Here is a 453,742-nt window from a genome sequence, read left to right as displayed (position 1 = left end):
TGACGGCCGACCAGAAGATCTGCGAGGACGTCCATCACGTGTTCCAGCAACTGACCGGCATCGGCGGCGAACTCACGCTGCACGAGCTGTGGCAATCGCCGTTCACGCTGCATCCGCGCATCGTCGACGCGATCCGCGCGGAGATCGACAATGCGCGCGCCGGCAAGCGTGCACGCGTCGTCGCGAAGATGAATGCGTTGCTGGAGCCGACGGTGATCGCCGCGCTGTACGAAGCGTCGCAGGCCGGCGTCAAGGTCGACCTGATCGTGCGCGGTGTCTGCGCGCTGAAACCCGGCGTGCCGGGGTTGTCGGAAAACATCACCGTGCGCTCGATCGTCGGCCGCTTCCTCGAGCATCACCGGATCTACTATTTCCACGCGAACGGTGCCGAAGACGTCTATCTGTCGAGCGCCGACTGGATGGACCGCAACCTGTTCCGCCGCGTCGAAGTCGCGTTCCCGATCCGCGATCGCAAGCTCAAGCGGCGCGTGATCGCCGAAGGCCTGTCGGTATGCCTCGGCGACAACCAGTCGGCGTGGCAGATGCACAGCGACGGCCACTACCGTCGCCGTCGCGCCGGCAAGACGATCCGCAACGCGCAACTCGGGCTGCTCGCGAAGTTCTGTTCTTGAACCGGCGGCGCGGCGCGAATCGCGCTCCGCGCTACCCATAAAAAGCGCAGCCCGCGGGCTGCGCTTTTTTGTTGCGGATCCGGCATGCCGCCGCTCGCCGAACGAGCGACGGATGCGGTGACGCGATCATGCCTCGTATGCAGCCGGCCGGATCGCGATGATGCGCGAGCCCGGGAACCGCGCGGTGAACGTGCTGCCACGCCCTTCCTCGCTTTGCACATACAGGTGCGCGTCGTGCCGCTGCAGCACGTGCTTGACGATCGCAAGGCCGAGCCCCGTGCCGCCCGTGTCGCGCGAACGGCTGCGATCGACGCGATAGAAGCGTTCGGTGAGCCGCGGCAGGTCGGCGGCCGGGATGCCGAAGCCGCTGTCCGTGACCGAAAACACGCCCTGCGCGCCTTCGCGCCGCCACGTCACGACGATCTTGCCGCCTTCCGGCGTATAGCGGATCGCGTTGGTGACGAGATTCGCAAACGCGCTGAACAGCTCCGTTTGCGCGCCGGTGACACCGAGCGTCTCGTCGATCAAGAACGTGATGTCGTGATGCCCGTTCGACAGCGTCTGCGCGTCCTCCTTCAGATGGTCGAACACGGCACGCATGTCGATCGCACGATCGACCGGCGGCTTGCTCTCGCCTTCCAGCTTCGCGAGCACCAGCAGGTCGGTCACGATGTGGCGCATCCGCGAGGCCTGCTGCTCCATCATGTCGAGATAGCGCGCGCGGTCTTCCTCGTTCAGCGGCAGCTCGCGCATCGTCTCGAGGAAACCCGACAGCACGGTGAGCGGCGTCTTCAGTTCGTGCGACACGTTCGCGACGAAGTCGCGCCGCATCGCGTCGGTCCGCTCGAGCTCGGTGATGTCCTGCGTGAGCAGCAGCTTGCGGTTCTCGCCGTACGGAAACACCTGCACTTCCAGCACGTTCTGCCGCGACTCGCCCATGCCGCGCATCACAAGTGTTTCGTCGTAATGCTGCGCGTTCAGATAGCGTACGAACTCGGGATGGCGAACCAGATTGGTGATGTGCTGGCGCAGATCGCGCTTCGCGTCGAGGCCGAAGTGGACCTCGGCAATCGCATTGCACCACTCGATCTGGTCGTGGTCGTCGAGCATCGCGACGCCGTTCGGCGACGCCTGGATCGCCTGGATGAAGCGCGAGTGCTGCTGCTCGACCTGACGCACCTGTGCATGCCACTGCTTCGCGAGCTTGTGCAGACGATAGTAGATTTCACCCCAGATGCCCGGCGCGCTCGGCACTTCGCCGTAGACCGGTGCATCGAGCAGCCGCCACAGACGCTGCGTATGAAAGGTACTGAAAAAGCCCTGCGCGACCAGCATCACGACCACGAACACGAGGCCCGCGGTCGGGCCCGTGAAGACGCCGACCAATACGCCGATCAGCACGAGCAGCACGAGCGACACCAGAAAGCGCGCCCAGATGATGTTCATGATTCAGCGCCCGAAAGAATGAACGGCATGCCGCGGCACACGGCATGCGTGAATACGTTACGCGTGCTTGGCGAGCCGGTAGCCGCTGCCGCGCACGGTCTCGATCATCGCATCGCAGCCGGCCGGTTTCAAGGCCGCGCGCAATCGTTTGATGTGGACGTCGACGGTGCGCTCCTCGACGAATACATGGTCGCCCCACACCTGGTCGAGCAGTTGCGTGCGGCTATGCACGCGCTCCGGATGCGTCATGAAGAAATGCAGCAGGCGGAACTCGGTCGGGCCGAGATCGAGCTTGATCTCGCTGCCTTCCGCATGCGCGGCGACCCGATGCGTGGCCGGATCGAGGCGCAGCCCGTTGATCGACACGACGTCCTCGGTCAGCTGCGGCGCGCGGCGGCGCAGCACGGCCTTGATCCGCGCCATCAGCTCCTTCGGCGAGAACGGCTTCGTCACGTAGTCGTCCGCGCCGATTTCGAGGCCGAGCACCTTGTCCTGCTCGTCACCGCGCGCAGTCAGCATGATGATCGGGATGTGCTTGGTCCGTTCGTTGTTGCGCAGGTCGCGCGCGAACGCGATACCGGACTTGCCCGGCAGCATCCAGTCGAGCAGCACGAGATCGGGCAGCACGTCGCTGATCAGGTTCTGCGCCTGTTCGGCGTTGTACGCACGAATCGGGCAATGACCGGCGTGCTGGAGATTCACCGAGATCAGTTCGGAAATCGCGGGCTCATCTTCAACGACGAGAATGTTGCTGGGCATCGGCACCTCTTTTCTTCCTGTACGGAGTCGATTAACTGTTGGCTTCGCGATCGAGCGTGTCGCGCGGCTGGTGCCGCACGTCCGTGCCCTTCACGATATAGATGATGAATTCGGCGATGTTCTTCGCATGATCGCCGATCCGTTCGATCGCCTTCGCGATGAACAGGTACTCGAGGCCGACCGAGATCGTGCGCGGATCTTCCTGCATGTACGACACGAGCTTGCGCACGAACGCACGGAATTCCTGGTCGATCTCCTTGTCGTCCTTGACGATCTGCGCGGCGGCCACCGTATCGAGACGCGCAAACGCGTCGAGCGCGCGGCGCAGGATCGTCACGGCCATCTCGCCCGACACCTTGATCTCGGCGATGTTGACCGCGCGCGCGGCCGGCTCGTCGACCAGGCGGCGCACGCGCTTCGCGATCTTCTCGGCCTCGTCGCCAGCGCGCTCGAGGTTCGTAATCGTTTTCGAAATCGACATCAAAAGGCGCAGGTCACGCGCGGCAGGCTGCCTCCGCGCGATGATGTTGCCGCACTCCTGGTCGATGTCGACTTCCATCGCGTTCAGCGTTTCCTCGGCGGTGATGACCTTCTCGGCCGCATCGCGATCGAATTCGTTCAGCGCGTGCATCGCGCCGACGATCTGCGACTCGACGAGCCCGCCCATTTCCAGCACTTTCGACGACACGGCATTCAGGTCCGCGTCGAACTGGCTCGACAGATGTTTATCCGACATGGCTGTTGTTCTCCGTCATCAGCCGAAGCGGCCGGTGATGTAGTCTTCCGTTTCCTTGCGCACCGGCTTGATGAAGATCTTTTCGGTCTCACCGAATTCGATCAGCTCGCCCAGGTACATGTAGGCCGTGAAATCCGAGCAGCGTGCGGCCTGCTGCATGTTGTGCGTGACGATCACGACCGTGTAGTCGCTCTTCAGCTCCGCGATCAGCTCTTCGATGCGGCCCGTCGAGATCGGGTCGAGCGCCGAGCACGGTTCGTCGAGCAGCAGCACTTCCGGACGGATCGCGATGCCGCGCGCGATGCACAGACGCTGCTGCTGGCCGCCCGAGAGGCCGTAGCCGCTCTGGTTCAGCTTGTCCTTCACTTCGTTCCACAGCGCGGCCTTCGTGAGCGCCCACTCGACGCGGTCGTCCATTTCCGAGCGCGTGAGCTTTTCGAACATCTTCACGCCGAACGCGATGTTGTCGTAGATCGACATCGGGAACGGGGTCGGCTTCTGGAACACCATGCCGATACGCGCGCGCAGCAGCGAGATGTCGCGCTTCGTCGTCAGCAGGTTCTCGCCGTCCATCAGGATTTCGCCTTCGGCACGCTGCTCCGGATAAAGCGCGAACATCTTGTTGAACGTGCGCAGCAGCGTCGACTTGCCGCAGCCCGACGGGCCGATGAACGCCGTCACCTTCCCTTCGGGAATGCTCAGGTTGATGTTCTTCAGCGCATGGAACTTGTTGTAGAAGAAGTTGAGGTTGTTGACCTCGATCTTCGCGTTCAGCGGCTCGAGCGGACGGCCGTGCGCCGCTTCTTGCGTGCCGGCCGGCGCTGCAGTGCGCTCGACAGGATTCAGGTGGCTTTCTGCCATATTCATCGGATTGCTCCGCCGTTACTTTTTCGAGAAGATCGAGCGCGCCAGGATGTTGAGTCCGAGCACCCCGAGCGTAATCAGGAACACGCCCGCCCATGCGAGCGACTGCCATTCCGCGAACGGGCTCATCGCGAACTTGTAGATCGTGACGGGCAGGTTCGCCATCGGCTGGCTCATGTCCCACGAGAAGAACTGGTTCGACAACGCGGTGAACAGCAGCGGCGCCGTTTCGCCGGCGATCCGCGCGACGGCGAGCAGCACGCCCGTCACGATCCCGCCGACCGATGCGCGCAGCGTGATCTTCATCACCATGCGCCACTTCGGCGTGCCGAGCGCGAAAGCCGCTTCGCGCAGCGCGTTCGGCACGAGCTTCAGCATGTTCTCGGTTGTGCGGATCACGATCGGAATCTGCAGCAGGGCAAGCGCGATCACGCCGGCCCAGCCCGAGAAGCGCCCCGACTTCGCGACGACGATCGCGTACACGAACAGGCCGATGACGATCGACGGCGCGGACAGCAGGATGTCGTTGATGAAGCGGATCGTGCCCGCCAGCAGGTTCTTCTGGCCGTATTCGGCAAGATAAACGCCCGCGAGAATGCCGATCGGCGTGCCGACCAGCGTGCCGAAACCGCACAGCAGCAAGCTACCGACGATCGCGTTCGCGAGACCGCCGCCTTCCGTGTTCGGTGCCGGCGTCGATTCGGTGAACAGTTGCAGCGACAGGCCGCTGATGCCGAGATGCACCGTCGTGTAGAGAATCCACACGAGCCACAGCAGGCCGAAGGCCATCGCACCGAGCGATGCGGCCAGCGCGATCGCGTTGATGGCCTTGCGCTTGCGCTGCAGGCGATTGCGCATCGCGTCGAGCACGGCGCCGTCCGGCCCCGGGAAATTCATGATGGGCTCGCTCATTTCTTGCCCTCTCCCTTCTCGAGACGAAGCAGCAGCAGTTTGGAGATGGACAGCACGATGAACGTGATCACGAACAGGATCAGGCCCAGTTCCATCAGCGCGGACGTATGCAGGCCCGGTTGCGCTTCCGCGAATTCGTTTGCCAGCGCCGACGTGATGCTGTTGCCCGGTGCGAACAGCGACACGCTGTCGAGCAGGTTCGTGTTGCCGATCACGAAGGTCACGGCCATCGTCTCGCCGAGCGCGCGGCCGAGGCCGAGCATCACGCCGCCGATCACGCCGGTCTTCGTATAGGGCAGCACGACCTTCCACATCACTTCCCAGGTCGTGCAGCCGATCCCGTACGCCGATTCCTTTAGCAGCACGGGCGTGACCTCGAACACGTCACGCATCACCGATGCGATGTACGGGATGATCATGATCGCGAGGATCACGCCGGCTGCCAGGATGCCGATGCCGATCGGCGGGCCGGACGTCAGCGGCCCGAGCACCCACACGTCCTTGAACAGGCGGCCGAGCGGCTTCTGGAAATATTCCGCGAAGATCGGCGCGAACACGAGCAGCCCCCACATGCCGTACACGATCGACGGAATCGCGGCGAGCAGCTCGATCGCGATACCGAGCGGGCGGCGCAGCCACACGGGCGACAGCTCGGTGAGGAACAGCGCGATGCCGAAGCTGACCGGCACGGCGATGACGAGCGCGATGATCGATGTCACGATCGTGCCGTAGATCGGCACGAGCGCGCCGTAGATGTCCGAGTTGGGATCCCACTCGGATTGCCACAGGAAGCCGAGGCCGAACTTCTGGATGGTCGGCAGCGACGCAATGATCAGGGAAACGATGATCCCGCCGAGCAGCAGCAGGGTCACGATGGCAGCAAGCCGTGCAAGGCCGCCGAATACGACATCCCCGAGGCGGCTCGGCGCGCGTTGCTGCGCAACGTCGGCGGACCGTGAGGACGTATAGGAAATATCAGACATGGGTGCCTGCTTTTGATTGCCGGACGCCGTAACGCCCGGCTTTACCGCACACACTGCCCGGCCGGCACGGCCGGGCAGCGAACCGCTGCAATGCTTACTCGGCGGCGACCGACTTGCCCGAGGCGTCCGTCACCTTCACCTTCCACTGCTTGCGGATTTCCGCTTCGACTGCCGGCGGCAGCGAGATGTAGTCGAGGCTGTCGGCAGCCTTCTCGCCGTTCTTGAACGCCCAGCTGAAGAACTTCAGCGTTTCCGCGCCCTGCTCCGGCTTGTCCTGCTTCGCGTGCAGCAGCACGAACGTCGCGCCGACGACCGGCCATGCTTCCTTGCCCGGCTGGTTCGTCAGGATCTGGTAGAACGACTTCGACCAGTTCGCGCCGGCAGCAGCGGCCTTGAACGTTTCCGTCTTCGGCTCGACCACGGTGCCCGTCGAGTTCTTCAGGGCCGTGTAGACCATATTGTTCTTCTTCGCGTACGCCCATTCGACGTAGCCGACTGCGCCCGGCAGGCGCTGCACGAAGGCTGCGACGCCGTCGTTGCCCTTGCCGCCCGTGCCCGTCGGCCAGTTGACCGTCGTGCCTTCGCCGACCTTCGACTTCCACTCGTCGTTGACCTTCGACAGGTAGTTCGTCCAGATGAAGCTCGTGCCCGAGCCGTCAGCACGGCGAACCACGGCGATGTCCGTGTCCGGCAGCTTGACCTTCGGGTTCAGCGCGGCGATTGCCGGGTCGTTCCACTTCTTGATCTTGCCGAGGTAGATGTCGCCGAGCACCGGGCCCGACAGCGTCAGTTCACCGGCCTTCACGCCCGGCACGTTGACGACCGGCACCACGCCGCCGACCACCGTCGGGAACTGGAACAGGCCTTCCTTCGCGAGCTCGTCATCCTTCAGCGGAGCGTCCGAACCGGCAAAATCGACCGTCTTCGCGACGATCTGCTTCAGGCCGCCCGACGAACCGATACCTTGGTAGTTGACCTTCGCGCCGCCGGTCTGCTGGTAGTCAGCAGCCCATTTCGTATAGATCGGCATCGCGAACGTGCTGCCTGCGCCCGTGATGTCGGCAGCGTGAGCGGCGACGGCGAAAAGCGCGCCAGCCAGGCCGGCAATCGCGGTTTGCATCAATTTCATGAGACCTCCAGTGTGTGAGCGGATGACTACGGCACCGCGAAGGTTAGGGGCTCCTCATGACGGTAATGTGACAATCGATGAAACTGGCGTGACAGTAACATGACTGGTTGAAAGGGAGTATCGGGGGCGGTGCGCGCGGCGCCCGGGCTGTGCCGGAACGGCGGTGGCGGCAAGAATTGCCTGCCTGGAGGGGACGGGAGACTACCCGTTTCACCTGAGTGCGAGCGGATCGTAGCGCAGTGCCAGCGTCACGGAAAGCCCCCGCTCGGGGCGGGTCCACCATCAGGGGGCAGACGATTTTTCAACTGTGGAATACGGTGGATGACGCGCCCTTCTCATCGGTATCGCAAACCTTTGCGTCTGATGAAATCGCGGCGCCCCGAAGGCGCCGCATGCGGGTTCACGGCGCGCCGACGCGCAGGCGTTTGACCGCCCCCGCGCCGGGCCCGCGCATCAGGTCGTCGCTGCGCGCACTGCGTCGGCGATCGTCTCCGCGTGGCGGACCGCGTCGGCCGCCTGCTGTGCCTCGACCATCACGCGCAGCACGGGCTCCGTGCCCGATGCCCGGATCAGCACGCGGCCGCTGCCGGCGAGCGCGGCCTCGGCTGCGACGATCGCGGCGCGGATCGACGTGCTGCCCTTCCAGTCGGCGCCCGGCTTCATCCTCACGTTGATCAGCTTCTGCGGGAACAGCGTGACGCCGTCGAGCATCTGCGCAAGGGTCCGGCCGCTGCGCTTCAGCGCGGCGAGCACGAGCAGAGCCGACACGATGCCGTCGCCGGTCGAATGGCGATCGAGCGACAGGATGTGGCCCGAGCCTTCCGCGCCGAGCTGCCAGCCGTGCTCGCGCAACTGTTCGAGCACGTAGCGATCGCCGACCGCCGCCCGGACGAATTTCACACCCTCGCGCTGCAGCGCGACTTCGACCGCGAGGTTCGTCATCAGCGTGCCGACCGCGCCTTCGACCTTGCCGTCGGTCGCGATCCGGTCCTTCACGAGCACGTAGAGCAACTCGTCGCCGTTGTAAAGGCGACCGGTCGCGTCGACGACCTGCAGCCGGTCCGCATCGCCGTCGAGCGCGATGCCGAGATCGGCGTGGTTCGCACGCACCGCGCGCACCAGCGCGTCGGGCGCGGTCGCACCGACACCGTCGTTGATGTTGAAGCCGTTCGGCGCGACGCCGATCGGGATCACGTCCGCGCCGAGTTCGTGGAACACGTGCGGCGCGATCTGGTACGCCGCACCGTGCGCACAGTCGATCACGAGCTTCAGCCCGCGGAGGTTGAACGCGGCCGGGAACGTGCTCTTGCAGAACTCGATGTAGCGGCCGGCCGCATCGTCGAGGCGGCGCGCCTTGCCGAGACCGTCGGACGATGCGCATTCGAGCGGCTTGTCGAGCCACGCTTCGATCGCGGCTTCGGTGTCGTCCGGCAGCTTGTTGCCGTCGGCCGAGAAAAACTTGATCCCGTTGTCGTGATACGGGTTGTGCGATGCGCTGATCACGACGCCCGCCGACAGGCGCAGCGCGCGCGTCAGGTAAGCGACGCCCGGCGTCGGCATCGGGCCGGCCAGCATCACGTCGACGCCCGCCGCCGAGAATCCGGCCTCGAGCGCGGCCTCGAGCATGTAGCCCGACACGCGCGTGTCCTTGCCGATCAGCACGGTCGGACGCGAGCCCGCCGCGACGTCGGCCGAACTGGCCAGTACCTTGCCGGCCGCGTAGCCGAGACGCAACACGAAATCCGGCGTGATGGGCGCGTCGCCCACCGTGCCGCGAATGCCGTCCGTGCCGAAATATCGACGTCCCATAGCGAATCTTCCTCCTTCGTCTTCTGACTTATCGTTGCCGCGCGGCTTCGCGCACGGCATTCCAGATTTTCAGCGCATCGACCGTCGCCGCAACGTCGTGCACGCGCACGATCGCCGCCCCGCGCTCGACCGCGCACAATGCAGCCGCAACGCTCGCCGCGACGCGCTCCATCGGCGGCTTGCCGCCGATCACCGCGCCGAGCATCGACTTGCGCGACATGCCCGCGAGTATCGGATACGCGCGCCCATCGGGCCGTGCGGGCGCCGTGTCCGGCAACGCGGCCAAGAGCGCATAGTTGTCGTCGACAACCGCCTTGCCGAATCCGAAGCCGGGATCCACGCAGATCCGCTCCGGCGCAACGCCCGCATCGCGCAACACCTGCGCGCGCGTGGCGAGAAACTCGCGCACGTCGGTCACGACGTCGCCGTAGTCGGGCTCGCCGACCTGCATCGTCTGCGGCTCGCCGAGCATGTGCATCGCACACAGCCCGCAGTTGCCGTCTCGCACCGCGTCGATCGCGCCCGGCTGGCGGAACCCCCAGATGTCGTTGATCAGGTCGGCGCCTGCGGCCAGCGCCGCACGCATCACGGCCGGCTTGTAGGTATCGATCGACAGCGGCACGTTCAGCGGCCGCAGCGCTTCGACGAGCGGGATCACGCGCGCGAGTTCCTCGTCGAGTGGCACGGGCGGCGCGCCGGGGCGCGTCGATTCGCCACCGATATCGAGGAGGTCCACGCCTTCGGCAATCATCCGCTCCGCCTGGCGCAGCGCATCATCGCGCGCGAGGAAGCGGCCGCCGTCGGAGAACGAATCTGGCGTGGCGTTGAGGATGCCCATCACGAGCGGGCGTTCGAACGTCAGTTCGAAGCGGCCGCATTGGAGTGGCGCGGGAATGAATGGAAAAACAGCGGAGTCGGACACAAGCAACTGGCGTGAATGAATGCAAAACGGGCCGGTGTGAAGCCACACCAGCCCGTGAAAGGCACTAAAGCGGAGACTATGCCGCCGGCGTAGCAGGCGCCGGCGCAGTGCCGGGCTTCACCTCGGCGCTGCTGCCACCACCCGACGAATCGCCGCCGACAGCCGGCGAGCTCTTCGGGGAGCGCGGCGGACGGCCATCCATGATGTCGTTGATCTGATCGGCGTCGATCGTCTCCCACTCCATCAGCGCGGCAGTCATCGCTTCGACCTTGTCGCGGTTCTCTTCGAGCAGGCGCCGCGCGAGGTTGTACTGATCGTCCAGCACGCGGCGGATTTCCGCGTCGACCTTCTGCTGCGTCGCTTCCGAGATCGTGCGCGTGAAGCCACGGCCGAACGGCGATGCATCGTTCTCGTCGTCGACGTAGACCATCGGTCCGAGCGCATCGGTCATGCCGAAGCGGGCGACCATCGCGCGCGCCGTCTGCGTTGCCTTGTTGAAGTCGTCCGATGCGCCGGTGCTGACGAGATTCATGAACAGCTCTTCCGCCACCCGGCCACCGAACAGGATCGCGAGGCGATCCAGCAGGTAGTCCTTCGAGTACGTTTCGTTGTCATGCTCCGGCAACTGCCACGTGACACCCAGCGCACGGCCGCGCGGGATGATCGTGACCTTGTGCACGGGATCGGCCTTCGGCAGCAGCTTCGCGACCACCGCGTGGCCCGACTCGTGGTAAGCGGTTGCGCGCTTCGCTTCCTCGCGGATCACGGCCGACTTGCGCTCCGGACCCATGAAGATCTTGTCCTTCGCGTCCTCGAAGTCCTGCATCTCGACGATGCGCTTGCCGCGGCGTGCCGCGAACAGTGCGGCCTCGTTCACGAGGTTCGCGAGATCGGCGCCCGAGAAGCCCGGCGTGCCGCGTGCAATGACTGCCGCATCGACGTCGTTCGCGATCGGTACCTTGCGCAGGTGCACACGCATGATCTGCTCGCGGCCGCGGATATCCGGCAGACCGACGTAGACCTGGCGGTCGAAACGGCCCGGACGCAGCAGCGCCTTGTCGAGCACGTCGGAACGGTTGGTCGCAGCGATCACGATCACACCCGAGTTCGCCTCGAAGCCGTCCATCTCGACCAGCATCTGGTTCAGCGTCTGTTCGCGTTCGTCGTTGCCGCCGCCCATGCCGGCGCCGCGATGACGACCCACCGCGTCGATTTCGTCGATGAACACGATGCACGGCGCATGCTTCTTCGCCTGCTCGAACATGTCGCGCACACGGGCCGCGCCGACGCCGACGAACATTTCGACGAAGTCCGAGCCCGAGATGCTGAAGAACGGCACCTTCGCTTCACCCGCGATCGCGCGAGCGAGCAGCGTCTTACCGGTACCCGGCGGCCCGACGAGGAGCACGCCGCGCGGAATGCGACCGCCCAGCTTCTGGAATTTCTGCGGATCGCGCAGGAAGTCGACGAGCTCGGACACTTCTTCCTTCGCTTCGTCACAGCCCGCGACATCGGAGAAGTTCACTGCGTTGTTGTTCTCGTCGATCAGCCGCGCTCGCGACTTGCCGAACGAAAAGGCACCGCCTTTGCCGCCCCCCTGCATCTGCCTCATCATGTAGAACCAGAACACGATGATCAGGATCGTCGGCCCGAGGTAGTACAGCGCGGACATCAGCGCGTTCGGCTCGTCATCGGCCTTGCCGCTGACCTGCACGCCGTACTTCATCAGATCGCCAACCATCCAGATGTCGCCGGGCGACACGATCTGGTATTTCTGGCCATCAGCCGGAGTGACGGTGAGGTTGCGCCCCTGAACGATGACGTTCTTGACCTTGCCGTTCTTGGCGTCGTCCATGAACTGCGAATAGGACACGCCTTCCTGGACGCGGGGCTTGTCGAACTGCTTGAACACCGTAAACAGCACCAGTGCGATCACTAGCCACACCGCTGCCTTCGAAAACATATTGTTGTTCAAAGCACCACTCCTTCACTCGTAGACGAGCGCCTACATTTTCCTTGCGGCGCCCCTCGGTCATTCTAATCCAGTCCGACCACCCTCGCCATAAGCATTGACAACCGCCGCGATAGCGCTTCGCTTGTCTGGCAAGGGCCGGAGCCCGTTTGCGGCACCCCGTCGCGCATCAGCGCGGACGTTTCAGATGCCGACCCAAAATGAACGTTTCGGACGATTTGTCGCGGGACGCCTTCGGCTTGCGCGGCGCGACGGTCTTAAACTGCTGTTTGAACTTCTCGACGATCTGGCTGTAGCCGCTGCCGTGAAAGCATTTCACGAGCAGCGCACCGTCCGGCTTCAGATGATTCTGCGCGAATTCGAGCGCCAGATCGCAGAGATGCTCGATGCGCGCCGCGTCCGCCGAGGCCACGCCGGAGAGGTTGGGGGCCATGTCGGAAATAACAAGGTCCACCGCGCGCCCTTCGAGCACTTCCTCGAGCTGGTGGAGCACCTCATCCTCGCGGAAGTCACCCTGGAGGAAGTGGACGTCGGCGATCGGCTCCATCGGCAGGATGTCGAGCGCAACGATCGTGCCGTCGATGCCGCCTTCGCGCTCCGCGTCACGCTTCTTGCCCTGCGCGAGCTTGTTGCGGGCATACTGGCTCCAGCTGCCCGGCGTCGCGCCGAGGTCGACGATCACCTGACCCGGACGGATCAGCTTGTCCTGCTCGTCGATTTCCTTCAGCTTGTACGCGGCGCGCGCGCGATAGCCCTCCCGCTGCGCCATTTTGACGTAGGGGTCGTTGATGTGGTCGTGCAGCCAGTGCTGGTTGAAGCGGTTTTTTGCCATTCGAGAGAGAGATTGCTGCCAATTGCTTCGTGAAGCCGCGCTTTTAGCGGATAATACGCGTCTTCTTCGCGCGGCTGCGGCCCCTTTTCAGGCCCAAGCCGCGATTTTACGTGGTTTCGGCGCACGGCTGACGCGGTAACTTCCCGCGAGTGCTTTCCAGTCAGCGCGCCCTTATTTAGATTTCGACATTTCCATGCCCGCCCTTTCGCTTTCTCCCGCCGAGCGCTCCGCGCTGCGCTCCCAGGCCCATGCGCTCAAGCCCGTCGTGCTGATCGGCGCCGAAGGGCTGACCGACGCCGTGCTGAAGGAAATCAAGGTGCACCTCGACGCGCACCAACTGATCAAGATCCGCGTGTTCGGCGACGAGCGCGACGAGCGCATCGCGATCTACGACGAGATCTGCGATCGCCTGAGCGCGGCGCCGATCCAGCACATCGGCAAGCTGCTGGTGATCTGGAAGCCCGAAGCCGCCGCAGCGGCCCCGGCCCGCGGCCGTCGTGCCGGCACCGTTCCGAGCGCGGCTGAAGCCGTCGACGACAAGAAAGGCCGTGCACCGCGCACCGTCAAGGTCGTCAAGGTGTCGCCGAACGCGAGCCCGGTGCGTCGTCCGAAGCCGACGAAGGTCGTCGTGCGCGGCAACGAGCGCGTGACGGCAGGCGGCAACGTGAAGCGCGCCAAGAAGCGCCAGGCCAGCACCAAGCGTCCGTTCCAGGACAAGTGAGCACCGGGGCGGCACGGCTGCGCCGTACCGCTCTACCCTGCCCGCCGGCCCGGCATCGACCGGGCCGGCGCGGCACACGCCTCAGGCGTCGCGCGCCGGCAAACGCCAGATCAGCATCAGCCCCAGCACGCTCTCGACGAGATAGAACACGCTCGAGACACCGTGCAGCATCCCGAAACGGCTCGCATACGGCGAGTTCGCGATATCGGTGCCCGCGTCCATCGCAGCCACCCGCAGCGCGTTCATGAACGGTTGCAGCGCGAAATACCCGACCAGCACGCACACGACCATCGCGGCGACGATCCAGCGCACGCGACGATAGTCGCTGCTGCCGCGACGCACCTGCTGGTTCGACAACGCGAGCAACAGCACGCCGCACACGACACCGAGGATCGCCTCGATACGGAACAGCTGGGCGGCGACCGAACCGGCCGTCATCCGCTCCAGCGTCTTGAACAGCACGGGCGCGACCGCATACCCGATCGTCAGCAGGCTGCCGACCCACACGGCCGACAGCAGACGGAACACGCGATGCGGCATCACGTCGCCCCGCTTCAGATGTAGCTGACCGAGATGATTTCGTACTCGCGCACGCCGCTCGGCGCCTGCACGGCAGCGACGTCGCCTTCGGACTTGCCGATCAGCGCGCGCGCGATCGGCGAGCTGACCGAGATCAGGCCGTGATCGATATCGGCTTCGTCGTCGCCGACGATCTGGTACTTGACGGTGTCGCCCGACTCGAGATCCTCGAGTTCGACGGTCGATGCGAAAACCACACGGCCTTCGGCATCGAGCACGGTGGGATCGATGACCTGCGCGGCCGACAGCTTCGATTCGAGTTCCGCGATACGACCCTCGATGAAGCCCTGCTTTTCCTTCGCGGCATCGTATTCGGCGTTTTCGGACAGGTCGCCCTGTGCGCGGGCCTCCGCGATCGCGTTGATCACGGCCGGCCGCTCGACGGACTTGAGGCGCTGCAATTCATCGCGCAGGAGTTCTGCGCCACGCTTTGTCAACGGAATGGTGCTCATAAACGGCTCAATCGCTAAAAACGGCTTTAAAAAAAATCACCGCGATTAAGCGCGTTTCCGATGAACCGGAAACACCGCTTAACCGCGGCACGTATTGCTTCGACAGGAAACTGACCGCTTAGTTTAGGCGAGCGTGAAGACCTTGTAAATCATAGACTTCCAGATCCTTCAGGTAGCGCAAGCCTTCAACCGCCGCGCGCGCGCCCGACATCGTCGTGTAGTACGTGACCTTGTGCGCCTGCGCGCTCATGCGGATCGAACGCGAATCGGCGATCGCCTGGCGCGTTTCATCGACCGTCGTAAACACGAGTGCGATCTCGCCGTTCTTGATCATGTCGACGATGTGCGGACGGCCGTCCTTCACCTTGTTGACGACCTTCACCGGCACGCCGGCCGCTTCGATCGCGGCAGCCGTGCCCTTGGTCGCGACGATCGGGTAGCCGAGGTCGTGCAGCATGCGCGCGACTTCGACGGCCTTCGGCTTGTCGGCGTCCATCACGGTCAGCAGCACCGTGCCCGACTCCGGCAGGCGCGAGCCGGCCGCGAGCTGCGACTTGAACAGCGCTTCGCCGAACGTCTGGCCGACGCCCATCACTTCGCCGGTCGAACGCATTTCAGGCCCGAGGACCGGATCGACGGTCGGGAACTTGACGAACGGGAACACCGCTTCCTTCACGCTGAAGTACGGCGGCTCGACTTCCTTCGTCACGCCCTGCTGCGCGAGCTTCTGGCCGACCATCGCGCGCGCCGCGATCTTCGCGAGCGGCAGGCTGGTCGCCTTCGACACGTACGGCACCGTGCGCGATGCGCGCGGGTTCACTTCCAGCACGTAGATGATGTCCTGCTTCGAACCGTCCGCCTGCGGCACCTGCTGGATCGCGAACTGCACGTTCATCAGGCCGACCACGTTCAGCGCCTTCGCCATCGCGCCCGTCTGGCGCTTCAGCTCGGCGACGGTTTCCTTCGACAGCGAGTACGGCGGCAGCGAGCATGCCGAGTCGCCCGAGTGGACGCCCGCCTGCTCGATGTGCTCCATCACGCCGCCGATGAACACGGCTTCGCCGTCGCAGATGCAGTCGACGTCGCACTCGATCGCGTCGTTCAGGAAGCGGTCGAGCAGCACCGGCGAATCGTTCGACACCTTCACGGCCTCGCGCATGTAGCGCTCGAGGTCGCGCGGCTCGTGGACGATTTCCATCGCGCGGCCGCCCAGCACGTACGACGGGCGCACGACCAGCGGGTAGCCGATTTCCTCGGCGAGCTTGAGTGCTTCGTCTTCCGCGCGCGCGGTGCGGTTCGGCGGCTGGCGCAGGCCGAGGTCCTGCAGCAGCTTCTGGAAGCGTTCGCGGTCTTCGGCCGCGTCGATCATGTCCGGCGACGTGCCGACGATCGGCACACCGTGCGCCTCGAGGTCGAGCGCAAGCTTCAGCGGCGTCTGGCCGCCGTACTGGACGATCACGCCGACCGGCTTTTCCTTGTCGACGATCTCGAGGACGTCCTCGAGCGTCAGCGGCTCGAAGTACAGGCGGTCGGACGTGTCATAGTCGGTCGACACCGTTTCCGGGTTGCAGTTGACCATGATCGTTTCGTAGCCGTCCTCGCGCATCGCGAGCGCCGCATGCACGCAGCAGTAGTCGAACTCGATGCCCTGGCCGATCCGGTTCGGGCCGCCGCCCAGCACCATGATCTTCTTGTTGGTGGTCGGCTGCGCCTCGCACTCTTCCTCATAGGTCGAGTACATGTACGCGGTTTTCGTCGCGAATTCGGCCGCGCAAGTGTCGACGCGCTTGTAGACCGGGCGCACGTTGAGTTCGACGCGGCGCTTGCGGACATCTTCCGGCGTCGCGCCGAGCAGCTTCGCGAGGCGGCGGTCGGAGAAGCCGCTCTGCTTCAGGTAGCGCAGTTCGTCGAACGACAGCGACGCGAGCGTGCGGCCGCCGAGCGCCTTTTCCTTCAGGATGATCTGCTCGATCTGCTCGAGGAACCACGGGTCGATCGCGGTTTCCGCGAAGATTTCCTGGGCCGTCATGCCGATGCGGAATGCATCGCCGACGTACCAGATGCGGTCCGGGCCCGGCTCGTGGATCTCGATCGCGATCTCGTCGCGGTTGGTCGACTTCTCGTCGAGACCGTCGACACCGACTTCGAGGCCGCGCAGCGCCTTCTGGAACGACTCCTGGAACGTGCGGCCGATCGCCATCACTTCGCCGACCGACTTCATCTGCGTCGTCAGGCGCGAATCGGCTTCACGGAATTTCTCGAACGCGAAGCGCGGGATCTTCGTGACGACGTAGTCGATCGTCGGCTCGAACGACGCCGGGGTCTGGCCGCCGGTGATTTCGTTCTTCAGCTCGTCGAGCGTGTAGCCGACCGCCAGCTTCGCCGCGACCTTCGCGATCGGGAAGCCCGTTGCCTTCGATGCGAGCGCCGACGAACGCGACACGCGCGGGTTCATCTCGATGACGACCATGCGGCCGTCCTTCGGGTTGATCGAGAACTGCACGTTCGAGCCGCCCGTGTCGACGCCGATCTCGCGCAGCACCGCGAGCGACGCGTTACGCAGGATCTGGTATTCCTTGTCGGTGAGCGTCTGCGCCGGCGCGACCGTGATCGAGTCGCCGGTGTGCACGCCCATCGGGTCGAGGTTTTCGATCGAGCAGACGATGATGCAGTTGTCGGCGCGGTCGCGCACGACTTCCATCTCGTATTCCTTCCAGCCGAGCAGCGACTCTTCGATCAGCAGCTCGCGCGTGGGCGAAAGATCCAGGCCGCGCTTGCAGATTTCCTCGAACTCTTCGCGGTTGTAGGCGATACCGCCGCCCGAGCCGCCGAGTGTGAACGACGGACGGATCACGACCGGGTAGCCGCTGCCGCCCGTCTCCGCCATGATCTCGGCGTGCACCTTGGTCGCCTCTTCCATCGAGTGCGCGATGCCCGACTTCGCGGAACCGAGACCGATCTTGGTCATCGCTTCCTTGAACTTCTGGCGGTCTTCCGCCTTGTCGATCGCTTCCGGCGACGCGCCGATCAGCTCGACGCCGAACTTCTCGAGCACGCCGTGGTGGTGCAGGTCGAGCGCGCAGTTCAGCGCGGTCTGGCCGCCCATCGTCGGCAGGATCGCGTCCGGGCGCTCCTTCTCGATGATGCGCGCGACAACTTCCCACGTGATCGGCTCGATGTAGGTCACGTCGGCCGTGTTCGGGTCGGTCATGATCGTCGCCGGGTTGCTGTTGACGAGAATGACCTTGTAGCCCTCCTCACGCAACGCCTTGCAAGCCTGCGCGCCCGAATAGTCGAACTCGCACGCCTGGCCGATGATGATCGGGCCGGCGCCGATGATGAGGATGCTCTTGATGTCTGTGCGTTTTGGCATGGCTTGTGAATTCAATAAGTAATCGTTGTCGTGGGTCGGCCGGCTGCGCTCAGCTCATCGTGGCGAGCGCGAGCTTCACCGAGAATCCGATGAACAGGCCGCCCACGCTGCTCGCCGCGCCTGCTGCAAGCTTGCGGCGGCGGCGGAAGTGCTCGGCGAGCCGCGCACCCGCGAAGATCAGCGTGCTCAGGTACAGGAAGCTCGCGCATTGCGCGATCGCCCCGAGCACGACGAACGACAGCGCGGGATGCGGGAAAGCCGGGTCGACGAACTGGATGAAGAACGAGATGAAGAACAGGATCGCCTTCGGATTCAGCAGGCTCACGATCAGCGCTTTCCGGAACGGCCGCTCGCCGTCGACGGCCGGCGGTGCATCGACCGGCGCATCGCCACGCGCGCGCAGCTTGCTCCACGCGCTGCGCAGCATCCCGGTGCCGATGTACAGCAGATACGCGGCGCCGCCGTACTTGACGACGGAGAACAGCAGCGGATTCGCCTTCAGCAGCGACGCGACGCCGGCGGCGGACAGCACCATCAGCACCGTGTCGCCGACGAACACGCCGCACGCCGCCCGATAGCCGGCCTTCACGCCGCGCTGCGCCGCGAGCGACAGCACGTACATCGAGTTCGGCCCCGGCAGCAGGATGATGAAGATCACGCCGAACACGTAGGTCCAGATATCCGTGATACCGAGTGCGTGGCCGAACATGATGCGAATCTCCCGAGCTTCAGTTGCGTCGTTGACGTTAGGCGTTGCGCTGCTTCGCCGCGTCCATCAGCGCGGTGAAACGGTCGAACAGATAGCCGATATCGTGCGGGCCGGGCGACGCTTCCGGGTGGCCCTGGAAGCAGAATGCCGGCTTGTCGGTCAGCTCGAAACCCTGCAGCGTGCCGTCGAACAGCGACACGTGCGTCACACGCGCATTGGCCGGCAGCGAATCCGCATCGACCGCGAAGCCGTGGTTCTGCGACGTGATCACGACACGACCGTCGCCGAGATCCTTCACCGGGTGGTTCGCGCCGTGGTGGCCCGTCTTCATCTTCAGCGTCTTTGCACCGACCGCGAGGCCCATGATCTGGTGACCCAGGCAGATGCCGAAGGTCGGCACGCCGCGCTCGATGAATTGCTTCGTGGCCGCGATCGCGTAGTCGCACGGTTCCGGATCGCCGGGGCCGTTCGACAGGAAGACGCCATCCGGATTCAGCGCGAGCGCATCTTCCGCGCTCGCCTGTGCCGGCAGCACCGTCACGTGGCAGCCGCGCTCCGCGAGCATGCGCAGGATGTTGTACTTGACGCCGAAATCGTAGGCGACGACGCGGTACTTCGGCGCTTCCTGCATGCCGTAGCCGCCTTCGAGGCGCCATTCGGTCTGCTTCCACTCAAACGGCTTCGTGGTCGACACGACCTTCGCGAGATCCATGCCCGCGAGACCCGGGAACGAACGCGCGAGCTCGATTGCCTTCGCTTCGTCGTCCGAGCCCGTCAGGATGCAGCCGTTCTGCGCGCCCTTGTCGCGCAGGATGCGGGTCAGCTTGCGGGTGTCGATACCGGCGATCGCGACGACGCCCTCTTCGCGCAGGTAATCGCCGAGCGTGCGGTCCATGCGGAAGTTCGATGCGAGCGAGGGCAGATCACGAATGATCAGGCCGGCGGCATGGACTTTCGTGGCTTCGACGTCTTCGGCGTTGACGCCGACGTTGCCGATATGCGGATAGGTGAGCGTGACGATCTGGCGCGAGTAGCTCGGATCAGTCAGGATTTCCTGATAGCCGGTGATCGCGGTATTGAACACGACTTCGCCGATCGTGTGGCCTTCGGCCCCGATCGAATAACCACGAAAGACCGTGCCGTCGGCGAGTGCAAGCAAGGCGGGAGTAAAAGACGGCAACACGGGAGGCTCCTTGGGGAACACCCTGCTGCCGACCTGTTTACCCTGCCGCGCGAGCGCCGCGCTGCGTGAGCGCGCGTGGTCGCTTGCTGGACGCGGCCTGCGCTGTCGAGACGCGAACCCGGCGCGTGGCGCACGAGGCTTCGCGGCATCGCCCGGCAGGCGGCGTGCGGCGGATGAACGGGATGAATGAGGTAGGCGCTAGGGTGCGAGGTTGATCAGCACAAACTTTCAAATTATAGCCTGAAAATGGCCCTATCTTCAATTGATATGGCCGTCCGATCGTGCGCAGGCCGCCCCCCTACGACGCGACGCAATGCGCTGCGGCCCCGTTTACGCGGCCGCCCAACCCCCAGCGTACCGCCGGATCAGTGCGCTTGACCAGCGCCGCGCGCGGGCCAGACGTACCAGAGCGCACTCGCGAGCTGCAGCGCGAGCAGCACACCCCATGCGGTGACGTGTGCGGCGGCCGGATAGTGGCCGTCGACCGCGGGCCAGTGCGACAGCACCGCGCCGACACCGATCTGGAACGCAAAGATCAGCAGGAAGATCACGAGCGTGAGCGTCGTGTTAGCGCGACCGATCAGGTGAGCGGGAAAATGCCCGGCCATCACAGCGTAGGTCAGGATGCCGACGCCGCCGAACATCCCGTATGCGGCCCACAGCACGGCGGGCGGCAACGGCACGCGCGCGACGATCGCGGCCTGCGTCGCGACGAACAGCGCCATGCCGACGCCGCAGAACGCATACACGGACACGCCGCGCCGCTCGAGCACGCGCGCGGCGGCGCCGAAGCCGACGCAGCCGGCCATCATCGCGAAGCCGAGTACCGACACGAGGCGCGCGGCATGCGGTGCATCGAACCCCGCGACGTCGCGCAGGTACGGCCCGACCCATAGCGACTGCATCGCGTAGAACACGCCCTGCGTGACGACGGAGAACGACGAGATCTTCCAGAACGCACGGCTGCTCAGGATATGCCACGTGCCCTTGAACTGGCTGACGATCCCGCCCTGGTGGCGCACCTGCTTCGCTTCCGGCGCGCCCAGCCCGATCGACGCCGCGACACTCACCGTCAGCACCGCGAGGCCGAAACAGATCGCGCGCCAGCTCGTCCAGCCGAGCAGCCAGGTCAGCGGCGAGCCGACCATCACGCCGCCGAGGCCGCCCACGGCCATCACGAGGCCGTTGACGAGCGGCAGCCGGCCGACCGGACAATGCTGCGCGAGCGCCTTGAACGCCGCGCCGAGACACACCGATACGCCGACACCGATCAGCAGCCTGCCGACCATCATCGTGCCGAGGCTGTGCGCGGCGCCGAACACGGCCGCACCGGCGGCCGCGAACAGCAGCATGCCGGCCGTCACGCGCCGCGGGCCGAAGTGGTCGAGCATCACGCCGGCCGGGATCTGCGCGCCGGCGAAGCCGAGGAAATAAAGACTGGTGAGCAGACCGAGATCGGCGGCCGACAACCCGAGCTCGTGCGTGACGAACGGCGCGAAACCCAGATTGACGCCGCGGAACACATACGACACGAAATACCCGACCGAAAACAGCGCGAGCACCCTCACCTGCACCGACGACATCACTTCCCCTTGTAATATGGACAGATTCACGGCGGCGCTCCCGCGCCGCGCACAAACAAAAACGCCGTCACCTCGGTGACGGCGTTTCGTCGCATTTCGTCGGATGATAGCGCAATCGCGCGAACCGGGCCGGCCGCACGATGCGCTCGCGAGTGCGTTACTTCTTCTTGCCCTTGTGCGCTGCAGCCTTGGAAGGCGCCGCTTTCGCAGGAGCCGCCTTCTCCGACCTGGCTGCCGGCTTTGCCGCGCCGCGCTTCGCGCCGTGCGACTTGCCGCCCACCGCCAGGCTCGCGCGCTCGATGTGCGCACCGCCGGCCGACGTCGCGATCCGCTCCGGACCGGGTTCCGCCGGCACCGAACGGCCGACCGGCACGTGCAGCACGAGCGCCTGGCCCGGCATCACGAGATCGCGGTGCGTGCGGTTCCACGCCTTGAGCTGGCCGACCGACACGCCGTAGCGGCCGGCGATCGCCGCCATCGACTGCTTGCGGCGCACGCGGATCAGCATCTTGCGCGTGTCGGGGACATCGGGTTCCATCGCGAGCACGCCATTTTCGGCGACGTCGGCGCTGATGTCCTCGTCGTCGTCATTGCCGCGCGGCACGACGATCGTCGAGCCGGGCTTCAGGCGCATGCCGGCCGGAATCTTGTTGATCGACATCAGCGTATCGGCGTCCACGCCGATCTTCTCCGCGATCGCGGCCGGCCGCGCACGTTCGCTGACCGTATAGGTGGTCCACGACGAGAGCTGGCCGTTGTACGTCTTCAGGTTCTTCTCGAACGCCGACGCGTTGTCGAACGGCAGCAGGATCTGCGGCTCGGTCGCGCCGAGGATCACCGGCTTCGAGAACGACGGGTTCAGCGAACGGAATTCGTCGAGCGACAGGTTCGCGAGCTTCGCCGCCACCGCCACGTCGATGTCGCGCGACGTCGTGACCGTCACGAAATACGGGTGGTTGGGGATGTCCGGCAGGGCCAGGCCATACTGCTGCGGATTCGCGATGATGTTCTTCACCGCCTGCAGCTTCGGCACGTAGTTGCGCGTCTCGTTCGGCATGCGCAGGCTCAGGTAGTCGGTCGGCAGGCCGGCCGCCTGGTTGCGCGCGATCGCACGCTGCACGTTGCCCTCGCCCCAGTTGTATGCGGCCAGCGCGAGATACCAGTCGCCGAACATGTCATGCAGGCGCGACAGGTAGTCGAGCGCGGCGCTCGTCGACGCGAGCACGTCACGGCGCTCGTCCTGCCACATGTTGCGCTTCAGGTTGTACGTCCGGCCCGTGCCGGGCATGAACTGCCACATGCCGGCCGCCTTCGCGACCGACAGCGCCTGCGGGTTGTACGCGGACTCGATGAACGGCAACAGCGCGAGCTCGGTCGGCATGTGACGCGCCTCGAGTTCCTCGACGATGTGGTACAGGTACTTCTGCGAGCGCTCGGTCATGCGCTGCACGTAATCCGGGCGCTGCGTATACCACGTGGTCTGCATGTCGACGAGGTCGGTCTGCAGGTCGGGCATCTGGAAGCCGCGGCGGATGCGACCCCAGAGATCGGAATCCGCACTGGTCAGATCGCCGACGGATTGCTTGTCGACGTCGACAGTTTCTTTGGCGGTGGCTGATTTACGGAGGTAGGCGGACGTCGCCTGCGAATCGGCGGCGTTGTTGGCGACAGGGGCCTGGCTCGCACAAGCGGCGAGCAACAGAACCACCATCGCACTCAATATAAGTCGCATGAAATTCTCTGCTTCCGACGGCTGGAAATTGCAGGCGATACTACGGAAGTGCGTGCTTCACGTCAATAAAAACACCGAAAACTCAGCGAAATCCTACATTTGGAGCAATTTTTACAGGCACCGCATGAGCTTTGGAGTCCTCCGGAAATCATCATCGGAACCGGTTTTTCCACTCGCGCATCAGCGTGAACGCCGTCAGACGATCCGGCACTGTTTCGTGCAACTCGGCCTCGAGCGTCGCGCGGATCGCATCGCTGTCCGCACGCATGAACGGGTTAACGGCACGCTCGTGCGCGATCGTAGTGGGGAGTGTCGGCACGCCGCGCGCGCGCAGCGCCTGCGCGTCGTCGCGCCACGCGGCGAGCGCCGCATTGCCGGGTTCGCACGCGAGCGCGAAGCGGATGTTGGACAGCGTGTATTCGTGTGCGCAATGCACGTGCGTGTCGCCCGGCAGTGCCGCGAGCGCGTCGAGCGATGCGAGCATCTGCGCGGGCGTGCCTTCGAACAGGCGCCCGCAACCGCACGAGAACAGCGTGTCGCCGCAGAACACGTGCGGCGCCGCGTTGCCCTGCCCGGCCGCCTGGAAATAGGCGATGTGGCCGCGCGTATGGCCCGGCACGTCGAGCACGTCGAACGCGACGGCCGGCGCGTCGAGCGTCACGCGCGCACCGCCCGAAAGCGGCCGCGTGACCACGCCGATCGCTTCGGCAGCGGGGCCGTAAACGGCGAGCGGAACATCGTCCGGTTGGCCATCGCGCAGTGCCGCGACACCGCCGACGTGGTCGGCGTGATGGTGCGTGAGTAAAATAGCGGTCAACCGCCAGCCTCGTTCGGCTAGAACCCGGCGCACCGGCGCGGCTTCACCCGGATCGACGGCGATCGCATCGCGGCCGTCCGAGACGAGCCAGATATAGTTGTCATCGAATGCCGGAACCGGCACGTATTCCAGCTCGTTCATGGGCGCGCAATCATCGTTATGTCTGACCGTCAAATTATAGACTGGCCCGCCTGGACCGACTCACCGCCCGGCCGCTACGTGCTGGGCTGGGAGCAGGCGCAGCTCGACCGGATCGTGTCCGACGTCTTCGGGTTCCACGCACTGCAGCTTGGCCTGCCGCAGCTCGACGCGCTGCGCGAGAACCGCATGCCGTATCGCGGCCTCGTGCTCGATCCGGCGAGCGGCGCGAGCGCGCCCTACCAGTACCCATGGGCACGCGAAGCGCGTGCGCCCGAGCACGCGCCCGACGGCCGCAGCACGACCTGGTGCGACCTGCTCGACCTGCCGTTCGAGTCGCAGAGCGTCGACCTGATCGTGATGCCGCACACGCTCGAATTCACGTCCGATCCGCACCGGCTGCTGCGCGAGGCCGAGCGCGTGCTGATGCCGGAAGGCCAGCTCGTGATTACCGGCTTCAATTCGCTCAGCCTGTGGGGCATGCGGCAATCGTTCGGGCGCATGGCAAACCGTCCGTTCGTGCCGGCCACGCGCGACCAGATCGCATTCATCCGGCTCAAGGACTGGATCAAGCTGCTCGGCTTCGACCTCGAACGCGGCCGCTTCGGCTGCTACCGGCCGCCGCTCGCCACCGACCAGTGGCTGGCCCGCTACGGCTTCATGGAGGCCGCCGGCGACCGCTGGTGGCCGATCTTCGGCGCCGTCTACATGGTGACGGCCGTCAAGCGCGTGCGCGGCATGCGCCTCGTCGGCCAGATCAGGATGAAGAAGCCCGTGCTCGCACCTGGCCTGACGCCGGCGGCCTCCCCGACTACCCACCCAGAACATTCATGACAACCGATACGATCGACATCTATACCGACGGCGCCTGCAAGGGCAACCCCGGCCCCGGCGGCTGGGGCGCACTGATGCGCTACGGCGACAAGGAGAAGGAGCTGTTCGGCGGCGAGCCCAACACGACCAACAACCGCATGGAGCTGATGGGCGTGATCGCCGCACTCGAGGCGCTGAAGCGGCCTTGCCAGGTGATCGTGCATACCGACTCGCAATACGTGCAGAAAGGCATCAGCGAGTGGATCCACGGCTGGAAGAAGAAAGGCTGGGTCACCGCGGCCAAGACGCCCGTGAAGAACGCCGACCTGTGGAAGCGGCTCGACGCGCTCGTCGCGCAGCACGAGGTCGAGTGGCGCTGGGTCAAGGGCCACGCGGGCCATCCCGAAAACGAGCGCGCGGACGCACTCGCGAATCGCGGCGTCGAATCGCTCACGGCCTGAACGCCGGCCACTCCCCTGTTTCCTTTGCTTTCCCCGACATGCGCCAGATCATCCTCGATACCGAAACCACCGGCCTGAACGCCCGCACGGGCGACCGCCTCATCGAAATCGGCTGCGTCGAGCTGCTGAACCGGCGGCTCACCGGCAACAACCTGCACTTCTACGTGAACCCCGAGCGCGACAGCGATCCGGGCGCACTGGCGGTGCACGGGCTCACGACCGAATTCCTGAGCGACAAGCCGAAATTCGCGGAAGTCGCCAGCCAGATCCTCGACTTCGTGAAGGACGCCGAGCTGATCATCCACAACGCGCCATTCGACCTCGGCTTCCTCGACGCCGAATTCGCGCGGCTCGGCCTGCCGCCGTTCACTGAACATTGCGGCGGCGTGATCGACACGCTGGTGCAGGCCAAGCAGATGTTCCCCGGCAAGCGCAATTCGCTCGACGCGCTGTGCGACCGCTTCGGCATCAGCAACGCGCACCGCACGCTGCACGGCGCCCTGCTCGACTCGGAGCTGCTCGCCGAGGTGTATCTCGCGATGACGCGCGGCCAGGACAGCCTCGTGATCGACATGCTCGACGACGCAGGCGCCGACGGCGGCGCGGCGAACGGCCAGCGCGTGTCGCTCGCCGCGCTCGACCTGGCCGTGGTGGCCGCGAGCGACGACGAACTGGCCGCGCACCTCGCGCAACTCGACGAGCTCGACAAGTCGGTCAAGGGCACCTGCGTGTGGCGCCGGTCCGCCGACGCGGACGCTGCCGAAACGGCTTGAAGCAGACGGCACGGACGGCACGCGCCGCGGCCGCGCTCACGCGCGCGGCTGCAGCGCGATGACCGCCATCCCGCCGAGCGCGAGCGCCGCGCCGGCCACGTCCCAGCGGGTCAGCGCGACGCCGTCGACCACCCGCAGCCACACCAGCGCCACCGCGATATACACGCCGCCGTACGCGGCATAAGTGCGCCCCGCCGCGCTCGGATGCAGCGTCAGCAGCCACGCGAACAGCGCGAGCGACAGCGCGGCCGGCACCAGCAACCCCATCGGCCGGCCCTCCTTCAGCACGAGCCACGGCAGGTAACAGCCGACGATTTCGGCCAGCGCGGTGGCGGCAAACAGGGCCGCGATCCTCATCAGTTCGGTCATCCGGTTCCTCGTGAATTCGGCCTCCGTCACCAGAGGCGGCACGGCCCCGCCGCGCGCCGCCGATCATACCCGAGCCGCCCTCGCCGAACGCCCCGCCAAACGGGCGTCTCCCGGCAATTTGCACGATCATCCGTCATCGTGCTATCATGTCGCCTGTTTCAACATTCAATCTCTGTCTATTCGATTTCGAGAGAAGTCCGTCCACGCGTGGTGGATCGGCCCTTCGACCGAAATTGCACCCACAGGAAAGCCCGCCCGACAGGCCCGCTTTTCTCGTTTCGTTGCCCCTCCGGGGCGCTTGCCGGAACGCCGGACATCGTCCGCACCGGCATCTGCCGCCTGCATCACGCGGCCCATTCTTCATGAGCGCACTGTCGCGACGGCCCATCAGGCCCGCGTCGAAGCAGCCCCTTACGGCCCTTTACCGCCTTTTGTGCTGTAAGTGCTTAATGGCCTGCCCCGACGCGCCGCACGCGACACCGCGCTCGCCGGCAAACCGTGTCGGACGGCCCGTCCGTTCGGCGCAGTCAAAGGAGTGCATGACCTTGACCGCAACACACGTCAGCCCGACCGCTGCTTCTTCCTCCGCTTCGTCGTCCGGCGAAGCCCCGCTCGTCGCGGACGACATCACCGTCGTCGACCAGAGCCTCCTCAAGCGCGCCGTCAGCGCAATGGCCATCGGCAATGCGATGGAATGGTTCGACTTCGGCGTCTACAGCTACATCGCCGTCACACTCGGCAAGGTGTTCTTCCCGTCCAGCAGCCCGTCCGCGCAGCTGCTCGCAACCTTCGGCACGTTCGCGGCCGCGTTCCTCGTGCGCCCGCTCGGCGGCATGGTGTTCGGCCCGCTCGGCGACCGCATCGGCCGCCAGCGCGTGCTCGCCGCCACGATGATCATGATGGCCGTCGGCACGTTCGCGATCGGCCTGATCCCCAGCTACGCATCGATCGGCATCATGGCGCCCGTGCTGCTGCTCGTCGCCCGCCTCGTCCAGGGCTTCTCGACCGGCGGCGAGTACGGCGGCGCGGCCACCTTCATCGCCGAATTCTCGACCGACAAGCGCCGCGGCTTCATGGGCAGCTTCCTCGAGTTCGGCACGCTGATCGGTTACGTGATGGGTGCGGGCGTCGTCGCGCTGCTCACCGCGTCGCTGTCGCAGGAAGCGCTGCTGTCGTGGGGCTGGCGCGTGCCGTTCCTGATCGCCGGCCCGCTTGGCCTGATCGGTCTCTACATCCGGATGAGGCTCGAGGAAACGCCCGCGTTCAAGCGCCAGGCCGAACAGCGCGAAGCGCAGGACAAGGCCGTGCCGAAGGCGCGCTTCCGCGAAACGCTGATGCGCAACTGGCGTGCACTGCTGCTGTGCGTCGGCCTCGTGCTGATCTTCAACGTGACCGACTACATGGTGCTGTCGTACCTGCCGAGCTTCATGTCGTCGACGCTGCACTTCGACGAATCGCACAGCCTCGTGCTCGTGCTGATCGTGATGGTGCTGATGATGCCGCTGACGCTCGCCGCCGGCCGCCTGTCCGACCGGATCGGCCGCAAGCCCGTGATGCTCGCCGGCTGCGTCGGCCTGCTCGCGCTGTCGATTCCGTCGATGATGCTGATCCATGCGGGCACCACGGTGTCGGTGTTCGGCGGCCTGCTGATCCTCGGCGTGCTGCTGTCGTGCTTCACCGGCGTGATGCCGTCGGCGCTGCCGGCGCTGTTCCCGACCGAGATCCGCTACGGTGCGCTCGCGATCGGCTTCAACGTGTCGGTGTCGCTGTTCGGCGGCACGACCCCGCTCGTGACCGCGTGGCTGGTCGATGTCACGCACAACCTGATGATGCCCGCGTATTACATGATGGGCGCCGCCGTGATCGGCATCGTGTCGGTGGTCGCGCTCGCCGAAACCGCGCGCCAGCCGCTCAAGGGCTCGCCGCCGGCCGTCGCGTCGCGCCGCGAAGCCCAACAGCTCGTGCGCCAGATGCGCGAGGACGAGGAATCGGAGATTTACAGCGTCGTGTCGCCCGCACGCGCCTGAGCGTCGCCCATGAAAAAGCCCCGGCCGAAGCCGGGGCCCGATCGAATCCGATCCGCCCGACCGGCTTGCGCCGGCCGGGCTTTTTTTCATCCTTCAGCCGCGAGCACCCTCACGCTTGGGCTTCGCAGTGACGGCAGAACAACAGCGCACGCGAGCGCGACACCGCCGCCTGCGCACCGCGTGCCGCGACGATCAGCCCGATCTGGCCGAGATTGAAATCGCGCTCGACCATCAACTGCGTCAGCGCGGCAAGCGGCAACACGACGGACGGGTGGTACAGGCTCGATTCGATCAGGGCTTTCATCATCGGCTCCATCTGGCAATGCGTGATTCGATGGAGTGGATTCTAGGGATCGGCCGCTTCCGGATAAACGGCGCGAATGCGAAGTCACTTGTCAGCCGCCGAGAACAATCGGCAAAGGCTGGCTGGGCGGGCGGGCGGCAGGCAACGGCGCGGGGCGGCCTCGCGCCGCCACCGGCCGCCGGGCTTAGACGAGCGGCGATTCGGCGAATGCCGGCAGCGCTTCCGCCCGCGCCGAATGCGCGGCCAGTGCCGGATAACGGGCCGGATCGATCCGCGTGAGCGCCGGGTAGTCGGCCGCCATGAACTGCGTGAAGCGCCACGCGACCGCGACCGTCACGTCGGACTGCAGCAGGCGCGCGCCGCCGAACCAGCCGTTCGCGGCGGCGACGAGCGGCTCCAGCTCACCGTACGCACCCTCGATCTGGCTCAGCACGCGCTCGAGCCACGGCGCATGCTGCTTGTCAGCCGGACGCAGCGCCTGCTCGTAGATGACCTGCACGGTCTTCTCGGCGGCCGCCAGCGCGAAACCGACCGGCACGAGTGCGCGCAGCCGCGCATCGGCGGTATCGGGCAGCAAGCGCCGCTCGGGCGCGACCAGGTGATCGAGATAGTCGACGATCAGCGACGAATCGAGCAGCCTCGCGCCGTCGCCGGTCACGAGCGTCGGCGCCTTGACGACCGGGTTGATCACCCTGAACTGCTCGAAATGACGGAACACCGAGAGCGACTCGTGTTCGAACGGGAGGTCGAGCAGCTTCGCCGAAATGGCGACACGGCGTACGAACGGGGAATCCAGCATGCCGATCAGCTTCATCGCGAACGCTCCGCTTAAGGGGAATGGGATCGACGACTGTAGCAGCGTCGCGCGGCATCGCCTAGCCCGTTCCCGGCGGCAATGGGCGGGTGCGGGCGCCACGAGCGAGTTTGCCGAAACGACTGAACGAGCGCGACCGGCCCTTGCGCCGCTGCGCTTGATGCGCTTGATGCGCATCAGCCGGACACGCGCGGGACTCACGTTGTCCGGCCACAGTGACCATAATGCAAGTTCACGCCCCTTCCGCCCCAAGGTTCGCCATGTGGTATGCCCTCGTCGAGCAGCAGCGGGAATGGATGCGCGCCTGGCGCACGGCGACGCGGCATGCGTTCGACGCGTGGCCCGCGGCCACGCTGCCGCACGCCGCGTCGTCGTGCTACGACGACCTGTTCGAGCCGCTGCTCGGGCCGCCGGACGGGCCCCCGCACTTCGACATCGGATGGCCGGCCGTCGGCGAGCGCGTCGTCGCGCGCACGCCGTTTTGTGACCTGCGGCGCTTCACGCGCGCCGATGCCCGGCGCACGGTGCTGCTGTGCGCGCCGCTCGCCGGGCATGCGGCCGTGATGATGCGGGAAACCGTCGAGACGCTGCTCGCGGACGGCGACGTCTGCGTGACGGACTGGCGCAATGCGCGCGACGTGCCGCTCGCGTCGGGCCGCTTCGGGCTCGACGAGTATGTCGCGACGCTCGACGGCTTCGTCGACGGGCTCGCGCACGACGACCGGCCACTGCATGTCGTCGCCGTGTGCCAGGCGACCGTGCCGGTGCTCGGCGCGCTCGCGCTGCGCGCGGCGCGCGGCCTCCCGCCACCCGCGAGCGTCACGTTGATCGGCGGCCCGCTCGACGCACGCCGGAATCCTAGCGCGCTCGGCACCGCCGCTGCCGCTCATTCGCTCGACTGGTGCCGCCGTCACCTGATCGACATCGTGCCACCCGGTTTCGCGGGGCATGGCCGCCACGTATTTCCGACCTATCTGCAACAGGGCGAGATCGCGCTCGTGTACCCGCAACACTTCCTGTCGCTGATCGAAGCGTACGCGCTGGCCGCGTCGCGCTTCGACATGACCGGACTCGCCGGCGCGCGGCGTGCGCTGCTCGAATACACGGCGCTGCTCGACATGCCGGCCGAGTATTTCCTCGATATGGTCGACATCGTGTTCCAGCGCATGAGCCTCGCGCTCGGCACCTGGGACGTGGGCGGCCGGCGCGTCGAGCCGGCGGCGTTGCGCGGCGTCGTGCTGCTGACGGTCGAAGGCGCATGCGACAAGGTCACGGGCGCCGGCCAGACCCACGCGGCGCTCGACCTGTGCAGCGGCCTCGCCGACGACGAACGCTACCGCATCGACATCGACGACTGCGATCACTACGGGCTGTTTACGGGCTCGCGCTGGCACGGCGATGTGCATCCGATGCTGCAGCGCGTGTTCGTGTGGGCCGAAACCCGCCGCCCTCGCCCGCGCCGCATCAGGCGGACGTGATGCGGCGTCAGGGCCGCGCCGCGTCGAGCAAAGCCCGTACCTCGTCGTCGCTCGTCTGCTCGAAGCGCGCGTAGAACTGGCTGATGCCGAAGAACGGCTGCGGCAGCGACACCGTGACGAACGCATCGGCCAGATCGTCGAACACATGGCGCGCGCCCGCCGGCGCGACCGGGACAGCCGCGACGATCCGCGCCGGGTGACGCTCGCGCAACGCCTGCAGCGCGACGCGCATCGACGCGCCGGTCGCGACGCCGTCGTCGACGACGATCGCGACACGCCCTTCGACCGGCAGGGGCGGCGCGGCACCGCGATACAGCGCTTCGCGCCGATGCAGTTCGACTGTCTCGCGCGCGATCACGTCGGCGAGCTGTTCGTCGGACACGTGCATCGAGCGGAGCACCGAACGCTGCAGATGAATCGCACCGCCCGTCGCGATCGCGCCCATCGCGAGCTCGGGATCGTACGGCACGCCGAGCTTGCGCACGACCAGCACGTCGAGCGGCGCGCGCAGCGCACACGCGACCGGATAGGCGACGGGCACGCCGCCGCGCGGCAACGCCAGCACGACGACATCGCCACGCCCCGCGTAATCGCGCAATGCGCCGGCCAGCTGGCAGCCGGCATCGGCGCGATCGGCAAAACACTCGAACACGATCGGCTCCCTGCCGTTGCGCCGGATGCGCGAAACCCGCGCGGGCGCCTGTCAGCGAGCATGATTCATCGGCCGCGCCGATGCAAGCAGGGTCATACCGGCGCGCGCGGCGCCGAGGGAAAGGGTCAGAGGCCGCCGGCCTGCCGGTACAGCCGCCAGAACGACTGCGTATAGGATTGCGCGAGCTCGGGGGCACGCTGGAACACGTTCACCGTTTCCGCATGCGCGGCCGCGCCTTCGGACAGCGTCGTCAGCGCGACGCTGTCGTCGACGATCACGAAGCGCGGCGCAGGATCGCCCTGCCGCGAATCGATCGCCACGTCGATACCCGACGATTTCAGATAGCCCGCACCGCTGTACCGGCCCGCGCGCGGCGAACGCACGAGCACGACACGCACCTCGACCCCGCGCGCGCGGGCCGCGCGCAGCGCGCTCGCAACCGCCGGCGGCACGTGCGCATAGCCGGCCAGCAACACACGGCGATGTGCCTGCCCGATCAGGTCGACGGTCGCGTCGGCCGCTGCATTGTCATACGAAAAGTATGTGCCGACCGATGCGGCATCGGACGGAATCTGGCTGGCGTGGACGCTCGCCGCGCAGCAAAGCGCGGCGAGAAGGAAGGCGACTGGTCTCATGGCGGGCGCCATTGTAGCGACGCCATTTCGCGTGGCAAGCACCGGCTGCGAGGCTGCTGCGCCGGCGCAACACACAGCGCAAAACCCGCCCCCGGCGAACGGGTTACAGGCTTGTTTTCACGCCGTCGGTCAGCCCGCCGCGACACGTGCGAGCCAGCTCGCCACGCCGTCGACAGAGCGGAAATCCGCGAGGCTGCGCGCCGGCAGCGCCGGATAGGCGCCGCCGGCCATCTCGGCCAGCGCGCGGCCGGGCCCCAGCTCGAGGAACGCGGTCGCCCCGGCCTCCACGCAGGCGGCAAGACAGGCCGCCCACTCAACCGGCTCCGCGATCTGCCGCGCAAGCTTGTCGAGGCCCGCGTCGACGTCGAGCACCGATGCGCCGTCGATCCCCGAAACCAGCCGCGTGCCGGGCAGCGGCCGCCGCACGTGCGTCGCGGCGAGCGACGCGCGAAACACCGGCACGGCCGCGGCGAGCCGGCGCGTGTGCGACGCGATCCGCACGCAGACCGACGCGACACGCAGTGCGCCGACGCGCGACGCCTCGTCGGCCACGGCATCGACATCGGCCCGCCGCCCCGCGACCACGAATGCGTCGCCGGGGTTCGCAATCGCGATCGCTGCATCGCGGCCGTCGCACAACCTCGCGAGTTGCGCGCGCGTCAGGCCGCGTACGAACACCATCCGCTCGTCGCCGCCGCTCGCGGCGTCCATCGCGCGCGCACGCGCATCGGCCAGGTCGAGCGCGGCGTCCGGCTCGATCATCCCCGCGACGCTCCACGCCGCGACTTCGCCGACGCTGTAGCCGGCGACGCAGCGTCGGCGCGGCCACAGAGCGTCGAGCAGCGCGGCAGCCGCGAGCGCCTGGACCGTGCAGAGAATCTGCGCGGCACGGTTCTCGCGCAGCGCATCCGGCCCGGCCTGCCGGACCCAGGCGCGCGGATCGTCGCCGAGGAGCCGGCCGGCGTGCGCGAACCACGCGTCGGCCTGCGGCGCGGTGCCGGTCAGCTCGAACATATCGGCGCGCTGCGCGCCCTGTCCCGAACAGAGGATGGCCAGCGTCATCGCGCGCCCTCGTCGACTTCGAGCGCATCGACGAAGACGCTCATCGCGAGCAGGTCGGCCGCGCCGCCCGGGCTCAGCCGCCGTGCAACGAACGCACGATGCGCGGCGGCCGCGCGCAACCGCCAATCGCGCGCGCGCACGCCGCCGCGCGCCACGAACGCGCGTGCGGTCGCCCGCGCGAAGTCGAGACCGGCCGGCCCGCCCCGGTGCAGCAGGTTCGTATCGTCGAGCGCGGCGATCAGCGCGAAGCACGCATCGACGCGCGCAGCTTCCGGATCGCCAGGCAGGTCACGCTGCGCGCGGCGCAGCGCGGGCAGCCCGACCGCGTAGACGGTCGTGAAACCGTCGGCCGCCTCGCGGCGCGCGCCACCGACGCCGTAGCGACGGCTCGCGCGTTCGCCGTGGCTGTCCGGCAAGCGCGGGCCGCCGAGGATATCGGCGCCCCAGCGGCGGGAAACGAACGCGCCGAGCGTCATCCCGGCCGGCATGGTTCCCGGCACCGCGCGCCGGCCCGCCGCCGCACACAGCAGCCCGAGCCCGAAGATCGCGCCGCGATGCGTATTGACGCCGTCGGTCGCGGCAAGCATCGCGTGCTCGGCCCGCAGTCCGATCTTGCGCAGCACGGCCATGTCCGCATCGCGTGCGCCCGCGTCGGCCAACTCGGCGAAGTACGGCCGCAACACGGCGGCGCTGCGCGCGAACGTCGCGGCATCCATGTCGGTGTGACTGCCGGTGTCGACGTGACTGACGAGCCCCGGCTTCGGATAGGTCTCGATTTCGAACACGAGGCTGCGCTCGGCCAGTTCGGCGATGCGCTCGGCTTCGGACGGCGCCGGTACGCGGCAGGCAGCCCATGCGCTCATCGCGCCCCTCCGGTGAATGCGTCGGCCGGCATCAGCTCGACGGCGATCGCGGTCTTGACCGCGACTTCAGGCTGCCGCGCCCGCAGTTCGCGCCAGTTGACGCCCGCGCCGTCGTCGCGCAGCAGTTCGCCGTCGATGCGCATCGGCGCGCGCGCGTCGATCGCCGCGAGGCCGTCGAGCAGCGACGCGAGCGATACGGGATCCGGCAGCGGGAACACGATGTCGAGATCGGACGACGCCACCAGATAGGGCTCGCCCGTCAGCGCCTGCCATGCAAGGCTGCCGAACACGCGGCCCTGCACGCCACAACGCGCGCCCAGCGTATCGAGTTCGCGCAACGCCGTGCGCCATGCGTCGGGCGCGGCGGCGAGCACGTCGGACAACGCGGGAAGCGGCCCGACCGTCGCAAGCGCGTCGGCCGCCGCGTTCAGCGCGATGCGCCGCTTGCCCGTGGAAGGCGGCAGCGGCAGGCCGAGCGGCACGCAGCCGACCTCGGCCTCGTCGGGCGACGCGCGGCGCACGATCAGCGGCCAGCCGCGTTCGGCCCACGCACGCACGAGCGGATCGGCCGCGAGCGCGGGATCACGCGCGAATGCCGCGCCCCACCCCGCCGCCGTCAGCGTGACGAGCGTGTGGCGGCGCAGCGGCAGCTCAGCGTGCGGCACGCGCGAGTGCCTCGACGCGCCGGGCCACATCGGCGGCAACCGGACGGCCACGCGCGGCGCGCCGGTCGACGCGGTCGGCCGGCTTGCCGAGCCATTCGCCGACCTGTGCGTCGAGCGCGCGGGCCGGATCGAGCACGGCGTCGACGGCGCCCATCTTCACGAGATTGTCGAGCCCCGGCGCGAACACCGGCGTCGAGCGCGACATCTCCTTCAGCACGTCGATCGGCAGCTTGGTCACGCGCGACATCGACGGCAGGTCCATCACCTCCGGCTCGGCGCCCGGCACCGCCAGCAAAGTGCGCGTCGCGAGCGCGGTCGCGATGAACGCACCCGCGGCCGTGTGGCCGTACAGCACGCCGATCGTCCGGTGCCCGGCGAGATCCGCGTGCATCAGGCACTTCGCGAGATGCGACAGCCCTTCGTTCAGGCCCAGCAGTTCGTCGCGTTTGCTCATCCGCTGGCTGTCGCTGTCGACGAGCACGAGGATCGGCGTGTCGCCGCCGCGCGCGATCGTGTCGAGCACGCGCGCCGCGAGCGTCAGTGCCTCGTCGATGCCGAACGGCAAACGCTCGGCGACGCCGATCACGTCGACGCGCGTGCCGGCCAGTTCCGCGTGGCCGGTCAGCAGCCCGCCGTTACGGGCGATCGAATGGCCTTTCGGAAACAGCGAGTTCAGGACTTCATCGAGCGTCATGCTGCGGCTCCTGCAGTTGGTCGGCGAGTTTCGCGAACGCATCGTCGGGCATCCCGGGAATCGCTTCCGGCGCGTCCGCACCGAGCGCGCGCCACACGTCGAGCGCATCCTTGCATGCGCCGAACCGTTCGACACGTGCTTCGAGGCGCGCCTGTTCCGCGCGCAGCATCGCCGCATCGAACTTCGGCGCTCGGCCGATCAGCTCGAGCGCCGCCGCACGGAACGCATCGGGCGTGTCGGCCACGTAGCGGTCGGCGCCGCCGATCAGCCGCCGGTGCTTGCCGCCCATCGTGCGCCAGATCAGCGCGCGGTCCTTCGCGTCGAATTCGTCGACGCCGCGATTGGTCTCGATCACTTCAGGGCCGGACACGCTGATGCGGCCCTGCTCCGATACCGCAAGCGCCGAGCAGCACGCGGCGAGTAACCCGCCGCCGCCATAGCAGCCGGCGCGCCCCCCGATCAGCCCGATCACCGGCACGCCGGCCGCGCGCGCTTCGACGAGCGCACGCATGATCTCGGCGATCGCGAGTTCGCCCGCGTTCGCCTCCTGCAGCCGCACGCCACCCGTATCGAACAGGATCAACACCGGCTTGCCGGTTTCGCGCGCGGCGCGCAACAGCCCGGTGAGCTTCGCGCCGTGCACCTCGCCGAACGCGCCGCCCATGAAGCGGCCTTCCTGCGCGGCGACGAACACCGGCTGGCCGTCGAGCCGGCCGTGGCCGACCACCATCCCGTCGTCGAACTGCTGCGGCAGGTCGAACAGCGGCAGGTGCGGGCTCGTCACGCGCTCGGCCGGGCCGAGGAATTCGCTGAAGCTGCCCGCGTCAAGCAGGCCGTCGATGCGCTGCCGCGCCGATGCTTCGTACCAGCTCGCGCCATTCGCGACGAACGCGGGCGCGTCGTGGATCGCGTCGTTCATCATGCATCCCCCTCGATCGCACGCACGGCCTGCGCGAGCCGCAGCGACACCATGTCGGGCCGCGCGCCGCCGTCGTTGATCGACAGCTTCAGGCCGCCCGGCGTGCGCCGCTCGACGAAATCGGATACGACCGCCTGCCATACCGCGCCGAAGCCGACCGCCGCCGTGCGGATGTCGATCTCGCATTCGTTGCCCGGCAACACGCGCTCGACGAGCACTTCGAGATTGCCCGATGCGACCACGCCGACGAGCGCCGCGGCCTGCTCGCCCTTCGCGCGCGCGCGCGCGGTGAAGCGATAGTTCAACTGTTCCATGCCCTCTTCCTCACCAGTTGCGGAACCGGGCCGGCGGCGCATAGAGCCCGCCCGACCAGTGCACGAGATCCTTGATCGAACGCGCGGCGAGCCAGCGGCGATCGGCGTCGAGCGGATCGATGCCGAGATCCTCCGGGCGACGGATCACCCCGCGCTCGCGCAGCCGCTCGACCATCTTGCGGTCGCGGCCGCGGCCGATCTCCGTATAGCCGGCGACGCCGCGGATCGCGTGTTCGCGTTCGTCCTTGTCGCGGCACATCAGCAGGTTCGCGATCCCCTCCTCGGTGACGATGTGCGTGACGTCGTCGCCGTAGACCATGATCGGCGCGAGGTCGAGCTGCAGCTTGTCGGCGAGCTTCAGCGCGTCGAGCTTCTCGACGAACATCGGCACGTTCTTGTCGCCGAACGTCTCGCCGATCTGCACGACGAGCTTGCGGCCGCGCCTGAGCGCCGCCGGCGTGTCGGGGTCGGCTTGCGCGCCGGCCTTCAGCCACGGCTCGCTCGGATGGCGCCGGCCGCGCGCGTCGCTGCCCATGTTCGGCGCGCCGCCGAAACCGGCAATGCGTTCGGCCGTGACCGTCGACGAATGGCCGGACAGGTCGATCTGCAGCGTCGAGCCGATGAACATGTCGCACGCATAGAGGCCGGCAGTCTGGCAGAACGCACGGTTCGAGCGCAGCGACCCGTCGGGGCCCGTGAACCAGACGTCGGAGCGCGCGCGGATGTAGTCGTCCATCCCGACTTCCGAGCCGAAGCAGTGGATCTGCTCGACCCAGCCCGACTCGATCGCGGGAATCAGTGTCGGGTGCGGATTGAGCGCCCAGTGCGAACAGATCTTGCCCTTCAGCCCGAGCTTCTCGCCGTAGGTCGGCAGCAGCAGCTCGATCGCGGCCGTGTTGAAGCCGATCCCGTGGTTCAGGCGCTTGATGCCGTACGGCTCGTAGATGCCCTTGATCGCGAGCATCGCGGTGAGGATCTGCGTTTCGGTGATCGCGGCCGGATCGCGCGTGAACAGCGGCTCGACGTAGAACGGCCGGCCGGCCTCGACGACGAAATGCACGCGGTCGCCCGGGATGTCGACGCGCGGCACCTTGTCGACGATGCGGTCGACCTGCGCGATCACGATGCCGTCCTTGAACGCGGTGGCCTCGACGACGGTCGGCGTGTCCTCGGTGTTCGGGCCCGTGTACAGGTTGCCGTCGCGATCGGCGCTGACCGCGGCGATCAGCGCGACCTGCGGCGTGAGGTCGATGAAGTAGCGTGCGAACAGTTCGAGATAGGTGTGCACCGCGCCGAGCGCGATCTTGCCGCCGAACAGCAGCTTCGCGATCCGCTGCGACTGCGGGCCCGAGTAGGCGAAGTCGAGACGCTTCGCGATGCCGCGCTCGAACACGTCGAGATGCTCGGGCAGCACGACGCCCGACTGCACCATGTGCAGGTCGTGGATCTTCGCGCTGTCGACGTCGGCGAGCGCCGTCGCGAGCAGGTCGGCCTGCTTCTGGTTGTCGCCTTCGAGGCAGACGCGGTCGCCCGGCCGCAGCACCGCTTCGAGCAACGCCACGGTGTCGCGCGCGTCGACCCGCTTGCCCTGCGCGTAAGCCGCGCCGGCCGCGAGTCGTGCATCGCGCGCCTGCCGCGCGTGATTCCATCCCGTCATGAACTGTTCTCCCGCTTCGATGGTTCAGCGGCATTCTAAGCCTGGCGCCGCCGCCGATTGATGATGTTGACGAATGCGACTCAGAGGACGCCGCGATGGATGCGGCCCGCACGCGGGCCGCGTCGCGCGGACCTATGCACCGACCAGCGCGCGCGTCGTGAAGAACAGCACCGACGGGCCGAGCAGGCAGCCGACGCCCGTATGGAACGTCGCGACCAGCGCGCCGTACGGAACGAGCCGGCGATCGGTCGCGGCAAGCCCCGCGCTCACGCCGCTGACGGTGCCGGCGAGACCACCGAAGATCATCGCGGAACGCGGCGTCTTCAGGCCCATGAAGTTCGCCGCGACCGGCGTGCCGACCATCACGATGATCGCCTTCACGAGCCCCGTCGCGATGCTGAGCGCGATCACGTCGGAGCTTGCGCCGATCGCCGCGCCCGTGACGGGGCCGACGATGTAGGTGACGGCGCCCGCGCCGATGGTCGTCATGCTGACCGCGTCGGTGTAGCCGAATGCGCGCGCGATGCACGCGCCGACGATGAACGGCAGCACGGTGCCGAGCAGCAGCGACACGACGCCGACGAGGCCGGCCTTGCGCGCCTCGGCGGGCTGCACTTCGAACGCGGTCGCGACGATCGCGAAATCGCGCAGCATCGCGCCGCCCATCAGGCCGACGCCCGCGAACAGCGGCACGTCGGCGATCCCTTTCTCGCCGCCGGTGAACGCGCCGCCGACGTAAGCCAGCGCGAGGCCGATCACGATCGCGATCGCGGAGCCGTGCACGCGGCCGAACGTGAGCTTGCGCGACGCGATCGACGACAGCCACATGATCAGGCCGACCAGCGCGAACGACGCGACGAGCCCGTTGTGGGCGACGGTTTTTTCGAGCATCTGCAGCATGGCGGCCTCCGTCACTGTTCTTCGAATTGCGGCACGCCCGCGAAGGCCGTGTCGTCGCGCCCGGTGCGCACGAGTACCGCGATGCAGCACGCGCAGATCGCGACCGCGCCGACGGCGGCGAGCAGCGCGACCGGGCCGCCCTTCAGCGCGGCGACGACGTTCTGGTTCGCGGCCATCGCGACGACGACCGGGATGTACATCGCGCCCCAGAAGCCGACGCCGGCCTCGGTCTCCTTCGGCAGCCAGCCGCGCCGGTGCAGCCAGAGGCGCAGGCAGATCAGCAGCAGCATCGCGATGCCGACCCCGCCGACGTTGGTCTTCACGCCGATCGCGCTGCCCAGCAGGTCGCCGAGGAACAGTCCGGCCAGGTGGCAAAACGCCAGCAGCGCGGTTCCGTAGATGATCATGAGTCGTCTCCAGTCTCTTCGTGACGGGCGCCTGACGCGTGCAGAAAGCGGGCCCGCACGTCGATCCCGTGCGCGGACTGTCTCCTGCGGCGGTGCGCCGCGGCCCGGCGGCCCGTCGTGCGGGCGCGTTCTCGGGCGGTCGATGGGATGATGCGGTTTCGGGCCGGACACCGGATGCCGTAGACTGACTGACGCAGCCGCCGGCCCGACACGGGCTACGCGTCCGGTTCGCCCCGTTTGCGCGGGCCGCACCGGGGCGTGATCCGATACTAGCGCCGCACAACCCGGCCATTTATGAAGTTGTCGAAACCGATTCAGTGGATTTAGCAATGCGTCCGTTACCGCCCGAGCTGCTGCGCAGCTTCGTCGCCGTCGCCCAGTCCGGCAGCTTCACCGCCGCGTCCGAGCGCGTGAACCTGTCGCAGTCGACCGTCAGCCAGCACATCCGCCGCCTCGAGGAACTGCTCGACCGGCCGCTGTTCGAGCGCGACACACGCAACGTGCACCTGTCGCAGCACGGCGACGCGCTGTTCCGCTACGCGGTGCGCATCCTCGAGCTGATGGACGAAGCCGTCACGTCGGTATGCGGGCCGCCGCTGTCGGGCAAGGTGCGGCTCGCGATGTCGGAGGATTTCGCGTCGGCGCACCTGACCGCCGCGCTCGCGAGCTTCGTGCAGCGCAATCCGGAAGTCGAGCTTGCGATCTCGACCGGGCTGTCGGGCGACCTGTTCGACGCGCTGGACGAAGGACGGCACGATCTCGTGTTCGCGAAGCGCATCGCCGGCAGCCGGCGCGGCCGCGTGATCCGCAGCGAGCCGCTGTACTGGTGCACGGGCCCCGATTCGCGGATCACCGGCCACGAGGCCGTGCTGCCGCTCGCGATGCATCCGGAGCCGAGCGTGTCGCGCCGCCGCGTGCTCGAATCGCTCGAAGCCGTCGGGCGGCCGTACCGGATCGCGGTCGTGAGCAGCAGCGTCGCGGTGTTGCGCGCCGCTGCGAGCGCGGGACTCGGCGTCAGCGCGTTCGCCGGCTACGTGATCCCGGCCGGGCTTGCGCGGCTCGACGCGGGGCTGCCCGAACTCGGCGAACTCGAATACGTGATCGACCGGCCGGCGGCCGCGTCGCGTTCGACGCTCGCGCTCGAAGCGACGCTGATTGCCGCCGCGTCGGGGTTGTAACCGCGCCGGGCGCGACACGCACAAGGGGGGCCGCGCCCGCAACTGACAGCTTTGCCCGGAACGCGTCATCGTCCGCGCAGCACCCGCTCGCGACAATGGGACCCATCGGAACGCACGGCCACCCGCCGCGCGCATCCGGTGTCCCATCCCCTTGATCGGAGCACGCCATGAATGTCTTGCGATTCGCCGTCGCGACCGCCGCCGCCGCCCTGCTGTCCCCCGCCTTTGCCCAGACGTCCGACGCCGCGGCGCCCGCGCAGGGGCTGACTCGCGCGGAAGTCATCGCGCAACTCAAGCAGGCCTATCTCGACGGTCAACTGCCGACGAACGACAGCAACTACCCGCCGGACGCCGCGACACGCGCGCGCAACCGCGAACTCGTGCAGGCCACGAGCCCGGCATGGCTCGCGCAGACGCCGCCGTCCTCACAAACCGCCGCGCAGCAGTAGCGGACTGCGGCGCGCGCGATCACGGCAGGAAGCTGCGGCGCCGCGCGTCGATCAGCTCGACGAGCAGGCGGTCACGTTCGGCCGCCAGTTCCTGCATCGAGCGCTCGCCCTGGATCGCGCGCAATTCGTCGTTCAGCCGGCGATCGACGTCCGGATCGAACGAAGGCGTGCCCAGGTCATCCCACCAGCTCGTGATCGGCCCCGACAGGTGTTCGAGAAAGTGCGCGATCCCGCCCGCGCCGCCGCCGAGATGATAGGTCAGGCACTGTCCCATCAGCCCCCAGCGCAGGCCGGGCCCCCATGCGACGGCCTTGTCCGCGTCGGCAACGCTCACGACGCCTTCGCCGACGAGGTGATACACCTCGCGGAACAGCGCGGCCGCGAGCCGGTTCGCGACGTGGCCGGTCATCTCCTTGTTGAGGACGATCGTCTGCTTGCCGAGCGCATCGTAGAACGCCTTCACGCGCGCGATCACGTCCTGGCGGGTGGCAGCGCCGCCGACCAGCTCGACGAGCGGAATCAGGTGCGGCGGATTGAACGGATGCGCGATCAGGCAACGTTCCGGATGCTTCTCGCATGCGGTCTGGATGTCCGACATCTTCAGGCCCGACGAACTCGACGCGATCGGCACGTGCGCGGGCAGCACGTCGTCCATCTGGCGGTACAGCGCACGCTTCAGGTCGAGCCGTTCCGGGCCGTTCTCCTGCACGAAATCGACGCCGTCGAGCGCGCGCACGAGATCGGCGTCGAACGACAGCCGCGCGGAAAGTTCGGCGGCCCGGTCGCCGAGAAACGCGGCCAGCGCGTCGCGCAGCCGCGCGTCGGCTTGCGGCGCCGGATCGGTCGCGACGACGTCGAAGCCCTTCGTCAGATAGAAAGCGGTCCAGCTCGCGCCGATCACGCCGGCGCCGACGATCGCGATGCGTCGAATGTCCATGATTGTCCCGTGTCGTTGGCCTGCCAATAGATCGCGGCGATTGTCGCATCGAATCGCGCGGGCCTGCGTTGACGCAGATTGCAGATTCCCTCTTGAAATGCGCTTCGGCTGCCACTAATTACGCGTCGTCGGGCAGTGCACCCTCCCACGCACCGCCCCCGTTTCGATCCAGTGGAGTTCCCGCGTCGCGCCCGCCGCAGGCGTCGCGCCGTCACGTCTCCCGTGTTCCCTGTTCAGGAGGACCAACATGAGCGGTATTCATTTCGGCAGCGACCTGTTCGACGAATTTGCCCGCGTGCAACGGCAAGTAGCGAATCTGCTGGGCGAACGTCCAGCCGGCATTCGCGCAGTGCGGCCCGGTGCCTTTCCCGCGCTCAACGTGGGCGCCACCGACGGCGCCATCGAGATCGTCGCGTTCGCGCCCGGCATGGCCGCGGCCGACTTCGACGTGTCGATCGACAAGGACCTGCTGACGATCAGCGGCGAGCGCAAGCCTGCGTCGCGCGGCGAAGGCGACGATCTGCGCACCTATGCGCAAGAACGCTTTCACGGCACATTCCGCCGCGTCGTCGAGCTGCCGCGGGACGCGGATCCCGAGCAGGTCAGCGCCCGCTACGAAAACGGCTGCCTGCTGATTCGCGTCGGCCGGCGCGAGGCAGCGAAGCCGCGTTCGATCACCGTTCAATAATAGTCAGGATACCGACATGAATGCGAACCCGACCCTGGCCGAGCGCCAGACGAACACCGTTCACCCCGCTGCCGCTGCCGCCGACGCAGCCCGCCGGCCCGCGATCACGCCGGCCGTCGACGTCGTCGAGAATCATCTCGGCGTCACGCTGCGGGCCGATCTGCCCGGCGTGCCGCGCGAAAACCTCGACGTGAAGGTGCACGACAACACGCTGACGATCGAAGCCGACACGCACCTCGACACGCCGGCCGACCTGCGCGTGCGGCACGCCGAAATCCGCGCGACGCGCTATGCGCGCAGCTTCGTGCTGAGCCCGGATCTCGACACGTCGAGGATCGACGCGAACCTGCGCGACGGCGTGCTGACGCTGACGATCCCGCGACGCGAGGAAACCCGTCCGCGCCGCATCGACGTGACGACCGGTCACGCATAAGCACCAACGCGGGCGATCGTCCCGCACGCATGAAAAAGCCCCGCCGGGTACGCTCCCGGCGGGGCTTTTTACGACATGCGGTGCAATCAGTCGAAGTCGAACAGGTCGAACACCGATTTCCGGCGACGCTGGCCGTCGTGCTTGTAGCGCTCGTCGTGCGAGCGGCCATCGTGTCTGCCGCGGCTGTCATGCGAGCGACCGTCGCGCCCCCAACCGCCGTCGTGGCTGCGCGGCGCCTGCGCATCGTGCCGCACGGGTGTCTCGTCGCGACGCAGCGGCGCGTCGCCGGTCTCGCGTGCGATCAGCTTGTCGAGTTCGCCGCGATCGAGCCACACGCCGCGGCAGGTCGGACAATAGTCGATCTCGATCGACTGGCGCTCGGCCATCAACAGATCGGGCGTCTTGCAGACTGGGCATTTCATCGCGTCTCTCCTTTCCGTGCGAATCTCGTCTGGATTCCCTATGAAGCGCGTGAAGCCGGCCGCCGCAGCGGCCGGCGCCACACGCGATGGCTCAGCGGCCTTCCGTCGGTGCCGAGCGCTTCGCCTTCGCGCGCCGCGCCAGCATGTTCATGCCTTCGACGAAAGCCGAGAACGCCATGGCCGCGTAGATATAGCCCTTCGGCACATGCGAACCGAACCCTTCGGCGATCAGCGTCATGCCGATCACGACCAGGAACGACAGCGCGAGCATCACGATGGTCGGGTTGCGGTCGATGAAGCGTGCGAGCGGCTGTGCAGCGAACAGCATCACGGCGACGGCGACGATCACCGCGACGAACATGATCGGCACGTGCTCGGTCATGCCGATCGCGGTCACGATGCTGTCGATCGAAAACACGATGTCGAGCATCACGATCTGGCCGATCGCGGCCCACATCGTCAGGCCGGCCGCGCCGCCGGCGCCGCCCTCGCCTTCACCGTCGTGCGACACGTGGTGATGGATCTCGGTGGTCGCCTTCCACACGAGGAACAGGCCGCCCGACAGCAGGATCATGTCGCGCCACGAGAACGCATGGGCGAACAGCGTGAACACGGGTTCGGTGAGGCTCGCGATCCACGCGACGCTGCCGAGCAGCGCGAGGCGCATCACCAGCGCGAGCGCGATGCCGAGGCGCTGCGTGCGGGCGCGCTGCGCTTCGGGCAGCTTGTTGCTGAGGATCGAGATGAAGATCAGGTTGTCGATGCCGAGCACGACTTCCATCACGACGAGCGTCAGAAGCGCAGCCCAGACGGCGGGGTCGACGGCAAGCGTCAGCAGGTAGTCCATGAAATGGGCCGATACGAAAGTGGAAAGCCAGATGATATGCCGCCCCGAACTTCGGAAAAATCAGAGAGAATCTGACTTTAGGTTCGGTTTTTACGAAATTACGGTCCGATGCTCAATTTCCGACATCTGTACTATTTCTGGGTCGTCGTGAAGGAAGGCGGCTTTGCGCGCGCGGCCGCGCGGCTCGACATGGCCGTGCAGACCATCAGTGCGCAGGTGCGCGAGCTCGAGAAAGCGCTCGGACACCAGTTGCTGCGCCCGGTCGGGCGCGGCGTCACGATGACCGACGCCGGCCAGGCCGCGTTTGCGCGCGCGGAGGTGATCTTCGAGATGGGGCGGCTGATTCCCGACGAAGTGCGCGCGGCGGCCAGCCAGCCGACCGTACGGCTCGCGGTCGGCCTCGCGGACGGCATCTCCAAGCTCGCCGCACACGCGACCCTCGCGCCCGTGCTGGATACGCCCACGCTGCGGCTGCTGTGCCACGAGGGCGAGCACGATGCGCTGCTTGCGGACCTGGCGCTGCATCATCTCGATCTGGTGCTGGCCGGCCAGGGCGCGCCGTCCGGCTCGAACCTGCGCGTGACGAGCGAGCGGCTCGTCGCGTCGCCGGTCGACTGGTACGGCCCCGCCGCGCTCGTCACGCCGGCCGCGCGGCAGCACTTTCCGCAGTGCCTTGCCGACCTGCCGGTGCTGCTGCCGACCGCGCATTCGGCGCTGCGCGCGCGCCTCGACGCGTGGCTGGAAGGCGAGCGGATCGTGCCGCGCGTGGCCGGGGAATTCGAGGACAGCGCGCTGATGGCCGTGTTCGCGGCGCGCGGCCTCGGCGTGTTTCCGCTGAGCGAACTCGGCGCGAACGACGCGTCGCTGCTGCGCGGATTGCGGCGGCTCGGGCGCGCGGGCGACGTGACCGAGGAGATCCACGCAATCCGCTCGCGGCGCGGCGAACACCATCCGCTGACGTCGCGATTGCTGGCCGCCGCACGCGGCACCCCGGCCGGCTGAAGCGAGCGCGACATCAAACGAAACTATAATGGCGCCCCGGCCTTACGAGATTGCCGCGCGCTTCTTCCAGGCACCGCCGTTGCGCGACCTCTCGCCGAGCCTTCTGAAAGACGCCATGCACAACCGATTTCGCCTGTTTTCCGTTTCGTGCGCGCTCGCGGCCGCGGCCGTGCTGGCGGCGTGCTCGTCGCCGCCCAAGCCGATCTACCAGCAGGAACAGTTCGACGCGACCAGCAGCCCGTACGCGCATACGTTCCACTCGAAATCCGACGCGGCCTGCGAGGCCGCGCGGCGCGCGCTGCTGAGCCAGGGCTATGTGGTGTCGTCGTCTCGCAGCGATGCGGTCGACGGCAGCAAGAATTTCCAGCCGAACAACGACATGCACGTCGTGATCGAGTTTCACGTCGTGTGTGCGGACGCGAACGCGGACGGCTCGTCGAGCATCGCGTACGTGAACGCGGTGCAGGATCGCTACACGCTGAAGAAGTCGAACACGTCGGCCAGCGTCGGCCTCAGCGTGTTCGGCTCGCTGTCGCTGCCGATCGGGTCGAGCGACGACGCGCTCGTCAAGACCGCCAGCGAAACGATTCCCGCCGGCGTGTTCTATGAGCGCTTCTTCAATCTCGTCGAGCATTTCCTGAAGATCGACCCGGCCCGCCGTGACCGCGCGACCGTCAAGGCCGCCGAGAAGGAGCCCGTCACGCCGCTGCCCGAACCCGCGCCGACGCCGCAGGGCGAGCCGATGAAGATGACGACCCCGGTCGTGCCGACGCCGCCCGCGGCGCCAGTGCCGCTTTCGTTGCCGGTCGTGGCGCCCCAGTCCGGCGCGAACGCCGTGCCGGCCGCGGCTTCGGCCGTGGTCGCGCCGGCGGCGATGCGTGCCGCCGCGCCGCTAGCGGCGTCTGGTTCGGGGGCGGTACCGGCTTCGGATGTGGCGCCTGCACCGGCCGCCTCGTCGACGCCTGCGCCGGCGTCCGGATCGGCATCCACGCCGGCTTCGGCTCCCGTGCCGGCTTCCGCGCCTGCGTCCGCTTCCGGCCCGGCGTCGCACCCGGCCGCAGCGGCGTCGGCGCCCGCCGCTGCAATAGCGGCACCGGTCGCGCCTGCGCCCGCGTCCACTGCTTCGGCCCCCGTATCGGCATCGGCACCGTCGAGCACGTCGCCCGCGCCTGCCGCCGCCAACCCCGTCGCATCGTCCGCCCCGTCCGGCGCGAGCGCACCGGCCGCAAACTGATCGACCGCCCGTATCGTCGCTCCTGGCCGCAACCGGCGCAGCGCGACGATACGCCCCCTTGCCCGTCGTGCCGATGCCTTGCGTCGGACACGCTCGGCCGATTCCGTCATTCACGGAGATCGACGGCCGTCCGGCCATCGGCCGGCTTGCGCCTCCACCCTGCATGCCGCAACGGCGCGCACAGCGTCTGCCGTTGCTCGGCGATCGCCATCACGCCACCGCAGACGATCCCGGCGATACCCATCGTCGATCGCCGTCCAGCCGCCCCTTAACCAGCCCGCTTGCGCCGACCGCCCCGCCTACCGCAACGTGGCGCGCAGCGTCTGCAGCTGCTCGACGGTCGCCGTCACGCCGCCGCAGACGATCACGGCGAGATCCTTCGCCGACGCGAGCACGGGCACCGGTCGCTCGAGCGCGGCCAGCGCGGCACCGCATGCGGGTTCGACGACGATCCGGTGCTCGTCGAGAAATCGCAGTGACGCGGCCACCGCATCGGCATCCGACACGACGACCGGGTGAATCTCGTGTCGCGCTGCCCATTCGACCGCCGCATCGCACGGACGCTTCGCGCCGAGCGACGTCGCGATGCTCGTGATCGCCGGCAACTCGACCCCATGCCCCTGCGCCAGCGAGCGCGCATAGCAGTCGGCGCCTTGCGTTTCGGCTGCGACCACCGGCACGTCGTGCCAGCCGTTGCGCGCGAGCCCTTCGAGCACGCCGCACAGCAGCCCGCCGCCGCCGACCGCGAGCACGATCGCGTCAGGCTTGGGGCCGGCCGCCGCCATCTCGTCGATCATCGTCGCGTGGCCCTGCCACAGCACGGGATCGTCGAACGGATGCACGAACGCATCGTGCTCGCCGAGCGCCGACTGCGCAAACGCGTTCGCCTCGGCCCAGCTCGCGCCGTGCACGACGAGCTCCGCACCCTCGACGCGGATCAGCTCGCGCGCACGGGCCGACGCGTTTTCCGGTACGACGACGAGCACCGGCACGCCGAGTTCGCGGCCGCAATACGCGACCGCGATGCCCGCGTTGCCGCCCGACGACGACACGAAGCGCCGCGCGCCGGCCGCATGCCGTGCTTCGCAGACGGCGCCGACGCCGCGCAGCTTGAACGAGCCCGACGGCTGCAGCGCATCGAGCTTCAGCCAGACGGCCTTGCCGAGCCGGCGGGACGCGATTTGCGAGCGGAGATAAGGGGTCGGGATATGAAGCGGCATGGGACGGGACCAATGGGAGCGGTGGGAACGGAGGGCACGCACGCGACGCGCAACTGCATGCGGCAACGATGGCCATCGTACGGCACGCCTCCCATGCTTTCCAATACCATCGGATGGCCTTTGTTATGCTCCACAGGTATATTGACGAACCGGAACGGAAACCGCATGCGCCAGATCGAACTGCGTCACCTGCGCTACTTCGTGGCCGTCGCACAAGCCGGCAGCGTGATGGCCGGCGCCCGCGCGGCCGGCATTGTCCAGCCCGCGCTGTCGCGACAGATCCGCGAACTCGAGGACGCGATCGGTACGCCGCTGCTGGTGCGCCGCGCAACGGGCGTCACGCTCACGGCGGCCGGCGCCAGCTTCCTGCAGGATGCGACCGGCCTGCTCGCGACACTGCAGGACAGCCGTGAGCGCGCACTGCGCAGCGCGGCCGGCCAACTGGGCGAGTTGCGGCTCGGTGCGTTGTCGAACTGCCTGCCGTTGCCCGTCGTCGCGAACGTCCTCAAGGCGTTTCGCGACGCGTGCCCGGACGTGAAGCTGTCGATCGCGCCGATGCTGTCGGCCGAACAGGCGAACGCGCTGATGCGCGGCCAGCTCGACGGCGGGATCATGGCGTGGCGTCGGGACGAGGCGCCGCACCTGTCGGGCGTACGGCTGCTGAGCGACCGCTTCGTGCTCGCGATGCCCGCGCCGCCGGGCGGACGCTTCACCGCGCCGCGCACGCTGGCCGACGTCGCGAACGAGCCGTTCGTCTGGTTCGACGCGCAGCGCTCCGCTGCGCACCACCGGTTCCTGATGGCGCAGTGCCGGCAGGCCGGCTTCACGCCACGCATCGCGCAGGTCGGCAGCGACATTCCGACGTTGATCGGCCTCGTCGCAGCCGGGATGGGCTGTGCCTTCGTGCCGGAAAGCGCGTCGCCGACCTGCCCGCGCACGGTCCGGCTCGTCGCGCTCGACGAGCTTGCCAGCCGCTTCGACATCGAGTTCGTGTTCGACGGCGCGGCAACGCCGCCATCGCCCGTCGTCGCGCGATTTCTCGAGGCCGTGCGCGATGCCGCCGGCGAAGCACGCCAACCGGGCTGAATGGGCAGCCGATGCGGCGACCTCGCCCGGCACTTGAACGGCACGATCCGCGGCGCCGAACGACGGGCGCCCCCTTCCGTCAAACCGTCGCCTTGGCTGCTGAAACACGCTAAACAGCCGCATCTCTTCAGCGAAAATTCTTTCAAAACGATGACGCCGGACGTCGCAGCGCCGGTGTTTTTAAATTGACACCAAAAACAGCCGTTTAACGCCGGTTCGAATTGTCATGGTTCGAAATATACTTCGCGCGCATCCAACCCTCGTGCCAAAGAGAGGATGCGTTTCCGCCCCGGTCACGGTCCCCCTGTGATCGGGGCTTTTTTTGCCGTGTGCCTTGTCTGAAAAGGGTTTTCGGCGACGGTGCGACGTTCGTTCGGGAGGATGCCCGCCACCTGACCGGTTCGCCCGATCCGCGCGGCGGCACGTCGACGAACGATCTGCGGACGGCCTCCGGATCATCGGGAGGAGCGGCCGTCGGCCCACCTCGCGGCGCCGATGGATCGCGATCTCCCGGCCGAAAGCCGCACGCGATTCATTACATGATGCTTTCGAAAAGCCCCTCCTTCGCGCGGCTCGCCAGCGGCCTTCGCACGCCCGCTGCATTGTTGACATGAAATCAAGATAATTTCGTCCGTATACGGCTTTTTCCGCAAAAGTCATGCAGGCACACTTCACCCTGTTCTCAACGGCCCGTGCCGTTGTCCCTCGACTACAGGAGCTCATCGCGTGAACCCCACGACTTCCTCTCCTTCCCGCCCGGGCGGCAGCGCAGCGCTGCCGCTGCTGGCACTCGCCGCCGGCGCGTTCGGCATCGGCACGACCGAGTTCTCGCCGATGGGCCTGCTGCCCGTGATCGCCGACGGCGTGCACGTCTCGATTCCGCAGGCCGGCATGCTGATCAGCGCCTATGCGATCGGCGTGATGGTCGGCGCGCCGCTGATGACGCTGCTGCTCGCGCGCTGGTCGCGCCGCTCGGCGCTGATCGCGCTGATGTCGATCTTCACGATCGGCAACCTGCTGTCGGCGCTCGCGCCGGGCTACACGACGCTGCTGCTCGCCCGCCTCGTGACGAGCCTCAACCACGGCGCCTTCTTCGGACTCGGCTCGGTGGTCGCGGCCAGTCTCGTGCCGCGTGAAAAGCAGGCCAGCGCGGTCGCGACGATGTTCATGGGCCTGACGATCGCGAACGTCGGCGGTGTGCCGGCCGCGACCTGGCTCGGCCAGATCATCGGCTGGCGCATGTCGTTCGCGGCGACCGCGGGCCTCGGCCTGGTGGCGATCGCCGGGCTGTTCGCGGCACTGCCGAAGGGCGAAGCCGGCAAGATGCCCGACCTGCGCGCGGAACTCTCGGTGCTGACGCGCCCTGTCGTGCTCGGCGCGCTCGGGACGACCGTGCTGGGCGCCGGTGCGATGTTCACGCTCTACACGTACGTCGCGCCGACGCTCGAACACGTGACCGGCGCGACGCCCGGCTTCGTGACCGCGATGCTGGTGCTGATCGGTGTCGGCTTCTCGATCGGCAACATCGCGGGCGGGCGCCTCGCCGACCGCTCGCTCGACGGCACGCTGATCGGTTTCCTGCTGCTGCTGATCGCCACGATGGCCGCGTTCCCGGTGCTCGCCGGCACGCACGCCGGCGCGGCCGGCACGCTGCTCGTGTGGGGTGTCGCGACGTTCGCGGTCGTGCCGCCGCTGCAAATGCGCGTGATGCGGGCGGCCCACGAAGCGCCGGGCCTCGCGTCCGCCGTCAACATCGGCGCGTTCAACCTCGGCAACGCACTCGGCGCGGCCGCCGGCGGTGCCGCGATCTCGGCCGGGTTCGGATACGCGGCCGTGCCGCTCGTCGGCGGGCTGATCGCCGCGGCCGGACTCGCGCTCGTCTTCCTGCAGATCGCGCAGCAGCGCCGCGCGCCGGCCGCCGCGAATTCGTAATCGCCGCACGTCGTGCGCCGGCGATGCATGCCGGACCGCCGATCCGTACCGACACACGCTCACGGCCGCGCAACGCGGCCGCATTCGTTTTCGACGATCCATTCTGATTCAGCAATCCGTCAATCGAAAAATCCTGAATATCCGTCGATTTCACATCGACGCAGATTCAACTCATTTACGGAATGTCGAAATCGATTCGATCCACTCGAATAACCGCTTCCCTTCCATTTCATTCAGCGCATGAATTACCCGTTTCCCACGAGCCGATTCAGCTCGACAGGCCTGTCTAAAATCGCATCGAACCCCGCACGAATTACTCAATATTGCTGCACCGCAGAATAATATTTCATTCAAATCGCTCACGGAAAATCAGAAAGTGAAATGCTCCGCGGCTTTATTCAATCAATACCCGCACCAGATGTAACAAAATGAAACAGCGCGAATTTAAAGATTGAAAGACTTGCCGATTCGTATCAGCATCTGCGATACCGTGGCATGAGAGGCGCGGCATAACTCCAATGAAAAACGATCGATGAGGGAACAGTGTGAAAGTCGCCATCGCTTCCACGACGTTGTCGCTCGCGCTGTCAATCGGCCTTTCGATTCCCGCCGCCGACGCTGCCACCTATTCGAACGGCACAGCGACCGCCACCTTCAACGTTACGCTGACGCTGCAGCCGAACTGCACGATCGCCGCGAACCCGCTCGCCTTCGGCACCAGCGGGGTGCTGGCCACCGCGATCAACCAGCAGACGACCGTGAGCGTCACCTGCACCAACACGACGCCCTACAACGTCGGTCTCGACGCAGGCACGGTCACGGGATCGAGCGTCGCGAGCCGGCTGATGGCCGGCACGGCGACCGGCAACACGACGACGACCGTCGGCTTCCAGCTCTACCAGGATGCCGGGCGCACGACGATCTGGGGCAACACGCAAGGCACGGACACCGTGGCCGGCACCGGCACGGGCGCGGCGCAGTCCCTGACCGTCTACGGCCAGGTGCCCGCGCAGGCGACGCCGAAGCCGGACACCTATCAGACGACCGTCACCGCAACCGTCTACTTCTGACCGGTGCGGCTCGCCATGTCCGCATTACGTCGAACGCTCGCCGCGCTGCTATGTGCGGCCGGCGCCGCGCACGCCGCGTCGCTGCAGATTTCCCCGGTCACGATCGAATTCGGCACCGACGACACGGCCACCGGCATCACGCTGCGCAATCCGGGCGAGCGCCCCGTGTACGGACAGGTGCGCGTGTTCCGCTGGGACCAGGCCGACGGCCAGGACACGCTGACGCCCACCCAGGATCTGATGGCCAGCCCGCCGATCATCGAAGTCGGTACGCAGTCCGAACAGCTGATCCGCGTCGTGCGCGCGTCACGCACGCCTGCAGGCGCCGAGCAGACCTACCGGCTGCTGATCGACGAGCTGCCGCAGCCCGGCGAAGCGCCGGCCAACGGCGTGTCGATCCGGCTGCGCTATTCGATTCCGGTGTTCGTCGAGCCGGCAACCGACGGCGCGCCCCGGCTCGACTGGGCGCTGCTGCGCGACAACGGCGGCTGGGTACTGCGGGTGCACAACGGCGGCACGCGGCGCGCGCAACTGGCATCGGTCGAACTCGTGACCGGCGACGGCCGCACGTATCCGCTCACGCGCGGCCTGCTCGGCTATGCGCTCGCGGGGCGTACAGGCCAGTGGAGCGTGCCGCTGCCGGCCGGCGTCGCGCTCGGCGGCAAGGTCACGGTGCGGGCGGCCGTCAATTCGCAGCCGGCCAGTGCGATCGTCACGGTGGAGCCGCCGGGCTAGACCGCCGGTGCGCCGCCCGGCCCCTCCCCCTTCGCCACGCGCCCGCACGCGTCCGGCCAACGGAGGCAGGACACCGCTTCGTTCGCCGCGCGCCGCACTCGCGGCCGTCGTGGCCGGCGGCCTGCTTGCGCTCGGCTGCGCACGCGCGGATGAACCCGCCGCACTGGTGATGACCGACAGCATGCACGACGTGATCCTCGAAGTCAGCGTCAACGGCGAAAACACGACGCTGCTCGCGCACTTCCGCGAACGCGACGGCCACCTGTCGGCGAGCGGCGCCGACCTGCACACGATCGGCCTCGCGACCGACAGGCTCGGCATCGCCGACGCGACGACGGTCGACCTCGACACGATTGCCGGCCTGCGCTACCACTACGACGCGGCGCACCAGAGCGTCGACCTGCAGATGCCCGACACGCTGCGCCGGCCGTACGCGGTCGACAGCCGAGCGTTGCCGCCCACGCAGGCGGCCAGCGCGTCGCGCGGCGTCGCGATCAACTACGAGGCGTACGCGCAGACGCTCGGCGACCGGCAGGTTTCGCTCTACACCGACGTGCGCTACTTCGATCCGGGCGGCGTATTCGACACCAGCGGCGTCGCGACCTTCCATGACGGCCGCCGGCACTACACGCGCTTCGATACGTCATGGAGCCGCTCGGATCCGGCACGGCCGAGCACGACACAGATCGGCGACACGATCTCGGGATCGCTCGCATGGACGCGCTCGGTGCGCCTCGGCGGCTTCCAGTGGCGCAGCAACTTCGCGCTGCGGCCCGATCTCGTGACGTTCCCGATCCCGTCGCTCACGGGCTCCGCCGCCGTACCGTCGGCGGTCGACCTCTACATCAACAACGTGCGCCAGTACTCCGGCAACGTGCCGAGCGGCCCTTTCATCATCCACGACGTGCCGGGCATCACGGGCGCCGGCCAGGCGACCGTCATCACGCGTGACGCGCTCGGGCGCACCGTCGCGACGTCCGTGCCGCTCTACGTCGATACGCGCATGCTGTCCGCCGGGCTGTCGAGCTATTCGTTCGAAGCCGGCTTCCTGCGCCGCAACTACGGGCTGCAGTCGTTCGACTACGACGCGCGGCCGGCCGTCAGCGGCTCGATGCGGCGCGGCGTCATCGATACGCTGACCGTCGAGGGGCACGCGGAAGCGACCGGCGGCGTGCTCAACACCGGCGTCGGCGCGCTGCTACGGCTCGGCAATGCAGGCGTCGTGAGCGGCGCGGTCGCGGGCAGCGCCGGCCGCTTTCCCGGTACGCAGGTGAGCATCGGCTACCAGCTGATCGAACCGCGCTTCTCGATCAACGCGCAGACGATCCGCGCGTTCGGCCGCTACGGCGATCTCGCCTCGCGCGACGGCGCGACGGCACCCGCGGCGACCGACCAGGCGACGCTCGCGCTGCCGTTCATGCACCGCCAGACGCTCTCGCTCAGTTATATCGGCTTCCGGCTGCCGCAAGGCCCGAGCACGCGGATCGGCACGGTGTCGTACACGCTGAGCTTCGGCGATCTCGCATCGATGAGCGTCAGTGCGTACCGCGACTTCGCGCAGCAGCGCGCGAACGGCGCGTTCGTATCGCTGAACATCGGCCTCGGGCGCAACACATCGATCAATGCGACCGTCGGGCGCCAGCGCGGCCAGTCGAATTACAGCGTCGACGCGAGCCGCCCGCCCGACTACGACGGCGGCTGGGGCTGGGGCGTGCAGACCGGCGGCACGGGCGCGGTGCCCTACCGGCAGGCACAAGTACGCTATCTCGGTCATGCGGGCGAAGTCATCGCGGCCGCACAGAACATCGACCGCCAGACCGGCGCATCGCTCGATGTCAGCGGCGCGCTGGTATTCATGGACAGCAGCGTGCAGTTGTCGCGCCGCATCAACGATGGCTTCGCGCTGGTATCGACCGACGGCGTCGCAGGCATTCCGGTGCTGCACGAAAACCGCGTGATCGGCGCGACCGACCGCGCGGGGCACCTGCTCGTACCCGACCTGAACGCGTACCAGAACAACCGGATCGCGATCGACTCGATGAAGCTGCCCGCCGACGCGCGGATCGCACGCACGTCGATGACGGTCGTGCCGCAGGCGCAATCGGGCGTCGTCGCGCATTTCGGCGTGTCGCGCTATCGCGCGGCGTCGGTGATCCTGCGCGATACCGACGGCCGCCCGCTGCCGGTCGGCGCGCGCGTGCATCACGCCGAAAGCGGCACGGATACGATCGTCGGCTACGACGGGCTCACGTTCATCGACGGACTGAAGGAGGACAACCACCTCGTGATCGACTACGGCACGCAACGCTGCGCCGCGGACTTCCCGTTCAACGCGCCCGGCAGCGGCACGCTGCCGACCATCGGACCGCTCACGTGCCGGGCGACGCAATGAGGATCGCGCTGCTGGTCCTCGCTGCCTTCGTCGCGTGGTGCGGCTCGCCCCGTCACGCACTGGCCGAAAGCTGCACGGCCACCGCGTCGAACGTGAGTTTCGGCTCGGTCAGCCCGATCTCGAACGCGCCGGTCGCCGTGACCGGCACGGTCAGCATCACCTGCACGTGGTCGACCGTCTCGCTGACGCCGAACGTGGTCGTATGCCTGAATCTCGGCGGCACGAGCCCGCGCAGCCTCGTCAACGGCGGCAACGCGATGCAGTACGACCTCTATCTCGACGGCGGGCATACCGTCGCGTGGGGCTCCGTGTATTCCGGTACGACACCGGCGTCCGTCACGCTCGTCAAACCCGCGCTCGGCACGAGCGCGTCCGCGACGGTCACCATATACGGACAGATCACCGGGAACCAGCCGACCGTGCCGACGACCGGCAACAGCACCACGACCTACTCGCAGACATTCGGCGGCGCCACGACGTCGCTCAACACCGGGTTCTACCTGCTCGGCGCGCCGACCTGCGCGTCGCTGACGACGTCGAGCGGCACCTTCCCGTTCAGTGCGACGGCGAACGTCGTCAACAACTGCAACATCAACGCGACCAACGTGAGCTTCGGTACCGCCAGCCTGTTGTCGGGCACGCTCGCGGCAACGGGTACGATCACCGCGCAGTGCACGAACGGCGACGCGTGGAAGATCGCGCTGAACGGCGGCAACAGCGGCAACGTGACGGCGCGCCAGATGCAGCGCAGCGGTGGCGGCGGTGCGATCGGCTACGGGCTTTACACGGACGCCGCGCACTCGATCGGCTGGGGTGACGGCACGGGCGGCAGCACGACGGTCACGGGCGTCGGCACCGGCACGTCGCAGGTCGTGACCGTGTACGGCGCGGTGCCGACGCAGACCACACCCGCGCCCGGCAGCTACAGCGACACGATCACCGCGACGATCAGTTTCTGACCGGCGAAGCAGCGGATACGCGGCTCAGAACGTGACGGTCCATGCCGCGGCCGCACCGACTCCCAGGCTGCGTGGCGGCAGGGTCGCGCCGGGTCCGGGTGCGTGACTGAGCAGGAACGGGGTGCCGTGGATGCAACTGACACTCGGCGCGTCAAACTCGACGCGGGCGCCCGGGCCCGAACCAGCGGCCGCGCCAATCGTGCAGATTTCCGGAATCGTGAGACTGACCCTGAGCGGGATCGACGGCACGGCCGCGCAGGCAAGCGGGCCGGTGCTCAGCATCGCTAGCGCGAACGCGCCCTTTCCGGTCCGTCCGGTTAGCTTCATCGCTCACCCCTCTGCTTCATCGATCCGCCAAGCGTACGCTCGAATCGGCGGAGCGCAAGTGAAAAACCCGAACGCGCTGGCGCGCAATCGGGTCCCGACCTGCGCCGCGCCTATGCCGCGCGGCGAACGCCGCACACCAGCCGTCCGGAAGCGTCAGCGCGCGGCGGCGAATCCACCGAAAAATGCACGCGCGTTCGCGTCGAGGCTGTCGAGGTGATAGCCGCCCTCCTGCACGATCACCGTCGGCAACCCGAGTGCGCCAATCGCGCCGCCGAGCCGCCCGAAGCCGTCGGTCGTGACGGCCACCTGCGATTGCGGATCGTCCTTGTAGATATCGAAGCCGAGTGCGAGCACGAGTGCATCGGGCTGGAACCGGGCGAGCGCGCGCAGCGCGTCGTCGAGCCGCTCGAAGAACGCCGACTCCGGCGCACCGTGCGGCATCGGCAGGTTGAGGTTGAATCCGTCGCCGGCCCCCGTGCCCGTCTCCTCCTCATAGCCCGCGACAACCGGGTAGAAGTTGGTCGGGTCACCGTGGATCGACACGTACAGCACATCGTCGCGGCCGTAGAAGATCTCCTGCACACCCTGCCCGTGATGCATGTCGGTGTCGAGGATCGCGACCCGGCGGTGGCGGCCGAGCAGCGACTGCGCGGCGATCGCCGCATTGTTCAGGTAGCAGAAGCCGCCGGCCGCGTCGCGACGTGCGTGATGGCCGGGCGGCCGGCACAGCGCGTATGCCTCGCGTGCGCCGTCGTTGACGTCCGCCGCGGCCGCAAGCGCGCCCTGCGCGGACCAGTACGCGGCGCGCCACGTGTTCGCACCGACCGGGCAGCTGCCGTCGGCGAGGTAGCGCGCGGCTTTCGCGAGCACGCCGCGCAGCGGATTCGGGTCGCGCACGAACACGTTCGACATCACTTCGTCGCCCCAGTCGTCGGGCATCTTCTTCCAGTCGCGGTGCGCTTCTTCCAGAAAGCGCAGGTAGTTCATGTCGTGCACGGCCGCGATCGGTGCGGTGCCGCGGTCCGCCGGCTCGCACACGTCGAAGTCGAGTGACCGGACAGCCGCGACGAGTCGCGCCGCGCGCTCGGGCACTTCCTGCGGTTCACGCATCCGGCCGCGCGACAGGTAGCTGCGCGGATGGTGCAGCAACTGCTCGGGATGGAAATAGGTTTTCATCGTTCGCCCTCGTCGGTTTATCGATTCGCCGCGTCACGCATCCTGCGTGGCGGCGGCCGCGGCAACGCCCGCCGCGACGCCGGCGCGCGCGAGCACAGCATGAAGCAGCACGTTCGTGCCGCGCGTCACGTCGACAGGCAGCGCATCCTCGGCTTCGTTGTGCGACAGGCCGTCGACGCACGGAATGAACACCATCGCGGTCGGGACCTGGCGCGCGAGCAGGATCGCGTCGTGCCCGGCACCGCTGACGATCCGCTCGTGCGTATAGCCGAACGCGGCGGCCGCCTGCGCGACCTGCTCGACGCAGTCGCGATCGAACGGCGTCGCCGGGCTGCGCCAGCAGGTGTCGATTGCGACCTGCACGCCACGCGCGGCGGCGACACGCGTGCATGCATCGCGTAATTCGCGCTCCATTGCATCGACTTGCGCATCGTCGTGATGGCGGAGGTCGACCGTGAACGTCAGCTCGCCGGCAATGGTGTTGCGCGACGCATTGCGGATGGCGACCTGCCCGATCGTCGCGAGCCCGCGCGGCGCATAGCCGGTGACGATCCGTTCGAGTTCGAGCGCCATCTGCGTACTCGCGAAACAGGCATCCTTGCGATACGGCATCGGCGTCGTGCCCGCATGCGCGGCCACGCCCATCACCGTCACGTCGAGCCAGCGGATCGCCTGCCCGCCCGTGACGATGCCGATCGTCGTGCCGTTCGCCTCGAGCACGGGGCCTTGTTCGATATGTGCTTCGAAGTACGCATCGACAGGGCCGCCGGTCGCACGCGTGCCGCGATAGCCGCATGCGTCCAGTGCCGCGCCGAGCGTGACGCCGTCGGCGTCCTGCTTCGCGAGCGCATCGCCGAGTGCCAACGCGCCGGTGAACACGGCCGAGCCGAGCATCGCCGGCGCGAATCGCGCGCCCTCCTCGTTGGTCCAGGACACGATCTCCAGCGGCTTGTCGGTCGCGATGCCTGCGTCGTTCAGCGTGCGCACGAGTTCGAGCGCGGCGAGCACGCCATAGACGCCATCGAAGCGGCCGCCTTCGGGTTGCGTGTCCAGATGGCTGCCGATCAGCACCGGAGCGGCCTGCGCATCGGCGCCGTCGCGCCGCGCAAACAGGTTGCCGACCGCGTCGACGCTCACCGTCATCCCGGCGTCGCGGCACCACTGCGCGAACAGGTCGCGCCCGCGACGGTCGTCTTCGGTAAGCGCCAGGCGCCGCACGCCGCCGCGCGGCGTCGCGCCGACGCGCGCCATATCCGCCAGGCTCTGCCACAAACGGGCGCCGTCGATTTCCAGCAGGTCTTTCATGTGCACTCCGGATGAATTCGTTCGTCGAGGTTCACTGCGAGCCAAGCGCTTCGGCGGCGGCGGGCCTTGCCGCGCGGCGTGCGTCGAGCGCGACGATGCAGAGCAGCGAGATGCCGGCGAGACACGTGTAGAAGACCGCGAGCGGCCACCACTGGCCCGCGAAGCGATGCGCGAGCCACGTGCCGACGAGCGGCGTCAGTCCGCCCGCGATCGCACCGCAGATCTGGTAAGCGAGCGAGATCGCCGAATAGCGCACGTGCGCGGGGAACACGTCGCTCACGAAACCCGCGATCACCGAATAGAAGCCGGCCATGCAGACCACCGCGAGCGCGATGCCTGCGATCAGCGAGGCGGACGTGCCGCCCTGCACGAGCATGAACATCGGATAGGGCGACAGCATCGCGAGCAGCGCCGCGAGCTTCAGGAAGCGTGCGCCGCCGATGCGCTCGGCGATCCATGCGGCGATCGGCTGCGCGACGAACTGGATGATCGCGACCGCGAACAGGCTGTCGAGGATCAGCGATCGCGAGACGCCGACGTACTGCGTCGTATACGCGATCATGAAGGTGTTCGTGAAATAGACGCCCGCGATGCCGATCGTGTTTGCACCGATGCAGAGCGCCACGAGCCCCGACGCGGAGCGGAACACTTCCGCGACCGGCAGCTTCACCGTACGGTTGGTTTCCTTCACGCGCGCGAATTCCGGCGACTCGTTCACGCCGAGCCGGATCAGGATGCCGACCACGAGCAGCACCGAACTCGCGAGAAACGGCAGGCGCCAGCCCCACGCGAGGAAGTCGGCCTTGTCCATCGACGTGACCGCGCGAAACGCGATCAGCGACAGGATCAGCCCGGCCGGGCTGCCGAGCTGCGCGAACGACGCGAAGAACGTGCGTCGCCCCTGCGGCGCATGCTCGCCCGCCATCAGCACCGCGCCGCCCCATTCGCCGCCCACCGCGATCCCCTGCACCACGCGCAGTGCGACGAGCAGCACCGGCGCGAGCATGCCGACCTTCGAATAATCAGGCAGCAGCCCGACGCAGACGGTCGCGACGCCCATCATCATCAGCGTCGTCATCAGCGCCTTCTTGCGGCCGATGCGATCGCCGAGATGGCCGAAGATCACGCCGCCGAGCGGCCGCGCGAAGAAGCCGACCGCAAACGTCGCGAACGACGCCATCGTGCTGACGAAGCGGTCATGTGACGGGAAATAGAGTTCGCCGAACACGAGCGCCGCGGCGGTTGCGTAGATGTAGAAGTCGTACCACTCGATCATCGTGCCGATGAACGCGGCCGTCGCGGCACGCCCCGGCTGGCGGGCGGAAGGAAGGGACTGGGTCATGCGGGCTCCTGACGCGTGCCGCTGCGGGGCGGCGCGCAATATCGTGTGACGGCCGTCTGTCGCGGCCTTGCGCAGCACGCTGCGGCGCCCCTCCTTTATCAGCGACCGCAAATCATTAGTCAAATTTCAAGTTATTATTCGCCGTATAAATTCAACTAATGTCCATCCGGACGCCTCGACCGGAGACCCGATGCGCCCCGACCTTGCCCCGTTCCTGAACGACCGCCTCGACTGGAACCTGTTGCGCACGTATCTGGTGATCATCCAGGAGCGCAGCGTGAGCCGCGCGGCCGCGCGCCTGCACGTGACGCAGCCGGCCGTGAGTCAGGCATTGCGGCGGCTCGAGGACACCCTCGAACGCAAGCTGATCGAGCGGCGCGGCACGCACTTCGCACCGACACCCGCCGGCGAAGCCGTCTACCGGATCGCGAGCGACATCTACGGCGGTATCTCGCGTCTCGAAACCGAAATCGACGACAGCACGGCCGACCTGACCGGTTCGATCCGGCTGCTGACGGTGAGCCGCATCGAGTCGCCCGTCTACGACGAATTCCTCGCGGAATTCCATCGCGCGTATCCGCGCATCGACCTGCAGATCGAGGTGATGCGCTCGTCGGACATTCTGTCCTCGCTGCTGCAGAAGACGGCCACGGCCGGGCTCGGCCTGTGCCGCACGCCGCACGACAAGCTGGAGATGCGCTGCTTCCTGCGCCAGCGCTACGCGATCTACTGCGGCCGCCATCACCGGCTGTTCGGGCAGACGCAACTGCGGATGGACGATCTGCTCGCCGAGAATTTCGTGTCGTTCACGAGCGACCAGATCGGCGACAGCCTGTCGCCGCTCACCGTGTTTCGCGACCAGAAAGGCTTCACGGGGCGCATCGTCGCGTCGTCGCCGAGCCTCGAGGAAGTGCGGCGGCTGATCTTCGCCGGCTACGGGATCGGCTGCCTGCCCGAGCACATCGTGCGCGACGACATCGCGCAGCAGCGGCTGTGGCGGCTGCCGCCCGACGACGGGCTCGTCGATGTCGACGTGTTCCTGCTGTGGCATCGCGACCGCAAGATGAACGCGGCCGAGCAGGCGTTTCTCGACGCGATGGAGCGTTGCATGCAGCGCTATTCGCTCGCGGAGCGACTGGGGAAATGACTGCGCGAACGCGCCGGGGGAAAGCGCCGGGCGCACACGGCCCGGCGCGTCGACGACGTCAGAAGCGATGCACGATGCCGAGCTGCACGCCACGCGCATTCGCACCCGGGTACGCGAGCGGCAGGCCGGGGTTCGCCGCGCCGGCGAGCGTATAGCCGGCCTGGTTGCGGTTGCGCAGGTACGACAGTGCGCCGTAGAAGCTCGTGCGCTTCGACAGGTCGTATTCGTACATCAGCCCGAGCTGGTCCGCATTGTTGCCCTGCGACGACTGGTCGTGCAGATATGCGTAGCCGAGCGCCACGTAGTTGGCCGGATTGAACTGGTATTTGACCGACAGCCCGTACACGCGCGAATCGATGCCGAGATCGGCCCACTTCACCGCGGAGAAGCCGCCGTACACGGTTGCCTTGCCGATCTCGTACGACGCGCCGGCCATGATCGTGCGATCGGTGGTGCTCGCCGTCGCGTTCTTCAGCCACTGGCCCGCGACGAACGCGCCGAACGGCCCGTGTTCGTAGGTCAGGTCGAACTGCTGGCTGGCGCCTGCCGAGCGCACGCCGCCCGCATCGCCGAACCCGAAGTACAGCCCGCCCTGGAAGCCCGCGATCTCCGGGCTCTGATACGACAGCGTGTTGCTGGTGCGGAACGCGAACACGGTCAGGTTGTCCATGCCGGACGCCTGCGTGACGCCGCCGAACGCGTCCTGGCCGCCCTGGTCGTTGAACAGCGGCGAATTCTGGCGGCCCGCGCGCACCTTGCCCCACTGCCCCGCGATGCCAACCCACGCCTGCCGGTTAAACAGGCTGCCCGAACTCGCCAGCGAACCGTCGTTCGGGTTGAAGCCGTTCTCCAGCGCGAACTCGATCTTCTGCCCACCGCCGATATCCTCGCCGCCCTTCAGCCCGAACCGGCTGCCCCACTGGCCGCCCGAATTGATCGCCGCCGTATAGCCGTTGCCCGTATTCACGTACTGCGCGAACTCGTCGATCACGCCGTACAGCGTGACGCCGTCCTGCGCGAACGCGGCGCCCGGCCCGGCGACGCACGCCACCGCGACCGTCATGCGAAGACCGGCGTACACCATCCGCGCCCGGGGATCGCTCCCGCTGGCTTTTATTTGTTTAGTCATACTATTCAATGGTCAGAGAATGAAACGACACCGTGCGCGGCAGTTGCGCCGCACCGGCATCGCGGGAAAGGAAACCTGGGGAGGCGCCCGGCGCAGGCAGCGCCCGGCTCACGCGGCATTCAGGCCGGCAGCCGGCCGGCCCGATGCGGGCGACGTGTCGTCAGTGGTGAACTTCGCCGCGTTCGAGCGGCAGGATCAGGCGTTCGGGAATGCTGCGACGCGACGCGCGCGCGCCGATGTAATACAGCACGGCCGGCACGACCAGGCCAAGGATCCACGAAATGTCGGTGCCGCCGAGTGCGTCGACGAGCGGCCCCGTGTAGAGGTGCGTCGACATGAACGGCAGCTGCACGAGGATGCCGATCACGTAGATCGTGATCGCCATCACGTTCCAGCGGCCGTAGCGGCCGTCCGGATCGGACAGCGCCGGCACGTCGTAGCGCGAGCGCGTGAAGCAGTAGTAGTCGACCAGGTTGATCGCGCTCCACGGCGTGAAGAACGCGAGCAGGAACAGGATGAATGCGGTGAACTCCTTCAGGAACGAATGTCGGCCCGCGAGCGCGATGAGCGTCGATACGCAGATCATCCCGAAGATATAGACAAGGCGGCTGCGCGACGACACGGCCCCCTTGCCGCGGAAGCCGCTGACGATCGTCGCCATCGACATGAAGCTGCCGTATGCGTTGAGCGCCGTAACCGTCACCTTGCCGAACGCGATGCTGAAGTACAGCAGCGCGGCCACGGCGCCGGTCGAACCGAGGCCGACGATATACGACACCTCATGGTGCGCGAACTGGCTGCCGGCAAGGGCTGCCGCAAACACGCCGAACACCATCGCCGCCTGCGCGCCGATCACCGAGCCCAGGCCGACCGCAAAGAACGTCGCGGCCGACGACGTCGAGCGCGGCAGGTAGCGCGAATAGTCGGCGACGTACGGGCCGAACGCGATCTGCCACGACGCCGACAGCGACATCGACAGCAGGAAGCTTGCGAGCGTGAAATGCTTGTTCGCCAGCAGCGCGCCGATATCGTGGTTCGCGAACAGCTGCGTGAACATGTAGACGAACGCGACGATGCCGACCACGCTTGCGATCCGGCCGACGGCATGGATCGCGCGATAGCCGAACACGGTCAGCACGACGATCACGGCCGCGAACAGCAGGATGCCGGCCGCGTCGTCGACGTGCAGCAACTGCGCGACGGCCTGCCCGGCCAGCACCGAGCCGCTCGCGGAAAAGCCGATGTACATCAGGCACACGAGCACGATCGGGATCATCGCGCCATAGACGCCGAACTGCACGCGGCTCGAGATCATCTGCGGCAGCCCGAGTTGCGGCCCCTGCGCGCCATGCAGCGCCATCACCGCGCCGCCGACGAGCTGGCCGAGCAGCAGCGCGACCAGCGACCAGAACACGTCACCGCCGAGCACCACGGCGAGTGCGCCCGTGACGATGGCCGTGATCTGCATGTTGGCCGACAGCCACAGCGTGAACTGGCTCAGCAAGCCGCCGTGGCGCTCGGCGTCGGGAATGAAGTCGATCGAACGGACTTCGATCAGGCCGCCGGCTTTTCCACTGGGATTCGTTGACACGGGGAAATCTCCAAAATACTCAGGATCACAAATGGTTTGAACGAGACGGGAATCTGCGAGCCGCCCTTTCGGCTCTGCGGGTGCGGGGCGCCGTGGATCGCCGGCATGCGCCACGCACGCACGGTCTGCGCACGGGCACGCAAGCGGCACGACGTGTGCCGACATAGCCAGCGGATGATCTTGTATATACAACTTGCGAGGTATCGGTGATTACCCGAAATCGGCCGATTTTCGAAATTGTTCGAACCATCGGGATACGTTCGACCGGTTTGATCGAAAGCGGAATGTCGGATGAATGAAAGCTCAGCTGCGTGCGGGCGATGCCTGATCGGGCTCGGCCGTCATGTCGGCCGCGGGAAGCAGGTTCAGCATGCGTCGGGCGGCCTCGATGTCACGCACATGCAGCCATTCGTCGTAGTCGTCGCGACGCAGCATCACGACGCCCCGCTTCTCTTCGCCTGGGCGATGCATCCGCGCGAACAGCGGGTGCGAGTCGGCGTTGACCGTGAGCATCGCCATGCCCACGCGTTCACGGCCGTCGTCGCCTTCGTAGCGCCGCCAGATGCCGGCAACACAGCATGGTTGCCAGCCGTCGACGCCGATCCGCTGCCACACGTTGCGACCGGTTTCGTAGCACGGTTCGACGATCCAGCGCACCGGAATCAGGCAGCGCTGCCCGTTGCGCCACGCTTGGCCGTAGAGCCGCGACGAGCCGACCGTTTCCGCGCGCGCGTTCACCGTGTCGAGTTTCTTCCTTCGACGGCCGTTCTCGTCGACTCGCTCCGGCTGCATGAATTTCGGCCAGAAGCCGAACACGGCCGCGACGACTTCGAGGCCGTCGCCATTGGCGCGCGCGACCGGCGCCGCGTAGTCGGGATACACGTCGGGCGCCCACGGGTCGCGGCGATACAGATCGCCGATACCGATCTTCAGTTCGCTGATGCCCGGGTCTTCGTCAGGGGCGCGGTAGTGAGTGCACACGGCTCGGCGGACGATGGGAAGCCATGTTTCCATCGTAGGTCAGCGTGGGTGCCATGCTCGCGCTATTGCTTGGTATGACGAAACAGTTTTACGAAGCGATGATGCGCCGCGCGTTGCCCGACGCGTGCCGTCACACGAGCTGGTCCGACGCGATGACCTGCACGCCCGGCCGCGCGTCGATTGCCGCATCGAGCATCGCGCGGGCGATCCGCGACGCGGGATTCACGCGCCACTTCGCCGGCAACACGGGGCGGGCCAGGTTCAACGCGGACACCAGCACCCGCTCGCCGAACCTGAATTCGTCGCGGCTGCCGCCGATCAGGCCGGGCCGCACATAAGTGAGCGACGCGAACCCGACGCCGGCGAGCGCCTGCTCGACCTCGCCCTTCACGCGGTTGTAGAAGATGCGCGACGCCGCATTTGCGCCGAGTGCGGAATTCAGCACGTAGGCCGGTGTGCCGTAGCGGTGTGCGAGCCGCGCGACCGCGATCGGATAGTCGTGGTCGACGCGCCGGAATGCCGCCTGGGAGCCGACGGCCCGCATCGTGGTGCCGAGCGTGCAGATCACGGCATCGGCATGCCACCAGTCGGCCGTGTCGGGCAGATGGTCGAAATCGACCTCAAACGCGCGCATCTTCGGATGCGGCGACAACGGGCGGCGCGCGAGGACGATCACCTGATCGACCCGCGCATCGGCGAGCGCGACTTCGAGGACGTGACGCCCGACGAGTCCGGTCGCGCCGACGAGCAGCAGTTTCATGTCCGGTTCTTCCGTGTGGAGCCGGCGTTGGCGGGCCGGGGACGGCCCGGTTTCCGGCTTCCCACATGATCGTCGGCCGACTCGGCGCCGACAACCTTCCAACATCTCGAAAAATTACAGACCGCGCTCAATCCATATCGCTAAATTGATGCGGTACGCCATCGGCCGCAGTTCATCCACGCCTCGATTCGTCGCATTTTCACAATTGATTGAGCAAGCTTTATCGCATCCAATCTCTAAAAACAAAAGTTTCCTGGATATTTGTACGATATCTCAATATCACCCAACGAAAGAAAGCGCGTTCGCTTTTCGCTGCTTGGCATTACGCCTATATTTCACTCCGTAAGATTCATCCGATTCGTCTGATGGCCGACGGTGGTATCGGGCATTCGTGGTGATGCGATGCGGGCCGGCGCATGACGTGGCGCAGGCCCGCCCCGCCACAGCAACGAAAAAGCCCGTGAGCATCCGGTTGCTCACGGGCTTTGTTACGTCTGCGATGCCGTGCGTGGGACGCGTCAGACGTGCAACGCATGCCCGAGCGCACGCAGCGCGGCTTCCTGCAGCGCTTCGCCGAGCGTCGGGTGCGCATGGATCGTGCCGCCGATGTCCTCCAGCCGCGCGCCCATCTCCAGCGACTGCGAGAACGCCGCGGCCAGTTCCGACACGCCGCGCCCGACCGCCTGCCAGCCGACGATCAGGTGGTTGTCGCGCCGTGCGACGACGCGCACGAAGCCGTCGGTCGCCTGCAGCGTCATCGCCCGCCCGTTTGCCGCGAACGGGAACGACGCGCTCACGCAATCGACATCGGCCGCACGCGCGTCGTCCGGCGACCAGCCCGCCGTGACGATCTCCGGATCGGTGAAGCACACGGCCGGGATCGACGCCGGCATGAACTTGCGGCGCTTGCCTGCGATCAGCTCGGCCACCATCTCGCCCTGCGCCATCGCGCGGTGCGCGAGCATCGGTTCGCCGGCCACGTCGCCGATCGCCCAGACGTTGCGCATCGAGGTTCGGCATTCGTCGTCGATCCACAACGCGCGGCCGTTGCGATCGAGCGGCAGCGACTCGAGCCCGAAGCCGTCGACCCGCGGCCGGCGGCCGACCGCGACCAGCACGCGATCGGCCTGCAGCGTCTGCTCCGCGCCATCGGCCGCCTGCACGCGCACCGCGCCGTGTTCCGCGAGCCCGAGCACCGTGTGGCCGAGCAACAGCCGCACGCCCAGCCGCGCGAGCGAATCGGCGACCGGCCGCACGAGTTCGGCATCGTATGCCGGCAACACGCGCTCCGCCGCTTCGACGACGCTGACGTCGACGCCGAGCTTGCGATAGACGATCCCGAGTTCGAGCCCGATGTAACCGGCCCCGACGACGACCAGCCGCTTCGGCAACGTCTCGAGCGACAGCGCCTCGGTGGACGACACGACATGGCCGCCGAACGGCATCGACGGCAGCGCGACCGGTTCGGAGCCGGTCGCAAGCAACAAGTGCTCGCAGCTGATTCGCGTCGTGTGGCCACCGGCGACGACGTCGACGGTCTTGCCGTCGACCACGTGCGCATCGCCGCGCAGCACGCGCACGCCGTTCTTCTTGAGCAGCGCGCCGACGCCGCGCGTCAGCCGGTCGACGATACCGTCCTTCCACGCGACGCTTTTCGCGATGTCGATCTCGGGCGTGCGCACGCGAATCCCGAGCGCGCCCTCGCCCGCGTGGCCGCGGGCCTGTTCGAATGCGTCGGCCACGTGGATCAGCGCCTTCGAGGGAATGCAGCCGATGTTCAGGCACGTGCCGCCGAGCCGGTCGCGCTCGACGAGCACGGTCGGAATGCCGAGCTGGCCGGCGCGAATCGCGGCGACGTAGCCGCCCGGTCCACCGCCGATCACGAGCAGCGTGGTGTGTTCATTCTTCATCGCGCTCACTCCACGAACAGCAGTGCCGGGCGCTCGAGCACCGCGCGCACGGCCTGGATGAATTCGGCCGCGTCCGCGCCGTCGACGACACGATGGTCGAACGACGACGACAGGTTCATCATCTTGCGTGCGACGACCGCGCCGTCGCGGATCATCGGCCGCTCGACAATGCGGTTCACGCCGACGATGCCGACTTCAGGATGATTGATGACCGGCGTCGACACGATGCCGCCGAGCGCGCCGAGGCTCGAGATCGTGATCGTCGAGCCGCTCAGCTCGTCGCGCTGCGCGCGGTTCGCACGCACTGCTTCGGCGAGCCGCGCGATTTCGGCGGAAATCGACCACACGTCGCGCGCTTCGGCATGACGCAGCACGGGCACCGTGAGGCCACCGTCCGTCTGCGTCGCGACGCCCATGTGCACCGCGCCGTAGCGCGTGACGATCCCCGCTTCGTCGTCGAAACGCGCGTTGATCTGCGGGAAGTCGCGCAACGCGATCACCATCGCGCGGATCAGCAGCGGCAGCGGCGTGAGCTTGCCGCGCGTGTCGCCGTAGCGGCGGTTCAGATCCGTACGCAGCGATTCGAGCTCGGTGACGTCGATCTCCTCGACGTAGCTGAAGTGCGGAATGCGGCGTTTCGCTTCCTGCATCTTGCGCGCGATCGCACGCCGCAAGCCGATCACCGGCACTTCGGTTTCATCGTTGCGTTCGTCGTAGCCATGCGCCTGCGCTGCGCGTGACCCGCGCGCCGCACCGCTGCCGGTGCGCGCATACGCATCGAGATCCGCATGCAGGATCCGCCCTGCCTCACCGGTGCCGCGCACATAGCGCAGCTCGATGCCCATGTCCCATGCGCGCTGGCGCACGGCCGGCGACGCGAGCGGCCGTTCCCCCGGCGCGAGCGCCGCGCGCGGCGGTTCCACGTGCGCCGCGTGCTCGGCAGGCTTCGCACGACGCGGCTCCGCCGGTGCGTGCTTCGCAGCCGGCTTTGCGGACGATTCCGCCGGCGCCTCGGCCACGGCCTTCGACGGCGCCGCCGCGACCGGTGAGGTTTCTACCTTTGATTCTCGCACCGGTGCGCCGGCCTTCAGGTTGCCGTCACCTTCGACCTCGAGGCGGATCAGCTCGCTGCCGACCGCCATCATCTCGCCGATCCGGCCGCCGAGCTCGATCACCTTGCCCGTCACGGGCGACGGAATCTCCACCGCCGCCTTGTCGGTCATCACATCGGCGAGCGGCTGGTCTTCCTTGATCGTCTGCCCGACTTCCACGTGCCAGGCCACCAGCTCGACCTCGGCAATCCCTTCGCCGATATCCGGCATCTTGATGACATGAATCCCCATCTCACGCCTCCATCACGCGTCGCAACGCTTCACCGACCCGGGCCGGGCCCGGAAAGTACGCCCACTCCTGCGCATGCGGATACGGCGTATCCCAGCCCGTCGTGCGCTCGACCGGCGCCTCGAGGTGGTAGAAGCAATGTTCCTGGACCAGCGACACCAGTTCCGCACCGAAACCGCAGGTGCGCGTCGCCTCGTGCACCACGACGCAGCGCCCGGTCTTGCGCACCGACGCGACGATCGTGTCGAGGTCGAGCGGCCACAGCGTGCGCAGGTCGATCACCTCCGCATCGATGCCCGTCTCCTCGGCCGCGGCGAGCGACACGTGCACCGTCGTGCCGTAGGTCAGCACCGTCACGTCGTTGCCGGGCCGCACCACGGCGGCCGTATCGAGCGGCACCGTGTAGTAGCCCTCGGGCACCGCGCTTGCCGGATGCTTGAGCCACGACGTCACCGGCCGATCGTGATGGCCGTCGAACGGCCCGTTGTACAGCCGTTTCGGCTCGAGGAAGATCACCGGATCGTCGTTCTCGATCGATGCGATCAGGAGCCCCTTCGCGTCGTACGGATTCGACGGCATCACCGTGCGCAGCCCGCACACCTGCGTGAACATCGCCTCCGGGCTCTGGCTGTGCGTCTGGCCGCCGTAGATGCCGCCGCCGCAGGGCATGCGGATCGTCATCGGCGCGATGAACTGGCCGGCCGAGCGATAGCGCAGCCGCGCGCCTTCCGACACGATCTGGTCGGACGCCGGGTAGAAATAATCGGCGAACTGGATCTCGCACACCGGGCGCAGCCCGTAGGCGCCCATCCCCACCGCCGCGCCGACGATCCCGCTTTCGGAAATCGGCGCATCGAACACGCGCGACTTGCCGTATTTGTTCTGCAATCCTTCGGTACAGCGGAACACGCCGCCGAAATAGCCCACGTCCTGCCCGAACACGACCACGTCGCTGTCGCGACCGAGCATCACGTCCATCGCGGAGCGCAGCGCCTGGATCATCGTCATCGGCTGTGTTGCCGTGCCTGTCTCTTGTTGCGCCATGATCACGCTCCCAGTTCCTGGCGCTGACGGCGCAGGTGCGCGGGCAGCTCCTTGTACACGTCGTCGAACATCGAAGCCGGCGACGCAATCCTGTCGTCGGCCAGCGTGCCGTATTTCTCCGCTTCCTTTTGCGCGGCGATCACCTCGGCCTCGAGCTCGGCCGTCAACGCTTCGTGCGCGCTGTCGGACCAGATGCCCTTGACGATCAGGTGGCGCTTGAAGCGCTCGATCGGATCGCCGAGCGGGAAATGGGACCAGTCGTCGCTCGGCCGGTACTTGGTCGGATCGTCCGACGTCGAATGCGCACCCGCCCGGTAGGTCACCCACTCGATCAGCGTCGGGCCGAGATTGCGGCGCGCGCGTTCGGCCGCCCAGCTCGACGCCGCGTAGATCGCGAGGAAGTCGTTGCCGTCGACGCGCAGCGACGCGATCCCGCAGCCGACGCCGCGCCCCGCGAACGTCGTGCCTTCGCCGCCCGCGATCGCCTGGAACGTCGAGATCGCCCACTGGTTGTTGACGACATTCAGCACGACCGGCGCGCGGTACACGTGCGCGAACGTGAGCGCGGTGTGGAAGTCGGATTCGGCTGTCGCGCCGTCGCCGATCCACGCGGACGCGATCTTCGTATCGCCCTTGATCGCCGACGCCATCGCCCAGCCGACCGCCTGGATGAACTGCGTCGCGAGGTTGCCGGAAATGGAGAAGAAGCCCGCGTCGCGATCCGAGTACATCACCGGGAGCTGGCGGCCTTTCAACGGGTCGCCTTCGTTCGACATCAGCTGGCAGATCATCCGTTCGAGCGGTACGTCGCGCGCGATCAGGATGCTCTGCTGGCGGTAGGTCGGGAAGCACATGTCGCCGTCGCGCAGCGCCATCGTGTGCGCGGTGCCGATCGCTTCTTCGCCGAGGCTCAACATGTAGAAGGAGATTTTCTTCTGACGCTGCGCGATCATCATGCGCGCGTCGAAAATGCGGGTCTTGAGCATCGCGCGCAGGCCGGCGATCAGCCGCGCATCGTCGAGATCCGGCGCCCACGGGCCAACGGCCTTGCCGCTGTCGTCGAGCACGCGCACGAGGCTGCGAGCGAGATCGGCGGTGTCCGCCGCGGCAACGTCGATCGGCGGGCGGCGAACCGCGCCGGCCGGCGATAGATGCAGATAGGAAAAGTCCGTCTTGCAGCCCGGGCGCCCGGTGGGCTCCGGCACATGCAGACGCAATGGCTCTGACAGGCTCATCGTGTCGTCTCCACGCTCGATTGTGTCTCACGCTGATTGGGAACGCGCGGCCGGTTGCCGGCCTGCGCGCGAGCTGGCGTGCGGATAGGCACGTCAACCTTGGAAATTTAGGCGTTGCGGCGGCGGACGTCGATGACCAACCCGCTCGACCGCGATGAGCAGATTTGCCATGTTGCGGCGCGGTCGGCCCATGGTTCCAGCTTGCGGGGATCGGGGTCGAACGACGAATGGAGGGGGCGGGCCCGCCGGATCGAGTTCCGACGATACAACGCAAAAGACCCCGCGAAATTCCGGATTTCTGCGGGGCCTTCGTGGATGCGAGCGAGGCGGACGATCGCGCGGGTCGCGCGCGATTCGGGATGCGATTCGGGATGCGTTACGGCACGCGCTGCATCACGCGCCGGGGCGGGCGATGTCGAACCGGCTGTCGGGCCGGACATGAGCATAGGCGGACGGGCCGCCCGCACGAAGAATGATGCCCGCGCCAAAGGTGTCGAAGATCCCGTCCTTCAGCAAATCGTTCCGGATGTGAACCGCGACGACCTCGCCCAATACCAGCGAAGCCGCCGTCTCGACGCCCCGGTGGTCACGCAGCCGAATGACATCGGTCACCTTGCATTCGAAGTTCACGCCGCTTTCGGCAACGCGTGGCACGTCGACCAGGCGCGACGGGATCGCGGTCAGGCCGCCGAGTTCGAACTCGTCGACACCGTACGGTACCGCGGCACAAGTCTGGTTCATCCGGTGGGCAAGATCGCGAGTCGCGAGGTTCCAGACGAACTCCCCCGTCTCCTGTGCGTTGCGCAGGCTGTCCTTCGCGGAGACACTCGAAAAGCCGATGATCGGCGGATGGTAGTTGAATGCGTTGAAGAAACTGTACGGTGCGAGGTTGACCGTACCGTCGTTGCCGCGGGATGAAATCCAGCCGATCGGGCGTGGACCCACGATCGCGTTCAGAGGATCATGCGGAAGGCCGTGGCCTTGCGACGGTTCGTAAAAGTGATAGCTCGAGTCGGTCATGGCGGGTGGTCGCGCGCAAGACAACGCGCGCTGAAGTCAATGGGCGGGACGTGCGTGCCGAGTATTGCATGGCGTTGCTTTCGTCGCAGCGACGCGGCAAGCGAACGCGCATGAATCGCCTGGATGACACCCGCATCGGGCAATACCCTGGTGCAATAAAAAACCCGCGAACGCATGGCTTCTCGCGGGCTTTCGTGCCGTCATCGAATCGCGCTGGACGCGATCGTGGTGCCGGGGACCGGACTCGAACCGGCAAGCCAGTTAAGGCGGCGGATTTTCGTCACACTGCTTCTTTCAAAGCCGGCGTCGCGTGCGCGTTGCCGTTCGTGCGCTGGACTATGCCTTCACCGTCGCGCGCGGGCGTGCCTGCTGCCCGTGCGCCTTAGGCGCCCCCCGTCTAGTCTCTACACCTTCCTCGCGGATGCCGCGAGGCTTGGCTCGGCGTTGCCTCGATGCGCGCATCAGGGGTTTCGCCGAATTTGAAGGGTTCTGCACCGACCGTTTCCGACCGGGCACTCAATCGTTTAAGTCCGCTATGTTTACCAATTTCATCACCCCGGCAAGAGGGCGGACGGGATTCTACCATTGCTTGCGCATGCGTTCCCTTATTCTGCGGCGCCACCTCACGACGCGCCCCGCCGCCGCACGGATTCATCCTTTGTAATCGACGCCGCCCCGCCGCCGCCGGCGATTTCCGCCCGCGCCGCACCATCCCCGATACAATCGAGACCGCGTCGTCCGACGGCCCTATCCGTCAGACGTTTGTATCTTGCTTTTTGCGAAACAAGCGTCGCCTGCGTCATCGCGGAGTCACAAACGTTTTCGATAATTTTCCGGCCGAAAACGTTTACATCGCGCTATTTAATGACCTCGACCATCAAGGACGTCGCTGCCCTCGCGGGCTTCTCGATCGCTACCGTCTCGCGCGCGATCAACGCACCGCATACCGTCAGCCCCGCCACACTGCAAACGATCCGCACCGCGATCGACACGCTGCAGTTCCGCCCGAGCCCGCTCGGCCGGCAACTGCGCGGCGAGCGCACGCGGCTCGTCGGTGTCGTCGTGCCGACGTTGTCGAACCCCGTGTTCGCCGACTGCCTGCAAGGCATCGACGAGCGCGCGACCGCAGCCGGCTTCAAGCTGATCCTGATGACGACCGAATACGACGCGGCGCGCGAGCGTCACGCGATCGAGACGCTGCGCGAGCAGCGCGTCGAAGGGCTGATCCTCACCGTCGCGGACGCAGACACGCACCCGCTGCTCGACATGCTCGATCGCGACGGCCCGCACTACGTGCTGATGCACAACGACACGCAGCGCCGCCCGTCGGTATCGGTCGACAACCGCCGTGCCGCGTATGACGGCGTGCGGATGCTGACCGCGCGCGGCCACCGCCGCGTGCTGATGCTGGCCGGCTCGCTCGCCGCGTCGGATCGTGCACGCCAGCGCCATCTCGGCTATGCGCAGGCACTCGAGGAAAGCGGCGTCGCCACGCTGCCGCCGGTCGAAGTCGACTTCACCGCGCCCGAGCTGCCCGACGCGGTGCTCGCACACCTCACCGCGCAAGCGACGCGCCCGACCGCCCTCTTCTGCAGCAACGACCTGCTCGCGATGGTCGTGATGCGCGGCCTGCGCCGCGCGGGCTTCTCGATTCCGGACGACCTGTCGGTGCTCGGCTTCGACGGGATCGCGATCGGCGAACTGCTCGCGCCGCCGCTCGCGAGCGTCGCGACGCCGAACCGCGACATCGGCCGCCACGCATGGCAGCGTCTCGTCGAATGCATCGGCGGCGCAGCGATCGAACGCACGTCGCTGATCCTGCCGCACGTGGTGCGCGACGGCGCGACGGTCGCCCCGCCGGCCACCGACCTGCAATTGCGCAAGGCCTGAACGCGCGCACCGCACCACGCCATACGCACACCACCACGCCACCCCAGCGCCCCACCCTCGCCCGGAGACCTACCGTGTCCTTTCGCCTGACCTCGCTGCTGCGCGCGCTTGCCGCGCCGCTCGCCTGCGCCGCGCTCGTCGCCGGCGCACCCGCCGCCCACGCCGACGAAACGGCGATCTGCTACAACTGCCCGCCCGAATGGGCCGACTGGGCCGCGCAGATCGCGGCGATCAAGCAGAAGACCGGCATCCGCGTGCCGTTCGACAACAAAAACTCGGGCCAGGCGATCGCGCAGCTGATCGCCGAGCAGAAGAGCCCGGTCGCCGACGTCGTCTACCTCGGCGTGTCGTCGGCATTCCAGGCGAAGGACAAGGGCGTGATCGCGCCGTACAAGCCCGCGCACTGGAACGATATCCCCGCGAACCTGAAGGATCCGCAAGGCTACTGGTTCGCGATCCACTCGGGCACGCTCGGCTTCTTCGTGAACAAGGACGCGCTCGACGGCAAGCCGGTGCCGCGCTCGTGGGCCGATCTGCTGAAGCCCGAATACAAGGGCATGGTCGGCTATCTCGATCCGTCCAGCGCATTCGTCGGCTACGCGGGCGCGGTGGCCGTCAACCAGGCGCTCGGCGGCAGCCTCGACAATTTCAAGCCGGCGCTCGACTGGTTCCGCAAGCTGAAGGCGAACGCGCCGATCGTGCCGAAGCAGACCGCCTATGCGCGTGTGCTGTCGGGCGAGATTCCGATCCTGCTCGACTATGACTTCGACGCGTATCGCGCGAAGTACAAGGACAACGCGAACGTCGAGTTCGTGATTCCGAAGGAGGGCACGATCGCGGTGCCGTACGTAATGAGTCTCGTGAAGGGCGCACCGCACGACGCGAACGGCAAGAAGGTGCTCGACTTCGTGCTGTCGGACGAAGGCCAGAAGCTGTGGGCCAATGCGTACCTGCGTCCGGTGCGCGCCCAAGCGCTCAGCGCCGACATCGCATCGAAATTCCTGCCGGCAAGCGAGTACGCACGGGCCAAATCGGTCGACTTCGGCAAGATGGCGGCCGGTCAGCAGGCGTTCGGCCAGCAATACCTGCAGGTGATGCAGTAAATGCTCGACCTGACTTTCCCGCTGCGCTGGCGCATCGCGCTCGTCGCGCCGGCACTCGCGGTGTTCGCTGCGTTCTGGCTATTGCCGATGGCGGCGCTCGTGCAGGTGTCCGCCGACGGCGCGTTCTTCTCGCACTACGCGGCGCTGCTCGGCAATGCGCGCTACATGAAGAGCCTCGGCGGGACCGTCGCGCTGTCCGCGGGCGTCACGCTCGCGACGCTCGCGCTGTCGACGATCTCGGGCCTCCTGCTCGCGCGCCGCGAATTCGCGGGCAAGCGCGTGCTGCTCGCGCTGCTCACGTTCCCGCTCGCGTTCCCGGGCGTCGTCGTCGGCTTCATGGTGATCATGCTGGCCGGTCGGCAGGGGCTGATCGGCATGCTGTCCGCGAAGCTCACCGGCGACAAGTGGGTATTCGCGTACTCGGTCGCGGGGCTGTTCATCGGCTACCTGTACTTCTCGATTCCGCGCGTGATCGTCACCGTGATCGCGGCGGCGTCCAAGCTCGACGCGTCGCTCGAGGAAGCCGCACGTTCGCTCGGCGCATCGCCGTGGCGCATCTTCGTCGACATCGTGCTGCCCGCGCTCGCGCCGGGCCTGGTCGCGGCCGGCGCGATCTGCTTCGCGACCGCGATGGGCGCCTTCGGCACCGCGTTCACGCTCGCCACCGACCTGAACGTGCTGCCGATGACGATCTATACCGAGTTCACGCTGAACGCGAACATCGCGACGGCGGCCGGCCTGTCGATCGTGCTCGGCATCGTCACCTGGGCCGTGCTTGCGCTCGCGCGCCGCTTCACCGGCCACACCGCCGCCGCCGCGGCCTGAGGATTCCTGCATGCCATCGCTTTCCGGCTCTTCCACGCCGTCGCCGGCCCCCGCTCCCGCGCGGGCGAACGGCGTCGTCCGCCGCGCGCCGCGCGTCACCGGCGCGCGCACGATCGCCGCGCTGCAATGGGGCGTCACGCTGCTGCTGTGTGCCTTCCTGATCGTGCCCGTCGTGATGTCGGTGCTCGCGGGTCTCACCGTCAACTATTTCCGCGGCCTGTCGAGCGGCCTCACGCTGCGCTGGCTCGAACAGGTGTGGCAGCAGTATCACGGCTCGATCGCGCTGTCGCTTTACGTCGCGTTCGCCACGCTCGCGATCGTGCTCGTCGTCGGCGTGCCGGCCGGCTATGCGCTCGCGCGCAGCAAGAGCCGCGTCGCGCGCGCGATCGAAGAGGCGCTCGTGCTGCCGGTCGCACTCCCTGGCCTCGCGTCGGCGCTCGCGTTGCTGGTCGTCTACGGCGGCTTCACCGCGTTCCGGATGAGCCCGTGGTTCATCGTGGTCGGCCACGTCGTGTTCACGCTGCCGTTCATGGTGCGCGCGGTCGCCGCCGTCGCGGCCGGCGCCGACCTGCGCACGCTCGAGGAAGGCGCGGCCAGCCTCGGTGCGTCGTTCGTCACGCGCTTCGTCACGATCGTGCTGCCGAACCTGCGCCCCGGCATCGTCGCGGGTGCGCTCGCGGTGCTCACGCTGTCGATCGGCGAATTCAACCTCACGTGGATGCTGCATACGCCCGACACCAAGACGCTGCCCGTCGGGCTCGCCGATACCTACGCGTCGCTGCGCCTCGAGGTCGGCAGCGCGTACACGATCCTGTTCCTGCTGATGACACTGCCGCTGCTCGTCGCGATGCAGTGGCTCGGCGTCGATCCGTCCGGCACGCGCGCGCTCAAGAAGCGCCCGCGCTGAATTTCTCGCAGACATGAAACTCGATTCCACCCCCATCACCCTGACCCGCTGCGCGAAGACGTTCCGCGGCACGCGCGTGCTCGAACCGCTCGACCTGTCGATCGGCGCGGGCGAGACGCTCGTGCTGCTCGGACCGTCCGGCTGCGGCAAGACCACGACGCTGCGCCTGATCGCGGGCCTCGACACGCCGGATGCCGGCGGCACGATCGCGTTCGGCAATGACGACGTGACCGCGCTGCCGATCGAGCGCCGCCAGGTCGGCATGGTGTTCCAGAACTACGCGCTGTTTCCGAACCTGACGGTGCGCGGCAACGTCGGCTACGGGCTGAAGATCCGCAAGACCGAGCCGCGCGCGCTGCGCGAGCGCGTCGACGAACTGCTCGCGATGATGCGGCTCGACGCGCATGCGGACAAGCCGATCGACCAGCTGTCGGGCGGCCAGCGCCAGCGCGTCGCGCTGGCCCGCGCGCTGGCGGTGCGGCCGCGCGTGCTGCTGCTCGACGAGCCGTTGACCGCGCTCGACGCGAAGCTGCGCGATACGCTGCGTCGCGAGATGAATACGCTGCTGCGCGAACTCGGCGTGACGACCGTCTACGTGACGCACGACCAGGCCGAGGCGATGGAGCTCGGCGACCGGATCGTCGTGATGGGCGCGGGCCGCATCGAGCAGATCGGCACGCCGCGCGACATCTACTACCACCCGGCAAACCGCACGGTCGCGCAATTCATCGGCACGCTGAACCGGCTCGCCGGGCAATGGCGTGACGGCGCGCTGGTGACCACGGGCGGGGCGATCGCGACGCCGCACGCCGCCGACGAGTGGTTCTTCCGCCCCGAGGATGCGCAACTCGCCGATCCCGCGCATGCGCCGCTGCGCGGCGCGGTCAGTGCGTGCGCGTTCCTCGGCGAGCGCACGCGGCTCACGATCGAGCATGCGGCCCCCGACGCGCTCGTGATCGACGTGCCGGGCCGCATCGCGCTCGCACGCGGTACGGCGGTCGGCCTCGCGATCGCACCGGAAGGCCTGATCGCGCTCGGCGCGTAATCCGTCCTTCCGGCATCATTCATGCAACTCCCCACCGCGGCGCACGACGCCGCGACAACAATCAGACGATTCCGAGGAACGACGATGCTGCTTGCCCAAATCAGCGATCTCCACATCAAGCGTCCGGGCCAGCTCGCGTACCGGCGCGTCGACACCGCGGCCGCGCTCGCGCGCTGCATCGCAAGACTGAACGCGCTCGAGCCGCGCCCCGACGCCGTGCTCGTCACGGGCGACCTGACCGACTTCGGCCACGATGAAGAGTACGGCCACCTGCGCGGGCTGCTGGCGACGCTCGAGATTCCGTACTACCTGATGATCGGCAATCACGACGACCGCGCCGGGCTGCGCCGCGCGTTCGCCGATCGCGCCGAGCTGCAGGAGGGCGAATTCGTGCAGTACGCGCTCGACGTCGGCGCGGTGCGCGTGCTGGCGCTCGATTCACAGGTTCCCGGCGCCAGCCACGGCGACCTGTGCGACGCACGGCTCGCGTGGCTCGCCGCGCAGCTCGACGCCGCGCGCGACCGGCCCGTGATCGTCGCGCTGCATCACCCGCCGTTCGTGGCGGGAATCGGTCACATGGACAAGCTGCGCCTCGCGCCCGCCGCTTCCGCCAAACTCGATGCGCTGCTGCGCGGCCATCCGAACGTCGAGCGCGTGCTGTGCGGCCACGTGCACCGCACGATGTTCACGCGCTTCGGCGGCACGATCGCAGCCGCGGTGCCGTCGCCCGCGCATCAGGTCGCATTCGACCTGCGGACCGATGCGCCGTCCGCCTTCCGGCTCGAACCGCCGGCGTTCGCGGTTCATCGCTATGCGCCCGAGACGGGGATGACGTCGCATCACGTGTATGTCGATGAAGGGGCCGGACCTTATCCGTTTTATGAACCGACGGGCGAACTGGTCGACTGACGGGTTAAAGCACGCACGGTGACGGGCGGCGGCCGGCCGGTTACGCTGGTTACGCTGGTTACGCTGGTTACGCCGGTTACGCCGATTTGGCCGGGTTGGCCGGGTTGGCCGGGTTGGCCGGGTTGGCCGATTGGCCCCCGTCCGGCAGGATTCACGTCGCTCCGGTATGATCGGCAGCCTTGAGCCGCGCCCTGCCCGCCTGCGCACCCGACGCGTGCGCCGCGCGCCGCGCCGCCCCACTTCCGTCCGCGCTGCCATGTCCACCGCCTCCACCGACCGTCCGACCGACGCCGCCTCGCCCCACTATTCGCGCAGCCTGCTGTTGCTGCTCGCGACGATCGCGGGCGTGTCCGTCGCGAACATCTACTACAACCAGCCGCTGCTCGACAGCTTCCGCGCGGCGTTTCCCGACGGCGCTTCGTGGATCGGCGCCGTGCCGACCGCGACGCAGCTCGGCTATGCGGCCGGCATGTTCCTGCTCGCGCCGCTCGGCGACCGCTTCGACCGCCGCGGGCTGATCCTGATGCAGATCGCCGGCCTGTCGGTCGCGCTGATCGTCGCCGCCACCGCGCCGTCGCTGGCCGTGCTCGCCGTCGCGAGTCTCGCGATCGGGGTACTCGCGACCATCGCGCAACAGGCCGTGCCGTTCGCCGCCGAGATCGCACCGCCGGCCGAACGCGGGCATGCGGTCGGCACCGTGATGAGCGGCCTGCTGCTCGGCATCCTGCTCGCGCGGACGGCCGCCGGCTTCGTCGCCGAGTATTTCGGCTGGCGCGCGGTGTTCGCCGCGTCGGTCGCGGCGCTCGTCGCGCTGGCCGCCGTGATCGTGCTGCGACTGCCGCGCAGCACGCCGACGTCGACGCTGTCGTACGGCAAGCTGCTCGGCTCGATGTGGCATCTGGCGGTCGAGTTGCGCGGGCTGCGCGAGGCGTCGCTGACGGGCGCCGCGCTGTTCGCGGCATTCAGCGCGTTCTGGCCCGTGCTCACGCTGCTGCTCGCCGGCGCGCCGTTCCATCTCGGCCCGCAGGCAGCCGGCCTGTTCGGGATCGTCGGTGCGGCAGGCGCGCTCGCGGCACCGTACGCGGGCCGCTTCGCGGACACGCGCGGCCCGCGCGCGATCATCTCGCTCACGATCGCGCTGCTCGCGCTGTCGTTCGTGATCTTCGCGCTGTCGGGCACGAGCCTCGTCGGGCTCGTGATCGGCGTCGTCGTGCTGGACGTCGGCGTGCAGGCCGCGCAGATCTCGAACCAGTCGCGCATCTATGCGCTGAAGCCCGAGGCGCGCAGCCGCGTCAACACTGTGTACATGGTGTGCTATTTCATCGGCGGCGCACTCGGCTCGTCGGCCGGCGTCGCCGCATGGCACGCGTTCGGCTGGATCGGCATGTGCGCAACCGGGCTGGTGTTCACCGCGCTCGGGGGCTGGTTCCACCATCGCGGCGGCCGGCGCGGCTGAGCGCGACCGGCCACGGCGGCGTCACGCGTCGGCGCGGGGCGCTGCCGGTTCGGCGGCCGGTGGCGTGACGAACGCCGGTGCCGGGTCGACGACCGCGGCAGGATCCATCACGGCAGCCGGAGCCGGCACGGCCATCGGAACGGCGGAAGGCGCCAGGATCGGCGCGGCATCCGGCATCTCGATCTGCTCGGGCGCCGATGCAGCCTCCGCCGTCGACGCGGCTGCCGCGGCCGCCGAGCTGGCGGCTGCCGCGCGTGCCGCGGGCCGGCGCGCCGGATCGAACACGAACGACAGCCCGACGCTACCTAGGATCGCGACGGTCGCGACCACGGTCGCCATCGTCACCGGCTCGCCAAGCAGCAGCGCACCGAGCGCAACCGCGACGATCGGGTTCACGTACATGCAGCTGCTCGCGATGATCGGGCTCGTGTGGCGGATCAGGTAGCCGTACGCGACGTACGCGGCCATCGTGCAGAACACCATCAGGTACAGGAACGCGAACACCGGCCCCACCATCACGTGCTCGATGCGTTCGCCGATCAGCCAGGCAACGAGCGTCGAGATCATGCCGCCGAGGCCGATCTGCAGCGACGTGGACAGAAACAGGTCGGACGGCAGCTTGAGCCGCGTCGCGAGATGCGCGCCGCCGGCCCAGAACAATGCGCCGGCCAGCACGCAGATCGTGCCGAGCGCCGAATTCTGCGCGGCCGCGCCGCCCGAGTTCAGCACGACGATGCCGACCATCCCGAGCGCGACGGCGCCCCACTCGCCTTTCGTGACCGGCCGCCCGGCGACCGCCGCGATCACGGTCGCGAACAGCGGCACCGTGGCCACCATCACCGCGGCCGAGCCGCTGCTGACCGAGCTGATCCCGAGCGCGATCGTGCCGGATGACAGCGCGACGAGCATCGTGCCGACGATCCCGGCATTGCGGATTTCGAGCAGCGTCGGCCATTCGGGCTTGCGCCGCAGCGCGAAGATGAACAGGCCAACCCCGCCGAGCAGGTTGCGCAGCCCCGACAGCAGCAGCGGCGGGAACGACTGCAGCGCGAAATGCAGGCCGCTGTAGGTCGAACCCCAGACGAAATAGATGAAGACGAGCGCCAGTGCCACGCGGCCGCCGCGGCTTTGCGGCAGGCGGATCCGGAACGAGAAGCGGGCGAGGAAGTCGAGAAGGCGGTCGAGCGGCGTCATTGCGCAGCCTGCCCGCACGTCACGCCGCGTGCTCCGCTGAAAGACGCCGGCGATGCCGGCAAACGGCCCTGGCGGGGCCGGAAAGGCGGAGCGAACGTGCGGAACGACATGGCAGTGCGAACGGCGGCGAAAGAGAACCGGCAAGCGGCGGCAGAGGGACAAAAAAACGCGCGCAACCGTTTCGGCTGCGCACGCTCGGCATTATGGCATCACGGATTCGAAAGCAACGTCAGACCTGTCTGAAAGCATCGGGAATGACGCATCCGCACGACAGTGCCTCCCGCGGCGATGCACGCCGCGCCCGCCGCACGCCGGACGCACCGCCTCGTTCGTGCGCCGGATTCGACGCACGCCGTCAGGCGTGCGCGAACGGTTCGTTGCGATTCAAGTTAACAATCGACGTTGTCGTTTACCTTTTTATAACCCTGATCGCAGCATGGATTTGTCAGACATATCGGTTCGCGGCTGGCGCTCGGGGATGGCGGGTTTCTCGTTTCGACATGGGTGGCGGTGGATGAGCAAGTTGACAGGCACAATCAAATTCAAGATCGCGCTCGCATTCGGCGCGTGCTTTCTCTTGATGGTCGCGATCGGTCTGACAGGGGTCCGCGGACTCGCGAAGCTGAGCACGGACATGGACGGGATGTACGCGCTCGGCACCATTCCGGTCGAGGACCTGGCGACGACGCACAGCGCGTCGCTGCAGATGCGCGTGACGCTCGACAGGCTTGCCGGGCAAACGAACCCGAGCGACGCGAAGCGCGCCGTCGAGCGCGTGCGCGAATCCGACAAGAAGCTGACCGCCGCTTGGAACGACTACTACCCGGCCAAGGTGACCGCGGACAACGAGCGCAAGGTCGCCGACCAGATCGCGAGCCAGCTCGCCGCGTTCCGTTCGCTCGCCGACGCGGCGCTCGCCGCGGCCGAGGCCGGCAACGCCGAGGCCGTCGCTGCGACGCTCGACAAGCTGCGCCCGGTCGGCAACGCACTGAGCGACAGCGTCGACTCGGACATCGCGATCAACGTGGCGCAGGTGAAGGACGCCGCCGCGCAAGGCAGCGATACGTTCCACCTGCTGCAGTGGGTGTCGTTCGGCGTGCTTGCCATCGGCGTGGCAGTGGCGTTCGGCGCGTGGTTCTATTTGCAGCGCGCGATCACGCAGCCGCTCGAAATCGCGATGACCGCTGCCCGGCGCATCGCGGACGGACGGCTCGAAAACCGGCTCGAGACCCGCTCGACGGACGAATTCGGCCGCCTGCTGAGCGCGCTGCGCCAGATGGACACGCAGCTCGCCGGCATCGTGCGCGGCATCAAGACGTCGAGCGAGTCGATCCTGGTCGCGTCGAAACAGATCGCGGCGGGCAACATGGATTTGTCGTCGCGCACCGAGGAGCAGGCCGCGTCGCTCGAGCAGACCGCGGCGAGCATGGACGAACTGACCGCGACGGTCAAACAGAACGCGGAGAACGCGATCCAGGCGACGACGCTCGCGACGAACGCATCGCAGATCGCGGACAGAGGCGGCGAAGCGGTCGGGCAGATGCTCGCGACGATGACGGAGATCAGCACGAGCTCGACGAAGATCGCCGACATCACCGGCCTGATCGAGAGCATCGCGTTCCAGACGAACATCCTCGCGCTGAACGCGGCCGTCGAGGCGGCCCGCGCCGGCGAACAGGGACGCGGCTTCGCCGTCGTCGCCGGCGAGGTGCGCAGCCTCGCACAGCGCGCGTCGAGCGCCGCGAAGGAGATCAAGGATCTGATCCAGCGCTCGGCGACGACCGTCCGGGAAGGTTCGACGCAGGCGGAGGCAGTCGGCCGCACGATGAGCGAGATACAGCAGGCGATCCGCCGCGTCTCGGACATCAACGCGGAGATTGCCGCCGCATCCGACGAGCAGAGCCGCGGCATCGAACAGGTCAACGTGGCCGTGGGCCAGATGGACGAAGTCACGCAGCAGAACGCGGCGCTCGTCGAAGAAGCGTCCGCGGCGGCGCAGTCGCTCGAGCAGCAGGCCGCGGAGCAGAAGCGCGCGATCTCCGTGTTCAGGCTGTCCGGTGAAACGGGTGAAGCCGGCGATGCCGGCACGATCCCGGCGGCGGCCTCCGCCGCCGCGCACAGGACGCCGCGCCCCGCCCCGCGCCGCGCGGCGGCCCGGCCGGCGCTGGCGGCGGCAGGCGCGTCCGGGCCGGCCGACTGGGAGACGTTCTAACGCGCGGCGCAGCGCCGCCTACGACCCGCCGAACCAGTTGTACCCCTGGTCGACCCAGTAGCCGCCCGGAAACGTATCGGTCACGAAGATCTCCATGATGTGCTTCGGGTTCTTGTAACCGAGCTTGGTCGGCATCCTGAGCTTCATCGGGAAGCCGAATTCCGGCGGCAACCGCTGGCCGTCGTAGTCGAACGCGAGCAGCGTCTGCGGATGCAGCGCGGTCGGCATGTCGATGCTCTCGTAGTAATCGTCCGCGCACTTGAAGCCGACGTACTTCGCGTGCGTATCGGCGCCGGCGCGTGCGAGAAACGCGCCGAACGGCGTGCCGCCCCAGCGGCCGATCGCGCTCCACCCTTCCACGCAGATGTGCCGCGTGATCTGTTCCGCGTGCGGCAGCGCATACAGTTCGTCGAGCGTCCACACGCGCTTGCCCGTCACGCGGCCGGACAGCACGAGTCGATACGTCGACGCATCGACGTGCGGCACGTCGTCGATCCCGTAGTACGCGTTGAACGGGAACGGTCGCGTGATGTCGGCTTCGGTGTAGGTCGGCGCGAGCCGCTCGCCATTGAACAGCCACGCCTGCACGCGGTCGTTCATGCGCGACACCTTCTCGAGGAACGTGTTGACCGACGCATCGTCCTGCAGCGTGCAGCCGGTCAGCATCGTCAGGCCGCCGAGCGTCAGCACGCGCCGGTTGAACAGCCGCCGCGACGGCATCTCGAGCTCGCGGCGCACGTCGAGTTCGAGCGACTTCCGGTCGAGCGTCCAGCGCGAATCGTCGCGCGTGTATTCGGATTCCGACATGATGATTTCCTTCACCCGTAGTTGACGGGTCAGCGCCCACGCAGCATCGCGAGCAGCGAGCGCGGCACCAGCAGCGCCATCGCGACGTGAACGACAATGAATGCGACAAGCAGCGACATCGCCCAGAAGTGCACGACACGCGCGTTGTCATAGCCGCCGAACAATTCGCGCAGCAGCGGAAATTGCACGGATTTCCAGATCGTGAGCCCCGACAGCACCAGCACGACGAGATCGACGATCGCGGTCAGGTAGGCGGCACGCTGCACCGCGTTGTAGACGCTCAGGTCGGCGTGCGACAGCCGCCCGCCCAGCGCGGCACGGATGTCGCGCCAGATCGACGCCGGCGTGACGGGCAGCATCTTGCGCGCGAGGCGCCCCGTCGCGATCGACATCGCGAGGTAGAACAGCCCGTTGCCGACCAGCAGCCACATCGCCGCGAAATGCCATTGCAGCGCGCCGCCGAGCCAGCCGCCCAGCGTGATGCCATGCGGAAACACGAACGGCGGATAGATCGGCGACGCGTCGTAGATGCGCCAGCCGGACAGCACCATCAGGATCGCCGCGAGCGCGTTGAGCCAGTGGCTCGCGCGCACCCACAGCGGATGGATCGGGCGCGCGGGCGGCGTGGCGGCCGCGCGCCCGGTGGCAGGAACGGTTTGCATGATGAAGTCTCCCGGAATGGGTCGACGAAGCGCAATGCGGGCGGCCGCCGTGCGACGCACGCGCCGGCCGCGCCGCGCCTGCCTCCGTCAGTTCGACGGCGCCATCTTGTCGCCCGACGACTTGCCCATCTCGTCGTGCGACATCGCGTCCTTCTTCATCGCGTCTTTCTTCATCGCATGCTTCTTCATGCCGTCCTTCTTCATCGCATCATGGCCCATTGCATCCTTGGCCATCGCGTCGTGGCCCATCGCGTCCTTCGACATCGACGAGCCGGGCTGCGACATCGCGTCGTTCTGGGCATACGCGCCCGTGGCGATCGTGGCGAAAGCGGCGACGCAAGCGGCAATCAGTACTTTTTTCATGACATCTCTCCACAACATGGGTTTAAGGAGCCGAATAGACGGACGACGTCGCGGGAAATGACAGCCGCTGCGAAAATTTTTTTTAAGTTGCGCGAAAGCGCGTCATGTTGCACCGCTTCACCACTGCCGGCCGAGCCGCAGGGCCATGCGGCGGCGACGCGCGCTGTCATTTCGACGGGCCATCGCAACGCCCGCCATGCTGCGGCCGCGCCGGGCTAGCCGATCCTCTCCCGGTTGAAACCGCCGCCAAGCCAGTGTATCTTGTGCGCTGCTAACGCGGGGGTCCTGCAATGCGCCCGGTCAAACAACCGGCATTGCGGGTGAGAAATACCCTTTGAACCTGATCTGGATAATGCCAGCGCAGGGAAGCGTACGGATTTCAGCGCCATCCTTCTGACGAAATCCGCCGCCTCACCAAGCCTCGTCTCCTGCTTAGCTCGAGCCCCACATACTTCAAGGGCTCCGGGCAAGCGCCGAAGCGCCTGTCCGGCGCTCGCACAGGAGATTGCATGAACGCCAATCCGAAGTTTCTGTCCGCCGACGCTCACGTCGATGCCGCGGCCGTCGCCCCGCTGCCGAATTCCCGCAAGGTTTATGTAACCGGCTCGCAGCCCGACATCCGCGTGCCGATGCGTGAAATCACGCAGGCCGACACGCCGACCGGCTTCGGCGGCGAAAAGAATCCGCCGATCTACGTGTACGACACGTCGGGCCCCTACACCGATCCGGACGCGAAGATCGACATCCGCGCGGGCCTCGCCGCGCTGCGCCAGGGCTGGATCGAGGCACGCGGCGACACCGAAGTGCTCGGCGGCCTGTCGAGCCAGTACGGCCTCGAGCGCGCGGCCGACCCGGCCACCGCCGACCTGCGGTTCCCGGGCCTGCACCGCAACCCGCGCCGCGCACGGGCCGGCAAGAACGTCACGCAGATGCACTATGCGCGCCAGGGCATCATCACGCCGGAAATGGAATTCATCGCGATCCGCGAGAACCAGCGCCGCGCCGAGTACCTCGAGAGCCTGAAGGCAAGCGGCCCGAACGGCGCGAAGCTCGCCGCGATGATGGGCCGCCAGCACCCGGGCCAGGCGTTCGGCGCGGCGGCCTTCGGCGCGAACGCGCCCGCCGAGATCACGCCGGAATTCGTGCGCTCGGAAGTGGCGTGCGGCCGCGCGATCATCCCCGCGAACATCAACCACCCGGAATCCGAGCCGATGATCATCGGCCGCAACTTCCTCGTGAAGATCAACGCGAACATCGGCAACTCGGCCGTCACGTCGTCGATCGGCGAGGAAGTCGACAAGATGACGTGGGCGATCCGCTGGGGCGGCGACACGGTGATGGACCTGTCGACCGGCAAGCACATCCACGAAACGCGCGAGTGGATCATCCGCAACAGCCCGGTGCCGATCGGCACGGTGCCGATCTACCAGGCACTGGAAAAGGTCAACGGCAAGGCCGAGGACCTCACCTGGGAAATCTTCCGCGACACGCTGATCGAACAGGCCGAGCAAGGCGTCGACTATTTCACGATCCACGCGGGCGTGCGCCTGCAGTACGTGCCGCTCACCGCGAACCGGATGACCGGCATCGTGTCGCGCGGCGGCTCGATCATGGCGAAGTGGTGCCTCGCGCATCACAAGGAAAGTTTCCTGTACGAACACTTCGAAGAGATCTGCGAGATCATGAAGGCGTACGACGTGAGCTTCTCGCTCGGTGACGGCCTGCGCCCCGGCTCGATCTACGACGCGAACGACGAAGCGCAGCTCGGCGAACTGAAGACGCTCGGCGAACTCACGCAGATCGCGTGGAAGCACGACGTGCAGGTGATGATCGAAGGCCCCGGCCACGTGCCGATGCAGTTGATCAAGGAGAACATGGATCTCCAGCTCGACTGGTGCAAGGAGGCGCCGTTCTACACGCTCGGGCCGCTGACCACCGACATCGCACCGGGCTACGACCACATCACGTCCGGCATCGGCGCCGCGATGATCGGCTGGTTCGGCACCGCGATGCTGTGTTACGTGACGCCGAAGGAGCACCTCGGCCTGCCGAACAAGGACGACGTGAAGGAAGGCATCATCACGTACAAGCTCGCCGCGCACGCGGCCGACCTGGCCAAGGGCCACCCGGGCGCGCAGGTGCGCGACAACGCGCTGTCGAAGGCGCGCTTCGAGTTCCGCTGGGAAGACCAGTTCAACATCGGTCTCGATCCGGACAAGGCGCGCGAATTCCACGACGAAACGCTGCCGAAGGATTCCGCGAAGGTCGCGCACTTCTGCTCGATGTGCGGCCCGCACTTCTGCTCGATGAAGATTACGCAGGACGTGCGCGAATTCGCGGCGCAGCAGGGCGTGTCGGAAACCGAAGCGCTGAAGAAGGGGATGGAAGTGAAGGCGGTCGAGTTCGTCAAGACCGGCGCCGAAATCTATCACCGCCAGTAACCGCCAGTACGCGCATGCGCGGTCCGGCGCTCCCCCGCCGGATCACCTCGCCATGCACGAAGCCCGCTTTCGAGCGGGCTTTTTTGCGCATGTCGCGTGCCTGCCGGCGCACGGCAAACCACAGGAAACAATTCATTACGAAACCGCGCGAGCCTTAACAAGTCCTTACAGCAGCGGCGGGGGACGGCGCGTAGATTGGGTTCATGCGCGGCCGCCGGTCGGTCGCGTGTCCTCCGTTCACAACCGCAAGGACAACGATCATGAATTCGATACGGCGTATTGGGGTATGCGCGCTGCTCGTCGCGACCGTGGCCAGCCTGTCGGCCTGTGACTCGATGACGAGACGCCAGCGCGACACGGCAATCGGTGCGGGTGTCGGCGGCGTCGCCGGCGCGGCGATCGGCGGCAGCGCGCTGTCGACGCTGGGCGGCGCAGCGGCCGGCGGCATCATCGGTAACCAGGTCGGCAAGTAAGCGGCGCAGCGCGCCGTAACAGTCAGCCAGACGGCGTTTTCGCGGTGCGGAAGCGCCGTTTTCGCATGCGGCGCCGCAACGTAGCGGGCCGCCTGCGCGGAAATGATCCGTTACCGTTTTGCACACCGTGTCATCGGCGCGCGGCCTAAGCTTAAGCATCTGCCGATTGCCGGCTCCGCCGGAGAGACATCATGAACAGGACCCTCGTCGCCACGGCGCTCGCCTGCGCGACGCTCGCCGGCTGCTACTACCCGTACGGCTATTATCCTGGCGGCTACTACACGGCTGCGCCGGTGCAGCCGGCCCCCGTCTATGTCGATCCGGGCCCCGCCTATTACTATCCGGCGCCTGCCTATGCACCCGCATGGGGCGGCTATTGGGGACCGGCGCTCTCGCTCAATTTCGGCTTCGGCGGACGCGGCGGCTGGCGCCATCACTGATCGGGCACGACCGCCGGCAGGCGGCCGCCCCGCGCCGGCCAACGGCGATACTCCCGTTTTTTTACCGTTTCTTGCCGTTTCATCGAAACGTGAAACGACGGCGTGGTAACGGGGTGTAAGATTCTCCGCATCCCATCCCTGCCCTTCACGATCGATGTCCCCCAAGAACGCCCTTCTGCTGACCGTGCTCGCTGCCCTGTGGGGTGCGTCGTTCCTGTTTATCCGGATCGGCGTCGTCGATCTCGGCGTCGCGCCGCTGATGGCGTTGCGGGTGGGCATCGGCGCGCTGTTTCTCGCGGGCTTCGCGCTCACGCGCTTCAAACCTGCCGATCTCGGCGCCCGGCTGCGCCGTCATGCGTGGCCGTTGTTCGTCGTCGGCGCGCTGAACTCGGGCATTCCGTTCTGCCTGTTCGCATTCGCCGAACTGACGCTGTCGGCTGGCGTGACATCGGTGATCAACGCGACGACGCCGCTCTGGGGCGCGCTCGTGGCCTACCTGTGGCTGAAGGACAAGCTGTCGCGGCCGCGCGCGCTCGGCCTCGTCATCGGTTTCGCCGGCGTGCTCACGCTCGTGTGGAACCAGATCGCGAATGCGCACGGCGAAACGGGCGCCGCGGCGACCGCGCTCGCCGCCGCAGCCGCCCTCGGCGCGACACTGCTGTACGGCATCGCGGCCAATTACACGAAGCGCAAGTTGACCGGCGTCGATCCGCTCGTCAACGCGACCGGCAGCATGATCGGCTCGACCCTCCTGCTGCTGCCGTTCGCGATCGCCACCTGGCCGGCCGCGCCGGTCGGCGCGCACGCATGGGGCTCGGTGCTCGCCCTCGGTGTCGCCTGCACCGGCATCGCGTATTTCATCTATTTCTACCTGATCGCGCACATCGGCCCGGCCCGCGCGATCACCGTGACGTTCGTGATCCCCGTGTTCGGCCTGCTGTGGGGCGCGCTGTTCCTCGGCGAACACGTGACGGTCGTGATGATCGAAGGCTGCGCGATCGTGCTCGTCGGCACCGCGCTCGCGACCGGCGTGATCAAGCGGATTCCCGGGATCCGGCCGCGCAGCGGCGAAGCGACCTGACGCTTCATTCGGGCGCACGCGCCGCCCCGCCATCGGCCGGGCCGTGATGCCTGACGGCCGGGCGGGCGCCAACTGTCCGCCGCGGCGCCGCGGATGGCGCTGCCGCGCGGCCGGCATTCCTCTGACGGCGACATTCACCCGCCACCGTGCCGGCCGCCGGGATTTCCCGCTTCGCCGCGCACGCCATGGCATGCCGCCGGATTGTCATGTGCGGCGGCGGCCCCCTCCGCCTCGCGGCGCGCCGGCGCGCGGCACGGGCCGCAGCTGCATTCCCGCGTGCGTGTGGAGTTTCCCTGATACGCGAGCGGCCCCGTTCCCGTTACACTTCGAACACTTACCCGCAGAAGGCGGTCTCGATGACCCACGTCCTTTCGCGTCCGCCGGCGCATGCGACTGCTTCAGCGTGGCGACGCGCTGCCGCTCCGCCACTCGACCCCGGGCACCGTTGACATGAAGCCCGCCCGCGACCTCTCGCTCGACTCCCTGCTCGAACGGCTCACGCCGACGCCCGGCGGCTGGATCGCCACCTATCGCACCACGACATTGCGCAGCGTGTTCCAGCCCGTGCTGTCGATCACGCACAAGCGGGTCGTCGGTTACGAGGCGCTGCTGCGCGTCGTCGATTCGAACGGCGCGCTGATCTCCCCCGCTGCACTGTTCGACAAGACGCGCGCCGACGCCGATGCGCTGCTGCTCGACCGGCTCGCGCGCTGCCTGCACACGGCCAACTTCGTCGCGCAGGGCATCGGCGACGGCTGGCTGTTCCTGAACGTCACGCCGCGCGTGCTCGACTCGGGCCTCGTGCAGCGCGAATTCGTCGAGGCGCTGTGCCGGCATTTCTCGCTGCCGCCGAACCGCATCGTGCTGGAAGTCGTCGAACAGCCCGCGCGCGACGAAGCCGCGCTCGCCCGCACGATCGACATGATCCAGCATCGCGACTTCCTGATCGCGATCGACGATTTCGGCACGGGATTCTCGAATTTCGACCGCGTGTGGCGCGCGCGACCCGACATCGTCAAGCTCGATCGCTCGCTCGTCGAACGTTCGACCAGTTCGGCCGAAGATCGCCGCATCATGCATCACCTCGTGTCGATGCTGCATCAGGCCGGTGCGATGGTGCTCGCCGAGGGGGTCGAGAGCGACGACTCGCTGCAGGCGCTGATGGAAGCCGATATCGATTTCGTGCAGGGTTTCCAGTTCGGCCAGCCCGATGCATCGATCGCACACGCGAGCGCAGCAGCACCCGCGATGCTCGACGCCGCGTGGCAGCGCTTCATTGCCCGCCGGCACGCACCGGTCATCGCCGAGCAGCCGGGCTTCGACGCGATCGAGCGGCTCGTGCTGACCGGCGCGGCCGCGTTTTCCGCGAGCGGCAACCTGCAGGACGCTGCGCAGCGCGTGTTCGCGGTGCCGGCCGCGCGCCGCGTGTTCGTCACCGACGAAACCGGCGAGCAGTTCCTGCCGTCGATCGGCGCGCGCGCCGACGACGGCCAGGCGGGCGTCGCCCGCCTCGCACCGCTGTTCCCGGAAACCCACAGCAACTGGTCGCGGCGCCCGTATTTCCAGCGCGCGATCGCCGCACCCGGCCGCGTCGCGCTGATGGGCCCGCACTTCTCGCTGACGGAAGGTCGCGACTGCTATACGGCCGCCGTCGCGATTCGCGCGCAGAGCCGGCTCGTCGTGTTCTGCGTCGACTTCGTGCTCGACAGCGCCGGGACCGTGATGCGCTGACCGGCGCGACGGTGGGCAAACGACTCGCGCGCCAGTGGTTCGCCCCCTTTCCTTTCGTCAGTCGATCACCTTCCCTCTCCCCGACTTCACCACGCTGCGGCGCGACTTGTGCTCGAGCCGCCGCTCCTTCGACGCGCGCGTCGGCCGTGTGGCGACCCGTGCGCGCGGCGTGAACGCGACGCCGCTGATCAACGCATCGAGTCGCGCCAGCGCGGCCTCGCGGTTCTTCTCCTGGGTGCGATATTCCTGCGACTTGATCACGACGATGCCGTCGCGCGTGATGCGCTGGTCGGACAGCGCGAGGAGCCGCTCCTTGATGGCGGTCGGCAACGACGACGCGCGGATATCGAAGCGCAGGTGGATCGCGCTCGACACCTTGTTCACGTTCTGCCCGCCCGCGCCCTGCGCGCGCACGGCCGTCCATTCGACTTCGGCTGGATCGAGCGTATAGCGGATCATCATCGCGAAGCCTCCATGCGGCGCCGCGCGAGCGCCTCGTCGACGCGCGCCGCGAGCCCCGAATCGCGCTGCGTGCGTGTTGCTACCGCCTGCGCCAGCACGCGCCGCGGCCCGATCACCTGTACACGCGTGCGGGCACGCGTGACGGCCGTATAGACGAGTTCGCGCGTGAGCACGCGGCCGAACGACGCCGGCAGCACGAGCGCGGCTTCGTCGAATTCAGAACCCTGCGATTTGTGGACCGTCAGCGCGAACGCGGTTTCGTGCGGCGGCAGCGCGGCCGGCGACACCGCGCGCGCGGTGCCGTCCGCTCGCCTGAACCAGACGCGCAGCACGCCCTGCGCGTCGGGCAGTGCAATGCCGATATCGCCGTTGAACAGCCCGAGCGCATAGTCGTTGCGCGTCACCATGATCGGCCGCCCCGTGAACCAGTGCGCGCCAACCGCGAGCGGCACGCGCGCCGCGTGGCGCACGTGCGCGGCCACGAGCGCGTTGACGTGCTCCGCGCCGCGCAAGCCGCTGCGGGTCCCGCACAGAATCCGGAACCGGTTGAGCGCGTCGAACAGCGGCAGCGGATCGGGGACGGGCGCGGCCAGCGTGTCGCGCAACGCGTCGAGATACGCACCGAAGCGCCGCGCGAGCCGCTCGACCGTCGACGACGCGAGCGACTCGCCCGCGTCGTCGTGGAACGACGCGGCGGCCGAATCGTCGGCGGGCAGCGCGTCGAGCGCGGCCTGCACGTCGCCGCTGCGGATCGCGAGCGACAGCCGCCCGATCGGCGAATCGAGACCGAAGCGGTAATTGCGTTCGAGCCAGACCACGCAGTCGGCGAGCGGTGCCGGTGCCGGTGCCGGTGCCGGTGCCCGAGCGAGCGTGGCAGACACGGCGGCCGGTTCGCCCGGCAGTATCGACGCAAGCGCCACGTCGCCCGCGTCGAACGGCGGCAGCTCGACGGCGTCGAGCCACGCGAGTTCGCCGACCTCGATCCAGGCCGGTGCGTCCCCTGCCTCGTCGCCCTCACCGGTTTCGGTCAGCATCGGGGCGGCGGCCGGCGGTTGCGCGACGGTGGTCGTCGACACTTCGTTATCCTGCGGTTCGTCGTCGAAGAGCGAAGCCTGTCGCTCATCGACTTTCCGTCGCGGTGCCGGTTTGCGCGTCGCGGCAGCAGCAGGCGCCGATGGCGGTGCCGAGGCCCGAGCTGCGGCGGAAACCGGATGCGCAGCGGGAACGGCTGCGGTCGCGACTTCGTCCGGCACCGGCAACGCCGCGACGAATGCCGCCTCGTCGATGCCGAGCGCCTGCGCGATGCGTGTGCGCGCGGCAGCGGTAAACGCCGGCCGCGCGCTCAACTCCGCGAACACGGCGCCCGCCTCGACCGCGGCCAGTTGGTCCTTGTCACCGAGCAGCACGAGCCGTGCACCCGGCGCGAGCGCATCGAGCAGATGCGCGGCAAGCGCGACGTCGATCATCGACGCCTCGTCGACCACGATCAGGTCGTATGGCAGCGGATTGTCGCGATGATGCCGGAACCCGGCCGCCCCACCGCCGCCCAGCAGCCGATGCAGCGTGTACGACGTATCCGGCAGGCGCGCCGCGAGTTCGGGCGGCAGGTCGCCGGCCCGCGCATGCAGCGCTTCCTGCATCCGCTGCGCGGCCTTGCCGGTCGGCGCGGCCAGCGCGACGCGCAGCCGCGGATGCGCGTCGAGCAGACAGGCCAGCACGCCGACGACGGTCGTCGTCTTGCCCGTGCCCGGGCCGCCGCTGACGATCGTCACGCGGCCCGTCAGCGCGACGATCGCCGCGACGCGCTGCCAGTCGACTTCGCCGGTTGCCGGCCCGAAGTAACGCGCGAGGCTGTCGCGCAACCGGTCGGGCGCGAGACCTTCGTCCGGCGCGGCCACACCGGCCTGCGCGACGAGCGCATCGGCAAGCCGCCGCTCGTAGTCGAAATAGCGCGACAGGTACATGTGGTCGTGGCGGTCGACGATCAGCGGCCGCTCGTCGCCGCGTGCGAGCGTGCCGAACGCGACCACGCCGCTCGCGGCAAGCGCCGCGCGGACTTCGTCGAGCGGTGCTTCATAGCGCTGCGCGAGCGCGCCGAGCGCAACGCACACGTGGCCGCCTGCGGTCGCACGACTCGTCGCGAACGCGGCGCGCGCCGCCCAGCGGGCGGCCGCAGCCGGCGCGCCGGCGCGGCGAGAGAGATCGCCGATACGGCGCGCGAAGCCTTCCGCGAGCGCAATGCCGAAATCGGCGGGTTCGGGCAGCCGCGCGACGAGGCCGCCGGTAAATTCGAGCGTGTCGTCCTGCGCATTCATGTTCATGCGCGGCCCCCTTCCATCATCCGGTCGAGCGCGTCGACGAGCGCGCGCTCGGGCCGCCGCGCATGCACGCCGGCCGGCTCGCCGTCGCTGCGCCAGTCGGGCCGCACACCACGCACGAACAGGTACAGGTAGCCCGCGATATGCGTGTCGTAGTCGTAGTCGGGCAGCCGCCCGCGCAGGTAGCGATGCAGTGCGACCGTGTAGAGCAGCGCCTGCAGGTGATACGCGTGATCGGCCATCGCGACGTCGAGCGCGCGCGGGCCGTAGGCGTCCGGCGTCGTGCCGAGATGGTTCGACTTCCAGTCGACGATCCAGAAGCGGCCGTCGTGTTCGACGATCATGTCGATGAAACCCTTGATGAAACCGGCGAGCGTGCCCGCCTCCAGTGCAACGTCGGGGTAGCCGTGCGCGACCAGCAGGCGGCGCAGCGCCGTCAGGTCGAGCGACGGCGCCGGGAACAGGAAACCCATTTCGTCGAGCCGCTTCGCCGGATCGAGATCGGCGAGCCGCATGCCCGGCACGAGCTCGGTGCGCACGACATCGTCGACCAGCTGCACCATCATCGCCGGCAGGCGTGTCGCGAGTTCGGGCTCGGCTTCGACCGGCCGGTCGTGCAGCGCGCCGAGCGCGGCCCTGGGCCACGACTCGGGCTCCGTGAACCGGCTGAGTTCGAACAGGCGGTGCAGGCACTCGCCGGCCGCCGCGCCGCGCGGGAACATGAGGATGTCGTCGTCCGGGGGCTCGGGTGCGACCGTGTCGACCCACGGCCACTCGCCATCCGGCACCGCCGCGGCAAGCGCATCGTGATCGGGCCGCAGTTCGTCATCAGGTACCGCCGCGACGCCCGCTTCCTCGCGCGCCATCGACGCGGTCAGCGAACTGAAGCTCGCCATCCGCCACGCATCGCGCAGCATGCGCGTCGTATGGCGCGCCGCGAGCGTCTGCGACGCGTCGTGCCCGGCCGCGAGACGCTCGGGTCGCGCCGGCGCCGGCAGCGGCGCAACGCTCACGGGGCCACCCGCGAGCGCCTGCCACGCCGTATCGAGCGCGGCTTCGTCGGGCGGCTCGTCGAGCCATGCGTCAAACGACTGGCCTGCGCCGGCAACGAGCCAGTTGAGCACGCTGCGCCGCGCTTCGCGCGTCGAGCGCGACGACAGGTACGGCCCGGCGACGACGTAGCAACGATAGACCGCCCGCGTGAGCGCCACGTAGACGAGCCGCGCGCGCTCCGCGGCCTGCTCGCGCAACGCCTGCCGCGCCGCATGTGCGGCCGCCTCATCGTCGCATCCGTAATGCAGCACCGCGTCGCCCGCGTCGTCGTGATATTCGCGCGCATCCGGCAGCGCCGACGCGGGCGGCTCGCGCAACCCGCCGTCGTTCAGGAACGGACAGAACACGATCGCGTATTCGAGGCCTTTCGACTTGTGCACGGTGACGATCTGCACGAGGTTGCGATCGGATTCGAGACGCAGCTGCGCTTCCTCGCCGCCGCCGCCGAGCCGTTGCGCGGCAAGCCAGCGCAGCGTCGGCGCGATGCCCGGTTGCGCGGATGCGCGCGCCTGCGTCAGTTCGGCCAGATGGTTGATGTCGGTCACGCGACGCTCGCCGTCCGCGCCAGCCATCAGGCGTTCGGCAACCCGCAGCTCGCGCGTGAACGTGCGCCACATCACCGCAAAGCCGCGTTCGCGCCACAACAGCCGATACCGCGAGAAGCGCTCGACCCAGCTCATCGCGTCGGCACCATCGGCCGCCGATGCTTCACGTTGCGCGTCGCCGTCGCCCTGCTCCATCCGCCACAGCGCACCGGCATCGAGGCCGAACCAGTCGGATGCGAGCGCCGCACGCAAGCGCCGCAGGTCGCCGGGGGCATCGATCGCCGCCAGCACGCGCTCGAGCTGCTCGGCGTCGCCGGTCGAGAACACCGAGGCCTGCGCCAGTTCGACGCTGCCGATGCCCCACGTGGCCAGCACGCGCTTCACGAGACTGCCTTGCCGGTGCGTCTGCACGAGCACTGCGATATCGCCAGGCGACAGCGGCGTATCGCCGAGCCGCACGCGCCCTTCGCGCGCGCCGCGCATCAGCCGCGCGATCTCGGCGGCACAGGCCTGCGCGGCCTGCGCCTGCGCCTCACGCTTGAGCAACGTGGCTTCGCCGCCCGGCAACGCCCACACCCGAAAGTCGCCGGCCGGGCCCGGATCGGTCGCGTCGACGAACGGCGCGCGCACGCGCGTGCCCGCGCGCACCGCGTAGTAATCGAGCCCGTCGAGCACGAACGCGCGCGGATTCGACATGAAGAAGCGGTTGCACGCATCGACGATCGCGGGCGTCGAACGCTGGTTGACCGCGAGTGTGTAGCACGCGCTCGCCCTGGCACGCGCGGCAAGATAGGTATGCAGATCGGCCGCGCGGAAGCTGTAGATCGCCTGCTTCGGATCGCCGACGAGAAAGAGCGGCCCGCCCGGCGCGAAGATCCGGTCGAAGATCGCGAACTGCAGCGGGTCGGTATCCTGAAACTCGTCGATCAGCGCGGCCGGATAGCGCGCGCGCAGCGTCTGCGCGAGCCACGGATGTGCATGCAGCGCGTGGTACAGGTTCGTGAGCAGATCGTCGAACGAGACGACGCGCCGCGTGCGCTTGCGCTCGGCCAGTTCGCCCGGCGCCATGTCGAGCCATTCGGCGATCAGCGCGAGCCAGCGCGCGCGCTGCGCGGCCTCGGCCGCCGCCACGGCCGCTTCGAGCGCATCGGCCACGTCGAAGAACGCGTGTTCAGGCGTCGCGCCGCCTTTTTTCGTCGCCTTCACCAATGCAGTGCGCGTGAGCTTCAGTGCGGCCTTCGGCAGCGCGGCCGTCGCGTTGCCCTGCGCGAAATGCGCGGCCCATGCGGCAAGCGCATCGGCAACCGCTTCGGGTTTGTGCGAACGCTGGTTGAGCGCGGGCTGCGCGGTGCGCAGCAACGCATCGATCGCTTCGCACTCGGCCGCCCACATCCGCTCGGCCTCGGCGAAGCATTCGGCAGCCGCCGCCTCGGCCGAGTCGTCCGGCTCGCTCACGCCGTCCCAGCGCAGCGCGGCAAGCGGCTTCTTCAGCCGGCGCGCAAGCTGGGCATCGAGCGCGGCCGGGCCCGCGCCCGATTCGACGAGCCAGGTCGCAAAGCCCGGCCAGCGCGCGGCCGCCGGTTCGACGCGCGTGCGCCAGAAATCCGCTGCGAGTTCGAAGCGCAGCGACGCGTCGTCGGCCTCCATGTCGAATGCGAACGGCATCGCCGCCGCGAATGGCGCTTCCTGCAGCGCGCGCTGGCAGAACGCGTGAATCGTATGGATCGCGGCCTGGTCGAACGCGCGCAGCGCGCGCCGGATCCGCTTCGCAGCCGTCTCGGGATCGAGCGCGCCGCTTTCGCCGAGCGTGGTTTCGAGCAGGCGCGCGATGAACGGATCGCCGCCGTCGTCACCCGTGTCGAGCGCATGCGCAAGCTGCGCGAGCCGGCCGCGAATCCGCTCGTGCAGCTCGGCAGTCGCCGCTTTCGTGAAGGTCACGACGAGGATTTCGTCCGCACCGAGATCCTTTTCCAGCAACAGGCGCACATAGAGTGCGCAGATGTTCCAGGTCTTGCCGGTGCCGGCCGATGCCTCGATCTGGTTGACGCCGTCGAGCGGGCACGCGAACACGTCGAGTTCGCTCGCCTGTTGCGGCTGCGACCCGGCACTCATGCGACCTCCTTCAGATGCTCGACGAGCGGATCGAACACGAGCCGCGCGAGCGTGCCGAACGGCTCGTCGAGCGATGCATGCGCACCGCGCCACGCGATCGCGATGGCCGGATCGTCGGCCTCGCTCACGACCCGTTCGTTGATCCAGACGCTCGCGGCCTTCGCCTCGCCGTCGGACACCCTCGCCCACGCGCTGCGCGGGAAAAACCGCAACGGCATGCGACGCCCCGCGCGAAACAGCGCGGCCAGCGGCGCGAGCCGCTCGAGCGGCGCCGCGACCGGCGTCAGCTCGAATGCACCGCCGCTACCGAACCACAGCGTGCGGCGCGGGCCACCGGGATCCACCGCGCAGTAGACGAGATGGGCGAGCCACACCGACAGGTAGTCGCGCGCACTCGGCCGCGCGTAGCGGTAGATGATCTGCCCGGCCGGCGTCAGCCGGTTCAGCGTGCCGTGCAGTTCGAGCGGCGCGCTCACCGCGTCGCCCGACAGCAGCGCGTCGTCGGCGCCGAACAGCGCCTGCTCCGTGTCGGGCCAGACGGGCATGACGGTGAGCGAGAACGGCCGCCGCTCCATCCCGTCGGCCAGCGCGCGGCGCACGTTCGACGCGAGCTGCGTCATCGAACCAAGCGCCTGATCGCGCCACACGGCGCCCGTCGCGCCGCCCGGCAGTTCGGGGCTCGCGTCCGCAATGCGCAGCGCGTGATCGTGCACGCGGCCCTCGTCCGACTCGATCAGCAGCGGCAGCACGCGCTCGGCGAGCGCATCGCTGCCGGTGAAGTCGAGCGCGAACGGCTCGGTGTCGAGCAGTTCGGCCTGTGCGTCGGCAAGCACGATGCCGAGCCGCGCGCGCAGCAGCGCACGCGCGGGATGCCGCCAGAAGCGTTCGAATTCGCTGAATGCGACCGGCTCGACCGGCTCGGCCGGCAGCGGCTGCGCGAAGAACGGCAGCTCGCGCGGGCCGTCCCCCGACGCCTCGGCGGCCAGCAGCGTCGCGAGCGCCGCACGCTCGGCATCGTAGGAAACGAGTGCGCTGCCGGGCTGGAAATACGCGGCCGCGAACGGTTGCAGCGGATGCTCGACGACGAATGCGCGCCGCGCGGCCTCGACCGCGTCCGGCGGCGCGTCGGGCCCGGCCGTGACGAGCGCGAGATGATCGAGCAGCTCGTCGACGAGTGCCGCGGGCGGCAGCGGCGCGTTGTCGCGAATGCTGCGGCCCGTGTAGGCAATCATCAACCGGTCGCGCGCCGCGAGCAGCAGGTCGAGAAACAGGTTGCGCTCGTCGTCGCGGCGCTGGCGGTCACCGAGCTTCGGCAACACGGCCATCAGGTCGAATTCGTCGGCGCGCGCAAGACTCGGCAGCACGCCATCGTCCATCCCGAGCAGGCAGACCACGCGATACGGCAGGCCGCGCAGGCTCGTCAGCGACGAGAACGTGACGCCGCCCCACGGCACGCCGCCGCGCGCCGGATCGTCGAGCGCGGCGGCCAAGCCCGCCCGGACGACGGCTGCCGGCAGCGCGACGTCGGGCGCGCCCTCCGTCATCGCGGCCAGCATCGCGTCGAGCGCGTCGCGCACGCCCGCGAGCGCATCCGCATACGCGGCGCCCGAATCGAAGAAACGCGCGAGCGTATCGGCGAACAGCTCGCTCCAGCCTTGCGGCGTATGCGATTCGGCCAGCCGCCGCGCGAAGCCGTCGAGATCGTCGGTGAAGCGCGCGAGCCGGCCGAGCAGTTCGGCCTCGCTGCCGGTGGCCGCCTCGATCGGCAGCCACGCGCCGACCGGCGCCGCGCCCTCCGGCATCGCATAACCGAGAAAGAGCCGCGCGAGCGCATCGGAGAACGTATGGCGCGGCGCGGGCACGGCCGCGTCGTCGCTCGCGCGCGGCGACAGTCCGCGCCGCGCGCCGGCGGCTGCGAGCCAGGTCTGCACCGTCTCCAGCGCCGCCGCATCGATGCCGTAGCGCGCCGCCACCGCGTCGACGCGCAGCCATTCGACCAGTTCGGGCGCACCGACCTGCCGCTCCGGCAACGCGAGCCAGTCGAGCAGCACGCGCGCGACCGGGTTCGCCTGCGACGGCGGCAGGCCGGTGATCCGGTAAGGCACACGGGCACCGCCGGTGCCAGCCGTGCCGAACACGGCGTCGATCAGCGGCCCGGCCGCCGCGAGATCGGCCACCGCGACGAGCACGTCGGACGGCTGCAGGCTCGCATCGGCGTCGAACCACGCGAGCAGCCGGTCGTGCAGCACCTCGAGCTGGCGCGCGAGGCTGTGGCACACGTGCACCTCGATCCCGCGCTCGGCCGGCGTGTCGCCGGTTTCCGCCTCCGGCCGCAATTCGAGGATCGCGTTCTGCACGCGCGCGAGCCACGTCGGCTCGGGATTCTCGACGAACCGCGCCGCGTCGCCCGACGCGGCGCTTTCAGTCAGCTCGTGCAGCATGTGCAGTTGCGCCTGGGTCTGCCTGCCCCATTCGGCAAGCAGCGGATGGCCGACTTCCTGGTAGTCGAGCCGCCCGGCCGCATCGAGCGCCTCGGCATGCGCGGCGGTCACAATGTCGAACCAGAACTCGCGACACGGGTTCAGCGCATAGACGCGCACGTCGATCCAGCGCGACAGCTCGCGCAGCAAGGCGACATGCAGCGGCGGCATCGTCGGCAGCGCGAACACGGCGACCGATTCCGGCCAGTCCGCACGCGCAATGGTTTCAGGATCGAGATGGCGCGCCTCGACGAGGAAACGGTGCGCCGGCGGCGTGCCGCTGTCGCTCAGCTCGGCCAGCAGCGCGCGCCACAGCGCGGCCTGCCAGCGCTCGTCGTCGCGCGCGGCGTCGCTGATCCCGCGCGGCGCGGCGTCGCCCGCGAGCACGGACTCGCCGGCCTGCCATGCGGCCAGCCATTCGGGGCGATAGGTCAGGTAATGATCGAGCACGGCCGCGACGCGGTGTGCAAGCTCGTAGCGCATCGCATCGTCGGACGCGGACAGATACGCGGCCAGCCGCGGCGACGCGAGCCACGGCGCCCCGTCGGACGCCTGCGCGAACAGCCGGTAGCAGCGCCACACGAGGCGGTCGGGCGCGAACGGCGAACGCTTGGGCACCTCCATCACGCGGCCGATCTGCGCCCACAGCCATTGCGCGAGATACGAGAACTCGACGTTCGCGCACACGCCGTTGCGCGCGGCGATGTCGAGCTCGAGACGGCGGCGCAGCGCCGCGCTCGGCACGATGACCTGCTGCGGCGCCCACGGGCCGTTGCGGGCCGGGAACGCGGCCAGATCCTCGAGCAGCGCGTCGGCCAGCGTTTCGTGACGATTCGAATAGAACAGATGGAGCATGAGGCGGGGCGTCGGATTCTCGCGCCGGCCGAACCGGGCGAACAGGTTCCCGAAGGATAGCAAATGGTCCGCCGCCGCGAGCATCGGCCGGACGGCCAGGTTTTGCGGACCGCGAAATACGATAGACTCGTCGCCAGTCAAGATGCCGCCCCCGGGCGTCTTCGTCTGCCATTCAGCCCATCGATGCGCTATTCGGTCGAAATCAGAAAGTTTTTTTACAGCCAGTACTTCTTCGGCGGCCTGCGGATCGCGGTCGGCGTCTCGCTGCCGGCCGTGCTGTGCCTGATCGTGTTTCACAACCGGGAGCTCGGCTTCACGATCTCGACGGGCGCGCTCGGCGCATGCGTCGTCGACATGCCGGGCCCGCTCAAGTACAAGCACAACGAAATGCTCGCTTGCAGCGTGATCGGTTTTCTGGCCGCGCTCGCAACCGGCCTCGCGACACCGAACATCTTCGTGCTGTGGCTCACCATCGTGCCGCTCACCTTCGTGCTGTCGCTGATCGTCGTCTACGGCAACCGCTGGCCGCAGATCAGCTTCGCCACGCTGTTCATGATGGTGATGACGCTCGAGGAGAAGTTCACGCCGCTGCAGGCGTTCGTCAACGCCGGCTGGATTCTCGCGGGCGGCCTCTGGTACACGTACTGGGCCACGCTCGTGTCGCAATGGCAGGCGCGCCGGATCGAGCAGCAGGCGCTCGCCGAGAGCCTGTTCGCGTGCGCCGACTACCTGCTCGCGCGCGCGCAGTTCTACGATCTCGATGCCGATCTCGACGAGTGCTACCGCAATCTCGTCGCGAAGCAGATCACCGCGGTCGAGACGCAGGAAACCGCGCGCGACATCGTGCTGCGCAACCTGCCGAAGCTGCGGCGCGGCAAACTCGACCCCGGCCGCACGACGATGTACAACCTGTTCATCAACAGCGTCGACCTGCACGAGCTGTTCGTCGGCGCGCACACCGACTACCCGCTGGTGCGCAATACGTTCGGCGGCTCCGATCTGATCATTTTCTACCGCGACCTGATCCGCAAGGCGGCCGCCGATCTCGAGGAGATCGGCCTCGCGGTGCTCGAGAACCGCGCACCGCATTCGCGGATCAGCGTGAAGGCCGAGCTGCGCGCGATCGAGTACGAGATCGAGCTGATGCGCAAGAAGAACTTCCCGGCCACCAACGCGGAAGCGTATGCGGCCGTGCTCGCCACGTTCCGGCGGATCTGGAGCGCGACGCGCCTGATCGAGCGGATGCGCCGCAACCTGTCGGGCCACGCCGATCCGCAGCAGACCGAATTGAAGATCGACAAGGCGCTCACGCGCTTCCTGCAGCGTCGCCGGATGTCGCCGCTGCTGATCTTCTCGAACCTGAACATGCGCTCGCCGAGCTTCCGCCACGCGCTGCGCGTGACGATCGCGGTGGCGGTCGGGTTCTGGCTCGGCCGGCTGCTGCCGCTCACGAATGCATACTGGATCGTGATGACGACCATCATCATCCTGAAGCCCGGCTACTCGCTCACCAAGCAGCGCAACGCGCAGCGGATCATCGGCACGCTGATCGGCTGCGCGGCGAGCATCGCGCTGATCTACACGGTGAAGGAGCCGCACCTGCTGATCGCGATCATGTTCGGGTCGATGGTGATGAGCTACAGCCTGCTGCTGTTCAACTACGCGGCGAGCGTCGTGTTCACGTCATCGTACGTGCTGCTGATGTTCCACCTGCTCGCGCCGGGCAGCATGCGGATCATCGGCGAGCGCGCGATCGACACGGTGGTCGGCTGCATGATCGCGATCGCCGCGAGCCGGCTGTTCCCGTACTGGGAATACCGGCTGATGGGCAAGCAGGTCGCCGACATGCTCACCGCCACCCGCAAGTATTTCGAGGCTGTGTGGCGCGCCGGGCGCGGCATGTCGCCGCCGCCGGTGCCGGCCGCCGACGGCGCGGCCGTCGTGCCGGTCGTCGCCGCGGCCATCGAGACACCGGCCACGACGCTCGACGACGACTACCGCTACCGCCTCGCGCGCAAGGACGTGCACATCGCGTTCGCGAATCTCGGTCAGGCGTTCCAGCGGATGATGATCGAGCCGAAGGCGCACCAGCGCTTCGTGCCCGAACTGAACGACCTGCTGGTGCAGACGCACGTGCTCGGCGCGCAGATCACGGCCGCCGCGCCGCTGATCCGCACGGCCTGCGCGGCCGACGGCAGCATCCTCCACGACGACGCGCTGCATCGCGGCCTGGCCGCGGTGCTCGAGAATCTCGAGAAGGCCGAGGCCGGCGAGCCGCCGCCCGCCGATCAGCTCGACGCGTCGAAGCAGATCACGCGCGACCTCGACGCGATGGTCGTGTCCGCGGAGAAATCCGACGCGGTGGGTGCCGAGCTCACGCACGACCTGAAGGTGCTCGCGCACCAGTGCAAGCAGATGCTCGCGTCGTCGCTGCTGATCCGCAAGGATGCGAGCGTGATCCGCCTGCCCGCCTGACCGCGGCTTTACCTCGCCGGTGGCCCGCCCGCGCACGCCGCGGATCGGCTCCCGGCGCTCCCCGATTCAGCGATCCCCGAACCATGACCCGCCCATTCCACGCGGCCTGCGCCCTCGAAGCGCGACCGCCGAGTCCCCTATTGCGTCCGCCACGCCAGTCAGGGAATACCCGATTCCGGTCACCGGGCCCGGCTTGTTATCATTCGTTCACATTTAAGTTGTATATACAACTTAAGCCAATCGGACCGGCCCCGCTCGCCCGGTCCGTCGCATAACGATATCGGAGACACGATGAAAAACTTGCAGCGCCACCTGAGCGCGCGGCACATCCGCTTTCTCGCGCTGGGTTCGGCGATCGGCACGGGCCTGTTCTACGGTTCGGCGTCCGCGATCCAGCTCGCGGGCCCGGCCGTGATCCTGGCGTACATCCTGGGCGGCGCGGCCGTCTACATGGTGATGCGTGCGCTCGGCGAGATGGCCGTGCGCGAACCCGTCGCCGGCTCCTTCGGCCACTACGCGACCGAGAACCTCGGCCCGTTCGCCGGATTCGTCACCGGCTGGACCTACACGCTCGAAATGGTGATCGTCGCGATCGCCGACATCACCGCGTTCGGCATCTACATGGGTTTCTGGTTTCCGGATGTCCCCCAATGGATCTGGGTGCTCGGCGTTGTCGCGATCATCTGCGGGCTGAACCTGTGCCACGTGAAGGTGTTCGGCGAACTCGAGTTCTGGCTGTCGATCATCAAGGTCGGCGCGATCGTCGCGATGATCGGCGGCGGCGTCGCGATCCTGCTGACCGGCATGCACTTCGGCCACTCGGCCGACGTGCCGACGTTCGCGAACCTGTGGAACCATGGCGGCTTCCTGCCGAACGGCGTCGGCGGGCTGATCGCGTCGCTGTCGGTCGTGATCTTCGCGTACGGCGGGATCGAGGTGATCGGCATGAGCGCCGGCGAGGCAAAGGATCCGGAGCGCGTGATTCCGCGCGCGATCAACGCGGTGCCGGCGCGCATCCTGCTGTTCTACGTGCTGACGATGGTCGTCCTGATGTCGATCAGCCCGTGGACGGGTGTCGGCGGCGACGGCAGCCCGTTCGTGCAGATCTTCTCGGCGCTCGGCGTGAAGTCGGCCGCGACGATCCTCAACCTGGTGGTGATCAGCGCGGCGATCTCCGCGATCAACAGCGACATCTTCGGCGCGGGCCGGATGATGTTCGGGATGGCGCGCCAGGGCCAGGCGCCGCGCGTGCTGATGACGACGTCGCGGCACGGCGTGCCGTGGGTCACGGTGCTCGTGATGGCGGTCGCGCTGCTCGTCGGCGTGCTGCTCAACTACCTGATGCCGAAGGACGTATTCCTGATGGTCGCGGCGATCGCGACGTTCGCCACCGTGTGGGTGTGGCTGATGATCCTGCTGTCGCAGGTCGCGATGCGCCGCCGGCTGTCGAGCGCCGACGTCGCGGCGCTGAAGTTCAAGGTGCCGCTGTGGCCGGTCGCACCGGCACTGACGATCGCGTTCATGGGCTTCGTGATCGTGATGCTCGGCTGGTTCGAGGACACGCGCGTCGCGCTGTATGTCGGCGCGGCCTGGCTCGCGCTGCTCGCGGTCGTGTTCTACGCACGGATCCGCCCGAAGTTCGCACCTGCGTCACGTTGACGCACGACTGACCTGCGTATGCGGCGCGCCGGTTCCGGTGCCCGCTTCTCTCCCGGCTCCGCGCGAGATCTACCGCGCCAACGGCCGGGCACTCATCCCCTTCACATGCCCCCTGCGTGCGCGGCCCGCCGGCCGCGCATCGGCACGTCAGTGCGAAGCCGCGCTCGCGGCCTCGGCCGGATGGGCCTCGTCGTACGCGTGCTTCTGCGAAATCGCGTTGTACAGGATCGTCCCGATCACGAGCAGCACGGCCACGACGATCAGGATGCTCACGTTGCGGACAGGGTTCTTCTTGCGCTGATCGTTCATGGTCGGGGCGACTCCGTCAAATTCATCGAAGCGGGCATTCTACGCGCTTGCGCCACCGCCGCGACGTCCCGTTTCCGATCCCTGCCCCGCCCTTTCCCGTCGCCCGCCGCACGCTTTCATTTGATAATCATTCCCATTTCGATCTAGAATCCGGAGTCTTTCATTTTGTAATGTTCCGGATCGCTCGGGCGGCAGGCGCGCCCCGGAACGCTCCCTTCGTCCGCCTGCCCCACCGGAGTCTTCATGTCGAACACGCGCACCCGCCTGCTGCCGCTCGCCGGCGCCCTCGCCCTTGCCGCGGCCGCATTCGCGCCGCTGGCCCATGCGGCCGAGGAAGTGAGCCTGTACACCACCCGCGAGCCGAAGCTGATCCAGCCGCTCATCGACGCCTTCACGAAACAGAGCGGCGTCAAGGTCAACACGGTGTTCGTGAAGGACGGCCTGCTCGAGCGCGTGAAGGCGGAAGGCGCGCAGTCGCCGGCCGACGTGCTGATGACGGTCGACGTCGGCAACCTGCTCGATCTCGTCGACGGCGGGCTCACGCAGCCGGTGCGCTCCAAGGCGCTCGACGACGCGATTCCCGCGAACCTGCGCGGCGCGAACGGCGACTGGTACGCGCTGTCGCTGCGCGACCGCGTGCTGTACGTCGAGAAGGACCTGAAGGTCGATGCGTTCCGCTACGAGGATCTCGCCGATCCGAAATGGAAGGGCAAGGTCTGCATCCGCTCGGGCCAGCATCCGTACAACACGGCGCTCGTCGCCGCGATGATCGCGCACGACGGCGAAGCGACGACCGAGAAGTGGCTGCGCGGCGTGAAGGCGAACCTCGCGCGCAAGGCGACGGGCGGCGACCGCGACGTCGCACGCGACATCCTCGGCGGCATCTGCGACGTCGGCCTCGCGAACGCGTACTACGTCGGTCACATGAAAAATGCCGAGCCCGGTAGCGATGCGCGGAAATGGGGCGACGCGATCAAGGTCGTGCGGCCGACGTTCGCGAACGCGAAGAGCGGCGGCACGCACGTGAACATCAGCGGCGCGACGGTCGCGAAACACGCGCCGCACAAGGCCAACGCAGTGAAGCTACTCGAATACCTCGTGTCGCCGGAAGCGCAGGCGCTGTATGCGCAGGCGAACTACGAATACCCGGTGCGCGCGAACGTGAAGCTCGACCCGGTGATCGCAAGCTTCGGCACGCTGAAGATCGATCCGTTGCCGCTGACGGACATCGCGAAGCATCGCAAGCAGGCAAGCCAGCACGTCGACAAGGTCGGCTTTGACAACTGACGCATCGTCCGCCGGCGCGCGCGGCCAGTCATGCCGGCCGCGCCCAAGGCCACGCGCGGGCAGCCTGTGGCTGATCGCGGCGCTGGCGATCGCGGCGGCGGTCGCGGCGCCGCTCGCGGTGCTCGTGGCCGCCGCGTTCGACGCCGATCTCGCGCACTGGCGGCATCTCGCCGAATTCGTGCTGCCGCAGGCGCTCGTCAATACGTTGCTGCTGCTTGCGGGCGTCGGCGCGATCGTGTCGATCGTCGGCACGGGCTGCGCGTGGCTCGTCACCGCGTACGACTTTCCCGGCCGCCGGATACTGACGTGGGCGCTGCTGCTGCCGCTCGCGGTTCCCACCTACATCGTCGCGTTCGCGTATCTCGACCTGCTGCACCCGATCGGCCCCGTGCAGGGCGCGGTCCGCTGGCTGCTCGGCTTCGACAGCCCACGCCAGTTCCGCCTGCCCGACCTGCGCTCGCTGCCGGGCGCGATCTTCGTGCTCGGCTTCGTGCTGTATCCCTATGTGTACCTGAGCACGCGCGCGATGTTCGTCACGCAGTCCGCGAGCCTGCTCGAAGCCGCGCGCACGCTCGGCGCGGGACGCATCGCCACCTTCTGGCGCGTCGTCGTGCCACTCGCGCGGCCCGCGATCGCGGTCGGCGTGAGCCTCGCGCTGCTCGAAACGCTGAACGATATCGGCGCGTCGGAGTTTCTCGGCGTTCAGACGCTGACCGTGTCCGTCTACACGACATGGATCACGCGCTCCGACCTCGCCGGCGCCGCGCAGATCGCGCTCGCGATGCTCGCGATCGTCGTCGGCATGATCGTGCTCGAACGCTACGGACGCCGTCGCCAGCGCTATGCGCATGGCCGACGCATGCGGCCGATCGCCCCGCGCCGCCTGACGGGCACGGCCGCATTCAGCGCCGCCGTGCTCGGCTGGCTGCCCGTGCTGCTCGGCTTCGGCGCGCCGGCCGCGTACCTCGTGGTCGAGACGGCCAAGCGGTTGCATCTGGTCGGCGGCGTATCCGGACAACTGATGACCGGGCTCGCGAACACGTTGACGATCGCCACCGCCGCCACCGCCGCGACGCTCGCATGCGGGCTCGTCGTCGCCTGGGCCGCGCGCGCGCAACGCGACAGCGCCCGTGCAGGGCCGGCCCGCGTGTGCGCGAGAATCGCGAGCCTCGGCTATGCGGTGCCGGGCACCGTGCTCGCGATCGGCCTGCTGATCCCGTTCGCCGCGGCCGACCGGCTGTTCGGCGCGGCACTCGGCCGCGACGGACTGCTGCTGATGGGTTCGGCGGCCGCGCTCGTGATCGCCTATACCGTGCGCTTTCTCGCGATCCCGGCCGGCAGCATCGAAGCCGGCCTCGCGCGCATCCCGCCGTCGCTCGAACACGCGGCGCGCTCGCTAGGCGAGACGGCCGGCGGCACGCTGCGCCGCGTGCACCTGCCGCTGCTGCGGCCCGCGCTCACGACGAGCGCGCTGCTGGTGTTCGTCGACGCGATGAAGGAATTGCCGGCGACGTTGCTGCTGCGCCCCCTGAACTTCGACACGCTCGCGACCTGGCTGTATGCGGAAGCCGCGCGCGGCACCTACGAGGAAGGCGCGGTCGCCGCGCTCGCGATCGTGCTGGCCGGGCTCGTGCCCGTGATCCTGCTCGCCCGCACCCGCCACAAGATCGGAGCCTGACACCGTGAACCTGCTTGAACTCGACGACCTCTGCCTCGCCTACGATACGCCGCACGGACGCCGCACCGTGGTCGACGGGCTGAGCCTCGCGCTGCCGCGCGGCGACATCGGCTGCCTGCTCGGCGCGTCGGGCTGCGGCAAGACCACCGTGCTGCGCGCGATCGCCGGCTTCGAACCGGTGCGCATGGGACGCATCGTGCTGGACGGCGCACCCGTCGCGGCGCCGTCGCTCGACGTGCCGCCCGAACGGCGCCGCATCGGCATGATGTTCCAGGATTACGCGCTGTTCCCGCACCTGAGCGCGGCAGACAACGTCGCATTCGGGTTGCGGCGGATGCCGAAGAACGAACGGCGCATGCGTGTCGCGGAGATGCTCGAACTGGTCGGCCTCGCCGATTCCGGCAACGCCTATCCGCATGAACTGTCGGGCGGCCAGCAACAGCGTGTTGCACTCGCGCGTGCGCTCGCGCCGTCGCCGGAGCTGCTGCTGCTCGACGAGCCGTTCTCGAATCTCGACGTCGATACGCGCGAGCGGCTCGCGTTCGAGCTGCGCGACATCCTGAAACGCACGGGCCACACCGCGATCCTCGTCACGCACAACCAGGCCGAAGCATTTGCCATTGCCGACCGGATCGGCGTGATGAAGGACGGCCGGCTCGCGCAATGGGATACGCCGTACGCGCTGCATCACCATCCGGCCAGCCCGTTCGTCACGGATTTCGTGCGCCGCGACGCGCTGGCCGACGAACGCGCACGCGCACTGGCGCGCGGCCGCTGAACCCGCGGGCACGATGCGCGCCCGCGTCGTTTCATTGCCGCGTTTCGTTGCCGCGTTATGCGGGCTCGGCAAGATCGCGCACGGGCAGCGCGGTCGAATACTTGATCTGCTCCATCGCGAACGACGAGCTCACGTCAAACAGCGGCACCGCGCGAATCAGCTGCTTGTAGAGGCGGTCGTAATCGTCGATGCCGGCCACCACGACGCGCAGCAGGTAATCGGTTTCGCCGCTCATCCGGTATACCTCGACCACTTCCGGCATGTCGCGCACGGCCTGCGTGAAACGCTGCGCCCATTCCTCGGTGTGCTGGTTCGTGCGGATCGCGACGAACACGGTCGTGCCGACCCCGAGCTTGCGCGGATCGCACAGTGCAACCTGCGCGCGAATCGCGCCGGTTTCCTTGAGCCGCTGCACGCGCTTCCAGCACGGCGTCTGCGACAGGTTCACGCGCTGTGCCAGTTCCGCGATCGGCAGCGTGGCATCCGACTGCAACAGCTCGAGCAGCTTGCGATCGATGGCGTCCATTTCTCCAGTCCCTCGTAGATAGAAATTTATTCTATTCATCCTGCACAACGGGGAACAATATGAAAACCACCTCACCGCGTCGACCGGTATAAATACCGATCCGGTGCGCGCGCGACGCGAGCGAATCCGCCGGCACACGGCACGCGCCAAATGAAACAGGCGATCCCGCCCGTCAAGGTGGAATCGCCTGGCGTTCCTGCGCGTCGCGGCCAGCCCGGCGCCCACGCGCCACTGGCCCGCGCACCGCTCAATACGCGACCGTCGCGATCTCGCGCACGAAGCTGTCTTGCTCGAGCGCGTCGACGAACGCGATCGCGTAGTCTTCCGCCGAGATCTTGCTGTTGCCTTGCTCGTCCGCGATCAGCTTGCCGACGCCCGTGCGGAACGTACCCGTGCGTTCACCCGGGGCGATCAGCGCGGCCGGCGCGAAGAACGTCCAGTCGAGATCGACGACCGTCTTCAGGTAATCGAGTGCGTCGCGGTGTGCGAGCGCGACCGCCTTGTACGCTTCCGGGAAACCTTCGCTGTCGACGAGCTGCTTGCCGGGTGCGACTTCGAGCGAACCGGCACCGCCCACCACGACGAGCCGCTTCAGCCCCGCCTGACGCGTACCGGCGACCAGCGCCTTCACGGCCGCGACGACCTTCGACGCCTCGTCCTGCTTCGGACCGTACGCGCTCGCGACGACGTCATGGCCCGGCAGCGCTGCCGCGATGCTGGCCGCGTCGAACAGGTCGGCCGCCTTCGCGGTGATGCCGTCGACGGCCGTGCCGGGATTGCGCGACAGCGCGGTCACGCGATGGCCCCGTCGTGCGGCTTCCGCGGCGATGCGCGAGCCAATCATGCCGGTGGCGCCGAACAGCGCGATATTCAAGGTACGTTGCGTCATATCGATTCTCCAGTAAGAAAAATATGTAATCGTCATGATTACATATAAGATCGAAAAAAATGGGGCAAATCCCCCGTTGCGCCGGTCGTCGCGCCTCTCGCGCCGCCCGGCTTCCTGCCCTGCCTGCCGCCGGTTACGCGCCGGCGCCCGCCGCATGTCACGTGCGCTGCTCCAGATCCAGCACGTCGGCCGTGACGTCCGCCAGCGTACGCGTGGCGAGCGACGCTTCCATCGCACGCTGCGCATCACCAATATAGCCGATCAGCGCGCCCTGGATATGCCGTCCGACGAGACACGCGGGGTTCGGTGCCTCGCGGTGCAGCGCGAACAGTTGCGCTTCGTCGACCGCGCGATACACGTCGAGCAGCGTGATCGCGCCGGGCTCGCGCGCCAGCAGCGCACCGCCGCCCGCGCCGAGCTGCGACGTGGTCAGCCCCGCGGCTGCCAGCATCGACAGCAACCGGCGGATCAGCGCCGGATTCGTGTTCACGCTGCCCGCGATGATATCGGACGACAGCGGCACACCTTCCTGCATCGACAGCAAAGCAAGCACGTGGACGGCAAATGCAAACCGGCTGCTGGTATTCATTCCTGACTCACCTGACGACGCCGGCCCATCCCGCGGCCGGCGACATATGTAACCACTATAATTACATTTCGCGGATCATGCAAGCCCGCGTCACTCGCCGCTCGCGGGCTTGGCGCCCGACGTATTCTGCTGGCTCCACTGCTGGAGCTTCTTGCCGGCTTCTGCGATCTTCGCGCCGGCCTCGGAAGCCGCATGCGCGACGACCGCGGACGCGGCCGCGTCGATCTGCGCCTGCGCGGCGGATGCGAGGCCGCTCGCGGACAGCGGCGGCACGGCCGACGCCGCGGACGCGATGCCGGCCTTCGCGGCGTTGATCTGCTGGTTGACGGTGCTCGCCACCTGGTCGAGCGCCTTGGCCGCGTTGTTCGCGGCATCGGCGGCCGCGCTCGCGGCCGTATCGGGTTGCGTGACCGGCGCACCGGACTTCTCGCAGCCCGCGAGCAACAGCAGCGCAACGGCAGCCACGGCCGTCAGTACGGATCCGGGCACGCGACGCGCGCGCGATGTCTTCATGTTCATCAGCAATCTCCGGCCGCGCGTCGCGCGGCCTCGTGGTTGGACCGACGTCGATGATACCGCCTGTGGAACAGGGCCAATCGCACTCCGTTATTTAAAATGGCTTTCAATTTCGGACTCGTCTGATTCAATCGCACACGCGAGGACACTAAAGTGGACACGCTTCAATCCTCTTTGGACGTGCCCCCTTTTTCTCATGGATTTCCTCGTCGACTGGTTCATCGCCCTGGCCGCCGTGCTCGCCGCCACCCTGTTCCTGTGCCTGCGCCCGCCGTCGGCGCGCCGCCTGGCCGAATGCGGGCGCCCGCGCCGCGTCGCGTCCGCGCGCCTGCTCACGCAGGCCGTGATCGGTTTCTGGACGGCCGCGCTGATCGTCGCGGAAGGCATCCTCGGCCCTACCGCCGACGGCCAGTCGCTTGCGGGCTTCGCCGCGCTCGCGTTTGCCGCGCTCGGGCTGACAACCGTCGCCGCATACTGGTTCGCATGCGCGCTGCGGCTGCGCCGGCCGCCCCTGCTGTTCCCGCGCCACTGACGCGCCGCGACGGTGCGCAGCGGCGCCCCGTCGCGCACCACGCCGCACCAATCGCCACATCGCGCGCACCAGTTCCGCACGCGCCGCACCACACGCGTGCATCCGCCGTCACGCCGGGCTCGGGCCAGTCGCGCCCCCTTCCCGTGCACGGATTCACCGGAATGCCGCACCACGCGGCGTTGCGGCACCAACTCCACGCAGCCGTTCACCAAGTTGGCTCGATACTTGCGTTCCTTGCCCGTTTTTTGCGCAAGGAAGCCACGGTATGGTTGGTCTGAAATCCGGCGTCGACACACTGTTCCTGTTGATCGGCGCCGTCATGGTGCTCGCGATGCACGCGGGTTTTGCATTTCTCGAACTCGGCACGGTCCGCAAGAAGAACCAGGTCAACGCGCTCGTGAAGATCCTGGTCGACTTCTCGGTGTCGACGCTCGCGTATTTCTTCATCGGCTACACGATCGCGTACGGCGTCGAGTTCTTCGACGACATCGGCACGCTGTCGCAGCACAGCGGCTACGCGCTCGTGCGCTTCTTCTTCCTGCTGACCTTCGCGGCGGCGATCCCCGCAATCGTGTCCGGCGGTATCGCCGAGCGTGCGAAGTTCAATCCGCAGCTCGTCGCGACGCTGATCATCGTCGGCTTCATCTATCCGTTCTTCGAAGGGATCGCATGGAACGAACGCTTCGGCGTGCAGGCCTGGCTCACGCACGCGTTCGGTGCGCCGTTCCACGATTTCGCGGGCTCGGTCGTCGTGCATGCGTTCGGCGGCTGGGTCGCGCTGCCGGCCGTGCTGCTGCTCGGCGCGCGCCACGGCCGCTATGCGAAGGACGGCCGGATCGCCGCGCACCCGCCGTCGAACATCCCGTTCCTCGCGCTCGGCGCGTGGGTGCTCGCGGTCGGCTGGTTCGGCTTCAACGTGATGAGCGCGCAGACGCTCGACAAGATCAGCGGCCTCGTCGCGGTGAACTCGCTGATGGCGATGGTCGGCGGCACGCTCGCCGCGTGGATGGCCGGCCGCAACGACCCCGGCTTCACGTACAACGGGCCGCTCGCGGGCCTCGTGGCGGTGTGCGCGGGCTCCGACGTGATGCACCCGATCGGCGCGCTCGTGACGGGCGCCGCGGCCGGCGCACTGTTCGTCGCGATGTTCACCTGCGTGCAGAACAAGTGGCGCATCGACGACGTGCTCGGCGTGTGGCCGCTGCACGGCATGTGCGGCGCGCTCGGCGGCCTCGCGGCCGGCGTGTTCGGCCTGCCCGCACTCGGCGGTCTCGGCGGCGTGGCGTTCATGTCGCAGCTCGTCGGCACGCTCGGCGGCATCGTGATCGCAACCACCGGCGGCACGCTCGTCTACGGCGCACTGAAAGCGACTGTCGGGCTGCGTCTCGACCGCGAAGCCGAATTCGACGGCGCGGACCTGTCGATCCACCGCATTTCGGCCACGCCCGAGCGCGATTGAGCGCCTGGCGCACGCCCGGCACGTCATTACGTTTTCAATTCAAAAAACTTTCATCTAGCACCCCTACACTTCCGTCCAGTTTTCAATTTGCCTTCGCGGAGCTTGTCAGTCGCCTGCTTCGCGAAGGCCATTCTTCCAACAACTGAAACTGGACTCCACATGCCCGCGTTGCCCAATGCTTCCCGTCGTCAGGCCCTGAAGATCCTCGCCGGCGCGCCGATGCTTCCCCTTTCCGGCCTCGCGCTGCCGGCCCTGCTGACGGGTTGCGGCGGCGACGATCCTGCGTCGACGCCGGCCCCGGTCGCCGCCGCGTACACGTCGGCGACGTTCTCGGCGATGGCCGCCCCCACGCTCGACAACGCGGCCGCGATGGCCACGACGACGGTCGGCTCGACGCTGTCGGTGTCGTTCTCGGACGGCTCGTCGCGCAACTTCAAGCTCGCGTACCGGCCGTTCTTCGTGACCGGCGACCTGGTGCCGGACGGCAAGGGCGGCACGACGCTCGCGGGCGGCTACTACGACATCAACAACCAGCCGATCATCGATCGCTCGGTAGCCGGCAAGGAGCGCCAGTTCTATTCCGACTGCCCGGACGGCAGTTCGCTGCTCACGCTGAAGAATGCGAACGTGCCCGGTGTGAAGGGCAACACGGTGTTCGCGGTCGTGCAGTTCGAATACACGACGCGCGACCAGGCCAGCGCATCGCAGTACGGCCAGTTGCCGTCGCCGATCGCGGTGCTCACGCTCGACCAGGATCCCGCCACCGGCGCGCTGAAGGTCGTCAAGTACCACAACGTCGACACGTCGAAGGCGCACGGCCTGTGGATCACGTGCGGCGCGAGCCTGTCGCCGTGGGGCACGCACCTGTCGAGCGAGGAGTACGAGCCGGACGCGACGAAGGCCGCGACCGACGCGCAGTTCAAGGCGTTCAGCAAGAACACGTTCGGCGACGAGACGAAGGCGAACCCCTACCACTACGGCCACCTGCCCGAGATCACCGTGAATCCGGACGGCACCGGCACCGTGAAGAAGCACTACTGCCTGGGCCGCATCTCGCACGAGCTGATCCAGGTGATGCCGGACCAGCGCACCGTGATGATGGGTGACGACGCAACCAACGGCGGCCTGTTCATGTTCGTCGCCGACAAGGCGGCCGACCTGTCGGCCGGCACGCTTTACGTCGCGAAGTGGACGCAGACGTCGTCCGCCGGCGCGGGCACCGCGACGCTGACGTGGATCCGGATCGGCCACGCGACGAGCAGCGAGATCGAAGCACTCGCGAACACGCTGAAGGCGTCGGACATCATGGACCTGACGACCACCGACCCGAACGACGCGAGCTACACGAAGATCCACTTCGGCGGCAAGTTCAACTGGATGCGCGTGAAGCCGGGGATGGAAAAGGCGGCCGCGTTCCTCGAGACGCACCGCTACGCGGCGCTGCTCGGCGGCAGCATGGCGTTCACGAAGCTCGAAGGCACGACCGTGAACGCGAAGGACAAGATCGTCTACACGGCGATGTCGCGGATCGAGACGTCGATGGTCAAGGGCAACGCGGTGTCGCGCGACGTCGCGGTCGACAAGAAGATCGCCGCGGGCGCCGTCTACGCGCTGAACCTGAAGGGCGGCCAGCGCGACACGACGGGCAGCGCGATCGACAGCGAATGGGTGCCGGTCGACATGGGCGCGCCGGCCGCGCTCGTCGGCGAGGATCTCGCCGCGGCCGACGGGCTCGGCAACCTCGCGAACCCGGACAAGATCGCGAACCCCGACAACCTGAAGTTCTCCGAAAAGCTGCGCACGCTCTTCATCGGCGAAGACTCCGGCATGCACGTGAACAACTTCCTGTGGGCCTACAACGTCGACACGAAGTCGCTGGTACGCGTGCTGTCGTGCCCGGCCGGCGCCGAATCGACGGGCCTGCACGCGGTCGACGAGATCAACGGCTGGACGTACATCATGAGCAACTTCCAGCACGCGGGCGACTGGGAATCGCCGCTGCACGACAAGGTCAAGCCGACGCTCGATCCGCTCGTGCGCGCGAACTTCAAGGACCGCTTCGGTGCCAGCGTCGGCTACCTGACGGCCGAGCAGACCGGCATCAAGCTCGCGAAGGCCTGACCGGGCCACGCGAGGAGGGCCTGCCTCCCGGCCGGGCCCGCCCTTTCTTCATCACCGTTCATTCGTCGGCGCTCCACGCCGTTTGATGCGCGATGCCCCGTGCGGGCATCGCGCTTTTTTTGTGCATGCGAATCACGCAAGGCGCGCGCGCAAACAGCCCCCGCCTGCGTTCAAACAGGGGGTTTCGACGATCGGGGGATAATACGGGCCTGACGCGTCCGGGCGGACGAGCGGAAAGACGGGCAAAAAAAAGCGCCACGGAGACCGTGGCGCTAAAAAAGTTCTAGCCATTCCGAGGGCCGTGCTAGAACCTGAGAGACTGCGCGAAACATCGTCGCCGGTTAAACTCTTGAAACGATGTTTCGAAAACGTGAGACATTCTTTCCGTTTCCGCCCGACAAGTCAAGCGGTATTTGCACCGGTTCATGCACTTTCTGGCAACACTCATTTGAGCGTTTTCCTAATAAACCAAGGGTGAACCCGTAAAATCTCATCCCATGAACGGTTCACCCTCGGAATATGCATCCTTTGACAATAGTCCTACAATACCAACAAAATTGAAATCGAGTTTCGGAATTAGAGAGAATCCCTCGTGTCGACAACTGTAACCCCTCCCGCGTCGCGGGACCGTGAATCCTCGCCCGACGAGATCACCGCCCTCGCCCGCGGCCTTGCCGTCCTGCGTCGCATCGCGGCGGCCGATGCGCCCGTCAGCAACCGCGAGCTGACCGAACTGACCGGCATCCCGAAGCCGACCGTCTCGCGCATCACCGCGACGCTCGTCAGCGCCGGCTTCCTGTTCCAGTTGCCCGACAGCGAGCGCTTCGTGCTCACTGCATCGGTCCTCGAACTGAGCCACGGCTTCCTGCGCAACTTCGACATCCGCGCGCGTTCGCGGCCGTTCATGATCGAGCCGGCCGAACGCACGTCGCTGTCCGTGCACCTCGCGGTGCGCGACCGGCTCGACATGGTCGCGATCGACGTGATCCGGCCACGCTCGGCCGTGCTCGTCACGCGCCTCGAAATCGGCTCGCGGATGGACATCGCGCGCACCGCGGTAGGCCGCGCGTATCTCGCCGCACTCGAGGACGACGAACGCCGCCTGCTGCTCGAGTCGCTGCGCACCACGGCAGGCGACGACTGGCCGCATGTGTCCGCCCGCCTGAACCCCGCACTGGACGACGCGATGCGCGACGGCCACGCGATCGCGATCGGCGAATGGCGCGAGGGCCTGAATGCCGTCGCGGCCGGTTTCGTCGGCCCGTCGGGCCAGCGCTATTCGGTGAATTGCGGTGGCGCGTCGCACCAGTGCCCGCCCGAATGGCTGCATGAACACGTGGTGCCCGCGCTGCACGAATGCATCGCGAAAATCACCCGCGAAATCGGCGGCGCGCCGGCCCGGCGCATCAGCGTGTAATCGTTTCGTCATCGTCCTGTCGCGTTCTGTAACGACCGTAACCCGATGAAAGATTGGCCACTGGACTGTAACGGGGACGGGACGTAGGATCATGCCCATCGTCGCGCCGCACTCGCGGCGCGCACCGCTCTTTTCCCGCGCAGACCGGCGGGGGCCCGGACCGAGCCGGGCGCCCCCTCCCGGCACCGCTCGCCCACGCGCAGCCCAGCAGTCCGATTTCCGGCATGCCGCGCCGTCTTCCTGACAGATCACGATGGATAACGAACAAAAACCCACGCCTCCTTCGAAAGACCCCGCGTCCCCCGCCGCGCGGCGCCCGCGCGGCACGCTGATGGCCGGGGCGCTCGCGGTCGTCGTCATCGGCGGCCTGCTCTGGTGGCATCCGTGGAACCGCACGCCGGCGGCCGGCACGGCGGCGAGCGGCGCGGGCGCAAGCGCGGCCGGTGGTGCCGGCGGCCACCGCGGCCGCGGCGGCCCCGCCGCGATGGCGAACATTGCGCAGCCCGTGCAGGTCGCGACCGTGACGCAGGGCGAAATGCCGATCGTGTTGTCCGCGCTCGGCACCGTCACGCCGCTCGCGAACGTGACGGTCAAGACGCAGTTGTCGGGCTACCTGCAGTCGGTCTCGTTCCAGGAAGGCCAGATCGTCAAGAAGGGCGACGTGCTCGCTCAGATCGACCCGCGCCCGTATCAGGTGGCGCTCGAGAACGCCGAAGGCACGCATGCGCGCGACGCGGCACTGCTCGCGACGGCCCGCCTCGACCTGAAGCGCTACCAGACGCTGCTGTCGCAGGACTCGATCGCGTCGCAGACCGTCGATACGCAGGCGTCACTCGTCAAGCAGTACGAAGGCGCGGTGAAGACCGACCAGGCCGCGATCGATTCCGCGAAGCTGAACCTCACGTATGCGCGCATCACCGCGCCGGTGTCGGGCCGCGTCGGCCTGCGCCAGGTCGACCCCGGCAACTACGTGACGCCGGGCGACAGCAACGGCATCGTCGTGATCACGCAATTGCAGCCGATGAGCGTGATCTTCACGACGTCGGAAGACAACCTGCCGCAGATCCTCAAGCAGGTGAACGCAGGCCAGAAGCTGTCGGTCACCGCGTACAACCGCAACAACACGGTGCCGCTCGAGACGGGCTCGCTCGCGACGCTCGACAACCAGATCGACACGAGCACGGGCACGGTCAAGCTGCGCGCGAACTTCGACAACAAGGAAGGCATGCTGTTTCCGAATCAGTTCGTGAACACGCGCCTGCTCGTCGACGTGCTGCGCAACGCGACGATCGTGCCGACGTCCGCGGTGCTGACCGGCTCGATCGGCCAGTTCGTCTACGTCGTGAAACCCGACAACACGGTGACGGTGCGCAAGGTCACGATCGGCCCGGTCGACGGCGAGCGCACGAGCATCGTCAGCGGCGTCTCGCTCGGCGAGCGCGTGGTGACCGACGGCTCCGACCGCCTGCGCGAGGGCGCGAAGATCTCGATCCCGGCCGACAAGCCGAAAGGCGCGTCGGGCGCGCGCGGCGCCGGCGCGGCGTCGGGCGCATCGGATGCCGGCGGCCATCGCGGCGGACACAAGCACGGCGCGTCGCAGGCAGCGGCCCCCGCGGCCCAGTAACGCTCGGGCCGCTCGATGAATCCATCCCGCATCTTCATTCTCCGGCCGGTCGGCACCGCCCTCCTGATGGCGGCGATCATGCTGGCCGGTCTTGTCGCGCTGCGCTTCCTGCCGCTCGCCGCGCTGCCGGAAGTCGACTATCCGACGATCCAGGTCCAGACCTTCTACCCGGGCGCGAGCCCGGAGGTGATGACCTCGTCGGTCACCGCCCCGCTCGAACGGCAGTTCGGCCAGATGCCGTCGCTGAACCAGATGTCGTCGCAAAGCTCGGCCGGCTCGTCCGTGATCACGCTGCAGTTCTCGCTCGACCTGCCGCTCGACATCGCCGAACAGGAAGTGCAGGCCGCGATCAACGCGGCCGGCAACCTGCTGCCGTCCGACCTCCCTGCCCCGCCGATCTACGCGAAGGTCAACCCGGCCGACGCGCCGGTGATCACGCTCGCCGTCACATCGAAGACGCTGCCGCTCACGCAGGTGCAGGATCTCGCCGACACACGCCTCGCGATGAAGATTTCGCAGATCGCGGGCGTCGGCCTCGTCAGCCTGTCGGGCGGCAACCGGCCGGCCGTGCGCATCCAGGCGAACCCGACCGCACTCGCGCAATACGGGATGAACCTCGACGACCTGCGCACGACGATCTCGAACCTGAACGTCAACACGCCGAAGGGCAACTTCGACGGTCCGACGCGTGCGTACACGATCAACGCGAACGACCAGCTCACGAGCGCCGACCAGTACAACAGCGCGGTCGTCGCGTACAAGAACGGCCGCCCGGTGATGCTCACCGACGTCGCGACGGTCGTCGCCGGTTCGGAAAACACCAAGCTCGGCGCGTGGGTGAACAAGGAGCCCGCGATCATCCTGAACGTGCAGCGCCAGCCGGGCGCGAACGTGATCCAGACGGTCGACGCGATCAAGGCGCAGCTGCCGAAGCTGCAGGAAACGCTGCCGGCCGCGCTCGACGTGCAGATCGTCACCGACCGCACGACGATGATCCGCGCCGCCGTGCGCGACGTGCAGTTCGAGCTGCTGCTCGCGGTCGCGCTGGTCGTGATCGTGATGTACCTGTTCCTCGCGAACATCTACGCGACGATCATCCCGAGCCTGTCGGTGCCGCTGTCGCTGATCGGCACGCTCGCGGTGATGTACATGGCCGGCTTCTCGCTGAACAACCTGTCGTTGATGGCGCTCACCATCGCGACCGGCTTCGTGGTCGACGATGCGATCGTGATGATCGAGAACATCGCGCGCTACGTCGAGGAAGGCGAAACAGGGCTCGAGGCCGCGCTGAAGGGCTCGAAGCAGATCGGCTTCACGATCATCTCGCTGACGGTGTCGTTGATCGCGGTGCTGATCCCGCTGCTGTTCATGGGCGACGTGGTCGGGCGCCTCTTCCACGAATTCGCGATCACGCTCGCGGTGACGATCGTGATCTCGGCGATCGTGTCGCTCACGCTCGTGCCGATGATGTGCGCGAAGCTGCTGCGCCATTCGCCGCCGCCCGAGAGCCATCGCTTCGAGGCGCGCGTGCACCGGGCGATCGACTGGGTGATCGCGCGCTACGGAGTCGCGCTCGAATGGGTGCTGAACCGCCAGGGCTCGACGCTCGTCGTCGCGGTGCTGACGCTCGTGCTGACCGGGCTGCTGTACGTCTACGTGCCGAAGGGCTTCTTCCCCGCGCAGGATACGGGCGTGATCCAGGCGATCACGCAGGCCCCGCAGTCGATCTCGTACGGCGCGATGGCCGAACGCCAGCAGGCGCTCGCGGCCGAGATCCTGAAGGATCCGAATGTCGACAGCCTGACGTCGTTCATCGGCGTCGACGGCAGCAACATCACGCTGAACAGCGGCCGGATGCTGATCAACCTGAAGGCGCGCGACGACCGCTCCGAGACGGCTGCGCAGATCATCCGCGACCTGCAGCACCGCGTCGCCAACATCACCGGCATCTCGCTGTTCATGCAGTCGGTGCAGGACCTGACGATCGACTCGACCGTCAGCCCGACGCAGTACCAGTTCATGCTGACGAGCCCGAACGCGGAAGAATTCGCGACCTGGGTGCCGAAGCTCGTCGCGCGGCTGCAGCAGGAGCCGTCGCTCGCCGACGTCGCGACCGACCTGCAGAGCAGCGGCCAGTCCGTCTACATCGAGATCGACCGCGCAAGCGCCGCGCGCTTCGGCATCACGCCGGCGACCGTCGACAACGCGCTGTACGACGCGTTCGGCCAGCGCATCGTATCGACGATCTTCACGCAGTCGAACCAGTACCGCGTGATTCTCGAGTCCGAGCCGAAGGAGCAGCACTACGCGCAATCGCTGAACGACATCTACCTGCCGTCGGCGGGCGGCGGCCAGGTGCCGCTGTCGTCGATCGCGTCGTTCCACGAGCGGCCGTCGCCGCTGCTGGTCGCGCACCTGTCGCAGTTCCCGTCGACGACGATCTCGTTCAACCTCGCGGCCGGCGCGTCGCTCGGCGAAGCCGTCAAGGCGATCGACGCGGCCGAGAAGGACATCAACCTGCCCGCGTCGTTCCAGACGCGCTTCCAGGGCGCGGCGCTCGCGTTCCAGGCATCGCTGTCGAACCAGCTGTTCCTGATTCTCGCTGCCGTCGTCACGATGTACATCGTGCTGGGCGTGCTGTACGAGAGCTACATCCACCCGATCACGATCCTGTCGACGCTGCCGTCGGCCGGTGTCGGCGCGCTGCTCGCGCTGATGATCACCGGGCACGATCTCGACATCATCGGGATCATCGGCATCGTGCTGCTGATCGGCATCGTGAAGAAGAACGCGATCATGATGATCGACTTCGCGCTCGAGGCCGAGCGCGTCGAAGGCAAGCCGCCGCGCGAGGCGATTTACCAGGCGTGCCTGCTGCGCTTCCGGCCGATCCTGATGACGACGCTCGCCGCGCTGCTCGGCGCGGTGCCGCTGATCGTCGGCTCCGGCGCGGGCTCCGAGCTGCGCCAACCGCTCGGGATCGCGATCGCCGGCGGCCTGATCGTGTCGCAGGTACTGACGCTGTTCACGACGCCCGTGATCTATCTCGGCTTCGACTCGCTCGCGCGCCGCGTGCGCGGCTGGTTCGAACGCCACGGCCCCGGTGCCGACACGCGCACGGATGCGTAAGCGATGAACCTGTCGCGTCCCTTCATCACCCGCCCTGTCGCGACGACGCTGCTCGCGATCGGCGTCGCGCTCGCGGGCCTGTTCGCGTTCATCAAGCTGCCGGTGTCGCCGCTGCCGCAGGTCGACTTCCCGACCATCTCGGTGCAGGCGTCGCTGCCGGGCGCAAGCCCCGAGACCGTCGCGACCAGCGTGACGAGCCCGCTCGAACGGCATCTCGGCTCGATCGCCGACGTGTCCGAAATGACGTCGACGAGCACGGTCGGCAATGCGCGGATCATCCTGCAGTTCGGCCTGAACCGCGACATCGACGGCGCCGCTCGCGACGTGCAGGCCGCGATCAACGCGGCGCGCGCCGACCTGCCCGCCGCGCTGAAGAGCAACCCGACCTACCGCAAGGTCAACCCGGCCGACTCGCCGATCATGATCGTGTCGCTGACGTCGGAGACCTCGTCGCCCGCGAAGCTGTACGACGCCGCGTCGACGGTGCTGCAGCAGTCGCTGTCGCAGATCGACGGGATCGGCCAGGTCTCGGTGAGCGGTTCCGCGAACCCGGCCGTGCGCGTCGAGCTCGAACCGCAGGCGCTGTTCCATTACGGGATCGGCCTCGAGGACGTGCGCGCCGCGCTCGCGTCCGCGAACGCCAACGCGCCGAAGGGCGCGATCGAATTCGGCCCGCAGCGCTACCAGCTCTATACGAACGACCAGGCCTCCAGCGCGTCGCAATACCGCGACCTCGTCGTCGCGTACCGCAACGGCGCGGCCGTGCGGCTGTCCGACCTGTCCGACGTCGTCGATTCCGTCGAGGACCTGCGCAACCTCGGGCTGTCGAACGGCAAGCGCGCGGTGCTCGTGATCCTCTACCGCTCGCCCGGCGCGAACATCATCGACACGATCGACCGCGTGCGCGCGGCGCTGCCGCAGCTCACCGCGTCGCTGCCGGCCGACATCACGGTCACGCCCGTGCTCGACCGTTCGACCACCATTCGCGCGTCGCTGAAGGACACCGAGCACACGCTGCTGATCGCGGTCAGCCTCGTCGTGATGGTCGTGTTCCTGTTCCTGCGCAACTGGCGCGCGACGCTGATCCCGAGCGTCGCGGTACCGATCTCGATCATCGGCACGTTCGGCGCGATGTACCTGCTCGGCTTCTCGATCGACAACCTGTCGCTGATGGCGCTGATCGTCGCGACCGGCTTCGTCGTCGACGATGCGATCGTCGTGCTCGAGAACATCTCGCGGCACATCGAGAACGGCAAGTCGCGCATGCAGGCCGCGTTCGACGGCGCGCGCGAGGTCGGCTTCACGGTGCTGTCGATGAGCATCTCGCTCGTCGCGGTGTTCCTCCCGATCCTGCTGATGGGCGGCATCGTCGGGCGGCTGTTCCGCGAATTCGCACTGACGCTGTCGCTCGCGATCGCCGTGTCGCTCGCGGTGTCGCTCACGGTCACGCCGATGATGTGCGCGCGTCTGCTGCCCGAGTCGCACGACCCGCAAAGCGAAGGCCGCTTCGGGCGCTTCCTGGAACGTTGTTTCAGCCGCATGCAGCGCGGCTACGAACGCTCGTTGTCGTGGGCGCTGCGCCGGCCGCTGCTGATCCTGCTGACCCTGTTCGCGACGATCGGGCTGAACGTCTACCTGTACATCGTCGTGCCGAAGGGCTTCTTCCCGCAGCAGGACACCGGGCTGATGATCGGCGGCATCCAGGCCGACCAGTCGACGTCGTTCCAGGCGATGAAGCTGAAGTTCTCCGAGATGATGCGGATCGTGCAGGCGAACCCGAACGTGAAGAGCGTCGCGGGCTTCACCGGCGGCACGCAGACCAACTCCGGCTTCATGTTCGTCACGCTGAAGGACCGCACCGAGCGCAAGCTGTCGGCCGACCAGGTGATCCAGCAGTTGCGCCCGCCGCTGGCGGACGTCGCGGGTGCGCGCACGTTCCTGCAGGCCGCGCAGGACATCCGCGTCGGCGGCCGGCAGAGCAACGCGCAGTACCAGTTCACGCTGCTCGGCGATTCGAGCGCCGACCTGTACAAGTGGGGGCCGATCCTGACCGAGGCGCTGCAGAAACGCCCCGAGCTGACCGACGTGAACTCGGACCAGCAGCAAGGCGGCCTCGAGGCGATGGTGACGATCGACCGCGCGACGGCCGCGCGGTTCGGCATCAAGCCCGCGCAGATCGACAACACGCTGTACGACGCGTTCGGCCAGCGCCAGGTCTCGACGATCTACAACCCGCTGAACCAGTACCACGTCGTGATGGAAGTCGCGCCGAAGTACTGGCAGAGCCCCGAGATGCTGAACCAGGTGTGGATCAGCACGTCGGGCGGCAGCGCGAACGGTTCGCAGACCACCAACGCGGCGGCCGGCACCTACGTCGCGACGTCCGCCGGCACGTCGAGCGCCGGCACGGGCACGCAGAGTGCCGCGGCGATCGCGTCCGATTCCGCGCGCAACCTGGCGCTCAACTCGATCGCGGCGAGCGGCAAGTCGAGCGCGTCGTCGGGTGCGTCGGTGTCGACGTCGAAGTCGACGATGATTCCGCTGTCGGCGATCGCGACGTTCGGGCCGAGCACGACGCCGCTGTCGGTCAACCACCAGGGGCTGTTCGTCGCGACGACGATCTCGTTCAACCTGCCGCCCGGCGTGTCGCTGTCGCAGGCGACCCAGGTGATCTACCAGACGATGGCGCAGGTCGGCGTCCCGCCGACCATCGTCGGCAGCTTCCAGGGCACCGCGCAGGCGTTCCAGCAGTCGACGAACGACCAGCCGATCCTGATCCTCGCCGCGCTGCTGGCCGTCTATATCGTGCTCGGGATCCTGTACGAGAGCTACATCCACCCGATCACGATCCTGTCGACGCTGCCGTCGGCCGGCGTCGGCGCACTGCTCGCGCTGCTGCTGTTCAAGACCGAGTTCAGCATCATCGCGCTGATCGGCGTGATCCTGCTGATCGGTATCGTGAAGAAGAACGCGATCATGATGGTCGACTTCGCGATCGACCAGACGCGCAACCACCGGAAGTCGTCGTTCGACGCGATCCACGAGGCGTGCCTGCTGCGCTTCCGCCCGATCATGATGACGACGATGGCCGCGCTGCTCGGTGCGCTGCCGCTCGCGTTCGGCAACGGCGACGGCGCCGAGCTGCGTGCGCCGCTCGGGATCGCGATCGCCGGCGGCCTGATCGTGTCGCAGGTGCTGACGCTCTATACGACGCCGGTCGTCTACCTGTACATGGACCGGCTGCGCGTGTGGGCCGAGAAGCGGCGCAACCGCCGCGCGAATCCGGGCGGGCCGGCGGTCGCCGGGGAGTGATGAAAGCGGCCGCCCGTTGTGCGGCCGTTTTTTCGCGCTTGAACCGCTGCGACGATCGGCTATCGTGAGTCCATGCCCACCGCGGGGCCCTGCACGGGGACACACCATGAACGTCCAGCTCAACCATACGATCGTCTGGTGCCGCGACAAACGCGCGTCGAGCCGCTTCCTCACCGAGCTTCTGGAATTGCCGCCGCCGACGCCGTTCGGCGCGATGCTGGTCGTCCCGCTCGGCAACGGCGTGTCGCTCGATTTTTATGAACGGTCGGGAGAGATCGCGTCGCAGCATTACGCGTTCCTGCTCGACGAAGCAGGCTTCGATCGCGTGCTCGCGCGGATTCGCGAGCGCGGGCTGCCGCACTGGGCCGATCCGGCGAAGCGGCAACCCGATGACATCTACCGCCACAACGGCGGCCGCGGCGTGTACTTCGACGATCCGGACGGCCACTTCCTCGAAGTGATGACGCAGCCTTATGTGCTGAACGGCTAGTGCGGCTGCGGGCCGGCATTGCGCCGGCCGCTATGGGGGGCCGGCCTTGCCCGGGCGTCGACCTGTTGCGGACGACACCCGAGGCCGGCGGCCATTACTCGACCATTACTCGGCCGCTGCCGCCGTCTTGCGCGGGCGCCGCGCGCGCGGCGCCGCCGCCTTGCGGGCGGGTTTCTTCGATTTGGCTTCGGCGGGCGCCTCGGCCGGCGCGGCAGCGACCTCGCCGCCGGGATCGCCGACCACCGGCTCGGCGTGCGTCACCGCAACGTGCCACTCGTCGCGCTGCTCCGCGTCACGATGCGTCTCGTCCGCCTGCTTGCCATGCGCGTGTTTGTCGCCTTCGTGCTTGTCGCCTTCGTGCTTCGCCGCGCCATGCCCGGCGTCGTCCGGCTTCCCGGCCGCCTGGCGGCCGGCGCGCTTCGCGGCAGCGCCCTTCTTCGCGGCGGTCTTCTTCGCCGTGCTCTTGCGTGCACGCTTGCGGCCATCCTTCGCGTCGCCGTGCACCTCGGCCACTTCCAGCGCTTCGACCGCTTCGGTCGTCGCCGCCTCTTCCGCGTCGACCTGCGCGGGTTCATGCACGACCGCCTCCGCCCGCTGCTCGCGACGCCGCGGCTCGCGCCCGGGCCGCGCCGGCTCCGCCGCGCGCGACCCGTGGTGCGTGCCTTGGTGTGCGCCATGGTTCGGGGCGCCGCCGTCACCGGCCGGCGCCGCGTGCTCCGCGGCCGCCTGCTGGCGGGCCCGCGACACGAACGCGCCCGACTTGTCGTCGCGCCCCACTTCGAGCAGGCCGCGCGCCTGCGCTTCTTCGAGCAGGTTACCGAACGCGCGGAACCCGTAGTACGACTCGTTGAAATCCGGCTTGCGGCGCTTGATCGCGCTCTTGAGCACCGACGCCCAGATCTTGCCGACGTCGTCGCGCTCCGACGCGAGCGCGTCGAACGTCTCGACCGCCAGCGCGATCGCCTGGGCCTTGCGCGCGTCCATCTCGTGCTTGCGCGACGGCTCGTCGGGCCGCTTCACGCCGCTGTTGCCCGTGCGCTGCTGTTCGCGCTTCGCGAGCGCGCGCTGCTGCTCGCGCACCAGATCGTCGTAGAAGATGAATTCGTCGCAGTTCGCGACCAGCAGGTCCGACGTCGAATTCTTCACGCCGACCCCGATCACTTTCTTCGCGTTCTCGCGCAGCTTCGACACGAGCGGCGAGAAATCCGAATCGCCGCTGATGATCACGAACGTATCGACGTGCGACTTGGTGTAGCAGAGGTCGAGCGCGTCCACGACGAGCCGGATGTCGGCCGAATTCTTGCCCGACTGGCGCACGTGCGGAATCTCGATCAGCTCGAAGCTCGCCTCGTGCATCGATGCCTTGAAGCCCTTGTAGCGATCCCAGTCGCAATAGGCCTTCTTCACGACGATGCTGCCCTTCAGCAGCAAGCGCTCCAGCACGGGCTGGATGTCGAATTTCTCGTACTTCGCGTCGCGCACGCCGAGCGCGACGTTCTCGAAGTCGCAGAACACGGCCATGCTGACGTTGTCCAGGGGTAATGCCATGTGTACTCCAACCGGTGGGCCGACGCGTTGTATGACGTATCGGCGAAAAATGCATCGCGCACATGATAGCCGGTCGGCGCGTCATTCCCGCATCGGCGTGAACGAATGGCGGCCGGAATGCCGGTGCCGGTCGCGCCGCGGCGGATCGCATGCCCGCGCCGGGCAGCCGCGGCGAGCACGCGCGGGCGGTACGCCCCTTAATACACACCCGCCGCGGCGGCGAATCGACATTACACTTGAGTTATCGGTCGTCCGTCCCTATCTGGAAGGATGACGCATCGAGCAAGGAGCGGTTTCATGACGACGAAGGTACTGCTGATTGGCGCGACCGGTAGAACGGGCCAGGCCTGCGCGGATCTGCTGCTCAAGCAGCCGGAGTTCGAGGTCACGGCGCTCGTGCGCCGGCACGGCTATGCGCTGGCGGGCGCGCGGGTAGTCGAGGCCGATCTGACGAACGATTTCTCGCACGCATTCCAGGGCATCTCGCACGTGATCTACGCGGCCGGTTCGGCCGAATCGGAAGGCGCGGCCGAAGAGGAGCAGGTCGACCGCGATGCGGTCGCCCGCGCGGCCGAATACGCGCTGGCTTACAACGCGCAGAAGCTCGTCGTGATCAGCTCGCTGTCCGCGTACCGGCCCGAACTCGGCCCGGACGCGCTGCGCCACTATTCGCAGATGAAGCGCGAAGGCGACGAGCGCGTGATCGCGTCGGGCGTCGACTACGTGATCCTGCGCCCCGGCCCGCTCGCGGACGGCCCCGGCGTCGGCAAGATCGCGCTGACCGACGCGTGGTTCGAAGGCGCCCCGCCCGTGTCGCGCCAGGATGTGGCCTGGGCCGCGATCGAGGCGATCAAGCTCGGCATCTCGCGCAAGATCGTCGGCTTCGTCGGCGGCAGCGTGCCGATCGAGCAGGCATTGCGCGCCTAGCGGTCTCGCCCGCGCCGCCGCGCGGCGGCGCGTCGATCCGTACCGGCGGCCCGCACGACGGGCCGCCGGGGCGCGCGGGGCGCCCGCTTACTGCTTCGGATGCGCGTCGGCCCACGCCTTCACGGCGGCGAGCGTGTTCTCGACGTGCTTGTCGGGCGACATGCTCGTGTATTCGTAGAGAATCTTCCCTTCCGGCGAAATCACGTAGGACACGCGATTCGCCCGGTCGATCGCCGGCAGCTTCGCGTCGTATTCCCGGATGATCTTCGCGTCCGGATCGGCCGCGACCGGGAACTTGCTCCGGCACTCGCTCACCGAGAACTTCGTCAGCGTGTCGATCTTGTCGGCCGATACGCCGATCACCGTCGCGCCGTAGGCCTTGTAGCGATCCACTGCGTCCGCGAACGCGTGCGCCTCGATCGTGCAGCCCTTCGTGAACGCGGCCGGGTAGAAATACAGGACGACCGGCCCCTGCTTCAGCGCGTCCGCGAGCGAGTACGTGTAAGTCTTGCCGCCCAGCGACGCCTGCGTCGTGAAATCGGGCGCCGCGGCACCCGGCTTCAATTCCGCCTGCGCCACCAGCGCATGGCCGGCCACCAGCGCCGCCACGGCGGCGCCCAGCAACAGTTTTCGCTTCATCTGCGTCCTCATTTCTTATAAAGTCAGCCTCAAAGTAGACCTCGCCGGCGTTCGGCTGTCGAACACCCGCGTGACCGATCCGGTCCAGCGGCCATGCCATCCGCGGCCGGTCCGTTAAAGATTCCGCACAGTCTGCCGTTATTCCTTCCGGACAACCGGTTCCAGCCCTTCACGTCAGCGAGAAACATGGAAGCCAACAGGAAACAGACGTCACGCAAGGGCTCCTGGCGCAGCGCCTTGCATACGCTGCGCCGCTTCGCCTGGTCGGGCGGCGCGCTGATGCCCGCGCGCGCCGGCACGCCGCGACGCGACGACTCCGTGCGCGACTGGCTGGAACAGACGGTCGGCACGGTGGATTTCCTCGCCCATGTCGACCGCGAACTGCGCTTTCTGTACGTATCCGACGCGAGCCTGCGCTTCATCGGCTACCACCGCGACTACCTGCACACGCTGACGCTGCGCGACCTGATCGCCGAACAGGATACCGCGGCGCTCGAAGGCCTGCTTGCGCGCGCCGCGCGTTCCGGCCAGGTCGAGAAGGCGACGATGTGCATCGTCAAGTCGCTCACCTACCCGCTGGACGTCGAGATCCGTGCGTTCAAGAGCCGCCATCACGGGGTCGACGGGTTCGCGATCGCGGCGTTCGACGTGTCGTCGTGGCGCGCGCTCGAGGCGCGCCTGACTTACGAAATGCACCACGACCCGATGACGGGGCTCGGCAACCTGTCCGCGCTCGTGCCCGCGCTGATGCGCGCGCAGCAGACCGCAGACGGGGACGGCACCTGTGCGGCGCTGCTGCTGCTCGACCTCGACGACTACCAGCGGATCAACCGTGCGCTCGGCTATGACGCGGGCGACACGCTGCTGCGCGAGACCGCGCAGCGGCTGAAGGCGCTCGTCACGCCGAACGAGCAGCTCGCGCGCGTCGCGAGCGACAAGTTCGCGGTCGTGCTCGGCGCACCGGACCGCACGCAGGCGAGCAACGCGGCGGACGCACTCGCACGCCGGCTGCAGGCCGCGGTGCGCGAGCCCTACGTGTACCAGGGGCAGACCGTGCACCTGTCCGCGAGCATCGGCATCGCGCTCTACCCTGACGAGCGCTCGGCGCCCCATCGCGCGCAGCACCACAGCCCGCTGCTGCGCCGCGCCGACCACGCGCTCGCACAGGCGAAGGCGTCGGGCGGCAACGCGCTCGCATTCCACGCGCCCGTCGACGATCCGGCCGACGCCGAACGGCTGAAGCTCGAAGCCGACCTGTACGACGGCGTGCGCAACGGCGAGTTTTCGCTCCATTTCCAGCCGATCACGCGCAGCCAGTCGGGCGCGGTGGTCGGCGTCGAGGCACTGATCCGCTGGCGCCATCCGGTGCACGGCCTCGTGCCGCCGGCGACCTTCATTCCGCTCGCCGAATCGATCGGCCTGATCAACTATCTCGGCAACTGGGTGCTCAAGGCCGCGTGCATGCAGCTCGTCGCCTGGGACCGCCAGGGGCTCGCGCTGCAGTACGTGGCGGTCAACGTGTCGCCGCAGCAGTTTCGCGACCCGCGCTTCACGCAGAGCGTGCGCGAGGCGATCGCGCTGACGGGCATCGACCCGCGCCGCATCGTGCTCGAGATCACCGAAAGCCTGCTGATGCACGATCCCGCGCAGGCAAAGGGGCTGCTCGAGGAACTGACCGATCTCGGCATCCGCTTCGCGATCGACGATTTCGGCACCGGCTATTCAAGCCTCGCGTATCTGCAGCGCTTCCCGCTCGCGAAGCTGAAGATCGACCGCAGCTTCGTCGAGAACCTGCTGACCTCGCGCAACGACCGCGCGATCGTGTCGGCGGTGGTCGGCCTCGCGCAGACGCTCGATCTCGAGCTCGTCGCGGAAGGCGTCGAGACCGAGGCGCAGCGCGAATTGCTGACGGAGATGGGCTGCAACCATATCCAGGGCTGGCTCGTCTGCCAGGCGCTGCCGTCCGAGGAGCTCGCGCGGCGCTTCGAGGCGCAGCAACTGCACCTGCACGCCGCCGCCTGACGCGCGGCGAACCGGACAGATCCGTATGTCAATCACCGAACACTTGCCCCGCACCGCATTGCTCGACAAGCTGTGGGCCCGGATGAACGAACGGGGCGATTTCCCGCTGCTGTCGGAATCGCTGCGCGCGACGATGGCCGCGATGAAGAACGACGACCTCGACTTCACCGCGCTCGTGCGCGTCGTGCTGTCGGACTTCGCGCTCACGCAGAAAGTGCTGCGGCTCGCGAACTCCGCGATGTACATGGCGTTCGGCGGCAACATCACCACCGTGACCCGCGCACTGATGGTGCTCGGCATGGACGCCGTCGGCCACCTGGTCGTCGGGCTCAAGCTCGTCGACCATTTCCACCACAGTACGCCGCGCCGCATCGACGCGAAGCTCGAACTGAACCGCGCGCTGCTGTCCGGCTGCGTCGCGCGCAAGCTCACCGAGCGCGCCGAGCTGCGCGCGGGCGAGGAAGCCGTCGTCTGTACGCTGATGCGCCAGGTCGGCAAGCTGCTCGTGGTCTGCTATCTCGACAGCGAATGGGACCGGATCCGCCGCCGCGCGGCCGAGCTGAACGGCGACGAAGCGGCCGCCTGCATCGATGTGCTCGGCGTCGGCTTCGACGAGATCGGGCTCGAGGCGGCCGCGCGCTGGCGGTTGCCCGACGTGATCCGCGCGGGGATGGCCGACCACGACCACGTGGCCCGCACCGACGCGTTCGGCAACGAAGATCACGACCACGCTACGGGCCATGCGAGCGATGACGGCCCGGCCGCCCGCGTGCGCTGGCTGCGCGCGATCAGCCGCTGCTCGACCGACGTCGCGGGCGCGCTCGTGATGCCCGCGAGCCCGCAGCGCGACGCGCGCATCGCGGCGCTCGCGCAGCACTATGGCGCGGAACTCGACATGGAAGCCGACGCGCTGGTCGAGATCGCCGAGCGGCTCGCGCGCGAGGAAGCGAGCGACACCGTGATGCGCGAGATCGTCGAGCTGCGCGCGAACGCCGATGCGATCGCGCGTGCACAGGCCGCGCCCGAGGCGTGCCTCGAAGCCGGCCTCGCGGACCTGCGTGCGCTGCCGTCCGAGCACGTGCTGACGCCGGTGCTCGCGCTCGCATCGGAAAGCCTGCTGGCCGGCCTCGCGTTCACGCGCACCGTGATGTTCGTGCGTCACGACGACGGCATGTTCGCCGCGCGCCTCGGCTTCGGCCCCGGCGTCGATACGACGCTCGACCGGCTGCGCTTCGACGAGCGCTTCGAGCCGGACGTGTTTCATCTCGCGATCTCGAACTCGGTCGGCATCTTCATCGAGCAGGCGCAGGAGCCGAAGATGCGCAAGCGCCTGCCCGCGTGGTATCTCGACGCATTCGGCGACTCGCGCGCGTTCGTGCTGCTGCCCGTGCGCGTCGGCACGACGACCGTTGCGCTGCTGTACGGCGACTGGGCCGGCGCGCAGCCTGCACGCAAGATCACGCAGCAGGAGATGAGCGTGCTCAACGAGCTCGCGCGCGAACTGGGCCGGTTCTTTCCGGCCTGACGCGGCCGCCGGCCGCTGCCGCGCCGATTCCCGCCGCTTCCCACCGTTTCTCGCCTCCCAAAGCAAACCGGCCGCATCAGCGGCCGGTTTGCTTGCATCGTGCGATCGAACGCAACGCTTACTTGAGCGTCACGGGCACGCTGAAGTACTTCTTCGCGAGGTTGTCGATCGTGCCGTCGGCCTTCAGCTCCTTCAGCGCCTGATCGAGCGCGGTCTTCAGCGCCGCGTCGTTCTTGCGCAGGCCGAAACCGACGCCCGAGCCGAGGATCTCGGCATCGCTCACGGTACCGCCCGCGAACGCGAAGCCCTGCCCTTGCGGCTTCGCCAGGAAGCCCTTCGAACCGGCTTCCGCGTCCTGGAACGTCGCGTCGAGACGGCCCGACTTCAGGTCGGCGTAGGCCAGATCCTGCGTCTGGTACGGCACGACTTCGACGCCTACCGGCGCCCACTTCTTCTTCGCGTACGCTTCCTGGATCGTGCCCTGCAGCACGCCGACGCGCTTGCCCTTCAGCGATTGCGGGGTCGGCAGCAGGCCGCTGCCCTGCTTCGCGATCAGCTGGTTCGGGATCGTGTAGATCGCATCGGTGAACGCGATCGCGTGCTTGCGCTGGTCGGTGATCGTCATGTCCGAATTGATCGCGTCGAACTTGCGCGCCTGCAGCGCCGGGATCAGACCGTCGAAGTCGTTCTCGACCCACACGCACTTCGTCTTCAGCTTCGCGCACACCGCGTTGCCGATGTCGATGTCGAAGCCGGTCAGCTTGCCGTCGGGCGTCTTGTATTCGAACGGCGCGTACGAGGCTTCGACGCCGAAACGGATCTCTTTCAGATCCGCTGCCATCGCGCTGCCTGCCGCCACGGCCGATGCCGCCACCACCGCATGCGCGGCCACTTTACGCCAATCCAACTTCATCAGGTGTTCTCCTCGATACTCGAATGTTCCGGAACTACGGGCGCATGCATCATTGCAGGGTCGGATGACCACGGCAATGCTGCCGCCGCGCCGTGATGCGGCGCAACAGCCGCAAGGCCGCGATTGTACCAATCCGCGCGGCCCGGCATGGCAAAGCAGCCACCGACACGCGATGCTGCGCTGCGGGCGCCGACGTCAGCCGGGCGGCCCGTCGAACTTGCAAGACGATGTCGCAAATACGCAAGCGCAACGCGCGGGCCGTCGGTGCGGCGTGCGGGCGTCATCTCAAAAAGGGAATGGTTGCAGGGCGATGCGCGGGCCGCGGGTCGCCGCGGCCACGCGCAATCGGTCCCCGTCAGACGAGCGCCGCGACCGTCTCGCGGGTCGTGTCGATGACGAGCAGGCCCGCGCGCAAGCCCGGCTTCACCGTCGGGTTCGGGAACACGATGCGCTCCTCGTCGTGCTTCACCGTGTAGCGGTAGTCGCCGTCCTGCGCGAGCACCGTGCCGCGAGCAAACGCGGTGAAGTTCGCGACGTCGGCCGCCACGAACAGCTCGAACGCGTCGCTCTGCTTCGTGATCTGGTCGATCACCGTGAAGACGCGCGGCAACGATGGATGGCCGCCCCGAGCGCCAACCTCGCGAGCGGCACCCGACACGAGCTGGCGTACCGCGCGGTCGGCCGGCGCGAAGCGCGTCAGGTCGTTCTGGCCGAACGGGCGCACTTTGCCGAGTTCCAGCGTGCACGCGAGCGCGCCGCAGTGCTCGGCCGTGAAATGCGAATACGTGTTGCCCTTCGCGGTATGCAGCAGCACGGCCGCGATCTGCGCGTCGCCGAGCCATTCGAACATCGTGCGCGTCGGCGGCATGCCCGTGTGCGGCAGCAGCGCGAACTGCTCGAACACCGATGCGCGAATCGCCGTGTGCATGTCGATGTGCCAGCGCGCGGCGCCGGCCAGCGCGGCCGCGAAGAACGCGGCGGCAACGGCCTCGAGCTGCATGGCACGCGGCGCTTCACGGCTGGCGGGCACCTGCGCGTGACGGCCGCTGAACAGGCGGTTCAGATCGTCGTCGAGATAGCGTTCGCCGGCGCGCATCGCCGGCACGTTGCCGAGCACGACGAGCAGCCGGCACGCGAGCGGCAGCGCCCCCGACGCGAGATCGCGCACGAGTATCGACAGCAGCTCGATCGGCGCCGTCTCGTCGCCGTGCACGCCGGCCGACACGAGCACGCTCGCGCGCGCCGTGCCGGCGGCCCCGGCCGCCACCGGTTCGAGCGCGAGCAGCCCGTCGCCGAGCCATTGCCAGCGCACGGCACCGGCTGCGCAGGTACCGTCCGTTGCGGACGGCGCGCCACCGGTCAGCGTGAACGCGAGGAAGTCGTCGAGCAGCGCGGCGGCCATACGGGCATCAGCGCTGGAAGTCATACAGCGAACCGACGCGCAGGATCTGCGTGAGCTCGTCGAGCGCCGTGCGCGACTCGTCGAGCAGCGCCGGATCGGCGAGGTCTTCCGGTGCGAGGCGATCGCGATAGTGCCGGTCGATCCAGGTGTCGAGCGACGCGAACAGCGTGTCGTTGATCCACACGTTCGACGTGACGGCCGCCCGTTCCGCTTCGTTCAGCACGACGCGCAGGCGCAGGCACGCCGGGCCGCCGCCGTTCTTCATGCTTTCGCGCAGATCGAACACGAGCACGTCGCGAATCGGGCCGTTGCCGGCCGCGAGTTCGTCGAGATAGGCCGCGACGTTCCCGTTCTCGCGGCACTCCTGCGGCACGACGAGCACCTGCGAGCCGTCCGCGCGCGACAGCAGCTGGCTGTTGAACAGATACGACGTCACCGCGTCGTTCACGCTCACGGCGGCCTCCGGCACCTCGATCACGTTCAGGCGCGCGCCGCGTGCGTCGAGCGCGGCGGTCAGCGTGTCGTAGATCGCCTGCTTGTTGACGAACGCGCGCTCGTGCGTGAACAGCGTGTCGCGGTTGCCGACCGAAATCACGTCGTTGTGGAACACGCCCGCGTCGATCACGTCCGGATCCTGCTGCGCGTAGACCGTCGCTTCTTCGGCGAGCCCGTGGCGATGCGCGACCGCGCGGCTCGCCTCGAAGGTCTGGCGTGCCGGGAAGCGCTTCGGCTCGGGGCCGCGGCGATATTCCGCGCGACCGTACACGAAGAACTCGATGCCCGGCTTGCCGTATTCGGCGCAGAAGCGCGTGTGGTTCGCCGCGCCTTCGTCGCCCAGCGCCGGCGTGCCGGTCAGCGCCTCATGCACCGCGAAGTGCGCGGGATCGGCGAACAACGTCGACAGCGTGCGGCGCGTCGCTTCGTGCTCGATCGCGCGATGCAGCTTGCTGCACAGGTTCGCCGGCGTGAAGTGCACGCGGCCATCGCTCGTATCGGCCGACGGGCTGACGGTGGCCGCGTTCGCGGTCCACATCGCCGACGCCGAGCTCGCCGCGGCGAGCAGTTCGGGCGCCTGCTTCGCGGCCTTCGCGATCACGTCCGCGTCCTTGCCCGAGAAGCCGAGCTCGCGCAAGAGGCGCAGCGACGGCCGCTCCTGCGGCGGCAGCACGCCTTGCGCGAAGCCGAGATCCGCGAGCTGCTTCATCTTGCGCAGCCCCTGCTTCGCCGCGGCCTTCGGGTTCGCGGCCGACTTTTCGTTGTTGAGCGACGCCACGTTGCCGAACGACAGCCCGGCGTAGTTGTGGGTCGGGCCGACGAGCCCGTCGAAATTGGCTTCTTGTGCGTTCATCGTCGTTCCCTCGATCAGAAATGCAGGCCCGGCGAAAGGCTCGCGGGCAAGGTCAGTTGCGTGCTTTCCACCGACGCCATCGGATACGCGCAATAGTCGGCCGCGTAGTACGCGCTCGGGCGATGGTTGCCCGAGCGGCCGGTGCCGCCGAACGGTGCGGCGGACGATGCGCCGTTGGTCGGCCGGTTCCAGTTGACGATCCCGGCGCGGATCGTGCGGCGGAAGTGTTCCCATGCCTTCGCGTCGTCGGCAAGCAGGCCGGCGGACAGGCCGAACGCCGTGTCGTTCGCGCGCGCGATCGCATCGTCGAACGTCGCGTAGCGGACGATCTGCGCGAGCGGGCCGAAGTGTTCCTCGTCCGGCAGGTTCGCGACGCCCGTCACGTCGACGATCGCCGCGTTCACGAAACCGAGGCGCGGATCGCGCTGCGTCATCGCGACGATCGGCTTCGCGCCCTGCTCGATCAGGTGCGACTGCGCGTCGACGAGCTTCGCCGCCGCACGCGCCGAGATCACCGCGCCCATGAACGGCTGCGGGTCGGCGTCGAACACGTCGGCCGAGATCTTCGACGTGACGTCGGCGAAGCGCGCGAGGAAGCGATCGCCGAACGCGCCCTGCGGCACGAAAATGCGGCGCGCGCACGTGCAGCGCTGGCCGGCCGACAGGAACGCCGACTGGATCGTGTGATGGACGGCCGCGTCGATATCTTCGACTTCGCCGATCACGAGCGGGTTGTTGCCGCCCATCTCGAGCGCGAGCACGATTTCCGGACGGCCGCCGAACTGCTTGTGCAGCAGCGTGCCGGTGTCCGAGCTGCCCGTGAAGAACAACCCGTCGATCTGCCGATGGTTCGCGAGCGCGATGCCGGTATCCTTCTCGCCCTGCACGAGGTTCAACACGCCGTCCGGCAGCCCGGCGTCCTTCCACACTTCGACCGTCGCGCGCGCGACGCCCGGTGCGAGCTCCGACGGCTTGAACACGACCGCATTGCCGGCGATCAGCGCGGGCACGATATGGCCGTTCGGCAAGTGGCCGGGGAAGTTGTACGGGCCGAACACCGCGACGACGCCGTGCGGGCGGTGACGCAGCACCGCGACGCCGTCGGCCATGTCCTGGCGCTTCTCGCCGGTGCGTTCCTGGTAGGCCTGGATCGAGATGCCGACCTTCGCGGCCATCGACGCGACTTCGGTGCGCGCTTCCCACAGCGGCTTGCCCGTCTCGCGGCCGATCGCGGTCGCGATCGCTTCCTTGCGCTCGTTGAGCAGCGCGGCGAATCGCTTGACGATCGCGCAGCGCGATTCGAAGTCGAGCGCCGACCAGCCGGCGAATGCGCGGCGCGCGCTCGCGACCGCACGGTCGACGTCGGCTGCCGACGCGCTCGCGCCCTGCCATGCGATCTCGTCGGTGCCCGGGTTGCGCGAAGCGAACACGGGGCCCGAGCCTGCGACCCAGGCGCCGTCGATGAAGAGTTCCGTCATGATTCGTTTATCCCTGTTTGACTTTGAGCGGCAGCACGCGCACCGGATCGCCGGCCTTCACGTCGAGCGCGACGGCATCGTCGGCCGACAGCACGAACGAGCCGTTCGCGACCACGCCCGGCGCGACGCCGACGCGGAAATCGGTGAGCGACGTGTTCGACACGAGCGACCGTGGTGCGTCGCCGCCTGCATCCGGCACGCCGATCGCGACCGGTACGACGACGCTCTCGCGCACCGTGCGCAGGTCGTTGACGTGGCATTCGAGCACCGGGCCCGCGTCGAAGATGTCGACGTGATTCTGGTAGCGCAGCCCTTCCGCTTCGAGCATCTTGCGGGCCGGCAGCGTGTCGCGGTGCGTGAGACCGACCGCGTCCTGCGCGTCCTGCGGCAGCAGGTCGACGTACACCGGGTAGCGCGGCATCAGTTCCGCGAGGAACGACTTGCGGCCGTGCGAACTGAGATAGTCGGCCGCGTTGAAATCGATCTGGTAGAAGTGCGAACCGACCGCGCGCCAGAACGGCGACGTGCCGTCTTCGTCGAAATGGCCGCGCAATTCCGCGCAAATGCGCTCCGGAAAGCGCTCGCGGAACTGCGCGATGAACATGAAGCGCGAGCGCGACAGCAGGCCGCCCACGCCGCCCGTGCGATAACGCGGGCTCAGGAACAGCGAGCACACTTCCGCATAGCCCGTCAGGTCGTGCGAGATGTTCAGCGCGGACATCCGCGTCCACACGCCGAGCTCCTGGCTCGCATGCACGACCGTGCTCACGCGGTAGTTGTAGAACGGCTGTTCGAGGCCGACCTGAGATTCGATCCCGCACACGCCTGCAATGTCGCCCGTCTTCGATTCTTCCATCACGAAGAAGTAGCCGGCTTCGCCGGGCGCGGCCTCGCCCGCGAGCGTGCGGCGGGTACGCTCGATGCGCGCGGCGAGCGCGTCGCGGTCGGGCTTGAACGTGGTCAGGCCCGGCCCGGTTTCCTTCGCGAGCGACACGAGCGCGTCGACGTCGCCCGTTTGTACGACCCGAACGACGATCATGCTGCGTCTCCCTTCAAATCTTCATCGTCGCGGCGATGCAGCGGCACGCAGCGCACGACATCGCCATCCTTCACATCGAGCGCCGCGCGCACGTCGCCGGCCAGCGGCGCGTCACCCGCATCGGCCGGCAGGTCGGCCAGCACGCAGCGGAACGATTCGCCGCTGCCCGTCGACACCATGTATGCGACATCGCCCTGCTGGTGAGCGGCCTCGCGCACGATGCGCTCGGCGCCGTGCTTCACGCACGCGGTGCGATCGACCTGCGCGGTCAGCACCGGGCCCGCGTCGAAGATGTCGACGAAGCGGTCGGGCTCGAAGCCTTCCTCGAGATGGATGTCGTACGCGAGCAGCGCCGATTCGTTCGGCTCGCCGAGTACGCGCTGCGCGGCTTCCGGCAGCAGCGGCACGTAGAGCGGATACGCCGGCATCACTTCCGCGATGAAGGTACGGCTGCGGCCGCCCGACGCGATGTCGACGTCGGTGAAGTTGCGGCCGAAGAACTTGCGGCCCACCGCTTCCCAGAACGGCGATGCGCCGTTGCCGTCGCTCACGCCGAGCAGCAGCGTGAACACTTCCGGCGTGAAGCGGCGGCGGTTCGCGGCGATGTACATCATCCGCGCACGCGAGATCAGGTGCGCGGCCGCGTCGCCGCGCAGCGACGGATCAACGTAGAAGCCCGCCAGCCGGCTCTTGCCGGTCAGCTCGTGCGACATCGTGAGCGCGTGGATCTTGCGGTTCACGTGCAGCTCGCGCGACGCGTGGATCAGCGCGTCGTTTCGGAATGCGTAGAACGGTTCCGAGTAGCCGGCCGCGGCCACGATGCTCGCCGTGCCGAGCAGCTTGCCGGTCGACGAATCCTCGAGCACGAAGAGGTAGAACTCCTCGCCGGCGAAGTCGACGTCCGCGCGAAACGAATCCTCGGAGAGCGCCACGCGCGCCTCGAGCGCCGCGCGGTCGTGCGGCAGCGAGTGCAGGACCGGCTGCGCGGTGCGCGCCATGTGCGCGAGCGCATCGAGATCCGTGAGTTTGCCGGGGCGAACAAATAGCATCGTCGTTCCTGTCTGCGATGGATGCGCCGATCAGCGCGCGGTGGCTTCCTGGGCGGCGAGCACTTGTTCGACTGCCTTCTCGAAGCGCTTCATGCCTTCGTCGAGCAGGTCGAACGGGATCACCAGCGACGGGACGAAGCGCAGCACGTTCGGGCCGGCGATCAGCATGATCAGGCCGTTCTCTGCTGCCGCGGTGACGAAGTCCTTCGCGCGGCCGTCGAAGGCGGCGGTGAGTTCGGCGCCGACGAGCAGGCCCTTGCCGCGCACGTCCTTGAAGATGCCGAAGCGCGCGTTGATGCGTTCGAGCGCGCCCTTCAGGCGCACGCTGCGTTCGCGCACGCCTTCGAGCAGTGCCGGGTCGCCGATCAGTTCGACGACCTTGTCGGCGATTGCCGATGCGAGCGGGTTGCCGCCGTACGTCGTGCCGTGCACGCCGACCTTGAAGTGCGCGGCCAGTTCGTTCGTCGTCAGCATCGCGCCAATCGGGAAGCCGTTGCCGAGCGCCTTCGCGGTCGTCAGGATGTCCGGCGTGACGCCGGTATCCATGTAAGCGTAGAACTGGCCCGTGCGGCCGACGCCCGTTTGCACTTCGTCGAAAATCAGCAGTGCGTCGTTGGCGTCGCAGGCTTCGCGCAGCGCCTTCAGGAAGGCCGGATCGGCCGGGATCACGCCGCCTTCGCCCTGTACGGGCTCGACGATCACCGCGCAGGTTTGCGGGCCGATCGCGGCCTTCGCGGCTTCGATGTCGTTGTACGGGAGGTGCTTGATGCCGGCCGGCACGGGGCCGAAGCCTTCCGAGTACTTCGGCTGGCCGCCGACGCTGACCGTGAAGAACGTGCGGCCGTGGAACGACTGGACGAACGAGATGATTTCGGCTTTATCGGCGCCGTGGCGATCGAATGCGACCCGGCGAGCGAGCTTCAGTGCGGCTTCGTTCGCTTCCGCGCCCGAGTTCGCGAAGAATGCGCGGTCGGCGAAGGTCAGCGATTCGAGGCGCTTTGCGAGGCGTAGCACCGGCTCGTTCGTGTAACCGTTGCCGATGTGCCAGAGCTTGCGGCCTTGTTCGTCCAGGACTTTCAGCAGTTCCGGGTGGCCGTGGCCGAGCGACGTCACGGCGATACCGCACGCGAAATCGATGTATTCGCGGCCGGCCGTGTCCCACACGCGGGAGCCCTCTGCGCGATCCGGCACGAACGGCGCGGGGGAAAATACCGGCACCATCACTTCATCGAATGTCTGGCGGGTCACGGTCGAGGTCGTCATGGTCGTTCCTTTCGGTTTCGTAAGAGGGTTCAACAGGATCAAGTTTAGGTAAGGGTGACGCAAGCGTCTTGCGGAATTGCGACGGGTTCTATCGGAAGCGGATAGGTCGCTTTATTTTGCCCTCCCGGCGGGGGGGGCGTGTTTTCGTGTCTCGTTTTTTTGGGGGGGTTTTGGGTGGTTTGCTTGCGGTTTTCGTGAAGTGCCTGTGATCGTATCGGTCTATTAGCGTCGCCCCTGCGCGGGGCGGCGGTTACTTTTCTTTGTCTTGCCAAAGAAAAGTAACCAAAAGAAAGGCGCTGTGAAAACGCATGACTTCCCGGTGCCATGGTCACCAGAGTGGCCCTCGCCTAAGTGTCCGCGCCAGTCAGGAAGCCGGAGTGGTTCGAGCAATGGTTCCGACACCACTCGCCACCCAACGGAGCGGTATACCGCCCGCAAGCTCCATCCTCGCTTCGCTCGGCTGCAAGGTGCCTCAGTCGCGTGGCTGGCACTCATGTGCTTCCGCCCGCGCAGCACGCCGGGTCCGATATTCTGACCATTCACATCACTCGTGCGACCGGGCCGGTTGCCTGTTATCGCTGCTCAACTGCGCTATGAGGGCGAGTGTTTCCGTGTTGGTGAGTACGTCCCTCTTTTTCTGCGGCGAGAGGCGAGGACCGCGCACGTATCGGGTTTGGGGTGATATTCCGATTGTGCTGCTTGAGGGGGTGTGTACCTGTCGGCCGAGCGAAGCGAGGGCGGAGCTTGCGGGCGGTATACCGCTCGGTTGGGTGGTGAGTGGTGTCGGAACCATTGCTCGAACCACTCCGGCTTCCTGACTGGCGCGGACACTTAGGCGAGGGCCACTCTGGTGACCACGGCACCGGGAAGTCATGCGTTTTCACAGCGCCTTTCTTTTGGTTACTTTTCTTTGGCAAGACAAAGAAAAGTAACCGCCGCCCCGCGCAGGGGCGACGCTAATAGACCGACACGATCACAGGCACTTCACGAAAACCGCAAGCAAACCACGAAACCACGAATCAATCCTTCCCCTCTCGCTCAACCAACGCGCCCCCGCGAGGCTCCCCCCCGGTCTGCTTTTCGAGCCACGCCCGCCGGTCCTCGCGCGGCGTCACGCCGAACCGCTCCCGATAGGCATTGGAAAAATGCGCAGCAGAGGAAAACCCACAGGCAAGACTGACCTGCACGACCGATTTGCTCGTGCGCTGCAACTGCGTCCTGGCCTTGAGCAACCGAAGATTGAGGTAATACTTCGAGGGCATCGCCCCGAGATACTGTCGAAAGAGCCTTTCGAGCTGCCGCCTCGACACGCCGACGAGTTCGGCGATCTCATCGGTAGTCAGGGGATCCTCGATATTGGCTTCCATGAGCAGCAACGCATCGTTCAACCGCGGATGCCGCTCGCCAGGCGCGGTCACGAAAGGAATCCGCTGACGTTCCTCGCCACTCCTCAACGTCCCCGCACCCAGCGCATCGGCAATCCGCTCACCGAGATCGGGCCCATGTTCCCGGCCAATCATGGCCAGCATGAAATCCACGGTAGCCTGCCCACCCGCGCACGTCGCGCGATCCCGATCGATCTCGAAGATCTGCTGCGTGACGATCGAGCGCTCGAACTGCTCGGCGAACTGCTGATACGTTTCCCAGTTCACGCTCACGCGATACCCGGAAAGCTGCCCGGCCATCGCCAGCCACCACACGCCGTGGTGAATGCCGGTCACGACCGGCGTGCGCTGCCCGACCCGCGCAAGACTCGCGAGAAACAGCCGGTAATCGGCGAACTGCTGGAACCGCTCGGACACGACGATCAGCCAGTCGCACGCGATCGCATCGTTGAACGCCGCATCGGCATGCCATTGCGCGCCGCCCGCGAGCGTCACGGGCCGCCCGTCCCACGAACACACCTGCCAGCGATACAGCAGCCGCCCGTCGATCTCGTTCGCGAGGTTCAACGCATCGACGATCGGACCCACGCCCGACATCGACACGGGCGGCAATGCAACGATCGCCACCTGCGTCGTGCGGGTGGCGCCTGCGGGACGAGACACCGGTACCACGGTTGAAACCTGCCCTGTCGCGTTACTTGAGACTGCCCGACAGGAACTGCTTGAGCCGCTCGCTCTGCGGGCGCACCAGCACTTCCTTCGGATCGCCCTCTTCCTCGGTCCGCCCCTGATGCAGGAACATCACGTGATTCGACACGTTGCGCGCGAAACCCATCTCGTGCGTGACGACGATCATCGTGCGGCCTTCCTCGGCGAGCTTCTGCATCACCTTCAGCACTTCCCCCACCAGCTCCGGGTCGAGTGCCGACGTCGGCTCGTCGAACAGCATCACGTCCGGATGCATCGCCAGCGCGCGCGCAATCGCGACGCGCTGCTGCTGGCCGCCCGACAGGTGCGACGGATACTGCTTCTCGACGCGCGGCGCGAGGCCGACTTTCTCGAGATACGCGCGTGCACGCTCCTCGGCTTCCTTCTTCGAAATGCCGAGCACGTGCACCGGCGCTTCCATCACGTTCTCGAGCACGTTCATGTGCGCCCAGAGGTTGAAGTGCTGGAACACCATCGCAAGCTTCGTGCGAATGCGCTGCAGTTGCTTGTGATCGGCAACTTCGAGCGCGCCGGCGCGGTCGGCCTTCGTGCGCACGGTCTCGCCGTCGACGACGATCTGCCCCGCATTCGGCCGTTCGAGAAAATTGATGCAGCGCAGGAACGTGCTCTTGCCCGAGCCGCTCGCGCCGATGATGCTGATGACGTCACCGGCCTTCGCGTTCAGCGATACGCCCTTGAGCACTTCGTTGTCACCGTAGCGCTTGTGAATGTCGATCGCCGCAAGCTTGACGGAAGCGGCAGCGCTCGTTTGAGTGATCTCGGCCAACTGGCTCTCCTCGAAGTGATTCAATGACGGGCGGCCGCGAGATACGCAAGCCAGTGGCGCTCCGCGCGGCGAAACGCCGCGACGAGTGCGAACGATACCGCAAGATAGATCAGCGCGGCGATTCCGAACGACTGGAACGCCATGTAGGTCGCGGAATTCGCGTCGCGCGCGACCTTCAGGATGTCGGGCACGGTCGCCGTGAACGCAACGGTCGTCGCGTGCAGCATCAGGATCACCTCGTTGCTGTACAGCGGCAGCGCGCGGCGCAGCGCCGACGGCAGGATCACACGGCGGTACATCGTGAACGGCGACATCCCGTATGCGCGCGCGGCCTCGACCTCGCCGTGCGGAATCGCGCGGATCGCCCCCGCGAAGATCTCCGTCGTGTACGCACAGGTGTTCAGCGCGAACGCGAGAATCGCGCAGTTGAAGCCGCTGCGGAAGAACGCGTCGAGCAGCGAGTGCGAACGCACGAACTCGAGGCTGTACATGCCCGTGTACAGCAGCAGCAACTGCACGTAGAGCGGCGTGCCGCGGAATACGTACGTGTAGAACCGCACCGGCGTCGACACCCATTTGTTCCTCGACACGCGCGCAACCGCGAGCGGCACCGCGCATACGAAGCCGAGCGAAATCGACGCGACGAGCAGCCACAGCGTCACCGCGAGGCCGGAGAGGCGCTGGCCGTCCCAGTAAAGGAACGCCTGGCCGAATTCCTGAAGGATCTCGATCATAGTTCTGCGTGCCGCACGCCCATGGAATATCGCTTCTCGAGCTGGATCAGCACGAGGTTGGAAACGGTCGTGATCGCGAGATAGATCAGCGCCGCGACGAGGATGAAGAAGAACATGTTGAACGTGCTCTTGCCGGCGTCCTGAGCGGCCTTCACGACGTCCGCCAGGCCGATGATCGACACCAGCGCGGTGGCCTTCACGAGCACCTGCCAGTTGTTCCCGATCCCGGGCAATGCAAAGCGCATCATCTGCGGAAACATGATCCGCGCGAACACGCGCGCGCCGCTCATCCCGTAAGCCGCACCGGCTTCGAGCTGGCCGCGCGGCACCGACAGGAACGCGCCGCGGAACGTCTCGGTGAAGTACGCACCGTAGATGAAGCCGAGCGTCAGCACGCCGGCCACGAACGGGTCGATGTCGATCTGGTCCCAGCCGACGAAGTCGGTGAACTGGTTCAGCCAGATCTGGATGCTGTAGAACAACAGCAGCATCAGGACGAGATCGGGCACCGAGCGGATCAGCGTCGTATAACCGGTCGCGATCGCTCGCAGCACCCGGTTGTGCGACAGCTTCGCCACCGCGCCGATCAGCCCCAGCGCCACCGCAGTGGCGAGCGACAGCACCGACAGCTCGATGGTCTGCACGGTGCCGGCCCAGAGGACGGGACCAAAGCCGTATAGGAACACGCGCGTCTCCAGAGTTGGAATGGATGCCGACGCGTATGCCTGTCCCGCGCCGGGCTGACGCGGATAGTCGCAAGCGAAATTGATTGTCTCAAATCACCTTGCATGCGATTGCTGCGTCGCAGCAATCCGCTCCACCATTTACAACTACGGCCTACAACCCTGTTTCAAAAGGAAAAAAGCCGCTCCCTGACAACCGGATAACGGGCAGGGAAGCGGACTTTTTGCAATTTTCCGGTCGCTTTTTCGATATAGCGCCGAAGCGGGCTGCGGCTGCAGTTACCGCCCCTTCAGGATGTCGGAGCGCGAAGTCGTATAGACAAGCCCATCCGGGCCGAAATGGACGTTGAAGAATGCGTCGGTGTTGACGCCGTCCTCGAGCCAGCGCCAGCTCCAGACCGTCTCGGGCTTGAGCGGATACTGCGCGATGTCGCCGGGCTTGCCGAGCAGGCGCCGCACTTCGTCCTCGTTCATCCCCGGGCGCACCTTCGCGAAATTCTCGGCGGTCAGCACCTGCGTCGCGCCCGTATAGCGGCCGTTCGCATCGAGATCGACGAACCATGTCTGGTTCCCCATCGGGCCGCGCGGGTATTCGAGACGCTTCGAGCCGTCGGTGAAGTCGCGCTCGGTCTCGGGCTTGCCCATCGTGCCGCGCACGTCGGCCTCGGTCGATTCGCCGACCTTCAGCCCCTTCAGCAGCAGCGGCGCGGGCTTGATCGCGTTGAAGAAGTCCCTGATACGTTGCACGTCGAGGTTGCCTTGCTTGTCGTCGCAGCCGGTCAGCGCCAGCGCGGCGGCCAGCATCGTGACGGGAAGCAGCCGGAAACGGAAATTCATCGGAAGAAATGCGCGTCGAGAAAACACGCGCCAAGGATACCCGCGCGACGCCAAAAGCGCGAGACGGGCGCGCGGCCCGTCTCGTGTTAATGCATCGTTTCGGTTTCGGTCTCGGCCACGCGGCTCGTCGCTTGCGACGCGCGCGGCACGGCCTGCGGCGCACCGATGCGACGCCGCGTGCGCACGAGTTCGGCAAGCTGCCACGAACCGAGCGCCAGGCAGCCGAACAGCACCTCGCGGCCGCGCTTGACCAGCGCGAGCGACAGCGCCGTCTCGCGGTCGACGCCGAACATCTGCGCGAGCAGCACGACGGTCGCCTCCTGCACGCCGAGGCCGCCCGGCACCATGAACGCCGCATGGCGCACGGCCTGCGTCATCGCCTCGATCGCGATCGCGCCGCCGATCGACACCGGATGGCCGAGGAGCGCGAGCGCCCAGTAGATCTCGAGCGCGCCGAGCACATAGCCGGCCAGTTGCCAGAAGAATGCGCTGAACAGCAGGCCCGTGCGCGACATCAGCCCATCGATGTCGGCATCGAGCCGCTTGCCGTCGACACCCTGCAGCAGCCGGTGCGAATCGCCGAGCAGGCGGCCCGCGAAACGCTCGATCGCATGGAAGATGCCGCCGCGACGCATCAGCACGACGCCGAGCACCGGCAGCGGCAGCGTGAGCAACAGCGCGAGGCCGATCGTGCCGCCGCCCATGTTGTCCGTCGTCGCAAGAAGCAGCACGAGGCCGAGCGCCGCGAACGCATACTGGACGACGATCGTCACGAGCACCTCGACGATCACCGATGCCGTCACACGGCTCGCGTCGGGCACCTGCCAGCGCGCAAGCCGGATGCCGACCAACTCGCCGCCGATCCCGACCACCGGCAGCAGCCGGTTCACCGCTTCGCGGACCGTGGCAATCCACCACAGGAACGGCAGCGACGAGCGCTTGTCGAGCAGCAAGTGCCACGCATACGCATCGAGCAGCAGCGGCAGCGCATGGAACGGCACGAGCCACAGCAGCGCGTAACCGGCGCGCGCGAGCATCTGCGACACGTCGCCGATACCTTCGTGCAGCCCCAGCGCGAGCAGGATGCCGATGCCGAGCGGCCAGCCGAGCCATTTGATCCACTTGGTCATGACGGCTGCGCCCCCGGTGCACGCGACGCTTGTGCGCCGCGCCGTGCCGCGGGCTGGCCGAACACGTCGGCAAAACCGCCGGTCGCGACGCCCGCGGCCTTCAGCGCGGCCGCGACGCGCGGCGACAGCAGCGCGTCGAGTTCGTCCACCGGACGGTAGCCGGCCATCGTCGGCGTGATCGGGCCGTCGCCGGCTTCGGCCGGATGGCAGTAGATCTCGCCGACACCCGGCGGCAGCTTGGCCAGCGCGTCGAGCAGCACAGCCTCGTCCATCGCGCCCGTATGTTCGATCCCGACCACGTAGTCGTTGTGCGCGAGCCCCGCGCGGTCGAGCCGCGCGCGCACGAGCGCGATCCACGGCTTGAGCAGCGCGGGCGCGCTCGTCTCGTACGGCAGCCGCACCGCGCGCAGCCCGTAGTCGCGACCGATCTCGATGATCATCGACAGCACGGTCGGATGCAGGTGGAAATGCTTGTGCGCGTTCACGTGGTCGAGCGGCAGGCCGCTCGCCGCGAACGCGTCGAACTGCGCGCGAATCTCGCGGCGCAGCTGCGCCCGCACGTGCGGCAGGAAGAAGAAGCGGCAGCCGTCCTTCGCCATCGCATCGCCGAAGCGCCCGTCGGGGCCGACGAGCGCGGAAATCTCATGCGCGGGCAGCGTGGCCGGCCCGTCCGCGAGGACGAGATGCAGGCCGACCGCGAGCGACGGCAGTCGCCGCGCACGCTCGATCGCATCGGCCGCGGCGGGCGCGCCGACCATCAGGCTGGCGGCGTTCAGCACGCCGTCGCGGTGCGCGCGCTCGACCGCCGCGTTGACGCGCGGGTGCAGCCCGAAGTCGTCCGCGGTGAAGATCAGCGCCCGCGCCGCCCGCTGCGTCGCCACGAATCAGGCCTCGTGTGCGCGCAGGAAGCGGAAGAACTCGACGCCTTCGCGCAGGCGGCGCTTCATCATGTCCCAGCTCGTCAGCATCTCGCGGACGATCTCCCAGATCTTCGACGGACGGAAGTAGAACTGGCGATAGAACTGCTCGAGATGGTGATAGATCTCGTCGCGCGACAGGTGCGCATAGCCGATCGCCGCGAGCTGCACGCCTTCCTTGCTCACCAGGTTGATGGTCTTGTTCTCTTCCATCCAGCCGTTTTCCACGGCCTGCTTGTAGAGCGTCGTGCCCGGATACGGCGCGGCGAGCGACACCTGGATCGTGTGCGGATTGATTTCCTTCGCGTACTCGATCGTCTTCTTGATGGTTTCCTGCGTCTCGCCCGGCAGGCCGAGGATGAAGGTGCCGTGGATCTTGATGCCGAGCTTCTTGCAGTCCGCGCTGAAGCGGCGCGCGAAATCGGTGCGCACGCCCTTCTTGATGTTCACGAGGATCTGGTCGTCGCCGGATTCGAAGCCGACCAGCAGCAGGCGCAGGCCGTTTTCCTTCATGACCTTGAGCGTCTTGTACGGCACGTTCGCCTTCGCGTTGCACGACCACGTCATGCCAAGCTTGCCCAGGCCGATGGCGATGGCTTCGGCGCGCGGCAGGTCGTCGGTGAAGGTGTCGTCGTCGAACATCAGTTCCTTCACTTCCGGCATGTTGTCGCGAATCCACTTCGCTTCCGCGAGCACGTTCTCGACCGAGCGCGTGCGGTAGCGATGGCCGCTGACCGTCTGCGGCCACAGGCAGAACGTGCAGCGCGACTTGCAGCCGCGGCCCGTGTAGATCGACACGTACGGATAGTTGAGGTAGCCGATGAAGTAATTGTCGATCTTCAGGTCGCGCTTGTAGACGGGCGCGACGAACGGCAGCTCGTCCATGTTCTCGAGGATCGGACGCGCTTCGTTGTGCTCGATCGAGCCGTCCTTCGCACGCCAGCTCAAGCCCTTGATATCGGGGAACGGCTTGCCTTCGGCGATTTCCTTGCAGGTGTAGTCGAATTCCTCGCGGCACACGAAGTCGATTGCCTCGCTCGCCGTGAGCGAGTTGTGCGGATCGACCATCACCTTCGCGCCCACCATGCCGACCAGCATCGACGGCTTCATCTTCTTCAGGTCCTGCGCGAACATCGCGTCGGTCGGAAACGACGGCGTGCTCGTGTGGATGATCACGAGGTCGTAGTCGTTCGCGATCTTCAACGTTTCCTCGACCGACAGGCCGTCGGCCGGTGCGTCGACGACGCGGCTGCCCGGCACGAGCGCGGCCGGCTGCGCAAGCCACGTCGGGTACCAGAAGGAACGGATTTCGCGCTTCGCCTGATAGCGCGAGCCGGCTCCGCCGTCGAAGCCGTCATACGAAGGGGCCTGCAAGAACAGCGTTTTCATGAATGCTCCGGTAGCCTGCATAGTTCGATTCGTCACAACGATTCAGTCAAAAAACCGCGGGCCGCCGTGCCGGCGCCCGCCTCTCTGTCATGTCGCGCCGCGCGGCCTCGCCGCGCAGCGCGTCTCGGCCCTCGGGCCGGGTTCGGTCGGAACGGCCCTAGCGGCCGTCCACTGCTTCCACTGCCGCCGTCGCGCGTTCGCCGCCGACGACCGTCATCCGCGCGCCGCGCCATACGACGTGCGTGCCGAACGCGGCCGCGAGCCATTCGAGCGCGAGCAGCGTGTCGCGCACCGCGACGAGCGGCAGGTCGCGCCAGAACGCGAGCCAGCCGTCCTCGCCGCGCGCGTGCAGCACGAGCCGCCCGAACGTGCCCACCACGGCCGCCCAGCCCGCCAGCGAACCGGCGAAGGTTCCGTCGAGGCGCAGCGCGAGCGCCGCGCCGATCGCGAGCCACGGCACGGTAAACGTAATGAACAGGAACGTGAAGCCGGCCGGGTTCAGCGAACGGATCGTGCGCAGCCAGCGCGTTTCGCGGTGCCACAGCGGCCCGAACGACGGTTCGATCACGTCGGTCGCAACCTCGACCTCCGACAGCACCGTGCGCCGCCCGAGGCGGCGCGGCAACTCGGCCAGCCAGAAATCGTCGGCCAGTTCGTCCTTCAGCACGGGAAAGCCGCCGATCCGGTCGAGCGTGTCGCGCGTCAGCGCGAGCGTCGCGCCGAAGCCGAAGCGGCTCGAGCGGCCAAGGTGCGTGATCCGGACCGACGGCGCGAACCAGGCGTCGACGAACTGCGCGCCGATGCGCGTCCAGAACCCGCCGACGCTGCGCGCATGATACAGGCACGTGACGACCCCCACCGACACGTCGGCGAGCGGCGCCGTCACGCGCTCCAGATAGTCGGGCCTCACCGCGATGTCGCTGTCCGCGATCACGATGCGGCCGTACTTCGCGCGCTCGGCGAGGTTGATCAGGTTGGCGACCTTCAGGTTCTTGCCGTGCACGCGCGCATCGACCACGAGCGTGATGTCGCACTCGGGATAATCGGCGCGCAGCCGTTCGACCACGGCAATGGCCGGATCGGCCGCCGACGCGACGCCGAACAGCACTTCATAACGCGGATGGCGCTGCTCGCAGAACGTCGCGAGGTTTTCGTACAGGTGCGGCTCCGCGCCGCACAGCGGCTTGAGCACGCTGACCGGCTCGAAGCCGTCGCGCATGGCCGTGCGCGGCGTACGCGGCCGCGGCGCGAACGCGGCGACGAGCGCATAGCCGGCCGCGGCCAGCGTGAAGACGATCAGGAGCCAGTCGAGCATCGTTGCGGTTGCCGTCATGCGCGACGCCTCCCGGCGACCTTAACGCCATGGAGAACGCCTGAGCATGATTGAGCGTGATTCGGTATTCCGACAACGACGAACGCGGGCACGACCCGACTCCTTGTTCCAGCAGCGTCTGTATGTGAGGGAGGCCCGACCCATCCTTCGGGTATGGCCATGCCCGGCTTCGCGTGGCGCATCTCCGCGCGACACCCGGACGGGATACGGGAAGACTCGTATGGCTACCTTCGGCACAACATGGGCAGGCGCCGGATTTTAGCAGCCCGCGGCACCCCGCGCTCGGCACTACGAGAAACGGACTGGTGCAATTCCGGCAAAGCTGCGCAGTCGGCGAACCATTTGCGCACACCCGTGTTCACGTTAACGTAAGCGGTTTGCAGGCGTATTGCAGTATTGAAAATCAAACGTTTCGTGCAAATTTGTATGTCGATGCGGATTCACATTCAATCGCCGTAAAGATTGGTGATTAATCGGCGATTAGATTGATTTTTGCAACGATCACCCAAGTCGACCCTGCATCCCTGAAAGGCGCATGGGTATCGGGCCGCTCCCAGCACATTCCGGTGCCCTTTGGCAAAATCCTCGGCATTTGTTGCGTAAGTGCATCACCCCGCTCCCCCGTTCGAAGGCCAACCGATGACTCCGTTTTCCGTACTCGACCTCGCCCCCATTCCGGCCGGCGCCGACGCCTCCCAGGCATTTCGCAACACCGTCGATCTCGCGCAGCATGCGGAACGTTGGGGTTACCAGCGCTACTGGCTCGCCGAGCATCACAACATGCCCGGCATCGCGAGCGCGGCAACGGCCGTCGTGATCGGCCACGTCGCGGGCGCCACGCAAACGATCCGGGTCGGGTCGGGTGGCATCATGCTGCCGAATCACGCACCACTCGTCATTGCCGAGCAGTTCGGCACGCTCGCGTCGCTGTATCCGGGACGCATCGATCTCGGCCTCGGCCGCGCGCCCGGCACCGACCAGACCACGTCGCGCGCGCTGCGCCGCGACCTGATCGGCAGCGCCGACTCGTTTCCGGATGATGTCGCCGAGCTGCAGCGCTACTTCGCGGAGCCCGTGCCCGGCCAGCGCGTGCGCGCAGTGCCCGGCGCAGGGCTCGACGTGCCCGTGTGGCTGCTCGGCTCGAGCCTGTTCAGCGCCCAGCTCGCCGCGATGCTCGGGCTGCCGTTCGCGTTCGCGTCGCACTTCGCGCCGGATTACCTGATGCGCGCGCTCGAGATCTATCGTGCGCAGTACCGGCCGTCGGCCGCATGGCCGAAGCCGCATGCGATGGTCGGCGTCAACGTGTTCGTCGCCGATACCGACGACGAGGCGCGGCGCCTGTTCACGTCGCTGCAGCAGCAGTTCATCAATCTGCGACGCGGCACGCCGGGCAAGCTGCCGCCGCCGGTCGACGTGCTCGAGGCCAACGAGCTGGAACTCGCGACCGTCGCGCATTCGCTGTCGTTCGCGGCGGTCGGCTCGCGCGACACGGTGCGCGACAAGCTGCGCGACCGCATCGCGCAAACGGGGGCCGACGAACTGATCGTCACCGCGCAGATCTACGATCACGCGGCACGGCTGCGCTCGTTCGAATTGACCGCGCAGATCCGCGACGAACTCGCGAGCGAAACGCGCTGACGGCGCGCGCCCGGGCCGCCCGCGGCCGGCCCCGCATCACTGCGGGTGCACGGCCTCGAGCCCGTCGAGCAGCGCCTTGTGGAACGCGTCCGGGTCCTGGATCTGCGGCGCGTGCCCGAGCGCCGGGAACTCGACGAGCTGCGCGCCGGGGATCGCGGCCTGCGTGCGCTTCGCGAGTTCCGGGTAGCGGCCGAGCTTCGCATGCACGTCAGGCGGCGAGACGTCCTTGCCAATCGCGGTCGTGTCCTTGTCGCCGATCATCAGCAGCGTCGGCACGCGGATCGCGCCGAGTTCATAGACCACCGGCTGCGTGAGGATCATGTCGTAGATCAGCGCGGAGTTCCACGCGACCGCGTCGCGCCCCGCGCCACGGTACATCCCGGCCAGCATCTGCACCCAGCGCTCGTACGACGGCGACCACTTGCCCGCGTAGTACGTGCCCTGCTCGTAGCGGCGGATGCCGTCGGCCGTGGTCTTCAGTTCGCGTGCATACCAGTAGTCGACCGGCAGCGGCGGCACGCCGAGCGCCTTCCAGTCCTCGAGGCCGATCGGGTTCACGAGCACGAGCTGGTCGGTCGCCTTCGGATACATCAGCGCGTAGCGCATCGCGAGCATCCCGCCCGTCGAGTGGCCGACGATCGTCGCCGACTTCACCCCCACCGATTCGAGCAGCGCGTGCGTGTTGCGCGCCAGTTGCTGGAAGCTGTACTGATAGCGATCGGGCTTCGACGACTTGCAGAAGCCGATCTGGTCCGGCGCGATCACGCGATAGCCGGCACGGCTCAGCACGCCGATCGTGTCCTCCCAGGTCGCCGCGCAGAAGTTCTTCCCGTGCAGCAGCACGACGGTGCGGCCGTTCGGGCGTGCCGGCTGCACGTCGAGATAGGCCATCTCGAGGGTTTCGCGCTGCGACACGAACGTGTACAGATGCACGGGTGCCGGATAGGGGAACCCTTCCAGGCGCGGGCCGTACACGGGCCCGTCGTTGCCGGCGGGCAATGCGGCGGCGGCCATGGCAGGCATGGCGCACGCGACGGCGACACCCGCGCCGAGCACGGCGGAGCGCGCGGCAAACAACATCTTGCGAATCGAAAGCATGGCGATCACGGTGATTGGAGACGCTCGCGGGCAGCCAGGCCGCCCGCGCCCCGCGATTCTACGCGGTCACGCTGACGACGGCGCGCAACACTCCGGGGCCGCGCGACTTACGCGCGCGCGACGAACTCGGGTATCGTGTGACGTGACCCTGAAACGCGTGCAGGCGCTTCCCATGAAAAACGTCCTCAGCATTCAGTCGCACGTCATCTACGGCCATGCCGGCAACAGTGCGGCCGTGTTCCCGATGCAGCGCCTCGGTGTCAACGTCTGGCCGCTCAATACCGTCCAGTTGTCGAATCACATGCAGTACGGTCACTGGGCCGGCAGTGCGATCGATGCCGCGAAGATGGAGCAGCTCGTCGACGGCATCGCCGCGATTGGCGCACTCAAGCGCTGCGACGCCGTGCTGTCCGGCTTCCTCGGCTCGCCGCCGCAGGCGCGTGCGGCCGTCGAGATCGTCCGCTCGGTGAAGGCGATGAACCCGAACGCGTGGTACTTCTGCGATCCGGCGATGGGCCAGACGGGCGGCATCCGGCCCGAGCCCGGCGTCGAGGAATTCATCGTCCAGGAGATGCCGGCGCTCGCGGACGGCATGTCGCCGAACCACACCGAACTGCAGAAGCTCGCCGGGCGGCGCATCGAAACCGTCGCCGAAGCCGTCGACGCCTGCCGCGCGCTGATCCGCCGCGGCCCGCAGATCATCCTGGTCAAGCACCTGCACGACCGCAACAGCCCGGCCGATCGTTTCAACATGCTCGCCGTCACCGAAACGGAAGCATGGATCGGCCAGCGCCCGCTGTACGCGTTTCCACGCCACCCGGTCGGCGTCGGCGACCTGACCAGCGCGATCTTCGTCGCATGCCGGCTGCGCGGCGACTCCGTGCGCGCCGCGTTCGAGCATACGCTCGCGGCCGTGCATGCGGTCGTGAAGGCCACCTACGATGCGCGCCGCTACGAGCTCGAACTGGTCGCCGCGCAGGACGAAATCGCGCGCCCGAGCGAATGGTTCGGTGCGTGGGTCACTGACGCCTGACGCACGGGCGTCGCCCTCCGCTTCATCGGCGCGCATCCCGCGCCGCTTTCCAGCCTCCCACCACCGCACCGCGACCGCCGGCGACAGGTGTCCCGACGCTGCTTCGAGATCCCTTCGATGCGGATGCAAACGTTTCCGGACTTCACATGAATGACACCGATTCCTCGCTATGCTCGCGGCGGCACGACTCGACGCAGCCGCATCCTGCGACCCAGGCGCGCCCTTCCAGCAGGTCCCGCCAATCGGCTCCCCCTTTACCGCACGATAACGACCATGACCCGATCGAACCGTCGTGACTTCCTGCGCGTCGCTGCCGGCACCGCCGGCGCCGCCGCGCTGAACCTGTTTCCGCCCGTGATTCGCGATGCGCTTGCGATTCCCGCGAACCGCCGCACCGGCACCATCCGCGATATCGAACACATCGTGATCCTGATGCAGGAGAACCGCTCGTTCGACCACTACTTCGGCACGATGCGCGGTGTCCGCGGCTTTGGTGATCCGCGCCCGCTGCGCCTCGCGAACGGCAAGTCGGTGTTCCACCAGCCGGTCGGCCCGGCCGAGCTGCTGCCATTCCATCCGGGCGCGGACAAGCTCGGCCTGCAGTTCCTGCAGGACCTGCCGCACGGCTGGCAGGACATGCACGCCGCCTGGAACAAGGGCCGCTACGACCAGTGGGTGCCGAACAAGGGCACCACGACGATGGCGTACCTGAAGCGCGACGACATCCCGTTCCACTACCAGCTCGCCGACGCGTTCACGATCTGCGACGCGTACCACTGCGCGATCCCGAGTTCGACCGATCCGAACCGCTACTACATGTGGACGGGCTACGTCGGCAACGACGGCACGGGCGGTGGCCCGGTGCTCGGCAACGAGGAAGCGGGCTACGGCTGGACGACCTATCCGGAAGTGCTGGAGAACGCCGGCGTCTCGTGGAAGATCTACCAGGACATCGGCACCGGCCTGAACGCCGCCGGGTCGTGGGGCTGGACGCAGAACCCGTACATCGGCAACTACGGCGACAACTCGCTGCTCTACTTCAACCAGTACCGCAACGCGCTGCCCGGCACGCCGCTGTACGACAAGGCGCGCACCGGCACCAACATCAGCGCGGGCGGCACGCTGTTCGACGTGCTGCAGCAGGACGTGAAGAACGGCACGCTGCCGCAGGTATCGTGGATCTGCGCGCCGGAAGCGTATTCCGAGCATCCGAACTGGCCGGCGAACTACGGCGCGTGGTACATCGAGCAGGTGCTGAAGGCGCTCGTGTCGAATCCGGAGGTATGGAGCAAGACCGCCCTTTTCATCACGTACGACGAAAACGATGGCTTCTTCGACCACGTGCAGCCGCCGTTCGCGCCGCAGTCGCGCGACAACGGACTGTCGACGGTCGCGACGACCAACGAGGTATTCCCCGGTGATGCATCGCACATGGCCGGCCCGTACGGGCTCGGTCCACGCGTGCCGATGCTCGTCGTGTCGCCATGGACGAAGGGCGGCTGGGTCTGCTCGCAGACCTTCGATCACACGTCGCTGCTGCAATTCATCGAAGCGCGCTTCGGTGCGCAGTATCCGGTCAAGGCCGGCAACATCTCGCCGTGGCGTCGCACGGTGTGCGGCGACCTGACCGCCGCGTTCGATTTCGCGACGGCCGACGCCGGCTGGCCGACACTGCCGGACACGAGCGGCTACGCGCCGCCCGACCGCCTGCGCCACCCCGACTACATCCCGGTGCCGCCGGTGCTGCAGAAGCTGCCGAAGCAGGAGGCCGGGCTGCGGCCGGCGCGCGCGCTGCCGTACGAGCTGTTCGTGCACGGCCGCGTCGAATCGGTGAACGGCCTGTTCCGGCTGACCTTCGCGAACACTGGCCGGGCGGGCGCCGCGTTCCAGGTGCAGTCGCGCAACCGTCTCGACGGCCCGTGGACGTATACGGTCGAAGCCGGCAAGCGGCTCGACGACACGTGGAGCGCCGCCGCGTCGCTCGGCCTGTACGACCTCGACGTGTACGGCCCGAACGGCTTCTACTGCCATTTCCGCGGCCCGTTCGCGACCGGTGTCGGCAGCGCGAACGTGAACCCCGAGGTGATCTACGGCTACGACGTCGCGAACGGCAACATCACGCTGCGCCTGATGAACCGCGGCCACAAGGCCGTGCGGCTCAGGGTCACGAACGCGTACGGCCATGGCCGTACGCGCACATTCGACCTCGCGCCGGGCCAGCAGATCGACGACTACTGGGATCTGCGCGGCAGCCACGGCTGGTACGACCTGACCGTCAGCGACGGCCGGCTGCTCGGCTTCCTGCGCCGCTTCGCGGGCCACGTCGAGACGGGCCGCCCGAGCACCAGCGATCCGCTGATCCGCACGCACGCCTCGCACGACGATGCCGAAGCCGCATCGGACGCACTGTCCGACTGACGGCGTCCGGTGCGCGGCGCGGCCCCGGCGGGCCGCGCCGCTTCCCTCCTCCTCGCTCCCCCTCTCCACCCGCTCCGTTCGCGACGGGAAACTCCCGATACCGGCTGCCGCCGCACGCGCGGAAGCTATGCGCAAATCCGCACCGAATGCGCGGCTAATTGCCAAGACCCGGGCATATCGGCGACCTATATATCGAGGCAGTCGGGGCGCCTCACAAAGCCTGACGGGAGAATCTTCCGAGGATCACGATGCCGACCTCCCCGCCCGATTCCGAGAAGCGGTCGAACCGCCCGCCCGTCGCACGCGTCCGGCCCGCCCGAGCGCATGCGGTATTCACTCGCAGATGTCGAACAAGAGGAACAACATGAAATTCCGTCATTCCGTGCTGTCGGTGTCGATTGCATCCGCGCTTGCCCTCCTCTCGCAACAGGCCGCCCAGGCCGCCGATATGACCGACGTGAAAGTCGGGTTCGCCGCGCCGCTCACGGGCGTGAACGCCGGTTACGGCAAGGACCTGCAAAACGGCGTGCAGCTTGCGCTCGACGATGCCGCCGCGCAGAAGGTGCAGATCGCCGGCAAGCCCGCGCACTTCAACCTAGTCGTGCAGGACGACCAGGCCGACCCGCGCATCGGCGTGCAGGCCGCGCAGGCGCTCGTCGACCAGAACGTGTCGGTCGTGGTCGGCCACTTCAACTCGGGGACGACGATTCCGGCGTCGGTCGTCTACGACAAGGCCGGCGTCCCGGTGATCGATCCGGCCGCCACCAACCCGACGCTCACCGCGCGCGGGCTCGCGAACATGTTCATGGTGATCGCAACCGACGGCCAGAACGCCGGCAACGCGGGCAAGTACGCGGTCGACGTGACGAAGGCGAAGCGCATCGCGATCATCGACGACCGTACCGCGTTCGGCCAGGGCGAGGCCGACGAGTTCGAGAAGGCCGTGAAGGCCGCCGGCGGGAACATCGTCGGCCGCGAATTCACCAGCAATCAGGCGGTCGACTTCCGCGCGCAGATCACGAGCCTGAAGGCCAAGAACCCCGACCTGATCTTCTTCGGCGGCCTCGACTCACTCGCCGCGAATTTCATCAAGCAGATGCGCCAGCTCGGGCTGAACGCGCAGTTCGTCGGCGGCGGCGGCGTGAAGGACAACGAGTTCATCAAGATCGCGGGCCCGGCCGCCGAAGGCGCGATGGCATGGGAATACGGCCGGCCCCTCGACGAGCTGCCGCAAGGGAAGGATTTCGAACAACGCTTCAAGAAGCGCTTCGGCGTCGACGTGCTGTCATACGCGCAGTTCGGCTACGACGCGGCGTGGGCAGCGATCAAGGCGATGCAGGCGGCCGGCTCGACCGACCCGAAGGTCTATCGTCCGGCGCTGAAGAAGATCGACTTCGACGGCGTCACCGGCCGCATCTCGTTCGCGAACGACGGCTCGTTGAAGAGCGGGATGTCGACGCTGTACCAGGTGAAGAGCGGCGCGTGGAAGACGATCACGACGAAGGGAGGCTGATCGGCGGTGCCGGCGGCCGGCGGCGGAAATGCCGCCCGGCCCCGGCGATCGATGAAGGGACATCGATCTCGTATGACGACTGACGTTAAGGGGATTCGAGCGGGCAAGCGGCCGCGCCGGCCGCACCGCCGGCGCGTCAGCCGGCCTGCGTGTCGCGCTCGGCCTCGGCCGCCTCGTGCGCGCGACGCAGCCGTTCGCGGCTGTTGGTGAGGTGGGTGCGCATCGCGGCGCGCGCGGCCTCCGGGTCGTGGCGCGCGATCGCCTCGTAGATATCTTCGTGCTCGTGGTTCAGCCGGCCGACGTAGCGCTCGAGATCGTCGCCGGCAAAGCGGGCCGAATTCACGCGCGTGCGCGGGATGATCGACGTGCCGAGCTGCGTCATGATGTCGACGAAATAGCGGTTGCCGGTGGACTGCGCGATCTGCAGGTGGAACTGAAAGTCGAGCTGTGCGGTGTCGCGGCCGCCGCCCGCCCCCGTTGCAATTGCGTCGAGCGCGCGCCGCAACGCGGCCAGGTCGGTATCGTTCGCGCGCTGCGCGGCAAGGCTCGCACATTCGCTCTCGAGGCTGATGCGCAGTTCCAGCACCGCGAGCACGTCGCGCAGCGTCGTGATCGTCGCCGGGTCGATGCCGAGCGTCTGGCGGCGCGACGGCTCCAGCACGAAGCTGCCGATGCCGTGGCGCGTCTCGACGAGGCCGCTCGCCTGCATCCGCGAGATCGCCTCGCGCACGACCGTCCGGCTCACGCCCTGCGCCGCCATGACTTCGGTTTCGGTCGGCAGCTTGTCGCCGGGACGCAGCGTGCCGTTTTCGATCTGCGCGGTCAGCGCGTCGACGACATCTTGTGCGAGGCTGCGTGCGCGACGGCGCGGCGCTGCGGGAAGCGTAGGCACGGACATGTGGCCGGTTCCTTTTTGAATGATCGTAATGTGAGCCGAGGGTTTACGCGGGGTTTGAGCGAAAGCCGATGATTCATTATACTTCGTCACAAGTCATCCGACGACTGATGATAGAAACACGGATCTCCTGTCGACTCAAGCGTGCATTCCAGCGCCGCCCGGTCCCATGCTTTACGATCAGCCGGCGTTCGCGTTCTGCGCTACGCTGGATCGGTTGCCGCTCCCACCCCGTTCCGGGTTGCGTCGACCTGCGGGGCTTGCGTGCCGCGCATGTCGGTTGTCGAATGATCGCACCTCCCGCCGCGCGCGGCAAAGCTTTTGCCGCACGGCATTGCCCACCCTTTCGCCATCGCCGCCCATGAACGCCGTCACTGCCTCGCCCTCCCACGACACGCCGCGCATCGTCGACCTGCAAGCGATTCCGGTCGCCGGTCACGACAGCATGCTGCTCAACCTGAGCGGCGCACACGGCCCGTTCTTCACCCGCAACCTCGTGATCCTGAAGGACAGCGCGGGCCGGACCGGCGTCGGTGAAGTACCGGGCGGCGAAAGCATCCGCCGCACGCTCGACGATGCGCGCGCGCTCGTCGTCGGCCAGCCGGTCGGCAATTACCACGCCGTGCTCAACGACGTGCGGCGCACCTTCGCCGATCGCGATGCGAGCGGCCGCGGGCTGCAGACCTTCGACCTGCGCACGACGATCCACGCGGTCACCGCGCTCGAAGCCGCGCTGCTCGACCTGCTCGGCCAGCATCTCGGCGTGCCGGTCGCCGCGCTGCTCGGCGAGGGCCAGCAACGCGAGCGTGTCGAAATGCTCGGCTACCTGTTCTATGTCGGCGACCGCACGAAGACCGCGCTCGCCTACCGCGACGGCAGCGGCGCGACCGACGACTGGACGCGCGTGCGCGACGAAGCCGCGCTGACGCCCGAGGCCGTCGTGCGGCTCGCCGAGGCCGCGCATGCGCGCTACGGCTTCAACGACTTCAAGCTGAAGGGCGGCGTATTCGAAGGCGCGAGCGAGATCGAGGCCGTGACGGCGCTCGCCGAGCGCTTCCCCGACGCACGCGTGACGCTCGACCCGAACGGCGCGTGGTCGCTCGACGAGGCCGTGCGGCTGTGTCGTGACCAACATCACGTGCTCGCCTACGCGGAAGATCCGTGCGGCGCGGAGAACGGCTACTCGGGCCGCGAGGTGATGGCCGAATTCCGCCGCGCGACGGGGCTGCCGACGGCCACCAACATGATTGCGACCGACTGGCGGCAAATGGGTCACGCGGTGCAGTTGCAGGCCGTCGACATCCCGCTCGCCGATCCGCACTTCTGGACGATGCAGGGTTCGGTGCGCGTCGCGCAGATGTGCCGCGACTGGGGCCTCACGTGGGGCTCGCATTCGAACAACCACTTCGACGTGTCGCTCGCGATGTTCACGCACGTCGCGGCCGCCGCGCCGGGTCAGGTCACCGCGATCGACACGCACTGGATCTGGCAGGACGGCGAGCGGCTGACGCGCGAACCGCTGAAGATCGAAAACGGGCTGGTCGAGGTGCCGAAGCGGCCGGGGCTCGGCATCGATATCGACATGGATGCCGTCGCGGTCGCGCACGAACTGTACAAGCAGCACGGGCTCGGTGCCCGCGACGACGCGGCGGCGATGCAGTACCTGATTCCGGGGTGGACCTTCAACAACAAGCGCCCCTGCCTCGTGCGCTGAGCACGGGACGGACCGGGCGGCAGGATCGCCCGGTCGAGCCGGAACCGAGCGAAGCGATGCGGCCCGCGGCCGGGCCGATGACGGGTATCGGGCGAAAAACGCTGCGTGGGTCGAACGGGATCGGGATGAAGGTGGTGGCAGCGATGGCCGGCCTGCCCGGCCTCGTCTAGGCCATACCTACCCCGCCGCACCTACCCGGCCAGCCCGATCCCCCGCGACATCCCCGATGCGGCGAACACGATGACGATCACCAGCACCGCCTGCCAATGGCCGATCCGCACATAGGTGCGCGCACGGCCGAGATCGGGCATCTGCTGCCGCCGCGCGGCACCGCGCCACCGGATCAGCCCGAGCATCGGCACGACCTCGAGCAGCAGGATCAGCACGAGCGCGGTCATCTTCAGGTGAAAAAACGGTTCGTGCAGGTAGTACGCGGAGCCTTTCTCGAATCCGCCGAACGCGCGCATCAGGCCCGTCACGATCAGCACGAGCGCCGACAGCCCCCACGCGGCATCGGCCTTGAATACACCGGGCAAGTCGGCCGCCTGCGCCGACGCGATGAGCCGGCGCAACGCGCGGTTACGCCCCGCGATCGCGGCAAACGCGACGCCGAACGCGCTCAGGTGAATGGCAGCCAGCAACCAGCGGACGATCATCACGCCTCCTTGTCGCCCGCATGCCGTGCGCGGGACTTGTCAGACGATCTGTTTGAGCGCGGCGTCGAGCGCGAGCACCGCGACGCGGTCGCCTTCGGTCGCGAGCGGCGCACGCATGACGATCTGCCGGTTATGGCCGACGGCCGCCGGCGAATCCCACAGCAGTTCGACCTTCGGTCGGTTGAAGAGGCTGCCGCGGCGCGGCGGCACGACTGCCGGCTGCGCGTCCGATGCGCCCTCGCCTGCCGCAGGCGCCACCTGGCCGGGCCAGCGCACCGACAGTTCGCGCGCATCGTACTGGCCGACCTTGCGGCTTTCCATCCACACGATCGCGGTGCGCGTCAGCATGTCGAGCGAAATCGCATAACGGCCGACCGCGAAGCGGCGGGCGGCCACGTTGGTCCGCCATAGCGGCCGCGGGCGACAGATCCAGACGATCGCGGCATAAAGCGCCGGTGCGGCAACGAGCCAGCCGTTGGTCGCCGTCACCGCATGCAGCGCGAGGCGCCAGCCGTCCACCCAGACGAACATGCCGATCGACCAGACCGCGAACAGGAAACCGATCAGCGCAAAGACGCGCAGCGCCTGGCGCAGCCACTGCGGCAGCGGATGAAACGGCCGTTCGGCGCGCGCGACGGCGCCCGGCAGCGCGAGCAGCAGGAAGATCAGCAGAAGGTAGACGAATGCCCAGGGCGACGACACCATCGCCGACAGCGACGAGCGATAACCCATCTGGGACATCGAGAACAGCCAGCGCGCGAGCAGCACGAGACCGATCGCACGCAACGCGAAGATCACACCGGCGCCGGGGGCCGGCGCTGCGCGCGTGGATTTCGTTCTCGCCAAGACTGCTCTCCTCTGGATATTCGTGCGGGGCCGGATTTCACGGCACGGCCATTATAGGGACATTACCGTCTGGACAGACGGCCGGATGCCATGGCGGGTCGCTTCGGGGGCCGTTCGCGGCGTCGGGCGCGGCGAGAATACAACAGATCCGCGCCGTGGATGTGACAACGCCCCGCCGGAAACCCGGGCGGGGCGTCTAGGGCAAGCCGCCGGCCGCAGCGCGGCGGCGGCCCGCAATCAGCTTGCGTTGACTTCGCGGAGCACCGTGCGACGCTTTTGGCGCAGCAGTTCCTCGTAGCCCTTCACGTAGTTCTGTGCCATCACCTTCGACGAGAAGCGGGCTTCGAACGCGGCGCGGACCTGCTCGCGCGGCAGCGCGTCGAGGCGCTTGAGCGCGGCAACAGCCGACAGTTCGTCTTCGACGACGAAGCCCGACACGCCGTTGTCGATCACTTCCGGCACCGAGCCGCGCTTGAACGCGATCACCGGCGTACCGCAAGCCATCGCCTCGATCATCACGAGGCCGAAGGGCTCCGGCCAGTCGATCGGAAACAGCAGCGCGTGCGCGTTGCCGAGGAATTCAGTCTTTTCGGACTCGCTGATTTCGCCGATGTACTCGACGTGCGGCAGCGCGAACAGCGGCTTGATCTTCTCTTCGTAGTACGCGCGGTCAGCCTTGTCGAGCTTCGCGGCGATCTTGATCGGCAGGCCGGCCTGCTCGGCGATGCGGATCGCCGTGTCGACGCGCTTCTCCGGCGAGATGCGGCCCAGGAACGCGAGGTAGCTCGGCTTCACGTTCGGGATCGGCGTCAGCAGGTTTTCCGGCAGGCCGTGGTAGACGGTCGACAGCCAGTTCGCCTGCGGCAGCGGGATGCGCTGGTTGTCGGAGATCGACACGACCGGCACGTCGCTGAATGCGTTGAAGATCGGCTGCAGTTCCGGCAGGTCGAGACGGCCGTGCATCGTCGTCAGGTGCGGGACCGGCTGGCGCGAGAACAGCGAGAACGGGTAGTAGTCGATGTGGCAGTGCAGGACATCGAACTCTTCCGCGCGGCGGCGCACCTGCTCGAGGAGCAGCATGTGCGGGGCCATCACGTCGCGGATCGTCGGGTCGAGGCGCAGCGCCTGCGGCCAGCACGCTTCGAGCTTCGCGGAGGTTTGCGAATCGCCGCTCGCGAAGAGCGTGACGTCGTGTCCCATCTCGACAAGTGCTTCGGTGAGGTAGGACACCACTCGCTCGGTACCACCGTACAGTTTCGGGGGCACCGCTTCGTGCAACGGAGCGATTTGGGCGATTCGCATGCGTAACTCCTAAAAATTCGGCTAAAAACCAGGTATGGGTCGGCAACCTGCCGGCGGTCCGGGCTGGATGCATGTCGTCCAAAGATCGGACGAATCAGCCTGCCGGGGGCGTCAAACCCGCGCTGCTCAAGGAGCGTCGGCGACGCGACAGGCATAGAACGTTTGAAACGAAGACCCGTTGACAGGGGTTCGTAAAAAACCTGGAATCGAACCCGGAGCCGATTATCTAGGGTTAATCCCGATACGGCGCACAACATTTCAAACACTTTACTTTGTTACAAAGGTGCAACACTTTGCAACCCGCGGACTTGGGTGTCCGTTCTAGAGTGGAAGGCCCTTTTGGCATTCCTTGCCCCCGTGACTGCCGGCAGCGTGATTCCGGCACATGAGGCAGGACGGGATGCCGGATTTTATCTCAAAATCGATCGCGAGCCCCCGGCCAAGGCAAGATTCGCGCAGCGCGACACGCGGCCTTGTTTACAATGCCGGATTATTCAGTCCGGGCGACCGCCGGCCTGCGATCCAGCCGCCACGCTCAATCACCGAATCACCGCACGCATATTTTGGAATCTCTCACCCCTGCCCAGCGCAACGCCCATAACGCGAAGCTGTCGAGCTACGCGCACCGGCCGATCGCGTTCCTGTTCCGCTACATTCGGCTTCATCCCGTCGCCCACCTGATCGTGCTCTGCAGCGTGCTGGCCGCCGTCGGCTGCGCGCTCGGCTCGCAATACGCGATCAAGCACCTGATCGACGTGCTGGCGACCGGGCGGCATCACCCCGGCCCGCTGTGGAGCGCATTCGCGCTGCTCGTCGGGCTGATCGCCGCCGACAACCTGCTGTGGCGCGTCGGTGGCTGGTTCGCCGCGCACACGTTCGTCGCGGTCACCGGCGACCTGCGGCGCGACCTGTTCCAGTACCTGATCGGCCATTCGCCCACCTACTACGCCGAAAAGCAGCCCGGCACGCTCGCGAGCCGCATCACGGCCACGTCGAACGCCGTCTACACGTCGGAAAACACGATGGCGTGGAACGTACTGCCTCCGTGCATCGCGGTGATGGGCGCGATCCTGATGATCATCGTCGTCAATCCGATGATGGCGGCCGGCCTGCTCGGCTGCTCCGCGGTGCTCTCCGTCGTGCTGTTCAAGCTGGCCGGTCGCGGCTCCGCGCGCCACCACGCGTTCGCGGCGAAGGCCGCGGCGGTCGACGGCGAGCTCGTCGACGTGATCGGCAACATGGGGCTCGTGCGTGCGTTCGGGATGACGCTGCGTGAACAGAAACGCTTCGGCGCGACGGTCAAGGCCGAGATGGATGCGCGCCAGCAGAGCCTGCTCTATCTCGAGAAGCTGCGCCTGCTGCACGCCGTGATCACCGCGATGCTGTCCGCCGGCCTGCTCGGCTGGGCGCTGTGGCTGTGGGACCAGGGCCGCGCGACGTCGGGCGACATCGTGCTGGTCAGCTCGCTCGGCTTCACGATCCTGCACGGCACGCGCGATCTCGCGGTCGCACTGGTTGACGTCACGCAGCACATCGCGCGCCTGTCCGAAGCGGTCAAGACGCTGCTCGAGCCGCACGGGATGCCGGACCGCTCCGACGCGCAGCCGCTGTCGGCCAAGGGCGGCCGCGTCGACTTCGAGCGCGTGACGTTCGCGTATCCGCACCGCCGCCCGATCCTCGACCACTTCGACCTCCATATCGAGCCGGGCCAGCGCGTCGGCCTGATCGGCAAGTCGGGCGCCGGCAAGTCGACCGTGCTCGCGCTGCTGCAGCGCTTCTACGACACGCAGGACGGCTCCGTGCAGGTCGACGGCCAGGACGTGAAGACGATCACGCAGGACAGCCTGCGCCACGCGATCGCGCTCGTGCCGCAGGACATCTCGCTGCTGCACCGGACGATCTACGACAACATCGCGTACGGCCGCCCCGAAGCGACCCGTGACGAAGTGCTCGCCGCCGCGCGCGATGCGCGCTGCGCGGAGTTCATCGAAGCGATGCCGGAAGGCTATGACACGATCGTCGGCGACCGCGGCGTCAAGCTGTCGGGCGGCCAGCGCCAGCGCATCGCGATCGCGCGTGCGATCCTGAAGGATGCGCCGATCCTGCTGCTCGACGAAGCGACGTCCGCGCTCGACAGCGCATCCGAGGAAGCGATCCAGAGCGCGCTCGACCGCCTGATGGTGGGCCGCACGGTGATCGCGATCGCGCACCGCCTGTCGACGCTGCGCAACTTCGACCGGATCATCGTGATGAACAACGGCAAGGTGGTCGACGACGGCGCGCCCGACGTGCTGCGCAACCGCCCGGGCCTGTACCGCGACCTGCTCGCGAAGCAGCACGGCCGTCATCACCCGGCTCCCGACGGCAGCACGCCGACCGGCGAACGCGTGGCCTGACGTCCCGGCCCGCAGCCGACAAAAAAGCCGCAGTGCGCCTCGCACTGCGGCTTTTTCATTGCTCGATGAACCGCCGGTTACGCGCGCTGCAGATCGCGCAGGAAGTTGTCGCGCCACACCGACACGTTGTTCTCGCGAAGCTGCGCGATCATGTCGGTATAACGCGCGCGCCGCTCGGCGAGCGGCATCGTCAACGCCTGCGACAACGCATCGGCCATCCCGTCGATATCGATCGGATTGACGATCAGCGCCCCCGTCAACTCGCGTGCGGCGCCCGCGAAGCGCGACAGCACGAGCACGCCCGGATCCTCCGGATTCTGCGCGGACACGTATTCCTTCGCGACGAGGTTCATCCCGTCGCGCAGCGGCGTCACATAGCCGACCCGCGCGAGCCGGTACAGCGCCGCGAGCAGCTGGCGGTCGTACTGGCGATGAATATAGAGGATCGGCGCCCAGTCGAGCTCGGCGAAGCGTCCGTTGATGCGCCCCGACTCCCCCTCAAGCTGCAGGCGGATGTCCTGGTACGCGCGCAGCTCCGCGCGGGTCGACGGCGCAATCTGCAGGAACGACACGCGATTGCGATGCGACGGCTCGTGTTCGAGCAGCTTCTCGAACGCGCGAAAGCGCTCGACGAGCCCCTTCGAGTAATCGAGCCGGTCGACGCTCATGATCAGCTTGCGACCACGCAGCGAGGTCGCGAGCGTGCGCACCGCTTTGCCGTGCTCGCCGGCCTGCGCGAGCGACGCGATCTCGTCCGGATGCACGCCGATCGGATAGGCGGCCGCGCGCAGCGTCCTGCCGAATGCGCGCACCGTCGCCAGGTGGCCATCGTGCTCGATCACGCCATCTGCTTCCGATTCAACGTAGTCGCAGAACGCACGCAGGTCGGGCTCGGTCTGGAATCCGAGCAGGTCGAATGCGCACAGCGACTCGACGAGATCGCGATGCGGCGGCACGTTGACCAGCACCTGCGCGGCCGGAAACGGGATGTGCAGGAAGAAGCCGATGCGGTTCTTCACGCCGGCCGCGCGCAGTGCGCGCGCGAACGGGATCAGGTGATAGTCGTGCACCCAGATCACATCGTCGTCCTGGAGCAGCGGTACGAGCTGCTGGGCGAGCCACACGTTCACGCGGCCATAGCCTTCGAACTCGTGACGGTCGTACTGGATCAGGTCGGCGCGGTAGTGAAACGCGGGCCACAGCGTCGCGTTCGAGAAGCCGCGGTAATACTGGTCGTAGTCGCGCCGCGACAGGCCGATGGTCGCGAACGTGACCGGACCGTGCTCCTCGACGCGGATCTGCGGCGCGCCGGACGCGACGACCTCGCCGCTCCAGCCGAACCACATGCCGCCGGTCTCCTTCAGCGCATCGTACACGCCGATCGCGAGACCGCCCGCCGCCGGTTCGCCTTCCGAAATCGGCGCAACGCGGTTTGAAACAATGATGAGGCGACTCATGCGTCCGGCTGCCCCGCACCGAGCCAGCGCGCGATCTGATCATGCAGCGCGTCGACCGAATCGAGCCGCATGCGGGCGGACGTCTCACCCGCGCCGACCTTGATCGACAGGCCGCCGCGCGCGTTGACCACCGCGAAGCCCTTCTCGTCGGTCAGGTCGTCGCCCGCGAACACCGGCACGCGGCCGGCAAACGGCGGCTCGTCGAGGAACGCGGCGAGCGCGCGCCCCTTGTCGACGCCTTTCGGCTTGATCTCGAACACCATCTTGCCGGGCTGCAGCACATACGCGTCGGCGTAGTCTGCGACGAGGCGCTCGGTGGCCGCGCGCGCAGCCGCCTCGCGCTCGGGCGCGTTGCGGTAGTGCAGCGCGACGGCCGCACCCTTGATTTCGAGCAGCATGCCCGGATGACGGTCGACGACGGCCGCCAGCTCGCGCTCGATGCGCAGCAGACGTTCGTCGTTGAAGCCGATGCGCTGCGTGTCGCCGTTCGCATCGCGGCGCTCTGCGCCGTGCAGGCCGGCGATCGGCAGGCCGGGCATCTTCAGGAACGTGTCGATGTTGTCGATACCGCGCCCGGACACGATCGCAACCGCGCCGTGCGAGCGGCGCCGCAGCTCGTCGAGCAGCGTCGGCAGCGACGGTGGAACATGAATGCTGTCGGGCGTGGGCGCCAGTTCGACGAGCGTGCCGTCGAAGTCGAAGAAGAACGCGGTATCGGTCAGGGACAGGGAAGCCGGAACGGATTGCATCGATTCGATAGTGTGAGGGTCGGCCGGCAAACGCCCCGGGCGGCCGCTGCGCGAATGGAATTGTGCGCATCTTACCGCGCCTGCGTATTGAGATGGGCGAAACCGGTGCCTCGCGGGCAGCGCGCCGCCGCCCGCGTCAACTGCGACATATTGCCCCGCTCGCCCGCCGCGTACGGGTTTCGAAAGGACGCAGGCGCGCGAATTGCGCTACAGTCGCAACCGCCTGCCCCGCGACGCATGGCGCCGCCGGCGGCCATCATTCCGTCCGATCGAGCCCCAGGATGTCGTCTGCCCGCACTGCGCCGCACCGGCGCTTCTCCCGCCTCATCCGCACGGCCGCGGCCCTCGCCGCCGCCGTGGCGCTCGCCGCGTGCACGCACGACGAGCCGCGCTGGAACCTGACCAACGTCACCGGCCACCTGCCCGACCTGTCGTTCACGCTGACGGGTGGCGACGGTCACCCCATTGACGCCGATGCATTCCACGGCCAGGTCGCGTTCGTCTACTTCGGCTACACGCACTGCCCCGATGTCTGCCCCGAAACGATGGCGCGGCTGATGGAAGTGCTGGCGAAGCTCGGCCCGCAGGCCAACAACGTGCGCATCCTGTTCGTCTCGGTCGACCCCGCGCGCGACACGCCGCAGGCCATGCAATCGTATGTCGCCGCATTCGACGCCGTGCATGCGCGCGGCTTGACCGGCACCGACCGCCAGATCGAATCGCTCGCGAAGCGCTATCGCGTCGCGTACCAGATGGAAAAGCGCGATCCGTCCGGCGGCTACGAAGTCACGCACAGCTCGGCCGTCTACATCTTCGACGCGAGCGGCCGCGCCCGCCTGCTTGCGACCGACCGCGACTCGCCCGACGCCATCGCCGCCGATGTGCGCCGGATCATCGACACCGCCTCCACGACCTGAATTCATCCCGACATGAAAACGAAAACGACCCTCAAGACGCTCGCCCTCCTCGCCGCGCTGTGCGCCGGCGCCCACGCGTATGCCGCCGGCGCGATCACCGCGCAGAACGCATGGGTGCGCTGGCTGCCGAACAAGCTGCCCGCCGGCGGCTACGTGACGCTCGTGAACACGAGCGACAAGCCGGTCGATCTCGTCGACGTCGACAGCCCCGACTACGGGATGGCGATGCTGCACCAGACCGTCTCGAACGGCTCGACGCAGAAGATGGAAATGGTCGACAAGCTGACGATCCCCGCGCGCGGCAAGGTCGACATCGCGCCGGGCGGCTACCACTTGATGCTCGAGGAGCCGAAGCACGCGATCAAGCCGGGCGACACCGTGCACCTGCGCCTGAAGTTCTCCGACGGCGAAACGGTCGATGCGCCGTTCGCCGTGAAGTCACCGGCCCAGGCGAAGTGATGCCCGCGCGATGAACCTCCTGTACTGGCTCGATCCGTGGGAACCGTCGCCCACCGTGGTGATCGCGGTGCTGATCGCCGCCGTGCTGTTCGCACGCGGCGTGAAGAAGGCGAAGGTGTCGCCGCTGCGGCAGTTTTCGTTCTGGTTCGGGCTGACGGCGCTCTACGTCGCGCTGCATACGCGGCTCGACTATTTCTTCGAGCACGAGTTCTTCCTGCATCGCGCGCAGCATCTGGTACTCCACCACCTCGGGCCGTTCTTCATTGCGCTGTCCTATCCGGGCGCGGCGATTCGAGCGGGCATCCCGTTCCGCTGGCGGCAGCGTTTCGTGCGCCCCGCGCTCGCGTGGGCGCCCGTGCGCGCGACGCTCGACGTGGTGTTCCATCCGGTCGTCGCGGTCGTGCTGTTCGTCGGGCTGATCTACTTCTGGTTGCTGTCGCCGATCCACTTCATCGCGATGCTCGACTGGCGTCTCTATCGCGTGATGAACTGGAGCATGGTGATCGACGGGCTGCTGTTCTGGTGGCTCGTCGTCGATCCGCGCCCCGCGCCGCCCGCGCGGTTGTCGCCGGGCCGCCGGATCCTGATCGTCGTCGCGGCGATCCCGCCGCAGATCGCGCTCGGCGCGCTGATCTTCTTCACGCCGCACGAGCTGTATCCGATCTATTCGATCTGCGGCCGTGCGTTCACGTGGCTGAGCCCGCTGCGCGATCAGCAGATCGGCGGCCTGCTGCTGTGGATTCCCGGCTCGATGATGAGCGTGATCGGTGCGTTGATCGCGCTGCGACACTGGCTGCGGCTGTCCGCGCGCGGCCGCCTGATCGAAGAACGGGCCGCGCAGCGCACGGACCAGCCGCCGGTGGCGCACGCCGCGCATTGACCGCCGCGCGGCGCGTCGCGCATTACGCGCGTGCGCGGCTCAATTACGCGCGTGCGCGGCTCATCCACACGTGCGGGATGCCATCCTCGTCGTGCACGTCCGAACTCGGCGCGAAGCCGAATGCCCCGTAAAAGCGCTGCAAGTGGGCCTGCGCATGCAGGCTCACCGGCGTATCCGGCCACTGCGCGCGGATATGCTCGAGCGCGCGCGACAGCAGTCCGTTGCCGAGGCCCGCGCCGCGGAACGCGGCGGTCGTCAGCACGCGGCCGATGCGGACGTCGGTATTCTGCGCATCGGGCAGCAGCACACGAAGATAGCCGGCCAGGCGACCGGCCGGATCGAAGGCGGCCAGGTGCCATGCGGCCTGGTCCGCGTCGTCGATGTCGCGATACACGCAGTTCTGCTCGACGACGAACACCGCGCTGCGTGCTTCGAGGATCGAATAGACTTCGCGCGCCGTCAGGGCGTCAAAGGATTTCCAGCGCCAGTCGAGATCGGCGGCGCTCGGGGATGCAGCGGATGCGTTCATGGTCGGTCCTGATTCGGGCGCGCCGGCCGGCGCGCGGCAATCACCGATTATGCCTCGAAGCGCACGCGCTGCGCGACCCGCTGTCCGCCCGCAAAAAAAGCCCCGCATTGCGCGGGGCCTGTCCGTCACGCCGGCATCCGGCCGAAGCGGCCGCTGTTGAAGTCCTCGATCGCGGTACGGATCTCCGCTTGCGAGTTCATCACGAACGGCCCGTAACCGACGACGGGTTCGTCGATCGGTTCGCCGCTCAGGATCAGCAGCTTCGCGTCGCCGTTCGCTTCGATCTCGACATCGCTGCCGTCGCGGCCAAGTTGCACGAACTGCGCTTCCCGGGCGACCGTCTCGCCGTTCACTTGCACGGTACCGCTCAGCACGACCACCGCGAGCGTGCGCCCTTCTGCGACCGGGAACCGCGCATGGCCGCCGGCCGCGAGCCGCACGTCCCACACGTCGATCGGCGTATGCGTGCGAGCCGGGCCGCGCCGCCCGTCGAGTTCACCCGCGATGATCCGCGCCCGCCCCGCGCCGTCCGGCAGTTCGACCACGGGGATGTCGGCGCTCAGCAGCGTCTGGTAGCCGGGCGCGCCCATCTTGTCCGCAGCGGGCAGGTTCACCCAGAGCTGCACCATCTCGAGCGGGCCGCCCCGCTGCGTGAACCCTTCCGAGTGAAATTCCTCATGCAGGATCCCGCTCGCAGCCGTCATCCATTGCACGTCGCCCGGGCCGATCACGCCGCCCGCGCCGGTCGAGTCGCGGTGCGCGACCTCGCCGTCATAGACGATCGTCACCGTTTCGAACCCGCGGTGCGGATGCTGGCCGACACCGCGCGGCGCCGAGGCCGAACCCGGCTCGAACGTGGTCGGGCCGGCGTAATCGAGCAGCAGGAACGGGCTCAGGTGCGCACCGTGAGACTGGTAGCTGAACATCGAACGCACCGGGAAACCGTCGCCGACCCAATGGCCGCGCGGCGCACTGTACACACCCTGGATCTTCTTCATTGCCTTCTCCGAATTGCGGCGAAACACATGTTTCGCATCCTGGGTAGAAATATAGTGGTGGAACGATCGATCCGGTAGACTGCCAAAATCGCACTCAGCGTTCCATTTCATGAACGATAAAGCGCGGGATCTGAACGATCTCTATTACTTCGTGCAGGTCGTCGAACACGGGGGCTTCGCACCGGCCGGGCGTGCGCTCGACATGCCGAAATCGAAGCTGAGCCGCCGCATCGCGCTGCTCGAGGCGCGGCTCGGGATGCGGCTGATCCAGCGCTCGACGCGCCGCTTCACGGTTACCGACGTCGGCCAGACCTATTACGCGCACTGCCGCGCGATGCTCGTCGAGGCCGATGCTGCCGACGAGGCGATCGCGCTGCTGCACGAGGAGCCTCGTGGCATCGTGCGCGTCAGTTGCCCGATCGTGCTGCTCGATTCGCTGGTCGGCACGATGATCGCCGCGTTCATGGTCGCGTGCCCGCGCGTCGAGATTCATCTGGAAGCGACCAACCGTCGCGTCGACGTGGTCGGCGAAGGGATCGACGTCGCGATCCGCGTGCGCCCGCCGCCGCTCGACGACAGCGATCTCGCGCTGCGCGTGCTGGCCGAGCGCGGCCAGTGCCTCGTCGCAAGCCCCGCGCTGCTGCGCGAGCATCGCGCACCAGCCGTTCCCGCCGATCTCGCGCAACTGCCCAGCCTCGATCACGGCGCCCCGCAGTCCGCGCACGTGTGGCGGCTGCGCGGGCCCGACGGCGCTCACGCGGAAATTCATCACCAGCCGCGCTTCGTCACGGGCGGCATGCTCGCGCTGCGCGCGGCGGCCGCCGCGGGCGTCGGCATCGTGCAGTTGCCGACGATGATGGTGCGCGAAGAGGTCGCGCGCGGCGAGCTGGTGACCGTGCTGCCCGACTGGGCGCCGCGCCGCGAGATCGTGCATGCCGTGTTCGCGTCGCGCCGGGGGTTGCTGCCCGCGGTGCGCGCACTGCTGGATTTTCTGGCGGAACGGTTTGCCGAACTCGAACCCGATTGAACCCGCAGCGTCACGTGCAACGTTGCGCTGCAAACCGCGCGCGCGTGCCGTAGACTGCGGTACGCGCATCGCGCATTCCACAACCCTGATCGCTTTCCCGCCATGTTCACGCTGTCCAACGCCCCCCACGCCTCCAAGGCCGATCAATACGCGACGCTCGTCGAGCAGGCACGCGCGCTCGTCGAGTCCGAACGCGACCTGACCGCGAACGCGGCCAACTTCTCCGCGCTGATCTACCACTCGCTCGACCGTCTCAACTGGGCCGGTTTCTACTTCTTCGACGGGACGGAACTCGTGGTCGGGCCGTTCCAGGGCAAGCCCGCCTGCGTGCGGATCGCGCTCGGCAAGGGTGTATGCGGCACGGCCGCTCAGACGCGCGAGACGCAGGTCGTGCGCGACGTGCATGACTTCCCCGGCCATATCGCGTGCGACGCGGCATCGGAATCGGAAATCGTCGTGCCGCTGGTGGCCGCCGACGGCACGCTCATCGGCGTGTGGGACGTCGACAGCCCGGTCGCCGCGCGCTTCGACGAAGAAGATCGCCAGGGGATGGAAGCGCTGTGCCGCGTGTTCATCGAACACGCATGGCAGAAAGCGCGCGGTTAAGCGGCGGCCAGGCCACGTTCATCCATCGGGCAACCGGCCGCCACGTTCGCATGAGAATCGCGTCTCACGACCGAGAACGAAAACGAAACGGGCCCCGCAAAGGGGCCCGTTTCACTGTGCCGCCGCTCCGCCCTTCGCGGCGCATTGCAGGTATCAGGCGGCGTGCGTGCCGGACAGCGACGGGAACGCCTGCGGCTTCGCGTCCTCGGTCAGCACCTCGAAGCCCGTTTCGGTCACCACGACCATGTGCTCCCATTGCGCCGACAGCGAATGGTCCTTCGTGACGACCGTCCAGCCGTCCGCCAGCATGCGCGTGTCGCGCTTGCCCGCGTTGAGCATCGGCTCGATCGTGAAGATCATCCCCGGCCGGAGCGGCACGCCGGTGCCCGGGCGGCCGTAGTGAAGCACCTGCGGCTCGTCGTGATAGACATCGCCGATGCCGTGCCCGCAATACTCGCGAACCACGCTGAATCCTTCGCGATGCGCGACCTGCTGGATCGCGTAGCCGACGTCGCCGAGCGTGGCGCCCGGACGCACCGCGCGAATACCCGCGTGCATCGCCTCATAGGTCGTCGCGACAAGGCGCCGTGCGAGCTCGTTCGGTTCGCCGACGAAATACATGCGGCTCGTATCGCCGAACCAGCCATCCTTGATCACCGCGATGTCGAGGTTCACGATGTCGCCGTCGCGCAGCGGCCGCGACGTCGGAATGCCGTGACACACCACGTGGTTGACCGACGTGCACAGCGTCTTCGGATAACCGTGGTAGCCGATGTTCGCGGGAATCGCGCCGAGCACGTCGATGATGTATTCGCGGCAGCGTGCATCGAGGTCGTCGGTGGAGACGCCCGGCTTCACGTGCTCGGTGATCATCGTCAGCACCTGCGAAGCGAGCTTCGCGGCTTCGCGCGACTTGGCGATTTCCGCGGCGCCGCGGATCGGGATTTCTCGCTTCGCCATTACGCCACCTGCTCGATGCCGTGCTCGACCGGTTCCGCCAGCCCCGTCTCGACGCCCCGTGCTTCGGCCTCGATCAGCATCCGGCAGATGTCCCCGTAGGACAGCGCCGGATTGAGTTCCGCCAGCATCCCGACGCGCAGCCAGTGTTCGGCCTGCGCATTGATCGAGCGGCTCAGCGCCGTGCTGGTCGAGCGCAGCCGCTCGTGCATGTGCTCGGAAATCTTGATGATGCCCATATATCCCCAATTAAACGAAACGTAGTCAGTTCGTATATTAAGCTGCGCGCGACTGCCGGGCAAGCCATTCAGATCCCGTCGAACCGCTGGCCGGCCGCCGGCAGTGTCGTTGACTTCAAATTCCAATTTACTGGAAAATGAATCCACCATGAAAGAATCAGTCACCGCCGTTACCGACGACACCGGCATCAACGAACGCATCGCGCGGCGCGTACGCGACCTGCGCACCGTGCGAGGCTACACGCTCGATGCGCTGGCCGCGCGCTCCGGCGTCAGCCGTTCGATGATCTCGCTCATCGAACGCGCATCGGCCAGCCCGACGGCTGTCGTGCTCGACAAGCTCGCGGCCGGGCTCGGCGTATCGCTGGCCGGGCTGTTCAGCGGCGACCAGCACGACACGCCCGCGCAGCCGCTGGCACGCCGCGCGCAGCAGGCCGAATGGCGAGATCCGGCGTCCGGCTATGTGCGCCGCAACCTCTCCCCGGCCGGCTGGCCGTCGCCGATCCAGCTCGTCGAAGTGGATTTCCCGCCCGGTGCACGCGTCGCCTACGACAGTGGCGGACGCGAAAGCGCGCTGCATCAGCAGGTGTGGATCATCAGCGGCCGCGTCGACGTCACGTTCGGCGACGCGCTTCACGAACTTCACGAAGGCGACTGCCTGGCCATGCGGCTCGACCAGCCGCTGATTTTCAGCAATCCGTCGCCGCATGCCGCGCGCTATATCGTCGCAATTTGCGATGCATCTGCCGCCGCCGGCGCGCGGAACCTCTGACGAGCGCGTCATCGCAGCAGCCGTGCGCGCGCCCTACTTACTGCCCACTGGAGCCCGTATGAATTCCCCGAAACAGCGCGACGACGTGCACCTGATCGATTGCAGCGAGGCCGAGCATGCGCCGGCCATCCTCGAGATCCTGAACGACGCGATCGCGACCTCGACCGCGCTGTACGACTACAAGCCGCGTCCGCCGGAAGCGATGGTCGCGTGGTTTGCGGCGAAGCGCTCGGGCGGCTTCCCGGTCATCGGCGCCGTCGACGCGTCCGGCACGCTGCTCGGCTTTGCGAGCTGGGGCACGTTCCGCGCGTTTCCCGCCTTCAAGTACACGGTCGAACACAGCGTGTACGTGCATCGCGACCAGCGCGGCCGCGGGCTTGGGGAGGTGCTGCTGCGCGAAGTGGTCCGGCGCGCGCGCGAAGCGCAGGTGCACGTGGTGGTCGGCTGCATCGATGCGGCCAATGCAGGAAGCATCGCACTGCACACGAAGCTCGGATTCGTGCACTCGGGCACGATCACGCAGGCGGGATTCAAGTTCGGCCGGTGGCTCGACGCGGCGTTCTATCAGTTGACGCTCGAAACGCCGGCGCAGCCGGTGGATGGTTGAGCGGCATCGCCGCGTTCGACCGCCGGCGCCGATAGCACGGGCAGTCGTCATTTCCATGCAACGCAGAGGAACGGGTGGGCCTGTTGACCGTGATCATCGAGGTATTCGATGAACTGGCCCGTAGCGGCCGCTGGCGGCTGCGCGTGATCGGCGACCTGACGAAACGCCCTTCGACCGTCGCGGAACGCATCGACGATGCTGTGCGAAGCACAGCGCAGGTCCCGGGGCTCGACGTCAACATCGCGGTCGCGTACAGCTACCGCCTCGATTGAGCCCGCATTTAGTGGGTTTTTTTGTTCCCTGCCAAGCAAGCTTAATGCTGCAGCGTCAAGATTTGATCAAGCAACTCGTCAGCTTGATCTCTGAGCCTCGGAAAGTTGTAGCGCTCGGCCATGCCACGAATCGATTGCAGTCTCGCGAGCCAATACGCAGGGTCACCAATGATCGTCCCACGCGGGAACTCCCCTCGCTTGCTGTCCAGTGTGGAAATCGCGCTTCGCACATGCCCCAATTCTTTTTCAATCGCACAGTAGCGGTACATGTCCACTCCCGTTTTCTTTGAAGTTTGCAAGATCACCGCTGCAACATTGTCGATATCGTTCAAGCGTTGAATCGAAACTCAGACTTCCGCGCCGCCCCTTTCAAAACGCGAGCTTTGGGGCGCCATAAGCACCGTAATTCGGCCCAGCACCGCTCACCGTCGCGGAAATTCTGTATCCGGTCACAAAATGCCCCATGATGTACTTGCCACTTCCCCCGACGGACGCATCGATTGCAAACGGGGCAAACGCGACGATCGGTACATAGGACGAACTCGAACTATTTGTGACGACAGGCATTAGCACGGTCGCACCTACCGGCACCGAGCCGTATAAAGCCGTCTTCGCGCCAGGAGCAAGGTAGACGCTATTTCCGATGCTGAGCTGGGTTGGATTACCCGTCTGCATCAGACCTGCGAGTGTTGGCACGTCGTTCGCATTGACGAGAAATGATGTCCAGGTACCAGCAGTGCAAGACGAGCCGTACACTTGCCCGTTCGTGATGATGAGTTCGTACGGAATGTTCGTCAGCGGGTAATAGAGCGGCTCATTGGTCGCCGAATTCCAGTATTGGTTAAAGATGCATTGATCCAGCGCGATCGGAAACACCCCTCCTGCACCGATCGCCCCTGGCGAAGTCACGACGGCAACCGCGGTCGCGCTCCCTGGCGTGCTCGAGATCCCCAGCAGGCCTCCCAGCAAGAGCGGAATATTGCCGCCGTTCACATTGGCCTTCCGCGATACCGTGACCTGTACAGCGGGCGCATCGTACGTGCCAGGTGTAATCGTGGTCGCCTGCATTCCATAGGGTGTTCGTGTCAAATTCCAATAGCCGGCCGTAACCGTGCCGGTCGATAGCTGAACGCCTGCTGCCGTGTTGAGCGCCACTGCCTGGTTCGCCGCCGTGGCCGCTTGCGACCAGTTCAGTGACGCCCCACCGGACGCCAAGGATCTGGCGCCCGCTAGCGCAGCCGCATCGGCCGCGTTCTGCAACTGATTGCTGACAACCGCAACCCACGCAACGTCGACGGCCAACGCACCGAACATCAGTAGCGGAATCAGGAACAGCAAGAAGAAGAGCGCAACCGATCCGCACTCTCGCTCGCTCGACACCGGGTTCTGGTTGAGGTCAAGTGTGTTGCTGGCCCCGCATGGGACACGTCGCATGAATTGCAGCTCCCATTGTTCACGATCGCGCCGGAGACAACGTATCGAGCGATTCATTCAACAATCCGGGCAACCCGATGAATAACAGAAATTAAAGACCATATACCCACGAAGCACGGTTGCGACCAATACTCATCAAATTATCGATGTATAGTCAACATCTCGGCTTTTTTCAAGAAATGCACCATTCAGCCAAGTCAAATCGAAGCAAAAAAGAAGGCCGCGCCGGCTCCACAGCACACGGCCCAAACGAGGGTTGTTTAATTTCTCAGATAGATTGCGCAATTCCTCCAAACACTCAATCCGTAGTTAAATGTTTTACAGATCCCAAGCCAGCAACCGACAAAATTCCCACGACAGCCAAAGGCGCCACCGTTGATTTATAGCCCACAAGCTCAATTGCGAGCATGAAGATATAAATCAACAAGTGGCAAAATTTCATAAACCACCAGAAAAAGCACCGAGAAAATACTCAGCGCCACCAGGCCATGAAACAGCGACACTCTCTTCCGCGCCATCTTTTTGCCAAAAGGGTCTTCGGAACCACAAATTCGACAACGAATTGAACTACCTCTCAACAGACTATTGCAATGGATACAAGATTTTGTGAGCGCATGAGGTTCAACCTGCCCGCGAGATTCAGATAGATCATTATCCACCTCACACCTCCGACAATCCCAAATAAAATAGTCACGTGGCGGACACAGGTACTAGACGCGGCTTTGTCAGGCTATAAGAAATAGTCCCGAAAATTGAACTGAGATTAGCGACGCCACCATTTGAATTAGTACAGGTATCAGAATAAAAGTAAGCCGGGCCAGTAGCGATTGATTGCATCGTTGCGCATGGCGACAAAGGATCGCTTCCGTCGCTGCAGGTAGACGATGCACTACCGCCACCGATATATGCCACGGTGTATATGAGCGTCCCCGCTCCTTTCGCGGTGGCTGCAGTGTTTATCGCCGCCTGGCACTCCGATCCATAGCTCGACTTATATGTCGTACCCAGTTGTGTTTGGCTTGACGACGCATCGCCGTCGCTCAATAAAATGATGACGTTTTGACCGGGCGGATGCTGCGTCGAGGACAGGGACTGCAACGACTGCTGTGCAGCGGCGATGGCCTGCGCATAGAAAGTCCCTAGTCCGCCAGGGGCGGCGAGGCCGCTGCATGAGCCGCCACCGAGGGCCTGGATCAGCCCCGAGCTGGTATTGGCACTGCCACTGCTACCCAGGAATCCCGTTCCCAGTTTGCTGTATTGGTAACCGGAACTTGCTGCCGCAGAATAGCTTCCCGCGATGCCGGGAGCACTACTACCACACGAGAACGAGTAGTTGGAGGACATGGGAGGAAACGCCATCAACCCCACGTTATCCCCAGCATTCGTGAGCGTCGTAAGGAGCTGCAAGGCGGCGGCTTTTGCGCATGCGAGACGTGTTTGCACCACGCCCTTCGAATTCTTGCAATTGCTGTCGTTGGTGTTCATCGACCCAGTCGTATCGAGGATGATCATCACGTTGTACTGCGCCGGTCCGCCCGCACCACCGGCGGCTGCGGTCGACGTCGCGGAGACGGTCGTCGTCTTGATACCGAACACGCGCGCAAAGAACGTTGGAACGCTCGCCTTTTGCGTCACTTGAATGCCGTTATAGCCGGATACCGCCTGTTTGTAGGGAAGCTGAATACTTGACAGAGTCAGCCCGGTTACGGACGTTGAGCTGACGGTGGCCCCACCTGGAAGTTGGTTGGCCTGGCCTGCCGAGTAGGCGACTGCGTCGCTATACGCGGTATTCCACGACTGACTCCAGAGATCGGTCGCACCGGCGAGTGCCGCCGCGTCCGTGGCCGCCTGCAAGCGCCGTTGCGCGTAGATCGAATACCCGACATCGACGCAAATTGCGGCAAAGCCCAGAATAGCGATCAAAGATGCCGCAACGACGATGACGACTGCACCGCGCTGATGACGAACTGTCCTGCCACGTGGTTTTGAAGTATTCATGCCGCTCCCCTTTTTTCCTTTTTTGGTCTATCGTCATTGCGCACGCGCGGTAACAGTTGCAGCCAGCAGTGACGGCATCATCGATTTCAAGTTGAGATAATTCCCGAGGACAACAGGATTGAAACCGGAATAATTCACGCTGACTGCGACGGGCACGTTGACTGCCGCGCTCGAGGCCGGAGCAAGATCAGCAGCACAACCCGCGTCGTCCGTACATGCAATGCCATTGACGGTTGCGGAAATCGTGATGCTGCTTTGGCTCAGGAATGAAGCAGCCGCTTTTGCTTGCGCCAATGTTGTGGTGTACGGCGTTGTCGTGCCTCTCTGCGAAGCGAACGTTCGCGCCGCGGATGAAGCAGCGTTGCCAACCGCCAGATAATTAACGAGAAGCCATCCGAACTGCGCGATACCCAATAGCACCAAAAGAATGACCGGCATCATCACCGCCATTTCGATGGCCGCAGATCCCTCTTGAGATTTCATGGTGTCAGCCCTCTCGCGAAATTACTGAATTACCTCAGTCATCGTCGATGTAATGTTTTTCGGCATGAGATTAGCCAATGAGCCCCAGGATCCGGAATACAACGGGCTGAATGCATGGGCAATTGTTACCGTCACAGTTGAGCCGGCCGCCAGCGCATTGGCCATCGTCCCTAATGCGGCTTGGCAGGTCGAATCCGACGTACAAGGCGACCCGTTCACGGAAGTCGAAATATTAATCCCGGTACGGATTGGACCTAGCGCATTTGTAATGCTGGATACCGTGTCGGAATACGGCGTCGAAAATCCGCGTTCGGAGGCAAGTTGATGCGCACCGACCGACGTCGCGTACGTTACGATAATGAAATTCGAAATCATCCACGAGAACTGTGCGATTCCAAGAAGTATCAGCAACAGAACCGGGAGCAATAGCGAAAATTCAACCGTCACAACTCCCCGCTGTTTTCTTTTTCGCATGACGGTCCCCGTTTGATGTTTGAAGGTGATGCGTGGATTCTTGGACCACATTCACGCTATCGATCTACAACTAGGCCGACCGGTTCCATGCCAGATTCGTGCCAGTGCGCGCCGCTCAAGGAAACGCAACGCCCAGGTGTCGTGCGAATCAGCCCTCAGCCTCGCCTTGTTTCAGGTCTGAAACGCGTTTTCCGGAAGCGTCGATGCGTGGGGAACGCCGACTGAAAGAGACCGCGAATCTCCACAAGCAAGCCAGTGGCTGGGCCGAGATAACGCGAAAGCTATTTGACAGGATTCGAGCATGCGGCCGGCTGACCGAACACCCTAGACGCATCGCGACGCAGCCAGGGAAAAATCTGCGTCCAGCCGGGGGCGATGTTTCAACGCCGAAACGTTAGTGGCCTTGCACGCAAACACGCTTCGATGCGGCGAACATACGAATATCGGACGATCGGAACAATCACCGTCCGACTCCTTCATCTTTAGAACAAGCCCGCGAGTTGGATCGGCGAGCGTTTCCCGGATCGTCTGCATTAGCCACTCGAACACCTGCCGGCTCGTCAACGCCCATTTGAACGGGCGCACGAACGCCTCCGGGTGGTGCTGCACGACACGATACAGATTGATCAATTCGCCACTGACATCGTTGACCACCTCGACCTTTGCTGGCGGTCGAAGGAAGTACAACCCGGCCCCGCCCGCGAATACCTCGACGTAGCGGTCATGCGCCGGGAAAAGCGGGATGACACGACGCGGATAATCGAGAATTGCATCCAGCGTCGTTGAAATCATCTCCCGCGATTCGACTACATCCGCCGGCACGATGCAGGCATCGAGCCATTGGCCAGGGCGAGCGTCATGCGCGTCGCCCTCTTCTTCGGATTGGAGCGTCAGGGAAAACGGCTTGGGAGGAGCTTCAAACGTCGGATGATGTATTCCCACGTTCCAGAGGGGCGCAATCGCTTGGTCGCCATGTACTGACGCGAACCCACCTATACGGCCAAAGAGCCGACTTCGGTGTGCTTACGCGTGTTTCTTGAGTGGTTAGAGGCGACTTCGTACCACTCCAGGCGACTTTCTGACAAGGACGAAGCGGAGCCGGAAAAAGAAAAAGCCCTGATTTCTCAGGGCTTTTTCTCTTCTTACTTGGAGGCGCGAGCCGGAGTCGAACCGGCCTAAACGGCTTTGCAGGCCGCTGCATAACCGCTTTGCTATCGCGCCAAAAGCGGACTGTCCGGATGCCGTGAGGCAAGCGACAGATTTTTTATTCGAGGACCGAAAGTCCATCAAATAAAAAGGGAAGCGTGGCTTCCCCATTACTTGGAGCGGGAGACGAGTCTCGAACTCGCGACCTCAACCTTGGCAAGGTTGCGCTCTACCAACTGAGCTACTCCCGCATTGTCCTGCATCTGCAGCGCTTTGCCGTACAACACGCTGCCAGAAAAATCTGGAGCGGGAGACGAGTCTCGAACTCGCGACCTCAACCTTGGCAAGGTTGCGCTCTACCAACTGAGCTACTCCCGCATGTGTCCTGCATCTGCAGCGCTTTGCCGTATAACACGCTGCCAGAAAAAATCTGGAGCGGGAGACGAGTCTCGAACTCGCGACCTCAACCTTGGCAAGGTTGCGCTCTACCAACTGAGCTACTCCCGCGTATCACTACGCTGCTGCTTCCCCGTCACACACTTACTTCGTCGTGCAGCGGAGAAGCGAGATTATGTCGAAGGCACATTCGTGTGTCAAGGGCTTTTCCAGCCCTTTTTACAAAAACCTGCTCGACCGGACGCATCACGCACCGCCGCGCTCCCGAATTTGCGGCCACGCGAGCTTCATGTAGTACAGCATCGACCAGATCGTCAGCACCGCGGCGAGATACATCAGCCATTCGCCCCACACACGCGTGTCGATCGTCACGACGCCGAGCGGCAGCGGCCCATAGAACAGCAGCATCGGAATCGCGACCATCTGGCATGCGGTCTTGAACTTGCCGAGCTGGTTCACCGCGACGCTCTTCGACGCGCCGATCTGTGCCATCCACTCGCGCAGCGCCGAAATCGCGATCTCGCGGCCGACGATCACGAGTGCGATCGCCGCGTCGACCCGTGAAATCTGCACGAGGATCAGCAGCGCGGCCGTCACCATCAGCTTGTCCGCCACCGGATCGAGAAATGCACCGAACGACGACGTCTGGTTCCACTTGCGGGCGAGATAGCCGTCGAACCAGTCGGTCAGTGCCGCAAGTATGAAGATCGCCGCCGCCGCGAGATTGCGGTGCGCGCCGCCCATCACCGTGTCCGGCAGATAGAACACGCCGACGACGAGCGGAATCAGCACGATCCGTACCCACGTCAGGAAAATCGGGAAATTGAACGGCATGGCATGCGGGACAGTAAAGGATTCGCAATTGTGCCGTGTCGACCGGCCTGCCACAAGAACGCTGGCAACGCAGCCGGCCGCACGGCCGCGTCAGTGAAGCTGCTTGTAGATCTGCTCGGCGAGCGCGTGCGAGATGCCCTCGACGCTCGCGAGTTCCTCGACGCTCGCGGCAACCACGCCGCGCAACCCGCCGAATCGCGCGAGCAGCCGCTGCCGGCGCTTCGCGCCGACGCCCTCGAGTTCCTCGAGCCGCGACGTCTGGCGCGCCTTCGCCCGCTTTGCACGCATGCCGGTGATCGCGAAGCGGTGCGCCTCGTCGCGGATCTGCGCGACGAGCATCAGCGCGGCGCTCTCCTTGCCGAGCTCGAGCGGCGTGCGGCCGTCCGCGAACACAAGCGTCTCGAGGCCGACCTTGCGCCCCTCGCCTTTCGCGACGCCAACCAGCATCGACATGTCGAGACCGAGCTCGGTGAATACCTGGCGCGCGATTTCGACCTGACCCTTGCCGCCGTCGATCAGCACGATGTTCGGCAGCAGGCTCGACGCCTCGGCCTGGCGCGTCGACTCGCCGTCGATGCCGGCCGCGTCGTCGGCGGCAGCCGCCTGCGCGGCCTGCTCGACCATCTTCTCGTAGCGGCGCGTGAGCACCTGCCGCATCGCCGCGTAGTCGTCGCCCGGCGTGATCCCGGTGATGTTGTAGCGGCGGTATTCGCCCGACTGCATCTTGTGATGGTGGTAGACCACGCACGACGCCTGCGTCGCCTCGCCCATCGTATGGCTGATGTCGAAGCATTCGATCCGCAGCGTCGCGAGATCGTCGCATTCGTAGCTGAGCGTTTCCGCGAGCGCACGCGTGCGCGCCTGCTGCGAGCCCTGCTCGGACAGCAACCGCATGAGCGCGATCTGCGCATTCTGTTCAGCCATCGACAGCCACGCACGCCGCTGCCCCTGCGGCTGCCGCACCAGCGACACCTTGTGGCCGGCCTGCTCGGACAGCAGCTCGAGCAGGTCGCGGCTCGCGGGCGCATGGCTCACGACCAGCACCGGCGGCACGCGATTGCCGAGATAGTGCTGCGCGATGAACGCGTCGAGCACCTCGGCCTCGACCGACGCCGCCGCATCGCTGCGCGCGCGGCCGGTTTCTTCCGCGGGCAGGTCGGGCATGGCGGAGGCGGCCGCATCGGCCGCCTCCGCCACCTCGGACTCGTCGCCGAGACCGCCCTCGGCGAGCGTCAGCGCGCTTTCGACGTGCGTCGGGAAATACGCCTTGTCGCCGAGATGCCGGCCGCCGCGCACCATCGCGAGGTTCACGCACACGCGCCCGCCCTGCGCGACGACGGCCAGGATGTCGACGTCGCTGTCGCTGCCGACCTCGATCGCCTGCTGGTGCAGCACTGTCGCGAGCGAGCTCATCTGGTTGCGCACGGCCGCCGCCTGCTCGAATTTCAGTTCGGCCGCGAACGCGTGCATCTTCTGCTCGAGCTCCTTCATCACTTCGGACTGCCGGCCGAGCAGGAAACGCGCGGCGTTCGATACGTCGATCGCGTAATCCTCGTCGGAGATCGCGCCGACGCACGGCGCCGTGCAGCGCCCGATCTGGTGCAGCAGGCACGGCCGCGTGCGGTTGTTGAAGACCGAATCCTCGCAGGTGCGCAACTGGAACACGCGCTGCAGGATCTGGATGCTCTCGCGCACGGCCCAGGCGCTCGGGAACGGCCCGAAATACTGGTTCTGCTTGTCGACCGAGCCGCGGTAGTAGGCCATCCGCGGAAAGCGGTGTGCGGTGAGCTTCAGGTACGGATACGACTTGTCGTCGCGAAACAGGATGTTGTAGCGCGGCGCGAGCGCCTTGATCAGGTTGTTCTCGAGCAGCAGCGCCTCGGCCTCCGAGCGCGTGACGGTCGTCTCGATACGCGCGATGCGCGTGACCATCATCGCGATGCGCGGCGACAGCTGCGTCTTCGTGAAATAGCTCGATACGCGCTTCTTCAGGTCGCGCGCCTTGCCGACATAGAGCACGGCACCCGCCGTGTCGTAATAGCGATAGACGCCCGGCATGTGCGGCAACTGCGCAAGGATCTTCTTCGGTTCGAACGGAGTATCGGAAGCTTCTGGGGATGTCATGCGTGATCCGGGCGCCTTGTAACGCGGAACGGGTCTATTAGAATCGCCAGTTTAGAGCATTCACCGGCCCGCTTCGATGCCCCGCACCACCGCCCCCCTGCCCGCCGCGCCGCTCGCGCCGGGCGAACCGATCGCCTGCGACCTCTTCTGTACGGTAATCGACAATTTCGGCGACATCGGCGTCTGCTGGCGCGTCGCGCGCCAGCTCGCGCACGAGCACGGCTGGCAGGTTCGCCTGTTCGTCGACGACCTGCGCACCTTCGCGCGCCTGCTGCCCGGGGTCGATCCCGACGCGGGGCGGCAGACGGTCGATGCGATCGTGATCGAGCACTGGCATGCGGAAGCCGGCGACGCGCTGGAGATCGCCGACGTCGTGATCGAAGCATTCGCGTGCGAGCTGCCCGGCGCGTATCTCGCGGCGATGGCGCGCCGGGCGCGTCGCCCCGTGTGGATCAACCTCGAATACCTGAGCGCCGAGGACTGGGTCGCCGATTTCCATCTGCGGCCATCGCCGCATCCGCGCTATCCGCTGCTGAAGACGTTTTTCTTCCCCGGCCTGTCGGCAGGCACCGGCGGCGTCCTGAAGGAGCACGACCTCGATGCGCGCCGCACGGCCTTCGAAACCGACACGGCGGCACGCGACGCCTGGTGGCAGCGCGCGACCGGCGGCGCGCCGCCGGCCGCCGGCACGACGGTCGTCAGCCTGTTCGCGTACGAGAATCCGGCCGTCGATGCGCTGCTCGCGCAGTGGCGCGACGGCCCGTCGCCGGTCGTCGCACTCGTGCCGGCCGGCCGCGTGTCGCCGGCCGTCGCCCGTTTTTTCGGGGTCGAGTCATTCGGCGCGGGCACGCATGCGCGCAGCGGTAACCTGGCGGCTCACGGGCTCGCGTTCGTCCCCCAGGCCGACTACGATCCGTTGCTGTGGGTGGCCGACATCAATTTCGTGCGCGGCGAGGATTCGTTCGTCCGCGCGCAGTGGGCACGCAAGCCGTTCGTGTGGCACATCTACCCGCAGGCCGACGACGTGCACCTGCCGAAGCTCGACGCCGCGCTCGCGCACCTGTCAGCCGGCCTCGCCGACGCGCCGCGCGCGGCGCTCGAGCGATTCTGGCACGCATGGAACGGCGTCGGCACGCCCGACTGGGCCGATTTCTGGCAGCACCGCGCCGCCCTGGACGCCAACGCGGCCCGCTGGGCCGATGCGCTCGCGGCCGTCGGCGATCTCGCCGGAAAGCTGGCGGAATACGCAAAATCTCAGTTAAAATAAGCGGTTATCCGACGGCTGACCAGGCAAGCGCTCGCTTTTGGCGTCCACCGGAAAAGTAAGCTTGGCGCCTCACCCGTTGCGCAACGCTCAGGCACCTATTTATTTGATTTGATCAGGACAGTTTTTTATGAAAACCGCACAGGAACTCCGCGTAGGCAACGTCGTGCAGATCGGCAGCGACGCATGGGTCATCGCCAAGGCCGAATACAACAAGTCGGGCCGTAACTCCGCCGTCGTCAAGATGAAGATGAAGAACCTGCTGACGAACGCAGGCCAGGAAGCGGTCTACAAGGCTGATGACAAGTTCGACGTCGTCGTGCTCGACCGCAAGGAAGTGACGTACTCGTACTTCGCCGATCCGATGTACGTGTTCATGGACGCCGACTACAACCAGTTCGAAGTCGAAGCGGAAATGATGGGCGAAGCGCTGAACTACCTCGAAGACGGCATGGCTTGCGAAGTCGTGTTCTACAACGAGAAGGCAATCTCGGTCGAACTGCCGACGGTCCTCGTTCGCGAGATCACCTACACGGAGCCGGCAGTCAAGGGCGACACGTCGTCGGGCAAGGTGCTGAAGAACGCCAAGCTCGCAACGGGCTTCGAACTGCAAGTGCCGCTGTTCTGCAACACCGGCGACAAGATCGAAATCGATACGCGTACGAACGAATACCGCAGCCGCGCGTAATCGCGAGCGATACCGCATCGAACAAAGCGCCCTTCGGGGCGCTTTTTGTTTGTCCGGCGCCAACAACCGGGCGGAAGTCAGGCTCATGTAAAGCACAAAATCCACCGGTAAAGATATTCAATTTGTATCATCGGTAACTGTTTTATAGCGCCGGAGAAATAATGCTCGTTACGCGTTCAGCGGGGCATAAAATCAGTTTTTAATCTGACATGCGGCTGCGGCCCCGTTGGCCGACAGCCCGCCTCTCTTGACTCGACTCGCGTCCACCATGCCACACGCCCTGATTGTCGAAGACGATCCCAACAGTCTGTCCGGCCTCACCGCGCTGCTCGCCGCGGACGGCTTCTCGGTCGACACGGCCACGTCGCTCGCCGAAGCGCGCACGGCGCTCGGCCGCTCGATTCCCGATGTCGTTCTCGTCGACCTGAACCTTCCGGACGGCAGCGGGTTCGACCTGCTCCAGCACCTGCCGCAGCAACAGCCGAACGGCTCGCTGCCCGTCATCGTGCTGACCGGCAACGCGACGGTCGAAAGTGCCATCGAGGGCCTGCGTCACGGTATCTGGGACTACCTGCTGAAGCCGATCAACATTCCGCGCCTGCGCAGCCTGCTCGCGCGGATTCCGCGCCCGTACGAACTGATCGACGAAGTGCAGTCGTTGCGCGCCTCGCTGCGCCATCTCGGCCGCTTCGGCGCGCTGGTCGGCCGCAGCGACGCGATGCAGCACGTGTACGACATGATCGAGCACAACGCGCGCACCGAAACGGCCGTCCTGTTCGCGGGCGAAGCCGGTACCGGCAAGAAGCTGGCCGCGCGCACGCTGCACGACCTGAGCCGGCGCCGCAAGGGGCCGTTCGTGTCGTTCGACTGCCGTACGATCGCACAGGCCGGCCGGCATGGCGCATCGCTCGACAGCGTACTGTTCGGCCATGAGCGCGGCGCGTTCGACGGTGCCGAGCGCCGTGAATCGGGCCTGTTCGAGCAGGCCGGCGGCGGCACGCTGTTCCTCGACGACATCACCTCGCTGCCGCTCGTGCTACAGGAAGCGCTGCTGCATGCGCTTGATTCGCAGAACTTCATGCGGATCGGCGGCACGAGCTCGATCACGAGCGATTTCCGGCTGATCGCGACCACGCGGCGCCCGGCGCGCGAAGCGGTCGCGAACGGCACGCTGCGCGAGGATCTCTGGTTGCGCCTCGATGCGGCGTCGATCACGATGCCGCCGCTGCGCGAGCGCGACGGCGACGCACTCGCGATCGCGGATGCGCTGATCGACGAACTGAACCGCGAAGCGCGTGCCACCGGCCGCAGCACGACCGACAAGCGCGCGGCGCCTGGCTTCGTGCGCGAGTGCCTGTCCTACGAATGGCCGGGCAACGTGCGCGAACTGCAGGAGCGCGTGCGCTTTGCGTACGACGCGTCGGGCGATTTCATCGAGACGCTGCGCGCGGGCGAACCGAGCTTCTCGGCCGGCGCCGCACTGAACGGCAGCAGCGTGCAGATCAAGGTCGGCACGCCGCTGTCCGACGTCGAGGATCTGCTGATCCGCGCGACGCTCGACGCAGTCGGCGGCACGCGCCACCGAGCGGCAACGCTGCTCGGCATCAGCCCGAAGACGCTGTACAACAAGCTGCAGCGGATGAAGGTGAACTGAGCAGGCGGCGATGCTCGAAGGCACTGGCAGGTGTCGACCGTTAGTTGCGCCTAAACTCGCTTCGTCAACCTGCTTGATTCCTGAGGCTGCTCGGTTCGTACCGGCAGCAATCCATAAAAAAGCCGCGCGATTGCGCGGCTCGTTGTTTCCGTGACCGGAACGGCGCAGACCGAACCGCCTCCTCCCCGCTCAGGCCAGTGCGCTGCTCAACAGCGCCTGCGCGTGCAGATACTCGGGCTGCGCGATCAGCTTCTCCCACTTGAGCGCCTTGCCACGCGCGCGCATCCGCTTGATGCGTCGCACCGACGCGTCCGTTGCCCGTGCTTTCAGCCCGTTCAGCACGACCTCAGCCGCATCTGGCTGGTTGCAGACGAGCACCATGTCGCAACCGGCCGCGAGCGCGGCGTCGGCCGCCTGCGTGAGCGTGCCGCCTTCGCGCGCGGCTTCCATCGACAGGTCGTCGCTGAAGATCGCACCGGTGAAGCCGAGCCGCCCGCGCAGGATGTCCTGCAGCCACACGCGCGAGAACCCGGCCGGCCGCTTGTCGACCTGCGTGTAGATCACGTGCGCGGGAATCACCGCGGACAGCGACAAGCCGAGCCAGTCGTACGGTGCGACGTCCTGCTTGAGAATCGCGTCGAGCGTACGGTCGTCGGTCGGCAACGCGACGTGCGAGTCGGCCTCCGCGAAGCCGTGCCCCGGAAAGTGCTTGCCGCAGTTCGCCATCCCGGCGAGCGACAGCCCGTGGTTCAGGCTCTTTGCGAGCAGCGTGACGACGCGCGGATCGCGATGGAACGCGCGGTCGCCGATCACTTTCGAGTGCCCGTAGTCGAGGTCGAGCACGGGCGTGAAGCTCATGTCGATTCCGCATGCACGCAGTTCGGCGGCCAGGATGTAGCCGACGGCGGTCGCGACCTTCGTCGCGAGCAGCACGTCGCGATCCCACAGCTCGCCGAGGCGGCGCATCGCGGGCAGCACCGTGAAGCCGTCGGTGCGGAACCGCTGCACGCGCCCGCCTTCGTGATCGACGGCGATCAGGATGTCTTCGCGCACCGCGCGAATCGAATCGGTCAGCGCGGTCAGTTGCGCACGGCTCTGGAAGTGCCGCGCGAACAGGATCACGCCGCCGGTATTCGGATGCGCGAGACGCCGCGCATCGTCGCGCGACAGGGCCGTGCCGACGACGTCGAGCATGACCGGGCCGGGAGTCGTTTTCATCGAATCGGGAATTCCGTCAGGAGGAGGTTCGGGAAACAGGGGCAGACACGGCGTCCGTCTCGGCGACCACGAACGACACCGCGTAGTCGCGTTCGTCGCTGACCGTCACGCGCGCCGTGATGCCACGGGCGGCAAGCCAGTCGGCCAGCTCGCCCGACGCAACCACGTACGGCTCGCCGCTCGGGTGGTTGAGGGTCTGCAGCGCACGCCACGTCATCGGCCAGTGCATGCCGAGCCCAATCGCCTTCGAGAACGCTTCCTTCGCGGAAAAGCGCGTCGCGAGGAACGCGATGCCGCGCGCCTCGGAGCGGGCTCGGCGCGCATGGAACACGCGCAGCTCGTCGGGGCCCAGCACCTTGTCGGCAAACCGGCCGCCCGTGCGTTCGAGCACGGCCGCGATGCGGCTCACCTGGGCGATATCGGTACCGATGCCGTAGATCGCCATGTCAGTACGCGCCGGTACCAACCGGCCGGGCCGGGTCAGGCATGACGCGCGAAGCGCGGCGGCACTTCATCGTCAACGCGCGCCGCCATGCAGCGCGGCAACGCGTGCGGCGACCATGATCGCCTTCATTTCGCGCACCGCGTTGTCCCAGCCCGCAAAAATCGCGTGCGCGACGATCGCGTGGCCGATGTTCAGTTCGACGATGCCGTCGATCGCGGCGATCTGCTGCACGTTCGTGTAGTGCAGCCCGTGACCGGCATTGACCTTCAGACCGAGTTGCGCGCCGGCCTGAACGCCCGCGACGATGCGCTCGTATTCGCGCTGCTGTTCGGCTTCGTCGTGCGCTTCGGCGTAACGGCCCGTATGCAGCTCGATCACCGGCGCGCCCGCTTCGTGCGCGGCACGGATCTGCGTCTCGTCCGGGTCGATGAACAGCGATACACGCACCCCCGCGTCGGCAAGCTGCTTGCATGCCGCACGTACGGCCTCGAAGTGGCCGGCGACATCGAGACCGCCTTCGGTCGTCAGTTCCTCGCGCTTCTCGGGGACGAGGCACGCGTCGTGCGGGCGCACTTCGCATGCGATATCGAGCATCTCGGCCGTCACCGCGCATTCGAGGTTCATGCGCGTCTTCAGCAGCGGGCGCAGCTTGCGCACATCCGCATCGACGATGTGGCGGCGATCCTCGCGCAGGTGCAGCGTGATCGCATCCGCACCCGCTTCCTCTGCGGCGAGCGCCGCGCGGACCGGATCGGGATAGGTCGTGCCGCGCGCATTGCGCAGCGTCGCGACGTGGTCGATGTTCACGCCGAGGTCGATGGCGGTGGGCGTTGTCAGGAAGAAGCTCATAGGTTCTGCAGGTCGATCAGGATCTGACGCGTGGCAAGCGGCGTACCGCCGAGATAGGTGTTCAGCAGGAAGCGCATCAGCGTCTTGCTTTGCGCAACCGTCTGGGCTCGATGGTAATCGTCCTGCTCCATATCGAGCAACGTCTGCCCGGAAATGACCGGCCAGTGCGATGGGACTTCATCGTCCGCATTGCGCACGCCGCGCTCGGGATCGAACACGTAACGACGGTCAGGCTCGACCGCGCGGCGCGCGACCGTGCGGTTCAGCGCCATCGCGTAGCCGGTCTCGCGCAGCAGCACGCGCTCGAACGAGCGCAGCACCTGCACCGCGGGCTCGCCGTGCGCGAGGCGCGTGAGGGTCAGCACGTAATGATTGAAAAGCGGCGGCTGAGGATCTTCGCGCGCGCAGAATTTCACGAGCAGTTCGTTCGCGTAGAAACCGCACAGCAAACCGTCGCCGCCGAGCGGCAGCATCCCGCCGACCCACTCGGCGCCCGTCAGCGTGCGCACTTCGGATTTGCCGGACCAGGACAGCAGCAGCGGCTGGAAGGTCTGCAGTACGCCGCGCAGCGCGGAGTGCGGGCGCTTCGCGCCCTTCGCGACGAGCGCGAGCCGGCCATGATCACGCGTCAGCACGTCGATGATCAGGCTCGTTTCCCGATACGGGTAACTGTGCAGCACGTACGCCGGTTGCTCGGCGACACGGAAATCGGACGTGCGAGACGTCGCGCGCCGCGCCTTGCGCGGCGGTTCAGGCGGTGCCGGCAGCGGCGCGTCGTTCGCGCCGGCCGTCACCGCGTCTTCAGTCGACGTCAGCGCGTCATTCGTACCCATAGGCGCGCAGCCCCGCCTCGTTGTCGGCCCAGCCGCTCTTCACCTTCACGAAGGTCTCGAGGTACACGGGGCCGTCGAACAGCTTCTCCATGTCCATCCGCGCCTCGGTGCTGATCTGCTTGAGCTTCTCGCCCTTCTTGCCGATCACCATCGCCTTGTGCGAATCGCGCTCGACGAGGATCGTCGCGAAGATACGCTTCAGGCGCCCTTCCTCTTCGAACTTGTCGATCAGCACGGTGCTCGTGTAAGGCAGTTCGTCACCGGTCCAGCGGAACACTTTCTCGCGCAGGATTTCGGCTGCGAGGAAACGCGAGCTGCGGTCGGTCAGTTCGTCCTCGCCGTAGATCGGCTCGCCTTCCGGCAGGTACGGCTTGATCGTGTCCAGCAGGCGCTTGATGTCTTCCGGGCGCTGTGCCGACAGCGGCACGAGCTCGGTGAATTCGCGCAGCGTGCTCATCTGCTGCATGAACGGAAACAGCGTCGCCTTGTCGGTCACGCGGTCGATCTTGTTCGCGATCAGCAGCGTCGGCATGCCGGGCGGGATCAGGTCGAGCACCTTCTGGTCGTCGGGCCCGAAGCGGCCGGCCTCGATCACGAACAGGATCACGTCGACCGACGTGAGCGTCGACGTGACCGCGCGGTTCAGCGAGCGGTTCAGCGCGGTGCTGTGACGGGTCTGGAATCCCGGCGTGTCGACGAACACGAATTGCGCGTCGTCGAACGTATTGATGCCGGTGATGCGGTGGCGGGTCGTCTGCGCCTTGCGCGACGTGATGCTGATCTTCTGGCCGACGAGTGCGTTCATCAACGTCGACTTGCCGACGTTCGGGCGGCCCACGATCGCGATCATGCCGCAACGGAAACCAGTAGGAGCGGGAGTGTTCATATCGTTTGGGAGACAGGTTCGGAAACGGCCGCGCGGCGCGCGGCGCGATCGATGGGCAATTCAGTGGTCGGCATCGGCCACGCGCGCCTGCGCGGCGGCAAGGCTCGCGCCGCCCGGCGGCGTCTCGGAATCCGGTGCCGCGGCGTCACGCGTGCGCGCGGCCGCACGCGAAGCGGGGTCGGTACCGGCGGAAGACTTGTCGGCGGACGACGCTGCCGGATCGGCTGCCTGACCAGCCGGCTTGTCGGCTGCGCGCGCAGCGGGCACGGCTTCGGCGGGCTTCTCCGCGGCCTTGTCGGCTCGCTCGGCCGGCTTGTCGACTACCTTGTCGGCCGCCGGCTTTGCCGTCCGTTCGCCCTTCTCCGCTGCCGCATCGACATGCGCCGCGCGAATCGCGGCCATCGGCGCCGCAGCCGGCTCGGTACCGGTCGCAGCGCTTGCCGCAGGCGCCGCACCGGCCGCCCTCGCCTCGCGCGCTGCTGCACGTTCCTTCCGCTCCGGCGAGCGCAGGTCGAGCGCCTCCTGCACGCCCTTCACGCCCGGCACGATTTCGGGTTCGACATGCTTCGACCCGCGCGCGTTTTTCGAGCGCTTCGGCTTCGCAGCCAACATCGGTGCGGCCGCCATCACCTCATCGAGCGCCTTCTTCGCGGCGGCCTGCTCGGCCGCACGCCGGCTCGCACCGGAGCCCGACACCTTCACGTCGAGCTTCGGCACCGTGCATTCGACTTCGAATTGCTGATTGTGCGCCGCACCATGCGTCGCGACCACCGTGTAGGTCGGCAGCGCGATCTTGTGCCCCTGCAGGTACTCCTGCAGCAGCGTCTTCGCGTCCTTGCCGAGCGTGCGCGGATCGATGTGGTCGAGAATCGGGATATAGAGGCGCTTGATGACCCCTTGGGCGGCTTCGAAGCCGCCATCGAGGAACACGGCCCCGATGATGGCTTCGAACGCGTCCGCGAGGATCGACGGGCGGCGGAACCCGCCGCTGCGCAGCTCACCCTCGCCAAGCCGCAGTCCGTCCGAAATATTCAGGGCCTGAGCAATTTCATATAGCGACTGCTGTTTGACGAGGTTGGCGCGTACGCGCGACAGATCGCCTTCGTCCAGCTTGCTGAAACGCTGGAACAAAAGGGCAGCCACCGCGCAATTCAGAACGGAATCGCCGAGAAACTCGAGCCGTTCGTTGTGCGTGGCACTGTGACTACGATGGGTCAAAGCCTGGCGCAACAATTCCGCATTGCGAAATTCGTAGCGCAGCCGGCTTTCCAACTGGGATAGGGGCATGTGCAGGAGTATAACGCGGGCGCCGGTCGGGCCGAAACGGCACGGCCGGACGCGAAAAGGCGTGACGAGGCGGTGTTACCGCCGGTTCTTAAAGTAGTTCGGCACTACGCGACGCGGCCCGTGCGTCGCGTAGTGCGAGTGATTCGAATGCGATCAGTTGAAGGAACCGATGCGCTTCAGGTCGCTGAAGTTCATCCAGATGAAGAACGCGCGACCGACGATGTTCTGGTCCGGCACGAAACCCCAGTAGCGGCTGTCCGCACTGTTGTCGCGGTTGTCGCCCATCATGAAGTAATGACCGGGCGGCACCTTGCAGATCACGCCGCGGCTGTTGTACGTGCAGTTGTCGCGAAACGGATAGTCGTATGCGCCCATCACGAACGGCGGCACGGCCGGGTTGTTGAGGATTGCGTTCTTCTTGTTGCCGATCGTTTCCTCGAACTGCTTCGCATAATTCTGGCGCTCGTCGTCGAAGAAATCGGGCAGCGGCGTTTCGGGCACCGGCTGGCCGTTGATCGTGAGCTGCTTGTCCTGGTACGCGACGGTATCGCCCGGCAGGCCGATCACGCGCTTGATGTAGTCGACCGACTCGTCCTTCGGATAGCGGAACACGACGACGTCGCCGCGCGACAGCGGGCTGCCCTGCGTGATCTTCGTGTTCGTGACCGGCAGGCGCAGCCCGTATTCGAACTTGTTGACGAGGATGAAATCGCCAACGAGCAGCGTCGGCACCATCGAGCCCGACGGAATCTTGAACGGCTCGACCACGAACGAACGCACGACGAACACCGCCAGGATCACCGGGAAGAAGCTCGCCGTGTACTCAAGCCACCACGGCTGGCGCAGCTTCTCGTCGCGCAGCTTCGAACGCGTCTGCACCGCGTTTTCGTCCGCGAAACGCTTGTCGATGCGCGACTGCTGGCGATCGAACTCCTCGATCGCCGAGTCGGCCGCCTTGCGTCGCTGCGGCAGGAACACCAGCTTGTCCAGCACCCACGCTACGCCCGTCAAGATGACGAGCACAAAAAGAATCAGCGCAAAATTCATAAAAGGATCAGTCCTGTTATTTGTCTTCGACGCGCAAGATCGCAAGGAACGCTTCCTGCGGGATCTCGACCGAACCCACCTGCTTCATTCGCTTCTTGCCTTCCTTCTGCTTCTCGAGCAGCTTCTTCTTTCGCGTGATGTCGCCGCCGTAGCACTTCGCGAGCACGTTCTTGCGCAGCGCCTTGATGTTCTCGCGCGCGACGATGTGCGCGCCGATCGCGGCCTGGATCGCCACGTCGTACATCTGGCGCGGAATGATCTCGCGCATCTTCGCGGCAACTTCGCGGCCGCGATATTGCGACTGCGAACGGTGCACGATGATCGACAGCGCATCGACCTTGTCGCCGTTGATCAGCATGTCGACCTTCACGACGTCCGACGAACGGTATTCCTTGAACTCGTAGTCCATCGACGCATAGCCGCGCGACACCGACTTCAGGCGATCGAAGAAGTCGAGCACGATCTCGGCCATCGGGATCTCGTACGTGAGCTGCACCTGGCGGCCGTGATACTGCATGTTGATCTGCGAGCCGCGCTTCTGCTCGCACAGCGTGATCACCGAGCCCACGTAATCCTGCGGCATGTACAGGTTCACGGTGACGATCGGTTCGCGGACTTCGGCGATACGGCCCGGCTCCGGCATCTTCGCCGGGTTCTCGACCATGATCGTCGATCCGTCGCTCTGCACGACCTCGTAGACAACCGTCGGTGCGGTCGTGATGAGATCCATGTCGAACTCGCGCTCGAGCCGCTCCTGCACGATTTCCATGTGCAGCAGCCCGAGGAAGCCGCAGCGGAAACCGAACCCGAGCGCCTGCGACACTTCCGGCTCGTACTGCAGCGATGCGTCGTTCAGCTTCAGCTTCTCGAGCGATTCGCGCAGCGCGTCGTACTGGTTCGCCTCGACCGGATACAGCCCTGCGAACACCTGCGGCTTCACTTCCTTGAAGCCCGGCAGCGGCTCGGTAGCGGCCTTGGTCACGTGCGTGACGGTATCGCCGACCTTCGCGGCCGTCAGTTCCTTGATGCCCGCGATGATGAAGCCCACCTGCCCCGCCGACAGCGAATCGAGATTGCGCGACTTCGGCGTGAACACGCCGACGTGCTCGACCGGATACTGCGCGCCGGTCGCCATCATCTTGATCTTGTCCTTCGGGCGAAGCGTGCCGTTGACGATACGCACCAGCATCACGACGCCGACGTAGTTGTCGAACCACGAATCGATGATGAGCGCCTGCAGCGGCGCGGCTGGGTCGCCCTTCGGCGGCGGCACCTTCGCGATCAGCGCTTCGAGCACGTCCTCGACGCCGAGGCCCGTCTTCGCGCTGCAACGGGTTGCGTCGGTTGCATCGATGCCGATCACGTCCTCGATCTCCTCGATCGCGTTCTCGGGGTTCGCGGCCGGCAGGTCGATCTTGTTCAGCACGGGAACGACCTCGACGCCGAGCTCGATCGCCGTGTAGCAGTTTGCGACCGTCTGCGCCTCGACGCCCTGGCTCGCATCGACGACCAGCAGCGCGCCTTCGCACGCGGACAGCGAGCGACTGACTTCGTACGAGAAGTCGACGTGCCCCGGCGTGTCGATCAGGTTCAGGTTGTAGACCTTGCCGTCGCGCGCGCGATAGGACAGCGCGGCTGTCTGCGCCTTGATCGTGATGCCGCGCTCGCGCTCGATATCCATCGAATCGAGCACCTGCGCTTCCATTTCACGGTCGGCGAGGCCGCCGCATACCTGGATGATGCGATCCGCGAGCGTCGACTTGCCATGGTCGATGTGCGCGATGATCGAGAAATTGCGAATATGATCCATTCAGTGCCGATCAAGCGAAAAAGGCGCGCTCGACGACTGCGGAGCACGCCTTGTGTAAGTCGGTGAAAAAACAGCTTATTTTAGCCGAAAAGGCCTTCAGCCGGGCGGTATTTCCAACGCCGGGCCGCGCGCTGTCCCGCCGTGGCACCCGCCGGGTCAAGTCCCGTACGAAGCGACGCCCGCCAGCCGCACGTCAGGCTCGGCGCCGAGCCGTCAGCACGTCGCGCACCCGGGCGTCGTCGAACCGGTGGCGGCATACCTCCGCCCCGTCCAGCAGCAGCACGGGCACGTCCTCGTCGTAGCGGGCGACGAGTGTCGCATCGGTGTCGATGTCGATGTAATCGACCTCGACACCGAATTCGGCCGCCACCGGCGCCAGTGCGTCGCGCATGTCGTCGCACAGGTGGCACCAGCCGCGACCGTAGAGCGTGAACATCGGCGCGTTACTTCTGGCGCGGCCGCACGGGCACGAACTGCGTGTTGTCACCGCGTCGAACGAGCACCGCGACCGCCTTCTGCGGATCGAGCTGCGCGGTCACGTCGGCGAACTGCTTCGCGTTCGTGATGTCGGTGTCGCCGACGCGCAGCACGATGTCACCGCGCTGCAGGCCCGCCCGGGCGGCCGGGCCGTCGACGCCGTCGACCTGCACGCCGTTCTTCAGCTTCAGCGTCTTCATCTGCTCCGCCGTCAGGTCACTGACCGTCAGACCGAGCGAATTGGCCTGGCGCGGCTTCAGCGGCGCGCTCTTGCGCTGCTCGGCCTTTGCCGTCGTCTCAGCCGGCGTCTCCGCGATCGTGATCGGCAGATCGCGTGCCTGACCCTTGCGCCATACGCTGACGGTCGCCTTCGTGCCGGGCTTCGTGTCGCCGACCATGCGCGGCAGGTCCGACGCAGTATCGACCGAACGGCCGTTGAACTTCAGGATAATGTCGCCCGGCTGGATGCCGGCCTTGTCGGCCGGGCCACCCGGCTCGACGCTGCTGACGAGCGCGCCCTCGGCCTTCGGCAACCCGATCGAGTCGGCCACGTCCTTCGTCACCTCGCCGATCGCCACCGCGATCCGGCCGCGCGTGACCTTGCCCGTCGCCTTCAGCTGGTCGGCCACGCGCATCGCCTCGTCGATCGGAATCGCGAACGAGATGCCCATGAAGCCGCCGGTACGGCTGTAGATCTGCGAGTTGATCCCGATCACCTCGCCCTGCATGTTGATCAGCGGGCCGCCCGAGTTGCCCGGGTTCACGGCGACGTCCGTCTGGATGAACGGCAGGTAGTCGCCCGTATTGCGGCTCTTCGAGCTGACGATGCCGGCGGTCACCGTGTTGTCGAGGCCGAACGGCGAACCGATCGCGACGACCCACTCGCCGACGCGCACCTTGGTCGAATCGCCGATCGCGACGACCGGCAGGTTCGACGCCTGGATCTTGACGACCGCGACGTCGGTACGATCGTCGACACCGATCAGCTTCGCCTTGAATTCGCGCTTGTCGGTCAGCGTCACGTAGATGGTGTCCGCATCGTCGACGACGTGCGCATTGGTCATCACGTAACCGTCAGCCGACACGATGAAACCCGAGCCGACACCGCGATTCTGTTCGGTATCGGGCGGATTGTCCGGCGTCGGCGCGTTCTTCGGATTGCCGCCGCCATTGCCGCTACCGTTGCCGGGCGCCTGCGGCAGCGGAATGCCGAAGAAGCGCCGGAAGAATTCCGACATGTCGCCGTTGTCGAATCCCGGCGGGAGCATCCCGCGCGGGCCGCTGCTCGTCGGCACGTTGGCGGTGGTCCGGATGTTCACGACAGCCGGCCCGACCTTTTCGACCAGATCGGCGAAGTCGGGCAGGCTGGCAGCGGGAGCCGTCACCGCGAATGCGGTATGTGGCACGAGCGGCAGGCAGGCAGACAGCGCCGCCGCCGCGAGCCATTTGCGCAGCGTGAATTTAATCATGTCGGAAGCCGTAGCGTTACTTGGAAGCCTTGTATTCTATGGCAGACGCGAACTGCTGCAACGTAGCCGGCGGCACTTCGCCGAGCACGGTGATCCAGTAGTCGCCGCGGCGCTTCACGAGAACGTTCGTTGCACCGGTGCTGCCTGCGCCTTCCTTGCGCATATTCTTTTCGGCCGGCTCGATGAAAACCGAGATCGTCGCGAGACCGTCGGTGAAGACGGCCTGATCGACCGGGATCGGCGGCTCACCCGCGTCACGCGCAGCCATCGGCCGGCGCACTTCACGAATCTTCTGGAAACCGGCCACGCTCGGTGCGAGCTGCCAGCCCTGCGCTTCCATGTCGACCGTCGCGACCGGCGGGCGTACGATCGTCCAGCCGCTCAGGTTGCGCATGCCGGCCGCGATCGCGGCCCTGTCGCCGCTGGCGCCGCCCGTCTGCAGTTGCGAGAACGCGATCTGCTCGAGCACGTGATCGTTCGCATCGAGCGTCTGCGAGCGCAGCAGCAGCCCCGTGCGCGCGTCGGCCCACAGTTTGTACGTGAAGCGGTACGCATCCTTCGGCACGAGTTCGACGACCTGCGCGTCGATCCCCGCCACGCGATCCTTGCCGAGCGACTTCGCGTCGTAGACGGACATCACGTGCTCGCCGCTCGCGCCGAGCAGCGCGGGGAACGAGTCGCGCGTCTGACGGCGCTCGACGACGCACAGCTTGCGCTCGGGCACGAACGTGTACAGCTCGTCGTTATGGCGCAGCAGCTTGCGCGGCTTGCCGTCGAGCGTCTCGATGCGCTCGAACTCGCCGTCGCGGGACGCGACATGCGCGATGCGCGACGACTGGACATACCCGCCGCGCTGGTATACGAACGTGCCTTCGTAGCTCTGCTGCTGCGCCGCTTGCTGGACGCGGTCGAGCCAGTCGGCGGCACCCTTGCGGGTTGCGACGGGATCGTCCGGTTGCTGGGCGCTGGCAGGAAGGGATTGAACGGACAACAGGGCGGCTGCGCAAAGCAGGAGGGCCGGCAGCCGCTTCCATCCGGAGATGGCGTGATTCAACTGCAATGTCCGCATCGGGTTTATTGGCCTGGCGTGGTGGTCACGGCAGCGCGGATCAGCGGCATCGAACCCGTGACGACGGGCTGCTGCGCGAATTGCTGGTGCGCTTCGAGGTATTGGTCGAGGCTGGCGTCGCGGATGATGTTCACGTCCTGCAGGCCCGGCTGGGCCGATGCCTGCGCAACCGTCACGCGCTGCAGGTTGCCGCCTTGCGGCGCACCGGCCGACGCGACCTGGACGGCGCCCGGGGCACCGGCCGTCTGCATTTGGGGGACGACGATCCACGTCAGCGTGGCCGCCGCAGCAGCGACCGCGAACGCGGGCACGACACGCCGGCGCAGCGACAGCAGCTTGCGCGCGACGGGTGCGGCCGCCGGCGCAAGCAAGTGCGGCTCGCTTTCGAGCGCAGCCGACATGCGCGCGGTGAACGCAACGCTCAGCGCAGGCGACAACGCGAGCTCGTCCGAGCGCAGCGCATCGCCGATCAGGTGGTAATGGGCCCACGCAGCGCGATCCGCGCGGTTGAGCTCAGCCAGAAACTGCCCGTTGTCCGGGCCATCGAACATTTCGCCGTCGACCAGCGCGGAAAGGCGCTCGCCGCGCGAGCACGCTTGCGACTGCGTATTGACCGACCCCATGATGCTCCCCATCTTGCACACCCCGTCGTGACTTCACGACTCTATCCGTAACTAGACCCCGACCCGCGTCGCTCCGCCTGTCGCGCTTACCAGCGCTTGCCTTCGGGCGTATCGAGCAGCGGACGCAATTTGGCAGCGATTGCCTCGCGTGCACGGAAGATCCGCGACCGGACCGTCCCGATCGGACAGCCCATCATTTCCGCGATCTCTTCGTAGCTCAGGCCCTCGATCTCGCGCAGCGTAATTGCCTGACGCAGTTCTTCGGGCAGCAGAGCCATTGCAGCGTTGACCGTCTCGGCAATCTGCTTGCTCATCAACATCGACTCAGGCGTGTTGATATCCCTTAGTTGGTCTGCGTCGGAGAAAGTTTCCGCTTCCTCCGCATCGGCCTCGGTCGAGGTCGGCGCCCGGCGGCCTTGCGTCGCAAGGTAGTTCTTCGCCGTGTTGACGGCAATTCGGTACAACCACGTATAGAACGCCGATTCGCCGCGAAATTGCGGCAGCGCACGATACGCCTTGATGAACGCGTCCTGGGCCACATCCTCGACCTCGGCGGGATCCCGCACGAGGCGCGAGATCAGCCGGATGATCTTGCGGTGGTATTTGGAGACCAGGAGTTCGAACGCTGCCTTGTCGCCCTTCTGTACGCGCTCGACCAGAGCCTGATCGATTTCTTTTTCACTCACCTGACAAATCCGTTAACTAGGGATGCAACGCGGAGCGATATTGTAGCGTTCCCGCGCCGGCCGCTGGTTACGGTCGGTAACCGCGCCGCCGTCACGCCCGCCCCGCCGCGCCCGCCGTTCTCGCCAGCACGGAAAGCGCGCTGAACGATGCGGCGTCGAGCGCATCGGCCGGAATCAGCAGCGGCCGGGCCCGCCGGGCACCCTGCCCGACCGACAGCACCAGCAACAGGCTGCTCCAGTGCGCATGACCCGTCACGCGGCCGCGGGCCAGCAGGCGCCCGGTGCGGCCAAACGCCGCGACTTCCCCGAATGCGTCGATCTGCAACTCGGCCGGCAACCGGCGGGCACAAGCCCGCGCAGCGCACACGGCCAGCAGCGCGGCCGTCACGGCCGACACGCCTGCACCGGCGGCAGCGCCCGCGCGCGGCGCCCAGAACAGGTAGGCCGACGCGGTAGCTGACGCGACAAACACGGCCAGCACGAGATACGACACGGACGAGGCCCGCAACGCAAAGCGCTGCGGACGCCCGGCCGGAACATCGAATGGACTCGTCAAGCGATTGCGGCGTCAGACGCGCTTGAACACCAGCGTACCGTTGGTACCGCCGAAGCCGAAGTTGTTCTTCACGGCGACGTCGATCTTCATGTCACGCGCGGTGTTCGCGCAGTAATCGAGATCGCACTCCGGGTCCTGGTTGAAGATGTTGATGGTCGGCGGCGACACGTTGTTGTGCAGCGCCAGCACCGTGAACACCGACTCGAGGCCGCCCGCGCCGCCCAGCAAGTGGCCCGTCATCGACTTCGTCGAGTTCACGACGATCTTGTACGCATGCTCGCCGAAGGCCGCCTTCACCGCGTCGGACTCGTTCTTGTCGCCCAGCGGCGTCGACGTGCCGTGCGCGTTCAGGTACTGGACCTCGTCCGCGTTCACGCCGGCGTCGCGCAGCGCCGCGACCATGCAGCGGCGCGGGCCGTCCATGTTCGGCGCGGTCATGTGGTACGCGTCACCCGTCATGCCGAAGCCCGAGACTTCCGCGTAGATCTTCGCACCGCGTGCCTTCGCCGCTTCGTACTCCTCGAGCACCATCACGCCGGCACCCTCGCCCAGCACGAAGCCGTCGCGGTCCTTGTCCCACGGACGGGATGCGCTGGCCGGATCGTCGTTGCGGGTCGACAGCGCACGCGCTGCCGCGAAACCGCCGATGCCGAGCGGCGACACCGTCGATTCGGCGCCACCCGCGACCATCACGTCGGCGTCGCCGGCCTGGATCAGGCGCGCTGCGAGGCCGATGCTGTGCAGGCCGGTCGTGCAGGCCGTCACGGCCGCGAGGTTCGGTCCCTTCAGGCCGAACATGATGCTCAGGTGGCCCGAGATCATGTTGATGATCGAACCCGGCACGAAGAACGGCGAAATCCGGCGCGCGCCGCGATCGACGTAGGTCTGGTGCGTATCTTCGATCATCGGCAGGCCGCCGATGCCGGAACCGACCAGCACGCCGATGCGTTCCGCGTTGGCTTCGGTCACTTCCAGCCCGCTGTCCTTGACGGCCTGGATGCCGGCGGCGATGCCGTAATGGATGAACGTATCCATGTTCCGGGCTTCCTTCGCCGGGATGTACTCCTCGGCGACGAACCCCTTCACTTCGCCAGCGAAGTGGACGGCAAGGTTCGACGGATCGAACTTCGTGACGGTGGCAATACCGGACTTGCCGGCGACGAGATTGGCCCAGCCGTCGGCAACATTATTGCCAACAGGCGAAATCAGCCCCAGGCCTGTAACAACAACACGACGGCGGCTCACGGTAACCTCTTTTCCATTATTGGATGACAAAAACAAAAGCCACAGTGGCCACAGGAACCAGCCCTGCGAGCCCTGTGGCTGTTAGTCCGTCCGGCGCGAAGCCGGCAGGATGGCGCGTCAATCGCGAAGATCGCGGCGACGTGGCGGACAAGCGCGAAAGGCGCTCGTTACGCCTTGACGTTTGCGCGAGCGTAGTCGATCGCTTGCTGAACGGTCGTGATCTTCTCTGCTTCTTCGTCCGGGATTTCCATGCCGAACTCGTCTTCCAGAGCCATCACCAGTTCGACCGTGTCGAGCGAGTCGGCACCCAGATCGTTCACGAACGAAGCTTCGTTCTTGATCTCGGCTTCCGCGACGCCCAGTTGTTCAGCGACGATCTTCTTGACACGTTGTTCGATGTTGTCCATTACCCCTCCGAGGGAAAGTTCAGATTTACAAGTGCGCGCATTTTATCAGGTTTGCTGACGCGAAAACGCGCGTTGGCTTGATGGTCGATCAAGCGCCGATCCGCTTGAAAAACGGGATACGGCGCGGATGGTAAACGAAAATCGTTACGACATGTACATGCCGCCGTTCACGTGCAGCGTCGTACCGGTGATGTAACCGGCTTGCGGCGATGCGAGGAACGCGACGGCATGGGCGATGTCTTCCGGGCTGCCGAGGCGGCCGAGCGGAATCTGGGTCTTGAGCGCGGCCTGCTGTTCTTCCGGCAGCGTCTTCGTCATGTCGGTGTCGATGAAGCCCGGCGCCACGCAGTTCACGGTGATGCCGCGGCTGCCGATTTCACGCGCGAGCGCACGCGTCATGCCCGCCACGCCGGCCTTCGCAGCCGCGTAGTTGACCTGACCCGGGTTGCCGGCCGAGCCGACCACCGACGTGATGTTGATGATGCGGCCGCCACGTGCCTTCATCATCGGGCGCAGCACCGCGCGCGACAGGCGGAACACCGACTTCAGGTTGGTGTCGATCACCGCATCCCAGTCCTCGTCCTTCATCCGCATCGCGAGCTGGTCCTGCGTGATGCCCGCGTTGTTGACGAGCACGTTCAGCGCGCCGAATTCCTTCACGGTCGCGTCGATCAGCGCCTCGGCGGCTGCCGCGTCGTTGACGTTCAGCACCGCACCGCGGCCCGTGACGCCCGCTTCCGCGAACGCGGCCGTAATCGCAGCGGCGCCCGACTCGCTCGTCGCCGTGCCGATCACCGTCGCGCCCAGGCGCGCGAGTTCGAGCGCGATCGAACGGCCGATGCCGCGCGACGCGCCGGTGACGATCGCAACCTGTTTATCGAGAGTCTTGTCCATGAATCGAATATCCGTCTCTTGAGAAATGGCGCCGCGTCAGGCGGTCACCAGCTTGAGCGCTTCGTCGAGCGAAGCCGGATCGAATACCGACGCGCCCGTCAGGTTGCCGTCGATGCGCTTCGTCAGGCCCGCGAGCACCTTGCCCGGACCGCACTCGATCACATGCGTGACGCCCGTGCCGGCGATGTGCCGCACGCACTCGACCCAGCGCACCGGGCCCGCGGCCTGGCGCACCAGCGCATCCTTGATCGCAGCCGGATCGCTGACCACGGCGACGTCGATGTTGTTGACGACCGGAATCTGCGGCGCCTTGACGTCGACGTTCGCGAGATAGTCGCGCAGCTGGTCCGACGCCGGCTTGAGCAGCGACGAATGGAACGGCGCCGACACTGGCAACGGCAGTGCGCGCTTCGCGCCCTTCGCCTTCGCGATCTCGCAGGCCTTTTCGACTGCGGCCTTGTTGCCTGCGATAACGACCTGTGCGGGTGCATTGAAGTTCACCGCTTCGACGACGCCCGCTTCCGCGGCTTCGGCGCAGACCGCGCGCACCGTGTCGTCATCGAGACCCAGAATCGCGGCCATGCCGCCCTGGCCGACCGGCACGGCCGTCTGCATCGCTTGCGCGCGGAAACGCACGAGCGGCACGGCGTCCTTGAACGCGAGCGCGCCCGCAGCGACGAGCGCCGTGTATTCACCGAGGCTGTGGCCGGCGACGATCGTCGGCGCCGGGCCGCCTGCCTGCTGCCACGCGCGATAGCACGCATAGGCCGCGGTCAGCATCACGGGCTGCGTGTTGGTGGTGAGGTTCAGTTCTTCGGCCGGGCCTTCGGCGATCAGCTTGCCGAGATCCTGATTGAGTGCATCGGACGCTTCCTGGAGTGTCTCGCGCACGACGGCCAGATCGGCGAATGCGTTGAGCATGCCGACTGCCTGCGAGCCCTGCCCCGGAAAAACGAATGCAAATTTCATATCGTCCCCAATTGAATCGATTCGGACGGCGCACACGAATGGCGCGCCGATGGGATCCGCGCGCAGCAACCGCGCGCCGCGGATCAGTAGCGGAAGACCGACGCGCCCCAGGTGAAGCCGCCGCCGACACCTTCGATCAGCACGTGCTGGCCGCGCTGGATGCGACCGTCACGCACCGCGGTGTCGAGCGCCAGCGGGATCGACGCGGCCGACGTGTTGCCGTGCTGGTCGACCGTCACGACCATGCGCTCCTGCGGCAGGCCGAGCTTGCGGCAGGTGCTGGTCATGATGCGGATGTTGGCCTGGTGCGGAATCAGCCAGTCGATCTGCTCGGGCGCGAGATTCGCCTTCGCGAGCGCCTCGATCGCGACCTTCTCGAGCACGTTGACCGCGAGCTTGAACACGGCCTGCCCGTCCATGTACAGGAACGCGCTGCCTTCGATCACGCCGCGGTTGACGTTGCCCGGCGTGCAGAGGATGTGCGAATAGCTGCCGTCCGCGTGCAGCGCGCTGCCGAGCACGCCCGGCTCTTCCGACGCGGACAGGATCACCGCGCCCGCGCCATCGCCGAACAGCACGCAGGTCGTGCGGTCCTTGAAGTCGAGAATGCGCGAGAACGTCTCCGCACCGACGACGAGCGCCGTGCGGTGCTGGCCGCTGCGGATGAAGCTGTCAGCCGTCGCCATCGCATACGCGAAACCCGAACACACGGCCTGCACGTCGAATGCCGCGCCGCCGTTCTTGATGCCGAGCTTGTTCTGCAGCAGACACGCGGTGCTCGGGAACACGAAATCGGGGGTCGAAGTCGCGACGATGATCAGGTCGATCGACTGCGGATCGATGCCGGCGGCTTCGATCGCGCGACGCGACGCCTCGAGCGCGAGGTCGCTGGTCGTGACGTCCGGTGCGGCGAAATGGCGCGCATGGATACCCGTGCGCGCAACGATCCATTCATCGCTCGTCTCGATGCCTTCCTTCGCAAGGCGATCGGCCAACTGCTGGTTCGTGACGCGGTCAGGCGGCAGGTAGCTGCCCGTGCCGAGCACGCGGGAATAGAGAGTCGATTGGGCCATTTATGCTTTAGAGGATTGCGCAGCGGAAGGTTCGGCGTGATGGCCTGCGGCGGGGCTTGCATGGCCCGCGCCGCCCGTGTCGTGTTCGCCTTCGCCGAGCGATACTGAATTATCCGCCATCGCGCGCGCGAGGCGCTCCAGCACGCCGTTTTTGACGGCATCATACCCGCGTTTGATCGCCCACTCAAACGCGTAGGCATCGGCCGAACCGTGGCTCTTGATCACGAGGCTTTTCAGCCCCAGCAGCGCCGCGCCGTTGTACTGGCGGTGGTCGACGCGCTTCTTGAAGCGCATCAGGACAGGCAGCGCGAGCAGCGCCATCAGCTTCGACATCAGCGAACGGCCGAATTCCTCGCGGATGATGTCCGACAGCATCTGCGCGAGCCCCTCGGACGTCTTCAGCGCGACGTTGCCGACGAAGCCGTCGCACACGATCACGTCGACCGTGCCCTTGTAGATGTCGTTGCCTTCGACGTTGCCGCGGAAATTGAGCGTGCTGGCGCGCAGCAGTTCTCCCGCGCGCTTGATCGTCTCGTTGCCCTTGATCACCTCTTCACCGATGTTCAGCAGGCCGATCGTCGGACGCTCCTTGCCTTCGAGCGCGGCCACGAGCGCGTGCCCCATTTCCGCGAACTGCAGCAGGTGCTGCGGTTCGCAGTCGACGTTCGCGCCGAGGTCCAGCATCATCGTGTAGCCGGTCGGGTTCGGCAGAGCGAACGCGATCGCGGGCCGCTCGATGCCGGGCAGCGTCTTGAGTACGTAACGGGAAACGGCCATCAGCGCGCCGGTATTACCGGCGGAGATGCAGGCCTGCGCGGCGCCTTCCTTGACGTGATTGAGTGCGACGCGCATCGAAGAATCCTTCTTCTTGCGCAGCGCCACTTCGACAGGATCGTCCATCGCCACGACTTCGGTGGCGGGAACGATGGTCAGCGCGGGATCGTCGAGGGCTTTCAGCTTTTTCAGCTGAGCGCGGATCGCGCTTTCGATGCCGACGAGCATCAGGTGCGCATCGGGATGCGCGCGGACGAACTTGACTGCCGCGGGAACGGTCACGGACGGGCCGTGGTCGCCTCCCATGCAATCGATTGTGAGCTTTACGGTCATGGAATGCGACGAATTTCAGGCACAAAAAAGCGGCAGTTGAATGCCGCCTTTTTGTTGAGCCAGGAAAGTGTCAAGCGAACCAGTTGTCACGCGAACGGCAAGCGTAGCGCGCAACGCGTGACTTGACGCTTAGTCGTTCTTCGTCTTGACGACTTTCTTGCCGCGGTAGTAGCCGTTCGGGCTGACGTGGTGACGCAGGTGCACTTCACCCGTGCTCGGCTCGACTGCCAGCGGCGCTGCCGTCAGGAAATCGTGCGAACGATGCATGCCGCGCTTCGACGGCGACTTCTTGTTTTGCTGGACTGCCATGACTAACTCCTAAATAATTTTCCGGATTCTAACACAGCCCGATCCGGCGCTTAACTACCCTGGCCCAAAGCCTTTACGCCTTCCCGCGCCACAACTGCTTAGTGTTTCTTGGTGCCGTCACCGTCCTTCTTCAGCGCTTCCAGCGCTGCGAACGGATTCGGCCGTTTGCCTTCGTCCCCGGTTTCGCCGGACTCTTCGTCCGCCTCTTCCACGGGACCACTCGCACCCGACACGAGGCTTTCGTGAACTGCCGGGCAAACCTCGTGCTTGGGCACGAGCGGCAACGAAAGCAGCAACTCCTCTTCGATCAAGTCGACGAGATCGAACTGGCGTGAGCCCACGATCACATCGGCTTCATCGTCGTCGAGCGGAAATTCTTCAGCCTCTTCTTCGGTCGCGACCACCCGGTACGTCATGTCGACGTCGAACGTCTGGTCGTACGGAGTCATGCAGCGCTGGCACGTGAGCCACGCATGGCCGTGCACCGCAAGGCGCAGATACGGCTGCTGCCCGTCGGCGCCGTCGTCCTGCAACTCCTTCTGGATGAACCCCTCCGCCTGCCATGTGAAGACCGTGTCGCGATCTGGCGCGTCCGCAGGCACTTCGTTTAACATGCGCGGCAGTTGCGAGAGGCGCACCGCACCGGCAGCCTGCCGCCCGCTGCGGGCGAACTCGAACAGGTCGATTGCATGCGGATCAAGCGCCGCGGCAGGTTTGCCAGAAGAAGAAGTGTTCATGTGCGCTCCTGCCTACAGGCTGACTTGCGGATCCGGCTTGGCACCGCTCGCGTACGACTCATCCGCGGATGACGTACTTTACTTCCGAAGAACCGGCAGGCGCCACCACAACGGAAGCCTGCCGACGAAAAGCGGGAAAGCATACCTGTTTTACCTTTTGCAGTCAATCACTTAAGCTTGCGTCCGCACAACGCTGCGCAACACCCGACGACTCACCGATCCAACCGACCATGCCGGATACCGTTTGCCGCCCGCCGCGGCTGATTCTTGCCTCCAGTTCACGCTACCGCCGCGCACTCCTTGAGCGCCTCGGCATCCCCTTCGACGTCGTGTCGCCCGACCTCGACGAAACCCCGCACGACGGCGAAACGCCGGCCGCGACCGCCCTGCGGCTTGCCGGGGCAAAAGCACGCGCCGTCGCCGCGACGATCGACGCGCCGGACGGCGTGCTCGTGATCGGGTCGGACCAGGTCGCGACCTTCGACGGCCTCCAGATCGGCAAGCCCGGCACCCATGAGCGCGCGCTTGCGCAACTCATGTCGATGCAGGGCCGCGAAGTCGAATTCCACAGCGCGCTTTGCCTGTACGACAGCCGGACGGGCGAGGCACAGGTCGAGGACATCGTCACGCGCGTGCGCTTTCGCTCGCTGCCCGAAGCCGAACTCGACGCGTACCTGCGCGCGGAAACGCCGTACGACGTCGCCGGCAGCGCAAAGTCCGAAGGGCTCGGCATCGCCCTGCTCGACGCGATCGACTCGAACGACCCGACCGCGCTCGTCGGCCTGCCGCTGATCGCGCTCACGCGCATGCTGCGCGCCGCCGAATATCCGTTGTTTGCAATCACCCGTGGAGACCGCGCATGACCGCCGGCACGCTTTACCTCGTCCCGAACACGCTCGGCGAGGGCGACGAATCGATGCTCGCGGCCGTCCTGCCCGCGGCCGTACAGGCGCGCGCCGGCACGCTCGGCTATTACATCGGCGAGAACGCGAAGACGACGCGCGCGTTTCTGAAGAAGATCGGCACGACGCGCCCGATCCAGGAAATCGAGATCCGCGAGTTGAACGTCAACACGCCGGCCGGCGAAATCGACCGGCTCCTCGCGCCCGTGCTCGCCGGCGCAGACGCCGGCCTCGTGTCCGAAGCCGGCTGCCCGGCGGTCGCCGACCCCGGTGCATTGTTGGTGCGCCGCGCGCACGAGCGCGGCGTGAAGGTCGTGCCGCTCGTCGGGCCGAGTTCGATCCTGCTCGCACTGATGGCATCGGGCCTGAACGGCCAGAGCTTCGCGTTCAACGGCTACCTGCCGGTCGACGCGGCCGCGCGCGCCAAACGCCTGCGCGAACTCGAGCAACTGTCACGCAAGGCGCGCCAGACGCAGATCTTCATCGAAACGCCATACCGGAATCACGCGATGCTCGACACGCTGGTCGCGACCTGCGCACCGTCGACGCAGATCTGCGTCGCGGCCGACCTGACCCTCGCGACCGAGACGATCGCGAGCCGTACCGTAGCGGACTGGAAAAAGGCGCCTGCGCCGAATCTGCACAAGCGCCCTGCGATCTTCCTGCTGTTGGCGAACTGAACGCAGCAGGCGATCCGCCGGGTGAACGGCGGGCCATCGCGGCCCGCCCGCTTCTGGTCAGCGCAAGCTGACCGATGCGCCGCCGGCCGTCAGCGCCTTCATCGCGGCGCCGCCGACAGCCGCGCCAAACTTGCGCGCGACGCGGTTCGTCAGACTTTCCTTCACCGTATAGTCGACGAGATCAGGCGCCTTCAGCACGTCGCGCGCGACCGTGTCGGTCGTGCCGTAGCCGTCTGCCAGCCCGAGTTCGACACTCTTCTCGCCGGTCCAGAACAGGCCCGAGAACATGTCGGGCGTCTCGTGCAGCCGCTTGCCGCGGCCATCCTTCACGGCCTTGATGAACTGCGCGTGCACCTGGTCGAGCAATGCCTGCGCATGCACGTCCATCTTCGGCGTTTCCGGCGAGAACGGGTCGTAGAAGCCCTTGTTTTCGCCCGACGTATGCAAACGCCGCTCGACGCCGAGCTTGCCCATCAGCCCAGTAAAGCCAAACCCGTCCATCAGCACGCCGATCGACCCGACGATGCTCGCCTTGTCGACGAAGATCTTGTCGGCCGCCGACGCGATGTAATAGCCGCCCGATGCGCACATGTCGGTCACGACGACGTACAGCGGTTTGTCCGGATACTTCGCGCGCAGCCGGCGGATCTCGTCGTAGACCATCCCGGCCTGCACCGGGCTGCCGCCCGGGCTGTTGATCCGCAGCACGACACCGGCCGTGCCGTCGTCGTCGAACGCCGCATCGAGCGCCGTGTTGATGTCTTCGGCGTTTGCGTTGACACCGGCCGCGATCTCTCCGTCGATCGTCACGAGCGCCGTATGCCGCCCGCTCGACGAGAACTTCGAATCGCTCGAGAAATCGATCAACGCGAACGCGAACAGCACGAACACGGCGAGGAACGCGAAACGGAAGAAGATCTTCCAGCGCCGCGCCGCGCGCTGCTCCTTGACGGCCGCGAGTGCGATCCGCTCGAGCGCCGCACGCTCCCAGTTCGGTTCACGGCTGTCGGGACGGGAGGAAGAATCCGGGGAATTCGGTTGGTCGGCCATGCAGTGTCGTCGTTAGTCGGTCGTGGCGGGAACGGCGGGACGCAGGTCAGCGTCGGGCACCCAGAATACCGCACGGCCGTCGGACGTGTCGCGCTCGTCGACCGCCACCGGCCGCAGGCGGCCACCACGGCACGGGCCGCCGACGCACTTGCCGGTGTTCGGCTCGTAGATCGCGCCATGCGTCGCGCACATCAGATAGAGGCCCGACGATTCGAAGAACTGCCCTTCCGCCCAGTCGAGTTCCATCGGCACATGCGCGCAGCGATTCAGGTAACCGTATGCCTGGCCCTCGTAGCGCACGAAGAACACGACAGCCTGCTCGCCGCGCAGCGTCGCGTCGACGCGCACGCCGGCGCCGCCGTCGGCCAGGGCATCCGATGCGCACACGCGCACGGCGTCCGGCGCCGCGCTCACGCGTGCTCCCGCAGCCATGCGGCCAGCGCGCCGACGTCCGGCGCGACGAAGCGCGGCGCGAGCGCAGCCAGTGCGTCGGCCGTGTGCGCGCCGTACGCGACGCCGACGCCGGCCGCCCCGGCACTCGCGGCCATCTGCAGGTCGTGCGTCGTGTCGCCGATCATCACGGTGCGCGACAGGTCCTGCCCCAATTCCCGGGACAGCTCATGCAACATCGCCGGATGGGGTTTCGAGAAGGTTTCGTCGGCGCAGCGCGTCGCATCGAACAGGCTCGTCAGCTTCGACTGGTCGAGTACGCGGTTCAGCCCGACTCGCCCCTTGCCGGTTGCAACGGCAAGCAGGTAGCCCGTGTCGCGCAGCTCGGCGAGCAGTTCCCGCACGCCGGCGAACAACTCGATGCGCTGGTCGTCGAGCAGATAGTGGTAGCGGTAGCGCTCGGCGAGCCGCGCATAGTCGGACGGATCGAGGGTCGGAGCGGTAATCTGCAGCGCATCGCGCAGGCCGAGGCCGATCACGTAGCGCGACGCCTCGTCGGACGGCGTGGGCAGGCCGAGATCGCGGCATGCCGCCTGGATGCTGTGCGCGATGTGCGCAGTCGAATCCATCAGCGTGCCGTCCCAGTCGAAGACGATCAGGTCAAATTGCTGTCGAGCCATGCGGTTCAGGCGGTATCGCGCAGTGCGCTGAGTTGATCGAGGAAGCGCCGGCATTCGTCCGGCAGCGGCGCATCGAACTGCAGTGCCTCACCGGTCAGCGGGTGGGCGAGCCGCAGCCGGTACGCATGCAGGAACATCCGTTTCAACGACGGCTGCGCATTCGCGCGCGCCAGCGCCTTGTTCAGTGCGAAATCGCCATACTTGGCGTCACCGGCGATCGGCAGGCCGAGATGCGCGAGGTGCACACGGATCTGATGGGTCCGACCCGTTTTGAGTTCCGCTTCGAGAAGGGCGTACTCGGGCCAAAGGTCGACGAGGTTGAACACCGTATGCGACGGCAGCCCGTCGTCCTGCACACGCACGCGCCGCTCCCCTTCCGGGGTCGAATACTTGAACAGCGGCGCCTTCACCGCGCGGCGACGCCCCCAGTCGGACTGCCATTCACCGTGGACGCACGCGAAGTAGCGCTTGTCCATCTTGTTCTCGCGAATCTGTTCGTGCAGGCCCACCAGCGCCGTGCGCTTTTTCGCGAGCATCAGGATCCCGGACGTCTCGCGGTCCAGCCGGTGCACGAGTTCGAGGAATTTCGCGCGCGGGCGCGCCTGGCGCATCTGCTCGATCACGCCGAACGCGACGCCGCTGCCGCCGTGAACGGCGACCCCTGCCGGCTTGTTGATGACGAGCATCGCGTCGTCCTCGAACAACACGTCGAAGTGCGCGGGCGGCACGATGGTGGCTTCGGCGCGCGCGAGATCGGCTGCGGCCACGCGTATGGGCGGCACGCGGACGATGTCGCCGAACGCGAGCCGGTACTGCGCATCGACCCGGCCCTTATTCACGCGCACTTCGCCGCTGCGCAGGATCCGGTAAATATGGCTTTTCGGCACGCCTTTACAGACGCGCAACAGGAAGTTGTCGATACGCTGACCGACCGAGCTTTCGTCGATCTCGAGCATCGATACCTGGCCGCTTGCGACCGAATTCTGGGATATTTTGCCTAACTCGTTCATACTGAATATAATTTTGCCCAGCCAGACGTTGCGGGCGGCCTCACCGGCCGGCCCGGACCAACCGGGCAAGGCGCAAGCGCAAACCGCTATTTTACTTGCGCCGGGGGTCTGCTGCTCGCCCCTAATCAAAGAGAAGCAGCAAGTTGCACGCACGGCGCCGCCCGTCGGCAAGGATCGCGCCCAGAGGCGGATTCGGTCGGCAAGGCGCCGCGGTAACGGAAAGTTGGTTGAAAAGAATTTGATTGGCAGCCCGACGGCGCGAAGTGCGTCCGGGCAGGCTGCCGGTTGCGAAAATTACGGCGTTGCGCCCGATTTGGCTCCGCGAAGCGTGCGGGGCCTGGCGACGTCAAACCAGGGAAGTACACCCCAGGCGGGAAAGTCGGGCTGGATTCGATACTCCCCGCTGCGGCCCAAGCCGCAGCATCTGCCGCCCGTTGGCACGCGCGACGCATGACGACGCGCCCCGCGGCAGTGCCCGGCCTCAGGCTTAGCGCGCTTTGACAGCGTGCGGTGTGTGGACGCCGTGCTTTGAAGCCGTGTTCGCAGGTGCCCTATGGCCGCCGGCCCCGTCTTTCGGGCCCAAGCGCCTCTTCAGGCAATTCTCCCCGCCATCGTTCCCGCTCCAGCGTGCTTGTGACAACACAACAAGGCGCGGCCTGCCGTCGTTCCCGCCCTCGCGACTGACAACCGCGAGGCGCCGCCAGTAGAGCCGCCTGGAGTCGTTCATGAAACGCATGCTGTTCAATGCGACGCAGCAAGAGGAGCTGCGCGTCGCCATCGTAGATGGGCAGAAGCTCATCGACATCGACATCGAGACAGCCGGGCGCGAACAGCGCAAAGGCAATATCTACAAAGGTGTCATCACCCGTATCGAGCCGTCGCTCGAAGCGTGCTTCGTCAACTACGGCGAAGACCGCCACGGTTTCCTGCCGTTCAAGGAAGTCGCCCGCCAGTACTTCAAGGAAGGCATCGACATGCGCTCCGCGCGCATTCAGGACGCCCTGCGCGAAGGTCAGGAACTGATCGTCCAGGTCGAGAAGGAAGAGCGCGGCAACAAGGGCGCAGCCCTCACCACGTTCATTTCGCTCGCCGGCCGCTACCTGGTGCTGATGCCGAACAACCCTCGCGGCGGCGGCGTGTCGCGCCGGATCGAAGGTGACGAGCGTCAGGAACTGCGCGAAACGATGGCGCAACTGCAGATCCCGGACGGCATGAGCATGATCGCCCGTACCGCGGGCATCGGCCGCAGCGCCGAGGAACTGCAGTGGGACCTGAACTACCTGCTGCAATTGTGGCGCGCGATCGAAGCGGCGTCGCAAAGCGGCAACGCCGGCCAGCCGATGCTGATCTACCTGGAATCGAGCCTCGTGATCCGCGCGATCCGGGACTATTTCCAGCCCGATATCGGCGAAATCCTGATCGACACGAACGAAATTCACGATCAGGCCCGCGCATTCATGGACATCGTGATGCCGGACAACGTCGCGAAGGTGAAGCGCTACCACGACGACGTGCCGCTGTTCTCCCGCTTCCAGATCGAGCACCAGATCGAGACCGCATACTCGCGCACGGTGCCGCTGCCGTCGGGCGGCGCGATCGTGATCGACCACACCGAAGCACTCGTCGCGATCGACGTGAACTCGGCACGCGCGACCAAGGGCGCGGACATCGAGGAAACGGCCACCCGCACGAACCTCGAAGCGGCCGACGAAGTCGCCCGCCAGCTCCGCCTGCGCGACCTCGGCGGCCTGATCGTGATCGATTTCATCGACATGGAATCGGCGAAGAGCCAGCGCGAAGTCGAGCAGCGCCTGAAAGACGCGCTCAAGCATGACCGCGCGCGCGTCCAGATGGGCAAGATCTCCCGTTTCGGCCTGATGGAACTGTCGCGCCAGCGCCTGCGTCCGGCCCTGTCGGAAGGCAGCCATGTGACCTGCCCGCGTTGTAACGGCACCGGCCACATCCGCGATACCGAATCGTCCGCGCTGCAGGTCCTGCGGATCATTCAGGAAGAGGCAATGAAGGAAAACACCGCGGCGATCCACTGCCAGGTGCCGGTCGAGGTGACCGCCTTCCTGCTCAACGAAAAGCGTCAGGAAATCAACAAGATCGAGTCGCGCTTCAAGGTCGGCATCGTGCTGATCCCGAACAAGCACCTCGATACGCCGCACTACAAGCTCGAGCGCCTGCGCCACGACGACGCGCGTCTCGACGACCCGCGCGCGTCCTGGAAGATGGCCGAGGAAGCAGCCCGCGAACTCGAGTCGGAAACCGGCTACAGCAAGCGCGCGGCGGAAGTTAAGCCGAAGCAGGAAGCCGCGGTCAAGGGCATCACGCCCGAGCGTCCGGCCCCGAGCCCGGCACCGCAGCGCCCGGTCGAACCCGTTGCAGCGCCCGCGCCTGTCGCGCCGGCAAGCGGCGGCTTCATCGGCTGGCTGAAAGGCCTGTTCGGCGTGTCGCCGGCGCCCGCACCCGCACCGGTTGCTCCGGCACCGGCGAAGGAGCAGGCAGCCCGTCCGGCTCGCGGCGAGCGCACCGAGAAGTCCGAGCAGCGCGGCGAACGCGGCGGCGATCGCAACCGCAATCGTCGTGGCGGCGCCCAGCAGGCGCAAGGCGGCCGCGACCAGGCCGCAGCCGGGCGTGGCCAGCCGCAACGCCAGGAACGCGAAGGCAAGGAAGCACGCGAGCCGCGTGAAGCACGTGAGCCGCGTGAAGCACGTGAGCCGCGCGAAGGCCGTGAGCCGCGTGAGGGCCGTGAGCCGCGCGAGGGTCGTGAACCGCGTGAAGGTCGCGAGGGCCGTGGCCCGCGCGAAGGCCGCGAGCCGCGCGAGCCGCGTGAGAACCGCGAACCGCGCGAACGTGTCGAGCAGCCGGAAGGCGTCGAAGCAGCCGGTCGTGGTGAGCGCCAGGAACGCGGCGAACGTCGCGAGCGCGGCGAGCGCCGCAAGCCGACCCAGCATGCAGCAACGCTGGAAACCGTCACCCGTGGCGAAACCCATCAGGAACCGGAAGCCGACAAGGCCCTCGCAGAAGCCCTGCCCGGCGCCGAGCTGGCAGCCGACGCGGAAGCCGGCGCGCGTGATGGCGAGGAACGTCGCCGTCGCCGTCGCGGCCGCCGCGGCGGTCGTCGCGAGCGCGAGGAAGACGGCGCAGTCGTCGACCACGCCGAGCAAGGCGCAGAAGGCGAAGTTTCGGTGCACGCCGTGACGCCGGAAGCACCGGCTGCTACCGAACCGGCCCACACGACCGCACCGGCAGTCGCCGTGGCAGCCGCCGCGGCAAGCGCCGTCGTCGCCGAGGCAGTGGTCGAGCACCATGCCGAACCGGCAGCACCGGCCGATGTCGAGCCGCAACCGGCACCGGTACACGTCGAAGCAGCGCCGGCCGAAGCACCGGTAGTCGCCCTGGCAGCAGAACCGGCACCGATCGCACCGGCCGTCGCTACGGAAGCGGGTCCGGCGCCGGTCGCGGTTTCGCCGACCGACGCGTTCGAAGTGCCGGCAGCGCCTGTCGCCGTCGAGGCACCGCAGCCGGCACTCGTCGAGCCAGCTGCACCGGTCGTGACGACCGAAGCCGCTCCGGCGGCTGCCGAGCCTGTCCATGTCGAAGCAGCGCCGGTCGAGGCCGTCGCAGCACCAGCACCGGCACCGGCTCCCGCCCAACCGGCAGCCGCGCCCGCTTCGGCGAGCCTGGATACCGTGCTGGAGCAGGCCGGTCTCGTCTGGGTGAACACGGACGCCGACAAGTTCGCCGCTGCGCAAGAAGCCGCGTCGCGCCTTCCGCGCCCGGCTCGCGTGCCGCGCGAACGCAAGGTGCTGCCGCCGGTCGATACGGCCCCGATGCAGCAGGTCGAAACGACGCATCACTGATCGACGCATCGTCCGACCAGGAAAAGCCCGCCTCCGGCGGGCTTTTTCACGTCCGCGCTGCGGGTTTCCGCCCACCGGACCCGGCCGCCGCTTGAGGCTAAAATAGAGGTCTGGTTCGCACTTCTTTCAACATGTCCCGACGCATCATTCCTCTCGCCGACGTCAGCGGGATGCCGGACGTCTCCGGCGTCGCGCATGTCCCGGACGGCTCGCTGGCCGACACGTTCGCCAGGCCGCTGCGCGACCTGCGCATTTCGGTGACGGATCGCTGCAACTTCCGCTGCGTGTACTGCATGCCGCGCGCCGTCTTCGACAAGGACTACCCGTTCCTGCCGCACAGCGCGCTGCTCACGCTCGAGGAAATCGAGCGCGTGGCGCGACTCTTTGTCGCACACGGCGTCGAGAAGATCCGCATCACGGGCGGCGAGCCGCTGCTGCGCAAGAATCTCGAATTCCTGATCGAGCGCCTCGCGCGCCTGACCACGCATGACGGGCGCCCGCTCGACCTGACGCTCACGACCAACGGTTCGCTGCTCGCACGCAAGGCGCGCGCGCTGAAGGACGCCGGGCTCACACGCGTGACAGTCAGCCTCGACGCGCTCGACGATACGTTGTTCAAGCGTATGAACGATGCCGAGTTCGCGAGCGCCGACGTGCTCGACGGCATCTTCGCGGCCCAGGCCGTGGGCCTCGCGCCGGTCAAGGTCAACATGGTCGTGAAGCGCGGCACCAACGACAGCGAGATTCTGCCGATGGCCGAGCGTTTCCGCGGGACCGGCGTGATCCTGCGCTTCATCGAATACATGGACGTCGGCACGTCGAACGGCTGGAACATGACCGAGGTGCTGCCATCGGCGGACGTCATCGCACGGATCGCCGAACACTTCCCGCTCGTGCCGCTCGACCCGCACACGGCGGCAGAGACCGCGCAGCGCTGGGGCTATGCGGACGGCAGCGGCGAGATCGGCGTGATTTCGAGCGTCACGCAGGCCTTCTGTGGCGACTGCACGCGCGCACGGCTGTCGACCGAAGGCAAGCTGTACCTGTGCCTGTTCGCGTCGACGGGCCACGACCTGCGCGCGCTCGTGCGCGGTGGCGCGAGCGACGCCGAGATCGCGACCGCGATCGCCCGCATCTGGCAGGCCCGCGCCGACCGTTATTCGCAACTGCGCGGCAGCGCGTCTGCCGACGCCGTGCCCGACGGCGCCGGCAAGCGGGTCGAGATGTCGTATATCGGCGGCTGATGCTCGCTGCCCTTCCCGCCCTCTAACCATGCCTGCTTCCGCGTCTCCCTCGATTGCCGGCCTGCTGCTCGCAGGCGGGCGCGCCACACGCATGGATGGCGTCGACAAGGGCCTGCAGTTGCTCGACGGCACACCGCTCGCGCTGCACGTGCTGCGCCGGCTCTCGCCGCAGGTCGGCGAGACGCTGATCAGCGCGAATCGCCACGCCGATCGCTATGCCGAACTCGGTGCGCCGTTCGGCGCGCGCATCGTCGCGGACGAAACGCCCGACTTCCCCGGCCCGCTCGCGGGCCTGCTCGCCGGCATGCGGGTGGCACGCGCGCCGCTCGTCGCGTGCTCGCCGTGCGATACACCCTATCTGCCGGCCGACCTCGTCGCACGGTTGCAGGCAGCGCTCGACGCGCAGCAGGCCGACATCGCCATGGCGGTGACCATCGACGCACGACAGGCTCGCTCGCCGCAGCCGACGTGCGCGTTGCTGCGCACGTCGCTGGCCGACGATCTCGCCGCCCGGCTCGCCGCCGGCGACCGCAAGGTGCGTGCGTGGTACGCACGCCACAAGACGGTCGAAGTCGAGTTTCACGACGAGCGTGCGTTTTACAATGCCAACTCCTGGCAGGAACTCGCCGCGCTGGCCCGCCGCTGACGGCACCCGTACGGTTCCCGCCCGGCGCCCGCCGCACGCGAAACCCGCGCCCAGGCACCCTCCTCGCGCCACCGGCCACGAACCCGATACGCCTTGCGGCGCAGTCCGACTGATGATCACGCAATCCTCGCCCGCCCCCCGAACCGCACCCGATTCCGATGCTCCGCTGTCGCTCGCCGACGCGCAGGCACTCGCGTGCCGCTTCGCGGTGCCCGTCGAAGCGTGTGACACGGTGACGCTGCGCGATGCACTCGATCGCGTGCTCGCGGCCGACGTGAACGCACCGTTCGACATTCCCGCGTACGACAACTCGGCGATGGACGGCTATGCGTTCGACGGCAGCACCGGGATGCACGCATCGCAGCAAGCGGAGCTCACGCTGACGGTCGCCGGCACCGCACTCGCCGGCCATCCGTTCGACGGCGCCATCGCGGCCGGATCATGCGTGCGCATCATGACGGGCGCGCCGATGCCGGCCGGCTGCGATACGGTGATTCCGCAGGAACGCGTGCGCGTCGCCGGCGACACGATTCACTTCGCCGCGCACGACATCGCACGCGGCGCGAACTGCCGCAAGGCCGGCGAGGATCTCGCGCACGGCGCGTGCGCGCTTGCCGCGGGCCGCATCCTGCGGCCGTCCGATCTTGGCCTGCTCGCGTCGTTCGGCATCACCGAGGTTGCGGTGCGCCGGCGCGTGCGCGTCGCCGTGTTCTCCACCGGCGACGAACTGCGCGAGCCCGGCGAGCCGCTCGGCCCCGGCGCACTGTACGACAGCAATCGCGGGATGCTGATCGCGATGCTCGAAAGGCTGCATGTCGATGCGGTCGATCTCGGGATCGTCCGCGACGACCCGGCCGCACTCGAAGCCGCGTTGCGCGGCGCGGTCGCCGCGCAGGCCGACGCGGTGATCACGTCCGGCGGCGTATCGGTCGGCGAAGCCGACTTCACGCGCGACGTCATGGCCCGGCTCGGCGACGTGACGTTCGCGAGTCTCGCGCTGCGTCCCGGGCGTCCGCTCGCGTGCGGCGCGCTCACACGCGCGGCCGATGGCGCCGGTCATACGCTGTTTTTCGGGCTGCCCGGCAACCCGGTCGCGTCCGCCGTGACGTTCTACGCGATCGTGCGCCCCGCGCTTCTGACGCTGGCCGGGGCGCAGACTCCGCCGCCGGCGATGTACACGGCGCTCAGCACGCATGCGCTGAAGACGCGCCCGGGCCGCACCGACTACCTGCGCGGCATCGCGACGCGCGCCGCCGACGGCCGCTGGCACGTCGAACCGGCCGGCTCGCAGAGTTCCGCGTCGCTGAGCGGCCTCTCGGCCGCCAACTGTTTCATCGTCCTGGGCCACGATACCGCGGCAGTCGACGCGGGCACCCCGGTCGACATCCTGCCGCTCGACGGCCTGATCTGAATTCCACTATCGGTATATCTCTACGGGGGCAATCCGCACATGAAGAAACAAATTTCGTCGATCGCCGCGGGGCAGACCGCCAAGGCGCTGATCCTCGTCTACCTGACATTCAGCGTGCCGATCGTGCTGCTCGGCATCCTCGTCGCGTACGTCCGCTACGGGATGGTCGAACTGAGCACGATCCTGAGCGCGCTGCTGCTGAACGCCATCCTCGGCTTCGTGCTGCTGTGGATCGCATGCCACGCGTACAACTGGGTCGCATCGCGCTTCGGCGGCATCGAGATCGTGCTGTCCGATCCGCCGGAGGAAGCGTGAGCGGCACACCGCTGATCCGCGCGGCGCAGGCACGCGATGTCGGCGCGATCCTCGCGCTGATGCGCGAGCTGGCGGAGTTCGAGAAGCTCACGCACCTGTTCGTTGCGACCGAAGCCGATCTCGCCGACGCGCTGTTCGGCACGCAGCCTGCCGCCGAGGCGCGAGTCGCCGAACATGACGGCGCGATCGTCGCGTATGCACTGTTCTTCCACAATTATTCGACGTTCCTCGGCCGTCGCGGCCTCTATCTCGAGGATCTGTACGTACAGCCGTCGCAGCGCGGCACAGGCCTCGGCACCGCGATGCTGCGTCACCTCGCGGCACTGGCCGTCGAGCGACATTGCGGGCGCTTCGAATGGTCGGTCCTCGACTGGAACCGACCGGCGATCGATTTCTACGAAAAGATGGGCGCAACCGTGCTGCCCGACTGGCGCATCGTTCGCGTCACGGGCGACGCACTGGACACGCTCGCCGGGCATTGACCGCGGGCCGGCCGCACCGGCAAGCGATTCAAAAGAAAACGGGCGCCGCAGCGCCCGTTTTTGCTTTCCGGCCGATGTCGGCCATGTGCGTCATGCGTCGTCCGCATCGGCGCCGTCGCTACCTTCCGCGCCGAGCAGCCCTGCCGCCGCATCACCCGGCAGCGCCTCGACCTGCTTCAGCTTGCGGCTCATCACGCGCGTACGCTGCTCGGCGGACTCGATCGAGCGCGTGACCGTTTCGAGCTGCGCCTTCGTGCGCGCGAGCACGTCGCCGAACTTGCCGAACTCCGTCTTCACCGCGCCGAGCACCTGCCACACCTCGCTCGAGCGCTGCTCGATCGCGAGCGTGCGGAATCCCATCTGCAGGCTGTTCAGCAGTGCGGTGAGCGTCGTCGGCCCCGCCACCGTCACACGATAGTCCCGCTGCAGCAGGTCGGTCAGCCCCGGGCGACGCAGGATCTCCGCATAGAGCCCTTCGGTCGGCAGGAACAGCAGCGCGAAATCGGTCGTGTGCGGCGGCGAGACGTACTTCTCGGCGATCGTGCGCGCCTCCAGCCGCACACGTGCTTCGAGCGCGCGAGCCGCTTCCTCGACCGCCACCGCATCGGCACGCTCCTGTGCGTCGATCAGCCGCTCATAGTCTTCGCGCGGGAATTTCGCGTCGATTGGCAGCCACACGGGCGGCGCGTCGCGCGTGCCGGCATCGCGCCCCGGCAGCCGGATCGCGAACTCGACGCGCTCGCTGCTCTTCGGCACGGTCGCGACGTTCTTCGCGTACTGCTCGGGCGTCAGCATCTGCTCGAGCAGCGCCTCGAGCTGCACTTCGCCCCAGGTGCCGCGCGTCTTCACGTTGGTCAACACCTTCTTCAGGTCGCCGACGCCCGCCGCGAGCGTCTGCATCTCGCCGAGCCCGCGATGCACCTGCTCGAGCCGGTCCGACACGAGCTTGAACGACTCGCCGAGCCGCTGCTCGAGCGTCGCGTGCAGCTTCTCGTCGACGGTGCGGCGCATCTCCTCGAGCTTCGCCGCGTTGTTCGTCTCGATTTCCTTCAGCCGCTGTTCGAGCGTCGCGCGCACCTCGCCGATCCGGCGATCGTTCGCCTCGGTCAGTTGCGTGAGCTGCCGGTTCAACGTGTCGCCGAACAGCCTGAGTGCGCCCGTCTGCTCCTCGCGTGCCTGCTGCGCCTGCCGCTGCACGCTCTCGCGCATCGCGTCGAACTGCTGCGCATTGCCGGCGACGAGCTTGCCGAGCTGCTGCGCAAAACCTTCGATCTGGTTGTTCTGCACGGTCGCCACGCTCGTCAGTTGCGCGGCGAGCGTCTGCTGAAGCTGTGCGAAGCTGCCGGCCAGCTCGGTGCGCGAGCCGCGCGCGTTCTCGACGATCTCGCCGCGCAATTCGCGTTCGAGCCGCTCGACCGCGCGCGCCTGCGCATGCGCGGCGTCCTCGATCTGGTCGCCCAGTACCGCCGCATCGTCGTGGCGGCCACCACCACGCACGAGCGCGACGATCGCCACCGCAAGCGCGACGGCCAGCACGACGACCGCCGCAAGCAACAACGTCATCGTCATACGCGCGGCTTCCCGATCACGTCAGGGTTGATCGGACTCGGCGGCTGCCCGGCGCGCGGCCCTTCGCCCAGCGCGGCGATCAGGTTGTCGGCGGCAAGATTCGCCATCGCGCGGCGCGTTTTTTCGGTCGCGCTCGCGATATGCGGCGTCAGCACGACGTTCGGCACTTCGAGCAGCTCCGGATGGACCGTCGGCTCGCCTTCGTACACATCGAGGCCGGCCGCGGCGATCGTCCCGACGCGCAGCGCGGCGGCCAGCGCCGCGTCGTCGACGATCCCGCCGCGCGCGATGTTGGTCAGCGTCGCGGTGGGCTTCATCTTCGCGAGTTCGGCCGCGCCGATCGTGTGATGGTTCTCCTTCGTGTACGGCAGCACGAGCACGACGTGATCGGCACGGGCGAGCAGCGCATCCTTCGACACGTATTCGGCATTCAGCTCGGCCTCGATCTCGGGCGCGACCCGCGACCGGTTGTGATAGATCACCTGCATGCCGAAGCCGCGCGCGCGGCGCGCAAGCGCCTGGCCGATGCGCCCCATCCCGATGACGCCGAGCGTCGAGCCGTAGATGTCGCTGCCGAGAAAACCGTCGTACGCCCACTTCTGCCAATGGCCGGCCCGCAGCCAGTGCTCGGATTCGGCAATCCGGCGTGCGGCGGCCATCATCAGCGCCCAACCGAAATCGGCAGTCGACTCGTTCAGCACGTCGGGGGTGTTGGTGCCGAGCACGTTCGCCGCGTTGAATGCGGCCATGTCGAAATTGTTGTAGCCGACCGCCATGTTCGCCACGACGCGCAGGCGCGGCGCCGCCGCGAGTTCCGCGGCGCCGACCGGATCGCCGGCCGTCAGCGCACCGTCCTTGTCGGCCAGACGCGCGGCGAGCGCATCGGGAGCGAGTGCGTCGCCGTTGTTCCAGTCGACGTCGAAATACTGCTTGAGGCGCTCGATCACGTCCGGAAAGATCGGACGCGCGACCAGGATCTTCTGCATCGCCATCTCCGCATGCCGCGAACGGATCGCAGCGCGCCGTGCGCCGCCGGGACCGCCCGCTCCAGGTTGAAAATCGTCAGCTTACGCCGTGAAGAAGATCCACGACGTCAGCAGGAATACCGGTATCAGCACGACCAGCGCCCAGCCGAGATACGCAAAGAAGCTCGGCATCTTCACGCCGCGCGATTCGGCGATCGCCTTCACCATGAAGTTCGGCGCGTTGCCGATATAGCTGTTCGCGCCCATGAACACCGCGCCCGCGGAAATCGCGGCGAGCGTCGACGCGCCGGTCGTCATCAGCGACTGCGCATCGCCACCCGCGAGGTTGAAGAACACGAGATAGGTCGGCGCGTTGTCGAGGAACGACGACAGGATGCCGGTCGCCCAGAAGTACATCGCGTCGATCGGCTTGCCGTCCGGCCCCGTGACGAGATGGACGATCTGCGCGAATGCGCCGTCGGCACCCGCGCGCAGGATCACGATCACCGGCGCGATCGTCACGAAGATCCCCGCGAACAGCTTCGCGACTTCCTCGATCGGCGCCCAGTTGAACGCGTTGCCCTCGCGCGCGGAGCGCGGCGTCAGCGCGAGCGACGCGAGCGTTACGACCGCGAGCGCGACGTCGCGCACGAGATTCTGCAGCGCGACGTGGGTGCCCCACACGTCGAACGTGATGCCCGGCTTCCACATGCCACTCATCAGCACCAGGCCGATCACGGCTGCGAGCAGCACGAAATTGATCTTGCCGTCGATCGACAGCCTGTCGCTGTCGGGCGTCGGATCGAGCACGGCCGGCCGCGCCTCGCCGCCCTTGCGGTAGAAGTACGTATCGAGCGCGAAGAACAACGTCAGCAGCACAACGCAGATGAACAGCATCGGCAGTGCGAGGTGCGTGGTCGTCCAGAAGAAGCTCACGCCATTCAGGAAACCGAGGAACAGCGGCGGATCGCCGAGCGGCGACAGCGAGCCGCCCGCGTTCGCGACGAGGAAGATGAAGAAGATCACGACGTGCACGATATGCTTGCGGTTGTCGTTGGCGCGCAGCAGCGGCCGGATCAGCAGCATCGCGGCGCCCGTCGTACCCATCACGCTCGCGAGCAGCGTGCCGAGCGCGAGGATCGCCGTGTTCAGCTTCGGCGTGCCGTGCAGGTTGCCGTTCACGCAGATGCCGCCCGCGACCGTATACAGCGCGGTGAGCAGCACGATGAACGGGATGTATTCCTCGAGCAGCGCGTGCACGAGCGTGCCGAACGCGGTGCCCGCGCCGAACGCGAACGCGAACGGGATCAGGAGCGCGAGCGCCCACCCGGCCGCAATCTTGCCGAAGTGGTGATGCCAGAACACGGGGGCGACGAGCGGGAACAGTGCGATGGACAGCAGGATCCCGGCGAACGGGATACCCCAGAGGGCAGACAGCGTGGCACCGTCGAGCGTTGCGGCCGATGCAAGCGCGGGAACGGCGCCAAGCGCGATCCCCGACGCCATGCCCGCCCAGGCGGCATGTCGTTTCATGCGGAACTTCCTTGTTCGAGTGGTAGTGGATGCAGCGGCGCGTCACGCGCCCCGTACAACGATCACGTGAACGCGGTACGGGCCGTGCGCGCCCAGTACGATGGTCTGCTCGATATCGCCCGTGCGCGACGGGCCCGACACGAAATTGACCGCGCGCGGCAATTCGCCACGCTCCGAGCGGATCAGCGCAAATGCGTCTTCATGACCGGCGACGATCCGCGACGCGGGAACGATTGCGATATGCGTTTCCGGCAGCAGGCCGGCCGACGCATAGGTGTCGGGGCCGGACAGCAGCACCAGCGAGCCCGTTTCGGCGGTCGCGCAAAAACAGCCGGTGAGGCCGACCAGATCGCCGTCGCGCGGCTTGCGGCATTCGACCGACAGGCCTGCGCCCGCCCAGTCGAAATCGGCCAGCGTGCGCCACGCGACGGCCTGCGTCGGCAGGCCGTGAGCGGAAAGGTAGCGAGCCGCGGCGGCCGGTACCTCGGCAAGCGTCGCGACTTCGTCGACCGTCGTCGACAGGCGTGCCGCTTCGTCGACGAATGCAGCGACGAGATCGGCCGGCGCCGGCGGGCGCGGGCCTTCCGGATGACGGGCGAGGTAGTCGGCAACGCCGTCGCGCTCGGCCGAATCGGGTTCGGCCGCACGCCCCTGTGCCGCGCGAATGCGCGCGAGGATCTGACGACGGGCAGCGGAAGTGTCCATGAACGGTCCTCGTGACGTTGGCGGGCGATACTGTCGGATTATACCGGCCGACCTCGCCGCAACGCAGTTTTGGCCGTTCGGCCGACGCTCACTTCGACGCGTCCTCCTCGACCGGCTGCGCGATGCCGAACACCTGGCGCAGGTACGCGAGATACGCCTTGTCGTCGCACATGCTCTTGCCCGGCGAATCCGACAGTTTGGCGACCGGCTGGCCGTTGCAGCGGACCATCTTGATCACGATCTGCAGCGGCACGTAGCCGAGATCGTTGGTGAGGTTCGTGCCCACGCCGAACGCGAGCTTACAGCGGCCACGGAACCGTTCGTACAGCTGCATGACCTTCGGGATGTCGAGCGCATCCGAGAACACGAGCACCTTGGTACGCGGGTCGCAACGGTTCGACTCGTAATGGCGCAGCATCCGCTCGCCCCATTCGAACGGATCGCCCGAATCGTGGCGCGCGCCGTCGAACAGCTTGCAGAAGTACATGTCGAAGTCGTTGAGGAATGCATCCATCCCGTACACGTCCGACAGTGCGATCCCGAGGTCGCCGCGGTATTCCTTCGCCCACATCTCGAAGCCGTAGATCTGCGAATCGCGCAGCCGCGGGCCGAGCGCCTGGCAGGCCTGCAGATACTCGTGCGCCATCGTGCCGAGCGGCGTGATGTCGTGCTTCATCGCATAAAGCACGTTGCTCGTGCCCGCGAACTGCGGGCCGAGGCCGTCGCGCAGCGTGAGCGCGACTTCCTCGTGCCAGACCTTCGAGAAGCGCCGGCGCGTGCCGTAGTCGGCGATCTTGCAGTCGGCGAATTCCGGCTTCGCGCCAAGCAGCTTGATTTTCTCGCGCAGCCGCTCGCGGCCTTCCCGATAGTCGGGCTCGCGTTGCGTGTTGCGGAAATACACTTCGTTGACGATCGCGAGCACCGGGATCTCGAACAGGATCGTGTGCAGCCACGGCCCCGTGATCTCGATGTCGATTTCACCGTTGCCCTTCGGCGACGGCGTGATCGAGATGTACTTCTCGTTGAGATGGAACAGCGCGAGAAAATCGACGAAATCGCTCTTGATGAAGCGCATCCGCCGCAGGTAGTCGAGTTCGACGTCGGAAAAACGCAGCGCGCACAGGCCGCGCACCTCGTCGCGGATCTCGTCGATGTACGGCACGAGATCGACGCCGGGCGTGCGGCACCGGAAACGGTATTCGACGCTTGCAGCGGGGAAGTGATGCAGGACGACCTGCATCATCGTGAACTTGTAGAGATCAGTGTCGAGCAGCGAAGTGATGATCATGATTGCGGCACCGCCAATATCGTGACAGGGCCTCGGCGCACCCCGCGCCGCCCGGTCTGTCGGCCATGTTACCCGAATGCGGGCCGGACCATCGTGAAACCGCCTGCCGCCCGGCTCCGGTCGCCCCGCCCTGCCGGCGTACGGTACAGGCGCGCCCGTTGGGTCGCTCCTTCGGCGAGCCAACGGACGTCCCCATAAACTAATCACAAAACGATATAAGCCGGATAGCCGACCACGTCATGCGGGTTTTGTGCTTCAGTTACAATGCCGGTTTTGGCGCAAACGCCACCCCATATATACCGCCAAGCAGGAGCGTTTTAATGACTCACGTTGTGACCGAAGGCTGCATCAAGTGCAAATACACGGATTGCGTGGATGTGTGCCCGGTGGATTGCTTCCGTGAAGGTCCCAACTTTCTCGCCATCGATCCGGACGAGTGCATCGACTGCGCCGTGTGCGTCGCCGAGTGCCCGACCAATGCGATCTATGCCGAAGAAGACGTTCCGGGCGACCAGCAGCAGTTCACCGCGCTGAACGCCGAGCTGGCGAAGGACTGGCCGTCGATCACGAAGACCAAGCCGGCACCGGCCGACGCAGACGAGTGGAAGGACGTGCAGGACAAGCTGCACCTGCTCGAGCGCTGATCGCGCAGCGGACGCAAAAAAATTTTGTGCGCCGCGGCTCAAAAGTATTGACGACCTGATCAACGCTCCATATAATCTCGTTTCTCTGCTGTTGTTGTTTGTTCCCCGATAGCTCAGTCGGTAGAGCGCCGGACTGTTAATCCGTAGGTCCCTGGTTCGAGCCCAGGTCGGGGAGCCAAAAACGCATCGGCCCGTTGAAAGTGAACGGGCTTTTTGCTGGTAGACAAACAAGCATGCAGATGTACCGATTTATTCCCCGATAGCTCAGTCGGTAGAGCGCCGGACTGTTAATCCGTAGGTCCCTGGTTCGAGCCCAGGTCGGGGAGCCAAATAGCGAAAGGCCCGTCAATCGACGGGCCTTTTGTTTTTCCGGCCCGCCTTTCGACTTTCGTCACCCGGTCGCGCGCATGCTAGAGTCTCTGTCCCGCATTCGCATCCGGTTCCATCGATGAAGCACCGCCTCCTCCGTTCAGCCCCCTTCGCCCTCCTGCTTTCCGCGTTCGCCGCCGCACCGCTCGCGCACGCAGAGGAGGTCGGCAGCGTCAACACCCATTTCCGCGTCACGGGCTCCGATCGCGTGGTCGTCGAGGCGTATGACGATCCGGTCGTGAACGGCGTGACCTGCTACGTGTCGCGCGCCCGCACCGGCGGGATCAAGGGCACGCTCGGCGTCGCCGAGGATCCGAGCGAAGCGTCGATCGCATGCCGCCAGGTCGGACCGATCAGCTTCAAGGAACCGCTCAAGCAGCAGACCGACGTGTTCAGCGAGCGCATGTCGTTCATCTTCAAGACCCTGCACGTCGTGCGCGTGGTCGACGCCAAGCGCAACACGATCGTCTACCTGACCTATAGCGACCGCATCGTCAGTGGCAGCCCGAAGAACGCCGTCACCGCGGTACCGATGCCGGCCGGCACGACGATTCCGGTCAAGTAAAGCCCGCGCCTGCCGGGCGCGCGAGCGATACACTGTCGATTCGACCGCTTCCGCGCCCGATCATGTCCGCCACCCGCCTTCCCGACTCCGCACGCTACTGGCGCACGCCGCTGCTGCCGGATGCGGATCTCGTCACGGCCACCTATCGCGATCACACGTTCGCCCCCCACTGGCACGACGCGTACACGATCCCCGTGATTCTCGAAGGCGCGGAACGCTTTACCTATCGCGGCAGCGGCTATGTCGCCGAAACCGGCTCCGTACCCGTGATCAATCCCGGCGAAGTGCATACGGGTTCGCGCGCGGCCGACGAGGGCTGGTGCTATCGCGTCAGCTACATGCCGGTCGAATTCATCCGCGAACTCACCAGTGCGATCGCAGGCCGCCCGCAGGACGCGCCGTGGTTCGCACCCGACGTGATTCGCGACGCCGATCTGGCGACCAGGCTCACGCTGGCGCACCGGATGATGGAGGCCGGCAGCGAGCGCACACTGCCGTCGCAGGCGCACGGGCAGCCGGCTGATGATCCGGCGAGCGGCGCGCCGCGCATCTACGATCCGCTCGCCGCCGAAACGGCGATGCTCGACGCGTTGTCGATGCTGATCGTGCGCCATGCCGACGCACTGCCGCGACCGGCGCCGCTCGCGGCGGACGAGCCGCGCGTCGGCGCGATGCGCGAGCGGCTCGCCGCCGATCTCACGTGCACGGTGACGCTCGACGAAGTCGCGCAGGCCGCCGGCCTGTCACCGTTCCACGCGGCGCGCCTGTTCACCCGCACGACCGGCATGCCGCCGCATGCCTGGCGCAACCAGTTGCGCTTGCAGCGCGCACTGGCGCCGCTGCGCGCGGGCGTGCCCGTCGCCGACGTCGCGGCGGCCAGCGGCTTCGTCGACCAAAGCCACTTCACGCGGCATTTCAAGCGCATGTTCGGCGTGCCGCCCGGGCGCTGGCAGGCGAGCTGACGTGTAGCGTCCGGCCGGCCCCGCGATACCGTCGGCGCCGGCAGGCGGGCAAGCACCGCCCCGATCCTGCGAGCGCAAGAACATACAAGCCGGCACACCCCCTGCCCGCTATCCTCCCGTTCATGGAGAAGCCCCCTTTGAACCCGACACCCGTATCGCCTGCCCGCCGCCCATTGAACGAATGGCTCGACGGCGCGCGCGACACGATCCCGATGATGATTGGCGCCGCCCCGTTCGGCGTGATTTTCGGCACGCTCGTTGGCGGCGGCCCGCTCGCCGCCTGGCATGGCGCGCTGATGTCGCTCGCCGTATTCGCGGGCTCCGCGCAGTTCATCGCGCTGGGCCTGATCGCGGGCAGCGCGAGCTTCGCCGTCGTACTCGCGACCACGCTGATCGTGAACCTGCGTCACCTGCTGTACAGCGCGACGCTCGCGCCCTATGTCGCACACCTGCCGCTGCGCTGGCGTGCGACGCTCGGCGCACTGATGACCGACGAGGTGTTCGCGGTTGCCTATGCGCACTACCGGCATTTCCCGCCGGGCGCGATCGGCCCCCACTACTTCTTCGGCTCGGGGCTTGCGATGTACCTGAACTGGCAGGTCTGGACACTCGCGGGGATCGGCTTCGGCGCGGCATTTCCAGGCCTGCAGACGCTCGGTCTCGATTTCGCGATGGCGGCGACCTTCATCGCGATCGTCGTCCCGCAACTCGGCACCCTGCGCTATTTTGCGGCAGCCGTGACGGCCGGCACGCTCGCATACTTCTGGCAGGGCTGGCCGTACAAGCTCGGGCTGCTCGGTGCGGTCGCCGCCGGCGTCGCGATCGGCGTCGCACTCACGCTGCTGCACGAACGCACGCGCGCCGGCTCGCGCACGGAGGCTGCATCGTGAGCTACGCGCTGCTGATTCTCGGGATGGCCGCCATCACCTACGCGATCCGCTCGACGCTGTTTCTGTTTGGCGAACGGCTGACCTTCCCGCCGCTCGTGCGGACCGCGCTCGGCTTCGTGCCCGTCACCGTGCTGACCGCGATCATCGTGCCGATGACCGTCTCGCCGCACGGCGGCACGGCCGAACTGACCTGGCGCAATCCACAGCTCGTCGGCGCGCTCGCTGCCGTGCTCGTATCGGCAGCCACCCGCCGCCCGCTCGTGACGATCGCGGCAGGGCTCGCGGTGTTCTTTTTCTGGCAAGGGGTCGTGCTGCCCCACTGGCTACCCGCCTGAGTACACGCTCGGTCACGCGCGCTCAAGTTTCCGTACGGCACGCCGATATAAGAAATGAAGACCCGCCACCGGCCTCGGCGCGCACCGGTCAGTCGACGCGGCGCCCGTCCCGGTGCGCCGCGCCGGCCGCCGGCTTGCGCGGGCCGCCATCGAGACGATTCATGGGCCAGATCACCCTTTCCCTCAAAGACGACACGCTCGAGTCCCTGCGCAAGGACTATGACGCGTTCGTCCGCGTGTCGCTGAAACTCGACCCGCAGTTCGCGACGCCGTCGTTCGAGGATTTCCTGCGCGCCAAACTGCTCGACAACATGGTGCCGCTGACCGAGCACGCGGTACAGCGGATGCTGCAGGGCGGTCAGTACGCATGGGCAAAACGCACGCTCGACAAGGAATTTCCGGACGTCGTCGCGATCCTGATGCGGCAGGCCGGCGAATTCGGATTCGGCTTCGCGTCACGCTCCGAATGGACCCCCGACGAACTCGCGAAGGCTTGCCGCGACTGGGCGAAGGCGATCGTCGCCGAAGCGCAGGGCGACCCGTCGCTGATCGATCCGCTCGCATCGCAGATCAAGGGGGCGGCGCAAGACATCCAGGCGCTCGAGGAACTGATGCAGACGCCTGCATGGCGACTCGCGGAATCGCTGCGACAACGGATCTACGAGGCCAAGCTCGCGTGCGAGATGAGCGTCGGCAGCACTGCGCGCGACAAGCTCGGCGAGCTGCGCGGACTGCTGCGGCTCGGGCTCGCGCACGGCTCGTTCCAGAAACAGGAGGCGCAGCAGATCATGGAATACCTGCGGCTGCTGAAGCCGGAGATCTTCGTCGAGGAACCTTACGACGTCTTCGCCCGCCTCGCCGCGTGGCTGCGCAGCGTATTCACCCCGGCCGCCGCGCGGCCGGCGCAGGGTCAGGGACAAGGGCAAAGCCAACGGCGGCCGTAACGGCGCGCCCGATCGCATCGACACATGAAAGCGGCCCGACTTGCGCAACGCGAACCGGGCCGCCGGATGACCGCCGTCGCGACACACCGTCGTGGACGAACGTCGCGCGGCGCCCGGCACTGCTTACTGCATGGCGCCCTGGGCCGACGCACCGCCCTCCGCGCCGACCGATGCGCCGCCTTCGGTCGCTTCGCCGGCCTTCGCCTTGGCCGAGCCGACATGGCTCTTGGTCGACTTCGCAGCGTGCTTCGTGTGCTTCTTGGCCGAGTGGACGGCCGACGACGCCGTATCCTTCGCGCCATCGGCTGCCGCACCGACCGCATCGGTTGCACCGCCGACCGCATTGCCCGGCGCGTTCGCGCCCGCACTACCCTGCATGCCGGCACCGGCGCCCGCAGCCGGCGTCTGCGCCTGCACGCCGGCACCGGCTGCGCCCTGCACCGCCGCGCCCGTCTGGGCAAATGCGGCCGAAGTGGCGAACGCCGTCAGTGCGGCACCGATCAGCATCGTACGAATCTTGGACATGGCAATTCTCCTCAGGAAGTCGTGAGCCCGGACCGCAGCGATGCGGCCCGTTGCGTCCCCCGCCGCAATACGCAGCAGGTACGACAAAAGACCCGCGGCCCGCGCGGCCGGTTCTCGAATCTCTCAGACTGTTACCCACCGTTTCATTTGCTGACGAATGGCTCACACTCCCTAACAACTACGTGCGGCAGCCGGCCGCGCTCGCGCACCGGCCCGCGGTGCCGTATGATGCGGGGCGACTCCTCCCGCGCATTGCGCCCCCTCTTCGTCATGCCCAACCTGGATTTCACGCTGACCGGCGAATACGTCGAGCTGCATAACCTTCTCAAGATCACCGGCCTCGCGGACAGCGGCGGCACCGCGAAGCTGATCGTCGCGTCCGGCGCGGTGAAAGTCGACGGCGCGGTCGAACTGCGCAAGACCTGCAAGATCCGCGCGGGCCAGGTCGTCCTGCTCGGCGATACGCGCATTGCCGTGCGCGAAGCCTAGGGCCGACGGTTCCCCCTGCCTGCGACATGGCCATCGGCGCGCGCGTTCGACACGGTTCGAATAAAGCCGTAAGCTAGCCCTCTCTCAAAATAAATACATATAGCGCGGGCCCGCACCCGCGCGAGCGCCCATTCCATGTCGCATTCCGGTCTTACGCGGACGGCTGCCGCGCCGCCATCCCTGTCCAGTCACGCCGCCGATACCGCGCGCCTCGCAGCGCCGCTCGCGATCGCACAGTTGTCGCAGATGGCGATGAGCGTCACCGACACCGTGCTGCTCGGCTCGCTCGGCCCCGATTCGCTCGCGGCGGGCGGACTCGGCGCGAACTTCTTCTTCGTCATCGTGACCGTGCTGCAAGGCGTGCTGTCGTCGGTCAGCGTCAGCGTCGCGCACGCGCGCGGCGCGAAGGCCGACGAGCGCGTCCCGCACATCTACTGGACCGGCTTCGCGCTGTCCGTGCTGCTCGCGATTCCGGCCATCATCGCGCTGTCGCTGTCCGAACCGATCCTGCTGATGTTCCACGAGCCGCCATTGCTCGCCCATCACGTCGGCGAATACACGGGCATCCTGCGCTTCGCCGCGCTCGGCAGCCTGATCGGCGTCGGGCTGATGCGCGCATTCCTGCCGGCGATCGGCGCAGCGCGCCGGCTGCTGTGGGTGTCGATCGGCGGCGTCGGCGTCAACGGCGTACTGAACTACGGGCTGATCCACGGCGCGTTCGGGCTGCCGCGCCTCGGCTTCCTCGGTTCGGCGGTCGCGACGACGATCACGATCTGGCTCACCGCGCTCGCACTGATCTGGCTGCTGCACGGCCGGCAACGCTTCCGTCATTTCGTCACCGCCGCGCGCCCGAAGCTGCCGATGATGGGCGAACTGATCGGCATCGGCTGGCCCGTCGCGATCACGTACGGGGTCGAGTCGACGCTGTTCCTCGCGACCGGCCTGACGATCGGCGTCCTCGGCGCGACGTCATTGGCCGCCCACCAGATCGCGCTGAACGTCGCGTCGGTGGCGTTCATGGTGCCGCTCGCGATCGGCCAGGCCGCCAACGTGCGGGTCGGTTACTGGGTCGGCGCCGGGGCACCCGTCGCCGCGCGGCATGCGGGCTTCGTCGCACTCGGCCTCGGTGTCGCGTTCATGACGCTGTCGGGCATCGTGCTGGTCGTCGCGCCGCATGCGATCGTCGGCCTGTACCTGAACCTCGACGATCCCGCCAACGCGGCCACCGTGTCGCTCGCCGCGTCGCTGCTCGGCATCGCCGCGGTGTTCCAGATCGTCGACGGCGCTCAGACTGTCGGGTCGGGTGCGCTGCGCGGCCTGAAGGACACGCGCATCCCGATGCTCGCGGCGACCCTCGGCTACTGGGGCATCGGCTTTCCGACCGGCTACTGGTTCGCTTTCCACGTGGGCCTCGGCGCCCGCGGCCTCTGGTGGGGCCTCGCGGCCGGCCTCGCAAGCGTGGCCGTGCTGATGGCATGGCGCTTCCATCTGAAGAGCGCGTCGCTCGTGACGTCATCGCGCTGAGCGCGACAAGACACGAAATCCGAGCCGGCGCTATGCTAGTCGGCTGAAGCCCCCAAGACGCCGCGCGAGCGGCGCGACCGCCTCACGATACGTCTGGTTACGTCTGATGCCGCGCGACGACGCGTGGCCTTTCCCCTTTCCTGGAGGAGTGGATCATGAACGAAGCAGTTCGGATGGAACGCGATACGTTTGGCGAGATCGCCGTGCCGGCCGACCGGCTCTGGGGCGCGCAGACCGAACGCTCGCTGCAGAATTTCCGGATCTCGACCGAGAAGCAGTCGCCCGAGCTGATCCACGCGCTCGCGATCGTCAAGCGCGCCGCAGCGGCCGTGAACCAGTCGCTCGGCGTGCTGGCCGACGACAAGGCGCGCGCGATCATCGACGCGGCCGACGAAATCATCGCCGGCAAGCATCCGCGTGAATTCCCGCTCGCCGTGTGGCAGACGGGCTCGGGCACGCAGACCAACATGAACCTCAACGAGGTGATCGCGAACCGCGCGAGCGAGCTGATGGGCGGCGAGCGCGGCGAAGCGCGCAAGGTTCATCCGAACGACGACGTGAACCGCGGCCAGTCGTCGAACGACGTGTTCCCGACCGCCATGCACGTCGCGGCCGCGTACGCGATCGTCAACCACCTGCTGCCGGCGCTGCGCACGCTGCGCACGACGCTCGACGCGAAGTCGAAGGCGTTCGCCGACATCGTGAAGATCGGCCGCACGCACCTGCAGGACGCGACGCCGCTCACGCTCGGCCAGGAGTTTTCCGGCTACGTTGCGCAGCTCGACCAGGGCATCCGTCACGTCGAATCGGCGCTGCCGCACCTGTATGAACTCGCGCTCGGCGGCACCGCGGTCGGCACGGGACTGAACGCGCATCCGGAGTTCGCCGTGCGCGTCGCCGATGAAATCGGCCGGCTCGCGAAACTGCCGTTCGTGACGGCGCCGAGCAAGTTCGAGGTGATGGCCGCCGCCGACGCGCTGGTGTTCGCGCACGGCGCGCTGAAGACGGTTGCGGCCGGCCTGATGAAGATCGCGAACGACGTGCGCTGGCTCGCGAGCGGGCCGCGCTGCGGGCTCGGCGAGCTGTCGATTCCTGAAAACGAGCCGGGCAGCTCGATCATGCCGGGCAAGGTGAACCCGACGCAGTCCGAAGCCGTGACGATGCTGTGCTGCCAGGTGTTCGGCAACGACGTCGCGGTCAACGTCGGCGGCGCGAGCGGCAATTTCGAGCTGAACGTGTTCCGGCCGATGATCGCGCACAACGTGCTGCAGTCGGTGCGGCTGCTCGCCGACGGCGCGCAGAGCTTCAACGACCACTGCGCGGTGGGCATCGAGCCGAACCGTTCGCGGATCGACCTGCTGCTGAACGAATCGCTGATGCTCGTGACGGCGCTCAATCCGCACATCGGCTACGACAAGTCGGCGCAGATCGCGAAGAAGGCGCACAAGGAAGGCACGACGCTGAAGGCGGCCGCGCTCGCGCTCGGCTACCTGACCGAGGCGGAATTCGATGCGTGGGTACGTCCCGAGCAGATGATCGGGTCGCAGTAACGGCAGGACGACGGGCGCGGCGCGATGCGCGGCGCCCGCGGCGGTCAGACCGCGCCCTTCGCGACCTCTTCCGGTTTCATCTCGACGATCTTGTCGAGCGCGGCCCGCACGTCGGCCGCATATTTCGCGAGCACCTTCTGTTCATCGGTCTCGGGCACGAACGGCGGCACCGGCACCGGGTTGCCGTTCTCGTCGACGGCGACGAACACGACGAGGCAATCGGTTGTCTGGCGCAGCATGCCGCCTTTCGGATCGCCGGCATGCACGGACACATGAATGTGCATGCTGGTGCGGCCCGTCGCAACGACGCGCGCCTTCAGCTCGACCAGATTGCCGACCATGATCGGACGCTGGAAACGGATGTTGCCGACGCTGACCGTCACGCAATAGCGGCTCGACCAGACGGCCGCGCATGCATAGGCGACCTCGTCGATCCACTTCATCAGCGCGCCGCCATGCACCTTGCCGCCGAAGTTCACCGACGACGGCTCGGCGAGGAAGCGAAATACGGTTTCGGTGCGATCGAGGGCGGCCGGTACGGGGGACGGTTGGGACATCTTGTTGGCTCCAGGCGGCAGGGGCGCTGTAATCGGGCCATTATACGTTGCACTGCGGCAACGCGCCGCGGGGCGCCCCGTATGGCGCGGCTGCCGGAGCGGTGCCCGGCGCGCGCACGGCCGGCTCCGGTCAGCGGCGCACCGTGATGCCCTGGTCGATCGTTCCGTACATCTCGATGCTGCCGCCGCGTTCGCCGGCCGCACCCGCACCGCCCTGCGCACAGGCCGCGCAAACGAGTGCGGCCGCCAGCAAACAGAAAATCGTCTTCATCGTTGCATCGTGTCACGTGCGGCCGCCCGCTGCGGCCGCTTTCGGCCATTCTACGCGCGCGCCGCAAGCGGCCGCAGCGCGGTTCCGCCGCATCGACGGGCCCGCGCCGCTGCATCCGACATTTCAGCCAAAAGCGAAACATCGAATGCGCGCGCCCACTACACTGAAGATCATCCCGCCTGACGAGACACGACGATGACCGACCAAGACGACCACCACTTTCCGGGCCTGAGCCGCATTGGCTCACTGATCGCCGACCCCGGACGCGCCGCGATGCTGTGGGTGCTGATGGACGGCAGCGCGAGACCGGCAGGCGAACTGACGATGATCGCGGGGCTGTCGCCGTCCGCTGCAAGCGCCCACCTCGCGCGCTTGACCGAAGGCGGCCTGCTCGCGCTCGACGTGCGCGGCCGGCATCGCTACTACCGGATCGCGTCGGCCGACATCGCGGCGTCGCTCGAGGCGCTCGCGAACGTCGCCCGCGCGGCTGCGCCGCATCGCCCGGTTCCGGCGCCGTCCCGCACGGTCCCGGCCGAACTGCGCTATGCGCGCACCTGCTACGACCACATGGCCGGCGAACTCGCGGTGCGCATCTTCGACGGGCTCACCGCGCGCGGCTGGCTGCTGGCCGACGGTGATGCGATCGAGACCACCGAACTCGGCACCCAGGCGCTCGCGCAATGGGGCATCGACGTCGCGCAGCAGCGCACGCGCCGGCGCCGCTTCGCGTGCGGCTGTCTCGACTGGAGCGAGCGGCGCTCGCATCTCGGCGGCGCACTCGGCGCAGCGCTGCTCGAGAGCTTCTGCGCGCACGGCTGGATCGAACGCGCGGCACGGCCTCGCGTCCTGCGCGTCACCGTGCCCGGACAGCAGGTTTTCGACGGGTGGCTTACGTCCGCTTGACGCCAGCATTGCATCTGCGCGACAACGGCGCACGATCGACAGGTTTTGTTACATCGTGTGCCATTCGCCTTACAAAACACCGAGCATTGAAACAGGCCGAGCGGATATTGTGAACTCAGCGGCACGAATCGACGCGCCGCGATAATGACGAAGACGCTCACCATGGCCACCCTGTTCACGCTCAAGCGAACCGCCCGCTGCACGCTGCTCGCGTTCATCGCGCTTGCGGCACTGCCCCCCGCATTCGCGCAATCGGCCGGCGCCCCGCCCTATGCGGCAGCAGCACGGCAACCGGGCGGCGATCCGCCCAGCCGTGTCGCGCGACTCAATTACCTGTCGGGCGCCGTGACGACCGAGCCGGCCGGCACCGATACGTGGTCGTATGCCGCCGTAAACCGGCCGCTGACGACCGGCGACCAGCTCTGGAACGATGCCGGAGCGCGTTCGGAACTGCACATCGGCTCGACCGCGGTACGGCTCGGCGAGTCGACGAGTTTGTCCGTGCTGAACCTCGACGACACGACGACCCAGCTGAAAGTGGGGCTCGGCACCGTGTCGACGCACGTGCGCGATCTGCCTGCCGGCGGATCGTACGAAATCGACACGCCCAATCTCGCGCTCGGCATCACGGGCCCCGGCGACTATCGCGTCGACGTCGCGCCGAACGGCGCGAGCACGACGGTCACGGTGCGCAGCGGCAGTGCAACCGTCTACGGCAGCAATGGCCAGTACCCGCTGTCGCCCCGGCAGCAGGTCACGTTCACGGGCACCGACCTGCAGGTCGCGCAGCAATCCGCCGCCCCGGGCCCCGATCCGCTCGACCAGTGGGCCGCCAGCCGCGACGCAGCCGAAGAGCGTTCGGTGTCGGCCCGCTATGTGTCCCGCGACATTCCCGGCTACCAGGATCTCGACGCGAACGGCACGTGGCGCGAAACCCCGAATTACGGCCAGGTATGGGTGCCGAACGACACGCCGGCAGACTGGGCGCCGTACCACGACGGCCACTGGATCTGGCAGGCGCCGTGGGGCTGGACGTGGGTCGACGACGCGCCGTGGGGTTTCGCGCCGTATCACTACGGCCGCTGGGCATACGTGGACGATCGCTGGGCGTGGGTACCGGGCCCGCTGGTCGTCAGCCAGCCGCCAGTCTATGCGCCGGCGCTCGTCGCGTTCGTGGGCGGTGGCGGCGGCCCCGACTGGAGCGTCGCGCTCACAGTGGGCGGCGTCGCCGCGGCCGGCTGCGCGTGGTTCGCGCTCGGCCCGGGCGAACCGTGGCATCCCGGCTGGGGCGGCTGGAGCCCGCACTACTACGACCGCGTGAACCGCAACATCGTGGTGAACAACGTCAACGTGAACAAGACCGTGAACGTGACGAACATCACCAACATCACCAACATCAACAAGACATACGTGAACTTCCGCGCGCCGCACGCGATCACGGCCGTACCGGCCTCCGCGTTCGTGCACGGCCAGCCGGTCGCGCACTTCTCGCAGCACGTCGATCCGCAGCAATGGCGCAACGCGCACGTCACGCCGGGGACACCGGGCATTGCGCCGGTGCGCCAGAGCTTTACTGGCGGGCTGCGCAACGCGAGCTACCGTCCGCCTGCGGCGATTGCTCAGCACCCGTACATCGCGACGCGCAATCCCGCCGTGCCGGCCGCGTATCGCGACCAGGCCGCAGCCCACCTCGCGCAGCAAGGCGGGCGCGTACCGGGCGCCGGCGCCCCCGTCGTGAAAACGAATGTGCCGGCCGACTATACGGCTCGCCCGATCCGCATTCCGGGCAAGCCGGGCGGCGGCGCATGGGCGATGCACAACGTGCAGCTCGTGAATCCGCACGGCCCCGTCGTGCAACCGGCTCGAGCGCCTCGCGATGGCCAGCCGGCCGCCGTGCAGGCCGGGCGGCCGGGAGCGCCGATACCGGGCATGCCGAATGTCGCGCGGCCGGCGAACGGCGAAAACCCCAACGCACCGCGTTTCGCCACCGGCGGCATGCCGCAGGCCCCCGGCAACCCGATGCCGCATCAGGCAGTCGGGCCCGGCAACGGCGTCCCGCATCCGCCGGTAGCGAACAACGGTCCGGCGGGCATCGGCAACGCACACGCAACCGAGGCACCGTCGCCCGCGTGGATGCAGCCGCACACGCCGATGGAACGTCAGCGCCCTGCTCCGCCGACCGCGCTCCACGCGGCGGGACAGAATGCGCTACCGCCCGTGCGCAGCGCAGCGGTGCCGCATCCGGAAGGCATGCCGACTCCGCTGGGCACGCAGCCCGGCGACCGGAACGAAGCGCCGCGCGCGCTGCCGCAACCGCGGCTGGACAACACCGCGCAGATTCCGCAGCCGCGTCCGCGCCCCGATTTCCCGACGCCGGCCCAGCATGGGCAACCGCAACCGGAACGGGCGGCACCTGCGCCGCAACCTCGCCCCGAATTCGCGCAACCGGCGCCGCATCGCGAAGTCGCGCCGCCACGTGTGAACGAGTACCGTCCGCCGGCGCTCGCCGTGCATGACATGCCGCGCATGGAGCCGCGGCCACAACCCGCGCCGCGTATGGAGCCGCGACCGCAACCGGCACCACGCATGGAACCGCGCCCGTCGACGCCCGCACCGCACGTGGAACCGCGGCCGCAACCGGCGCCGCACGTCGAGGCGCCACACCCGAGCAGCCCGCCGCAAGGCGGTCACGAAGAGCGGCATCGCCAGTAAGTGCCGCAAACGTGAAACAAAAAGGCCCGACCGGCTGATGCCGGTCGGGCCTTTTTCCGGTGGGGCGCGGATCGATGCATCCGCGCGGCCCGGGTCGCGATCAAACCGCCATCGGCGCGGTCAGCGGCTCGTGGTGGCGGTAGCCGACGAGCGAGAAATCGGACGGCTCGATCTGCTCCAGCCACTCGGGCGCGTAGACGCCCGTCTTCGCGTATTCCGGTACCCGCTCCGCAATCTCGAGCCGCGGGCTGTCATACGGCTCGCGCGTGAGCTGGCGCTGCAGCATGTCGAGCTGGTTCTCGTAGATGTGCGCGTCGCCGATGAAGTACGTGAACCAGCGCGGCGTGTAGCCCGTCAGCCGGCCGACGAGCGACAGCAGTGCGGCCCCTTCCGTCAGGTTGAACGGCGTGCCGAGGCCGACGTCGTTGCTGCGGATGTACAGGCACAGCGAGATTTCGCGCTTCGTCGCATTCGGCAGGAACTGGTACAGCAGATGGCACGCGGGCAGCGCGATCTGGTCGAGCACGGCCGGATTCCACGCGTGAAACAGGATGCGGCGGTCGGCCGGGTTCTCCATGATCGTGTCCAGGCACTGGCGCAACTGGTCGATCGCCTTGTACAGCAGCACCTTCGGTGCGCCGTCCTCGTCGAAACGCGTAACGATCCGGAAGCCGCGGCGCGTCGCATCGGCGATCTGCGCGTCGGCACCCGCGTCGAGCACCTTGTAGCCCGGCCACTGGCGCCATTGCACGCCGTACACGTCACCCAGATCGTCGACGCCCTGGCGATACGGGTTTGCGAGCCATTGCGCGTTCTCGTTCGCGTTCGCGTCCCACACCTTGCAGCCGAGCGCGCGGAAATCGGCCGCGCTGCGTGACGCGCGCAGGAAGCCGACCAGCTCGCCGATCGCGGACTTGAACGCGAGCTTCTTGGTCGTCACGGCCGGGAAGCCTTGCTGCAGGTCGAAGCGCAGCATCGCGCCCGGCATGCTGATGGTGCGGATCCCCGTGCGGTTCTCCTGCCAGGTGCCGGTATCGAGAATGGTACGAACGAGATCGAGATACTGTTTCATGCGGGTTCCTTCGGCCGCGAGGGCGGCCGTACCCGCCAATTTTAGCAAGCGTGATGCGGAAGCTCCGGCAACGGCGCCGAAAACCCTGCCAGCGTGTCGCCGCGATCGCGCATGCCGTGTGCGCACATCAGCCGGTAGAGCGTGACGCGCGACACGCCGAGTTCGCGCGCGGCATCCGCGAATCGGCCACGATGGCGCAACAGCGCCTGCTCGATCGCCTGCCGTTCGGCCGCCTCGCGCGCCTCCAGCAGCGACACGGGTGCGAGCGTCGCGAAGTCGTTCAGCTCGAGATCGGCCGCGGTGATCATCCGGCCCTCCGACATGACGATCGCGCGGCGCACGCGATTGATCAGCTCGCGCACGTTGCCCGGCCACGAATAGCCGTACAGCGACGCGACCGCATCGGGGGAAAAGCCGCGCAGGCGACGATGCGCATCGCCCTTGAAACGCTCGAGCATGTGGCGCGCGAGCACCTCGATGTCCTTGCCGCGCGCGCGCAGCGGCGGCTCCTCGATCTTCAGCACGCACAGGCGATGGAACAGGTCCTCGCGGAACCGTCCTTCGCGCAGCGCAGCTTCCATGTCCACGTGGGTCGCGCAGATCACGCGCACGTCGACCGGCACCGACACGTGGGCACCCAGCCGCTCGATCTTGCCTTCCTGCAGGAAGCGCAGCAGGCTTGCCTGGCTTTCGAGCGGCAAGTCGCCGATCTCGTCGAGAAACAGCGTGCCGCCGTTGGCGGCCTCGACGCGGCCGATCTTGCGCTGGTTCGCGCCGGTGAACGCGCCGCGCTCATAGCCGAACAGTTCGGCCTGCAGCAATGTCGACGGGATCGCGCCGCAATTGATCGCGATGAACGGCGCCTGCGCGCGCGACGAACGTTCGTGAATCGCGACCGCCGTCAGTTCCTTGCCCGTACCCGATTCGCCGGAGATGAACACCGGCGCGTCGGTCGCCGCGACGCGGCGTATCGTCCTGAACAGCCCCAGCATCGCATCGCAGGTCCCGACCATTTCGCCTTCGCTGCGTCCGGCGCCGACGGGCGGCGCAACGGGTTCGGTCAGCGCGACCATCCCGTGCGCATGACCGACGGTCTCGACGATCCGCGACGTCTCGTACGGCATCGTCACGTAATCGAAACAGTAGTCGCGAATGAGATGGCGCAGCGTGGCGTCCTGCAACTGGCCGCGGCGCGTCGCCGCGATCCAGCCGATGTGCTGAATGCTCAGACAGGATTCGAGTTCGCGCAGGTCGGAGGGCTTGAAGCCCGGCGAAAAATCGAGCAGCCCGGCCGTTGCGACGCCATGCTGCACGACACGTCGTACGTCGCGCACGGTCTCCGCGAGATCGACACGCCAACCGCATTCGTCGAAATGGCCACGCAACGCGTCGTTCGGTTCGCGCGAATAGTAGATCACGTGCCGCTGATCGGCTCCCATATGCTCACCCCGTTCATCAACCGTCTAACGATTGCCGTGCACGTCAGGTTACGTGCGAAAAGGATCGAATCGGGTCAGCCGAAGGCGGCTCGATTCGCCATGCCGATACGAGGCGATCACAACGCCTCGCATGATGGCGCTTATCTCGCGTCCAGTTATTTTGATCAAGACAGCTTAGTTATAGGCACTGAATACGACAATCCGATTTCAGCGCGGCGAGCGACGCGGCCGTATCGCTCAGGAGGTCGATGCATGTCAATCGTCTGCACATAGCACTTGCGCAGCGATACGTTCTGTCATCAACACTTGCGACGATTTTCGTCCTTGCAGCGTATCGATTGAATCCGCAGAATTCCCGAGCCCCCTCGTTTCAGGCCTGAAACATTTTCAGCCGTTTTCCAACACAATTCGCAACGCTCGAGCACGAATCGCAGTCTCGACAACGGTCCCGGCACGATGGCATGCATTTCGCTGAATAGGGAAACCGTCGGAGACAGCGACCATGCGAAAACATCTTTTACTTTCTTTCGTGCCGATGGCCATTGCGGTCGCGGCAGCCGCCCCGCCCACGCTCGTACGCGCAGACGAAAGCGCGAACCCGGATCGCGCCATGCTGCTTGCAGCAAACGCGCCGAGCATGCAGCACGGCAACGGGTTCGGTATCGTGACCGTGTCGTCACCACAACCGCTGCCGGCCGGCAGGACTTCGGTGACGCTGTGGGACGAGATTCCGCCGCCTCAATTGCCGATGCCACTTCCGGTACCGCAGCCGGGCGACGCGCAGCACGCGATGGAAGGCACCGCGCAAGGCAGTACGCATCAGTGATGTGCAAGCCGACCCATTTGTAAGGATCACATATTGATTTGAGCGGCCCGAACAGCATCGACCAGAGGCCGACATCGACGATCTCGCAACACGGAACCGTTTTGTGCTCCGTCCCCCGGCGGGCACGCTTTTTATTCATTCCGTCGCCGCGAAGCATTGCGTCGAGCGGCGCGGCGCGGCGCGCAATGCAGAAAAGTGGATGCGCGCCCCCGGAACCGGCGCGCGTCGCCGTTCCGGTAAAATCGGCGCCATTCCGGTTTTCCTTTCCCCGACCTTCATGACGACGTTGACCCTGATCGTCGCGCGTGCCCGCAATGGCATCATCGGCCGCGACAACCAGTTGCCCTGGAAACTTCCCGAGGATCTCGCCTTCTTCAAGCGCACGACGATGGGCGCACCGATCGTGATGGGCCGCAAGACCCACGAGTCGATCGGCCGGCCGCTGCCGGGCCGCCGCAATATCGTCGTCACGCGCGACGCGACGCGTCGCTTCGACGGCTGCGACACGGTCACGTCGCTCGCCGATGCGCTGGCGCTCGCCGCGCGCGACGGCGTGCCCGAGGCGTTCCTGATTGGCGGCGCGCAGCTCTACACGGAAGGTCTCGCACTCGCCGACAAGCTGGTCGTCACCGAGATCGATGCCGACTTCGACGGTGACGCCTCGTTCCCGGCGCCCGACGCCGCGCAGTGGCAGGAAGTGTCGCGCGATGCGCATCAGGCGGCCGCGCCGAATACGTTCGGCTATGCGTTCGTCGTCTACGAGCGCAAGCGCGGCTGACGCATCACGCACAATGAAAAAAGCCCGACCGGCTCATACCGGTCGGGCTTTTTCGTTTGATGGCGGCCGAAGCCGCGCGCCGCTTACTGCCCGGCGATCGTCATCTGCTCGATCAGCACCGAGCCCGTTTCCTTCGTGCCGCGCACGATCGAATCGGCGCCGATCGCGACGATATGCCGGAACATTTCCTGCAGCGTGCTCGCGACGGTGATTTCCTCGACCGGATACTGGATCACGCCATTCTCGACCCAGAAGCCCGCCGCACCGCGCGAATAGTCACCCGTCACGTAGTTCACGCCCTGCCCCATCAGCTCGGTCAGCAACAGGCCCGTGCCGAGCTTCTTCAGCATCGCGTCGAAATCGTCGCCCGCCTGCGTGTTCGAACTGCGCAGCGCGAGGTTGTGTGAGCCGCCCGCGTTGCCGGTGGTCTGCGTGCCGAGCTTGCGTGCCGAATAGGTCGACAGGAAATAGCCTTCGACCACGCCATCCTTGACGACGCTGCGCGCACGCGTGCGCACGCCTTCCTCGTCGAACGGCGCGCTACCCATCGCACGCGGCACGTGCGGATCCTCGACGACCTGGATGTGCGGTGCGAACACCGGCTTGCCGAGGCTGTCGACGAGGAACGACGTCTTGCGGTACAGTGCGCCGCCGCTTACCGCCTGCACGAATGCGCCGAGCAGGCCGGCCGCGAGCGGCGCCTCGAACAGCACGGGCACCTTGCGGGTGTCGAGGCGGCGCGCGCCCATCCGTGCAAGTGCACGCTCGGCCGCGTAACGGCCCACCGCTTCGGGCGCCGCGAGATCGATCGCGCTGCGCTTCGACGAATACCAGTCGTCGCGCTGCATGTGACGGCCGCTGCCCGCGATCGGCGCGCATGCGATGTAGTGACGCGAGTACGGGTAGCCGGACAGGAAGCCGCGCGACGTGGCCAGCACGAACTGCGAATGCTGGGCCGACACGCTCGCGCCTTCCGAATTGCGGATCTGCGGGCTGACCGCGAATGCGGCGTCTTCCGCGCGGCGGGCGAGCTCGACGGCCTCGTCGGCCGTCAGCGCCCACGGATGGTACAGATCGAGGTCACGCGGGTCGGTTTCGAGCAGTTCGGCCTCGGCCAGGCCGGCCGCCTCGTCCTCGGCCGTGAAGCGCGCGATGTTGTACGCGGCGGCGACGGTATCCTTGATCGCGCCCGGCGAGAAATCCGACGTGCTCGCGTTGCCGCGCTTCTTGCCGATGAACACGGTCACGCCGACCATCTTGTCGCGGTTGTGCTCGATCGTTTCGACTTCGCCGCGGCGCACCGACACCGACAGGCCGTCGCCCTCGGAGATTTCGGTCGCGGCGTCCGTCGCGCCGAGCGCCTTCGCATGGCGAAGGATGTCCGAGGCGATTTCTTTGAGCTGGTCCTGCGTGTGCGGGAAATAGCGCGCTTGTACGTCGAGATTGGCTGCCATCGTCTTGATATCCGGTGGCGGGCGGGCGCCCGCATGTTCAAAATATTGCGTATCCCGCGATCATAGCAAGGTCCGGGGCCGGACACCGACAAGCTTGGGGTGTCCGCGGCGCGATACAATGCCACCCATGACACGCAAAACCCGAATCCAGCCGATCGAGCATGCCGTCGAAGACGACGACAATGGCTACGATCGGCCCAGCAAATCCCAGTTGAAACGCGAGATGCACGAGTTGCAGGTGCTCGGCCAGGCGCTCGTCGATCTGCCGAAAGACGCCCTCAAGCGCATGCCGATGCCCGAAAGTCTCGCGGACGCCGTTCGCGAGGCACGCCGGATCACCGATCACGAAGGCAAGCGCCGCCAGCTCCAGTACGTCGGCCGCGTGATGCGCTCGCTGACCGACGACGAAACGGCCGCGCTGCGTACCGCACTCGACGCGCAGCGCGGCGTGAACAAGGCCGCAACTGCCCGCCTGCACTGGATCGAACGCACGCGCGAACAGTTGCTCGCCAGCGACGACGCGCTGACCGAATTCCTGCGCCAGCACCCGGAAGCCGATATCCAGGAAGGCCGCACGCTGATCCGCAACGCACGCAAGGAAGCGCAGCAAGGCAAGCCGCCGCGCTATTTCCGCGAGCTGTTCCAGTGGATCAAGACTGCTGGCGGCACGTCCAATGCGGACGACGAAGCGGCGGACGACGCCGGAGACGACCATGACGACGAAGCCTAACCATCCGGACGAACTCGTCGTCGGCCTCGTGTCGATCAGCGACCGCGCGAGCACGGGCGTCTACGAAGACAAGGGCATTCCGGCGCTGCAGGAGTGGCTCGCCGGCGTGCTGGTGTCGCCGTGGCGCGCCGAAACGCGCCTGATCCAGGACGATGCACCCACGATCTCCGCCACGCTCACCGAGCTCGTCGACGTCGCGGGGTGCGACCTCGTGCTGACGACGGGTGGAACGGGCCCCGCGCGCCGCGACGTGACGCCCGAGGCCACGCTGGCCGTGGCGACGAAGGAGATGCCGGGATTCGGCGAACAGATGCGGCAGATCAGCCTGAATTTCGTGCCGACCGCGATCCTGTCGCGGCAGGTCGCGGTGATCCGCGAGACGGCCGACCATGCGGCGCTGATCATCAACCTGCCAGGCCAGCCGAAGTCGATACGGGAAACGCTCGAAGGGCTGCGCGATGCCGACGGCAAGTCGACCGTGCCCGGCATCTTCGCCGCGGTACCCTACTGCATCGACCTGATCGGCGGCCCGTACATCGAGACCGACGCCGCGGTGGTCGCGGCGTTCCGGCCGAAAAGCGCTCAGCGCGCCCCGCGCTGAGCGTGTGCCGGCCCGCTCAGGCGGCCGGCGCAGACTCGCCTGCCGAAGCAGACGTGGCCGGAATCAGGAAATGCTCGCGGTAGTACTTCAGCTCGTCGATCGACTCGTGGATGTCCGCGAGCGCCGTATGCATCGCCCGCTTCTGGAAACCCTTGTAGATCGCGGGCTGCCAGCGTCGGCACAGCTCCTTGAGCGTGCTGACATCGAGGTTGCGGTAGTGGAAGAACCGCTCGAATTCGGGCATCCAGCGCGCCATGAAGCGGCGGTCCTGGCAGATCGAGTTGCCGCACATCGGCGACTTGCCGGGCGACACGTACTGCGCGAGGAACGCCTGCAGTTGCTCGGCGGCTTCCGCTTCGGTCACGGTCGACGCGCGCACGCGGTCGATCAGGCCCGAACGGCCGTGTGTCGACTTGTTCCAGTCGTCCATCTTTGCGAGCGTTTCGTCGCTCTGGTGGATCGCGAACACCGGGCCTTCGACGGCGATGTCGAGCGTGGAATTGGTCACGACGACCGCGATCTCGATGATGCGGTCGTTATCCGGGTCGAGGCCCGTCATCTCCATGTCGAGCCAGACGAGGTTCAACTCGTTGCGCACGAGCGCGGGCTGGCTGGTGGAAGCGGCGGTATCGGTCATGAGTCATCCTGGAAAATGGCGGACGGCGCGCGGCGCCGGCCGGGCGGCCGGCATCGCATCAGCGGGGCCGGTCCGCAAGAACATATAATTCTCGCATAGAACCCTTTGGCGCCTTCGATGTCACCCTTTTCGTTCACCCTGCTGTTCGCGCTCGCCGTGCTCGCGATGGTCGTCACCAAGCTGTGGCTCGCGTCGCGGCAGATCCGCTTCGTCGCAGCGCACCGCAACGTCGTCCCCGCGCAATTCAGCGCAACCATCCCGCTGACCGCCCACCAGCGCGCGGCCGACTATACGGTTGAGCGCACCCGGCTGACAATGCTCGAGATCGTCGTCAGCGCGGCCGTGCTGGTCGGCCTCACGCTGCTCGGCGGCGTCGGCGCGCTCGACACGCTGCTCACCGGCTGGCTCGGCCGCGGCTACGGGCAGCAGGTCGCGCTCGTCGCGGCGGTGCTCGTGATCACGAGCGTCATCGACGTCCCGTTCGAGTATTACCGCCAGTTCGGGATCGAACAGCGTTTCGGCTTCAACCGGATGACGAAGCGGCTGTTTTTCACCGACATGCTGAAAAACTCTCTGCTCGGCGCCGCGCTCGGCCTGCCGCTGCTGTTCGTCGTGCTGTGGCTGATGAACCAGGCCGGCAGCCTGTGGTGGCTGTGGACCTGGATCGTCTGGGTAGCATTCCAGTTGCTCGTTCTGCTGATCTACCCGACCTTCATCGCACCGATCTTCAACAAGTTCGAGCCGCTGAAGGACGACGCGCTGCGCGCGCGCATCGAGTCGCTGATGAAGCGCTGCGGCTTTGCGGCGAAGGGGCTGTTCGTGATGGACGGCAGCCGCCGCTCCGCGCACGGCAACGCGTACTTCACGGGCTTCGGCGCGTCGAAGCGGATCGTGTTCTTCGACACGCTGCTCGCGCGCCTGTCCGGCCAGGAAATCGAGGCCGTGCTCGCGCACGAACTCGGCCACTTCAAGCGCCGCCACGTGATGAAGCGGATGCTCGTATCGTTCGTGCTGAGCCTCGTGCTGCTCGCGCTGCTCGGCTGGCTCGCGCAACGCACGTGGTTCTACACGGGGCTCGGCGTCACGCCGTCGCTCGACACGAGCAACGCGGGTGCCGCACTCGTGCTGTTCTTCCTCGCGATTCCCGTGTTCCTGTTCTTCGCGACGCCGTTCGGCAGCCTCACGTCGCGCAAGCACGAATTCGAGGCCGACGCATTCGCGGCCAGCCAGACCGACGCGCAGGATCTCGTCAGCGCACTCGTGAAGCTCTATGAGGACAACGCGTCGACGCTGACGCCCGACCCCGTCTACACGGCCTTCTACTACTCGCATCCGCCCGCGTCGCAGCGGATCGACCGCCTGATGCAGCACGCATGAGCCGGCCGACCTCCCGCAAGCCGGCCCCGCGCGCGTCGGGCGCGCAACGTGCCGAAGGCCGCGTGATCGCGGCGCACGGGCGCCACTACATCGTCGCGCCCGACGATGGCGGCCCGATGCTGCAATGCTTCCCGCGCGGAAAGAAGAGCGATATCGCGGTCGGCGACCGTGTCGCGTACGAACTCGCGTCGGCCGACCAGGGCGTCGTCGTGGAGATCGGCGAGCGGCGCAACCTGCTGTACCGTTCCGACCAGTTCAAGTCGAAGCTGTTCGCCGCCAACCTCGACCAGTTGCTGATCGTGCTCGCGACCGAGCCCTACTTCAGCGAGGACTTGCTCGGCCGCGCGCTGATCGCCGCCGAGGCAAACGAGCTGAAGCCGCTCGTCGTGCTGAACAAGATCGACGTCGAAGCCGCGCTGCCGGTCGCGCGCGAGCGCCTCGCGCCCTACCGCGCCCTTGGCTACGACGTGCTCGAGCTGTCGGTGAAGGGCTCGCCCGACGACGCGCGCGCGCAACTGATGCCGCACCTTGCCGGGCATTCGACGATCCTGCTCGGCCAGTCCGGGATGGGCAAGTCGACGCTCGTGAACCTGCTCGTTCCCGATGCCGAAGCCGCCACGCGCGAGATTTCGGCCGCGCTCAACAGCGGGCGTCACACGACGACGTTCACGCGCCTCTATCCATTGGACGGCGGCGGCGCGCTGATCGATTCACCTGGCTTCCAGGAATTCGGCCTCTACCACCTGACGGAAGGCCGTCTCGAGCGCGCCTTCCCGGAGTTCCGGCCGCTGCTCGCCGACTGCCGTTTCTATAATTGCCATCATCTGCACGAACCCGGCTGCGCGATTCTCGAAGCTGTCGCAGACGGCCGTATCGCGACGTCGCGGCACGCGCTGTACGCGCAGCTCGTGCACGAAGCGAGCCAGATCGTCCGCTGATCGCGCGGCACGCGCGCGGCGGCCAGCCGGTGCCATGCGGGCCGGCTTTCACCGACAGGAGCCGCGATGCGTTTCAAGGCACCCGATCTCGCGACGGCGCAGCATTGGGCCAACGTGCTTCAGGTGGCCGGCATCGGTTGCGAACTGCATAACTGCTACGCGACCGGCGCGCTCGGCGGCCTGCCCGCCGACGCCTGCACGCCCGAACTGTGGCTCGATGACGAACGCGACGACGCGCTCGCGCGCCGGCTCCTCGATGCCGCGTCGCACGGGCCATCGCCCGGTGCCGCGCCGTGGCGCTGCCGGCAGTGCGGCGAGGCGCTCGAAGCGCAGTTCACTGCGTGCTGGCAATGCGGCGCCCTACGCGACCCGCTGGACGACTGACCCACAGCAAAAAGGCCGGTATCCAGCCGGCCTTTTGCCTTTCATCGGGTACCGTACTGCTCCGTCACGACACCCAGACGGCAAGCGTCAGCATCAGCAGCAGAATCATCCACAGGATCACCGCACGCCAGACGAGGCCAACCGCGGATTGCAGCGTCCGCGGCGTGCAATCGTCACCGACCGTCAGCGGGCCGCTGTCGCCGACTGCCAGCGCGTCGAGGCTCGACGGCTCCGCGAGCGGCCCTGCGAGACGTGCGCCAAGGGCCCCGCTGCCGGCTGCCAGCAGCACGCCGTCGTTCGGGTCGGGCCACTGGCGCGTGTGGTTGCGCCACGCGTAGATCGCATCCTCGAAATTGCCGACGATCGCGAAGCCGAGCGCGGTCAGTCGCGCGGGAATCCAGTCGATCACGAAGAACGCGCGTTGCGCGAACGTCGAGAAGGCGGCCGTACGGTCGTCGCCTGGCGTCGACCAGCTACGTGCGAGGTATTCGGAAATCCGGTACAGCACGGCACCGGCCGGGCCGATCGGCAGCACGTACCAGAAGAACACGCCGAACACGTGGCGATGCGATGCGACAACGGCATGAATCAGCGTATGGCGGACGATTTCGCCGACCGGCATGTCGACCGTGTCGATGCCCGTCCACTCGCGCAGGATTTCGCGCGCACGCGGCACGTCGTCGTTATTGAGCGCGAGGTGGATATCGGTGAAGTAATGGCTGAACTGACGGAAGCCGAGCGTGAAATACACGACAACGACGTTCCAGATGAATGCGAGCACGAAGCTCACCTTGTACAGCAGGAAATAGATCAGCGCGACGATCAGCACCCACGGCAGCACGACCGCGAGCCAGGCGAGGATGCCGTGCTTCTGCTTGCCAGCGTCGAGACCATGCGCGACGGTTTCCGCATGAAACTGGAACAGCGCGAACACCGGATTGTTCGGCGACAACGCGCGGACCTGTTCGATGATGAGGGCGAGGAGAACCGAAAAGAAAGTCATGCGTGGCGCCGTCTTCGGAGTTATGTCATTTTTTGCATAACGATAGCACAGCGTAAGCACCGGATGGCTGCCGGTGCGGTCGCACGGCCACCAGCCGCGAGCGCCGGCCGCCGCGTGCGCCTAGCCGGCGACCAAGAAGCGGTACAGATTGCGCAACATGCCGGCAGTTGCGCCCCAGATGAAGTAATGCCCGCCGGGTTCGCCATTTGGATAGGGCATCGCAAAAAAACGACGCTCGCCGCCCTCCCAGCGGAACACACGGACCTGATGGTTCGCGGGATTCATCAGGAACGCGAGCGGCACCTCGAAAATCTCGGCGACTTCGAACGTGTCGGCCTGCACGGTGAACGGCGGATGCACGAGGCCAACCACCGGCGTCACGCAAAAACCCGTGCCGGTCAGGTAGTCAGGCAGCGCGCCGAGGATCTCGACCCGCTCGGCTGCCAGCCCGATCTCTTCCTTCGCCTCGCGCAACGCGGTTGCGGTTGCATCGTGATCGAACGGTTCGCGACGACCGCCGGGGAAGCTGATCTGTCCGGCGTGGTCGTTCAAGTGGTCGGCGCGCTGGGTCAGCAGCATGGTGAGGCCGGACTCGCGGACGACGAGCGGCACGAGGACGGCCGCGCTACGCGGATCGACGCCCTCCTGCAGCCTCGCTTCGCCGGGCTCGACGCTCCATTCGAGCGTGCGCGCGAAACGGTCGCGCAGGCCGGACGGCGTCATCAGGCGGGAATCGATGGCCGGCAGGCCGGCGCCGGTGCCTTCGACCGGCAGGACTTCGGGATCGATGATGGGGCGGCGATTCAATGGGGCTCTCGGGTTCGTGTCGTATCGAGCATATTCTCGCGCCAGAATGAAAAAAGCACCCGGTTGGGTGCTTTTTCCTTACAGCTCTTACTCTTGGGAAGCTGCTGCGGCGCGATCCTTCGACACCAGCTTTTCCTTGATACGAGCCGACTTGCCCGAACGCTCGCGCAGGTAGTACAGCTTCGCACGACGCACATCACCGCGGCGCTTCACGACGATGCTTGCCAGCAGCGGCGAGTACGTCTGGAACGTACGCTCGACGCCTTCGCCCGACGAGATCTTGCGGACGATGAAGTTCGAGTTCAGGCCACGGTTGCGAATCGCGATCACGACGCCTTCGTAAGCCTGAACGCGCTTGCGGTTACCTTCAACCACGTTCACGTTCACGATCACCGTGTCGCCCGGGGCGAATTCGGGGATCGTCTTGCCGGCGAGCGCGCGCTCGATTTCTTCCTGCTCAAGTTTTGCGATCAGATTCATTACTGACTCCTTATGCCATCGTGTCGGCGTTGACACCCGCCTGCTTCCAGGCCTGGCCCCGATAGAGGATGGATTCACATCAGGCACCGCACACGCATGCACGGCACCGCCAATTCCCGCTCGCGCAGCCGCCTCAGGAGGCGTCCTTCGCTTCGCGTGCGAGGTTCGCAAGCCACGCCTCGTCGGCACGGCTCAGCAACTTCTCGCGGCGCGCCCGGACGATGAGGTCCGGCCGCTTCCGCAACGTATTTCTCAATGCTTCCTGGCGCCGCCACCGCTCGATCTCGGCATGATGCCCGCCGAGCAGCACGTCCGGCACGCGCATACCGTCATATTCCTCGGGGCGCGTGTAGTGCGGACAATCGAGCAGGCCGTCAGCGAAACTATCTTGCACGGCCGACAGCGAATCGTTCAGCACACCGGGCAGCAACCGCACGACGGCATCCATCATCGCCATCGCCGGCAATTCCCCGCCGGACAGGACGAAATCGCCGAGGCTGATTTCTTCGTCGACGCAACGATCGAGCAGGCGCTGGTCGATCGCTTCATAGCGGCCGCACAGCACGACGACACCGGGTTCCTGCGCCATCCGCACCGCACGCTCATGCGTGAGCGGCGCGCCCTGCGGCGACATCATCACGACTCGCGTGCTCGCGATACCCTGCTCAGCCTGCGCCGCTTTCGCGGCATCGATCGCGGCTTCGAGCGGCCTGGCCAGCATCACCATGCCCGGACCGCCGCCGTACGGACGATCGTCGACCGTGCGGTAGTTGTCCGTCGTGAAATCACGCGGGTTCCAGGTGCGCAGCCCGAAGCGCCCTTGCTTGACGGCCCGGCTGGTGATCCCCCAGTCGGTCAGTGCACGGAACATCTCGGGAAAGAGCGTGACGACGTCGAACTGCACCGCGCTCTCGGTAACCTGGTTCATTTCAGTAATCGGCTTCCCAGTCGACGACGATGCGACGCGCCGCCTGATCCACCGTTTTGACGTATACGCCGACGAACGGAATCAACCGTTCGTCGGTGGTCGGCTGACCGTCTTTGCCGGTCGCCGGATACTCGACACGCATGATCGAATGCACGCCATTGTCGATCATCCCGCTCACCTTCCCGAGTGCCACCGATTGCTCGTTGACGACGTCGAGACCGATCAGGTCGACCCAATAGAATTCGTCCGCGGCCAATGCCGGGAAATCTTCCCGGCGCACGAACACGCGAAAGCCGCGCATAGCCAGCGCGGCATCGCGGTCGCTGACGCCCGCGAGTTGCGCAACGACTGTGTCGCTGTGCGTCTTCGACTGCATGATGCGAACGGAAAGCCGCTCCGCACCACGCTCCAGCCACCAGTGGCGTGCCTTGAGCAGCGCATCGCCACCACGACCGGCGTCGGCGTGCGTCGCCACCTTGACCCAGCCCTTCAGGCCATAGGCGTCGACCACCGCCCCGACCTCGACGGCATCGTCGGGCCAGGCTTGCGCCACTTCAAGACCGCCTTGCTCGGCGGCCTGACCGGCGTTCGCGACAGCGTCGCGCTCGGCCGGCTTGCGGACGAATGCGCCAAACGACGCACGCCCGCGCCTTGCATTACCGGAATCGTGACCCGCCATTAATGCACCTCAAAGCCGGCACGACCGGCACACCGTGCCATGTTAGGCAGCCGGTTGCGCCTTTTGCGCTTCCTTCACGAGACGCTGGACGGTCGGCGACAGTTGCGCGCCAACGCCTTGCCAGTACGTCAGGCGATCCTGAGCGATACGCAGCGATTCGCCCTTCGTAGCGACCGGGTTGTAGAAGCCGACGCGCTCGATGAAGCGGCCGTCACGACGGTTGCGCGAATCGGTAGCAACGATGTTGTAGAACGGGCGCTTCTTCGAGCCGCCACGAGCCAGACGGATGATAACCATATGATGTCCTTCGGGAAAACCGGGTTCGAAACTACTGAAACACGCGATTATAGCCGGAAACCGGAGGTACAACAAACACTTACGCGCAAAAAATCCGGGGGCGGCCCGCCCGCCGGGCATACAATCGTCGTGTCCGGTACGTTTCACACCGTCATGCCGCCCCTACGCGCCGCCTCGATGCGCCGTGCGCAGCACCGTTTCGCGGCGCTGCTTGCCGGCCTTGCCTGCCTTGCGTCCGCACCGACGCTTGCCGCGCCGTTGCCGGTTGGCGAACTCGTCGTGCCGTCCGGCTTCCACGTCGAAGTGCTGACCGACGCGGCACCGACCGCCCGCGAAATGGCGTGGTCTCCGCGCGGCGTCCTGTATGTCGGCACACGGGAAGGCCGCGTGCATGCGTTCCTGTTGCACGAGGGACGGATCAGTGCGCACTACGTGATCGCGTCCGGGCTCGACATGCCCGTCGGCGTCGCCTACCGTGGCGGCGCACTCTATATATCTGCCGTATCGCGCATCCTGCGTCTCGATCATATCGACGACCGGCTCGCCACACCGCCCGCACCCGCCGTCGTCACCGACACACTGCCGACCGAACACCATCACGGCTGGAAATTCATCGCGTTCGGCCCCGACGGCAAGCTGTATGTGCCGACCGGCGCACCGTGCAACGTCTGCCTCGCCGATCGCAGCCGCTACGCGATCATCGCGCGCATGAAGGCGGACGGCAGCGGGAGCGAGGTTGTTGCCCGCGGCGTACGCAATACGGTCGGCTTCGCGTGGCACCCCGATTCGGGCGAGCTTTGGTTTACCGACAACGGGCGCGACATGATGGGTGACGACGTGCCCGACGACAAGCTGAACCGTGCGCCGCGCGCCGGCCTCGACTTCGGCTTTCCGTACTGCCATGGCGGCGATACGCCCGACCCCGAATTCGGCAGCGCCGACGTATGCCGCCGCTATGTGCCGCCCGTGTTGAAACTCGGTGCACACGTCGCAGCACTCGGCATGCGCTTTTATGCAGGGCCGATGTTTCCGGCGCCGTATCGCAATAACATCTTCATCGCCGAACACGGCTCGTGGAATCGCAGCACGAAGGTCGGGTATCGCGTGATGCGCGTCGTCGTCTCGGCGGATGGCAGCCAGGCGCGCCAGACCCCGTTCGTCACCGGCTGGCTGCGGCCCGACGGCACGGTATGGGGACGCCCGGCCGACGTGCTGCCGCTGCCGGACGGCTCGCTGCTCGTCAGCGACGACTACGCAGGCGCGATCTACCGTGTGACCTATGCGGCACCTTGACGCAGGACAGGGGTGACCGGGCCCGACCGGGCATCGTAGAATGCGAGCGGGCCGCGCGCCCGCGCCGGCCCGCCGGCCGCCCATGCCAACGCCAATACGCCGCCATCCATGTCCAGCAGCACCGCACCGTCCCGCCGCTTTCACTCCAAGACGCTCACCGCCGCCCTCGCGTTCCTGCTCGGGTCGCTCGGCGCGCACCGCTTCTATCTGTATGGCTTCCGCGACGTGTTCGGCTGGGCGCACCTGCTCGCGACGATCGTCGGCATCCCGGGCTTCCTCCTGCTCGCCGCAACCCAGCGCAGCGCCAGCCTCGGCTGGTGGCTCGCGGTACCCGGCGCAATCTCGTTGCTGGCAGCATTCCTCGCCGCGCTCGTCTACGGCCTGCGTTCCGACGAAAAATGGGACGCGCAATTCAACGCGGAGACGGGCAAGCACAGCAAGTCGGGCTGGACCGTGATCTTCGTGGTGATCTTCTCGCTGCTGATCGGTGCGTTCCTGCTGATGACCGCACTCGCACTGTCGTTCCAGACGTATTTCGAGTCGCAGGTCGAAGCGGCCAAGCAGATTTCGCAGTAAGCGTAACGGCCGCTACGCACCGGCGCCCTACGCCGGTTCAGCGCGCTGGTCAGAACAGGTTCAATTGCGTGTCGTCACGCGACTGCGTCGACCGCGTGGCGACTGAGCGAGCAGCAACGCGCGGCGCCGGCGCCGCGGCGGCCGGCGCACCGCGAAACTGCGACAGATCGAGAATGCCGTTCGTGCGCTCGTTCAGCCCGAGCCGCTTAACGGCCTGGCGGAAGCGCTGCCGCAGCAGGTCGGCCCAGATCCCCTCGCCCTTCATCCGTTTCGAGAAATCCGAATCGTAGTCTTTCCCGCCGCGCATGTCGCGCACGCGGTTCATCACGCGCTCCGCGCGATCGGGAAAATGCGCGGCCAGCCAGTTCTTGAACAGCGGCGCGACTTCCCACGGCAGCCTCAGGATGATGTAGCTCGCATGCGTCGCGCCCGCCTCCGCGCACGCCTCGAGCACACGCTCCAGATCGGGCTCGGTGACGAACGGAATCATCGGTGCAATGCTCACGCCGACCGGCACGCCCGCTTCGCTCAGGGCGCGAATCGTACGCAACCGTCGCGCCGGTGTTGCCGCCCGCGGCTCGAGCGTGCGCGCGAGATCGGCATCGAGCGTCGTGATCGTCACCGCCGCCATCACCTGCCCGCGTTCGGCCATCGGCGCGAGCAGGTCGAGATCGCGCTCGATCAGCGACGACTTCGTGATCGCGGCGAACGGCAACCCGCGATCGTGCATCACCTGGATCACGCTGCGCGTGATGCGCAGGTCACGCTCGACCGGCTGGTAGGCATCGGTGTTGACGCCGAGCGCGATCGGTTCCGGCACGTAGCGCTTGCGTGAAATCTCGCGCTCGAGCAGTTCGGCCGCATTGACCTTCGCATAGATGCGGCTTTCGAAATCGAGCCCCGGCGACAGGCCGAGATAACTGTGCGTCGGCCGCGCGAAGCAATAGATGCAACCGTGCTCGCAACCGCGATACGGATTGAGCGATACGCTGAACGGAATGTCGGGCGACTGGTTGTGCGTCAGGATGCTCTTCGCACGCTCCTCGAAGACCTGCGTACGCAAAGGCGCGGGGAAATCGGCATCGTCCGACTCGTGTGTCCAGCCGTCGTCGACCGCTTCACGCTGCGCGATTTCATATCGCCCCTGCAGGTTGTCGACCGCACCGCGCCCCTTGCGGGGCACGGGCGGCGCTACCGGAAATTCGTTGTCGGATCGATCGTCCATGTGCCCACCCATTCGCCAGCGCCTAATACTGTACATTTATACAGTATTAGGCGCAGCATGCCAAGGGCAGGATAAAGGGCCCGACGGCCTGCCGCAGGCGCATCAGTCGCCCACCGCGATCGTCAGCGTCTCCTTGATTTCTTCCATCACGACATAGCTCTTCGACTGCACGGCGCCGGGCAACTGCAGCAGGATGTCGCCGAGCAGCTTCCGGTAGTCGGCCATCTCGCCGATCCGCGCCTTGATCAGGTAGTCGAAATCACCGGACACAAGATGGCATTCGAGCACCTCGTCGATCTTCATCACTTCCCGGCGGAATTGTTCGAACATGTTGCCGCCCTTGTGGCCGAGCGTGATCTCGACGAACACCAACAGTGCGGCATCGAGCTGGTGGGGATCGACGCGCGCGTGATAGCCGGTGATCACGCCATCCCGCTCCATGCGCCGTACGCGCTCGATACACGGTGTGACGGTCAGTCCGACCTGTTCCGCGAGGTCTTTCATCGCCATCCGGCCGTCGTCCTGGAGCAGTCTCAGGATGCGCCGGTCGAGCTTGTCGAGCGAGCGTACGGGCTGACGTTGCGTTCTCATTTGTTTCTGCTGAAAACCTGAAAAATACGATAACAAAACCTACACATTCGACAATACCATAGCGCAAAAAACTAGATCAGCTAGAGGTTACACGGAGCCGCGGGTGCGCCCGGCCTCGATCTGGTCCCTTCCATCTGGAGCAGCTATGCGAGTCGTCATTCTGGGCAGCGGTGTGGTGGGCGTGGCAAGCGCGTATTACCTCGCGCGCGCCGGTCATGAAGTCACTGTGATCGACCGGGAAGCCGGCCCGGCGCTCGAGACGAGCTTCGCGAACGCGGGCCAGATTTCCCCCGGCTATGCCGCGCCGTGGGCCGCGCCCGGCGTGCCGCTGAAGGCCGTCAAGTGGATGTTCGAAAAGCATGCGCCGCTCGCAATCCGCCTCGACGGCACGCGCTTCCAGCTCCAGTGGATGTACCAGATGCTGCGCAACTGCACGGCCGAGCGCTATGCAGTCAACAAGGGCCGCATGGTCCGCCTTGCCGAATACAGCCGTGACTGCCTGCAGGCGCTGCGCGCCGATACCGGCATCCAGTACGAAGGGCGCACGGGCGGCACGCTGCAGTTGTTCCGCACGCAGCAGCAACTCGACGGCGCGGCGAAGGACATCGCCGTCCTGCAGGAAGCGAACGTGCCGTTCGAGCTGCTGTCGCCGGCCGACCTGAAGAAAGCCGAACCGGCACTCGCCGCCGTCTCGCACAAGCTGACGGGCGGCCTGCGCCTGCCGGGTGACGAAACGGGCGACTGCCAGCTGTTCACGACGCGCCTTGCCGCGCTCGCGGAATCGCTCGGCGTGAAATTCCGCTACAACACGCCAATCGATGCGCTCGCGATCGCGGGCGGCAAGATCGCCGGCGTGCAGTGCGGCAGCGAGACGGTGCGCGCGGACGCGTACGTCGTCGCGCTCGGCTCGTACTCGACCCGCTTCATCTCGAACCTGATGAAGATCCCCGTCTATCCGCTGAAGGGTTATTCGATCACCGCGCCGATCGTCAACGAAGCGGCCGCGCCCGTGTCGACCGTGCTCGACGAGACCTACAAGATCGCAATCACGCGTTTCGACCAGCGCATCCGCGTCGGCGGCATGGCGGAAATCGTCGGCTTCGACAAGAAGCTGCGCGCCGCGCGCCGCGAAACGCTCGAAATGTGCGTGAACGACCTGTTCCCGGGTGGCGGCGACACGTCGAAGGCGACGTTCTGGACGGGCCTGCGCCCGATGACGCCGGACGGCACGCCGATCGTCGGTCGCACGCCGGTGTCGAACCTGTTCCTGAACACCGGCCACGGCACGCTCGGCTGGACGATGTCGTGCGGCTCGGGCCAGCTGCTCGCGGACCTGATCTCGGGCAAGATGCCCGCGATCCAGGCCGACGACCTGTCGGTGCATCGTTACCTGAAGGACGTGGCCGGCCCGACGCGCCCGGCATACGCATAAGCCGACGACGCCCGCGGCCATACAAGCCGGCAGGCATCAAAAAGAAAGGCGCCCCGAGGGGCGCCTTTTTCATTTCATCGAATCGTCAGCCGGTCAGAACTGGTCTTCCGTCAACGCGAGCACGCCCTCGTTGCCCTTCGTGCCGACGATCGACGCTTCGAGCGCGCCGGCCTGCACCAGCACGTGCTCCGCGTAGCATTGCGCGATCGCGATCTTCGCATCGAAGAACGCCGGGTCGCTCGCGCGCCTCGCCTGCGCCGCCACCAGCGCGCGGCCCATCTGCCACCCGCACAGCACCACGCCCGCCAGCTTCAGGTACGGCACGCTGCCCGCGAACACCGCGTTCGGGTCCTGCTTCACGTTCGCCACCACGTAATCCACCACCGACGACAGCGCCTTCGCGCCCTTCTCCAACTGCGCCTTCACCGACGCGGCCGCCGCGCCGTCCAGCTTGCCCAGCGCCGCCACCGTCTCGCCGATCTCCGCGATCAGCGCCTTCGCCACCGCGCCGCCGTCGCGCATCGTCTTGCGGCCCACCAGGTCGTTCGCCTGGATCGCCGTCGTGCCTTCGTAGATCGCCAGGATACGTGCATCGCGGTAATACTGCGCCGCGCCCGTCTCCTCGATGAAACCCATCCCGCCGTGCACCTGCACGCCCAGGCTCGCGACGTCGTTCACCATCTCCGTGCTCCAGCCCTTCACCACCGGCACCAGATACTCGTAGATTGCCTGATGACGCGCACGCGTCGCCTCGTCCGAATGGCGGTGGGCAATGTCGCTGTGCGCGGCGGCCACGTAGGCCAGCGCCCGCGCGCCTTCGGTCAGCGCGCGCATCGTGCCGAGCATGCGGCGCACGTCCGGGTGATGGATGATCGTCACCGACTGCTTGGCCGAACCGTCCACCGGGCGGCTCTGCACGCGCTCCTTCGCGAATTCCGCCGCCTTCTGGTAGGCGCGGTCGGCCACGCCGATCCCCTGCATCCCGACCCCGAAGCGCGCCGCGTTCATCATGATGAACATGTATTCGAGGCCGCGGTTTTCCTCGCCGACCAGGTAGCCGATCGCGCCGCCGTGGTCGCCATATTGCAGCACCGCCGTCGGGCTCGCCTTGATCCCGAGCTTGTGCTCGATCGACACGCAGTGCACGTCGTTGCGCGCGCCCAGCGAGCCGTCGTCGTTGACCATGAACTTCGGCACGATGAACAGCGAGATGCCCTTCACGCCTTCCGGCGCGTTCGGCGTGCGCGCCAGCACCAGGTGGACGATGTTCTCCGCCATGTCGTGCTCGCCCCACGTGATGAAGATCTTCGTGCCGAACACCTTGTACGTGCCGTCGCCCTGCGGCTCCGCGCGCGAGCGCACCAGCGCCAGATCGGAGCCCGCCTGCGGCTCGGTCAGGTTCATCGTGCCGGTCCATTCGCCCGAGATCAGCTTCGGCACGTAGCGCTGCTTCTGCTCGTCGGTGCCGGCCGTCAGCAGCGCCTCGATCGCGCCGTCGGTGAGCAGCGGGCACAGCGCGAACGACAAGTTCGACGCGTTCAGCATCTCGATGCACGGCGTCGCGATCAGCTTCGGCAGCCCCTGGCCGTCGTACTCGGCCGGATGCTGCAGCCCCTGCCAGCCGCCTTCGACGAACTGGCGGAACGCTTCGCCGAAGCCCGGCGTCGCGGTCACGACGCCGTCCTTCCAGCTGCTCGGATTGCGGTCGCCTTCGACGTTCAGCGGCGCCAGCACCTCGCCGCAGAATTTCGCGGATTCGTCGAGCACGGCCTGCGCCGTGTCGTAGCCGGCATCCTCGAAGCCCGGCAACTGCGCAACGGCGTCGATGCCGGCCAGTTCCTTCAGCACGAACAGCATGTCCTTGACGGGGGCGTGATAGCTCATGATGTGTCTCCCTCCTCTCTCTTCTGTCGATGGCGAAAAAAAGGGGCGCTCGTCGCGCCCCTCTTCTCGTGTGCTTACCGCCGAAGCGTCACACTGCGTTAGCCGAGCTCGGCCACGAGCTCCGGCACGAGCGCGAACAGATCGCCGACGAGGCCGTAGTCGGCCACGCTGAAGATCGGCGCTTCGGGATCCTTGTTGATCGCGACGATCACCTTCGAATCCTTCATGCCTGCCAGGTGCTGGATCGCACCCGAGATGCCGACCGCGATGTACAGCTGCGGCGCGACGATCTTCCCGGTCTGGCCGACCTGGTAGTCGTTCGGCACGTAGCCGGCGTCGACTGCCGCGCGCGATGCGCCCAGTGCCGCGCTCAGCTTGTCCGCCAGCGGCTCCAGCACCTTCGTGTAGTTCTCGCCGCTACCGAGGCCACGGCCGCCCGACACGATGATGCTTGCGCTCGTGAGTTCCGGACGGTCCAGCTTCGTCACCTCACGGCTCACGAACTGCGACTTGCCTGCATCTGCCGCCGCTTCAATCTTCTCGACCGACGCGCTGCCGCCTTCAGCAGCAACCGGATCGAAACCCGTCGCACGCACCGTGATGACCTTGATCGGGTCGCTCGACTGCACCGTCGCGATCGCATTGCCCGCGTAGATCGGGCGCTCGAACGTGTCGGCCGAATCGACCGCCGTGATGTCCGAGATCTGCGCAACGTCCAGCTTCGCGGCGATACGCGGCGCGATATTCTTGCCGTACGCCGTCGCCGGCGCGAGGATGTGCGAGTAGTCCTTCGCGATGTTCAGCGCGGTCGCTTCGACGTTTTCCGCGAGGCCCGCTTCGAGTTGCGGCGCGTCGGCCAGGAGTACCTTCGACACGCCTGCGATCTTCGCTGCCGCGTCCGCAGCCGCCTGCGCATTGTGGCCCGCGACCAGCACGTGAATGTCGCCGCCAATCTTCGCTGCCGCCGCCACCGTGTTCAGCGTCGCGGCCTTGATCGACGCGTTGTCGTGTTCTGCAATCACCAGAATCGTCATTTCTTTCCGCTCCCTCTTACAGCACCTTGGCTTCGGTCTTCAGCTTCTCGACCAGCGTCTTCACGTCCGGCACCTTCACGCCGGCCGCGCGCTTCGGCGGCTCGACCACCTTCAGCGTCTTCAGACGCGGCGTCACATCCACGCCCAGGTCTTCCGGCTTCACGGTTTCCAGCGGCTTCTTCTTCGCCTTCATGATGTTCGGCAGCGTCACATAACGCGGCTCGTTCAGGCGCAGGTCGGTCGTGATCACCGCCGGCAGCGTCAGCGACAGCGTTTCCGCGCCGCCGTCGACTTCGCGTGCGACCGTTGCCTTGCCGTCGGCCACCGTGACCTTCGATGCGAACGTCGCTTGCGGGAGGCCTGCCAGCGCCGCCAGCATCTGGCCCGTCTGGTTCGAATCGTCGTCGATCGCTTGCTTGCCAAGGATCACCATCTGCGGCTGTTCCTTGTCGACCAGCGCCTTCAGGATCTTCGCGACGGCCAGCGGCTCGACGCTGTCGGTCGACTCGACGAGGATCGCGCGATCCGCGCCGATCGCCAGCGCCGTGCGCAGCGTTTCCTGCGCTTGCGCGACACCCACCGACACGGCGATCACTTCGGTCGCCACGCCCGCTTCCTTCAGGCGCACGGCTTCTTCAACCGCGATTTCGTCGAACGGGTTCATCGACATCTTCACGTTCGCGATGTCGACACCCGTGTTGTCCGACTTCACGCGGACCTTCACGTTGTAATCGACCACTCTTTTCACTGGCACCAGGATTTTCATGCACACGCTCCAAAGTTACGAATACGACCAGAGGCCATTCTATAGCGAGGCCTCATGACTGCGCGGCCAAGCGGACCCAACCTTCGTGGCTGTCGAGGATACCGCTTCTTGGCGACGCGCCAATGATAGCGAACGGTCGTTCTATTTTAAAAGAGAAAAAACCCGGACGCAAAGCCCGGGTTTTCGATCATCGACTCTAATCCCGCCGGGCGCCCCGTGCCTCGCCTGTTACCAGGCGGCAATAACCGCGCCGCCGAACTTGCCTTCGATGAACTGCTTCACATCGGCCGAATGATAGGCCGCGACCAGTTTCGCGACCCACGGCTTGTTCCGATCCGCCTCGCGGATCGCGAGGATGTTCGCGTACGGGCCGTTCGGACCCTCGATCGCGATCGCGTCCTGTTTCGGTTTCAACCCCGCTTCCATCGCGTAGTTGGTATTGATCGCGGCCGCGTCGACGTCACCGAGCGAGCGCGGAATCTGCGCCGCATCAAGTTCGACGATCTTCAGCTTGCGCGGATTGTCGACGATATCGAGCGGCGTCGCCTTCAGCCCCGCATCCGCGCGCAGCTTCAGCAGGCCCTGCTTTTGCAGCAACAGGAGCGCACGACCGCCGTTGGTCGGATCGTTCGGAATCGCGATGCGCGCGCCGGGCTTCAGTTCGGCCAGCGACTTCACGCGCTTCGAATAGATGCCCATCGGAAACGTGACGGTATCCGCCACCTTGATCAGCTTGTAGCCGCGATCCTTCACCTGCGCCTGCAGATACGGATCGTGCTGGTAGCTGTTCGCGTCGAGGTCGCCCGACGCAAGCGCGGCATTCGGCTGCACGTAATCGGAGAATTCGACGATGCGGATGTCGAGGCCGCTCTTCGCCGCGACCTTCTTCACCGCCTCCATGATCTGCGCGTGCGGGCCGCCCGTCACGCCCACCTTGATGGTTTCGGCCTGCGCGTGCGCGCCCGCGAACAGCGCGGCCGCGCCCAGTGCCGCCGCGAATTTCAGCATGAAGCGTCGTTGCATCGAGTGTCCCCTAGCGGATCAACCTTGTTTTACTTGTGGCTCAGCCGGCGGACGAGCCAGTCGCCGAACGACTGCACGATCTGCACGAACACGATCAGGATCGCAACCACCGTCCACATCACTTCCGGCAGATAGCGCTGGTAGCCGTAGCGAATCCCGAGATCGCCGAGGCCGCCGCCGCCGATCGCACCGGCCATTGCCGAATAGCCGACCAGCGACACGAACGTGATCGTCAGGCCCGCGACGACGCCCGGCAGCGATTCGGGCAGCAGCACCTTGAAGACGATCTGCGACGTGGTCGCGCCCATCGACTGCGCAGCCTCGATCAGCCCGCGGTCGACTTCGCGCAACGCCGTCTCGACGAGACGCGCGATGAACGGCGCGGCAGCGAGCGTCAGCGGCACGACCGCCGCGGCCGTGCCGATCGACGAACCCGTGACGAGCCGCGTAAACGGAATCACCGCGACCAGCAGGATGATGAACGGCGTCGAGCGGACGGCATTCACGATGCCGCCGAGCACGCGATTCACCGCGAGGTTCTGCAGTACGCCCTGGCGATCGGTCAGGTAAAGCAGCACGCCGAGCGGCAGGCCGACGAGCGCGCCGACCGCCCCGGAGATGCCGACCATGATCAGCGTCTCCCAGAACGACTGCACGAACATATCGAACATCTCACTCAACATACGAAAGCTCCTCTACCACCACACCTTGCTCGCGCAGGAACGCGAGCGCCTGCCCGACCTTGCCCGGCTCGCCGCCCGCGAGCACCGCGAGCGAACCGAATGCCTGCCCCTGGATCTCGTCGATCTGGCCGTGCAGGATGTTGAAATCGAGTTCGTACCGGCGGATCGTCTCAGACAGGATCGGCTGGTCGACACCCGAGCCCGTGAACGCAAGCCGCAGCAGATGCCCGCTGCCGGTCTTCAGCCGCTCGGCCACGCGCGCCTTCAGTGCGGGCGGCAATTCCTGCGCAATCACGTCGCCGATCAGCGCGCGCGTCACTTCGTGATGCGGCTGCAGGAACACGTCGATCACGCGGCCTTCCTCGACCACCCGCCCTGCATCGAGCACCGCGACGCGATCGCACACCTGCTTGATCACTTCCATCTGGTGCGTGATCAGCACGATCGTCAGGCCGAGTTCGCGGTTGATGCGCTTCAGCAGGTCGAGGATCGAACGCGTGGTCTCGGGATCGAGCGCGGACGTCGCTTCGTCCGACAGCAGCACCTTTGGCTGGCTCGCGAGCGCGCGTGCGATGCCGACGCGCTGCTTCTGCCCGCCGCTGATCTGCGACGGATAGCGATCCTTTTGCGCGGACAGCCCGACGAGGTCGAGCAGCGGCAGCACGGCGGCCTCGATCTCGGCACGGCTTGCGCCGGCCAGTTCCAGCGGCAGTGCGACGTTGTCGAACACCGTGCGCGACGACAGCAGGTTGAAGTGCTGGAAGATCATGCCGATCTCGCGGCGCGCCTCGCGCAGCGCGCCAGCGGGCAGCAGCGTGAGATCGCGCCCGCCGACGACGACATTGCCTTCGGTCGGCCGCGTGAGCAGGTTGATGGTGCGCACGAGCGTGCTCTTGCCGGCGCCGCTTCGGCCGATGATGCCGAACACCTCGCCCTGCGGGATCGTCAGGTTGACGTTGTGCAGCGCCTCGACCCAGCCGCTCGGCCCGGGGAAACGCTGCGAAAGATTGCGTATTTCGATCATGTAAACAAAACGGTGGCCGGCTGGCGAGCAGGCCCGCCAGTCGGCCACCGATGCATCTGGAATAGCCGGCGATTTTACCGCAAACCCCTCATTCCCCTTAATAATCGATTTCGATCTTTTCATAACCACACGAAATTAGAGGAGCGCCGCTGGCGCGCCGCGACGGTGCCGCGACTATGATCCCGAACACCGACCAATCGACAGGGGACACGCCAGATGACCGCCACCACTACGCCGGCTGCCGCACCCGCCACCGCCCGACCGGCACCTTCGTCGTCGCCCGCGCCGACCATGGGCCGGCTGCGTACCGCGGACGGGCTCGAACTGGCGTCGTACCGCTGGCCGGCCGGCGACGGCACCACGCCGCCACGCGCGACGATCGCGCTCGTGCACGGTCTTGCCGAACACGCGGGCCGCTATGCCGCACTCGCCGGCCGGTTGAATGCGGCCGGCATCGACGTGCTCGCGATCGACCTGCGCGGGCATGGCCAGTCACCCGGCAAGCGCGCCTGGGTCGAGCGCTTCGACGGCTACCTGAACGATGCGGACGCGCTGGTCGCCGAAGCCGCGCGCGGCAATTCGCCACTGTTCCTGATGGGGCACAGCATGGGTGGCGCGGTCGCGGCGCTTTACGCAATCGAACGTGCGCCGGCACGTGGCCACGCGCTGACGGGCCTCGTGCTGTCGAGCCCGGCGCTCGCGCCGGGGCGCGACGTGCCGCGCTGGATGCTCGCGGTGAGCCGCGTGATCAGCCGCGTATGGCCGACCTTCCCCGCAATCAGGATCGATGCAGCGCTGCTGTCGCGCGATCCGGCCATCGTCGCGGCCAATCGCGCCGATCCACTCGTGCATCACGGCGCGGTACCCGCGCGCACCGGTGCGGAGATTCTCGACGCGATGGCACGCATCGAAAGCGGCCGCGCTGGGCTCCGCGTTCCGGTGCTCGTCTATCACGGTACCGAGGACAAGCTGACCGAACCCGACGGCAGCCGGGCGTTCGGTGCGCACGTCGGCTCGCCCGATCGCACGCTGACACTGTACGAAGGCGGCTTTCACGAAACGATGAATGATCTCGAACGCGATCGCGTGATCGACGCGCTGATCGCGTGGATTCACGCACGCGTGCCGGCGCGCTGAGCGCGCCCGGCCCGGCCGGTCAATCGGTCATCAGATGCCTGCCAGCACGCGCAGGTGTGCGACCACGCTGCGCCCGAGCGCGGACAGGTTGTAGCCGCCTTCGAGGCAGCTCACGATACGGCCCTGCGCATGCCGCCGCGCCACGTCGACGATCTGCGCAGTCAGCCATTCGAAGTCGGCTTCGACGAGGCCGAGGTTGCCGATGTCGTCCTCGCGATGCGCGTCGAAACCCGCCGACACGAACAGCATCTGCGGCTTGAACGCATCGAGGCGCGGCAGCCAGAACATGTCGACGGCTTCGCGGATCGCCATCCCGTTGCTGCGCGCGGGCATCGGCAGGTTGACCATGTTCGGGGCCTGGTGATCGACGCCCGAGAACGGATACAGCGGATGCTGGAAGAAGCTGCACATCAGCACGCGCTCGTCGTTCGCGAACGCGGCTTCAGTGCCGTTGCCATGGTGCACGTCGAAGTCGATGATCGCCACACGCTCGAGACCGTGTACATCGAGCGCATGCCGCGCGGCGATCGCGACGTTGTTGAAGAAGCAGAAACCCATCGCGCGCGCGGGCTCCGCATGGTGGCCGGGGGGGCGCACGCCGCAGAACGCATTCGCATAGCGGCCTTCGATCACCGCGTCGGTCGCCGCGATCGCGGCGCCGGCCGCGCGCAGCGCCGCGCGCCACGTATCGCGGTTCATCAGCGTATCGGGATCGATCTCGACGTAGCCGTCCACCGGCGTCATGCTCCGGATGTAGTCGATGTGCGCCTGCGTATGCACCCGGCCCAGCGCCACCTCGCTCGCGAACGGTGCGGTTTCGTGCACGATCAGGTCGTCGATGCGGCTCGCGATCAATTGATCCTGGATCGCCGAGAGGCGGGCCGGGCATTCCGGATGCCATTCCCCCATCTCGTGCAGCATACAGTCGGGGTGCGTATAGAAAGCGGTTGCCATAAGCTGTCATCCACGGCGCACGGTGCGCCGCAGGTCTCCATCAATGATGTCCATCGTCTGCCGCGAATTCGCCGCTAACTTACCACAACGGGGGCCCGCCACGCCCCGGCGCGCCGGATCCGTCGGGTATACTGCGCCGAACCCAATCGCCCTGTCCGCCCGCTTCGACATGAATTCCAGCAAGCCTGCCGCCCTTCTCTCCGCGCTGTTCCGTGCTCGCGTCCCGCTCGTTGCGGTCGCTGTCGTGGCGGCCCTCGGCACCGCGCCTGCCAGCGCGCAGACGCAACCCGCGAAGTCCGCGGGCAAGCTCGTCGCACAGGCCCAGCCGCAGCAGCCGACGCCGCAAGGCCAGACCTTCGAAGAGGAAATTGTTCCGCAGCGCTACGCGAACAACGCGAAGGTCGACGCGTTCATCGACGAGATGGTGAGCCGCAACGGCTTCGACTCCGCGAGCCTGCATGCGCTGTTCTCGCGCATCAGCTATTCGGCAACGGCCGTCAAGCTCGTGAAGCCGGCCCCGTCGCCGACGGTCAAGAACTGGCGCATCTATCGCTCCCGCTTCATCGAGCCGATCCGCATCAACGCAGGCGTGAAATTCTGGAAGGCGAACCAGGCAACGCTGCAACGCGCGTCCGAGCAATTCGGCGTGCCGCCCGAGGTGATCGTCGGCATCATCGGCGTCGAGACGATCTACGGCCGCTACATGGGTAATTTCCGCGTGCTCGACGCGCTGACGACGCTGACGTTCGACTATCCGGACACGCCGAATCGCGACAGCCGCCAGGCGACGTTCCGCAAGAACCTCGAGGATTTCCTGGTCTGGACCCGCGATAACCAACTCGACCCGACCACCGTGCTCGGCTCGTATACGGGCGCGATCGGGATTCCGCAGTTCCTGCCGAGCAGTATCCGCGAATATGCGGTCGACTTCGACGGCACGGGCCATGTCGACCTGCGCAGCAGCCCTGCCGATGCGATCGGCAGCGTCGCGAACTACCTGAAGCAGCACGGCTGGGAAACCGACCGCCCGGTGGTCTGGCAGATCACGCCCGATACGGGCAGCCTGGGGATCGCCCAGGCCGCCGCCGACGGCCAGCCTGAACCGCACTGGGCGCTGTCGCAACTGCTGCGCGCGGGCATGACGCTGAACGAGCCGGCGGTCAACATCACCACCGAAGCCGGTACGCCCGTGACGGTGGTCGACCTGCCGTCACCGGGGCGCGCGACCGAGTACATGCTCGGTCTCAAGAATTTCTATGTGCTGACGCGCTACAACCGCAGCTTCTTCTACGCGCTCACCGTGTACCAGCTTGGCGAGGCCGTGAAGGCACAAATGGAAGCGAGCGGCGCACTTCAGCCGAGCGCCACCGAAACGCAATCGCAGTAAGCAGCGCCCGCCCAAAGAAAAAGCGCCGCACAAGCGGCGCTTTTTTTATCGCATGCGCTCGACGCGCGCCTGCCCACGTTCAGGCGGGAAACACGCCCGTGGACAGGTAGCGGTCGCCGCGATCGCAGACGATGAACACGATCGTCGCATTCTCGACCTGACGCGCGATGCGCATCGCGACTTCACATGCGCCGCCCGACGAAATGCCCGCGAAGATGCCTTCGACAGCCGCGAGCCGGCGCGCCATCGTTTCCGCTGCGGCCTGGCTCACGCTCTCGACGCGGTCGACGCGGCTGCGATCGAAAATGGTCGGCATGTATGCCTCCGGCCACTTGCGGATACCCGGAATGCGCGAACCGTCTTCCGGCTGCGCACCGACGATCTCGATCGCCGGATTCTGTTCCTTCAGATAGTGCGACGTGCCCATGATCGTGCCCGTCGTGCCCATGGCCGACACGAAATGCGTGATGCGGCCTTCGGTATCGCGCCAGATTTCCGGGCCCGTCGCTTCGTAGTGCGCAATCGGATTGTCGGGGTTCGCGAACTGGTCGAGGATCACGCCCTTGCCTTCGCGCTGCATCTGGTCCGCGAGATCCCGCGCCAGCTCCATCCCGCCCTTCACCGGCGTCAGGATGATTTCGGCACCGTAGGCAGCCATGCTCTGGCGGCGCTCGACCGACAGATCCTCCGGCATGATCAGCACCATCTTGTAGCCGCGGATCGCCGCTGCCATCGCGAGTGCGATACCCGTGTTGCCGCTCGTCGCTTCGATCAACGTATCGCCCGGCTTGATGCGCCCGCGCGCCTCGGCCTTGCTGATCATCGACAGTGCCGGACGATCTTTCACGGAACCGGCCGGATTGTTGCCTTCGAGCTTCGCGAGCACCACGTTGTTGCGCGCGCGAATCTCCTCGTCCGGCAAGCGGACCAGTTGGACGAGCGGCGTATTGCCGATCGTGTCTTCGATAGTTTTGTAAGCCATGGATATACCGTGAGTACGAGGCCGATCAATCGATCGATTGTAAACCAGCACCGCTGCTCGCGCCGGCAACCCCATTGCGACGATGGAATACGCGTGGCCGCCCTACGCCGCGCCCACGCAAAAAACCCGCGGCATGCCGCGGGAAGCCGTCGCAACGACGGCGGCTGAAGGAGCTCGTTGTCGATCGCGCGTAGCGCGTTACTTCTGTGCGGTGCGGGCGGGTGCAGCCGCAGGCTTGCCGGCAGCCGGCTTGCCCGCAGCCGGCTGCGCGGCACTCGTGCCGGCCGCGCCTATCGTCAGCCCTTCCTGCTGAAGCCGCTCGACGGTATGGCCACCCATGCCTTTCACGCGTGATGCGAGATCTTCGGCATTCCTGAACGGACCGCGTGCGCCGCGTTCGTCGAGAATCGCTTTCGCCCGCGCCGGGCCGATGCCCTTGATGCCGACGAGCGCATCCTCGTTCGCGGTGTTGACGTCGACGGCCGCCCAGGCCGACGCGATCGTGCCGAGCATTGCCGCTGCGGCCAACCATTTCCTGATCATGTGCTGGATCTCCGATGAATTCGGCCGGCGGCTGCCGACCGTGAGACCCAGTTTATCGATGCAACGCTTCCGCTTAAACCTGGCCGGATAGCCAACGGACGTAGCGGTCGACGCCTTCCTGCACGGTCAGGAACGGCGCGTCGTAACCGGCCGCGCGCAGCTTCGTCTGGTCGGCCTGCGTGAAGCACTGGTACTTGCCGCGCAATGCATCGGGAAACGGCACGTATTCGATCAGCCCCTGCTCGACCTGCTTGGCGAGCGTCAGCGGCGGCTGGTTGTCGAGCGCGCGCAGCGTATTCACGACCGTCGACGCGATATCGTTGAACGGTTGCGCACGGCCCGTGCCGAGGTTGAAGATACCCGACTTCTCCGGATGATCGAAGAAGAACAGGTTCACCTTCGTCACGTCCTCGACCGACACGAAGTCGCGCGTCTGCTCGCCCGGCGCATAGCCGTTGTACTCGCCGAACAGCTTCACCTTGCCTTCCGCACGGAACTGGTTGAAGTTGTGGAACGCGACCGACGCCATGCGCCCCTTGTGCGTTTCGCGCGGGCCGTACACATTGAAATAGCGGAAGCCGGCGATCTGGCTCTTCGCGGTCGGCAGCACGCGACGGATCACCTGGTCGAACAGGAACTTCGAATAGCCGTAGACATTCAGCGGCGCCTCGACGTCACGCTCCTCGACGAACCGCGTCGAGCCGCCGTAGATTGCCGCCGACGACGCGTACAGGAACTGCGTACCCTGCGCGAGGCAGGTGTCGAGCACCGCGCGGCTGTAGCGGAAGTTGTTGTCCATCATGTAGCGACCGTCGGTTTCCATCGTGTCCGAACAGGCACCTTCGTGGAACACCGCGCGTACCTTGCCGAAATCGCCGCGTGCGAAGCGATCGACGAATTCCGTTTTGTCCAGATAGTCGTCGATCTCGCAATCGACGAGATTGCGGAACTTGTCCGCGCGCGTCAGGTTGTCGACCGCGATGATGCGCGTCTCGCCGCGCTCGTTGAGCGCCTTGACGATGTTCGCGCCGATAAAACCGGCTGCGCCGGTGACGATGAGGGTCATGATCGTCCTGCCTGAAAAGTGCGAGCCATGCGTGCGGCGCGCTCGTCGCGCCACCGCATGCGCTCAGTGAAACAGTTCGTCGTAGTCCACCGTGGCCGTGCCGAGCTTGCCGACCACGATGCCTGCCGCGCGATTCGCGAGCACGACGGCATCGACGAGCGGCACACCTGCGCCGAGCATCGTCGCGACCGTCGCGATCACGGTATCGCCCGCGCCCGACACGTCGAATACCTCGCGCGCGAGCGCCGGTGCGTTCAGTTCGCCGTCGGAGGAAAAGAGCGTCATGCCCTCTTCCGAGCGCGTGAGCAGCAGCGCGTCGATATCGAGTTCCGCGCGCAGCTTCGCAACGCGCGCGCGCAGATCGTCTTCCGACTTCCACTGCCCGACCACTTCGCGCAATTCCGCGCGATTCGGCGTGATCAGCGATGCGCCGCGGTAGCGCGCCCAGTCGTCGCCCTTCGGGTCGACGAGGACGGACTTGCCGGCCGCACGCGCTTTCTCGATCATCGTCGTGACGTGCGTCAGGCCGCCTTTCGCATAATCCGACATCAGCACGACGTCGTGCTGCGGCACCAGCGCGTCGAACCGCGCGAGCCCCGCGAGCAGCACCTCGTGCGTCGGCATCGCCTCGAAGTCGACGCGCAGCAGTTGCTGCTGGCGCGCGAGCACGCGCAGCTTGATCGTGGTCGGCAACGCCGGGTCGCGCTCGAGATGCGGCGTCACGCCGCTGCTGCCGAGCAGCTCGACGATCCGCTCGCCGGGTTCGTCGCAACCGACGACGCACAGCAATCCGGCCTGGCCACCCAGCGTCACGGCATTGCGCGCGACGTTGGCCGCGCCGCCGAGCCGCTCTTCCTGGCGCTGCACGTGCACGACCGGCACCGGCGCTTCCGGCGAAATGCGATCGACGTTGCCGAACCAGTAACGGTCGAGCATCACGTCGCCGACGACCAGCACGCGCGAGCGCGCGAGCTGCTCGCGCGGCACCTGAACGACATCGCGGAGGGTAGTCATCGTGCGGTCAACCACGGGAAAACGACTGGGGATCGACATACGGCCGACCGATCGCGTAGTAGTCGATGCCTAGTTCGGCCATCGCGTCCGGCTCGTACAGGTTGCGCCCGTCGAAGATCACCGGCGCCTTCAGTTCGGCCTTCAGGCGCGTGAAATCGGGGCTCCGAAATTCCTTCCACTCGGTCACGATCACGAGCGCATCCGCCCCCGTCACCGCGACGTCCTGCGTATCGACGAGATGCAACCGCGCGAGCGCGTCCGCATCGTCACCGAAATCCAGTGCGAACACGCGCCGTGCCTCGTCGACCGCGACCGGATCGTACGCGCGCACGGTCGCACCGCGTTCGAGCAGCGCGGCGATCAGGCGGCGGCTCGGCGCCTCGCGCATGTCGTCGGTGTTCGGCTTGAACGCCAGGCCCCAGACCGCGAACTCGCGGCCGGTCAGGTCAACGCCGAAGCGCTGCTCGATCTTGCCGATCAACACATCCTTCTGCGCATGGTTGGCCGCCTCGACGGCTTCCAGGATGCGCAGCGGCTGGCCGTTTTCTCCTGCGGTGCGAATCAGCGCCTGGACGTCCTTCGGGAAGCACGAGCCGCCGTAGCCGACGCCAGCGTACAGGAAGTGATAGCCGATGCGCGGATCGGAGCCGATCCCGCGGCGCACGGCCTCGATGTCCGCGCCGACCTTGTCGGCGAGATTCGACATCTCGTTCATGAACGAGATGCGCGTTGCAAGCATCGCGTTCGCCGCATATTTCGCGAATTCGGCCGAGCGCACGTCCATGTAGATCGTGCGCTCATGGTTGCGGTTGAACGGCGCGTACAGCTTCTTCATCTTCTCGCGCGCGATCACGCCCGTCTCGTCGTCGTCGACGCCGATGATGATCCGGTCAGGGCGCATGAAATCTTCGACCGCGGCGCCCTCCTTCAGGAACTCCGGGTTCGACACGACCGAGAAGCGATGCGCGACGCTGCCTGCTAGACCGCGGGCGGCAAGCGCCTCGTCGACCACGCCGCGCACGCGCTGCGCGGTGCCGACCGGCACCGTCGACTTGTCGACGATCACCTTGAAGCCCGTCATGTGGCGGCCGATGTTGCGCGCGGCTTCGAGCACGTACTGCAGGTCGGCCGAGCCGTCCTCGTCGGGCGGCGTGCCGACGGCGATGAACTGGATCTCGCCGTGCGCGACGCTCGCCTCGATGTCGGTCGAGAAGCGCAGGCGCCCGGCCGCGCGGTTGCGCGCGATAATGTCCAGCAGCCCCGGTTCGTGAATCGGCATCCCGCCGTTGTTCAGGATGTCGATCTTGCGCGGATCGACGTCGAGGCAGAATACGTCGTGACCGATCTCCGCGAGGCAGGCGCCCGTGACGAGACCGACATAGCCGGTGCCGATGATGGTGATTTTCATAGATGTTCCGGTACTTCCCGGTAATTGACTAACTTGGCCGCCGGGACAAGCCCGGCGGCAACCGCAGCGCGTTGGCTCCGCGTGCCGGGATCAGCCCGGCATCGCAGGTTCGACGCGGCGCGGCGCATAGGTTTCCCAACCGCTGCATCCGGGGCACTGCCAATAGAAAAGCCGCGCCCGGAAACCGCAATTCTGGCACGTATACCGTGGCAGATTCTTCGTGCGCTGCTTGATCAGCGCACGCATCATTTCAAGTTCCTTACGACGCGGCTCGTCGGCCGCGGCGATTTGCGCATCGAGCAGATGCAGCATCCCCGACAGGTTCGGCGACTTCTCCATCTGCGTACGCGCGAGCGCGTGTGCCACATCCTGGCCGCGCAACCCCGCGAGGTGCTGGTACGCGATGTCGAGCAGGTCGTTCGACGGATAGCGGTCGACATACCCCATCAGCAGCTCGGCGCCTTCGGCGTTCTTGCCGAGCGCGACGTACGCCTTCATCAGCTTGTCGGCGACGAGCGGCAGATACGCCGGATTCTGCGCTTCGACGCGCTTCCAGTGCTCGATCGCGGCCGCGTGGTTGCCCTCCGCTTCCGCCGCGTCGCCGGACAGGACCGTCGCACGAACGTTCTGCGGGTTCACGGTCAGCGCCAGGCGCAGCTGTTCGGCTGCCGCTGCCGCGTTCTTGCGCTGCAGCGCGTCCTGCGCGAGCTCGCAGTGGAACTGTGCAATTTCGACGCCGAGCGGCTTCTCGCTCATCGACTCGATGCGCTTCGCCGTATCGATCGACTTGTTCCAGTCCTTCTCGATCTCGTAGATCGTCAGCAGCGCCCGCTGCGCGCCGAGCGCGTAATCACCGTCGGCGAGCTTGTGAAACGCTTCCTCGGCACGATCGAGCAGGCCGGCTTTCAGGAAATCCTGGCCGAGCTCGTACAGCGCGTGGTCGCGCTCGTTGACCGGCAGGTCCGTGCGGCTCAGCAGGTTCTGGTGCACCCGGATCGCGCGGTCGGTCTCGCCGCGGCGGCGAAACAGGTTACCGAGCGCGAAGTGCAGCTCGACCGTCTCCGGATCGAGCTTGGCGACTTCGATGAACGCGTCGATCGCCTTGTCGGGTTGTTCGTTCAACAGAAAATTCAGGCCGCGAAAATACGATCGCGGCAGGTTGGCGCTCTCCGACAGGAGATTCTTCAGGTCATAGCGTGACGCCGCCCAACCAAGCGCGAACGCCACCGGAATCGCGAGCAACCACCAGAAATCCAGATCCATGCGAAATATCGAAGCAGAGACGAAAACCGCGCGATTATCGCGCGGCGTCCGTGTTAAATGACGGGCGGCATCGGCGGCTGGTCGATGACGGCCGGCGTTTCGCGTGCCGCACGCAGATCGCGCTTCAGGCGCCCGTTCTCGAGACGCACGCGAAAGATCGAAGGCAGCGCGGACAGCAGGCCGGCCAGCAGCCCCACGGCGAAGAACGCGAGGCCGATCAGGATCAGCGGCGCTTGCCACGAATAGCCGGCAACGAAATTCAGCGTCGCGGTTTGCGTATTGGCCAGCGCAAGCACCAGCAGCAGTACGAACACCAATACCCGGATCAGCCAGACGATAAACTTCATGAAGCCCTCTCTTTGTTGAGGTTTGCCGCGGCGCGCGACTCCCCTTCGCCGCACCGAATCGACCCGTATTGTAAAGGATGCGTTTCCGCGCCTGCGCAGATCCTGCGCGCACCCGTTGCGCGGCGATCGCCGAAAATGAAAAAAGCGCCCGCAAGGGGCGCTTTTCTTTTCAGCCTTCGCCGGATGGGTTCCGGGCAAACCGGATGACGCTCAACGCTCGTCGTCCGGATCGTCAGCCTTCAGCGGTTCACCGGCGCGGCCGTCGACGCGTTCCCGCAATTCCTTGCCAGGCTTGAAGTGCGGCACGAACTTCTCGGGCACCTGCACTTTCTCCCCTGACTTCGGGTTGCGTCCGACGCGCGCCGGGCGACGGTTGAGGCCAAAGCTGCCGAAACCCCGAATTTCAATGCGATGCCCTTTCGCCAGGGCGTCGGACATCGCATCGAGCATCGTTTTCACCGCGAAATCCGCATCCTTGAGGACAAGTTGCGGAAATCGCGATGCCAGCTGCGCGACCAACTCGGATTTGGTCATACTTCAGCAGACCTCGTGAGGCTTACTGGTTCTGGCCGTCGAGCTTCGCCTTCAGCAGCGCGCCGAGGTTGGTCGTACCGGTCGCAGCAGCGCTCGAGTCCGACTGCAGGCCGCGGATCGCTTCCTGTTGTTCAGCCGAATCCTTCGCCTTGATCGACAGGTTGATGCCGCGCGACTTGCGATCGATGTTGATCACCATCGCGTTGACCTTGTCGCCTTCCTTCAGCACGTTGCGTGCGTCTTCGACGCGATCCTGCGAGATTTCCGATGCGCGCAGGTAGCCTTCGATGTCGCCCGTCAGCGTAACGACCGCACCCTTCGCATCGACCGTCTTCACGACACCGTCGACGATCGAGCCCTTGTCGTTCATTGCAACGTAGTTGCTGAACGGGTCGCCTTCGAGCTGCTTGATGCCGAGCGAAATACGTTCCTTCTCGACGTCGATACCGAGCACGATGGCTTCGACTTCGTCGCCCTTCTTGTACTTGCGAACAGCTTCTTCGCCAGCTTCGCTCCACGACAGGTCCGACAGGTGAACCAAGCCGTCGATGCCGCCAGGCAGACCGATGAACACGCCGAAGTCGGTGATCGACTTGATTGCGCCCGTGATCTTGTCGCCCTTCTTGAAGTTGCGGCTGAAGTCATCCCACGGATTCGGCTTGCACTGCTTCATGCCGAGGCTGATACGACGACGGTCTTCGTCGATCTCGAGGACCATGACTTCGACTTCGTCGCCCAGCTGGACAACCTTCGACGGAGCAACGTTCTTGTTGGTCCAGTCCATTTCCGACACGTGGACGAGGCCTTCGATGCCCGATTCCACTTCGACGAATGCGCCGTAGTCGGTGATGTTCGTGACCTTGCCGAACAGGCGCGTGCCCGACGGGTAACGGCGCGAGATGCCTTCCCACGGATCGTCGCCCAGTTGCTTGATGCCCAGCGACACGCGGTTCTTCTCTTGGTCGAACTTGAGGATCTTCGCGGTGACTTCCTGGCCAACCGACAGGACTTCGCTCGGGTGACGCACACGACGCCATGCGATGTCGGTGATGTGCAGCAGGCCGTCGATGCCGCCGAGGTCGACGAACGCGCCGTAGTCGGTGATGTTCTTGACCACGCCGTTGACGATCGCGCCTTCCTTCAGCGTCTCGAGCAGCTTCGCGCGCTCTTCGCCTTGCGTTGCTTCGATCACTGCACGACGCGACAGCACGACGTTGTTACGCTTGCGATCGAGCTTGATCACGCGGAACTCGAGCGTCTTGCCTTCGTACGGGGTCGTGTCCTTGACCGGACGCGTGTCGACCAGCGAACCCGGCAGGAACGCGCGGATGCCGTTGACCATCACGGTCATGCCGCCCTTCACCTTGCCGGTGATCGTGCCGGTGACGAGTTCGTTGTTGTCGAGAGCCTTTTCCAGCGACAGCCACGATGCAAGGCGCTTCGCCTTGTCGCGCGACAGGATCGTATCGCCGTAGCCGTTTTCGAGTGCGTCGATCGCGACGGACACGAAATCGCCCGACTGCACCTCAACCTCGCCCTGATCGTTCAGGAATTCCTCGATCGGAATGTAAGCCTCGGACTTCAGGCCTGCATTGACGACCACGAAGTTGTGGTCGACGCGCACGACTTCGGCGGAAATCACTTCGCCGGCGCGCATGTCTTGGCGGGTCAGCGACTCTTCGAACAGAGCCGCGAAAGATTCAGTATTCGGGTTGGAGGTTTGCAGGTCGGACATAAAAATCTGATTGTGCATGGCTCGCTGTGCCACGCCGGCCGGAATGGCAGGCTGAAAGGGCCAGATCGAAGACCACACGGGGTTAAGGGTTCGAAACACGCTCCGCGCTTGCGACGCGGGGCACCTACCGCTGCCCGCCTTCTCAGGCGGGCTGACCGAGCGCGCGATACCACTGCAGCACCTGATCGACTGCTTCGTCGACCGAAAGTGCCGACGTATCGAGCAGCTTGGCATCTGCCGCGGGCTTCAGCGGTGCGGCCGCGCGATTGCTGTCGCGCGCGTCACGGTCACGAAGATCCCGGAGCAAGTCATCTATATTAGCAGAAAAACCTTTTTGCATCAATTGCTTATGCCGTCTGGTCGCGCGCGCCTCGGCGCTCGCCGTCAGGAACACCTTCAGCACGGCGTCCGGGAAGATCACGGTGCCCATGTCGCGCCCGTCCGCGACGAGGCCTGGCGTCTTGCGGAACGCGCGCTGGCGCGCGACGAGCGCGGTGCGCACGGGCCCGTGCACGGCAATCGCCGATGCGCGGTTGCCGACCGCTTCAGCGCGGATGTCGTTCGACACATCGACGCCGTCGAGCTGCGCGCAGCCCTCGCGGAACGTGATGTGGAGATCGTCGATCAGTTTCACCAGCGCGTCGACGTCCTCCGCGTCAATGCCGTAGCGCACGCTCGCGAGCGCGGCCAGCCGGTACAGCGCGCCGCTGTCGAGCAAGTGGAAGCCAAGGTGCGCGGCGACGAGCGCGGCGACGGTGCCCTTGCCGGAAGCAGTCGGGCCGTCGATCGTGATGACGGGAGTCGGGTGAAAGGGTCGGGTCGATTTCATCGGAACAAATGGGTCAGGCTTTGGCGAGCGCGGCGAAGCGGTCGAAATAGTCGGGGAACGTCTTGCCGACGCACTTCGGATCGTTGATCCGCACGGGCACGCCGCCCAGGCTGACGAGCGAGAAGCACATCGCCATCCGGTGATCGTCGTACGTGTCGATCGCCGCGTTCGGCGTGAGCTTTTCCGGCGGCGTGACGACGAGGTAGTCAGGGCCTTCCTCGACGATCGCGCCGACCTTGCGCAACTCGGTCGCCATCGCGGCGATGCGGTCCGTTTCCTTCACGCGCCAGCTCGCGATGTTGCGCAGCGTGCTCGTGCCGCTCGCGAACAGCGCCGCGACCGCAATGGTCATCGCCGCATCGGGGATCAGGTTGAAGTCCATGTCGATCGGCTCGAGCTTGCCGTGGTCGTGGCCGATACCGCGCACGTCGATCCAGTCGTCGCCCATCGTCACGTTCGCGCCCATCTGCATCAGCGCATTCGCGAAACCGACGTCACCCTGGATGCTCGCCCGCCCCACGCCTTCGACGCGCAGCGGGCCGCCGCCAAGTGCGCCGGCCGCGAGGAAGTACGATGCGGACGACGCATCGCCCTCGACCATGATCCGCCCCGGCGACCGGTAGCGGACGCCGGCCGGCACGACGAAGCGCTGCCAGCCGTCGCGCTCGACGGTCACGCCGAAGCGCTCCATCAGCCGGATCGTGATGTCGATGTACGGCTTCGAGATCAGCTCGCCGTCGACCTCGACGACGATCTTGCCGTCCTTCGCCTTCACGAGCGGCAGCGTCATCAGCAGCGCCGTGAGGAACTGGCTCGACACGTCGCCGCGCACGCGGATCGGCGCGTCGACGGAAATGTTCGCGGGCTTGATCCGCAGCGGCGGGTAGCCTTTGTTCAGCTCGTAGTCGATCTGCGCGCCGATCTGCCGCAGGCCGTCGACGAGATCGCCGATCGGCCGCTCGTGCATGCGCGGCACGCCGTGCACGCGATAGTCGCCGCCGTTCACCGCGAGCGCGGCAGTCAGCGGCCGCACGGCCGTGCCCGCGTTGCCGAGGAACAGGTCGGCCGTCTTCGCGGTGAATGCGCCGCGCGTGCCCGTGACGACACAGGTGTCGCCATCGCGCGCGAGCTTCACCCCGAGCTTGCCGAGCGCGTCGAGCATTACGCGCGTGTCGTCGGAGTCGAGCAGGTTGGTGATCGTCGTTTCGCCTTCGGCAAGCGCCGCGAGCAGCAGCACGCGGTTCGAAATGCTCTTCGAGCCGGGCAGGCGCACGGTGCCCGATGCGCTGGAGTACGGGCCGAGATCGAGATAGTCCATGGGAATCGTCCTGTTATTTCTTGACCGGTTCGGCAGCGGGCGCACCACCGCGCTCCTGCCATGCCTTGCGCGCCGCGCGCGAGCGCGTGAACACCACTTCGAGGGCCGCGCCGTCGCCGACGTCGATCGCCGCGCGCAGCCGCGCGAGCACGCGCGTATAGCCATCGAGTTCGTCGAGCAGCGCCGCGCGGTTCGCGACGCACACGTCGCGCCACATCTCCGGGCTCGACGCCGCGATGCGCGTGAAATCGCGGAAGCCGCCCGCCGCGTACGAGAATTTCAGTTCCGCGTCGGCCTCGCCGAGGATCTGTTCGACGAGCGCGAACGACAACACGTGCGGCAGATGGCTGATCGACGCAAACACGCGATCGTGCTGCTCCGTGCTCATCGTACGCACGTCGGCGCCGGTTGCGCGCCACATTGCGTCGATCCGCGCGACCGATTCGGTTGCGTTCTCCGACAGCGGGCACAGCACGACGTTGCGGCCGACGTACAGATCCGGCAACGCGGCCTCGACGCCGCTCGACTCGCGACCAGCGATCGGATGCCCCGGCACGAACTGCGCGATCCGCGCACCGAGCGCTTCGCGCGCGGCCGCGACGACATCGGACTTGGTGCTGCCCGCATCGGTGACGATCGTCGCCACTTCAAGCCACGGCGCGATGCGTGCGAGCAACGGCCCCGTCTGCGCGACGGGCGCCGCCAGCAGCACGAGATCGGCGCCTGCGAGCGCGTCACGCAATTGCACGTCGTCGTCGAGCGCCGCCGCTCGGTCGATCACGCCGAGCGCAAGCGCACGCTCGACCGAAGTACGTGAACGACCCACGCCGACAACCTCGCCCGCGCCGCCTGGCGCGCGCTCGCGCAGTGCGCGGGCCAGCGATCCGCCGATCAGGCCGACGCCGAAGATGACCAGTTTGTTGAATGCAAAGCCTGACACGACAAGAGCCAAGTTACGCGCGCGGGACGACGCCCGCCACGCGGAATTCCAGATTCCGGGCAACGGGCCCGCATCCGGCACAACCTGCGCCGGATGCTGCCCGAACCCGCCTTCGGCAGCGCCGACCGGCCTGCCCTGCCCGCCTGGCCCCAACGCCTGCGCGAACAGGCGACGGGCCGCCGCGCATCAGCGTGCGCGCGGATACGAACCGAGTATCTTCAGGAACGCGGCCTTCTGGCCGAGTTCCGCGAGCGCGGCCGCGACTGCCGCATCGTCCCGATGCCCTTCGATGTCGATGTAGAAGTAGTACTCCCATGTGCCGACGCGCGCCGGGCGCGACTCGAAGCGCGTCATCGACACGCCGTGCCGTGCGAGCGGCTCGAGCAGCTTGAATACGGCGCCCGGCTCGTTCTTCACCGACACGATCAGCGACGTCTGGTCGTGACCGCTTTGCCCCGCCGGCTGCTTGCCGATGATCACGAAGCGCGTGCGGTTGTGCGGATCGTCCTGGATCAGCGAAAACGCGATCTGCAAGCCGTAGTGCGCGGCCGCGCGGTCGCCCGCGATCGCCGCGACGGTCGGATCGGCCGCCGCGAGACGCGCGGCCTCCGCGTTGCTCGCTACCGCCTGCCGCTCGAGCTGCGGTGCATTCGCTGCGAGCCACTGCTGGCATTGCGCGAGCGCCTGCGCATGCGCACAGACGCGTTTCACGCCGTCGAGCGTGCCGCTCTGCGTCAGCAGGTTGTGATGGATCGGGAGCGCGAGCTCGCCGCTGATCAGCAGTTGTGTCTGCAGCAGCAGGTCGAGCGTTCGCGACACGGCGCCTTCGGTCGAGTTCTCGACCGGCGCAATGCCGAATGCGGACGCACCGGCCTCGACCGAGCGGAACACCTCGTCGATCGACGGGCACGGCAGCCCTTCGATCGACTGGCCAAAGTACTCGAGCATCGCCTGCTCGCTGTACGTGCCGACCGGCCCGAGGAACGCGACGTGGATCGTCTGCTCGAGTGCACGGCTGGCGGCCATGATCTCGCGCCAGATGGCGCTGATGTGCTCGCTCGCGAGCGGCCCCGCGCTCATGTCCTGCAGCCGCGCGATCACCTGCAGCTCGCGCTCCGGCCGAAACACCGGCGCGTTGAAATGCTTCTTGACCTCGCCCACCTCCAGCGCCACCGCGGCGCGCTGGTTCAGGAGCGCGATCAGCTGCGCGTCGATCGCATCGATGCGATCACGCAGCGGTTTCAGGCGGGAATTCAGTTCGTCGTCCATGCGTTTTGCCGTGCTGTTTGAACAGCGCCGCCGTCAGGCGCCGCGCTGCTCGAAGTCCTTCATGTACTCGACGAGCGCTTTCACGCCCTCGAGCGGCACCGCGTTGTAGATCGACGCCCGCATGCCACCGACGGACTTGTGGCCCTTCAGCTGCAGCAGCCCGCGCGCCTTTGCGCCGGCAAGGAAGTCTTCGTTGCGCGTTTCGTCGGCCAGGAAAAACGGCACGTTCATCCGCGAACGCGCTGCCGGCTCGACCTTGTTCAGATAGAAACTGCTCGCATCGATCGTGTCGTAGAGCAGCTTCGCTTTTTCGATATTGCGGGCCTCGATCGCTTCGAGGCCACCCTGCCGCTTCAGCCACTGGAATACCAGGCCCGCGATGTAGATCGCATAGGTGGGCGGCGTGTTGTACAGCGAGTTGTTCGCGGCGATGGTCTTCCATTCGAACGCGGACGGGCAGATCGACAGCGCGCGGTCGAGCAGATCCTCGCGCACGATCACGAGCGTCACGCCGGCCATCCCGATGTTCTTCTGCGCGCCGCCGAACAGCACGCCGTACTTCGCGACGTCCATCGGACGCGACAGGATGTGCGACGAGACGTCCGCGACCAGCGGTACGTCACCGAGATCGGGAATCTCGAACGTCTCGACGCCGTCGATCGTCTCGTTGGTGCACAGATGCACGTACGCCGGATCGTCCGACAGCTGCCATTCCGCGCGCGCGGGCGCACGCGTGAAGCCGTCTTCGGTCTTGCCGGTCGCGGCGAGATGCGGCGTACCGTATTTCTTCGCTTCGCTGAACGACTTCTGCGACCACGAGCCCGTGACGACGAAGTCGGCCGTCTTGCGCGACCCGAGCAGGTTCATCGGCACGATCGCGTTTTCCGCGATACCGCCCCCCTGCAGGAACAGGATCCGGTGACTGGCCGGCACGCCGAGCAGGTCGCGCAGGTCGGTCAGCGCGGCCTCGTGGATCGACATGAATTCCTTGCCGCGATGGCTCATCTCCATCACGCTCATGCCGCTGCCGTGCCAGTCGAGCATCTCGTCGGCAGCTTGCCGCAGCACTTCCTCGGGCATCGCCGCAGGGCCGGCGGAGAAATTAAAGACGCGCATCGTGAAAACCTCGGAGGGACGCGACCGGCTCGCCGCCGGCGGAACGCGCCAGAAAAGAAATGGCCGTTTGCGCTCGCGCGCAAACGGCCATTATCGCACTGTAGCCAGGCTCCCGCCAAACCCGGCCGAACGGCCGGGGGGCGTGCCTGGACGGCTTTACTTGCCCGGCTTGACTGCTGCGACTTCCTTGTCAGCCTGCGTGCGCGTTGCCTGGATAGCTTGCGGCATGTACTTCTGCATCAGGCCGTTGACCACGTCGCGACCGACCTGATCCTGAACCTGGATGAACTTGCGGCCCGTCGGGCTCTTGTAGAACGTCGTCAGATCCTTGATCTCCGACGTGCTGTAGTACTTCGCGTATGCGTCGTACTGAGCCGACATCGCGTCGTTCTGGAACTGTTGCGTACCGAACACCTTGCCTGCGCCGTCAACCAGCTTCGGCACCGCGTTCTTCTGCAGCGTCGGAACGGCAGCCTGCTTCTGCTTGTCGTTCAGCGTCTTGTTTTCCGACAGCGCGTCCGACAGGATCGCCGGCACGAGTTGCTTGGCCTGCATTTCGGCGCTGTTGCCGATTGCCGACACGAGCTTCGGCGCGTCGATCGCGTCGAGCAGATCCTTGATCGCTGCCTTCTTGTCGGCGTCGATCGGCGCAGCTGCCGCGGCGGGTGCCGGTGCGGAATTCGACAGCGCTTGCGCCATCGCGAACGTCGGCACCAGTGCAGCCAGCAGGACCAGTTGCTTGAATTGCTTTTGCATCATCACTCCCTTTTGGAAATATGAATGGTTGCTCGCCGGCCGCGGCGCTTCACGCCCGCGGCGGCCAGAGTCTCATCCGTTCTTCAGGCTTCGCCGTCCGACGCCTCGTCGGCCTCGCCATCGCCCTCTTCGGCCTCCGCGATCTGCTGCAGGCCAGAGAGCTTGGTACCCTCATCGAGACTGATGAGTGTAACACCTTGCGTGGCACGCCCCATCTCGCGAATCTCGGAGACGCGGGTGCGAATCAACACGCCGGCCGTCGTAATCAGCATGATCTGATCCTCGGCGTCGACGAGCGTCGCGGCCACGACCTTGCCGTTGCGCTCGGACGTCTGGATCGCGATCATACCCTTCGTACCCCGGCCGTGGCGCGTGTACTCGGTGATCGGCGTGCGCTTGCCGTAGCCGTTCTCGGTCGCGGTGAGCACGGTCTGCTCCTCGCTGCCCGCGACCAGCATCGCGATGACCTTCTGCCCGTCCTCGAGCTGCATGCCGCGCACGCCGCGCGCCTCGCGCCCCATCGGACGCACGTCGTTCTCGTCGAAGCGCACGGCCTTGCCGGCGTCGGAGAACAGCATCACGTCGTGCGCGCCGTCGGTGATCGACGCACCGATCAGGAAGTCGCCGTCGTCGAGACCGACCGCGATGATGCCCTTCTTCATCGGACGGCCGAATGCTTCGAGCGGCGTCTTCTTCACGGTGCCGAGCGACGTCGCCATGAAGATGAACTTGTCGGCCGAGAACTCCTTGACCGGCAGCACGACGTTGATCTTCTCGCCATCCTGCAGCGGGAACATGTTGACGATCGGGCGGCCGCGCGAGTTGCGCGAGCCCTGCGGCACTTCATAGACCTTGACCCAGTACACGCGGCCGCGGTTCGAGAAGCACAGGATGTAGTCGTGGGTGTTCGCGATGAACAGCGTCTCGATCCAGTCGTCCTCCTTCATCTGCGTCGCCTGCTTGCCGCGACCGCCGCGCTTTTGCGCGCGGTACTCGGACAGCGGCTGCGACTTCACGTAGCCCGCATGCGACATCGTGACGACCATGTCCTGCGGCGTGATCAGATCTTCGGTGTTCAGCTCGGTCGCGTTCAGTTCGATCTTCGAGCGGCGCGCGTCGCCGAACTCGGCCTTCACCGTGGTCAGCTCCTCGCCGATCATCGTCGTGATCCGCTCGGGGCGCGCGAGGATGTCCAGGAGGTCGGCGATCTGTGCCATCACTTCGCGATACTCGCCGATGATCTTGTCCTGCTCGAGGCCGGTCAGGCGCTGCAGACGCATCTGCAGGATTTCCTGGGCCTGCGTGTCGGACAGGCGGTAGAGGCCGTCGCTCTGCATGCCGAACGCCGGGTTCAGACCCTCCGGGCGGTACGCGGAGCGGCCGCCGGCCGCCGCGTTCTCGCTCTCGGCGCGCGTGAGCATCTCGCGCACGAGCGACGAATCCCACGGCTTCGCCATCAACTCCGCCTTCGCGATCGGCGGCGTCGGCGCAGCCTTGATGATCGCGATGAAGTCGTCGATGTTCGCAAGCGCGACCGCGAGACCTTCGAGCACGTGGCCGCGTTCGCGGGCCTTGCGCAGTTCGTAGATCGTGCGGCGCGTCAGCACTTCGCGCCGATGCGACAGGAAGCACTGCAGGATTTCCTTCAGGTTCAGCAGCTTCGGCTGGCCGTCGACGAGCGCGACCATGTTCATGCCGAACGTATCCTGGAGCTGCGTCGCCTTGTACAGGTTGTTCAGCACGACTTCCGGCACTTCGCCGCGCTTGAGTTCGATCACGACGCGCATTCCGCTCTTGTCGGACTCGTCGCGGATGTCGGAGATGCCTTCGAGCTTCTTCTCGTTGACAAGCTCGGCGATCCGCTCGAGCAGCGAACGCTTGTTCACCTGGTACGGCAGCTCGTCGACGATGATCGCCATCCGCTGGCCGCGGTCGATCTCCTCGAAGTGCGTGGCCGCACGCATCACGACGCGGCCGCGCCCGGTGCGGTAGCCGTCGCGCACGCCGGCGACGCCGTAGATGATGCCGGCCGTCGGGAAATCCGGCGCCGGGATGATCTCGATCAGCTCGTCGATCGTCGCCTCCGGGTTGCCCAGCAGGTGCTGGCACGCGTCGACGACTTCGTTCAGGTTATGCGGCGGGATGTTGGTCGCCATGCCGACCGCAATACCCGACGAGCCGTTGATCAGCAGATTCGGGATGCGCGACGGCAGGACCGACGGCTGCGTTTCATTGCCGTCGTAGTTCGGCTCGAAATCGACCGTTTCCTTGTCGATGTCGGCGAGCAGCTCGTGACCGATCTTCGCCATGCGAATTTCGGTGTAACGCATCGCCGCGGCATTGTCGCCGTCGATCGAGCCGAAGTTGCCCTGCCCGTCGATCAGCATGTAGCGCAGCGAGAAGTCCTGCGCCATCCGCACGATCGTGTCGTAGACCGCGGTATCGCCGTGAGGGTGGTACTTACCGATCACGTCACCGACGATACGCGCCGACTTCTTGTACGCGCGGTTCCAGTCGTTGTTCAGTTCGTGCATCGCGAACAACACGCGCCGATGCACGGGCTTCAGGCCATCGCGGACATCCGGGAGGGCACGTCCGACGATCACGCTCATCGCGTAATCGAGATACGAACGGCGCATTTCCTCCTCTAGGGAGGTGGGCAGGGTCTCTTTGGCGAATTGATCCATGTATCCGTATCGTTTCGGAGCGAAGACGGCGAACGCCTTTCGCGTGGGCGCTGCATGCGCAACGCAACGCGAGATTCTAACATGCGCCCATCAGCCGCCAATTCGCCTCCCCCACTATATGTAAACAGCGAAAATCGCAGCCGCGGCGAACGTGCCGGAAATTACCCACCGCAATTGCACCCGACTCGGCGCCACCGGCGATCGCATCGCACTTGTTTCTCGCGCACGAGTAAACAAATACATTCATCGGCGCAATTTCGCCATCACACTCTTGACAATCTCTGAAAGTTGCGGCAGGCCGGTGTTGCGCTTGCACCACAAACGCTGAGGCGATCTTAGGGTGGGGAGGATTTTTTTTCGTAGGAAGGGAACGATATGGCAAAATGCCAACGCACTGAAAGTTAGACGCTGCTCGAAGTCTACACAGAGCGGTGCCGCGTTTTTGTGCCGCACCAATGTTATACTTCGAGCAATGTATGACTTGTCACCGTCAACAGGCTCGCAGTAAACCTGCGGTAATCTCAATTTCGAGAGGAGAAATATGAATAAACTTTCAAAGCTCGCGTTCATTGCAGCTACCGCAGTTATGGCTGCATCCGCTTCGGCACAGTCGGTGCCGGCGTCGCGTCAAGCCGTCAATGACAACTGGGTGAACGGCACGGGCGAATGGGTGTGGATGAACGGTACGAACGAGCTCTGCTGGCGCGATGCGTTCTGGACGCCGGCCACCGCCAATGCGAAGTGCGATGGCGCACTGGTCGCTACAGCACCGCAACCGCCGGTCGCTCCGGTCGCTCCGGTCATCTCGAGCCAGAAGATCACGTATCAAGCTGACGCTCTGTTCGACTTCGACAAGGCAACGCTCAAGCCGCTGGGCAAGCAAAAGCTGGACGAACTGGCTGCGAAGATCGAAGGCATGAACACGGAAGTGGTCGTCGCAACGGGCTACACGGACCGCATCGGTTCGGACAAGTACAACGACCGTCTGTCGCTGCGCCGTGCGCAAGCCGTGAAGTCGTACCTGGTCAGCAAGGGTGTGCCGGCCAACAAGATCTACACGGAAGGCAAGGGCAAGCGCAACCCGGTTACGACTGGCTGCAACCAGAAGAACCGCAAGCAACTCATCGCCTGCCTCGCACCGGATCGCCGCGTGGAAGTCGAAGTGGTTGGTACGCAAGAAGTCCAGAAGACGACCGTTCCGGCAAACTAAGCCGCGGTTTTCGACTGCTTCAAAGCCCCGCTCCGGCGGGGCTTTTTCTTTGATGCCCGTCCAGGCGCTCGCCGCTTCGCCGCTCGTCCGCTTCTTATATACTCGGGGCTGACGAACCGCAGCACCGCCCTCCTCCCGTAGCCCGTTTGCCGCCATGACCAACGCCGATCCGCACGAACTCCAGAAATTCAGCGACCTCGCCCATCGGTGGTGGGATCCGAATGCCGAATTCAAGCCGCTGCACGACCTGAACCCGGTCCGGCTCGGCTGGATCGATGCGCATGCGCACCTCGCCGGCAAGCGCGCGCTCGACGTCGGCTGTGGCGGCGGCATCCTGTCCGAATCGATGGCCGGAATCGGCGCACAGGTGAAAGGCATCGACCTGTCGACCGAAGCACTCGGCGTCGCCGACCTGCACCTCGAAAGCGGCATCTCGGTCGATTACGAGGCGATCGCCGCCGAGGCGCTCGCCGCGCGCGAACCGGGCACCTACGATGTCGTCACGTGCATGGAAATGCTCGAGCACGTGCCGTCGCCCGGCGATGTCGTCGCCGCGTGTGCGACGCTCGTGAAGCCGGGCGGCTGGGTGTTCTTCTCGACGCTGAATCGCAACCTGAAGGCTTACCTGTTCGCCGTGATCGGCGCGGAGTACATCGCGCAAATGCTGCCGAAGGGCACGCACGACTACGCGCGCTTCATCCGCCCGTCGGAACTGGCCGGCTTCGTGCGGGCAACGGATCTGCACATCGTGGAGATCAAGGGCATCACGTATCACCCGATCGGCAAGCGCTTCGCGCTGTCGAACGACACCGACATCAACTACCTCGTCGCGTGCCGTCGTGGCGCGTAACCTTCCAACCGGCATGACGACTCCCCTCTCGACCGCTCGGGCTGCAATCGACGAACCGCGCCTGCTGCACTGCGATGCCGTGCTGTTCGATCTGGACGGCACCCTCGCCGACACGGCCCCCGATCTCGCGGCTGCCGTCAACAAGATGCAACGCGTGCGCGACCTGCCCGAAACACCGCTCGAGGTGCTGCGGCCGCTGGCCTCGGCCGGTGCGCGCGGCCTGCTCGGCGGCGCGTTCGGTATCGATCCGCACACACCCGGCTATGAAGCGATGCGCGACGAGTTCCTGGCCAACTACGCGACAGATCTGTGCGTGCATACGACGCTGTTCCCCGGCATTGGCGACGTGCTCGACGAACTCGACACGCGCGGCGTGCGCTGGGGCATCGTCACGAACAAGGCCATGCGGCTCACGGCGCCGCTCGTCGATCTGCTGGGCCTCGCACCGCGCGCCGCCTGCGTCGTCGGAGGCGACACAACGCCGCATCCGAAGCCGCACCCGGCCCCGCTGCTGCATGCGGCCGACCAGTTGACACTCGCGCCTGCGCGCATCGTCTACGTCGGCGACGATCTGCGCGACATTCAAGCCGGCAGCGCCGCCGGCATGGCGACGGTCGCGGCTGCGTACGGCTATTGCGGCGACGGCGCCGCGCCGGCCGACTGGCAAGCGCAGCATCTCGTCGACACAACGCAGCAACTACGCGAACTGCTGCGCGATGTTGGGCTATAATGATCGATCTTATCCGCGGGGGCGACCTGGTTTCGACAGGGGTTGTGAAGCGGCTAGGGCATGTCGAGGACCCGTCACCTCGTTAATCAATGGGAAAATCGTAACTGCAAACGACGATACGTTCGCACTGGCAGCCTAAGGGCCGCCGTCCTCTGCCTAGTTCACTGACGGGCTAGTGTCGCAAGACCGGTAGCAATACCGCCAGAGGTCATTTACGTCAGTTAAGCCCTGTCGGCGTCGCGACGCCAGGGTCGAAAACCTAGCGAATCGCCGTAGTGCAGCGTGTTCGTCCGCGTCGCTGCGGTTAAATCAAATGACTGAACTAAACATGTAGAACTAGTCGTGGAGCGCTTCTGGACGCGGGTTCGATTCCCGCCGCCTCCACCAAATTCCGCGCTCGCCGCACGAACCCCGCATGACGCAAGTCTGCGGGGTTTTTTGTGGCCGGCGAAACGCATGCGCCCCCTCCTTCCGAAAAAGCGCCCAGCCACGGATGGGTCGGGCGGAATGCCGCCGGGCTTCCGGCGACAGGAGGTGACGGATGTCCTGCCGCGCCCGCGCAATCGTCGATCGCGCCAGGCAGCGACAAGCCCGGGCGCTGCAGTGCCGGGCGCGACGCTTCGTCGCACCCGCCATTCACGCACACCGGGCGATACGCGATTTAGCTGCCGCGATACAGCGACTTCATTTCCTCAGCGGTGGCCGGACGCACGCCGATTGCACGCGAACCCGATGCCGATACGCCCTGCGCCTGTGCACCGTACCCGCTGGCGTCGGCGCCTTGCGCTTGCGCCAGCGCGCTGCGCTGTTGCTCTGCAACACGCGCCGTTGCAGCCTGGATCGCTTCCGGATAATGCGGATCTTCACCGCGAGCGGAGTTGTAACCTGCCTGCTGCAGTTGGACCAGTTCGGCACGAACCTGCGCACGGGTGATCGTCGAGCCCGACTGAGCAAACGACACGACCGGGGCAACGAGAGCGGCAGCAACGACAACAGCTTGGACGAGCGACTTCATGATGACCTACCTCCAGATTTGTCTGTGTTCGCGGTGAACACCTTGTTCATCGCTGACAACCCGAAGTTTATGTAGGCAGATGCTTAAGAATAAGGCAGGTTTCTGGAAGACATCCTTCCTGATTTACGGGTTAACCCTAAATCACCTGTCAGGTCGGCGATGTGCGCGTGCGGGCATCGCCCGGCGTCGAATCGCATGAAGATTCGACGAAAAGCAAAAGCCCCGCGAAGCGGCAACGCTTCGCGGGGCTCGGACAGAATCGGGATCGCACGGGATTCCAGCAGTAGCCGGTGAGCCAGGCCGATGTACGGGCAAGACAGGCGCAATGCACGCCAGTCGAACTGGTGCGGCACGACTATCGTGCGGACGCGCCCGCCAGCCGCGTTACTGAGTATCCATCGGACACTTCAGGTTGCAGCCGTTCGGATCGCCCAAGTCGCCCTTGCGGCGCAAGGCCGACTTCTTGCCGCTCTGGTATTTCTGCGACGGTGTTGACGCCGCGAACGGCATCTGCGGATGCTCGTTCAGGCGAAACTGTTCGCTCAGGATACCGCCAGGCACACCGGGAGAATTCTGCGCGAGCGCAAACGGCGAAACAGCGACCAGCAGCCCCGCGGTCAACGCTGCCGCGGCGAGGGGAACGGAAAATTTCATGACGGGATGACGCTTGAACGGCGTGCTTGTTGGAACGTTGATCAAGCGGCAAGCGTAGCGCAAATCCCTCGCTACTGCATCGCGGTGCGATCGCGCCCGCGTTACCGGGAATTGCCCGCCGGCGTGCTCGCGCCGTCGCCGCCGGCCAGCCCCGTCGCAATGCTCGTCAGCGTGCCGCACGCGGCCGGATCGTAGCCGTCGAGATGCGCGACGCGCTCGACGAAGCGTGCATCACGCATCAGCGCCAGTACGCCGGCAAGCGGCCGTGCATCGAGCCGCGCGCGTTCGCATGCGAAGTAATAATCTTCGTCGACGACCGGGATGAAATCGAGCCCGAAGTGGTGAGCGGCCGGTTCGACGCCGAAGCCGAGATCGGCCATCCCGCTCGCGACGAACGCCGCGATCGCTGAATGCGTGAGCTCGGCCGACGCGTAGCCGTCGATGCGCTCGGGATCGATGCCGATCGCGCGCAGCGCAAGATCCAGCAGCATGCGCGTGCCCGACCCCGGCTGGCGGTTGACGAAGCGGATGTCACTACGCGCGAGATCCGCGAGCCCGCGCACCTGCTTCGGGTTGCCGCGCGCAACGAACAGCCCCTGCTGGCGCCGTGTCAGGTGGATCAGCACATGGCGCGTATCGTCGAGCCACGGCCGGTAGATCTGTGCGCACTGCGCGCGAAACACGCCGCGCGGCAGATGGAAGCCGGCCAGGTCGCACTCGCCGCGGGCAAGCGCCTGCACGGCCTCGACGCTCTCGCGATACTTGATGTCGACGGCCGCCTGCGCATCGACGAGCGCGGATACGAGCGTCGCGACCGCGTAGCCGTGCGACGCGTGGATGCGCACGGCGCCGTCGCGCTGCGCGAGCCGCCGGTTCAGGTCGCTCGCCACTTCGGCCGCCAGCGTGCGCAGGTTCCCGTCGAGCCGGCTGCGCGCGAGGCGCTGCGCATCGACCACCGCCTGCCCGAGCGCCGACAGCGTCGAGCCCTTGCCGCGCGCGGTTTCGATCAGTTCCCCGCCGATGCACGCTTCCAGCGCGCGCAGCATGCCCCACGCGTGCCGGTAGGACAGCCCTTTCGCTTGCGCGGCCTGCGCAATGCTGCCCGTGTCGGCCACGAGTTCGAGCAACGGCGCGACATCCGACAGGCTGGCCGCACGGCCTTCCGTGTCGCGTACGGTCAGATACGCGTCGCATTCGATTCGAATCAATTATGCACTCCGATTTCCTATTGCGACCGCCAAATCTTCCGCTTATCGTTGGTTAAAATCAATCAGAACGAAGTCGCGATGCGCACTATATGAATCTCGAGCGCATATGAGACTTTGGAGGAGCACAACTGATGTCCCCGAATTCCCAAGCGCCCGACGCGCTCGTCGAGCGCCATGCACGCGCCGGCCGGTCACTCGTGGCGATCCTGCACGCGATCCAGGACGACGCGGGTTACGTGCCGCCAGGCTGCGTCGCGCCGCTCGCCCGCGCACTCAACCTGTCGCGTGCCGAAGTGCACGGCGTCCTGACTTACTACCATCACTTCCGCACCGCGCCGCCCGCGCGGGTGACGATCCAGATGTGCCGCGCCGAAGCGTGCCGCAGCATGGGCTGCGAAGCGCTGGCCGCGCATGCGGAAGCCCGCACGGGTTGCCGGTTCGACGCAGCGCACGGCCATGCCGCCGATGCGCATGCCCCTGGCGACGTCGCGCTCGAATCGGTCTATTGCCTCGGACTGTGTGCGCAGTCGCCGTCGCTGACGGTCAACGGCGTGCTGCATGCCAAGGTCACGCCGGAGAAATTCGACGCGCTGCTTGCCGACGCGGTCGCCCACACCCCGGAGGCCGCATGACGACCCGCATCTATGTCCCGCGCGATTCGTCCGCGCTGGCACTCGGCGCCGACGCGCTCGCCGCCGCCATTGCAACGGAAGCCGAACGCCGCGGCGTCGCCGTCGAACTGGTCCGCAACGGTTCGCGCGGGCTGCTGTGGCTCGAGCCGCTCGTCGAGGTCGGCACGGCCGCCGGCCGCGTCGGCTATGCAAACCTGTCGGCCGCCGACGTGCCGGGCCTGTTCGACGCAAACTGGCTCGAAGGCGGCACGCATCCGAGCGGCGTCGGGCTCGTCGACGCACTGCCCTATCTCGCGCGCCAGCAACGCCTCACGTTCGCACGCATCGGCCTGACCGACCCGCTGTCGATCGACGACTACCTGCAATACGAAGGCCTCGCCGGCCTGAAAAACGCGCTCGCGCTCGACGGCGACGCAGCGTGCGAAACACTGATCGAATCAGGGCTGCGCGGCCGCGGTGGTGCGGCGTTCCCGGCCGGTATCAAGTGGCGCACGGTCCGGCAAGCAAGCGCCACGCAGAAATACATCGTCTGCAATGCAGACGAAGGCGATTCGGGCACCTTCTCCGACCGCCTGATCATGGAATGCGATCCGTATTGCCTGATCGAAGGAATGATCATCGCGGGTATCGCGACCGGCGCGACGGTCGGCTACATCTACGTGCGCAGCGAATATCCGCACGCGATCGCCACGCTCGAAGCCGCGATCGTCCGCGCACGCGAAGCCGGCTGGCTCGGCGAGCACGTGCTCGGCTCCGCGCATGCGTTCGAGCTGCACGTCGCGAAAGGCGCGGGCTCGTACGTATGCGGCGAGGAAACGGCGCTGCTCGAATCGCTCGAAGGCAAGCGCGGCGTCGTGCGTGCGAAACCGCCGCTGCCCGCGCTCGCCGGCCTGTACGGCCAGCCGACCGTCATCAACAACGTGATCACGCTCGCAACGGCGCCCGTGATCTTCGCGCGCGGCGCGGCGTTCTATCGGGACTACGGGATGGGCCGCTCGCGCGGCACGCTGCCGTTCCAGCTCGCAGGCAACATCCGCTACGGCGGCCTCGTCGAGCTCGCGTTCGGCGTCACGCTGCGCGAGCTGCTGTTCGACTTCGGCGGCGGCACGGCCAGCGGCCGGCCCGCACGTGCCGCGCAGGTCGGCGGCCCGCTCGGCACCTACCTGCCCGACCGCCAGTGGGACGTGCCGCTCGACTATGAAGCGTATGCGGCGATCGGCGCGGTGGTCGGCCACGGCGGCATCGTGCTCCACGACGACACATCGAACCTCGCCGAGCTGGCCGAATACGCGATGAAGTTCTGCGCGATCGAATCGTGCGGCAAGTGCACGCCGTGCCGAATCGGTTCGACGCGCGGCGTCGAGACGATCGCGCGCATCCGCCACGGCGACACGTCGGAGCGGCAGGTCACGCTGCTGCGCGACCTGTGCGACACGATGCTGGCCGGTTCGCTGTGCGCAATGGGCGGCATGACACCTTACCCGGTGCTGTCCGCGCTCGACCATTTCCCCGAAGATTTCGGGCTCGCTGCCGGCAAAAATGCCGCGCCGGGTCCGGTCAAGGCTGCGGCCTGACCCAGAAGGAGCCCTGCATGTCCCTCGACACGAACAACGTCCGCCAAGGCGGCTGCGGCTCAGGCCAATGCGCGTGCAAGAGCGCCGCACAGGCGCGCGCCCGCGACCCGTTCGACGATACCGACTACGGCACGCCCCAGCGGCATGCCGATACCGACGTCACGCTCGAAATCGACGGCCAGCCGGTCACGGTGCCGGCCGGCACGTCGGTGATGCGTGCGGCGATCGAAGCCGGCGTCAACGTCCCGAAGCTCTGCGCGACCGATTCGCTCGAACCGTTCGGCTCGTGCCGGCTGTGCCTCGTCGAGATCGAAGGCCGGCGCGGTTATCCGGCGTCGTGCACGACACCTGCCGAAGCGGGCATGAAGGTGCGCACGCAGTCGGACCGGCTCCAGTCGCTGCGTCGCAACGTGATGGAGCTGTACATCTCCGACCATCCGCTTGACTGCCTCACCTGCCCCGCCAACGGTGACTGCGAGCTACAGGACATGGCAGGTGTCGTCGGGCTGCGCGAAGTGCGTTACGGCTTCGACGGCGCGAATCACCTGCGCGACAAAAAGGACGAATCGAATCCGTACTTCACGTACGACCCGTCGAAGTGCATCGTCTGCAACCGCTGTGTACGCGCCTGCGAGGAAACGCAGGGCACGTTCGCGCTGACGATCGCCGCACGCGGCTTCGAATCGCGCGTCGCCGCGAGCGAAAGCGAATCGTTCATGGCGTCGGAATGCGTGTCGTGCGGTGCGTGCGTCGCCGCCTGCCCGACCGCCACGCTGCAGGAAAAATCCGTCGTGCAGCTCGGGCAGGCCGAACACTCGGTCGTCACGACCTGCGCATACTGCGGCGTCGGCTGCTCGTTCAAGGCCGAGATGAAGGGCACGCAGGTCGTGCGCATGACGCCACACAAGAACGGCCTCGCGAACGAGGGCCACGCGTGTGTGAAGGGACGCTTCGCGTGGGGCTATGCCACGCACAAGGACCGCATCACGAAGCCGATGATCCGCGAGAAGATCACCGACCCGTGGCGCGAAGTCAGCTGGGACGAAGCCCTCACCTACGCGGCGACGCAATTCCGCAAGCTGCAGCAGAAGTACGGCCGCGACTCGATCGGTGGCATCACGTCGTCGCGCTGCACGAACGAGGAAACCTACCTCGTGCAAAAGCTGGTGCGCGCCGCGTTCGGCAACAACAACGTCGACACCTGCGCACGCGTGTGCCATTCGCCGACGGGCTATGGCCTCAAGACGACGCTCGGGGAGTCGGCCGGCACGCAGACGTTCGCATCGGTCGGCCAGGCCGACGTGATCGTCGTGATGGGCGCGAACCCGACCGACGGCCACCCGGTGTTCGGCTCGCGGCTGAAGCGGCGCGTGCGTGAAGGCGCAAAGCTGATCGTGATCGACCCGCGCCGCATCGACGTCGTCGACGGCCCGCATGTGAAGGCCGCCTACCACCTGCAGCTGCGCCCCGGCACCAACGTCGCGATCGTCAATGCGCTCGCGCACGTGATCGTCACCGAAGGGCTCGTCGCCGACGCGTTCGTCGCCGAGCGCTGCGAGACACGCGCATTCGAGCAATGGCGCGACTTCGTCTCGCGTGCCGACAACTCGCCCGAGGCGACCGCCGACGTGACGGGCGTGCCCGCCGAGTTGGTACGCGAAGCCGCGCGCCTCTATGCGACGGGCGGTAATGCCGCGATCTACTACGGGCTGGGCGTGACCGAGCACGCACAGGGCTCGACGACGGTGATGGGCATTGCCAACCTCGCGATGGCGACCGGCAACATCGGCCGCGAAGGCGTCGGCGTCAATCCGCTGCGCGGCCAGAACAACGTGCAGGGCTCGTGCGACATGGGCTCGTTCCCGCACGAGCTGCCCGGCTACCGGCACATCGGCGACGAGGTCGTGCGCACGCAGTTCGAAGCAGCGTGGTCGGCGAAGCTGCAACCGGAACCGGGGCTGCGCATCCCGAACATGTTCGATGCGGCGCTCGACGGCAGCTTCAAGGGGCTTTACTGCCAGGGCGAGGACATCGTCCAGTCGGACCCGAATACGCAGCACGTCGCGGCCGCGCTGTCGGCAATGGAATGCATCGTCGTGCAGGACATCTTCCTGAACGAGACCGCGAAATACGCGCACGTGCTGCTGCCCGGCTCGTCGTTCCTCGAAAAGGACGGCACGTTCACGAACGCGGAGCGCCGCATCTCGCGCGTGCGCAAGGTGATGCCGCCGCTCGCGGGCTACGCGGACTGGGAAGTCACGCTGATGCTGTCGCGCGCGCTCGGCTACGAAATGGACTATGCGCATCCGTCGGAAATCATGGACGAGATCGCACGGCTCACGCCGACCTTCTCGGGTGTGTCGTATGCGAAGCTCGACACGCTCGGCAGTATTCAGTGGCCATGCAACGAGCACGCGCCGGAAGGCACGCCGACGATGCATATCGACGCATTCGTGCGCGGCAAGGGCAAGTTCGTGATCACGCAGTTCATTGCGTCGCCGGAGAAGGTCACGCAACGCTACCCGCTGATCCTGACGACGGGCCGCATTCTGTCACAGTACAACGTCGGCGCGCAGACCCGCCGCACCGAGAACGTGCAGTGGCACGAAGAGGATCGCCTCGAGATTCATCCGCACGACGCCCAGGATCGCGGCATCCGCAGCGGCGACTGGGTGGGCATCGAATCGCGGGCGGGGCAGACGGTGCTGCGCGCGCTCGTGACCGAACGCATGCAGCCGGGTGTCGTGTACACGACGTTCCACTTCCCCGAATCGGGCGCGAACGTGATCACGACGGACAGCTCGGACTGGGCGACGAACTGCCCCGAGTACAAGGTGACGGCCGTGCAGGTGCTGCCCGTCGCGCAGCCGTCCGACTGGCAGCAAGCGTATGCACGCTTCAACGCCGAGCAACTCGACCTGCTCGAACGCCGCGCAGCCGCGACCGCCAGCGTGACGGCAGGCAAGTGAGGAAGCGATGGACATCGGACACCTGATCGACATGGCCAACCAGATCGGCGCATTCTTCGAATCGATGCCCGATCGCGACGAAGCGCTGGCCGGCATCGCCGACCATATCCGGCGCTTCTGGGAGCCGCGGATGCGCCGCGCGCTTCTCGCGGCGCTCGACGATCCGTCGTGCGAAGCCGCGCAGCGCGCGGCGCCGATCGTGCGCGACGCGATCGCCGTGCACCGCGCGTCACTCGTACCCGCCGCGGCGAGCGCCTGACCGCACCGCTACGCGGACCGCGACATGCCCGCGAACCAGCTTTCGCAGTGGCGCAGCAGCGCGTTCGCATCGGTCGCCGTGCGCCCGCGCGCGGCGACGTAACCATCCGGCCGCAGCAGGTAAAACGACGGCCGCGAGCGGCCGTATTCCTGCGCAAGCCCGGCATCGCCGCCGTCGGCATCGGTGACGCGCCAGACGCGCACCGCATCCGGCATGATGCGTTCGAGCCCCTGCACGAGTGCCTGCGCATCGGCCGGCATCGGCGGCACTGCGCCGGTGTCGGCATTAACCGGCTCTTCCAGCAGCAGCAACGTGAAGCTCGCCGGATCGTGCAGGTCGTATAGCCGCGCCGTTCCGGGCGCCTGACCGAGCGGCCCGTCGAGCACCCGCACGTGCGCGTCGGGTGCCCGCTCGCCTGCACGCGGCCCGCCGTCGAGCACACGCTCGAGCGTGAGCGGACTCTTCCGGTACTGCACGCCCAGCTCGCTGACCGTGCGCCGCACCGCGTCGCGCATCGGCCCGAACGACGCCAGCAGCGGCACGACATGATCGCGCAGCAATTTCATCGCGCCGCGCTCGGCTTCGACGATCTGCGTGACGAAACCGGTCTGCCGCAGCACGTCGCGCTCGATCGGATGACGCTCTGCGTGATACGTGTCGAGCAGCCGCTCAGGCGTGCCCGCGCCGAGCACGCGCGCGAGCTTCCAGCCGAGATTGAATGCTTCCTGGATGCCGGTGTTCATGCCCTGCGCGCCCGCCGGGCTGTGGACGTGCGCGGCGTCGCCCGCAAAGAACACCCGCCCGTCACGCAGCCGATCGATCATCCGGCTGTGCAGGTGAAAATAGGACGACCACGCGAGATCGCTCGGCGAGATCGATGCACCGGCACGGGCACGCACGATCGCGTCGCATTCCGCCAGCGACGGAGTCGGCCCATCGGGTGACGCGTCGCTGCCGGGCGGCCGGTCGGCCACGAGCCGGTAACGGCCGCCTCCCATGGGAAACAGGCCGGCGATGCCTTCGGGCGTCGTGAACAGATGGATCTCTTCGTCCGGCCAGTCGGGTATCGCCGCGAAATCGGCAAGCAGGAAAGTCTGCTCGAACGCATGCCCGGTGAAGCCCAGGCCGAGCAGATGCCTGACCGTGCTGTGTGCGCCGTCGGCCGCGATCAGGTACGACGGGGCGAACGATTCGACGCGACCGTCGGCGCAGCGGATCGACACGTCGAGCGACGCGCCGACGGCTTCGCACGCGGTCAGCGTCGCGCCGCGCTCGACCGTCACGCCGAGCCGGGCCAGGTGCTCGGCGAGCAGGCGCTCGGTGACGGTCTGGTCGAGAAACAGCAGGTACGGATAGCGCGTTTGCAGCGGATCGAAATCGAGCCGCGCGATCACGCGGCCGTTGGCATGCAGCGCGGCCGCATGCGCACGATGGCCGAGCGCGAGAAACGGTTCGACCGCGCGATGCTGCTCCAGCAGTTCGAGCGTGCGCGGCTGGATGCCGATCGCACGCGAGTGCGGCGCGGGGGCGGCGAGCCGATCGATGACGCGCACCGGCACGCGGGCCCGCGCGAGGCTCATCGCCGCGGCAAGGCCGGTCGGCCCCGCGCCGACGATCAGCACGGGCGGGATATCGGGCAGTGTGTCAGCCATGAGAACCTCGATGACACGCGACCCTGCAAGTCTACGCCGCTCCGCGTGACGGGGCCATATGCCGATCGGCCGATGCGCGGCAGCGCCGCGCGGTGTGGGAAAATACGCGCTTTCCGTCAGTTATCGCGTTATGGATTCCGCATTCGACCGGGCGTATGCCGCACACCGCGCGGGCCGCCTCGCCGAGGCCGAGCACGGCTATCGCAACGCGCTCGCCTCCAACCCCGCCGACGCCGACGCGCTGCACCTGTTCGGCGTACTGCGGCACCAACAGGGCCAGCACGCCGAGGCGGCCGATCTCGTCGGCCGCGCCGTCGCGCTGCGGCCGAACGATGCCGCGCTGCAGCTCAATCTCGGCAACACGCTGAAGGCACTCGGCCGGCTCGACGAAGCGGTCGACCGCTTTCGCAATGCGCTGACGCTCGCGCCCGAATTTCCGCTCGCGCACTACAACCTCGGCAACGCGTATGCGGCGCTGCAGCGCCACGACGATGCGATCGATGCATTTGGCCGCGCGCTCCGGCTCACGCCCGACGATGCATCGATCCACAACAATCTCGGCAACGCGCTGAACGCGCTCGGCCGCCACGACGACGCGCTCGCCGCGTTCCGTCGTGCGCTCGAGTTGCGGCCCGGGCATGCGGGGGCGCACAACAACCTCGCGATGGCGCTGAACGCGATGGGCCGCGCCGACGACGCGATCGCGCACTTCCAGGCAGCGATTGCCGCGCAGCCGCGTTTCGTCGCCGCCCATTTCAATCTCGGCAACACGTTCGATGCGGTCGGCCGACATGCCGAGGCGGCGGCCGCGTTCGAAGCCGCGCTGGCGCTGCATCCACCGTTTCCGCTCGCGCTGTTCGGGCTCGCGAACGCACTGAGCGCGCAGGCACGCCACCGCGATGCGCTGCCCTACTACGAGCGCGCCGTCGGGCTCGATCCGTCATTCAGCCTGGCCTGGCTGAACCTCGGCAACGCACACCACGCGCTCGGTGCGCACGAGATGGCGCTGCGCGCATTCGACCAGGCGCTGCGCGTCGCGCCCGATCTCACGCTGGCACGGCTGCACCGCGCGGTCACGCTGCTGACGCTCGGCGACTTCACGCGTGGCCTGCCCGCTTACGAGGCGCGCCACGACACGCCGGGCGCGACGCCGCTCGGCACACTGCCGCGCTGGCAAGGCGAGCCGATTGCATCGCGCACGCTGCTGATCCGGGCAGAACAGGGCTTCGGCGACACGCTGCAGTTCGTCCGCTTCGTGCCGCTTGCCCGTGCACGCTGCGCGCGCGTCGTGCTCGAAGTCCAGCCGGAACTCGTTACGCTGCTGGCGCCGGCCGCGTCGCGCTGGCGCGTGACGCTCGTCGCTCAGGGCGCCGCGAAACCGCCTGCCGCAGATGTCGCGTGCACGCTGATGAGCCTGCCGTTCCTGCTCGGGCTTCAGACGAAGGAGGACATCGTCGCAGGCGCGCGCTACCTCGATGCGCCCGACGGCGCCGGCCGGCGCTTTCGCGGCTCGCTCGGCGGTCAGTCGAAGCGCAAGTTCGGCCTCGCGTGGTCGGGGCGCCGACAGACGCAGGAAAACCGCTCGATGCCGTTCGACGCGCTCGCACCGTTGCTCGCGCTGCCCGACATCGACTGGATCGTGCTGCAGCCCGCACTCGACGACAACGAACGCGTGCGCGTCGACGCGCATCCGCGCGTGCATCGGCTCGACGGCCGGCTGAACGACTTTGCCGACACGGCCGCGCTGATCGAGCGGCTCGATGGCGTCGTCACGATCGATACGGCGGTCGCGCACCTCGCCGGCGCGCTCGGCAAGCCGCTGTGGGTGATGCTGCCGTTCGCGCCCGACTGGCGCTGGTTCACCGGCGACGACTGCCCGTGGTATCCGCAGGCCAGACTCGCCCGCCAGCCCGCGCCGGGGCAATGGCTCGACGTGACGGCGGCCATCGCCGACATGCTGCGCGAAGCCTGAGCGCAGACGAAAAAAAGGGAGCGCGCCGCGCTCCCTTTCTCATTGCAATGCGTGCGGCCGGCGCCCCGCGCGTTAGCCCGGTGCCGGTCAGGCCGCCTTGTACTGGTTGCGCGCCTCGGACGTGCGATACAGCACGAGTGTCGCAATCAGTCCGCAAATCGCGGCAACGCTGAGCCACAGCCCCGGCGCCGCCTTGTTCCCGGTCTGATGAATCAGCAGCGTCGAGATCGCGGGCGTGAAGCCGCCGATCGTCGTCGCCAGGCTGTATGCGAGCGAGAAACCGGCCGTGCGCACGTCGGCCGGCATGACCTCGGTGAGCGCGACGACCATCGCCCCGTTATACGACGCATAAAGGAATGACAACCACAGCTCGACCGCGAGCAACCGCAGGAACGACGGATCGCCGACGAGCCACAGCACGGCCGGGTAAGCCGTCAACAGCGTCAGTACCGTGAATGCGATCAGCACCGGGCGGCGGCCGATGCGATCGGACAACGCACCGGACAGCGGCAGCCACACGAGATTGGAAATCCCGACGCAGACGGTCACGACGAGCGCGTCGAGCGACGACAGGTGCAGCACTTCCTTGCCGAACGTCGGTGTATAGGCGGTGATCATGTAGAACGACACCGTCGTCATGATCACCATTCCCATCCCCGCCACCACGACGCCCCAGTTGTCGAGCATCGAACGCATGATCTCGCCCATCGTCGGACGATGACGCTTCGCGAGGAACTCGTCGGTCTCCTTCAGCGAACGCCGGATCAGGAACAGGAACGGCACGATCAGGCAGCCGATCAGGAACGGAATGCGCCAGCCCCACGCGGTCATCTCCTCGACCGGCAGCGCGCGGTTCAGCAGCACGCCGACGAACGCGGCGAACACGACGGCCACCTGCTGGCTGCCCGACTGCCACGACGTATAGAACCCCTTGTGGCCCTTCGTCGCGATCTCGGACAGGTAGACCGACACGCCGCCGAGCTCGACGCCCGCCGAGAAGCCCTGCAGCAGCCGGCCGAGCAGCACGAGTGCCGGCGCGAGCACGCCGATCGTCGCATAGCCGGGTATCGCGGCCACCGTGAGCGTGCCGAGCGCCATCAGCCCGAGCGTGAGGATCAGCCCCTTGCGGCGGCCGTGATGGTCGATGTACGCGCCGAGCACGATCGCGCCGACCGGCCGCATCAGGAAGCCCGCGCCGAATACCGACAGCGACAGCATCAAAGACGCGAACGCGTTGCCGCTCGGAAAGTAGGTTTTCGCGATGGCCGACGCGTAATACCCGTAGACCATGAAATCGTACATTTCCAGGAAGTTGCCGCTGACGACCCGGAACACGGTGCGGAATTTCGATTCCTGCGCGGCGGCGTGTGAAGCTGTGGACATGTTTTTCTCGCTCAGCTCGGATGGCGCGAATTCGCGCCGTATGGGTCCGACGACGCTCGCGGCGCCGGGCCGGGCCGGCGCGCACGGGCATCGCTGCCCGCCGGCGACGCGCCGCGCAACGACGCGCGCACCGGCATGGTTCGCGAATGATGCCACGCGAAGCCGACATTTGCCTTGTGGCACCCCCGGCCGTCGCCATCGGCGCCTTCATCTCGTACAAGTCGTCCCAATACTGAAGCAAAAATCAGATTGGTCCGATCGACCGACTCTCGCCTGCTGACCACAATGTCACGATTCCCGACGATCTTTCCGCGCCGCAGCCAGCACGGTTGCCCGTGTCGCACGGTATACCGCCCTCATGACCCCATCACCGTTCGTCCCCGTCGAAGGCGCGCTCGCCCGCCCTCGCGTCGCCCCGCTGGATCACGTTCCGCCGTTCGGCCGCGAATGGACCTTTCGCGGCGCGCCCGGTGCGAGGCCCGGCAAGCACTGCCTGGCCACGCTGACGACGTCCTGCATCGACGTCAACCGGCCGCACCGCGCGTGCCGCTGGCAGCCACGGCCCGTCGCGGCATCGATGCCGATTTCGGCAGGCACGCCGGTCGTGCCGGCTGCCGTTGCCGGCACGCGCATCCGACGTACCGTCAGACGCTCTCGCGACCGGCGTGCGATGTACGCAGTCTGCTGGAGCATCGGCGCGTTCGGCGTCATCGGCTGGCTGATCGCCGCGCACGAACCGCCTACGGGCTTCGGGCCCGCACACACGATCCAGATCGCCGACGTTGCGCCGGACCACACCACGTTATCGACCGGCACCTTGCGGATTGCCGCGGTTCAGTCCGGTACGTCGACAAACACGTCACCGCAGCGCACGGTGGCGACACCTGTCGCGGAAACCGCAGAATCACCAGCGGCCGCGCACCCCGCCGCGCCTCGTCCAGCGTCGCCTCAACCGGGGGCGACGTTCGGCGTGCAGCGCACCGCCACGGCATCGCCGCTTCAAACAAACGGCTCGCGCACGACGGCAGCACCGCACCGGTCGCCGACCGTGCCACGGCTGGCTGCACGTCCGCCAGCCCCGAGCGATGCAGCCAACACCCACACACGCGATCGGCTCGCCCCGCCGCCGCACGCAACGGACACATACGATGCGCGCGACACGCTCGACGATCCGGTCACGCTGATCGCAATGGCAAATGCGCTGCGCGTCGCGCAACCTGCCCGTGCGACGCACGCGCCCGCCGCCGGTTTCGACTGGACATCGCAACTGTCCCATCGCCGCGTGACCGACATACCGGACGCGTTCGCGCGCTGACGGTCGCCCAATAAAAAACCCGGCGAAGATCGCTTCGCCGGGTTTCGCTCGTCTCTCTCCGTCCGTCCGACGAATCGTTACTTGTGCGAGGGCAGCCCCGTCTCGGTCTGCTTCTCGAGTTGCCGCACCTGCTCCTGCAGATCGCGCAACTGCATCTGTGCAGCCCGTTTCTCGACCTGCAGCGCCTGTGCCTGCTCCTGTGCCGACCGCTGCCGCTGCGCGACTTCAGCCTGCTGGCTGCGCGCAACGCTCAGGTCGGCCTGCAACTGCTGCGCACGATTCGCCTGCAGCGCAATCACGCGCTCGAGAAACGCCTTCTGCGCCTGCAGCTCGGTACGGCGGAGCTCGATATCCGCGAGTTGCACGGTCTGCTGAACGAAGTTCGCGTACACCATCTCCGCGCGATTCTTTTCCTGCGACCGGATCACGCGCCACAGGTGCTTGTCCTGGAACAGCGCGACGTAGTACGTCATCTCGCGCGGATCGAACATCAGGCTCGCACCGTAGCTGCCGTTGTACGTCGTGCGCATCTCGACGATCCGGCCGTCGTGCAGCATCTGCGTCAGCTCGGCGACGTTGCCTAGCGCGCTTGCGTCCGAGGCGGATGCCGCCGACGCCGCATCGCCGCTCAGGCTCGTAACCGCCGGACGCGTACCGGCGACCGGCGCGGTCGCGTCGGCGGACCAAGCCGCGCCCGCTTGCGCGCAGGCGGCCAGTGCAACGATCCACGTTGCGCATCGTGCAGGGGAAAAATTTCGGAAAGCCAACGTCAGACTCCGGCGAACGAATCGGAACTCGCGATTATCGTTCAAAACGAAACGGCCGCATCTCGAATTTATCGGGATGCGGTCGGCCCTCGTGCGATACGAAGAATGTAGCTTGCTACAGGCGGGTATCACGCGCCGCGCGCAGGAACGCATCGAGCAGCGGCGTGCAGTCGAGCAGCTCCGAGCCGCCCGCACGATGGAACTCGGGGTGCCATTGCACGCCGACGACGAATGGCGAACGCCGATGGCGGATGCCCTCGATGATCCCGTCGCCGGCCGACACGGCCTCGATGTTCAGGTCGCGGCCGAGATCGCGGATCGCCTGATGGTGAATCGAGTTCACGATCGCTTCGCTGCGCCCGGGGAACATGCTCGCGAGCGTCGACGAATCCGGGAAGCGGATTGCATGACGATGCTGGTCGTAATGCTCGCTCACGTGCGCATTCGCGGTCGGCACATCGGTGGCGATGTCCTGGTACAGCGAGCCGCCAAACGCGACGTTGATCAACTGGCAGCCACGGCACACGCCGAGGACGGGTTTGCCGGATTCGACGAACTCGTGCAGCAGCTCGAGCTCGTACATGTCGCGCACGCGATCGCCCGGCCATTCCGGGCGTGCGTCGGACGCGGCGTAGGTTTGCGGCGATACGTCGGCGCCACCCTGCAGCAACAGGCCGTCGAGATGCTTCGCGTAGTCGCGCAGGCGGATGTTGCTCGGGTGAATCATGCCCTGGTGGCCGACGGTCGGAATCATGAACACGAGCACGTCACGCGACATCACCCAGTGCGCGATCGATTCCTCGAGATACTGCAGCGTCTTGCCCCGCAGCCCCTTCGCCCCCGGCTCCGGATGGAAGATCCGCGCCGACACGCCGATGCGCAGCGTGCGCTGCGTGATGCGCTGGCCGGCACGGTCGAACAGCCGGCGGGCGCGCGCGGCCACGATCCGGCCGAACACCGACCACGGCGTGTCGCTCTGCTTCAGGTACGCAGGCGGAGCATGCTGCGCGCTCGCGGGCGGTGGGCGCGGCGTGTCGAAATCGGGCTGTGCGCCGAATCCGGGTGGCGGCGTTCCAGCCTTCGGCGGCGCGACCGCAGCAGCGCCATCGACGGCGGCGCCTGTCGCACCGGACGCAGCCGTAACCGGTGACGCGCCGTCAGCAGCGACGTTCTGCGCGGCGGCCTGGGCTGCCGGCGCATCGGGCGCTTTCGCCGAATCGGTACGGGGAGAATCGGAAGAAACGGAGGAGGTGCCGGGCAGACCGGCCGGGGAAGGCGTGTTTTCGCTCATGACGATGGTCTGGTACGTCGCTCACGCGTATGGATAAACGAGGATTCATTATGCTTCAGCGCACGATCGAGCGGCAAACCCGCAACATCCTGTCGATATTGTTGCAAGTCGGCGGCAAACTGCGGCGGACGGCGTCCCCGCGAGCGCGCCGGCAACGCGGGTGCGTCACGCGCCGGTACTGGACACCAGTGATATATCACAATAATATCCAGGCATTGTCCACGCTTCCCGATCGCCCGCGCCATGATCGTGCCCCGTCTGGCCACCGCGCCGCACCCCGCATGAATGCCCTGACCGACGTCACCCGCCAGCGCCCAGCCGCACCGTCGGGCAGCCTCGCCGACCGGGCGTACGCGCTGATCCAGCGCGACATCATCACAATGTGCCTGAAGCCCGGCGCCGCCCTCAACGAAGCCGACCTCGTCGCCCGCACCGGCATCGGCCGCACGCCGGTACATCAGGCCGTGCACCGGCTCGTGCTCGAAGGGCTGCTGTCCGTGATGCCCCGCAAGGGACTGATGGTGCAGCCGCTGTCGCTCGACGACATCGTCGCGGTGATCGACGTGAGGCGCATCAACGAAGCACACTGCGCGGAACTCGCCGTGCGCCATGCGACCCCGGACGATCTCGCGCATCTGGCCGCGCTGCTCGACGCTGGGCAGGCGTGCGTCGACACCCACGACGTCGAAGGCATGATGGAACTCGACCGCGCGTTCCACCAGGCGATCGCCACGGCCGCGCGCAATTCGGTCCTCGCCGACATCCTGCGCGCACTGCACGAGCGCTCGCTGCGCTTCTGGTTCGTCACGCTGTCCGAACCTCACCATCTCGCCGACGTCCAGCACGAACATCGCGAACTGTTCGATCGGCTATCCGCGCGTGACGCCCCCGGCGCGCGCGCGGCCGTCGAAAGCCATATCGATTCGTTCCGCTCCACGCTTCTTCAACATCTTCGCCCCTGAGCCGCCCATGACCACGTTCACGCCCTTCCCCCCGCTCGCCCAGCTCGCCGCCGACCTCGCCGCCGGCCGGACCACGAGCCGCGCGCTCGTCGATACCGCGCTCGACCGGATCACCGATCCGTCGGGCCAGGGCGCGGTCGTCTTTACCGAAGTCGATGCCGACAACGCGCGCGCGGCCGCCGACGCGCACGACCGGCTGCGCGCCGCGGGCACCGTGCTGTCGCCGCTCGCGGGCATTCCCGTGTCGGTCAAGGACCTGTTTGACGTCGCGGGCCAGGTGACGCGCGCGGGTTCGCGCGTGCTCGACGGCGCGCCGGCCGCCCGCACGGACGCAGTCGCCGTCGCGCGACTCAAGCGCGCGGGCGCGGTGCTGGTCGGCCGCACCAACATGAGCGAGTTCGCATTCTCCGGGCTCGGGCTGAATCCGCACTTCGGCCATCCGCACTCGCCGTACCACCGCGACGTGCCGGGCGACGCGCGGATTTCCGGCGGCTCGTCGTCCGGCGCGGCCGCGTCCGTCGCCGACGGGATGGCCGCCATCGCGCTCGGCACCGACACCGGCGGCTCGATTCGCATTCCGGCCGCGCTGTGCGGGCTGACGGGCTTCAAGCCGACCGCGAGCCGGATCCCGACGCAAGGCGGCGTGCCGCTGTCGACGACGCTCGACTCGTTCGGCCCGATCGGCCTGACGGTCGCCTGCTGTGCACTCGTCGACCGGATACTCGCAGGCCTCGAACCGCACGTGCCGGCCGCCCGGCCGCTCGAAGGCGTGCGGCTCGGCGTGCTGACGAACTACGTGACGGACGGCGTCGACGCCGACGTCGTGGCGGCACTCGACGCCGCGCTCAAGCATCTCGAAGCCGCCGGCGCGATCGTCACGGAAGTGCGCTTTCCCGCGCTCGACCGGCTGCCGGACATCAACCGCTTCGGCTTCTCGCCGATCGAGGCCTACGCATGGCATCGCCCGCTGCTCGCCAAGCATCGCGACCAGTACGACCCGCGCGTGCTCACCCGGATCCTGAAGGGCGAACCCGCGACCGCGGCCGACTATCTCGACCTGCTCGCCGCGCGCACGGCGATGCTCGACGAAGCCGCCCACACGGTCTGGTCGCGCTTCGATGCACTCGTCGCGCCGACGGTGCCGGTCGTGCCGCCGCGCATCGCCGATCTCGAAGCGGACGACGCCGCGTTCACGCGCACCAACGCGCTGATCCTGCGCAACCCGAGCGCGTTCAACTTCCTCGACGCGTGCGCGCTGTCGCTGCCCTGCCATCCGCGCGACGCGGCGCCGGTCGGGCTGATGCTCGCGGCCGCACCGCATCGCGACGACGCGCTGCTCTCGATCGGCCAGGCGGTCGAGGCCGTGCTGAACACGATCCGCTGACCGCGGCCAACCGACCGCCGGCGGACAGGACGCGCGGTGCGGCAGGTTGCCGCACGCGCGCTGTCAGTTTCGTGCCAGACCGTTCGCGCTAAAATCGCGCGATTGTTTTCCGGACCGACCCACGAGGAACCCCGCCGACATGAACGACTACACGCTCGCACTCCGCCGCGAACGCCGCCTGCTGATGCTGCTCGGATGGGTGTGCATCGCCCTGCTGGCCGGTGCGCTCTACCTGCAGTACGTGAAGAACGAAGATCCGTGCCCGCTGTGCATCATCCAGCGCTACTTCTTCTGCGCGATCGGGATCTTCGCGTTCCTGGCCGCCGGGATCCGCAACTGGCGCGGCGTCTGGGTGCTCGAGCTGCTGATCGCGATCGCCGCGGCCGGCGGCGTCGGCACGGCCGCTCGGCACCTGTCGATCCAGATGAACCCGGGCTTCAGCTGCGGCTTCGACACGCTGCAGCCGATCGTCGACAGCCTGCCGCCCGCGCATTGGTTCCCCGGCATGTTCAAGGTCGCCGGGCTGTGCGAGACCGTCTACCCGCCGATCCTCGGCATCCTGCTGCCCGGCTGGTCGCTGATCGGCTTCGCCGTGATCCTGATCGCGGTCGTCGCGAGCCTCTGGCGCCATCGCCGCAAGCTCGTGGGCTGACCGGCCGGTTTCGACCGGCCTGTACGCGGCCCGCTCGCCTGCTCGCCCGGGCCGCATCTGGGCCGTCAAGCGTAAACACCTACTCCGCCGCCGCCCGGATCTCCGGGCGAACGCGCATCGTGCGACTTCCGCGCCGCTCCCCGCCACGCCTGCGTTTCAGCCCGATGTGCACGCATCGGCGCCCCGATCCCGCGCGGCGGGCCTATGATCGACATGATCGCCTCCTGATAGCCCGGATCACCGCCACGCGATGTTCCCGCCGCCCTGCGGTGCTATCTTCATGACCGGATGGCGATCTACGTGCGCGAGGCCAGGCGGTCTCACTCCCCCTGCGTAACGCGCGCCCGATCCGCAATGTCGACTGGATTCATCATGACAACGCAAACCATCCGCATCCGTCACTCTCATGGCGTCCGCGCATCCGGCGGTGCCGTCCGCGAACGCCGTCCGCGCGCTGCCGCCTCACCGCATCGGCCGTGCGGCCGGCCCGCCTCGCTCCCGTCCGTCATCGTTGCCGCCACGCTCGCCAGCCCGCGCCGCGTGTCCTGCCACGTCGCCCCGAACGGAGCGTGCTGATGGAAGCCTGGCTCGGCGATCTGCAGCAACTGCTCGCGCATGGCGAAGCGGCCGTGCTCGTGACGGTCGCGCATACCGACGGCTCCGCACCGCGCGAAGCCGGCACCAAGATGCTCGTCACGCGCGACACGGCCCGCCATACGATCGGCGGCGGTCATCTGGAATGGAAGGCGATCGAGATCGCGCGGCATCTGCTGAAGGATGGCGCGCACGTGCCGCACGCGCGCCGGCTCGAGCGGCTCGCACTCGGCCCGAGCCTCGGCCAGTGCTGCGGCGGCGCGGTGGTGCTCGCCTTCGAGCGGCTCGATGTGGGCGATCTCGGCTGGATCATGTCGCTCGCGAAGCGTGTCGCGGCCGGCGCCGCGACCGTGCGTAGCGTATCATTCGGCCCCTCGCCGGGCGCGCCGCTGTTGAGCGAGCCCGAATCGGAAGCCGCACGTGCCGACTGCCTGCTGTGGGAAACCGGCGGCGTGTCGCTGATGACCGAAACGATCGCGCCGTATGCGTTCCCCGTCGTCCTGTTCGGCGCCGGGCACATCGGCACCGCGCTCGTGAAGGTACTGGCGACGCTGCCGTGCCACGTGCGCTGGATCGACGGACCGGATGCGGCGTTCCCGCCGGCGGACGCGCTCGCCGGCATCGGCAACCTCGCGATCGAAGCGGCCGCTGCCCCGGCCGACGCGGTCGACACGGCACCGCCGCAGTCCTACTTCGTCGTGATGACGCATGACCACGCACTCGATTTCGTGCTGGCCGAGCGCATCCTGCGGCGCGGTGACTATGTGTACTTCGGGATGACCGGCTCGCACGCGAAACGCGTGCAGTTCGATCATCGGCTCGCAGCCATCGGCATCGACCCGGCCCAGGTCGCACGGATGCGCTGCCCGATCGGTGTCGAAGGCATCATCGACAAGGCGCCCGAAGTGATCGCGATCTCGGTGGCGGCGCAATTGCTGCAGGCCGTCGAGGCAAACGCGAACGCGTCCGCGCAGGCTTCCCCTACCTATTGACCGACCAAGAACGACGCCATGACCCCGACATTCAAGGACAAGATTGCCCGCGCACCGAAAGCGGAGCTGCACATCCATATCGAAGGCTCGCTCGAGCCCGAACTGATTTTTGCGCTCGCGCAGCGCAACGGCGTGAAGCTCGCGTACGACTCGATCGACGCGCTGCGCGCCGCGTACGCGTTCACCGACCTGCAGTCGTTCCTCGACATCTATTACGCAGGCGCGAGCGTGCTGCTGACCGAGCAGGATTTCTACGACATGACGGCCGCGTACTGCGAACGCGCGCTCGCCGACAACGTCGTCCACACCGAACTGTTCTTCGACCCGCAGACGCACACCGAACGCGGCGTGCCGATCGAGACGGTCGTCGCGGGCATCGAGCGCGCACTCGCCGACGCCGAGCAGCGCGGACTGTCGAGCAAGCTGATTCTGTGCTTCCTGCGCCACCTGTCCGAAGAGGACGCGCTCGCGACGTTCGAATCCGCGCTGCCGCTGTTCGAGCGCTATCGCCATCGCCTGATCGGCGTGGGCCTCGATTCGTCCGAGCTCGGCCATCCGCCGACGAAGTTCGCACGCGTGTTCGAGAAAGCGCGCGCGCTCGGGCTGAAACTCGTCGCCCACGCGGGCGAGGAAGGCCCGCCCGCGTACATCTATGAAGCGCTCGACGTGCTGAAGGTCGACCGGATCGACCACGGCGTGCGCAGCATCGAGGACGCGGCACTCGTCGAGCGTCTCGCCAGGACGCGCACGGCGCTCACCGTGTGCCCGCTGTCGAACCTGAAGCTTTGCGTGTTCGACGACATGGCGAAGCACACGCTGAAGGCGCTGCTCGATCGCGGCGTCGCGGTGACGATCAACTCCGACGATCCGGCCTATTTCGGCGGCTACGTCAATGAAAACTACTTCGCGACGGTCGCGGGGCTGCAACTCACGGATGCCGAAGTCCAGGCGGTGATCCGCAACGGCTTCGAGGCGTCGTTCGTCGACCCGGCGCAGCGCGACGCGCTGATCGCGCGCCTCGACGCGTACTGGCAAGCCGCGTGACGGCCGGCATCGAGGTGCGCTAGACAGATGAAACACGGCTACGGCATCCGCTTCGCGACTCCCGGCCCGGCCTTGCGCCGGGGCGATCGCGTGCGTGCCCGAGCGGCGACGGCGCCGTTCGTCGTCGCGCGCGCGTGCCTGCCGTCGCGATTTGCCGTTGCGCTCGCCACCGCATCGGGCGCGAGCACAACGGCTGCGAGGCCCGCCGGCAACCACTCGCTGGCGGCTTCGGCCGCCACGTTCGCCCGCGCTTTCGCATCCGGTCGTGCCGCACGCAGCGTGCCGTGCCCGCTCGCCAGTCGCCGCCTTGCCCTCGTGCGACGTCGCTCGTTTTCTTCTGTTCGCCTTACCTTGATGCAGGACCATTCGTCATGACGCAAACCGCTTTTCGTTCCCAGCTGCTGACCTTCAACGGCGACCCGGCGCAATCGAGCCAGGCCGCGAACTACGAGACCGACGGCCTCCTGGTCGTCGACGACGGCAAGGTCGTCGCGGCTGGCCGGTACGCGCAGCTCGCCGCGACGCTCGCGCGCGACGCGATCGTCCATGACCTGCGCGACAAGCTGATCGTGCCCGGCTTCATCGACACGCACATCCACTATCCGCAGACCGACATGATCGCGTCGCCGGCGCCGGGCCTGCTGCCGTGGCTCGACAAGTACACGTTCCCGACCGAGCGCCAGTTCGGCGATCCCGAGCATGCGCGCGAAGTCGCCGACTTCTTCGTCGACGAACTGCTCGCCTGCGGCACCACGAGCGCGCTCGTCTACTGCACGGTGCACAAGCAGTCGGCCGATGCGCTGTTCGCGGCCAGCGACGCGCGCGACCTGCGAATGATCGCGGGCAAGGTGCTGATGGACCGCAACTGCCCCGAATTCCTGCGCGATACCGCGCAATCGGGTTATGACGACAGCGCCGAGCTGATCGGCCGCTGGCACGGCAAGGGTCGCCAGATGTACGCGCTCACGCCGCGCTTCGCGCCGACGTCGACCGAGGCGCAGCTCGAGGCGTGCAGCGAACTCGCGCGCCGCCATCCGGACGTGTTCGTGCAGAGCCATGTCGCGGAGAACGTCGACGAGGTGAAATGGGTGGCCGAGCTGTTCCCCGGCCATCGCAGCTATCTCGACATCTACGACCGCTACGGGCTGCTGCGCCCGCGCGCGGTGTACGGCCACTGCATCCACCTCGACGACGAGGACCGCCGCCGGATGGCCGAAACGCGCACCGTCGTCGCACACTGCCCGACGTCGAATTTCTTCCTCGGCAGCGGGCTGTTCGATTTCGACAAGGCCGGTGAATACGACGTGCCCGTCACGCTCGCGACCGACGTAGGCGGCGGCACGTCGTTCTCGATGCTGCAGACGATGAACGAAGCGCACAAGGTCGCGCGGCTGTCGGGCCACCACCTGACCGCGACGCGGATGTTCTGGCTCGCGACGGCCGGCGCCGCGCAGGCGCTCGACCTCACCGATACGGTAGGCACGCTCGCACCGCGCACCGAGGCCGACTTCGTCGTGCTCGATCCGCAGGCCACGCCGCTGCTCGCGCGCCGTACGAAACGCGCGGATTCGCTCGAGGAGCTGCTGTTCGCCTTTGCGCTGCTTGGCGACGACCGTGCTGTGTACCGCACCTATGCGGCCGGCAAGCTCGTCCACGAGCGCGGCGCGGCACGCCGCCCCGCCGCGTAACGACCTGCCGGGGTTCGCCCCGGCACGCGCGGGCCTCCGCCTCCGCGCCTGCCGGGCCTGCCGTACCGCTGGAGATCGCCGTACGCCGATCCTGCCCCGACCCCGGGCGCAGCGCCCGCCAACCGCTTTCCCGCGCATAACGCGCCATGCTAGAATTCGCCCCTCATTGGGGAGTAGCCGCTCCGCTCGATGTCCCGCGCCCCCGGCGCGCATCGTGACGGAGGCGTCCGTCAACAGACTTGGCCGTACGGCCATGGCGGGCGCAGCCACCTAGGCCTGGCGAGACCGATGGTTCACAGTGCGCCGCATCAGGGCCCGGCGCGCCGTGGATCGTCGCTCGCACGCACAACATCGGCCCGTGGAACCCCATACGTGTCCCAAGCCTTCCTGATCTCCACCGGCGCCGTCGCGCTCGCTGAAATCGGCGACAAGACCCAACTGCTTTCTCTCGTGCTGGCCGCGCGCTATCGCAAGCCGATCCCCATCATCCTTGGCGTGCTCGTCGCGACGCTCGTGAACCACGGTTTCGCCGGCGCGCTCGGCGAATGGCTCGGCGCGCTCGTCACCCCGTCGATCATGCGCTGGGCGCTCGCGTTCTCGTTCATCGCGATGGGGTTGTGGATCCTCGTGCCGGACAAGCTCGATGCCGACGAAGCCAATGCCAACCGTTCGCGGCTCGGCGTGTTCGGTGCGACCCTCGTCGCCTTCTTCCTCGCGGAAATGGGCGACAAGACGCAGATCGCGACCGTCGCGCTGGCCGCGCGCTTCCAGGACTACATCGGTGTCGTGGCCGGCACGACGTTCGGGATGATGCTCGCGAACGTGCCCGCGATCCTGCTGGGCGACCGCTTCGCGCACCGCCTGCCGACAAAGCTCGTCCACGGGATCGCGGCCGTGCTGTTCGTCGTGCTCGGCGCGCTGGCGCTGCTGGGCATCGGGGTCTGACGGGGCGGACGATGGCAGGCGCGGCCGGTCGGCCGCGCCGAGACTGTAGCCGCGTTACTTCGCGGCGGCTGCGCCCGAAGCAGGCGCCACCGGCACCGCGCGCTCGTTGGCGGCCGGCGCCGCCGGACCGCCGCGCTTGTCGACCGGCAGCCGGACCGAACGGACCGCGCCGTTCGACAGCGGGAAATCGGCGAGCGCGCTGCGCGCGAGGAACGGCATCGCGTACAGCAGCGTGCCGTTGTCGCCGGTCGTACGCGCGGACACGTTGTACACCTCCTTGCCCGTCGCGCGCTCGGTGATGCGGATTCCGAGCGTGTAGTCGAACACCTGGTACGTCTGCGCGACGTAGCCGGCCGGCATCGGCCCCCAGGGCCCCCACGGGCCCCACGGCCCGCGCCGCCAGTACGGCCCGGGCGCAAACCACGGATCGTAATAGACCGGCTGCGGCACCGTCACGAGATCGCTGCCGACCGCATAGGTCAGCCCGACGAGGTACCGCGCCTGCGCCTGAGGCACCTGCCGGAACGCATACGTGGACAGTTCGTTCGCGACGATCGGCTCGTAGGTCGACTGCTCGATGCTGTTCTTCTGAGCATCGGTGCGCGTGAATGCATAGGTGCGTGTCGCGTCGCTGCCGCTCCAGTCGGAGAAGGCCGTGACCTGGGTCGTCACGTAGCTGGTGCAGCCGGTCAGCAGCGCCACGCACAGCACCGCCGCCCAGCCCGCACCGCGTTGAATCCATTGGCGTTTCATGTTGATCCTCTTCGATCCGTCACCCGTTCGTCGCACCGCGCGAACCGTAACGGGATGCCGATAATACGCGGACTCCCGGAACCGGTAAAAAGTTCGCCCGGCACGCGGCCGCCAGCCTTTGTACAATGGCCCGGTTCGCCCGGCCCGTGCCACGGGCCCGTCCCCCACTCCACCGATCTCGACGACCATGTCCGACAACGCCTCTTCCACCGTGATCCGCCGCGCCGACTACACGCCGCCGGCCTTCCTCATCGATTCCGTCGCACTCGAATTCGATCTCGCGCCGGCCCGTACGATCGTCAGGAATACGATGCGCGTGCGCCGCAATCCGGACGCCGCGCCCGCGCCGCACCTCGAGCTGATGGGCGAAGCGCTTGAATTCCTCGGCGCACACGTGGACGGCGCGCCGCATGGCGCCGTGCGCGCGCACGAACACGGGCTGACCGTCGAGAACGTCCCCGAAGCTTTCGAGCTGACGCTCGAAAGCGCATGCGCACCCGACCAGAATACGACGCTATCCGGCCTCTATGTGTCGAGCGGCAACTTCTTCACGCAGTGCGAAGCCGAAGGTTTCCGCCGCATCACCTACTTCCTCGACCGCCCGGACGTGATGGCGTCGTACACGGTCACGCTGCGCACCGACAAGGCCGCGTACCCGGTGCTGCTGTCGAACGGCAACCTCGTCGATTCGGGCGACCTGCCCGACGGCCGCCACTACGCGAAGTGGGAAGACCCGTTCCGCAAGCCGAGCTACCTGTTCGCGCTAGTCGCGGGCAAGCTCGTCGCGATCGAGGAGAAAATCACGACCGGCTCGGGCAAGGAAAAGCTGCTGCAGGTGTGGGTCGAACCGGCCGACCTCGACAAGACACGTCATGCGATGGATTCGCTGATCCACTCGATCCGCTGGGACGAGAAGCGCTTCGGCCTCGAGCTCGATCTCGACCGCTTCATGATCGTCGCGGTCGGCGATTTCAACATGGGCGCGATGGAAAACAAGGGGCTCAACATCTTCAACACGAAGTACGTGCTGGCGAACCCCGAGACCGCGACCGACACCGACTTCGCGAACATCGAATCGGTGGTCGGCCACGAGTACTTCCACAACTGGACCGGCAACCGCGTGACCTGCCGCGACTGGTTCCAGCTGAGCCTGAAGGAAGGCCTGACGGTGTTCCGCGACCAGGAATTCTCGGCCGACATGGCCGCGGGCGACGACATCGAATCGGCGGCCCGCGCGGTCAAGCGCATCGAGGACGTGCGCGTGCTGCGCCAGTTGCAGTTCGCCGAGGACGCGGGCCCGATGGCCCACCCGGTGCGCCCGGAGAGCTACGTCGAGATCAACAACTTCTACACGATGACCGTCTACGAGAAAGGCTCGGAAGTCGTGCGGATGTACCAGACGCTGTTCGGCCGCGACGGCTTCCGCAAGGGGATGGACCTGTACTTCAAGCGCCACGACGGCCATGCAGTGACCTGCGACGACTTCCGTCACGCGATGGCCGACGCGAACGGGCGCGATCTCGCGCAGTTCGAGCGCTGGTACAGCCAGGCCGGCACGCCGCGCGTGTCGGTGCGCACCGCGTACGACGCGGCCGCGCGCCGCTATACGGTCACCCTCGCGCAGGGTTACGGCGACGCTTCGCCGGCCGCGCGCGAAACGCAGCAAGGGCCGCTCTTGATTCCGTTCGCGATCGGCCTGATCGGTCGCGACGGCCGCGACCTGCCGCTGCGTCTCGACGGCGAAGCCGCCGCGGCAGGCACGACGCGCGTGCTCGAGTTCACCGACACCGAGCAGACCTTCACGTTCGTCGACGTACCGGAACAACCGCTGCCGTCGCTGCTGCGCAATTTCTCGTCGCCGGTGATCGTCGAGTACGACTACAGCGACGATGACCTCGCCTTCCTGCTCGCGCACGACAGCGATCCGTTCAACCGCTGGGAAGCCGGCCAGCGCCTCGCGACGCGCGCGCTGCTGACGCTCGCCGCGCGTGCGGCCGCGAACGAGCCGCTCACGCTCGGCGAGAACTTCGTCGCCGCATTCCGCCGCGTGCTGACCGACGCGACGCTGTCGCCTGCGTTCCGTGAACTCGCGCTGACGCTGCCGTCGGAAACCTACCTCGCCGACCAGATGGCGGAAGCCGATCCGGCCGCCGTGCATCGCGCGCGCCAGTTCGTGCGCCGCCAGCTCGCCACCGCGCTGCGCGCCGACTGGCTCGGCGCAATCGAGCAGCACCAGACGCCCGGCGCCTACGAACCGACGCCGGAGGCCTCCGGCCGCCGCGCGCTGAAGAACCTCGCGCTCGCGTATCTCGCCGAGCTCGAGGATCCGGCCGATGCCGTGCGCCTCGCGACTGCGCAATACGATGCGGCGAACAACATGACCGATCGCGCGGCGGCGCTGGGCGCGCTGCTGTCCGCCGCGGCCACCGGCACGAACGAACCGGCCGAGCACGCGCTCGACGATTTCTATCGCCGCTTCGAGAAGGAAGCGCTCGTGATCGACAAGTGGTTCGCGATGCAGGCCGCGCAACGCGGTACGCCCGCGCAGCCGACGCTCGCGAAGGTCCGCAAGCTGCTCGCGCACCCCGCGTTCAACCTGAAGAATCCGAACCGCGCACGCTCGCTGATCTTCAGCTTCTGCGCGGCCAACCCCGCGCAATTCCACGCGGCGGACGGCTCGGGTTACGCGTTCTGGGCCGAACAGGTGCTCGCGCTCGACGCGATCAACCCGCAGGTCGCGGCGCGCCTCGCCCGCTCGCTCGAATTGTGGCGCCGCTTCACGCCGGCACTGCGCGACCGGATGCGCGACGCGCTCGAGCAGGTCGCCGCCGGTGCGAAATCGCGCGACGTGCGCGAAATCGTCGAGAAGGCGCTCGCGTAACGCCCTCGCCCGCATCGCGCGTGTGCGATACAGCCGGTGCCGCCCGTCGCGGCACCGGCTTTTTTATTGTGCGAGTACGGCTGGAACCGAGCGCAATCGCGGGGTCCGACCGCGCCGCCTGCCGCCGCGACAACGCGCGTCCCGCCCGTCTCCCCCTCCGGAAACCGGGCCGGCCGCCCGGCCATGTAACCGGACGAAAAAACCCGGCGGTACGAGAGGCGCGACGGGTAAAATTGCGGCCATTCAAGGATTCTTTGGCCTTCTGGAGTCTGTCATGTCCATTGCCCGCCGCACCACGCTGTCGAAGTTCCTGATCGAACAGCAACGTGAGACCAACAACCTCCCCGCCGACCTGCGCCTGCTGATCGAAGTCGTCGCACGCGCGTGCAAGGCGATCAGCTACAACGTGTCGAAGGGCGCGCTCGGCGAAGCGCTCGGCACCGCCGGCAGCGAGAACGTCCAGGGCGAAGTGCAGAAGAAGCTCGACATCCTGTCGAACGAGATCCTGCTCGACGCGAACGAATGGGGCGGCAACCTCGCCGCGATGGCATCGGAAGAAATGGAAACGTTCTTCCCGATCCCCGCGAACTACCCGCGCGGCGAATACCTGCTCGTGTTCGATCCGCTCGACGGCTCGTCGAACATCGACGTGAACGTGTCGATCGGCACGATCTTCTCGGTGCTGCGCTGCCCGGACGGCAAGCAGGCAACCGAGGAATCGTTCCTGCAGCCCGGCACCCAGCAGGTCGCGGCCGGCTACGCCGTGTACGGCCCGCAGACGGTGTTCGTGCTGACGACCGGCAACGGCGTGAACTGCTTCACGCTCGACCGCGAAGTCGGCTCGTGGGTGCTCACGCAGAGCAACATGCAGATTCCGGCCGACACGCGTGAATACGCGATCAACGCATCGAACGCGCGCCACTGGTACGACCCGGTCAAGCGCTACGTCGACGAACTGAACGCCGGCAAGGACGGCCCGCGCGGCGACAACTTCAACATGCGCTGGATCGCATCGATGGTTGCCGACGTGCACCGGATCCTGAACCGCGGCGGCATCTTCATGTACCCGGCCGACAAGCGCACGCCCGATCGTCCGGGCAAGCTGCGCCTGATGTACGAAGCGAACCCGATGTCGTTCATCGTCGAACAGGCAGGCGGTGCCGCGACGACCGGCACGCAGCGCATCATGGAAGTGCAGCCGACGGGCCTGCATCAGCGCGTCCCGGTGTTCCTCGGTTCGAAGAACGAAGTCGAGCGCGTGACCGGTTACCATCAGGAAAAGCAATAAATTTGCACTGCAGCACTAGACAGGGTCGCGCGACGTACGTAAAATCGCGCCTCTCGATGTGACCCCAACGGGTCGCGTCGCAGTGAAACGAAGCGGGAAGTTTGCCGAGTCGATGAGTTTCGCGAAACAGCAGCAGCAAGCTGAAAAAAATTCGCAAAACCTATTGCCAAGGTTTCAAATTTCACCTTATAATTTCGTTTCTCTGATGCCGGTGTAGCTCAGTTGGTAGAGCAGCGCATTCGTAATGCGAAGGTCGTAGGTTCGACTCCTATCTCCGGCACCAAGTTATAAAGGGCTGACAAGCATTGCTTGTCAGCCCTTTTCTCATTCCGGGCGCCAAATCGTGCGCCGCCCTCCTTCTGCCCGCGTCCGCTCCGCTTGCGGGCATCACCCGACTCCCGCGCTGCACCACGCCGATCACAATCGACGGACCGATCAGCCCTCTCCGAGCATCATGCGCACGTGGCCGTCTCGCGCGACCGAACTCACCGGGCAACTGGACGTATCGCGTGCGACGCGCCTCGTCGCCATGATCGGCGACAGCGAATTGAACGCATTCGCAGCCGAAGTGCTGAAGCTGTTCGACGACGCGCTGTCGGTCGTGCAATGCACGATCTTCGCGTACGAGTTCGGACGCATCAACCGCCCCTCAAGAAACCGCATGATGACGGATACCGAACGCGACACGCTCGACACCGACCCCGGCCGCACGATGACGCGGATCGGTGAAGCCGATGCGTCGCGCTTTCTCGCCCGCTTCGCCCTGCCGTCGATCGAGGCGATCGGCGATGCCACGACCGTCGCACGGCCGATCGCAGACGCAAGCGACGGATTGCCCGACGCGGGCATGCAGGCATCGACGCGCGAACGATGACGCGCATGGCCGACCGGCTTCACCGGCGCCCCGTTCTTACAGATTCATTTCGTCGCGCATTGCCCGTGCGCGAGCGTCGCCGTACGCAGACGAATTCTCTGGAAAATCCCGTTAAGGGTGCATAACATTACTTAACGATTCCGACCCGTCTATCGCGGTACATTGCGTGGGCGGCACGGCGGGTCGCGATGCCGCATTCATTCAGCTTGCGGCGACACAGCCGACGTCCGGTCATTCGATACAACTCAAGGAGAGGACAACCATGGCTCATGGCTTGATTATGTGGCTCATCATCGGCGCGATCGCCGGCTGGCTTGCCGGCTTGCTCGTCAAGGGCGGCGGCTTCGGGCTGATCGTCGACATCATCGTCGGGATCGTTGGCGCGGTGATTGGCGGCTGGCTCGCCGGGCTGCTCGGCATCAGCATCGGCAGCGGCTTCATCGGTTCGGTTATCGTCGCGGTCGTCGGCGCGGTGATCCTGCTGTTCGTGATCCGGCTATTCAAGCGAGCGGCCTGACGCTTCTCTCCACGCGCCTTCGGGCGCGTTTTCGCATCAGGCCGGCGCGCGGCCCGTTCGCCGCGCGCCGCCGGCCCGTTCAGCGCTCCGCGCACTGCAACCGGTTCTCGAGCACGTCTGCCGTCAGCAATCCGCTGCGCGCTTCGCATGCGCCATCGCGCCCAATCCACACGGTGCGTGGCATTTCCCCTCTCCATCCCGCATCGAGCGCCGCGCGCAGACGCGCGGGCATCGGCTCCGCGTTCGCGTACTGCGCAACCTGCGGCGGCAATTTCATCTGCGTGAGCGCATGCGAGATGGCCGCGCCGTTGTCGTCGTACGCGACCATCGCGAGTTGCACGTCCGGATGGCGACGCTGCCACGCAACCGGATGCGCGGCGTTCTCGCGACAGTATCCGCAATCGAGCGACCAGATCTCGACCGCCAGCGGCCGCTCGTGCGCGGCCGCATACAGGCGCGCGACGTCGGCCGCGCGCGATCTCACAGCGACCATTTCAGTTCTCCATAGAAAGTACGCCCCGGATACGGGTGGAACACGTAGTAGCGTCGATCCGTCAGGTTGTCGATGCCGAGCGACGCGGTCCAGTGACGGTCGAAACGGTAGCGCGCCTTCAGGTCGACGACCGTGAACGAACTCGTGCCGCCGTAGACGTCCGGATTCACGTCGCTGTTGTCGAGCGTGTTGAACTGGCGGCCCGAGTAGCGCACGCCGACGCTCGCAAGCCAGTGTTCGTCGAAGCGATACGACGCGAGCAGGTTCGCACGCATGCGCGGAATTCGCGGAAAGCGCGAGCCGACGTACGCGGGATTCGCGGCATCGGCAAGGATCTGCGCGTTGCTCGCCGACACGTTCGCGTCGAGATTGAGCCCGCGCAGCCCGACGTTCTCGCCGCTGAACGCGAGTTCGACGCCGCGCACACGCACACGATCGACGTTCGAGATGTTGGTCACCGTCGTCGCGCCCGAGACTGTCGTCTGGCTGTAGATCGAATCGCGCAGATCGCTCTGGAACACGCTGGCACGCACGACGCCGACACCCACGTCGCGCTCGGCCGTGAAGTCCCAGTCGATCGCCTTTTCCGGCCGCAGGTTCGGGTTGTTGTTGACGATCGCGTTGTTCGAGATCGTGCCCTGGAACAGTTCGCCGACCGTCGGGAAACGCGTGCCGGTCGCGAACGACAGCCGGAAGCGCCAGACGTCGGTCGCATCCCATTGCAGCGCGACTTTCGGCGACAGCGCGTTCGCGCTCCGGTCCGCATAGCCGAGCGTGCCCGTTGCATTGCCGAGCGCGCCCCCATACGCATCCCAGCGCTCGTAACGCAACCCCAGCGTCGCGAGCCAGCCCGGCGCGAAGCGCCACGCGTCCTGGCCGAACAGCGCCTGCGTGCGCGTGTCGCCGCGATACACGCTCGACAGCGACATGGTCGGCCCGGCCAGCCAGTCGGCCGTGTTGTACGTGACGTTGCGCAGGAAGTAATTGTCGTAGTGATAGCCGAACGTGAACGTATGGCCCTTCACTTCCGGCGCCTCGGCCTTCAGGTCAAGCGTGCGCCAGCCGGTACCGTCGCCCTGGAACAGCGTGCCTGCGCCGCCCTGCACGGTCGACGCCGAGCGCTGCACGTCGCGCGACACGTCGTATGCGGATACGACGCCCGACAGGCGCCAGCCGGAATCGAGGCGGCCGTTCAGGCCGAGCGCGTACAGCCAGTTCTCCTGGTCGCCACGCTGCGGCGCGAATGCATTCGGCGCGACGGTCATGTTCTGGCCGCCGATCGACACATTGCCGCCGTAGACCGGATTGCCGGCCGCATCGCGCAGAAAGGTCTCGCCGTGCTGCCGGTAATGGTTCTCCCAGTGCCCGAGCGTGAGCGTTGCATCGACGTGGTCGGTAAACGCATAGCCCATCCGGACCGTCTCGTTGAGCTGCTCGGTCCGCTCGATCGTCTGCGCGCCGACGATGGTCCGCGGCCGGCCGTTGGGCCCGATGTCGGTCACGGCGCCCGTCACGGGCACGGCAATGCCGAGCTTCGGGTTGTACGCCGAATTGGGGCTCGCGTACTGCATCGGCTGACCGTTGTTCTCGAGCCGGTCGAGCGACAGCGCGAACCAGAACCGGCCGACGCGGTTCGCGATCCGCGCGGTCTGGTGATTGCCGCCGAAGCTGTCCGCGAATCCGTAGCCGTCGTGATAGCGCTGCGTGAAGAACTGCGTCGACAGCGACGCCTCGAGCGTTTCCGGGCGGCGCGTCGTGAGCAGCACGGTCGAGCCGATCGAATTGCCCGGATACAGCGCGGAAAAGGGGCCGTAGAGCACGTCGACGCGCGCGATATCGTCGGGCGGAATGAGCGACCAGCGCGGCGGGTACGCGTAGCTGGAGCCGAGCAGGTTCGACAGCAGCACGCCGTCGGCATAGACGAGTCCGCGCGCGCTCTGCAGTTCGTTGAAGTCGCGGCCTGCGAACACGCTGTTGCGGTCGCCGATATAGCGCTTGCGGACCATCAGGTTCGGCGCGTACTTCAGCGCGTCCTCGGTGGTCACGTTGGTGTGCGATTCGATCTGCTCGCGCGTGATCGACGTGACGACGGCCGGCGTATCCGGATCGATCGGTTGCCGCTGCGCGGTCACGCTGACGGCGGTCAGCGTATCGCCGGCCGCCGGCGCCACGGGTGCGACAGCCGAAGCGGGAACGGCAGCATCGGCGGCACGCTCGGCGCCACCACGCGGGGCAGTGCCGCGTGCATCGTCGGTTGAGGCCGCATGAGCGGCGGACCACGCGAACGCGGCCGCGCACGCGAGCGCGAGCCGGCCGCGCAACGACCGCGCGGCGAAGAGAGAGGGCATGAGTGAATTCCTGAAAACGTGACCGGACGCCGCCGGACACGAGCGCGCACCGCGCACGAACGGCGCGGCACGCGGCCCGGCCGCGGACGGCACGCGCGCCACCGGGGCGCGCGGACGACATCAATCAGATCGAAGCGTTTTCAGGCGGGGCGCGAGGCTGCGCGAAACGGATGCCCTTGCGGGGAAATTCGGGAATGGCCGGCGCGACCGCGCGATAGGCGAACGTCCGCACGAAGCCCGGCAACACGGGCAGGCTCGACCCGAGCGCCACGTTCGCCGCGAAGCCGGGACAGTACACGCAGTGCGGCACGCCGGCATGGTCGAACGACGACGCATCGTGATCGCCGCCCGCCTGCGCGAGCACGACCTGGCGGGCGCCCGCTGCACTGCACAACTCGAGCGTGAGCTCGCCGGCGCCGCTCGATGCAAGACGCGCATAGCCAATGACGGGCGACAGTACGTTCAGTACCAGCGCCAGCCATACGAGGCCAATCCATCGCGTCGTTCGTTTCATCGCGGTCCAGAAAAAGTGCGCGCAAGTATAACAAGTGGGCCGATTGTTGCCGATTCCGCACGAAGCAATAGTCGGCATCACAGCGCGCGTCAGAGCGCATGTGCCGTTAATACAACAGAGACAAAATCTAACGATTCGCCACTGGCATAAATTCAAGCGCGAGGTTGATAATCATCGAACCTGCTGGAGAAACAATCATGGACGAAAGACCAACCCGCATGCCCCCGCCCGAGCAAGTGATGAGCCCGGATCCGGAACCCGTCGGCGTGGAATTCCTCGCCGAATTGCCCGAGCACGTGCGGGCATTCTTCGACGAGCAGCACAGGCTGTACTCGCCGAAGTGAACGCCTGTTCGGTTCTGTAACCGCTACGTGTCGATCATCGCTATCGTGCGGTTCATCGCTGCGCATCGCGCGCAATTCGCCTCGCACCCGGGCCGCAACAGCCTGACGGTGCCGGATCAGCTCGCCTGCTGATTCTCCGGTCGCTGCGCTACGCCGCGCGACTGTCTTCGTCTATCCTTCTGGTTTTCCACCTCCGGCCCGCCCGGGTCTCCCGATCGTTCCGATGAAGCAAGCCATTCGTGCCAGCCTCGCTGTCGCCGCGCTCGGCGTCGCCCTCTTTTCGTCCCCGCGCATCGCCAATGCAGACGGTGACGACACCGCCCTCACCAACATCGTCGCGCTCGCGTCGCAACGCCTCGCGCTCGCCGAACCGGTCGCTCGATGGAAATGGGCAAATCACAAGGCAATCGAGGACCGGCCGCGCGAGGCGGAACTGCTCGTCTCGGTCGAGCGGCGCGCGGCACAGGCCGGCGTCGATCCCGCGTTCGCCCGGACGTTCTTCGAGGATCAGATCGCCGCGAGCAAGGACGTACAGAACGCGCTGTTCGCGACCTGGCGCGCGACGCGACCGCCAGAAGGCACGCCGCCCGATCTCGCGACCAGCACGCGCCCGGCGCTCGACCGGCTGACGCAGAAAATGCTCGCGGGGCTCGCGCAGGTTGCACCGCTGCGCGATGCGCCTGATTGCCAGGCGCGGCTCGCGCGCGGCATCGCCAACTGGAAGACGCTCACGCGCTACGACTCCACGCAAACACAGGCACTCGGCACCGCGCTGTCGCACGTCTGTTCGGCCGGCGGCGCAAGCGCGATCGGTTGACGACCGCGCCTGATCAACCCGCCTGCCCCGCAGGCGTAAGCGCGGCGAGCGGAATCAGTTGCAGGCCGCGCGCGAGATGCGTCTGCAGCAGGCGGTGGGTGAAGGGTTCGAACGCACCGTCCGTCCCGTCGGCTGCGAGTTGCGCGGCCGCGTCGAGCGATTCCGCCGCGCCGAGATAGCGCCAGCCATCGATCACATGAAACACGCGGCGCTCGCCGCTCGCCTCGAACGCGACGGCACCTTCGAACGGCCAGGGCGCAACGCCGGCACGGGCGTCGGCCGCGGGGCGCCGGTTGTACGACGGCCGCAGCCGGGCGATCCATTGCGCTTCGGCGAGCATCGCCCCCAGTTCGTTGCCGGTCTCGCGCCACTCGACACGCCGCACCTGCTGCGCAAGCCGCATTTCCTTCGACGAACGGCGCTCGCCCGTGAGCAACGCACGCAGCCGTTGCCGCACACGCACGCTGCGGCCAACATACAGCGGCACGTCCTCCGCCCCGAACAGTGCGTACGCACCGCATCCGGCCGGCGCGGTATCGAGCCAGGCTTCGGTCAGGTCGCCGCCCAGACGGTAGTGGCGCGTCGTGCGCGTGATCTGGTCACGCAGCCGCTCGAGCGGCACGATGTCGTGCAACAGGCGCCAGAACTGCCACAGCAGGTCGGCATCCGCCAGCGCCCGGTGGCGGGCAGCCGGCACGAGGCCGTGACGTTCGATCAACGCGTCGAGCCCGTGCCGCGATTCACGCGGGAACAGCGCTCGAGACAGCCGCACCGTACACAGCACATCGGGATTGAATGCGAAGCCGGCGCGCTCGAATTCGGCCCGCAGGAAGCCACGATCAAAGCTCGCGTTGTGCGCGACGAAAAGCTTGCCGTCGAGCCGCTCGAACAACGCCGGCGCCAGCGACGCAAATGACGGTGCGTCGCGCACCATCTCGTCCGAAATACCCGTCAGTTGCTGGATGAACGGCGGAATCGGCTGCCCCGGATTGACGAGCGTCGTCCATGTCGACACGCCGAACGGGCCGATTTCGACCACGCCGACTTCGGTGATGCGGTGTTCGGCGGGCGAGCCGCCAGTGGTTTCAAGGTCGACGAAAACGAGCGGCTGTTCGCTGGCGGGATCGGACGGACGGGGAGAATCGGACATGAAAAGACTGGGAAACGATGCTTCCGTGAGTATGCACCGGCATCCCCGTTCGCGGCCAGCCCGAACCGGAATGTTCCGTCCCCGGAAAATAAAAAGCCCCCGCAATGCGGGGGCCGGACGTGATCGGCAATGCGTGGCGCGTCAGACCGCCTGGATATTCGCTGCCTGCTTGCCTTTCGGCCCGACTTTCACGTCGAACGAAACACGCTGGTTTTCCTTCAGCGTCTTGAAGCCGTCCATCTTGATTTCGGAAAAGTGTGCAAACAAATCTTCACCGCCATTGTCCGACGTAATAAAGCCGAAACCTTTAGCATCGTTAAACCATTTCACGATACCGGTATCCATGTCTTCGTTCCCCACTCGATTAGATCAAAAAAGCTATTTTTATAGCCGTTTCCCGAAATCCCGAAACATTGCGCCAGCACCCGCACCAGCACGCCGCCCGAGGACGGTGTGCTGACTTTATAAATGGGACAATCCGGGTGCGTCAAGGAAATTTTTGACGATCGTTTTATCAAAAAAGCGCTAATACCATTGGAATCGGTACACCATCGCTTTTTATTAATTGATTCGCATCAAAAACCTGTCAATATTACCGGGATCATAGTCCAGGCATTTTCAGTCATGAAATTCCTACCGGGGACAAATCTGATCGGTAAAATCCTCGGGTTTTTTCCGGGTTGCGGAAATCCGGGGATCTTGCGATGCTCACATGACGTCGGAAGGAAGGAGAAGGTCATGTGGCTGGACGGAATCAAGCGCTTCGCGAGCCGGCTCGGACGCGTACGCCGCAAGTCCCGCGCCCTGCTCGAGTCCGCATCCTCGCGCGAAGCGCCGTGCGACACCGAATTCGATACGACCTGGCACGGCGATCACTGGCAGAACCTGCTCTCGTCGCCGCTCGATGCCCGTCACTACGTGATGGAAGACTGGACATACACGCCGCCGCCCAACGAAGCCACGGAGGCCGCGCCTGCGGCCAAGCGCAAGCGGCGCCCGTTCCCGCAATAGCACGCGGACAGACGGGGCAAAAAAAAAGCGCGACTGGGAAGTCGCGCCGACAAAGGTTTGGAGATCTTTTCCGTCAACGAAAAAGTCTGCTTCGGAAAGCAGAGATCGCAGTATAGCGAGAGAACAACCTTTCATTAGTTATGCTCCACACAAACCTCTATTGCCGATGTGTCAATAATCGGACTATGACCATCCCCGTCTGCTGCTGACTGCCTGTCGCGATCGCGCAACGCCCATTACGGACTCCTGATCGCCATTTTTCTTCGCTGCACCGCCGCAAACCCTTGATGGACAATCGTTTGCGCTGCCCCATCGATCTTTGCGGATTACAAAATATATTATTGCTTAAAGCGGATCCCTCCCCCACTCCACGCACTCCGTACACTGCAGATGGCTTATTGATAAGCGCACCGCCGCTCTGCCGGACCGGCCGCAACGTCAAGCAAAACATGCCGGTCCGCAGCAGGTTCGATCGATATCATCCTGTTTGGAGACAGATCCATGAAAAAAACCCTGATCGTCACCGCGTTGTCGGGGGTATTCGTTACGGCAGCTCACGCCCAAAGCAGCGTGACGCTATATGGCTTGATCGACGCAGGCATCACCTACACGAACAATCAGCACGGCCATAGCGCCTGGCAGGAAACAAGCGGTTCGGTCAACGGCAGCCGCTGGGGCTTGCGTGGCACTGAAGATCTCGGCGGCGGCCTGAAAGCGATCTTCACGCTGGAAAATGGTTTCGGCATCAATAACGGCGCGCTGAAGCAGAACGGCCGGGAATTCGGCCGGCAAGCATTTGTCGGCCTCGCCAACGACAGCTACGGGTCGCTGACGCTGGGCCGGCAGTACGACAGCGTCGTCGACTATCTCGGGCCGCTGTCGCTGACCGGCACCCAGTACGGCGGCACCCAGTTCGCCCACCCGTTCGACAACGACAACCTGAACAACTCGTTCCGGATCAACAACTCGGTCAAGTATCAGAGCGCGAACTACGGCGGCCTCAAGTTCGGTGCGTTGTACGGGTTCTCGAACTCGACCGCTTTCGCGAACAACCGCGCCTATAGCGGCGGCGTGTCGTACAGCTACCTGGGCTTCAACTTCGCCGCGGCCTACTTGCAGCTGAACAGCGACGTGAACGCACTCGCGCAGGCAGCGACCGATCCGGGCGCAGTGACCGGCGACTGGACCTTCGCATCGCGCGTGCAGCGCACCTGGGGCGCCGGCCTGAATTACGGTTTCGGCCCGGCCACGGTCGGCTTCGTGTTCACACAAACGCGCCTGACCGGCATCCGGGCAATCAGCGCGGGGCAGTCCGGCGTGTCCGGCGGCATCACGGGCCTCGGCGGAACCGCGCGCTTCAGCAACTACGAACTCAACGGACGCTACGCGCTGACACCGGCGCTGTCGCTCGCCGGCTCCTACACGTATACGCAGGGCCGCCTGGCCGGCGACAAGCCGACCTGGCACCAGTTCAACCTGCAAGCGGACTATGCACTGTCGAAGCGCACCGATGTCTACCTGCAGGGCGAGTTCCAGAAGGTCAACAACGACGGCCTCGACCTCGGCGCCAATATCAACGGGCTGGGCGCCGCATCATCGACCAACAAGCAGATCGCGGTCACGGCCGGCATGCGCCACCGCTTCTAAGCGACCGGCACATTGGCCGCACGCCGGATGACGAAGCGCCCCATCGGGGCGCTTTTTCTTTGTCGGGCAGCGCCGTGCGTCGCTCAGGCGTTACCCGGCGCGGGGTAACGGACATCGAGCACTTCGATCGGTTGCGGGCCGGCCGGCGTCATCAGCATGACGGTATCGCCGATCTTCGCCTTGATCAGCGCGCGCGCGACCGGCGAAATCCAGCTGACGCAGCCGTGATCGAGATCGACCTCGTCGATCCCGACGATCGTGATCGTGTGATCCTCGCCGTCCGGTGTCTCGTAATCGACCGTTGCGCCGAAAAACACCTGGTCGACGTTCTCCTGCCGGCTCGCATCGACGACTTCGGCCAGATCGAGCCGCTTCGTCAGGAAACGGATGCGGCGATCGATCTCGCGAAGCCGCCGCTTGCCGTAGATATAGTCGCCGTTCTCCGACCGGTCGCCGTTCGACGCAGCCCAGGACACGAGCCGCACGACCTCGGGACGCTCGACGTCGATCAGGTTCAGCAGCTCGTCCCTCAGCCGCTTGTGGCCAGCCGGCGTGATGTAGTTCTTCGCACCCGCCGGGATCGCTGGCTGGGCCTGGTCGAGATCGTCGTCGTCGCCGTCCGACTCTTTGACAAACGCCTTGTTCATGATGCGGATTCAACATGGATGACTGATGCTCCAAGGGTACACGAAGGGCGCCCCGGCAAGACCGCGCTGAACAATTCGCGAATAAGGCTTCCCTTTTTATACAACCCTGCTATAATTTCGCTTCTGCGTGCGGCTGTAGCTCAGTTGGATAGAGTACTTGGCTACGAACCAAGGGGTCGTGGGTTCGAATCCTGCCAGCCGCGCCACTTTTTCGAGGGCCTTCGGAACCGAAGGCCCTTTCAGTTCGAAGCAGTAGAAGTTTTGTTTTGCGTGCGGCTGTAGCTCAGTTGGATAGAGTACTTGGCTACGAACCAAGGGGTCGTGGGTTCGAATCCTGCCAGCCGCGCCACTTTTTTGGGGGCCTTCCCATCGCAGAAGGTTCCGACAGTCAAGCAGTACCGTTTTGCGTGCGGCTGTAGCTCAGTTGGATAGAGTACTTGGCTACGAACCAAGGGGTCGTGGGTTCGAATCCTGCCAGCCGCGCCACCTTAAAAGGGCTTTCCTCCGGGAAAGCCCTTTTTCTTTTCCGCCTACCCTTCCCTTGCTCACGTCCCGGCAACGTACGGTTGCGTGGCGCCCCTTTTCGGAAGGACGTCGACCACACCGCGCGTTCGCCTCTCCGGCAGCCCAAATGAAAACAGCGGCCACCGGCCGCCGTCGATCGATCGCCTCGCGGGCCAGGCGTCAATAATCCTGCCGCTCGCGCTCGATGCGCATGCCACCGTCGTGGCGCGCATGCGTACCATCGTCGGTCGAACGCTCGCGCATGATCCGCATCACGTCCGGATTGGTTCGAACGCGTCGCATCACGTTCGCGAGATGCACACGGTCGCTGACCTGGATCACGAAGCGCAGCACCGTCGATTCGTGCGTCAGATCCTCGTCCATCGCGATATGCACGATATTCGCATCGGCCGACGTGATGTCCGCCGCCACGCGCGCAAAGATGCCCTTCGTGTTCTTCACGAGCGCCTTCACCGCGACATCGAACAGGCGGCCCGGCTGCGGCGCCCATTCGACGTCGATCCAGCGGCCCGGATCGCGGCGATGGATACGCTGCGCCACGCGGCAATCGGTCGTATGAATCGCCATCCCCAGGCCTATGCCGATGTAACCCATGATCGCGTCGCCCGGAATCGGCCGGCAGCATGCCGACAGCTGCACGGACATCCCTTCGGTGCCGGTAATCACGACCGGCGGCGCATGGTGCGCCGGATGCCGCTCGGACTTCGGCAGATCGTCGTCCGCATCGCGGCCGCTCATCAGCACCTCGATGCGCTTGGCCATCACCGCGGCCACGCGGCGGCCGAGGCCGATGTCCGCGAAGATTTCCTGACGGCTCTTGTTGCCCGTCCACTGCACGAGCTTCTCCCACACTTCCGGCTCGACATCGGCCAGCGCGAGACCGTAGCCCTTCAGGCTCTGGTCGACCAGCCGCTCGCCAAGCTGCACCGATTCGTTCAGGCGCATCGTCTTCAGGTAGTGACGGATCGCCGAGCGCGCCTTGCCGGTACGCACGAAGCCGAGCCATGCGGGGTTCGGCTTCGAATACGGCGCCGTGATCACCTCGACGATGTCGCCGCTCTTCAGCTCGGTGCGCAACGGCAGCAGTTCGTTGTTGATCTTCACGGCAACGCACTGGTTGCCGAGATCGCTGTGGATCGAATACGCGAAATCGAGTGCCGTCGCGCCGCGCGGCAGCGCCATGATCTTCGACTTCGGCGTGAACACGTAGACCGCGTCGGGGAACAGGTCGATCTTCACGTGCTCGAGGAATTCGCTCGAATCGCCGGCTTCGCTCTGGATGTCGAGCAGCGACTTCAGCCACTGGTGCGCGCGCTTCTGCACGTCGCTGAGATCCGCGCTGCCGTTCTTGTACAGCCAGTGCGCGGCGACCCCCGCCTCGGCGATCTCGTGCATCTTGCGCGTGCGCACCTGGAACTCGATCGGCGCACCGAACGGGCCAACGAGCGTCGTGTGCAGCGACTGATAGCCGTTGATCTTCGGGATCGCGATGTAGTCCTTGAACTTGCCGGGCACGGGCTTGTACAGCGCGTGCAGCGCGCCGATGCACGTGTAGCAGTCGAGCGGGCTGTCGACGACGACGCGAAAGCCATACACATCGAGCACCTGCGAGAACGACAGCTGCTTGTCGCGCATCTTGCGGTAGACGCTGTAGATGGTCTTTTCGCGGCCGGTGATCTCGGCGTCGATCTTCGCATCGGCCATCGCACGCTGCGCGGCCTCGAGGATCTTGCTGATCACTTCGCGGCGGTTGCCGCGCGCGGCCTTCACGGCCTTCTCGAGCGTCGCGTAGCGATGCGGGTTGAAGTTCGCGAAGCTCATGTCCTGCAGCTCGCGATACGTGTTGTTCAACCCGAGGCGGTGCGCGATCGGCGCGTAGATGTCGAGCGTTTCCCGCGCGACGCGGCGGCGCTTTTCCATCGGCACCGCGCCGAGCGTGCGCATGTTGTGCAGCCGGTCGGCGAGCTTGACGAGAATGACGCGCACGTCGCGCGCCATCGCGAGCAGCATCTTGCGGAAGTTTTCCGCCTGCGCTTCCTCGCGGCTGCGGAACTCCATCTTGTCGAGCTTCGACAGGCCGTCGACCAGTTCGGCGACCTTCGGACCGAACCGTTCGGCCAGCTCGTTCTTGGTCACGCCCTGGTCTTCCATCACGTCGTGCAGGAGCGCCGCCATGACGGCCTGTGCGTCGAGCTTCCAGCCGGCGCAGATTTCCGCGACGGCGACGGGATGGGTGATATAGGGTTCGCCGCTCTGGCGATATTGACCGAGGTGGGCTTCGTCACTGAAGTGGAACGCCGCCTTGACCTCTTTGATTTCCTCCGGAGGAAGATACTCGGCAAGCGCGGCCGTCAGTTTCGCGATCGAAACGACGCCGTGCTTGCGGGGCTGCTCCGGTGTGGCGGTCGGCCCGAACAGATGCCGGAAGGACTGTTCGAGGACCGCGTCGATGTACTGGCGCGCAGGCGACTGGGCCGTGGCTTCGGTGGTCGAATCCGCGGAGGCGGACGATGGGGTGGTGCTCATATTCGCCTCCAGGTCGAGTCGTTGCGCGCGTGGATTACATGGCTGGAACGGGCCGGATGCGCGTTACACCGGCACCTTCTTCAGCATCTCGACGCCGACCTGGCCGGCAGCGATTTCGCGCAGCGCGACGACGGTCGGCTTGTCGCGGCTTTCGATCTTCGGCGTATGGCCTTGCGCGAGCTGCCGCGCGCGATAGGTGGCGGCGAGCGCCAGTTCGAAGCGGTTCGGGATTTGCTTCAGGCAGTCTTCGACGGTAATGCGAGCCATGTTGGTAATTCCTTCTGAATATAGTGCTTATTCTACCTTATGTCCCTCGTCCCCCGCGTCATTCCGCGTGGGGCAGATGGATGCCGAGCTCGATGAACAACTCCGTGTGTCGCGCGTACTGCGAAGCAAAGCGCAGGCGCGTGGCCGCAACGATGCATTCGAGTTCCGCGAGCGCACGCTCGAAATTCTCGTTGATCACCACGTATTCCGCTTCGGACGCGTGCGCGATCTCGCTGCCGGCGGCAAGCAGGCGGCGCGTGATCACGTTCGGCTCGTCCTGGCCGCGCTTCTTCAGGCGCTCCTCGAGCGCGTCGAGCGACGGCGGCAGGATGAAGATGCCGACCGCGTTGCGGAACTGTTTCTTCACCTGCAGCGCGCCCTGCCAGTCGATCTCGAGCAGCACGTCGTGGCCGTTCTGCATCTGCTCTTCGATCCAGACGCGCGACGTGCCGTAGTAGTTGCCGTGCACTTCCGCGCTCTCTAGGAACTCGTGCGCCGCGTGACGCGCGCGGAAATCCTCGACCGTCGTGAAGTGATAGTGCTGGCCGTCCTGCTCGCCCGGGCGCGGCTTGCGCGTCGTGTACGAGATCGACAGGCAGATGTCGCTGTCCTTCGACAGCAGCGCATTCACGAGCGTCGACTTGCCGGCACCCGACGGCGCGACGACCATGAACAGGTTGCCGGGATAGACGCCGCCGTGCAGCGAATGCGACGCGTGCGCGTCGCGAGTAGATTCCGTCATGTTGCTTTACTCCAGGTTTTGCACTTGCTCGCGCATCTGCTCGATCAGCAGCTTGAGCGCCATCGACGCGTCGGCAAGTTCCTTCGCCGCCGCCTTCGAGCCGAGCGTGTTCGCTTCGCGATTCAGTTCCTGCATCATGAAGTCGAGACGCTTGCCGACGCGGCCGCCCTTCTCGATCACATGGCGCGTTTCGTTCAGGTGCGCGGTGAGCCGCGACAGCTCTTCCGCGATGTCGATCCGGATCCCGTACATCGTCACTTCCTGACGAATGCGCTCCGCGGCTTCCTCGCGCGTGACGATCGTCGAGCTGCCTTCGGGCGCCGCGATGCCGAGCGCCTCCTGCAACCGTTCGACGATCTTCTGCTGGTGCTTCGCGATCAGCTCCGGCACGAGCGGCGTGATGCGTGCGACGATCGCTTCCATCTCGGTGACGTTCGTCAGCAGCATCGTCGCCAGCTGTGCGCCTTCGCGCGAGCGCACGACGACGAGCTCGCCGATCGCTTCCTTGCCGCACGCGAGTACCGCGTCGCGGATCGCCTCCGCCGACACGCCGCTCTCGGCGATCACGCCGGGCCAGCGCAGGATCTCGCCCGCGCGCAGGCGGCCGACGCCCGGGAACGTGTCGAGCACCGAGCGCTCGAGCTCGGCGAGCTGGCCGAGCGCGGACTGGTTCAGCGCGCCTGCGCCGATGCTCTGCTCACCGCGCTGCAGGTTGATGCGGATGTCGACCTTGCCGCGCGACAGCTTGTTCATCAGCATTTCGCGCAGCGCGGGTTCGCACGCACGCACGTCGTCCGGCATCCGGAAATTCAGGTCGAGGAAGCGCGAGTTCACGGTGCGCAGTTCGACCGACACGCTGGTGCCGCCGTTGCCGGTGGCCGTCGCGAGTTCGCGCGTCGCGCTCGCGTAGCCCGTCATGCTGTAGATCATGGTTCGTCTCGCCGTCTGGGTGCCCTCGCGGGCGGGATATGTCGAGGCGCCCGGCGCATCGGAAAGCGCGGGGCGGGAAGCGCGCATTATCCCATTTTTGCGGACCACCCCGCCGGGCACGCCCGCCGTTCGGCGCTAAAATCGGGGTTTCCTCTCGTTCCGCGATTCCCACATGACGTCCTCCGTTTCCCGCCCGAGCGGCCGCCGCGCCGACGCACTCCGCAAGGTCGCCCTTACGCGCCACTACACGAAACATGCCGAAGGCTCGGTGCTGGTCGAATTCGGCGACACCAAGGTGCTCTGCACCGCGAGCGTCTCCGAACGCGTCCCCGACTTCCTGCGCGACCGCGGGCAAGGCTGGCTGACCGCCGAATACGGGATGCTGCCGCGCGCGACGCACACGCGCAGCGACCGCGAAGCCGCCCGCGGCAAGCAGACCGGCCGCACGCAGGAAATTCAGCGCCTGATCGGCCGCGCGCTGCGCGCGGTGTTCGACCTCGAGGCGCTCGGCCCGCGCACGATCCACATCGACTGCGACGTGATCCAGGCCGACGGCGGCACCCGCACGGCGAGCATCACCGGCGCGTTCGTCGCCGCACACGACGCCGTGTCGACGCTGATCGCGGCCGGCAAGCTCACGCGCTCGCCGATCACCGACCACGTCGCCGCGATCTCGGTCGGCGTGTACGAAGGCGCCCCCGTACTCGACCTCGATTACGCGGAAGATTCGCGGTGCGACACCGACATGAACGTCGTGATGACGGGCGCCGGCGGTTTCGTCGAAGTTCAGGGCACGGCCGAAGGCGTGCCGTTCTCGCGCGCCGAGATGAACGCGCTGCTCGACCTCGCGCAAGGCGGGATCGCCGAGCTCGTGCAGCTCCAGAAAGACGTGCTGGGCGCCTGACATGCCGGACGACCACACCATCGCGCCGCTGTCGCGCATCGTTCTCGCGTCGAACAACGCCGGCAAGCTGCGCGAATTCACCGCGCTGTTCTCGACGGTCGGCATCGAGATCGTCCCGCAGGGCGACCTTGCCGTGCCGGAAGCGGAAGAGCCGTTCGGCACCTTCATCGAGAACGCGCTGACGAAGGCGCGCCATGCGGCGCGGCTCACCGGGCTGCCGGCAATCGCCGACGATTCGGGGCTGTGCGTGCGCGTGCTGCGCGGCGCCCCGGGCGTCTATTCGGCGCGCTACGCGCAACGCGCGGGCCGCGACAAGGGCGACGCGGCGAACAACGCGTATCTCGTCGAGCAGCTGCACGGCGTCGACGACCGGCGCGCATACTATTGCTGCGTGCTCGCGCTCGTACGCCATGCGGACGACCCCGAACCGCTGTTCGCCGAAGGGCGCTGGGCGGGCGAGATCGTCGATACGCCGCGCGGCGAGCACGGATTCGGCTACGACCCGTATTTCTACCTGCCGTCGCTCGGCGCGACGGCCGCCGAACTCGAGCCGGCCGTGAAGAACACGCACAGCCATCGCGCGCTGGCGCTGAAGGCGCTGCTGGCGCGGCTCGCGGAGGAAGCATGAGCGCGCTCGATACCCGTTCGCCAACGGAGGTTGCATGAGCCAGGCCGCGGAAACCGGCGCGCGCGTCGTCGCGACCTTCACGTCGCCCGGCCAGGTGCGGCTCACGTCGCTGCCGCCGCTCGCGCTGTATGTGCATTTCCCGTGGTGCGTGCGCAAGTGCCCGTACTGCGATTTCAATTCGCACGAGTGGAAGGGCGAGCGGTTTCCGGAAACCGAATATCTCGACGCGCTGCGCGCCGATCTCGAGCAGGCGCTACCGCTCGTGTGGGGCCGGCAGGTGCATACGGTATTCATCGGCGGCGGGACGCCGAGCCTGCTGTCGGCGGCCGGCCTCGAACGGATGCTGTCCGACGTGCGGGCGCTGCTGCCGCTCGACGCCGATGCCGAGATCACGCTCGAGGCGAATCCGGGCACGTTCGAGGCCGCGAAGTTCGCGCAGTTCCGCGCGAGCGGCGTGAATCGCCTGTCGGTCGGCATCCAGAGCTTCAACGAAACGCACCTGAAGGCGCTAGGCCGGATTCACGACACCACGCAGGCACGCGCGGCCGTCGAGATCGCCGCGAAGAACTTCGACAACTTCAACCTCGACCTGATGTTCGCGCTGCCGAACCAGACGCTCGACGAATGCCGTACCGACATCGAGACCGCGCTGTCGTACGCGCCACCGCATCTGTCGCTGTATCACCTGACGCTCGAGCCGAATACGCTGTTCGCGAAGTTCCCGCCGGTCGTGCCCGACGACGACGCATCGGCCGACATGCAGGAATGGATTCACGCGCGCACGGCCGAGGCCGGTTACGGACGCTACGAAGTTTCCGCGTATGCCAGGCCGAATCATCAGTGCAAGCACAACCTGAACTACTGGCGCTTCGGCGACTATCTCGGGATCGGTGCGGGCGCCCACACGAAGCTGTCGTTCCCGAACCGGATCCTGCGGCAGGCACGCTACAAGCACCCGGCAACCTTCATCGAGCAGGCGATGGCCGGCGCGGCCGTACAGGAAGAACGTGAAGTCGGCGCGCGCGACCTGCCGTTCGAGTTCATGCTGAACACACTGCGGCTCGTCGAGGGTTTCCCCGTGCACAGCTTCGCCGAACGCACGGGCCTGCCGATGAGCACGATCGAACCGGCGCTGCAGGAAGCGGAACGACGCGGCCTGATCGCGCGCGATTTCGCGCAGATCGCACCGACACCGCTCGGCCAGCGTTTCCTCAACGACCTGCAGGAATTGTTCCTGCGCGACGATTGAAGGAATGAACCTCGCGGCATTTCGGTTACAATGCCGCCTCGTGTGGAAGCGTGGCCGAGCGGTTTAAGGCACCGGTCTTGAAAACCGGCGACGGGAAACTGTCCGTGAGTTCGAATCTCACCGCTTCCGCCAGGAAATTCGCCAAACCCCGTCCATTCACCGAATGACGGGGTTTTTTGTTGGCCCGCACACACCCGTCCCTCACGTTCCGACGCATCGCGCCGGATGCCGTTACAATCCGGCGCTCCGATTCGCGAAACGGGAAAACCACGTCATGAAGCCCTTCATCGTCTCGGCGCTCGCCGCGCTGCTGGTTGCCGTCAGCACGCAGGCGACAGCGGACACCACCTCCGGCAGCGATACGCACGCGTCGTGCGCGATTGCCTACGTGACCGGCGTCGGCGGCTCGCCGCGCGGCCTGAGCGAATACCTTGCAAGTCCGTCGCCCTACAACTACCTGAAGGACAACGACCTCCAGTGCAAAGTCGGGGACGACGGACGCACGTCGAACTGCACCGGTGTGACCTACCTCCGGAACGAACAGGTCAGCGTGTACGACGATTCCGATCCGGCGACGCTGACCGTCGTCGCGCGTGTGGAACTCGACCACGGCCAGAAATACCCGGTGATCATCGTCGTGCAACGCAAGGACGCGCGCTGCAAACAATGATGCAGCGCCGCGCGCGAACCCGTCCGACGAAACGGCACGTGCGTTCGTGCCGGGTCCCGAGCGGTACCAGACCCACGGGCGCGGGCAGCGGGCCCATCGTCGGGCCGCATCGCGCTGGAAGCCTCCCGGCCGGCCGTTCGATCACCTAGAATTCGATCAACACGGCGACACGACCGCCGCCGCGTACTCGATGCCGCGCGCGCCACCCCTGCGGGCGGTACACGGAGATCGCCATGACCGAACTGTCGACACCGGCGGAACACGTCGATTACGAAGGCTTCGAGGTCCATGTCATGCCGGCCGTCGTGCCCGGTAGCGACACGCGCTACACCTACACCGGCTACGTGTGCCATCCGGGCGCGAATCCCGCATTGCCCGGTCACGCGGTGCCGTTCCACGCGGACGGCGAGGAAAGCTTCGCGAGCCTCGATGAAGCCGTCCACGAAGCCGTGCACATCGGCAAGAGCATCATCGACGGCACGCATCCCGACCTGTCGATCCTGTCGCTCGTCACGCACGGCTTCTGAACCAGGCGGCACGCATCGCTGAAGCGTGCGCGGGCGGCCGGACGATCGTCACGTGCCTGCGCGCCACTCGCGTTCCTCGCCTTTCTTTCAACCGTGCAACACGCACGCAGGGCCGCACACGGAAGGCAGCCACGCGAGCGTGCTGTCACATGTCGCGTCACATCGCGATGCGCAAGCGCACGCCTTCTCGTCATCAGCGATCGCATCATCCGGCATCGCGCATTATGCGTTTCTCCCGATATCGGCTCGCGTCCGTGCGCCTATCATTTTTTTATAGTCACTTCTGGCTAGCCTCCCATGCGCCCCCTTTCCCGTCCGCGCGTCGACCGGCTGCGTGCAGTTGCGCTGGCCGTCGTCGCCATGCTCGCGGCGTGCACGATCACGCCGCCTCCGTCACTGCGCTCGGTCCTGACGATTCCGTCGATCACCCGCAGCGGCAGCCTCGACCAGTACCGCGTCGAAGTCGCGCTGCGTGTCGCCGAACGCAATCCCTCCGGGATGCTGCACGGCACACCACAAGCCATGCTCCGCTCGCTCGTCGTCGTGGCCTTCACCGTCGATGGCAGCGGCCGGCTCGTCAACGCGTCCGTCTATCGCAGCAATGGCGACAGCGAAGCGGAAGCACTCGCGCTCGCGTCGCTGCGCCGCTCGGCGCCGCTGCCGCCACCACCGTCGCGACTGCTCGACGGCAACGGCCGGCTCGAATTGATGGAAGGCTGGCTCTTCAACGACGACGGCCACTTCCAGTTGCAAAGCACCGCGTCGGCGCAGGCGCAATCGATCGACTGACCGGTCGCCGCACCGCGATTGCCGGTGCGCGGCGGCGCTGGCTATAATTTTCCGCAATCGCGCGACCACCACGCCGCGCGCGTTCGCGCGCCCCATCCGGCACGCGAGCCGACCACGCCGGCACCGGGCGGCGGCGACGTACCCGTCTCCATCGTCGACCGGCGGGTGACGTCCGCGCCACGGCGCGCGTCCACGCCGCCACCGCATCATCCGCTCGGCTGCCCCCGGCAGGCGTCCGCCTGCCCGACCGCACGCCCAGCCGACCGCCCCAACGACAAAACGGAGACATCCATGTCCGCATCCCCCCCGGCCGTTGCACACGCAACCGGTTCGGCCGGCGCCGTCAGCCACCGGCGCATCGTGTTCGCGAGCTTCATCGGCACCGCGATCGAGTTCTACGATTTCTACGTGTACGCAACGGCCGCCGCGCTCGTCATCGGCCCCGTGTTCTTCCCGCACGGCTCCGCGACCGCACAGGCGCTGTCCGCGTTCGTGACGTTCGGTATCGCGTTCATTGCACGCCCGATCGGGTCGTTCCTGTTCGGGCACTTCGGCGACCGCATCGGCCGCAAATCGACGCTCGTCGCATCGCTGCTCGTGATGGGCGTGTCCACCACCGCGATCGGCTTCGTGCCCGGCTACGACGCGATCGGCACGCTCGCGCCGGTGCTGCTGTGCGTGCTGCGCTTCGGCCAGGGGATCGGCCTCGGCGGCGAATGGGGCGGCGCCGCGCTGCTCGCGACCGAGCACGCGCCGCAGGGCAAGCGCGGCTGGTTCGGGATGTTTCCGCAGCTCGGGCCGTCGGTCGGCTTCCTGATGTCGAATGGCCTGTTCTTCGCGCTCGCGCTGTCGCTGTCGGACGAGCAGTTCCGCAGTTGGGGCTGGCGCATTCCGTTCCTGGTCAGTGCGGTGCTCGTCGCGCTCGGCCTGTACGTGCGGCTCAAGATAACCGAAACGCCCGCGTTCCAGGCCGCACTCGATCGCAACGAGCGCGTGCGCGTGCCGGTCGCGACACTGATCACGCAACACTGGCAGCCGACGCTGCTCGGTGCGCTTGCAATGGTCGTCTGCTACACGCTGTTCTACATCTCGACGGTGTTCTCGCTGTCGTATGGCGTGTCGGCGCTGCATATTCCGCGCCAGAGTTTCCTCGGCCTGCTGTGTTTCGCGGTCGTGTTCATGGGACTCGCGACGCCGCTGTCCGCGTGGGCATCCGACCGCTTCGGCCGCAAACCGGTGCTGGTCGTGGGCGCGATCGCCGCGCTGCTGTCGGGTTTTGCGATGGAGCCGCTGCTCGGTAGCGGCTCGATGCCGCTCGTCGCGCTGTTCCTGACGATCGAGCTGTTCCTGATGGGCGTGACGTTCGCGCCGATGGGCGCGCTGCTGCCGGAACTGTTCCCGACCAACGTCCGCTATACGGGCGCGGGCGTCGCGTACAACCTCGGCGGGATCCTCGGTGCGTCGATCGCGCCGTATATCGCGCAACTGCTGGCAGCGCGCGGCGGGCTGTCGTGGGTCGGCGGTTATGTATCGGTTGCGGCGGCAATCAGCCTGATCGGTGTGCTGCTGATGCGTGAAACGCGCGACGCATCGCTCGTCTGAGACTCCGGGGCGCCCCGGGTTGTGCGGTGGCCGGCGCTGCCTATACTCGATCCTGGGCGCGCCGCGGCGCGCCCCCGGGATTCCGCCTCGAAGGAGCCGCCGCCATGAACATCCGCCTCGGCAATGCCGATCTCGTCCTGATCCTCGCGCTTGCGCTGGGTGGCGCGCTACTGCTCGCACTGCGCTTCCGGCCGAAGACCTGGCGCGGCCTCGTATTCGAGGCGCTGCTGGCGAACCTGGCGGCGATTGCCGCCGTCGTCACGGTCGAGGCGTTGCTCGCCTGAACCGGCGCGCCTCGCTTCGTCAGGCGGTCAGCCGCGCGCGCAGCGCGCCGTAGGCCGGACCGACCGCATCGATCGCATCCAGCGCTTCGTCGACGGACGGCATCGCCCCAGGCTCGCCGATCGACAGTGCATTAGACGCGCCACCGATACCGCAATGGTGCCGCGACGTCGCGACGAAAATCATCACGGTCGGCCGCTGCAGCGCGTGCGCCATGTGCACGAACCCCGTATCGACCCCCACCACGAGCGCAGCCCGGCCGAGCGCCGCGCCAAGCTCGCGCACCGTCATCGCGGGCAGCACGACCGCCCCCGGCGCGCGCGCGGCGATGTCATGCGCATCGTCGTGCTCGGCAGGCGATCCCCACGGCAACAGCACGCGTACGCCGCGCGCCATCATCTGCGTGGCGAGCGCGGCCCAGCGGTCGGCCGGCCATTTCTTGTCGGGGTTGGACGTTGCATGGAACAGCAGCATGAACGGTGCGCCATCGATCACGGCCGCCGGCAGGTTCACGTCCTGCGGCGGGACGATGCCGTACGTGGCGATGCCCTCGGGCACATAGCCGAGTGCCTCGCCGGCGCTCACGCGCATCCCGTGCCAGGCGTCGCAGTCCGGCCGCGGGCCGAAACGATGCGAATACGCGAAGCGTGCCCCCGTTTCGCCGAGATCCTGCGTCTGGTAGCCGACGCGGCGCGCGCCGCGCGCGAGCGCCGAAATGATCGCGCTCTTGTAGACGCCGTGCAGGTCGATCACCGCATCGTAGCGGTGCGCCCGCAGCGCGCGGATCGACGCCGTGATCGCCTTCAGGTCGCCGCGATTGCGCAGCTTCTTGAAGCGGCGCAGCGGCGCGCAAAGGACACGGCTGACGCCCGGATGCCAGCGCACCACCTCCGCGCACGATTCGTCCACCGCCCAGTCGACCGTTACGCCGGGAAAGGCGCGATGCAGATCGGCAACGACGGGCAGTGTCTGGACGACGTCGCCGAGCGACGTCACTTTCACGATGAGGATACGTTTCACGATGTGTGGGGATAGACCGGCCAATTTGGCATGCTAACGATGGTTACATGCGCAAACATTACGTGAAAATTACTTTTGCAACAAAATGCATCTCCTTTCAGGAACATTCTCGCACCCCGTCCGCATCCGGTTCTTTTTATAATCTGGTCTTTGCCTACCGGCCCGCGTCGATGCCACGCCCCGCCCTTCCCGCCCTGTTCCCCGCCCTCACCCGTCGTTCGATGAGGATCTGGCGCCAGTACGGCGTTTTCTGGCTCGGCGCGATCGTCGTCGGCCTCACGGCCGTACTCTACGCGCGACTGATCGACTGGGGCTACGAAACCTTCCGCACGATGCGCGATCACGCCGCGTGGCTGCCGCTGCTGCTGACGCCGGCCATCGCCGCGGTGTCGGTATGGATCACGCGCCGCTTCTTCCGCGGCGCCGAGGGCAGCGGCATCCCGCAGGTAATCGCGACACTGCATGCGCGCCCGAGCGCATTCGGCTCCCGGCTGCTGACGCTGCGCATCCTGTTCGGCAAGGTGCTGGTCTCGTTCCTCGGCATCCTGGGCGGCTTCACGATCGGCCGCGAAGGGCCGACCGTGCAGGTCGGCGCGGCGCTGATGTTCAACCTGCGACGCTTCTACCCGCGCTCGAACGCGCAGATCGAACGCCAACTGGTGCTCGCCGGCGCGGCGGCCGGGCTGTCGGCCGCGTTCAATACGCCGCTCGCCGGGATCGTGTTCGCGATCGAGGAGCTGACGCGCAGCTTCTCCGCGCGCGCCAGCGGCGTGCTGATCACGGCGATCATCCTCGCCGGTGTCGTCGCACTCGGCCTGAACGGCAACTACACGTATTTCGGCACGATCGATGCCGGCCCCCATTTCCCGAAACTGCTCGCGCTCGCCGTGCTGGTCACCGCGATCGTGACGGGGATCGCAGGCGGCCTGTTCTGCTGGCTGCTGCTCAATACGGGACGCTGGCTGCCCGCGCAACTGCTTGGCCTGTACCGCGAGCGGCCGATCACGTTCGCCGCGCTGTGCGGCTTCGCGATCGCCGTCGTCGGCCTCGTATCGGGCGGCACGACCTTCGGCAGCGGCTATGCCGAAGCGCGCGGCCTGCTCGACGGCAGCCAGCATCTGTCGGTGTTCTATCCGTTCCTGAAGATGATCTCGATGGTCGCGTCGTACCTGCCGGGCATCCCGGGCGGGATCTTCGCGCCGTCGCTGTCGATCGGCGCCGGGTTCGGCAACCTGTTGCACCTCGTGTTCAGCAACATGAGCCTGCCCATGCTGATCGCGCTCGCGATGGTCGGCTACATGGCGGCCGTCACGCAGTCGCCGATCACGTCGTTCGTGATCGTGATGGAGATGATCAACGGTCACGCGCTCGTGATTTCGCTGATGGCCACCGCGTTGGTGTCGAGCCGCGTCTCGCGCTTTTTCGCGCCGCCGCTCTACGAAACACTCGCCCTGCGCTATCTCGCGCCGCCCGTCGCGGCCGCGGAACCGGCCGCTGCAACCGCGGCGAGCGCGACGGTGGCAACCGGCGTCACCGAGCCGCAGGATGCGGCCGCAGCGCCCGCCGATCCGCTCGACACGCTGCGCGACGAAAACAGCGAAGCGCCGGCCACCGCCGTGCCGATCGAAGGCGCAGCGCACGCACCGGCACCGCACGACGACGAGCCGGCCGAGGCCGGGACGAACGGCCCGGCACAGCCCGGCCCGCGCGACGCTCAGTAGATCACGACGGGTGCCGGCCGGTAGTACACGGGCCGCGCCGGCACGACGACGCACCCGGCCAGCGTGATCGCGACGAGCGCAATGGCGATTGCGGTTCTTTTCATCGCCCGCCTCCATCAGGCCCAGTGGCCACGGGTCCAGAACCAGTTCGGACCGCGCTGGTCCCAATGGCCCGGCACCCATTGCATGCCGACGCGCTCGGCTTCCCAGTGGCCGCCGATCCACACGTAGCGGCCATGATCCCAGTGCCAGTGCCCACGATCCCACACATAGCCGACGCGCGAGGCCGGGACGACCTCGTAGCGCACCGGCGGCGGCGCATTCGGCGCGACGACGACGATTTCCTCGGTGCGCACGGCGACCGGCTCGGCGACGACCACGCGACCCTGCGGCACGACCATGGGCGCGCCCACGAGAATCTCGTCTGCGTGCGCGGCAAGCGGCGCGACGACGGCTGACAGGCTCGCAGCAATCAATGCGAGCGAAACGATACGACGTTGAGCAGTAGAGACAGCCATCACAACCTCCTGGTTGAACAAGTTACGCGAGCGTATTCGTTCAATGCGGGAGGCGCGGTAACGGCCGACAGACACCGTGTTACGGCATGCCCGAAAGTGCAACAGGGCGTAAGACGCGCACGGCGGCGCGTGCCGCCGTGCGGTGGGATACCGGCAATGGTCAGGCTTGCGGGATCTCGATCTTCACTTCGAGGACTTCGAGATCGTCCTGGCGCTCGAGGCTCACGCGGATGTCATCGTTCGAAATTTGAACGTACTTCGAGATGACCGCGACCAGCTCCTTCTGCAGCGCCGGCAGGTAATCGGCCGGCGGCCGGCCGCCGACGCGCTCGTGCGCGATGATGAGCTGCAGGCGCTCCTTCGCGACCGATGCGGACTTCTTCTTCTCGCCGAGGAGAAACGAAAGGATGGACATGGGCGGCCTCCGTTACTTGCTGCCGAAGAGGCGCTGCAGCAGGCCCGGCTTCTGGTAATCGGTGAAGCGCAGCGGCTTGTCTTCGCCGAGGAAACGCGCGACGACGTCCTTGTACGCTTCCGCAACGTCGGTGCCGTCGATATGCACGGCCGGCAGACCCTGGTTCGATGCATGCAGCACGGCTTCCGACTCGGGCACCACGCCGATCAGCTTGATGCGCAGGATCTCGCTGATGTCCTCGAGCGACAGCATCTCGCCTTCGCTGACGCGCTTCGGGCTGTAGCGCGTGATCAGCAGGTGCTCCTTGATCGGATCCTTGCCTTCGGTCGCGCGCTTCGTCTTCGACGACAGGATGCCGAGAATGCGATCCGAGTCACGCACCGACGACACTTCCGGGTTCGTGACGATCAGCGCTTCATCGGCGAAGTACATCGCGTGCAGCGCACCTGCCTCGATACCGGCCGGCGAATCGCAGACGATGTATTCGAAATCCATCGCGGCGAGGTCGTTCAGCACCTTCTCGACACCTTCGCGCGTCAGCGCATCCTTGTCGCGCGTCTGCGATGCCGGCAGGATGAACAGGTTCTCGCACTTCTTGTCCTTGATCAGCGCCTGGTTCAGGTTCGCTTCGCCCTGGATCACGTTCACGAGGTCGTACACCACGCGGCGCTCGCAGCCCATGATGAGATCGAGGTTGCGCAGGCCGACGTCGAAGTCGATGACGGCCGTCTTGTGGCCGCGCAGCGCGAGACCGGACGCAAAGCTCGCGCTCGTCGTCGTCTTGCCCACGCCGCCCTTGCCCGAGGTCACCACGATGATTTTTGCCATTTACCCAATACCCTGTGTTCGTCAATGAGAGCCGATCGATCCGGAGCGCACCGCGTGTATTACGTCAGCCGCAGCGGTTCGATCATCAGTTTTTCCTCTTCGAGCCGGATCTGCACCGATTTGCCCAGTACTTCGGCGGGCAACGGGTTCTCGGTTGTTCGATAGATACCCGCGATCGAAATCAGTTCCGGCTCGAGACACGTGCAGAAAATGCGCGCGTCGTGATTGCCGTGCACGCCCGCGAGTGCGCGGCCGCGCAACGGCGCGTAGATGTGGATATTGCCTTCCGCGATGATCTCCGCGCCGTGACTGACCGGCGCGAGCACCACGAGGTCTCCTTTCGCGTAAATCTGCTGCCCCGAACGCAACGGCCGGTCGATCACGAGCGTCTGGCCACCCGAGTGCAACAGCGTCTGTGCGGGCTCCTGCGCCGCTTCGGCTGCCGGAGCGGCGGCAGCTTCGGCGACGGGCGCCGGCGCCGGTTCCGCGTCGTCGGCGTGCTTCGCGGCCGGCGCGCGGCGATCGCGCGCCTCGAGCAGCGGCAGGCCGGCTTCCCCCGCCCAGCCCTGCGTTGCCAGCGCGACCACGCCCACCGGGCGCATCCGCACGTCGTTCAGCATCTGGCGGATGTCCGCCAGCGCGACGCGTTCGCCGTCAGCCAGGCGGCGGACGTCGATCACGACGACATCGTCGGCGAAAAACTCGGGAGTCGCTTCGAAGCGCTTGACCAGTTCGGTACGCAACGCATCGAGATCGGTCGTCTTCACGGTGAACAGCAACGTATCGACCGATCCGCTGCGCAGCTCGAAGAATGGCGATTTTTTAAGCGACATGGACACTCTGCAAAAATTTTTTGCGTATTTTACAGGCGTCCACGCGTGCGGCCATCATTTTTGGGAAACCGGGTAGCGGCGGCCCGGGCGGGCGCGCAACCGGCAGGCGGGCAGACAAGCGGGCGACCGGATCCTGACACGCCACGCAACCCGCGCTCCGACGTCACGTTAGCGCTTCATCTGCGACACGTACAGCGATTTCATCGCGCCGGGCATGCGCGCGATCGGCGCGTGTTCGCCGGTGTTGCCGAAACCCGCACGCTCGTAGAAGCGGATCGCGTTGCGGTTCGCATCGGCAATCCAGGCGTAGACGTCCTGGGCGCCACGCTCGGCGAGCCACGCAGTGGCCGTCTCCAGCAGCAGCACGCCGCCGCGCAGATGACGCACCGCGTGCGCCACCCACAGCTCGCTGACGAACGCACGCCGATCGGGCGTATTGTCGAAATACGCGCCGATCATGCCGGCCGGATGGCCTTCGGTATACAGCAGGAAAGTCGTCGACTCGTCGGACACGGCGCGCTGCGCGGCAATCGCCGACGCCGCGTCCGTTTCGACGTTCAGCAATTCGGCTTCCGGCGCTTCGCCGGGCGCATAGGGCTCGCGCAGCGATGCGGCGCGCAGTTCGCGATACACGCCGCCCTGGTCGGCAACGATACGACGAACGGTCAAGGTCGAACTCATGCAGGCACAGCCCCCTTCGGACAGCAAGCTACTAGCTTCAACCGAAAGCGGGGCATGAGTCAAATCGTTATTTTCAAATGGCGGCGCGAATCGAAAGGCAGCATGCACCGCCCGCGGCCATGCGGGCAGCTGGTGTGCAAGTGCAGCATCGCCATGTCGATGCATGCCGCTGAAAGACGGTTGCGACGGCTTCATTCGACGCATGACGCCTGTCGCCTTGCGACATGCGGCAGTTGCCCGTCGGGCCCTCCGGAATTCAGCGCGGAAGTCGTCACGATCCGTAAGATTGGCAACCCGAAAACATGTCTCGCGGGAACCTGCCGCCCTCCTTATATTGCGTCGCACCATTTGTTGCGACCCACTGGCATCGACACCCGCACGCGTCATGGCACCCGATCCGTCTGACGAACCGGCCGCCCGTGCAGGTCGATCCGGCGATTCCGGCATGTTTCAATCAGCTTGCGCGGGCCCATCCCTGACTGCGCCGCACGCGCTCCTCCGTTTGGAGCCGCGTGCCTAGTGCCGGAGTTTGGCAAGCGTGCTCATGGGTCGTATAACAGGCAGAACCGGGTGACGATCCGGCACTACCGTGCGTGCGTCGCGGATTGACGAGAATTCGAACAACCGTACAGGCGGCCGCCCGCGGGCCCGCCGACAGGAGGGAGACAATGGCAATCATCGACGGATCGGCTTCGGGCTGGACGGATGGCAAGCGTTACCTGTGGCTGCTCGGCGCGCTGACGATCACGCTGCCGATCCTCGCCGCCCAGCTCGCGCTGTCGACGGGCCTGCACGTGTTCTGGTGGTTCGGCCCGCTGTTCGCGTTCGGCGTGATCCCGGTCCTCGACACGCTGATCGGCGACGATCGCGACAACCCGCCCGAGGACGTCGTGCCGCACCTCGAACAGGAGCGCTACTACCGGTTGATCGTCTATCTCGCGACCCTCGTCGAATACGTCGCGTTCTTCGTGTGCGTATGGATCGTCGGCACGCACGCGCTCGCGTGGTACGACTACGTCGGCTTCGCGCTGTCGCTCGGCGCCGCGACGGGCATCTCGATCAATACCGCGCACGAACTCGGGCACAAGACCAACCGCTTCGAGCGTTGGCTCGCGAAGATCACGCTCGCGCCGGTCGCATACGGCCACTTCTACGTCGAGCACAACCGTGGGCACCACGTGCGCGTCGCGACGGCCGAGGATCCGGCGAGCGCGCGCTACGGCGAATCGTTCTGGGCATTCCTGCCGCGCACCGTGACCGGCAGCATCCGCTCGGCGTGGCGGCTGGAAAAGGCCCGCCTCGAACGGCTCGGGCATTCGCCGTGGACCTGGCGCAACGAGGTGCTGCACGCGTGGGCGATGACCGTCGTCGTATGGGGCATCGCGATCGCGCTGGCCGGCAAGGTCGTGATTCCGTTCCTCGTGATCCAGGCCGTCTACGGCGCGTCGCTGCTCGAAGTCGTGAACTACGTCGAACATTACGGGCTCGGCCGCCGCAAGCTGCCGAGCGGCCGCTACGAACGCTGCACGCCGCAGCATTCGTGGAACAGCAATCACGTCGTCACCAACCTGTTCCTGTACCAGTTGCAGCGGCACGCCGACCATCACGCGAATCCGACGCGCTCGTATCAAGCGCTGCGTCACTTCGACGATTCGCCGCAACTGCCGGCCGGCTACGCGACGATGATCCTGTTCGCCTATGTGCCGCCGCTCTGGTATCGCGTGATGAATCCGCGCGTCGTCGCGCACTATGGCGGCAACATGGCGCAATCGAACATCAAGCCGTCGATCCGAGACAGGGTGCTCGCGCAATATCCGGCCGCGGCGTGATCGTGGGGGAAGGGCCGGTGGAGACTGGCGCCGACGCGCCGCTCAAAGCCGGTGCCGCGCCGCATCCCGGCTCCGTCGACGTCCGGCGCGGCGGCGCAGCCGTCACGCCATTTCCGGCAGCCTGAACACCGCCACCGCATGCCGCAGCGCGCTCGCCTGCTCGGCCAGCGCCTGCGTCGCGGCCGTGGCCTGCTCGACGAGTGCCGCGTTGCGCTGCGTCGCTTCGTCCATCTGCGTGACTGCGACGTTCACCTGCTGGATGCCGCCGCTCTGCTCCTGCGACGCAGACGAGATCTCGCCGACGATCGTCGTGACGCGCTGCACCGCGCCGACGATCTCGTGAATCGATTCGCCCGCGCGGCCGATCAGCACGGCGCCCTCGTCGACCCGCTTCGTCGACTGCTCGATGAGCCCCTTGATCTCCTTGGCGGCGGCGGCGCTCCGCTGCGCGAGCGTACGCACTTCCGCCGCGACGACCGCGAAACCACGCCCCTGTTCGCCCGCGCGCGCCGCCTCGACCGCCGCGTTCAGCGCGAGGATGTTGGTCTGGAACGCGATGCCGTCGATCACCGCGATGATTTCGCCGACCTTTGCCGCGCTGTCGGCGATGCCGTTCATCGTGTGGACGGCATCCGTCATCACGCCACCGCCCGCGGACGCGATATTCGACGCGTCGCGCGCAAGCTGCGCCGCGTGCTGCGCGTGCTCGGCCGACTGGCGGACGATGCCCGTGAGTTCGGTCATGCTGGCGGCCGTCTCCTCGAGCGACGCAGCCTGCGCCTCGGTACGCGCCGACAGGTCATGATTGCCCGATGCGATCTGTGCGCTCGCCGTCGCGACGGCTTCGGCGTGCGTACGCACTTCGAGCACGACGCCCGACAGGCTCGCCTGCATCGTCTGCAACGCGCGCAGCAGATCGGCGATCTCATCGCGGCCGGCCGCTTCGACGTCACGGGTCAGGTCGCCTTCGGCGACGGCCTGCGCGCACGCCACCGCACGGTCGAGCGGACGCAGGATCGCGCGGCTGAACAGGAACGCGCCGACCATCGCGACGCCGAGCACGACCAGCATCAGCACGAGGCTCGCGGTGGTGGCGTGCTGCGCGTCGCGGCTCGCCTGCGCCGACACGGCGGCACTCTCGTCGGCGATCGACTTCGCGGCGCGCTCCAGCAGCGCCGCCGGTTCGCGGTCCACGCCCGCCACCGCGGCATCGCCGGCCGACGGCTCGAAGCCTGCGGCCTTGAACGCGTCGAAGCCGCGCCGGTAACCTTCACCCATCGCCGTGTGTGCGCGCATGAACTGCTCGACGAGCGAGCGGCTCTCGCCGGGCGGCAACTGATGAACGAGTTGCGCGGCGAGCGTATCGACCGTCCGCTCGCGCGTCTGGAACGCCTGCCAATACCGGTCGAGCTTGTCGGGCTGCTTGCCGCGCAACAACGTGTCCTTCCATTCCTGCACTTGCAGTTTGAACTGCACAAGCGTGGCCGACACGAGCCGTTCGTTGCCGACGTTCGTCTGCACGTCTTCGGCGAACGTATCGATCGACCGATTGAGAATATGGATACCGTACAGCGCGCCACAGAACATCAGCAGCAGCGCGACGGCGAATGCAAGGGGAATCTTGTAGCTCAGCTTCATGGGACCTTGAATCGACGGGGAGCGACGCGGCTCGGCACGAGCGCCGGCCGCCGCACCGTGTTAACGGCGCCGGAAGCGCGCGCTTAAAGCTGAAGAAATCGGTAAAGACCGGACGCGTGCGAAAAGGCCGGCCGCGCATCCGGTCATCAGGTCGGATGCGTCGCGCTCGGCGCGGTGGTCGCGGCCCTGCGCGGGCCCGCCATCCAGCGGTGCACGACAACGATCGACAGCACGCCGAATGCGATCCCGGCGATCACGTCGGCCAGGTAATGGCCGCCCTGCGTCGGCGTCGACACGATCATCGCGGCATTCAGCACGATCGATGCGGGAAACACGTAACGGACATGTCGGACCGCATACGCGAACAGCAGCGCCAGCATCACGTGGAACGACGGCAACGACACGAGCCCCTGCGATTCGGACAGGTTGAACCGCCGAAGCTGCCCGCTGCGCAGCAGGTCGTAGTGAGACACGGTCGACGCGGTGTCTGCATCCGCGATACCGAAATGGACGAATGCGCTTTGCGCGGGAAACGGCGTCGAGACGACGACAACGACAAGCAACGCAAATGCGAACAGCGCCATGAATTCGGCGAGGTCGTCATGTCGCCGTGCGGTCGAGAGAATGAACGGGACGGCGATCAGCTGCACGATGCTGCCGTGATACGCGAACGCCAGCACGCGCTGCCACTCGGCATGGGCCCTCACCCAGCGATACAGGTCGGGCCAGTGAAAGCCGAGCAACGCATCGAACCGGACGAGATCGGCTTCGATCGACGGCGGGGCGAGCGCCACGCACAAGTAGTCGAGTACCACGATCGCCTGGCTGAAGGCGGCGATCGTCACGATGCAAAGCAACGCGAGCGCCAACTCACGCCATCGCCAGGCGAGCGCGCGCTCGCGATAGCGCGATGTGTGCGACAGCACGATCAATACCGCCGCAACTGCGATGGCCACGCATCCTGCCAACCCCGCGAAATACGCCGCGTTACCGAGCGCCAGCGCCATGCCGATGCCGTGCGCGCCGAGGATGTCCACGACGGCAATGACGGCAGTCAGCAGCGTTATGCCCGTCAGGACTTTCGACACTCGGTTCGTCATCGGATTGGGGTGGATGCCGTTCAGCGCAACTGCATCGAGGCCGCGGCACGATCATGCACGCAGTGAGTCGCATCGTATCAGCACGATCCGATGTGTCGATGGTCGAGCTGTTGCCGCTGCAATGGCTTGCGACACGACACACGCACCGCAAGCCTAAAACGAAAAACCCCTTGATCCTTCCGGATCAAGGGGCTTCGTATTTTGGCGGAGAGGGTGGGATTCGAACCCACGGTACGGGGAAACCGTACGCCTGATTTCGAGTCAGGTACATTCGACCACTCTGCCACCTCTCCTTCCTTGCTGCTTTACTGCATTTCGCGGCTGGTCGTTTCCGCGAAAGAAAAGATTATAGAACGATCTCTTCGAAACGCACAAGCCCTTTTTTCAAAATTTTTTGCGAGGACTCGAGGCGCTTGCCGAAGCGCGCGCTTACGACGCCTGTGCCGGCGCGTCGATGCGCTCGATGCCGCCCATGTACGGACGCAGCACTTCCGGCACGGTGACCGAGCCGTCCGCGTTCTGGTAGTTCTCCAGCACCGCGACGAGCGTGCGGCCGACTGCGAGACCCGAACCGTTCAGCGTATGCACGAGCTCGGGCTTGCCCTGCGCGTTGCGGAAACGCGCCTGCATCCGGCGCGCCTGGAACGCTTCGGTGTTCGAGCAGCTCGAGATCTCGCGATAGGTGTTCTGCGCGGGCAGCCACACCTCGAGGTCGAACGTCTTCGCGGCCGAGAAGCCCATGTCGCCCGTGCACAGCGTGATCACACGGTACGGCAGGCCGAGCTTCTGCAGGATCGCTTCCGCATGACCGACCATCTCGTCGAGCGCCGCGTACGACGCTTCCGGCGCGACGACCTGCACCATCTCGACCTTGTCGAACTGGTGCTGGCGGATCATCCCGCGCGTGTCGCGGCCGTACGAACCGGCTTCCGAGCGGAAGCACGGGGAATGCGCGGTCAGCTTGATCGGCAGTGCGGAGGCGTCGACGATCGACTCGCGCACGGTGTTCGTCAGCGAAATTTCCGACGTGGAGATCAGGTATTGCGTGACCTTGTTCTCCTCGCCGCCCTTCTCGACGCGGAACATGTCGTCCGCGAACTTCGGCAGCTGGCCCGTGCCGTACAGGATCTCGGGGTTCACGATGTACGGCGTATACGTCTCGGTGTAGCCGTGCTGCTGCGTGTGCGTGTCGATCATGAACTGCGCGAGCGCGCGGTGCAGGCGCGCGATCGAGCCGCGCAGCATCGTGAAGCGTGCGCCGGCGAGCTTCGCGCCGGTCTCGAAATCGAGGCCGAGCGGCGTGCCGACGTCGACGTGATCCTTCACCTCGAAATCGAACTGGCGCGGCGTGCCCCAGCGGCGCACCTCGACGTTGTCGGCTTCGTCCTTGCCGACCGGCACGCTTTCATGCGCGACGTTCGGCATGCCCAGCATCAGGTCGGACAGGCGCGCCTGGATCTCGCCGAGCTTGGCTTCCGACGCCTTCATTTCATCGCCGATCCCGCCGACCTCGGCCATCACGGCCGACGTGTCCTCGCCCTTCCCCTTCATCGCGCCGATCTGCTTCGACAGGCTGTTGCGGCGCGCCTGGAGCTCTTCGGTACGGGTCTGGATCGCGCGGCGTTCCGCTTCGAGGGCGGAGAACGCGGCGATGTCGAGGGTGTAGCCGCGATCGGCGAGGCGCTGGGCGACGCCGTCGAGGTCTTTGCGCAGCAACTGGATGTCGAGCATGGGAGGACTTGGAGAATCGTTGTGTAAGACGGGAATTCTAACGCACCGCGGGGCCGCCACGGCACTGGCCGAACGGACAATGCTGCAAACGGGCGATGACCGTGGTGCGACGGCCATGGCAGTATCGCATTGCCGGTCCGCCCGCCGGCACCCGCGAAATCGCACGGCATCGGCGCGCCGCGGATCGCGAAACACCCGTGCGCGCCCGCGGCAGCGCATCGAACGAGACACCCGCCACACGTCACCGCTACTCAAGGAACCCGATGGCCATCGAACTGGACAAGGACGTACGCGACCGCGCAATCGCGTCGCTGCAACGCTATTTCACAGAAAACATGGACGAGCCGATCGGCAATATCCAGGCCGGCGCGCTGCTGCACTTCTTCGTCGAGGAGATCGCACCCGCGATCTACAACCTCGCGATCGCCGATGCGCAGGAGCGCCTGCATGCGCGGGTCGCCGAGCTCGACATCGAATGCCACGAGGAGCCGTTCGACTACTGGAAGAAGCAGCCGGGCCGCAAGCGCTGACGCGTTCGCGACGGCGCCGGCCTGACCGCACCGTGCGCCTGCCCGTCAGTCCTTCTTGCCGGCCTCGCGGTCGAGTTCGCGCAGCCACGCGAGCTTGTCGGCGATCTTCGATTCGAGCCCGCGCGGCACCGGCTTGTACCAGCGCGGTTCGCGCATCCCGTCCGGCAGGTACGTCTCGCCGGCCGCATACGCATTCGGCTCGTCGTGAGCGTAACGGTAAGCGTGGCCGTAGCCGAGTTCCTTCATCAGCTTGGTCGGTGCGTTGCGCAGATGCACGGGCACCTCGCGCGACTTGTCCTGCTTCACGAACGCCATCGCCTGGTTGAATGCGTTGTAGCCCGCGTTGCTCTTCGCCGCGCACGCGAGATAGATCACCGCCTGCCCGAGCGCAAGCTCGCCTTCAGGCGAGCCGAGCCGCTCGTAGGTTTCGGCCGCGTCGTTCGCCATCTGCAGCGCGCGCGGATCGGCGAGGCCGATGTCTTCCCACGCCATCCGCACGATCCGCCGCGCGAGATACTTCGGATCCGCGCCGCCGTCGATCATCCGGCAGAACCAGTACAGCGCACCGTCCGGGCTCGAACCGCGTACCGACTTGTGCAGCGCCGAGATCTGGTCGTAGAAGTTGTCGCCGCCCTTGTCGAAGCGCCGCGCGTTCAGCGTCATCGCGCTGCTGACGAATTCGGCGTCGATCGTCGCGGTGCCGGCCGACGTGGCCGCCGTCTGCGCCTGCTCGAGCAGGTTCAGGAAGCGCCGCGCGTCGCCGTCCGCATAGCCGACCAGCGTATCGATCGCCTTGTCGTCGAACGAAAGGCCATCGAGCGCGATTTCCTGCGCGCGCTTCAGCAACTGGCGCATCTCGTCGTCGTCCAGCGACTTCAGCACGTACACCTGCGCACGCGACAGCAAGGCCGAGTTGACCTCGAAGCTCGGATTCTCGGTCGTCGCGCCAATGAAGGTCACGAGCCCCGACTCGACGAACGGCAGCAACGCGTCCTGCTGCCCCTTGTTGAAGCGGTGGATCTCGTCGACGAACAGGATCGTGTGGCGGCCGGTGCGGTTCAGCGTGTCCTTGGCCTGCTCCATCGACTCGCGGATGTCCTTCACGCCGCCGAGCACAGCGGACAGCGCAATGAACTCGCAGTCGAACGCGAGCGCCGTGAGGCGCGCGAGCGTCGTCTTGCCGACGCCGGGCGGCCCCCACAGGATCATCGAATGCGGCTTGCCCGATTCGAACGCGAGCCGCAACGGCTTGCCTTCGCCCAGCAAATGCGTCTGGCCGATCACCTCGGCGAGCGTCTTCGGCCGCAGCGCCTCGGCGAGCGGGCGGCGCGGCTCGACTTGAAACAGGTCGGACATGAACCCTCGCTCCACATCTAACAATGGCGGCCGAACCGGCCGCCGGACCCGACATTATGACAGCCGCGCGAAAGCACCGCCGCACCGGGCGCCCGTGCCCGCACCCCCCGGAAACAACACGGGCCTGCCGTCGCCGGCAGGCCCGTCGGGGAAACAGCAGCGCGCGGCGCCGGTCAACCGGTAATCACGTCGGCGCCCTTCGGCACGACGAACTTGAACGTATCGCCCTTCAGCGGCGGATTCGTCTGGATGTTCGTAAACGTCAGCAGCGTGACGTTGCCGAACACGTCGTGCAGTTCCATCGCGGCGAGCGTGCCGTTCTTGAAGCCGATGCCGATCCGCTGGAACTGCGTGTCCTGCGCCTTCGGCAGCATCTCGAGCCACTCGATGCCGCCCTTCTCGCCGGCATCGCGCAGCGTGTAGTTCTTGTCGAGATCGTTGCTGCCGAACAGGATCGCGGCCGGGCTCGCGCCCAGCGCGCCGTTCAGCTTGCGCTCGGTGACCTGGTTCAGGTCGCGGTCGTACACGTAGAGCTTCTCGCCGTCGGCCTGCAGCACCTGCTGGTACGGCTTCTGGTATGTCCAGATGAACTTGCCCGGGCGCGCGAACACGAACGTGCCGCTCGAATTGTCGGTGGGCTTCGGCACAGCTTGCGCGGCGCTGGCCCCCTTGGCCGGCGCCTTGACGATCTGCTGCGTGAAGTCGCCCTTCGCCGAACGCACCTGCGACACGAACGCCTTCAGTTGCTCGGTGCCGCCCGCGAACGCGTGCGTCGCCGCGAGCATCAGCGATGCGCCGGCAAGCGCCGCGCCGAGCCAGCGCCGCGTCGAACGAAGGGGCATTGCGAACGAATGTTGCTGCATATTGCGGTTTTCTCCCTGGGTGGCCGGCGCTGCGGGCGCCGCGGACTCATTCCGCGTCGCGCGCCGGCACAAGAATTTCGCGGTTGCCGCTCGACGACATCGCCGACACGAGCCCCGACTGCTCCATCTGCTCGAGCAGGCGTGCCGCGCGGTTGTAGCCGATGCGCAGATGGCGCTGCACCAGCGAGATCGACGCGCGGCGGTTCTTGATGACGATCTCGACCGCCTGGTCGTACAGCGGATCAGACTCGCCGCCGCCTTCGCCGGTTCCCGCGCCGGCCGAGCCCTCGTCGCCGTCGGCGGTGCCGCCTTCGAGCAGGCCCTCGACGTAGTTCGGCTCGCCGTGCTCCTTGAGCTTCTCGACGACGCGATGGACTTCATCGTCGCCGACGAACGCGCCGTGCACGCGCACCGGCAGCCCGGAGCCCGGCGGCAGGTACAGCATGTCGCCCATCCCGAGCAGCGATTCGGCGCCCATCTGGTCGAGGATCGTGCGCGAGTCGATCTTCGACGACACCTGGAACGCGATCCGGGTCGGCACGTTGGCCTTGATGAGGCCGGTGATCACGTCGACGGACGGGCGCTGCGTCGCGAGGATCAGGTGGATGCCGGCCGCGCGCGCCTTCTGCGCGATCCGCGCGATCAGTTCCTCGACCTTCTTGCCGACGACCATCATCAGGTCGGCCAGTTCGTCGATCACCACGACGATGTTCGGCAGGCGGCCGAGCGGCTCCGGATCCTCCGGCGTCAGGCTGAACGGATTCGGCAGCTTCTCCTCGCGCTTCGCGGCCTCGTCGATCTTGTTGTTGTAGCCGGCGAGGTTGCGCACGCCGAGCTTGCTCATCAGCTTGTAGCGGCGCTCCATCTCGGCGACCGTCCAGTTCAGCGCGTGGCCGGCCTGGCGCATGTCGGTGACGACCGGGCAAAGCAAGTGCGGAATGCCTTCGTAGACGCTCATTTCGAGCATCTTCGGATCGATCAGGATCAGGCGCACCTGATCGGCCGTCGCCTTGTACAGCAGCGACAGGATCATCGCGTTGATCCCGACCGACTTACCGGAACCGGTGGTGCCGGCGACGAGCAAGTGCGGCATCTTCGCGAGATCCGCGCACACCGGCTTGCCGCCGATGTCCTTGCCGAGGCTCAGCGTCAGCGCCGACGACGCGGCCGCGTACACCTCGGAACCGATGATCTCGGACAGGTGCACCGTCTGGCGGCGCTGGTTCGGCAGCTCGAGCGCCATGTAGTTCTTGCCGGGAATCGTCTCGACGACGCGGATCGACACGAGCGACAGCGAGCGCGCGAGATCCTTCGCGAGGTTGACGATCTGGCTGCCCTTCACGCCGGTGGCCGGCTCGATCTCGTAGCGCGTGACGACCGGGCCCGGATACGCGGCGACGACGCTCGCCTCGACGCCGAAGTCCTTCAGCTTCTTCTCGATCAGGCGCGACGTGAATTCCAGCGTGTCCGCGGAGATCGCCTCCTGGGCCTTCGGCGCGGGATCGAGCAGCGACACCGCCGGCAGCGTCGAATCGCCCGGCAGGTCGGTGAAGAGCGGCACCTGCCGCTCGCGCTCGACGCGCTCGGACTTCACCGGCGTGACGACCGGCGGCACGATGGTCACCGGCTCGTGATCCTCGATGCGCACGCGTTCCTCTTCGACCTTGCCTTCGCGGCGCACGGCGGCGGCCTCGCCGAGCTTGCGGTCGCGCTCGGCCTCGCGGCGCAGCTTCGCGACGTTGACGGCGGACAGGATCGCGCCGCCGACACGCTCGGCCACCGACAGCCACGAGAAGCGGAAATACAGCGACAGGCCGATCGCCAGCGCGATCAGCAGCAGCAGCGTGCCGCCCGTGAAGCCGAACGCATGCGACATCGCGCCCGCTACGGCCTCGCCGACGACGCCGCCGGGCGCACGCGGCAACTGCACCTTCAGCGACCACATGCGCAGCGCCTCGATGCCGTCGCACGCCAGCACGACGAGCATGAACGCAAGGATTTCGGTGAGCCAGCCGATCGGCCGCTCGGATTCCTCCGAGACCGCCTCGTGGCGCGTGATGCGGCGATAGTTGACGGCGATGCGCCGCGCGAGCGGCACGATCAGCCAGTAGGCCGACAGGCCGAACAGCAGCAGGATGATGTCGGCCGTCCAGGCGCCGACGCGGCCGGCCCAGTTCGTGATGTGGTCCACCTGGGCCGCGTGCGTCCAGCTCGGATCGCGCCGGCTGTAGCTCAGCAGGGCCATCACCAGAAATGCGCAGAGCGCGACCTGGAGAATCCAGCGGATCTCCGTGAGGAGCTTCGACATCCGGTGCGGCAACGCCTGTGCCTGGGCGGAATAAGGAGCTTTTGCCATGAATCCGTATAAAGAGGACGGGCCGTGCGCCCGCCTGTCGTTCGATCCCGCTTATTGTAAACGCTGCACCGGGCCGCCAAGTGTAAATGACGGTTACATAACGGGGCCGGGGTACGGCCGGCCCGGCGCAAGTGCGCCGCGGCGGCCCTTTTGCCCCGGTCCGGCTCCCCGCCGGGCACCGCTGCCGCGCCGCCTCGAGCCGGCGTCCCGCCCCGCAGCCCCCGTGCGGCAACGCACCGCCGCGCGCCCCACCCGCCCCGCGTGCGCGGCCGTTGCGCCGCGCGACACTATCGCGTCAATTGAAACTCTCGTTCGGCAACGCAGCAACGGGGCCTTTATAATGCGCGTCTGATACCCATCTATGACGGCATCCCGGTCAACCCGGATCGTACGGCGAGCCCTACCCCGCCCGCCGCGGCCGCCTTTTACGGATTCGCACATGTCCACGCCCAAACACGCCAAAGTCCTGATTCTCGGTTCCGGCCCCGCCGGCTACACGGCTGCCGTCTACGCGGCACGCGCCAACCTGTCCCCGGTGCTGATCACCGGCATCGCGCAGGGCGGCCAGCTGATGACCACGACCGACGTCGAAAACTGGCCGGCAGACGCGAAAGGCGTGCAGGGTCCGGAGCTGATGGCGCGCTTCCTCGAGCACGCCGAGCGCTTCAACACCGAAATCGTGTTCGACCACATCCACACCGCGAAGCTGCACGAAAAGCCGATCCGCCTGATCGGCGACTCGGGCGAATACACGTGCGATTCGCTGATCATCGCGACCGGCGCGTCCGCGCAGTATCTCGGCCTGCCGTCCGAGGAAGCGTTCATGGGCAAGGGCGTCTCGGCCTGCGCGACCTGCGACGGCTTCTTCTATCGCGGCCAGGAAGTCGCGGTGATCGGCGGCGGCAACACGGCCGTCGAGGAAGCGCTCTACCTGACGGGGATCGCGAAGAAGGTCACGGTGATCCACCGCCGCGACAAGTTCCGCGCGGAACCGATCCTGATCGACCGCCTGCTGGAGAAGGAAAAGGAAGGCGCCGTCGTGATCAAGTGGGACCACGTGCTCGACGAAGTGACCGGCGAGGATTCGGGCGTCACCGGCCTGCGCATCAAGAACGTGAAGACCGGCGCAACGGAAGACCTCAACGTGCAGGGCGTGTTCGTCGCGATCGGCCACAAGCCGAACACCGACCTGTTCCAGGGCCAGCTCGAGATGAAGGACGGCTACATCCTGACCAAGAGCGGCCTGCACGGCAACGCGACGTCGACGAGCGTCGCGGGCGTGTTCGCCGCGGGCGACGTGCAGGACAACGTGTACCGCCAGGCGATCACCAGCGCGGGCACGGGCTGCATGGCCGCGCTCGACGCGCAGCGCTACCTCGAAAGCCTGCACGACAAGAAGTAAGCCGCGAGACCTGTCGCGCCGGGCGCTACAATGGCGTCCGCTGCCGCGAAGCGGGTCTGGCCGGACAAGCCGCTGCCGCCGTGCAGCGGCTTTTTTTTGCCCGCGCGCCCGAACGCGCCTGCTCTGCGTACCGAATCATGGCGAAGAACCAGCCCCATCCGAGCGATCCCGCGAAGCGGCAGATCGCCGCCCGTCCCACGAACCCCGCGCCCGCTGCACCGGCGCCCGCGCCCGATCCCGCCGCGTTGCGCGGCCAGGGGCTCGCCGGCCTCGGCGCGCTGCGCAAGTCGCTGCAAGGCGAAGCCGATCGCCGCGACCGCGAGCGCATCGAAACGGCCAAGGCCGAGCGCAAGGCGGAAGCCGACGCGAACCTGTTCCGCAACGAGATCGGCGCGATCCAGCCGCTGAAGGCGCCGCCGCGCGCGGCGGCCGGCCGCACGCCGCCCGACCCGGTGCCGAAGCAGACGCAGCGCGACGAGGAAGCCGTGCTGAACGCGACGCTGTCCGACGAATTCGATCCCGAGACGCTGCTCGACAGCGACGACTCGCTGTACTACCACCGTCCCGGCATCAGCCGCGATGTCGTGCGCAAGCTGCGCAGCGGCGCCTGGATCGTGCAGGCCCAGATCGACCTGCACGGGATGCGGCGCGACGAGGCGCGCGACGCGCTCGCCGAGTTCATCCGCGAAGCCGGCAAGAAAGGGCTGCGCTGCCTGCGCGTGATCCACGGCAAGGGGCTCGGCTCGATCGGCAAGGAACCCGTGCTGAAAGGCAAGGTGCGCGCGTGGCTCGTGCAGAAGGAAGAAGTGATCGCGTTCTGCGAGGCGCGCGGCCATGACGGCGGCGCGGGCGCGGTGCTGGTGCTGCTGCAGCCGTTCGCGGCGCCTGGCGACCGGGGGCCGCGTGCCGCATCCTAGGCTGACGCTCGCGATCGCGATACTGGAAGCGATCGCCACGCTGGCCTTTGCGATCTCGGGCTTCATCGAGGCGCGCAAGAACCGCCTCGACTCGGTCGGCACGTTCGTCGTCGCGCTCGCCACCGCGTTCGGCGGCGGCACGCTGCGCGACATCCTGCTCGAGCGCCGGCCGTTCTACTGGGTCGTGCACGACGACTATGTGATCGCGATCTTCGTGCTCGCGCTGTTCGCGCCGTTCGTGCTGCGAATGTTGTCGCGGCTGTCGGCCGAACGGTTGCTGCTCGTCGCCGATGCGATCGGGCTCGGGATCTTCAGCATCTCGGGCACGGCGATCGCGCTCGATGCCGAGATGCCGCGCTTCATCGCGGTGATGATGGGCGTGATCACCGGCGTGGTCGGCGGGATCGTACGCGACGTGCTGTGCAACGACATCCCGCTGATCCTGCGCGATTCGCGGCCGTACGCGACCTGCGCGTTCGTCGGCTGCTGGTTCTACCTGCTGCTCGCGTGGCTGCAGTTCGACTCGGTGTACAGCGTGCTGCTCGCGACCGGCTTCATCCTCGTCGCACGGCTCGCGACGTTCAAGTTCGACGTGCGGCTGCCGCACTGACCGCCAACGCAGCGACAGCGCAGCGCAAAGGCAAAGGGGCCGTCCGAAGACGGCCCCTCCTCGCTTCATTCAGCGCGCGCGCACCGTTACGCGATCCGCTCTTCCGACGCCGGATCGAACAGCACCGCCTTCGACACGTCGAACAGCAGCGACTGCGTCTGCCCCGGCTGCGGGTTCGCGGCCGGATGTACGCGGCTCACGATGCGCTTGCCGTTCACCTGCGCGAACACGTGCGTGTCCGGCCCGGTCGGCTCGGTCACGTCGACGCGCACGTCGAACGGCTGCAGGTGCGACGCGTCGCCGTTGTGCGCGTGGCGCACGTCGGTGATGCGCTCCGGGCGCAGGCCGAGGATCACCTCACGGCCGACGTGCGACTTCAGCTTCGCCGCGTCGAACGGCAGGTTCAGCGCGCCGCGCTTGACGCCCGTGTCGATCTCGAGCGCGATCCCGCTGCCCTGCTCGACCAGCTTGCCGTTGATGAAGTTCATCGGCGGCGCGCCGATGAAGCCCGCGACGAACAGGTTCGACGGCGAATCGTAGATGTCCTGCGGCGCGCCGAACTGCTGGACGACACCGTCCTTCATCACCGCGATCCGGTCGCCGAGCGTCATCGCCTCGATCTGGTCGTGCGTCACGTAGACGATCGTCGTGCCGAGGCGCTGGTGCAGCAGCTTGATTTCCGCGCGCATCTCGATGCGCAGCTTCGCGTCGAGGTTCGACAGCGGCTCGTCGAACAGGAACAGCGACGGATCGCGCGCGAGCGCACGGCCCATCGCGACACGCTGGCGCTGGCCGCCCGACAGCTGGCCCGGCTTGCGATCGAGCAGGTGCTGGATCTGCAGCATCTGCGACACGCGGTCGACGATCTGCTGCTGTTCGCTCTTCGGCACCTTGCGGATGTTCAGGCCGAACGAGATGTTCTCGCGCACCGTCATCGACGGATACAGCGCATACGACTGGAACACCATCGCGATGTCGCGATCCTTCGGCGACAGGTCGTTGACGACCTTGCCGTCGATGCAGATCTCGCCGCTCGTCACGGTTTCGAGCCCGGCAATCATGTTGAGCAGCGTCGACTTCCCGCAGCCCGACCCGCCGACCAGGATCAGGAACTGTCCGTCCTCGATCTCGATGTCGACACCCTTCAGGACCGGCACCCCGTTCGGGTAGGTCTTGTACACGTCACGGATGGAAAGGCTTGCCATGCTGTGAATCCTCTGTCTCGTCTCGCGCGGCGCACTCCGGCGCCGCGTCGGGTTCGTTTCGATGCGCCGCGCGCGAAGCGCGGCCGGTTCGTCGTATCGGATGAAGCCGCGCTTACCCCTTCACCGCGCCCGCCGTCAGCCCGCGCACGAAGTAGCGGCCGGCGACGATGTAGACGAGCAGCGTCGGCAGCGCGGCGATGATCGCGCCGGCCATGTCGACGTTGTATTCCTTCACGCCCGTCGACGTGTTGACGAGGTTGTTCAGCGCAACCGTGATCGGCATCGAATCGACGCCGGAGAACACGATCCCGAACAGGAAGTCGTTCCAGATCTGCGTGAACTGCCAGATCAGGCACACCATGAAGATCGGCAGCGACACCGGCAGCAGGATCTTCGTGAAGATCGTGAAGAAGCCCGCGCCGTCGATGCGCGCGGCCTTCACCAGTTCGGCCGGCACGCTCACATAGAAGTTGCGGAAGAACATCGTCGTGAACGCGATGCCGTACACGACGTGCACGAACACGAGGCCCGGAATCGTATTGGCGAGGCCGAGCATCCCCTGCAGGCGCGCCATCGGCAGCAGGATCACCTGGAACGGGATGAAGCAGCCGACCAGCATCATCGTGAACAGCGCATCCGCGCCGCGAAAGCGCCAGTGCGTGAGCACGTAGCCGTTGAACGCGCCGATCAGCGACGAGATCAGCACGGCCGGGATCACCATCTGCAGCGAGTTCAGGAAGAACGGCTTCATGCCGTCGCAGCGCACGCCGGTGCACGCCCCGCTCCAGGCCTTCACCCACGGGTCGACGGTCCATGTGGTGGGCGGCGTCAGCAGGTTGCCGGTGCGCAGCTGGTCGAGATCCTTGAACGACGTCGACAGCATCACGTAGATCGGGAACAGGAAATACAGCGCGAACAGGATCAGCGCCGCGTAGATCACTGCCCGGCTGATCGTCATCTTAGGCTGCATTGCGGGTGCTCCTCGATTCCATATACATCAGCGGCACCAGCACCGCGACCACGGTCGCGAGCATCATCACCGACGACGCCGCGCCGAGCCCGAGCTGGCCGCGGTTGAACGAAAACGTGTACATGAACATGGCCGGCAGCGACGACGACGTGCCCGGGCCGCCTGCCGTCAGCGCGACGACGAGGTCGAAGGTCTTGATCGTGATGTGGCAGAGGATCAGCAGCACCGAGAAGAACACCGGGCGCATGCTCGGGATCACGATCTTGCGGTAGATGGTCGGCAGCGTCGCGCCGTCGACCTGCGCGGCCTTGAAGATCTCCGCGTCGACGCCGCGCAGCCCTGCCAGGAACAGCGCCATCACGAAGCCGGTCGACTGCCACACGGCCGCGATCACCACGCAGAAGATCGCCTTGTCCGGATCGTCGAGCCAGCCGAACGAGAAGCCCGTCCAGCCCCAGTCGTGCATCACCTTCTCGAGGCCGAGGCCCGGGTTCAGGATCCACTGCCACGCGGTGCCGGTCACGATGAACGACAGCGCCATCGGATACAGGAAGACCGCGCGCAGTGCGCCTTCGTTGCGGATCCGCTGGTCGAGCAGGATCGCGAGGAACAGCCCGAGCGCGACGCAGATCGCGATGAACGGAATCCCGAACCAGCCGAGGTTCGCGGCGGAGGTCCACCACACGTCGTTCTGGAACAGGTCCGTGTAACGGCCGAAGCCGTCGAATTCGTAGTTCGGCAGCAGTCGCGAATTGGTCAGCGACAGATAGCCGGTAATCAGGATGAAGCCGTAGATGAACACCACGGCGATCGCGACGCTCGGCGCAAGCACGAGCTTCGGGATCCAGCGATCGGCGAACGCCGACATCGGCGACGTACGCCGTGCGGCGGCAGCGCCGGATCCGTTTCCGCTAAGAGGGGCAGCCACTTGATTCGACTCCTGGAACGAGGGCGACGCAGGCCGGGCCGGCGCCAGGTACGGCACGAGCCCGCGGGCGAGCCCGTTTGCTGCACATGCAAAAACGCCCGGCCGATGAAGCGTGTCCGGCCGGGCGCCTGTCGCGCGTTACTTGACCTTCGCGGCCTTCGCGAGCGCGGCGACCGCGCTCTTCGAATCCTGCTGCGAGTTCATGAACTTCGTCACGACATCCGTGATCGCGCCGGCGGTCGCATCGCTCTGCGCCATCCCGTGTGCGAGCGACGGCACGAAGCCGCCCGACTTGATCGCGGTCTGCTCGTCGGCATACGACTTCTTCGCGCAGTCGTCGAACTTGTCCATCTTGACGCCGAGGCGCACCGGCACCGACCCCTTCAGCAGGCTGAACTGCTCCTGGAAGTCCGGCGTCATGATCGTCTTCGCGAGCGCGAGCTGGCCCGGCGTCGCCGCCTTCTCGCCCTTCTGCTGGAAGAACACGAACGAATCGACGTTGAACGTGTACGAATTCGCCGTGCCCGGCACCGCCGCGCAGATGTAGTCCTTGCCCGCCTTCTTGCCGGCGTTCTCGAACTCGCCCTTCGCCCAGTCGCCCATGAACTGCATGCCGGCCTTGCCGTTGATCACCATCGCGGTCGCGAGGTTCCAGTCGCGGCCGTTACGGCCGGTATCGAAATAGCCCTGGATCTTGCGCACCGTGTCGAACACGGACAGCATCTGCGGCGACGTCAGCGTCGCCTGGTCGAGGTCGACCAGCGCCTTCTTGTAGAACGCCGGGCCCTGCGACAGCACGACGTCTTCCCACAGCGTCAGGTCCTGCCACGGCTGGCCGCCCATCGCGACCGGCTGGATGCCCGCGGCCTTCAGCTTGTCGGCCACCGCGAAGAATTCAGGCCAGGTGGTCGGCACCTTCGCGCCGACCTTGTCGAGCGCGGCCTTGTTGATGTACAGCCAGTTCACGCGGTGCACCGAGAACGGCGCCGCGACGGTGTGGCCCTTGTACTTGATGATCTTGTCGATTTCCGGCGGCAGGTTCTGCTTCCAGTCGCCGGCAGCGGAATCGATGTTGACGAGCACGCCCTGGTCGGCCCAGTCCTGGATCAGCGGGCCCTTGATCTGCGCGGCCGACGGTGCGTCGCCGCTGATCACCTTGGTCTTCAGCGCGGTCATCGCCGCGGCACCGGCACCGCCTGCGACCGCGAAGTCCTTCCACACGTAGCCCTGCTTCTGCAAGTCGTCCTTCAGCACGCCGACGGCCTTCGACTCGCCGCCCGAGGTCCACCAGTGCAGCACCGTCACATTCTCGGCTGCCTGCGCCGCCACGGCGCCAGCCATCAGGCCTGCGGCGCAGAGCGCGCCCATGATCGAGCGAACTTTCATTACTTATCTCCTCCAGACTGAATCAACTCGTGAGGTTCCCTGACCGGGAACCGGCTTCTTGATAACGACGGGGAAATCGAGCCGCGGGACGCATGCAGCGTACGGGGCCGATGACCGGCCGGGCTCTTACAGAAAGCGTGAATCGAGATTCAACGGCGTGTCTCCTCTTTGTGTTTCTGGCCCGCCGCGATGATGCGGCGCAAGCCCGGGGCCGACGTCGCGCTGACGATGCGCGCCGTCAATGTCCGATAACATTCGGCACAAGGCGCTCCCGAAGGCGAAGCTCGCGCAGTTCATCGACCGCACTTCTTTTTTTCTTCACCCAGGTGCTACCCCTTGCGGCGGATTGTAGTTAAACTACAATTCAGTGTCAAAAATATTTTTATCGCACTACGGATCGCTTCCCAGCACCCCAAAACCGGCGGAGACACATGCATACCGATTCCAGCTTTACCTTCGTACTTTTCGGCGGCACCGGCGATCTGTCGATGCGCAAGATCCTGCCCGCGCTGTTCGAGGCGCATCGTGCGAACATGCTGGCGGAAAGCGGCCGGATCGTCGCCGTGGCACGGCACGAATCGGATCAGGCGGGTTATCTCGAGTGGGTCGACACGCATGTGAAGCCGCATGCGGTCAAGGCGGCCGGCAAGGCCTTCGACGAAGCCGCGTGGAAGTCCTTTCTCCAGCGCATCGAGTACGTGAAGCTCGACCTCGGCCGCGCGGAAGACTACGCCGTGCTGCGCGACGCGATCGCATCGCTGCCCGGCATCCGCGTGTTCTATCTCGCGACGGGCCCGTCGCTGTTCGTGCCGATCTGCAACGCACTCGCATCGGTCGGCCTGAGCGAAGGCTCGCGCATCGTGCTCGAGAAGCCGCTCGGCTACGACCTGAAGTCGTCGAACGCGATCAACGACGCGGTCGGCGAGATCTTCGCGGAAGGCCAGATCTACCGGATCGACCACTACCTCGGCAAGGAACCCGTGCAGAACCTGCTCGCGCTGCGCTTCGGCAATGCGCTGTTCGAGCCGCTGTGGCGCCGCGAATGGGTCGAGAGCATCCAGATCACGATCGCCGAGGAGCTCGGTGTCGAGGCGCGCGGCGATTTCTACGACAATACGGGCGCGCTGCGCGACATGGTGCAGAACCACCTGCTGCAGTTGCTGTCGATCGTCGCGATGGAGCCGCCGCATTCGATGGATTCCGATTCGGTGCGCGACGAGAAGCTGCGCGTGCTGCGCGCGCTGAAGCCGGTCGATCCGCGCGACATCGGCAAGGTTGCCGTGCGCGGCCAGTATCATGCGGGCGTGATCAAGGGCGCGCAGGTGCCGGCCTACGCGACCGAGCCGGGCGTGAAGCCCGACAGCCAGACCGAAACCTTCGTCGCGCTGAAGGTCGAGATCGAGAACTGGCGCTGGGCCGGCGTGCCGTTCTTCCTGCGCACCGGCAAGCGGCTTGCCGATCGCGTCGCGGAGATCGTCGTCAATTTCCGCCCGGTGCCGCATTCGGCGCTCGGCCCCACCGCGCTGCGTCCCGGCTCGAACCGCCTCGTGATCCGGCTGCAGCCGAACGAGACGATCCGCCTGTACTGCCTCGCGAAGCAGCCCGGCGAAGGGATGAACCTCGCGAGCGTGCACCTCGACCTCGCGTTCGACCGGTTCTTCAAGGAAGGGCAGATGGAGGCGTACCAGCGCCTGCTGCTCGACGTGATCAACGGCCGGCTCGCGCTGTTCGTGCGTCGCGACGAGCAGGAAGCCGCTTGGCGCTGGGTCGAGCCGATCCTGAACGAATGGGCGCGCTCGCTGAAGCCGCCGAAGCCGTACGCGGCGGGCACCTGGGGGCCGGCCGCGGCGAGCGCGATGCTCGCGCAGCACGACACCTGCTGGCTCGAAGAAGAAAACTGATGCAAGCCGTTGCCGCGCGCGCCACCGTACGCGGCAACGTGCCCCACGATTCGTACGATTTGAACAGACAAAGCAGTCCGGAGGAGATGTGATCGAGATCCACGCTTTCGACACCCAGGAAGCGCAAAGCGAAGCGCTCGCGCGCGCCGTCGGCGATGCGCTGCGCGCCGCGCTCGCCGGCCCCGCGCGCCCGACGCTCGCGGTGTCCGGCGGCACGAGCCCGCGGCCGTTCCTGCAAACGCTGTCGCATGCGGCGCTCGACTGGGCCGGCGTCGACGTGACGCTGGTCGACGACCGCTGGGTGCCGGAGGACGACGCAGCCAGCAACGCGCATCTCGTGCGCGACACGCTGCTGCAGCATGCAGCCGCCCCTACCCGCTTCCTGCCGCTCGTCGACACGCGCGCCGCGCTCGACGCGCACGTCGCCGCGCTGAACGCGAACGCCGACTACCGCGTGCCGAGCGTCGCGGTGCTCGGCATGGGCGAGGACGGCCATACCGCGTCGATCTTCGCCGATGCGCCCGAATGGGATCACGCGATCACGACGCCCGAGCGTTTCGTCGCCGTGCATCCGGGCGCCGCGCCGCACGCGCGCGTGAGCTTTTCGCTCGATGCGCTCAAGCGCGTCGACCGGCTGTTCCTGCTGATCGCGGGCGAACGCAAGCGCGCGGTGCTCGACGCCGCGGCCGCATCGCTGCAGAAGAACGCGATTTCCCAACTGGCCAACGACAAGGGGACCCAGCTCGATGTCTACTGGTGCGCAAAGTAAGGCGGTCGTCGCAGGTCAGCATGCCGACGGCCCGCGCCTGCTCGCGGACGTCGGCGGCACCAACGCGCGCTTCGCGCTGGAAACCGGCCCGGGCGAGATCACGCAGATCCGCGTGTATCCCGGCGCCGACTATCCGACGATCACCGACGCGATCCGCAAGTACCTGAAGGACGTGAAGATCAGCCGCGTGAACCACGCGGCGATCGCGATCGCCAATCCGGTCGACGGCGACCAGGTCACGATGACCAACCACGACTGGAGCTTCTCGATCGAGGCGACGCGCCGTGCGCTCGGCTTCGACACGCTGCTCGTCGTCAACGATTTCACCGCGCTCGCAATGGCGCTGCCGGGCCTGACCGACGCGCAGCGCGTGCAGGTCGGCGGCGGCACGCGCCGTCAGAACAGCGTGATCGGGCTGCTCGGGCCCGGCACCGGGCTCGGCGTGTCGGGGCTGATCCCGGCCGACGACCGCTGGATCGCGCTCGGCAGCGAAGGCGGCCACGCATCGTTCGCGCCGCAGGACGAGCGCGAGGACCTGGTGCTGCAGTACGCGCGCAAGAAGTTTCCGCACGTGTCGTTCGAGCGCGTGTGCGCGGGCCCGGGCATGGAGATCATCTATCGCGCGCTCGCCGCGCGCGACAAGAAGCGCGTCGCCGCGACCGTCGACACGGTCGAGATCGTCGAACGCGCGCATGCGGGCGACGCACTCGCGCTCGAGACGGTCGAATGCTTCTGCGGGATTCTCGGCGCGTTCGCGGGCAGCGTCGCGCTGACGCTCGGCGCGCTTGGCGGCGTCTACATCGGCGGCGGTGTCGCGCTGAAGCTCGGCGAACTGTTCACGCGCTCGTCGTTCCGCGCACGCTTCGAGGCGAAGGGCCGTTTCACGCACTATCTCGAGAACATCCCGACCTACCTGATCACCGCCGAATACCCGGCGTTCCTCGGCGTGTCGGCGATCCTCGCGGAGCAACTGTCGAACCGCTCGGGCGGAGCGTCGTCGGCGGTATTCGAGCGGATCCGCCAGATGCGTGACGCGCTCACCCCGGCCGAGCGCCGCGTCGCCGATCTCGCGCTGAACCATCCGCGCTCGATCATCAACGATCCGATCGTCGACATCGCGCGCAAGGCCGACGTGAGCCAGCCGACGGTGATCCGCTTCTGCCGCTCGCTCGGCTGCCAGGGGCTGTCCGACTTCAAGCTGAAGCTCGCCACCGGCCTCACCGGCACGATCCCGATGAGCCACAGCCAGGTGCATCTCGGCGACACGGCCACCGACTTCGGCGCGAAGGTGCTCGACAACACGGTGTCGGCGATCCTGCAACTGCGCGAGCACCTGAATTTCGAGCACGTCGAGAACGCGATCGAGATCCTGAACGGCGCACGGCGCATCGAGTTCTACGGGCTCGGCAACTCGAACATCGTCGCGCAGGACGCGCATTACAAGTTCTTCCGCTTCGGGATCCCGACGATCGCGTACGGCGACCTGTACATGCAGGCCGCGTCGGCCGCGCTGCTCGGCAAGGGCGACGTGATCGTCGCGGTGTCGAAGTCGGGGCGCGCGCCCGAGCTGCTGCGCGTGCTCGACGTCGCGATGCAGGCCGGCGCGAAGGTGATCGCGATCACGTCGAGCAACACGCCGCTCGCGAAGCGCGCGACCGTCGCGCTCGAAACCGACCACATCGAGATGCGCGAATCGCAGCTGTCGATGATCTCGCGGATCCTGCACCTGCTGATGATCGACATCCTCGCGGTCGGCGTCGCGATCCGCCGTGCGTCGACGAACGGCGAACTGCCCGAGGCCGTCGCGCAGGCGAAGGCGCGCGCGAGCGACGACGATACGGCCGACGTGCTCGACTGGCTGAGCCACGGCGCATCGCCGGCGGCGAAGGACGTCACGCGCGACTGACACCGCACGGCGGCAGCCGCTTTCCGCCGCTCGAAACAAAAACGCCACCGGCGCAGCGCGCGGTGGCGTTTTTCATTCTGCCGTCAGGCCGCGGTTCACGCGCCCGCTTTGACGGGCCGCCCGTGCCAGCGCAGCACGAGGTAGCGGCCGGCGAAACACAGCACGCCCGTGACGCCGATCGTCACGCCCATCGCGAACGGCGTGCCGTCCGCGAGTGCGCCGATCGCGACGCTCGCGAGCGCGCCGAGCGCGAGCTGCATCGCGCCGAACACGGCCGCCGACGCGCCCGCGTTGTGCGGATAGCGATGCATGAGATCGGTCGTGCAGTTCGCGGACAGGATCCCGACCACGCCGACCACGAAGAACAGGCACACGACGATCGACCACAGCCCGCCCCACCCGGTCAGCGCGACGAGCGCGACCGCGAGCGACGCGACGCAGCTCACGAGCGACGCGGCCGAGATGATGCGCAGCGAGCCGATGCGGCCGACGAGCCGCGTGTTCGTGAAGTTGCCGATCATGATGCCGACGACGTTCAGGCCGAACAGCAACCCGTAGTGCTGCGGCGACACGTGGAAATACTCGATGTACACGAATGGCGTGGCGGTGATGTACGAGAACATCGACGCGAACGCCATCCCGCCGCACAGCATGTGCCCCCAGGCGACGGGATCGGACAGGATGCGCCCGTACGACGCAAACGACGCGAGCACGGCCGCGCTCTTGCGCCGCTCCTTCGGCCAGGTTTCGGGCACGCGCAGGTACGCGGTCGCCGCGCACACCGCGCCGAACACGGCCAGCACGACGAACACGCCGCGCCAACCGGAGAAGCGCAGGATCTGCCCGCCGATCAGCGGCGCGAGCAACGGCCCGACCGCGGTGACGATCGCGACCATCGACAGCACCTTCGCCGCGTCGGTCGGCTCGTGCGCATCACGCGCGATCGCACGCGACAGCACCGACGCCGCGCCGGCGCCGAGCGCCTGCAGGAAGCGCACGAGGATCAGCATGTCGATCGAAGTCGACACGAAGCAGCCGATGCTCGCAAGCGTGAACAACGCGATGCCGCCGAGCAGCACGGGGCGTCGCCCCCACGTGTCGGACAGCGGGCCGTACAGCAGCATGCCGACGGAGAAACCGGCCATGAAGCTCGTCAGCGTGCGCTGCGCGGCGCCGGGGCTGACGGAGAAGCCTTCGGCGATCGACGGCAGGCTCGGCAGGTACATGTCGGTAGCGATCGGCCCGCAGGCGGCAAGCGCGCCGAGCAACAGGATCAGCCGGGCATCGGGCCGGCGTCGGATGACGTGAGACATGGGTATCCGGATTGGAGCCCGCGCGCATCGGGGCGCGCGTGGCGGTGAAGACGGGAAGCCGCGCCGCGAACGGCGCGCCCAGGCCCATGATTGTACGCGCAACTTTTTTGCGCGCTGGCGGCCAAGTGCGCGGCTGGCTGGAAAACCCTCTGCGACGCCCGCCGCGCGGGATCGCGCGCCGGGATTCGATTAAGCTTGCAACGCCTCCCTCTCTTGTCTGACTAATTCGACGCACGCCCGAACCGATGACCGCTTTCCTGTTGATCTGGAGCCCCAAGAAATGGCCATGGCCCGAACTGCCCGACGTCGCCGCGCGCGTGAAGGCCGGCGAGGCCGTGCATGACGTGTGGGGCTGCGGCTTCGCGCGCGGCATCCTGCCGGGCGACCGCGTGTTCCTGCATCGCGCCGCGAAGGCGCCCAAGGGCGTGTTCGGCTCCGGCTACGTGACGCGCGCGCCGTACGAGGTGCCCGATCCGTCGACGAAGCGCGGCTACCGGCTGTGCATCGACTTCGTGTACGACTGGCTGGTCGATGCGCACCAGGACGTGGTGATCGCGCGCGACGCGCTGCGCGTCCATCCGTACTCGGTGCAGACCTGGGATGCGCAGAGCTCCGGCACGGTGATCAAGCCGATGGTCGAAGGCCCGCTCGAGAAGCGCTGGGCCGAGCTGACCGGCAAGCGCAAGCCGCTACCGTTGCCTGGTCGGTAACGGGGCCGAATCGCGCCGTCTTCCGTCCCGGACTGCGCGATCCTTCACGCGCCGAAAGGCCGCAGACCGCGCCGCGGGCCCGCCGCACGCGTCTCCGGTACAATCAGACGATCGTTCCGCCCAGGCGCCGCGGCCCGTGCACCGGCCCCCGCGCCCTTCTCTCGCAGGTTTCGTCCATGTCCAACAATCAGATCCTCTTCGAACGCGCCCAGAAGACCATTCCCGGCGGCGTCAACTCGCCGGTGCGTGCATTCCGTTCGGTCGGCGGCACGCCGCGCTTCGTCGCGCGCGCGCAAGGCCCGTATTTCTGGGATGCCGACGGCAAGCAGTACATCGACTACATCGGCTCGTGGGGCCCGATGATCGTCGGCCACGTCCATCCGGAAGTCCTGTCGGCCGTGCAGAACGTGCTCGCCGACGGCTTCTCGTTCGGCGCGCCGACCGAAGCCGAGATCGAGATCGCCGAGGAAATCTGCAAGCTCGTGCCGTCGATCGAGCAGGTGCGGATGGTGTCGAGCGGCACCGAGGCCACGATGAGCGCGCTGCGTCTCGCGCGCGGCTTCACGGGCCGCAGCCGCATCGTCAAGTTCGAAGGTTGCTACCACGGCCACGCGGACAGCCTGCTCGTGAAGGCCGGCTCGGGCCTGCTGACGTTCGGCAACCCGACGTCGGCCGGCGTGCCTGCCGACATCGCGAAGCACACGACCGTCCTCGAATACAACAACGTCGCCGCGCTCGAAGAAGCGTTCGGCGCGTTCGGCGACGAGATCGCCGCCGTGATCGTCGAGCCGGTCGCGGGCAACATGAACCTCGTGCGCGGCACGCCCGAATTCCTGAACGCGCTGCGCGCGTTGTGCACGAAGCACGGCGCCGTGCTGATCTTCGACGAAGTGATGTGCGGGTTCCGCGTCGCACTCGGCGGCGCGCAGGCTTACTACGGGATCACGGCCGACCTCACCTGCCTCGGCAAGGTGATCGGCGGCGGGATGCCGGCTGCCGCGTTCGGCGGCCGCCGCGACATCATGGCCCACCTCGCGCCGCTCGGCGGCGTCTACCAGGCCGGCACGCTGTCTGGCAACCCGATCGCGGTCGCCGCGGGCCTGAAGACGCTGCAACTGATCCAGGCGCCCGGCTTCTACGACGCGCTCACCGCGCAGACCAAGCGCCTCGCCGACGGCCTCGCCGCCGAAGCGCGCGCGGCCGGCGTGCCGTTCGCGGCCGACTCGATCGGCGCGATGTTCGGCCTCTACTTCGCCGAACGCGTGCCGACCAGCTTCGCGGAAGTCACGAAGAGCGACACCGAGCGCTTCAACCGCTTCTTCCACCTGATGCTCGACGAAGGCGTGTACTTCGCGCCGTCCGCGTACGAGGCCGGCTTCGTGTCGAGCACGCACGACGACGCGGTGATCGACGCGACGCTCGCGGCCGCGCGCCGCGCATTCGCGGCACTCGCCGCCTGACCCGGGTCCGCGCGCATGTTTTCCGATATCGATTTCGCCCACATGCAGCGTGCGCTCGCGCTTGCCGCGCGCGGCATGTATACGACGGCACCGAACCCGCGTGTCGGTTGCGTGATCGTCAAGGACGGCGACGTGATCGGCGAAGGCTTCACGCAGCCGGCCGGCCAGGATCACGCGGAAGTGCAGGCGCTGAAGGACGCGCGCTCGCGCGGCTACGACGTCGCGGGCTCGACCGTCTACGTGACGCTCGAACCGTGCAGCCATTTCGGCCGCACGCCGCCGTGCGCGAACGCGCTGATCGACGCGCGCGTCGCGAAGGTCGTCGCCGCGATGGAAGACCCGAACCCGCAGGTGTCGGGGCGCGGCCTCGGCATGCTGCGCGATGCGGGCGTCGACGTGCGCTGCGGGCTGCTCGCGCATGAAGCGGGCGAACTGAACATCGGCTTCGTGTCGCGGATGACGCGCGGCCGCCCGTGGGTGCGAATGAAGACCGCTGCGTCGCTCGACGGCCGCACCGCGCTGCCGTCCGGCGAAAGCCAGTGGATCACCGGCGAGGCCGCGCGCCTCGACGGGCACGCGTGGCGTGCGCGCGCCTGCGCGATACTGACCGGCATCGGCACCGTTCGCGAAGACAATCCGCTGCTGACCGTGCGCGGCATCGACACGCCGCGCCAGCCGCAGCGCATCCTGGTGGACAGCCGCCTCGACCTGCCGCTCGACGCACGGCTGCTCGAAGGCGCGCCGCTGCTGATCTTCTGCGGCCGGCTCGACGCCGCCGGCGAAATGCGCGCGAACGTGCTGAAGGCGCGGGGCGCGGAAATCGTGCCGATCGCGAATGCGCAAGGCAAGGTCGACCTGCCCGCGATGCTGGCGGCGCTCGGCGCGCGCGGCGTCAACGAGCTGCACGTCGAGGCCGGCCACAAGCTGAACGGCTCGCTGCTGCGCGAGCAGTGCGTCGACGAATTGCTCGTCTACCTCGCGCCGAGCCTGCTGGGCGCCGATGCGGCCGGCATGTTCGACCTCGCCGCGCCGGCGAACCTCGAGGCGCGTACGCGGCTGTCGTTCCACGGGTTCGAGCGGGTCGGCGACGATCTGCGGATCCTCGCGCGCTTCACGCCGCCCGACGTTGCTCACTGAACGGGATCGTCACGACGGTTACCGGCATTGTCGCGGCCGGCGGCTGCATCGAGTCGACAAGGTCAATCTCGAAGTCGACATGATTGCGCGCTACGTCGAGCGGATGCTGTCGACGTCGCAGGGCATGCATCCGGACTGATCGCGCGGACGGTCTCCGACGCGGCGGCCGGCATGCTGACGGCCGCCGCTTTTCTCCATCCTTCGCGCCGTCGCCCGCAGCCGATCACGCGTCTGCCTCATCCCCTTCCGCGCGCGCCAAAATCGTCCCGAGCAACTGCCGCACATGCTCGCGTGCCGCGCGCTCGGCACCGTCCACATCGCGCTTCGCGATCATGTCGAACACCTGCCGGTGTTCGGCGACATTCCCGCCCAGTCGCGCCCAGTCGTCCATCGGACTCGCGCCGCCCGAACACATCGTCTGCACCTGCGCATACAGCGCCCTGAGCGACGTCTCGATCGTCGTGTTGCGCGCAGCAGCGAGCAGCCCGTGGTGGAAATCGAGATTGGCGATCCGGTATGCGTGGCCGTCGCGCGTGTCGACCGCATTCGCCTGCCGCGTCAACGCTTCATTCAGCGCCGCATGATCGTCAGGCGTCATGCGCTGCGCCGCCAGGCGCGCGGCCATCCCTTCGAGGGCTTCCCGCGCCTCGAAGATGGCCACGATCCGCGCGCGGTCGAATGCGATGACGAACACGCCCTGCCGCGGCACGACCTGCAGCAGCCCCTCCGCTTCCAGGCGCGAGACCGCTGCCCACACAGGCGACCGGCTGATGCCGAGATCACGGGACAGCGCCTCGATGCTGATCTTCTCGCCCGCCGCGAAGCGCCCGTCGTCGACCAGCATCTCGCGGATCGCCCCGTACGCGTCGCGCCCCAGCGTCGTGCGCTCGAGTATGGCCCGCGTCATGCGAACCGCCGGCGACGCGCGATGTGGAGCCCCTTGCCGACCGGCACGATCGTCGTGTCGAACTTCCGAGATGCATCGACCGCGGCGAGATAGCCGGCGATTTCGTCCGGATGGGACAGCGCGTTGTCCGCGACGAGCAGCGCGTCGGCCGTCAGCTTCGGCAACAGGTGCGCGAGCTGCCGCGGCGCACTCACGCGGTCGGCATCGAAGAACACGCAGTCGAACGGGCCCGTCACGGCCGCGCAGACTTGCGTCGCATCGCCTTCGATCACCTGCGCCCAATCCTGCAGCGCTGCCGCGCGCAGGTTGGCCCTCGCCTGCTCGGCCTTGTCGGGCGCGTACTCGACGGTGACGAGCGGCTGCCCGTCCGTTTCGCGCAGCGCATGGGCGAGCCAGATCGCGCTGTAGCCGTTGGACGTGCCGATCTCGAGCACGCGCCTGCGCCGTGCGCCGGTGACGAGCAGGTACAGCAGTTCGGCCGTGGCCGGCTCGAGGTTAAGCATCTTGCGGCTGCGGTCGTCCATCCGCGCATCGTTTGCCTGGCCGAAAGACGCCAGCCGGGCAAGGACAGCCGCTGCGGCGCGGTCGAGTTCGATCATGGGGTCTCCATTACTTCATGTTTCGTGTTTCATGATACGACTTTTTGCGGACGGATGCGCGATGCCTGCGAGGGGCGGTATTCCGGTGCAATCGGGACGACTGTGTCGGATCCACCGGCCATTCGCTCAGCCAACACCTGACCGAATGGCCAACGACGCGCACGGGTCACGCCGCCGCGCTAAGATGCGTCGACAGCGGATTCAACGCCGCAACGCACGGCGCGCCGCGTAGCGGCCACCCTCTTCTTCAAGGAGTCGTCCCCATGTCCATCTCGATGTACCAAGCTTCCGTGCCCGTGCTGATCCGTGGCCTGACCAACCTGCAGCACATCCTCGGCAAGGCGCAGGCGCACGCGGCCGAAAAGCAGATCGATCCGTCGGTGTTCATCGGCGCCCGCCTGTACCCGGACATGCTGCCGCTCGTCCGCCAGGTCTACATCGCGACGGACACGGCCAAGGGCTGCGCCGCGCGCCTCGCCGATGTCGAGATCCCGAGCTTCCCGGACGTCGAGCAGACCTTCGACGAACTGCACGCACGCATCCAGAAGACGATCGACTACCTGAAAAGCTTCGACGCCGCGCAGATCGACGGCAGCGAGGCGCGCCAGATCGTGCTGAAGATGCGTGTCGGCCCGATCGAGTTCAGCGGCCAGTCGTACCTGCTGAATTTCGTGCTGCCCAATTTCTTCTTCCACGTGACGACCGCGTACGACATCCTGCGCCACAGCGGCGTCGAGCTCGGCAAGCTCGACTACCTGGGCGGGCGCGACCAGCACGCCTGACGCGCGGCCGGGCAATGCCCGGCCCGCCGCCGCCGGCCCCCGCGGGCAGACAGCGCACGGCGGCGCCAGGTCTGCCGCGCAAGCCGGCCGCAGCGCTTTCCGGAGCGCTTGCTGGCGGCGCGCGACCCATGCCAGCCGAAACGCCGTCCGGCTGGCGTAAAATACGCACTTTCCTCTTTCTCGCCCCCTTATGACGCTCGCCTCCACGCTCGACATCATCGCCGAGCTGAAAGCCGGCCGGATGGTGATCCTGGTCGACGAAGAAGACCGCGAAAACGAGGGCGACCTCGTGATCGCCGCCGAATTCGTCACGCCGGAAGCGATCAACTTCATGGCCAAGTACGGCCGCGGCCTGGTTTGTCTGACGTTGACGCAGGAACGCTGCAAGCAGTTGCACCTGCCGCTGATGACCTACCGCAACGGCACGCAGTACGGCACCGCCTTCACGGTCAGCATCGAAGCGGCAGAAGGCGTGACGACCGGCATCTCGGCTGCCGACCGTGCACACACGATCGCCACGGCCGTCGCGCACGACGTACGCCCCGAGCATATCGTGCAGCCGGGTCACGTGTTCCCGATCATGGCGCAGCCGGGCGGCGTGCTCGTGCGTGCCGGCCACACCGAGGCCGGTTGCGACTTCACCGCGCTCGCGGGCCTCACGCCGGCCGCGGTGATCTGCGAGATCATCAAGGACGACGGCACGATGGCGCGCCTGCCCGACCTGATCGAGTTCGCGCAGGAACACAACCTGAAGATCGGCACGATCGCCGACCTGATCCAGTACCGCAGCCGCACCGAATCGATCATCGAGCGGATCGCCGAGCGCACGATGCAGACCGCGCACGGCACGTTCCGCGCGGTGCTGTACCGTGACCAGCCGAGCGGCTCACCGCACATCGCGCTGGTGCGCGGTGCGCCGTCGCCCGACGTCGATACGCCGGTGCGCGTGCACGAGCCGCTTTCGGTACTCGACCTGCTCGAAACGGGCGTGTCGACGCACTCGTGGACGCTCGACGCCGCGATGCGCGAGATCGCGGAGCGCGACCTCGGCGTGATCGTGCTGCTCAACTGCGGCGACACGAAGGAACACCTGATCGACGTCTTCAAGGCGTTCGACGAGGAAGAAAAGGCCGCTGCGCTCAAGCGCCGGCCGGTTGATTTCAAGACGTTCGGCATCGGCGCGCAGATCCTGCGCGATGTCGGCGTCGGCAAGATGCAGGTGCTGTCGAATCCGCGCAAGCTGGGCAGCATGTCCGGCTACGGCCTGGAAGTCACGGGCTTCATCCCGATGCCCGGCGCCGAAGCCAAGTCCTGCCCGGCGTCCCACGCGTAACCCGCCACGGCGCTTTCGCCCTATAACCGTTCATCCACACCACGGACAAGATCATGGAAATCGGACAATACCAACCGAATCTCGAAGGCGACGGCCTGCGTATCGGCATCGTGCAATCGCGCTTCAACGAGCCGGTGTGCAACGGCCTCGCCGACGCGTGCGTCGAGGAACTGGAACGCCTCGGCGTCACCGGTGAAGACGTGCTGCTCGTGTCGGTGCCCGGCGCGCTGGAAATCCCGCTCGCGCTGCAGAAGCTCGCGGAAAGCGGCCAGTTCGACGCGCTGATCGCACTCGGCGCGGTGATCCGCGGCGAGACCTACCACTTCGAACTCGTGTCGAACGAGAGCGGCGCGGGCATCACCCGCATCGGCCTCGACTTCAACCTGCCGATCGCGAACGCGGTCCTGACGACCGAAAACGACGAGCAGGCCGTCGCGCGCATGACCGAAAAGGGTCGTGACGCAGCACGCGTCGCCGTCGAGATGGCCAACCTGACGATGGCCCTCGACCAGCTCGGCGACGACGACGAGGACGAAGAGGAAGACGAAGACGACGAAGAGGAGCGCGCATGAAGAAGAGCGCCCGCCGACAATCGCGCGAGCTGGCGACGCAGGGGCTGTACCAGTGGCTGCTGTCGAACGCGTCCTCCGGCGAGATCGACGCGCAACTGCGCGGCGCGCTCGGTTACGACAAGGCTGACAAGGAGCTGCTCGACGCGATCCTGCACGGCGTGATCCGCGAGCACGCCACGCTCGTCGAAGCACTGACGCCGTCGCTCGACCGTCCGATCGACCAGTTGTCGCCGGTCGAACGCGCCGTGCTGCTGATCGCGACGTTCGAGCTCACGCACCACGTCGAAACGCCGTACCGCGTGATTATCAACGAAGCTGTCGAACTCGCGAAGACGTTCGGCGGCTCCGACGGCTACAAGTACGTGAACGGCGTGCTCGACAAGCTCGCCGCGAAGCTGCGCCCCGCCGAAACGCAGGCGCGCCGCAACGGCTGATACCGTTGATCCGGAACGGGCGCACATGCGCCCGTTTTTTCTTTTGCCCCGCCCCCTCGCCCTGCCCGCCCGATGAATACCGCCACCGATTCGCTCGTCAGACTCGCCGCACGCGTCGATGCGATCCAGCCCTTCTACGTGATGGAACTGATGAAGGAGGCACAGCGTCTCGAGTCGTCCGGGCGCGACGTTATCCACATGGGCATCGGCGAGCCGGATTTCACTGCGCCGGAGCCGGTCGTCGAAGCGGCCGCGGCCGCGCTGCGCCGCGGCGTCACGCAATATACGAGCGCGCTCGGCATTGCACCGCTGCGCGAGGCGATCGCCGCGCACTACGCGCGCGCCTACGGCCTCACGATCAGTCCGGAACGGATCGTCGTGACGGCCGGCGCATCGGCCGCGCTGCTGCTCGCGTGCCTCGCGCTCGTCGGGCGTGACGACGAGGTGCTGATGCCCGACCCGTCGTATCCGTGCAACCGGCACTTCGTCGCGGCGGCCGAGGGCCGCGCGGTGCTCGTGCCGAGCGGCCCGGACGCGCGCTTCCAGCTCACCGAGGACGACGTCCGCACGCGCTGGGGCGATCGCACGCGCGGCGTGCTGCTCGCGTCGCCGTCGAACCCGACCGGCACGTCGCTCGAACCCGACGAGCTGAAGCGGATCGTCGAAGCCGTGCGCACACGCGGCGGCTTCACGATCGTCGACGAGATCTACCAGGGGCTCAGCTACGACGCGGCGCCCGTGTCGGCGCTGTCGTTCGGCGACGACGTCGTCACCGTGAACAGCTTCTCCAAGTATTTCAGCATGACGGGCTGGCGGCTCGGCTGGCTGGTCGTGCCGCCCGCGCTGGTCGGCACATTCGAAAAGCTGGCGCAGAACCTGTTCATCTGCCCGTCCGCGCTCGCGCAGCACGCGGCACTCGCGTGCTTCGAGCCGGCCGCGCTCGACATCTACGAGGCGCGCCGGCTCGAATTCAAGCGCCGCCGCGACTTCATCGCGCCGGCGCTCGAACGGCTCGGCTTCACGGTGCCCGTGATGCCGGACGGCGCGTTCTACGTGTATGCGCACTGCGGCGGCGTCGCCCACCCGGCGGCCGGCGACAGCGCCGCGCTCACGACGGCGATGCTGCACGACGCGGGGGTCGTGCTGGTGCCCGGCATGGACTTCGGTGTCCATGCACCGCGCGACTATATCCGCCTGTCCTATGCGACGGCCTACTCCCGGCTCGAGGAGGCGGTCGACCGACTCGCGACACTGTTCGGGCAGCACTGACACGCGGGCGGTGCGGCGGCCGTTCCGCGCACGGCAAAAACGAAAAGGCACCCGGATCGGGTGCCTTTTTCATTGCCTGCCGGCTGCAGCCGTGCGGTACGTTACCGCCGCACGTTACGCGCCAAGCTCCGAATGGTCGCCGTGCGACTGCTTCGCGGTATCGACGCTCGCGTCGTCCTGGGACGTGGCTTCCTTCGATGCCGTCGATTTCGGCGACGTTTCGAGCGTCGCATGCACGCGCTTTGCGCCGCCCGCGGCTGCCGTCATCGCGGCAGCCGTGACGATCGGCTTCGCCGGCGCCTGCGGCGCGTTGACCGGCACGCTGCGGCCGTGCGCCACGTCGCGCAGGCGGGCACGCTCGGCCATCACCTTCGCGCCGTAAGCGGTGTCGTCGGGGTTCGTCGAGCCGTTGTACAAGCGCAGGCCGCTCGCCAGCGAGCCGCCACGTGCGATGCAGTCCTTCAGGACGAGTGCGCCGACCTGGAGGTTCGCGAGCGGCTGCAGTGCGGTATCGGTGCCGCCGAAATACTCGAACTTGTCGGAATGGACCTTCGACATGACCTGCATCAGGCCCTTCGCGCCGACACCGCTTTCGGCGTACGGATTGAAGCCCGACTCGATCGCCATCACGGACAGCAGCAGCAGCGGATCGAGGCCGACGTCACGGCCGGTCTGGAACGCGGCCTTGACGAGCTGGCCGAGCGGCTCCTGTGCGACGCGGTAGCGACGCGACAGGTAGGTCGCGACGAGCGCCTGCTCGCGATTCGATGCGAGCGCACGGTCGTCACGCGCATCGGCCGCCACGCGCTGGGTCGGAATCAGTTTGGCGAGCGCGACGGGCGACGGGCCGTTGCGGGCCGGATCGGACGCATCGCCCTGCTGCCCGGTGGCTTCCGGTGCGACGTCGAGGCCGACCGCAAGCGCGTCCGTTTCGGGGCTGTCTTCCTGCTGCGGCTGCGCGCCGGCGGGCGCGAAGTTCGGCAGCGGATGGCCGGTCAGCAGGCGTGCCGGACCGGCTTGCACGGCCGCGGATACGACCGGCATCAGCTTCGCGGCGAGCGTGCCGCGGACGGTTGGCAGCAGCCACAGTGCGAGCGCAACTGCGACAGCGAGACAGCCGACAACGCTGAATAGATGGTGACTGACACGCGTCCCGCGACGCAGCATGCTGCGCACGAATTGCGCATGCTGCTCACAAGGACGCCACGATAACCAAGCGTTCATTCAGATCATCTCCCATGAACATGACTCGTGCGGCTCGCTCAGCTCGAAGGCGAGACAGGTAACGCGCCGCGGAATCACGACGCCGCACGCTTTGGTTGGGGCGTGCAGGCATCGGGGAAACGGTATAAGTACCGTTCGAGGCCACGGTGTAAGAGGGCCGGCACCTTCGCACACTGGGCGAGGCGGGCATACGCGGTGGCACCCACGCAAAAAACCAGCGTCTGGTGGCGCTGGCTGAGACTACGACTAAAGCCGTCGGATACGCCGTGCAGGATTCGGCGGACGGTGACGCGCTGCGTCAAAGATCGGTGATTGGCGGCTCGAAGCCTTTTACCCTGCAGCCAATGTGAGCGGATTCTAGCAGGGTTTTATAGATCGTCAACACTATAAAACATTGAAATCATAACAAAAAGTAATTTACAGGCACTCTCAAGATCGCAATCCCCGTGCCGTAGAGGGTTTGCGCGCAGTCGACTTTTTTCTCCGTCGGGCGGGCAAGCGGCCGCGCGGGTAAAATCGTCGGTCGATTCGGGGTCGCAGCCGGCCGCTGCGCCCGCCCATCGCTGCCCGCCTTGCGGGTGGCCCGGACCTTCTTCATGAAATACAAAGACTTACGCGATTTCATCCAGCGCCTCGAGGCGCTCGGCGAACTGCGGCGCGTCACGCAGCCCGTGTCGCCCGTGCTGGAAATGACCGAGCTATGCGACCGCGTGCTGCGCGCCGGCGGCCCTGCGCTGCTGTTCAACGCGCCGACCGGCTACGACTTCCCGGTGCTCGGCAACCTGTTCGGCACGCCGCGCCGCGTCGCGCTCGGGATGGGCGTCGATGCGGGTGACGACGCCGCGCTCGATTCGCTGCGCGATCTCGGACGCCTGCTGTCCGCATTGAAGGAACCCGATCCGCCGAAGAGCCTGAAGGACGCCGGCAAGCTGCTGTCGCTCGCGAAGGCCGTGTGGGACATGGCGCCAAAGTCGGTGTCGTCGCCGCCGTGCCAGGAGATCGTCTGGGAAGGCGCCGACGTCGACCTGAACAGGCTGCCGATCCAGACCTGCTGGCCCGGCGACGCGGGACCGCTCGTCACGTGGGGCCTGACGGTCACGCGCGGACCGAACAAGTCGCGGCAGAACCTCGGGATCTACCGCCAGCAGCTGATCGGCCGCAACAAGCTGATCATGCGCTGGCTCGCGCATCGCGGCGGCGCACTCGACTTCCGCGAATTCGCGCTGCAAAACCCCGGCAAGCCGTATCCGGTCGCGGTCGTACTCGGCGCCGATCCGGCCACGACGCTCGGCGCGGTGACGCCAGTGCCCGATTCGCTGTCCGAGTACCAGTTCGCCGGCCTGCTGCGGGGCAGCCGCACGGAGCTCGCGAAGTGCCTGACGCCCGGCGTCGACACGCTGCAGGTGCCAGCGCGCGCGGAGATCGTGCTCGAAGGTTTCATCTATCCGCAGGAAGGCGCGCCCGCCCCCGCTCCGGCCGGCGCACCGCCGCGCCCGGCCGGCAATGCTTCGGCCGCGTACGAGCACGCGCTCGAAGGCCCGTACGGCGACCACACCGGCTATTACAACGAGCAGGAGTGGTTTCCGGTGTTCACCGTCGAGCGCATCACGATGCGGCGCGACGCGATCTACCACTCGACCTACACGGGCAAGCCGCCCGACGAGCCCGCGGTGCTCGGCGTCGCGCTCAACGAGGTGTTCGTGCCGCTGCTGCAGAAGCAGTTCACCGAGATCACCGACTTCTACCTGCCGCCCGAAGGCTGCAGCTACCGGATGGCCATCGTTCAGATGAAGAAGAGCTACGCGGGCCACGCGAAGCGCGTGATGTTCGGCGTGTGGAGCTTCCTGCGGCAGTTCATGTATACGAAGTTCATCGTGGTCGTCGACGAGGACGTGAACATCCGCGACTGGAAGGAAGTGATCTGGGCGATCACGACGCGCGTCGACCCGGTACGCGACACCGTGATGGTCGACAGCACGCCGATCGACTATCTCGACTTCGCGTCGCCGGTTGCCGGCCTCGGTTCGAAGATGGGGCTCGACGCGACCAACAAGTGGCCCGGCGAGACCAGCCGCGAATGGGGCCGCCCGATCGAGATGGATGCGGCAGTGAAGGCGCGCGTCGACCGGCTCTGGCAGGAGATCGGTCTCTGAGGCCATGCGGCCGGCGCCTGCCGGCCCATGGCGTGCCATTGCCACAAATCGCCACAAGAACAAAGCTGATGACCTTTCCGCCCGCCTCCATGCTGTCCGACGGTTTCTTTCTGTCGCTGTCGCTGTGTCTCGACATCGGCCTCGTGAACGTCGCGATGCTGTCGCTGACGCTGTCGCACGGCTTCCGGCCGGGCTTCTGGCTCGGCATCGGCTCGTGCGTCGGCGATCTCGTCTACGCGGCGCTCGCGCTCGCGGGGATGGCCGTGCTGCTGCAATTCGAGCCGGTGCGCTGGATCGTGTGGATCGGCGGCGGTGCGGTACTGCTGTTCCTTACGTGGAAGATGGCGCGCGAAGCGCTCACGCCGGCCAAGGCGACCGGCGACGATGCCGACGACGCGCCGCAGCCGCGCGCCAGCGCACGGCGCAGTTTCCTGCGCGGAATGTTGCTCGCGATGTCGTCGCCGAGCGCGATCCTGTGGTTCGCGGCGGTCGGCGGCGCGCTGATCGCGAAAGCCGGCGCGACCACGCCCGCCACCGCGTCGGTGTTCCTGTCGGGCTTTTTTCTCGGCGGCCTCGCATGGACGCTCTTCATGTGCACGCTCGCGAGCCAGGGCCGCAAGCGCGCGGGCGCCGGGCTGATGCGCGCGTGTCACATCGCGTCGGCGCTGCTGTTCGCGTATTTCTCGTACAGCGTGATCGTCGGCGGCTACCGTGACCTGATCGTGCACGCGGTGTAATCGAGGCCGGCCTGCATGGGCCGCGCGACGATGTCAGGCCGCGGCCCCAAAAGAAAAACGGCGCAGCGCCCCACTCGGGACGTTGCGCCGTTTTGCCACGCGCGGCCTGGCCGCGCGGCACGAATCAGCGACGCCAGTAGCCGTGATGGCCCCAGCCGCCGTAACCATAACCATGATGCCAGTACGGACGACCATAGTAGCCACCGACGACCACGGCGGGCGGCGGCGCGTAGTAGGCCGGCGCCGGTGCGTAGTAGACGGGCGGAGGCGGCGGCGCGTAGTACACGGGCGGCGGCGGTGCATAGACGGGATACGCGGGCGCGACCGGGATACCGATGCCGACCCCGATCGACACGTGAGCTTGCGCAGCACTTGCGGCACCCAGGCCCAGCGCGGCGGCGGCGATGAACGGAATGAGCTTTTTCACTTCGATTCTCCTGCTGGAGCGGTATTTTATGCGCCCCTGTCGGCAACGGCGGGCATGCACGTCGCATGGAAGCAATGTAGCGAAAACCCGCCCCTCACGTGTCGTGCATTTGTTGCAAATTGCAATTGCACGCGGCCGGCGCCGCCGTGCGGCGTGGCTTGCAGCGCCTGCGGCGATCCTTGCGGGCCGCGCGATTCCGTCCGACGAGTCGGGTCGCAACATCATGGCCGGTCAGTCTTACCGGATACGGCGCGTGCGGCAGGCACGCAACCGTAATGAACGATTACAAATTTGAGACAAGATGCCGACATTTCAAGCCGGATACGGGTATGACATGTTTCGGGGTCGGATTCCAGGATCGTGAATCGACCGCGACGCCCGGCGCCGATACGCGCTCGATATCGCGTCGCATACCGGTCGGCCAGGCACTTGCCTACATGGAACCGGCCGTTGCGCGGCCCCGCCGTCATTCCTGCGATACTGGCGGTTGCTTCGTTTTCGCTTACGCCCGCTGCCATGTCCCTCCCCGACACACCCCGCCTCGGCTTCATCGGCGCCGGCCGTCTCGCGCGCTGCGTCGCGCAGCGCTTCGCGCTGGCCGGCTTTCCGGTCGTCGCGATCGCGAGCCGCACGCCCGCGTCCGCCGCGGCGCTCGCCGCGCGCATCGACGGCTGCCAGGCGGTCGACACGCCGCAGCAGGTCGCCGACGCCGCGAACCTGATCTTCCTGACGGTGCCCGACGACCATCTCGCGTCGACCGCCGCGGCGCTGCACTTCGATGCTTCGCGCGCGGCGCAGCAGGCCGTCGTTCACTGCAGCGGCGCGTCGGCGGTCGCACTGCTCGATCCGGCGAAGCAGCAAGGCGCGGCTACCGGCGGCTTCCATCCGCTCTATCTGTTCGGCGGCGCCGACGCCGACCTCGCCCGCATCGACGGCTGCTCGGTCACGATCGAAGCCGACGGCGCGTTGCACGCGACGCTGATGCGACTTGCTGCCGCACTCGGCTGCCATCCGCTGTCGATTCCGGCCGGCGGCCGGATGCTCTATCACGCGGCCGCGCACTATGCGGCGAGCTTCGCGCTGTGCGGGCTGGCGGAAGCGGTCGAGCTGTGGCGCGGCCTCGGCTTCGACGAGGACGCCGCGCTGCGCGCGCTGCTGCCGATGCTGGCCGGCACGATCGAGACCGCACGCGACAAGGGGCTCGCGAACGCGCTCTCCGGCCCGGTGTCGCGCGGCGATACGGGTATCGTCGAACGCCAGTTGGCACTGCTCGAAGCGCGCGGCGGCGATCACGCGACGCTGTACGCGCTGCTGACGCGCCGCGCGGTCGCGCTCGCGGCGCAGCGGGCCACGCCGCCGGCGTCGCTGGCGGCGCTCGCCGAAGCCGTCGAAACGTCGCTCGCGCGCACCGCCGCGCCCCCCTCCCCGTCGCGAGACGAGGCGTGATAAGGTGTCGGCCGATGCGCCGCCATCCGGCGTTGGCGGCCGCACGCTACTGACTGTATAAAAAGGATGCCAACGATGTTCGGCGAGATCGCCCGTTTTCTGCTCAATACCGTCTTCACGCTGTTCGGCGCCGCGCTGATCCTGCGCGTCTGGATGCAGGCCGTCCGCGTACCACCGTACAACCCCGTCACGCAAGCCGTGCTGCAGGCGACCAACTGGCTCGTGCTGCCGCTGCGTCGCGTGATCGCGGGCGTACGCGGCATCGACTGGGCCAGCGTCGTCGCCGCGCTGCTCACCGCGCTCGTCTATGTCGTGCTGATGGTCGTGATGGCCGGCTTCGACCCGGCGTCGGTGATCGCGACGCTCGTCGTGGTCGCGCTGCTCACCGTCGTGAAGTGGGCGCTCAACCTCGTGATCTGGATGACGATCCTGATGGCGCTGCTGTCGTGGCTCAACCCGCGCTCGCCGGCGATGCCGATCCTCTTCCAGCTCACCGCGCCGTTCCTGAACCCGCTGCGCCGCATCATCCCGAACCTCGGCGGCATCGACCTGTCGCCGATCCTGCTGTTCGTGATCGTGCAGGTGCTGCTGATGATCGTCACGCGCGCCGCCGTGTCGCTGACGATATTCGGCATCTGACGCCGCCCCCTACGCCGCCGGCCCTTGCGCCGGTGGTGGGCCGAGCGTGTCGATCACACCGAAGCGCGCCGGCATCATCGCGTAGCACACGCGTACTTTCTCGTGCGACAGGCGGTCGAGCAAGCGCTGCGCCTCGTCCTCGGTGACGATGAATTCGATCTCGATCGCGAGCGATCCCTGCAGTTCGAAGAAGCGATCCTCGTGCAGCACGCGATGCTGGCCGAACCCGGCCATCGCGCGAAACGCGGAACCGCCCGCGACGCCCATCCGGTTCGCCTCCTCCAGCAGCCATTCCCACAGCGGTTTCCAGTGCAGCCGATCCTTCTCGTGCACATAGAAGCGCAGGAAGATCTTGTCCATCGCACCCTCCGATGGCGGCACGCTCAGGCCGCCGCGAGCCATACGCGCGCGGTCCACATGCCGAGCGCCGTCAGCGCGAACGATCCAGTCAAGTGTAGGGCAGCCACCGCAAACGCCCATCCGAATTCGCCCTGCACCGCATGCGTCATCACTTCGACCGAATAGGTCGAGAACGTCGTGAGGCCGCCGAGAAAGCCCGTGATCACGAACAGCCGCCACTCGGGCGGCAGCCCGACGCGGGTCGTGAACACGACGGCGGCGATGCCGATCACGTAGCCGCCGATCAGGTTCGCGGCAAGCGTGCCGAGCGGCACGGCGGGAAAGAATGCGTTGAGCGCGAGGCTCAGGAACCAGCGCAGCAATGCGCCGAGCCCGGCGCCGACGAAGATCGCGACGATCGAATAGAACAAGGGCGCTCCCGGTCGATGAGGCGGCTGGATTCGGCCGCCGGCCCCCGGTTGCCCGGGGCGATGTCCGATCCCGGCCCCCTCCGGCGCGTGCGCGGGCGGCACACGCTGAACTGTATGCGGATTCACCGCGCCCCTGCAACGGCGACCGCCGGCGGGATACCCGCTCGTTCAGGTCGTCTCGCCCGCCCGCGGGCTCACGCGCGTTGCCAGGCTGCGTCGAGTGCGCTCAGCGTTGCCAGCGCGCCGCCCTTCAAGCCGATCACGTCCGCACGGCGCGCATGCGCTTCGCGCGCGTTGATGCGGATCACGTCGGCGCCGAACCGTTCGCTCAGCAGGCGGACGGTCGGAATCGCGGTGCCCGCGCCGATCTCGACCACCGCGATCCGCCCGGCTTGCGCGATCCAGTCCTCCAGCGCGCGCTCCTGCGCGTCGTAGCGCGCACCGAGCCAGCCGGTGTCGCCGAACATCAGGATGTTCGGCCGCGCGAGGCCGCCGCAGTGCGGACAGCGCGGCATGTCGCCGACGAGGCGGCAGGTGGCTTCGTCGACGTCCGGCACGAACGGCGCCGCGTCCCACGTGTCGTCCGAACAGGGGCGCAGGCACTGCATCGCGTGGATCGAGCCGTGGATCTCGACGATCCGCGCCGGATCGAAGCCGGCTTTCTGGAACTGGCCGTCGACGTTGCTCGTCAGGACGAAGCCGCCGTTCGGCATCGCGTCGATCCAGCGGCGCAGGATCGCGAAGCCCTCATGCGGCACCGTCGCGCGGTAGAGCGCGAGACGGTGCCCGTAGAAGCCCCACGCGAGCGGCGCACGCGCACGGAACGCGTGCGGCGATGCGATCTCGTGGAATTCGAAACGCTCGTGGCGCAGCGCCGGATACGCGCGCCAGAACCCGTCCGTGCCGCGAAAATCGGGCAGCCCGGAATCGACGCCGATACCGGCGCCGGCCGTCACGAGCAACGCGTCGGCGCGCGCGAGCGCGCCAACGGCGGAGGCGACGAGATCGTCGGGCAGTTGCGCGGCAGCGGCAGCAGCAGCAGTGGAGTCAGCGGAATCGGAAAACGGCATGGTGCGGCGGCGGTAGTGTCGAGCGGTGCGCGGGTGGCGTCGCGATCATACGCCGGATCGCGTGCAGCGCGGCGTGCGCGATGCAACGGCACGACGCGCAGCTCGTCCGGCCGTGGGCGATACAGGCGGCCAGGCGATGCAGGATGCAGCCTGAGGCGCCGCGACCGGGCGCCCCCGCCTGCTCAGCTATCCGAATCGTCCGGTGCGACCGGAATGTCGTCGACCGCGAAATAGACCGCCTTGCCAAGCTGCCGCGCGAGGGCGACATCGGCGTCCGCCCCGCGCGACGCGCCGTCGATGCGCAGCACCGCGTCGCAGCGGCACAGCAGCCGGTGCGCGGCCGGGTACAGGAACGCCTCGCTGATCGCGTCGCCGACCTGTCGCGACCCGGCCGCGACAGCGAGCGGCAGCGACACCCACTCGCCGATCATCGGCACGTGCCCGCGGCGATACACGGCGAGCGCCGCCTCCTCCAGCCGGCGCAGGTTCGCGACGATGCGCGCGGGGTCGCCGTCCGTGCCGCTGCGATAGGGGCCGGCGACCAGCACGAGCAGCGGCGTCATGCCGGGCGCACGCCGGCGGTTTCCCGCAGCGCGACGTACTGGAGCAGCATGATCGTCTTCGCGTCGACGATCTCGCCGCGCTCGACCGCATCCAGCGCCGCCTGCAGCGGCATCTCGACGACCTCGAGATCCTCGCCCTCTTCCGCGACGCCGCCGCCGTCGCCGGTGCGCAGCGACGCATCGTATTCGCCGACGAAGAAATGCAGCTTCTCCGTCACCGAGCCCGGGCTCATGAATGCCTCGAACACCTTGCGCACGCCGCGCACGCGAAAGCCGGTTTCCTCCTCGGCCTCGGCGCGGATGCGCGCTTCGGGCGTCGCGTCGTCGAGCAGGCCGGCAGCGGCCTCGATCAGCATGCCGTCGTGCCCGCTGACGAACGCCGGCATCCGGAACTGCCGCGTCAGCAGCACATCGCCCGTCCCGGCCTTGCGCAGCAGGATCGTCGCGCCATTGCCGCGATCGTAGGTCTCGCGGCTCAGGCGCTGCCACGTTCCGTCGCGGCGCAGGAAATCGAACGTCACCTTCTTCAGCACATACCAGTCATCGGACAGCACCGTCGTATCGACGATGCGGACACGGTCCCGCGTTGCAGCCATCCCAGCCTCCGGTTCGACAAAAGACGGCGCCCATGGTAACGTGTATATTCGTGCAATTTCAAGAAAATTCGTGCAAACACGATGCTGACGACACAACGCAAGAAAGCGATCCTCGACGCACTCGCGCGCGACGGCCAGGTGCTGGCGGTCGAGCTGAGCGCGCAATTCGGCGTGTCCGAAGACACGGTCCGCCGCGACCTGCGCGAGCTCGCGGCCGAAGGCCTGCTGCAGCGCGTGCATGGCGGCGCGCTGCCGGCGTCGCCGGCCGTTGCGCCGTTCGCGCAGCGCGAGGCGCTCGAGACGGCCGAAAAGCGGCGCATCGCACGGCGGGCCGCGGAAATGATCGCGCCCGGGCAGGTGGCGATCGTCGACGGCGGCACGACTTCCGCACTGCTCGTCAGCCAGTTGCCGGCCGACCTGCGCGCGACCATCGTCACGCACAGCCCGAGTGTCGCGGTGGCGCTCGCCGCGCATCCGTCGATCGACGTGATCCTGATCGGCGGGCGGCTTTACAAGCATTCGATCGTCGCCGTCGGCGCGGCGGCGATGGAAGGCATTGCGCGCATCCATGCGGACCTGTACTTCATGGGCGTCACGGGCGTGCATCCGGTCGCGGGGCTCAGCACCGGCGATTTCGAGGAAGCGGCGATCAAGCGCGCGCTGGCCGAACGAGCGGCCGAGACGGTCGTGCTCGCGTCGCAGTCGAAGCTGCGCGCGGCGTCGCAGTTCGTGATCGGCGAAATCACGCTGGCGCATACCGTGGTGGTCGAAAAGGAAACCGACGCCGCGTTGACGAAGCCGATCGAGGCGGCAGGGGTGACGGTCGTGCGCGCGTAGCGGTGACGGGGCGCGCCCATGAGGGATTTGTGGATTTGTGGATTTGTGGATTTGTGGATTTGTGGATTTGCAGACTTGCGGATTTGCCGGATGCGCCGGAACGCACCCGTCGACTCGGCCGCGGGGCTTTCATCGCGTCGCCGCCGCACCCATGTCAGCGTGCTGACAGGGTCCGCTTGCTAACATGGGCGATCGCCCAACCGCCACGCGCCGCCCACCCGATGCCCCCGCCCTCCGCCGCCACCTCACCTGCACTGCCTGCAGGCGAAGCAACGCCGCCCGGCGTCCTCGCGCTGTTCATCGCGTTCTCGCAGATCGGCCTGACCAGCTTCGGCGGCGGGCTCAGCGGACGGATGATGCGCGACTTCGTGTACGAGCGGCGCTGGCTCGACGAGGAAGCGTTCCTCAACGGCCTCGCGCTGTCGCAGGCGTTGCCGGGCGTCAACGTGAAGAACCTCGCGATCTGGATCGGCTACCGGCTCGCCGGATGGCGCGGCGCGATGGCCGGCTTCACCGGCATCATCGCGCCGCCGGCCGTGCTGATCGTGCTGTTCGGCGTCGCGTTCTCGACCCTCACGCGCTTCCCGCTCACGCATGTCGCGCTCGCCGGTGCGGCGGCCGCGGCGATCGGGCTGTCGATCTCGATGGCGATCACGGCCGTGCGCCGGTTGCCGCGCCGCGTGCTGCCGCTCGGGGTGATGGCCCTCACCTTCGTGTCGGTTGCGGTGCTCCACTGGCCGCTCGTATGGACCGTGCTCATCGGCGGCACGCTGAGCGTCGCGCTCGAATACCGCCGCGCGGCCACCGCGCCCGCCGGGAGCGACAAGCCATGACCGCATCGCAACGCTACGCCGCGCTGTTCGGCGTGTTCGCGCCGCTGTCGATCGCGACGATCGGTGGCGGACAGGCGATCATCGCCGACATCCAGCGGCAAGTGGTCGACGTGCATCACTGGATGACCGCCACGCAATTCGTGAACGATTTCGCGATCGCGCGGATGGCACCGGGCCCCGGCTCGCTGCTGGCGACGCTGATCGGCTGGCAGGTGGCCGGCTTCTGGGGGGCGGTGATCGCGACGCTCGCGCTGTTCGGCCCGACCGCGTTCCTGATCTACGGCGTCGCGCATCTGTGGCGGCGGCACCAGGGCGCGCGCTGGCAGATCGCGCTCGAGGCCGGCCTGCGCCCGGTCGCGGCCGGCATGATCCTCGCGTCGGTGTGGGTGCTGCTGCAGGCGCTCGACGGCGGCTGGGCCGCGCGCGCGATAGCGGTCGCGTCGACGCTGTGCGTGATGTATACGCGCGTACACGCGCTGCTGCTGATCGCGATCGGCGCGCTGCTGCTCGTCGGCGTGCACGCGCTCGGCATGTGAGACGCGGCGACGCGAGCACGTCCGCGCACTTTTCGCCGCCGGTTCGCCCGGCTCGTGCAACCCATCGCCTAGACGCCGCGAAACGCCGGCGTGCGCCGCTCCTCGAACGCGCGCAGCCCTTCGTCGAAATCCGCGCCTTCGCACGCTTGCCGGCGCAGCTCGGCAATCCGTTCGAACGCGTCGGCCGGCAATGGCCGCGCGTCCTGCAGCACGCGCAACTGCTCCTTCACCGCGTGCACCGCAAGCGGCGCCTTCGCGGCAATCGTGCGTGCGACGTCGAGCGCCGCATCGTCGACACCCCCCGCATCGACCAGCCGGTTCACGAGCCCGTGATGCGCGGCGCGCTCCGCATCGAGCGGCTGCGCGCAGAAGAACATCTCCTTCAGCACGTGGATCGGCAGATTGTCGTAGAAGCGCAGCAGGCCGCTCGTCGAGTACGGCAGACCGATGTTCGCGGGCGTCATCGCGAAGCGCGCGTCGCGCGCCGCCACCACCAGGTCGCAGCTCATCACGAGATCGACCGCCCCGCCCCACGCCGAGCCCGACACCGCCGCGATCACCGCGCCCGGATAGGTCCGCACGCGCCGCAGCGCGCGTTCGAGCGGCTTGCCGTACGCGAGCGGATCGCGATCGTCGGCCAGTTCGCGCAGGTCGTGCCCCGCGCTCCACACGTCGCCGCTGCCGTCGTTCGACAGGATCACGACGGGTGGCGGACGGTGTCCGGCCAGCGCGTCGAGGCGCGCGACGAGCGCTTCGAGCAATGGCGCGTCGAGCGCATGCCGTCGCGCCGGATTCGCGAACCGCACCCGCGCGATCCGCTCGCCAGCCATGTCGACCGTCACGCGCGACGCGCCGTCGTGTTTCGTCGTGTGGTTCATTGCACGGCCTCCGTCACTGCTTCCGCCTGGAAGATCGCGCGCCCGGCCAGCAGCGCGTCGATCGCGTCGTCGCCATAGCCCGCTTCGCGCAGCACGTCGATCGTATGCTCACCCAGCAGCGGCGGCGCATGGCGCGTGCGCGGCGCCGGCACGGCGTCACCCATCCCGCCGAGCGGCGTGACGACCTGGCGCAGCGTGCCGAGCGTCGGATGCGCAACCGGCTCGACCAGCCCGCAATGCGCGAGCTGCGGATCGTCGAACACTTCATCGAGCGTGTTGATCGGCCCGGCCGGCAGCCCGGCGTCGACGAAACGCTGTGTCCATTCGCGCTTGCCGCGCGTGCGCAACCGGCTTTCGAGCAACGCTTTCAGTTCGTCGCGGTGCGCGACGCGCGCGTCGTTGGTCGCGAAGCGCGGATCGTTCGGCAGCTCGGGCAGATCCAGCAACTGGCACAGCCGCAGCCACATGTCGGACGTGATCGGCGCGAGATTGAGCGGCCCGTCTGCCGTCTCGAACACGCCGTACGGCGCGATCACCGCGTGCGCATTGCCGGTGCGGCGCGGCACGTCGCCGAGGCTCAGGTAGCGTTGCCCGTGCACGCTCAGCAGCGAAACCAGGCTTTCGAGCAGCGACGTGCCGACATGCTGGCCGCGCCCCGTGCGCTCGCGCTCGTACAGCGCGGCCATCACGCCGGTCGCGACCCACATCCCCGAGCTGAGATCGCCGATCGCGGTACCCGTGCGGGTCGGCTCGCCATCGGGAAAGCCGGTGAGGCTCATCAACCCCGCATAGCCCTGCGCGATCTGGTCGAAGCCCGGCCAGTCGCGCAACGGGCCGCGCGGGCCGAACGCGGTGACGCTGCCCATCACGAGCCGCGGGTCGCGCGCACTCAGCGTCGAATAGCCGAGCCCCATCGCGTCCATCGTGCCGGCCTTGAAATTCTCGATCACGACGTCGGCCTGCGCGATCAGCCGCCGCACGACGTCGAGTCCTGCCGGCTGCCGGAAATCCACGCAGATGCCGCGTTTGTTGCGGTTGCAGGACAGGTAGTACGTGCTCACGCCGCGATCGAACGGCCCCCATGCACGGCTCATGTCGCCGTGCGGCCCCGATTCGACCTTGATCACGTCGGCGCCGAGATCGGCGAGCACCATCGAGCAGAACGGCCCCGACAGCGCGCGGCTCAGATCGACGACCCTGATTCCTTGTAATGCCTGCATTCCGGACTCCTGATATTGATGACTGGGGGTGGCTGGTTGCCGGGCGTTCGCGGCGTGCCGCTCATTCGGGCAGCGTCTGGTGGCGCGTTTCGACCGCGAACGGCAGGATCAGTATGCCGAGCCCGAACACGGCCGCGGTCCATGCAACCGGCACGCCGAGCGATCCGTAACCGTGAATCGCGGCGCCGAGCAGGAAGTTCACGCCCGCGCCGATGAAGCGGCCGACCGACGCGTTGAACGCGAACGCGGTGGCACGCACGCGCGTCGGGTACTGCTCGGGCAGCCAGAGCGAGAAGATCGCGAAATTGCCGCCGAAGAAGCCGAGGAACACGAGCGACACCATGAACGCCGCGAGCCCGTTCGGCTGGTAGAACGCCCAGCCGAACGCGAACACGATCGATGCGGCCATGCCCGCGAAATACACGCCGAGCGCCGCACGCCGGCCGAGCCGTTCGGACAGCCACGGCGCCACCAGGCAGCCGGCGATCGTCGCGCACGACAGGATCGCCGCGCCGATCGATGCGAGCCGCATCGCACCGATGTGGTCGATGCCCGCGCGCGCGGCCAGCGTGCTGACCGCGCTCGCCTCGTAGACGGAGCCGGCCCACAGCCCGACGATCGCGACGCCGACGAGGCTCGCGCTCGTCAGCGTGCGGCGCAGGAAGGCCGGCGCGAAGATCTCGCGCAGCGGATGTGCGCGCCGTGCGTCGGCCGCGTCGCCGTCGCGTGCGTCATGCCGGCGCCACTGGCCGGGCTCCTTCACGCGCATCACGGTGAACACCGCGAGCAGCGCAGGCGCGAGGCCGCACAGGAACATCGCACGCCAGCCGTAGGTCGCGCCGATCGTGTAGTTCAGGCACGCCGCGATGAAGAAGCCGAAGTAGTAGCCCGTCTGCAGATAGCCGGCGCCCATCTTGCGGCGGTCCTCCGGCCAGCTCTCGGCGACGTAGGTGCCCGCGAGCGCCCATTCGCCGCCGACGCCGATCCCGGCGATCAGCCGGCACGCGGCCAGCGCCCACACGTCGTGCACGAACGCGGCCGCGCCGGTGAACACCGAGTAGATCAGGATGCTCGCCGCGAGCGTGCGGACGCGGCCGAAGCGGTCGGCGAGCGGCCCCCAGATGAACGACAGCCCCCAGCCGATCAGGAACAGCGCGAACAGGATCGAGCCGTACATCCCGAGATTCGCGGGCGTCGCCGCGATGCCGGACGCCGGCAGCAGCTCGGTCAGCGCGGGAATCAGCACCAGCGCATAGATCACCGAATCCACGCCGTCGAGCACCCAGCCCGCATACACGGCCCAGAAGCCCTTGACCTGCTCGCGCGTGAGCGGCGTGCGCCGCGGCTTCGCGCCGGCCGCCGGCGCGTCGATCGCCTTGAACATCTTCGTCTCCTTGCCGGCGTGGCCGGCGCTTTTGCCGCGTCCGGTCCGGAATGGCCGGCACGCAGGCTCTTGTGTGAGACGAGTATAGAAACACCATCGATCGCGGAAAAATATGATATTCATCTTGCTCGATCGGATTCACTTATGACTCGAATCGGAAGGGGCGGAGATGGACTTGAGGCAGTTGCGCTATTTCGTGAAGGTCGTCGAATACGGCAACGTCACGCATGCGAGCGAGGCGCTGCATGTCGCGCAGCCGGCGGTCAGCCAGCAGATGCGCAATCTCGAACAGGATCTCGGGATGCAGCTGCTCGAACGCAGCGTGCGCGGCGTCGCGCCGACCGCTGCCGGCCGCACGCTGTACCAGCACGCGCTCGAACTGCTGCGCCAGGCCGACGGCACGCGCGAGCTGCTGCGCCGCGATGCCGACACGCCGCAGGGCCGCGTGACGGTCGGCATGCCGTCGAGCACCGCGCGCGTGCTGGCCATTCCGCTCGCCCGCGCGGTGCGCGACCGCTACCCGGGCATCATGCTGGAACTGATCGAGGCGCCGAGCGCCGATCTCGACACGTTGCTCGAACGCGCGCGGCTCGATCTCGCGATCGTCGTCGACGCAGTCGACACGCGCGGCATCGCGATCCACCGGCTGCTGACGGAAACGCTGTACCTGATCACGTGGCCCGGGTTCCAGGTGCCGGACGATCCCGTGCCGCTCGACGCGATCGCGCAGATGCCGCTCGTGCTGCCGAGCGCGCCGAACACGATCCGCAACCGTGTCGACTGGGCGATGCGCGAGGCCGGGCTGTCGTACGAAATCAGCTTCGAGGCAAGCTCGACCGGGCTGCTGTTCGCGGCCGTGATGGCGCAGCTCGGCGTGACGATCCTGCCGTGGACGGCCGCGCACATCGAGATCGAGGAACGCAAGCTCAAGCTGTCGACGGTCGCGCACCGGCTGTTCGCGCGCGACCTGTCGCTGTGCTGGCACGATACGGCGCTCGTCAGCAACGCGGTACAGAAAGTGAAAGCGGAGATCGTCCGGCTGTTCGACACGCTCGGGCAGCGGCCGGAGTGGGCGGCCGGGCAGGCCGGCCGTGCGTGACCGGAGCGCCGCGTGCGTTGCGCCTTGTGCTGCGAAGCCGCGCGTACTAAGCTGCGTTCATCCTGGGTACCGCTGACACCTCCACTCCTCCTCGCCGCTCGGTATAAGCGTCGGGGGAAGGAGGCCGTTCGTGTCCCCGTTCCAGTCTGCCTGGCTTCTGCTGGGCGTCAGTGTCCTCGCCGAAGTACTTGGCTCCGTCGGCCTGAAATATTCGGCCGGCTTTTCCCGCCCGCTCCCCTCCGCGCTCACCGTAGTCTGTTACGCATGCGCGGTCTGGCTGATGGCACTCGCGACGAAGCGGCTCGAAATGGGACTCGCGTACGCGAGCTGGGCCGCCGCCAGCACCGCGGCCACGGCCGTGATCGGTATCGTCTGCTTCGATGAATCGGTGTCGTCGCTGAAGCTCGCCGGCATCGCGCTGACCGTTTGTGCGCTCGTCGCGCTCAACCTCGGCGAGGCGGCGACGCGCTGACCGTGATCACCGCCGGTTGCCGGCACGCGGGCACCGGGGGCATTGACAACCTCCCCCGGCGCCCCTTAACGTTGCTCGCATCGTAACCATCACCGGTTCAGCTTAAGAGGTTGTCGGCCCGCTCGTGCTCGACACCTCTGCCTTCGTCGAAGGCCTGCTGCTTGGCGCCGCACTGTTCACGTCGGTCGGCCCCAAGGACGCGTTCGTCATCAAGCGCTCGATCTCGAGCCCCCATCTGCTTTCCATTGCCCTCGTCTGCGCAGGCAGCGACGCGTTGCTGATCGCGCTCGGCGCGCACGGGTTGTCGGCGATACTATCGCGGCATCCCGGTGTGGTGTCGGCCGCGCTGTGGGCCGGCATCGCGTATCTCGCCGGCTATGGCCTGCTCGCGCTGCGCTCGGCGATCTGGCGGCGACGACCCGGGCACGTCGATGGCCCACACACGGGCAATGAGCCCACGCTCTCGCGCACGGTGCTCGCAACCGCCGCCGTCTCATTGCTCAACCCGTATGCGTGGATCGACACCGTGCTGCTGCTCGGCACGATGATCGTGAGTCACGTGCCGGCCGCACGGGCGCCGTTTGCGTTCGGTGCGATGGCGGCGTCGCTCGTATGGTTCCTGATGCTCGCCTATGGCGCACGTGCTTGCCGTGCGTGGTTCACCCGTACGCTCGCATGGCGCGTGCTCGATTTCTTCGTCGCGGCGATGATGCTCGGCTTCGCGGTGCGTTTCGCGATCGACGCGCTTCAGGCGTCAGCGGCTCGATAAGCTGCGAAACAGGTCGTGCGCGCCGGCATGCAGTTCGAAGCCGATGCCCGGTGCCTGCGGTACCCGTGTGTATCCGGCGTCGACGCTTGCGCCATCAGCCAGTCCGCTGAATGGGTGAAACGCGAATGGACTGACTTCCGCCCCGCCGAGCCCGAGCGCCGCGACGACGTGCAGCGAGAACAGGTGGCCGCCGTGCGGCCAGAATGCGTCGCGCCGCCAGCCGCGCGATGCGAAGTGATCCACGATCTGCAGATAGCCCGGCAGTCCATAGCAATGGACCGGATCGAACACGAGCACGTCGCGCTCGGGACGCAGGCCGCCGTAGCGGTCGAGCAGTTTGGCTTCCGCGAGCGAGAACAGCGCTTCGCCGGCCGCGATCGGCGCTGCGTAGCGCGCGGCGAGATCTGCCTGGAGCGGCAGGTCGAGCGGATCGCAAATGTCCTCGAACCACCAGAGATCGAACGGCGCGAGCATCGCGGCGCCAACTTCGACGGTCATCGCATCGTATGTGTTCATCGCGTCGACCGCGAGATGCGAACTGTCCGCCAGTTGCGCGGCAGCCGCTTCGATGCGCCTGCGGTCCTGATCAGGATCCGCGCCTCCGATCTTGATCTTCGCGTGCGTGTAGCCAAGATCGGCAATGCGGCGTATCTCGTCCGACAGACGCGCGAGGTCGTCATGCGGATAGCGGTAGCCGCCCCCCGCGTACACGCGCACGCGTGGTGCGGCCGTGCGTTCAAGCCGGTCGGCGAGAAAGCGATGGAGCGGCAGGCCGGCGATTTTCGCGGCGGCATCCCAGATCGCCATGTCGAGCGTACCAACCGCGACGCATCGTTCGCCATGTCCGCCGGGCTTCTCGCCGGCCATCATCGCGCGCGATGCGCGGAACGGATCGAGGTTCGTGCCGGCTTCGTCGGCGAGCGTGTCGGCGGCGGCCAGCAGGCGCGGCGCGAACCGTTCGCGGATCAGGCCGCCCTGCGCAAAACGGCCGATCGACGCGTAGCCATAGCCTGTCACCGGACGACCGTCGCGCACGACGTCGGTGACGACCGCGACGACGCTCGTCGTCAGGCCGCCGGACGGGATCGCCGGATCGGCATAGCGGGACACGGGAATCGCGCGTTCGTGGATCGCGGTGATGCGCATGGTTGGGGCTCCGGTAACGCGGTGGACGCATGCGCATGAGTCGCGGCGCGGCCCGCACGGCAGGTGAATCGCAGCATCATAGGCGCTTGCGCGGCAACTTGCTTGCCCTGCCGTCGGCCGGCGTGGCCGGCGTGCGGCGAACGACGCGCCCCGTCGCGATTCGCCCGCCGCCCGCCATCGCGCAGGACTTGCATTGCATCGAAGAAATGCAGATTTGGTGGCCTTGTGCCGACTGCTAGCATCGACAGCTTTCATGAATCGGACGACCGACGGAATGACACTGTATCGGGGATTTCGGCCGCGGCGCGCCCGCGCTGCAGCCTGCGCGGCGACAATCGGCGCGGCACTTCTGGCAGCCGCCTGCGGCGACACGAATTCCGGCGGCGCAACGGACGCGCCGCAGATTGCGGCAAAACGACCCAATATCCTGTACATCATGGCCGACGATCTCGGCTACTCCGACATCGGCGCATTCGGCGGAGAGATCGACACGCCGAACCTCGATGCGCTCGTGCGCGAAGGCCGCATCCTCACGAACCATCACGTCGGCACGGTTTGCGCGATCACGCGCGCGATGCTGATCTCGGGCACCGACCACCATTTCGTGGGCGAAGGCACGATGGGCGTGCCCGACGACGAACGTCGCGGCCTGCCGGGCTACGAAGGCTATCTGAACGATCGCGCGCTGTCGGTTGCGCAATTGCTGAAAGACAACGGATACCACACGTACATCTCCGGCAAATGGCATCTCGGCGGCATCGTCGATGCGACCGTCAACGGCGGGCACGGGCCGGAGCAATGGGGCTTCGAACGAAGTTTCGTGCTGCTGCACGGCGCGGCGACCAACCATTTCGCGCACGAACCGGCCGGCTCGCGCAACTATACGGAGAACGGCGTCGCGGTTCAGCCCGGCCAGCCCGGGCAGCCGGGCGGTGCCGGCGGCCGGCCTTCGGTGTTCTACTCGACGGATTTCTACACGCAGAAGCTGATCGAGTACATCGATTCGAACCGGGGCGACGGCAAGCCGTTCTTCGCATACGCCGCCTATACGTCGCCGCACTGGCCGCTGCAGGTGCCCGAACCCTATCTGCACAAATACGCGGGCCGCTACGACGCCGGCTACGACGCGATTCGCGACGCCCGCGTCGCGCGCCAGAAGGCGCTCGGCATCATTCCCGCCGACTTCACGCCGTATCCGGGCGCACCCGAGCGACTGACGATGCAAGCGCCGACGACGGGCTATGGCAAACCCGGCGCGAAATACGTCAGCGCGGTGCACGGACCCGCGGACGGCTACGTCGACTACGGGCCGGGCCTCGTCAAGAAAAAGTGGGCAAGCCTGTCGCCGGCCGAGAAGAAGGCGCAGGCGCGCTACATGGAGATCTATGCGGGGATGGTCGACAACCTCGACCACAACATCGGCCTCTTGATACAGCACCTGAAGGACATCGGCGAATACGACAACACGTTCATCATGTTCCAGTCGGACAACGGCGCGGAGAGCCAGCCGATCGACCCGATCGGGGACCCGACTGCCGTCGACGTCCAGAACGCGAGCGAACCGGTTTATTCGGCGCTCGGCACCGACAACGGTCAGGCCACCGCGCAGCACGTGACGTACGGAATCCGCTGGGCGGAGGTCAGCGCCACGCCGTTCAGGATGACGAAGATGTCGTCGGGCGAAGGCGGCGTATCGACGCCCCTGATCGTGCGCCTGCCCGGCCAACACACGCAGCTTCCGACCCTGCGCACGTTCTCGCACGTGACCGACAACACCGCGACATTCCTCGATCTTGCCGGCGTCGCACCGCCGAGCCAGCCGGCACCGCCGCTCGTCAATACGCTGACAGGCGTCGACCAGAATGCGGGCAAGGTCGTCTACGGCAACCGCTACGTGTATCCGGTGACCGGCACGTCGCTGCTGCCGCTGCTCACGGGCAAGACGAGCGCGGCGCCGCACGCGGCGCCATTCGGCGACGAAGCATACGGCGCGGGCTACCTGCGCAGCGCCGACGGCCGCTGGAAAGCGCTGTGGACCGCACCACCGACGGGGCCGGCCGACGGTCACTGGGAACTGTTCGACCTGGCCGCGGATCGCGGCGAGACGAACGACGTATCCGCCCAGCACCCTGATCTGGTCGATACGCTCGTCCGGCAGTGGAGCGATTACATGACGCGGGTCGGCGGCGTCGAACCGTTGATGCCGCTGGCGTTGTGGATGTGACGAGGCGGCACGGCGCGACGACGCCCCGCCGGACGTAACGCAGATAGTTCGTGACGCATGAACGGCCCCGCTGTCGGGCCGTTCATGCGCGCCATGTCGCTCAGGCGAAGACGAAGTACTTGCGCACCGTCTCCACCACTTCCCACGTTCCTTTCATGCCGGGTTCGATCACGAACACGTCGCCGGCCTTCAAGTGCACCGGCTCCTCGCCTTCCGGCGTGATGATGCAGTAGCCATCGAGGAAGTGGCAGTACTCCCACTTTTCGTAGTTCACCTCGAACTTGCCGGGCGTGCAGATCCAGGTGCCCATGATCTTGCTGCCGTCCTTCGAGACGTACGCGTTGAGGTTCACGGTATGCGGATCGCCGCCGATGCGTTTCCACTTGGTCGCGTCAACGACAGGCGTCGGGCAGGTTTTGCGCAGAACGGTGATGAAATCGGACATGTCGGCTCCAGACTGACGATCGTATGAGAGGCCTGTCACGTTAGTTCGAAAGCGTTGTCGCGACTTGCATGCTTCCGACACCGACCCGTCTATTTTCGACACGGGCTTGCTTGCGGGCACTCCGCCTCGGCAGCCGATTCGATTGTCCGGTTGAGGATCGCCATCATGCCAAATGAACCTCCCCCACGCTGCGCGGGGCGGCCCCGGCACGGACGCTCCGGCCTCGACATAAACCGGATCTTTCACAGCCGGGCTATGCCAGCAACCGGTGCGCGGACAAGGCGCTCCGGGCAGGATCCGTAGCCTCGGTTACGCGACAGGCTTGGGGAAGTAAGTTCCCTCCTCCGCCGGAATGCTGCCATCCCGGTAACGCGTGTCCTCCCAAAGCAGCCGCCAGCGCACCACCTGTTCGTCGTTGGTCCCTTCCAAAAGGTACTTGTGGGCAACACTGCCCTTGAGGAAGTAACTCGGACAGCCCACCTTGCCGGCCGGAAACCAAGGCTCCCAGATACCCTCGACTGGAATCGCCTGATCGCTATCAATCTCGCCGCTGCCGGATTCGTTCCTGGGCGGACAGGGGGAAGCGATGCGGGATAGGTACGACCGGGTGGCCAATACCGCCAAGCCGGAAGGGGCGCATCTTCGAACATGGATTCATAGGTCCAGCGCTTGAACACCCGCGTGCCGCCGTCGGCACGCTTGCCATAGGTAAGGTATTCGGAAAAATCGAGCCCGACCGTGCACTTGAGCACCTGACAGCTCAACTCTTCAATCCACGCCCCTTCCGCATACCCCGTTGCATATTCGAAATCCGACAATCTCGTATCCCTCACGCCAAGCGCGTGGAAAAACGGGTCATATGTTCGACCGACCTCGTGCACGCTCCGCCCGAACAACAGTTCGCCCCCTTCTCGCTACCCGTTATGAGCGCACCGTAAGCCGATCGCTTGTCGGCACCTTGTCGCAAGGTCTCAATGCCTTGCTCCATCCTCACCAGCGCATTCAGGAAATCGCTGGCATACGCTGCCGCCAATTCCGCCTGATTCGGGCTCGGCGTGTCCAACTGCCTGGCGTACGCGTGAAGGAAATCCCTGAACAGACTCACTGCATGATCCAGGAACGTCACGCTCGTCCATTTCTTGAGCAGGTAAAACGCTTTGGCGCGCGCATCCAGTTCCTGCTCGGGCGTCATGGTCAGAGTATTCAGCATCATGGGTTCTGCTCTTCCGTCGATTGTTTTCCGACATCGGCGAGAGTTCGCCGCGCATAGCCTTTGCGAGAACGCCCCCGCGACGGCGCCGACGACGGTCTCGCCGATCGTATTCGACCCATCCGTTGGGCCGTTGAAATTCGGCCCCGATGCTACAGCGCGCCAAAGGGATGTGCGTTCAGCCTGGATGGGTGATCCCGCGAATAGTGAGGGGCTCGCCCGACACGGCCCGCGACGCCACCGCTCCAGCATCGAGCCATGCCAGTTTCGCTGCCACCGCCCCAAACCACCCGCTTGCCATCCCCACGTCAAACCCTGTAGAATCACCCGTTCTGCGGGCGTCGTATAATGGCCATTACCTCAGCTTCCCAAGCTGATGACGTGGGTTCGATTCCCATCGCCCGCTCCACTTTCCGGCTGCATCGCAGCCTGCGCAAAAGCCGCCTCGTCGAAGGCGGCTTTTTTGTACCATGTGCCGGTTCCCCGGCGCACTGCTGCGCACAACGGGCCTTCGCCCGCAACAAAGCCTTTCTCTGTACCGATGATGCACGACGATCCGAACGAAGCCGGCCTGCCGCCGCACGACGACGCCATTCCCGACGAAGCCACCGACGGCGCCGACGAAGTCAATCCGCTTCACCACCGCCGCATCCGCAGCTTCGTCACGCGCGCCGGCCGCGTGTCGACCGGCCAGCGCCGCGCGCTCGACGAACTCGGCCCGCGCTTCGTCGTCCCGTATGCGCCGGAGATGCCCGACTGGGATGCGGTGTTCGGCCGCAGCGCGCCGCGCATCCTCGAGATCGGCTTCGGGATGGGCGCATCGACCGCGGAAATCGCCGCGAACCGCCCCGGCGACGACTTCCTCGGCGTCGAAGTGCATGAGCCGGGCGTCGGCGCGCTGCTGAAGCTGATCGGCGAGCAGGACCTGCCGAACATCCGCATCATCCAGCACGACGCGGTCGAGGTGCTCGAGCACATGCTCGCGCCGGAAAGCCTCGACGGCGTGCACATCTTCTTCCCCGATCCGTGGCACAAGGCGCGCCACCACAAGCGCCGGCTGATCCAGCCGCCGCTCGTCGCGCATCTCGCGTCGCGCCTGAAACCCGGCGCGTACATTCACTGCGCGACCGACTGGCAGAACTACGCGGAACAGATGCTGGAAGTGCTCGGCGCGGAACCGACGCTCGAAAACACGGCTGCCGACTATGCGCCGCGCCCCGACTATCGCCCGGTGACGAAGTTCGAACGGCGCGGGCTGCGGCTGGGCCACGGCGTGTGGGACCTGGTGTTCCGCAAGCGCGCAGGCTGAGCCCTTCCGCCGAGGCGGCACACGTCGCACCGCCCCCAACGACAAAACGGCCCGACCGGCATCTGCCGATCGGGCCGTTTGCTTATGAAAGCGCGCCGGACACCGGCGCCCGCGTCACGCCCAGTTCAGCCAGCCGCTATACCCGACCAGCAGCACGAACAGCCCGAACGCGATCCGGTACCACGCGAACACCGTGAAATCGTGCGTCGCGACATAGCGCAGCAGCCAGCGCACGCACACGAACGCGCTGACGAACGCCGCGACGAGGCCAAGCGCGAACAGGCCGAGCGAATCGACGGTGAATGCCTGCCAGTCCCTGACGGTTTCATAGAGCGTCGCGCCGAAGATGATCGGGATCGCAAGGAAGAACGAGAATTCGGTGGCGACGCGCCGGTCGAGGCCGAACAGCATCCCGCCGATGATCGTCGAACCCGACCGCGACATGCCGGGCACCAGCGCGAAGCACTGCGCGATACCGACCTTCAGCGCATCGAGCGGCGTCAGCGCATCGACCGACATCACGCGCGGCGGCTCGCTGCGCTCGCGCTGCCGCGCCTCGGCCCACAGGATGATCGCGCCGCCCACGACGAGTGCGAACGCGACAGGCACCGGCGAGAACAGCACAGCCTTGATCTTCTTCTCGAACAGGAGGCCGAGCGCGATCGCGGGAATCGTCGCGATCACGACGTTCAGCGTGAAGCGCCGCGCGTCGGGCCGGCTCGGCAGCCCGGACACGATGGACGCGATCCGTTGCCGGTATTCCCAGCAGACCGCGAGGATCGCACCGAACTGGATCACGACGTCGAACGTCTTCGCGTGTGAATCGTTGAAATTCAGGAAACTGCCCGCGACGATCAGGTGGCCGGTGCTCGACACCGGCAGGAATTCCGTCAGCCCCTCGACGACGCCGAGGATCAAAGCCTTGCAGATCAGGATCCAGTCCATCCGTGGCCCAACTCCGAAATGGTCGAATGAATGGGCCACTCACTCGCGCGCGACCCCCTACGGCCGAGCGCGGTTCGTCGTCATTTTTCGACGATCGCCACGCGTATGCCGTTTGTAAGAATCGTAATTGTACCGGGTTCGTAGTTCACCCCGGCAAATTGCAGTTGTTCGGGCTTGAACGTGTAGATCGGATAGTTGGTCAGCAACTGCGTCGCGAGCAGGCCGGCGGCCGCGCCGACCTGTTGCGCGTACATCTGCGCGTCGCCGTCGAGCGCGAGGCTGTCGACGGCCGGCGACTTCAGCACGACCGAGCGGCTCGGCGCGTCGTAAGCCAGTTGGCCCGACACCGTGAACTTGCCGCTGACGGGCGCGCGCAGGAATGGGCTCGCGAAATGCGCGTCGAGCTGCACGGCCACGCGGTTCTGGTCGGGCAGCAGGTTGACGGCCGGGTTCGCAAGCGACACGTCGACGACCTGCGCGACCGTCTTCTGGTACGGGAACTTGCGCGCGACGGCTTTCTGCACGTCACCGCGCGAGAACGTGTAGTGATCGGGGATGAACGGGAACGTCGACGCGCACGCGGCGAGCGAGAGCGTCACGCCGATGGCGCCGACGGTTGCGGCGAGAAAACGGCGCCGGCCGGGCGCGCAAGGTGCGGTCATGCTGAACACTCTCCTGGTTGCGACGGCCGCGTCGCGGCCTCGAGACGCGTAAGCCACGCAAGCGCGTCGTCGCGCGACGCGCCGCACATGTCCGCGGCCGGCTGCAACCCGGAACAGCACGCGGGCCGCTCGGGGCGGCCGAAGATCCGGCAGCGCAGGTCGTCGCCGAGCTGCACGCAGCGCACGCCGGCCGGCTTGCCGTCGGGCATGCCCGGTATCGGGCTGGAAATCGACGGCGCGATGCAGCACGCGCCGCAGCCCTCGCGGCACGCATGCGGCGGCGGGACATCGGCAGGCGCCGGGCGGACAGGCATTTCGACGGACACTCGGCTCTCTCGGACGAACAACAAAAAACGGTGCGGCAACCGGACGCGGTGCCGGCAGCCCCACCCCGCATTGTGCCATCGCCGGCTGCGACGTTATTACACAATGCGGTCCAATCGCGCGTTTATATACTCGAAAGCATCTAAAAAGCGCGAGACCATCATGCATTCCGGTTCTGCCGACACAATGTTCCGTCCCGATTTGCTCGCGAAGTACGGCGCGAACGGGCCGCGCTATACGTCGTACCCCACCGCGCTGCAGTTCCGCGACGATTTCGACCCGGCCGACTATGTCCGCGCGGCCAGCGACCCCGGCGCGTCGTCGAGCGAACTGTCGCTGTACTTCCACATCCCGTTCTGCAACACCGCGTGCTTCTACTGCGGCTGCAACAGGATCGCGACCAACAACCGCCGCCGCGCGCGCCCGTATCTCGACCAGCTCAAGCGCGAGATGGCGCTGCAGGCCGCGCTGTTCGATCCCGCGCGCCCGGTCACGCAGCTGCACTGGGGCGGCGGCACGCCGACCTTCCTGTCGGACGACGAAACGGCAGAGCTGATGGCGGCCACCCGTGAGCACTTCGCGCTCGCGCCGGACGCCGACGCCGAATTCTCGATCGAGATCGACCCGCGCACGGTCACGCCCGCGACGCTCGTCCACCTGCGCAACATCGGCTTCAACCGGCTGAGCCTCGGCGTGCAGGATTTCGATCCGGTCGTGCAGCAGGCGATCAACCGCATCCAGCCGCTCGCGATCACGGCCGACCTGCTCTCCACCGCGCGCACGACGGGCTTTCATTCGGTGAGCGTCGACCTGATCTACGGGCTACCGCACCAGACCGTCTCCGTGTTCGCACGCACGCTGGAAACGATCATCGAACTCGCGCCCGACCGCCTGTCGGTGTTCGGCTACGCGCACATGCCGCACCTGTTCAAGATGCAGCGTCAGATCGACGACGCGACACTGCCACCGCCGGAGACGCGCATCGCGCTGCTCGGCCTCGCGATCGACATGCTGACGTCGGCCGGCTACGTGTACATCGGGATGGACCACTTCGCGCGGCCGTCCGACGAGCTCGTGCGCGCGCAGCGCAACGGCACGCTGCAGCGCAATTTCCAGGGCTACAGCACGCGTGCGGATACCGACCTCGTCGGGTTCGGCGTGTCGTCGATCGGCAAGGTCGGCGACGTCTACGCGCAGAACGCGAAAGACCTGCCCGCGTACGGCGCCGCGCTCGACGCGGGCCGGCTGCCGATCGCGCGCGGCGTACGGCTCACGCCCGACGACCGGCTGCGCCGCGACGTGATCACGCAACTGATGTGCAACCTCGACCTGCCGTTCTCGCACGTCGAGGCCGCGCACGGCATCCGCTTCGCCGATCATTTCGCGCGCGAACTCGACGCACTGCGCCCGTTCGAGCGCGACGGGCTGCTGACGATCGCGGCCGACCGCCTGACGATCCATCCGGCCGGCCGGATGGTCGTGCGCAACATCGCGATGACATTCGACGCGTATCTCGGCCAGGCGCAGCAGCAGCGCTATTCGCGCACGGTCTGAATTGGACGGCCCCGGCCGGCCGCACGCGGGCGGCCGGTTTGATACAGTGTGGGGCTTACGCCCCCGCCAGAATCCGCACGATGCGCACCACCAAAGCGACCCACGCGGTCGAACGCCTGAAGACCCGCTCCGGCAACCCGCAATTCGCGGCCGTCGCGACGGCGGGCGGCCTGTTCTATCTCGTCGACCGCTCCGGCGGCGCCTCCGAGAAGCGCTGCGAGCCGCTGCCGCTCGACGAGTTCGTCAAGTTCGTCGACGAATTCGGTCCCCAAAAGCCGCGCAAGGCGAGCAAGCTCGACCTCGCGTTCGAGGCGCAGATCAAGAAGAGCAAGGGGTAAAGGTCTGTTGCAGGCCGCCTGAAGGCTTCCCGGCCGCCCCGTTTGGTACAATCACGAAGTTTCTCTATCCCCGCTGATGGCCGACCTGGCTGCGTGACCACACCATGAATATCGAAAACGCGCGTTTCAACATGATCGAACAACAGATCCGGCCGTGGGACGTGCTGGATCTCGACGTCCTGGGCCTGCTGTCGATCGTCAAGCGTGAAAACTATGTGCCGGCCGAATACCGCGATCTCGCGTTCGCCGACCTCGAACTCCCGCTGCCGGGCGGCAGCAAGATGCTGTTCCCGCGCGTCGAAGCGCGCGTGCTGCAGGAGCTGACGGTCAAGAAGCACGAGAACGTGCTCATCATCGGCGCCGGCTCGGGCTACCTGGCTGCGCTGTTCGCGCACCGCGCGCAGCACGTGACGGCCGTCGAGATCGATCCGACCAACGCGAAGTTCGCGGAAGACAACCTGCGCAACGACGGCGTGACCAACGCGGAAGTCGTGCTCGGCGACGGTTCGCGCGGCTGGGCCGGCAAGGCGCCGTATGACGTGATCTGCGTCGCGGGCGGCCTGCCCGCCGTGCCGCAGGAAATGCTCGAACAACTGAAGGTCGGCGGCCGCCTCTCGGCATTCGTCGGCGGCCGTCCGGTGATGAAGGCGCAGATCATCACGCGCATCGACGACAAGCAGTACCGCGTCGCAGACGTGTTCGAAACGTACATCGACCACCTCGTCAACGCGATCGAGCCGTCGCGCTTCAAGTTCTGAGCGACGGAGCCACCATGCAGATCCTGACGGCCGCGATGCTCGCGCAATGGCTCGGCGACAAGGCGCGCCCCGCGCCGGTCGTGCTCGACGTGCGCGAACCGTGGGAAATCGCGACCGCGCACATCGCCGGCAGCGTGTCGATCCCGATGCAGCAGATTCCCGCGCGCAGCGAAGAGCTCGACGACGAGGCGGAAATCGTCTGCGTGTGCCATCACGGGATGCGCAGCGCGCAGGTCGCCATGTTCCTCGAATCGCGCGGCTTCACGAAGCTGTACAACCTGCAAGGCGGGATCGACGCGTGGTCGCGCGACGTCGATCCGTCCGTGCCGCGTTACTGATCCTGCCGGCGGCGCACACGCGCCGCCGCACCGGCCGGCACCCTGCCGACGGTCACACCGATCCGCCGAACGGGCGCGCATGGCGCGCCCGTTTCTCTTTCCCGCTCCGGTTTGCTTCGGCGTCGTCGATCGTGGCGCGAAGTCATGGTGCACGGCCGTTCCCGCACGACGTGCAGGTGCAGGCACCGGAACAGGGAAACCCGACCGTGCACCATTTGCGCCCGTGAACCTGCACCGCGACGGACCGGGCATGCTGCACGACGCGTCATGCGCACCGTCCCGACGCCACGCACCGCCCCGTGCAGGCACGCCGGACGTGCATCCGCACGACTGGCACATGCCTTGCGTTACCCCTTGGCCGACGCCTTCACGGCGCACGCATATCCAACACGTCAAGGGGAACCCGATGAAACGTCGCAGTCTGTTGAAGTTCGGTTCGATGGCCGGCGCACTCGCGCTCGCGGGCAAGAGCCCGTTCGTACACGCGGCCGATGCCGGCACCGGCCCGATCAAGGTCGGCATCCTGCATTCGCTGTCGGGCACGATGGCGATCTCGGAGACGTCGCTGAAGGACACCGCGCTGATGACGATCGCCGACATCAACAAGAGCGGCGGCGTGATGGGCCGCAAGCTCGAGCCCGTGGTGGTCGATCCCGCGTCGAACTGGCCGCTGTTCGCCGAGAAGGCGCGCCAGCTGCTCACGCAGGACAAGGTCGCATGCGTGTTCGGCTGCTGGACGTCGGTGTCGCGCAAGTCGGTGCTGCCGGTATTCGAGGAACTGAACGGCCTCCTCTACTACCCGGTGCAGTACGAAGGCGAGGAAATGTCGCGCAACGTGTTCTACACGGGCGCGGCGCCCAACCAGCAGGCGATCCCGGCCGTCGAGTACCTGATGAGCGCGGAAGGCGGCGGCGCGAAGCGCTTCTTCCTGCTCGGCACGGACTACGTGTATCCGCGCACGACCAACAAGATCCTGCGCGCGTTCCTGAAATCGAAGGGCGTGAAGGATGCCGATATTCAGGAGGTCTACACGCCGTTCGGCCACAGCGATTACCAGACCATCGTCGCGAACATCAAGACCTTCTCGCAAGGCGGCAAGACGACCGTGATCTCGACGATCAACGGCGACTCGAACGTGCCGTTCTACAAGGAGCTCGGCAACCAGGGGATCAAGGCGACCGACGTGCCGGTCGTCGCGTTCTCGGTCGGCGAGGAAGAGCTGCGCGGGATCGACACGAAGCCGCTCGTCGGCCACCTCGCCGCGTGGAATTACTTCATGTCGGTGAAGAACCCGACCAACACGAAGTTCAAGGACCAGTTCGCCGCTTGGGTGAAGGCGAACAACCTGCCGGGCGGCGCGAAGCGCGTGACCAATGACCCGATGGAAGCGACCTACGTCGGTATCCACATGTGGAAGCAGGCCGTCGAGAAGGCGAAGAGCACCGACGTCGACAAAGTGCGCGTCGCGATGATCGGCCAGACCGTCGCCGCGCCGTCGGGTTTCACGCTCACGATGGATGGCAACCATCACCTGCACAAGCCGGTGATGATCGGCGAGATCCGCGGCGACGGGCAGTTCAACGTCGTGTGGAAGACCAAGACCGCGGTGCGCGCGCAACCGTGGAGCCCGTTCATCGCGGGCAACCAGGGCAAGCCGGACGTCGTCAGCTCGATCCCGGCGTTCCTGCGCCGGCAGCGCGCGGCGCTGGCCTGATGCAACGTGGCGCGTCGCGCTTCACGCGCGACGTGCCGCTCGCACGCCGATGCCGATATCGAAGCACCGGTCGCGCTTGCCGTGACGAACCGCCCGCGCCCGCGCATCGCCGCCGGCATCCGCTTCCCCACGCCCGACAGGATTTCCCGATGCCTACACGCTTTCGCCGAGCCGCCGTCGCAATCGTCGCGTGCGCTGCCCTCGCGGGCGGGCTGCCACGCGCCGCGTTCGCGCTGACGGCCACCGACACCGCCGCGCTCGCCGGCGACGATTTCGACGCGAAGACGGCCGCGATCGAACGGCTCGCCGCCGACTCCGATCCGCGCGCCGTCGCGCTGCTCAACGCGCTGTCGACCGGCGACGCGCTCGCGACCGGCGACGGCCGCCTGCTGATCCAGGCCGGCGACACCGCGCACGATGCGCTCACGCAAGCCGCGACGCCGGCTGGAGACGCGCAGCCCGTGATGCTGAACAACCTGCTGCGCACGAAGATCGCGGGCGCATTGTCGGGCCTCGCGCTCGCGTCGCCCGACGTCGCCGCGCGCCGCGACGCGATCGACGCGCTGCTGAAGTCGCCCGACCCGGCGCTCAAGCCGATGATCGATCGCGCGCGCGCAAAGGAAACCGATCCCGCGCTGAAGCGCCGCCTCGACGCACTGTGGGCGATCGCCGCGCTGCACGACGCCGATCCGGCGAAACGCCTCGAAGCCGTGCAGGTGGTGGCCGCGCGCCGCGACCTCGACATAATCGAACAACTCCGCCCGCTCGTCGCGAAGAACGCGGACGGCAGCTATGCGGAGCCCGACGCGCGCGTGCGCGACGCCGCGCAGCAAGGGCTCGATGCACTGCACACGCTGCAGCGCCGCGGCGAGATCGTCGGCACCCTGTTCGCCGGCCTGTCGCTCGGCAGCGTGCTGCTGCTCGCCGCGCTCGGCCTCGCGATCACGTACGGGCTGATCGGCGTGATCAACATGGCGCACGGCGAATTCCTGATGATCGGTGCGTACGCAACCTATGTCGTGCAGACGCTGATCCAGCGCTACGCGCCCGGCGCGTTCGACTGGTATCCGCTCGTCGCGGTGCCCGCGTCGTTCGCGGCGGCCGCGCTCGTCGGCATCGTGCTCGAACGGCTCGTGCTGCGACACCTGTACGGCCGCCCGCTCGAGACGCTGCTTGCGACCTTCGGCGTGAGCCTGATCCTGATCCAGGCAACGAGGATGCTGTTCGGTGCGCAGAACGTGCAGGTCGTGAACCCGTCGTGGATGAGCGGCGGCGTGACCGTGATGCAGAACCTGATCCTGCCGTACAACCGGCTCGCGATCCTCGCGTTCGCACTCGCGGTGGTGTTCGTCGCGTGGGCCGTGCTGACGAAGACGCGGCTCGGCCTGTTCGTGCGTGCCGTCACGCAGAACCGCCGGATGGCCGCGTGCGTCGGCGTGAAGACCGCACGCGTCGACATGTACGCGTTCGCGTTCGGCGCGGGCATCGCGGGCCTCGGCGGCTGCGCGCTGTCGCAGATCGGCAACGTGGGCCCCGACCTCGGCCAGAACTACATCATCGATTCGTTCATGGCGGTCGTGCTCGGCGGTGTCGGGCAGATCGCCGGCACCGTGCTCGGCGGCTTCGGGCTCGGCCTCGCGAGCAAGGCGATCGAGCCGTTCTGGGGCGCCGTGCTCGCGAAGATCGCGGTGCTCGTGATGATCGTGCTGTTCATCCAGAAACGTCCTCAGGGCATGTTCGCCCTGAAGGGCCGCAGCGCGGAGGCTTGACGTGACTTCATTCACCCACTCGTTGTCGAACCCGGCCGCTGATGCGTCGCAGCCGGCTGCCGCCGCACGCGCGGCCGACGGCTTCGCGCTCGGCCTGCCGCCCCGCCCCGCGCTGCTGTCGCGGCGCGCGTGGCTCGCGCTGATCGCGCTGTGCATCGCAATCGGCATCGGCGTGCCGCTCGCCGCGCTCGTCGCGCCGGAGTCGAGCGCGTTCCATCTGTCCGCGTACGCGATGACGCTCACCGGCAAGCTGATGTGCTACGCGATCGCCGCGCTCGCGCTCGATCTCGTGTGGGGCTACTGCGGGATCCTGAGCCTCGGCCATGGCCTCTTCTTCGCGCTCGGCGGCTATGCGATCGGCATGTACCTGATGCGCGAGATCGGCCGCGACGGCAAGTACGGCAGCGACCTGCCCGACTTCATGGTGTTCCTCGACTGGCACCAGTTGCCGTGGTACTGGAGCGGCACGCAGCATCTCGCATGGGCGCTGCTGCTGGTCGTGCTCGTGCCGGCCGTGCTCGCCTGGGTGTTCGGCTTCTTCACGTTCCGCTCGCGCGTGAAGGGCGTGTACCTGTCGATCATCACGCAGGCGCTGACGTTCGCCGCGATGCTGCTGTTCTATCGCAACGAGACGGGCTTCGGCGGCAACAACGGCTTTACCGACTTCAAGCGCATCGCGGGTTTTGCGATCACGTCGCCCGGCACGCGCACGGTGCTGTTGCTGCTGACGTTCGCGACGCTGGTGCTCGCGTTCATCGCCGCGCGTGCGATCGTCACGAGCAAGCTCGGGCGCGTCGTCACCGCGGTGCGCGACGGCGAGACGCGGCTGATGTTCCTCGGCTACAGCCCGCTCGCATACAAGCTGTTCGTGTGGACCGTGTCGGCCGTGCTGTGCGGCATCGCGGGCGCGCTGTACGTGCCGCAGGTCGGCATCATCAACCCCGGCGAGATGTCGCCGGGCAACTCGATCGAGATGGCGATCTGGGTCGCGGTGGGCGGGCGCGGCACGCTGATCGGGCCGATCGTCGGCGCGTTCGCGGTGAACGGCGCGAAGAGCCTGTTTACCGCGTACTTCGCCGAATACTGGCTGTTCTTCCTCGGCCTGATCTTCGTGCTCGTGCCGCTGCTGCTGCCGCGCGGGATCATGGGCCTCGTCGAAACCGTGCTCGCGAAGGGGAAACGCGCATGAACGGAACGGCCCTCTACCAATTCACGCCGCCGCCCGAGGACGAACTGCTGGCCGTCAGCGGCACCGCATCGATGGGGCGCGTGGTGCCGCCCGGCATCGACACGTCGCACGGCACGATCCTCTACCTCGAGGATATCGAGGTGAGCTTCGACGGCTTCCGTGCGCTGAAGAAGCTGTCGCTCGCGATCGACGCGGGCGAGCTGCGCTGCGTGATCGGCCCGAATGGTGCAGGCAAGACGACGATGATGGACGTCATCACCGGCAAGACGCGCCCCGACGCGGGCAAGGTGTTTCTCGGCCAGACGCTAGACCTCGCGCGGATGAACGAGCCCGAGATCGCGCGCGCGGGCATCGGCCGCAAGTTCCAGAAGCCGACCGTGTTCGAACAGCATCCTGTGTGGGAGAACCTCGAGCTCGCGATGCAGACCGACAAGGGCTGGCTCGCGTCGCTGCGCGCGCGGCTCGACCGATCCGCGCAGGCGAAGATCGAGGAGACGCTCGCGCTGATCGGCCTCGAAAGCCACGCATTCCGCGCGGCCGGCGAACTGTCGCACGGGCAGAAGCAGCGGCTCGAGATCGGCATGCTGCTGATGCAGCGCCCCGCGCTGCTGCTGCTCGACGAGCCGGCGGCCGGGATGACCGACCACGAGACGATGGAACTCGCCGAGCTGCTGAACACGCTGCGCGGCACCTGCTCGATGATGGTCGTCGAGCACGACATGGAATTCGTCGCGGCGCTCGCGGGCGACACGGGCCGCGTGACGGTGATGGCCGAAGGCGCGGTGCTCGCGCAGGGCACGCTCGACCAGGTCAAGCGCGACGACGCGGTGATCGAGTCTTATCTCGGACGATGATGCGATGCTGAAGATCGAAGCACTGAACCAGTACTACGGCGGCAGCCATATCCTGCGCGACGTGAACCTCGCCGCCGACGACGGCAAGCTCACCGTGCTGCTCGGCCGCAACGGCGTCGGCAAGAGCACGCTGCTGCGCTGCGTGATGGGCGTCGTCGCCGCGAAGAGCGGCAGCGTGTCGTGGCGCGGCACGGCGCTCGGCGCGCTGCCGCCGTATGCGCGCGTCGCGGCCGGGCTCGCGTACGTGCCGCAGGGTCGCGACATCTTTCCGCGGCTGACCGTCGAGGAAAACCTGCTCGTCGGCGCGGCGAGCCGCAAGGCGCCGTCGAAGGTGCCCGACCGCATCTACGACCTGTTCCCGGTGCTCAAGGACATGCGCGCGCGGCGCGGCGGCGACCTGTCGGGCGGCCAGCAGCAGCAGCTCGCGATAGGCCGCGCGCTGATGAGCGAGCCGCAGTTGCTGATCCTCGACGAGCCGACCGAAGGCATCCAGCCGTCGATCATCCTGGACATCGGCCGCACGCTGCGCCAGCTCGTCGACGAATCGAACCTGACGGTGCTGCTCGTCGAGCAGTATTACGATTTCGCGCGCTCGATCGCGGATCGCTACTGGGTGATGAGCCGCGGCGAGATCGTCGCGGGCGGCGAGGGGCGCGACATGGAGTCGAACGGCGTGCGCGAACTGATCGCGGTGTGACGCCCGGCACGGCAGCGGGCACGGGCGGCCGGTTCGCGGTGCGACCGCACGCGGCGCTTTCAACGAACCCGGCAACTGCATTATTGTTCCGGTAGCATCCACGTTCTTCGCGCCCGTTTCCGTCGTTTCCCGCTCGCCGCCGATGTCCGCCTCCGATTCCCATGCCTCGCTGTCCCGCCCTGCCGTCGCCAAGTCGTGGCGCGGCCGCCTCGAACTCGGCTTCGAGCGGCACGGCGCGCGCACGACACTCGCGCACCGGCTGCACGACGGCCCGCTGCGCGTGCAGCGGCCGCTGTACCCGGAAGGCGACGCGATCTGCCATGCGGTGATCGTCCACCCGCCAGGCGGCGTCGCGGGCGGCGACCGGCTCGACATCGACATCACGCTCGGCGACGGCACGCACGCGGTGCTGACGACGCCCGGCGCGACCAAGTGGTACAAGTCGAACGGGCTGGACGCGACACAGCGCATCGGCATCACGGTCGGCGAACACGCGAAACTCGACTGGCTGCCGCAGAACAACCTGTTCTTCGACGCGGCGCACGCGTCGCTCGACTTCACGGTCAAGCTCGGCGCGGGCGCCAGTGCGATCGGCTGGGACGCGTCGCAGCTCGGCCGGCAGGCGGCCGGCGAAACCTGGTCGACAGGCCGCATCGCGTCGACTTCGGCGCTCGTCGATGCCGGCGGCCGGCCGCTATGGACCGAACGCGCACTGCTCGATGCACACGACCCGCTGCGGGGCGCGCTGCAGGGTCTCGCCGGCTTTCCGGCATACGGCACGCTGTGGGCCGCCGGCGCCGCGTGCGATGCCGCGCTCGCCGAATCGCTCGCCGCGCGGATGCCGTTCGACGCCACGCTGCGCGCAGGCGCGACCTGCGTGACGCCGGGCGTCGTGCTGGTCCGTGCGCTGTCGACGTCGATGGAAGCGCTGCAACGCTACTTCACCGACTGCTGGCTGCATCTGCGGCCTATCGTGCACGGCGTCGACGCACAGCCGCTGCGCCTCTGGCAAACCTGAGCGCGATCGCGCCGCGCACCATTTCGGCGCAGCATCGCGGCGAGCGCCGCACGTTGTTCATGCATCGCGCACCACGAACGCGCATCGCGCGGCGTTCCATGCACATGGCACGCGCCTTGCTGCTTACATAACCGATACACGACGCACGCAAAACAGCGCGGTGCTACGATGACCCGCGCGTTCGCCCCGTTGCGCACGCTCCGATAACAATTACGTTTTCCTGAACGTTTGCCTTCATGAAACTGACTCCCCGAGAGAAGGACAAGCTGCTGATCTTCACGGCGGCGCTGCTGGCGGAGCGCCGTCGCGCACGCGGCCTGAAGCTCAATTATCCGGAGGCGGTCGCCTTCATCACCGCCGCGCTGATGGAAGCCGCGCGCGACGGCAAGACGGTCGCCGAGGTGATGCATTACGGCACGACGCTGCTCACGCGCGACGACGTGATGGACGGCGTGCCGGAGATGATTCCCGACATCCAGGTCGAGGCGACCTTCCCCGACGGCACGAAGCTCGTGACCGTCCATCACCCGATTCCGTGAGGCCCCGCATGATCCCCGGCGAAATCCTCACCGACGAAGGCGAACACGAACTGAACGCGGGCCGCACGACGCTGACGCTCGTCGTCGCGAACACCGGCGACCGCCCCGTGCAGGTCGGCTCGCACTACCACTTCTTCGAAGTCAACGACGCGCTGTCGTTCGATCGCACGGCCGCGCGCGGCTTTCGCCTGAACATCGCGGCCGGCACCGCGGTGCGCTTCGAGCCGGGCCAGACGCGCACCGTCGAGCTGGTCGCGCTCGCGGGCGATCGCGCCGTCTACGGTTTTCAGGGCAAGGTGATGGGGCCGCTCTGAGCCGCTCCCGCGCTTCTCTTCAGGAACAGCACGACATGACACTACGCTTGAGCCGCCGCGCGTACGCGGAAATGTTCGGGCCGACGACGGGCGACCGCGTCCGGCTCGCCGATACCGAACTGCTGATCGAGATCGAACGCGACTTCACGACCTACGGCGAGGAAGTGAAATTCGGCGGCGGGAAAGTGATCCGCGACGGGATGGGCCAGTCGCAGCGCGTGGCCGCCGACGTGCCCGACACGATCATCACGAATGCGGTGATCCTCGATCACTGGGGCATCGTGAAGGCCGACATCGCGATCAAACACGGCCGCATCGCCGCGATCGGCAAGGCCGGCAATCCGGACATCCAGCCGGGCGTGACGATCGCGATCGGCGCCGCAACCGAAGTGATCGCCGGCGAAGGGCTGATCGTGACGGCCGGCGGCATCGACACGCACATCCACTTCATCAGCCCGCAGCAAATCGACGAGGCGCTTGCATCGGGCGTCACGACGATGCTCGGCGGCGGCACGGGGCCCGCCACCGGCACCAACGCGACGACCTGCACGCCGGGCCCGTGGCACATGGAGCGGATGCTGCAGGCCGCCGACGGCTGGCCGATCAACCTAGGCTTTCTCGGCAAGGGCAACGCGAGCCTGCCGCAGCCGCTCGTCGAACAGATCGCGGCCGGCGCGATCGGGCTGAAGCTGCACGAGGACTGGGGCACGACACCCGCCGCGATCGACAACTGTCTTTCCGTCGCCGACGACACCGACACGCAGGTCGCGATCCACACCGACACGCTCAACGAAGGCGGCTTCGTCGAATCGACGGTCGCCGCGTTCAAGGGCCGCACGATCCACACGTACCACACCGAAGGCGCGGGCGGCGGCCATGCGCCCGACATCCTGAAGGTGTGCGGCGAGGCGAACGTGCTGCCGTCGTCGACCAACCCGACGCGCCCGTACACGATCAACACGCTCGACGAGCATCTCGACATGCTGATGGTGTGCCATCACCTCGATCCGTCGATTGCCGAGGATCTCGCGTTCGCCGAATCGCGGATCCGCCGCGAGACGATCGCGGCCGAGGACATCCTGCACGATCTCGGCGCGCTGTCGATGCTGTCGTCCGATTCGCAGGCGATGGGCCGCGTCGGCGAGGTGATCATCCGCACCTGGCAGACCGCGCACAAGATGAAGGTACAGCGCGGCGCGCTGCCGGAAGACAACGCACGCAACGACAACTTCCGCGCGAAGCGCTACGTCGCGAAGTACACGATCAACCCGGCGCTCACGCACGGCATCGCGCACGAGGTCGGCTCGATCGAGCCCGGCAAGTGGGCCGACCTCGTGCTGTGGGAGCCCGCGTTCTTCGGGATCAAGCCGTCGATGATCCTCAAGGGCGGGATGATCGCGATGGCGCAGATGGGCGACCCGAACGCGTCGATTCCCACGCCGCAGCCAGTCCACTATCGCGAGATGTTCGCCACCCGCGGCGGGGCGCTCGCGCGCACGTCGCTGACCTTCGTGTCGCAGATGGCCGCCGATGCGGGCATCGCGGAACGCTACGGCCTCGCGAAGCGGATCGTGCCCGTGCGCAACTGCCGCAACGTGACGAAGGCCGACATGATCCACAACGCGTGGCGTCCGACGATCAGCGTCGACCCCGAGACCTACGACGTGATCGCCGACGGCCAGTTGCTCACCTGCGAGCCGGCCACGGTGTTGCCGATGGCGCAGCGTTATTTCCTGTTCTGATATCCGGTTTTTCGTTTCATGCGCACCCTCGACAAACGCATTGCCCCGAACGTGAAACTCGCCGCGTCGCTCGTCGCGCGCGCGCCGACGCTCACGCTCGCCTACGACGCCCGCTGCAAGAGCCGCCTCGCGGCGACGCTCGACACCGGCGAGGACGTTGCGGTCCTGCTGCCGCGCGGCACGATCCTGCGCGACGGCGACGTGCTCGTCGCCGACGATGGCGCGCTCGTGCGCATTGCCGCGGCACCCGAAGCCGTGCTGCGCGTGCGCGCGGCCGATCCGCTCACGCTGATGCGCGCCGCATACCACCTCGGCAACCGTCACACGCCGGTCGAGATCGGCGACGGCTACCTGAAGCTCGAAGCCGACCCGGTGCTCGCGGACATGCTGCGCCGGCTCGGCTCGCAGGTCGAGGAGACCCTTGCGCCGTTCCAGCCGGAAGCCGGCGCGTACGGCGGCGGCCACAAGCACGGGCACGATGCGACGTTCGCCGAGGATTACGCGCTCGCGCAGCAAGTGTTCGGCGAGCATCACGGCCATTCGCACTCGCACTCGCACTCGCACGACCACGACCACGACCACGACCATCAGCACGGTCCCGGTTGCGCGCACGGCCACGGCCATGACCACCACTGAACTCGTCGCGCTGCTGCACCTTGCGTCGCCGGCACTGCCGATCGGCGCGTTCAGCTATTCGCAAGGGCTCGAAGCAGCGCTCGACGCAAACCTGATCCACGACGCGGATACCGCGCGCGACTGGATCGCGAGCGGCCTGACCGACGTGCTCGCGCACGGCGAGCTGCCGTTCCTCGCGCACCAGCTCGCGCGCTGGCACGCGCACGACGCGGCGGCGCTCGTCACCGAGAATGCGTGGTTCATCGCGAGCCGCGAATCGGCCGAACTGCGCCGCGAGACCGAACAGATGGGCTGGTCGCTCGCGCAGCTCTGCGCGTCGCTCGAATGGGGCGATGCCGCGCGCCGCATGACGCTCGCCGCGATGACGCCAATCGCGCTGCCCACTGCATTCGCATACGCAGCCGCCGCGCACGACGCGAGCGCCGAAGCGGTGCTCGCCGCGTACGCATTCGGCTGGGTCGAGAACCAGACGTCCGCCGCGCTGAAGGCCGTACCGCTCGGCCAGCTCGCCGGGCAACGCATCATCGTCGCGCTGCGCGGTGCGATCGACGCGGCCGTACGCCGCGCGCTCGCGACGCCGCCCGACGCCGTCAACACGTTCGCGCCGCAACTCGGCATCCTGTCCGCGCGGCACGAAACCCAGTATTCGCGGTTGTTCCGCTCCTGAACCACGACGCCCCACGCCATGAACGCACCTGCTCCCTCCCCCGCTCGCCGCACGAAGAAACTGCCGCCGCTGCGCGTCGGCATCGGCGGCCCCGTCGGCTCCGGCAAGACCACGCTGCTCGAAATGCTGTGCAAGGCAATGCGCGACCAGTACGACCTCGTCGCGATCACCAACGACATCTATACGAAGGAAGACCAGCGGCTGCTGACGGTCGCGGGCGCGCTGCCCGAGGAACGCATCATGGGCGTCGAGACGGGCGGCTGCCCGCACACGGCGATCCGCGAGGATGCGTCGATCAATCTCGAGGCCGTCGACCGGATGCTGTCGCGCTTTCCCGATGCCGACATCGTGTTCATCGAATCGGGCGGCGACAATCTCGCGGCCACCTTCAGCCCCGAGCTGTCGGACCTGACGATCTACGTGATCGACGTGGCCGGCGGCGAGAAGATTCCGCGCAAGGGCGGCCCCGGCATCACGAAGTCCGACCTGCTCGTGATCAACAAGACGGATCTCGCGCCGCTGGTCGGCGCGAACCTCGACGTGATGGCGTCCGACACGAAGAAGATGCGCGGCGAGCGGCCTTACGTGATGACGAACCTCAAAGCGCTCGAAGGCGTTGCGGACGTCATCGCGTTCATCGAGAAGAAAGGCCTGCTGACGGTCTGAGCAGCGCGGCGGCGCCATACGGTGCCGCCGCGCGTGCCCCCGGCGGCATTGCGCCGCCTTCGCCTACTCGTCGGACGTGTCCTGCGCGTCCTGCAGCGCGCGCACGCCACGCTCGGCAGGCGGCAGCAGTGCCGCGAGCACGTCGACCGTGCGTGCGGTCGCGCCGCGGTGACGCGACGCGAACGCCGCGCCGGCCGCGCCCATCGCGATGCGCCGCGCCTTGTCGGCGAACAGCGCATCGAGCACGTGCGCGAGATCGAGCGGATCCTCGACCTGCAGCGCCGCGCCGGCCGCGACCGCGTCGGCGGTCGCCTGCGTGAAGTTGAACACGTGCTTCCCGATCAGCACCGGCACGCCAACCGCGCACGCTTCGATCAGGTTCTGGCCGCCGAGCGGCAGCAGGCTGCCGCCGATGAACGCGATGTCGGCCGCCGCGTAATACGCGCCGAGCTCGCCCATCGAATCACCGAGCAGCACCGTCACGTCGTCCGGCAGCGGCTCGGCAGCCGGCCTGCCGGATGCGAGCGCCACCTTGTCGGCCGCCCAGACGGAGCGCCGCACGCACTTGAGCCCGCTGCGCTCGACGAGCGCCTCGACCTCCGCGAAGCGCTGCGGATGACGCGGAACGAGCACCAGCAGCGCGCCGGGCGTGCGCATCGCCGCGAATGCGTCGAGCACCAGCGCTTCTTCGTTCTCGCGCGTGCTCGCGGCAACCCACACGGGCCGCGCGCCAATCGCGTCGCGCCACGCATGGCCGCGCGCCGCGAGTTCCGGCGGCGTCGTCATGTCGAACTTGAGGTTGCCGAGCACGGTCACGTTGCGCGCGCCGAGCGACGTCAACCGCTGCGCATCAGCCGGGCTCTGCGCGAGCACGCGCGAGAAGCCGCCGAACACGTCGTGCGTCGCCGCGCCGAACTTCGATGCCCGCCGGAAAGAACGCGCGGACATGCGCGCATTGGTCAGCACCAGCGGCACGTCCGCGCGGCGGCACTCGTCGATCAGCGTGGGCCACACCTCGGTTTCCATCACGAGGCCGAGCGTCGGCCTCCACGCGCGCAGGAAGCGCCGTACCGCCCCGGGCATGTCGTACGGCAGGTAGCAGCGCAGCACGCGATCGCCGAAGATCTGTTCGCCGGTCGCGCGGCCGCTCGGCGTCATGTGCGTGAGCAGGATGCGCGCATCGGGGCGTGCGTGCATCAGCGCGTCGATCAGCGGCTGCGCCGCGCGCGTCTCGCCGACCGATACCGCATGCACCCAGATCAGCGGCGCACGGTCGTCGCGCGAGCGGCCCGCCACGTAACCGAACCGTTCGCCGATGTGCTCGCGATAGCCGCGCTCCTTGCGCGAGCGCACGTAAAGCCGGATGACGGCGATCGGTGCGACGAGCCACCACAGCGCGCGATAGATCACCCTCAGCATGTGGCGACCCTCGTCCTGCTTCGGAGAAGATGCGCGCTCAAACCAGCGACCTGCCCTTCAGGCGTTCGAGAATGCCGAGCGGCGCGCATTCGCGGCGGACCATCGCGTCGACCGGCAGGAAGAAGGTCTGTTCGAGCATGAACTGGCCGGACATCACAGCGTGCGAAGTCTGATCCGAGAAACATATCCACACGCTGCCCGGCGGAAACGGCATCGTCTGCTGCGGGCAGGTTTTCTGGTAGTCGAGATCGGCCTTCATGCTGTCGTGCAGGTTCAGCATCAGGTGGTCGTACGCGCTGCGCGGCGACTTCGTCACGTGCAGCAGGTTCAGCAGCCACGCCGCGCCCGGCAACTGGGGCTTGATGTGCGGCAGGAAACGCTTCGCGACGTCCTCGAACGGCTCGCCGACGCGCCACACGCGCGGCACGCCGGCCGGGTTCACGTTCGTGAACACGCGCAGGATGCGCTCGCCGTAGTTGGGCCGCGACGGGAACGCGTCGACGTGCAGCCGGCTGTCGTCCTTGCGCCATGACGTCTGGCGCGTCTCGACCTGCATCAAACGCAGGCTCGTCGGCGCGACGCGCAGCTTGCCGCGGTATTCGGGAAAGAGGCCGTCGACGAGCGTGCCGGCCTGCTGCTGGAAGCGCGCGACGAGCGCGCGCACCGCCGACTGCGTGACGCTGTCGCCGAGCACGCCGGCGAGCGCGCCACCGTTCGGCGCGAGGCTGATGTTCTTGCGTTTCGGGTCGGCGAGCGCCGGATCGAGCAGCGCTTCCTCGCCGCCTTCGATCGCGAAGCGCAGGTGCGGAAAATACAGCACCTTGCCCTCCTCGACGGCAGCCAGCAGCTGCTCGCGCGGCGCCGACAGGTTGTGTCCGCTCCAGTCGGCGGACGGGACTTCGATGATCTGGGATTCGCTCATGTTCGGTTCGCGTGGGTTCGCGCGTGTGACAGCGTTACAGGAGACCGAAGCCTGCGAGCGCCGACTTCACCTGCGCGATCGACGGGGGTTGCCCCGCCGTGCCGAGATTGACGACGTTCGGCGACCAGTAGCCGCCGGTCCGCCAGGCCGTCGCGAAATTGTACAGTTCGACCGTCGGACGCTTCAGCGCGGCCGCGATGTGAACCAGACCTGTATCAACCCCGACGGTTGCGGCCGCGCCGTCGATCAGCCCGACCACCGCCGGCAGCGACAGCTTCGGCGGAACGATCGCCGCCGCGCCGAACTCCTTCGCGAGCCGCTCGCTGGTCGCGCGCTCCGCGTCGTTGCCCCACGGCAGCACGAGCGACGCGCCGCGCCGCACGAGTGCCTGGCCGAGCTCGATCCACGCGGCGTCCGGCCACTGCTTGTCGGCACGCGACGTCGCATGGACGAACATCACGTACGGCACCGGCAGGTTCAGCCCGAGCGCGGCCACCGCGAGCGCCGCCGCGCGCGTATCGAGGCCGAAGTCGACCGGATCGGCCGGCGTTGGCGCCGGGTCGCCCAGCGCGGCTGCGACGAGTTGCCGCGAGCGCTCGACGACGTGCGTGCGCGGCGCGATCGGCACGCGCTTGCGATAGAAGAAGCGCACCGGCCACTCGTAGCCGGCGCCGTCGGTGCGATTGCCGAGCCCGACGAGCGGGCCGCGCGCCCAGCTGGCGACCCAGGCGGTCTTGATGAGGCCCTGGCAGTCGATCACGAGGTCGTATTGCTCGGCCGCAAGACGCTGGCGGAACGTGCGAATCTCGCGCCACGTGGCGCCCGAGAACGGCTTCTTGCGCCAGCGGCGCAGCGAGAAGGGCAGCACGTTGCGCACGCCGTCGACGAGCTTAACCAGGTCGACGAAGCTTTCCTCGACGAGCCAGTCGATCTGCGCATCGGGGTGGCGGCGCCGGATATCGGCGATCACCGGCATGTTGTGCACGACGTCGCCCAGTGACGACACGCGTACGATCAGGATCTTTTGCACGCTGGAAAAACGCCGGCAGGCAGCCGGCGACAGACATAAAGGAAGGATTTTATCCCGCCCGAGGGGCTGGACAGACAAAAAGCGGCCGCACGCCTGGGGCGCGCGCCGCTTTTCGGGACAAGCACGGCCGACGAACGGGCCGTCGTCCGGTGGGCGGCCGCAGGCCGCCGGCGCTCAGAACGGCAGCTTGACGTCCGGCTTCGCGGCCGTCAGCACGCGGCGGAAGTCCTCCTTGATGCGCTGGAGCCCTTCCTGCGTCTCCGACTCGAATCGCATCACGACGACCGGCGTCGTGTTCGACGAACGCGCGAGGCCGAAGCCGTCCGGGTACTCGACGCGCAGGCCGTCGATCGTCACGACTTCCTCGGCGCCGTCGAATTTCGCCTCTTTCTGCAGCTTGTCGATCAGGCGGAAGTTCTCGCCTTCATCGAGCCAGAGCTGCAATTCGGGCGTGCTCATCGCATTCGGCAGGCCGTTGAGCAGCGCGCTCGGATCGGCCGTCGTCGTGAGGATCTCGAGCAGGCGCGCGCCCGTGTAGAGACCGTCGTCGAAGCCGTACCAGCGATCCTTGAAGAACACGTGGCCGCTCATTTCGCCGGCGAGCGGCGCACCCGTCTCGCGCAGCTTCGCCTTCACGAGCGAGTGGCCCGTCTTCCACATCAGCGGCTCGCCGCCCTTCGACTTCACCCATTGCGCGAGGTGGCGCGTGCACTTCACGTCATAGATGATCTGCGCGCCCGGGTTGCGCGACAGCACTTCTTCCGCGAACAGCATCAGCTGGCGATCCGGATAGATGATCTGGCCGTCCTTCGTGACGACGCCGAGGCGGTCGCCGTCGCCGTCGAACGCGAAGCCGATCTCGGCGTCGGTGTCCTTCAGCGCCTGGATCACGTCCTGCAGGTTTTCCGGGTGCGCGGGATCGGGGTGGTGGTTCGGGAACGTGCCGTCGATGTCGGTGAAGCGCTCGACGAGCTCGCAGCCGAGCGCCTTGAACAGGCGCGTCGCGAGCGGGCCGGCCACGCCGTTGCCGGCGTCGACGACAAGCTTCATCGGGCGGGCCGGCTTGATGTCGCCGACGATGCGCGCGATGTATTGATCGGCCACGTCGAACTGTTCGTACGAGCCGTTGCCCGTCTCGAAACGCTCGTCGACGATGCGTTGGTACAGCGCCTGGATCTGCTCGCCGTAAATCGCGGCGCCGCGCAGCACCATCTTGAAGCCGTTGTAGTCGGGCGGGTTGTGGCTGCCCGTGACGACGATGCACGAATCGACGCGGCGCTCGCCGCCCTTCAGCGCGAGCGGGACGTTCGCCGCGAAATAGCCGACCGGCGTGGGCACCATGCCGACGTCGACGACATCGACGCCCGCCGCACGCAGGCCGTCGGCCAGCGCGCCGACGAGGTCCGGCCCGGACAGGCGGCCGTCGCGCGCGACGACGACCGCATCGCCGCCCTGCGCACGCACTTCGCTGCCGAATGCCCGGCCGATCCCGCGCGCGGTGTCGGTGTCGAGCGTCTTGCCGACCACGCCACGAATGTCATATGCCTTGAAGATGGATTGGGAGATCATCGATTCTCTTCTCTCGGTTGCGTGCATGGAAAATTGTCTGGCTGGCCTGGCCGCCGCTCGCCGGTGCCGCGCATGATACAGGCTGGCCCACGGACGAAACCGCTGGCGCGGAACGGCGGGAGCGACCCCGATCCCACTTATAATCGCGGGTTTCGATGACGCGCATGCCGCCCATTTTAATGCCTAGCCGTCCCGCCGCCGCCAACCTGCAGCCCCCGGGCGCCCTGCCGGCTGCCTTGCGCACACGCCGCTGCCGCGCATGCTGAAGCGCTTCGGCAACCCGGATGTCGCGAAGGCCGTCGCGAATCTCGTCTGGTTGGGGCTCGAACGGCTCACACAGATCGGCGTCGCGATCGCGATCAGCGGCCTGCTGGCCCGTTATTTCGGGCCAGATGTGTTCGGCAAATGGCAGTATGCGAATACGCTCCTCCTGGTACTGGCGCCGCTCACCTGGGTGTGCGGCGCGGAAATCCTCGTCCCGACCATCGTCCAGCGCCCGCCCGCCCAGCTCGGCGCGGTGCTCGGCAGCGCATTCGCGCTGCGCATCGCCGTCTCCGCCGCCGCGCTCGTCGCGACCTGGATCGCGATCGCCGCGGGCGCCTTCGATCCGCTGGTCGGCGCGATGCTCGCGGGCCTCGCGGTCACGATGGTGTTCCGCGAGCCTTTCGTCGGCGTCGTCAACGCGTGGCTGCAGAGCATGACCTACAGCAAGCCGCAGCTCGTCACCAGCATGGTCACCGCGCTGGTGAAGGCGCTGCTCGTCTGGCTACTGGTCCGTGCGGCCGCGGGCCCCGCCCGCTTCGCGTGGCTGTGGGCGCTCGAGGCCGCCGCAATCGGCTTCGCGCTGCTGCTGTACTATCGGCATCGTAACGGCGGCGCGCTCGGCTGGACGTTCGACAAACCGCTGTTCAGGCACTTTGCGACGGCCGGCACGGTGTTCTGGCTCGGCCTCATCTGCATGTACCTGTTCCTGAAGCTCGACCGCCTGATGCTCGAGCGTCACGTATCGTTCGCCGATCTCGGCCGCTACTCGGCCGCGCAGCAGTTGAACGAGAACTGGATCACGCTCGCGCTGATGCTCGCACAGACGATCGCGCCCGCCTTCGTCTACCGCGTGCAGGACGTCGCGCGGCTGCGCCGCAACATCGTCCGGCTGATCGCGATGACGGCCTGCCTGATGACCGCCGGCGCGCTCGTGCTCGACGCCGCCGCCCCGCTGATCGTCGGCAAGGTGTTCGGCCACGGCTACGAGGCGTCGGTCGACATCTTCCGCTGGGCGGTCTGGCTGTCGGTGCCCGCCGGCATCGAGGCGATAGGCAATCTTATCGTTCTCAAATATCAAGCAAAATTCGTATTGCTGTCGAAATGGCTGCTCGCGCTCGCGATCGCCGCGCTCGTCAACCTGTTCGCGATCCCGCGGCTCGGCCTGTACGGCGCGCTCGTCGGGCTGGCGGCCGGCTATCTGGCCGCCGCCGCCGTCAATTTTTATTACATCCGTTTCAAGCTGCGACCATGACGTCCCCTGATTGCCCGACCCCGCTCGACGACGTGGCCGTGCTGATGCCGGCCTACAACGGGCACGACGACGTCGTTCGAACCCTCGCATCGTTTCGCGAGGACACGCCCGTGCACGTGCTGATCGTCGACGACGGCAGCACGCCGCCGATCGTCGCGCCCGACCTGCCCGGCCTCGCGATCGACGTGCTGCGCATGCCGGTGAACGGCGGCATCGAGCGTGCGCTCGCGGCCGGCATCGACGCGCTCGCCGCGCGCGGCTTCCGCTATGCGGCGCGCATCGACGCGGGCGATCTCGCCGCGCCGCAGCGCCTCGCGAAGGAGCGCGCGTATCTCGCCGCCCACCCGCGCGTGGCCTGTGTCGGCATGTGGACGCAGGTCGTGTCGCGCGCCGGCGAGCCGCGCTTCATGCTGACGCCGCCTGCCGATCCGCAGACGTTGCGCCGCACGCGCTTCCTGCGCTCGCCGCTCGTGCATCCTTCTGTGATGTTGCGCATCGACGCCGTGCGCGAAGTGGGCAACTATCGTGCAAAGTACCGCGCGGCCGAGGATCTCGATCTTTTTTTACGGTTAATGCAACGCTACGATTGCGCGAACCTGCCGGAACTCGGCCTCTATTACGAGCTGAACGAGGGCGGGATCAGTGCGACCAAGCGCCGGCGCCAGCTGGTGTCGACGCTCACGCTGCTGCTGAGCCACTTCAACGTGCTGAACCCGTACGACTGGGCCGGCCTCGCCAAGAACCTGCTGCATTTCGTGACGCCGTACCGTACGCTGCAGCGGATCAAGCAGACGCTGTTCGCCGCGCGGCCGTCCGCGTGACGCCCATTCGGCGTATCCGGCATTTACGACGCTTTATTTATTCTTTTTTTCATGTCCGCCACCTCCCCGCTGCGCATCGCGCTCGTCTGCAACACGGCCTGGGCGATCTACACGTATCGCCACGGGCTGATCCGTGCGCTCGTCGCGCGCGGCGCCGAGGTCATCGTCATTGCGCCGCACGACCGCACCGTGTCCTTGCTCCAGCAGATGGGCTGCCGCTACGTGGCGCTCGCGGTCGCATCGAAAGGCACGAGCCCGCGCGAGGATCTCGGCACGCTCGCCGCGCTGCTGCGTCACTACCGCGCGCTGAAGCCCGATCTCGTGTTTCATTACACGATCAAGCCGAACATCTACGGCTCGATCGCCGCGTGGCTCGCGCGCGTGCCGTCGATCGCGGTGACGACCGGGCTCGGCTACGTCTTCATCCAGAAGAGCCGCGCGGCAAGCGTCGCGAAGCGTCTGTACCGGTTCGCGTTCCGCTTCCCGCGTGAAGTGTGGTTCCTGAACCGCGACGATCTCGCGACCTTCACCGACGAGCAGTTGCTCGCGCACCCCGAACGCGCGCAGCTGCTGCACGGCGAAGGCGTCGATCTCGACCAGTTCGCGCCGGTGCCGCTGCCCGCTGGCGACGCGCCCGTCTTCATCCTGATCGGCCGGCTGCTGTGGGACAAGGGCGTGCGCGAATACGTGGAGGCCGCGCGCAGCGTGCGCGCACGCTTCCCGAACGCGCGTTTCCAGCTGCTCGGGCCGCTCGGTGTCGACAATCCAAGCGCGATCGGCCGCGCGGACGTCGATGCGTGGGTCGGCGAAGGCGTGATCGAATATCTCGGCGAAGCGCACGACGTGCGCCCGCATATCGCGGCGGCCGACTGCGTCGTGCTGCCGTCGTACCGAGAAGGCGTGCCGCGCACGCTGATGGAAGCGTCTGCGATGGGCCGCCCGATCGTCGCGACCGACGTGCCGGGCTGCCGCGACGTCGTCGCCGACGGCGAAACGGGCTTCCTGTGCCGCGTGCGCGACAGCGCGAGCCTCGCGGAGCAGTTGCTCCGCATGATCGAACTCGGAACGGCCGGCCGCGACGCAATGGGCGCGCGCGGCCGGCAGAAGGTCACGGTGGAATTCGACGAACAGCAGGTCGTCGAACGCTACCGGCGTACCATCCACTCGTTAACCGGTATCCCCCTCTGAAGGAGCGCATCAGCAATGACCGCTAAAGGCACCATCCTCGTCACCGGCGGAGCCGGCTATATCGGCTCGCACACGACCGTCGAGCTGCTCGACAACGGCTACGACGTCGTGATCGTCGACAACCTCGTCAACAGCAAGGCCGAATCCGTACGCCGCATCGAGCGGATCACGGGCAAGACGCCCGCGTTCCACCAGGTCGACGTGTGCGACGAAGCCGCGCTCGCGAAGGTATTCGACGCGCACCCGATCACCGGCACGATCCATTTCGCGGCGCTCAAGGCCGTCGGCGAATCGGTCGAGAAGCCGCTCGAGTATTACCAGAACAACCTCGGCGGCCTGCTTGCCGTGCTCAAGGTGATGCGCGAGCGTAACGTCAAGCAGTTCGTGTTCAGCTCGTCCGCGACCGTGTACGGCGTGCCCGAGCGCTCGCCGATCGACGAGTCGTTCCCGCTGTCCGCGACGAACCCGTACGGCCAGTCGAAGCTGATCGCCGAGCAGATCCTGCGCGATCTCGAGGTTTCCGACCCGTCGTGGCGGATCGCCACGCTGCGCTACTTCAACCCGGTCGGCGCGCATTCGAGCGGGCTGATCGGCGAGGATCCGGCCGGCATCCCGAACAACCTGATGCCGTACGTCGCGCAGGTCGCGGTCGGCAAGCTGGAAAAGCTGCGCGTGTTCGGTTCGGATTACCCGACGCCGGACGGCACCGGCGTGCGCGACTACATCCACGTGGTCGATCTCGCGAAGGGGCACATCGCCGCGCTCGACGCGCTCGCGAAGCGCGACGCGAGCTTCGTCGTGAACCTCGGCACGGGCCAGGGCTACAGCGTGCTGGAAGTCGTGCGCGCGTTCGAGAAGGCGTCGGGCCGCCCGGTGCCGTACGAGCTCGTCGCGCGCCGCCCGGGCGATATCGGCGAGTGCTACGCGAACCCGCAGGCCGCGGCCGACATCATCGGCTGGCGTGCCGCGCTCGGCATCGATGAAATGTGTGCCGACCACTGGCGATGGCAGGAGGGGAACCCGCGCGGTTTTGTATAATCCGCTGTCCATTTTTCGAGCGATCCCATGCTCAGCTTCGCGTCCGGCTTCATCGTCTCCCTGCTCGTCACGCTGTTCATCGTGCGCTATTCGCACCTTCACGAGAGATTCTCGGTCGACAGCGATCTGGCCGGCGTGCAGAAATTCCACGTGCGGCCCGTGCCGCGGGTCGGGGGCATCGGGATCCTCACGGGCGTCGTCATTGCCGCGCTGATCCTGTCCCGGCGCTATCCGACGATCGCCGGCAGCATTCTCGGCATCGCCGCCTGCGGGTTGCCGGCGTTCCTGTCCGGCCTCGTCGAGGATCTGACCAAGCGCGTGTCGCCGCGCGCGCGGCTGCTGTGCACGATGGGTGCGGCCGCACTGGCGTTCTGGCTGATGGGGATCGCGGTCAAGCGCATCAGCGTGCCGCCGCTCGATTTCCTGCTCGGCTACGTGGCCATCTCCGCGTTCATCACGGTGCTCGCGGTGGCCGCGCTGGCGAACGCGATCAATATCATCGACGGGTTCAACGGACTCGCGTCGATGGTCAGCTTCATGATGTTCGCATCGCTTGCGTATGTCGCGTTCCAGGTCGGCGACCCGGTCGTCATGTCCGCGTCGATCATCATGATGGGCGCCGTGCTCGGCTTCTTCCTGTGGAACTTCCCGGCCGGGCTGATCTTCCTCGGCGACGGCGGCGCGTATTTCATCGGCTTCATGCTCGCGGAGCTCGCGATCATGCTCGTGATGCGCAACCGCGAGGTATCCGCGTGGTACCCGGTGCTGCTGTTCATGTACCCGATCTTCGAGACGTGCTTCTCGATCTACCGGAAGAAATTCATCCGCGGAATGTCACCCGGCATTCCGGACGGCGTGCACCTGCACATGCTCGTATACAAGCGGCTGATGCGCTGGGCCGTCGGCACGAAGCACGCGCACGACCTGACGCGCCGCAATTCGCTGACGTCGCCGTACCTGTGGCTGCTGTGCCTCGTCGCGGTGATACCCGCGACGCTGTTCTGGCGGCACACGGTGCATCTGTTCGTGTTCGTCGTGCTGTTCGCGCTGACCTATGTGTGGCTGTACCTCAGCATCGTGCGATTCAGGGCGCCACGGTGGATGGTGGTGAGGAAGCATCGGCACAGTCGCTGAACCGTCCGCAGCCGCACATGAAAAAAGCGCCCCTCGGGGCGCTTTTCTTTTGGACCGGCTGGCCTCCGCGTGGCGACCGCAACGACCTCGGCGTCAGCGGTTCGACGCGACCCGCACGCTCTTCAGCGCCGGAACGGCGGCCGTCTGATACTCGGGCACCCAGCGGCGCAGGTCGCGCCGCACTTCGTCGTCGGGCAGCACACGATGCTGCATCAGCCACGGCAGCAGCTCGTCGAGGAAATTGTCCGGCACTTCCCGCGCCCGCGCGATCCGCAGCTTCGGATGCGGGGTGCGCGTGGTCGCCTCGTCGTCCGCGAGCAACTCCTCGTAGAGTTTCTCGCCCGGCCGCAGCCCGGTGAACTCGATCCGGATCTGCTCTTCCGAGAAGCCGTACAGGCGGATCAGGTCGCATGCGAGATCGACGATCTTGACCGGCTCGCCCATGTCGAGAATGAAGATCTCACCGCCATGCCCCATGCTCGATGCCTGCAGCACGAGCTGCGACGCTTCCGGAATCGTCATGAAGAAACGCGTGATCTCCGGGTGCGTGACCGTGACCGGGCCGCCCTTCGCGATCTGCTGCTGGAACTTCGGAATCACGCTGCCTGCGCTGCCGAGCACATTGCCGAACCGCACCGTCTCGAACTGCGTACGCCCGCTCGTCTGCTGCAACGCCTGGCAGGCCATTTCGGCCAAGCGCTTGCTCGCGCCCATCACGTTGGTCGGATTGACGGCCTTGTCGGTCGAGATCAGCACGAAATGACGCACGTCGTGGCGGATCGCCGCCCGCGCCACACGATACGTGCCGAGCACGTTGTTGCGCAGCGCCTGCCATGCGTTGTGGTCTTCCATCAGCGGCACGTGCTTGTAGGCGGCCGCGTGAAACACGATGTGCGGTGCATGGCGCGACATCACGTGGTCGAGCAACAGCGAATCCTTCGCGTCGCCGATGATCGGCAGGACGGGTAAATCAGGGAAGCGCTCGCGCAACTCCTCGGTCAGCCGATACATCGCATACTCGGACAAGTCGAACGCGACAAGCTGTGCCGGCGCGAAGCGCAGGATCTGCCGGCAGAGTTCGGAGCCGATCGACCCGCCCGCGCCGGTCACCATCACGACGCGGCCACGCAGCAGCGCCTCGACGTGCGGCGTGTCGATCGTCACGGCATCGCGGCCGAGCAAATCCTCGAGATCGATGTTCCGCACCTGCGACAGGAAACCCTGCCCTGGCATCAGCGCGGTCAGCGACGGCAGCACCATCGCCTTCACGCCGGCACGCACGCACAGCGTCGCGACGCGACGCTGCGTCTCGACCGACGCCGACGGAATCGCGATGATCGCGTATTCGACCTTCATCGCGTCGGTCCAGTGCTTCAGATCGTTGAACGATCCGAGCACCTTGTAGCCGTAGACCTCGCGCCCCTGCTTGGTCGCATCGTCATCGAGCAGGCCGACGAGGCGCCATTCGCCCGAGCGGGACAGTTCGCGCGCGAGGCTCGCGCCGGCCGTGCCGGCACCGAGCACCAGCACCGGCTTGCCCTTCCCGACGAGCCCGCCGTAAAGGTAATACTCCTTCGTTGCGCGATACAGCGCGCGCGCACCGCCCATCGCCAGGAACAGTATCAACGGCGACACGAGCAGCACCGAGCGCGGAATGATCGGCACCGGCTGGAACATCACGGCGCCGATCATCACGATCATGCCGCCGCCGCCCACCGCTTTCGCGATACGCATCAGGTCGGGCAGGCTCGCGAACACCCACAGCCCGCGATACAGGCCGAACACGTGGAACATCAGCGCGTAGACGGGCAGCACCCACGTCAGCGCCATCAGCGCGCCACCCAGGAAATCGGCAGGAATACTACCGTTGAAGCGAACGAGATAGGCGAACAACCACGCTGCAAGCACCGCCAGCAGGTCGAACAGGAAAGCACTCAATGACAGCCAAGATGCTTTGGATCGCAACATCGGCGGGAGACCTCAAGATTTGTTTTCGGTGGCCATGCCGACACGGCGCCAGCGCGCGTCGATCACGCAACCGATGCACGCAAGAACGCCATACCAGGCGACAAACAGCCCCCACTGCTGCAGTGTGGGACGGCCCAATGCCCACAGGGCTACAATTATGCCCGCGAGCATCACGAGGTACCAGTAGATGGCGGTGCGCCGATGGCCGGTGCCAGAGCGCACCATGCGCTGATAATAATGCTCCCGGTGCGCCTGCCAGAACTTTTCCCCACGTAACAAACGTCTCGCAAGTGTTACAGATGCATCGGCGATAAAGGGCGAGAACACCATCGCCGGAAACCAGATCGGCCAGACCCCGCCTCGCCAGCCCCAGTAGCCGAGCGCGCCCGCCATGAATCCGAGCGGAATCGAGCCCGCGTCGCCGAGAAACAACTTGGCCGGATGGAAATTCAGTAGCAGGAAGCCGAGCGCCGCGCCCGCGATCGCTGCACCGCCCGCCGCGAGATCCGGCGCCGGCTGTGCACCCGCCAGCGCGGCGGTCATATACGCGCCGAAACCGAACAACGCCATGCCGCCGGCAAGGCCGTCCGCGCCATCCATGAAGTTGTAGAGATTGGTCAACCAGACCATTCCGAAACCGACGCCCGCGAGGATCCACCACGGCGCGACGGCCGGATAGACGACGATCAACGCAACGACCGCGGCAAGGTGCGCGGCGAACCGGACCCGCGCCGGCAGCCCGCGCCGATCGTCGAGCTGTGACAGGGCGGCTAGGCCGGCAGCGGCCACTGCGACGAGCCACATCGACGGCGCGAGCCATAAAATCGCGGCCACACACACCGGCACGATGCCCCAGCCGCCCACGCGCGGCGTCGGCAGCGTATGCAGCGAACGGTCGTTCGGAATATCGGTCGCGAGGCGCCAGGCCAGCCCCGTCGCGAGCAGCGTCCGCAGGATAAGGGTCGAGGCCAAGGCGGCGGCCAGAGCTACGCCGGCTGCCGTGAGCCACGTGGTAATCGCGGAATGCATATTGTCTATTTCTGTATGTCGCGCGAACGATACCACGCGGCGGTCGCTTCGAGGCCCTGTCTCGTCGTATAGGGCGGTCGCCAGTCAAGCATGCGCTTGATGCGGCCTACGTCGAGCTGCAGGCTGCCCGTCAGGCGGTCGACGGCGGCGCTGCGGCCGGTCAGCCTGCCGAGCGTGCGCAGCATCGCGACCGGCACCGGGAACAGCCTTGCCGGCCTGCCGAGCGCGTCGCCGACCAGCCGCAGCAGCCCGGCCACCGACGGCGCGTCGTCGTCGGCGACATGAAAGCACTCACCCGCGGCCCGTGGATCGGTTGCGCACCGCAGCAGCGCGTCGGCCAGGTTGTCGACATAGACGAGGCTGCGGCGCGCCTCGATCGCGCCGAACGGGAGCGGCAATCCTCGTGCGACGGCGTCCATCATCCGAAGGAAGTTGGCCCGCACGCCGGGGCCGTAGACCAGCGGCGGACGGACGGTGACCACCTCGATGCCCGCCTGCCGCCCGAATTGCGCGAGTGCCTGTTCCGCACGCAGTTTCGAACGCCCGTATGGGTCCTGAGGCGCGGGTGTGACGTCCTCCGCGAGCGGCACGCCGCGATCGCCCTCGCCGATAGCCTTGATGCTGCTGGCAAACACGAAGCGGCGCGCGCCATGCGCATGCGCGGCTTCGGCAACGCGCAGCGTACCCGCAACGTTGGTCGTGCCGAACGCGGCATCCGGATCGGGCGATTCGTCGCGCATCACGTGGACGCGCGCGGCCAGGTGGATCACGCAATCGGCTTTCAGATCAGCCGGCCACGCATGTGCGAGCCCGGTGAAGTCCGGCGCGTCATGCACCCATTCGCGAACGCCGTCGATGCACCCGCCGGGACGGCGCACCAGCGCCGTGACCGTATGTCCCGCCGCGAGCGCCTGTCGGCAAACCGCACGGCCGACGAAGCCGTTCGCGCCTGTCACGACGATGCGGGTCACCACAGTTTCCAGCCGAAACGGTTGTAGAACTTGAACGCCGACGCCACGAACATGCGGATGTGCGCCCACCCCTTACGTGCGGCGCCACCGCCGTGATGAAGCACACGCACCGTAGGCACATATGCGATCCGCGCGAGTTCGCGGGTCCGCAAACTGAGATCGTAGTCTTCGAAGTACAGAAAATAGCGTGGATCGAAGCCATTCAGACGCTTGAGCGGCTCGGTCCGGAACAGCATGAAGCATCCGCTCACGATCTGTGGATCCCAGACGATATCCGCGTCGTTGATCTCGTCACGCATCTCGTAACGAGCCAGCCGGCGCTCGAAGGGCTTCCGGAAAGCCGGTGGCAGAAAGCCGCGTGCGAACAGATCCAGCAGCGCAGGATAGCGACGGCACAGATACTGGATCTGGCCGGTTTCGTCGCCAATGCGAGGCGTCAACAGACCGGCCTCCGGATGGGCATCGAAAAAATCAAGCGCATTCTCGAGCGCGTCCGGCGCGAGGTCGATGTCGGGATTCAGCACGAGGTGATAACGACTGCGCGCCTGATCGATCGCGAGATTGTGGCCGCGAGCATAGCCGACGTTGCCGTGGCCGGAAATCAGGTCAAAAGCCACGCCCATCCGGTCAAGTACATCCCTGATCTCGCGCAAATCGGGCATGCCGCCATTGTCGACCAGCCAGACGCCGATGCTCAGCGTCGGGCGAGATCTCCGCAAGCAGTCGAAAGCTGCACCGAGGGTCGAGAATGTTTGCTTGAGTAGTGCTACATCCGGATGGTAGGTGACGATGGAAACGGAGAGTTCGCCATCAACGGGCAGCGGGAAATCGTGCGAGGAGGATTCTATGCGTTGACGTACCACGAACTGAAATATTCTCAATGATGGCGGAAATTAGAGGCAATTTTGTGCAGATGCGCCCGATTTCGCAACCGAAATTGCCATATGTAACAAGTAGCCGGCGATGATCGGCCAAGATCTCGCGCCGTATGGATATAGTAAGCGCGCCCCGCTGCAATTCGCCACTGCCCCAGCGAAAACCCTGTCGCAGCGGCAAGCGTGAAAAGGCCGGCCCCAAGTATTCCCCTCAATTATAGGGCCACACCATATCCCTAAGGTCCGGCTGTTCCATGATAAAGTTTCACACTCTCCCGAACACTGGGACGTTACCATCTTTCAAGTTGCGAACCCCGCACATGACCATCCTTTCGATGGCATGACAAGGAAAATTTTTCTTGGTCAGGGAACTCGAGTCAGCGTGCACCGCACTCTAACCACGTGCAGCTTCAGCCACGTACGTCGGTCTACTCGGGCACACCGGAGGACCGGAATAAATTGCAACCGCCCCCATTTTGAGCGCTGACGGTGGCCACCGCCACCCCGAAGTCAGTTGATGGCGGACCAGCATACGGGAAGATGCATGAGACTTGGCGGATGGCACGCTCGCCGAGCAAGTGGATTCGATTTGGAGCATGAAAGAGGTGCGAGAGTGCGATACGGAAGTCACAAGTCAGGGCAGCACAATGGACGTCAATAACAGCACGCCTCATGTCGCGCGCGGTAACAGAGGGAATGGCGTGCAGGCGATCATGCGGCTCTGCGATACCGAACAGACGACAGGGCCGTTCAGGGATCTTTCACTCACGCTATACCTGTTTACACGCCGACTGTATGACGCAGCACGGAAGGACGGCGTAAGAGATCTGTTCTTCTTCGCCAGAGAAGGGCTTTTGCTGAAGCAGATGTTCGACGTGGTGCAGGCCAACGAGGGGGCAGCACCCATACGGACCCATTACCTGAAGGTGTCTCGTCGTTCGACCTTTCTGCTGTCGCTGCGCTCGTTAGATCAGGAGCAGTTTGAGGTTCTCTTCCGACAATACAGGAGGATCTCGATCGCCGAGTTTCTGAAAAGCCTGGCACTGGAAGAATACCTTCCGACGTTCGCTACCGAGCTTAACGTCGAGCCGTCGCTGCTCGCCGAGCGGAGCGCAGACTTGCCGCACGACCCGCTTTTCGTCAGCCTGCTGAATCTGCCTTCGTTTTCACGAGTGTACGAGACGGAGCGGCTTGCGCGAAGCAAGGCATTCGAAAACTACGTCCGCAGCTTCTGCGACGGAACCATCCCTGAACGATTGAATGTTGTTGACGTTGGATGGAAGGGGTCAATCCAGGACAACGTCTTCGGATGGCTGCGCAATCTCCGAGGGGACGCCGCAAGGGTCAAGGGCTACTACGTCGGACTCGTCGCAACCGGCAATGCCGGCCCCTCGAACGAGAAGGCAGGGTTGCTATTTGAGAACACTGGAAAGCGCACTGCGGGCTACTACGTGTTCAACGAAAACCGGTCACTCTTTGAAGTCTTGCTGCATGCCAACCACGGATCAGCACAGCGCTATATTCAGACAAACGCCAAAGAGGTCGTCGTCGTGGAAGATGCGTTCGCCGAAGGTCCGATGATCGAAGCACTTGTGAAACCGGTAGCCGATAGCGTAATGGCCGCATTCGTTCGTATTGCGAAAGCGCTGGTTACTATGGATGTGTCGGAGCAAGAACTTCTGGCGTCCGCAGTTAAGCGCCATTCACGCATGGTGTTCCAGCCTTCATCAAGTGAGATCGAATGGATGCGCTCACTCTCGCACGTCGAAAATTTTGGCGTCTTCGAGGCGTCGACGTTCGACAATCGCCGAGCATCGCCTTCGTTTAGTGCCCGGCTGCGCTTCTCGATCGATGTTTTCAAGCAACGTCAACGCGACCTTGGTTTCTGGCCTTGGTTGACGATTGAAGAGCGCGCACTCTGGGGAATGGCGCGTGCCTATCGAGTCATCCGCATGCGGCAAAACCAGCGGACCATGCGCCTGCACTTGAGCTCAACGGAAAAAAAGGCTGCACCGAAATGAAAGTGTGTTTTCTTGTGGGATCCATGGCGATCAGCGGTGGAACTTACGTCATTGTTCAGCACGCAAGCTTTTTGCGCGACCACGGTTACGATGTCACGCTCGCCGTTCAGGAGCCCTTCACGCCCGAGACGCTAGCCTGGCACAACGAGGCCCCCCGGTTGCGTTGCATCCCCATCGCGACGGCCCGTTCCGAAAAGTACGACCTCGTTATCGCTACTTGGTGGAAAACCGCGCTCGAGCTTCATGAATTCGACGCGCCCCGTTACGCGTACTTTGTCCAGTCAATCGAGTCCCGATTCTATCCGGAAGCGGAAGTTCCGCTACGCGCACTCGTCGATGCGACCTATCAGCTACCCGTGACATATGTGACGGAAGCGACCTGGATCAAGGACCACTTGCAAAGCCATTTCGGGCAGGATGCCTCACTGGTCAAGAACGGTATCCGTAAAGATGTCTATACCCCGACCGGACCGACTATCGAAGCAAGGAGTCCGACGCGTCCGCGCGTACTGGTCGAAGGGCATTTCGGTGTGCCGTTCAAGAATACCGCACTGGCAATCCGACTCGCACGGGAAGCAGGTGCAAGCGAAATCTGGCTGCTGACCGGCTCACCAGTACGATGGGTTCCTGGTGTGTCCCGGGTATTTTCTCGCGTGCCAATGGTCAAGACGGCGGAGATCTACCGCTCCTGTGACGTACTACTCAAACTGAGCACGGTCGAAGGAATGTTCGGCCCGCCCCTTGAAATGTTCCACTGCGGCGGGACAGCAATCGTCTTCAATGTCACCGGACACGACGAATACATCGTCGACAACGTAAATTCGCGCGTGGTGTCCACAAATGATCTGGACGGTGTTGTCGATACGATTCGTACGATCCTGAGTGATCGAAACGAACTCTCTCGGCTTAAGGCAGGTGCCTTGCGCACGGCTCAAGCATGGCCTCGATGGGAAGACGCATCCGCGAAGTTCGCCGACTGGATTAACGGTTGCTTGCAAGGGCCGGTTGTGTCTCGAGATGAGTGTGCAGCAATCATCGCAAAGGCATGGAGCGACTATGACCGCGACGAAAAGCAGCGTCTTGCGCAAGCTCCCCAACCTGTCAGCCGCATGAGGCTGCGCGCGCTTGCCGGCAAATTGCCAGGCGCGTGGGCAAAACGCCTCAAGCAGCTCGAAGCCGTGAGCGAAGTATTTGTTGGCAAGCGTAAGGCCTATTGATGTACAGATTGAAGACCATAGACGTGTGGGATACGCTGCTGCGGCGCGATTGCCACCCGGAATTCGCAAAGCTCGCAACGGCCTTGCACGTGTTTCTAGATCCGTCGCTTGGTGTTTCCTGTCGCTATGAAACAGCGTGGGACATCTATCGTCGGAGAGTCGAGCAAGAAATGCTGCTGGCCGATCAGGCACGCGCTGCGGGAAAAGACAACGAGTACGAAATCGTCGAAGTACTGCGTCAATGGCTTGCGCAGATCGTCGAGCAACCCTATGACGACTCTCTGCCGTCCAGACTCGCCGATTTCGAACTGGACTTCGAGCTTCGGCACACCTATCCCGATCCAACGATCAGAGATGTATCCGAACAGTATCCTGCGGAAACGACGCTGTTCCTGTCGGACTTTTACATGTCCGCGAGCCGCCTTTCGACGTTGCTGCATCATCACGAAATCGACAAGTTTGTGCCGGGGGGCGTGAGTTCCTGCGACATCGGCATCAACAAGCGCTCGGGCAAGCTTTTCAATTACATCGAAGACCTCTATCGAGTAACGCCGGACGAGCACGTTCACATCGGCGACAATTCGACGGCCGATCGCGATGTGCCACGCGCGCTTGGTATCAATGCCGTGCATTTTCAACCTGAAGTCGAGCACGCGAAACGACTGGTTCGTGAATCCGTATTCGAGGATAGAGGCGAGTTGTTTCGCAAGATCCAGGCAGAGGCGAAGGCGACGGCAAGTGGTCACCATTTTGCACATGAACAGTCCGCCGAACGCGAAGCCGCGTTCGCCGCAGGCGTTCAGTCGAGTGTGCTGGTGATTGGCTTCTGTCTCTACGTTGCGGAAGGCGTGCTGTCCAGCGGGCTCAAGAGTCTGTATTTCTTTTCACGTGAAGGCGAGTTCTTTATTCGCGTGTGGAATGCATTGTTCCCGAACGGAAGGCATGCCGGCCATACACTTCCGCACGCCGCTCTGCTCGAAGTGAGTCGCCTTGCTACGTTCTGTGCCTCCCTACGAGAGGTCACTCCGTCGGAGATGCGGCGGATCTGGAATCTGTATACGACGCATTCGCTCGAAGCACTCTTGAAGTCGTTGGGACTTGAGCCTAATTCGTTCGCCGAACTGGCAGCGAAACATCAGTTGCCGTTGTCGGAAGCGATCCAGCATCCATGGGAAGACAGCCGAGTCAAACGTCTCTTCGACGATCCCGAGTTCGTCCGTCAAATCGAGGAGAAAATTCGTGCCGATCGTCGTGCGTTGCTAGCTTACTTGGCGACTCGAGGGCTGCGAGATGACGGGTCAGCGGTAAGCGTCGTGGATATTGGGTGGCGCGGTACCATTCAGGACAATCTCGCGTGGCTTCTGCCGTCCGTACGATTTCAGGGGCAATACCTGGGATTGCAGATGTTCCTGAACGAGCAACCCGCAAATGCCCACAAGCAAGCGTTCGGTCCCAATGCGAATGAAACGCTGGAACACTGTCATCTTCTTGATGCCGTGTCTCCGCTAGAGATGCTGTTCAGCTCACCTCTCGGCTCAGTGTCCGGCTATCGCATTGACGAAGACAACTCCGGCGCATTTGCATTTCGCTCGGAAAGCGATATGGAACACGCTTCCAGCAAGAATTTCGTTGAAGGTTTCCAGGATGGTGTGGTCGAAGCCGCGAAGGTTTGGGCACCCTACGTCGAAACATGTGCGATTGCCGCGTCGGAACTTCGCGACCCGGCATTGGCAACCTGGAACAAATTGATCGAGCGCCCGCATGAGACATTGGTCGACGCATACGCGGCACTCAACCAGAATGACGTGTTCGGTGCCGGTCAGTTCGTCAACAAGCGCGCCACTCCTGGAATAGGCAAGTTATTGCGCGGAGTCGTTTCGCGCGACGCACGCCGGGAAGTGATCATGTACATTCGTCAAACCCAATGGAGCGCTGGAATCTGGGCACGTCGCGACCTGACATTGGGAAATCGGCTGGCGTTAGTGATGGTATTGCGATTGGCAAAAGGCTACAAACGGCTTATGCAACGAAGGATCGCCCAAAATCGCACACGCAGTCATCCGGTCAAAGAGCGGTCAAGGTCCTCGGACGGTGGCGCTTGAACTGACACCTATCGCATCGAAACGGTGGAGAGGAAATGCCTGAGATAGCTGACTATTCTCGGGCGCCCACGGCGTATTTGCCCGTGATGAATGGAGATCTCAAAGTCGCTCCGTTGGCAGCATGCTTTCCGTTGCCCATGCAACGCCTCCAACATTGCCGGCACTTCCTGTTCGATATGCATGCATGACATCTTAATCCCAACGTCGCATCACGCGCCCGCCACAACGGCTGCAATCAGGCGCGTGATGCTTGTCAATTGAATGCACTCGTAAGTCGTACCTGGATCAGTCCGTGCGTGTTGCTCGCAGCAACGCATCGCGCTCATTGATCAACTTCTCGTTCGATGCGATCGCCGCATCCCGGTCCGATACCATTCGTTCGAGTTGCGCGATCAATGCGTCACGATCATTGATCATCTGCTCATTGCTGCGAATCGCCGCGTCGCGATCTCTGATCATTTCCTCCATCCGGCGAATCGCCGCGTCGCGATCCCGGATCATGCCCTCCGACCGGCCCAACGCGGCATCGCGATCCTGCACAAGCGCCTCAATTTCTGAGATCGTCTTGTAGAGCGGCATAGTCTGCTCTGCATCCACTTCAACAGTAGGCATCCCATGCAGTACCGCGCACTGCTGTGGAAGCAGCTTGCGGATCAGCGCATCGACAGGTTTGCGTGACGCGACGAAGACGAACGAACCATATTTTGTTGCGTCCCACTTGCTGTTGCCGACCCATTCGGCTGAACCTGCGCTCGCATTGGCACCCGGTACAGGTCGGACGATCGACACCACGTCGAGGCTGACGACACCAAGCCATACGTGCTCGAACCCGGTATGCAGCAGTTGAACGATCTCATCTGCGTCGAATCGCGTTACGTGATACGGGTTGGGGCCGTAAACCTCGTGACAACGTTCATCGTAAGAACGCGTCGGCACCGAGCCGGCAAAAATTCCGTCCGCCTTCAGCACACGAGCGACTTCGCGAATCGCCTGCTGTGGCTCCTGCAAATGTTCAAGCGTTTCCAGCGACAAGAAAGTATCGACTGACGCATCCGCAAGCGGCAGCGACAGAATCGATCCGACCGTGAACTGACGTCCGTCCGTCGCGAAACGCTCGACCGCCTGTTGAACCGACTGCTCGTCGATATCGAAACCGTGATACGACTGAACCCCGGCAGCCGCCATAATTTCAGATGCGTAACCGATTCCGCATGCGCAATCGACGACATGCCCGGAAGCAATGCGCGAAAGCAGCTGATAGCGATGCGTATGCTCATATACGAGGTGCTGCATCTGAAAATGATCGGAATGCATGCGTTCCATAAATCAAACCTTTGGAATAAGTTCTCTTTTCTCTGCGACCTGGCCGCGGACTATCCACTGCCGCGGCACGTTGACGAGACCGACCGCTTGAAAATCGTCGACCACCTGAAACTCACAAACCGGCGTCGCTTCCGCCAGAATTCCGAGCCCGCGCTCGTCGTTAATCGCAACGCGCCACATATAGCGTCCAGCGAGAAGCTGGAGATCAGGGAAGCGAACGATCACTTCACCTTCATCCTCCGTTGCGAACGGCTCCAGACCGTCCATGATCGTCGTCGTACCACAGATGTAAAGTGAATCGTGGCGATAGAGATTGACGACAAACGACACCATCGGAATCGACTGCTTGCGCGTCGCGTGGTAACGGAAACGGATGTCGATCGTTTGCCCGCTTCGCACCTGCGTCACGTGCGCGCCGAATTCGTCGGTCAGCACCACGTCCGTGATCCGAATCAGGCTCGCCGGCTGCGTCACCGTAGTGGATTGGGCCGCTTCGCCAGTACCCGCATTCACTTGTACCACATCAGCCGATTTACTCTCAATGAGTTCGAGATCCTGCAGATAGCGATCCACGACTTCCGTTGCATCGCCAAACACGACTTGTCGGCCGTTCTTCAGGTACAGCGCACGTTGACACGTACTCTTGATCTGGTACGCATCGTGGGTCACGAAAAGCACGGTGCAGCCACGATCACGAAATTCGTAGAACTTGTTCATGCACTTGCGCTGAAACAATGCATCGCCAACGGCAAGGATCTCGTCGACAATCAGGATCTCCGGATCGACGTGGATCGCGACCGAGAACGCGAGACGCGCGTACATGCCGCTCGAATAATGCTTGACCGGTTGATCGATATGATCGCCGATATCCGCGAACGCTTCGATTTCCCGCAGCTTTGCTTCCATTTGCTGGCTGGAAATGCCGTAAATTGCCCCCGTCAGAATCGCATTCTCGCGCCCCGTGAATTCGGGGTTGAAACCGGCACCCAGCTCCAGCAGCGCGCACACGCGACCGCGCACCTCACTTTGCCCGACCGATTGCTGGAGCACACCTGACAGCATCTGCAAGAGCGTTGACTTACCCGCACCATTACGCCCGATGATCCCAATGGTTTCGCCTCTGCGGACGTCAAATGACACGTCCCTCAGCGCCCAAAACTCGGTGTAATAGCGCTTAAAGCGCCCGAAGAGCATCTGCTTCAGACGATCGCTCGGCTTAGCGTACAGCTGATAACACTTGCCGAGATTTGTAACCGAAATGACCGCATTAGAGGACATCGGCGAATCCTCCACGCGTACGCTCAAACCACCACATGCCAAAGACCGCCACAAGGATGCCGGGAAGAAGATGCTGACAATACGACGACGGGTCGGGATATCGACCCAAGATGACTGTTTCTCGTAGCGTCCCGATCGCGAACGTTAGCGGGTTGAGGTCCATGTAAATCCGGTATTGCTCCGGCAGGCTATCGGCGGAATAGAAAATTGGTGTCGCGAACATCAACACACTCAACACCAGCGTAACGAGCTGTCCCAGGTCACGCAGAAACACGCCGAGAGACGACAGGATCCATCCAAGACCGACGCACCAGAGCATGAGCGGCGGCAGCACGAGCCAGAACGCCCACGCGGTCCCGGGCACGCCCGAGCCGAACACCACGATAAACACCAGCAGCACCGCGAAGCCAATCGCAAAATGAAACAGCGCGCTTCCGAGCGATACGATCGGAAGAATCTCCAGCGGAAACACGACTTTCTTCACGTAGTTCACGTTGCCGGTCATCAATGTCGGCGCGCGCGAAATACATTCCGTAAATACGCTATACACGATGAGCCCGGAAAAACACATGATCGCGTACGTCGCGTGCGAATCCTGATTCGGCACACCGATCCAGCGCGACTTGAGCACGAAGCTGAAGACGAATGTGTACACGCTCAACAGCACGAGCGGTGTAACGATGGCCCAGCCGAGTCCGCCCGCGGAGCCACGATAGCGCCCCTGGATGTCCCGCCATACGAGGCGCCGGAGCAAGTCACGATGGGACACGATGGAGCGGACACCCTGGAGGATGGGAGAAATTATCCTCATACAATATGCATTCGAAAGTATTATTGACTATTAATGCCAACCGGCACCGGCTTGGGTTAGGCAATCGGCCCGCTACGTCCGGCATCACGGCTCGAGTGCGAATCCGGTATCACCGCGGCGCCAAACAGAGATTCAGCAGAAGGCGCCAGTCCGGTGCACGCAGACCAAACGCACGTGCGAGCTTGTTGTTCGACAGCCGCGAGTTGGCCGGCCGAAGTACGGAACTCGGATACGACGCAGCGTCGATCGGAACGACCGATGGCTTGTTCGCGCAATTGGATGCGGCAAATATCGCCTCGGCGAAACCGTGCCATGACGTCTCACCCATTGCAGTGAGATGGTACAGGCCGGTGTGCGTGCGCCACCACTCCGACCATCGCTCCTGCGTACGATCGGCTGCAACGGCCTGCGCAAGCACCTGCGCCGTCAGGCTGGCGATCGCGTACGACCACGTCGGCGCCCCGAACTGATCGCTGACTACACGCAACTCGGGACGCTCGGCCCCTGCGCGCAGCATCGTCGTCAGGAAATTGCGCCCTCTCAGGTCATACACCCAACTCGTCCGAAAAATCAGGTGGTCACAGCCTGTCTCCCGAATCGCTTCCTCGCCTGCGAGCTTGCTGCGGCCATACGCATTCAGCGGAGCCGGCACATCGTCCTCGACGTACGCGCCGACCTTTCGCCCGTCGAATACGTAGTCGGTCGAATAATGGACCAGTGCCGCGCCGATACGTTTCGCCTCTTCTGCGAGCACGCGCGGCGCGTCGGCGTTGATCCGCATGCTGCCGGCTACATCCCGCTCCGCATCCGCGACCGCTGTATACGCAGCCGCATTGACGACCAGTGCTGGTCGCAGAGTCCGCATCGCATCGCGAATGCCGTCGAGATTGGCCAGATCAAGCTGCCGACGATCGCAGGTAACGACCCGCCCCAATCCCTGCAGGCTTCGCGCGAGCTCAAATCCCACCTGCCCGTTCGCGCCGGCAAGCAGAATCGTCCGCTGTTCCGGTGCGCTCACGTCGTGATCACTCATAGCATTCCGCCTCGGACAACCGCTTCCCGGCCGCATCCTTGGGCGCCAGCGTCGGCAACGTGTCTATCTGCCAATCGATCCCGATCGTCGGATCATTCCACAGCAGACTCCGCTCATGCTGCGGAAACCAGTAGTCGGTTGTCTTGTACAAAAACTGCGCGACCTCAGACAGCACAACGAACCCGTGCGCGAAACCCGGCGGAATCCACATCTGCTGATGATCGCGGGCCGACAGACGGACGCCTACCCATTTACCGAAGTTCGGAGAGCGCTTGCGGAGATCGACCGCGACGTCGAGCACTTCGCCTTCGATGACACGCACGAGCTTGCCCTGCGCATGCTCGATCTGATAGTGCAACCCACGCAGCACCCCTTTCACCGAGCTGGAGTGATTGTCCTGCACGAACTTGACGCCGGGCGCCACCTTCTCGGCAAACTCCCTGGCATTGAAGCTCTCGAAAAAAAAACCACGTTCGTCACCAAACACCGTTGGCTCGATGATCTTGACTTCCGGCAAAGCGGTTTCGGTTACCTGGATGGGCATGCTACCTAGTCTGCAAGTATGTTTTTCAGATATCGGCCGTAGCCGCTTTTCGCGAGTGGATGCGCAAGCGCGAGAAGCTGCTCGGCGTCGATCCATTGCAGGCGATACGCGATCTCCTCGGGGCACGCAACCATCAGCCCCTGCCGTCGCTGCAGCGTCGCGATGAACGTCGCTGCCTCGATCAGCGAATCGTGCGTGCCCGTATCAAGCCACGCGTAGCCGCGCCCCATGATCTCGACGTCGAGCGTGCCGTGGGCGAGATAGTGCGAATTTACATCGGTGATCTCAAGCTCTCCGCGTGCAGACGGCTTGATTTCGGCCGCGATGTCGCACACGCGATTGTCGTAGAAGTATAGCCCTGTCACCGCATAGCTCGAACGCGGCTTTGCGGGTTTCTCCTCGATCGACAATGCGCGGAATTGTTCGTCGAACTCAACGACGCCGTAACGCTCCGGGTCCTGCACGTGATAAGCGAACACCGTTGCGCCCGACGTCTTCGCGTTCGCACACTCGAGATGCTTTGCCAGGTCGTGCCCGTAGAAGATGTTGTCACCAAGAATCAGCGCCGACGGATCATTGCCGACGAATTCCTTGCCAATGATAAACGCCTGGGCCAGCCCATCCGGCGACGGCTGCACCGCGTACCGGATGTTCATCCCCCACTGGCTGCCGTCGCGAAGCATCGCCTCGAAACGCGGCGTGTCCTGCGGCGTAGAAATGATCAGCACGTCACGGATGCCCGCGATCATCAACGTCGACAGCGGGTAGTAGATCATCGGCTTGTCGTACACCGGCAGAAGCTGCTTCGACACCGCATGGGTGATCGGATACAGGCGCGTGCCGGAACCGCCGGCGAGAATAATGCCCTTGCGTGCCATCTCGGAAGCCCTCAAGCGCGTTGCGCGTAGTTGGTCTCGACCCAATTGCGGTACTCGCCCGACACGACGTCGTTCACCCACGCCTGGTTGTCGAGATACCACCGGACAGTCTTCGCGAGTCCCGATTCGAACGTCTCGGCCGGCTTCCAGCCCAGTTCGCGCTCGAGCTTGCGCGCATCGATCGCGTATCGGCGGTCGTGACCGGGTCGATCCGTCACGTAGGCGATCTGGTCGCGATAGGAGCCCGACGCTTTCGGCCGCGCGTGATCGAGCAGATCGCACAGCGTATGCACGACGTCGAGATTCTTCTTTTCGTTCCAGCCGCCAATGTTGTACGTCTCGCCCGGCACGCCTCGTGCAAGCACCTCGCGAATCGCGCTGCAGTGGTCGCTCACGTACAACCAGTCGCGCACGTTTTGCCCGTCGCCGTAAACCGGCAGCGGCTTTCCCGCGAGCGCATTTGCGATCATCAGCGGGATCAGCTTCTCGGGAAACTGGTACGGTCCGTAGTTGTTCGAGCAGTTCGTCGTGAGCGTCGGCATCCCATACGTATGGTGATACGCGCGCACGAGATGATCGGAGCCGGCCTTGGTCGCCGAGTACGGACTGTTCGGCGCATAGGGCGTCGTCTCGGAAAACTGCGGATCGGTGGCAGACAGGGAGCCGAACACCTCGTCCGTCGACACATGCAGGAAGCGGAATGCCGCCTTGTCAGCCTCGCCGAGCGCGTTCCAGTGCGTACGGGCGGCCTCGAGCAGCGTGAACGTGCCCACAACGTTGGTCTGTACGAAATCGGCTGGGCCGTGAATCGAGCGGTCGACATGACTCTCTGCCGCGAAGTGCACGACCGCGCGCGGCCGGTGCTTCGCGAAGAGCGCATCGAGCGCCGTGCGGTCGCAGATGTCCACGCGCGCGAACACGTGCCCCGGATGGCCATCCAGGGGCTCCAGCGTGCGAAGATTGCCTGCGTAGGTCAGCTTGTCGACGTTGAGTACGGCCTCATTGGACCGATCCAGCCAGTCGAGCACGAAATTGGCACCGATAAAGCCTGCGCCACCCGTAACCAGGATCATGTAGCTCCCTCTAGAAATGTGCGACAGCCACAAAGAGGCCGACCGAACGTCAAGTCGCAGTGACCATGTGCGGCCCTAGGGCCGGCATTCTACCCGGTCGCCAAGTCGGACAATGCAATCTGGTGTTAATTTTCAGAAAGCAACCCCTCATTATAGGAAAGCGTTTTCGGTAAAAGCTACGCTGCTAACAACTTGAAACAGCACGGTAAATCCCTGACGCGAAAGGAAAACGACATGCCAGCAAAGCCGATTCAGACAGAATACAATTGTGCACGGCACCCATTTTCGCGATGGCTGTTCTTCACGCCGATCAAAACGTGACACCCCGACCCTCATGCATCCATCCCCCATCGCCATCGGCGACATCCAAGGCTGTCATTCCGCTTTCCAGGCTTTGCTCGACAAGCTTTCAGCGCCCGCCGACACGCCCCTTTGGATCGCCGGCGACATCGTCAACCGCGGCCCGGACTCCCTCGCTGCGCTTCGCGCCCTCGTCGATCTCGGCCCGCGCGCGACCGTCGTGCTCGGTAATCACGACCTGCACCTGCTCGCGGTCTCCGCCGGCCTGCGCACCGAGCGCCCCGGCGACACCATCGGCGAGATCCTCGACGCACCCGACGCCGACGCGCTGCTCGACTGGGTCCGCCACCGCCCGTTCGTGCATGCGGAGAACGGGATGCTGCTCGTGCATGCGGGCGTGCTGCCTCAATGGGACGCCACGCTCGTGCTCGAACTCGCCGACGAACTCCAGCGCGCACTGCGCGCACCCGACTGGCGCGACACACTGCA

The 453,742-nt window shown here is 66.6% G+C and carries 423 protein-coding genes, 13 tRNA genes, 1 other RNA gene, 3 pseudogenes and 2 riboswitches (2 of these 442 cut by a window edge); of the genes and pseudogenes, 196 read left to right on the top strand and 244 right to left on the bottom strand.

The annotated features are described in order from the left end of the window. Positions 1 to 632, top strand: partial view of a polyphosphate kinase 1 gene (gene ppk1, locus HWX39_RS10285; RefSeq protein ID WP_175967578.1) — the end only. It extends 1,432 nt beyond the left edge of the window; only the last 632 of its 2,064 coding nucleotides appear in the window; its start codon lies off the left edge, out of view; its stop codon occupies positions 630 to 632. A 126-nt stretch (positions 633 to 758) separates the two neighbouring features. Here the strand turns inward: ppk1 and phoR are convergent, their stop codons facing one another. From phoR to HWX39_RS10230, 11 genes are all read right to left on the bottom strand, one after another. Then, positions 759 to 2,078 carry a phosphate regulon sensor histidine kinase PhoR gene (gene phoR, locus HWX39_RS10280; protein WP_175967576.1) on the bottom strand — a complete coding sequence of 440 codons (1,320 nt, stop codon included), beginning with the start codon at positions 2,076 to 2,078 and terminating at the stop codon, positions 759 to 761. 57 nt (positions 2,079 to 2,135) lie between these two features. Then, a complete protein-coding gene (gene phoB / locus HWX39_RS10275; protein ID WP_027787869.1) occupies positions 2,136 to 2,837 on the bottom strand; it encodes a phosphate regulon transcriptional regulator PhoB in 702 nt (233 codons plus the stop codon). Positions 2,838 to 2,868: 31 nt separating this feature from the next. Further along, positions 2,869 to 3,573, bottom strand: a complete 705-nt coding sequence (phoU, locus tag HWX39_RS10270) for a phosphate signaling complex protein PhoU (protein WP_175958086.1) — start codon at positions 3,571 to 3,573, stop codon at positions 2,869 to 2,871. Positions 3,574 to 3,591: 18 nt separating this feature from the next. Beyond that, positions 3,592 to 4,440 carry a phosphate ABC transporter ATP-binding protein PstB gene (gene pstB, locus HWX39_RS10265; protein WP_039347653.1) on the bottom strand — a complete coding sequence of 283 codons (849 nt, stop codon included), beginning with the start codon at positions 4,438 to 4,440 and terminating at the stop codon, positions 3,592 to 3,594. A gap of 15 nt (positions 4,441 to 4,455) precedes the next feature. Further along, complete coding sequence (gene pstA / locus HWX39_RS10260) at positions 4,456 to 5,349, bottom strand: phosphate ABC transporter permease PstA (protein WP_175967574.1); 894 nt, start codon at positions 5,347 to 5,349, stop codon at positions 4,456 to 4,458. Continuing rightward, positions 5,346 to 6,332: a phosphate ABC transporter permease PstC gene (pstC, locus tag HWX39_RS10255; protein ID WP_175967572.1), complete on the bottom strand. Its 987-nt coding sequence runs from the start codon at positions 6,330 to 6,332 to the stop codon at positions 5,346 to 5,348. Before pstC ends, pstA begins: the two co-directional genes overlap by 4 nt. A gap of 94 nt (positions 6,333 to 6,426) precedes the next feature. Continuing rightward, positions 6,427 to 7,461, bottom strand: coding sequence for a phosphate ABC transporter substrate-binding protein PstS (pstS, locus tag HWX39_RS10250; RefSeq protein ID WP_175967570.1), 1,035 nt, complete (start codon positions 7,459 to 7,461; stop codon positions 6,427 to 6,429). Between the two features lie 453 nt (positions 7,462 to 7,914). Then, positions 7,915 to 9,270, bottom strand: coding sequence for a phosphoglucosamine mutase (gene glmM / locus HWX39_RS10245; protein ID WP_175967568.1), 1,356 nt, complete (start codon positions 9,268 to 9,270; stop codon positions 7,915 to 7,917). A gap of 28 nt (positions 9,271 to 9,298) precedes the next feature. After that, positions 9,299 to 10,240, bottom strand: coding sequence for a dihydropteroate synthase (gene folP, locus HWX39_RS10240; RefSeq protein ID WP_175967566.1), 942 nt, complete (start codon positions 10,238 to 10,240; stop codon positions 9,299 to 9,301). Between the two features lie 28 nt (positions 10,241 to 10,268). Next, positions 10,269 to 12,167, bottom strand: a complete 1,899-nt coding sequence (ftsH, locus tag HWX39_RS10235; protein ID WP_175967564.1) for an ATP-dependent zinc metalloprotease FtsH — start codon at positions 12,165 to 12,167, stop codon at positions 10,269 to 10,271. Between the two features lie 166 nt (positions 12,168 to 12,333). Next, a complete protein-coding gene (locus tag HWX39_RS10230; protein WP_046545366.1) occupies positions 12,334 to 12,996 on the bottom strand; it encodes an RlmE family RNA methyltransferase in 663 nt (220 codons plus the stop codon). Between the two features lie 193 nt (positions 12,997 to 13,189). On the opposite strand from HWX39_RS10230, the gene HWX39_RS10225 reads away from it, so the two are divergent. Then, positions 13,190 to 13,717, top strand: coding sequence for a YhbY family RNA-binding protein (locus HWX39_RS10225; RefSeq protein ID WP_175967562.1), 528 nt, complete (start codon positions 13,190 to 13,192; stop codon positions 13,715 to 13,717). 81 nt (positions 13,718 to 13,798) lie between these two features. On the opposite strand, the gene HWX39_RS10220 is transcribed toward HWX39_RS10225, so the two are convergent. The 8 genes from HWX39_RS10220 to gloB all read right to left on the bottom strand — a co-directional run bounded on the left by HWX39_RS10220 (position 13,799) and on the right by gloB (position 24,286). Further along, complete coding sequence (locus HWX39_RS10220; RefSeq protein ID WP_046545365.1) at positions 13,799 to 14,257, bottom strand: DUF4149 domain-containing protein; 459 nt, start codon at positions 14,255 to 14,257, stop codon at positions 13,799 to 13,801. A 14-nt stretch (positions 14,258 to 14,271) separates the two neighbouring features. Continuing rightward, complete coding sequence (greA, locus tag HWX39_RS10215; RefSeq protein WP_057927897.1) at positions 14,272 to 14,748, bottom strand: transcription elongation factor GreA; 477 nt, start codon at positions 14,746 to 14,748, stop codon at positions 14,272 to 14,274. A gap of 118 nt (positions 14,749 to 14,866) precedes the next feature. Beyond that, positions 14,867 to 18,121 carry a carbamoyl-phosphate synthase large subunit gene (carB, locus tag HWX39_RS10210; protein WP_175967560.1) on the bottom strand — a complete coding sequence of 1,085 codons (3,255 nt, stop codon included), beginning with the start codon at positions 18,119 to 18,121 and terminating at the stop codon, positions 14,867 to 14,869. A gap of 49 nt (positions 18,122 to 18,170) precedes the next feature. Beyond that, on the bottom strand, positions 18,171 to 18,830 hold the full coding sequence (gene leuE, locus HWX39_RS10205) for a leucine efflux protein LeuE (protein ID WP_069256297.1): 660 nt from the start codon (positions 18,828 to 18,830) through the stop codon (positions 18,171 to 18,173). A gap of 37 nt (positions 18,831 to 18,867) precedes the next feature. Then, entirely contained in the window at positions 18,868 to 20,013 is a 1,146-nt protein-coding gene (carA, locus tag HWX39_RS10200) for a glutamine-hydrolyzing carbamoyl-phosphate synthase small subunit (RefSeq protein WP_175967548.1), read from the bottom strand. A gap of 365 nt (positions 20,014 to 20,378) precedes the next feature. Then, entirely contained in the window at positions 20,379 to 21,596 is a 1,218-nt protein-coding gene (locus HWX39_RS10195; protein WP_175967681.1) for an MFS transporter, read from the bottom strand. A 157-nt stretch (positions 21,597 to 21,753) separates the two neighbouring features. After that, positions 21,754 to 23,328, bottom strand: coding sequence for a transglycosylase SLT domain-containing protein (locus HWX39_RS10190; protein WP_175967539.1), 1,575 nt, complete (start codon positions 23,326 to 23,328; stop codon positions 21,754 to 21,756). A 151-nt stretch (positions 23,329 to 23,479) separates the two neighbouring features. Continuing rightward, a complete protein-coding gene (gene gloB, locus HWX39_RS10185) occupies positions 23,480 to 24,286 on the bottom strand; it encodes a hydroxyacylglutathione hydrolase (protein WP_175967537.1) in 807 nt (268 codons plus the stop codon). 18 nt (positions 24,287 to 24,304) lie between these two features. Between gloB and HWX39_RS10180 the strand changes: the two genes are divergently transcribed. From HWX39_RS10180 to dnaQ, 3 genes are read left to right on the top strand one after another with little or no spacing between them, the layout of a single operon-like run. Continuing rightward, on the top strand, positions 24,305 to 25,117 hold the full coding sequence (locus tag HWX39_RS10180; RefSeq protein WP_175967535.1) for a class I SAM-dependent methyltransferase: 813 nt from the start codon (positions 24,305 to 24,307) through the stop codon (positions 25,115 to 25,117). Then, complete coding sequence (rnhA, locus tag HWX39_RS10175) at positions 25,114 to 25,557, top strand: ribonuclease HI (protein ID WP_039347704.1); 444 nt, start codon at positions 25,114 to 25,116, stop codon at positions 25,555 to 25,557. The genes HWX39_RS10180 and rnhA overlap by 4 nt, the downstream gene beginning before the upstream one ends. Before the next feature lie 38 nt (positions 25,558 to 25,595). After that, positions 25,596 to 26,330 carry a DNA polymerase III subunit epsilon gene (gene dnaQ / locus HWX39_RS10170; protein WP_175958101.1) on the top strand — a complete coding sequence of 245 codons (735 nt, stop codon included), beginning with the start codon at positions 25,596 to 25,598 and terminating at the stop codon, positions 26,328 to 26,330. A gap of 36 nt (positions 26,331 to 26,366) precedes the next feature. Here dnaQ and HWX39_RS10165 read toward each other — a convergent pair whose 3' ends face one another. Then, positions 26,367 to 26,699: a YnfA family protein gene (locus HWX39_RS10165; RefSeq protein ID WP_175967533.1), complete on the bottom strand. Its 333-nt coding sequence runs from the start codon at positions 26,697 to 26,699 to the stop codon at positions 26,367 to 26,369. A 539-nt stretch (positions 26,700 to 27,238) separates the two neighbouring features. Between HWX39_RS10165 and proP the strand changes: the two genes are divergently transcribed. Further along, positions 27,239 to 28,726: a glycine betaine/L-proline transporter ProP gene (gene proP / locus HWX39_RS10160; protein WP_175967531.1), complete on the top strand. Its 1,488-nt coding sequence runs from the start codon at positions 27,239 to 27,241 to the stop codon at positions 28,724 to 28,726. Between the two features lie 109 nt (positions 28,727 to 28,835). Here the strand turns inward: proP and HWX39_RS10155 are convergent, their stop codons facing one another. Together HWX39_RS10155 and HWX39_RS10150 are read right to left on the bottom strand one after the other, a co-directional pair. Beyond that, positions 28,836 to 29,042 (bottom strand): hypothetical protein, encoded by a 207-nt coding sequence (locus HWX39_RS10155; protein ID WP_082146089.1) that lies wholly within the window; start codon positions 29,040 to 29,042, stop codon positions 28,836 to 28,838. Between the two features lie 172 nt (positions 29,043 to 29,214). Continuing rightward, positions 29,215 to 29,844 carry a glutathione S-transferase gene (locus HWX39_RS10150; protein WP_175967529.1) on the bottom strand — a complete coding sequence of 210 codons (630 nt, stop codon included), beginning with the start codon at positions 29,842 to 29,844 and terminating at the stop codon, positions 29,215 to 29,217. Between the two features lie 260 nt (positions 29,845 to 30,104). Here HWX39_RS10150 and HWX39_RS10145 point away from each other — a divergent pair, with 260 nt between their 5' ends. After that, a complete protein-coding gene (locus HWX39_RS10145) occupies positions 30,105 to 31,322 on the top strand; it encodes a polyhydroxyalkanoate depolymerase (RefSeq protein ID WP_175967527.1) in 1,218 nt (405 codons plus the stop codon). 7 nt (positions 31,323 to 31,329) lie between these two features. Here HWX39_RS10145 and HWX39_RS10140 read toward each other — a convergent pair whose 3' ends face one another. The 11 genes from HWX39_RS10140 to madL all read right to left on the bottom strand — a co-directional run bounded on the left by HWX39_RS10140 (position 31,330) and on the right by madL (position 40,090). Then, entirely contained in the window at positions 31,330 to 31,974 is a 645-nt protein-coding gene (locus HWX39_RS10140; protein WP_175967525.1) for a phosphoribosyltransferase family protein, read from the bottom strand. A 125-nt stretch (positions 31,975 to 32,099) separates the two neighbouring features. Beyond that, positions 32,100 to 32,621, bottom strand: a complete 522-nt coding sequence (locus tag HWX39_RS10135) for a phospholipase D-like domain-containing protein (protein ID WP_175967523.1) — start codon at positions 32,619 to 32,621, stop codon at positions 32,100 to 32,102. Positions 32,622 to 32,738: 117 nt separating this feature from the next. Continuing rightward, positions 32,739 to 33,671, bottom strand: a complete 933-nt coding sequence (gene mdcH, locus HWX39_RS10130) for a malonate decarboxylase subunit epsilon (RefSeq protein WP_175967521.1) — start codon at positions 33,669 to 33,671, stop codon at positions 32,739 to 32,741. After that, positions 33,668 to 34,534 (bottom strand): triphosphoribosyl-dephospho-CoA synthase MdcB, encoded by an 867-nt coding sequence (gene mdcB, locus HWX39_RS10125; protein WP_175967519.1) that lies wholly within the window; start codon positions 34,532 to 34,534, stop codon positions 33,668 to 33,670. Before mdcB ends, mdcH begins: the two co-directional genes overlap by 4 nt. After that, on the bottom strand, positions 34,531 to 35,199 hold the full coding sequence (gene mdcG / locus HWX39_RS10120; protein ID WP_175967517.1) for a malonate decarboxylase holo-[acyl-carrier-protein] synthase: 669 nt from the start codon (positions 35,197 to 35,199) through the stop codon (positions 34,531 to 34,533). Before mdcG ends, mdcB begins: the two co-directional genes overlap by 4 nt. Next, positions 35,186 to 35,893: a biotin-independent malonate decarboxylase subunit gamma gene (gene mdcE / locus HWX39_RS10115; RefSeq protein WP_175967515.1), complete on the bottom strand. Its 708-nt coding sequence runs from the start codon at positions 35,891 to 35,893 to the stop codon at positions 35,186 to 35,188. The genes mdcG and mdcE overlap by 14 nt, the downstream gene beginning before the upstream one ends. Continuing rightward, positions 35,880 to 36,815, bottom strand: coding sequence for a biotin-independent malonate decarboxylase subunit beta (locus HWX39_RS10110; RefSeq protein WP_175967513.1), 936 nt, complete (start codon positions 36,813 to 36,815; stop codon positions 35,880 to 35,882). The genes mdcE and HWX39_RS10110 overlap by 14 nt, the downstream gene beginning before the upstream one ends. Next, a complete protein-coding gene (mdcC, locus tag HWX39_RS10105; protein ID WP_175967511.1) occupies positions 36,812 to 37,126 on the bottom strand; it encodes a malonate decarboxylase acyl carrier protein in 315 nt (104 codons plus the stop codon). The genes HWX39_RS10110 and mdcC overlap by 4 nt, the downstream gene beginning before the upstream one ends. Before the next feature lie 10 nt (positions 37,127 to 37,136). Next, complete coding sequence (mdcA, locus tag HWX39_RS10100; RefSeq protein ID WP_175967509.1) at positions 37,137 to 38,783, bottom strand: malonate decarboxylase subunit alpha; 1,647 nt, start codon at positions 38,781 to 38,783, stop codon at positions 37,137 to 37,139. Positions 38,784 to 38,915: 132 nt separating this feature from the next. Next, positions 38,916 to 39,683: a malonate transporter subunit MadM gene (gene madM, locus HWX39_RS10095; RefSeq protein WP_175967507.1), complete on the bottom strand. Its 768-nt coding sequence runs from the start codon at positions 39,681 to 39,683 to the stop codon at positions 38,916 to 38,918. Between the two features lie 11 nt (positions 39,684 to 39,694). Beyond that, positions 39,695 to 40,090, bottom strand: coding sequence for a malonate transporter subunit MadL (gene madL, locus HWX39_RS10090; RefSeq protein WP_034186756.1), 396 nt, complete (start codon positions 40,088 to 40,090; stop codon positions 39,695 to 39,697). A 329-nt stretch (positions 40,091 to 40,419) separates the two neighbouring features. Between madL and HWX39_RS10085 the strand changes: the two genes are divergently transcribed. Together HWX39_RS10085 and HWX39_RS10080 are read left to right on the top strand one after the other, a co-directional pair. Further along, positions 40,420 to 41,268, top strand: coding sequence for a LysR substrate-binding domain-containing protein (locus tag HWX39_RS10085; RefSeq protein ID WP_175967505.1), 849 nt, complete (start codon positions 40,420 to 40,422; stop codon positions 41,266 to 41,268). A gap of 167 nt (positions 41,269 to 41,435) precedes the next feature. Beyond that, positions 41,436 to 41,717: a DUF4148 domain-containing protein gene (locus tag HWX39_RS10080; RefSeq protein ID WP_175967503.1), complete on the top strand. Its 282-nt coding sequence runs from the start codon at positions 41,436 to 41,438 to the stop codon at positions 41,715 to 41,717. A 19-nt stretch (positions 41,718 to 41,736) separates the two neighbouring features. On the opposite strand, the gene HWX39_RS10075 is transcribed toward HWX39_RS10080, so the two are convergent. Next, positions 41,737 to 42,654, bottom strand: a complete 918-nt coding sequence (locus tag HWX39_RS10075; protein ID WP_175967501.1) for a 3-hydroxyacyl-CoA dehydrogenase NAD-binding domain-containing protein — start codon at positions 42,652 to 42,654, stop codon at positions 41,737 to 41,739. A 247-nt stretch (positions 42,655 to 42,901) separates the two neighbouring features. On the opposite strand from HWX39_RS10075, the gene HWX39_RS10070 reads away from it, so the two are divergent. Together HWX39_RS10070 and HWX39_RS10065 are read left to right on the top strand one after the other, a co-directional pair. Beyond that, the gene (locus HWX39_RS10070; RefSeq protein ID WP_175967499.1) at positions 42,902 to 43,342 is read left to right on the top strand and encodes an Hsp20/alpha crystallin family protein; all 441 of its coding nucleotides are present in this window, start codon (positions 42,902 to 42,904) and stop codon (positions 43,340 to 43,342) included. 16 nt (positions 43,343 to 43,358) lie between these two features. Further along, positions 43,359 to 43,775, top strand: coding sequence for an Hsp20/alpha crystallin family protein (locus tag HWX39_RS10065; protein ID WP_175967496.1), 417 nt, complete (start codon positions 43,359 to 43,361; stop codon positions 43,773 to 43,775). Positions 43,776 to 43,861: 86 nt separating this feature from the next. Here the strand turns inward: HWX39_RS10065 and HWX39_RS10060 are convergent, their stop codons facing one another. Both HWX39_RS10060 and HWX39_RS10055 read right to left on the bottom strand, forming a co-directional pair. Then, positions 43,862 to 44,197 (bottom strand): zf-TFIIB domain-containing protein, encoded by a 336-nt coding sequence (locus HWX39_RS10060; RefSeq protein WP_175967494.1) that lies wholly within the window; start codon positions 44,195 to 44,197, stop codon positions 43,862 to 43,864. 91 nt (positions 44,198 to 44,288) lie between these two features. Continuing rightward, complete coding sequence (locus HWX39_RS10055) at positions 44,289 to 45,044, bottom strand: TerC family protein (RefSeq protein WP_175967492.1); 756 nt, start codon at positions 45,042 to 45,044, stop codon at positions 44,289 to 44,291. A 108-nt stretch (positions 45,045 to 45,152) separates the two neighbouring features. On the opposite strand from HWX39_RS10055, the gene HWX39_RS10050 reads away from it, so the two are divergent. Then, entirely contained in the window at positions 45,153 to 46,046 is an 894-nt protein-coding gene (locus HWX39_RS10050; RefSeq protein WP_175967489.1) for a LysR family transcriptional regulator, read from the top strand. A 115-nt stretch (positions 46,047 to 46,161) separates the two neighbouring features. After that, positions 46,162 to 47,280: a DUF2242 domain-containing protein gene (locus HWX39_RS10045; RefSeq protein WP_175967487.1), complete on the top strand. Its 1,119-nt coding sequence runs from the start codon at positions 46,162 to 46,164 to the stop codon at positions 47,278 to 47,280. A gap of 106 nt (positions 47,281 to 47,386) precedes the next feature. Here the strand turns inward: HWX39_RS10045 and HWX39_RS10040 are convergent, their stop codons facing one another. Both HWX39_RS10040 and HWX39_RS10035 read right to left on the bottom strand, forming a co-directional pair. Next, positions 47,387 to 47,524, bottom strand: a complete 138-nt coding sequence (locus tag HWX39_RS10040; protein WP_175967485.1) for a hypothetical protein — start codon at positions 47,522 to 47,524, stop codon at positions 47,387 to 47,389. Between the two features lie 55 nt (positions 47,525 to 47,579). Next, positions 47,580 to 48,500 (bottom strand): pyridoxal-phosphate dependent enzyme, encoded by a 921-nt coding sequence (locus tag HWX39_RS10035; protein ID WP_175967483.1) that lies wholly within the window; start codon positions 48,498 to 48,500, stop codon positions 47,580 to 47,582. 165 nt (positions 48,501 to 48,665) lie between these two features. Between HWX39_RS10035 and HWX39_RS10030 the strand changes: the two genes are divergently transcribed. From HWX39_RS10030 to HWX39_RS10005, 6 genes are all read left to right on the top strand, one after another. Next, positions 48,666 to 49,586, top strand: coding sequence for a LysR family transcriptional regulator (locus HWX39_RS10030; protein ID WP_175967481.1), 921 nt, complete (start codon positions 48,666 to 48,668; stop codon positions 49,584 to 49,586). A 726-nt stretch (positions 49,587 to 50,312) separates the two neighbouring features. Further along, positions 50,313 to 51,518 carry an MFS transporter gene (locus HWX39_RS10025; RefSeq protein WP_175967479.1) on the top strand — a complete coding sequence of 402 codons (1,206 nt, stop codon included), beginning with the start codon at positions 50,313 to 50,315 and terminating at the stop codon, positions 51,516 to 51,518. A 572-nt stretch (positions 51,519 to 52,090) separates the two neighbouring features. After that, a complete protein-coding gene (locus tag HWX39_RS10020) occupies positions 52,091 to 52,588 on the top strand; it encodes a spore coat U domain-containing protein (RefSeq protein ID WP_175967679.1) in 498 nt (165 codons plus the stop codon). Between the two features lie 15 nt (positions 52,589 to 52,603). Continuing rightward, on the top strand, positions 52,604 to 53,323 hold the full coding sequence (locus HWX39_RS10015) for a molecular chaperone (protein ID WP_175967477.1): 720 nt from the start codon (positions 52,604 to 52,606) through the stop codon (positions 53,321 to 53,323). Positions 53,324 to 53,330: 7 nt separating this feature from the next. Next, the gene (locus tag HWX39_RS10010) at positions 53,331 to 55,715 is read left to right on the top strand and encodes a fimbria/pilus outer membrane usher protein (protein WP_175967475.1); all 2,385 of its coding nucleotides are present in this window, start codon (positions 53,331 to 53,333) and stop codon (positions 55,713 to 55,715) included. Next, complete coding sequence (locus tag HWX39_RS10005) at positions 55,712 to 56,674, top strand: spore coat U domain-containing protein (protein WP_175967473.1); 963 nt, start codon at positions 55,712 to 55,714, stop codon at positions 56,672 to 56,674. Before HWX39_RS10010 ends, HWX39_RS10005 begins: the two co-directional genes overlap by 4 nt. A 24-nt stretch (positions 56,675 to 56,698) precedes the next feature. Here HWX39_RS10005 and HWX39_RS10000 read toward each other — a convergent pair whose 3' ends face one another. The 4 genes from HWX39_RS10000 to HWX39_RS09985 form a co-directional block, all read right to left on the bottom strand. Then, entirely contained in the window at positions 56,699 to 57,001 is a 303-nt protein-coding gene (locus HWX39_RS10000) for a hypothetical protein (protein WP_175967470.1), read from the bottom strand. A 153-nt stretch (positions 57,002 to 57,154) separates the two neighbouring features. Further along, positions 57,155 to 58,177: a histone deacetylase family protein gene (locus HWX39_RS09995; protein WP_175967468.1), complete on the bottom strand. Its 1,023-nt coding sequence runs from the start codon at positions 58,175 to 58,177 to the stop codon at positions 57,155 to 57,157. Positions 58,178 to 58,210: 33 nt separating this feature from the next. Further along, complete coding sequence (locus tag HWX39_RS09990; protein WP_175967466.1) at positions 58,211 to 59,482, bottom strand: Zn-dependent hydrolase; 1,272 nt, start codon at positions 59,480 to 59,482, stop codon at positions 58,211 to 58,213. Positions 59,483 to 59,513: 31 nt separating this feature from the next. Then, entirely contained in the window at positions 59,514 to 60,824 is a 1,311-nt protein-coding gene (locus tag HWX39_RS09985) for an MFS transporter (protein ID WP_069247614.1), read from the bottom strand. Positions 60,825 to 61,014: 190 nt separating this feature from the next. On the opposite strand from HWX39_RS09985, the gene HWX39_RS09980 reads away from it, so the two are divergent. Further along, a complete protein-coding gene (locus HWX39_RS09980) occupies positions 61,015 to 61,971 on the top strand; it encodes a LysR family transcriptional regulator (protein WP_175967464.1) in 957 nt (318 codons plus the stop codon). A gap of 58 nt (positions 61,972 to 62,029) precedes the next feature. On the opposite strand, the gene HWX39_RS09975 is transcribed toward HWX39_RS09980, so the two are convergent. The 9 genes from HWX39_RS09975 to HWX39_RS09935 form a co-directional block, all read right to left on the bottom strand. After that, positions 62,030 to 63,100: a porin gene (locus HWX39_RS09975; RefSeq protein ID WP_175967462.1), complete on the bottom strand. Its 1,071-nt coding sequence runs from the start codon at positions 63,098 to 63,100 to the stop codon at positions 62,030 to 62,032. Between the two features lie 160 nt (positions 63,101 to 63,260). Then, complete coding sequence (locus tag HWX39_RS09970) at positions 63,261 to 64,691, bottom strand: cytosine permease (RefSeq protein WP_175967460.1); 1,431 nt, start codon at positions 64,689 to 64,691, stop codon at positions 63,261 to 63,263. Between the two features lie 303 nt (positions 64,692 to 64,994). Then, on the bottom strand, positions 64,995 to 65,672 hold the full coding sequence (locus HWX39_RS09965) for an SOS response-associated peptidase family protein (protein WP_175967458.1): 678 nt from the start codon (positions 65,670 to 65,672) through the stop codon (positions 64,995 to 64,997). 130 nt (positions 65,673 to 65,802) lie between these two features. Then, positions 65,803 to 66,432 (bottom strand): NAD(P)H-binding protein, encoded by a 630-nt coding sequence (locus HWX39_RS09960; RefSeq protein WP_175967456.1) that lies wholly within the window; start codon positions 66,430 to 66,432, stop codon positions 65,803 to 65,805. Positions 66,433 to 66,950: 518 nt separating this feature from the next. After that, positions 66,951 to 68,342 (bottom strand): dihydrolipoyl dehydrogenase, encoded by a 1,392-nt coding sequence (gene lpdA / locus HWX39_RS09955; RefSeq protein WP_175967454.1) that lies wholly within the window; start codon positions 68,340 to 68,342, stop codon positions 66,951 to 66,953. 5 nt (positions 68,343 to 68,347) lie between these two features. Further along, on the bottom strand, positions 68,348 to 69,685 hold the full coding sequence (locus HWX39_RS09950) for a dihydrolipoamide acetyltransferase family protein (RefSeq protein ID WP_175967452.1): 1,338 nt from the start codon (positions 69,683 to 69,685) through the stop codon (positions 68,348 to 68,350). 1 nt (position 69,686) lies between these two features. Next, entirely contained in the window at positions 69,687 to 70,727 is a 1,041-nt protein-coding gene (locus HWX39_RS09945; RefSeq protein WP_089483685.1) for an alpha-ketoacid dehydrogenase subunit beta, read from the bottom strand. A 2-nt stretch (positions 70,728 to 70,729) separates the two neighbouring features. Beyond that, positions 70,730 to 71,962, bottom strand: a complete 1,233-nt coding sequence (locus tag HWX39_RS09940) for a 3-methyl-2-oxobutanoate dehydrogenase (2-methylpropanoyl-transferring) subunit alpha (RefSeq protein WP_175967450.1) — start codon at positions 71,960 to 71,962, stop codon at positions 70,730 to 70,732. 393 nt (positions 71,963 to 72,355) lie between these two features. Continuing rightward, on the bottom strand, positions 72,356 to 72,982 hold the full coding sequence (locus HWX39_RS09935) for a flavin reductase family protein (RefSeq protein WP_175967447.1): 627 nt from the start codon (positions 72,980 to 72,982) through the stop codon (positions 72,356 to 72,358). Between the two features lie 864 nt (positions 72,983 to 73,846). On the opposite strand from HWX39_RS09935, the gene HWX39_RS09930 reads away from it, so the two are divergent. From HWX39_RS09930 to HWX39_RS09900, 7 genes are all read left to right on the top strand, one after another. Beyond that, positions 73,847 to 74,872 (top strand): substrate-binding domain-containing protein, encoded by a 1,026-nt coding sequence (locus HWX39_RS09930; RefSeq protein WP_175951814.1) that lies wholly within the window; start codon positions 73,847 to 73,849, stop codon positions 74,870 to 74,872. Between the two features lie 74 nt (positions 74,873 to 74,946). Then, positions 74,947 to 75,975, top strand: coding sequence for an ABC transporter substrate-binding protein (locus HWX39_RS09925; RefSeq protein WP_175967445.1), 1,029 nt, complete (start codon positions 74,947 to 74,949; stop codon positions 75,973 to 75,975). Beyond that, entirely contained in the window at positions 75,976 to 76,800 is an 825-nt protein-coding gene (locus tag HWX39_RS09920; protein ID WP_175967443.1) for an ABC transporter permease, read from the top strand. It abuts the gene before it with no gap. 10 nt (positions 76,801 to 76,810) lie between these two features. Continuing rightward, a complete protein-coding gene (locus tag HWX39_RS09915; RefSeq protein WP_175967440.1) occupies positions 76,811 to 77,707 on the top strand; it encodes an ABC transporter permease subunit in 897 nt (298 codons plus the stop codon). Between the two features lie 13 nt (positions 77,708 to 77,720). After that, positions 77,721 to 78,752 (top strand): ABC transporter ATP-binding protein, encoded by a 1,032-nt coding sequence (locus HWX39_RS09910; protein WP_175967438.1) that lies wholly within the window; start codon positions 77,721 to 77,723, stop codon positions 78,750 to 78,752. A gap of 84 nt (positions 78,753 to 78,836) precedes the next feature. Further along, on the top strand, positions 78,837 to 79,661 hold the full coding sequence (locus HWX39_RS09905; protein WP_175967436.1) for a phosphodiesterase: 825 nt from the start codon (positions 78,837 to 78,839) through the stop codon (positions 79,659 to 79,661). A 256-nt stretch (positions 79,662 to 79,917) separates the two neighbouring features. Beyond that, positions 79,918 to 81,117: an MFS transporter gene (locus HWX39_RS09900; RefSeq protein WP_175967434.1), complete on the top strand. Its 1,200-nt coding sequence runs from the start codon at positions 79,918 to 79,920 to the stop codon at positions 81,115 to 81,117. A 21-nt stretch (positions 81,118 to 81,138) separates the two neighbouring features. Here the strand turns inward: HWX39_RS09900 and HWX39_RS09895 are convergent, their stop codons facing one another. Further along, positions 81,139 to 82,311, bottom strand: coding sequence for an EamA family transporter (locus HWX39_RS09895; protein ID WP_175967431.1), 1,173 nt, complete (start codon positions 82,309 to 82,311; stop codon positions 81,139 to 81,141). A 361-nt stretch (positions 82,312 to 82,672) separates the two neighbouring features. Here HWX39_RS09895 and HWX39_RS36635 point away from each other — a divergent pair, with 361 nt between their 5' ends. Then, positions 82,673 to 84,523 carry a methyl-accepting chemotaxis protein gene (locus HWX39_RS36635; RefSeq protein WP_279613072.1) on the top strand — a complete coding sequence of 617 codons (1,851 nt, stop codon included), beginning with the start codon at positions 82,673 to 82,675 and terminating at the stop codon, positions 84,521 to 84,523. Positions 84,524 to 84,541: 18 nt separating this feature from the next. Here the strand turns inward: HWX39_RS36635 and HWX39_RS09885 are convergent, their stop codons facing one another. From HWX39_RS09885 to HWX39_RS09875, 3 genes are all read right to left on the bottom strand, one after another. Next, positions 84,542 to 85,330 (bottom strand): molybdopterin-dependent oxidoreductase, encoded by a 789-nt coding sequence (locus HWX39_RS09885; RefSeq protein WP_175967429.1) that lies wholly within the window; start codon positions 85,328 to 85,330, stop codon positions 84,542 to 84,544. Positions 85,331 to 85,359: 29 nt separating this feature from the next. After that, entirely contained in the window at positions 85,360 to 85,992 is a 633-nt protein-coding gene (locus HWX39_RS09880; RefSeq protein WP_175967427.1) for a cytochrome b/b6 domain-containing protein, read from the bottom strand. 87 nt (positions 85,993 to 86,079) lie between these two features. After that, the gene (locus tag HWX39_RS09875; RefSeq protein WP_175032886.1) at positions 86,080 to 86,355 is read right to left on the bottom strand and encodes a pentapeptide MXKDX repeat protein; all 276 of its coding nucleotides are present in this window, start codon (positions 86,353 to 86,355) and stop codon (positions 86,080 to 86,082) included. A 268-nt stretch (positions 86,356 to 86,623) separates the two neighbouring features. Further along, positions 86,624 to 86,740, top strand: a riboswitch (TPP riboswitch). Positions 86,741 to 86,864: 124 nt separating this feature from the next. On the opposite strand from HWX39_RS09875, the gene thiC reads away from it, so the two are divergent. From thiC to HWX39_RS09850, 5 genes are all read left to right on the top strand, one after another. Then, positions 86,865 to 88,796, top strand: a complete 1,932-nt coding sequence (gene thiC / locus HWX39_RS09870; RefSeq protein ID WP_175967425.1) for a phosphomethylpyrimidine synthase ThiC — start codon at positions 86,865 to 86,867, stop codon at positions 88,794 to 88,796. A 260-nt stretch (positions 88,797 to 89,056) separates the two neighbouring features. Beyond that, positions 89,057 to 89,269: a glycine zipper 2TM domain-containing protein gene (locus HWX39_RS09865; protein WP_043182137.1), complete on the top strand. Its 213-nt coding sequence runs from the start codon at positions 89,057 to 89,059 to the stop codon at positions 89,267 to 89,269. 191 nt (positions 89,270 to 89,460) lie between these two features. Then, the gene (locus HWX39_RS09860; RefSeq protein ID WP_175967423.1) at positions 89,461 to 89,709 is read left to right on the top strand and encodes a hypothetical protein; all 249 of its coding nucleotides are present in this window, start codon (positions 89,461 to 89,463) and stop codon (positions 89,707 to 89,709) included. Positions 89,710 to 89,863: 154 nt separating this feature from the next. Next, on the top strand, positions 89,864 to 90,790 hold the full coding sequence (locus HWX39_RS09855) for a DMT family transporter (protein WP_175967421.1): 927 nt from the start codon (positions 89,864 to 89,866) through the stop codon (positions 90,788 to 90,790). A 450-nt stretch (positions 90,791 to 91,240) separates the two neighbouring features. Beyond that, entirely contained in the window at positions 91,241 to 92,521 is a 1,281-nt protein-coding gene (locus HWX39_RS09850; RefSeq protein WP_175967419.1) for an EAL domain-containing protein, read from the top strand. Between the two features lie 57 nt (positions 92,522 to 92,578). Here the strand turns inward: HWX39_RS09850 and arfB are convergent, their stop codons facing one another. Genes arfB through recC form a run of 4 tightly spaced genes read right to left on the bottom strand, consistent with a single transcriptional unit; the run spans position 92,579 to position 102,346 of the window. Then, positions 92,579 to 92,983, bottom strand: a complete 405-nt coding sequence (gene arfB / locus HWX39_RS09845) for an alternative ribosome rescue aminoacyl-tRNA hydrolase ArfB (RefSeq protein ID WP_175967417.1) — start codon at positions 92,981 to 92,983, stop codon at positions 92,579 to 92,581. After that, positions 92,980 to 95,298 carry an AAA family ATPase gene (locus tag HWX39_RS09840; RefSeq protein ID WP_175967675.1) on the bottom strand — a complete coding sequence of 773 codons (2,319 nt, stop codon included), beginning with the start codon at positions 95,296 to 95,298 and terminating at the stop codon, positions 92,980 to 92,982. Before HWX39_RS09840 ends, arfB begins: the two co-directional genes overlap by 4 nt. Positions 95,299 to 95,300: 2 nt before the next feature. Continuing rightward, positions 95,301 to 99,011, bottom strand: coding sequence for an exodeoxyribonuclease V subunit beta (gene recB, locus HWX39_RS09835; protein ID WP_175967415.1), 3,711 nt, complete (start codon positions 99,009 to 99,011; stop codon positions 95,301 to 95,303). Further along, positions 99,008 to 102,346, bottom strand: a complete 3,339-nt coding sequence (recC, locus tag HWX39_RS09830) for an exodeoxyribonuclease V subunit gamma (protein ID WP_175967413.1) — start codon at positions 102,344 to 102,346, stop codon at positions 99,008 to 99,010. Before recC ends, recB begins: the two co-directional genes overlap by 4 nt. Positions 102,347 to 102,529: 183 nt before the next feature. Between recC and HWX39_RS09825 the strand changes: the two genes are divergently transcribed. After that, the gene (locus HWX39_RS09825; protein ID WP_175967411.1) at positions 102,530 to 104,821 is read left to right on the top strand and encodes an FUSC family membrane protein; all 2,292 of its coding nucleotides are present in this window, start codon (positions 102,530 to 102,532) and stop codon (positions 104,819 to 104,821) included. Positions 104,822 to 105,112: 291 nt separating this feature from the next. Next, positions 105,113 to 106,480, top strand: coding sequence for an amino acid permease (locus HWX39_RS09820; RefSeq protein ID WP_175967409.1), 1,368 nt, complete (start codon positions 105,113 to 105,115; stop codon positions 106,478 to 106,480). 147 nt (positions 106,481 to 106,627) lie between these two features. Here HWX39_RS09820 and HWX39_RS09815 read toward each other — a convergent pair whose 3' ends face one another. Then, positions 106,628 to 106,789: a hypothetical protein gene (locus tag HWX39_RS09815; protein WP_006476417.1), complete on the bottom strand. Its 162-nt coding sequence runs from the start codon at positions 106,787 to 106,789 to the stop codon at positions 106,628 to 106,630. Between the two features lie 243 nt (positions 106,790 to 107,032). On the opposite strand from HWX39_RS09815, the gene HWX39_RS09810 reads away from it, so the two are divergent. From HWX39_RS09810 to HWX39_RS09800, 3 genes are read left to right on the top strand one after another with little or no spacing between them, the layout of a single operon-like run. Then, positions 107,033 to 108,076 (top strand): Fe(3+) ABC transporter substrate-binding protein, encoded by a 1,044-nt coding sequence (locus HWX39_RS09810; protein WP_175967407.1) that lies wholly within the window; start codon positions 107,033 to 107,035, stop codon positions 108,074 to 108,076. Further along, on the top strand, positions 108,066 to 109,754 hold the full coding sequence (locus tag HWX39_RS09805; protein ID WP_175967405.1) for an iron ABC transporter permease: 1,689 nt from the start codon (positions 108,066 to 108,068) through the stop codon (positions 109,752 to 109,754). The genes HWX39_RS09810 and HWX39_RS09805 overlap by 11 nt, the downstream gene beginning before the upstream one ends. Before the next feature lie 4 nt (positions 109,755 to 109,758). Beyond that, positions 109,759 to 110,532, top strand: a complete 774-nt coding sequence (locus HWX39_RS09800; RefSeq protein ID WP_175967403.1) for an ABC transporter ATP-binding protein — start codon at positions 109,759 to 109,761, stop codon at positions 110,530 to 110,532. 55 nt (positions 110,533 to 110,587) lie between these two features. On the opposite strand, the gene HWX39_RS09795 is transcribed toward HWX39_RS09800, so the two are convergent. The 4 genes from HWX39_RS09795 to HWX39_RS09780 all read right to left on the bottom strand — a co-directional run bounded on the left by HWX39_RS09795 (position 110,588) and on the right by HWX39_RS09780 (position 113,055). Next, the gene (locus HWX39_RS09795; protein ID WP_175967401.1) at positions 110,588 to 111,058 is read right to left on the bottom strand and encodes an Lrp/AsnC family transcriptional regulator; all 471 of its coding nucleotides are present in this window, start codon (positions 111,056 to 111,058) and stop codon (positions 110,588 to 110,590) included. A 247-nt stretch (positions 111,059 to 111,305) separates the two neighbouring features. Then, positions 111,306 to 111,947 carry an NAD(P)H-binding protein gene (locus tag HWX39_RS09790; protein ID WP_175967399.1) on the bottom strand — a complete coding sequence of 214 codons (642 nt, stop codon included), beginning with the start codon at positions 111,945 to 111,947 and terminating at the stop codon, positions 111,306 to 111,308. A gap of 157 nt (positions 111,948 to 112,104) precedes the next feature. Beyond that, positions 112,105 to 112,536 carry an Rrf2 family transcriptional regulator gene (locus HWX39_RS09785; RefSeq protein WP_175951788.1) on the bottom strand — a complete coding sequence of 144 codons (432 nt, stop codon included), beginning with the start codon at positions 112,534 to 112,536 and terminating at the stop codon, positions 112,105 to 112,107. 90 nt (positions 112,537 to 112,626) lie between these two features. Beyond that, positions 112,627 to 113,055: a hypothetical protein gene (locus HWX39_RS09780; RefSeq protein ID WP_175967396.1), complete on the bottom strand. Its 429-nt coding sequence runs from the start codon at positions 113,053 to 113,055 to the stop codon at positions 112,627 to 112,629. Between the two features lie 193 nt (positions 113,056 to 113,248). On the opposite strand from HWX39_RS09780, the gene HWX39_RS09775 reads away from it, so the two are divergent. The 8 genes from HWX39_RS09775 (at position 113,249) to HWX39_RS09740 (ending at position 127,136) form a co-directional block, all read left to right on the top strand. Continuing rightward, positions 113,249 to 113,584: a hypothetical protein gene (locus HWX39_RS09775; RefSeq protein WP_175967394.1), complete on the top strand. Its 336-nt coding sequence runs from the start codon at positions 113,249 to 113,251 to the stop codon at positions 113,582 to 113,584. A gap of 265 nt (positions 113,585 to 113,849) precedes the next feature. Next, positions 113,850 to 115,043, top strand: a complete 1,194-nt coding sequence (locus tag HWX39_RS09770; RefSeq protein WP_175967392.1) for an ammonium transporter — start codon at positions 113,850 to 113,852, stop codon at positions 115,041 to 115,043. A gap of 159 nt (positions 115,044 to 115,202) precedes the next feature. Then, a complete protein-coding gene (locus tag HWX39_RS09765; protein WP_175967390.1) occupies positions 115,203 to 117,164 on the top strand; it encodes an alkaline phosphatase PhoX in 1,962 nt (653 codons plus the stop codon). 592 nt (positions 117,165 to 117,756) lie between these two features. Further along, positions 117,757 to 118,581 (top strand): IclR family transcriptional regulator, encoded by an 825-nt coding sequence (locus tag HWX39_RS09760; protein ID WP_175967388.1) that lies wholly within the window; start codon positions 117,757 to 117,759, stop codon positions 118,579 to 118,581. 253 nt (positions 118,582 to 118,834) lie between these two features. Continuing rightward, the gene (locus HWX39_RS09755) at positions 118,835 to 120,205 is read left to right on the top strand and encodes an MdtA/MuxA family multidrug efflux RND transporter periplasmic adaptor subunit (RefSeq protein ID WP_175967386.1); all 1,371 of its coding nucleotides are present in this window, start codon (positions 118,835 to 118,837) and stop codon (positions 120,203 to 120,205) included. 15 nt (positions 120,206 to 120,220) lie between these two features. After that, positions 120,221 to 123,334 carry an MdtB/MuxB family multidrug efflux RND transporter permease subunit gene (locus HWX39_RS09750; protein WP_175967384.1) on the top strand — a complete coding sequence of 1,038 codons (3,114 nt, stop codon included), beginning with the start codon at positions 120,221 to 120,223 and terminating at the stop codon, positions 123,332 to 123,334. 3 nt (positions 123,335 to 123,337) lie between these two features. Further along, on the top strand, positions 123,338 to 126,646 hold the full coding sequence (locus HWX39_RS09745; RefSeq protein ID WP_175967382.1) for an efflux RND transporter permease subunit: 3,309 nt from the start codon (positions 123,338 to 123,340) through the stop codon (positions 126,644 to 126,646). Between the two features lie 106 nt (positions 126,647 to 126,752). After that, complete coding sequence (locus tag HWX39_RS09740) at positions 126,753 to 127,136, top strand: VOC family protein (RefSeq protein ID WP_175967379.1); 384 nt, start codon at positions 126,753 to 126,755, stop codon at positions 127,134 to 127,136. 105 nt (positions 127,137 to 127,241) lie between these two features. Here the strand turns inward: HWX39_RS09740 and HWX39_RS09735 are convergent, their stop codons facing one another. Then, positions 127,242 to 128,684: an NYN domain-containing protein gene (locus HWX39_RS09735; protein ID WP_175967377.1), complete on the bottom strand. Its 1,443-nt coding sequence runs from the start codon at positions 128,682 to 128,684 to the stop codon at positions 127,242 to 127,244. A gap of 297 nt (positions 128,685 to 128,981) precedes the next feature. Here HWX39_RS09735 and HWX39_RS09730 point away from each other — a divergent pair, with 297 nt between their 5' ends. After that, positions 128,982 to 129,611: an NAD(P)H-binding protein gene (locus tag HWX39_RS09730; protein WP_175967375.1), complete on the top strand. Its 630-nt coding sequence runs from the start codon at positions 128,982 to 128,984 to the stop codon at positions 129,609 to 129,611. Between the two features lie 87 nt (positions 129,612 to 129,698). On the opposite strand, the gene HWX39_RS09725 is transcribed toward HWX39_RS09730, so the two are convergent. Next, positions 129,699 to 130,250, bottom strand: coding sequence for a peroxiredoxin (locus HWX39_RS09725; protein ID WP_175951777.1), 552 nt, complete (start codon positions 130,248 to 130,250; stop codon positions 129,699 to 129,701). 279 nt (positions 130,251 to 130,529) lie between these two features. On the opposite strand from HWX39_RS09725, the gene cdpA reads away from it, so the two are divergent. Then, positions 130,530 to 132,272: a cyclic di-GMP phosphodiesterase CdpA gene (gene cdpA, locus HWX39_RS09720; RefSeq protein WP_208458837.1), complete on the top strand. Its 1,743-nt coding sequence runs from the start codon at positions 130,530 to 130,532 to the stop codon at positions 132,270 to 132,272. Between the two features lie 25 nt (positions 132,273 to 132,297). After that, a complete protein-coding gene (locus HWX39_RS09715) occupies positions 132,298 to 133,797 on the top strand; it encodes an HDOD domain-containing protein (protein WP_175967371.1) in 1,500 nt (499 codons plus the stop codon). A gap of 118 nt (positions 133,798 to 133,915) precedes the next feature. On the opposite strand, the gene HWX39_RS09710 is transcribed toward HWX39_RS09715, so the two are convergent. From HWX39_RS09710 to hpnI, 16 genes are all read right to left on the bottom strand, one after another. Then, on the bottom strand, positions 133,916 to 134,710 hold the full coding sequence (locus HWX39_RS09710) for an ABC transporter substrate-binding protein (RefSeq protein WP_175967368.1): 795 nt from the start codon (positions 134,708 to 134,710) through the stop codon (positions 133,916 to 133,918). A 355-nt stretch (positions 134,711 to 135,065) separates the two neighbouring features. Then, positions 135,066 to 136,136 carry a succinylglutamate desuccinylase gene (astE, locus tag HWX39_RS09705; protein WP_175967366.1) on the bottom strand — a complete coding sequence of 357 codons (1,071 nt, stop codon included), beginning with the start codon at positions 136,134 to 136,136 and terminating at the stop codon, positions 135,066 to 135,068. Then, positions 136,120 to 137,460: an N-succinylarginine dihydrolase gene (gene astB / locus HWX39_RS09700; protein WP_175967364.1), complete on the bottom strand. Its 1,341-nt coding sequence runs from the start codon at positions 137,458 to 137,460 to the stop codon at positions 136,120 to 136,122. Before astB ends, astE begins: the two co-directional genes overlap by 17 nt. Before the next feature lie 14 nt (positions 137,461 to 137,474). After that, a complete protein-coding gene (gene astD / locus HWX39_RS09695; protein WP_175967362.1) occupies positions 137,475 to 138,938 on the bottom strand; it encodes a succinylglutamate-semialdehyde dehydrogenase in 1,464 nt (487 codons plus the stop codon). A gap of 7 nt (positions 138,939 to 138,945) precedes the next feature. Beyond that, positions 138,946 to 139,977, bottom strand: a complete 1,032-nt coding sequence (gene astA, locus HWX39_RS09690) for an arginine N-succinyltransferase (protein ID WP_175967359.1) — start codon at positions 139,975 to 139,977, stop codon at positions 138,946 to 138,948. Then, positions 139,974 to 141,026 (bottom strand): arginine/ornithine succinyltransferase subunit alpha, encoded by a 1,053-nt coding sequence (gene aruF / locus HWX39_RS09685; protein ID WP_175967357.1) that lies wholly within the window; start codon positions 141,024 to 141,026, stop codon positions 139,974 to 139,976. Before aruF ends, astA begins: the two co-directional genes overlap by 4 nt. Positions 141,027 to 141,056: 30 nt before the next feature. After that, complete coding sequence (locus HWX39_RS09680; RefSeq protein WP_175967355.1) at positions 141,057 to 142,289, bottom strand: aspartate aminotransferase family protein; 1,233 nt, start codon at positions 142,287 to 142,289, stop codon at positions 141,057 to 141,059. 1,019 nt (positions 142,290 to 143,308) lie between these two features. Then, positions 143,309 to 144,346, bottom strand: a complete 1,038-nt coding sequence (locus HWX39_RS09675; RefSeq protein ID WP_175951768.1) for a GlxA family transcriptional regulator — start codon at positions 144,344 to 144,346, stop codon at positions 143,309 to 143,311. Positions 144,347 to 144,368: 22 nt separating this feature from the next. Further along, on the bottom strand, positions 144,369 to 145,169 hold the full coding sequence (locus HWX39_RS09670; RefSeq protein ID WP_175967353.1) for an ABC transporter ATP-binding protein: 801 nt from the start codon (positions 145,167 to 145,169) through the stop codon (positions 144,369 to 144,371). A gap of 20 nt (positions 145,170 to 145,189) precedes the next feature. Continuing rightward, complete coding sequence (locus HWX39_RS09665; protein WP_043182061.1) at positions 145,190 to 145,903, bottom strand: ABC transporter permease; 714 nt, start codon at positions 145,901 to 145,903, stop codon at positions 145,190 to 145,192. Continuing rightward, on the bottom strand, positions 145,900 to 146,589 hold the full coding sequence (hisQ, locus tag HWX39_RS09660; protein WP_043182060.1) for a histidine ABC transporter permease HisQ: 690 nt from the start codon (positions 146,587 to 146,589) through the stop codon (positions 145,900 to 145,902). The genes HWX39_RS09665 and hisQ overlap by 4 nt, the downstream gene beginning before the upstream one ends. Before the next feature lie 276 nt (positions 146,590 to 146,865). Beyond that, entirely contained in the window at positions 146,866 to 147,423 is a 558-nt protein-coding gene (locus HWX39_RS09655) for a lipoprotein (RefSeq protein ID WP_043182057.1), read from the bottom strand. 86 nt (positions 147,424 to 147,509) lie between these two features. Continuing rightward, a complete protein-coding gene (locus tag HWX39_RS09650; RefSeq protein WP_175967351.1) occupies positions 147,510 to 148,553 on the bottom strand; it encodes a lysylphosphatidylglycerol synthase domain-containing protein in 1,044 nt (347 codons plus the stop codon). After that, on the bottom strand, positions 148,550 to 149,434 hold the full coding sequence (gene hpnK, locus HWX39_RS09645; RefSeq protein ID WP_175967339.1) for a hopanoid biosynthesis-associated protein HpnK: 885 nt from the start codon (positions 149,432 to 149,434) through the stop codon (positions 148,550 to 148,552). Before hpnK ends, HWX39_RS09650 begins: the two co-directional genes overlap by 4 nt. 3 nt (positions 149,435 to 149,437) lie before the next feature. Then, entirely contained in the window at positions 149,438 to 150,880 is a 1,443-nt protein-coding gene (gene hpnJ, locus HWX39_RS09640) for a hopanoid biosynthesis associated radical SAM protein HpnJ (RefSeq protein ID WP_347879569.1), read from the bottom strand. A 136-nt stretch (positions 150,881 to 151,016) separates the two neighbouring features. Beyond that, entirely contained in the window at positions 151,017 to 152,192 is a 1,176-nt protein-coding gene (hpnI, locus tag HWX39_RS09635; RefSeq protein ID WP_175967326.1) for a bacteriohopanetetrol glucosamine biosynthesis glycosyltransferase HpnI, read from the bottom strand. A gap of 639 nt (positions 152,193 to 152,831) precedes the next feature. On the opposite strand from hpnI, the gene HWX39_RS09630 reads away from it, so the two are divergent. Beyond that, positions 152,832 to 153,830 (top strand): LLM class flavin-dependent oxidoreductase, encoded by a 999-nt coding sequence (locus HWX39_RS09630; RefSeq protein ID WP_089450174.1) that lies wholly within the window; start codon positions 152,832 to 152,834, stop codon positions 153,828 to 153,830. Between the two features lie 36 nt (positions 153,831 to 153,866). On the opposite strand, the gene HWX39_RS09625 is transcribed toward HWX39_RS09630, so the two are convergent. Beyond that, on the bottom strand, positions 153,867 to 154,928 hold the full coding sequence (locus tag HWX39_RS09625; RefSeq protein ID WP_175967313.1) for an alpha/beta hydrolase: 1,062 nt from the start codon (positions 154,926 to 154,928) through the stop codon (positions 153,867 to 153,869). 172 nt (positions 154,929 to 155,100) lie between these two features. Between HWX39_RS09625 and pdxY the strand changes: the two genes are divergently transcribed. The 3 genes from pdxY (at position 155,101) to HWX39_RS09610 (ending at position 159,892) form a co-directional block, all read left to right on the top strand. Then, entirely contained in the window at positions 155,101 to 155,961 is an 861-nt protein-coding gene (pdxY, locus tag HWX39_RS09620; RefSeq protein ID WP_175967311.1) for a pyridoxal kinase PdxY, read from the top strand. A 273-nt stretch (positions 155,962 to 156,234) separates the two neighbouring features. Next, a complete protein-coding gene (locus HWX39_RS09615) occupies positions 156,235 to 158,379 on the top strand; it encodes a phospholipase C, phosphocholine-specific (protein ID WP_175967309.1) in 2,145 nt (714 codons plus the stop codon). Positions 158,380 to 158,743: 364 nt separating this feature from the next. Further along, positions 158,744 to 159,892: a branched-chain amino acid ABC transporter substrate-binding protein gene (locus tag HWX39_RS09610; RefSeq protein WP_175967307.1), complete on the top strand. Its 1,149-nt coding sequence runs from the start codon at positions 158,744 to 158,746 to the stop codon at positions 159,890 to 159,892. 136 nt (positions 159,893 to 160,028) lie between these two features. Here the strand turns inward: HWX39_RS09610 and HWX39_RS09605 are convergent, their stop codons facing one another. Further along, positions 160,029 to 160,790, bottom strand: coding sequence for a FadR/GntR family transcriptional regulator (locus tag HWX39_RS09605; protein WP_031400057.1), 762 nt, complete (start codon positions 160,788 to 160,790; stop codon positions 160,029 to 160,031). A 358-nt stretch (positions 160,791 to 161,148) separates the two neighbouring features. Between HWX39_RS09605 and gudD the strand changes: the two genes are divergently transcribed. Continuing rightward, positions 161,149 to 162,501, top strand: a complete 1,353-nt coding sequence (gudD, locus tag HWX39_RS09600; protein WP_174989081.1) for a glucarate dehydratase — start codon at positions 161,149 to 161,151, stop codon at positions 162,499 to 162,501. Positions 162,502 to 162,692: 191 nt separating this feature from the next. Here gudD and HWX39_RS09595 read toward each other — a convergent pair whose 3' ends face one another. The 3 genes from HWX39_RS09595 to HWX39_RS09585 form a co-directional block, all read right to left on the bottom strand. Further along, positions 162,693 to 163,157 carry a DUF2214 family protein gene (locus HWX39_RS09595; RefSeq protein ID WP_175967305.1) on the bottom strand — a complete coding sequence of 155 codons (465 nt, stop codon included), beginning with the start codon at positions 163,155 to 163,157 and terminating at the stop codon, positions 162,693 to 162,695. Between the two features lie 39 nt (positions 163,158 to 163,196). Further along, positions 163,197 to 164,003, bottom strand: coding sequence for a hypothetical protein (locus HWX39_RS09590; protein WP_175967303.1), 807 nt, complete (start codon positions 164,001 to 164,003; stop codon positions 163,197 to 163,199). 237 nt (positions 164,004 to 164,240) lie between these two features. Continuing rightward, positions 164,241 to 165,305, bottom strand: a complete 1,065-nt coding sequence (locus HWX39_RS09585; RefSeq protein WP_175951753.1) for a glycosyltransferase family 4 protein — start codon at positions 165,303 to 165,305, stop codon at positions 164,241 to 164,243. A gap of 563 nt (positions 165,306 to 165,868) precedes the next feature. Between HWX39_RS09585 and HWX39_RS09580 the strand changes: the two genes are divergently transcribed. Then, positions 165,869 to 167,701, top strand: coding sequence for an ABC transporter ATP-binding protein (locus HWX39_RS09580; protein WP_175967301.1), 1,833 nt, complete (start codon positions 165,869 to 165,871; stop codon positions 167,699 to 167,701). A 77-nt stretch (positions 167,702 to 167,778) separates the two neighbouring features. Here the strand turns inward: HWX39_RS09580 and otsA are convergent, their stop codons facing one another. Both otsA and otsB read right to left on the bottom strand, forming a co-directional pair. Continuing rightward, positions 167,779 to 169,158 carry an alpha,alpha-trehalose-phosphate synthase (UDP-forming) gene (gene otsA, locus HWX39_RS09575; RefSeq protein ID WP_175967298.1) on the bottom strand — a complete coding sequence of 460 codons (1,380 nt, stop codon included), beginning with the start codon at positions 169,156 to 169,158 and terminating at the stop codon, positions 167,779 to 167,781. Next, on the bottom strand, positions 169,155 to 169,907 hold the full coding sequence (gene otsB / locus HWX39_RS09570) for a trehalose-phosphatase (RefSeq protein WP_175967296.1): 753 nt from the start codon (positions 169,905 to 169,907) through the stop codon (positions 169,155 to 169,157). Before otsB ends, otsA begins: the two co-directional genes overlap by 4 nt. Before the next feature lie 281 nt (positions 169,908 to 170,188). Here otsB and HWX39_RS09565 point away from each other — a divergent pair, with 281 nt between their 5' ends. From HWX39_RS09565 to HWX39_RS09555, 3 genes are read left to right on the top strand one after another with little or no spacing between them, the layout of a single operon-like run. Beyond that, positions 170,189 to 170,824 (top strand): SCO family protein, encoded by a 636-nt coding sequence (locus tag HWX39_RS09565; RefSeq protein ID WP_175967288.1) that lies wholly within the window; start codon positions 170,189 to 170,191, stop codon positions 170,822 to 170,824. A gap of 12 nt (positions 170,825 to 170,836) precedes the next feature. Continuing rightward, entirely contained in the window at positions 170,837 to 171,283 is a 447-nt protein-coding gene (locus tag HWX39_RS09560; RefSeq protein ID WP_175967286.1) for a copper chaperone PCu(A)C, read from the top strand. Between the two features lie 10 nt (positions 171,284 to 171,293). Continuing rightward, positions 171,294 to 172,163 (top strand): cytochrome c oxidase assembly protein, encoded by an 870-nt coding sequence (locus tag HWX39_RS09555; protein ID WP_175967283.1) that lies wholly within the window; start codon positions 171,294 to 171,296, stop codon positions 172,161 to 172,163. Between the two features lie 43 nt (positions 172,164 to 172,206). Here HWX39_RS09555 and HWX39_RS09550 read toward each other — a convergent pair whose 3' ends face one another. Together HWX39_RS09550 and HWX39_RS09545 are read right to left on the bottom strand one after the other, a co-directional pair. Further along, positions 172,207 to 172,692 carry a GNAT family N-acetyltransferase gene (locus tag HWX39_RS09550; protein ID WP_175967281.1) on the bottom strand — a complete coding sequence of 162 codons (486 nt, stop codon included), beginning with the start codon at positions 172,690 to 172,692 and terminating at the stop codon, positions 172,207 to 172,209. 125 nt (positions 172,693 to 172,817) lie between these two features. Further along, positions 172,818 to 173,690, bottom strand: a complete 873-nt coding sequence (locus HWX39_RS09545; protein ID WP_175967279.1) for a pirin family protein — start codon at positions 173,688 to 173,690, stop codon at positions 172,818 to 172,820. Between the two features lie 109 nt (positions 173,691 to 173,799). Between HWX39_RS09545 and HWX39_RS09540 the strand changes: the two genes are divergently transcribed. Then, positions 173,800 to 174,717: a LysR family transcriptional regulator gene (locus HWX39_RS09540; RefSeq protein ID WP_175967276.1), complete on the top strand. Its 918-nt coding sequence runs from the start codon at positions 173,800 to 173,802 to the stop codon at positions 174,715 to 174,717. Positions 174,718 to 174,819: 102 nt separating this feature from the next. Beyond that, positions 174,820 to 175,323, top strand: a complete 504-nt coding sequence (locus HWX39_RS09535) for a GAF domain-containing protein (RefSeq protein ID WP_175967274.1) — start codon at positions 174,820 to 174,822, stop codon at positions 175,321 to 175,323. Between the two features lie 153 nt (positions 175,324 to 175,476). Here the strand turns inward: HWX39_RS09535 and map are convergent, their stop codons facing one another. Both map and HWX39_RS09525 read right to left on the bottom strand, forming a co-directional pair. Then, entirely contained in the window at positions 175,477 to 176,283 is an 807-nt protein-coding gene (map, locus tag HWX39_RS09530) for a type I methionyl aminopeptidase (RefSeq protein ID WP_175967272.1), read from the bottom strand. Further along, positions 176,283 to 176,519, bottom strand: a complete 237-nt coding sequence (locus HWX39_RS09525; protein ID WP_175967672.1) for a ParD-like family protein — start codon at positions 176,517 to 176,519, stop codon at positions 176,283 to 176,285. The genes map and HWX39_RS09525 overlap by 1 nt, the downstream gene beginning before the upstream one ends. 148 nt (positions 176,520 to 176,667) lie before the next feature. Here HWX39_RS09525 and HWX39_RS09520 point away from each other — a divergent pair, with 148 nt between their 5' ends. The 3 genes from HWX39_RS09520 to HWX39_RS09510 all read left to right on the top strand — a co-directional run bounded on the left by HWX39_RS09520 (position 176,668) and on the right by HWX39_RS09510 (position 178,170). Continuing rightward, positions 176,668 to 177,291, top strand: coding sequence for a helix-turn-helix domain-containing protein (locus HWX39_RS09520; protein ID WP_175967270.1), 624 nt, complete (start codon positions 176,668 to 176,670; stop codon positions 177,289 to 177,291). Positions 177,292 to 177,349: 58 nt separating this feature from the next. Further along, the gene (locus HWX39_RS09515) at positions 177,350 to 177,898 is read left to right on the top strand and encodes a GNAT family N-acetyltransferase (protein WP_175967268.1); all 549 of its coding nucleotides are present in this window, start codon (positions 177,350 to 177,352) and stop codon (positions 177,896 to 177,898) included. A 74-nt stretch (positions 177,899 to 177,972) separates the two neighbouring features. Beyond that, positions 177,973 to 178,170: an undecaprenyl diphosphate synthase family protein gene (locus HWX39_RS09510; RefSeq protein ID WP_175967266.1), complete on the top strand. Its 198-nt coding sequence runs from the start codon at positions 177,973 to 177,975 to the stop codon at positions 178,168 to 178,170. Between the two features lie 41 nt (positions 178,171 to 178,211). Here HWX39_RS09510 and HWX39_RS09505 read toward each other — a convergent pair whose 3' ends face one another. The 12 genes and pseudogenes from HWX39_RS09505 to uvrC form a co-directional block, all read right to left on the bottom strand. Further along, positions 178,212 to 178,502, bottom strand: coding sequence for a hypothetical protein (locus HWX39_RS09505; protein WP_175967263.1), 291 nt, complete (start codon positions 178,500 to 178,502; stop codon positions 178,212 to 178,214). A 37-nt stretch (positions 178,503 to 178,539) separates the two neighbouring features. Continuing rightward, a complete protein-coding gene (locus HWX39_RS09500) occupies positions 178,540 to 179,661 on the bottom strand; it encodes a TadG family pilus assembly protein (protein ID WP_279613071.1) in 1,122 nt (373 codons plus the stop codon). 633 nt (positions 179,662 to 180,294) lie between these two features. Next, the gene (locus HWX39_RS09495) at positions 180,295 to 181,602 is read right to left on the bottom strand and encodes a VWA domain-containing protein (RefSeq protein WP_175967260.1); all 1,308 of its coding nucleotides are present in this window, start codon (positions 181,600 to 181,602) and stop codon (positions 180,295 to 180,297) included. 33 nt (positions 181,603 to 181,635) lie between these two features. Beyond that, positions 181,636 to 182,085, bottom strand: coding sequence for a TadE/TadG family type IV pilus assembly protein (locus HWX39_RS09490; protein WP_175967258.1), 450 nt, complete (start codon positions 182,083 to 182,085; stop codon positions 181,636 to 181,638). A 21-nt stretch (positions 182,086 to 182,106) separates the two neighbouring features. Continuing rightward, positions 182,107 to 182,610 carry a TadE/TadG family type IV pilus assembly protein gene (locus HWX39_RS09485; protein WP_175967256.1) on the bottom strand — a complete coding sequence of 168 codons (504 nt, stop codon included), beginning with the start codon at positions 182,608 to 182,610 and terminating at the stop codon, positions 182,107 to 182,109. Between the two features lie 459 nt (positions 182,611 to 183,069). After that, positions 183,070 to 183,351, bottom strand: a pseudogene (locus HWX39_RS09480) (DNA adenine methylase); the annotation flags it as partial. Positions 183,352 to 183,706: 355 nt separating this feature from the next. Next, a tRNA-Cys gene (locus tag HWX39_RS09475) sits at positions 183,707 to 183,780 on the bottom strand. 100 nt (positions 183,781 to 183,880) lie between these two features. Continuing rightward, a tRNA-Gly gene (locus HWX39_RS09470) sits at positions 183,881 to 183,956 on the bottom strand. 51 nt (positions 183,957 to 184,007) lie between these two features. Next, positions 184,008 to 184,083: transfer RNA gene (locus HWX39_RS09465), tRNA-Gly, on the bottom strand. A gap of 53 nt (positions 184,084 to 184,136) precedes the next feature. Then, positions 184,137 to 184,212: transfer RNA gene (locus HWX39_RS09460), tRNA-Gly, on the bottom strand. Between the two features lie 135 nt (positions 184,213 to 184,347). Beyond that, positions 184,348 to 184,935, bottom strand: coding sequence for a CDP-diacylglycerol--glycerol-3-phosphate 3-phosphatidyltransferase (pgsA, locus tag HWX39_RS09455; RefSeq protein WP_034186518.1), 588 nt, complete (start codon positions 184,933 to 184,935; stop codon positions 184,348 to 184,350). A gap of 90 nt (positions 184,936 to 185,025) precedes the next feature. Then, on the bottom strand, positions 185,026 to 187,059 hold the full coding sequence (uvrC, locus tag HWX39_RS09450) for an excinuclease ABC subunit UvrC (RefSeq protein ID WP_175967254.1): 2,034 nt from the start codon (positions 187,057 to 187,059) through the stop codon (positions 185,026 to 185,028). A gap of 76 nt (positions 187,060 to 187,135) precedes the next feature. Here uvrC and earP point away from each other — a divergent pair, with 76 nt between their 5' ends. The 3 genes from earP to HWX39_RS09435 all read left to right on the top strand — a co-directional run bounded on the left by earP (position 187,136) and on the right by HWX39_RS09435 (position 190,665). Further along, positions 187,136 to 188,326 (top strand): elongation factor P maturation arginine rhamnosyltransferase EarP, encoded by a 1,191-nt coding sequence (gene earP / locus HWX39_RS09445; RefSeq protein ID WP_175967252.1) that lies wholly within the window; start codon positions 187,136 to 187,138, stop codon positions 188,324 to 188,326. 127 nt (positions 188,327 to 188,453) lie between these two features. Further along, entirely contained in the window at positions 188,454 to 189,011 is a 558-nt protein-coding gene (gene efp / locus HWX39_RS09440; RefSeq protein ID WP_011351421.1) for an elongation factor P, read from the top strand. A gap of 268 nt (positions 189,012 to 189,279) precedes the next feature. After that, entirely contained in the window at positions 189,280 to 190,665 is a 1,386-nt protein-coding gene (locus HWX39_RS09435; RefSeq protein WP_175967250.1) for a sigma-54 dependent transcriptional regulator, read from the top strand. 189 nt (positions 190,666 to 190,854) lie between these two features. On the opposite strand, the gene nagZ is transcribed toward HWX39_RS09435, so the two are convergent. From nagZ to HWX39_RS09325, 22 genes are all read right to left on the bottom strand, one after another. After that, the gene (nagZ, locus tag HWX39_RS09430; protein WP_175967248.1) at positions 190,855 to 191,883 is read right to left on the bottom strand and encodes a beta-N-acetylhexosaminidase; all 1,029 of its coding nucleotides are present in this window, start codon (positions 191,881 to 191,883) and stop codon (positions 190,855 to 190,857) included. Positions 191,884 to 191,899: 16 nt separating this feature from the next. Beyond that, positions 191,900 to 192,328 carry a holo-ACP synthase gene (acpS, locus tag HWX39_RS09425; RefSeq protein ID WP_175967246.1) on the bottom strand — a complete coding sequence of 143 codons (429 nt, stop codon included), beginning with the start codon at positions 192,326 to 192,328 and terminating at the stop codon, positions 191,900 to 191,902. Positions 192,329 to 192,400: 72 nt separating this feature from the next. Next, complete coding sequence (gene pdxJ, locus HWX39_RS09420; protein WP_175967244.1) at positions 192,401 to 193,177, bottom strand: pyridoxine 5'-phosphate synthase; 777 nt, start codon at positions 193,175 to 193,177, stop codon at positions 192,401 to 192,403. Further along, positions 193,174 to 194,010: a DNA repair protein RecO gene (recO, locus tag HWX39_RS09415; protein WP_011351416.1), complete on the bottom strand. Its 837-nt coding sequence runs from the start codon at positions 194,008 to 194,010 to the stop codon at positions 193,174 to 193,176. Before recO ends, pdxJ begins: the two co-directional genes overlap by 4 nt. Then, on the bottom strand, positions 193,997 to 194,896 hold the full coding sequence (era, locus tag HWX39_RS09410; RefSeq protein WP_069256156.1) for a GTPase Era: 900 nt from the start codon (positions 194,894 to 194,896) through the stop codon (positions 193,997 to 193,999). Before era ends, recO begins: the two co-directional genes overlap by 14 nt. 60 nt (positions 194,897 to 194,956) lie before the next feature. After that, the gene (gene rnc, locus HWX39_RS09405; protein ID WP_175967242.1) at positions 194,957 to 196,183 is read right to left on the bottom strand and encodes a ribonuclease III; all 1,227 of its coding nucleotides are present in this window, start codon (positions 196,181 to 196,183) and stop codon (positions 194,957 to 194,959) included. 153 nt (positions 196,184 to 196,336) lie between these two features. Next, positions 196,337 to 197,230, bottom strand: coding sequence for a signal peptidase I (gene lepB / locus HWX39_RS09400; RefSeq protein WP_027788005.1), 894 nt, complete (start codon positions 197,228 to 197,230; stop codon positions 196,337 to 196,339). A 16-nt stretch (positions 197,231 to 197,246) separates the two neighbouring features. Further along, positions 197,247 to 199,040 carry a translation elongation factor 4 gene (gene lepA / locus HWX39_RS09395; RefSeq protein WP_175967240.1) on the bottom strand — a complete coding sequence of 598 codons (1,794 nt, stop codon included), beginning with the start codon at positions 199,038 to 199,040 and terminating at the stop codon, positions 197,247 to 197,249. Positions 199,041 to 199,233: 193 nt separating this feature from the next. Then, on the bottom strand, positions 199,234 to 199,476 hold the full coding sequence (locus HWX39_RS09390; protein WP_175967238.1) for a glutaredoxin family protein: 243 nt from the start codon (positions 199,474 to 199,476) through the stop codon (positions 199,234 to 199,236). A gap of 7 nt (positions 199,477 to 199,483) precedes the next feature. Continuing rightward, entirely contained in the window at positions 199,484 to 200,986 is a 1,503-nt protein-coding gene (locus tag HWX39_RS09385; RefSeq protein WP_175967236.1) for a DegQ family serine endoprotease, read from the bottom strand. 16 nt (positions 200,987 to 201,002) lie between these two features. After that, complete coding sequence (locus HWX39_RS09380) at positions 201,003 to 202,055, bottom strand: MucB/RseB C-terminal domain-containing protein (protein WP_175967234.1); 1,053 nt, start codon at positions 202,053 to 202,055, stop codon at positions 201,003 to 201,005. Between the two features lie 5 nt (positions 202,056 to 202,060). Beyond that, a complete protein-coding gene (locus HWX39_RS09375) occupies positions 202,061 to 202,678 on the bottom strand; it encodes a sigma-E factor negative regulatory protein (RefSeq protein ID WP_027788009.1) in 618 nt (205 codons plus the stop codon). A gap of 86 nt (positions 202,679 to 202,764) precedes the next feature. Continuing rightward, positions 202,765 to 203,364, bottom strand: coding sequence for an RNA polymerase sigma factor RpoE (rpoE, locus tag HWX39_RS09370; RefSeq protein WP_006490873.1), 600 nt, complete (start codon positions 203,362 to 203,364; stop codon positions 202,765 to 202,767). A 91-nt stretch (positions 203,365 to 203,455) separates the two neighbouring features. Then, complete coding sequence (locus HWX39_RS09365; protein ID WP_175967223.1) at positions 203,456 to 203,920, bottom strand: hypothetical protein; 465 nt, start codon at positions 203,918 to 203,920, stop codon at positions 203,456 to 203,458. A gap of 12 nt (positions 203,921 to 203,932) precedes the next feature. Next, positions 203,933 to 205,165 carry a beta-ketoacyl-ACP synthase II gene (gene fabF, locus HWX39_RS09360; protein WP_175951719.1) on the bottom strand — a complete coding sequence of 411 codons (1,233 nt, stop codon included), beginning with the start codon at positions 205,163 to 205,165 and terminating at the stop codon, positions 203,933 to 203,935. 167 nt (positions 205,166 to 205,332) lie between these two features. After that, complete coding sequence (gene acpP, locus HWX39_RS09355; RefSeq protein ID WP_004197638.1) at positions 205,333 to 205,572, bottom strand: acyl carrier protein; 240 nt, start codon at positions 205,570 to 205,572, stop codon at positions 205,333 to 205,335. Positions 205,573 to 205,716: 144 nt separating this feature from the next. After that, a complete protein-coding gene (fabG, locus tag HWX39_RS09350; protein WP_006476504.1) occupies positions 205,717 to 206,466 on the bottom strand; it encodes a 3-oxoacyl-ACP reductase FabG in 750 nt (249 codons plus the stop codon). 36 nt (positions 206,467 to 206,502) lie between these two features. Next, a complete protein-coding gene (fabD, locus tag HWX39_RS09345) occupies positions 206,503 to 207,435 on the bottom strand; it encodes an ACP S-malonyltransferase (protein ID WP_175967221.1) in 933 nt (310 codons plus the stop codon). Between the two features lie 83 nt (positions 207,436 to 207,518). Further along, the gene (locus HWX39_RS09340) at positions 207,519 to 208,508 is read right to left on the bottom strand and encodes a beta-ketoacyl-ACP synthase III (RefSeq protein ID WP_175967219.1); all 990 of its coding nucleotides are present in this window, start codon (positions 208,506 to 208,508) and stop codon (positions 207,519 to 207,521) included. Continuing rightward, positions 208,509 to 209,615 carry a phosphate acyltransferase PlsX gene (plsX, locus tag HWX39_RS09335; RefSeq protein ID WP_175951717.1) on the bottom strand — a complete coding sequence of 369 codons (1,107 nt, stop codon included), beginning with the start codon at positions 209,613 to 209,615 and terminating at the stop codon, positions 208,509 to 208,511. A 129-nt stretch (positions 209,616 to 209,744) separates the two neighbouring features. Beyond that, the gene (gene rpmF, locus HWX39_RS09330; RefSeq protein WP_006051932.1) at positions 209,745 to 209,924 is read right to left on the bottom strand and encodes a 50S ribosomal protein L32; all 180 of its coding nucleotides are present in this window, start codon (positions 209,922 to 209,924) and stop codon (positions 209,745 to 209,747) included. Positions 209,925 to 210,022: 98 nt separating this feature from the next. Next, on the bottom strand, positions 210,023 to 210,661 hold the full coding sequence (locus tag HWX39_RS09325) for a DUF177 domain-containing protein (protein ID WP_175967217.1): 639 nt from the start codon (positions 210,659 to 210,661) through the stop codon (positions 210,023 to 210,025). 230 nt (positions 210,662 to 210,891) lie between these two features. Here HWX39_RS09325 and HWX39_RS09320 point away from each other — a divergent pair, with 230 nt between their 5' ends. Together HWX39_RS09320 and HWX39_RS09315 are read left to right on the top strand one after the other, a co-directional pair. Continuing rightward, complete coding sequence (locus HWX39_RS09320; protein ID WP_175967668.1) at positions 210,892 to 211,524, top strand: Maf-like protein; 633 nt, start codon at positions 210,892 to 210,894, stop codon at positions 211,522 to 211,524. After that, on the top strand, positions 211,521 to 212,243 hold the full coding sequence (locus tag HWX39_RS09315; protein WP_175951714.1) for an SAM-dependent methyltransferase: 723 nt from the start codon (positions 211,521 to 211,523) through the stop codon (positions 212,241 to 212,243). Before HWX39_RS09320 ends, HWX39_RS09315 begins: the two co-directional genes overlap by 4 nt. 57 nt (positions 212,244 to 212,300) lie before the next feature. On the opposite strand, the gene HWX39_RS09310 is transcribed toward HWX39_RS09315, so the two are convergent. From HWX39_RS09310 to HWX39_RS09295, 4 genes are read right to left on the bottom strand one after another with little or no spacing between them, the layout of a single operon-like run. Next, on the bottom strand, positions 212,301 to 213,293 hold the full coding sequence (locus HWX39_RS09310; RefSeq protein WP_175967215.1) for a S49 family peptidase: 993 nt from the start codon (positions 213,291 to 213,293) through the stop codon (positions 212,301 to 212,303). A gap of 12 nt (positions 213,294 to 213,305) precedes the next feature. After that, positions 213,306 to 213,707: a Rieske 2Fe-2S domain-containing protein gene (locus HWX39_RS09305; protein WP_175967212.1), complete on the bottom strand. Its 402-nt coding sequence runs from the start codon at positions 213,705 to 213,707 to the stop codon at positions 213,306 to 213,308. Beyond that, complete coding sequence (locus HWX39_RS09300; protein ID WP_069620561.1) at positions 213,704 to 214,363, bottom strand: HAD-IA family hydrolase; 660 nt, start codon at positions 214,361 to 214,363, stop codon at positions 213,704 to 213,706. The genes HWX39_RS09305 and HWX39_RS09300 overlap by 4 nt, the downstream gene beginning before the upstream one ends. 5 nt (positions 214,364 to 214,368) lie before the next feature. Then, on the bottom strand, positions 214,369 to 215,373 hold the full coding sequence (locus HWX39_RS09295; RefSeq protein ID WP_175951832.1) for an RluA family pseudouridine synthase: 1,005 nt from the start codon (positions 215,371 to 215,373) through the stop codon (positions 214,369 to 214,371). Positions 215,374 to 216,098: 725 nt separating this feature from the next. Here HWX39_RS09295 and HWX39_RS09290 point away from each other — a divergent pair. The 6 genes from HWX39_RS09290 to HWX39_RS09265 all read left to right on the top strand — a co-directional run bounded on the left by HWX39_RS09290 (position 216,099) and on the right by HWX39_RS09265 (position 223,340). After that, positions 216,099 to 219,242, top strand: coding sequence for an Rne/Rng family ribonuclease (locus HWX39_RS09290; protein WP_175967201.1), 3,144 nt, complete (start codon positions 216,099 to 216,101; stop codon positions 219,240 to 219,242). Between the two features lie 131 nt (positions 219,243 to 219,373). Continuing rightward, a complete protein-coding gene (moaA, locus tag HWX39_RS09285; RefSeq protein WP_175967199.1) occupies positions 219,374 to 220,486 on the top strand; it encodes a GTP 3',8-cyclase MoaA in 1,113 nt (370 codons plus the stop codon). Positions 220,487 to 220,514: 28 nt separating this feature from the next. After that, positions 220,515 to 221,132, top strand: coding sequence for a molybdenum cofactor guanylyltransferase MobA (gene mobA / locus HWX39_RS09280; RefSeq protein ID WP_175967197.1), 618 nt, complete (start codon positions 220,515 to 220,517; stop codon positions 221,130 to 221,132). Between the two features lie 112 nt (positions 221,133 to 221,244). Further along, complete coding sequence (gene glp / locus HWX39_RS09275; RefSeq protein WP_175967195.1) at positions 221,245 to 222,543, top strand: gephyrin-like molybdotransferase Glp; 1,299 nt, start codon at positions 221,245 to 221,247, stop codon at positions 222,541 to 222,543. A 39-nt stretch (positions 222,544 to 222,582) separates the two neighbouring features. After that, positions 222,583 to 222,858, top strand: coding sequence for a hypothetical protein (locus HWX39_RS09270; protein ID WP_006401288.1), 276 nt, complete (start codon positions 222,583 to 222,585; stop codon positions 222,856 to 222,858). Continuing rightward, entirely contained in the window at positions 222,855 to 223,340 is a 486-nt protein-coding gene (locus HWX39_RS09265) for a GNAT family N-acetyltransferase (protein ID WP_175967193.1), read from the top strand. The genes HWX39_RS09270 and HWX39_RS09265 overlap by 4 nt, the downstream gene beginning before the upstream one ends. Positions 223,341 to 223,430: 90 nt before the next feature. Here HWX39_RS09265 and rmuC read toward each other — a convergent pair whose 3' ends face one another. From rmuC to pncB, 5 genes are all read right to left on the bottom strand, one after another. Continuing rightward, on the bottom strand, positions 223,431 to 224,909 hold the full coding sequence (gene rmuC, locus HWX39_RS09260; protein ID WP_175967191.1) for a DNA recombination protein RmuC: 1,479 nt from the start codon (positions 224,907 to 224,909) through the stop codon (positions 223,431 to 223,433). Further along, a complete protein-coding gene (locus HWX39_RS09255) occupies positions 224,906 to 225,895 on the bottom strand; it encodes a D-glycerate dehydrogenase (RefSeq protein ID WP_175967189.1) in 990 nt (329 codons plus the stop codon). The genes rmuC and HWX39_RS09255 overlap by 4 nt, the downstream gene beginning before the upstream one ends. A gap of 81 nt (positions 225,896 to 225,976) precedes the next feature. Further along, positions 225,977 to 227,407: a sodium:proton antiporter gene (locus tag HWX39_RS09250; protein ID WP_175967187.1), complete on the bottom strand. Its 1,431-nt coding sequence runs from the start codon at positions 227,405 to 227,407 to the stop codon at positions 225,977 to 225,979. 42 nt (positions 227,408 to 227,449) lie between these two features. Continuing rightward, entirely contained in the window at positions 227,450 to 228,112 is a 663-nt protein-coding gene (locus HWX39_RS09245) for a lactate utilization protein C (RefSeq protein ID WP_175951704.1), read from the bottom strand. Between the two features lie 88 nt (positions 228,113 to 228,200). Next, entirely contained in the window at positions 228,201 to 229,400 is a 1,200-nt protein-coding gene (gene pncB / locus HWX39_RS09240; protein ID WP_175951703.1) for a nicotinate phosphoribosyltransferase, read from the bottom strand. A gap of 320 nt (positions 229,401 to 229,720) precedes the next feature. On the opposite strand from pncB, the gene fdxA reads away from it, so the two are divergent. The 8 genes from fdxA (at position 229,721) to HWX39_RS09200 (ending at position 234,109) form a co-directional block, all read left to right on the top strand. Continuing rightward, the gene (gene fdxA, locus HWX39_RS09235; protein ID WP_011351384.1) at positions 229,721 to 230,044 is read left to right on the top strand and encodes a ferredoxin FdxA; all 324 of its coding nucleotides are present in this window, start codon (positions 229,721 to 229,723) and stop codon (positions 230,042 to 230,044) included. 102 nt (positions 230,045 to 230,146) lie between these two features. Continuing rightward, positions 230,147 to 230,222: transfer RNA gene (locus HWX39_RS09230), tRNA-Asn, on the top strand. Between the two features lie 75 nt (positions 230,223 to 230,297). After that, positions 230,298 to 230,373: transfer RNA gene (locus HWX39_RS09225), tRNA-Asn, on the top strand. Positions 230,374 to 230,492: 119 nt separating this feature from the next. Then, on the top strand, positions 230,493 to 230,978 hold the full coding sequence (locus tag HWX39_RS09220) for a CreA family protein (RefSeq protein ID WP_011351383.1): 486 nt from the start codon (positions 230,493 to 230,495) through the stop codon (positions 230,976 to 230,978). Positions 230,979 to 231,040: 62 nt separating this feature from the next. After that, positions 231,041 to 231,940: an AraC family transcriptional regulator gene (locus HWX39_RS09215; RefSeq protein ID WP_175967185.1), complete on the top strand. Its 900-nt coding sequence runs from the start codon at positions 231,041 to 231,043 to the stop codon at positions 231,938 to 231,940. A gap of 122 nt (positions 231,941 to 232,062) precedes the next feature. After that, a complete protein-coding gene (locus tag HWX39_RS09210; RefSeq protein WP_175967183.1) occupies positions 232,063 to 232,830 on the top strand; it encodes an AzlC family ABC transporter permease in 768 nt (255 codons plus the stop codon). Continuing rightward, entirely contained in the window at positions 232,827 to 233,165 is a 339-nt protein-coding gene (locus HWX39_RS09205) for an AzlD domain-containing protein (protein WP_175967181.1), read from the top strand. The genes HWX39_RS09210 and HWX39_RS09205 overlap by 4 nt, the downstream gene beginning before the upstream one ends. Positions 233,166 to 233,326: 161 nt before the next feature. Next, a complete protein-coding gene (locus HWX39_RS09200; protein ID WP_175967179.1) occupies positions 233,327 to 234,109 on the top strand; it encodes a DUF4088 family protein in 783 nt (260 codons plus the stop codon). A gap of 123 nt (positions 234,110 to 234,232) precedes the next feature. Here the strand turns inward: HWX39_RS09200 and HWX39_RS09195 are convergent, their stop codons facing one another. Continuing rightward, positions 234,233 to 234,634, bottom strand: a complete 402-nt coding sequence (locus tag HWX39_RS09195; protein WP_175967176.1) for a hypothetical protein — start codon at positions 234,632 to 234,634, stop codon at positions 234,233 to 234,235. Between the two features lie 270 nt (positions 234,635 to 234,904). Here HWX39_RS09195 and HWX39_RS09190 point away from each other — a divergent pair, with 270 nt between their 5' ends. The 3 genes from HWX39_RS09190 (at position 234,905) to fumC (ending at position 238,197) form a co-directional block, all read left to right on the top strand. Further along, entirely contained in the window at positions 234,905 to 235,123 is a 219-nt protein-coding gene (locus tag HWX39_RS09190) for an RNA-binding S4 domain-containing protein (protein ID WP_006486208.1), read from the top strand. 135 nt (positions 235,124 to 235,258) lie between these two features. Beyond that, complete coding sequence (gene norM / locus HWX39_RS09185) at positions 235,259 to 236,647, top strand: multidrug efflux MATE transporter NorM (protein WP_175967174.1); 1,389 nt, start codon at positions 235,259 to 235,261, stop codon at positions 236,645 to 236,647. 155 nt (positions 236,648 to 236,802) lie between these two features. Continuing rightward, positions 236,803 to 238,197, top strand: a complete 1,395-nt coding sequence (fumC, locus tag HWX39_RS09180; RefSeq protein WP_047850516.1) for a class II fumarate hydratase — start codon at positions 236,803 to 236,805, stop codon at positions 238,195 to 238,197. A gap of 44 nt (positions 238,198 to 238,241) precedes the next feature. On the opposite strand, the gene HWX39_RS09175 is transcribed toward fumC, so the two are convergent. Then, complete coding sequence (locus HWX39_RS09175; RefSeq protein ID WP_039370920.1) at positions 238,242 to 238,754, bottom strand: acyl-CoA thioesterase; 513 nt, start codon at positions 238,752 to 238,754, stop codon at positions 238,242 to 238,244. A 130-nt stretch (positions 238,755 to 238,884) separates the two neighbouring features. Then, positions 238,885 to 239,025, bottom strand: a complete 141-nt coding sequence (locus HWX39_RS09170) for a hypothetical protein (protein ID WP_163008963.1) — start codon at positions 239,023 to 239,025, stop codon at positions 238,885 to 238,887. A gap of 195 nt (positions 239,026 to 239,220) precedes the next feature. Between HWX39_RS09170 and HWX39_RS09165 the strand changes: the two genes are divergently transcribed. Both HWX39_RS09165 and HWX39_RS09160 read left to right on the top strand, forming a co-directional pair. Next, entirely contained in the window at positions 239,221 to 239,928 is a 708-nt protein-coding gene (locus HWX39_RS09165) for a helix-turn-helix transcriptional regulator (RefSeq protein WP_046545220.1), read from the top strand. Between the two features lie 162 nt (positions 239,929 to 240,090). Next, positions 240,091 to 242,640: a DUF6600 domain-containing protein gene (locus tag HWX39_RS09160; RefSeq protein WP_175967172.1), complete on the top strand. Its 2,550-nt coding sequence runs from the start codon at positions 240,091 to 240,093 to the stop codon at positions 242,638 to 242,640. 100 nt (positions 242,641 to 242,740) lie between these two features. Here HWX39_RS09160 and HWX39_RS09155 read toward each other — a convergent pair whose 3' ends face one another. Then, a complete protein-coding gene (locus tag HWX39_RS09155; protein WP_175967169.1) occupies positions 242,741 to 243,712 on the bottom strand; it encodes a thymidylate synthase in 972 nt (323 codons plus the stop codon). A 41-nt stretch (positions 243,713 to 243,753) separates the two neighbouring features. Next, positions 243,754 to 245,151 carry a sigma-54 dependent transcriptional regulator gene (locus tag HWX39_RS09150; protein ID WP_175035625.1) on the bottom strand — a complete coding sequence of 466 codons (1,398 nt, stop codon included), beginning with the start codon at positions 245,149 to 245,151 and terminating at the stop codon, positions 243,754 to 243,756. A 502-nt stretch (positions 245,152 to 245,653) separates the two neighbouring features. Between HWX39_RS09150 and HWX39_RS09145 the strand changes: the two genes are divergently transcribed. Both HWX39_RS09145 and HWX39_RS09140 read left to right on the top strand, forming a co-directional pair. Next, the gene (locus HWX39_RS09145) at positions 245,654 to 245,977 is read left to right on the top strand and encodes a hypothetical protein (RefSeq protein ID WP_175967167.1); all 324 of its coding nucleotides are present in this window, start codon (positions 245,654 to 245,656) and stop codon (positions 245,975 to 245,977) included. 277 nt (positions 245,978 to 246,254) lie between these two features. After that, positions 246,255 to 246,755, top strand: coding sequence for a dihydrofolate reductase (locus HWX39_RS09140; protein WP_069247452.1), 501 nt, complete (start codon positions 246,255 to 246,257; stop codon positions 246,753 to 246,755). 83 nt (positions 246,756 to 246,838) lie between these two features. Here HWX39_RS09140 and pmbA read toward each other — a convergent pair whose 3' ends face one another. Continuing rightward, positions 246,839 to 248,209 (bottom strand): metalloprotease PmbA, encoded by a 1,371-nt coding sequence (pmbA, locus tag HWX39_RS09135; protein ID WP_011351368.1) that lies wholly within the window; start codon positions 248,207 to 248,209, stop codon positions 246,839 to 246,841. Positions 248,210 to 248,336: 127 nt separating this feature from the next. On the opposite strand from pmbA, the gene yjgA reads away from it, so the two are divergent. Then, the gene (gene yjgA, locus HWX39_RS09130; protein ID WP_279613070.1) at positions 248,337 to 248,939 is read left to right on the top strand and encodes a ribosome biogenesis factor YjgA; all 603 of its coding nucleotides are present in this window, start codon (positions 248,337 to 248,339) and stop codon (positions 248,937 to 248,939) included. Beyond that, positions 248,923 to 249,540 (top strand): molybdopterin adenylyltransferase, encoded by a 618-nt coding sequence (gene mog, locus HWX39_RS09125; protein WP_175967165.1) that lies wholly within the window; start codon positions 248,923 to 248,925, stop codon positions 249,538 to 249,540. Before yjgA ends, mog begins: the two co-directional genes overlap by 17 nt. 16 nt (positions 249,541 to 249,556) lie before the next feature. Here the strand turns inward: mog and orn are convergent, their stop codons facing one another. Then, positions 249,557 to 250,177 (bottom strand): oligoribonuclease, encoded by a 621-nt coding sequence (gene orn / locus HWX39_RS09120; protein ID WP_175951690.1) that lies wholly within the window; start codon positions 250,175 to 250,177, stop codon positions 249,557 to 249,559. 117 nt (positions 250,178 to 250,294) lie between these two features. Between orn and HWX39_RS09115 the strand changes: the two genes are divergently transcribed. The 3 genes from HWX39_RS09115 (at position 250,295) to HWX39_RS09105 (ending at position 252,876) form a co-directional block, all read left to right on the top strand. After that, positions 250,295 to 251,554 (top strand): M48 family metallopeptidase, encoded by a 1,260-nt coding sequence (locus HWX39_RS09115; protein ID WP_175967162.1) that lies wholly within the window; start codon positions 250,295 to 250,297, stop codon positions 251,552 to 251,554. After that, positions 251,551 to 252,492 carry a ribosome small subunit-dependent GTPase A gene (gene rsgA / locus HWX39_RS09110; protein ID WP_175967160.1) on the top strand — a complete coding sequence of 314 codons (942 nt, stop codon included), beginning with the start codon at positions 251,551 to 251,553 and terminating at the stop codon, positions 252,490 to 252,492. Before HWX39_RS09115 ends, rsgA begins: the two co-directional genes overlap by 4 nt. A gap of 66 nt (positions 252,493 to 252,558) precedes the next feature. After that, the gene (locus HWX39_RS09105) at positions 252,559 to 252,876 is read left to right on the top strand and encodes a DUF2007 domain-containing protein (RefSeq protein WP_175967159.1); all 318 of its coding nucleotides are present in this window, start codon (positions 252,559 to 252,561) and stop codon (positions 252,874 to 252,876) included. Positions 252,877 to 252,940: 64 nt separating this feature from the next. On the opposite strand, the gene HWX39_RS09100 is transcribed toward HWX39_RS09105, so the two are convergent. The 6 genes from HWX39_RS09100 to rpsP all read right to left on the bottom strand — a co-directional run bounded on the left by HWX39_RS09100 (position 252,941) and on the right by rpsP (position 257,070). Next, the gene (locus HWX39_RS09100) at positions 252,941 to 253,879 is read right to left on the bottom strand and encodes a CobD/CbiB family protein (protein ID WP_175967158.1); all 939 of its coding nucleotides are present in this window, start codon (positions 253,877 to 253,879) and stop codon (positions 252,941 to 252,943) included. A gap of 120 nt (positions 253,880 to 253,999) precedes the next feature. Next, a complete protein-coding gene (locus HWX39_RS09095) occupies positions 254,000 to 254,686 on the bottom strand; it encodes a CoA pyrophosphatase (RefSeq protein WP_175967157.1) in 687 nt (228 codons plus the stop codon). An 87-nt stretch (positions 254,687 to 254,773) separates the two neighbouring features. After that, positions 254,774 to 255,166: a 50S ribosomal protein L19 gene (gene rplS, locus HWX39_RS09090; protein ID WP_006753174.1), complete on the bottom strand. Its 393-nt coding sequence runs from the start codon at positions 255,164 to 255,166 to the stop codon at positions 254,774 to 254,776. A 133-nt stretch (positions 255,167 to 255,299) separates the two neighbouring features. Further along, positions 255,300 to 256,094 carry a tRNA (guanosine(37)-N1)-methyltransferase TrmD gene (gene trmD, locus HWX39_RS09085; protein ID WP_175967156.1) on the bottom strand — a complete coding sequence of 265 codons (795 nt, stop codon included), beginning with the start codon at positions 256,092 to 256,094 and terminating at the stop codon, positions 255,300 to 255,302. Between the two features lies 1 nt (position 256,095). After that, a complete protein-coding gene (gene rimM, locus HWX39_RS09080) occupies positions 256,096 to 256,773 on the bottom strand; it encodes a ribosome maturation factor RimM (RefSeq protein ID WP_175967155.1) in 678 nt (225 codons plus the stop codon). Positions 256,774 to 256,815: 42 nt separating this feature from the next. Then, positions 256,816 to 257,070, bottom strand: coding sequence for a 30S ribosomal protein S16 (gene rpsP, locus HWX39_RS09075; protein WP_006476550.1), 255 nt, complete (start codon positions 257,068 to 257,070; stop codon positions 256,816 to 256,818). Positions 257,071 to 257,223: 153 nt separating this feature from the next. Between rpsP and HWX39_RS09070 the strand changes: the two genes are divergently transcribed. Together HWX39_RS09070 and HWX39_RS09065 are read left to right on the top strand one after the other, a co-directional pair. Then, entirely contained in the window at positions 257,224 to 258,363 is a 1,140-nt protein-coding gene (locus HWX39_RS09070) for a PQQ-dependent sugar dehydrogenase (protein WP_175967154.1), read from the top strand. A gap of 108 nt (positions 258,364 to 258,471) precedes the next feature. Then, a complete protein-coding gene (locus HWX39_RS09065) occupies positions 258,472 to 258,939 on the top strand; it encodes a TM2 domain-containing protein (protein ID WP_175967153.1) in 468 nt (155 codons plus the stop codon). Positions 258,940 to 258,988: 49 nt separating this feature from the next. Here HWX39_RS09065 and HWX39_RS09060 read toward each other — a convergent pair whose 3' ends face one another. Continuing rightward, a complete protein-coding gene (locus HWX39_RS09060) occupies positions 258,989 to 260,176 on the bottom strand; it encodes a PA0069 family radical SAM protein (protein ID WP_175967152.1) in 1,188 nt (395 codons plus the stop codon). Between the two features lie 90 nt (positions 260,177 to 260,266). Then, positions 260,267 to 260,755: an Lrp/AsnC ligand binding domain-containing protein gene (locus HWX39_RS09055; RefSeq protein WP_175967151.1), complete on the bottom strand. Its 489-nt coding sequence runs from the start codon at positions 260,753 to 260,755 to the stop codon at positions 260,267 to 260,269. 145 nt (positions 260,756 to 260,900) lie between these two features. Between HWX39_RS09055 and HWX39_RS09050 the strand changes: the two genes are divergently transcribed. Continuing rightward, on the top strand, positions 260,901 to 262,187 hold the full coding sequence (locus tag HWX39_RS09050; RefSeq protein ID WP_175967150.1) for a D-amino acid dehydrogenase: 1,287 nt from the start codon (positions 260,901 to 260,903) through the stop codon (positions 262,185 to 262,187). Positions 262,188 to 262,280: 93 nt separating this feature from the next. Here HWX39_RS09050 and HWX39_RS09045 read toward each other — a convergent pair whose 3' ends face one another. The 6 genes from HWX39_RS09045 to HWX39_RS09020 form a co-directional block, all read right to left on the bottom strand. After that, a complete protein-coding gene (locus HWX39_RS09045; protein WP_175967149.1) occupies positions 262,281 to 264,071 on the bottom strand; it encodes an acyl-CoA dehydrogenase in 1,791 nt (596 codons plus the stop codon). A 98-nt stretch (positions 264,072 to 264,169) separates the two neighbouring features. After that, positions 264,170 to 265,105 carry an electron transfer flavoprotein subunit alpha/FixB family protein gene (locus tag HWX39_RS09040; RefSeq protein ID WP_059666582.1) on the bottom strand — a complete coding sequence of 312 codons (936 nt, stop codon included), beginning with the start codon at positions 265,103 to 265,105 and terminating at the stop codon, positions 264,170 to 264,172. A 16-nt stretch (positions 265,106 to 265,121) separates the two neighbouring features. After that, a complete protein-coding gene (locus HWX39_RS09035; RefSeq protein ID WP_175967148.1) occupies positions 265,122 to 265,871 on the bottom strand; it encodes an electron transfer flavoprotein subunit beta/FixA family protein in 750 nt (249 codons plus the stop codon). Positions 265,872 to 266,099: 228 nt separating this feature from the next. Then, positions 266,100 to 266,894 (bottom strand): MetQ/NlpA family ABC transporter substrate-binding protein, encoded by a 795-nt coding sequence (locus HWX39_RS09030; RefSeq protein WP_175967147.1) that lies wholly within the window; start codon positions 266,892 to 266,894, stop codon positions 266,100 to 266,102. 29 nt (positions 266,895 to 266,923) lie between these two features. Beyond that, a complete protein-coding gene (locus HWX39_RS09025; protein ID WP_006486982.1) occupies positions 266,924 to 267,577 on the bottom strand; it encodes a methionine ABC transporter permease in 654 nt (217 codons plus the stop codon). Beyond that, positions 267,567 to 268,601, bottom strand: coding sequence for a methionine ABC transporter ATP-binding protein (locus HWX39_RS09020; protein ID WP_175967146.1), 1,035 nt, complete (start codon positions 268,599 to 268,601; stop codon positions 267,567 to 267,569). Before HWX39_RS09020 ends, HWX39_RS09025 begins: the two co-directional genes overlap by 11 nt. 216 nt (positions 268,602 to 268,817) lie before the next feature. On the opposite strand from HWX39_RS09020, the gene HWX39_RS09015 reads away from it, so the two are divergent. Next, entirely contained in the window at positions 268,818 to 269,738 is a 921-nt protein-coding gene (locus HWX39_RS09015; protein WP_175967145.1) for an alpha/beta hydrolase, read from the top strand. Between the two features lie 30 nt (positions 269,739 to 269,768). Here HWX39_RS09015 and HWX39_RS09010 read toward each other — a convergent pair whose 3' ends face one another. After that, positions 269,769 to 270,692: a histone deacetylase family protein gene (locus HWX39_RS09010; RefSeq protein WP_011351344.1), complete on the bottom strand. Its 924-nt coding sequence runs from the start codon at positions 270,690 to 270,692 to the stop codon at positions 269,769 to 269,771. A 43-nt stretch (positions 270,693 to 270,735) separates the two neighbouring features. Between HWX39_RS09010 and mltB the strand changes: the two genes are divergently transcribed. Beyond that, positions 270,736 to 272,079 (top strand): lytic murein transglycosylase B, encoded by a 1,344-nt coding sequence (gene mltB, locus HWX39_RS09005; RefSeq protein WP_175967144.1) that lies wholly within the window; start codon positions 270,736 to 270,738, stop codon positions 272,077 to 272,079. A gap of 79 nt (positions 272,080 to 272,158) precedes the next feature. On the opposite strand, the gene cysM is transcribed toward mltB, so the two are convergent. From cysM to gyrA, 16 genes are all read right to left on the bottom strand, one after another. Continuing rightward, positions 272,159 to 273,061 carry a cysteine synthase CysM gene (gene cysM, locus HWX39_RS09000; RefSeq protein WP_175967143.1) on the bottom strand — a complete coding sequence of 301 codons (903 nt, stop codon included), beginning with the start codon at positions 273,059 to 273,061 and terminating at the stop codon, positions 272,159 to 272,161. Positions 273,062 to 273,259: 198 nt separating this feature from the next. Continuing rightward, positions 273,260 to 273,604, bottom strand: coding sequence for a helix-hairpin-helix domain-containing protein (locus HWX39_RS08995; protein WP_175967142.1), 345 nt, complete (start codon positions 273,602 to 273,604; stop codon positions 273,260 to 273,262). 73 nt (positions 273,605 to 273,677) lie between these two features. Beyond that, positions 273,678 to 274,670 (bottom strand): ADP-glyceromanno-heptose 6-epimerase, encoded by a 993-nt coding sequence (gene rfaD, locus HWX39_RS08990; protein ID WP_175967141.1) that lies wholly within the window; start codon positions 274,668 to 274,670, stop codon positions 273,678 to 273,680. A 63-nt stretch (positions 274,671 to 274,733) separates the two neighbouring features. Next, positions 274,734 to 275,684 carry a D-glycero-beta-D-manno-heptose-7-phosphate kinase gene (gene rfaE1 / locus HWX39_RS08985; protein WP_175967140.1) on the bottom strand — a complete coding sequence of 317 codons (951 nt, stop codon included), beginning with the start codon at positions 275,682 to 275,684 and terminating at the stop codon, positions 274,734 to 274,736. Between the two features lie 7 nt (positions 275,685 to 275,691). Beyond that, positions 275,692 to 277,092, bottom strand: coding sequence for a UDP-glucose/GDP-mannose dehydrogenase family protein (locus tag HWX39_RS08980; RefSeq protein ID WP_175967138.1), 1,401 nt, complete (start codon positions 277,090 to 277,092; stop codon positions 275,692 to 275,694). 90 nt (positions 277,093 to 277,182) lie between these two features. After that, entirely contained in the window at positions 277,183 to 278,355 is a 1,173-nt protein-coding gene (lapB, locus tag HWX39_RS08975) for a lipopolysaccharide assembly protein LapB (protein WP_175967136.1), read from the bottom strand. Between the two features lie 53 nt (positions 278,356 to 278,408). Beyond that, positions 278,409 to 278,702: a LapA family protein gene (locus HWX39_RS08970; protein ID WP_175967134.1), complete on the bottom strand. Its 294-nt coding sequence runs from the start codon at positions 278,700 to 278,702 to the stop codon at positions 278,409 to 278,411. Between the two features lie 210 nt (positions 278,703 to 278,912). Then, positions 278,913 to 279,236, bottom strand: a complete 324-nt coding sequence (locus HWX39_RS08965; RefSeq protein ID WP_006486894.1) for an integration host factor subunit beta — start codon at positions 279,234 to 279,236, stop codon at positions 278,913 to 278,915. A 22-nt stretch (positions 279,237 to 279,258) separates the two neighbouring features. Continuing rightward, positions 279,259 to 280,989, bottom strand: coding sequence for a 30S ribosomal protein S1 (gene rpsA, locus HWX39_RS08960; protein WP_319000483.1), 1,731 nt, complete (start codon positions 280,987 to 280,989; stop codon positions 279,259 to 279,261). A 124-nt stretch (positions 280,990 to 281,113) separates the two neighbouring features. After that, positions 281,114 to 281,800: a (d)CMP kinase gene (cmk, locus tag HWX39_RS08955; RefSeq protein ID WP_175967132.1), complete on the bottom strand. Its 687-nt coding sequence runs from the start codon at positions 281,798 to 281,800 to the stop codon at positions 281,114 to 281,116. Between the two features lie 13 nt (positions 281,801 to 281,813). Next, positions 281,814 to 283,118, bottom strand: a complete 1,305-nt coding sequence (aroA, locus tag HWX39_RS08950) for a 3-phosphoshikimate 1-carboxyvinyltransferase (protein ID WP_175967130.1) — start codon at positions 283,116 to 283,118, stop codon at positions 281,814 to 281,816. A 13-nt stretch (positions 283,119 to 283,131) separates the two neighbouring features. Then, the gene (locus HWX39_RS08945; protein ID WP_175967128.1) at positions 283,132 to 284,058 is read right to left on the bottom strand and encodes a prephenate dehydrogenase/arogenate dehydrogenase family protein; all 927 of its coding nucleotides are present in this window, start codon (positions 284,056 to 284,058) and stop codon (positions 283,132 to 283,134) included. A 186-nt stretch (positions 284,059 to 284,244) separates the two neighbouring features. Continuing rightward, positions 284,245 to 285,327 carry a prephenate dehydratase gene (gene pheA, locus HWX39_RS08940; RefSeq protein ID WP_124669188.1) on the bottom strand — a complete coding sequence of 361 codons (1,083 nt, stop codon included), beginning with the start codon at positions 285,325 to 285,327 and terminating at the stop codon, positions 284,245 to 284,247. A gap of 33 nt (positions 285,328 to 285,360) precedes the next feature. Continuing rightward, positions 285,361 to 286,443 carry a 3-phosphoserine/phosphohydroxythreonine transaminase gene (serC, locus tag HWX39_RS08935; protein ID WP_089460586.1) on the bottom strand — a complete coding sequence of 361 codons (1,083 nt, stop codon included), beginning with the start codon at positions 286,441 to 286,443 and terminating at the stop codon, positions 285,361 to 285,363. 156 nt (positions 286,444 to 286,599) lie between these two features. Further along, on the bottom strand, positions 286,600 to 287,199 hold the full coding sequence (locus HWX39_RS08930) for a DUF2059 domain-containing protein (protein WP_021157463.1): 600 nt from the start codon (positions 287,197 to 287,199) through the stop codon (positions 286,600 to 286,602). Positions 287,200 to 287,282: 83 nt separating this feature from the next. Further along, complete coding sequence (gene gyrA, locus HWX39_RS08925; RefSeq protein ID WP_175967126.1) at positions 287,283 to 289,886, bottom strand: DNA gyrase subunit A; 2,604 nt, start codon at positions 289,884 to 289,886, stop codon at positions 287,283 to 287,285. 541 nt (positions 289,887 to 290,427) lie between these two features. On the opposite strand from gyrA, the gene ompA reads away from it, so the two are divergent. From ompA to ssrA, 4 genes are all read left to right on the top strand, one after another. Beyond that, a complete protein-coding gene (gene ompA, locus HWX39_RS08920) occupies positions 290,428 to 291,096 on the top strand; it encodes an outer membrane protein OmpA (RefSeq protein ID WP_175951661.1) in 669 nt (222 codons plus the stop codon). Between the two features lie 154 nt (positions 291,097 to 291,250). Next, positions 291,251 to 291,946, top strand: a complete 696-nt coding sequence (gene ubiG, locus HWX39_RS08915; protein WP_175967124.1) for a bifunctional 2-polyprenyl-6-hydroxyphenol methylase/3-demethylubiquinol 3-O-methyltransferase UbiG — start codon at positions 291,251 to 291,253, stop codon at positions 291,944 to 291,946. Positions 291,947 to 291,959: 13 nt separating this feature from the next. Further along, a complete protein-coding gene (gene gph, locus HWX39_RS08910) occupies positions 291,960 to 292,676 on the top strand; it encodes a phosphoglycolate phosphatase (protein ID WP_175967122.1) in 717 nt (238 codons plus the stop codon). 17 nt (positions 292,677 to 292,693) lie between these two features. Continuing rightward, positions 292,694 to 293,063: a transfer-messenger RNA gene (ssrA, locus tag HWX39_RS08905) on the top strand. A 274-nt stretch (positions 293,064 to 293,337) separates the two neighbouring features. On the opposite strand, the gene HWX39_RS08900 is transcribed toward ssrA, so the two are convergent. The 3 genes from HWX39_RS08900 to HWX39_RS08890 form a co-directional block, all read right to left on the bottom strand. Next, positions 293,338 to 293,691 carry a DUF4148 domain-containing protein gene (locus HWX39_RS08900; protein ID WP_175967111.1) on the bottom strand — a complete coding sequence of 118 codons (354 nt, stop codon included), beginning with the start codon at positions 293,689 to 293,691 and terminating at the stop codon, positions 293,338 to 293,340. 384 nt (positions 293,692 to 294,075) lie between these two features. Beyond that, positions 294,076 to 294,345, bottom strand: a complete 270-nt coding sequence (locus tag HWX39_RS08895; protein ID WP_175034549.1) for a hypothetical protein — start codon at positions 294,343 to 294,345, stop codon at positions 294,076 to 294,078. Positions 294,346 to 294,446: 101 nt separating this feature from the next. Then, positions 294,447 to 295,553, bottom strand: a complete 1,107-nt coding sequence (locus HWX39_RS08890) for a substrate-binding domain-containing protein (protein ID WP_175967109.1) — start codon at positions 295,551 to 295,553, stop codon at positions 294,447 to 294,449. Positions 295,554 to 295,684: 131 nt separating this feature from the next. On the opposite strand from HWX39_RS08890, the gene HWX39_RS08885 reads away from it, so the two are divergent. Genes HWX39_RS08885 through HWX39_RS08870 form a run of 4 tightly spaced genes read left to right on the top strand, consistent with a single transcriptional unit; the run spans position 295,685 to position 300,987 of the window. After that, a complete protein-coding gene (locus HWX39_RS08885) occupies positions 295,685 to 296,185 on the top strand; it encodes an NAD(P)H-dependent oxidoreductase subunit E (protein WP_175967107.1) in 501 nt (166 codons plus the stop codon). Next, positions 296,182 to 297,759, top strand: a complete 1,578-nt coding sequence (locus tag HWX39_RS08880; RefSeq protein WP_175967105.1) for a formate dehydrogenase beta subunit — start codon at positions 296,182 to 296,184, stop codon at positions 297,757 to 297,759. The genes HWX39_RS08885 and HWX39_RS08880 overlap by 4 nt, the downstream gene beginning before the upstream one ends. Positions 297,760 to 297,776: 17 nt before the next feature. Beyond that, the gene (gene fdhF / locus HWX39_RS08875) at positions 297,777 to 300,728 is read left to right on the top strand and encodes a formate dehydrogenase subunit alpha (protein WP_175967103.1); all 2,952 of its coding nucleotides are present in this window, start codon (positions 297,777 to 297,779) and stop codon (positions 300,726 to 300,728) included. Between the two features lie 7 nt (positions 300,729 to 300,735). After that, positions 300,736 to 300,987, top strand: coding sequence for a formate dehydrogenase subunit delta (locus tag HWX39_RS08870; protein ID WP_175967101.1), 252 nt, complete (start codon positions 300,736 to 300,738; stop codon positions 300,985 to 300,987). 8 nt (positions 300,988 to 300,995) lie between these two features. Here HWX39_RS08870 and HWX39_RS08865 read toward each other — a convergent pair whose 3' ends face one another. Further along, positions 300,996 to 302,639, bottom strand: coding sequence for an FAD-dependent monooxygenase (locus HWX39_RS08865; RefSeq protein WP_175967099.1), 1,644 nt, complete (start codon positions 302,637 to 302,639; stop codon positions 300,996 to 300,998). A gap of 58 nt (positions 302,640 to 302,697) precedes the next feature. Here HWX39_RS08865 and HWX39_RS08860 point away from each other — a divergent pair, with 58 nt between their 5' ends. After that, positions 302,698 to 304,611, top strand: coding sequence for a tetratricopeptide repeat protein (locus HWX39_RS08860; protein WP_175967097.1), 1,914 nt, complete (start codon positions 302,698 to 302,700; stop codon positions 304,609 to 304,611). A gap of 87 nt (positions 304,612 to 304,698) precedes the next feature. Here the strand turns inward: HWX39_RS08860 and HWX39_RS08855 are convergent, their stop codons facing one another. Beyond that, complete coding sequence (locus tag HWX39_RS08855; RefSeq protein WP_175967095.1) at positions 304,699 to 305,994, bottom strand: MFS transporter; 1,296 nt, start codon at positions 305,992 to 305,994, stop codon at positions 304,699 to 304,701. Positions 305,995 to 306,352: 358 nt separating this feature from the next. Between HWX39_RS08855 and HWX39_RS08850 the strand changes: the two genes are divergently transcribed. Continuing rightward, positions 306,353 to 307,309, top strand: a complete 957-nt coding sequence (locus tag HWX39_RS08850; RefSeq protein ID WP_175967093.1) for a hypothetical protein — start codon at positions 306,353 to 306,355, stop codon at positions 307,307 to 307,309. 77 nt (positions 307,310 to 307,386) lie between these two features. Here HWX39_RS08850 and HWX39_RS08845 read toward each other — a convergent pair whose 3' ends face one another. After that, complete coding sequence (locus HWX39_RS08845; RefSeq protein WP_175967091.1) at positions 307,387 to 308,076, bottom strand: DUF2968 domain-containing protein; 690 nt, start codon at positions 308,074 to 308,076, stop codon at positions 307,387 to 307,389. 115 nt (positions 308,077 to 308,191) lie between these two features. Next, positions 308,192 to 309,367, bottom strand: coding sequence for a type 1 glutamine amidotransferase (locus HWX39_RS08840; protein ID WP_175967089.1), 1,176 nt, complete (start codon positions 309,365 to 309,367; stop codon positions 308,192 to 308,194). A 281-nt stretch (positions 309,368 to 309,648) separates the two neighbouring features. Between HWX39_RS08840 and HWX39_RS08835 the strand changes: the two genes are divergently transcribed. The 8 genes from HWX39_RS08835 to HWX39_RS08800 all read left to right on the top strand — a co-directional run bounded on the left by HWX39_RS08835 (position 309,649) and on the right by HWX39_RS08800 (position 317,628). Further along, the gene (locus HWX39_RS08835; RefSeq protein WP_175967666.1) at positions 309,649 to 310,329 is read left to right on the top strand and encodes a GntR family transcriptional regulator; all 681 of its coding nucleotides are present in this window, start codon (positions 309,649 to 309,651) and stop codon (positions 310,327 to 310,329) included. Between the two features lie 7 nt (positions 310,330 to 310,336). Continuing rightward, the gene (locus HWX39_RS08830) at positions 310,337 to 311,713 is read left to right on the top strand and encodes an amidase (RefSeq protein ID WP_175967087.1); all 1,377 of its coding nucleotides are present in this window, start codon (positions 310,337 to 310,339) and stop codon (positions 311,711 to 311,713) included. A 139-nt stretch (positions 311,714 to 311,852) separates the two neighbouring features. Continuing rightward, positions 311,853 to 312,365 carry a disulfide bond formation protein B gene (locus tag HWX39_RS08825; RefSeq protein WP_175967085.1) on the top strand — a complete coding sequence of 171 codons (513 nt, stop codon included), beginning with the start codon at positions 311,853 to 311,855 and terminating at the stop codon, positions 312,363 to 312,365. Positions 312,366 to 312,940: 575 nt separating this feature from the next. Further along, the gene (xdhC, locus tag HWX39_RS08820; protein ID WP_175967083.1) at positions 312,941 to 313,951 is read left to right on the top strand and encodes a xanthine dehydrogenase accessory protein XdhC; all 1,011 of its coding nucleotides are present in this window, start codon (positions 312,941 to 312,943) and stop codon (positions 313,949 to 313,951) included. An 18-nt stretch (positions 313,952 to 313,969) separates the two neighbouring features. Further along, the gene (locus tag HWX39_RS08815) at positions 313,970 to 314,995 is read left to right on the top strand and encodes an adenosine deaminase (protein WP_175967081.1); all 1,026 of its coding nucleotides are present in this window, start codon (positions 313,970 to 313,972) and stop codon (positions 314,993 to 314,995) included. A 27-nt stretch (positions 314,996 to 315,022) separates the two neighbouring features. After that, positions 315,023 to 315,370: a hypothetical protein gene (locus HWX39_RS08810; protein WP_175967078.1), complete on the top strand. Its 348-nt coding sequence runs from the start codon at positions 315,023 to 315,025 to the stop codon at positions 315,368 to 315,370. Next, positions 315,367 to 316,683 (top strand): guanine deaminase, encoded by a 1,317-nt coding sequence (gene guaD, locus HWX39_RS08805; RefSeq protein ID WP_175967076.1) that lies wholly within the window; start codon positions 315,367 to 315,369, stop codon positions 316,681 to 316,683. The genes HWX39_RS08810 and guaD overlap by 4 nt, the downstream gene beginning before the upstream one ends. A 156-nt stretch (positions 316,684 to 316,839) precedes the next feature. Beyond that, positions 316,840 to 316,977: riboswitch (yybP-ykoY riboswitch) on the top strand. Between the two features lie 78 nt (positions 316,978 to 317,055). After that, positions 317,056 to 317,628: a TMEM165/GDT1 family protein gene (locus HWX39_RS08800; RefSeq protein WP_175967074.1), complete on the top strand. Its 573-nt coding sequence runs from the start codon at positions 317,056 to 317,058 to the stop codon at positions 317,626 to 317,628. 54 nt (positions 317,629 to 317,682) lie between these two features. Here HWX39_RS08800 and HWX39_RS08795 read toward each other — a convergent pair whose 3' ends face one another. After that, complete coding sequence (locus tag HWX39_RS08795; protein ID WP_175967072.1) at positions 317,683 to 318,381, bottom strand: DUF4136 domain-containing protein; 699 nt, start codon at positions 318,379 to 318,381, stop codon at positions 317,683 to 317,685. Positions 318,382 to 318,568: 187 nt separating this feature from the next. Between HWX39_RS08795 and pepN the strand changes: the two genes are divergently transcribed. From pepN to HWX39_RS08765, 6 genes and pseudogenes are all read left to right on the top strand, one after another. Further along, positions 318,569 to 321,262, top strand: coding sequence for an aminopeptidase N (gene pepN / locus HWX39_RS08790; RefSeq protein WP_175967070.1), 2,694 nt, complete (start codon positions 318,569 to 318,571; stop codon positions 321,260 to 321,262). Between the two features lie 274 nt (positions 321,263 to 321,536). Continuing rightward, positions 321,537 to 322,550: a class 1 fructose-bisphosphatase gene (locus tag HWX39_RS08785; RefSeq protein WP_089439471.1), complete on the top strand. Its 1,014-nt coding sequence runs from the start codon at positions 321,537 to 321,539 to the stop codon at positions 322,548 to 322,550. Between the two features lie 207 nt (positions 322,551 to 322,757). Next, a tRNA-Thr gene (locus HWX39_RS08780) sits at positions 322,758 to 322,833 on the top strand. Positions 322,834 to 323,004: 171 nt separating this feature from the next. Next, positions 323,005 to 323,199, top strand: a pseudogene (locus HWX39_RS36790) (LuxR family transcriptional regulator); the annotation flags it as partial. A gap of 12 nt (positions 323,200 to 323,211) precedes the next feature. Then, positions 323,212 to 323,424 (top strand): hypothetical protein, encoded by a 213-nt coding sequence (locus HWX39_RS08770; RefSeq protein WP_175967664.1) that lies wholly within the window; start codon positions 323,212 to 323,214, stop codon positions 323,422 to 323,424. Between the two features lie 262 nt (positions 323,425 to 323,686). Continuing rightward, a complete protein-coding gene (locus HWX39_RS08765) occupies positions 323,687 to 323,941 on the top strand; it encodes a GlsB/YeaQ/YmgE family stress response membrane protein (protein WP_114176412.1) in 255 nt (84 codons plus the stop codon). 79 nt (positions 323,942 to 324,020) lie between these two features. Here the strand turns inward: HWX39_RS08765 and HWX39_RS08760 are convergent, their stop codons facing one another. The 3 genes from HWX39_RS08760 to HWX39_RS08750 form a co-directional block, all read right to left on the bottom strand. Further along, positions 324,021 to 324,434 (bottom strand): TlpA family protein disulfide reductase, encoded by a 414-nt coding sequence (locus HWX39_RS08760; protein ID WP_175967068.1) that lies wholly within the window; start codon positions 324,432 to 324,434, stop codon positions 324,021 to 324,023. Continuing rightward, positions 324,422 to 326,782, bottom strand: a complete 2,361-nt coding sequence (locus HWX39_RS08755) for a TonB-dependent receptor (protein WP_175967066.1) — start codon at positions 326,780 to 326,782, stop codon at positions 324,422 to 324,424. The genes HWX39_RS08760 and HWX39_RS08755 overlap by 13 nt, the downstream gene beginning before the upstream one ends. A 124-nt stretch (positions 326,783 to 326,906) precedes the next feature. Further along, on the bottom strand, positions 326,907 to 327,296 hold the full coding sequence (locus HWX39_RS08750; protein WP_175967064.1) for a DUF2946 domain-containing protein: 390 nt from the start codon (positions 327,294 to 327,296) through the stop codon (positions 326,907 to 326,909). 197 nt (positions 327,297 to 327,493) lie between these two features. Here HWX39_RS08750 and HWX39_RS08745 point away from each other — a divergent pair, with 197 nt between their 5' ends. After that, complete coding sequence (locus HWX39_RS08745; RefSeq protein ID WP_175967062.1) at positions 327,494 to 327,640, top strand: hypothetical protein; 147 nt, start codon at positions 327,494 to 327,496, stop codon at positions 327,638 to 327,640. A 223-nt stretch (positions 327,641 to 327,863) separates the two neighbouring features. Beyond that, positions 327,864 to 328,457, top strand: a complete 594-nt coding sequence (locus tag HWX39_RS08740) for a chorismate mutase (RefSeq protein ID WP_175967060.1) — start codon at positions 327,864 to 327,866, stop codon at positions 328,455 to 328,457. A gap of 13 nt (positions 328,458 to 328,470) precedes the next feature. Here the strand turns inward: HWX39_RS08740 and HWX39_RS08735 are convergent, their stop codons facing one another. Continuing rightward, positions 328,471 to 329,607, bottom strand: a complete 1,137-nt coding sequence (locus HWX39_RS08735) for an exonuclease domain-containing protein (protein WP_175967058.1) — start codon at positions 329,605 to 329,607, stop codon at positions 328,471 to 328,473. Between the two features lie 141 nt (positions 329,608 to 329,748). Beyond that, complete coding sequence (locus HWX39_RS08730; protein WP_011351289.1) at positions 329,749 to 329,952, bottom strand: cold-shock protein; 204 nt, start codon at positions 329,950 to 329,952, stop codon at positions 329,749 to 329,751. A gap of 393 nt (positions 329,953 to 330,345) precedes the next feature. Between HWX39_RS08730 and HWX39_RS08725 the strand changes: the two genes are divergently transcribed. Both HWX39_RS08725 and HWX39_RS08720 read left to right on the top strand, forming a co-directional pair. Then, positions 330,346 to 330,618, top strand: a complete 273-nt coding sequence (locus tag HWX39_RS08725; protein WP_175967662.1) for a hypothetical protein — start codon at positions 330,346 to 330,348, stop codon at positions 330,616 to 330,618. A 501-nt stretch (positions 330,619 to 331,119) separates the two neighbouring features. Continuing rightward, complete coding sequence (locus HWX39_RS08720; RefSeq protein ID WP_175967055.1) at positions 331,120 to 332,265, top strand: porin; 1,146 nt, start codon at positions 331,120 to 331,122, stop codon at positions 332,263 to 332,265. Positions 332,266 to 332,348: 83 nt separating this feature from the next. On the opposite strand, the gene greB is transcribed toward HWX39_RS08720, so the two are convergent. Beyond that, positions 332,349 to 332,912 carry a transcription elongation factor GreB gene (gene greB, locus HWX39_RS08715; RefSeq protein WP_175967053.1) on the bottom strand — a complete coding sequence of 188 codons (564 nt, stop codon included), beginning with the start codon at positions 332,910 to 332,912 and terminating at the stop codon, positions 332,349 to 332,351. A gap of 129 nt (positions 332,913 to 333,041) precedes the next feature. Here greB and HWX39_RS08710 point away from each other — a divergent pair. The 3 genes from HWX39_RS08710 (at position 333,042) to HWX39_RS08700 (ending at position 333,398) form a co-directional block, all read left to right on the top strand. Next, positions 333,042 to 333,118: transfer RNA gene (locus tag HWX39_RS08710), tRNA-Arg, on the top strand. Between the two features lie 66 nt (positions 333,119 to 333,184). After that, positions 333,185 to 333,261, top strand: a tRNA-Arg gene (locus HWX39_RS08705). Positions 333,262 to 333,321: 60 nt separating this feature from the next. After that, a tRNA-Arg gene (locus tag HWX39_RS08700) sits at positions 333,322 to 333,398 on the top strand. A gap of 198 nt (positions 333,399 to 333,596) precedes the next feature. Here the strand turns inward: HWX39_RS08700 and HWX39_RS08695 are convergent. From HWX39_RS08695 to HWX39_RS08680, 4 genes are all read right to left on the bottom strand, one after another. Beyond that, complete coding sequence (locus HWX39_RS08695; protein WP_175967051.1) at positions 333,597 to 335,963, bottom strand: bifunctional (p)ppGpp synthetase/guanosine-3',5'-bis(diphosphate) 3'-pyrophosphohydrolase; 2,367 nt, start codon at positions 335,961 to 335,963, stop codon at positions 333,597 to 333,599. 63 nt (positions 335,964 to 336,026) lie between these two features. Then, on the bottom strand, positions 336,027 to 336,230 hold the full coding sequence (gene rpoZ / locus HWX39_RS08690) for a DNA-directed RNA polymerase subunit omega (protein WP_006025620.1): 204 nt from the start codon (positions 336,228 to 336,230) through the stop codon (positions 336,027 to 336,029). A 58-nt stretch (positions 336,231 to 336,288) separates the two neighbouring features. Continuing rightward, entirely contained in the window at positions 336,289 to 336,972 is a 684-nt protein-coding gene (gmk, locus tag HWX39_RS08685; protein ID WP_175967049.1) for a guanylate kinase, read from the bottom strand. A 6-nt stretch (positions 336,973 to 336,978) separates the two neighbouring features. Next, positions 336,979 to 337,902, bottom strand: coding sequence for a YicC/YloC family endoribonuclease (locus HWX39_RS08680; RefSeq protein WP_175951626.1), 924 nt, complete (start codon positions 337,900 to 337,902; stop codon positions 336,979 to 336,981). 172 nt (positions 337,903 to 338,074) lie between these two features. Here HWX39_RS08680 and rph point away from each other — a divergent pair, with 172 nt between their 5' ends. From rph to HWX39_RS08635, 9 genes are all read left to right on the top strand, one after another. Further along, the gene (rph, locus tag HWX39_RS08675) at positions 338,075 to 338,806 is read left to right on the top strand and encodes a ribonuclease PH (RefSeq protein WP_175967047.1); all 732 of its coding nucleotides are present in this window, start codon (positions 338,075 to 338,077) and stop codon (positions 338,804 to 338,806) included. Between the two features lies 1 nt (position 338,807). After that, positions 338,808 to 339,434 carry an RdgB/HAM1 family non-canonical purine NTP pyrophosphatase gene (gene rdgB / locus HWX39_RS08670; protein WP_175967044.1) on the top strand — a complete coding sequence of 209 codons (627 nt, stop codon included), beginning with the start codon at positions 338,808 to 338,810 and terminating at the stop codon, positions 339,432 to 339,434. Between the two features lie 34 nt (positions 339,435 to 339,468). Beyond that, entirely contained in the window at positions 339,469 to 340,683 is a 1,215-nt protein-coding gene (gene hemW, locus HWX39_RS08665) for a radical SAM family heme chaperone HemW (RefSeq protein ID WP_175967042.1), read from the top strand. A gap of 44 nt (positions 340,684 to 340,727) precedes the next feature. Further along, positions 340,728 to 340,815: transfer RNA gene (locus HWX39_RS08660), tRNA-Ser, on the top strand. 142 nt (positions 340,816 to 340,957) lie between these two features. Next, positions 340,958 to 341,353: a hypothetical protein gene (locus tag HWX39_RS08655; protein WP_175967040.1), complete on the top strand. Its 396-nt coding sequence runs from the start codon at positions 340,958 to 340,960 to the stop codon at positions 341,351 to 341,353. Between the two features lie 233 nt (positions 341,354 to 341,586). Further along, a complete protein-coding gene (locus tag HWX39_RS08650; protein WP_175967038.1) occupies positions 341,587 to 341,880 on the top strand; it encodes a hypothetical protein in 294 nt (97 codons plus the stop codon). Between the two features lie 297 nt (positions 341,881 to 342,177). Then, complete coding sequence (locus HWX39_RS08645; protein ID WP_175967036.1) at positions 342,178 to 342,669, top strand: energy transducer TonB; 492 nt, start codon at positions 342,178 to 342,180, stop codon at positions 342,667 to 342,669. Positions 342,670 to 342,960: 291 nt separating this feature from the next. After that, a complete protein-coding gene (locus tag HWX39_RS08640) occupies positions 342,961 to 344,271 on the top strand; it encodes an MFS transporter (protein WP_175967034.1) in 1,311 nt (436 codons plus the stop codon). A 104-nt stretch (positions 344,272 to 344,375) separates the two neighbouring features. Further along, positions 344,376 to 344,555 carry a hypothetical protein gene (locus HWX39_RS08635; protein WP_021164136.1) on the top strand — a complete coding sequence of 60 codons (180 nt, stop codon included), beginning with the start codon at positions 344,376 to 344,378 and terminating at the stop codon, positions 344,553 to 344,555. Between the two features lie 19 nt (positions 344,556 to 344,574). Here the strand turns inward: HWX39_RS08635 and waaC (HWX39_RS08630) are convergent, their stop codons facing one another. Then, complete coding sequence (gene waaC, locus HWX39_RS08630; protein ID WP_175967032.1) at positions 344,575 to 345,573, bottom strand: lipopolysaccharide heptosyltransferase I; 999 nt, start codon at positions 345,571 to 345,573, stop codon at positions 344,575 to 344,577. A 170-nt stretch (positions 345,574 to 345,743) separates the two neighbouring features. On the opposite strand from waaC (HWX39_RS08630), the gene HWX39_RS08625 reads away from it, so the two are divergent. Next, complete coding sequence (locus HWX39_RS08625; protein ID WP_175967029.1) at positions 345,744 to 347,294, top strand: chloride channel protein; 1,551 nt, start codon at positions 345,744 to 345,746, stop codon at positions 347,292 to 347,294. Between the two features lie 116 nt (positions 347,295 to 347,410). Here the strand turns inward: HWX39_RS08625 and HWX39_RS08620 are convergent, their stop codons facing one another. From HWX39_RS08620 to HWX39_RS08600, 5 genes are all read right to left on the bottom strand, one after another. Further along, positions 347,411 to 347,812, bottom strand: a complete 402-nt coding sequence (locus tag HWX39_RS08620; RefSeq protein ID WP_175967027.1) for a YXWGXW repeat-containing protein — start codon at positions 347,810 to 347,812, stop codon at positions 347,411 to 347,413. Positions 347,813 to 347,972: 160 nt separating this feature from the next. Continuing rightward, complete coding sequence (gene minE / locus HWX39_RS08615; protein WP_006400798.1) at positions 347,973 to 348,227, bottom strand: cell division topological specificity factor MinE; 255 nt, start codon at positions 348,225 to 348,227, stop codon at positions 347,973 to 347,975. 12 nt (positions 348,228 to 348,239) lie between these two features. Next, on the bottom strand, positions 348,240 to 349,055 hold the full coding sequence (gene minD / locus HWX39_RS08610; RefSeq protein WP_042978309.1) for a septum site-determining protein MinD: 816 nt from the start codon (positions 349,053 to 349,055) through the stop codon (positions 348,240 to 348,242). A gap of 59 nt (positions 349,056 to 349,114) precedes the next feature. After that, on the bottom strand, positions 349,115 to 349,888 hold the full coding sequence (minC, locus tag HWX39_RS08605) for a septum site-determining protein MinC (RefSeq protein ID WP_175967025.1): 774 nt from the start codon (positions 349,886 to 349,888) through the stop codon (positions 349,115 to 349,117). Positions 349,889 to 350,056: 168 nt separating this feature from the next. After that, the gene (locus tag HWX39_RS08600; RefSeq protein ID WP_175967023.1) at positions 350,057 to 350,569 is read right to left on the bottom strand and encodes a GNAT family N-acetyltransferase; all 513 of its coding nucleotides are present in this window, start codon (positions 350,567 to 350,569) and stop codon (positions 350,057 to 350,059) included. A 668-nt stretch (positions 350,570 to 351,237) separates the two neighbouring features. Between HWX39_RS08600 and HWX39_RS08595 the strand changes: the two genes are divergently transcribed. Beyond that, positions 351,238 to 352,398, top strand: a complete 1,161-nt coding sequence (locus HWX39_RS08595; protein ID WP_175967021.1) for an alkane 1-monooxygenase — start codon at positions 351,238 to 351,240, stop codon at positions 352,396 to 352,398. Between the two features lie 102 nt (positions 352,399 to 352,500). On the opposite strand, the gene HWX39_RS08590 is transcribed toward HWX39_RS08595, so the two are convergent. The 4 genes from HWX39_RS08590 to serS all read right to left on the bottom strand — a co-directional run bounded on the left by HWX39_RS08590 (position 352,501) and on the right by serS (position 356,867). Continuing rightward, complete coding sequence (locus tag HWX39_RS08590) at positions 352,501 to 354,036, bottom strand: methyl-accepting chemotaxis protein (protein ID WP_175967019.1); 1,536 nt, start codon at positions 354,034 to 354,036, stop codon at positions 352,501 to 352,503. A gap of 146 nt (positions 354,037 to 354,182) precedes the next feature. Further along, positions 354,183 to 355,124 carry a phosphatase PAP2 family protein gene (locus HWX39_RS08585; protein ID WP_244134953.1) on the bottom strand — a complete coding sequence of 314 codons (942 nt, stop codon included), beginning with the start codon at positions 355,122 to 355,124 and terminating at the stop codon, positions 354,183 to 354,185. A gap of 214 nt (positions 355,125 to 355,338) precedes the next feature. Then, a tRNA-Ser gene (locus HWX39_RS08580) sits at positions 355,339 to 355,429 on the bottom strand. A 136-nt stretch (positions 355,430 to 355,565) separates the two neighbouring features. After that, positions 355,566 to 356,867, bottom strand: a complete 1,302-nt coding sequence (serS, locus tag HWX39_RS08575; RefSeq protein ID WP_175967017.1) for a serine--tRNA ligase — start codon at positions 356,865 to 356,867, stop codon at positions 355,566 to 355,568. A gap of 263 nt (positions 356,868 to 357,130) precedes the next feature. Here serS and HWX39_RS08570 point away from each other — a divergent pair, with 263 nt between their 5' ends. Further along, positions 357,131 to 357,397 carry a DUF2164 domain-containing protein gene (locus tag HWX39_RS08570; protein ID WP_114176381.1) on the top strand — a complete coding sequence of 89 codons (267 nt, stop codon included), beginning with the start codon at positions 357,131 to 357,133 and terminating at the stop codon, positions 357,395 to 357,397. 45 nt (positions 357,398 to 357,442) lie between these two features. Here HWX39_RS08570 and HWX39_RS08565 read toward each other — a convergent pair whose 3' ends face one another. The 3 genes from HWX39_RS08565 to HWX39_RS08555 all read right to left on the bottom strand — a co-directional run bounded on the left by HWX39_RS08565 (position 357,443) and on the right by HWX39_RS08555 (position 361,972). Then, entirely contained in the window at positions 357,443 to 358,753 is a 1,311-nt protein-coding gene (locus HWX39_RS08565; protein WP_089445121.1) for a replication-associated recombination protein A, read from the bottom strand. A gap of 173 nt (positions 358,754 to 358,926) precedes the next feature. Next, positions 358,927 to 359,616 carry an outer membrane lipoprotein chaperone LolA gene (lolA, locus tag HWX39_RS08560; protein WP_175967015.1) on the bottom strand — a complete coding sequence of 230 codons (690 nt, stop codon included), beginning with the start codon at positions 359,614 to 359,616 and terminating at the stop codon, positions 358,927 to 358,929. 46 nt (positions 359,617 to 359,662) lie between these two features. After that, the gene (locus HWX39_RS08555; RefSeq protein WP_175967013.1) at positions 359,663 to 361,972 is read right to left on the bottom strand and encodes a DNA translocase FtsK; all 2,310 of its coding nucleotides are present in this window, start codon (positions 361,970 to 361,972) and stop codon (positions 359,663 to 359,665) included. A gap of 439 nt (positions 361,973 to 362,411) precedes the next feature. Here HWX39_RS08555 and trxB point away from each other — a divergent pair, with 439 nt between their 5' ends. From trxB to HWX39_RS08540, 3 genes are all read left to right on the top strand, one after another. Further along, on the top strand, positions 362,412 to 363,374 hold the full coding sequence (trxB, locus tag HWX39_RS08550) for a thioredoxin-disulfide reductase (protein ID WP_175951611.1): 963 nt from the start codon (positions 362,412 to 362,414) through the stop codon (positions 363,372 to 363,374). Positions 363,375 to 363,511: 137 nt separating this feature from the next. Further along, the gene (locus HWX39_RS08545) at positions 363,512 to 364,291 is read left to right on the top strand and encodes a Smr/MutS family protein (RefSeq protein ID WP_175967011.1); all 780 of its coding nucleotides are present in this window, start codon (positions 363,512 to 363,514) and stop codon (positions 364,289 to 364,291) included. Beyond that, positions 364,278 to 364,901 carry a trimeric intracellular cation channel family protein gene (locus tag HWX39_RS08540; RefSeq protein WP_124613300.1) on the top strand — a complete coding sequence of 208 codons (624 nt, stop codon included), beginning with the start codon at positions 364,278 to 364,280 and terminating at the stop codon, positions 364,899 to 364,901. Before HWX39_RS08545 ends, HWX39_RS08540 begins: the two co-directional genes overlap by 14 nt. Before the next feature lie 86 nt (positions 364,902 to 364,987). Here HWX39_RS08540 and ugpC read toward each other — a convergent pair whose 3' ends face one another. The 4 genes from ugpC to HWX39_RS08520 all read right to left on the bottom strand — a co-directional run bounded on the left by ugpC (position 364,988) and on the right by HWX39_RS08520 (position 369,390). Further along, positions 364,988 to 366,106, bottom strand: a complete 1,119-nt coding sequence (gene ugpC / locus HWX39_RS08535; protein WP_175967009.1) for a sn-glycerol-3-phosphate ABC transporter ATP-binding protein UgpC — start codon at positions 366,104 to 366,106, stop codon at positions 364,988 to 364,990. A gap of 112 nt (positions 366,107 to 366,218) precedes the next feature. Beyond that, positions 366,219 to 367,076, bottom strand: coding sequence for a carbohydrate ABC transporter permease (locus HWX39_RS08530; protein ID WP_011544828.1), 858 nt, complete (start codon positions 367,074 to 367,076; stop codon positions 366,219 to 366,221). Next, entirely contained in the window at positions 367,066 to 368,004 is a 939-nt protein-coding gene (locus tag HWX39_RS08525; protein WP_175967007.1) for a sugar ABC transporter permease, read from the bottom strand. The genes HWX39_RS08530 and HWX39_RS08525 overlap by 11 nt, the downstream gene beginning before the upstream one ends. 138 nt (positions 368,005 to 368,142) lie before the next feature. Beyond that, positions 368,143 to 369,390, bottom strand: coding sequence for an ABC transporter substrate-binding protein (locus tag HWX39_RS08520; RefSeq protein WP_175967005.1), 1,248 nt, complete (start codon positions 369,388 to 369,390; stop codon positions 368,143 to 368,145). Positions 369,391 to 369,821: 431 nt separating this feature from the next. Here HWX39_RS08520 and zwf point away from each other — a divergent pair, with 431 nt between their 5' ends. From zwf to HWX39_RS08505, 3 genes are all read left to right on the top strand, one after another. Continuing rightward, positions 369,822 to 371,291, top strand: coding sequence for a glucose-6-phosphate dehydrogenase (gene zwf / locus HWX39_RS08515; protein WP_175967003.1), 1,470 nt, complete (start codon positions 369,822 to 369,824; stop codon positions 371,289 to 371,291). A gap of 88 nt (positions 371,292 to 371,379) precedes the next feature. After that, the gene (gene pgl, locus HWX39_RS08510) at positions 371,380 to 372,060 is read left to right on the top strand and encodes a 6-phosphogluconolactonase (RefSeq protein ID WP_175967001.1); all 681 of its coding nucleotides are present in this window, start codon (positions 371,380 to 371,382) and stop codon (positions 372,058 to 372,060) included. Beyond that, on the top strand, positions 372,038 to 373,966 hold the full coding sequence (locus HWX39_RS08505) for a bifunctional transcriptional regulator/glucokinase (protein WP_175966999.1): 1,929 nt from the start codon (positions 372,038 to 372,040) through the stop codon (positions 373,964 to 373,966). The genes pgl and HWX39_RS08505 overlap by 23 nt, the downstream gene beginning before the upstream one ends. A 95-nt stretch (positions 373,967 to 374,061) precedes the next feature. Here the strand turns inward: HWX39_RS08505 and HWX39_RS08500 are convergent, their stop codons facing one another. Next, entirely contained in the window at positions 374,062 to 375,279 is a 1,218-nt protein-coding gene (locus tag HWX39_RS08500) for a Bcr/CflA family multidrug efflux MFS transporter (RefSeq protein ID WP_175966997.1), read from the bottom strand. A gap of 245 nt (positions 375,280 to 375,524) precedes the next feature. Between HWX39_RS08500 and HWX39_RS08495 the strand changes: the two genes are divergently transcribed. From HWX39_RS08495 to HWX39_RS08480, 4 genes and pseudogenes are all read left to right on the top strand, one after another. Beyond that, positions 375,525 to 375,989 carry a hypothetical protein gene (locus HWX39_RS08495; RefSeq protein WP_175966995.1) on the top strand — a complete coding sequence of 155 codons (465 nt, stop codon included), beginning with the start codon at positions 375,525 to 375,527 and terminating at the stop codon, positions 375,987 to 375,989. A gap of 176 nt (positions 375,990 to 376,165) precedes the next feature. Next, a complete protein-coding gene (gene hemL, locus HWX39_RS08490) occupies positions 376,166 to 377,449 on the top strand; it encodes a glutamate-1-semialdehyde 2,1-aminomutase (RefSeq protein WP_014897811.1) in 1,284 nt (427 codons plus the stop codon). Positions 377,450 to 377,464: 15 nt separating this feature from the next. Beyond that, positions 377,465 to 378,586: a bifunctional diaminohydroxyphosphoribosylaminopyrimidine deaminase/5-amino-6-(5-phosphoribosylamino)uracil reductase RibD gene (gene ribD, locus HWX39_RS08485; protein WP_175966993.1), complete on the top strand. Its 1,122-nt coding sequence runs from the start codon at positions 377,465 to 377,467 to the stop codon at positions 378,584 to 378,586. A 55-nt stretch (positions 378,587 to 378,641) separates the two neighbouring features. Further along, positions 378,642 to 378,725, top strand: a pseudogene (locus HWX39_RS08480) (riboflavin synthase); the annotation flags it as partial. Between the two features lie 84 nt (positions 378,726 to 378,809). Here the strand turns inward: HWX39_RS08480 and HWX39_RS08475 are convergent. After that, entirely contained in the window at positions 378,810 to 379,493 is a 684-nt protein-coding gene (locus HWX39_RS08475; protein ID WP_175966991.1) for a GntR family transcriptional regulator, read from the bottom strand. After that, entirely contained in the window at positions 379,490 to 380,092 is a 603-nt protein-coding gene (locus tag HWX39_RS08470) for a class I SAM-dependent methyltransferase (RefSeq protein ID WP_175966989.1), read from the bottom strand. Before HWX39_RS08470 ends, HWX39_RS08475 begins: the two co-directional genes overlap by 4 nt. A 263-nt stretch (positions 380,093 to 380,355) precedes the next feature. Here HWX39_RS08470 and HWX39_RS08465 point away from each other — a divergent pair, with 263 nt between their 5' ends. The 5 genes from HWX39_RS08465 to HWX39_RS08445 all read left to right on the top strand — a co-directional run bounded on the left by HWX39_RS08465 (position 380,356) and on the right by HWX39_RS08445 (position 384,482). Continuing rightward, entirely contained in the window at positions 380,356 to 380,874 is a 519-nt protein-coding gene (locus HWX39_RS08465) for a DUF1993 domain-containing protein (RefSeq protein WP_175966986.1), read from the top strand. Positions 380,875 to 381,064: 190 nt separating this feature from the next. Next, complete coding sequence (ribBA, locus tag HWX39_RS08460) at positions 381,065 to 382,207, top strand: bifunctional 3,4-dihydroxy-2-butanone-4-phosphate synthase/GTP cyclohydrolase II (protein WP_175966984.1); 1,143 nt, start codon at positions 381,065 to 381,067, stop codon at positions 382,205 to 382,207. Between the two features lie 53 nt (positions 382,208 to 382,260). Then, positions 382,261 to 382,779, top strand: a complete 519-nt coding sequence (ribH, locus tag HWX39_RS08455) for a 6,7-dimethyl-8-ribityllumazine synthase (protein WP_011351235.1) — start codon at positions 382,261 to 382,263, stop codon at positions 382,777 to 382,779. Then, the gene (gene nusB, locus HWX39_RS08450) at positions 382,776 to 383,213 is read left to right on the top strand and encodes a transcription antitermination factor NusB (protein ID WP_021157083.1); all 438 of its coding nucleotides are present in this window, start codon (positions 382,776 to 382,778) and stop codon (positions 383,211 to 383,213) included. The genes ribH and nusB overlap by 4 nt, the downstream gene beginning before the upstream one ends. A gap of 72 nt (positions 383,214 to 383,285) precedes the next feature. Beyond that, the gene (locus HWX39_RS08445; RefSeq protein WP_175966981.1) at positions 383,286 to 384,482 is read left to right on the top strand and encodes a pyridoxal phosphate-dependent aminotransferase; all 1,197 of its coding nucleotides are present in this window, start codon (positions 383,286 to 383,288) and stop codon (positions 384,480 to 384,482) included. A 114-nt stretch (positions 384,483 to 384,596) separates the two neighbouring features. Here HWX39_RS08445 and HWX39_RS08440 read toward each other — a convergent pair whose 3' ends face one another. After that, positions 384,597 to 385,706: a lytic transglycosylase domain-containing protein gene (locus tag HWX39_RS08440; protein ID WP_175966979.1), complete on the bottom strand. Its 1,110-nt coding sequence runs from the start codon at positions 385,704 to 385,706 to the stop codon at positions 384,597 to 384,599. Between the two features lie 596 nt (positions 385,707 to 386,302). On the opposite strand from HWX39_RS08440, the gene HWX39_RS08435 reads away from it, so the two are divergent. Both HWX39_RS08435 and HWX39_RS08430 read left to right on the top strand, forming a co-directional pair. Next, on the top strand, positions 386,303 to 387,859 hold the full coding sequence (locus tag HWX39_RS08435; protein ID WP_175966976.1) for a UbiD family decarboxylase: 1,557 nt from the start codon (positions 386,303 to 386,305) through the stop codon (positions 387,857 to 387,859). 68 nt (positions 387,860 to 387,927) lie between these two features. After that, entirely contained in the window at positions 387,928 to 388,596 is a 669-nt protein-coding gene (locus HWX39_RS08430) for a LysE family transporter (protein WP_175966974.1), read from the top strand. 124 nt (positions 388,597 to 388,720) lie between these two features. Here HWX39_RS08430 and HWX39_RS08425 read toward each other — a convergent pair whose 3' ends face one another. Beyond that, positions 388,721 to 389,023 carry a hypothetical protein gene (locus tag HWX39_RS08425; RefSeq protein ID WP_175966972.1) on the bottom strand — a complete coding sequence of 101 codons (303 nt, stop codon included), beginning with the start codon at positions 389,021 to 389,023 and terminating at the stop codon, positions 388,721 to 388,723. On the opposite strand from HWX39_RS08425, the gene HWX39_RS08420 reads away from it, so the two are divergent. The 3 genes from HWX39_RS08420 to HWX39_RS08410 all read left to right on the top strand — a co-directional run bounded on the left by HWX39_RS08420 (position 389,010) and on the right by HWX39_RS08410 (position 391,108). After that, on the top strand, positions 389,010 to 389,318 hold the full coding sequence (locus HWX39_RS08420; RefSeq protein WP_175966969.1) for a hypothetical protein: 309 nt from the start codon (positions 389,010 to 389,012) through the stop codon (positions 389,316 to 389,318). The two genes, HWX39_RS08425 and HWX39_RS08420, sit on opposite strands and share 14 nt — an antisense overlap. 221 nt (positions 389,319 to 389,539) lie before the next feature. Then, a complete protein-coding gene (locus HWX39_RS08415) occupies positions 389,540 to 390,469 on the top strand; it encodes a DUF2520 domain-containing protein (protein ID WP_175966967.1) in 930 nt (309 codons plus the stop codon). A 75-nt stretch (positions 390,470 to 390,544) separates the two neighbouring features. Further along, a complete protein-coding gene (locus tag HWX39_RS08410; RefSeq protein WP_175966965.1) occupies positions 390,545 to 391,108 on the top strand; it encodes a YggT family protein in 564 nt (187 codons plus the stop codon). Positions 391,109 to 391,117: 9 nt separating this feature from the next. Here HWX39_RS08410 and HWX39_RS08405 read toward each other — a convergent pair whose 3' ends face one another. The 5 genes from HWX39_RS08405 to HWX39_RS08385 all read right to left on the bottom strand — a co-directional run bounded on the left by HWX39_RS08405 (position 391,118) and on the right by HWX39_RS08385 (position 394,107). Then, on the bottom strand, positions 391,118 to 391,468 hold the full coding sequence (locus HWX39_RS08405) for a DUF190 domain-containing protein (protein ID WP_175966963.1): 351 nt from the start codon (positions 391,466 to 391,468) through the stop codon (positions 391,118 to 391,120). A 23-nt stretch (positions 391,469 to 391,491) separates the two neighbouring features. Next, complete coding sequence (crcB, locus tag HWX39_RS08400) at positions 391,492 to 391,878, bottom strand: fluoride efflux transporter CrcB (RefSeq protein ID WP_175966961.1); 387 nt, start codon at positions 391,876 to 391,878, stop codon at positions 391,492 to 391,494. Between the two features lie 194 nt (positions 391,879 to 392,072). Beyond that, positions 392,073 to 392,948: a Sir2 family NAD-dependent protein deacetylase gene (locus HWX39_RS08395; RefSeq protein WP_175966958.1), complete on the bottom strand. Its 876-nt coding sequence runs from the start codon at positions 392,946 to 392,948 to the stop codon at positions 392,073 to 392,075. 182 nt (positions 392,949 to 393,130) lie between these two features. Then, a complete protein-coding gene (locus HWX39_RS08390; RefSeq protein WP_175966956.1) occupies positions 393,131 to 393,511 on the bottom strand; it encodes a DUF4406 domain-containing protein in 381 nt (126 codons plus the stop codon). After that, on the bottom strand, positions 393,508 to 394,107 hold the full coding sequence (locus HWX39_RS08385) for an NUDIX domain-containing protein (RefSeq protein ID WP_175966954.1): 600 nt from the start codon (positions 394,105 to 394,107) through the stop codon (positions 393,508 to 393,510). The genes HWX39_RS08390 and HWX39_RS08385 overlap by 4 nt, the downstream gene beginning before the upstream one ends. 81 nt (positions 394,108 to 394,188) lie before the next feature. On the opposite strand from HWX39_RS08385, the gene HWX39_RS08380 reads away from it, so the two are divergent. From HWX39_RS08380 to HWX39_RS08370, 3 genes are all read left to right on the top strand, one after another. Then, positions 394,189 to 394,944: a DeoR/GlpR family DNA-binding transcription regulator gene (locus HWX39_RS08380; RefSeq protein WP_175005844.1), complete on the top strand. Its 756-nt coding sequence runs from the start codon at positions 394,189 to 394,191 to the stop codon at positions 394,942 to 394,944. A 221-nt stretch (positions 394,945 to 395,165) separates the two neighbouring features. Then, positions 395,166 to 395,777 carry a chromate transporter gene (locus HWX39_RS08375; RefSeq protein ID WP_175966952.1) on the top strand — a complete coding sequence of 204 codons (612 nt, stop codon included), beginning with the start codon at positions 395,166 to 395,168 and terminating at the stop codon, positions 395,775 to 395,777. Continuing rightward, positions 395,774 to 396,313 (top strand): chromate transporter, encoded by a 540-nt coding sequence (locus tag HWX39_RS08370; protein WP_043181677.1) that lies wholly within the window; start codon positions 395,774 to 395,776, stop codon positions 396,311 to 396,313. The genes HWX39_RS08375 and HWX39_RS08370 overlap by 4 nt, the downstream gene beginning before the upstream one ends. 68 nt (positions 396,314 to 396,381) lie before the next feature. Here HWX39_RS08370 and scpB read toward each other — a convergent pair whose 3' ends face one another. The 3 genes from scpB to HWX39_RS08355 form a co-directional block, all read right to left on the bottom strand. After that, entirely contained in the window at positions 396,382 to 397,191 is an 810-nt protein-coding gene (gene scpB / locus HWX39_RS08365; RefSeq protein WP_175966950.1) for a methylmalonyl-CoA decarboxylase, read from the bottom strand. Beyond that, complete coding sequence (locus tag HWX39_RS08360; protein WP_175966948.1) at positions 397,188 to 398,411, bottom strand: CaiB/BaiF CoA-transferase family protein; 1,224 nt, start codon at positions 398,409 to 398,411, stop codon at positions 397,188 to 397,190. The genes scpB and HWX39_RS08360 overlap by 4 nt, the downstream gene beginning before the upstream one ends. Positions 398,412 to 398,472: 61 nt before the next feature. Beyond that, on the bottom strand, positions 398,473 to 399,795 hold the full coding sequence (locus tag HWX39_RS08355) for an MFS transporter (protein ID WP_175966946.1): 1,323 nt from the start codon (positions 399,793 to 399,795) through the stop codon (positions 398,473 to 398,475). A 169-nt stretch (positions 399,796 to 399,964) separates the two neighbouring features. On the opposite strand from HWX39_RS08355, the gene HWX39_RS08350 reads away from it, so the two are divergent. The 3 genes from HWX39_RS08350 to HWX39_RS08340 all read left to right on the top strand — a co-directional run bounded on the left by HWX39_RS08350 (position 399,965) and on the right by HWX39_RS08340 (position 402,135). Continuing rightward, positions 399,965 to 400,894 (top strand): LysR substrate-binding domain-containing protein, encoded by a 930-nt coding sequence (locus tag HWX39_RS08350; protein WP_175966944.1) that lies wholly within the window; start codon positions 399,965 to 399,967, stop codon positions 400,892 to 400,894. Between the two features lie 130 nt (positions 400,895 to 401,024). Continuing rightward, positions 401,025 to 401,366 (top strand): SMR family transporter, encoded by a 342-nt coding sequence (locus HWX39_RS08345; protein ID WP_175966942.1) that lies wholly within the window; start codon positions 401,025 to 401,027, stop codon positions 401,364 to 401,366. Between the two features lie 124 nt (positions 401,367 to 401,490). Continuing rightward, entirely contained in the window at positions 401,491 to 402,135 is a 645-nt protein-coding gene (locus HWX39_RS08340) for a LysE family transporter (RefSeq protein WP_175966940.1), read from the top strand. Here the strand turns inward: HWX39_RS08340 and HWX39_RS08335 are convergent. Next, the gene (locus tag HWX39_RS08335) at positions 402,121 to 403,281 is read right to left on the bottom strand and encodes an enolase C-terminal domain-like protein (protein WP_175966938.1); all 1,161 of its coding nucleotides are present in this window, start codon (positions 403,279 to 403,281) and stop codon (positions 402,121 to 402,123) included. The two genes, HWX39_RS08340 and HWX39_RS08335, sit on opposite strands and share 15 nt — an antisense overlap. A gap of 274 nt (positions 403,282 to 403,555) precedes the next feature. Here HWX39_RS08335 and HWX39_RS08330 point away from each other — a divergent pair, with 274 nt between their 5' ends. After that, positions 403,556 to 405,505, top strand: a complete 1,950-nt coding sequence (locus HWX39_RS08330; protein WP_175967658.1) for an arylsulfatase — start codon at positions 403,556 to 403,558, stop codon at positions 405,503 to 405,505. Positions 405,506 to 405,605: 100 nt separating this feature from the next. On the opposite strand, the gene HWX39_RS08325 is transcribed toward HWX39_RS08330, so the two are convergent. From HWX39_RS08325 to HWX39_RS36170, 3 genes are all read right to left on the bottom strand, one after another. Beyond that, on the bottom strand, positions 405,606 to 405,950 hold the full coding sequence (locus tag HWX39_RS08325; protein ID WP_059448122.1) for a cupin domain-containing protein: 345 nt from the start codon (positions 405,948 to 405,950) through the stop codon (positions 405,606 to 405,608). Positions 405,951 to 406,259: 309 nt separating this feature from the next. Continuing rightward, on the bottom strand, positions 406,260 to 406,565 hold the full coding sequence (locus HWX39_RS36175; RefSeq protein WP_244134952.1) for an Imm72 family immunity protein: 306 nt from the start codon (positions 406,563 to 406,565) through the stop codon (positions 406,260 to 406,262). 214 nt (positions 406,566 to 406,779) lie between these two features. Beyond that, on the bottom strand, positions 406,780 to 407,163 hold the full coding sequence (locus tag HWX39_RS36170) for an Imm71 family immunity protein (protein WP_244134951.1): 384 nt from the start codon (positions 407,161 to 407,163) through the stop codon (positions 406,780 to 406,782). A 331-nt stretch (positions 407,164 to 407,494) separates the two neighbouring features. Here HWX39_RS36170 and HWX39_RS08315 point away from each other — a divergent pair. Both HWX39_RS08315 and trmB read left to right on the top strand, forming a co-directional pair. Further along, positions 407,495 to 407,569, top strand: a tRNA-Gly gene (locus tag HWX39_RS08315). Positions 407,570 to 407,701: 132 nt separating this feature from the next. Beyond that, positions 407,702 to 408,469: a tRNA (guanosine(46)-N7)-methyltransferase TrmB gene (trmB, locus tag HWX39_RS08310; RefSeq protein ID WP_175966936.1), complete on the top strand. Its 768-nt coding sequence runs from the start codon at positions 407,702 to 407,704 to the stop codon at positions 408,467 to 408,469. Between the two features lie 114 nt (positions 408,470 to 408,583). Here trmB and HWX39_RS08305 read toward each other — a convergent pair whose 3' ends face one another. From HWX39_RS08305 to HWX39_RS08295, 3 genes are all read right to left on the bottom strand, one after another. Next, positions 408,584 to 409,414, bottom strand: coding sequence for an undecaprenyl-diphosphate phosphatase (locus tag HWX39_RS08305; protein ID WP_175966934.1), 831 nt, complete (start codon positions 409,412 to 409,414; stop codon positions 408,584 to 408,586). Positions 409,415 to 409,494: 80 nt separating this feature from the next. Beyond that, positions 409,495 to 410,076, bottom strand: a complete 582-nt coding sequence (locus HWX39_RS08300) for a DUF1439 domain-containing protein (RefSeq protein WP_021157056.1) — start codon at positions 410,074 to 410,076, stop codon at positions 409,495 to 409,497. Beyond that, entirely contained in the window at positions 410,073 to 410,390 is a 318-nt protein-coding gene (locus HWX39_RS08295) for a YkgJ family cysteine cluster protein (protein WP_034195806.1), read from the bottom strand. Before HWX39_RS08295 ends, HWX39_RS08300 begins: the two co-directional genes overlap by 4 nt. Before the next feature lie 172 nt (positions 410,391 to 410,562). Between HWX39_RS08295 and hemN the strand changes: the two genes are divergently transcribed. The 16 genes from hemN to ureG all read left to right on the top strand — a co-directional run bounded on the left by hemN (position 410,563) and on the right by ureG (position 425,193). Next, positions 410,563 to 411,954: an oxygen-independent coproporphyrinogen III oxidase gene (gene hemN, locus HWX39_RS08290; protein WP_175966933.1), complete on the top strand. Its 1,392-nt coding sequence runs from the start codon at positions 410,563 to 410,565 to the stop codon at positions 411,952 to 411,954. An 80-nt stretch (positions 411,955 to 412,034) separates the two neighbouring features. Further along, on the top strand, positions 412,035 to 412,292 hold the full coding sequence (locus HWX39_RS08285) for a hypothetical protein (RefSeq protein WP_175966930.1): 258 nt from the start codon (positions 412,035 to 412,037) through the stop codon (positions 412,290 to 412,292). 104 nt (positions 412,293 to 412,396) lie between these two features. Beyond that, positions 412,397 to 413,050, top strand: coding sequence for a protein-L-isoaspartate O-methyltransferase (locus tag HWX39_RS08280; protein WP_175966928.1), 654 nt, complete (start codon positions 412,397 to 412,399; stop codon positions 413,048 to 413,050). A 14-nt stretch (positions 413,051 to 413,064) separates the two neighbouring features. Further along, positions 413,065 to 413,388, top strand: a complete 324-nt coding sequence (locus HWX39_RS08275) for a rhodanese-like domain-containing protein (RefSeq protein WP_175966926.1) — start codon at positions 413,065 to 413,067, stop codon at positions 413,386 to 413,388. A gap of 406 nt (positions 413,389 to 413,794) precedes the next feature. After that, positions 413,795 to 415,102 carry an urea ABC transporter substrate-binding protein gene (gene urtA / locus HWX39_RS08270; protein ID WP_175966923.1) on the top strand — a complete coding sequence of 436 codons (1,308 nt, stop codon included), beginning with the start codon at positions 413,795 to 413,797 and terminating at the stop codon, positions 415,100 to 415,102. Positions 415,103 to 415,251: 149 nt separating this feature from the next. Continuing rightward, positions 415,252 to 416,871, top strand: coding sequence for an urea ABC transporter permease subunit UrtB (gene urtB, locus HWX39_RS08265; protein ID WP_175966921.1), 1,620 nt, complete (start codon positions 415,252 to 415,254; stop codon positions 416,869 to 416,871). A gap of 1 nt (position 416,872) precedes the next feature. After that, positions 416,873 to 418,060 (top strand): urea ABC transporter permease subunit UrtC, encoded by a 1,188-nt coding sequence (gene urtC / locus HWX39_RS08260; RefSeq protein WP_175966919.1) that lies wholly within the window; start codon positions 416,873 to 416,875, stop codon positions 418,058 to 418,060. Next, entirely contained in the window at positions 418,057 to 418,914 is an 858-nt protein-coding gene (gene urtD, locus HWX39_RS08255) for an urea ABC transporter ATP-binding protein UrtD (protein WP_175951560.1), read from the top strand. Before urtC ends, urtD begins: the two co-directional genes overlap by 4 nt. A gap of 4 nt (positions 418,915 to 418,918) precedes the next feature. Continuing rightward, the gene (gene urtE / locus HWX39_RS08250) at positions 418,919 to 419,611 is read left to right on the top strand and encodes an urea ABC transporter ATP-binding subunit UrtE (RefSeq protein WP_175966917.1); all 693 of its coding nucleotides are present in this window, start codon (positions 418,919 to 418,921) and stop codon (positions 419,609 to 419,611) included. Between the two features lie 142 nt (positions 419,612 to 419,753). After that, a complete protein-coding gene (locus HWX39_RS08245; protein WP_175966914.1) occupies positions 419,754 to 420,629 on the top strand; it encodes an urease accessory protein UreD in 876 nt (291 codons plus the stop codon). Positions 420,630 to 420,865: 236 nt separating this feature from the next. Then, positions 420,866 to 421,168 (top strand): urease subunit gamma, encoded by a 303-nt coding sequence (gene ureA / locus HWX39_RS08240; protein WP_006406310.1) that lies wholly within the window; start codon positions 420,866 to 420,868, stop codon positions 421,166 to 421,168. Between the two features lie 8 nt (positions 421,169 to 421,176). Beyond that, complete coding sequence (locus HWX39_RS08235) at positions 421,177 to 421,482, top strand: urease subunit beta (protein WP_175966912.1); 306 nt, start codon at positions 421,177 to 421,179, stop codon at positions 421,480 to 421,482. Positions 421,483 to 421,517: 35 nt separating this feature from the next. Further along, positions 421,518 to 423,224, top strand: coding sequence for an urease subunit alpha (gene ureC, locus HWX39_RS08230; protein ID WP_175966901.1), 1,707 nt, complete (start codon positions 421,518 to 421,520; stop codon positions 423,222 to 423,224). Positions 423,225 to 423,242: 18 nt separating this feature from the next. Beyond that, a complete protein-coding gene (ureE, locus tag HWX39_RS08225; protein WP_175966899.1) occupies positions 423,243 to 423,860 on the top strand; it encodes an urease accessory protein UreE in 618 nt (205 codons plus the stop codon). Beyond that, positions 423,847 to 424,527: an urease accessory UreF family protein gene (locus tag HWX39_RS08220; RefSeq protein WP_175966897.1), complete on the top strand. Its 681-nt coding sequence runs from the start codon at positions 423,847 to 423,849 to the stop codon at positions 424,525 to 424,527. The genes ureE and HWX39_RS08220 overlap by 14 nt, the downstream gene beginning before the upstream one ends. An 18-nt stretch (positions 424,528 to 424,545) precedes the next feature. Continuing rightward, on the top strand, positions 424,546 to 425,193 hold the full coding sequence (gene ureG / locus HWX39_RS08215; RefSeq protein WP_174986866.1) for an urease accessory protein UreG: 648 nt from the start codon (positions 424,546 to 424,548) through the stop codon (positions 425,191 to 425,193). Positions 425,194 to 425,256: 63 nt separating this feature from the next. On the opposite strand, the gene waaA is transcribed toward ureG, so the two are convergent. The 4 genes from waaA to HWX39_RS08195 form a co-directional block, all read right to left on the bottom strand. Further along, positions 425,257 to 426,612: a lipid IV(A) 3-deoxy-D-manno-octulosonic acid transferase gene (gene waaA, locus HWX39_RS08210; RefSeq protein WP_175966895.1), complete on the bottom strand. Its 1,356-nt coding sequence runs from the start codon at positions 426,610 to 426,612 to the stop codon at positions 425,257 to 425,259. Between the two features lie 37 nt (positions 426,613 to 426,649). Continuing rightward, positions 426,650 to 427,534 carry a Kdo hydroxylase family protein gene (locus HWX39_RS08205; RefSeq protein ID WP_175966893.1) on the bottom strand — a complete coding sequence of 295 codons (885 nt, stop codon included), beginning with the start codon at positions 427,532 to 427,534 and terminating at the stop codon, positions 426,650 to 426,652. 34 nt (positions 427,535 to 427,568) lie between these two features. Then, on the bottom strand, positions 427,569 to 428,564 hold the full coding sequence (gene waaC / locus HWX39_RS08200) for a lipopolysaccharide heptosyltransferase I (RefSeq protein ID WP_175966891.1): 996 nt from the start codon (positions 428,562 to 428,564) through the stop codon (positions 427,569 to 427,571). Positions 428,565 to 428,738: 174 nt separating this feature from the next. Then, entirely contained in the window at positions 428,739 to 430,133 is a 1,395-nt protein-coding gene (locus tag HWX39_RS08195) for a phosphomannomutase/phosphoglucomutase (protein WP_175966889.1), read from the bottom strand. A gap of 259 nt (positions 430,134 to 430,392) precedes the next feature. Here HWX39_RS08195 and HWX39_RS08190 point away from each other — a divergent pair, with 259 nt between their 5' ends. From HWX39_RS08190 to HWX39_RS08170, 5 genes are read left to right on the top strand one after another with little or no spacing between them, the layout of a single operon-like run. After that, positions 430,393 to 431,649, top strand: coding sequence for an oligosaccharide flippase family protein (locus HWX39_RS08190; RefSeq protein WP_175966887.1), 1,257 nt, complete (start codon positions 430,393 to 430,395; stop codon positions 431,647 to 431,649). Further along, complete coding sequence (locus tag HWX39_RS08185) at positions 431,646 to 432,470, top strand: glycosyltransferase (RefSeq protein WP_175966885.1); 825 nt, start codon at positions 431,646 to 431,648, stop codon at positions 432,468 to 432,470. The genes HWX39_RS08190 and HWX39_RS08185 overlap by 4 nt, the downstream gene beginning before the upstream one ends. Positions 432,471 to 432,521: 51 nt before the next feature. Beyond that, entirely contained in the window at positions 432,522 to 433,658 is a 1,137-nt protein-coding gene (locus tag HWX39_RS08180) for a glycosyltransferase family 4 protein (RefSeq protein WP_175966883.1), read from the top strand. Positions 433,659 to 433,673: 15 nt separating this feature from the next. Next, positions 433,674 to 434,696 carry a UDP-glucose 4-epimerase GalE gene (gene galE / locus HWX39_RS08175; protein WP_175966881.1) on the top strand — a complete coding sequence of 341 codons (1,023 nt, stop codon included), beginning with the start codon at positions 433,674 to 433,676 and terminating at the stop codon, positions 434,694 to 434,696. Positions 434,697 to 434,723: 27 nt separating this feature from the next. After that, positions 434,724 to 435,830 carry a glycosyltransferase gene (locus HWX39_RS08170; protein ID WP_175966879.1) on the top strand — a complete coding sequence of 369 codons (1,107 nt, stop codon included), beginning with the start codon at positions 434,724 to 434,726 and terminating at the stop codon, positions 435,828 to 435,830. A 93-nt stretch (positions 435,831 to 435,923) separates the two neighbouring features. On the opposite strand, the gene HWX39_RS08165 is transcribed toward HWX39_RS08170, so the two are convergent. Genes HWX39_RS08165 through HWX39_RS08150 form a run of 4 tightly spaced genes read right to left on the bottom strand, consistent with a single transcriptional unit; the run spans position 435,924 to position 440,661 of the window. Next, complete coding sequence (locus tag HWX39_RS08165; RefSeq protein WP_175966877.1) at positions 435,924 to 437,798, bottom strand: nucleoside-diphosphate sugar epimerase/dehydratase; 1,875 nt, start codon at positions 437,796 to 437,798, stop codon at positions 435,924 to 435,926. A gap of 12 nt (positions 437,799 to 437,810) precedes the next feature. Beyond that, on the bottom strand, positions 437,811 to 438,827 hold the full coding sequence (locus tag HWX39_RS08160; protein WP_175966875.1) for a glycosyltransferase family 4 protein: 1,017 nt from the start codon (positions 438,825 to 438,827) through the stop codon (positions 437,811 to 437,813). A 5-nt stretch (positions 438,828 to 438,832) separates the two neighbouring features. Continuing rightward, on the bottom strand, positions 438,833 to 439,798 hold the full coding sequence (locus HWX39_RS08155) for an SDR family oxidoreductase (protein WP_175966873.1): 966 nt from the start codon (positions 439,796 to 439,798) through the stop codon (positions 438,833 to 438,835). Beyond that, complete coding sequence (locus HWX39_RS08150; protein WP_175966872.1) at positions 439,795 to 440,661, bottom strand: glycosyltransferase family 2 protein; 867 nt, start codon at positions 440,659 to 440,661, stop codon at positions 439,795 to 439,797. Before HWX39_RS08150 ends, HWX39_RS08155 begins: the two co-directional genes overlap by 4 nt. Positions 440,662 to 441,269: 608 nt before the next feature. On the opposite strand from HWX39_RS08150, the gene HWX39_RS08145 reads away from it, so the two are divergent. From HWX39_RS08145 to HWX39_RS08135, 3 genes are read left to right on the top strand one after another with little or no spacing between them, the layout of a single operon-like run. Then, positions 441,270 to 442,694: a hypothetical protein gene (locus HWX39_RS08145; RefSeq protein WP_175966870.1), complete on the top strand. Its 1,425-nt coding sequence runs from the start codon at positions 441,270 to 441,272 to the stop codon at positions 442,692 to 442,694. 23 nt (positions 442,695 to 442,717) lie between these two features. Continuing rightward, on the top strand, positions 442,718 to 443,911 hold the full coding sequence (locus HWX39_RS08140; protein ID WP_244134950.1) for a glycosyltransferase: 1,194 nt from the start codon (positions 442,718 to 442,720) through the stop codon (positions 443,909 to 443,911). A 23-nt stretch (positions 443,912 to 443,934) separates the two neighbouring features. After that, positions 443,935 to 446,013, top strand: a complete 2,079-nt coding sequence (locus tag HWX39_RS08135; RefSeq protein ID WP_175966865.1) for an HAD family hydrolase — start codon at positions 443,935 to 443,937, stop codon at positions 446,011 to 446,013. Between the two features lie 285 nt (positions 446,014 to 446,298). On the opposite strand, the gene HWX39_RS08130 is transcribed toward HWX39_RS08135, so the two are convergent. The 7 genes from HWX39_RS08130 to rfbB all read right to left on the bottom strand — a co-directional run bounded on the left by HWX39_RS08130 (position 446,299) and on the right by rfbB (position 452,953). Continuing rightward, a complete protein-coding gene (locus HWX39_RS08130) occupies positions 446,299 to 447,336 on the bottom strand; it encodes a class I SAM-dependent methyltransferase (RefSeq protein ID WP_175966863.1) in 1,038 nt (345 codons plus the stop codon). 3 nt (positions 447,337 to 447,339) lie between these two features. Continuing rightward, a complete protein-coding gene (locus HWX39_RS08125) occupies positions 447,340 to 448,614 on the bottom strand; it encodes an ABC transporter ATP-binding protein (protein WP_175966861.1) in 1,275 nt (424 codons plus the stop codon). After that, positions 448,604 to 449,383, bottom strand: a complete 780-nt coding sequence (locus HWX39_RS08120) for an ABC transporter permease (RefSeq protein WP_244134949.1) — start codon at positions 449,381 to 449,383, stop codon at positions 448,604 to 448,606. The genes HWX39_RS08125 and HWX39_RS08120 overlap by 11 nt, the downstream gene beginning before the upstream one ends. A gap of 151 nt (positions 449,384 to 449,534) precedes the next feature. After that, entirely contained in the window at positions 449,535 to 450,443 is a 909-nt protein-coding gene (rfbD, locus tag HWX39_RS08115; protein ID WP_175967656.1) for a dTDP-4-dehydrorhamnose reductase, read from the bottom strand. 7 nt (positions 450,444 to 450,450) lie between these two features. Continuing rightward, entirely contained in the window at positions 450,451 to 451,002 is a 552-nt protein-coding gene (gene rfbC / locus HWX39_RS08110) for a dTDP-4-dehydrorhamnose 3,5-epimerase (protein ID WP_175966857.1), read from the bottom strand. Between the two features lie 5 nt (positions 451,003 to 451,007). Then, entirely contained in the window at positions 451,008 to 451,880 is an 873-nt protein-coding gene (rfbA, locus tag HWX39_RS08105; RefSeq protein ID WP_175966855.1) for a glucose-1-phosphate thymidylyltransferase RfbA, read from the bottom strand. Positions 451,881 to 451,891: 11 nt separating this feature from the next. Next, complete coding sequence (gene rfbB, locus HWX39_RS08100; RefSeq protein WP_175966853.1) at positions 451,892 to 452,953, bottom strand: dTDP-glucose 4,6-dehydratase; 1,062 nt, start codon at positions 452,951 to 452,953, stop codon at positions 451,892 to 451,894. Between the two features lie 334 nt (positions 452,954 to 453,287). On the opposite strand from rfbB, the gene HWX39_RS08095 reads away from it, so the two are divergent. Beyond that, positions 453,288 to 453,742, top strand: the 5' portion of a protein-coding gene (locus HWX39_RS08095) for a symmetrical bis(5'-nucleosyl)-tetraphosphatase (protein ID WP_175966851.1). 385 nt of this gene lie beyond the right edge of the window; only the first 455 of its 840 coding nucleotides appear in the window; its start codon is at positions 453,288 to 453,290; its stop codon lies beyond the right edge, outside the window.

The sequence above is a fragment of the Burkholderia sp. BCC0322 genome, from assembly GCF_902833045.1.
Lineage (GTDB): Bacteria > Pseudomonadota > Gammaproteobacteria > Burkholderiales > Burkholderiaceae > Burkholderia.
This window is presented reverse-complemented; position numbering and strand designations above follow the sequence as displayed.

Excerpts from the sequence above, each read along its gene's own strand:
- HWX39_RS09875 (WP_175032886.1), bottom strand. The coding sequence starts at position 86,355 with ATGAAAAAAGTACTGATTGCCGCTTGCGTCGCCGCTTTCGCCACGATC.
- acpS (WP_175967246.1), bottom strand. The coding sequence starts at position 192,328 with ATGGCGATCTACGGCATCGGTACCGATATCGCCCAGGTGAGCCGCATC.
- HWX39_RS09860 (WP_175967423.1), top strand. The coding sequence starts at position 89,461 with ATGAACAGGACCCTCGTCGCCACGGCGCTCGCCTGCGCGACGCTCGCC.
- HWX39_RS08730 (WP_011351289.1), bottom strand. The coding sequence starts at position 329,952 with ATGGATACCGGTATCGTGAAATGGTTTAACGATGCTAAAGGTTTCGGC.
- HWX39_RS08970 (WP_175967134.1), bottom strand. The coding sequence starts at position 278,702 with ATGAAGTTTATCGTCTGGCTGATCCGGGTATTGGTGTTCGTACTGCTG.
- HWX39_RS09740 (WP_175967379.1), top strand. The coding sequence starts at position 126,753 with ATGAACGTCCAGCTCAACCATACGATCGTCTGGTGCCGCGACAAACGC.
- rimM (WP_175967155.1), bottom strand. The coding sequence starts at position 256,773 with ATGGCGGGTCACGATTCCGGTAATGCAAGGCGCGGGCGTGCGTCGTTT.
- HWX39_RS09840 (WP_175967675.1), bottom strand. The coding sequence starts at position 95,298 with ATGAATGCGCAGGACGACACGCTCGAATTTACCGGCGGCCTCGTCGCG.
- map (WP_175967272.1), bottom strand. The coding sequence starts at position 176,283 with ATGGCGAAGCGAGAAATCCCGATCCGCGGCGCCGCGGAAATCGCCAAG.
- ubiG (WP_175967124.1), top strand. The coding sequence starts at position 291,251 with ATGACCAACGCCGATCCGCACGAACTCCAGAAATTCAGCGACCTCGCC.
- pgsA (WP_034186518.1), bottom strand. The coding sequence starts at position 184,935 with ATGCCGTTCAATTTCCCGATTTTCCTGACGTGGGTACGGATCGTGCTG.
- HWX39_RS08390 (WP_175966956.1), bottom strand. The coding sequence starts at position 393,511 with ATGACGCCGCTGCTCGTGCTGGTCGCCGGCCCCTATCGCAGCGGCACG.
- HWX39_RS09895 (WP_175967431.1), bottom strand. The coding sequence starts at position 82,311 with ATGACGCCGCTCGACCGCCTTCTCGACTTCCTCGCCCGCTTCTCGTTC.
- mdcA (WP_175967509.1), bottom strand. The coding sequence starts at position 38,783 with ATGACGGGATGGAATCACGCGCGGCAGGCGCGCGATGCACGACTCGCG.
- proP (WP_175967531.1), top strand. The coding sequence starts at position 27,239 with ATGACCTTGACCGCAACACACGTCAGCCCGACCGCTGCTTCTTCCTCC.
- HWX39_RS09100 (WP_175967158.1), bottom strand. The coding sequence starts at position 253,879 with ATGACTTTCTTTTCGGTTCTCCTCGCCCTCATCATCGAACAGGTCCGC.
- minD (WP_042978309.1), bottom strand. The coding sequence starts at position 349,055 with ATGGCAAAAATCATCGTGGTGACCTCGGGCAAGGGCGGCGTGGGCAAG.
- aruF (WP_175967357.1), bottom strand. The coding sequence starts at position 141,026 with ATGCTATTTGTTCGCCCCGGCAAACTCACGGATCTCGATGCGCTCGCG.
- HWX39_RS10060 (WP_175967494.1), bottom strand. The coding sequence starts at position 44,197 with ATGAAATGCCCAGTCTGCAAGACGCCCGATCTGTTGATGGCCGAGCGC.
- HWX39_RS08965 (WP_006486894.1), bottom strand. The coding sequence starts at position 279,236 with ATGACCAAATCCGAGTTGGTCGCGCAGCTGGCATCGCGATTTCCGCAA.
- earP (WP_175967252.1), top strand. The coding sequence starts at position 187,136 with ATGCCCCGCACCACCGCCCCCCTGCCCGCCGCGCCGCTCGCGCCGGGC.
- rph (WP_175967047.1), top strand. The coding sequence starts at position 338,075 with ATGACGTCCTCCGTTTCCCGCCCGAGCGGCCGCCGCGCCGACGCACTC.
- HWX39_RS09630 (WP_089450174.1), top strand. The coding sequence starts at position 152,832 with ATGACTCCGTTTTCCGTACTCGACCTCGCCCCCATTCCGGCCGGCGCC.
- astB (WP_175967364.1), bottom strand. The coding sequence starts at position 137,460 with ATGAACGCACAAGAAGCCAATTTCGACGGGCTCGTCGGCCCGACCCAC.
- HWX39_RS09150 (WP_175035625.1), bottom strand. The coding sequence starts at position 245,151 with ATGGGAGCCGATCAGCGGCACGTGATCTACTATTCGCGCGAACCGAAC.
- HWX39_RS08815 (WP_175967081.1), top strand. The coding sequence starts at position 313,970 with ATGACCCCGACATTCAAGGACAAGATTGCCCGCGCACCGAAAGCGGAG.
- mdcE (WP_175967515.1), bottom strand. The coding sequence starts at position 35,893 with ATGACGCTCGATGAAGTCCTGAACTCGCTGTTTCCGAAAGGCCATTCG.
- mdcH (WP_175967521.1), bottom strand. The coding sequence starts at position 33,671 with ATGACGCTGGCCATCCTCTGTTCGGGACAGGGCGCGCAGCGCGCCGAT.
- HWX39_RS08145 (WP_175966870.1), top strand. The coding sequence starts at position 441,270 with ATGAAAGAGGTGCGAGAGTGCGATACGGAAGTCACAAGTCAGGGCAGC.
- HWX39_RS09865 (WP_043182137.1), top strand. The coding sequence starts at position 89,057 with ATGAATTCGATACGGCGTATTGGGGTATGCGCGCTGCTCGTCGCGACC.
- aroA (WP_175967130.1), bottom strand. The coding sequence starts at position 283,118 with ATGGACTATCTCGATCTCGGCCCGTACTCCAGCGCATCGGGCACCGTG.
- rfaD (WP_175967141.1), bottom strand. The coding sequence starts at position 274,670 with ATGACCCTCATCGTCACCGGCGCAGCCGGTTTTATCGGCGCGAACATC.
- HWX39_RS09815 (WP_006476417.1), bottom strand. The coding sequence starts at position 106,789 with ATGAACGATCAGCGCAAGAAGAACCCTGTCCGCAACGTGAGCATCCTG.
- HWX39_RS08590 (WP_175967019.1), bottom strand. The coding sequence starts at position 354,036 with ATGAAGCTGAGCTACAAGATTCCCCTTGCATTCGCCGTCGCGCTGCTG.
- HWX39_RS08385 (WP_175966954.1), bottom strand. The coding sequence starts at position 394,107 with ATGGCTGCAACGCGGGACCGTGTCCGCATCGTCGATACGACGGTGCTG.
- ribD (WP_175966993.1), top strand. The coding sequence starts at position 377,465 with ATGTTTTCCGATATCGATTTCGCCCACATGCAGCGTGCGCTCGCGCTT.
- HWX39_RS09900 (WP_175967434.1), top strand. The coding sequence starts at position 79,918 with ATGTCCACCGCCTCCACCGACCGTCCGACCGACGCCGCCTCGCCCCAC.
- HWX39_RS10195 (WP_175967681.1), bottom strand. The coding sequence starts at position 21,596 with ATGTCGTCGGTGCAGGTGAGGGTGCTCGCGCTGTTTTCGGTCGGGTAT.
- HWX39_RS10150 (WP_175967529.1), bottom strand. The coding sequence starts at position 29,844 with ATGAAGCTGATCGGCATGCTGGATTCCCCGTTCGTACGCCGTGTCGCC.
- HWX39_RS08505 (WP_175966999.1), top strand. The coding sequence starts at position 372,038 with ATGTCTACTGGTGCGCAAAGTAAGGCGGTCGTCGCAGGTCAGCATGCC.
- minE (WP_006400798.1), bottom strand. The coding sequence starts at position 348,227 with ATGTCCATCCTTTCGTTTCTCCTCGGCGAGAAGAAGAAGTCCGCATCG.
- HWX39_RS09010 (WP_011351344.1), bottom strand. The coding sequence starts at position 270,692 with ATGGCAACCGCTTTCTATACGCACCCCGACTGTATGCTGCACGAGATG.
- HWX39_RS09495 (WP_175967260.1), bottom strand. The coding sequence starts at position 181,602 with ATGAATACTTCAAAACCACGTGGCAGGACAGTTCGTCATCAGCGCGGT.
- fabD (WP_175967221.1), bottom strand. The coding sequence starts at position 207,435 with ATGAAATTTGCATTCGTTTTTCCGGGGCAGGGCTCGCAGGCAGTCGGC.
- HWX39_RS10055 (WP_175967492.1), bottom strand. The coding sequence starts at position 45,044 with ATGGACTACCTGCTGACGCTTGCCGTCGACCCCGCCGTCTGGGCTGCG.
- HWX39_RS09165 (WP_046545220.1), top strand. The coding sequence starts at position 239,221 with ATGACCGACCAAGACGACCACCACTTTCCGGGCCTGAGCCGCATTGGC.
- HWX39_RS09605 (WP_031400057.1), bottom strand. The coding sequence starts at position 160,790 with ATGTCCGTGCCTACGCTTCCCGCAGCGCCGCGCCGTCGCGCACGCAGC.
- HWX39_RS08620 (WP_175967027.1), bottom strand. The coding sequence starts at position 347,812 with ATGGCTGTCTCTACTGCTCAACGTCGTATCGTTTCGCTCGCATTGATT.
- rpsP (WP_006476550.1), bottom strand. The coding sequence starts at position 257,070 with ATGGTTATCATCCGTCTGGCTCGTGGCGGCTCGAAGAAGCGCCCGTTC.
- HWX39_RS08725 (WP_175967662.1), top strand. The coding sequence starts at position 330,346 with ATGTGGCTGGACGGAATCAAGCGCTTCGCGAGCCGGCTCGGACGCGTA.
- HWX39_RS09145 (WP_175967167.1), top strand. The coding sequence starts at position 245,654 with ATGCGAAAACATCTTTTACTTTCTTTCGTGCCGATGGCCATTGCGGTC.
- trxB (WP_175951611.1), top strand. The coding sequence starts at position 362,412 with ATGTCCACGCCCAAACACGCCAAAGTCCTGATTCTCGGTTCCGGCCCC.
- HWX39_RS09245 (WP_175951704.1), bottom strand. The coding sequence starts at position 228,112 with ATGGACACTTCCGCTGCCCGTCGTCAGATCCTCGCGCGCATTCGCGCG.
- HWX39_RS08795 (WP_175967072.1), bottom strand. The coding sequence starts at position 318,381 with ATGAAACGCCAATGGATTCAACGCGGTGCGGGCTGGGCGGCGGTGCTG.
- HWX39_RS09550 (WP_175967281.1), bottom strand. The coding sequence starts at position 172,692 with ATGAACGCATCCGCTGCATCCCCGAGCGCCGCCGATCTCGACTGGCGC.
- HWX39_RS09200 (WP_175967179.1), top strand. The coding sequence starts at position 233,327 with ATGGGCCAGATCACCCTTTCCCTCAAAGACGACACGCTCGAGTCCCTG.
- HWX39_RS10000 (WP_175967470.1), bottom strand. The coding sequence starts at position 57,001 with ATGAAGCTAACCGGACGGACCGGAAAGGGCGCGTTCGCGCTAGCGATG.
- HWX39_RS09650 (WP_175967351.1), bottom strand. The coding sequence starts at position 148,553 with ATGACCAAGTGGATCAAATGGCTCGGCTGGCCGCTCGGCATCGGCATC.
- HWX39_RS10050 (WP_175967489.1), top strand. The coding sequence starts at position 45,153 with ATGCTCAATTTCCGACATCTGTACTATTTCTGGGTCGTCGTGAAGGAA.
- fumC (WP_047850516.1), top strand. The coding sequence starts at position 236,803 with ATGAACGAAGCAGTTCGGATGGAACGCGATACGTTTGGCGAGATCGCC.
- HWX39_RS08745 (WP_175967062.1), top strand. The coding sequence starts at position 327,494 with ATGGACGAAAGACCAACCCGCATGCCCCCGCCCGAGCAAGTGATGAGC.
- HWX39_RS08430 (WP_175966974.1), top strand. The coding sequence starts at position 387,928 with ATGACCTTTCCGCCCGCCTCCATGCTGTCCGACGGTTTCTTTCTGTCG.
- trmD (WP_175967156.1), bottom strand. The coding sequence starts at position 256,094 with ATGAACCAGGTTACCGAGAGCGCGGTGCAGTTCGACGTCGTCACGCTC.
- nagZ (WP_175967248.1), bottom strand. The coding sequence starts at position 191,883 with ATGAAAACGACTCCCGGCCCGGTCATGCTCGACGTCGTCGGCACGGCC.
- HWX39_RS08235 (WP_175966912.1), top strand. The coding sequence starts at position 421,177 with ATGATCCCCGGCGAAATCCTCACCGACGAAGGCGAACACGAACTGAAC.
- gph (WP_175967122.1), top strand. The coding sequence starts at position 291,960 with ATGACGACTCCCCTCTCGACCGCTCGGGCTGCAATCGACGAACCGCGC.
- HWX39_RS09025 (WP_006486982.1), bottom strand. The coding sequence starts at position 267,577 with ATGTTGAGTGAGATGTTCGATATGTTCGTGCAGTCGTTCTGGGAGACG.
- HWX39_RS09045 (WP_175967149.1), bottom strand. The coding sequence starts at position 264,071 with ATGAGCTATCACGCCCCCGTCAAGGACATGCTGTTCGTGCTGAAGGAA.
- HWX39_RS09050 (WP_175967150.1), top strand. The coding sequence starts at position 260,901 with ATGCGAGTCGTCATTCTGGGCAGCGGTGTGGTGGGCGTGGCAAGCGCG.
- mobA (WP_175967197.1), top strand. The coding sequence starts at position 220,515 with ATGCCTGCTTCCGCGTCTCCCTCGATTGCCGGCCTGCTGCTCGCAGGC.
- HWX39_RS08465 (WP_175966986.1), top strand. The coding sequence starts at position 380,356 with ATGTCCATCTCGATGTACCAAGCTTCCGTGCCCGTGCTGATCCGTGGC.
- HWX39_RS08900 (WP_175967111.1), bottom strand. The coding sequence starts at position 293,691 with ATGAAGTCGCTCGTCCAAGCTGTTGTCGTTGCTGCCGCTCTCGTTGCC.
- HWX39_RS08735 (WP_175967058.1), bottom strand. The coding sequence starts at position 329,607 with ATGTCCGATTCTCCCCGTCCGTCCGATCCCGCCAGCGAACAGCCGCTC.
- HWX39_RS09885 (WP_175967429.1), bottom strand. The coding sequence starts at position 85,330 with ATGTCGGAATCCGAATACACGCGCGACGATTCGCGCTGGACGCTCGAC.
- HWX39_RS09930 (WP_175951814.1), top strand. The coding sequence starts at position 73,847 with ATGACCTCGACCATCAAGGACGTCGCTGCCCTCGCGGGCTTCTCGATC.
- HWX39_RS08300 (WP_021157056.1), bottom strand. The coding sequence starts at position 410,076 with ATGACCGCACCTTGCGCGCCCGGCCGGCGCCGTTTTCTCGCCGCAACC.
- HWX39_RS10165 (WP_175967533.1), bottom strand. The coding sequence starts at position 26,699 with ATGACCGAACTGATGAGGATCGCGGCCCTGTTTGCCGCCACCGCGCTG.
- HWX39_RS08350 (WP_175966944.1), top strand. The coding sequence starts at position 399,965 with ATGGACTTGAGGCAGTTGCGCTATTTCGTGAAGGTCGTCGAATACGGC.
- HWX39_RS09790 (WP_175967399.1), bottom strand. The coding sequence starts at position 111,947 with ATGACGCAACGTACCTTGAATATCGCGCTGTTCGGCGCCACCGGCATG.
- HWX39_RS08405 (WP_175966963.1), bottom strand. The coding sequence starts at position 391,468 with ATGGACAAGATCTTCCTGCGCTTCTATGTGCACGAGAAGGATCGGCTG.
- recO (WP_011351416.1), bottom strand. The coding sequence starts at position 194,010 with ATGGGTACGAATGACGCGCTGACGTCGACTGAAGACGCGGTGACGGCC.
- HWX39_RS10135 (WP_175967523.1), bottom strand. The coding sequence starts at position 32,621 with ATGGCGCCCGCCATGAGACCAGTCGCCTTCCTTCTCGCCGCGCTTTGC.
- HWX39_RS08760 (WP_175967068.1), bottom strand. The coding sequence starts at position 324,434 with ATGGTCGCTGTGAGATCGCGCGCGGCCGACGTCGCGCGCCTGTATGCG.
- mdcC (WP_175967511.1), bottom strand. The coding sequence starts at position 37,126 with ATGGAACAGTTGAACTATCGCTTCACCGCGCGCGCGCGCGCGAAGGGC.
- rpmF (WP_006051932.1), bottom strand. The coding sequence starts at position 209,924 with ATGGCAGTCCAGCAAAACAAGAAGTCGCCGTCGAAGCGCGGCATGCAT.
- HWX39_RS08565 (WP_089445121.1), bottom strand. The coding sequence starts at position 358,753 with ATGTCCGACCTGTTTCAAGTCGAGCCGCGCCGCCCGCTCGCCGAGGCG.
- HWX39_RS10075 (WP_175967501.1), bottom strand. The coding sequence starts at position 42,654 with ATGGACATTCGACGCATCGCGATCGTCGGCGCCGGCGTGATCGGCGCG.
- HWX39_RS09250 (WP_175967187.1), bottom strand. The coding sequence starts at position 227,407 with ATGAAACGACATGCCGCCTGGGCGGGCATGGCGTCGGGGATCGCGCTT.
- astA (WP_175967359.1), bottom strand. The coding sequence starts at position 139,977 with ATGATCGTCGTTCGGGTCGTACAAACGGGCGACGTCGACGCGCTCGTG.
- HWX39_RS08125 (WP_175966861.1), bottom strand. The coding sequence starts at position 448,614 with ATGTCCTCTAATGCGGTCATTTCGGTTACAAATCTCGGCAAGTGTTAT.
- HWX39_RS09610 (WP_175967307.1), top strand. The coding sequence starts at position 158,744 with ATGAAATTCCGTCATTCCGTGCTGTCGGTGTCGATTGCATCCGCGCTT.
- HWX39_RS09065 (WP_175967153.1), top strand. The coding sequence starts at position 258,472 with ATGTCCAGCAGCACCGCACCGTCCCGCCGCTTTCACTCCAAGACGCTC.
- astD (WP_175967362.1), bottom strand. The coding sequence starts at position 138,938 with ATGACGGAACTCTTCATCGACGGCGCCTGGGTCGCAGGCTCGGGCCCC.
- galE (WP_175966881.1), top strand. The coding sequence starts at position 433,674 with ATGACCGCTAAAGGCACCATCCTCGTCACCGGCGGAGCCGGCTATATC.
- HWX39_RS09715 (WP_175967371.1), top strand. The coding sequence starts at position 132,298 with ATGTCAATCACCGAACACTTGCCCCGCACCGCATTGCTCGACAAGCTG.
- HWX39_RS08410 (WP_175966965.1), top strand. The coding sequence starts at position 390,545 with ATGTTCGGCGAGATCGCCCGTTTTCTGCTCAATACCGTCTTCACGCTG.
- HWX39_RS09375 (WP_027788009.1), bottom strand. The coding sequence starts at position 202,678 with ATGGGGTCGGTCAATACGCAGTCGCAAGCGTGCTCGCGCGGCGAGCGC.
- HWX39_RS08275 (WP_175966926.1), top strand. The coding sequence starts at position 413,065 with ATGCAGATCCTGACGGCCGCGATGCTCGCGCAATGGCTCGGCGACAAG.
- efp (WP_011351421.1), top strand. The coding sequence starts at position 188,454 with ATGAAAACCGCACAGGAACTCCGCGTAGGCAACGTCGTGCAGATCGGC.
- HWX39_RS09825 (WP_175967411.1), top strand. The coding sequence starts at position 102,530 with ATGCGCTATTCGGTCGAAATCAGAAAGTTTTTTTACAGCCAGTACTTC.
- HWX39_RS09160 (WP_175967172.1), top strand. The coding sequence starts at position 240,091 with ATGGCCACCCTGTTCACGCTCAAGCGAACCGCCCGCTGCACGCTGCTC.
- HWX39_RS08755 (WP_175967066.1), bottom strand. The coding sequence starts at position 326,782 with ATGCCCTCTCTCTTCGCCGCGCGGTCGTTGCGCGGCCGGCTCGCGCTC.
- urtB (WP_175966921.1), top strand. The coding sequence starts at position 415,252 with ATGCCTACACGCTTTCGCCGAGCCGCCGTCGCAATCGTCGCGTGCGCT.
- HWX39_RS08140 (WP_244134950.1), top strand. The coding sequence starts at position 442,718 with ATGGCGATCAGCGGTGGAACTTACGTCATTGTTCAGCACGCAAGCTTT.
- urtE (WP_175966917.1), top strand. The coding sequence starts at position 418,919 with ATGCTGAAGATCGAAGCACTGAACCAGTACTACGGCGGCAGCCATATC.
- HWX39_RS09035 (WP_175967148.1), bottom strand. The coding sequence starts at position 265,871 with ATGAAAATCCTGGTGCCAGTGAAAAGAGTGGTCGATTACAACGTGAAG.
- HWX39_RS09115 (WP_175967162.1), top strand. The coding sequence starts at position 250,295 with ATGTCACCCTTTTCGTTCACCCTGCTGTTCGCGCTCGCCGTGCTCGCG.
- HWX39_RS08825 (WP_175967085.1), top strand. The coding sequence starts at position 311,853 with ATGAACGACTACACGCTCGCACTCCGCCGCGAACGCCGCCTGCTGATG.
- lolA (WP_175967015.1), bottom strand. The coding sequence starts at position 359,616 with ATGCAGCAACATTCGTTCGCAATGCCCCTTCGTTCGACGCGGCGCTGG.
- HWX39_RS09320 (WP_175967668.1), top strand. The coding sequence starts at position 210,892 with ATGCCGGATACCGTTTGCCGCCCGCCGCGGCTGATTCTTGCCTCCAGT.
- HWX39_RS10190 (WP_175967539.1), bottom strand. The coding sequence starts at position 23,328 with ATGCGACTTATATTGAGTGCGATGGTGGTTCTGTTGCTCGCCGCTTGT.
- rsgA (WP_175967160.1), top strand. The coding sequence starts at position 251,551 with ATGAGCCGGCCGACCTCCCGCAAGCCGGCCCCGCGCGCGTCGGGCGCG.
- fdxA (WP_011351384.1), top strand. The coding sequence starts at position 229,721 with ATGACTCACGTTGTGACCGAAGGCTGCATCAAGTGCAAATACACGGAT.
- HWX39_RS09855 (WP_175967421.1), top strand. The coding sequence starts at position 89,864 with ATGTCCCCCAAGAACGCCCTTCTGCTGACCGTGCTCGCTGCCCTGTGG.
- moaA (WP_175967199.1), top strand. The coding sequence starts at position 219,374 with ATGTCCCGACGCATCATTCCTCTCGCCGACGTCAGCGGGATGCCGGAC.
- rfbA (WP_175966855.1), bottom strand. The coding sequence starts at position 451,880 with ATGGCACGCAAGGGCATTATTCTCGCCGGCGGTTCCGGCACGCGCCTG.
- HWX39_RS10225 (WP_175967562.1), top strand. The coding sequence starts at position 13,190 with ATGCCCGCCCTTTCGCTTTCTCCCGCCGAGCGCTCCGCGCTGCGCTCC.
- HWX39_RS08205 (WP_175966893.1), bottom strand. The coding sequence starts at position 427,534 with ATGAGCGAATCCCAGATCATCGAAGTCCCGTCCGCCGACTGGAGCGGA.
- ureG (WP_174986866.1), top strand. The coding sequence starts at position 424,546 with ATGAACGCACCTGCTCCCTCCCCCGCTCGCCGCACGAAGAAACTGCCG.
- HWX39_RS09315 (WP_175951714.1), top strand. The coding sequence starts at position 211,521 with ATGACCGCCGGCACGCTTTACCTCGTCCCGAACACGCTCGGCGAGGGC.
- HWX39_RS09545 (WP_175967279.1), bottom strand. The coding sequence starts at position 173,690 with ATGAAGAAGATCCAGGGTGTGTACAGTGCGCCGCGCGGCCATTGGGTC.
- HWX39_RS08555 (WP_175967013.1), bottom strand. The coding sequence starts at position 361,972 with ATGGCAAAAGCTCCTTATTCCGCCCAGGCACAGGCGTTGCCGCACCGG.
- HWX39_RS08130 (WP_175966863.1), bottom strand. The coding sequence starts at position 447,336 with ATGGAACGCATGCATTCCGATCATTTTCAGATGCAGCACCTCGTATAT.
- HWX39_RS09170 (WP_163008963.1), bottom strand. The coding sequence starts at position 239,025 with ATGAAGACGATTTTCTGTTTGCTGGCGGCCGCACTCGTTTGCGCGGCC.
- gyrA (WP_175967126.1), bottom strand. The coding sequence starts at position 289,886 with ATGGATCAATTCGCCAAAGAGACCCTGCCCACCTCCCTAGAGGAGGAA.
- glmM (WP_175967568.1), bottom strand. The coding sequence starts at position 9,270 with ATGGGACGTCGATATTTCGGCACGGACGGCATTCGCGGCACGGTGGGC.
- HWX39_RS09915 (WP_175967440.1), top strand. The coding sequence starts at position 76,811 with ATGCCATCGCTTTCCGGCTCTTCCACGCCGTCGCCGGCCCCCGCTCCC.
- phoU (WP_175958086.1), bottom strand. The coding sequence starts at position 3,573 with ATGTCGGATAAACATCTGTCGAGCCAGTTCGACGCGGACCTGAATGCC.
- HWX39_RS09325 (WP_175967217.1), bottom strand. The coding sequence starts at position 210,661 with ATGAACACTTCTTCTTCTGGCAAACCTGCCGCGGCGCTTGATCCGCAT.
- HWX39_RS09990 (WP_175967466.1), bottom strand. The coding sequence starts at position 59,482 with ATGAAAGACCTGCTGGAAATCGACGGCGCCCGTTTGTGGCAGAGCCTG.
- leuE (WP_069256297.1), bottom strand. The coding sequence starts at position 18,830 with ATGTTCGGCCACGCACTCGGTATCACGGATATCTGGACCTACGTGTTC.
- HWX39_RS08420 (WP_175966969.1), top strand. The coding sequence starts at position 389,010 with ATGAGCTTTTTCACTTCGATTCTCCTGCTGGAGCGGTATTTTATGCGC.
- rfbC (WP_175966857.1), bottom strand. The coding sequence starts at position 451,002 with ATGCCCATCCAGGTAACCGAAACCGCTTTGCCGGAAGTCAAGATCATC.
- HWX39_RS08695 (WP_175967051.1), bottom strand. The coding sequence starts at position 335,963 with ATGAGCACCACCCCATCGTCCGCCTCCGCGGATTCGACCACCGAAGCC.
- cysM (WP_175967143.1), bottom strand. The coding sequence starts at position 273,061 with ATGGCTTACAAAACTATCGAAGACACGATCGGCAATACGCCGCTCGTC.
- HWX39_RS09985 (WP_069247614.1), bottom strand. The coding sequence starts at position 60,824 with ATGACCCAGTCCCTTCCTTCCGCCCGCCAGCCGGGGCGTGCCGCGACG.
- rfbB (WP_175966853.1), bottom strand. The coding sequence starts at position 452,953 with ATGATCCTGGTTACGGGTGGCGCAGGCTTTATCGGTGCCAATTTCGTG.
- urtA (WP_175966923.1), top strand. The coding sequence starts at position 413,795 with ATGAAACGTCGCAGTCTGTTGAAGTTCGGTTCGATGGCCGGCGCACTC.
- HWX39_RS09995 (WP_175967468.1), bottom strand. The coding sequence starts at position 58,177 with ATGAAAACCTATTTCCATCCCGAGCAGTTGCTGCACCATCCGCGCAGC.
- HWX39_RS09765 (WP_175967390.1), top strand. The coding sequence starts at position 115,203 with ATGCCCGCGTTGCCCAATGCTTCCCGTCGTCAGGCCCTGAAGATCCTC.
- HWX39_RS08840 (WP_175967089.1), bottom strand. The coding sequence starts at position 309,367 with ATGAGCGAAAACACGCCTTCCCCGGCCGGTCTGCCCGGCACCTCCTCC.
- HWX39_RS08335 (WP_175966938.1), bottom strand. The coding sequence starts at position 403,281 with ATGCGCATCACCGCGATCCACGAACGCGCGATTCCCGTGTCCCGCTAT.
- HWX39_RS09795 (WP_175967401.1), bottom strand. The coding sequence starts at position 111,058 with ATGGACGCCATCGATCGCAAGCTGCTCGAGCTGTTGCAGTCGGATGCC.
- HWX39_RS08600 (WP_175967023.1), bottom strand. The coding sequence starts at position 350,569 with ATGAGTTCGACCTTGACCGTTCGTCGTATCGTTGCCGACCAGGGCGGC.
- HWX39_RS10005 (WP_175967473.1), top strand. The coding sequence starts at position 55,712 with ATGAGGATCGCGCTGCTGGTCCTCGCTGCCTTCGTCGCGTGGTGCGGC.
- ompA (WP_175951661.1), top strand. The coding sequence starts at position 290,428 with ATGAATAAACTTTCAAAGCTCGCGTTCATTGCAGCTACCGCAGTTATG.
- HWX39_RS10080 (WP_175967503.1), top strand. The coding sequence starts at position 41,436 with ATGAATGTCTTGCGATTCGCCGTCGCGACCGCCGCCGCCGCCCTGCTG.
- HWX39_RS09385 (WP_175967236.1), bottom strand. The coding sequence starts at position 200,986 with ATGATTAAATTCACGCTGCGCAAATGGCTCGCGGCGGCGGCGCTGTCT.
- HWX39_RS08445 (WP_175966981.1), top strand. The coding sequence starts at position 383,286 with ATGAATACCGCCACCGATTCGCTCGTCAGACTCGCCGCACGCGTCGAT.
- glp (WP_175967195.1), top strand. The coding sequence starts at position 221,245 with ATGATCACGCAATCCTCGCCCGCCCCCCGAACCGCACCCGATTCCGAT.
- urtD (WP_175951560.1), top strand. The coding sequence starts at position 418,057 with ATGAACGGAACGGCCCTCTACCAATTCACGCCGCCGCCCGAGGACGAA.
- HWX39_RS09625 (WP_175967313.1), bottom strand. The coding sequence starts at position 154,928 with ATGCTTTCGATTCGCAAGATGTTGTTTGCCGCGCGCTCCGCCGTGCTC.
- HWX39_RS08595 (WP_175967021.1), top strand. The coding sequence starts at position 351,238 with ATGGCAATCATCGACGGATCGGCTTCGGGCTGGACGGATGGCAAGCGT.
- HWX39_RS10110 (WP_175967513.1), bottom strand. The coding sequence starts at position 36,815 with ATGATGAACGACGCGATCCACGACGCGCCCGCGTTCGTCGCGAATGGC.
- HWX39_RS09535 (WP_175967274.1), top strand. The coding sequence starts at position 174,820 with ATGTTCACGCTGTCCAACGCCCCCCACGCCTCCAAGGCCGATCAATAC.
- HWX39_RS08650 (WP_175967038.1), top strand. The coding sequence starts at position 341,587 with ATGACCGAACTGTCGACACCGGCGGAACACGTCGATTACGAAGGCTTC.
- HWX39_RS08655 (WP_175967040.1), top strand. The coding sequence starts at position 340,958 with ATGAAGCCCTTCATCGTCTCGGCGCTCGCCGCGCTGCTGGTTGCCGTC.
- pmbA (WP_011351368.1), bottom strand. The coding sequence starts at position 248,209 with ATGGCAGCCAATCTCGACGTACAAGCGCGCTATTTCCCGCACACGCAG.
- HWX39_RS09950 (WP_175967452.1), bottom strand. The coding sequence starts at position 69,685 with ATGGGGATTCATGTCATCAAGATGCCGGATATCGGCGAAGGGATTGCC.
- era (WP_069256156.1), bottom strand. The coding sequence starts at position 194,896 with ATGAACACTCCCGCTCCTACTGGTTTCCGTTGCGGCATGATCGCGATC.
- mog (WP_175967165.1), top strand. The coding sequence starts at position 248,923 with ATGACGACGAAGCCTAACCATCCGGACGAACTCGTCGTCGGCCTCGTG.
- pepN (WP_175967070.1), top strand. The coding sequence starts at position 318,569 with ATGTCCGACAACGCCTCTTCCACCGTGATCCGCCGCGCCGACTACACG.
- HWX39_RS09155 (WP_175967169.1), bottom strand. The coding sequence starts at position 243,712 with ATGAAACAGTATCTCGATCTCGTTCGTACCATTCTCGATACCGGCACC.
- recC (WP_175967413.1), bottom strand. The coding sequence starts at position 102,346 with ATGCTCCATCTGTTCTATTCGAATCGTCACGAAACGCTGGCCGACGCG.
- rnc (WP_175967242.1), bottom strand. The coding sequence starts at position 196,183 with ATGCCCCTATCCCAGTTGGAAAGCCGGCTGCGCTACGAATTTCGCAAT.
- rplS (WP_006753174.1), bottom strand. The coding sequence starts at position 255,166 with ATGAATCTGATCGCAAAACTTGAGCAGGAAGAAATCGAGCGCGCGCTC.
- HWX39_RS09945 (WP_089483685.1), bottom strand. The coding sequence starts at position 70,727 with ATGGCGCAACAAGAGACAGGCACGGCAACACAGCCGATGACGATGATC.
- HWX39_RS09750 (WP_175967384.1), top strand. The coding sequence starts at position 120,221 with ATGAATCCATCCCGCATCTTCATTCTCCGGCCGGTCGGCACCGCCCTC.
- HWX39_RS10030 (WP_175967481.1), top strand. The coding sequence starts at position 48,666 with ATGCGCCAGATCGAACTGCGTCACCTGCGCTACTTCGTGGCCGTCGCA.
- HWX39_RS08720 (WP_175967055.1), top strand. The coding sequence starts at position 331,120 with ATGAAAAAAACCCTGATCGTCACCGCGTTGTCGGGGGTATTCGTTACG.
- HWX39_RS10035 (WP_175967483.1), bottom strand. The coding sequence starts at position 48,500 with ATGCCGCTTCATATCCCGACCCCTTATCTCCGCTCGCAAATCGCGTCC.
- phoR (WP_175967576.1), bottom strand. The coding sequence starts at position 2,078 with ATGAACATCATCTGGGCGCGCTTTCTGGTGTCGCTCGTGCTGCTCGTG.
- HWX39_RS09055 (WP_175967151.1), bottom strand. The coding sequence starts at position 260,755 with ATGAGAACGCAACGTCAGCCCGTACGCTCGCTCGACAAGCTCGACCGG.
- HWX39_RS09435 (WP_175967250.1), top strand. The coding sequence starts at position 189,280 with ATGCCACACGCCCTGATTGTCGAAGACGATCCCAACAGTCTGTCCGGC.
- HWX39_RS09040 (WP_059666582.1), bottom strand. The coding sequence starts at position 265,105 with ATGACGATTCTGGTGATTGCAGAACACGACAACGCGTCGATCAAGGCC.
- HWX39_RS09780 (WP_175967396.1), bottom strand. The coding sequence starts at position 113,055 with ATGAACATGAAGACATCGCGCGCGCGTCGCGTGCCCGGATCCGTACTG.
- HWX39_RS08530 (WP_011544828.1), bottom strand. The coding sequence starts at position 367,076 with ATGCAGCCTAAGATGACGATCAGCCGGGCAGTGATCTACGCGGCGCTG.
- HWX39_RS09730 (WP_175967375.1), top strand. The coding sequence starts at position 128,982 with ATGACGACGAAGGTACTGCTGATTGGCGCGACCGGTAGAACGGGCCAG.
- HWX39_RS09850 (WP_175967419.1), top strand. The coding sequence starts at position 91,241 with ATGAAGCCCGCCCGCGACCTCTCGCTCGACTCCCTGCTCGAACGGCTC.
- lpdA (WP_175967454.1), bottom strand. The coding sequence starts at position 68,342 with ATGAAGAATGAACACACCACGCTGCTCGTGATCGGCGGTGGACCGGGC.
- pheA (WP_124669188.1), bottom strand. The coding sequence starts at position 285,327 with ATGGACGACGAACTGAATTCCCGCCTGAAACCGCTGCGTGATCGCATC.
- HWX39_RS09190 (WP_006486208.1), top strand. The coding sequence starts at position 234,905 with ATGCCCAACCTGGATTTCACGCTGACCGGCGAATACGTCGAGCTGCAT.
- HWX39_RS10045 (WP_175967487.1), top strand. The coding sequence starts at position 46,162 with ATGCACAACCGATTTCGCCTGTTTTCCGTTTCGTGCGCGCTCGCGGCC.
- HWX39_RS08495 (WP_175966995.1), top strand. The coding sequence starts at position 375,525 with ATGACCGCTTTCCTGTTGATCTGGAGCCCCAAGAAATGGCCATGGCCC.
- cdpA (WP_208458837.1), top strand. The coding sequence starts at position 130,530 with ATGCCCGCGCGCGCCGGCACGCCGCGACGCGACGACTCCGTGCGCGAC.
- HWX39_RS08545 (WP_175967011.1), top strand. The coding sequence starts at position 363,512 with ATGGCGAAGAACCAGCCCCATCCGAGCGATCCCGCGAAGCGGCAGATC.
- HWX39_RS09565 (WP_175967288.1), top strand. The coding sequence starts at position 170,189 with ATGTCGTCTGCCCGCACTGCGCCGCACCGGCGCTTCTCCCGCCTCATC.
- HWX39_RS09745 (WP_175967382.1), top strand. The coding sequence starts at position 123,338 with ATGAACCTGTCGCGTCCCTTCATCACCCGCCCTGTCGCGACGACGCTG.
- HWX39_RS09270 (WP_006401288.1), top strand. The coding sequence starts at position 222,583 with ATGAAGAAACAAATTTCGTCGATCGCCGCGGGGCAGACCGCCAAGGCG.
- norM (WP_175967174.1), top strand. The coding sequence starts at position 235,259 with ATGTCGCATTCCGGTCTTACGCGGACGGCTGCCGCGCCGCCATCCCTG.
- HWX39_RS09030 (WP_175967147.1), bottom strand. The coding sequence starts at position 266,894 with ATGCAACGACGCTTCATGCTGAAATTCGCGGCGGCACTGGGCGCGGCC.
- HWX39_RS09810 (WP_175967407.1), top strand. The coding sequence starts at position 107,033 with ATGTCGAACACGCGCACCCGCCTGCTGCCGCTCGCCGGCGCCCTCGCC.
- dnaQ (WP_175958101.1), top strand. The coding sequence starts at position 25,596 with ATGCGCCAGATCATCCTCGATACCGAAACCACCGGCCTGAACGCCCGC.
- HWX39_RS09680 (WP_175967355.1), bottom strand. The coding sequence starts at position 142,289 with ATGACGACCTCGACCGTGACCCGCCAGACATTCGATGAAGTGATGGTG.
- trmB (WP_175966936.1), top strand. The coding sequence starts at position 407,702 with ATGATGCACGACGATCCGAACGAAGCCGGCCTGCCGCCGCACGACGAC.
- ribBA (WP_175966984.1), top strand. The coding sequence starts at position 381,065 with ATGACGCTCGCCTCCACGCTCGACATCATCGCCGAGCTGAAAGCCGGC.
- ugpC (WP_175967009.1), bottom strand. The coding sequence starts at position 366,106 with ATGGCAAGCCTTTCCATCCGTGACGTGTACAAGACCTACCCGAACGGG.
- pstS (WP_175967570.1), bottom strand. The coding sequence starts at position 7,461 with ATGAAATTGATGCAAACCGCGATTGCCGGCCTGGCTGGCGCGCTTTTC.
- pdxY (WP_175967311.1), top strand. The coding sequence starts at position 155,101 with ATGAAAAACGTCCTCAGCATTCAGTCGCACGTCATCTACGGCCATGCC.
- HWX39_RS09070 (WP_175967154.1), top strand. The coding sequence starts at position 257,224 with ATGCCGCCCCTACGCGCCGCCTCGATGCGCCGTGCGCAGCACCGTTTC.
- recB (WP_175967415.1), bottom strand. The coding sequence starts at position 99,011 with ATGAGTGCCGGGTCGCAGCCGCAACAGGCGAGCGAACTCGACGTGTTC.
- acpP (WP_004197638.1), bottom strand. The coding sequence starts at position 205,572 with ATGGACAACATCGAACAACGTGTCAAGAAGATCGTCGCTGAACAACTG.
- HWX39_RS10180 (WP_175967535.1), top strand. The coding sequence starts at position 24,305 with ATGTCTGACCGTCAAATTATAGACTGGCCCGCCTGGACCGACTCACCG.
- HWX39_RS10230 (WP_046545366.1), bottom strand. The coding sequence starts at position 12,996 with ATGGCAAAAAACCGCTTCAACCAGCACTGGCTGCACGACCACATCAAC.
- HWX39_RS09560 (WP_175967286.1), top strand. The coding sequence starts at position 170,837 with ATGAAAACGAAAACGACCCTCAAGACGCTCGCCCTCCTCGCCGCGCTG.
- HWX39_RS08295 (WP_034195806.1), bottom strand. The coding sequence starts at position 410,390 with ATGCCTGTCCGCCCGGCGCCTGCCGATGTCCCGCCGCCGCATGCGTGC.
- madM (WP_175967507.1), bottom strand. The coding sequence starts at position 39,683 with ATGCTGCAGATGCTCGAAAAAACCGTCGCCCACAACGGGCTCGTCGCG.
- HWX39_RS10040 (WP_175967485.1), bottom strand. The coding sequence starts at position 47,524 with ATGGGTATCGCCGGGATCGTCTGCGGTGGCGTGATGGCGATCGCCGAG.
- scpB (WP_175966950.1), bottom strand. The coding sequence starts at position 397,191 with ATGAACCACACGACGAAACACGACGGCGCGTCGCGCGTGACGGTCGAC.
- ribH (WP_011351235.1), top strand. The coding sequence starts at position 382,261 with ATGGAAATCGGACAATACCAACCGAATCTCGAAGGCGACGGCCTGCGT.
- HWX39_RS08640 (WP_175967034.1), top strand. The coding sequence starts at position 342,961 with ATGTCCGCATCCCCCCCGGCCGTTGCACACGCAACCGGTTCGGCCGGC.
- HWX39_RS09500 (WP_279613071.1), bottom strand. The coding sequence starts at position 179,661 with ATGAATCGCTCGATACGTTGTCTCCGGCGCGATCGTGAACAATGGGAG.
- hemL (WP_014897811.1), top strand. The coding sequence starts at position 376,166 with ATGTCCAACAATCAGATCCTCTTCGAACGCGCCCAGAAGACCATTCCC.
- fabG (WP_006476504.1), bottom strand. The coding sequence starts at position 206,466 with ATGGACAAGACTCTCGATAAACAGGTTGCGATCGTCACCGGCGCGTCG.
- pstA (WP_175967574.1), bottom strand. The coding sequence starts at position 5,349 with ATGAGCGAGCCCATCATGAATTTCCCGGGGCCGGACGGCGCCGTGCTC.
- HWX39_RS08370 (WP_043181677.1), top strand. The coding sequence starts at position 395,774 with ATGACCGCATCGCAACGCTACGCCGCGCTGTTCGGCGTGTTCGCGCCG.
- HWX39_RS09585 (WP_175951753.1), bottom strand. The coding sequence starts at position 165,305 with ATGCGAATCGCCCAAATCGCTCCGTTGCACGAAGCGGTGCCCCCGAAA.
- otsA (WP_175967298.1), bottom strand. The coding sequence starts at position 169,158 with ATGAGTCGCCTCATCATTGTTTCAAACCGCGTTGCGCCGATTTCGGAA.
- HWX39_RS09105 (WP_175967159.1), top strand. The coding sequence starts at position 252,559 with ATGCGTTTCAAGGCACCCGATCTCGCGACGGCGCAGCATTGGGCCAAC.
- HWX39_RS10070 (WP_175967499.1), top strand. The coding sequence starts at position 42,902 with ATGAGCGGTATTCATTTCGGCAGCGACCTGTTCGACGAATTTGCCCGC.
- HWX39_RS08325 (WP_059448122.1), bottom strand. The coding sequence starts at position 405,950 with ATGTCCGATTTCATCACCGTTCTGCGCAAAACCTGCCCGACGCCTGTC.
- HWX39_RS09340 (WP_175967219.1), bottom strand. The coding sequence starts at position 208,508 with ATGGCCCAATCGACTCTCTATTCCCGCGTGCTCGGCACGGGCAGCTAC.
- nusB (WP_021157083.1), top strand. The coding sequence starts at position 382,776 with ATGAAGAAGAGCGCCCGCCGACAATCGCGCGAGCTGGCGACGCAGGGG.
- HWX39_RS09255 (WP_175967189.1), bottom strand. The coding sequence starts at position 225,895 with ATGCAGAAGATCCTGGTCGCGCGTCCGATCTTTCCGGACGTGATCGAG.
- cmk (WP_175967132.1), bottom strand. The coding sequence starts at position 281,800 with ATGAAATCGACCCGACCCTTTCACCCGACTCCCGTCATCACGATCGAC.
- greB (WP_175967053.1), bottom strand. The coding sequence starts at position 332,912 with ATGAACAAGGCGTTTGTCAAAGAGTCGGACGGCGACGACGACGATCTC.
- arfB (WP_175967417.1), bottom strand. The coding sequence starts at position 92,983 with ATGATGATCCGCTATACGCTCGATCCAGCCGAAGTCGAATGGACGGCC.
- HWX39_RS08625 (WP_175967029.1), top strand. The coding sequence starts at position 345,744 with ATGCCACGCCCCGCCCTTCCCGCCCTGTTCCCCGCCCTCACCCGTCGT.
- HWX39_RS08750 (WP_175967064.1), bottom strand. The coding sequence starts at position 327,296 with ATGAAACGAACGACGCGATGGATTGGCCTCGTATGGCTGGCGCTGGTA.
- HWX39_RS08305 (WP_175966934.1), bottom strand. The coding sequence starts at position 409,414 with ATGGACTGGATCCTGATCTGCAAGGCTTTGATCCTCGGCGTCGTCGAG.
- HWX39_RS08835 (WP_175967666.1), top strand. The coding sequence starts at position 309,649 with ATGAATGCCCTGACCGACGTCACCCGCCAGCGCCCAGCCGCACCGTCG.
- gmk (WP_175967049.1), bottom strand. The coding sequence starts at position 336,972 with ATGACGGAATCTACTCGCGACGCGCACGCGTCGCATTCGCTGCACGGC.
- HWX39_RS09300 (WP_069620561.1), bottom strand. The coding sequence starts at position 214,363 with ATGGCTCGACAGCAATTTGACCTGATCGTCTTCGACTGGGACGGCACG.
- HWX39_RS09655 (WP_043182057.1), bottom strand. The coding sequence starts at position 147,423 with ATGAATTTCCGTTTCCGGCTGCTTCCCGTCACGATGCTGGCCGCCGCG.
- HWX39_RS09175 (WP_039370920.1), bottom strand. The coding sequence starts at position 238,754 with ATGTCCCAACCGTCCCCCGTACCGGCCGCCCTCGATCGCACCGAAACC.
- HWX39_RS08360 (WP_175966948.1), bottom strand. The coding sequence starts at position 398,411 with ATGCAGGCATTACAAGGAATCAGGGTCGTCGATCTGAGCCGCGCGCTG.
- pncB (WP_175951703.1), bottom strand. The coding sequence starts at position 229,400 with ATGATCATCACTTCGCTGCTCGACACTGATCTCTACAAGTTCACGATG.
- HWX39_RS08180 (WP_175966883.1), top strand. The coding sequence starts at position 432,522 with ATGTCCGCCACCTCCCCGCTGCGCATCGCGCTCGTCTGCAACACGGCC.
- HWX39_RS09540 (WP_175967276.1), top strand. The coding sequence starts at position 173,800 with ATGAACGATAAAGCGCGGGATCTGAACGATCTCTATTACTTCGTGCAG.
- HWX39_RS08880 (WP_175967105.1), top strand. The coding sequence starts at position 296,182 with ATGACGACCCGCATCTATGTCCCGCGCGATTCGTCCGCGCTGGCACTC.
- waaA (WP_175966895.1), bottom strand. The coding sequence starts at position 426,612 with ATGCTGAGGGTGATCTATCGCGCGCTGTGGTGGCTCGTCGCACCGATC.
- HWX39_RS10155 (WP_082146089.1), bottom strand. The coding sequence starts at position 29,042 with ATGGAGCCGATGATGAAAGCCCTGATCGAATCGAGCCTGTACCACCCG.
- mltB (WP_175967144.1), top strand. The coding sequence starts at position 270,736 with ATGATGTCCATCGTCTGCCGCGAATTCGCCGCTAACTTACCACAACGG.
- HWX39_RS08680 (WP_175951626.1), bottom strand. The coding sequence starts at position 337,902 with ATGATCTACAGCATGACGGGCTACGCGAGCGCGACGCGCGAACTCGCG.
- HWX39_RS09290 (WP_175967201.1), top strand. The coding sequence starts at position 216,099 with ATGAAACGCATGCTGTTCAATGCGACGCAGCAAGAGGAGCTGCGCGTC.
- HWX39_RS09735 (WP_175967377.1), bottom strand. The coding sequence starts at position 128,684 with ATGGCATTACCCCTGGACAACGTCAGCATGGCCGTGTTCTGCGACTTC.
- HWX39_RS08395 (WP_175966958.1), bottom strand. The coding sequence starts at position 392,948 with ATGCCGTTTTCCGATTCCGCTGACTCCACTGCTGCTGCTGCCGCTGCC.
- HWX39_RS09215 (WP_175967185.1), top strand. The coding sequence starts at position 231,041 with ATGTCCGCCACCCGCCTTCCCGACTCCGCACGCTACTGGCGCACGCCG.
- lepB (WP_027788005.1), bottom strand. The coding sequence starts at position 197,230 with ATGAATTTTGCGCTGATTCTTTTTGTGCTCGTCATCTTGACGGGCGTA.
- HWX39_RS08285 (WP_175966930.1), top strand. The coding sequence starts at position 412,035 with ATGCGCACCACCAAAGCGACCCACGCGGTCGAACGCCTGAAGACCCGC.
- HWX39_RS09515 (WP_175967268.1), top strand. The coding sequence starts at position 177,350 with ATGAATTCCCCGAAACAGCGCGACGACGTGCACCTGATCGATTGCAGC.
- HWX39_RS09980 (WP_175967464.1), top strand. The coding sequence starts at position 61,015 with ATGCGCCCCGACCTTGCCCCGTTCCTGAACGACCGCCTCGACTGGAAC.
- madL (WP_034186756.1), bottom strand. The coding sequence starts at position 40,090 with ATGATCATCTACGGAACCGCGCTGCTGGCGTTTTGCCACCTGGCCGGA.
- minC (WP_175967025.1), bottom strand. The coding sequence starts at position 349,888 with ATGTCGCTTAAAAAATCGCCATTCTTCGAGCTGCGCAGCGGATCGGTC.
- plsX (WP_175951717.1), bottom strand. The coding sequence starts at position 209,615 with ATGACCGTAAAGCTCACAATCGATTGCATGGGAGGCGACCACGGCCCG.
- HWX39_RS08895 (WP_175034549.1), bottom strand. The coding sequence starts at position 294,345 with ATGAAATTTTCCGTTCCCCTCGCCGCGGCAGCGTTGACCGCGGGGCTG.
- HWX39_RS08645 (WP_175967036.1), top strand. The coding sequence starts at position 342,178 with ATGCGCCCCCTTTCCCGTCCGCGCGTCGACCGGCTGCGTGCAGTTGCG.
- HWX39_RS08190 (WP_175966887.1), top strand. The coding sequence starts at position 430,393 with ATGCTGAAGCGCTTCGGCAACCCGGATGTCGCGAAGGCCGTCGCGAAT.
- hemN (WP_175966933.1), top strand. The coding sequence starts at position 410,563 with ATGCATTCCGGTTCTGCCGACACAATGTTCCGTCCCGATTTGCTCGCG.
- hpnJ (WP_347879569.1), bottom strand. The coding sequence starts at position 150,880 with ATGCAGGCTACCGGAGCATTCATGAAAACGCTGTTCTTGCAGGCCCCT.
- orn (WP_175951690.1), bottom strand. The coding sequence starts at position 250,177 with ATGACCGATACCGCCGCTTCCACCAGCCAGCCCGCGCTCGTGCGCAAC.
- hemW (WP_175967042.1), top strand. The coding sequence starts at position 339,469 with ATGAGCCAGGCCGCGGAAACCGGCGCGCGCGTCGTCGCGACCTTCACG.
- ureE (WP_175966899.1), top strand. The coding sequence starts at position 423,243 with ATGCGCACCCTCGACAAACGCATTGCCCCGAACGTGAAACTCGCCGCG.
- gudD (WP_174989081.1), top strand. The coding sequence starts at position 161,149 with ATGAACGCCGTCACTGCCTCGCCCTCCCACGACACGCCGCGCATCGTC.
- HWX39_RS08475 (WP_175966991.1), bottom strand. The coding sequence starts at position 379,493 with ATGACGCGGGCCATACTCGAGCGCACGACGCTGGGGCGCGACGCGTAC.
- xdhC (WP_175967083.1), top strand. The coding sequence starts at position 312,941 with ATGGAAGCCTGGCTCGGCGATCTGCAGCAACTGCTCGCGCATGGCGAA.
- HWX39_RS09920 (WP_175967443.1), top strand. The coding sequence starts at position 75,976 with ATGCTCGACCTGACTTTCCCGCTGCGCTGGCGCATCGCGCTCGTCGCG.
- HWX39_RS10015 (WP_175967477.1), top strand. The coding sequence starts at position 52,604 with ATGTCCGCATTACGTCGAACGCTCGCCGCGCTGCTATGTGCGGCCGGC.
- HWX39_RS09525 (WP_175967672.1), bottom strand. The coding sequence starts at position 176,519 with ATGGGCATCATCAAGATTTCCGAGCACATGCACGAGCGGCTGCGCTCG.
- HWX39_RS09015 (WP_175967145.1), top strand. The coding sequence starts at position 268,818 with ATGACCGCCACCACTACGCCGGCTGCCGCACCCGCCACCGCCCGACCG.
- HWX39_RS10065 (WP_175967496.1), top strand. The coding sequence starts at position 43,359 with ATGAATGCGAACCCGACCCTGGCCGAGCGCCAGACGAACACCGTTCAC.
- HWX39_RS08380 (WP_175005844.1), top strand. The coding sequence starts at position 394,189 with ATGCTGACGACACAACGCAAGAAAGCGATCCTCGACGCACTCGCGCGC.
- HWX39_RS09905 (WP_175967436.1), top strand. The coding sequence starts at position 78,837 with ATGCTGCTTGCCCAAATCAGCGATCTCCACATCAAGCGTCCGGGCCAG.
- rdgB (WP_175967044.1), top strand. The coding sequence starts at position 338,808 with ATGCCGGACGACCACACCATCGCGCCGCTGTCGCGCATCGTTCTCGCG.
- HWX39_RS08810 (WP_175967078.1), top strand. The coding sequence starts at position 315,023 with ATGAAACACGGCTACGGCATCCGCTTCGCGACTCCCGGCCCGGCCTTG.
- rpsA (WP_319000483.1), bottom strand. The coding sequence starts at position 280,989 with ATGCACAATCAGATTTTTATGTCCGACCTGCAAACCTCCAACCCGAAT.
- HWX39_RS10220 (WP_046545365.1), bottom strand. The coding sequence starts at position 14,257 with ATGCCGCATCGCGTGTTCCGTCTGCTGTCGGCCGTGTGGGTCGGCAGC.
- HWX39_RS09615 (WP_175967309.1), top strand. The coding sequence starts at position 156,235 with ATGACCCGATCGAACCGTCGTGACTTCCTGCGCGTCGCTGCCGGCACC.
- yjgA (WP_279613070.1), top strand. The coding sequence starts at position 248,337 with ATGACACGCAAAACCCGAATCCAGCCGATCGAGCATGCCGTCGAAGAC.
- HWX39_RS08770 (WP_175967664.1), top strand. The coding sequence starts at position 323,212 with ATGATGACGGATACCGAACGCGACACGCTCGACACCGACCCCGGCCGC.
- HWX39_RS08855 (WP_175967095.1), bottom strand. The coding sequence starts at position 305,994 with ATGTCCACAGCTTCACACGCCGCCGCGCAGGAATCGAAATTCCGCACC.
- HWX39_RS08185 (WP_175966885.1), top strand. The coding sequence starts at position 431,646 with ATGACGTCCCCTGATTGCCCGACCCCGCTCGACGACGTGGCCGTGCTG.
- HWX39_RS09880 (WP_175967427.1), bottom strand. The coding sequence starts at position 85,992 with ATGCAAACCGTTCCTGCCACCGGGCGCGCGGCCGCCACGCCGCCCGCG.
- serC (WP_089460586.1), bottom strand. The coding sequence starts at position 286,443 with ATGCGCGTCTTTAATTTCTCCGCCGGCCCTGCGGCGATGCCCGAGGAA.
- HWX39_RS08635 (WP_021164136.1), top strand. The coding sequence starts at position 344,376 with ATGAACATCCGCCTCGGCAATGCCGATCTCGTCCTGATCCTCGCGCTT.
- HWX39_RS09220 (WP_011351383.1), top strand. The coding sequence starts at position 230,493 with ATGAAGCACCGCCTCCTCCGTTCAGCCCCCTTCGCCCTCCTGCTTTCC.
- ureC (WP_175966901.1), top strand. The coding sequence starts at position 421,518 with ATGACACTACGCTTGAGCCGCCGCGCGTACGCGGAAATGTTCGGGCCG.
- HWX39_RS08470 (WP_175966989.1), bottom strand. The coding sequence starts at position 380,092 with ATGATCGAACTCGACCGCGCCGCAGCGGCTGTCCTTGCCCGGCTGGCG.
- HWX39_RS09775 (WP_175967394.1), top strand. The coding sequence starts at position 113,249 with ATGGATTTCCTCGTCGACTGGTTCATCGCCCTGGCCGCCGTGCTCGCC.
- HWX39_RS08930 (WP_021157463.1), bottom strand. The coding sequence starts at position 287,199 with ATGCAAAAGCAATTCAAGCAACTGGTCCTGCTGGCTGCACTGGTGCCG.
- HWX39_RS08220 (WP_175966897.1), top strand. The coding sequence starts at position 423,847 with ATGACCACCACTGAACTCGTCGCGCTGCTGCACCTTGCGTCGCCGGCA.
- HWX39_RS36170 (WP_244134951.1), bottom strand. The coding sequence starts at position 407,163 with ATGATGCTGAATACTCTGACCATGACGCCCGAGCAGGAACTGGATGCG.
- astE (WP_175967366.1), bottom strand. The coding sequence starts at position 136,136 with ATGACTTCCAGCGCTGATGCCCGTATGGCCGCCGCGCTGCTCGACGAC.
- uvrC (WP_175967254.1), bottom strand. The coding sequence starts at position 187,059 with ATGACATCCCCAGAAGCTTCCGATACTCCGTTCGAACCGAAGAAGATC.
- HWX39_RS09975 (WP_175967462.1), bottom strand. The coding sequence starts at position 63,100 with ATGACTAAACAAATAAAAGCCAGCGGGAGCGATCCCCGGGCGCGGATG.
- rmuC (WP_175967191.1), bottom strand. The coding sequence starts at position 224,909 with ATGACGATGACGTTGTTGCTTGCGGCGGTCGTCGTGCTGGCCGTCGCG.
- gloB (WP_175967537.1), bottom strand. The coding sequence starts at position 24,286 with ATGAACGAGCTGGAATACGTGCCGGTTCCGGCATTCGATGACAACTAT.
- HWX39_RS09940 (WP_175967450.1), bottom strand. The coding sequence starts at position 71,962 with ATGAGCCTGTCAGAGCCATTGCGTCTGCATGTGCCGGAGCCCACCGGG.
- HWX39_RS09195 (WP_175967176.1), bottom strand. The coding sequence starts at position 234,634 with ATGTCCAAGATTCGTACGATGCTGATCGGTGCCGCACTGACGGCGTTC.
- HWX39_RS08885 (WP_175967107.1), top strand. The coding sequence starts at position 295,685 with ATGTCCCCGAATTCCCAAGCGCCCGACGCGCTCGTCGAGCGCCATGCA.
- pstB (WP_039347653.1), bottom strand. The coding sequence starts at position 4,440 with ATGAATATGGCAGAAAGCCACCTGAATCCTGTCGAGCGCACTGCAGCG.
- HWX39_RS09020 (WP_175967146.1), bottom strand. The coding sequence starts at position 268,601 with ATGATCGAAATACGCAATCTTTCGCAGCGTTTCCCCGGGCCGAGCGGC.
- HWX39_RS08570 (WP_114176381.1), top strand. The coding sequence starts at position 357,131 with ATGGCCATCGAACTGGACAAGGACGTACGCGACCGCGCAATCGCGTCG.
- HWX39_RS09755 (WP_175967386.1), top strand. The coding sequence starts at position 118,835 with ATGGATAACGAACAAAAACCCACGCCTCCTTCGAAAGACCCCGCGTCC.
- HWX39_RS08245 (WP_175966914.1), top strand. The coding sequence starts at position 419,754 with ATGTCCGCCTCCGATTCCCATGCCTCGCTGTCCCGCCCTGCCGTCGCC.
- HWX39_RS08165 (WP_175966877.1), bottom strand. The coding sequence starts at position 437,798 with ATGTTGCGATCCAAAGCATCTTGGCTGTCATTGAGTGCTTTCCTGTTC.
- HWX39_RS08765 (WP_114176412.1), top strand. The coding sequence starts at position 323,687 with ATGGCTCATGGCTTGATTATGTGGCTCATCATCGGCGCGATCGCCGGC.
- HWX39_RS09520 (WP_175967270.1), top strand. The coding sequence starts at position 176,668 with ATGAAAGAATCAGTCACCGCCGTTACCGACGACACCGGCATCAACGAA.
- HWX39_RS09490 (WP_175967258.1), bottom strand. The coding sequence starts at position 182,085 with ATGAAATCTCAAGAGGGATCTGCGGCCATCGAAATGGCGGTGATGATG.
- HWX39_RS09960 (WP_175967456.1), bottom strand. The coding sequence starts at position 66,432 with ATGAAACTGCTGCTCGTCGGCGCGACCGGACTCGTCGGGCGTCACGTC.
- HWX39_RS10085 (WP_175967505.1), top strand. The coding sequence starts at position 40,420 with ATGCGTCCGTTACCGCCCGAGCTGCTGCGCAGCTTCGTCGCCGTCGCC.
- lepA (WP_175967240.1), bottom strand. The coding sequence starts at position 199,040 with ATGGATCATATTCGCAATTTCTCGATCATCGCGCACATCGACCATGGC.
- carB (WP_175967560.1), bottom strand. The coding sequence starts at position 18,121 with ATGCCAAAACGCACAGACATCAAGAGCATCCTCATCATCGGCGCCGGC.
- HWX39_RS09210 (WP_175967183.1), top strand. The coding sequence starts at position 232,063 with ATGGAGAAGCCCCCTTTGAACCCGACACCCGTATCGCCTGCCCGCCGC.
- HWX39_RS08520 (WP_175967005.1), bottom strand. The coding sequence starts at position 369,390 with ATGAAAGTTCGCTCGATCATGGGCGCGCTCTGCGCCGCAGGCCTGATG.
- HWX39_RS09935 (WP_175967447.1), bottom strand. The coding sequence starts at position 72,982 with ATGACCGACTCGAGCTATCACTTTTACGAACCGTCGCAAGGCCACGGC.
- HWX39_RS09310 (WP_175967215.1), bottom strand. The coding sequence starts at position 213,293 with ATGGCCGACCAACCGAATTCCCCGGATTCTTCCTCCCGTCCCGACAGC.
- otsB (WP_175967296.1), bottom strand. The coding sequence starts at position 169,907 with ATGCAATCCGTTCCGGCTTCCCTGTCCCTGACCGATACCGCGTTCTTC.
- serS (WP_175967017.1), bottom strand. The coding sequence starts at position 356,867 with ATGCTCGACATCCAGTTGCTGCGCAAAGACCTCGACGGCGTCGCCCAG.
- HWX39_RS08740 (WP_175967060.1), top strand. The coding sequence starts at position 327,864 with ATGAAGCAAGCCATTCGTGCCAGCCTCGCTGTCGCCGCGCTCGGCGTC.
- HWX39_RS09555 (WP_175967283.1), top strand. The coding sequence starts at position 171,294 with ATGAACCTCCTGTACTGGCTCGATCCGTGGGAACCGTCGCCCACCGTG.
- HWX39_RS08280 (WP_175966928.1), top strand. The coding sequence starts at position 412,397 with ATGAATATCGAAAACGCGCGTTTCAACATGATCGAACAACAGATCCGG.
- HWX39_RS09770 (WP_175967392.1), top strand. The coding sequence starts at position 113,850 with ATGGTTGGTCTGAAATCCGGCGTCGACACACTGTTCCTGTTGATCGGC.
- HWX39_RS08850 (WP_175967093.1), top strand. The coding sequence starts at position 306,353 with ATGACCCCATCACCGTTCGTCCCCGTCGAAGGCGCGCTCGCCCGCCCT.
- HWX39_RS09140 (WP_069247452.1), top strand. The coding sequence starts at position 246,255 with ATGACGACGTTGACCCTGATCGTCGCGCGTGCCCGCAATGGCATCATC.
- hpnI (WP_175967326.1), bottom strand. The coding sequence starts at position 152,192 with ATGACGGCAACCGCAACGATGCTCGACTGGCTCCTGATCGTCTTCACG.
- HWX39_RS09785 (WP_175951788.1), bottom strand. The coding sequence starts at position 112,536 with ATGAATACCAGCAGCCGGTTTGCATTTGCCGTCCACGTGCTTGCTTTG.
- HWX39_RS09060 (WP_175967152.1), bottom strand. The coding sequence starts at position 260,176 with ATGGGTGGGCACATGGACGATCGATCCGACAACGAATTTCCGGTAGCG.
- rnhA (WP_039347704.1), top strand. The coding sequence starts at position 25,114 with ATGACAACCGATACGATCGACATCTATACCGACGGCGCCTGCAAGGGC.
- HWX39_RS08860 (WP_175967097.1), top strand. The coding sequence starts at position 302,698 with ATGCCGATCGGCCGATGCGCGGCAGCGCCGCGCGGTGTGGGAAAATAC.
- HWX39_RS08170 (WP_175966879.1), top strand. The coding sequence starts at position 434,724 with ATGCTCAGCTTCGCGTCCGGCTTCATCGTCTCCCTGCTCGTCACGCTG.
- mdcB (WP_175967519.1), bottom strand. The coding sequence starts at position 34,534 with ATGAGCGCATGGGCTGCCTGCCGCGTACCGGCGCCGTCCGAAGCCGAG.
- thiC (WP_175967425.1), top strand. The coding sequence starts at position 86,865 with ATGAACGCCAATCCGAAGTTTCTGTCCGCCGACGCTCACGTCGATGCC.
- HWX39_RS09710 (WP_175967368.1), bottom strand. The coding sequence starts at position 134,710 with ATGAAGTTGGATTGGCGTAAAGTGGCCGCGCATGCGGTGGTGGCGGCA.
- HWX39_RS08785 (WP_089439471.1), top strand. The coding sequence starts at position 321,537 with ATGTCCATTGCCCGCCGCACCACGCTGTCGAAGTTCCTGATCGAACAG.
- guaD (WP_175967076.1), top strand. The coding sequence starts at position 315,367 with ATGACGCAAACCGCTTTTCGTTCCCAGCTGCTGACCTTCAACGGCGAC.
- HWX39_RS08195 (WP_175966889.1), bottom strand. The coding sequence starts at position 430,133 with ATGATCTCCCAATCCATCTTCAAGGCATATGACATTCGTGGCGTGGTC.
- HWX39_RS08375 (WP_175966952.1), top strand. The coding sequence starts at position 395,166 with ATGCCCCCGCCCTCCGCCGCCACCTCACCTGCACTGCCTGCAGGCGAA.
- HWX39_RS09665 (WP_043182061.1), bottom strand. The coding sequence starts at position 145,903 with ATGATCGAGATCCTTCAGGAATTCGGCCAGGCGTTCCTTTACTGGGAC.
- HWX39_RS08980 (WP_175967138.1), bottom strand. The coding sequence starts at position 277,092 with ATGAAAATCACCATCATCGGCACCGGCTATGTCGGTCTCGTCACGGGC.
- HWX39_RS09390 (WP_175967238.1), bottom strand. The coding sequence starts at position 199,476 with ATGTTCACGCTCTACGGTCGCGGCTGGTGCCACCTGTGCGACGACATG.
- HWX39_RS10145 (WP_175967527.1), top strand. The coding sequence starts at position 30,105 with ATGTGGTATGCCCTCGTCGAGCAGCAGCGGGAATGGATGCGCGCCTGG.
- HWX39_RS08870 (WP_175967101.1), top strand. The coding sequence starts at position 300,736 with ATGGACATCGGACACCTGATCGACATGGCCAACCAGATCGGCGCATTC.
- HWX39_RS09725 (WP_175951777.1), bottom strand. The coding sequence starts at position 130,250 with ATGAAGCGAAAACTGTTGCTGGGCGCCGCCGTGGCGGCGCTGGTGGCC.
- HWX39_RS08160 (WP_175966875.1), bottom strand. The coding sequence starts at position 438,827 with ATGCATTCCGCGATTACCACGTGGCTCACGGCAGCCGGCGTAGCTCTG.
- HWX39_RS08330 (WP_175967658.1), top strand. The coding sequence starts at position 403,556 with ATGACACTGTATCGGGGATTTCGGCCGCGGCGCGCCCGCGCTGCAGCC.
- HWX39_RS08830 (WP_175967087.1), top strand. The coding sequence starts at position 310,337 with ATGACCACGTTCACGCCCTTCCCCCCGCTCGCCCAGCTCGCCGCCGAC.
- phoB (WP_027787869.1), bottom strand. The coding sequence starts at position 2,837 with ATGCCCAGCAACATTCTCGTCGTTGAAGATGAGCCCGCGATTTCCGAA.
- HWX39_RS08435 (WP_175966976.1), top strand. The coding sequence starts at position 386,303 with ATGAAATACAAAGACTTACGCGATTTCATCCAGCGCCTCGAGGCGCTC.
- HWX39_RS08500 (WP_175966997.1), bottom strand. The coding sequence starts at position 375,279 with ATGTCTCACGTCATCCGACGCCGGCCCGATGCCCGGCTGATCCTGTTG.
- rfaE1 (WP_175967140.1), bottom strand. The coding sequence starts at position 275,684 with ATGACTACCCTCCGCGATGTCGTTCAGGTGCCGCGCGAGCAGCTCGCG.
- HWX39_RS08440 (WP_175966979.1), bottom strand. The coding sequence starts at position 385,706 with ATGAACGCTTGGTTATCGTGGCGTCCTTGTGAGCAGCATGCGCAATTC.
- lapB (WP_175967136.1), bottom strand. The coding sequence starts at position 278,355 with ATGGATCTGGATTTCTGGTGGTTGCTCGCGATTCCGGTGGCGTTCGCG.
- zwf (WP_175967003.1), top strand. The coding sequence starts at position 369,822 with ATGCATACCGATTCCAGCTTTACCTTCGTACTTTTCGGCGGCACCGGC.
- HWX39_RS09295 (WP_175951832.1), bottom strand. The coding sequence starts at position 215,373 with ATGAACGAGTTAGGCAAAATATCCCAGAATTCGGTCGCAAGCGGCCAG.
- rpoZ (WP_006025620.1), bottom strand. The coding sequence starts at position 336,230 with ATGGCTCGCATTACCGTCGAAGACTGCCTGAAGCAAATCCCGAACCGC.
- pstC (WP_175967572.1), bottom strand. The coding sequence starts at position 6,332 with ATGTCTGATATTTCCTATACGTCCTCACGGTCCGCCGACGTTGCGCAG.
- fdhF (WP_175967103.1), top strand. The coding sequence starts at position 297,777 with ATGTCCCTCGACACGAACAACGTCCGCCAAGGCGGCTGCGGCTCAGGC.
- greA (WP_057927897.1), bottom strand. The coding sequence starts at position 14,748 with ATGAGCACCATTCCGTTGACAAAGCGTGGCGCAGAACTCCTGCGCGAT.
- HWX39_RS09380 (WP_175967234.1), bottom strand. The coding sequence starts at position 202,055 with ATGCGGACATTGCAGTTGAATCACGCCATCTCCGGATGGAAGCGGCTG.
- HWX39_RS08865 (WP_175967099.1), bottom strand. The coding sequence starts at position 302,639 with ATGGCTGACACACTGCCCGATATCCCGCCCGTGCTGATCGTCGGCGCG.
- HWX39_RS09910 (WP_175967438.1), top strand. The coding sequence starts at position 77,721 with ATGAAACTCGATTCCACCCCCATCACCCTGACCCGCTGCGCGAAGACG.
- HWX39_RS08355 (WP_175966946.1), bottom strand. The coding sequence starts at position 399,795 with ATGTTCAAGGCGATCGACGCGCCGGCGGCCGGCGCGAAGCCGCGGCGC.
- HWX39_RS09820 (WP_175967409.1), top strand. The coding sequence starts at position 105,113 with ATGAAAAACTTGCAGCGCCACCTGAGCGCGCGGCACATCCGCTTTCTC.
- ureA (WP_006406310.1), top strand. The coding sequence starts at position 420,866 with ATGAAACTGACTCCCCGAGAGAAGGACAAGCTGCTGATCTTCACGGCG.
- HWX39_RS09485 (WP_175967256.1), bottom strand. The coding sequence starts at position 182,610 with ATGTGGTCCAAGAATCCACGCATCACCTTCAAACATCAAACGGGGACC.
- HWX39_RS08415 (WP_175966967.1), top strand. The coding sequence starts at position 389,540 with ATGTCCCTCCCCGACACACCCCGCCTCGGCTTCATCGGCGCCGGCCGT.
- HWX39_RS08995 (WP_175967142.1), bottom strand. The coding sequence starts at position 273,604 with ATGATCAGGAAATGGTTGGCCGCAGCGGCAATGCTCGGCACGATCGCG.
- pdxJ (WP_175967244.1), bottom strand. The coding sequence starts at position 193,177 with ATGAGCTTCTTCCTGACAACGCCCACCGCCATCGACCTCGGCGTGAAC.
- HWX39_RS09595 (WP_175967305.1), bottom strand. The coding sequence starts at position 163,157 with ATGATCGTCCGCTGGTTGCTGGCTGCCATTCACCTGAGCGCGTTCGGC.